This is a genomic window from Pseudomonas sp. QE6, assembly GCF_041379005.1.
GTDB lineage: Bacteria > Pseudomonadota > Gammaproteobacteria > Pseudomonadales > Pseudomonadaceae > Pseudomonas.
The window spans coordinates 4,929,186-5,384,028 of record NZ_CP166873.1 but is presented as its reverse complement, the minus strand read 5'-3'; the positions used below and the strand labels follow the sequence as shown (position 1 = coordinate 5,384,028).

At 63.3% G+C, this 454,843-nt stretch carries 396 protein-coding genes, 5 tRNA genes, 1 other RNA gene and 7 pseudogenes (2 of these 409 only partly in view); 215 read left to right on the top strand and 194 right to left on the bottom strand.

All coding sequences use genetic code 11. From position 1 onward, the window contains the following. Together ACAW63_RS24550 and ACAW63_RS24545 are read left to right on the top strand one after the other, a co-directional pair. A protein-coding gene (locus tag ACAW63_RS24550) for a chromosome partitioning protein ParA (protein ID WP_371229824.1) crosses the window boundary here: on the top strand, positions 1-1,057 show its 3' portion. 479 nt of this gene lie to the left of the window's left edge; 1,057 of the gene's 1,536 nt are visible here — the last part of the coding sequence; its start codon lies beyond the left edge, outside the window; its stop codon occupies positions 1,055-1,057. Between the two features lie 42 nt (positions 1,058-1,099). Next, positions 1,100-2,011 (top strand): 1-aminocyclopropane-1-carboxylate deaminase/D-cysteine desulfhydrase, encoded by a 912-nt coding sequence (locus ACAW63_RS24545; RefSeq protein WP_371234778.1) that lies wholly within the window; start codon positions 1,100-1,102, stop codon positions 2,009-2,011. Here ACAW63_RS24545 and ACAW63_RS24540 read toward each other — a convergent pair. Next, positions 1,999-2,943: a DUF1853 family protein gene (locus tag ACAW63_RS24540; protein WP_371229821.1), complete on the bottom strand. Its 945-nt coding sequence runs from the start codon at positions 2,941-2,943 to the stop codon at positions 1,999-2,001. The two genes, ACAW63_RS24545 and ACAW63_RS24540, sit on opposite strands and share 13 nt — an antisense overlap. A 125-nt stretch (positions 2,944-3,068) precedes the next feature. On the opposite strand from ACAW63_RS24540, the gene ACAW63_RS24535 reads away from it, so the two are divergent. From ACAW63_RS24535 to ACAW63_RS24490, 10 genes are all read left to right on the top strand, one after another. Then, the gene (locus ACAW63_RS24535; RefSeq protein ID WP_152224645.1) at positions 3,069-3,956 is read left to right on the top strand and encodes an NAD(+) kinase; all 888 of its coding nucleotides are present in this window, start codon (positions 3,069-3,071) and stop codon (positions 3,954-3,956) included. Next, positions 3,956-4,936, top strand: coding sequence for a metallophosphoesterase (locus ACAW63_RS24530; protein ID WP_275610928.1), 981 nt, complete (start codon positions 3,956-3,958; stop codon positions 4,934-4,936). Before ACAW63_RS24535 ends, ACAW63_RS24530 begins: the two co-directional genes overlap by 1 nt. Next, positions 4,933-5,799, top strand: coding sequence for a rhomboid family intramembrane serine protease (locus ACAW63_RS24525; protein ID WP_371229817.1), 867 nt, complete (start codon positions 4,933-4,935; stop codon positions 5,797-5,799). The genes ACAW63_RS24530 and ACAW63_RS24525 overlap by 4 nt, the downstream gene beginning before the upstream one ends. Before the next feature lie 127 nt (positions 5,800-5,926). Then, positions 5,927-6,187 carry a YeaC family protein gene (locus ACAW63_RS24520; RefSeq protein WP_275610930.1) on the top strand — a complete coding sequence of 87 codons (261 nt, stop codon included), beginning with the start codon at positions 5,927-5,929 and terminating at the stop codon, positions 6,185-6,187. Between the two features lie 13 nt (positions 6,188-6,200). Next, complete coding sequence (locus ACAW63_RS24515; protein WP_371229814.1) at positions 6,201-7,028, top strand: DUF2797 domain-containing protein; 828 nt, start codon at positions 6,201-6,203, stop codon at positions 7,026-7,028. Between the two features lie 147 nt (positions 7,029-7,175). Next, positions 7,176-9,833 (top strand): aminopeptidase N, encoded by a 2,658-nt coding sequence (gene pepN / locus ACAW63_RS24510; protein ID WP_371229811.1) that lies wholly within the window; start codon positions 7,176-7,178, stop codon positions 9,831-9,833. A gap of 471 nt (positions 9,834-10,304) precedes the next feature. Further along, a complete protein-coding gene (locus ACAW63_RS24505; protein WP_371229808.1) occupies positions 10,305-12,272 on the top strand; it encodes a DUF1302 domain-containing protein in 1,968 nt (655 codons plus the stop codon). Positions 12,273-12,331: 59 nt separating this feature from the next. Then, positions 12,332-13,699 (top strand): DUF1329 domain-containing protein, encoded by a 1,368-nt coding sequence (locus tag ACAW63_RS24500; protein WP_371229805.1) that lies wholly within the window; start codon positions 12,332-12,334, stop codon positions 13,697-13,699. A gap of 274 nt (positions 13,700-13,973) precedes the next feature. After that, a complete protein-coding gene (locus ACAW63_RS24495; RefSeq protein ID WP_331315916.1) occupies positions 13,974-15,056 on the top strand; it encodes a YCF48-related protein in 1,083 nt (360 codons plus the stop codon). Positions 15,057-15,070: 14 nt separating this feature from the next. Then, the gene (locus ACAW63_RS24490; protein ID WP_371229803.1) at positions 15,071-17,452 is read left to right on the top strand and encodes an RND family transporter; all 2,382 of its coding nucleotides are present in this window, start codon (positions 15,071-15,073) and stop codon (positions 17,450-17,452) included. A gap of 69 nt (positions 17,453-17,521) precedes the next feature. On the opposite strand, the gene ACAW63_RS24485 is transcribed toward ACAW63_RS24490, so the two are convergent. Then, positions 17,522-18,331 (bottom strand): cyclase family protein, encoded by an 810-nt coding sequence (locus tag ACAW63_RS24485; protein WP_371229801.1) that lies wholly within the window; start codon positions 18,329-18,331, stop codon positions 17,522-17,524. A 129-nt stretch (positions 18,332-18,460) separates the two neighbouring features. Between ACAW63_RS24485 and ACAW63_RS24480 the strand changes: the two genes are divergently transcribed. After that, positions 18,461-18,877 (top strand): carboxymuconolactone decarboxylase family protein, encoded by a 417-nt coding sequence (locus ACAW63_RS24480; RefSeq protein ID WP_371229798.1) that lies wholly within the window; start codon positions 18,461-18,463, stop codon positions 18,875-18,877. 112 nt (positions 18,878-18,989) lie between these two features. Here the strand turns inward: ACAW63_RS24480 and ACAW63_RS24475 are convergent, their stop codons facing one another. From ACAW63_RS24475 to ACAW63_RS24440, 8 genes are read right to left on the bottom strand one after another with little or no spacing between them, the layout of a single operon-like run. Continuing rightward, positions 18,990-20,081, bottom strand: coding sequence for an alpha/beta hydrolase (locus tag ACAW63_RS24475; protein ID WP_371229795.1), 1,092 nt, complete (start codon positions 20,079-20,081; stop codon positions 18,990-18,992). Between the two features lie 50 nt (positions 20,082-20,131). Beyond that, on the bottom strand, positions 20,132-21,778 hold the full coding sequence (locus ACAW63_RS24470) for a BatD family protein (RefSeq protein WP_371229792.1): 1,647 nt from the start codon (positions 21,776-21,778) through the stop codon (positions 20,132-20,134). After that, complete coding sequence (locus tag ACAW63_RS24465; RefSeq protein WP_371229790.1) at positions 21,775-23,538, bottom strand: VWA domain-containing protein; 1,764 nt, start codon at positions 23,536-23,538, stop codon at positions 21,775-21,777. Before ACAW63_RS24465 ends, ACAW63_RS24470 begins: the two co-directional genes overlap by 4 nt. Beyond that, positions 23,535-24,578, bottom strand: coding sequence for a VWA domain-containing protein (locus tag ACAW63_RS24460; RefSeq protein ID WP_371229787.1), 1,044 nt, complete (start codon positions 24,576-24,578; stop codon positions 23,535-23,537). Before ACAW63_RS24460 ends, ACAW63_RS24465 begins: the two co-directional genes overlap by 4 nt. Then, positions 24,571-25,068, bottom strand: a complete 498-nt coding sequence (locus ACAW63_RS24455; protein WP_371229784.1) for a DUF4381 domain-containing protein — start codon at positions 25,066-25,068, stop codon at positions 24,571-24,573. The genes ACAW63_RS24460 and ACAW63_RS24455 overlap by 8 nt, the downstream gene beginning before the upstream one ends. Continuing rightward, complete coding sequence (locus tag ACAW63_RS24450; protein WP_371229781.1) at positions 25,065-26,009, bottom strand: DUF58 domain-containing protein; 945 nt, start codon at positions 26,007-26,009, stop codon at positions 25,065-25,067. Before ACAW63_RS24450 ends, ACAW63_RS24455 begins: the two co-directional genes overlap by 4 nt. A gap of 1 nt (position 26,010) precedes the next feature. Continuing rightward, positions 26,011-26,970: a MoxR family ATPase gene (locus tag ACAW63_RS24445; RefSeq protein WP_275610945.1), complete on the bottom strand. Its 960-nt coding sequence runs from the start codon at positions 26,968-26,970 to the stop codon at positions 26,011-26,013. Between the two features lie 47 nt (positions 26,971-27,017). Then, the gene (locus tag ACAW63_RS24440) at positions 27,018-27,899 is read right to left on the bottom strand and encodes a DUF1353 domain-containing protein (RefSeq protein WP_371229777.1); all 882 of its coding nucleotides are present in this window, start codon (positions 27,897-27,899) and stop codon (positions 27,018-27,020) included. A 314-nt stretch (positions 27,900-28,213) separates the two neighbouring features. On the opposite strand from ACAW63_RS24440, the gene ACAW63_RS24435 reads away from it, so the two are divergent. Further along, on the top strand, positions 28,214-33,076 hold the full coding sequence (locus ACAW63_RS24435) for an NAD-glutamate dehydrogenase (RefSeq protein ID WP_371229774.1): 4,863 nt from the start codon (positions 28,214-28,216) through the stop codon (positions 33,074-33,076). Between the two features lie 180 nt (positions 33,077-33,256). Here ACAW63_RS24435 and ACAW63_RS24430 read toward each other — a convergent pair whose 3' ends face one another. Then, a complete protein-coding gene (locus tag ACAW63_RS24430) occupies positions 33,257-33,976 on the bottom strand; it encodes a TetR/AcrR family transcriptional regulator (RefSeq protein ID WP_371229771.1) in 720 nt (239 codons plus the stop codon). Positions 33,977-34,046: 70 nt separating this feature from the next. On the opposite strand from ACAW63_RS24430, the gene ACAW63_RS24425 reads away from it, so the two are divergent. Next, positions 34,047-35,987 (top strand): amidohydrolase, encoded by a 1,941-nt coding sequence (locus ACAW63_RS24425; RefSeq protein WP_371229768.1) that lies wholly within the window; start codon positions 34,047-34,049, stop codon positions 35,985-35,987. A 167-nt stretch (positions 35,988-36,154) separates the two neighbouring features. Here ACAW63_RS24425 and ACAW63_RS24420 read toward each other — a convergent pair whose 3' ends face one another. Next, positions 36,155-36,367 carry a hypothetical protein gene (locus ACAW63_RS24420; RefSeq protein ID WP_371229765.1) on the bottom strand — a complete coding sequence of 71 codons (213 nt, stop codon included), beginning with the start codon at positions 36,365-36,367 and terminating at the stop codon, positions 36,155-36,157. Positions 36,368-36,567: 200 nt separating this feature from the next. Between ACAW63_RS24420 and ACAW63_RS24415 the strand changes: the two genes are divergently transcribed. Then, a complete protein-coding gene (locus ACAW63_RS24415; RefSeq protein WP_275610951.1) occupies positions 36,568-37,098 on the top strand; it encodes a hypothetical protein in 531 nt (176 codons plus the stop codon). A gap of 92 nt (positions 37,099-37,190) precedes the next feature. Here ACAW63_RS24415 and ACAW63_RS24410 read toward each other — a convergent pair whose 3' ends face one another. Then, positions 37,191-38,072, bottom strand: coding sequence for a DUF6685 family protein (locus tag ACAW63_RS24410; protein ID WP_371229762.1), 882 nt, complete (start codon positions 38,070-38,072; stop codon positions 37,191-37,193). A gap of 148 nt (positions 38,073-38,220) precedes the next feature. Here ACAW63_RS24410 and ACAW63_RS24405 point away from each other — a divergent pair, with 148 nt between their 5' ends. Next, entirely contained in the window at positions 38,221-38,442 is a 222-nt protein-coding gene (locus tag ACAW63_RS24405; protein ID WP_371229759.1) for a DUF2835 domain-containing protein, read from the top strand. A 53-nt stretch (positions 38,443-38,495) separates the two neighbouring features. Beyond that, positions 38,496-39,521 carry a quinone-dependent dihydroorotate dehydrogenase gene (locus ACAW63_RS24400; RefSeq protein ID WP_371229756.1) on the top strand — a complete coding sequence of 342 codons (1,026 nt, stop codon included), beginning with the start codon at positions 38,496-38,498 and terminating at the stop codon, positions 39,519-39,521. Positions 39,522-39,622: 101 nt separating this feature from the next. On the opposite strand, the gene rmf is transcribed toward ACAW63_RS24400, so the two are convergent. Then, positions 39,623-39,841 carry a ribosome modulation factor gene (gene rmf, locus ACAW63_RS24395; RefSeq protein WP_015478012.1) on the bottom strand — a complete coding sequence of 73 codons (219 nt, stop codon included), beginning with the start codon at positions 39,839-39,841 and terminating at the stop codon, positions 39,623-39,625. 486 nt (positions 39,842-40,327) lie between these two features. Between rmf and rlmKL the strand changes: the two genes are divergently transcribed. Beyond that, positions 40,328-42,502: a bifunctional 23S rRNA (guanine(2069)-N(7))-methyltransferase RlmK/23S rRNA (guanine(2445)-N(2))-methyltransferase RlmL gene (rlmKL, locus tag ACAW63_RS24390; protein ID WP_371229754.1), complete on the top strand. Its 2,175-nt coding sequence runs from the start codon at positions 40,328-40,330 to the stop codon at positions 42,500-42,502. Positions 42,503-42,615: 113 nt separating this feature from the next. Then, positions 42,616-45,030: a diguanylate cyclase gene (locus tag ACAW63_RS24385; protein WP_371229751.1), complete on the top strand. Its 2,415-nt coding sequence runs from the start codon at positions 42,616-42,618 to the stop codon at positions 45,028-45,030. 31 nt (positions 45,031-45,061) lie between these two features. On the opposite strand, the gene dacB is transcribed toward ACAW63_RS24385, so the two are convergent. Beyond that, positions 45,062-46,507 (bottom strand): D-alanyl-D-alanine carboxypeptidase/D-alanyl-D-alanine-endopeptidase, encoded by a 1,446-nt coding sequence (dacB, locus tag ACAW63_RS24380; RefSeq protein ID WP_371229748.1) that lies wholly within the window; start codon positions 46,505-46,507, stop codon positions 45,062-45,064. Positions 46,508-46,775: 268 nt separating this feature from the next. Here dacB and ACAW63_RS24375 point away from each other — a divergent pair. The 6 genes and pseudogenes from ACAW63_RS24375 to ACAW63_RS24350 form a co-directional block, all read left to right on the top strand. Next, a pseudogene (locus tag ACAW63_RS24375) lies at positions 46,776-46,838 on the top strand (hypothetical protein); the annotation flags it as partial. 955 nt (positions 46,839-47,793) lie between these two features. Then, complete coding sequence (locus tag ACAW63_RS24370; RefSeq protein WP_371229745.1) at positions 47,794-48,279, top strand: hypothetical protein; 486 nt, start codon at positions 47,794-47,796, stop codon at positions 48,277-48,279. Continuing rightward, on the top strand, positions 48,280-48,978 hold the full coding sequence (locus ACAW63_RS24365; RefSeq protein WP_371229742.1) for a class I SAM-dependent methyltransferase: 699 nt from the start codon (positions 48,280-48,282) through the stop codon (positions 48,976-48,978). Continuing rightward, positions 48,975-49,874: a hypothetical protein gene (locus ACAW63_RS24360; protein WP_371229740.1), complete on the top strand. Its 900-nt coding sequence runs from the start codon at positions 48,975-48,977 to the stop codon at positions 49,872-49,874. Before ACAW63_RS24365 ends, ACAW63_RS24360 begins: the two co-directional genes overlap by 4 nt. A 461-nt stretch (positions 49,875-50,335) precedes the next feature. Beyond that, positions 50,336-54,073: a hypothetical protein gene (locus tag ACAW63_RS24355; protein WP_371229737.1), complete on the top strand. Its 3,738-nt coding sequence runs from the start codon at positions 50,336-50,338 to the stop codon at positions 54,071-54,073. Further along, positions 54,070-54,822 carry a trans-aconitate 2-methyltransferase gene (locus tag ACAW63_RS24350; RefSeq protein WP_371229734.1) on the top strand — a complete coding sequence of 251 codons (753 nt, stop codon included), beginning with the start codon at positions 54,070-54,072 and terminating at the stop codon, positions 54,820-54,822. Before ACAW63_RS24355 ends, ACAW63_RS24350 begins: the two co-directional genes overlap by 4 nt. Before the next feature lie 95 nt (positions 54,823-54,917). Here ACAW63_RS24350 and ACAW63_RS24345 read toward each other — a convergent pair. The 4 genes and pseudogenes from ACAW63_RS24345 to ACAW63_RS24330 all read right to left on the bottom strand — a co-directional run bounded on the left by ACAW63_RS24345 (position 54,918) and on the right by ACAW63_RS24330 (position 58,599). After that, positions 54,918-56,074, bottom strand: a protein-coding gene (locus ACAW63_RS24345; protein ID WP_371229731.1) for an IS3 family transposase whose coding sequence is annotated in 2 segments (ribosomal slippage) — positions 54,918-55,811 and positions 55,814-56,074 — 1,155 coding nt in all. Because the reading frame shifts where the segments join, the coding sequence is not laid out codon by codon here. A gap of 84 nt (positions 56,075-56,158) precedes the next feature. Then, positions 56,159-56,565: pseudogene (locus tag ACAW63_RS24340) on the bottom strand (transposase); the annotation flags it as partial. A gap of 363 nt (positions 56,566-56,928) precedes the next feature. Next, complete coding sequence (locus ACAW63_RS24335) at positions 56,929-57,474, bottom strand: helix-turn-helix domain-containing protein (RefSeq protein WP_371229728.1); 546 nt, start codon at positions 57,472-57,474, stop codon at positions 56,929-56,931. Between the two features lie 372 nt (positions 57,475-57,846). Beyond that, entirely contained in the window at positions 57,847-58,599 is a 753-nt protein-coding gene (locus ACAW63_RS24330) for an SDR family NAD(P)-dependent oxidoreductase (protein WP_371229725.1), read from the bottom strand. A gap of 860 nt (positions 58,600-59,459) precedes the next feature. Between ACAW63_RS24330 and ACAW63_RS24325 the strand changes: the two genes are divergently transcribed. The 7 genes from ACAW63_RS24325 (at position 59,460) to ACAW63_RS24295 (ending at position 67,742) form a co-directional block, all read left to right on the top strand. Continuing rightward, entirely contained in the window at positions 59,460-60,191 is a 732-nt protein-coding gene (locus ACAW63_RS24325) for a gamma-glutamyl-gamma-aminobutyrate hydrolase family protein (RefSeq protein ID WP_371229722.1), read from the top strand. Between the two features lie 87 nt (positions 60,192-60,278). Continuing rightward, the gene (locus tag ACAW63_RS24320) at positions 60,279-61,319 is read left to right on the top strand and encodes a zinc-dependent alcohol dehydrogenase family protein (protein WP_371229719.1); all 1,041 of its coding nucleotides are present in this window, start codon (positions 60,279-60,281) and stop codon (positions 61,317-61,319) included. Positions 61,320-61,617: 298 nt separating this feature from the next. Next, a complete protein-coding gene (locus ACAW63_RS24315) occupies positions 61,618-62,925 on the top strand; it encodes an aspartate aminotransferase family protein (RefSeq protein ID WP_371229716.1) in 1,308 nt (435 codons plus the stop codon). A 420-nt stretch (positions 62,926-63,345) separates the two neighbouring features. Continuing rightward, on the top strand, positions 63,346-64,359 hold the full coding sequence (locus ACAW63_RS24310; RefSeq protein WP_371229713.1) for a cyclic GMP-AMP synthase DncV-like nucleotidyltransferase: 1,014 nt from the start codon (positions 63,346-63,348) through the stop codon (positions 64,357-64,359). Further along, positions 64,356-66,089, top strand: a complete 1,734-nt coding sequence (locus ACAW63_RS24305) for a ThiF family adenylyltransferase (RefSeq protein ID WP_371229710.1) — start codon at positions 64,356-64,358, stop codon at positions 66,087-66,089. The genes ACAW63_RS24310 and ACAW63_RS24305 overlap by 4 nt, the downstream gene beginning before the upstream one ends. Continuing rightward, positions 66,086-66,592 carry a Mov34/MPN/PAD-1 family protein gene (locus tag ACAW63_RS24300; RefSeq protein ID WP_371229708.1) on the top strand — a complete coding sequence of 169 codons (507 nt, stop codon included), beginning with the start codon at positions 66,086-66,088 and terminating at the stop codon, positions 66,590-66,592. The genes ACAW63_RS24305 and ACAW63_RS24300 overlap by 4 nt, the downstream gene beginning before the upstream one ends. Positions 66,593-66,938: 346 nt before the next feature. After that, a complete protein-coding gene (locus ACAW63_RS24295) occupies positions 66,939-67,742 on the top strand; it encodes an SAVED domain-containing protein (RefSeq protein ID WP_371229705.1) in 804 nt (267 codons plus the stop codon). A gap of 466 nt (positions 67,743-68,208) precedes the next feature. Here ACAW63_RS24295 and ACAW63_RS24290 read toward each other — a convergent pair whose 3' ends face one another. Further along, complete coding sequence (locus tag ACAW63_RS24290) at positions 68,209-68,400, bottom strand: hypothetical protein (RefSeq protein ID WP_371229703.1); 192 nt, start codon at positions 68,398-68,400, stop codon at positions 68,209-68,211. Positions 68,401-68,921: 521 nt separating this feature from the next. Here ACAW63_RS24290 and ACAW63_RS24285 point away from each other — a divergent pair. The 3 genes from ACAW63_RS24285 (at position 68,922) to ACAW63_RS24275 (ending at position 71,424) form a co-directional block, all read left to right on the top strand. Further along, entirely contained in the window at positions 68,922-69,383 is a 462-nt protein-coding gene (locus ACAW63_RS24285) for a helix-turn-helix domain-containing protein (RefSeq protein ID WP_371229701.1), read from the top strand. An 82-nt stretch (positions 69,384-69,465) separates the two neighbouring features. Continuing rightward, positions 69,466-70,251, top strand: coding sequence for a hypothetical protein (locus tag ACAW63_RS24280; protein ID WP_371229698.1), 786 nt, complete (start codon positions 69,466-69,468; stop codon positions 70,249-70,251). A 351-nt stretch (positions 70,252-70,602) separates the two neighbouring features. Continuing rightward, entirely contained in the window at positions 70,603-71,424 is an 822-nt protein-coding gene (locus tag ACAW63_RS24275) for a hypothetical protein (protein ID WP_371229695.1), read from the top strand. 346 nt (positions 71,425-71,770) lie between these two features. On the opposite strand, the gene ACAW63_RS24270 is transcribed toward ACAW63_RS24275, so the two are convergent. Then, the gene (locus ACAW63_RS24270) at positions 71,771-71,929 is read right to left on the bottom strand and encodes a hypothetical protein (protein ID WP_371229692.1); all 159 of its coding nucleotides are present in this window, start codon (positions 71,927-71,929) and stop codon (positions 71,771-71,773) included. 315 nt (positions 71,930-72,244) lie between these two features. Beyond that, complete coding sequence (locus tag ACAW63_RS24265) at positions 72,245-72,688, bottom strand: hypothetical protein (protein ID WP_371229689.1); 444 nt, start codon at positions 72,686-72,688, stop codon at positions 72,245-72,247. Between the two features lie 82 nt (positions 72,689-72,770). On the opposite strand from ACAW63_RS24265, the gene ACAW63_RS24260 reads away from it, so the two are divergent. Together ACAW63_RS24260 and ACAW63_RS24255 are read left to right on the top strand one after the other, a co-directional pair. Then, positions 72,771-73,052, top strand: a complete 282-nt coding sequence (locus tag ACAW63_RS24260) for a helix-turn-helix domain-containing protein (RefSeq protein WP_371229686.1) — start codon at positions 72,771-72,773, stop codon at positions 73,050-73,052. Positions 73,053-73,504: 452 nt separating this feature from the next. After that, positions 73,505-73,606, top strand: a pseudogene (locus ACAW63_RS24255) (transcriptional regulator); the annotation flags it as partial. Between the two features lie 5 nt (positions 73,607-73,611). Here the strand turns inward: ACAW63_RS24255 and ACAW63_RS24250 are convergent. From ACAW63_RS24250 to ACAW63_RS24235, 4 genes are all read right to left on the bottom strand, one after another. Next, a complete protein-coding gene (locus ACAW63_RS24250) occupies positions 73,612-74,883 on the bottom strand; it encodes a tyrosine-type recombinase/integrase (protein ID WP_371229684.1) in 1,272 nt (423 codons plus the stop codon). 151 nt (positions 74,884-75,034) lie between these two features. Further along, positions 75,035-75,649, bottom strand: a complete 615-nt coding sequence (locus tag ACAW63_RS24245) for a hypothetical protein (protein ID WP_371229681.1) — start codon at positions 75,647-75,649, stop codon at positions 75,035-75,037. A 1-nt stretch (position 75,650) separates the two neighbouring features. Then, the gene (locus ACAW63_RS24240; RefSeq protein WP_371229678.1) at positions 75,651-77,741 is read right to left on the bottom strand and encodes an integrase; all 2,091 of its coding nucleotides are present in this window, start codon (positions 77,739-77,741) and stop codon (positions 75,651-75,653) included. Further along, on the bottom strand, positions 77,719-80,028 hold the full coding sequence (locus ACAW63_RS24235) for a hypothetical protein (RefSeq protein ID WP_371229675.1): 2,310 nt from the start codon (positions 80,026-80,028) through the stop codon (positions 77,719-77,721). Before ACAW63_RS24235 ends, ACAW63_RS24240 begins: the two co-directional genes overlap by 23 nt. A gap of 82 nt (positions 80,029-80,110) precedes the next feature. Here ACAW63_RS24235 and ACAW63_RS24230 point away from each other — a divergent pair, with 82 nt between their 5' ends. Beyond that, complete coding sequence (locus tag ACAW63_RS24230; RefSeq protein ID WP_371229672.1) at positions 80,111-80,404, top strand: YggL family protein; 294 nt, start codon at positions 80,111-80,113, stop codon at positions 80,402-80,404. A 54-nt stretch (positions 80,405-80,458) separates the two neighbouring features. Here the strand turns inward: ACAW63_RS24230 and ACAW63_RS24225 are convergent. Together ACAW63_RS24225 and ACAW63_RS24220 are read right to left on the bottom strand one after the other, a co-directional pair. Continuing rightward, positions 80,459-80,841: pseudogene (locus ACAW63_RS24225) on the bottom strand (response regulator). Positions 80,842-81,005: 164 nt separating this feature from the next. Further along, complete coding sequence (locus ACAW63_RS24220) at positions 81,006-81,281, bottom strand: hypothetical protein (protein ID WP_371229669.1); 276 nt, start codon at positions 81,279-81,281, stop codon at positions 81,006-81,008. Positions 81,282-81,690: 409 nt separating this feature from the next. Between ACAW63_RS24220 and ACAW63_RS24215 the strand changes: the two genes are divergently transcribed. Together ACAW63_RS24215 and ACAW63_RS24210 are read left to right on the top strand one after the other, a co-directional pair. Continuing rightward, positions 81,691-82,317: a response regulator transcription factor gene (locus ACAW63_RS24215; RefSeq protein WP_275610963.1), complete on the top strand. Its 627-nt coding sequence runs from the start codon at positions 81,691-81,693 to the stop codon at positions 82,315-82,317. Between the two features lie 8 nt (positions 82,318-82,325). Then, positions 82,326-85,973, top strand: coding sequence for an ATP-binding protein (locus ACAW63_RS24210; RefSeq protein WP_371229667.1), 3,648 nt, complete (start codon positions 82,326-82,328; stop codon positions 85,971-85,973). Positions 85,974-85,976: 3 nt separating this feature from the next. Here the strand turns inward: ACAW63_RS24210 and ACAW63_RS24205 are convergent, their stop codons facing one another. From ACAW63_RS24205 to ACAW63_RS24185, 5 genes are all read right to left on the bottom strand, one after another. After that, positions 85,977-87,308, bottom strand: a complete 1,332-nt coding sequence (locus ACAW63_RS24205) for a deoxyguanosinetriphosphate triphosphohydrolase (protein ID WP_275610965.1) — start codon at positions 87,306-87,308, stop codon at positions 85,977-85,979. 70 nt (positions 87,309-87,378) lie between these two features. Continuing rightward, positions 87,379-88,554: an EAL domain-containing protein gene (locus ACAW63_RS24200; RefSeq protein WP_371229665.1), complete on the bottom strand. Its 1,176-nt coding sequence runs from the start codon at positions 88,552-88,554 to the stop codon at positions 87,379-87,381. A gap of 65 nt (positions 88,555-88,619) precedes the next feature. Further along, a complete protein-coding gene (locus ACAW63_RS24195; RefSeq protein ID WP_371229662.1) occupies positions 88,620-88,940 on the bottom strand; it encodes a hypothetical protein in 321 nt (106 codons plus the stop codon). Further along, positions 88,937-89,320, bottom strand: a complete 384-nt coding sequence (locus tag ACAW63_RS24190) for a phage holin family protein (RefSeq protein WP_371229660.1) — start codon at positions 89,318-89,320, stop codon at positions 88,937-88,939. The genes ACAW63_RS24195 and ACAW63_RS24190 overlap by 4 nt, the downstream gene beginning before the upstream one ends. Before the next feature lie 3 nt (positions 89,321-89,323). Further along, a complete protein-coding gene (locus tag ACAW63_RS24185; protein ID WP_371229657.1) occupies positions 89,324-89,641 on the bottom strand; it encodes a YqjD family protein in 318 nt (105 codons plus the stop codon). A 405-nt stretch (positions 89,642-90,046) separates the two neighbouring features. Here ACAW63_RS24185 and ACAW63_RS24180 point away from each other — a divergent pair, with 405 nt between their 5' ends. Beyond that, the gene (locus ACAW63_RS24180; protein WP_371229654.1) at positions 90,047-91,255 is read left to right on the top strand and encodes an ammonium transporter; all 1,209 of its coding nucleotides are present in this window, start codon (positions 90,047-90,049) and stop codon (positions 91,253-91,255) included. Between the two features lie 66 nt (positions 91,256-91,321). Here the strand turns inward: ACAW63_RS24180 and ACAW63_RS24175 are convergent, their stop codons facing one another. The 4 genes from ACAW63_RS24175 to ACAW63_RS24160 form a co-directional block, all read right to left on the bottom strand. Then, complete coding sequence (locus tag ACAW63_RS24175; protein ID WP_371229652.1) at positions 91,322-92,593, bottom strand: OprD family porin; 1,272 nt, start codon at positions 92,591-92,593, stop codon at positions 91,322-91,324. A 115-nt stretch (positions 92,594-92,708) separates the two neighbouring features. Next, positions 92,709-93,632, bottom strand: coding sequence for an MBL fold metallo-hydrolase (locus tag ACAW63_RS24170; protein WP_371229649.1), 924 nt, complete (start codon positions 93,630-93,632; stop codon positions 92,709-92,711). A 14-nt stretch (positions 93,633-93,646) separates the two neighbouring features. Further along, positions 93,647-94,561, bottom strand: coding sequence for a pyridoxamine 5'-phosphate oxidase family protein (locus ACAW63_RS24165; RefSeq protein WP_371229646.1), 915 nt, complete (start codon positions 94,559-94,561; stop codon positions 93,647-93,649). 17 nt (positions 94,562-94,578) lie between these two features. Beyond that, positions 94,579-95,175, bottom strand: a complete 597-nt coding sequence (locus tag ACAW63_RS24160) for a glutathione S-transferase family protein (RefSeq protein ID WP_371229643.1) — start codon at positions 95,173-95,175, stop codon at positions 94,579-94,581. A gap of 145 nt (positions 95,176-95,320) precedes the next feature. On the opposite strand from ACAW63_RS24160, the gene ACAW63_RS24155 reads away from it, so the two are divergent. The 3 genes from ACAW63_RS24155 to ACAW63_RS24145 are packed head-to-tail and all read left to right on the top strand — an operon-like array spanning position 95,321 to position 97,057. Then, positions 95,321-95,878, top strand: coding sequence for a TetR/AcrR family transcriptional regulator (locus ACAW63_RS24155; protein WP_371229640.1), 558 nt, complete (start codon positions 95,321-95,323; stop codon positions 95,876-95,878). A 16-nt stretch (positions 95,879-95,894) separates the two neighbouring features. Then, positions 95,895-96,134 carry a glutaredoxin family protein gene (locus ACAW63_RS24150; protein ID WP_275610976.1) on the top strand — a complete coding sequence of 80 codons (240 nt, stop codon included), beginning with the start codon at positions 95,895-95,897 and terminating at the stop codon, positions 96,132-96,134. A gap of 47 nt (positions 96,135-96,181) precedes the next feature. After that, a complete protein-coding gene (locus ACAW63_RS24145; protein ID WP_371229637.1) occupies positions 96,182-97,057 on the top strand; it encodes an NAD(P)-dependent oxidoreductase in 876 nt (291 codons plus the stop codon). A gap of 116 nt (positions 97,058-97,173) precedes the next feature. Here the strand turns inward: ACAW63_RS24145 and ACAW63_RS24140 are convergent. The 3 genes from ACAW63_RS24140 to mobA all read right to left on the bottom strand — a co-directional run bounded on the left by ACAW63_RS24140 (position 97,174) and on the right by mobA (position 98,295). After that, a tRNA-Pro gene (locus ACAW63_RS24140) sits at positions 97,174-97,250 on the bottom strand. A 144-nt stretch (positions 97,251-97,394) separates the two neighbouring features. Continuing rightward, on the bottom strand, positions 97,395-97,616 hold the full coding sequence (locus tag ACAW63_RS24135) for a YgdI/YgdR family lipoprotein (protein WP_371229634.1): 222 nt from the start codon (positions 97,614-97,616) through the stop codon (positions 97,395-97,397). Positions 97,617-97,707: 91 nt separating this feature from the next. Beyond that, positions 97,708-98,295 (bottom strand): molybdenum cofactor guanylyltransferase MobA, encoded by a 588-nt coding sequence (gene mobA / locus ACAW63_RS24130; RefSeq protein WP_371229631.1) that lies wholly within the window; start codon positions 98,293-98,295, stop codon positions 97,708-97,710. Positions 98,296-98,365: 70 nt separating this feature from the next. Here mobA and moaB point away from each other — a divergent pair, with 70 nt between their 5' ends. Then, a complete protein-coding gene (gene moaB / locus ACAW63_RS24125; protein ID WP_152224593.1) occupies positions 98,366-98,905 on the top strand; it encodes a molybdenum cofactor biosynthesis protein B in 540 nt (179 codons plus the stop codon). After that, positions 98,902-100,116, top strand: coding sequence for a gephyrin-like molybdotransferase Glp (gene glp, locus ACAW63_RS24120; RefSeq protein WP_371229629.1), 1,215 nt, complete (start codon positions 98,902-98,904; stop codon positions 100,114-100,116). Before moaB ends, glp begins: the two co-directional genes overlap by 4 nt. A gap of 134 nt (positions 100,117-100,250) precedes the next feature. Here glp and ACAW63_RS24115 read toward each other — a convergent pair whose 3' ends face one another. Together ACAW63_RS24115 and ACAW63_RS24110 are read right to left on the bottom strand one after the other, a co-directional pair. Further along, positions 100,251-104,879: a beta strand repeat-containing protein gene (locus ACAW63_RS24115; RefSeq protein ID WP_371229626.1), complete on the bottom strand. Its 4,629-nt coding sequence runs from the start codon at positions 104,877-104,879 to the stop codon at positions 100,251-100,253. Positions 104,880-105,587: 708 nt separating this feature from the next. After that, positions 105,588-106,469 carry a hypothetical protein gene (locus ACAW63_RS24110; RefSeq protein WP_371229624.1) on the bottom strand — a complete coding sequence of 294 codons (882 nt, stop codon included), beginning with the start codon at positions 106,467-106,469 and terminating at the stop codon, positions 105,588-105,590. A gap of 282 nt (positions 106,470-106,751) precedes the next feature. Between ACAW63_RS24110 and ACAW63_RS24105 the strand changes: the two genes are divergently transcribed. The 7 genes from ACAW63_RS24105 (at position 106,752) to ACAW63_RS24075 (ending at position 114,891) form a co-directional block, all read left to right on the top strand. Continuing rightward, positions 106,752-106,949, top strand: coding sequence for an AlpA family transcriptional regulator (locus ACAW63_RS24105; RefSeq protein WP_023122019.1), 198 nt, complete (start codon positions 106,752-106,754; stop codon positions 106,947-106,949). Positions 106,950-107,373: 424 nt separating this feature from the next. Beyond that, positions 107,374-110,619, top strand: coding sequence for a hypothetical protein (locus tag ACAW63_RS24100; RefSeq protein WP_371229621.1), 3,246 nt, complete (start codon positions 107,374-107,376; stop codon positions 110,617-110,619). Between the two features lie 476 nt (positions 110,620-111,095). Then, complete coding sequence (locus tag ACAW63_RS24095; RefSeq protein WP_371226201.1) at positions 111,096-111,416, top strand: transposase; 321 nt, start codon at positions 111,096-111,098, stop codon at positions 111,414-111,416. Next, positions 111,413-111,748: an IS66 family insertion sequence element accessory protein TnpB gene (gene tnpB, locus ACAW63_RS24090; RefSeq protein WP_371226199.1), complete on the top strand. Its 336-nt coding sequence runs from the start codon at positions 111,413-111,415 to the stop codon at positions 111,746-111,748. Before ACAW63_RS24095 ends, tnpB begins: the two co-directional genes overlap by 4 nt. A 63-nt stretch (positions 111,749-111,811) precedes the next feature. After that, positions 111,812-113,347, top strand: a complete 1,536-nt coding sequence (locus tag ACAW63_RS24085) for an IS66 family transposase (protein WP_371226197.1) — start codon at positions 111,812-111,814, stop codon at positions 113,345-113,347. Between the two features lie 220 nt (positions 113,348-113,567). Further along, positions 113,568-114,230 carry an inovirus Gp2 family protein gene (locus ACAW63_RS24080; RefSeq protein WP_371229618.1) on the top strand — a complete coding sequence of 221 codons (663 nt, stop codon included), beginning with the start codon at positions 113,568-113,570 and terminating at the stop codon, positions 114,228-114,230. Between the two features lie 262 nt (positions 114,231-114,492). Next, entirely contained in the window at positions 114,493-114,891 is a 399-nt protein-coding gene (locus ACAW63_RS24075) for a hypothetical protein (RefSeq protein ID WP_371229615.1), read from the top strand. Positions 114,892-115,200: 309 nt separating this feature from the next. On the opposite strand, the gene ycaC is transcribed toward ACAW63_RS24075, so the two are convergent. The 6 genes from ycaC to ACAW63_RS24045 form a co-directional block, all read right to left on the bottom strand. Next, complete coding sequence (gene ycaC, locus ACAW63_RS24070; RefSeq protein ID WP_024767455.1) at positions 115,201-115,830, bottom strand: isochorismate family cysteine hydrolase YcaC; 630 nt, start codon at positions 115,828-115,830, stop codon at positions 115,201-115,203. A gap of 180 nt (positions 115,831-116,010) precedes the next feature. Further along, entirely contained in the window at positions 116,011-116,421 is a 411-nt protein-coding gene (locus ACAW63_RS24065) for a helix-turn-helix domain-containing protein (RefSeq protein WP_371229613.1), read from the bottom strand. 870 nt (positions 116,422-117,291) lie between these two features. Continuing rightward, on the bottom strand, positions 117,292-118,725 hold the full coding sequence (locus tag ACAW63_RS24060; protein WP_371229610.1) for a mechanosensitive ion channel domain-containing protein: 1,434 nt from the start codon (positions 118,723-118,725) through the stop codon (positions 117,292-117,294). A 227-nt stretch (positions 118,726-118,952) separates the two neighbouring features. Further along, on the bottom strand, positions 118,953-119,876 hold the full coding sequence (locus ACAW63_RS24055) for an MBL fold metallo-hydrolase (protein ID WP_371229607.1): 924 nt from the start codon (positions 119,874-119,876) through the stop codon (positions 118,953-118,955). 71 nt (positions 119,877-119,947) lie between these two features. Further along, positions 119,948-121,150 (bottom strand): NAD(P)/FAD-dependent oxidoreductase, encoded by a 1,203-nt coding sequence (locus tag ACAW63_RS24050; protein ID WP_371229605.1) that lies wholly within the window; start codon positions 121,148-121,150, stop codon positions 119,948-119,950. Between the two features lie 239 nt (positions 121,151-121,389). Continuing rightward, positions 121,390-121,776, bottom strand: a complete 387-nt coding sequence (locus tag ACAW63_RS24045) for a response regulator transcription factor (protein WP_371229602.1) — start codon at positions 121,774-121,776, stop codon at positions 121,390-121,392. Positions 121,777-122,128: 352 nt separating this feature from the next. Between ACAW63_RS24045 and ACAW63_RS24040 the strand changes: the two genes are divergently transcribed. Then, complete coding sequence (locus ACAW63_RS24040) at positions 122,129-123,058, top strand: LysR substrate-binding domain-containing protein (protein ID WP_371229600.1); 930 nt, start codon at positions 122,129-122,131, stop codon at positions 123,056-123,058. A gap of 13 nt (positions 123,059-123,071) precedes the next feature. Here ACAW63_RS24040 and ACAW63_RS24035 read toward each other — a convergent pair whose 3' ends face one another. Further along, positions 123,072-124,118, bottom strand: coding sequence for a GlxA family transcriptional regulator (locus ACAW63_RS24035; RefSeq protein ID WP_371229597.1), 1,047 nt, complete (start codon positions 124,116-124,118; stop codon positions 123,072-123,074). Positions 124,119-124,361: 243 nt separating this feature from the next. Between ACAW63_RS24035 and ACAW63_RS24030 the strand changes: the two genes are divergently transcribed. Both ACAW63_RS24030 and ACAW63_RS24025 read left to right on the top strand, forming a co-directional pair. Beyond that, positions 124,362-125,033 carry a response regulator transcription factor gene (locus ACAW63_RS24030; protein ID WP_371229594.1) on the top strand — a complete coding sequence of 224 codons (672 nt, stop codon included), beginning with the start codon at positions 124,362-124,364 and terminating at the stop codon, positions 125,031-125,033. Positions 125,034-125,064: 31 nt separating this feature from the next. Beyond that, positions 125,065-130,551, top strand: coding sequence for an AAA family ATPase (locus ACAW63_RS24025; RefSeq protein WP_371229592.1), 5,487 nt, complete (start codon positions 125,065-125,067; stop codon positions 130,549-130,551). A 60-nt stretch (positions 130,552-130,611) separates the two neighbouring features. Here ACAW63_RS24025 and ACAW63_RS24020 read toward each other — a convergent pair whose 3' ends face one another. From ACAW63_RS24020 to ACAW63_RS24005, 4 genes are all read right to left on the bottom strand, one after another. Beyond that, positions 130,612-131,589, bottom strand: a complete 978-nt coding sequence (locus tag ACAW63_RS24020) for an alpha/beta fold hydrolase (RefSeq protein ID WP_088417041.1) — start codon at positions 131,587-131,589, stop codon at positions 130,612-130,614. Between the two features lie 439 nt (positions 131,590-132,028). Further along, complete coding sequence (locus tag ACAW63_RS24015) at positions 132,029-132,649, bottom strand: tyrosine-type recombinase/integrase (protein WP_371229589.1); 621 nt, start codon at positions 132,647-132,649, stop codon at positions 132,029-132,031. A 149-nt stretch (positions 132,650-132,798) separates the two neighbouring features. Beyond that, entirely contained in the window at positions 132,799-133,188 is a 390-nt protein-coding gene (locus ACAW63_RS24010; RefSeq protein ID WP_371229587.1) for a response regulator, read from the bottom strand. Between the two features lie 173 nt (positions 133,189-133,361). Then, positions 133,362-134,270, bottom strand: coding sequence for a LysR family transcriptional regulator (locus ACAW63_RS24005; protein WP_371229584.1), 909 nt, complete (start codon positions 134,268-134,270; stop codon positions 133,362-133,364). A gap of 557 nt (positions 134,271-134,827) precedes the next feature. Between ACAW63_RS24005 and ACAW63_RS24000 the strand changes: the two genes are divergently transcribed. The 8 genes from ACAW63_RS24000 (at position 134,828) to pqqE (ending at position 142,514) form a co-directional block, all read left to right on the top strand. Beyond that, positions 134,828-135,421 (top strand): glutathione S-transferase family protein, encoded by a 594-nt coding sequence (locus tag ACAW63_RS24000; RefSeq protein WP_371229581.1) that lies wholly within the window; start codon positions 134,828-134,830, stop codon positions 135,419-135,421. 598 nt (positions 135,422-136,019) lie between these two features. Further along, a complete protein-coding gene (locus tag ACAW63_RS23995; RefSeq protein ID WP_371229578.1) occupies positions 136,020-136,952 on the top strand; it encodes a transporter in 933 nt (310 codons plus the stop codon). 82 nt (positions 136,953-137,034) lie between these two features. Then, positions 137,035-139,146, top strand: coding sequence for a PQQ-dependent dehydrogenase, methanol/ethanol family (locus tag ACAW63_RS23990; RefSeq protein WP_371229575.1), 2,112 nt, complete (start codon positions 137,035-137,037; stop codon positions 139,144-139,146). A gap of 110 nt (positions 139,147-139,256) precedes the next feature. Further along, positions 139,257-139,328, top strand: a complete 72-nt coding sequence (gene pqqA, locus ACAW63_RS23985) for a pyrroloquinoline quinone precursor peptide PqqA (protein ID WP_124174561.1) — start codon at positions 139,257-139,259, stop codon at positions 139,326-139,328. Positions 139,329-139,423: 95 nt separating this feature from the next. Continuing rightward, positions 139,424-140,338 (top strand): pyrroloquinoline quinone biosynthesis protein PqqB, encoded by a 915-nt coding sequence (gene pqqB, locus ACAW63_RS23980; RefSeq protein WP_371229572.1) that lies wholly within the window; start codon positions 139,424-139,426, stop codon positions 140,336-140,338. A 28-nt stretch (positions 140,339-140,366) separates the two neighbouring features. Beyond that, positions 140,367-141,116, top strand: a complete 750-nt coding sequence (pqqC, locus tag ACAW63_RS23975) for a pyrroloquinoline-quinone synthase PqqC (protein WP_371229569.1) — start codon at positions 140,367-140,369, stop codon at positions 141,114-141,116. Continuing rightward, positions 141,116-141,394, top strand: a complete 279-nt coding sequence (gene pqqD, locus ACAW63_RS23970) for a pyrroloquinoline quinone biosynthesis peptide chaperone PqqD (protein WP_184588530.1) — start codon at positions 141,116-141,118, stop codon at positions 141,392-141,394. The genes pqqC and pqqD overlap by 1 nt, the downstream gene beginning before the upstream one ends. Continuing rightward, positions 141,366-142,514: a pyrroloquinoline quinone biosynthesis protein PqqE gene (gene pqqE, locus ACAW63_RS23965; RefSeq protein WP_371229566.1), complete on the top strand. Its 1,149-nt coding sequence runs from the start codon at positions 141,366-141,368 to the stop codon at positions 142,512-142,514. The genes pqqD and pqqE overlap by 29 nt, the downstream gene beginning before the upstream one ends. A 373-nt stretch (positions 142,515-142,887) precedes the next feature. Here the strand turns inward: pqqE and ACAW63_RS23960 are convergent, their stop codons facing one another. The 5 genes from ACAW63_RS23960 to ACAW63_RS23940 form a co-directional block, all read right to left on the bottom strand. After that, a complete protein-coding gene (locus tag ACAW63_RS23960) occupies positions 142,888-144,408 on the bottom strand; it encodes an amidase (protein ID WP_371229564.1) in 1,521 nt (506 codons plus the stop codon). A gap of 86 nt (positions 144,409-144,494) precedes the next feature. After that, a complete protein-coding gene (gene nthB / locus ACAW63_RS23955) occupies positions 144,495-145,127 on the bottom strand; it encodes a nitrile hydratase subunit beta (protein ID WP_371229562.1) in 633 nt (210 codons plus the stop codon). Between the two features lie 2 nt (positions 145,128-145,129). Further along, on the bottom strand, positions 145,130-145,756 hold the full coding sequence (gene nthA, locus ACAW63_RS23950) for a nitrile hydratase subunit alpha (RefSeq protein WP_371229559.1): 627 nt from the start codon (positions 145,754-145,756) through the stop codon (positions 145,130-145,132). A gap of 24 nt (positions 145,757-145,780) precedes the next feature. Then, complete coding sequence (locus ACAW63_RS23945; protein ID WP_371234776.1) at positions 145,781-146,821, bottom strand: phenylacetaldoxime dehydratase family protein; 1,041 nt, start codon at positions 146,819-146,821, stop codon at positions 145,781-145,783. 83 nt (positions 146,822-146,904) lie between these two features. Further along, positions 146,905-147,801: a transporter gene (locus ACAW63_RS23940; protein WP_371229557.1), complete on the bottom strand. Its 897-nt coding sequence runs from the start codon at positions 147,799-147,801 to the stop codon at positions 146,905-146,907. A gap of 335 nt (positions 147,802-148,136) precedes the next feature. On the opposite strand from ACAW63_RS23940, the gene ACAW63_RS23935 reads away from it, so the two are divergent. Further along, complete coding sequence (locus tag ACAW63_RS23935; protein WP_371229555.1) at positions 148,137-149,168, top strand: helix-turn-helix domain-containing protein; 1,032 nt, start codon at positions 148,137-148,139, stop codon at positions 149,166-149,168. 230 nt (positions 149,169-149,398) lie between these two features. Here ACAW63_RS23935 and ACAW63_RS23930 read toward each other — a convergent pair whose 3' ends face one another. Then, positions 149,399-149,593 (bottom strand): AbrB/MazE/SpoVT family DNA-binding domain-containing protein, encoded by a 195-nt coding sequence (locus tag ACAW63_RS23930; RefSeq protein ID WP_371229553.1) that lies wholly within the window; start codon positions 149,591-149,593, stop codon positions 149,399-149,401. A 325-nt stretch (positions 149,594-149,918) separates the two neighbouring features. Beyond that, positions 149,919-150,986, bottom strand: coding sequence for a diguanylate cyclase (locus ACAW63_RS23925; RefSeq protein ID WP_371229550.1), 1,068 nt, complete (start codon positions 150,984-150,986; stop codon positions 149,919-149,921). Positions 150,987-151,307: 321 nt separating this feature from the next. On the opposite strand from ACAW63_RS23925, the pseudogene ACAW63_RS23920 reads away from it, so the two are divergent. Continuing rightward, positions 151,308-151,559 (top strand): annotated as a pseudogene (locus ACAW63_RS23920) (NAD(P)-dependent alcohol dehydrogenase); the annotation flags it as partial. A gap of 140 nt (positions 151,560-151,699) precedes the next feature. On the opposite strand, the gene arnT reads toward ACAW63_RS23920, so the two are convergent. The 8 genes from arnT to ACAW63_RS23880 form a co-directional block, all read right to left on the bottom strand. Continuing rightward, on the bottom strand, positions 151,700-153,418 hold the full coding sequence (gene arnT, locus ACAW63_RS23915) for a lipid IV(A) 4-amino-4-deoxy-L-arabinosyltransferase (RefSeq protein WP_371229548.1): 1,719 nt from the start codon (positions 153,416-153,418) through the stop codon (positions 151,700-151,702). Between the two features lie 122 nt (positions 153,419-153,540). Next, positions 153,541-154,896: an ATP-binding protein gene (locus ACAW63_RS23910; RefSeq protein ID WP_371229546.1), complete on the bottom strand. Its 1,356-nt coding sequence runs from the start codon at positions 154,894-154,896 to the stop codon at positions 153,541-153,543. Further along, complete coding sequence (locus ACAW63_RS23905) at positions 154,872-155,537, bottom strand: response regulator transcription factor (RefSeq protein ID WP_371229543.1); 666 nt, start codon at positions 155,535-155,537, stop codon at positions 154,872-154,874. The genes ACAW63_RS23910 and ACAW63_RS23905 overlap by 25 nt, the downstream gene beginning before the upstream one ends. Before the next feature lie 104 nt (positions 155,538-155,641). After that, on the bottom strand, positions 155,642-156,079 hold the full coding sequence (locus tag ACAW63_RS23900) for a hypothetical protein (RefSeq protein WP_371229540.1): 438 nt from the start codon (positions 156,077-156,079) through the stop codon (positions 155,642-155,644). Positions 156,080-156,104: 25 nt separating this feature from the next. Continuing rightward, entirely contained in the window at positions 156,105-156,872 is a 768-nt protein-coding gene (locus ACAW63_RS23895; protein ID WP_371229537.1) for a hypothetical protein, read from the bottom strand. A gap of 268 nt (positions 156,873-157,140) precedes the next feature. After that, positions 157,141-158,235: an ABC transporter ATP-binding protein gene (locus tag ACAW63_RS23890; protein WP_371229534.1), complete on the bottom strand. Its 1,095-nt coding sequence runs from the start codon at positions 158,233-158,235 to the stop codon at positions 157,141-157,143. Then, positions 158,232-159,770 carry an ABC transporter permease gene (locus tag ACAW63_RS23885; RefSeq protein ID WP_371234775.1) on the bottom strand — a complete coding sequence of 513 codons (1,539 nt, stop codon included), beginning with the start codon at positions 159,768-159,770 and terminating at the stop codon, positions 158,232-158,234. Before ACAW63_RS23885 ends, ACAW63_RS23890 begins: the two co-directional genes overlap by 4 nt. Before the next feature lie 78 nt (positions 159,771-159,848). Continuing rightward, a complete protein-coding gene (locus ACAW63_RS23880) occupies positions 159,849-160,868 on the bottom strand; it encodes an iron ABC transporter substrate-binding protein (protein ID WP_371229531.1) in 1,020 nt (339 codons plus the stop codon). Positions 160,869-162,103: 1,235 nt separating this feature from the next. Between ACAW63_RS23880 and ACAW63_RS23875 the strand changes: the two genes are divergently transcribed. Beyond that, a complete protein-coding gene (locus ACAW63_RS23875; RefSeq protein ID WP_371229528.1) occupies positions 162,104-162,826 on the top strand; it encodes a response regulator transcription factor in 723 nt (240 codons plus the stop codon). Between the two features lie 146 nt (positions 162,827-162,972). Here the strand turns inward: ACAW63_RS23875 and ACAW63_RS23870 are convergent, their stop codons facing one another. Both ACAW63_RS23870 and ACAW63_RS23865 read right to left on the bottom strand, forming a co-directional pair. Further along, a complete protein-coding gene (locus tag ACAW63_RS23870) occupies positions 162,973-163,695 on the bottom strand; it encodes an SDR family oxidoreductase (protein ID WP_371229525.1) in 723 nt (240 codons plus the stop codon). Between the two features lie 16 nt (positions 163,696-163,711). Beyond that, positions 163,712-164,560: a type 1 glutamine amidotransferase domain-containing protein gene (locus tag ACAW63_RS23865; RefSeq protein ID WP_371229522.1), complete on the bottom strand. Its 849-nt coding sequence runs from the start codon at positions 164,558-164,560 to the stop codon at positions 163,712-163,714. Positions 164,561-164,676: 116 nt separating this feature from the next. Between ACAW63_RS23865 and ACAW63_RS23860 the strand changes: the two genes are divergently transcribed. After that, on the top strand, positions 164,677-165,603 hold the full coding sequence (locus tag ACAW63_RS23860) for a LysR family transcriptional regulator (RefSeq protein WP_371234774.1): 927 nt from the start codon (positions 164,677-164,679) through the stop codon (positions 165,601-165,603). A gap of 82 nt (positions 165,604-165,685) precedes the next feature. Here ACAW63_RS23860 and ACAW63_RS23855 read toward each other — a convergent pair whose 3' ends face one another. Next, positions 165,686-166,306, bottom strand: a complete 621-nt coding sequence (locus tag ACAW63_RS23855; RefSeq protein WP_371229520.1) for a tyrosine-type recombinase/integrase — start codon at positions 166,304-166,306, stop codon at positions 165,686-165,688. A 109-nt stretch (positions 166,307-166,415) separates the two neighbouring features. Further along, a complete protein-coding gene (locus tag ACAW63_RS23850) occupies positions 166,416-166,865 on the bottom strand; it encodes a carboxymuconolactone decarboxylase family protein (protein ID WP_371229517.1) in 450 nt (149 codons plus the stop codon). A 240-nt stretch (positions 166,866-167,105) separates the two neighbouring features. On the opposite strand from ACAW63_RS23850, the gene ACAW63_RS23845 reads away from it, so the two are divergent. Further along, entirely contained in the window at positions 167,106-168,599 is a 1,494-nt protein-coding gene (locus tag ACAW63_RS23845; protein WP_239745988.1) for a PLP-dependent aminotransferase family protein, read from the top strand. A gap of 162 nt (positions 168,600-168,761) precedes the next feature. Here ACAW63_RS23845 and ACAW63_RS23840 read toward each other — a convergent pair whose 3' ends face one another. Next, positions 168,762-169,421: an FMN-dependent NADH-azoreductase gene (locus ACAW63_RS23840; protein WP_371229514.1), complete on the bottom strand. Its 660-nt coding sequence runs from the start codon at positions 169,419-169,421 to the stop codon at positions 168,762-168,764. A 32-nt stretch (positions 169,422-169,453) separates the two neighbouring features. Continuing rightward, a complete protein-coding gene (locus ACAW63_RS23835; RefSeq protein WP_239745990.1) occupies positions 169,454-169,936 on the bottom strand; it encodes a GNAT family N-acetyltransferase in 483 nt (160 codons plus the stop codon). A 91-nt stretch (positions 169,937-170,027) separates the two neighbouring features. Between ACAW63_RS23835 and ACAW63_RS23830 the strand changes: the two genes are divergently transcribed. Beyond that, positions 170,028-171,464: a PLP-dependent aminotransferase family protein gene (locus ACAW63_RS23830; protein ID WP_239745991.1), complete on the top strand. Its 1,437-nt coding sequence runs from the start codon at positions 170,028-170,030 to the stop codon at positions 171,462-171,464. On the opposite strand, the gene ACAW63_RS23825 is transcribed toward ACAW63_RS23830, so the two are convergent. The 7 genes from ACAW63_RS23825 to ACAW63_RS23795 all read right to left on the bottom strand — a co-directional run bounded on the left by ACAW63_RS23825 (position 171,457) and on the right by ACAW63_RS23795 (position 176,107). Further along, positions 171,457-171,936, bottom strand: coding sequence for a carboxymuconolactone decarboxylase family protein (locus ACAW63_RS23825; protein WP_371229510.1), 480 nt, complete (start codon positions 171,934-171,936; stop codon positions 171,457-171,459). The genes ACAW63_RS23830 and ACAW63_RS23825 overlap by 8 nt on opposite strands. Positions 171,937-172,374: 438 nt before the next feature. Further along, entirely contained in the window at positions 172,375-172,554 is a 180-nt protein-coding gene (csrA, locus tag ACAW63_RS23820) for a carbon storage regulator CsrA (protein ID WP_371229507.1), read from the bottom strand. Between the two features lie 57 nt (positions 172,555-172,611). Then, positions 172,612-173,535 carry a hydrolase or metal-binding protein gene (locus ACAW63_RS23815; protein ID WP_371229504.1) on the bottom strand — a complete coding sequence of 308 codons (924 nt, stop codon included), beginning with the start codon at positions 173,533-173,535 and terminating at the stop codon, positions 172,612-172,614. A 72-nt stretch (positions 173,536-173,607) separates the two neighbouring features. Then, positions 173,608-174,618 (bottom strand): YqaJ viral recombinase family protein, encoded by a 1,011-nt coding sequence (locus ACAW63_RS23810; protein WP_371229502.1) that lies wholly within the window; start codon positions 174,616-174,618, stop codon positions 173,608-173,610. 71 nt (positions 174,619-174,689) lie between these two features. Continuing rightward, entirely contained in the window at positions 174,690-175,007 is a 318-nt protein-coding gene (locus ACAW63_RS23805) for a hypothetical protein (RefSeq protein WP_371229499.1), read from the bottom strand. A 43-nt stretch (positions 175,008-175,050) separates the two neighbouring features. Further along, entirely contained in the window at positions 175,051-175,503 is a 453-nt protein-coding gene (locus ACAW63_RS23800) for a hypothetical protein (RefSeq protein ID WP_371234772.1), read from the bottom strand. A gap of 34 nt (positions 175,504-175,537) precedes the next feature. Beyond that, on the bottom strand, positions 175,538-176,107 hold the full coding sequence (locus ACAW63_RS23795) for a DUF4339 domain-containing protein (RefSeq protein ID WP_371229496.1): 570 nt from the start codon (positions 176,105-176,107) through the stop codon (positions 175,538-175,540). A 152-nt stretch (positions 176,108-176,259) separates the two neighbouring features. Between ACAW63_RS23795 and ACAW63_RS23790 the strand changes: the two genes are divergently transcribed. Beyond that, positions 176,260-176,505, top strand: a complete 246-nt coding sequence (locus ACAW63_RS23790; protein WP_119561246.1) for a helix-turn-helix domain-containing protein — start codon at positions 176,260-176,262, stop codon at positions 176,503-176,505. A 53-nt stretch (positions 176,506-176,558) separates the two neighbouring features. On the opposite strand, the gene ACAW63_RS23785 is transcribed toward ACAW63_RS23790, so the two are convergent. The 3 genes from ACAW63_RS23785 to ACAW63_RS23775 form a co-directional block, all read right to left on the bottom strand. Next, positions 176,559-177,527, bottom strand: coding sequence for a DUF932 domain-containing protein (locus ACAW63_RS23785; protein WP_371229493.1), 969 nt, complete (start codon positions 177,525-177,527; stop codon positions 176,559-176,561). A 522-nt stretch (positions 177,528-178,049) separates the two neighbouring features. After that, the gene (locus ACAW63_RS23780) at positions 178,050-179,270 is read right to left on the bottom strand and encodes a tyrosine-type recombinase/integrase (protein WP_371229490.1); all 1,221 of its coding nucleotides are present in this window, start codon (positions 179,268-179,270) and stop codon (positions 178,050-178,052) included. Between the two features lie 161 nt (positions 179,271-179,431). Next, positions 179,432-180,460, bottom strand: a complete 1,029-nt coding sequence (locus tag ACAW63_RS23775; protein WP_371229487.1) for an AraC family transcriptional regulator — start codon at positions 180,458-180,460, stop codon at positions 179,432-179,434. A gap of 225 nt (positions 180,461-180,685) precedes the next feature. Between ACAW63_RS23775 and ACAW63_RS23770 the strand changes: the two genes are divergently transcribed. The 6 genes from ACAW63_RS23770 (at position 180,686) to ACAW63_RS23745 (ending at position 188,455) form a co-directional block, all read left to right on the top strand. After that, positions 180,686-182,281 carry an FAD-binding oxidoreductase gene (locus tag ACAW63_RS23770; protein ID WP_371229484.1) on the top strand — a complete coding sequence of 532 codons (1,596 nt, stop codon included), beginning with the start codon at positions 180,686-180,688 and terminating at the stop codon, positions 182,279-182,281. 4 nt (positions 182,282-182,285) lie between these two features. Continuing rightward, positions 182,286-183,869, top strand: a complete 1,584-nt coding sequence (locus tag ACAW63_RS23765; RefSeq protein WP_371229481.1) for a glycerol-3-phosphate dehydrogenase/oxidase — start codon at positions 182,286-182,288, stop codon at positions 183,867-183,869. A gap of 19 nt (positions 183,870-183,888) precedes the next feature. Continuing rightward, positions 183,889-185,448, top strand: coding sequence for an FGGY-family carbohydrate kinase (locus tag ACAW63_RS23760; RefSeq protein ID WP_371229479.1), 1,560 nt, complete (start codon positions 183,889-183,891; stop codon positions 185,446-185,448). A gap of 78 nt (positions 185,449-185,526) precedes the next feature. After that, positions 185,527-186,435, top strand: a complete 909-nt coding sequence (gene yegS / locus ACAW63_RS23755) for a lipid kinase YegS (RefSeq protein ID WP_371229477.1) — start codon at positions 185,527-185,529, stop codon at positions 186,433-186,435. A 113-nt stretch (positions 186,436-186,548) separates the two neighbouring features. Next, positions 186,549-187,478, top strand: a complete 930-nt coding sequence (locus tag ACAW63_RS23750) for a chemotaxis protein CheV (RefSeq protein WP_275610987.1) — start codon at positions 186,549-186,551, stop codon at positions 187,476-187,478. Between the two features lie 167 nt (positions 187,479-187,645). Then, positions 187,646-188,455: an MOSC domain-containing protein gene (locus ACAW63_RS23745; RefSeq protein WP_371229472.1), complete on the top strand. Its 810-nt coding sequence runs from the start codon at positions 187,646-187,648 to the stop codon at positions 188,453-188,455. A 211-nt stretch (positions 188,456-188,666) separates the two neighbouring features. Here ACAW63_RS23745 and ACAW63_RS23740 read toward each other — a convergent pair whose 3' ends face one another. After that, complete coding sequence (locus ACAW63_RS23740) at positions 188,667-189,047, bottom strand: lysozyme inhibitor LprI family protein (RefSeq protein WP_371229469.1); 381 nt, start codon at positions 189,045-189,047, stop codon at positions 188,667-188,669. Between the two features lie 62 nt (positions 189,048-189,109). Then, on the bottom strand, positions 189,110-191,035 hold the full coding sequence (locus ACAW63_RS23735) for a transglycosylase SLT domain-containing protein (protein WP_371229466.1): 1,926 nt from the start codon (positions 191,033-191,035) through the stop codon (positions 189,110-189,112). A 185-nt stretch (positions 191,036-191,220) separates the two neighbouring features. Between ACAW63_RS23735 and ACAW63_RS23730 the strand changes: the two genes are divergently transcribed. Both ACAW63_RS23730 and ACAW63_RS23725 read left to right on the top strand, forming a co-directional pair. After that, a complete protein-coding gene (locus tag ACAW63_RS23730) occupies positions 191,221-193,137 on the top strand; it encodes an ATP-binding cassette domain-containing protein (RefSeq protein WP_371229463.1) in 1,917 nt (638 codons plus the stop codon). Positions 193,138-193,199: 62 nt separating this feature from the next. Continuing rightward, positions 193,200-193,886 (top strand): hypothetical protein, encoded by a 687-nt coding sequence (locus tag ACAW63_RS23725; protein ID WP_371229460.1) that lies wholly within the window; start codon positions 193,200-193,202, stop codon positions 193,884-193,886. A 34-nt stretch (positions 193,887-193,920) separates the two neighbouring features. Here ACAW63_RS23725 and ACAW63_RS23720 read toward each other — a convergent pair whose 3' ends face one another. After that, a complete protein-coding gene (locus ACAW63_RS23720) occupies positions 193,921-194,361 on the bottom strand; it encodes a universal stress protein (protein WP_207884398.1) in 441 nt (146 codons plus the stop codon). Between the two features lie 71 nt (positions 194,362-194,432). Between ACAW63_RS23720 and ACAW63_RS23715 the strand changes: the two genes are divergently transcribed. Continuing rightward, positions 194,433-194,867: a hypothetical protein gene (locus ACAW63_RS23715; RefSeq protein ID WP_207884399.1), complete on the top strand. Its 435-nt coding sequence runs from the start codon at positions 194,433-194,435 to the stop codon at positions 194,865-194,867. Positions 194,868-194,872: 5 nt separating this feature from the next. Here the strand turns inward: ACAW63_RS23715 and ACAW63_RS23710 are convergent, their stop codons facing one another. Continuing rightward, positions 194,873-195,679 carry a hypothetical protein gene (locus tag ACAW63_RS23710; RefSeq protein WP_371229457.1) on the bottom strand — a complete coding sequence of 269 codons (807 nt, stop codon included), beginning with the start codon at positions 195,677-195,679 and terminating at the stop codon, positions 194,873-194,875. 508 nt (positions 195,680-196,187) lie between these two features. Here ACAW63_RS23710 and fadB point away from each other — a divergent pair. The 6 genes from fadB to ACAW63_RS23680 all read left to right on the top strand — a co-directional run bounded on the left by fadB (position 196,188) and on the right by ACAW63_RS23680 (position 203,593). Continuing rightward, on the top strand, positions 196,188-198,335 hold the full coding sequence (fadB, locus tag ACAW63_RS23705; protein ID WP_371229455.1) for a fatty acid oxidation complex subunit alpha FadB: 2,148 nt from the start codon (positions 196,188-196,190) through the stop codon (positions 198,333-198,335). A 30-nt stretch (positions 198,336-198,365) separates the two neighbouring features. Next, positions 198,366-199,541 carry an acetyl-CoA C-acyltransferase FadA gene (gene fadA, locus ACAW63_RS23700; protein ID WP_331319889.1) on the top strand — a complete coding sequence of 392 codons (1,176 nt, stop codon included), beginning with the start codon at positions 198,366-198,368 and terminating at the stop codon, positions 199,539-199,541. Between the two features lie 146 nt (positions 199,542-199,687). Next, on the top strand, positions 199,688-199,951 hold the full coding sequence (locus tag ACAW63_RS23695) for a DUF1653 domain-containing protein (RefSeq protein WP_370599789.1): 264 nt from the start codon (positions 199,688-199,690) through the stop codon (positions 199,949-199,951). Positions 199,952-200,043: 92 nt separating this feature from the next. After that, the gene (topA, locus tag ACAW63_RS23690; protein ID WP_343572742.1) at positions 200,044-202,650 is read left to right on the top strand and encodes a type I DNA topoisomerase; all 2,607 of its coding nucleotides are present in this window, start codon (positions 200,044-200,046) and stop codon (positions 202,648-202,650) included. Between the two features lie 68 nt (positions 202,651-202,718). Next, positions 202,719-203,240: a DUF6586 family protein gene (locus ACAW63_RS23685; protein WP_371229452.1), complete on the top strand. Its 522-nt coding sequence runs from the start codon at positions 202,719-202,721 to the stop codon at positions 203,238-203,240. A gap of 113 nt (positions 203,241-203,353) precedes the next feature. Beyond that, entirely contained in the window at positions 203,354-203,593 is a 240-nt protein-coding gene (locus ACAW63_RS23680; protein ID WP_275611000.1) for a hypothetical protein, read from the top strand. Between the two features lie 42 nt (positions 203,594-203,635). Here the strand turns inward: ACAW63_RS23680 and sulA are convergent, their stop codons facing one another. Both sulA and lexA read right to left on the bottom strand, forming a co-directional pair. Further along, a complete protein-coding gene (gene sulA, locus ACAW63_RS23675; RefSeq protein ID WP_275611001.1) occupies positions 203,636-204,109 on the bottom strand; it encodes an SOS-induced cell division inhibitor SulA in 474 nt (157 codons plus the stop codon). Between the two features lie 13 nt (positions 204,110-204,122). Next, positions 204,123-204,737, bottom strand: coding sequence for a transcriptional repressor LexA (gene lexA, locus ACAW63_RS23670; protein ID WP_331319887.1), 615 nt, complete (start codon positions 204,735-204,737; stop codon positions 204,123-204,125). Between the two features lie 252 nt (positions 204,738-204,989). On the opposite strand from lexA, the gene ACAW63_RS23665 reads away from it, so the two are divergent. From ACAW63_RS23665 to ACAW63_RS23650, 4 genes are read left to right on the top strand one after another with little or no spacing between them, the layout of a single operon-like run. Further along, positions 204,990-205,700: a TetR family transcriptional regulator gene (locus ACAW63_RS23665; protein ID WP_370599786.1), complete on the top strand. Its 711-nt coding sequence runs from the start codon at positions 204,990-204,992 to the stop codon at positions 205,698-205,700. Positions 205,701-205,756: 56 nt separating this feature from the next. After that, entirely contained in the window at positions 205,757-206,281 is a 525-nt protein-coding gene (locus tag ACAW63_RS23660) for a L,D-transpeptidase family protein (protein WP_371229448.1), read from the top strand. 11 nt (positions 206,282-206,292) lie between these two features. Next, positions 206,293-207,291, top strand: a complete 999-nt coding sequence (gene nagZ, locus ACAW63_RS23655; RefSeq protein WP_371229445.1) for a beta-N-acetylhexosaminidase — start codon at positions 206,293-206,295, stop codon at positions 207,289-207,291. 9 nt (positions 207,292-207,300) lie between these two features. Then, on the top strand, positions 207,301-208,038 hold the full coding sequence (locus ACAW63_RS23650; protein ID WP_371229443.1) for an S-methyl-5'-thioinosine phosphorylase: 738 nt from the start codon (positions 207,301-207,303) through the stop codon (positions 208,036-208,038). A 268-nt stretch (positions 208,039-208,306) separates the two neighbouring features. Here ACAW63_RS23650 and ACAW63_RS23645 read toward each other — a convergent pair whose 3' ends face one another. The 3 genes from ACAW63_RS23645 to mfd are packed head-to-tail and all read right to left on the bottom strand — an operon-like array spanning position 208,307 to position 215,746. Then, positions 208,307-211,588, bottom strand: a complete 3,282-nt coding sequence (locus tag ACAW63_RS23645) for an SNF2-related protein (protein WP_371229440.1) — start codon at positions 211,586-211,588, stop codon at positions 208,307-208,309. A 21-nt stretch (positions 211,589-211,609) separates the two neighbouring features. Continuing rightward, complete coding sequence (locus tag ACAW63_RS23640) at positions 211,610-212,269, bottom strand: CsiV family protein (RefSeq protein WP_371229437.1); 660 nt, start codon at positions 212,267-212,269, stop codon at positions 211,610-211,612. A 12-nt stretch (positions 212,270-212,281) separates the two neighbouring features. Continuing rightward, complete coding sequence (mfd, locus tag ACAW63_RS23635) at positions 212,282-215,746, bottom strand: transcription-repair coupling factor (protein WP_371229435.1); 3,465 nt, start codon at positions 215,744-215,746, stop codon at positions 212,282-212,284. A gap of 140 nt (positions 215,747-215,886) precedes the next feature. On the opposite strand from mfd, the gene ACAW63_RS23630 reads away from it, so the two are divergent. The 4 genes from ACAW63_RS23630 to sthA all read left to right on the top strand — a co-directional run bounded on the left by ACAW63_RS23630 (position 215,887) and on the right by sthA (position 221,588). Further along, complete coding sequence (locus tag ACAW63_RS23630; protein ID WP_371229432.1) at positions 215,887-217,350, top strand: glyceraldehyde-3-phosphate dehydrogenase; 1,464 nt, start codon at positions 215,887-215,889, stop codon at positions 217,348-217,350. 107 nt (positions 217,351-217,457) lie between these two features. Further along, a complete protein-coding gene (locus ACAW63_RS23625) occupies positions 217,458-218,855 on the top strand; it encodes an amino acid permease (protein WP_371229430.1) in 1,398 nt (465 codons plus the stop codon). 121 nt (positions 218,856-218,976) lie between these two features. Further along, a complete protein-coding gene (locus tag ACAW63_RS23620) occupies positions 218,977-219,993 on the top strand; it encodes an FAD:protein FMN transferase (RefSeq protein WP_371234770.1) in 1,017 nt (338 codons plus the stop codon). A gap of 200 nt (positions 219,994-220,193) precedes the next feature. Continuing rightward, positions 220,194-221,588 carry a Si-specific NAD(P)(+) transhydrogenase gene (sthA, locus tag ACAW63_RS23615; RefSeq protein WP_371229427.1) on the top strand — a complete coding sequence of 465 codons (1,395 nt, stop codon included), beginning with the start codon at positions 220,194-220,196 and terminating at the stop codon, positions 221,586-221,588. A 42-nt stretch (positions 221,589-221,630) separates the two neighbouring features. Here sthA and ACAW63_RS23610 read toward each other — a convergent pair whose 3' ends face one another. From ACAW63_RS23610 to ACAW63_RS23600, 3 genes are read right to left on the bottom strand one after another with little or no spacing between them, the layout of a single operon-like run. Beyond that, a complete protein-coding gene (locus ACAW63_RS23610) occupies positions 221,631-222,353 on the bottom strand; it encodes a glycerophosphodiester phosphodiesterase (protein ID WP_331319881.1) in 723 nt (240 codons plus the stop codon). Beyond that, positions 222,350-222,658, bottom strand: coding sequence for a phosphodiesterase (locus ACAW63_RS23605; protein ID WP_371229424.1), 309 nt, complete (start codon positions 222,656-222,658; stop codon positions 222,350-222,352). The genes ACAW63_RS23610 and ACAW63_RS23605 overlap by 4 nt, the downstream gene beginning before the upstream one ends. Before the next feature lie 14 nt (positions 222,659-222,672). Then, positions 222,673-223,248 carry a PilZ domain-containing protein gene (locus tag ACAW63_RS23600; protein ID WP_371229421.1) on the bottom strand — a complete coding sequence of 192 codons (576 nt, stop codon included), beginning with the start codon at positions 223,246-223,248 and terminating at the stop codon, positions 222,673-222,675. Between the two features lie 124 nt (positions 223,249-223,372). On the opposite strand from ACAW63_RS23600, the gene ACAW63_RS23595 reads away from it, so the two are divergent. Genes ACAW63_RS23595 through ACAW63_RS23585 form a run of 3 tightly spaced genes read left to right on the top strand, consistent with a single transcriptional unit; the run spans position 223,373 to position 226,576 of the window. Further along, positions 223,373-224,626, top strand: a complete 1,254-nt coding sequence (locus ACAW63_RS23595) for a lipoprotein-releasing ABC transporter permease subunit (RefSeq protein WP_275611016.1) — start codon at positions 223,373-223,375, stop codon at positions 224,624-224,626. Beyond that, positions 224,619-225,317: a lipoprotein-releasing ABC transporter ATP-binding protein LolD gene (gene lolD / locus ACAW63_RS23590; RefSeq protein WP_371229419.1), complete on the top strand. Its 699-nt coding sequence runs from the start codon at positions 224,619-224,621 to the stop codon at positions 225,315-225,317. Before ACAW63_RS23595 ends, lolD begins: the two co-directional genes overlap by 8 nt. An 11-nt stretch (positions 225,318-225,328) precedes the next feature. Next, on the top strand, positions 225,329-226,576 hold the full coding sequence (locus tag ACAW63_RS23585) for a lipoprotein-releasing ABC transporter permease subunit (protein ID WP_371229417.1): 1,248 nt from the start codon (positions 225,329-225,331) through the stop codon (positions 226,574-226,576). Positions 226,577-226,723: 147 nt separating this feature from the next. On the opposite strand, the gene ACAW63_RS23580 is transcribed toward ACAW63_RS23585, so the two are convergent. Continuing rightward, on the bottom strand, positions 226,724-227,254 hold the full coding sequence (locus ACAW63_RS23580; RefSeq protein ID WP_371229414.1) for a DUF2062 domain-containing protein: 531 nt from the start codon (positions 227,252-227,254) through the stop codon (positions 226,724-226,726). A gap of 164 nt (positions 227,255-227,418) precedes the next feature. Here ACAW63_RS23580 and ACAW63_RS23575 point away from each other — a divergent pair, with 164 nt between their 5' ends. The 8 genes from ACAW63_RS23575 (at position 227,419) to murB (ending at position 234,269) form a co-directional block, all read left to right on the top strand. Further along, a complete protein-coding gene (locus tag ACAW63_RS23575; protein WP_371234767.1) occupies positions 227,419-229,629 on the top strand; it encodes a DNA internalization-related competence protein ComEC/Rec2 in 2,211 nt (736 codons plus the stop codon). 71 nt (positions 229,630-229,700) lie between these two features. Then, positions 229,701-230,336: a MotA/TolQ/ExbB proton channel family protein gene (locus ACAW63_RS23570; protein WP_275611021.1), complete on the top strand. Its 636-nt coding sequence runs from the start codon at positions 229,701-229,703 to the stop codon at positions 230,334-230,336. After that, positions 230,333-230,782, top strand: a complete 450-nt coding sequence (locus ACAW63_RS23565; RefSeq protein ID WP_371229412.1) for an ExbD/TolR family protein — start codon at positions 230,333-230,335, stop codon at positions 230,780-230,782. The genes ACAW63_RS23570 and ACAW63_RS23565 overlap by 4 nt, the downstream gene beginning before the upstream one ends. Then, positions 230,782-231,780, top strand: a complete 999-nt coding sequence (lpxK, locus tag ACAW63_RS23560; RefSeq protein WP_371229410.1) for a tetraacyldisaccharide 4'-kinase — start codon at positions 230,782-230,784, stop codon at positions 231,778-231,780. Before ACAW63_RS23565 ends, lpxK begins: the two co-directional genes overlap by 1 nt. A 54-nt stretch (positions 231,781-231,834) precedes the next feature. Then, complete coding sequence (locus ACAW63_RS23555; RefSeq protein WP_009621404.1) at positions 231,835-232,020, top strand: Trm112 family protein; 186 nt, start codon at positions 231,835-231,837, stop codon at positions 232,018-232,020. Positions 232,021-232,024: 4 nt separating this feature from the next. After that, positions 232,025-232,789 (top strand): 3-deoxy-manno-octulosonate cytidylyltransferase, encoded by a 765-nt coding sequence (gene kdsB / locus ACAW63_RS23550; protein WP_371229407.1) that lies wholly within the window; start codon positions 232,025-232,027, stop codon positions 232,787-232,789. Next, positions 232,789-233,253 carry a low molecular weight protein-tyrosine-phosphatase gene (locus tag ACAW63_RS23545; protein WP_371229404.1) on the top strand — a complete coding sequence of 155 codons (465 nt, stop codon included), beginning with the start codon at positions 232,789-232,791 and terminating at the stop codon, positions 233,251-233,253. Before kdsB ends, ACAW63_RS23545 begins: the two co-directional genes overlap by 1 nt. Beyond that, a complete protein-coding gene (murB, locus tag ACAW63_RS23540; protein WP_371229401.1) occupies positions 233,250-234,269 on the top strand; it encodes a UDP-N-acetylmuramate dehydrogenase in 1,020 nt (339 codons plus the stop codon). The genes ACAW63_RS23545 and murB overlap by 4 nt, the downstream gene beginning before the upstream one ends. 235 nt (positions 234,270-234,504) lie before the next feature. Here the strand turns inward: murB and rne are convergent, their stop codons facing one another. Next, positions 234,505-237,702, bottom strand: coding sequence for a ribonuclease E (gene rne, locus ACAW63_RS23535; protein WP_371229398.1), 3,198 nt, complete (start codon positions 237,700-237,702; stop codon positions 234,505-234,507). Between the two features lie 577 nt (positions 237,703-238,279). On the opposite strand from rne, the gene rluC reads away from it, so the two are divergent. From rluC to sppA, 3 genes are read left to right on the top strand one after another with little or no spacing between them, the layout of a single operon-like run. After that, the gene (gene rluC, locus ACAW63_RS23530; protein ID WP_207884434.1) at positions 238,280-239,236 is read left to right on the top strand and encodes a 23S rRNA pseudouridine(955/2504/2580) synthase RluC; all 957 of its coding nucleotides are present in this window, start codon (positions 238,280-238,282) and stop codon (positions 239,234-239,236) included. Continuing rightward, positions 239,229-239,924: an HAD-IA family hydrolase gene (locus ACAW63_RS23525; RefSeq protein WP_331319872.1), complete on the top strand. Its 696-nt coding sequence runs from the start codon at positions 239,229-239,231 to the stop codon at positions 239,922-239,924. The genes rluC and ACAW63_RS23525 overlap by 8 nt, the downstream gene beginning before the upstream one ends. Further along, a complete protein-coding gene (sppA, locus tag ACAW63_RS23520) occupies positions 239,914-240,909 on the top strand; it encodes a signal peptide peptidase SppA (protein WP_275611029.1) in 996 nt (331 codons plus the stop codon). Before ACAW63_RS23525 ends, sppA begins: the two co-directional genes overlap by 11 nt. A gap of 57 nt (positions 240,910-240,966) precedes the next feature. On the opposite strand, the gene ACAW63_RS23515 is transcribed toward sppA, so the two are convergent. Then, the gene (locus ACAW63_RS23515; protein ID WP_275611030.1) at positions 240,967-241,545 is read right to left on the bottom strand and encodes a nucleoside triphosphate pyrophosphatase; all 579 of its coding nucleotides are present in this window, start codon (positions 241,543-241,545) and stop codon (positions 240,967-240,969) included. A 112-nt stretch (positions 241,546-241,657) separates the two neighbouring features. Here ACAW63_RS23515 and ACAW63_RS23510 point away from each other — a divergent pair, with 112 nt between their 5' ends. From ACAW63_RS23510 to ACAW63_RS23450, 13 genes are all read left to right on the top strand, one after another. Beyond that, entirely contained in the window at positions 241,658-242,188 is a 531-nt protein-coding gene (locus ACAW63_RS23510) for a YceD family protein (protein ID WP_275611031.1), read from the top strand. Between the two features lie 13 nt (positions 242,189-242,201). After that, positions 242,202-242,384: a 50S ribosomal protein L32 gene (rpmF, locus tag ACAW63_RS23505; RefSeq protein ID WP_009621425.1), complete on the top strand. Its 183-nt coding sequence runs from the start codon at positions 242,202-242,204 to the stop codon at positions 242,382-242,384. Between the two features lie 3 nt (positions 242,385-242,387). Further along, on the top strand, positions 242,388-243,395 hold the full coding sequence (gene plsX, locus ACAW63_RS23500) for a phosphate acyltransferase PlsX (RefSeq protein ID WP_370599773.1): 1,008 nt from the start codon (positions 242,388-242,390) through the stop codon (positions 243,393-243,395). A 104-nt stretch (positions 243,396-243,499) separates the two neighbouring features. Next, entirely contained in the window at positions 243,500-244,438 is a 939-nt protein-coding gene (gene fabD, locus ACAW63_RS23495; protein WP_371229391.1) for an ACP S-malonyltransferase, read from the top strand. A gap of 13 nt (positions 244,439-244,451) precedes the next feature. Then, the gene (gene fabG / locus ACAW63_RS23490; protein WP_152224538.1) at positions 244,452-245,195 is read left to right on the top strand and encodes a 3-oxoacyl-ACP reductase FabG; all 744 of its coding nucleotides are present in this window, start codon (positions 244,452-244,454) and stop codon (positions 245,193-245,195) included. Between the two features lie 192 nt (positions 245,196-245,387). Further along, positions 245,388-245,624, top strand: a complete 237-nt coding sequence (acpP, locus tag ACAW63_RS23485; RefSeq protein WP_015477931.1) for an acyl carrier protein — start codon at positions 245,388-245,390, stop codon at positions 245,622-245,624. Positions 245,625-245,742: 118 nt separating this feature from the next. Beyond that, positions 245,743-246,987: a beta-ketoacyl-ACP synthase II gene (gene fabF, locus ACAW63_RS23480; RefSeq protein WP_275611033.1), complete on the top strand. Its 1,245-nt coding sequence runs from the start codon at positions 245,743-245,745 to the stop codon at positions 246,985-246,987. Further along, positions 246,987-247,802: an aminodeoxychorismate lyase gene (pabC, locus tag ACAW63_RS23475; protein WP_371229387.1), complete on the top strand. Its 816-nt coding sequence runs from the start codon at positions 246,987-246,989 to the stop codon at positions 247,800-247,802. The genes fabF and pabC overlap by 1 nt, the downstream gene beginning before the upstream one ends. Positions 247,803-247,808: 6 nt before the next feature. After that, entirely contained in the window at positions 247,809-248,885 is a 1,077-nt protein-coding gene (gene mltG, locus ACAW63_RS23470) for an endolytic transglycosylase MltG (protein ID WP_371234766.1), read from the top strand. A gap of 26 nt (positions 248,886-248,911) precedes the next feature. Further along, the gene (tmk, locus tag ACAW63_RS23465; protein ID WP_371229384.1) at positions 248,912-249,544 is read left to right on the top strand and encodes a dTMP kinase; all 633 of its coding nucleotides are present in this window, start codon (positions 248,912-248,914) and stop codon (positions 249,542-249,544) included. Beyond that, complete coding sequence (locus ACAW63_RS23460; protein ID WP_275611036.1) at positions 249,537-250,523, top strand: DNA polymerase III subunit delta'; 987 nt, start codon at positions 249,537-249,539, stop codon at positions 250,521-250,523. Before tmk ends, ACAW63_RS23460 begins: the two co-directional genes overlap by 8 nt. Positions 250,524-250,559: 36 nt before the next feature. Beyond that, positions 250,560-250,916, top strand: a complete 357-nt coding sequence (locus ACAW63_RS23455) for a PilZ domain-containing protein (RefSeq protein ID WP_009621447.1) — start codon at positions 250,560-250,562, stop codon at positions 250,914-250,916. A gap of 88 nt (positions 250,917-251,004) precedes the next feature. Next, positions 251,005-251,781, top strand: coding sequence for a TatD family hydrolase (locus ACAW63_RS23450; protein ID WP_331319868.1), 777 nt, complete (start codon positions 251,005-251,007; stop codon positions 251,779-251,781). Positions 251,782-252,044: 263 nt separating this feature from the next. Here the strand turns inward: ACAW63_RS23450 and ACAW63_RS23445 are convergent, their stop codons facing one another. Beyond that, complete coding sequence (locus ACAW63_RS23445; protein ID WP_331319867.1) at positions 252,045-253,178, bottom strand: aminotransferase class V-fold PLP-dependent enzyme; 1,134 nt, start codon at positions 253,176-253,178, stop codon at positions 252,045-252,047. A gap of 84 nt (positions 253,179-253,262) precedes the next feature. On the opposite strand from ACAW63_RS23445, the gene ACAW63_RS23440 reads away from it, so the two are divergent. From ACAW63_RS23440 to ACAW63_RS23420, 5 genes are all read left to right on the top strand, one after another. Beyond that, the gene (locus ACAW63_RS23440; protein ID WP_152224531.1) at positions 253,263-253,901 is read left to right on the top strand and encodes a TetR/AcrR family transcriptional regulator; all 639 of its coding nucleotides are present in this window, start codon (positions 253,263-253,265) and stop codon (positions 253,899-253,901) included. 93 nt (positions 253,902-253,994) lie between these two features. Beyond that, the gene (locus tag ACAW63_RS23435) at positions 253,995-254,963 is read left to right on the top strand and encodes a radical SAM protein (protein WP_343572816.1); all 969 of its coding nucleotides are present in this window, start codon (positions 253,995-253,997) and stop codon (positions 254,961-254,963) included. A 192-nt stretch (positions 254,964-255,155) separates the two neighbouring features. Continuing rightward, positions 255,156-256,616: an ArnT family glycosyltransferase gene (locus tag ACAW63_RS23430; RefSeq protein WP_371229377.1), complete on the top strand. Its 1,461-nt coding sequence runs from the start codon at positions 255,156-255,158 to the stop codon at positions 256,614-256,616. 106 nt (positions 256,617-256,722) lie between these two features. Beyond that, positions 256,723-257,334 carry a DUF4823 domain-containing protein gene (locus ACAW63_RS23425; protein ID WP_275611041.1) on the top strand — a complete coding sequence of 204 codons (612 nt, stop codon included), beginning with the start codon at positions 256,723-256,725 and terminating at the stop codon, positions 257,332-257,334. Further along, on the top strand, positions 257,331-257,909 hold the full coding sequence (locus ACAW63_RS23420) for a DUF1285 domain-containing protein (RefSeq protein ID WP_371229373.1): 579 nt from the start codon (positions 257,331-257,333) through the stop codon (positions 257,907-257,909). The genes ACAW63_RS23425 and ACAW63_RS23420 overlap by 4 nt, the downstream gene beginning before the upstream one ends. 118 nt (positions 257,910-258,027) lie before the next feature. Here the strand turns inward: ACAW63_RS23420 and ACAW63_RS23415 are convergent, their stop codons facing one another. After that, complete coding sequence (locus tag ACAW63_RS23415) at positions 258,028-259,683, bottom strand: electron transfer flavoprotein-ubiquinone oxidoreductase (RefSeq protein ID WP_370599764.1); 1,656 nt, start codon at positions 259,681-259,683, stop codon at positions 258,028-258,030. 346 nt (positions 259,684-260,029) lie between these two features. On the opposite strand from ACAW63_RS23415, the gene ACAW63_RS23410 reads away from it, so the two are divergent. The 3 genes from ACAW63_RS23410 (at position 260,030) to fabV (ending at position 263,120) form a co-directional block, all read left to right on the top strand. Then, entirely contained in the window at positions 260,030-260,779 is a 750-nt protein-coding gene (locus tag ACAW63_RS23410; protein ID WP_275611043.1) for an electron transfer flavoprotein subunit beta/FixA family protein, read from the top strand. Beyond that, complete coding sequence (locus ACAW63_RS23405) at positions 260,779-261,708, top strand: electron transfer flavoprotein subunit alpha/FixB family protein (RefSeq protein WP_371229369.1); 930 nt, start codon at positions 260,779-260,781, stop codon at positions 261,706-261,708. Before ACAW63_RS23410 ends, ACAW63_RS23405 begins: the two co-directional genes overlap by 1 nt. A gap of 215 nt (positions 261,709-261,923) precedes the next feature. Further along, positions 261,924-263,120, top strand: coding sequence for an enoyl-ACP reductase FabV (gene fabV / locus ACAW63_RS23400; protein ID WP_275611045.1), 1,197 nt, complete (start codon positions 261,924-261,926; stop codon positions 263,118-263,120). A gap of 74 nt (positions 263,121-263,194) precedes the next feature. Here fabV and ACAW63_RS23395 read toward each other — a convergent pair whose 3' ends face one another. Then, positions 263,195-264,145 carry an alpha/beta fold hydrolase gene (locus ACAW63_RS23395; RefSeq protein WP_371229366.1) on the bottom strand — a complete coding sequence of 317 codons (951 nt, stop codon included), beginning with the start codon at positions 264,143-264,145 and terminating at the stop codon, positions 263,195-263,197. A gap of 97 nt (positions 264,146-264,242) precedes the next feature. On the opposite strand from ACAW63_RS23395, the gene ACAW63_RS23390 reads away from it, so the two are divergent. The 9 genes from ACAW63_RS23390 (at position 264,243) to ACAW63_RS23350 (ending at position 272,581) form a co-directional block, all read left to right on the top strand. Beyond that, the gene (locus ACAW63_RS23390) at positions 264,243-265,070 is read left to right on the top strand and encodes a substrate-binding periplasmic protein (protein ID WP_371229363.1); all 828 of its coding nucleotides are present in this window, start codon (positions 264,243-264,245) and stop codon (positions 265,068-265,070) included. 28 nt (positions 265,071-265,098) lie between these two features. Further along, positions 265,099-265,443 carry a DUF4398 domain-containing protein gene (locus ACAW63_RS23385; RefSeq protein WP_370601694.1) on the top strand — a complete coding sequence of 115 codons (345 nt, stop codon included), beginning with the start codon at positions 265,099-265,101 and terminating at the stop codon, positions 265,441-265,443. Continuing rightward, on the top strand, positions 265,440-266,252 hold the full coding sequence (locus ACAW63_RS23380) for an OmpA family protein (protein WP_275611048.1): 813 nt from the start codon (positions 265,440-265,442) through the stop codon (positions 266,250-266,252). The genes ACAW63_RS23385 and ACAW63_RS23380 overlap by 4 nt, the downstream gene beginning before the upstream one ends. 156 nt (positions 266,253-266,408) lie before the next feature. Beyond that, positions 266,409-267,044: a LuxR C-terminal-related transcriptional regulator gene (locus ACAW63_RS23375; RefSeq protein WP_371229359.1), complete on the top strand. Its 636-nt coding sequence runs from the start codon at positions 266,409-266,411 to the stop codon at positions 267,042-267,044. 116 nt (positions 267,045-267,160) lie between these two features. Continuing rightward, positions 267,161-268,600 carry a PLP-dependent aminotransferase family protein gene (locus ACAW63_RS23370; protein ID WP_275611050.1) on the top strand — a complete coding sequence of 480 codons (1,440 nt, stop codon included), beginning with the start codon at positions 267,161-267,163 and terminating at the stop codon, positions 268,598-268,600. Positions 268,601-268,910: 310 nt separating this feature from the next. Then, positions 268,911-270,641, top strand: a complete 1,731-nt coding sequence (locus ACAW63_RS23365; protein ID WP_371229356.1) for a von Willebrand factor type A domain-containing protein — start codon at positions 268,911-268,913, stop codon at positions 270,639-270,641. A 1-nt stretch (position 270,642) separates the two neighbouring features. Further along, positions 270,643-271,233, top strand: coding sequence for an RNA polymerase sigma factor (locus tag ACAW63_RS23360; RefSeq protein ID WP_371229353.1), 591 nt, complete (start codon positions 270,643-270,645; stop codon positions 271,231-271,233). Beyond that, positions 271,230-271,880, top strand: a complete 651-nt coding sequence (locus ACAW63_RS23355; protein ID WP_371229350.1) for a hypothetical protein — start codon at positions 271,230-271,232, stop codon at positions 271,878-271,880. The genes ACAW63_RS23360 and ACAW63_RS23355 overlap by 4 nt, the downstream gene beginning before the upstream one ends. A gap of 62 nt (positions 271,881-271,942) precedes the next feature. Further along, positions 271,943-272,581, top strand: coding sequence for a hypothetical protein (locus tag ACAW63_RS23350; RefSeq protein ID WP_371229347.1), 639 nt, complete (start codon positions 271,943-271,945; stop codon positions 272,579-272,581). Between the two features lie 373 nt (positions 272,582-272,954). On the opposite strand, the gene ACAW63_RS23345 is transcribed toward ACAW63_RS23350, so the two are convergent. The 8 genes from ACAW63_RS23345 to ACAW63_RS23310 form a co-directional block, all read right to left on the bottom strand. Beyond that, on the bottom strand, positions 272,955-274,781 hold the full coding sequence (locus ACAW63_RS23345) for a long-chain-acyl-CoA synthetase (RefSeq protein WP_371229345.1): 1,827 nt from the start codon (positions 274,779-274,781) through the stop codon (positions 272,955-272,957). 212 nt (positions 274,782-274,993) lie between these two features. Then, positions 274,994-275,815 carry an SDR family oxidoreductase gene (locus ACAW63_RS23340; protein ID WP_371229342.1) on the bottom strand — a complete coding sequence of 274 codons (822 nt, stop codon included), beginning with the start codon at positions 275,813-275,815 and terminating at the stop codon, positions 274,994-274,996. A 142-nt stretch (positions 275,816-275,957) separates the two neighbouring features. Then, positions 275,958-277,946, bottom strand: coding sequence for a geranyl-CoA carboxylase subunit apha (gene atuF, locus ACAW63_RS23335; RefSeq protein WP_371229339.1), 1,989 nt, complete (start codon positions 277,944-277,946; stop codon positions 275,958-275,960). 16 nt (positions 277,947-277,962) lie between these two features. Further along, entirely contained in the window at positions 277,963-278,760 is a 798-nt protein-coding gene (gene atuE / locus ACAW63_RS23330) for an isohexenylglutaconyl-CoA hydratase (protein ID WP_371229336.1), read from the bottom strand. A 119-nt stretch (positions 278,761-278,879) separates the two neighbouring features. Then, positions 278,880-280,040, bottom strand: a complete 1,161-nt coding sequence (atuD, locus tag ACAW63_RS23325; RefSeq protein ID WP_371229334.1) for a citronellyl-CoA dehydrogenase — start codon at positions 280,038-280,040, stop codon at positions 278,880-278,882. Positions 280,041-280,080: 40 nt separating this feature from the next. After that, the gene (gene atuC / locus ACAW63_RS23320; RefSeq protein WP_371229332.1) at positions 280,081-281,697 is read right to left on the bottom strand and encodes a geranyl-CoA carboxylase subunit beta; all 1,617 of its coding nucleotides are present in this window, start codon (positions 281,695-281,697) and stop codon (positions 280,081-280,083) included. A 3-nt stretch (positions 281,698-281,700) separates the two neighbouring features. Then, positions 281,701-282,576: an SDR family oxidoreductase gene (locus tag ACAW63_RS23315; RefSeq protein WP_371229329.1), complete on the bottom strand. Its 876-nt coding sequence runs from the start codon at positions 282,574-282,576 to the stop codon at positions 281,701-281,703. Between the two features lie 137 nt (positions 282,577-282,713). Then, positions 282,714-284,510, bottom strand: coding sequence for an acyclic terpene utilization AtuA family protein (locus tag ACAW63_RS23310; RefSeq protein ID WP_371229326.1), 1,797 nt, complete (start codon positions 284,508-284,510; stop codon positions 282,714-282,716). 224 nt (positions 284,511-284,734) lie between these two features. On the opposite strand from ACAW63_RS23310, the gene ACAW63_RS23305 reads away from it, so the two are divergent. Further along, a complete protein-coding gene (locus tag ACAW63_RS23305) occupies positions 284,735-285,355 on the top strand; it encodes a TetR/AcrR family transcriptional regulator (RefSeq protein WP_371229323.1) in 621 nt (206 codons plus the stop codon). 35 nt (positions 285,356-285,390) lie between these two features. Here ACAW63_RS23305 and ACAW63_RS23300 read toward each other — a convergent pair whose 3' ends face one another. The 3 genes from ACAW63_RS23300 to ACAW63_RS23290 all read right to left on the bottom strand — a co-directional run bounded on the left by ACAW63_RS23300 (position 285,391) and on the right by ACAW63_RS23290 (position 287,444). After that, positions 285,391-286,155 carry a lysostaphin resistance A-like protein gene (locus ACAW63_RS23300; protein WP_371229320.1) on the bottom strand — a complete coding sequence of 255 codons (765 nt, stop codon included), beginning with the start codon at positions 286,153-286,155 and terminating at the stop codon, positions 285,391-285,393. 101 nt (positions 286,156-286,256) lie between these two features. Beyond that, complete coding sequence (locus ACAW63_RS23295; RefSeq protein ID WP_371229318.1) at positions 286,257-286,427, bottom strand: DUF2897 family protein; 171 nt, start codon at positions 286,425-286,427, stop codon at positions 286,257-286,259. A 78-nt stretch (positions 286,428-286,505) separates the two neighbouring features. Then, complete coding sequence (locus ACAW63_RS23290) at positions 286,506-287,444, bottom strand: YeeE/YedE thiosulfate transporter family protein (protein ID WP_371229316.1); 939 nt, start codon at positions 287,442-287,444, stop codon at positions 286,506-286,508. A gap of 72 nt (positions 287,445-287,516) precedes the next feature. Here ACAW63_RS23290 and ACAW63_RS23285 point away from each other — a divergent pair, with 72 nt between their 5' ends. Further along, complete coding sequence (locus ACAW63_RS23285; protein WP_331319022.1) at positions 287,517-287,687, top strand: hypothetical protein; 171 nt, start codon at positions 287,517-287,519, stop codon at positions 287,685-287,687. A 91-nt stretch (positions 287,688-287,778) separates the two neighbouring features. Then, positions 287,779-288,477 carry an orotidine-5'-phosphate decarboxylase gene (gene pyrF, locus ACAW63_RS23280; RefSeq protein WP_371229313.1) on the top strand — a complete coding sequence of 233 codons (699 nt, stop codon included), beginning with the start codon at positions 287,779-287,781 and terminating at the stop codon, positions 288,475-288,477. A 152-nt stretch (positions 288,478-288,629) separates the two neighbouring features. Here the strand turns inward: pyrF and ACAW63_RS23275 are convergent, their stop codons facing one another. Continuing rightward, entirely contained in the window at positions 288,630-289,076 is a 447-nt protein-coding gene (locus ACAW63_RS23275; protein ID WP_371229310.1) for a multidrug/biocide efflux PACE transporter, read from the bottom strand. Between the two features lie 147 nt (positions 289,077-289,223). Here ACAW63_RS23275 and ACAW63_RS23270 point away from each other — a divergent pair, with 147 nt between their 5' ends. The 6 genes from ACAW63_RS23270 (at position 289,224) to ACAW63_RS23245 (ending at position 295,853) form a co-directional block, all read left to right on the top strand. Continuing rightward, a complete protein-coding gene (locus tag ACAW63_RS23270; RefSeq protein WP_371229307.1) occupies positions 289,224-290,084 on the top strand; it encodes a LysR family transcriptional regulator in 861 nt (286 codons plus the stop codon). A gap of 144 nt (positions 290,085-290,228) precedes the next feature. Beyond that, positions 290,229-291,146 carry an AAA family ATPase gene (locus ACAW63_RS23265; protein WP_371229305.1) on the top strand — a complete coding sequence of 306 codons (918 nt, stop codon included), beginning with the start codon at positions 290,229-290,231 and terminating at the stop codon, positions 291,144-291,146. Positions 291,147-291,155: 9 nt separating this feature from the next. After that, positions 291,156-292,109, top strand: a complete 954-nt coding sequence (locus ACAW63_RS23260; protein WP_371229302.1) for a DUF58 domain-containing protein — start codon at positions 291,156-291,158, stop codon at positions 292,107-292,109. Continuing rightward, positions 292,106-294,097 carry a DUF3488 and DUF4129 domain-containing transglutaminase family protein gene (locus tag ACAW63_RS23255; RefSeq protein WP_371229300.1) on the top strand — a complete coding sequence of 664 codons (1,992 nt, stop codon included), beginning with the start codon at positions 292,106-292,108 and terminating at the stop codon, positions 294,095-294,097. Before ACAW63_RS23260 ends, ACAW63_RS23255 begins: the two co-directional genes overlap by 4 nt. 75 nt (positions 294,098-294,172) lie before the next feature. Continuing rightward, on the top strand, positions 294,173-294,934 hold the full coding sequence (locus ACAW63_RS23250; RefSeq protein WP_371229297.1) for a CHAD domain-containing protein: 762 nt from the start codon (positions 294,173-294,175) through the stop codon (positions 294,932-294,934). Between the two features lie 118 nt (positions 294,935-295,052). After that, on the top strand, positions 295,053-295,853 hold the full coding sequence (locus ACAW63_RS23245) for an acyl-CoA thioesterase (RefSeq protein WP_371229295.1): 801 nt from the start codon (positions 295,053-295,055) through the stop codon (positions 295,851-295,853). Here ACAW63_RS23245 and ACAW63_RS23240 read toward each other — a convergent pair. The 5 genes from ACAW63_RS23240 to ACAW63_RS23220 form a co-directional block, all read right to left on the bottom strand. Continuing rightward, positions 295,850-297,415, bottom strand: a complete 1,566-nt coding sequence (locus ACAW63_RS23240) for a GGDEF domain-containing protein (RefSeq protein ID WP_371229292.1) — start codon at positions 297,413-297,415, stop codon at positions 295,850-295,852. The genes ACAW63_RS23245 and ACAW63_RS23240 overlap by 4 nt on opposite strands. Positions 297,416-297,420: 5 nt before the next feature. Then, positions 297,421-297,924 (bottom strand): molybdopterin-dependent oxidoreductase, encoded by a 504-nt coding sequence (locus ACAW63_RS23235; RefSeq protein WP_371229290.1) that lies wholly within the window; start codon positions 297,922-297,924, stop codon positions 297,421-297,423. Positions 297,925-298,005: 81 nt separating this feature from the next. Next, positions 298,006-298,365 carry an Mpo1-like protein gene (locus tag ACAW63_RS23230; RefSeq protein WP_371229287.1) on the bottom strand — a complete coding sequence of 120 codons (360 nt, stop codon included), beginning with the start codon at positions 298,363-298,365 and terminating at the stop codon, positions 298,006-298,008. A gap of 113 nt (positions 298,366-298,478) precedes the next feature. Beyond that, complete coding sequence (locus tag ACAW63_RS23225; RefSeq protein ID WP_371229284.1) at positions 298,479-299,957, bottom strand: methyl-accepting chemotaxis protein; 1,479 nt, start codon at positions 299,955-299,957, stop codon at positions 298,479-298,481. Between the two features lie 137 nt (positions 299,958-300,094). Beyond that, positions 300,095-300,895 (bottom strand): TatD family hydrolase, encoded by an 801-nt coding sequence (locus ACAW63_RS23220; RefSeq protein ID WP_371229281.1) that lies wholly within the window; start codon positions 300,893-300,895, stop codon positions 300,095-300,097. A gap of 226 nt (positions 300,896-301,121) precedes the next feature. On the opposite strand from ACAW63_RS23220, the gene ACAW63_RS23215 reads away from it, so the two are divergent. Further along, complete coding sequence (locus ACAW63_RS23215) at positions 301,122-302,546, top strand: transglycosylase SLT domain-containing protein (RefSeq protein ID WP_371229278.1); 1,425 nt, start codon at positions 301,122-301,124, stop codon at positions 302,544-302,546. 117 nt (positions 302,547-302,663) lie between these two features. After that, positions 302,664-303,098 (top strand): DoxX family protein, encoded by a 435-nt coding sequence (locus tag ACAW63_RS23210; protein WP_275611082.1) that lies wholly within the window; start codon positions 302,664-302,666, stop codon positions 303,096-303,098. A 66-nt stretch (positions 303,099-303,164) separates the two neighbouring features. Here ACAW63_RS23210 and ACAW63_RS23205 read toward each other — a convergent pair whose 3' ends face one another. Then, positions 303,165-304,193, bottom strand: coding sequence for a YeiH family protein (locus tag ACAW63_RS23205; protein WP_371229275.1), 1,029 nt, complete (start codon positions 304,191-304,193; stop codon positions 303,165-303,167). 93 nt (positions 304,194-304,286) lie between these two features. On the opposite strand from ACAW63_RS23205, the gene ACAW63_RS23200 reads away from it, so the two are divergent. After that, complete coding sequence (locus ACAW63_RS23200) at positions 304,287-305,171, top strand: LysR family transcriptional regulator (protein WP_371229272.1); 885 nt, start codon at positions 304,287-304,289, stop codon at positions 305,169-305,171. On the opposite strand, the gene thpR is transcribed toward ACAW63_RS23200, so the two are convergent. Beyond that, positions 305,157-305,675: an RNA 2',3'-cyclic phosphodiesterase gene (gene thpR, locus ACAW63_RS23195; protein WP_371229269.1), complete on the bottom strand. Its 519-nt coding sequence runs from the start codon at positions 305,673-305,675 to the stop codon at positions 305,157-305,159. The two genes, ACAW63_RS23200 and thpR, sit on opposite strands and share 15 nt — an antisense overlap. Positions 305,676-305,868: 193 nt before the next feature. Here thpR and ACAW63_RS23190 point away from each other — a divergent pair, with 193 nt between their 5' ends. After that, positions 305,869-306,189, top strand: coding sequence for a hypothetical protein (locus ACAW63_RS23190; protein ID WP_331318999.1), 321 nt, complete (start codon positions 305,869-305,871; stop codon positions 306,187-306,189). Between the two features lie 122 nt (positions 306,190-306,311). Here ACAW63_RS23190 and greB read toward each other — a convergent pair whose 3' ends face one another. From greB to ACAW63_RS23175, 3 genes are read right to left on the bottom strand one after another with little or no spacing between them, the layout of a single operon-like run. Beyond that, complete coding sequence (greB, locus tag ACAW63_RS23185) at positions 306,312-306,809, bottom strand: transcription elongation factor GreB (protein WP_275611087.1); 498 nt, start codon at positions 306,807-306,809, stop codon at positions 306,312-306,314. Between the two features lie 41 nt (positions 306,810-306,850). After that, positions 306,851-309,352 (bottom strand): ABC transporter permease, encoded by a 2,502-nt coding sequence (locus ACAW63_RS23180; protein WP_371229266.1) that lies wholly within the window; start codon positions 309,350-309,352, stop codon positions 306,851-306,853. Positions 309,353-309,365: 13 nt separating this feature from the next. Further along, entirely contained in the window at positions 309,366-310,049 is a 684-nt protein-coding gene (locus ACAW63_RS23175) for an ABC transporter ATP-binding protein (protein WP_275611089.1), read from the bottom strand. Positions 310,050-310,059: 10 nt separating this feature from the next. Between ACAW63_RS23175 and ACAW63_RS23170 the strand changes: the two genes are divergently transcribed. The 3 genes from ACAW63_RS23170 to ACAW63_RS23160 all read left to right on the top strand — a co-directional run bounded on the left by ACAW63_RS23170 (position 310,060) and on the right by ACAW63_RS23160 (position 312,064). Continuing rightward, positions 310,060-310,665 carry an arylesterase gene (locus tag ACAW63_RS23170; RefSeq protein ID WP_371229263.1) on the top strand — a complete coding sequence of 202 codons (606 nt, stop codon included), beginning with the start codon at positions 310,060-310,062 and terminating at the stop codon, positions 310,663-310,665. Between the two features lie 69 nt (positions 310,666-310,734). Further along, positions 310,735-311,013 carry a hypothetical protein gene (locus tag ACAW63_RS23165; protein WP_371229261.1) on the top strand — a complete coding sequence of 93 codons (279 nt, stop codon included), beginning with the start codon at positions 310,735-310,737 and terminating at the stop codon, positions 311,011-311,013. A gap of 73 nt (positions 311,014-311,086) precedes the next feature. Beyond that, on the top strand, positions 311,087-312,064 hold the full coding sequence (locus tag ACAW63_RS23160; protein ID WP_371229258.1) for a L,D-transpeptidase family protein: 978 nt from the start codon (positions 311,087-311,089) through the stop codon (positions 312,062-312,064). A gap of 114 nt (positions 312,065-312,178) precedes the next feature. Here ACAW63_RS23160 and oprI read toward each other — a convergent pair whose 3' ends face one another. Next, positions 312,179-312,430: an outer membrane lipoprotei OprI gene (gene oprI / locus ACAW63_RS23155; protein ID WP_017517003.1), complete on the bottom strand. Its 252-nt coding sequence runs from the start codon at positions 312,428-312,430 to the stop codon at positions 312,179-312,181. Positions 312,431-312,834: 404 nt separating this feature from the next. Beyond that, positions 312,835-312,924 (bottom strand) — tRNA-Ser (locus ACAW63_RS23150). Positions 312,925-313,077: 153 nt separating this feature from the next. Between ACAW63_RS23150 and earP the strand changes: the two genes are divergently transcribed. Both earP and efp read left to right on the top strand, forming a co-directional pair. Continuing rightward, positions 313,078-314,205, top strand: a complete 1,128-nt coding sequence (gene earP, locus ACAW63_RS23145; RefSeq protein WP_371229255.1) for an elongation factor P maturation arginine rhamnosyltransferase EarP — start codon at positions 313,078-313,080, stop codon at positions 314,203-314,205. A gap of 42 nt (positions 314,206-314,247) precedes the next feature. After that, a complete protein-coding gene (gene efp / locus ACAW63_RS23140; RefSeq protein WP_254475989.1) occupies positions 314,248-314,814 on the top strand; it encodes an elongation factor P in 567 nt (188 codons plus the stop codon). Between the two features lie 66 nt (positions 314,815-314,880). Here the strand turns inward: efp and ACAW63_RS23135 are convergent, their stop codons facing one another. The 3 genes from ACAW63_RS23135 to ACAW63_RS23125 all read right to left on the bottom strand — a co-directional run bounded on the left by ACAW63_RS23135 (position 314,881) and on the right by ACAW63_RS23125 (position 316,900). Beyond that, complete coding sequence (locus ACAW63_RS23135; protein WP_331318985.1) at positions 314,881-315,309, bottom strand: organic hydroperoxide resistance protein; 429 nt, start codon at positions 315,307-315,309, stop codon at positions 314,881-314,883. Positions 315,310-315,455: 146 nt separating this feature from the next. Then, positions 315,456-315,905 carry a MarR family winged helix-turn-helix transcriptional regulator gene (locus ACAW63_RS23130; RefSeq protein ID WP_371229251.1) on the bottom strand — a complete coding sequence of 150 codons (450 nt, stop codon included), beginning with the start codon at positions 315,903-315,905 and terminating at the stop codon, positions 315,456-315,458. 143 nt (positions 315,906-316,048) lie between these two features. Beyond that, a complete protein-coding gene (locus ACAW63_RS23125; protein WP_370599741.1) occupies positions 316,049-316,900 on the bottom strand; it encodes a LysR substrate-binding domain-containing protein in 852 nt (283 codons plus the stop codon). 97 nt (positions 316,901-316,997) lie between these two features. Here ACAW63_RS23125 and ACAW63_RS23120 point away from each other — a divergent pair, with 97 nt between their 5' ends. From ACAW63_RS23120 to ACAW63_RS23110, 3 genes are all read left to right on the top strand, one after another. Then, the gene (locus tag ACAW63_RS23120) at positions 316,998-317,228 is read left to right on the top strand and encodes a DUF1127 domain-containing protein (RefSeq protein WP_347881008.1); all 231 of its coding nucleotides are present in this window, start codon (positions 316,998-317,000) and stop codon (positions 317,226-317,228) included. A gap of 72 nt (positions 317,229-317,300) precedes the next feature. Further along, entirely contained in the window at positions 317,301-317,771 is a 471-nt protein-coding gene (locus ACAW63_RS23115) for a DUF3291 domain-containing protein (RefSeq protein WP_371229247.1), read from the top strand. A gap of 61 nt (positions 317,772-317,832) precedes the next feature. Further along, positions 317,833-319,053, top strand: a complete 1,221-nt coding sequence (locus tag ACAW63_RS23110) for a winged helix-turn-helix domain-containing protein (RefSeq protein ID WP_371229244.1) — start codon at positions 317,833-317,835, stop codon at positions 319,051-319,053. Positions 319,054-319,117: 64 nt separating this feature from the next. Here the strand turns inward: ACAW63_RS23110 and ACAW63_RS23105 are convergent, their stop codons facing one another. Both ACAW63_RS23105 and ACAW63_RS23100 read right to left on the bottom strand, forming a co-directional pair. After that, positions 319,118-320,464 carry a class II 3-deoxy-7-phosphoheptulonate synthase gene (locus tag ACAW63_RS23105; protein WP_371229241.1) on the bottom strand — a complete coding sequence of 449 codons (1,347 nt, stop codon included), beginning with the start codon at positions 320,462-320,464 and terminating at the stop codon, positions 319,118-319,120. An 80-nt stretch (positions 320,465-320,544) separates the two neighbouring features. Next, positions 320,545-321,876 carry a flavin-containing monooxygenase gene (locus tag ACAW63_RS23100; RefSeq protein WP_371229238.1) on the bottom strand — a complete coding sequence of 444 codons (1,332 nt, stop codon included), beginning with the start codon at positions 321,874-321,876 and terminating at the stop codon, positions 320,545-320,547. 194 nt (positions 321,877-322,070) lie between these two features. On the opposite strand from ACAW63_RS23100, the gene ACAW63_RS23095 reads away from it, so the two are divergent. Continuing rightward, positions 322,071-322,832, top strand: coding sequence for a spermidine synthase (locus ACAW63_RS23095; protein WP_371229235.1), 762 nt, complete (start codon positions 322,071-322,073; stop codon positions 322,830-322,832). Positions 322,833-322,847: 15 nt separating this feature from the next. Here the strand turns inward: ACAW63_RS23095 and ACAW63_RS23090 are convergent, their stop codons facing one another. Both ACAW63_RS23090 and ACAW63_RS23085 read right to left on the bottom strand, forming a co-directional pair. Continuing rightward, entirely contained in the window at positions 322,848-324,515 is a 1,668-nt protein-coding gene (locus tag ACAW63_RS23090; RefSeq protein WP_371229232.1) for a ShlB/FhaC/HecB family hemolysin secretion/activation protein, read from the bottom strand. A gap of 84 nt (positions 324,516-324,599) precedes the next feature. Next, positions 324,600-325,637, bottom strand: a complete 1,038-nt coding sequence (locus ACAW63_RS23085) for a collagen-like triple helix repeat-containing protein (RefSeq protein ID WP_371234765.1) — start codon at positions 325,635-325,637, stop codon at positions 324,600-324,602. Between ACAW63_RS23085 and ACAW63_RS23080 the strand changes: the two genes are divergently transcribed. Next, on the top strand, positions 325,545-326,129 hold the full coding sequence (locus ACAW63_RS23080) for a hypothetical protein (protein ID WP_371234830.1): 585 nt from the start codon (positions 325,545-325,547) through the stop codon (positions 326,127-326,129). The genes ACAW63_RS23085 and ACAW63_RS23080 overlap by 93 nt on opposite strands. A 255-nt stretch (positions 326,130-326,384) precedes the next feature. Here the strand turns inward: ACAW63_RS23080 and ACAW63_RS23075 are convergent, their stop codons facing one another. Beyond that, a complete protein-coding gene (locus ACAW63_RS23075) occupies positions 326,385-327,176 on the bottom strand; it encodes a crotonase/enoyl-CoA hydratase family protein (RefSeq protein ID WP_371229229.1) in 792 nt (263 codons plus the stop codon). 302 nt (positions 327,177-327,478) lie between these two features. Between ACAW63_RS23075 and ACAW63_RS23070 the strand changes: the two are divergent. Beyond that, positions 327,479-329,211, top strand: a pseudogene (locus ACAW63_RS23070) (DEAD/DEAH box helicase). A 193-nt stretch (positions 329,212-329,404) separates the two neighbouring features. On the opposite strand, the gene ACAW63_RS23065 reads toward ACAW63_RS23070, so the two are convergent. Next, positions 329,405-330,175: a class III extradiol ring-cleavage dioxygenase gene (locus ACAW63_RS23065; protein ID WP_371229226.1), complete on the bottom strand. Its 771-nt coding sequence runs from the start codon at positions 330,173-330,175 to the stop codon at positions 329,405-329,407. A gap of 365 nt (positions 330,176-330,540) precedes the next feature. On the opposite strand from ACAW63_RS23065, the gene ACAW63_RS23060 reads away from it, so the two are divergent. Beyond that, positions 330,541-331,197: a thiopurine S-methyltransferase gene (locus ACAW63_RS23060; RefSeq protein WP_371229223.1), complete on the top strand. Its 657-nt coding sequence runs from the start codon at positions 330,541-330,543 to the stop codon at positions 331,195-331,197. Positions 331,198-331,256: 59 nt separating this feature from the next. Here the strand turns inward: ACAW63_RS23060 and htpX are convergent, their stop codons facing one another. The 3 genes from htpX to ACAW63_RS23045 all read right to left on the bottom strand — a co-directional run bounded on the left by htpX (position 331,257) and on the right by ACAW63_RS23045 (position 333,975). Beyond that, the gene (gene htpX, locus ACAW63_RS23055; protein ID WP_275611107.1) at positions 331,257-332,132 is read right to left on the bottom strand and encodes a protease HtpX; all 876 of its coding nucleotides are present in this window, start codon (positions 332,130-332,132) and stop codon (positions 331,257-331,259) included. Between the two features lie 150 nt (positions 332,133-332,282). Next, on the bottom strand, positions 332,283-332,735 hold the full coding sequence (locus ACAW63_RS23050; protein ID WP_371229220.1) for a hypothetical protein: 453 nt from the start codon (positions 332,733-332,735) through the stop codon (positions 332,283-332,285). 28 nt (positions 332,736-332,763) lie between these two features. Continuing rightward, the gene (locus tag ACAW63_RS23045) at positions 332,764-333,975 is read right to left on the bottom strand and encodes a pyridoxal phosphate-dependent aminotransferase (RefSeq protein WP_275611109.1); all 1,212 of its coding nucleotides are present in this window, start codon (positions 333,973-333,975) and stop codon (positions 332,764-332,766) included. 291 nt (positions 333,976-334,266) lie between these two features. Here ACAW63_RS23045 and msrB point away from each other — a divergent pair, with 291 nt between their 5' ends. The 3 genes from msrB (at position 334,267) to ACAW63_RS23030 (ending at position 335,861) form a co-directional block, all read left to right on the top strand. Further along, positions 334,267-334,662 (top strand): peptide-methionine (R)-S-oxide reductase MsrB, encoded by a 396-nt coding sequence (msrB, locus tag ACAW63_RS23040; protein WP_371229217.1) that lies wholly within the window; start codon positions 334,267-334,269, stop codon positions 334,660-334,662. 246 nt (positions 334,663-334,908) lie between these two features. After that, positions 334,909-335,391: a glutathione peroxidase gene (locus ACAW63_RS23035; RefSeq protein WP_371229214.1), complete on the top strand. Its 483-nt coding sequence runs from the start codon at positions 334,909-334,911 to the stop codon at positions 335,389-335,391. Beyond that, positions 335,391-335,861 (top strand): MarR family winged helix-turn-helix transcriptional regulator, encoded by a 471-nt coding sequence (locus ACAW63_RS23030; protein ID WP_371229211.1) that lies wholly within the window; start codon positions 335,391-335,393, stop codon positions 335,859-335,861. The genes ACAW63_RS23035 and ACAW63_RS23030 overlap by 1 nt, the downstream gene beginning before the upstream one ends. Before the next feature lie 2 nt (positions 335,862-335,863). Here ACAW63_RS23030 and ACAW63_RS23025 read toward each other — a convergent pair whose 3' ends face one another. Further along, complete coding sequence (locus ACAW63_RS23025) at positions 335,864-338,185, bottom strand: ATP-binding protein (RefSeq protein WP_371229208.1); 2,322 nt, start codon at positions 338,183-338,185, stop codon at positions 335,864-335,866. A 111-nt stretch (positions 338,186-338,296) separates the two neighbouring features. Here ACAW63_RS23025 and ACAW63_RS23020 point away from each other — a divergent pair, with 111 nt between their 5' ends. Together ACAW63_RS23020 and ACAW63_RS23015 are read left to right on the top strand one after the other, a co-directional pair. Next, entirely contained in the window at positions 338,297-339,193 is an 897-nt protein-coding gene (locus ACAW63_RS23020) for an ATP-binding protein (protein ID WP_371229205.1), read from the top strand. Next, entirely contained in the window at positions 339,190-339,672 is a 483-nt protein-coding gene (locus ACAW63_RS23015; protein WP_371229202.1) for a GAF domain-containing protein, read from the top strand. Before ACAW63_RS23020 ends, ACAW63_RS23015 begins: the two co-directional genes overlap by 4 nt. Positions 339,673-339,829: 157 nt before the next feature. Here ACAW63_RS23015 and ACAW63_RS23010 read toward each other — a convergent pair whose 3' ends face one another. Together ACAW63_RS23010 and ACAW63_RS23005 are read right to left on the bottom strand one after the other, a co-directional pair. Further along, the gene (locus tag ACAW63_RS23010; protein WP_371229199.1) at positions 339,830-340,492 is read right to left on the bottom strand and encodes a glutathione S-transferase family protein; all 663 of its coding nucleotides are present in this window, start codon (positions 340,490-340,492) and stop codon (positions 339,830-339,832) included. 46 nt (positions 340,493-340,538) lie between these two features. After that, complete coding sequence (locus tag ACAW63_RS23005) at positions 340,539-341,312, bottom strand: hypothetical protein (protein WP_371229196.1); 774 nt, start codon at positions 341,310-341,312, stop codon at positions 340,539-340,541. 216 nt (positions 341,313-341,528) lie between these two features. Here ACAW63_RS23005 and ACAW63_RS23000 point away from each other — a divergent pair. The 7 genes from ACAW63_RS23000 (at position 341,529) to ACAW63_RS22970 (ending at position 348,036) form a co-directional block, all read left to right on the top strand. Then, a tRNA-Glu gene (locus tag ACAW63_RS23000) sits at positions 341,529-341,604 on the top strand. A gap of 2 nt (positions 341,605-341,606) precedes the next feature. Next, positions 341,607-341,682, top strand: a tRNA-Gly gene (locus ACAW63_RS22995). 86 nt (positions 341,683-341,768) lie between these two features. Next, positions 341,769-341,844: transfer RNA gene (locus ACAW63_RS22990), tRNA-Gly, on the top strand. Positions 341,845-342,104: 260 nt separating this feature from the next. After that, the gene (locus tag ACAW63_RS22985; protein WP_371229193.1) at positions 342,105-343,934 is read left to right on the top strand and encodes a type I secretion system permease/ATPase; all 1,830 of its coding nucleotides are present in this window, start codon (positions 342,105-342,107) and stop codon (positions 343,932-343,934) included. Next, positions 343,915-345,228, top strand: coding sequence for an HlyD family type I secretion periplasmic adaptor subunit (locus ACAW63_RS22980; RefSeq protein WP_371229190.1), 1,314 nt, complete (start codon positions 343,915-343,917; stop codon positions 345,226-345,228). The genes ACAW63_RS22985 and ACAW63_RS22980 overlap by 20 nt, the downstream gene beginning before the upstream one ends. 2 nt (positions 345,229-345,230) lie before the next feature. Beyond that, positions 345,231-346,610, top strand: coding sequence for a TolC family outer membrane protein (locus ACAW63_RS22975; RefSeq protein ID WP_371229187.1), 1,380 nt, complete (start codon positions 345,231-345,233; stop codon positions 346,608-346,610). 670 nt (positions 346,611-347,280) lie between these two features. Next, positions 347,281-348,036, top strand: a complete 756-nt coding sequence (locus tag ACAW63_RS22970) for a LuxR C-terminal-related transcriptional regulator (protein WP_371229184.1) — start codon at positions 347,281-347,283, stop codon at positions 348,034-348,036. A gap of 105 nt (positions 348,037-348,141) precedes the next feature. Here ACAW63_RS22970 and ACAW63_RS22965 read toward each other — a convergent pair whose 3' ends face one another. The 5 genes from ACAW63_RS22965 to ACAW63_RS22945 all read right to left on the bottom strand — a co-directional run bounded on the left by ACAW63_RS22965 (position 348,142) and on the right by ACAW63_RS22945 (position 364,866). Further along, positions 348,142-354,477, bottom strand: coding sequence for a beta strand repeat-containing protein (locus tag ACAW63_RS22965; RefSeq protein ID WP_371229181.1), 6,336 nt, complete (start codon positions 354,475-354,477; stop codon positions 348,142-348,144). Positions 354,478-354,740: 263 nt separating this feature from the next. Then, on the bottom strand, positions 354,741-361,139 hold the full coding sequence (locus tag ACAW63_RS22960) for a DUF5801 repeats-in-toxin domain-containing protein (protein ID WP_371229178.1): 6,399 nt from the start codon (positions 361,137-361,139) through the stop codon (positions 354,741-354,743). Positions 361,140-361,417: 278 nt separating this feature from the next. Next, entirely contained in the window at positions 361,418-361,828 is a 411-nt protein-coding gene (locus tag ACAW63_RS22955) for a PA2817 family protein (protein ID WP_243805006.1), read from the bottom strand. Positions 361,829-361,884: 56 nt separating this feature from the next. Beyond that, positions 361,885-362,304 (bottom strand): PA2816 family glutamine-rich protein, encoded by a 420-nt coding sequence (locus ACAW63_RS22950; RefSeq protein ID WP_371229174.1) that lies wholly within the window; start codon positions 362,302-362,304, stop codon positions 361,885-361,887. A gap of 126 nt (positions 362,305-362,430) precedes the next feature. Next, on the bottom strand, positions 362,431-364,866 hold the full coding sequence (locus tag ACAW63_RS22945; RefSeq protein ID WP_371229171.1) for an acyl-CoA dehydrogenase: 2,436 nt from the start codon (positions 364,864-364,866) through the stop codon (positions 362,431-362,433). A 234-nt stretch (positions 364,867-365,100) separates the two neighbouring features. On the opposite strand from ACAW63_RS22945, the gene ACAW63_RS22940 reads away from it, so the two are divergent. The 4 genes from ACAW63_RS22940 (at position 365,101) to ACAW63_RS22925 (ending at position 368,321) form a co-directional block, all read left to right on the top strand. Then, positions 365,101-365,772 (top strand): transglutaminase family protein, encoded by a 672-nt coding sequence (locus ACAW63_RS22940; protein WP_371229168.1) that lies wholly within the window; start codon positions 365,101-365,103, stop codon positions 365,770-365,772. Between the two features lie 116 nt (positions 365,773-365,888). After that, positions 365,889-366,506: a glutathione S-transferase gene (locus ACAW63_RS22935; protein WP_371229165.1), complete on the top strand. Its 618-nt coding sequence runs from the start codon at positions 365,889-365,891 to the stop codon at positions 366,504-366,506. Between the two features lie 106 nt (positions 366,507-366,612). Next, a complete protein-coding gene (locus ACAW63_RS22930; protein WP_371229163.1) occupies positions 366,613-367,545 on the top strand; it encodes an ABC transporter ATP-binding protein in 933 nt (310 codons plus the stop codon). Further along, a complete protein-coding gene (locus ACAW63_RS22925; protein WP_331318940.1) occupies positions 367,542-368,321 on the top strand; it encodes an ABC transporter permease in 780 nt (259 codons plus the stop codon). Before ACAW63_RS22930 ends, ACAW63_RS22925 begins: the two co-directional genes overlap by 4 nt. Positions 368,322-368,484: 163 nt before the next feature. On the opposite strand, the gene ACAW63_RS22920 is transcribed toward ACAW63_RS22925, so the two are convergent. Both ACAW63_RS22920 and ACAW63_RS22915 read right to left on the bottom strand, forming a co-directional pair. After that, entirely contained in the window at positions 368,485-369,813 is a 1,329-nt protein-coding gene (locus ACAW63_RS22920; protein ID WP_371229161.1) for a heavy metal sensor histidine kinase, read from the bottom strand. Beyond that, on the bottom strand, positions 369,807-370,490 hold the full coding sequence (locus tag ACAW63_RS22915; RefSeq protein WP_371229158.1) for a heavy metal response regulator transcription factor: 684 nt from the start codon (positions 370,488-370,490) through the stop codon (positions 369,807-369,809). Before ACAW63_RS22915 ends, ACAW63_RS22920 begins: the two co-directional genes overlap by 7 nt. Before the next feature lie 293 nt (positions 370,491-370,783). On the opposite strand from ACAW63_RS22915, the gene ACAW63_RS22910 reads away from it, so the two are divergent. The 4 genes from ACAW63_RS22910 (at position 370,784) to queF (ending at position 374,775) form a co-directional block, all read left to right on the top strand. Next, positions 370,784-371,335, top strand: a complete 552-nt coding sequence (locus ACAW63_RS22910; RefSeq protein WP_371229155.1) for a plastocyanin/azurin family copper-binding protein — start codon at positions 370,784-370,786, stop codon at positions 371,333-371,335. A 15-nt stretch (positions 371,336-371,350) separates the two neighbouring features. Beyond that, complete coding sequence (locus tag ACAW63_RS22905; RefSeq protein ID WP_371229152.1) at positions 371,351-373,012, top strand: copper resistance system multicopper oxidase; 1,662 nt, start codon at positions 371,351-371,353, stop codon at positions 373,010-373,012. A gap of 9 nt (positions 373,013-373,021) precedes the next feature. Further along, positions 373,022-373,729 (top strand): copper resistance protein B, encoded by a 708-nt coding sequence (locus ACAW63_RS22900; protein ID WP_371229150.1) that lies wholly within the window; start codon positions 373,022-373,024, stop codon positions 373,727-373,729. Positions 373,730-373,944: 215 nt separating this feature from the next. After that, positions 373,945-374,775, top strand: a complete 831-nt coding sequence (queF, locus tag ACAW63_RS22895; RefSeq protein WP_371229148.1) for an NADPH-dependent 7-cyano-7-deazaguanine reductase QueF — start codon at positions 373,945-373,947, stop codon at positions 374,773-374,775. An 80-nt stretch (positions 374,776-374,855) separates the two neighbouring features. Here queF and ACAW63_RS22890 read toward each other — a convergent pair whose 3' ends face one another. From ACAW63_RS22890 to ACAW63_RS22880, 3 genes are all read right to left on the bottom strand, one after another. Continuing rightward, positions 374,856-375,119 carry a DUF4404 family protein gene (locus ACAW63_RS22890; RefSeq protein WP_275611135.1) on the bottom strand — a complete coding sequence of 88 codons (264 nt, stop codon included), beginning with the start codon at positions 375,117-375,119 and terminating at the stop codon, positions 374,856-374,858. A gap of 76 nt (positions 375,120-375,195) precedes the next feature. Further along, positions 375,196-375,777, bottom strand: a complete 582-nt coding sequence (locus ACAW63_RS22885; protein WP_371234763.1) for a phosphonate degradation HD-domain oxygenase — start codon at positions 375,775-375,777, stop codon at positions 375,196-375,198. Then, positions 375,774-376,517 (bottom strand): HAD family phosphatase, encoded by a 744-nt coding sequence (locus tag ACAW63_RS22880; protein ID WP_371229146.1) that lies wholly within the window; start codon positions 376,515-376,517, stop codon positions 375,774-375,776. The genes ACAW63_RS22885 and ACAW63_RS22880 overlap by 4 nt, the downstream gene beginning before the upstream one ends. Before the next feature lie 112 nt (positions 376,518-376,629). Between ACAW63_RS22880 and ACAW63_RS22875 the strand changes: the two genes are divergently transcribed. The 4 genes from ACAW63_RS22875 (at position 376,630) to rssC (ending at position 380,070) form a co-directional block, all read left to right on the top strand. After that, on the top strand, positions 376,630-377,346 hold the full coding sequence (locus tag ACAW63_RS22875; protein WP_371229144.1) for a UTRA domain-containing protein: 717 nt from the start codon (positions 376,630-376,632) through the stop codon (positions 377,344-377,346). A 171-nt stretch (positions 377,347-377,517) separates the two neighbouring features. Further along, complete coding sequence (locus tag ACAW63_RS22870) at positions 377,518-378,222, top strand: VacJ family lipoprotein (RefSeq protein WP_275611139.1); 705 nt, start codon at positions 377,518-377,520, stop codon at positions 378,220-378,222. 184 nt (positions 378,223-378,406) lie between these two features. Continuing rightward, positions 378,407-379,591 (top strand): two-component system response regulator RssB, encoded by a 1,185-nt coding sequence (rssB, locus tag ACAW63_RS22865; protein WP_371229142.1) that lies wholly within the window; start codon positions 378,407-378,409, stop codon positions 379,589-379,591. Beyond that, on the top strand, positions 379,588-380,070 hold the full coding sequence (gene rssC / locus ACAW63_RS22860; protein WP_207886472.1) for an anti-sigma factor antagonist RssC: 483 nt from the start codon (positions 379,588-379,590) through the stop codon (positions 380,068-380,070). Before rssB ends, rssC begins: the two co-directional genes overlap by 4 nt. 63 nt (positions 380,071-380,133) lie before the next feature. Here rssC and tal read toward each other — a convergent pair whose 3' ends face one another. After that, positions 380,134-381,054, bottom strand: a complete 921-nt coding sequence (tal, locus tag ACAW63_RS22855; protein WP_371229140.1) for a transaldolase — start codon at positions 381,052-381,054, stop codon at positions 380,134-380,136. Positions 381,055-381,116: 62 nt separating this feature from the next. After that, positions 381,117-382,106, bottom strand: a complete 990-nt coding sequence (dusA, locus tag ACAW63_RS22850) for a tRNA dihydrouridine(20/20a) synthase DusA (protein WP_371234761.1) — start codon at positions 382,104-382,106, stop codon at positions 381,117-381,119. A gap of 267 nt (positions 382,107-382,373) precedes the next feature. Here dusA and ACAW63_RS22845 point away from each other — a divergent pair, with 267 nt between their 5' ends. Further along, positions 382,374-383,933: a methyl-accepting chemotaxis protein gene (locus ACAW63_RS22845; RefSeq protein WP_371229137.1), complete on the top strand. Its 1,560-nt coding sequence runs from the start codon at positions 382,374-382,376 to the stop codon at positions 383,931-383,933. 302 nt (positions 383,934-384,235) lie between these two features. Here ACAW63_RS22845 and ACAW63_RS22840 read toward each other — a convergent pair whose 3' ends face one another. From ACAW63_RS22840 to puuE, 5 genes are all read right to left on the bottom strand, one after another. Further along, positions 384,236-385,582 (bottom strand): nucleobase:cation symporter-2 family protein, encoded by a 1,347-nt coding sequence (locus ACAW63_RS22840; RefSeq protein WP_371229135.1) that lies wholly within the window; start codon positions 385,580-385,582, stop codon positions 384,236-384,238. A 476-nt stretch (positions 385,583-386,058) separates the two neighbouring features. Further along, complete coding sequence (locus tag ACAW63_RS22835; RefSeq protein ID WP_371229132.1) at positions 386,059-387,396, bottom strand: urate hydroxylase PuuD; 1,338 nt, start codon at positions 387,394-387,396, stop codon at positions 386,059-386,061. A gap of 52 nt (positions 387,397-387,448) precedes the next feature. Continuing rightward, complete coding sequence (locus ACAW63_RS22830) at positions 387,449-387,955, bottom strand: ureidoglycolate lyase (protein ID WP_275611146.1); 507 nt, start codon at positions 387,953-387,955, stop codon at positions 387,449-387,451. A gap of 70 nt (positions 387,956-388,025) precedes the next feature. After that, positions 388,026-388,541 carry a 2-oxo-4-hydroxy-4-carboxy-5-ureidoimidazoline decarboxylase gene (gene uraD / locus ACAW63_RS22825; protein ID WP_371229130.1) on the bottom strand — a complete coding sequence of 172 codons (516 nt, stop codon included), beginning with the start codon at positions 388,539-388,541 and terminating at the stop codon, positions 388,026-388,028. Next, positions 388,538-389,473, bottom strand: coding sequence for an allantoinase PuuE (gene puuE / locus ACAW63_RS22820; protein ID WP_371229128.1), 936 nt, complete (start codon positions 389,471-389,473; stop codon positions 388,538-388,540). Before puuE ends, uraD begins: the two co-directional genes overlap by 4 nt. Positions 389,474-389,883: 410 nt before the next feature. Here puuE and uraH point away from each other — a divergent pair, with 410 nt between their 5' ends. After that, the gene (uraH, locus tag ACAW63_RS22815) at positions 389,884-390,237 is read left to right on the top strand and encodes a hydroxyisourate hydrolase (protein WP_152224418.1); all 354 of its coding nucleotides are present in this window, start codon (positions 389,884-389,886) and stop codon (positions 390,235-390,237) included. A gap of 157 nt (positions 390,238-390,394) precedes the next feature. Then, entirely contained in the window at positions 390,395-392,188 is a 1,794-nt protein-coding gene (locus ACAW63_RS22810; protein WP_371229125.1) for an ATP-binding protein, read from the top strand. A gap of 67 nt (positions 392,189-392,255) precedes the next feature. Here the strand turns inward: ACAW63_RS22810 and ACAW63_RS22805 are convergent, their stop codons facing one another. Continuing rightward, positions 392,256-393,602, bottom strand: a complete 1,347-nt coding sequence (locus tag ACAW63_RS22805; protein WP_371229122.1) for an NCS2 family permease — start codon at positions 393,600-393,602, stop codon at positions 392,256-392,258. Positions 393,603-394,001: 399 nt separating this feature from the next. On the opposite strand from ACAW63_RS22805, the gene ACAW63_RS22800 reads away from it, so the two are divergent. After that, positions 394,002-394,778, top strand: coding sequence for a GntR family transcriptional regulator (locus ACAW63_RS22800; RefSeq protein WP_275611150.1), 777 nt, complete (start codon positions 394,002-394,004; stop codon positions 394,776-394,778). A gap of 239 nt (positions 394,779-395,017) precedes the next feature. On the opposite strand, the gene ACAW63_RS22795 is transcribed toward ACAW63_RS22800, so the two are convergent. From ACAW63_RS22795 to ACAW63_RS22780, 4 genes are all read right to left on the bottom strand, one after another. Then, complete coding sequence (locus ACAW63_RS22795; protein WP_371229120.1) at positions 395,018-396,460, bottom strand: efflux transporter outer membrane subunit; 1,443 nt, start codon at positions 396,458-396,460, stop codon at positions 395,018-395,020. Continuing rightward, positions 396,457-397,524, bottom strand: coding sequence for an HlyD family secretion protein (locus tag ACAW63_RS22790; protein WP_371229118.1), 1,068 nt, complete (start codon positions 397,522-397,524; stop codon positions 396,457-396,459). The genes ACAW63_RS22795 and ACAW63_RS22790 overlap by 4 nt, the downstream gene beginning before the upstream one ends. A 15-nt stretch (positions 397,525-397,539) precedes the next feature. Then, positions 397,540-399,135 (bottom strand): MFS transporter, encoded by a 1,596-nt coding sequence (locus ACAW63_RS22785; protein ID WP_371229115.1) that lies wholly within the window; start codon positions 399,133-399,135, stop codon positions 397,540-397,542. A gap of 162 nt (positions 399,136-399,297) precedes the next feature. Beyond that, entirely contained in the window at positions 399,298-400,221 is a 924-nt protein-coding gene (locus tag ACAW63_RS22780; RefSeq protein ID WP_371229112.1) for a LysR family transcriptional regulator, read from the bottom strand. Between the two features lie 164 nt (positions 400,222-400,385). Here ACAW63_RS22780 and ACAW63_RS22775 point away from each other — a divergent pair, with 164 nt between their 5' ends. Then, complete coding sequence (locus ACAW63_RS22775) at positions 400,386-400,808, top strand: universal stress protein (protein WP_371229109.1); 423 nt, start codon at positions 400,386-400,388, stop codon at positions 400,806-400,808. Positions 400,809-401,066: 258 nt separating this feature from the next. Here the strand turns inward: ACAW63_RS22775 and guaD are convergent, their stop codons facing one another. From guaD to ACAW63_RS22750, 5 genes are all read right to left on the bottom strand, one after another. After that, positions 401,067-402,371 (bottom strand): guanine deaminase, encoded by a 1,305-nt coding sequence (gene guaD, locus ACAW63_RS22770; RefSeq protein WP_371229106.1) that lies wholly within the window; start codon positions 402,369-402,371, stop codon positions 401,067-401,069. A gap of 149 nt (positions 402,372-402,520) precedes the next feature. Then, positions 402,521-403,372, bottom strand: a complete 852-nt coding sequence (gene xdhC, locus ACAW63_RS22765) for a xanthine dehydrogenase accessory protein XdhC (protein ID WP_371229103.1) — start codon at positions 403,370-403,372, stop codon at positions 402,521-402,523. Positions 403,373-403,577: 205 nt separating this feature from the next. Then, a complete protein-coding gene (xdhB, locus tag ACAW63_RS22760; protein ID WP_371229100.1) occupies positions 403,578-405,968 on the bottom strand; it encodes a xanthine dehydrogenase molybdopterin binding subunit in 2,391 nt (796 codons plus the stop codon). After that, a complete protein-coding gene (xdhA, locus tag ACAW63_RS22755; RefSeq protein ID WP_343572973.1) occupies positions 405,961-407,424 on the bottom strand; it encodes a xanthine dehydrogenase small subunit in 1,464 nt (487 codons plus the stop codon). Before xdhA ends, xdhB begins: the two co-directional genes overlap by 8 nt. Before the next feature lie 218 nt (positions 407,425-407,642). Next, positions 407,643-408,776: an alkane 1-monooxygenase gene (locus tag ACAW63_RS22750; protein WP_371229098.1), complete on the bottom strand. Its 1,134-nt coding sequence runs from the start codon at positions 408,774-408,776 to the stop codon at positions 407,643-407,645. 182 nt (positions 408,777-408,958) lie between these two features. Between ACAW63_RS22750 and ACAW63_RS22745 the strand changes: the two genes are divergently transcribed. The 6 genes from ACAW63_RS22745 (at position 408,959) to ACAW63_RS22720 (ending at position 417,568) form a co-directional block, all read left to right on the top strand. Beyond that, complete coding sequence (locus tag ACAW63_RS22745) at positions 408,959-409,618, top strand: GntR family transcriptional regulator (RefSeq protein ID WP_371229097.1); 660 nt, start codon at positions 408,959-408,961, stop codon at positions 409,616-409,618. An 18-nt stretch (positions 409,619-409,636) separates the two neighbouring features. Further along, a complete protein-coding gene (gene smc / locus ACAW63_RS22740; RefSeq protein WP_371229094.1) occupies positions 409,637-413,125 on the top strand; it encodes a chromosome segregation protein SMC in 3,489 nt (1,162 codons plus the stop codon). A 296-nt stretch (positions 413,126-413,421) separates the two neighbouring features. After that, the gene (zipA, locus tag ACAW63_RS22735; RefSeq protein WP_371229091.1) at positions 413,422-414,309 is read left to right on the top strand and encodes a cell division protein ZipA; all 888 of its coding nucleotides are present in this window, start codon (positions 413,422-413,424) and stop codon (positions 414,307-414,309) included. Between the two features lie 100 nt (positions 414,310-414,409). Next, positions 414,410-416,803, top strand: coding sequence for an NAD-dependent DNA ligase LigA (ligA, locus tag ACAW63_RS22730; RefSeq protein WP_371229088.1), 2,394 nt, complete (start codon positions 414,410-414,412; stop codon positions 416,801-416,803). Positions 416,804-416,856: 53 nt separating this feature from the next. After that, positions 416,857-417,135 carry an HU family DNA-binding protein gene (locus ACAW63_RS22725; RefSeq protein WP_015477783.1) on the top strand — a complete coding sequence of 93 codons (279 nt, stop codon included), beginning with the start codon at positions 416,857-416,859 and terminating at the stop codon, positions 417,133-417,135. Positions 417,136-417,190: 55 nt separating this feature from the next. Continuing rightward, positions 417,191-417,568 carry a hypothetical protein gene (locus tag ACAW63_RS22720; protein WP_371229085.1) on the top strand — a complete coding sequence of 126 codons (378 nt, stop codon included), beginning with the start codon at positions 417,191-417,193 and terminating at the stop codon, positions 417,566-417,568. 6 nt (positions 417,569-417,574) lie between these two features. On the opposite strand, the gene ACAW63_RS22715 is transcribed toward ACAW63_RS22720, so the two are convergent. Next, positions 417,575-417,943: a hypothetical protein gene (locus ACAW63_RS22715; RefSeq protein ID WP_371229082.1), complete on the bottom strand. Its 369-nt coding sequence runs from the start codon at positions 417,941-417,943 to the stop codon at positions 417,575-417,577. Between the two features lie 240 nt (positions 417,944-418,183). On the opposite strand from ACAW63_RS22715, the gene ffs reads away from it, so the two are divergent. The 5 genes from ffs to ACAW63_RS22690 all read left to right on the top strand — a co-directional run bounded on the left by ffs (position 418,184) and on the right by ACAW63_RS22690 (position 421,471). Continuing rightward, positions 418,184-418,280: signal recognition particle sRNA small type (gene ffs, locus ACAW63_RS22710), an RNA gene on the top strand. A gap of 441 nt (positions 418,281-418,721) precedes the next feature. Then, a complete protein-coding gene (locus ACAW63_RS22705) occupies positions 418,722-419,393 on the top strand; it encodes a hypothetical protein (protein WP_371229079.1) in 672 nt (223 codons plus the stop codon). Positions 419,394-419,402: 9 nt separating this feature from the next. After that, positions 419,403-419,846: a DUF488 family protein gene (locus tag ACAW63_RS22700; RefSeq protein WP_371229076.1), complete on the top strand. Its 444-nt coding sequence runs from the start codon at positions 419,403-419,405 to the stop codon at positions 419,844-419,846. Beyond that, positions 419,843-420,436, top strand: coding sequence for a DUF4326 domain-containing protein (locus ACAW63_RS22695; RefSeq protein ID WP_371229073.1), 594 nt, complete (start codon positions 419,843-419,845; stop codon positions 420,434-420,436). The genes ACAW63_RS22700 and ACAW63_RS22695 overlap by 4 nt, the downstream gene beginning before the upstream one ends. 507 nt (positions 420,437-420,943) lie before the next feature. After that, complete coding sequence (locus tag ACAW63_RS22690) at positions 420,944-421,471, top strand: hypothetical protein (protein ID WP_371229070.1); 528 nt, start codon at positions 420,944-420,946, stop codon at positions 421,469-421,471. A 367-nt stretch (positions 421,472-421,838) separates the two neighbouring features. Here ACAW63_RS22690 and ACAW63_RS22685 read toward each other — a convergent pair whose 3' ends face one another. Both ACAW63_RS22685 and ACAW63_RS22680 read right to left on the bottom strand, forming a co-directional pair. Further along, complete coding sequence (locus tag ACAW63_RS22685) at positions 421,839-422,459, bottom strand: recombinase family protein (RefSeq protein ID WP_371234759.1); 621 nt, start codon at positions 422,457-422,459, stop codon at positions 421,839-421,841. 501 nt (positions 422,460-422,960) lie between these two features. Next, positions 422,961-423,200 carry a helix-turn-helix domain-containing protein gene (locus tag ACAW63_RS22680; RefSeq protein ID WP_371229068.1) on the bottom strand — a complete coding sequence of 80 codons (240 nt, stop codon included), beginning with the start codon at positions 423,198-423,200 and terminating at the stop codon, positions 422,961-422,963. 157 nt (positions 423,201-423,357) lie between these two features. On the opposite strand from ACAW63_RS22680, the gene ACAW63_RS22675 reads away from it, so the two are divergent. Both ACAW63_RS22675 and ACAW63_RS22670 read left to right on the top strand, forming a co-directional pair. Continuing rightward, positions 423,358-423,636: a hypothetical protein gene (locus ACAW63_RS22675; protein WP_371229065.1), complete on the top strand. Its 279-nt coding sequence runs from the start codon at positions 423,358-423,360 to the stop codon at positions 423,634-423,636. Next, positions 423,636-424,364, top strand: a complete 729-nt coding sequence (locus tag ACAW63_RS22670) for a hypothetical protein (protein WP_371229062.1) — start codon at positions 423,636-423,638, stop codon at positions 424,362-424,364. The genes ACAW63_RS22675 and ACAW63_RS22670 overlap by 1 nt, the downstream gene beginning before the upstream one ends. Before the next feature lie 776 nt (positions 424,365-425,140). Here ACAW63_RS22670 and ACAW63_RS22665 read toward each other — a convergent pair. From ACAW63_RS22665 to ACAW63_RS22650, 4 genes are all read right to left on the bottom strand, one after another. Then, on the bottom strand, positions 425,141-425,971 hold the full coding sequence (locus tag ACAW63_RS22665; RefSeq protein ID WP_371229059.1) for a helix-turn-helix domain-containing protein: 831 nt from the start codon (positions 425,969-425,971) through the stop codon (positions 425,141-425,143). 166 nt (positions 425,972-426,137) lie between these two features. Beyond that, entirely contained in the window at positions 426,138-426,491 is a 354-nt protein-coding gene (locus tag ACAW63_RS22660) for a hypothetical protein (protein ID WP_371229056.1), read from the bottom strand. A 329-nt stretch (positions 426,492-426,820) separates the two neighbouring features. After that, positions 426,821-428,170, bottom strand: coding sequence for a site-specific integrase (locus tag ACAW63_RS22655; protein WP_371229054.1), 1,350 nt, complete (start codon positions 428,168-428,170; stop codon positions 426,821-426,823). A gap of 285 nt (positions 428,171-428,455) precedes the next feature. After that, the gene (locus tag ACAW63_RS22650) at positions 428,456-429,178 is read right to left on the bottom strand and encodes a substrate-binding periplasmic protein (RefSeq protein WP_371229051.1); all 723 of its coding nucleotides are present in this window, start codon (positions 429,176-429,178) and stop codon (positions 428,456-428,458) included. Positions 429,179-429,331: 153 nt separating this feature from the next. Between ACAW63_RS22650 and dnaX the strand changes: the two genes are divergently transcribed. From dnaX to recR, 3 genes are all read left to right on the top strand, one after another. Beyond that, positions 429,332-431,533, top strand: a complete 2,202-nt coding sequence (gene dnaX, locus ACAW63_RS22645; protein ID WP_371229048.1) for a DNA polymerase III subunit gamma/tau — start codon at positions 429,332-429,334, stop codon at positions 431,531-431,533. A 39-nt stretch (positions 431,534-431,572) separates the two neighbouring features. Next, positions 431,573-431,899: a YbaB/EbfC family nucleoid-associated protein gene (locus ACAW63_RS22640; RefSeq protein ID WP_371229046.1), complete on the top strand. Its 327-nt coding sequence runs from the start codon at positions 431,573-431,575 to the stop codon at positions 431,897-431,899. 133 nt (positions 431,900-432,032) lie between these two features. Next, the gene (gene recR / locus ACAW63_RS22635) at positions 432,033-432,632 is read left to right on the top strand and encodes a recombination mediator RecR (protein WP_275611169.1); all 600 of its coding nucleotides are present in this window, start codon (positions 432,033-432,035) and stop codon (positions 432,630-432,632) included. Here the strand turns inward: recR and ACAW63_RS22630 are convergent. Together ACAW63_RS22630 and ACAW63_RS22625 are read right to left on the bottom strand one after the other, a co-directional pair. Further along, entirely contained in the window at positions 432,629-433,102 is a 474-nt protein-coding gene (locus ACAW63_RS22630; RefSeq protein WP_371229043.1) for an N-acetyltransferase family protein, read from the bottom strand. The two genes, recR and ACAW63_RS22630, sit on opposite strands and share 4 nt — an antisense overlap. Then, positions 433,096-433,539 carry a rhodanese-like domain-containing protein gene (locus ACAW63_RS22625; protein ID WP_371229040.1) on the bottom strand — a complete coding sequence of 148 codons (444 nt, stop codon included), beginning with the start codon at positions 433,537-433,539 and terminating at the stop codon, positions 433,096-433,098. Before ACAW63_RS22625 ends, ACAW63_RS22630 begins: the two co-directional genes overlap by 7 nt. A gap of 93 nt (positions 433,540-433,632) precedes the next feature. Between ACAW63_RS22625 and ftrA the strand changes: the two genes are divergently transcribed. Together ftrA and ACAW63_RS22615 are read left to right on the top strand one after the other, a co-directional pair. Continuing rightward, positions 433,633-434,601 (top strand): transcriptional regulator FtrA, encoded by a 969-nt coding sequence (gene ftrA, locus ACAW63_RS22620; protein WP_371229038.1) that lies wholly within the window; start codon positions 433,633-433,635, stop codon positions 434,599-434,601. Between the two features lie 74 nt (positions 434,602-434,675). Beyond that, on the top strand, positions 434,676-435,824 hold the full coding sequence (locus ACAW63_RS22615; protein ID WP_371229036.1) for an acyl-CoA dehydrogenase family protein: 1,149 nt from the start codon (positions 434,676-434,678) through the stop codon (positions 435,822-435,824). 25 nt (positions 435,825-435,849) lie between these two features. Here the strand turns inward: ACAW63_RS22615 and ACAW63_RS22610 are convergent, their stop codons facing one another. Continuing rightward, positions 435,850-436,818 carry an AraC family transcriptional regulator gene (locus ACAW63_RS22610; protein WP_371229033.1) on the bottom strand — a complete coding sequence of 323 codons (969 nt, stop codon included), beginning with the start codon at positions 436,816-436,818 and terminating at the stop codon, positions 435,850-435,852. Then, complete coding sequence (locus ACAW63_RS22605) at positions 436,818-437,351, bottom strand: OsmC family protein (RefSeq protein ID WP_371229030.1); 534 nt, start codon at positions 437,349-437,351, stop codon at positions 436,818-436,820. Before ACAW63_RS22605 ends, ACAW63_RS22610 begins: the two co-directional genes overlap by 1 nt. 180 nt (positions 437,352-437,531) lie before the next feature. Here ACAW63_RS22605 and ACAW63_RS22600 point away from each other — a divergent pair, with 180 nt between their 5' ends. Together ACAW63_RS22600 and ACAW63_RS22595 are read left to right on the top strand one after the other, a co-directional pair. Beyond that, positions 437,532-437,804, top strand: coding sequence for a DUF4242 domain-containing protein (locus tag ACAW63_RS22600; RefSeq protein ID WP_371229027.1), 273 nt, complete (start codon positions 437,532-437,534; stop codon positions 437,802-437,804). Positions 437,805-437,824: 20 nt separating this feature from the next. After that, positions 437,825-438,637: a class I SAM-dependent methyltransferase gene (locus ACAW63_RS22595; protein ID WP_371229024.1), complete on the top strand. Its 813-nt coding sequence runs from the start codon at positions 437,825-437,827 to the stop codon at positions 438,635-438,637. A gap of 70 nt (positions 438,638-438,707) precedes the next feature. On the opposite strand, the gene ACAW63_RS22590 is transcribed toward ACAW63_RS22595, so the two are convergent. Together ACAW63_RS22590 and ACAW63_RS22585 are read right to left on the bottom strand one after the other, a co-directional pair. Beyond that, on the bottom strand, positions 438,708-439,598 hold the full coding sequence (locus ACAW63_RS22590) for an SDR family NAD(P)-dependent oxidoreductase (RefSeq protein WP_371229021.1): 891 nt from the start codon (positions 439,596-439,598) through the stop codon (positions 438,708-438,710). Further along, a pseudogene (locus tag ACAW63_RS22585) lies at positions 439,595-441,177 on the bottom strand (flavin-containing monooxygenase). The gene ACAW63_RS22590 and the pseudogene ACAW63_RS22585 overlap by 4 nt, the downstream one beginning before the upstream one ends. 77 nt (positions 441,178-441,254) lie before the next feature. Between ACAW63_RS22585 and ACAW63_RS22580 the strand changes: the two are divergent. Both ACAW63_RS22580 and ACAW63_RS22575 read left to right on the top strand, forming a co-directional pair. After that, positions 441,255-441,950, top strand: a complete 696-nt coding sequence (locus ACAW63_RS22580) for a TetR family transcriptional regulator (RefSeq protein ID WP_371229018.1) — start codon at positions 441,255-441,257, stop codon at positions 441,948-441,950. A gap of 29 nt (positions 441,951-441,979) precedes the next feature. Next, a complete protein-coding gene (locus ACAW63_RS22575; protein WP_371229016.1) occupies positions 441,980-442,375 on the top strand; it encodes a GFA family protein in 396 nt (131 codons plus the stop codon). Between the two features lie 157 nt (positions 442,376-442,532). On the opposite strand, the gene ACAW63_RS22570 is transcribed toward ACAW63_RS22575, so the two are convergent. From ACAW63_RS22570 to ccoN, 13 genes are all read right to left on the bottom strand, one after another. Continuing rightward, complete coding sequence (locus ACAW63_RS22570; RefSeq protein ID WP_371229013.1) at positions 442,533-443,363, bottom strand: metal-dependent hydrolase; 831 nt, start codon at positions 443,361-443,363, stop codon at positions 442,533-442,535. A gap of 272 nt (positions 443,364-443,635) precedes the next feature. Then, a complete protein-coding gene (locus tag ACAW63_RS22565) occupies positions 443,636-444,184 on the bottom strand; it encodes an adenine phosphoribosyltransferase (RefSeq protein WP_371229011.1) in 549 nt (182 codons plus the stop codon). Positions 444,185-444,299: 115 nt separating this feature from the next. Then, complete coding sequence (gene anr / locus ACAW63_RS22560; RefSeq protein WP_015477764.1) at positions 444,300-445,034, bottom strand: transcriptional regulator Anr; 735 nt, start codon at positions 445,032-445,034, stop codon at positions 444,300-444,302. A gap of 253 nt (positions 445,035-445,287) precedes the next feature. Then, positions 445,288-446,670: an oxygen-independent coproporphyrinogen III oxidase gene (hemN, locus tag ACAW63_RS22555; protein WP_371229009.1), complete on the bottom strand. Its 1,383-nt coding sequence runs from the start codon at positions 446,668-446,670 to the stop codon at positions 445,288-445,290. A gap of 72 nt (positions 446,671-446,742) precedes the next feature. Then, on the bottom strand, positions 446,743-447,468 hold the full coding sequence (locus tag ACAW63_RS22550; protein WP_371229007.1) for a sulfite exporter TauE/SafE family protein: 726 nt from the start codon (positions 447,466-447,468) through the stop codon (positions 446,743-446,745). Next, positions 447,461-447,682 carry a cbb3-type cytochrome oxidase assembly protein CcoS gene (ccoS, locus tag ACAW63_RS22545; protein WP_371229004.1) on the bottom strand — a complete coding sequence of 74 codons (222 nt, stop codon included), beginning with the start codon at positions 447,680-447,682 and terminating at the stop codon, positions 447,461-447,463. The genes ACAW63_RS22550 and ccoS overlap by 8 nt, the downstream gene beginning before the upstream one ends. Position 447,683: 1 nt before the next feature. Continuing rightward, positions 447,684-450,161 (bottom strand): heavy metal translocating P-type ATPase, encoded by a 2,478-nt coding sequence (locus tag ACAW63_RS22540; protein WP_371229002.1) that lies wholly within the window; start codon positions 450,159-450,161, stop codon positions 447,684-447,686. After that, complete coding sequence (locus tag ACAW63_RS22535) at positions 450,158-450,703, bottom strand: FixH family protein (RefSeq protein ID WP_275611187.1); 546 nt, start codon at positions 450,701-450,703, stop codon at positions 450,158-450,160. The genes ACAW63_RS22540 and ACAW63_RS22535 overlap by 4 nt, the downstream gene beginning before the upstream one ends. Before the next feature lie 131 nt (positions 450,704-450,834). Next, the gene (gene ccoG, locus ACAW63_RS22530; RefSeq protein ID WP_371228998.1) at positions 450,835-452,250 is read right to left on the bottom strand and encodes a cytochrome c oxidase accessory protein CcoG; all 1,416 of its coding nucleotides are present in this window, start codon (positions 452,248-452,250) and stop codon (positions 450,835-450,837) included. 212 nt (positions 452,251-452,462) lie between these two features. Then, positions 452,463-453,428 (bottom strand): cytochrome-c oxidase, cbb3-type subunit III, encoded by a 966-nt coding sequence (gene ccoP, locus ACAW63_RS22525; protein ID WP_275611189.1) that lies wholly within the window; start codon positions 453,426-453,428, stop codon positions 452,463-452,465. Continuing rightward, entirely contained in the window at positions 453,425-453,616 is a 192-nt protein-coding gene (locus ACAW63_RS22520) for a cbb3-type cytochrome c oxidase subunit 3 (RefSeq protein WP_275611190.1), read from the bottom strand. The genes ccoP and ACAW63_RS22520 overlap by 4 nt, the downstream gene beginning before the upstream one ends. A gap of 5 nt (positions 453,617-453,621) precedes the next feature. Next, positions 453,622-454,230: a cytochrome-c oxidase, cbb3-type subunit II gene (gene ccoO, locus ACAW63_RS22515; RefSeq protein WP_275611191.1), complete on the bottom strand. Its 609-nt coding sequence runs from the start codon at positions 454,228-454,230 to the stop codon at positions 453,622-453,624. Further along, positions 454,230-454,843 carry the end of a cytochrome-c oxidase, cbb3-type subunit I gene (gene ccoN / locus ACAW63_RS22510; RefSeq protein WP_371228994.1) on the bottom strand. The gene runs 829 nt beyond the window's last position, so only the last 614 of its 1,443 coding nucleotides appear in the window; the start codon falls outside the window, past its right edge; its stop codon occupies positions 454,230-454,232. The genes ccoO and ccoN overlap by 1 nt, the downstream gene beginning before the upstream one ends.

Genomic DNA, 454,843 nt, shown 5'->3' with positions numbered 1-454,843 from the left:
GCAGATGGCGGCCGAGCACCAGTGGTATGCCCCTTCCGAGGAGGAGTCCCGGGAAACCGCCGAGAAGCTCGCGCGGGAGATGCTCCAGGAGCACCAGCAGAAGACCGCCGAACTGCTCGACCAGCATGAAACCCGCCTGTCGCAGATCAGCGAGCAGCATGAGCAGGAGCTCAATCGCCTCAAGCTCAGTGCGCAGGAACAGGTCAAGGTGCTGGAGGCCGAGGTTTCGGCGCTGCGCGAAGGGCTCAAGCGCGAAGAAGACATCAACGCCGGCCTGCGCCGCGAACTGGACGGGCAGCTCAGCGGGTTCCAGCGTGGCCGCGAGGAGCTGACTGCGCAGTTGCGACAGATCGAGCAGAGCGGCCGTGACGAGATGGATCAGCTTCGTCTGCAGATCGAGGAAGAGGCCAGGGCCCGTATCGCCATGCTGGAAGCTCAATACCAGCAGCAGGTTTCCGTCCGCGATGCGGAACTGGGCTATCGCAACGAACTGGATCAGCAGTTGCAGCAGGAGAATCAGCGGCTTCAGCAGGAAAGCCAGACGCTGCGTCTGGAGACTGAGAAGCAGCGACAGGAGCTCGAACAACTGCGTCGGGACATCGAACAGCTACGCCAGGAGAGTCTGCAATTACGCGAGCAGGCCGGACAGGCCGAGCAGTTGCAGCAGAGCGTCGAGGCCCTGCGCCAGGAACTGGCTGTGCAGTCGACCAGGGTGGCGGACGGTTCGATGCTGGAACGCCTGGCGAGCCAGGGTGTGGTTTTCGTGGTCTACCACCCGGGTGCCGGTCATCTGACCCTTTCGCTTGGCGATATCGCCCGCTATCAGGAAAACCCGATGGCGTTCGCCGCCGCCAAGTGCTTCGTCTCCGAGGACCAGTACCGCCAGTGGCTGGCGCATTACCAGCAGCCGACCTGCGAGGGGCGGCTGTCCAACGGTGACCGCTGTGCCCTGCCGATCGACCGCGTGGAGACACCCGGCCGCTTCATCGAAGGCGACAGCAACTGCTGCGCGCGCCACAAGACCGCTGGCCGCCTGCGCAGCGTGACCACGGCTTAAGCGGACGCTTTGCAGTACCCGGACTGGCGCCCCGTCGCACCGCTGCAACCCGTTCACCTGGACTGGCTGGAACGCGCGGGTGTCGAGCTGGCGCTGTTGCGTCTGGACCAGGTCGACGCCCTCATCTGCGGCAACAAGTGGTTCAAGCTTGCGCCCTATCTGAAGCAGGCCGCCGATCTCGGTCTCGATGGCCTGATGAGCCTGGGTGGAGCCCATTCCAATCACCTTCACGCCCTGGCCGCAGCCGGCGCCCGTTTCGGTTTCCGCACCGTCGGACTGCTGCGCGGCGAAGAGCAGGACAACCCCACGGTCGCCGACCTGCGCCAGCTCGGCATGCAACTGCACTGGCTGGGTTATGGCGGCTATCGCCGGCGCCATCAGCCGGACTTCTGGATGCCCTGGCGCGAGCGCTATCCCGGCTTGCTGCCGGTGGGCGAGGGCGGCGGCGGTCTGCCCGGTGCGCAGGGCTGTGCGCCATTGGTGGCGCAGATTCGCAAGCAACTGGCGGGCATTGGCTGGGGCGACTATCAGCAGTTGTGGGTCGCCTGCGGCACCGGCACTACCCTGGCCGGCCTGGTGCTGGGCGAGAGCGGCGCGCACCCGCTGGTGGGGGCGTTGGCGGTACCGCCGGGGCATGGCGTCGAGGAACAGGTGCCCGTGCTATTGGCGGAGGCGGGAGTCGAGGCGTGCGGCTACCGGCTGATCGACGCCAGCCGGGGCGGCTTTGCGCGGATCGACCCGGCGCTGGCGCGTTTCATCCTGGACAGCGAAGTCGAATGCGGCGTGCCGCTGGAGCCGCTGTACACCGGCAAGCTGCTGCTGGCGCTGCACGATGAGGTCGCCGCCGGGCGGGTCGCGCGTGGTAGCCGCATAGTTGCCGTGCATACGGGTGGCCTGCAGGGGCGGCGGGCCATGCAGGAACGCCTCCTGGCGCTGGCCGCTCAGCGCGAATAACCGCTATGTACCCGCGGCCAGCGGTTGCCTACCAGGAACAGCCGTTCCTGTTCGCGCCAGCGGCCGCCCTGGAACGCCAGGCGGACCAGCAGTTGCGGGAAGCCGTCCGCCGGCAGTTCCGCCAGCCAGTCGTCGAACTGCGCGGCGCTCCAGCGCTCATCGGCGTCGTATGCCGCCGGTGCCAGCCAGTGTTTTCGCGACAGCACCTGCCAGCCCTCGGGGTGTAATGCCTGATAGCGCGGCCATTCCTGGCGGTGCAGCCAGCGGCCGTGCAGATGATGCTCGCTGGCGCCCGCGGGCGGCGGGCAGCGCGCCGGCCAGGGGTAGAACAGGTAGCCGCCGAGCCAGAGCCCGGCCGAGGGCGTGGCGTCGCTGAACTCGCGAACCACGCACATGCCCTCGAGTGTGGCCGAGAGCGGCAGCTGGTGCTGGTAGAGGTGTTCGATCTTGCGCAGCAGGTGGTCTTCCGCGCCGGGGCCGAGCCAGGCGTTGGGTCCATCCTCGCTGGGGCCGAGGTAGAGCTTGATGGCCAGTTCCAGGTGATGCAGGCCGTCGTCGTCCTCCAGCAGCAGGTCCAGTTCACCCAGGGTGTGGCCGTTGTCGCGCACCGGCAGGTTGGCGGCCAGCAGGCGCAGATCAGGCGCCTGCTCCAGGGCGTATTGCCAGAGGCGTTCGTAGTAACGGCCGAGGCGCTGGTGAGGCGTGCTCTGCAACTGCTCCAGCAGGTGCGCGGGCGAGTGCTCCTGCGCCCGCAGCCAGTCGGCCAGCCGCTCTGGTTCGGCCAGCCAGCGGCTGGCCGCCAGTGGGTGGCGCAGGGCAGGGCTGCCCGGATTGAGCAGCGGAGGGGAAAGCAGCGTCCAGGCCAGGTCGCGGACCTGCGGCTGGCGCAGCTCGATCAGGAGTTCATCCAGCAGGGGGGTAAGAGCGCTCATTCCTCTAGCCTAGCCGCTCGAGCAGCGCTGCGGTTTGCCGCTGCTTCGGCGTTTCGCCCATAATTCCTGCATATCCGTATTGCTGTATTCCCATATCCCCGCACCGCAACGCCGCCCGGAGTCCCATGGAACCCTTTCGCAACATCGGCATCATCGGCCGCCTGGGCAGCACCCAGGTCCTGGAAACCATCCGTCGGCTGAAGCGCTTCCTCATCGAACGCCACCTGCACGTGATCCTCGAAGACACCATCTCCGAGGTGCTGCCCGGCCACGGCCTGCAGACCTGTTCACGGAAGATCATGGGCGAAATCTGCGACCTGGTGATAGTGGTCGGCGGCGACGGCAGCATGCTCGGCGCGGCGCGCGCCCTGGCGCGGCACAAGGTGCCGGTGCTGGGGATCAACCGTGGCAGCCTGGGCTTCCTCACCGACATCCGCCCGGACGAGCTGGAAACCAAGGTCGCCGAAGTGCTCGGCGGCCAGTACATCGTCGAGAGCCGCTTCCTGCTCGACGCCCAGGTGCGCCGCCATGGCGAGTCCATCGGCCAGGGCGATGCGCTGAACGACGTGGTGCTGCACCCCGGCAAGTCCACGCGGATGATCGAGTTCGAGCTGCACATCGACGGCCAGTTCGTCTGCAGCCAGAAGGCCGACGGCCTGATCGTCGCCACCCCGACCGGCTCCACCGCCTACGCGCTGTCCGCCGGCGGGCCGATCATGCACCCCAAGCTCGACGCCATCGTCGTCGTGCCGATGTATCCGCACACCCTGTCGGGGCGGCCCATCGTGGTCGACGGCAACAGCGAGCTGAAGATCGTCGTCTCGCCGAACATGCAGATCTACCCGCAGGTGTCCTGTGACGGCCAGAACCACTTCACCTGCGCACCCGGCGACACCGTCACGGTGAGCAAGAAGCCGCAGAAGCTGCGCCTGATCCACCCGATCGACCATAACTACTACGAGGTCTGCCGGACCAAGCTGGGCTGGGGCAGTCGCCTCGGGAGCAGCGAGTGATGGAACTCGACCCCTCACGCGGCTACGACCTGATCGGCGACATCCACGGCTGCGCCAATACCCTGGATTACCTGCTGGAGCGCATGGGCTACCGGCTGCAGGGGGGCGTCTGGCGGCATGCCCGGCGACAGGCGCTGTTCCTGGGCGACATCATCGACCGTGGGCCGCGCATCCGCGAGGCGCTGCACCGGGTGCACGACATGGTCGCCGCGGGCGAGGCGCTGTGCATCATGGGCAACCACGAGTTCAACGCCCTTGGCTGGTCGACCCCGGCGGCGCCCGGCAGCGGCCGGCAGTACGTGCGCGAGCACACGCCGCGCCACGCCCGGCTGATCAAGGAAACGCTGGACCAGTTCGAAGGCCATCCGGCGGACTGGCGGGATTTCCTCGGCTGGTTCCAGAGCATGCCGCTGTTCCTCGACGCCGGACGCTTCCGCATGGTCCACGCCTGCTGGGACCACGATGTGATCGACGCGCTGCGCCAGCAGTTCCACGACGGCCGCATCGACGAGGCCTTCCTCAAGGCCACCGCCGAGCCGGGCAGCTTCGCCCAGCAGGCCTGCGACCGCCTGTTGCGCGGCACCGACATGCGCCTGCCCAATGGCCTGACCCTGACCGGCAGCGACGGCTTCACCCGTTCGTTCTTCCGTACCAAGTTCTGGGAGGAGGACCGTGCGCCGGAAACCTACGGCGACATCGTCTTCCAGCCCGACGCGCTGCCCGACGAAGTGGCCAGCGAGCGCCTGAGCGATGAGCAGAAGTCCCGCCTTCTGACCTACGGCGCCGACGAGCCGCTGCTGTTCGTCGGCCACTACTGGCGGCGCGGCACGCCCGCGCCGATCCGGCCCAACCTGGCCTGCCTGGACTACAGCGCGGTGATGTACGGCAAGCTCGCGGCCTATCGGCTGGACGACGAGACCCGGCTGGAGCGCAGCAAGTTCGTGTGGGTGGACGTGAAGCGTCCGGAGGGCGATGCGTGAGCGTGGTTGAAGCGATACGGCTGCCGGCGGCGGTCGACCTGGGCGAGTTCGTCAACCTGCTGCGGCGGCTGAACGTCCCCTTCCGGGTCAGCGAGGAATCGGGCGAGCAGGTGCTCTGGGTGCCCAATGCCCAGTTGGCCGAGCAGGTGCGCACGCTGTACGAGCGTTATCCCCAGGGCGACCCGCAGTTCAGCGTGCAGGCCGAGCGCCGGCGTGGCGGGCCCGGGTTCCTGGAGCAACTGAAGCTGAGCTGGATGACCGCCGCGGTGCTGCTGGTGACCTGCATCGTCGCCGCCGTGACCCTGCTCGGCACCTACCCGGAGACCCTGCGCTGGCTGACCTTCCAGGATTTCCGCCTGGTCGGCGAGGACCGCGTGATGTTCCTGCCGCTCACCGACACCCTGGCGGCGGGGCAGTGGTGGCGGCTGTGGACGCCGATGCTGATCCACTTCGGCTGGCTGCATCTGGCGATGAACGGCATGTGGTACTGGGAGCTGGGGCGGCGCATCGAGTACCGCCAGGGCGCCGGGATGCTGCTGGGCCTGAGCCTGGGCTTCGGCCTGGTCTCCAACGTCGTGCAGTACGGCGTCAGCGGGCCGAGCCTGTTCGGCGGCCTCTCCGGCGTGCTCTACGGCCTGCTCGGCCACTGCTGGATCTTCCAGCGCATGGCGCCGACCCCGGCCTACCAGTTGCCCAAGGGCGTGGTGGCGATGATGCTGATCTGGCTGCTGGTGTGCCTGTCCGGGGTGATCGACCTGCTTGGTTTCGGCTCCATCGCCAACGGCGCGCACGTCGGCGGGTTGGTGGCGGGCTGCCTGAGCGGCCTGATCGGCGGATTGCTGGCGCGCCGCGCGGGACATTGAAACTGCCGTAAAAGCTGCCTCCTCGCCGGAGCGGAATCAATCACCTACCGCCTGACCTCTGTTCGTGCGCCAACGCTTCCGGCCCGGTAGAATGCCGGCTTCGTTTTTCTCCAGCAGGAGCCGGCCCATGTCGTCCTTCGCCGAAATGATCCAGAACATCACCCCCGAGCTTTACGAGAGCCTCAAGCTCGCCGTGGAAATCGGCAAATGGCCCGATGGCCGCAAGCTGTCCCAGGAGCAGAAGGAGCTGTCGCTGCAGGCCGTGATCGCCTGGGAGATGAAGAACTTGCCCGAAGACCAGCGCACCGGCTACATGGGCCCGCAGGAGTGCGAGTCCCACGCCGAGCCGATCCCGAACATCCTGTTCTCGACCAATACCCTGCATTGATGGCCGCTTTCTGATGGTAGAGCTTGGACGCGGCGCCCTGGACAAGATGTCGGCGCGCCTGGAAAGCCCCGTGCAGTACGCCTTCCGCCTCGGCGAGGCGGAGGTCCCGGTAAACCCGCTGGTCGGCAAGACCCTGCGCCTGGAGTACCTGGGCGAAATCTTCTGCTGCCATTGCGGGCGCAAGACCAGGAAGAGTTTCAGCCAGGGTTACTGCTACCCCTGCTTCACCAAGCTGGCGCAGTGCGACAGCTGCATCATGAGCCCGGAGAAGTGCCACTACGACGACGGTTCGTGCCGCGAGCCGGAGTGGGGCGAGCGCTTCTGCATGACCGACCACGTGGTGTACCTGGCCAACTCCTCGGGTGTGAAGGTGGGCATCACCCGCGCCAGCCAGGTGCCGACCCGCTGGATCGACCAGGGCGCGCGCCAGGCGTTGCCGATCATGCGCGTGGCCACCCGCCAGCAGTCCGGCTTCGTCGAGGACCTGCTGCGCAGCCAGGTCACCGACCGCACCAACTGGCGCGCGCTGCTCAAGGGCGAGGCCGAGCCGCTGGACCTGGTTGCCATCCGCGAGCAACTGTTCGACACCTGTGCCGAGGGCATCGTTGCGCTGCAGCAGCGCTTCGGCCTGCAGGCGATCCAACCGGTGATCGACCTGGACCCCATCGAGATCCAGTACCCGGTGGAAGCCTACCCGGCCAAGATCACCAGCTTCGACCTGGAGAAGACGCCGGTGGTGGAGGGGACCCTGCAAGGTATCAAGGGCCAGTACCTGATCTTCGATACCGGCGTGATCAATGTACGCAAGTTCACCGCGTACCAGCTTTCCGTCAGCGCCTGATAACCTGAATTGAATTTCCGGCCCGGGGCCGCATCTAGGGATAGATGCGGTCCCGACTCGCCTGCTTCGCTCTGGCTCGCTAGAGTCAGTACCCAGATTCCTCCGGCCGGCCCATCGGGCCTGCCGCCTGCCAAGGGGCCAAAAGCCATGCGTACCGAGCAACCGAAAGTCATCTACCTCAAGGATTATCAGGCGCCCGAGTACCTGATCGACGAGACCAACCTGACCTTCGAGCTGTACGAGGACCACACCCTGGTCCACGCCCAGCTGGTAATGCGCCGCAACCCGGAGCGTGGCGACGGCCTGCCGCCGCTGGTGCTCGACGGCCAGCAGCTGGAGCTGCTGTCGGTGGCGCTGGATGACCAGACCCTCGAAACCGGCCAGTACCAGCTCGACGAGAACCACCTGACCCTGCAGCCGACGGCGAAGACCTTCACCGTCGACAGCACCGTGCGCATCCATCCGGAAAGCAACACCGCGCTGGAAGGCCTGTACAAGTCCGGCAAGATGTTCTGCACCCAGTGCGAGGCCGAAGGCTTCCGCAAGATCACCTACTACCTCGACCGTCCGGACGTGATGAGCAGCTTCACCACCACGCTGTCGGCCGAGCAGCACAAGTATCCGGTGCTCCTGTCCAACGGCAACCCGGTGGCCAGCGGTTCGGAAGAGGGCGGCCGCCACTGGGCGACCTGGCAGGACCCGTTCAAGAAGCCGGCCTACCTGTTCGCCCTGGTCGCCGGTGATCTCTGGTGCGTGGAAGACCAGTTCACCACCATGAGCGAGCGCGACGTGACGCTGCGCATCTACGTTGAACCGGAGAACATCGACAAGGTCCAGCACGCCATGGACAGCCTGAAGAACTCGATGCGCTGGGACGAGAAGGTCTACGGCCGCGAGTACGACCTGGACATCTTCATGATCGTCGCGGTCAACGACTTCAACATGGGCGCCATGGAGAACAAGGGCCTCAACATCTTCAACTCCAGCTGCGTGCTGGCCAAGGCCGAGACCGCCACCGACGCCGCGCACCAGCGCGTCGAGGGCGTGGTCGCCCACGAGTACTTCCACAACTGGTCGGGCAACCGCGTGACCTGCCGCGACTGGTTCCAGCTGTCGCTCAAGGAAGGCTTCACCGTGTTCCGCGACAGCGAGTTCTCCGCCGACATGAACTCGCGCACCGTCAAGCGCGTCGAGGACGTGGCTTTCCTGCGCACCAATCAGTTCGCCGAGGACGCCGGTCCCATGGCGCACCCGGTGCGCCCGGATTCCTTCATCGAGATCTCCAACTTCTACACCCTGACCGTCTACGAGAAGGGCTCGGAAGTGGTGCGCATGATCCACACCCTGCTGGGCGCCGACGGCTTCCGCAAGGGCACCGACCTGTACTTCGAGCGCCATGACGGCCAGGCCGTGACCTGCGATGACTTCGTCAAGGCCATGGAAGACGCCAACGGCGTGGACCTGACCCAGTTCAAGCGCTGGTACAGCCAGTCCGGCACGCCGCGCCTGGCGGTGGAGGAGAGCTATGACGCCGCAGCGCAGAGCTACACCCTGACCTTCCGCCAGAGCTGCCCGGCGACCCCGGGGCAGAGCGAGAAGCAGCCCTTTGTCATTCCGGTGCAGATGGGCCTGATCGACAAGCTGGGCAACGCCCTGTCGCTGCGCCTCAAGGGCGAAGAGCACGCCCATGGCAGCGACCGTGTGCTGACCGTGGACCAGGCCGAGCAGTCCTTCACCTTCGTCGGCCTGGCCGAGAAGCCGCTGCCGTCGCTGCTGCGTGGTTTCTCCGCGCCGGTGAAGCTGAGCTTCCCCTACAATCGCGACCAACTGATGTTCCTCATGCAACACGACGAGGACGGCTTCAATCGCTGGGAAGCCGGCCAGCAGCAGTCCGTGCAGATCCTGCAGGAGCTGATCGGCCAGCACCAGCGCGGCGAGAAGCTTGTCCTGGATGAGCGCCTGATCACCGCCTTCCGCACCCTGCTGCTGGATACCGGCCTCGATCAGGCCATGGTCGCCGAGATGCTCTCGCTGCCCAGCGAGGCGTACCTCACCGAGATCAGCGAAGTGGCCGATGTCGAGGCGATCCATGCGGCTCGCGAGTTCGCCCGCCAGCAGATCGGCGCCGCACTGCACGAGCAACTGTGGGAGCGCTACCAGGCCAACCGCAAGCAGTCCCGCGAGACCGCCTACGTGGCCGAGGCGACCCATATCGCCCGCCGCAGTCTGCAGAACATCGCGCTGTCCTACCTCATGCAGAGCGGCAAGGCCGAAGTGCTCGCCGCCTGCCAGGAGCAGTACAAGGATTGTGACAACATGACCGAGCGCCTGACCGCGCTCGCGGTGCTGGTCAACTCCTCCTTCGAGAATGAGAAGGCCGAGGCGCTGGCGATGTTCGCCGACTACTTCCAGGACGACCCACTGGTGATGGACCAGTGGTTCAGCGTCCAGGCCGGCTGCACCCTGCCGGGTGGCCTGGAACGCGTGCAGGCGCTGATGAATCATTCAGCCTTCACCCTGAAGAACCCGAACAAGATCCGCGCGCTGATCGGCGCCTTCGCCAACCAGAACGCGGTGAACTTCCACCGTGCGGACGGCGCGGGGTACCGTTTCCTCGCCGACCAGATCATCACCCTCAATGCGCTCAACCCGCAGATCGCCTCGCGCCTGCTCACCCCGCTGACCCGCTGGCGCAAGTACGCGCCCCAGCGCCAGGCGCTGATGAAGGCCGAGCTGGAACGCATCCTGGCGTCCGGCGAGCTGTCCAGCGACGTCTTCGAGGTGGTCAGCAAGAGTCTCGCCTGATCCTCCCTCAGGCGCTCCGTCCGGGGCGCCTCCCCTCTCGCTGAAGGTGTTACCAGCATTGACTGGTAACACCTTTTTGTTACTTATCGAAATTAAACGATGGTCGCCTTATCGCTGGGGTGAATTGACGCCAGGGTGCCGCCCTGTCTGCGCCGGGCCTTCCAGGGGCGGATCGCGCCATTTCGCGGGGGCGATGGCGCAATCGGTCAGTGGGTTGGTCAGTGGATGATCAGTCACAAAAAGTAGCGAGCCACATCTTTAAATTTTGTAAGCAGATTCAGCGCATTTACAGCAATTGGCATCGGCGTTGCACCGGCCGATCCCGCTTAGCCTTTGCCTGGCCATTGGGTCGGGGGGCGTGTCGAGCACCTTGGGGGAGCGCGACAACAAGGCCGTGGAATAACGGCTGACGAGGCGAACCGCCCGCAGTGGCGGCGCCCTTACAATGATCAGTCCATGGAGTGAGTCCTAATGGAAATCCCGGTTCGCAAGAGCGTCTTGCGTTTCGCACCTGCTCGCGCGGGTTTTGCCCTGGCAGGTGTCCTGCCTCTGCTGATGTCGGTCCCAGCTGCTGCCGTCGAGTTCAGCTTCCTCGACAGCGAGGTGAGCGGCTCGCTGGATACCACTGTGTCCTACGGCACCCTGTGGCGTGTGCAGGGCCAGGACAAGAGCAACAACGACATCAACAGCAACGACGGCAACCGCAACTTCGATACCGGCCTGGTTTCCGAGGTGTACAAGATCACCTCCGACCTGGAGGCGACCTACAAGAACTACGGCATGTTCGTGCGCGGTTCGGCGTTCTATGACACCCAGATCATGGACAAGCGCAACGACTACCTGGACCACAACCAGCCGCCGCAGCCGAGCCAGAGCTACCCCAACAACGACCACTTCACCAGCGAAACCCGCGATACCGCCGGCAGCCGCGCGGAAATCCTCGACGCCTATGTCTATGGCAACTGGGACGTGGCCGAGCATCCGGTGACCGGCCGTCTGGGCCGCCAGGTATTCAACTGGGGCGAGGGCCTCTTCTACCGCGGTGGCGTCAACACCACCAACCCGGTGGACGCCGCCAAGTTCCGCCTGCCTGGCTCCGAGCTCAAGGAAGTGCTGATGCCGGTGGAGGCGGTGAGCTTCAACATCGGCCTGACCGACAACCTGTCGATGGACACCTTCTACCAGTGGAACTGGAAGGAAACCCGCCTCGACCCGGTCGGCACCTACTTCTCCGAAACCGACCTGTTCGCGGATGGCGGCAACACCGCCTACACCACCGTCGGTGCGCTGGCCAACCCGCTGTTCCAGAGCCTCTATCCGCAGCTCTCGGCGGCCCATGTCGGCGGCCTGCAGGGCACCCAGTACCTGGACTCCAACGGCGTGTTCAAGGTCGCCAACGTCGGCAAGGACATCAATGCCAAGAACGACGGCCAGTTCGGCGTGGCCTTCCACTACATTGCCGAAGAGCTGAACTCCACCGAGTTCGGCTTCTACTTCGTCAACTACCACGCCAAGGAACCGACCATCTACGCCGACCTGAACAGCAGCTACGCCGGTCTGGACATGGACCAGCTGGCCGGCCTGGGCGGCTTCTCCTCCTATGACCAGCTGATGGCTGCCGCCGGCAGCGGCAACGCCATGGCCGGGCAGGTGCTGGGTCTGGTCAACGGCGCGGCGGCGGTGGACGTGGCCAACCAGGTCAATGCCCGTCGCGAGTACGTCGAGAACATCCGCATGTACGGTTTCAGCTTCAACACCACAGTCGGCGACGCCTCGGTGTTCGGTGAGCTGGCCTACCGTCCGAACCTGCCGATCGGCATCGCCACCACCAACGACCTGCTCGGCGACCTGCTCGTCCAGGCGCCGCAGCTGGCCAGCGGAAAGACCGTGAACATCGGCGGCGGTGATGTGGCGCTCACCGACCAGATCCACAACTATGAGCGCGTCGAGGCCTTCAACACCTCGCTGGGCACCATCTACAACTTCGGTCCGCAGCTGTCCTTCGACTCGCTGATGGGCGTGGCGGAGCTGGCCTCCGAGCACCTGCGCGGCAGCGACCTGCAGTACACCGCCTACGACGGTTCCACCCGCTACTACTCCGGCCGTGGCAACGGCGCCTACATCTCCGGCTATGACCGCGACGATCAGGTGAACAAGAACGCCTACGGTTACACCCTGTTGCTCTCGGGTACCTGGAACGACGTGTTCGCCGGCGTGAACGTCTCGCCGTACGCCGTCTACAAGGACGACTTCGAAGGCAACTCCTACCAGACCGGCAACTTCATCGAAGGCCGCAAGGCCTACACCCTGGGCGTCAAGGCCACCTACCTGAACGCCCTGGAAGCCGAGCTGCAATACACCGAGTTCTACGGCGCAGGGCAGAACAACGCCGGGCGTGACCGCGACAACGTCGGTTTCAACGTCAAGTACTCCTTCTAACGACAAGCACGCGCCGGGTGCCTGAAGCGCCCGGCGGGTGAACCTCACGGAGAAACACCATGCGCAACATGCGTACCCTGATCGGCGCGGCGGTGGCCCTTGCCCTGTCCGCCGGCAGTGCCCTGGCAGCGGTTTCCGCGCAGGACGCGGCCAAGCTGCAATCGACCCTGACCCCGCTGGGCGCGGAAAAGGCCGGCAACGCCGCCGGCACCATCCCGGCCTGGACCGGTGGCATCACCCAGGCGCCGGCCGGTTACAAGCCGGGCCAGCACCACATCGATCCGTTCGCCGCGGACAAGCCGCTGTACACCATCACCAAGGCCAACCTGGACCAGTACAAGGCCAACCTGACCCCGGGCACCCTGGCGCTGTTCGCCACCTACCCGGACACCTTCCAGATGCCGGTGTACCCCAGCCGCCGCAGTGGCTCGGCGCCGCAGTGGGTGTATGACAATACCTTCAGGAACGCCACCAGCGCCAAGCTGGCCGAGGGCGGCAATGGCTTCGTCGATGCCTTCGGCGGCATTCCGTTCCCGATTCCGCAGAATGGCGTGGAAGCACTGTGGAACCACATTGCCCGCTACCGTGGCACCTTCGTCGTGCGCCGCGCCTCGGAAGTCGCGGTGCAGCGCAACGGCGACTACTCCCTGGTGACCTCGCAGCAGGAAGCACTGTTCAAGTACTACGTGCAGGGCAAGAGCTTCGCCGACCTGAACAACCTGCTGTTCTACTACCTGTCCTTCACCAAGAGCCCGGCTCGCCTGGCCGGCGGCGCCGCGCTGGTGCACGAGACCCTCGACCAGGTGAAGGAACCGCGCCAGGCCTGGGGCTACAACGCCGGCCAGCGCCGTGTGCGCCGCGCGCCGAACCTGGCCTACGACACCCCGATCGCCGCCGCCGACGGCCTGCGTACCGCCGACGACACCGACATGTTCAACGGCTCGCCGGACCGCTACGACTGGAAGCTGATCGGCAAGAAGGAAATGTACATCCCGTACAACAACTACAAGGTCTCCAGCCCGGACGTTACGTACAAGGACCTGCTGACCCCGAGCCACCTCAATCCCAAGTACACCCGCTACGAGCTGCACCGCGTGTGGGTTGTGGAGGGCACCTTGAAGCCGGGCGCGCGCCACATCTATTCCAAGCGCGTGCTGTTCCTCGACGAGGACAGCTGGGGCGCCGCCGAGGTCGACCAGTACGATGGCCGTGGCGAGCTGTGGCGCGTGTCGCTGGCCTACCTGAAGAACTACTACGAGCTGCCCACCACCTGGACCGCCCTGGATACCTTCCACGACCTGCAGGCCCGCCGCTACCACGTGCAGAACCTGGACAACGAAGAGCCGACCACCATCGACTTCGCCCAGGCCGTGCCGGACGACTCCTACTTCAGCCCGTCCGCACTGCGTCGCCGCGGCACTCGCTGAGTTCGTCCCGTGTCCGAAAGAGCCCGCCTTCTGGCGGGCTTTTTCTTGTCGGCCTCCGACCGGTGGCGGAGCCAAAGTGTTACCTCACACCCCATTGAAAGCCTTCTGTGGCGCGCCTTACAGCGTTCATGGCCAGGTGCAATCATCCTTTTGGGGGAGGTGTTCGCTGCTTAACAAAAGATAACGTGCCGTTAATTGTCAGCCCCGGAAAACGCTGGCTATATAGCGACCACACTCGATACCGCCTGCAATAAGAACAAAGAGGTAAAGGCATATGCGTGAGCCCCAGTGGCGCACTACGAGCGAGCAGTCCGTGTCGGAGACTCCGCGCTCCTTCCCGATGTCGCGCAAATCGATTTCCCTGCTCGGCGCACTTTCCTTGCTGATGCTGTCCGTCGCTCCCTTGCATGCCGTCGCGGCGACCGAGGCGGCCAGTGACTCCAGCTCCATCCCTTCGGCCAAGGCCGCCAGCAGTCTGCTGCTGGGCGTCGCAGAGGCCGGCAAGCGCCTGGTGGCGGTAGGGGATCACGGGCATATCCTTTACTCCGACGATGCCGGCAAGAGCTGGACCCAGGCCAAGGTGCCGACCCGCCAGTTGCTGACCTCGGTGTTCTTCCTCAATGACAAGAAGGGCTGGGCCGTCGGCCACGACGCGCAGATCCTCGTCACCACCGATGGCGGCACTACCTGGACCCGCCAGTTCGAAGACCTCAAGCGCGAAGCGCCGCTGCTGGACATCTGGTTCCAGGACGACAACCACGGCATGGCCGTGGGCGCCTACGGCGCGCTGCTGGAAACCACCGACGGCGGCCAGCACTGGGAAGACGTCAGTGACCGCATGGACAACGAGGACCAGTACCATCTCAACTCCATCGCGGCGGTGAAGGATTCCGGCCTGCTGGTGGTCGGCGAGGCCGGCAGCATCTTCCGCTCCAAGGACTGGGGCCAGACCTGGGAAAAACTCGAAGGCCCTTACGAAGGCTCTCTGTTCGGCGCGATCGGTACCCGCCAGGCAGGCACCGCGCTGGTCTACGGTCTGCGCGGCCACCTGTTCCGCACCACCGATTTCGGCGACAGCTGGCAGCAGGTCAACCTGCCCACCGCCAACGGCGGCGAGCTCGAGTTCGGCCTTTCCGAAGGCTCGTTGCTGGCTGACGGCACCGTGGTGGTGGTCGGGCATGGCGGCAGCGTCCTGGAAAGCAAGGACGACGGCCAGAGCTTCAAGGTCTACAACCGTCCCGACCGCCTGTCTCTGGCGGGCGTGAGCGGCGCCGGCAACGGCAACCTGGTGCTGGTCGGCCAGGGCGGCATCCACTTGGCTTCGGCGACCGGCGCCGAGCTGACAGAACAACAATAAGCCGGGGAGCCTGCATGAACGCTCTGAGCAAACACCAACAGGACAAGGCGACTTTCCTGGAACGCATCATCTTCACCCACCGGCCATTCGTGATCATCGCCTGTCTGCTGGTGACCATCTTCCTGGGCTACCAGGCGACCCAGGTGCGGCCGTCAACCAGCTTCGAGAAGATGATTCCGCTGCAGCATCCGTTCATCCAGAACATGCTGGAGCACCGCAACGACCTGGCCAACCTCGGCAACACCGTGCGTATCTCGGTGGAAGCGGTGAACGGCGACATCTTCACCAAGGAGTACATGGAGACGCTGCAGAAGATCCATGACGAGGTCTTCTACATCCCAGGCGTCGACCGCTCCGGCATGAAGTCGCTGTGGAGCCCGAGCGTGCGCTGGACCGAGGTGACCGAGGAAGGCTTCGCCGGCGGCGAAGTGATCCCGCAGACCTACGACGGCTCGCCCAAGGCGCTGGAACTGCTGCGCAACAACGTGCTCAAGTCCGGCCAGATCGGCCGCCTGGTGGCCAACAACTTCAAGTCGAGCATCGTCGACGTGCCGCTGCTGGAGGTCTACCCGGACCCGAAGGACCAGGGCAAGCTGCTGAAGCTGGACTACCGCCAGTTCTCCCATGAGCTGGAAGAGAAGATCCGCGACAAGTACCAGTTGCAGAACCCGAACGTGAAAATCCACATCACCGGCTTCGCCAAGAAGGTCGGTGACCTGATCGACGGCCTGCTGCTGGTGGTCGGTTTCTTCGGCATCTGCTTCGTGATCACCCTGGTGCTCCTGCTGTGGTTCACCAAGTGCGTGCGCTCGACCATCGCCGTACTCTCCACCACCCTGGTGGCGGTGATCTGGCAGCTCGGCCTGCTGCACTCCATCGGCTTCGGGCTGGACCCGTACTCGATGCTGGTGCCGTTCCTGATCTTCGCCATCGGTATTTCCCACGGCGTGCAGAAGATCAACGGTATCGCCTTGCAGTCCAGCGATGCGGAAACCCCGTTGCTGGCCGCCCGCCGTACCTTCCGCCAGCTGTTCCTGCCGGGCATGATCGCCATCCTCGCGGACGCCGTCGGTTTCATCACCCTGCTGGTGATCGACATCGGCGTGATCCGTGAACTGGCCATCGGCGCCTCCGTCGGCGTGGCGGTGATCGTGTTCACCAACCTGATCCTGCTGCCGGTCGCCATCTCCTACATCGGCATCAGCAAGAAGGCGGTGCAGCGCAGCAAGGAGGACGCCGTACGCGACCATCCGTTCTGGCGCGCGCTGTCCAACTTCGCCAGCCCCACCGTGGCGCCCATTTCCGTGGTCATCGCCCTGGCGATGTTCGCCGTCGGCATGTGGGAAGGTCATCACCTGAAGATCGGCGACCTCGACCAGGGCGCGCCGGAGCTGCGTCCGGACTCGCGCTACAACCTGGACAACGACTTCATCATCCGCAACTACTCGACCAGCTCCGACGTGCTGGTGGTGATGGTGGAATCCGCCGCCGAAGGCTGCTCCACCCACAAGACCATGGCCGCCATCGACGAGCTCGCCTGGCGCCTGGAAAACACCGAGGGCGTGCAATCGGCCATTTCCCTGGTCACCGTCTCCAAGCAGATGATCAAGGGCATGAACGAGGGCAACCTGAAGTGGGAGTCGCTGTCGCGCAACCAGGACGTGCTGAACAACTCCATCAGCCGTGCCGAAGGCCTGTTCAACAGCAACTGCTCGCTGGCGCCCCTGCTGGTGTTCCTCAACGACCACAAGGCCGAGACCCTCGACCGTGCGGTCGGCGTGGTCCAGGAGTTCGCCAAGGCCAACAATCAGGATGACCTGAAGTTCAAGCTCGCCGCCGGTAACGCCGGTATCGAGGCGGCCACCAACGAGGTGATCAAGCAGTCCGAACTGACCATCCTGATCCTGGTGTACATCTGCGTGGCGGTGATGTGCCTGATCACCTTCCGCTCCTTCGCCGCGACCCTGTGCATCGTGCTGCCGCTGATCCTCACCTCGGTGCTGGGCAACGCGCTGATGGCCATGCTCGGCATCGGCGTGAAAGTGGCGACCCTGCCGGTGATCGCACTGGGCGTGGGTATCGGCGTGGACTACGGCATCTACATCTACACCCGCCTGGAGTCCTTCCTGCGCCAGGGCCTGTCCCTGCAGGAGGCCTACTACGAGACCCTGAAGTCCACCGGCAAGGCGGTGCTGTTCACCGGTCTGTGCCTGGCCATCGGCGTTGCCACCTGGATCTTCTCGGCGATCAAGTTCCAGGCCGACATGGGCCTGATGCTGACCTTCATGCTCCTGTGGAACATGTTCGGCGCCCTGTGGCTGCTGCCGGCGCTGGCACGCTTCCTGATCAACCCGGAGAAGGTGCGTCAGAAGAAGGCGTCGATCCTGGTTCATTGATCGACAGCCGAGCGACAAACGAAAACCGCGGCCCAAGGGCCGCGGTTTTTTTTGCTGTTCGTAGGGCTGTCACGGCAGGATCGCGAACACCCGCGCCGGGAAGCCGGTGCCCCTGGCGATCTTCGGGAAACTCACCACCGCCAGCGCGCCGGCCTCGGGCACCTGGTCGAGGTTGGCGAGCAGTTCGATCTGGTAGTGGTTGGTGCCCAGGATGTAGGACTCCAGCGAATAGTCATCCTTGCTGGTGGCGATGCCCGGATCGGTGTCGGTGGTCTCGTGGCCGGACGCGGTGATCTTGCGCGTCTCGTAGAGGTACACCAGCGCCTCCTTGCTCCAGCCCGGGTAATGCGCCACGCCCTTGGCATCCTGGTTCTGCATCTTCGCCTGGTCCGGCCAGCGCTGCGACCAGTCCGTGCGCAGCGCGGCGAAGGCGCCCTCGGGCACCGGGCCGTGCTTGGCTTCCCAGGCCTTCACGTCGGCCAGGGTCAGCACGTAGTCGGGGTTCTTCGCTACCTGCTGGTGGATGTCGAACACCACCAGCGGCAGGAACTGCTCCTTCACCTCCAGTTGATCGACGCTGCGCAGGCCCTTGTGGAAGTGCACCGGCGGATCGACATGGGTGCCCCACTGGCCGACGTGGCTGTACAGCTCCACCTGGAAGCCGTCCTTGTCCACGGTATAAAGCGTCTTGCGGCCCATGGGCTCGAAGCCTTTCCAGTGCGGGGTGTCGTTGTCGAAGGCGTGGGTGAGGTCGACCCAGGTGTGCTGCTTGAGGCTGGCGTAGGTGTCCCACAGGCCGGGCTGGGCGGCATGGGCGGGCTGTTGAGCGAGCAGTGGCAGCAGAGCGGCGGAGCAGAGCAGGGCGGGTAGGTGGCGCATGTGTCTGATTCCTTGACGGGGATGGGTTGGCGCGCCTTATCTTTCTCCAGCGCCTGCCCTGCCTTCCAATTCCGAATTCTGCTTTTCTTATTCCGCCTTGTTATTCAAACGAACGAACCAGGAGTGCCCATGTCCTTCCAGCTCATCGAATACGCCGACGCCAGCCTCGAAGTCCGCGCCGTCTACGACGACATCATGGCGACCCGCAAGATCGACTGGGTGAACAACTTCTGGAAAGCCCTGGCCAACCATCCGCAGACCCTCAAGCGCACCTGGGAAAGTCTCAAGGAGGTGATGGGGCCGGGGCAACTCGACCCGCTGATGAAGGAGTTGATCTACGTCGCCGTCAGTGTCACCAACAACTGCAACTACTGCATCGGCTCCCATGGCGCCGCGGCGCGCAAGGCGGGGATGGACGATACCATGCTCGGCGAGCTGCTGGCGGTGGTGGCCATGGCCAACGAGACCAACCGCCTCGCCATCGGCTACCAGGTGCCGCTGGACGATGTGTTCAAGGGGGCGGTGATGGAAACGGGTGGTCACTGAGTGAGGCTGTTCGCGAGCAAGCTCGCTCCTACAAGTGGGCGCCGGTGTTCCTCCTGTAGGAGCGAGGGGGACGCCTAGTTCTTGCTCGCGAACCCTGACCGAAGACGGGCTCTCAGGGCGCTGTCGCCGACAGTCGCTGGATCGCCTTCACCGGCGTCCCGTCACTCCAGCGCCCCATGGACAACTGCGCTGCGCCGCCGCCCAGCGCATAGTCGCGGTCCTGACCGTAGAAGGCCGCGTCGCACAACGCATCGAACAGCTTCCAGGTGCCGTACCAGTCCATTGCATCGGTGGCCAGGGCGTTATGGGCGGAGGGCTGGCCCTGCTTGAGGCGCTGGCGCACCCGTTCCTGCACGCGGTTGAGCAGCCAGCTGGAGGAGTCGCTGGGCGGATAGCGCGGATCGAAGCGCGGCGCGGTGGGGGCGGCGTGGTTGGCCAGCAGGGACGGGCTGCCGTGGCGGTCGCTGTGCAGGAGCAGCAGGTCCTTGTCCCGCGGGGCGACCTGGGTGCTTTCCTGATAGATACGGCGTGCGTCATCGCAGCCTACGACCCCGTCCTCATTGCCGCAGACGGCCAGCAGCAGGGTACCGGCGGGTATGTCCGAAAGCGGCTCCATCGGCACCTGGCGCCAGCGTGAGCCGCTGCTCCTGCCCGGCTCCACGGCCATCAGCGCATTCGGTTTCGGCACGCCCAGGCGCTGCCAGGAGGCGGCGAGCCCGCTGGCGATCAGGCCGCCGGCGGAGTGGCCGACGTAGGCCGCATGCCCCAGCTCCGGTTTCACCCCGAGCCGACCTGCCAGCAGGTCGCCGATGGCTCGGCGCACCGAGTCGGCGGCATTGGGCAGGAAGTCCGCCGCCGGTGTCTTCAGGTTGGCCTGGTAGCGCGGATAGATGAGGATCGCGCCGCGCCGGACGATGTGTTCGATCCAGGCCCGGTACAGGTCCGGCTGCATCACGCTCCAGCCGTGGGTGAACACCACCAGCGGGGCGCTTTCCGCCTGTGGGCGGGCGGGGGTGAAGACCCAGTACTCGTTGCCATCGGCGTTGAAGTGCCATTGGCGTACGTCGGCGTGGCTGTAGCCAGAGCCGCCGGGCCCCTGCAGCGGTTGCGTCGGTGGCAGGGCGGGGTCCGCGTGCAGGATGCGGGTCAGCAGCAGGCCGGTGACCAGTGCCGGGAGAAGTCTCGGAGTACGAACGCGGGGCATTGCTGCGCCTCTTGGCGGGGCTTGCCAGCAAGCATAGCCCCGCCACTGCGTCAGCGCGGGTAGAGCGGCGGCAGGCTGCCCGGCTCGGTGGCGGGCGCGGCTTCCGGATCGGCGCCCGGCAGGCCGCGAACGGCGCGCCAGAGGTCCTCGCCCTGCCAGTTGCGGCCGCCTTCGCTGTCGCTGTACAGCGCGCCGTTGAGGCTGTCCAGGGCATCGGACAGCGGCACGAAGCGCGCCGCCATGTCCGCCAGGGTTTCCGGTTGCTGGCGCGCCCAGGCATCCAGCGCCTGGCGGGTGGCATGTGGGTCGTTGGCCTGGCAGGCGCGGCGCAGTTCGTCGAGCAGGGTGCGGGCGCTGGGGCCGGCGACCGCGGCACGGGCCACCGCGGGCAGCCGGCGCGCGCGCCACCACAGGCCAAAGCCCAGCAGCGTGGTGAAGGCAAGAACGGCGCAGGCCAGTTGCCAGGGCCACAGGCGGGGCTGGGGTTGCAGCAAGGCGTCGGTGGCGGCGGCGGGCGTATCGGCCGGGGTTTCCAGCTGCGGGTTGGCGGCGACCTCCAGGGTACGCGCCGGCAGGCTGGTGCGCTCGACGCGATTGTCCCGGGTGTTCCACCAGACCACCTCGACGGGGGGCAATTGTACCTGGCCGGCATGGTCGGCGATCAGCGCCTCGCGTTCTTCGCGGCTGCCGATCACGCCCTGTTCGGTGCCCTGATTGGCCAACTGCGGCTGGTCGGGGTAATGGCGCAGCTCGGCTGGCAGCGTCTGCGGCAGCGGCGGCAACTGGGCGCTGGAGAGTCCCTCCACACGCAGCATGATGTTGCGGGTCAGCGCTTCGCCGGCACGGGCCTGTTCCGGCTGCGGGCTCCAGGTTTCGCTCAGGCTCAGCGAGCGGGCCGGCAGCCAGGGCGCGTCCTTGGGATAGTCGGCGGGCTTGGGTTTGATCTGCAGCGGGATGGTCGGCGAGATCACCCGGATCTGCTTGCCCGGCGGCGGGCCGAAGGGGTTGTCGTCGGAGCTGCGCTGCTGGGAGGCCTGGGTGGCGTTGAAGGTCTGGCCGGGGATTTCCAGTGGGCCGCTCTTCTGCGGGAAGATCGCGTAGCGAACTTCGATGACCCCATGGCGCACGCCATTGATTTCCTTCTCGTAGGTGCGCGCCTCGCCCAGCGGCTCGACACGGGCATCGGCGATCTGTAGCGGCGTGAGGCTGCTGTCGTCGTACAGCGATACCGAGTGATAGATGCGCAAGGTCAGGATCACCTGGGCCTGCACATAGCTCTCCTCCTGGTCGACGCTGGCATCGATGAATACGGGGGCGAGCTTCTGGCTGCTGGTGCTTTCCTCGGCCTTGAGCACGTGCAGGCTGATCGACTCGGTGGCGTTGCCGCCCAGGCTGATCGGCGGAATCACCACGGTGCCCTCGTTGCGCGGCTGCAGGGTGACGATCCAGCGGGTGGTGGCCTGGGTCTTGCCGTTCAGCGTGGTGAGACGGTTGACCTGGCGGGTGCCGAGCACCACGAACTGCTCGTCCAGGGGCTTGAGGTCCGGCTTGCCGAACAGGGTCGGGTCGTCGGACTCCAGCGTCAGGTCGATGCTTTCGCCCTGGTTCAGGCTTGTGCGGTCGACGCTGGCGGTGAAGCTGGCCTCGGCGCGGACGGCGGCGAGGCAGAGCAGGGTCAGGCAGATCAGCCTTTTCATTGCGTGGGTTCCTGGCGCTGCTGTTGTTGCTGGTACCAGAACTTGCGGCGCAGCAGTTCCGATGGATCGTCGGGAATCTGGCGCAACCATTGCTCCAGGGCCTGGCGGCGCTCGTCACTCAATGGACCGGTGGTCGCCAGGTTGGTTTCGCCGTCGTCACCGTGGGTCGCCTGCGGCGTGTTGCTCCGGCTGGCGGCCGGCTTGTCGGCGTCGTGCTGTTCCGGTGTCTGGGCCGACGGGGTGGGCTGCGAGTCCTGTTCCTCGGACTGCTCCTCCTTGGGCTTCGAATCCCTGGGCTGCACCGGCTGGGGGTCGCTGGATTCGCCCTGGGTCGGGTTCTGCTGCTGGGATGACTGGCTTTCTTCCTCGCCGGAGGTTTTCTGGCGTTGGCGCAGCAGGTCCTCCAGCAGTGCCTTGTTGCGTTGCGCGGCCGCCAGGTCGGGGGCGCGCTCCAGGGCCTGGTCGTAGGCGTCGATCGCGGCTTCCAGTTCGTTCTGCCGGGCCAGGGCGTTGCCACGGTTGTAGTGGTCGGCGGCGCTGTCGCCCAGGGCGAAGGCCTGCGCGGCATCGGCGTAGTCGCCGGCTTCGTAGAGTGCCAGGCCCCGCCAGCGGAAGTCCTCGAAGTGCTCGGCGGCGTCGGCTGGCTTTTGGGCATCCAGCAGGCGCTGGCCCTGCTGATCGGGGGTCAGCCAGAGGTCGGCCAGCTCGAAGGCGTTGGCGTTCTGCGGCGGCGACCACAGCAAGGGCAGGAGCAGCGGCAGGCTGAACAGCCAGCCCCGGCGACCGGCGCAGGCGGCGAGCAACAGCAGGGGCAGAAGCAGCCAGTAGCCCTGGTCGGCCCAGCGTTGCAGGCGCAGGAGGGCGTCTTCCTCGCTGACCTGCAGGCCCTGTGTGTTGTTCAGCAGGCCCAGGGCGCGCAGGTCGGCGTTGCCCGGGCGCAGGCGCTGGAAGCGTCCGTCGAGGTCGCCGGCGAACTGGCGCAGGGCGTTCTCGTCCAGCCGTGGCACCAGGATGTTGCCTTGCTCGTCCTTGAGGAAGGTGCCGTCTTCCAGGGCGATCGGCGCGCCGCCGGCGGTGCCGATGGCGAGCAGCAGCAGGTCCTTGCCCTTGCCTTTGAGCGCCTTGCGGATGCCCTGGCGTTCCTGGGCGTCCAGGGCGCTGGTGATCAGCAGGATATGGCCGTTGCCTTCGGCGCCGCGGTTCAGCAACTGGCGTGCCTGTTCGATGGCGAGGTCGGCGCGGCGGCCCGGCGCCGGCATGATCGACGGCTTGAGCGCGTCCAGCAGGTTGCGCGCGGTGCCCAGATCGTTCGACAGGGGCACGAGAGTATGCGCGCTGCCGGCGTAGACGACGATGGCGGTCTGTGCATCGCTGCGTGCCCGCAGCAGGTCGAGCACCTTGCGCCGAGCCTGTTCCAGGCGGCTGGGCGGCAGGTCGGTGGCGAGCATTTCAGGGGTCAGTTCGAGTACCACCACCAGCGGATCGCTGCGCTCCATCGCCGGTTGTTCCAGGTACTGCCAGCTCGGGCCGAGCAGCGCGAGCACCGCCAGCAGCCAGGCCAGGCCGAGGAAAATCCAGGGGCGTCGCTCGTGACGCCCGTGGCCGCCGGACAGCATCCAGGGGTGGAAGGCCGCCGGCAGCAGCAATTGCCAGCGACCGGCGCGGCGCTGGCGGTGCCAGAGCTTCCACAGCAGCCAGCCGAGCAGCGGCAGCAGAAGCAGCGACCAGGGGCGCAGCAAATGGGGCAAGAACGCGCTCATGGCTGCCGCTCCCGGCGCAGGCGTGCCAGCCAGGCGGGGCGAGCCGGCCAGCGCCAGTCCTCCGGCGGCCAGAGTTCGCGGATCACCAGCGCCACGCTGATCAGCAGCGCCAGCAGCAACGGCCAGCTGTAGAGGGCGAGGGCTGGGCGGGCCTGGGTGGGTTTCTGCTCCACCGGCTCCAGGGTATCGAGGCTGTCGGAGATGCGTTGCAGCTCCTCCCCGTTGCGGGCGCGGAAATACTCGCCGCCGGTGGTTTCGGCGATCGCCTTGAGCGTCAGTTCGTCCAGGTCCAGGCCGGGGTTCAGGCCGAACAGCCCTGTCACGCCGCCCTGCTGGGGATCGGCGCCGATGCCGATGGTGTAGATCTTCACCTGTTCCTCGGCGGCGAGACGGGCGGCGGTCTGCGGATCGATCTCGCCGGCGGTGTTGGCGCCGTCGGTGATCAGCACCAGCACGCGGCTCTGTGCCGGGCGCTGGCGCAGGCGTTTGACTGCCACACCGATGGCGTCGCCCAGGGCAGTGTCCTTGCCGGCGATGCCGATCATCGCCTCGTCGAGCCAGACGCGCACGGTGTCGCGGTCGAAGGTCAGTGGCGCCTGCAGGTAGGCGCGGGTGCCGAAGAGGATCAGGCCGACGCGGTCACCACGGCGCGCCTCGATGAAGCCGCCAAAGAGCTTCTTCACCAGTTCCAGGCGGCTGATCTCGTCGTCCTCCCAGCGCATGTCGGCGTAGTCCATGGAGCCGGAGACGTCCACGGCGAGCAGCAGGTCGCGGCCGGTGGCGGGAATCGGCAGCGGGTCGCCGACCCACTGCGGGCGCGCCGCCGCCATCAGCAGGCAGAGCCAGAGCAGAGCGAAGGGGGCCTGTTGGCGCCAGGCCGGCAGGCGCGCACGGGCGCGGCGGCCGGCGAGGCCTTCGAGTTCCTGGAGGAAGCTGACCTTGAGCGCGGCCTCGCCGCTGTCCGCCGGAGGCAGGAGGAGGCGCATCACCCAGGGCAGGGGCGCGAGCAGGAAGACCCAGGGCCAGGCGAACTCAAACATGCTTGCGCACCCAGGTTTCCACGGCGGCGGCGAGGCCGTTGATGGCCTTGTCGTCGAGCTGGCATTCGGCGCGGTAGCCGCCCTCGACCAGGATCATCCAGCGGGTCAGGCCGGCGGCGGGGCAGCGGTTGTCGAGGAAGGCCAGCCAGGCGCGGCCGCTCAGGGTATGGCTGTGGCTGTCCGGCCAGCGCGCCCGCGAGACGCGCTTGAGCAGGCCGTTGAGCGCCTGCAGCCAGGGACCTGCGGGAGCACGGTCATAGGGTCGCGGCAGCCGCGCGAGCTCTTCCAGAGCCGCCTGGCGCAAGGGATCGAGCGGGGACTCGGCGACTTCCTTCGGCTTGCGCCGCGGCTGCCAGTGCTGGCGCGTCAGCCAGAGCACCCACAGGGCAATCGGAATCAGGGCGGCAACCACCCACCAGCCGGGCGCGGGCGGCCACCAGGCGACCGGCGCGGGCGTGATCAGCGGTTCCAGCTGGTCCAGCGGGTTCATGGCGCGTACCCCGGCTGGTGCTGTTCCAGCAGGTTGCGCAGCTGTTCCACCAGTTCCTCCTGGGTGGACAGCGGCAGCAGCGGCACGCCCAGGCGCTGGGCCAGGCGTGTCCAGCGTTCGCGCCGGGCCTGGCCCAGGGCTCGGTAGGCCAGGCGCTGTTCGTCGATATGGGTGTCCAGCTCCAGCTGTGCCTGCCCTTCGGCGAATCTTAACAGCCCGGCCGCCGGCAGGGCGTGGTCGAGCGGATCGGACACCGGCAGCAGCACCAGGTCGGTGTGGCGTGCGAGCAGCGCCAACTGTTGCTCGGCCAGGTCGCCCAGCGCGCGCTCGTCGCACACCACCAGGATCAGGCTGCCGGGGCGCAGCACTTCACGGGCGCGGCGCAGGGCCATGCTGAAGCCATCGCTGCCATGGTTGACGCCAGTACCGGCGAGCAGTCCGTGGTTGGCGCGCACGACCAGGTTGAGCAACTGCAACAGGCTCTGCTTGCTGCGACGTGGCTTGATCTCGTGGCATTCGCTGTCGGTGAACACCAGCCCGCCGATGCGATCGTTGTGCGCCAGCGCGGACCAGCCGATGAAGGCGGCGGCGCGGGCAGCGAGGACCGATTTGAGGCACAGCCCGGAGCCGAAGAACAGCCGGGTGCTCTGCTCGACGAGGACGAACACCGGGCGCTCGCGCTCTTCGTGGAACAGCTTGGTATGGGGCTCCCGGGTGCGCGCGGTGACGCGCCAGTCGATGGTGCGCACGTCGTCGCCGGCCTGGTAGACACGCACCTGGTCGAAGTCCACCCCGCGCCCGCGCAGGCGCGAGTGGTGCAGGCCGATCAGCGGGCTGCGGCGCGACGGCGTGGAGAACAGCTGGGCTTCGCGCAGGCGATGGCGCATCTCGATCAGCTCGCCGAGCGAGACGGCCACGCCGGGCGCCAGGACGTTGTGCATGTCAGGCGACGGCGACCACGTCGAGGATGCGCTGGACCACGCGGTCCTGGTCGATCCCGGCGGCTTCTGCCTCGAAGGACAGGATCAGGCGGTGGCGCAGCACATCGAACAGCATCGCCTGGATGTCTTCGGGGCTGACGAAATCGCGGCCGGCCAGCCAGGCATGGGCGCGCGCGCAACGGTCGAGGGCGATGGAACCGCGCGGGCTGGCGCCGTAGGAAAGCCATTCGGCCAGTTCGGCGTCGTACTTGGCCGGGTTGCGGGTGGCCATGATCAGTTGCACCAGGTATTCCTCCACCGCGTCGGCCATGTACAGGCCGAGGATTTCCTGGCGGGCGGCGAAGATGGATTCCTGGGTCACCTGACGCTCGGGTCTGGTTTCGCCGTGCAGCGCTTCGCCGCGGGCCTGCTGGAGGATGCGGCGCTCCACGGAAGCCTCGGGGTAGCCGATCTTCACGTGCATCAGGAAGCGGTCGAGCTGGGCCTCGGGCAGCGGGTAGGTGCCCTCCTGCTCGATGGGGTTCTGCGTCGCCATCACCAGGAACAGCGGCGGCAGATCGTAGGTGCTGCGGCCCACGCTGACCTGGCGCTCGGCCATGGCTTCGAGCAGTGCCGATTGCACCTTGGCCGGGGCGCGGTTGATTTCGTCGGCCAGCACCAGGTGGTGGAAGATCGGTCCCTGCTGGAAGACGAAGGTGCCGTTTTCCGGGCGATAGATCTCGGTGCCGGTGATGTCCGCCGGGAGCAGGTCAGGGGTGAACTGGATGCGGTGGAACTCGGCTTCCAGGCCTTCGGCCAGGTCCTTGATCGCCTTGGTCTTGGCCAGGCCCGGCGCGCCCTCCACCAGAAGGTGGCCGTCGGCGATCAGGGCAATGAGCAGACGCTCGATGAGCTTTTCCTGGCCGAGGATCTGGCTGGAGAGGTACTGGCGCAGCGCAAGCAGCGACTCACGATGTTCCATCGCGTGGGGTTCCTGGACGAGGGTGGGGCTGTGTCGGGGCCCATACTTTACTGCATCGGCAGTTGCTCGGGGAGCGCCGGGGTTCTCACCCGGGGTTGCGCAGCCTGCGACTTCGGGTCGCCGGGCAACGGCGTCAGGCAGCGCAGCGCGCTGTTCGGGTTGCGCACCCGGCGCATCTCGCGGGCGCCGCCATGGATGACCGCGAACCGGTAGACCCAGGCTACCAGGCGCGGCATGCCGGCTTCGAGCAGCATGCGGTGGAAGAGTTCATCCGCCTCGGCCTTGGTCACCGGGGCGACGTTGAGGAACTGGTACAGCGCGTCATGCACCAGGCTCGCGTGGTGGGCCACCGGCCAGAACATCAGGCGCTGCTTCTGCTGGCCGCGGCACAGGTACTGCACCGGCTCCAGGTGGTCCCACCAGTCGGGCGTGCCGAAGGTGGCGATCCAGTAGAAGGGTACCTTGGGCGAGCAGCCGTCCCAGGCGTAGGTGCGCTGGCAGGAGAGGTCGTAGCTCACGGTGCCGGCGTCCAGGTCCACGCTGGCCGGGCCGGGGTTGATGATGATGCGGCCGTCGTGCACCACCAGCCACTCGCTATAGAAGAAGCGGCCCCTGAAGGCGGCGTCCTCGCGCACCAGGGGGAAGTCGATGTAGTTGATCCATGGCCCGCTACGGTCGCGGCTGCAGAAACCCCACTGCTCGATCGAGCGCTGGCGGGCCGCGGCGACCCGGCGCAGGCGCTCCTGGCGGCCAATGCAGCGCGGCAGCAGTATACCGAGGTAGACCGGCAGGGCGCCCAGCAGCAGCGGCCGGATCGCCAGCGGCAGAAACAGCCAGGCCAGGGTGACCAGCGCAACGCCGAGCGAGGTGACCACCAGGTTGTCCAGGTGGCGTAGCAGTGGGCGGCGCAGGGGCGGTCGGCGTTGCATGGCATCCATTCCAGGCGGGGGAGAGCCATGATAGCGCTCTGATATTTGATACGCCCGTCCCGCATCGACCATACAAGTATTTCGGTGATTGCCCGATGGGCGCTCCGGTGGCGGTCCGGAGCAAGCCGTTGAACGAATATGTCGCAGCCCCGTAAGCGAGCGATAGCCCACTACCGATAAGCTCGGCGAATCGATGACCGCCCGGTCGGGACGGTCGATCGAGGGTCACACTGCCCAATTACATCTGTGATCCCCTCAAGACGCACAAGCGAACTACGCTCAATCCAATAATTCGAGCCCAGCGGAGTAACACCATGGCGTTCTTCACCGCAGCCAGCAAAGCCGACTTCCAGCAACAACTGCAGACGGCCCTGGCGCAGCACGTCGACGACAAGGGCATGCCACAAGTGGCCCTGTTCGCCGAACAGTTCTTCGGTTTCATCGCACTCGACGAATTGACCCAGCGCAGGCTGTCCGACCTGGTCGGTTGCACCCTGTCGACCTGGCGCATGCTGGAGCGGTTCGACCCGGCCCAGCCCGAGGTGCAGGTGTACAACCCCGATTACGAGAAGCACGGTTGGCAGTCCACCCACACCGCCGTGCAGGTGCTGCATCCGGACCAGCCGTTCCTGGTCGATTCGGTACGCATGGAACTGAACCGCCGTGGTTACAGCATCCACACCCTGCAGACCAACGTGCTGAGCGTGCGCCGCAACGGCAAGGGCGAACTGCTGGAAATCCTGCCCAAGGGCACCCATGGCAAGGATGTGCATCAGGAATCGCTGATGTACCTGGAGATCGACCGCGCCTCGCACATTGGCGAGCTGCGCACGCTGGAGAAGAGCCTGCTTGAAGTACTGGGCGAGGTTCGCCTCGCAGTGGCCGACTTCCCGGACATGCGCGCCAAGGCCGAAGAGCTGCTGGCCTGGCTGGGCAAGTCCAAGTCCAAGGCGCGCGCGGAAGAGACCGCGGAGGTGCGGGCCTTCCTCGAGTGGCTGCTGGACAACCACTTCACCTTCCTCGGTTACGAGGAATTCACCGTCGCCGACGAGACCGATGGCGGTCGCATGGTCTACGACGAGAAGTCCTTCCTCGGCGTGGCCAAGCTGCTGCGCACCGGCCTCAGCCAGCAGGAACTGCACATCGAGGACTACGCGGTGGCCTACCTGCGCGAGCCGCTGCTGCTGTCCTTCGCCAAGGCCTCGCACCCCAGCCGCGTGCATCGCCCGGCCTACCCGGACTACGTATCGATCCGCGAGATCGACGCCAAGGGCAAGGTATTGCGCGAGTTCCGCTTCATGGGCCTGTTCACCTCCTCGGTCTACAACGACAGCGTGACCCAGATCCCGTCGATCCGCGGCAAGGTGCTCGAAGTCGAGCGCCGCTCCGGTTTCGACGCCAATGCCCACCTGGGCAAGGAACTGGCGCAGGTGCTGGAAGTGCTGCCGCGCGACGACCTGTTCCAGACCTCGGTGGACGAACTGTTCGCCACCGCCATGTCCATCGTGCAGATCCAGGAACGCAACAAGATCCGCCTGTTCCTGCGCAAGGACCCGTACGGCCGCTTCGCCTACTGCCTGGCGTACGTGCCGCGCGACATCTATTCCACCGAGACGCGGATCAAGATCGAGCAGGTCCTGCGTGACCGCCTGAAGGCCAGCGACTGCGAGTTCTGGACCTTCTTCTCCGAGTCCACCCTGGCCCGCGTGCAGTTCATCCTGCGCGTCGATCCGAAGAACCGCATCGACGTCGACGCCGCGCAGCTGGAGCAGGAAGCCATCCAGGCCTGCCGTTCCTGGCAGGACGACTACGCCGCGCTGGTGCTGGAAAACTTCGGCGAAGGGCAGGGCAACAACCTGCTGGAAGACTTCCCGAAAGGCTTCCCGGCTGGCTACCGCGAGCGCTTCGCCCCGCACTTCGCGGTGGTGGACCTGCAGCACCTGTCCAGCCTGTCGGACAAGCGTCCGCTGGTGATGAGCTTCTACCAGCCGCTGGCCCAGGGTGAGCAGCAGCTGCACTGCAAGCTGTACCACGCCGATTCGCCGCTGGCGCTGTCGGACGTCCTGCCGATCCTGGAGAACCTCGGCCTGCGCGTGCTCGGCGAGTTCCCCTATCGCCTGCGCCACAGCAATGGCCGCGAGTACTGGATCCACGACTTCGCCTTCACCTACGCCGAAGGCCTGGACGTCAACATCCAGGAGCTCAACGAGACCCTGCAGGACGCCTTCGTCCATATCGTCAACGGCGATGCCGAGAACGACGCCTTCAACCGCCTGGTGCTGACCGCCGGCCTGCCGTGGCGCGACGTGGCGCTGCTGCGCGCCTATGCCCGCTATCTCAAGCAGATCCGCCTGGGCTTCGACCTGGGCTACATCGCCAGCGCGCTGAACGCCCACGTGGATATCGCCCGCGAACTGGTGCGTCTGTTCAAGACCCGCTTCTACCTGGCCCGCAAGCTCACCGCCGAGGACCTGGACGACAAGCAGCAGAAGCTGGAACAGGCCATCCTCGCGGCGCTGGACAATGTCCAGGTGCTCAACGAAGACCGCATCCTGCGGCGCTACCTCGACCTGATCAAGGCGACCCTGCGCACCAACTTCTACCAGCCGGACGCGGCCGGGCAGAACAAGGGCTACTTCAGCTTCAAGTTCAATCCCAAGGCGATTCCGGAGATTCCGCGACCGACGCCCAAATTCGAAATCTTCGTCTACTGCCCGCGGGTGGAAGGCGTGCACCTGCGCTTCGGCGACGTGGCCCGTGGCGGTCTGCGTTGGTCCGACCGCGAGGAGGACTTCCGCACCGAAGTGCTGGGCCTGGTGAAGGCGCAGCAGGTGAAGAACGCGGTGATCGTGCCCACGGGTGCCAAAGGCGGCTTCATCCCGCGCCGCCTGCCGGTGGGCGGCACTCGCGATGAAATCCAGGCCGAGGCCATCGCCTGCTACCGCATCTTCATCTCCGGCCTGCTGGACGTGACCGACAACCTCAAGGAAGGCAAGGTCGTGCCGCCGGCCAACGTGGTGCGCCACGATGCCGACGACCCCTATCTGGTGGTGGCGGCCGACAAGGGCACCGCGACCTTCTCCGACATCGCCAACGGCATTTCCGCCGAATACGACTTCTGGCTGGGCGACGCCTTCGCCTCCGGCGGTTCCGCCGGCTACGACCACAAGGGCATGGGCATCACCGCCCGTGGCGGCTGGGTCTCGGTGCAGCGTCACTTCCGCGAGCGCGGCATCGACGTGCAGAAGGACAGCGTCACCGTCATCGGCATTGGCGACATGGCCGGCGACGTGTTCGGCAACGGCCTGCTGATGTCGGACAAGCTGCAGATGGTCGCGGCCTTCAACCACATGCACATCTTCCTCGACCCGAATCCCGACCCGGCGGCGAGCTTCGCCGAGCGCCAGCGCCTGTTCAACCTGCCGCGCTCCAGCTGGGCGGACTACGACGCCTCGCTGATCTCCGCCGGCGGCGGCATCTTCCTGCGCAGCGCGAAGAGCATCACCCTGACCCCGGAAGTACGTGCGCGCTTCGACATCGACGCCGAGCGCCTGACCCCCACCGAGCTGATCCACGCGCTGCTCAAGGCGCCGGTGGACCTGCTGTGGAATGGCGGCATCGGCACCTATGTGAAGTCCAGTGACGAAACCCACGCCGACGTCGGCGACAAGGCCAACGACGGCCTGCGCGTGGACGGCCGCGACCTGCGGGTGAAGGTGGTGGGCGAGGGCGGCAACCTTGGCATGACACAGCTGGCGCGGGTCGAATTCGGCCTCAATGGCGGCGCGTGCAACACCGACTTCATCGACAACGCCGGTGGTGTGGACTGTTCCGACCACGAGGTGAACATCAAGATCCTGCTCAACGAGGTGGTGGCCGCCGGTGACATGACCAGCAAGCAGCGCAACAAGCTGCTGGCGGAAATGACCGACCAGGTCTCCGGCCTGGTGCTGGGCAACAACTACAAGCAGACCCAGGCGCTGTCCCTGGCCGAGCGCCGCGCCCGCGAGCGCATCGCCGAGTACAAGCGGCTGATGAGCGACCTGGAAGGTCGCGGCAAGCTGGACCGGGCGCTGGAGTTCCTGCCCACCGACGATGCCCTCGCCGAGCGTATCGCCGCAGGCCAGGGGCTGACCCGTGCCGAACTGTCCGTGCTGATCTCCTACAGCAAGATCGATCTTAAGGAGCAACTGCTGGGCTCCCTGGTGCCGGACGACGACTACCTGACCCGCGACATGGAGACGGCCTTCCCGCAGACCCTGGTCGATACTTTTGGCCCGGCCATGCGCAAGCACCGCCTGAAGCGCGAGATCGTCAGCACGCAGATCGCCAACGACCTGATCAACCACATGGGCATCACCTTCGTGCAACGCCTGAAGGAGTCCACCGGCATGACGCCGGCGAACGTGGCCGGCGCCTACGTGATCGTGCGTGATGTCTTCCACCTGCCGCACTGGTTCCGCCAGATCGAGGCGCTGGACTACCAGGTGCCGGCGGAAGTGCAGCTGACCCTGATGGACGAGCTGATGCGCCTGGGCCGCCGCGCGACCCGCTGGTTCCTGCGCAGCCGCCGCAACGAGCAGGACGCCGCCCGTGACGTGGCGCACTTCGGTCCGCGCATCGCCGCCCTCGGTCTCAAGCTCAACGAACTGCTCGAAGGTCCGACCCGCGAGCTGTGGCAGGCGCGCTACCAGGGCTACGTCGACGCCGGCGTGCCGGAGCTGCTGGCGCGCATGGTCGCCGGGACCAGCCATCTCTACACCCTGCTGCCGATCATCGAGGCGGCGGACGTCACCGGCCGCGACCCGGCCGATGTGGCGCGCGCCTACTTCGCCCTGGGCAGCGAGCTGGAATTGACCTGGTACCTGCAGCAGATCAGCTCCCTGCCGGTGGAGAACAACTGGCAGGCGCTGGCCCGCGAAGCCTTCCGCGACGACCTGGACTGGCAGCAGCGGGCGATCACCGTGTCGGTCCTGCAGATGCAGGATGGCCCGGCGGAGATCGATGCGCGCGTGCTTCTCTGGCTGGCACAGCACGCCCCCATGGTCGAGCGCTGGCGCACCATGCTCACCGAGCTGCGTGCCTCCAACAGCACCGACTATGCGATGTACGCCGTCGCCAACCGGGAGCTGCTCGACCTGGCGCAAAGCAACCAGCACGGCGTGTGCATCCCTTGATGCACAGCGCCCGTTGACCCTTTGATGCTCCAGCCCCGCCCAGTGCGGGGCTTTTTTTCGGCTGCGGATTCGTGCGTGAAGGAAGCTGCGCGGGGCTCGAACTGCAGGAGCGGACTCTGTCCGCGATCCGGTGATTATCGCAGGGCGCACAACCGCGAACGGTTCTACGCCCTGCGTGTTTCACACCTGCAGCTCGCGCTCGAACTCGGCCGCTCCCGAAGTCTTGACCGCCAACAGCAGCAGCCGGTACTGCCACTTCTGATGTGCGCGCCACATCAGCCCGCGCGCTTCGCCTTGTTCGATGCTGCCCTGCTTGACCACATCCCAGGTGCGATACAGGTAGCGCAGCAACTCCAGCAGTTCCTTCTCCGGCCACTGGCAACCATGCTTTCTCAGCAGTGTCCGCATGTTGTCGAGCTGAAAGGCCTCATGCTCCGCCTCCAGGTCGCACAGCTCCGGAATCGCATCCATGGCCTGCCAGAGCGCGCCGTAGCCGGAGAACTCCTGCTCGACCTCATCGATCATTTCACCCAGCGCGTCCCAGGTTTCGATCAGGCCCAGTCCGCCTTCGAATATCGCCCTCTCCCGGCTGCGGATAGCGTCCAGCCATTGCTGCCCCAGGCGATACACGATCGCTTCCTTGTTGGGGAAAAAGCGGTAGAGCGAGCTGATGTCGATGCCGGAGCGTTCGGCAATGGCATTGGTGTTCAGCAGGGGCATGCCGCCCTCCTTGAGTAACGCCAGCGTCGCCTGCTCGATCTTCCTGACGATTTCCAGGGTGCGCTGCTGGCGCGGCTCGCGGCGCATCTTCAAGTCTTGCGGAGTCATCCAATGCCCAGCCTCATCTTTCACTGCCGCGCATTTCACATTGACCTGCCCGAGAGAGTCAAACCGGAACAATTGACGCTCCGGGGGCAACGCTGGTAGAAGTTTAAATTACAGTAATTGCTGTAATTTAACTGGAGAATGTATGCGGCTCAAACCAAAACAACACCTGACGCTGTCCTCCCTCGTCCTGCTCTCCGGGCTCGCCGGATGCAGCCAGACGCCAGCTCCGGATGCCGGCAACCCTGACAACACGGTGTACCTGAACGGTCAGATCTATACCCAGGATGCCCAGCGTCGGAAGGTCGAGGCCATTGCCGTATCGAACGACAAGTTCGTCTATGCCGGCACCCGGGAAGGCGCGGAAGGCTTCATCAGCCAGGGCTATCGCGTGGTCGACCTGGGCGGCAAGATGGTCCTGCCCGGGCTGCACGACAACCACATCCACGTCATGGGTGTCGTCCCGCTGGATGTCTGCGACCTCGAAGGCAAGAGCGTCAACCTCGATCAACTGGCCAGCAAGGTGAAGGAGTGCCTGCCGCGCTACGCCAGCGAGCCGGACGCCTGGCTGAAGATCGAGCAATGGGTGCCCTACGAGAACAACGAGCCGACCGATAACTACAAGACCATCCGCCAGGCGCTGGATGCAGTGGCCGACGGCCACCCGATCGTCCTTTCCGGTGTCGACGGCCACGCCAGCGCCTACAACTCGAAAGCCTTGAGCATGGCGCAGGACGACAGCGGCAAGGTCGTTGGCTTCAACGCGAAAAGCCTGGGCAAGGGCGGCGTGTTCGCCGAGCTCGCGCCCTATGTCAGCCTGGACAGCGGGGTGGTCCGCGATGCGGCCAAGGAAAGGATTCCGGTTGGCAGCTTCGACATGTTCGCCCAGGAAGTGGGTGATCCGCGCGGCGAAGCCATTTACGGCGCCATCCTGCCGAAGGTCGCGAACGTCATGGCGCAAAGCGGCATCACCAGCATCCAGGATGCCTGCGCCAACGATTTCATCCGCGAGCAACTGGTGAAGATGCAGCAGCAGAACCTGCTGAACATGCACGTCACGGCCGCCACCTGCTTCATCTCCGATGACTACAAGGGCAAGGTGGATATCGCCGGGCACCTGAAGAAGGCTCGGGAAGTCCGCGACTCCTTCGCCGGCAATCCGCTGATCAAGGCGGATGCGGTGAAGATCTTTGCTGACGGTGTGCTCGAAGGCGACCCCTTCAGCAAGCCGCCGTTCTCCCCCAACGCCGGCATGCTGCATCACTATCAGAAGCCCCATCTCAAGCAGGACGAAGAGACCGGTGCCGTCACGGTCACCCAGGACAGCGAGGAGACGAAGAACAACGGCATCGTCAATTACAAGGAGGAGGACTTCAAGAATTACGCCACTGCGCTGGATGCCGATGGCTTCAGCATCCATGTCCACAGCGTTGGCGACCGTGCCACCCGTGTGACCATCGACGCGCTTGAGGCGGCCCGCCAGCGCAATGGCGACCGCCACATTCCGCACACCATCGCTCACCTGCAAATGGTCCACCCGGACGACCAGAAGCGCCTCGGCGAGCTGGGGACCTACCTCACCTACACCTACGCCTGGATCAACCAGCAACCCGAATACGACGTCCTGATCACCCCATTCCTGGAGCCGAGCAAGAAGGGCCAGGACATCAACGACCTGCTCTACAACCCCAGGAACTACACCTGGGGAGCGGTCTATCCTGTAGGCAATACGGCTAAAGCCGGTGCGGTGCTGGTGGCGGGTAGCGATGCACCGGTCGACACGCGCGATCCGCGGCCCTTCGTGAATATCGCCGCCGGCATCACCCGCGCCATCCCCGGCAAGCCGGCCTACAACCCCGAGCAGAGCGCCACGCTGGAGCAGATGCTGGACGCCTACACCATCAACGGTGCTCGAGCTGTTCGCCAGGAAAAGCTCATGGGTTCGATCGAGCCGGGCAAGTCCGCCGATTTCATCGTCCTGGATCGGAACCTGTTCGATCTGGTTCAGCGGGGCACCCCGGAAAAGATCGCCGAGACTCAGGTCATGCAGACGGTGTTTCGCGGAAAGACCGTTTACAGCCGATAGAGCAATCTCTTCAGCAGTGCGGCTGAGGCCAGCCGTTCCGGTTCCCTCGGCCTGGCGTTAGCTGTGGTAAATCAGAATCCGATGCCTGAACGGGCATCGGATTTTTTATGTGCAGACCTTGCGCATCTGAGCGAGCAGCCCTTCGTCGCTGTAACCGATGCGCCCGCTCAGCTGCCGCTGCGCCCGCCGTCGTGCGGCTCGGTCAGCGCGCGGCGATATTTGGCGTAGAGGTCGTCGGACATGTTGCTGGTACCCAGCATTTTCAGCGCGAAGGATTTCACTTCGGCATCGCTGTAGGGCTGCTGCGGCGCCGGCTGGCTGCTGCAGCCTGCCAGCCAGAAGGGCACGGTCAGGGTGAGGAGGGCGAGGGCACGGTTCATGGTTTTATGCACGCAGGGAGGTTCGGGACGGATGTCAGGCTAGCAATCGCATGGATCGAGCAGAAATCATCCCGTTTGATAGTGAGTATCGTTATGGCGACTTCCGACTCACGGAACTGTCAGAAGGTTCCCTTCCTGCGGCGTTTTCCAACGATTGCGGATATCCTTCGCGGCTGTTCATCCCTTCTCAGGACTTCCCCATGAAAGCGCAACTCGTCGAACTCCTCACACTGATCAGCTCGGGCTGCCTGGGCGAGGCGGAGATCGAGCAGATCGCCGACGAGGCCGCCCAGGCCTACGCCGACCCGGAGGCCTTCCATGCGGCCAACCCGGAAATCAACTACGACGACAGCTTCCCGATTCCCCTGGGGGAGTGGGTGGTGGTGGGCAGCCTGCCGGAAATCGTGCTGTTCCAGGGTGACAGCTTTGAGGAACTGTTCACGGAGATTCGCGCCTCCTTCGACCCGAGCGTCAATTTCGTCCTGCAGGCCAAGCAGCTGCGCAAGGCCGAACCCCTCGCCGCGCTGAACCGCATCCAGACCCAGCTCGGCGCGCTCTATCCCGAAAAGGGCGGCTATGTACTGGTGGACTTCAGCGAGCCGCTGGATGACGAGCTGCAGTGCGTGCTGGTCTACCGCGAGGACCTTGAGCGTGTCATGGCGCTCTGCGTGGAAATCGGCATTCCCGCGGCTCCGGCGCTGGAAGCTGCGCAGGAAGCCGCTCAGGAATGATCGAAGTCCTCCCTGACGGACGAAAGCTGCCGATGTGGGGCGGCAGCCAGCGGTAATGGGAGTGCAGGGCGAACAGCCCGCCAGCGCTGCGGCTATCGGCCTGCGCAGGTGCCCCGCAGGTATTCGATGACGTCCGGCGCACCTGCTTCCCGCAGACCCTGGCCGAAGGTGTCGGACTGCGGATGGTCCTTGGGCAATAGCAGGCTTTCCGGGGTTTCCGTGTTGAACAGGCCGAAGCGCGCATAAGGCATGCCAGTGTCCAGCAGCAGGCCCATGAACGCCGGGTCGCTCCAGGCCTGCGCCGGCATCGCCAACATATGGAAGCCGCGGTCCAGTTCATCCAGTACCGCTGTGCGCAGCTCGAAGCACTGAATGATTGCCGGCAGGGTGATCTCCAGTCCACGCCGCCGGGCATACACCACGGCGCTGGCCATCTCGTAGGCGTGATTGTCGTCGTCCCAGAACAGCCGGTCGCCATGCCAGCTGGCGCGCCGTAGCTGCAAGGTGGCCTTGCGCTCGAAGCCGGGCAGCGCCTGGCCGAGTACCCGGGTGAAGTCGTTGTAGCTGATGATCCGCACCTTGCGCCCGCTGTCGCTCTGCGCCAGCTCCTCCAGTGTCTCCAGGGCACAGTCCTGCAGGGCTCGCTGGCACAGGCCGTCGAGCATGCGCAGGTCGAGAGATGGCTGTTCGTCACGGTGGCTGCCGACCAGGCGCTTGAGTACCGCATGGACGCGTGCCTTGTCTTCCTGTACCGGTCCGGACAAGGCGCCACGTGGCAGGTCGATCAGGCGATGGAGCGGTGTCCCGGATTGCCAGCCAATGCCGCTGGCGCAGGCTTCGGGGGCCTTGAACGGCAGCGACAGGGTGCGGCTGCGTTGCGCGACGTTATGCGCATCGGCGCCGCCAAGCCCCAGACGCTGGGCGAGGCTGGCCAGGCGGCTGGTCATGCTGCGGTGGCGAGGGGGCTGACTCATGTGCGACGCAAGACTCCCGATGGCCGGAGGGTCAGTGCAGGAAGCGCCGGAAAGGATGCACGGCGAATTGCCCTAAGCATAGAAAACCCTGGCGCCGTTTGGCGCATGCGTTGTGGCAAAATTCTTCCCTTCACTCGGGGGAGCCTCCATGGCTTGCGTGGTGCTGGATATCTGCCTGCCGTCGGACAGGCTGCAGGCAGTCTACCGCGGGCACGCCAATCGCGTGCTGGTCGTCAGCCGTGACGGTCGCCGAATCAGTCTGCCGGCCCATCATCTGCGCCCTTTCGTCACCCACTCGGGCGTGCAGGGCAGCTTCGAGCTGGAATTCGATGACGCCGGGCGGCTACTGGCGCTGCGTCGCCTCGCCTGAGCGAGGTGCGGCCGGCTATAATAACGCCCCATTTTGCCGACCGATGCCCGACCATGTACAGCCTGGCCCGCGAGCTCCTGTTCAAGCTTTCCCCGGAAACTTCCCACGAATTGTCCATCGACCTGATCGGTGCCGGCGGCCGTCTCGGCCTCAATGGCCTGGTCACCAAGGCACCGGCCAGCCTGCCGTTGAAGGTGATGGGCCTGGAATTCGCCAACCCGGTGGGGCTGGCGGCCGGCCTGGACAAGAACGGCGACGCCATCGATGGCTTCGCGCAGCTGGGTTTCGGTTTCGTCGAGATTGGCACCGTCACCCCGCGTCCGCAGCCGGGCAACCCCAAGCCGCGCCTGTTCCGACTGCCGCAGGCCACCGCGATCATCAACCGCATGGGTTTCAACAACCATGGTGTCGATCACCTGATCGAGCGGGTCAAGGCGGCTAAGTACCGCGGCGTGCTGGGCATCAACATCGGCAAGAACTTCGATACGCCGGTCGAGCGCGCGGTGGACGACTACCTGATCTGCCTGGACAAGGTCTACGCCCATGCCAGCTATGTGACGGTCAACGTCAGCTCGCCCAATACGCCCGGCCTGCGCAGCCTGCAGTTCGGCGACTCGCTCAAGCAATTGCTCGAAGCCCTGCGCCAGCGCCAGGAAGACCTGGCCGTCCAGCATGGCCGCCGCGTGCCGCTGGCGATCAAGATCGCCCCGGATATGAGCGACGAGGAAACTGCCATGGTTGCCGCCGCGCTGATCGAGTCGGGCATGGATGCGGTGATCGCCACCAACACCACGCTGGGTCGCGAAGGCGTCGAGAACCTGCCGTTCGGCAACGAGGCGGGTGGCCTCTCCGGTGCGCCGGTGCGCGAGAAGAGCACCCACATCGTCAAGGTGCTGGCCGGTGAGCTGGGCGGGCGTCTGCCGATCATCGCCGCCGGCGGCATCACCGAAGGCATCCATGCGGCGGAGAAGATCGCGGCCGGTGCGAGCCTGGTGCAGATCTATTCGGGCTTCATCTACAAGGGCCCGGCGCTGATCCGCGAGGCGGTGGATGCCATCGCCGCGGCCAAGCGGGGCTGAAGAACAGCGGGGAATTAAAAAGGGCTCCTTATCGGAGCCCTTGGGCTTGCGCCCTTCCGCCCGGATGGGGCGGCTTGGGGAAGTCGGTGTGATTCGTAGATTCAGCCGTTTGCGTGCTGCATCTGGTTCAGACGTTGAATACCGGCGGTGCCGGTCAAACCATCCCAGTTGTCGCCACGGCCCTCACGCCAGCCATTGAGCCAGGATTGCCGGGCAGTGGGATGAGTAAACGGACAGAGGTCGCGAGATTTTCCAGTAATGCCGTGCTGATAACCGCGCAAAAAGGCTCTTTCCAACGGATCACGCTTAAGTCTTCTCATAGGGTGTTGCCCTCACTTGTTGACTGTTATGTCCCGTTGGCCCCCCTGGGAGGCCGGGCGGAAAATTCCGCCAATGGGGCGCATTGCCGGCGTGACACGCCCCGCCCGTCATCATTGCGATAACGGATTAAGCTGAGTTCTAACCAAAGCCCTTGGGGCTGTGAACAACCAATTTGTCATAAAGACTTAACTCTTATGGAATCAGGCCATAAGAATTTGCCCGGTTGGAAAGTGCCACCATCGCGTAACCCACCAGGGGCGCGGGGTTGTATCCGGTCAAGGGGAAAGTGTGTCTAATTGCGACTTTCTCTCATTCCGACGAGCGGGCCGGTAATGTGCGACTCGAGGTCGCAGATGGATTGAACTTCCGTCCCGGAAAATGAACACCGATTGCTGTTCGCGGAAAAACCAAACGCGCGGATGGCCGACGAGGCTCCCTGGTGGAGCTTCATTAAAAAGAGAGGGCTGCGGCCCGGGAAGATTGACATGGCGGAACACTACGAACTTTTCCTGACCTGCCCCAAGGGGCTTGATGGCCTGTTGCTGGACGAGGCCCAGGCGCTGGGCCTTGAGGAGGCGCGCGCCCAGGTGTCGGCGGTGCGCGGGCAGGGCGACCTGGAGACGGCCTATCGCCTGTGCCTGTGGTCGCGTCTGGCGAATAGGGTGTTGCTGGTGCTTTCTCGCTTTCCGGTGAACAACGCCGAAGAGCTGTACATGGGCGTGCGCGCCGTCCCCTGGAGCGACCACCTGGATGCCGGCGGCAGCCTTGCGGTGGAGTTCAGCGGCAAGGGTTCGGGCATCGACAACACCCACTTCGGCGCGCTGAAGGTGAAGGACGCCATCGTCGACAACCTGCGCGCCGAGTTCGGCAAGCGCCCGACGGTGGACAAGGTCAACCCGGACATCCGTGTGCACCTGCACCTGGATCGCGGCCAGGCCGTGCTGTCGCTGGACCTCTCCGGCCACAGCCTGCACCAGCGCGGCTACCGTCTGCAGCAGGGCGCCGCACCTTTGAAGGAAAACCTCGCCGCTGCCGTTCTGATCCGCGCCGGCTGGCCGAAGATCGCCGCTGAAGGTGGCGCGCTGTCCGACCCGATGTGCGGTGTCGGTACTTTCCTGATCGAGGCCGGCCTGATCGCTGCCGACATCGCGCCGAACCTCAAGCGCGAGCGCTGGGGCTTCAGCAACTGGCTGGGGCACGTCCCGGCGATCTGGAAGAAGCTGGTCGAGGAAGCCCAGCGCCGGGCGGACGTCGGCCTTTCGAAGACGCCGTTGTGGATTCGCGGCTACGAGGCCGACCCGCGCCTGATCCAGCCGGCGCGCAACAACATCGAACGTTCCGGACTGGCCGAATGGGTGAAGATCTACCAGGGCGAACTGGCCACCTTCGAGCCGCGTCCGGACAAGGGCCAGAAGGGCCTGATCATCTGCAACCCCCCCTACGGTGAGCGCCTGGGCGATGAAGCCAGCCTGCTGTACCTCTACCAGCACCTGGGTGAGCGCCTGCGCCAGAGTTGCCTGGGCTGGAGCGCCGGGGTGTTCACCGGTGCGCCGGAGCTGGGCAAGCGCATGGGTATCCGCAGTCACAAGCAATACGCCTTCTTCAACGGTGCCTTGCCGTGCAAGCTGATCATGCTCGACGTGGAGCCGCGCCAGTTCGTGACCGGCGATCGCGGTGAATCGGCGCCGGCCCAGGGGAGTGCGGTAATCGAGCAGGCGCGCCTGAGCGAAGGCGGGCAGATGTTCGCCAACCGCCTGCAGAAGAACCTCAAGGCGCTGGGCAAGTGGGCGCGCAAGGAAAAGATCGAGTGCTACCGCCTGTATGACGCGGACATGCCCGAATACGCCCTGGCCGTGGACCTGTACCGTGACTGGGCGCATGTGCAGGAGTACGCAGCGCCCAAGTCCATCGATCCGGCCAAGGCCCAGGCCCGTCTGCTCGATGCGCTGGCCGCGTTGCCGCAGGCCCTGGGGATTCCCACCGAGCGCATCGTGATCAAGCGTCGTGAGCGCCAGACCGGCAAGAAGCAGTACGAGCGGCAGAACGCCGAAGGCCGCTTCATGGAAGTGGAGGAGGGCGGCGCGAAGCTGCTGGTCAACCTCACCGACTACCTCGATACCGGCCTGTTCCTCGACCACCGTCCGATGCGCCTGCGCATCCAGCGCGAGGCCCGGGGCAAGCGCTTCCTCAACCTGTTCTGCTACACCGCCACGGCCACCGTGCATGCTGCCAGGGGTGATGCGCGCAGCACCACCAGCGTCGACCTGTCCAAGACCTATCTCGACTGGGCGCGGCGCAACCTGTCGCTCAACGGTTTCTCCGACAAGCAGCGCCTGGTGCAGAGCGACGTGATGGAGTGGCTGCGCGAGGATCGCGGCGAGTATGACCTGGTCTTCATCGATCCGCCGACCTTCTCCAACTCCAAGCGCATGGAGGGAGTGTTCGACGTGCAGCGCGACCATGTCGAGCTGATCGACCTGGCCATGGCGCGCCTGGCCAGAGGCGGGGTGCTGTACTTCTCCAACAACTTCCGCAAGTTCGAGCTGGACGAAGGGCTGGCGGCGCGTTATCAGGTCGAGGAAATCAGCGCCCAGACGCTGGACCAGGACTTCGCCCGCAACAGCAAGATCCACCGCGCCTGGCGCATAACCGTGCGCTGATGTCGGCCGGCGCACGGCCCTCCGAGGCCCTGCGCCGGGTGGCTTTTGGCAAAAAGCCATCATCTGCTATAAGAACTGAGTACCCTTTCCGCAGTCCTGACGCGGGAGTCCCCATGACTCAGTTGCCGGCCTTTGGGCAGTTGCCTGCCGCTCAGGGAATCGCTCGCCAAAAGAAGGTGTTGCGTGCGGCCGGCCTGGTACTCGCTGCGGGGCTATTGCTGACCGGACTGCTGGGTTGGAATGTCTGGCGCAACGCACGTACGGCGCTGGAGCAACAGTTCGCCCTGGCGGCCAACGAACGGGTCGATCGGGTGCGCGAACGGCTGGTATTGCAGCGCAGCGAGCTGGAGTCCATCCAGCGCTTCTTCGAGAACTCCAACGAGGTATCGCGCCAGGAGTTCGAGCATTTCGTCAGTCCCTTGCTGGGAGATGCCCTGGGGTATGCCTGGCTACCCAGGGTCGAGCATAACGCTCGTGCGGCGTTCGAAGAGCAGGTCCAGGCGTCCGGGTTGCTCGACTATCTGATCCATGACCTCGACTCGCAGAGCCATCCGGTGCCCGCGCAGGTCCGCGAACGCTACTTTCCCGTGCTCTACGGGGCATCCGAGTATCTGCAGGAATTGCCGCTTGGACTTGATCTGAGCTCCACCCTGCCGGGGCGCGAACTGACGCAGCGGGTGCTCACCGGAAGACAGTTGACCGCTTCGATGCCGGTGATCCTGCCTGGCGCCCCGGCGGAGGACGCGGCCGGCGTCCTGCTGGCCGCTCCCTTCTACCGGGGCAGTGTGATGACCAGTCCCGGGGAGGAGAGCCTGGGTGGTCTGCAGGGCATGCTGGTGGCCGCGATCAGCTACCGCCTGCTGATCGAGCAGGGCATGGATGTGGATAGCCTGGCGCAACTGGCGATTAGTTTGCGCGATAGCGCCGAGCAGGGGGCGGACTTGCCGATGTATCGCAGCGTGGTGCGGGCCGCACAGAATTCCGGGCTGGTGATGGAGCGGCACCTGGACTTTGCCGGGCGGGATTATCTCGTCCGTATCGAACCTTCCCGCGACTTTCTGCAACGCAATGAGGGGCATCCGCAGCTGTGGGTGCTGCTCGGCGGATTGCTGACCTCCTTGCTGCTGGCGGGCTATGTGCTGGCGCTCCTGGGGCAGCGCCAGAGGGCGCTGCAACTGGTGGAGGAGCGTACCGCCGAGCTGCGCGCGAATCAGTTGGAGCTGCAGGAGAACCAGGCACGCCTGCATTTCGCCATGGACAGTGCCGGCCATGGCGTCTGGGACTGGAATATCGACCTGGGCAAGGTGTTTTACTCCCACGCCTGGAAGGCCATGCTGGGATTCCGCGATGCAGAAGTTGGCGCGAGCCCCGACGAGTGCACGCGCCGGGTTCATCCGGATGATCAGGCCGCGCGCTGCGAGGCGCTGCAGCGGCACCTGCGTGGTGAGACGTCGCTGTACCAGAGTGAGCACCGCTTGCGCTGCAAGAGCGGGCGCTGGCTGTGGGTGCTGGACCGGGGTCAGGTCGTGGAACGGAGGAGTGACGGCTCTGCGCGCCGCATGATCGGTACGCAGACCGACATCAGCTCGCGCAAGGCGGTGGAGCTGGAGCTGGGGGAGGTCAACAGTCGCCTGCACGGGCTGCTCGATGCGGCAACCCAGGTGGCCATCGTATCCACCGACCTGCGAGGGTTCGTCCGCAGCTTCAACGTCGGTGCCGAGCGCCTGTTCGGCTACAGCGCGCGCGAAGTGCTGGGCCGGCCGGTGCCGGAGAGTATCTTCGTCAAGGAGGAGATCCGCCGCCGGGCACATGAGCTGTCTACTGTACTGGGGCGCGAGATCCGAGGGTTCGAAGTGGTCGGCGCGCTGGTCGGTGAAGGACACGAGGAGCATGAGTGGACTTGCATTCGTCGCGACGGCCAGAAATTGAAGATCAACCTGATCATCACCGGCGTACGGGATTCGTCGGGTGTGATGACCGGCTACCTGGGCATCGCCACGGACATTACCCGGCGCAAGGAAGCGGAGCTGGAGTTGCGGCGGCTCTCGGTGACCGATGCGCTGACCGGTGTGCACAACCGGCGGTACTTCAAGGAGCAACTGGAACTGAGCATGGCGCGCTGCTCGCGCAGCGGCGAGCCGCTGTCGCTGGTGATGTTCGACGTCGATCACTTCAAGAGCATCAATGACCGCTTCGGCCATGAGGCTGGCGACGTTGTCCTGGTCACGCTGTGCCAGCGAGTTGCCCTGCGCTTGCGCAAGACGGACGTGTTCTGCCGTCTGGGTGGAGAGGAACTGGTGGTGCTGTGTCCGGGCAGCTCGCTGGAGCAGGCCATGCAACTGGCCGAAGCGCTGTGGCAGGCGCTACGTAGCCAGCCCATGGAGGGGGTTGGCGTGGTGACCGCGAGCTTCGGGGTGGCCGGCTGGCGTATCGGCGAAACGGCCGATGACCTGATGTGCAAGGTGGACCGGGCGGTGTATCGGGCCAAACGGCAGGGGCGGGATCGCCTGGAGCGCGCTGACGACTGAAGGCCCCGGCGGGTGCCGGGGCCCACGGCCATCAGTCGCCGGCGCGCTTGGTGGTGCTGTAGAGGTCCAGCAGGACCTGGTCGAGGATGGACGACGCGCCCCACGGCCGGTTGCTGTTGAGGATCGCTACCACCACCCAGGAGCGTCCGTTGGCGTCGCGGCTGAAGCCGGCCAGGGCGCGCACGGTATTCAGGGTGCCGGTCTTGACGTGCGCCTCGCCGGCCATCGGGGTACCGCGCAGGCGTTTGCGCATGGTGCCGTCCTTCGCCACGATCGGCAGCGAGGAGATGTATTCGGCGGCGTACGGGCTGTGCCAGGCGGCTTGCAGCATCGCGGCCATCTCGCGGGCGCTGACGCGCTCGTCACGCGACAGGCCGGAGCCGTTCTCCATCACCAGGTGAGTGGCGGTGATGCCCTTGCGCGCCAGCCACTGGCGAATCACCCGCTGCGCGGCCTGGGCGTCATCGGCGTCGGCACCGTTACGGAAACGCGCGCCCAGGGAGAGGAACAGTTGGCGCGCCATGGTGTTGTTGCTGTACTTGTTGATGTCGCGGATGACTTCCACCACATCCGGCGAATCGGCGCGGGCGACCAGTTTGGCGCTCTTGGGCACGTTGCCTTCGCGGTCCTTGCCCATGATGGTGCCGCCCAGCTCCTGCCAGATGCCGCGCACCGCGCCGGCGGTGTAGCCCGGGTGATCGAGCAGCGACATGTAGGTCTGCGCGCTGCAGCCCAGGGGAATCTGGCCGGTTGCTACCAGCGAGGTGCCATCGAACTGGGTGACGGGATTGAAACGCAGCTTCGGCCAGGCCGGGCAGGGCGCTGCCTTGCTCACCTGGACCTGGTTGTCGATGCGCACGTTGGCCAGTGGCGGGTCCATCAGCACGCTGGCCTTGCCGCCGTCGGAACGTACGACCAGACGCACGCTCTTGAGGTTGACCAGCAGCGAGTCGGGGCCGACCAGGAACGGCTTGTTGTCGTCGCCGCCGTCGTCGTTGAACACCGGCAGTTGCGGGATGTTGAAGTAGCTGCGGTCCAGCACCAGGTCGCCGGTGACCTTGCTGACACCATTGGCGCGCAGGTCACGCATGAGCAGCCAGAGCTTCTCCATGTTCAGCTTGGGATCGCCGCCGCCCTTGAGGTAAAGGTTGCCGTTGAGCACGCCGTCCTTGAGCTGGCCGTCGGTGTAGAACTCGGTCTGCCACTGGTAGGTAGGGCCGAGCATCTCCAGGGCGGCGTAGGTGGTGAACAGCTTCATGGTCGACGCCGGGTTCACCGATACGTCGGCATTGAAATAGGTGGCGTTGCCGGGGCCTTCGAGGGGAATCATCACCAGCGACAGCGCGTCGTTGGTCAGTTTGCTGGCCTTCAGGGCCTTTTCGACGCGGTCGGGCAGGGTGGTGTTGATCTGGGCCAGGGCCGGCAGGGCGAAGGGTAGCAATGTGGCGAGGGCGATAACACGCAGCGATTTGAACATAGGAAAGGTGACATCCCAGTGGTCGGGCATTGACATGAAAAAATGAAAAGATGAAACGCAACAATACGAATAAGCGCTCCTTGTTCCCCCGGAGCTGCGGACATTATGCCGCAAGCCGCTGCGTGTTGCGCTGGGCAACACATGCCAGTTGTCATGGGCGAGAGCGGTGGAGCTGTTAAAGTTGTGGATGGCCTGTCCGGATCGCGCCGGACAGTTGGAATGATCACGATGAGGTCGAATCGTCGCCTCGTCCGCCGGAGATTGTCAGATGGCCACCAACCGTTCGCGTCGTTTGCGCAAGAAGTTGTGTGTCGATGAATTCCAGGTTTTGCTAATTAGCAATAAATAGTAGATATGTTGTCAAAATCTCCCTGCTGTCCTGAATCCCTCTCTCCCAGCAAATGTCTGCCTGACTTTCGCTCATTGGATCAGTAGGGGACCTGGTTTCCGAGGGCTTTGCGTCGCAGCGATTCGCACTTTCGGCGCAAAGTGAGGGTGCTCAGTAGGTTGGGGATTGAGCGATTCTGTAGCCACTCGCTGCATTGTGGGTTCGCCGCATGCGAAAGCGGCAGTGATGGCGTGACTGCTGGCCTACTCGCTTAATCGTGCAAAAATTCGAATGAAATCGCTCTAAAGCAGACTTGAGAGTGGCTAGGTAGAGCCATTCATGATCGAAAGGAAATGAGGATTTCGTCTGCGCGACGTTGCTGCTCAAAACGCCTCAGTCTGCGCTACGGTGGAAGACTGGTTTCTTTGTAGACGCAAATGCGGCAGTGGACCGTTTAGAACGGCAGTGTGGTCGCGACTGCGCATGCTCATACCCAAGCTGACGCCGATTGCGTAATTGCATCGCACTTGACCACCCAATTGCATTGCCGCCGACCAGTCAATTGCATTCGTGCTGACCACCGTTTGCATCCGACCTGACCAGTACACGCCGAGGAGGCGGCCGGCAGAGAACGGCCAAGAGCGGACAATTAGATGCGTCTACGAATCCAGGTGCGATTCAAGGAGAAGGTGTTGGTCTCCGCCATGACGAGGGGGGAGAAAGAGGTGGTTGAAATGAGCGGAGGCGCTCGATCACCATCCGGCGGTTGGTCTGGCGAATGCAGCATCAGTTGTACCAGCGACTGCTGCGCGGCCATAGCTCGATGTGGTCGTTGCTGGAATTCGACCCTGGATCGAGCCAAGGACGCTCGGCATTGGGCTGCCCCAAAGCGCTTCCTAGATGGCTCTTTAATACTATAAGCTCGGGCTCCACGCTCAAACGCTAAGCAGGGATATCTATGGAACAGAAAGCTATCTGCCGCCCCCTCACATACGAGGAGTCACACCAACTGCTCCAGTTGGATGAGGAAATGCAAGCGGCAATGGACAAGGTGACTCAGCTTGAGTTCTCCATGCTGGGACGCAAGCTGATGGAGGAGCGAGGCTGGACTCAGGAATATTGCGAAGAGGTGGAAGGCCTGTATCGCAAGTTTCTGGCGCTCAACGTGCGCTATCCGGGTAAGAAGATCTGCCCGTCGGGCCCCGTAGACGACTTTTGGCATGCTCACATCCTCGATACGCATGCCTATTTTGCTGACTGCCAGTCCTTGTTCGGTCAGTACCTTCATCATTACCCTTACTTTGGTATGCGTGGGAAGGAAGACCGGGCAAACCTTGAAGCTGCCTTCGAGGAATCTCTAAACCTTTTCGTACTGCATTTTGGTGTGGACCCTACCGCTGGTGATACCGAGGCTCGGAGCTGTCGCCCACAGCGGTGCCCTTGAGTGTCGGAGGTCATCCGCACCCACTTCTTCGACTATGAGGAAGACTCCCGTCTGGAAGAGCGCAACATCCATTTCTGGCGTGCGCTCGCCGGCCATGTCCAGGCTGATCGCTCCCTCTTGCCCGGTGGTGTAGTGCTCGATATTGGCTGCCACCGAGGCGGCCTTCTCGAGTTACTGCATGAGCGTTTCAGACCCGCGAAGCTCATAGGCTTGGAGCCACTCGTGAGTGCCCGGCGAGTGGCTGGACAGCGCATGTCCAGGTTTACATCGCAAACCCTGTTGTTTGGTGCAGAGGGCTGGTCAAGTATTCCAAATGCGGAAGTCGACCTTGTTGTGGGGCATGAGGTCCTGCAATACATCAGTGATTTATCGCAGCTAATGACTGGTATCCGACGCTGCCTCACGCCTGGCGGCTTCGCGTACCTCGCTCTCGGGTGTCACACGGAAAATCCTCTCTGGGCCACCTGGAGGCACGAACTGGAAGAGCTTGGGCACCGTGTCTACGATCACTCTCCTCTTGAAATAATGGCTGCGGGAGCGCGTGCAGGACTGGCTCCGTCGGTTCGTCCTCTGAGAGACACCGGTTGGGCGTACCACGATCCCACTGCCTCGGAGTCATTTTCCTACCCATCCGTCGAAGCGCTGCTAGAGCATCAATTCCGCCATAAGTTGCTTTTCCGTTTCGAGTGCCGTGTATGACGGGCCCTGAATTGATGTTGCCGCCCAGCGTGAGCGAGGCTCTGCTGGGGATTGCCGAACGAAACACACTCGAATCACTCGAAGCACGTGCGCTTGACACTACGCAGCGACGTGCCCTCGCCGAAGGGCTTTCATCCTTCCAATGGCGGGCATTTCTGGACGAGCTTTCGCGCGTCTGGAGTGCCTTTGATCATGCTGTTGTGCGTAGCTGCCCTGCTTTGAATGACGAGCGCGCAGCACTGCTTCTTGCTCTGTCATTGGATTCTGAGTTCAAGCCATATCGCGGATGCAAGATCGTTAAGCACTTTAAGATGTCCCCCTGGACCACCGAGCTGTCTCAAAGCCTGCGCGACGGACACTTCCACACGGATCTGAACACTGCCCAAGAACCTCCGCGCGTTACCTTGATCCATTGTCGTGTGCCTGACCCGACTCAGGGCTATGGCGTTCTGCGTGTTGCCAGGCTTTGTGATTTGCTTGCGGAGCTCCGTCAGCAGGGCGCCGAAGAAACTCTCAGACTCCTTCTCTCCGATACCGTCGATATGGTCGATGATCGTGCGCAAGGATCTTGGTCGGGAGTTATGGCGAGCGAGTCGGCTATCCGTTTTCATCCCGAAACCTTAAGAGCCGCGCAACGCAGAGGGGCTCGATTCAGCGAGCCCCTCGAGGAGCAGCTCAATGCAATACATAAGGCAGCACTGATAGTTTCTCAGCCAATCGAGCTTGGGATGGGAGATGCGTTGTTGGTATCGAATACCCGCGCGCTTCACTACCGCGGGGAATGCACAGTTCAGTATCTGGAGTTTCCTCGGCACTTCCAGGCCAGGCAGATACACGTGCTTCACTTACTTCATGAGCCCTTATGGCCCGAATCAAACCCGAGACAATCGACGTAGTAGGTGCCAATGCCAACAATCTGCGAGATCTCGACATCAGCTTCCCGATCGGCGAAGTGTCGATGGTCGTTGGTGTCTCCGGATCGGGAAAGACGTCCCTACTCCTAGATACCCTCGCGCGTGAGGGGGGGATGCGTCTGAAGTCCTTCTTGGGAATCAGCCAGGACCATCTTTCTCCGCCCGACAGCGACGCCTTCGTGGGCCGAATGCCGCCCACCCTCCATATTGGTCAACGGGCCTTCCGGGGTTCTTCACGAACGACGGTTGGTACGTCGAGTAACCTCCTTCCCCTGCTCCGACGCATGTTCATAAAGTGGTCGAGCCCTGTTTCTGAGTGTGGCGGTTTCCCCGTCCTCCCCCCTAGTGTCGATAGTTATGCCTCCTGGCTACTCCAGCATCAGCATGGCGTGCTTACCGTGTGGGCAATCCCGATGTCCTTTGAGCCCGGGAACGGCTTAATAATGGCGGATCGCCTTCGTAGCTTGGGCTTCTCCAGCGTTGTCGTGCGCAGCGAGACCGACTCCCTCAAGGTTTGGGAGAAAGGTCGTATCCTCAAGCTGAATCAGTTCAAACCACTTGCCGAGCGGACACGGCATATCGTCGAGACCGAAGTCGGAAGCGTGGACCTCCGCAAAGTTGGTGCTGCAGCGCAACTCCAACAGTTGATGTCGCTCGCCTTCGACGCTGGTCGTGGGCGGGTATTGATCGAGTCCTCCCAGGTAGTAGTGCTGGACTCCCGGTACCATTGGGTGACACCAGAGGACCCCAATCTCTATCGGTCCGCGAGCGAGCATCTCTTGTCGTTCAATGCTCCAGAGCATGAAGCCAGTGGTGCATGCTCTGTATGTCGTGGGCTTGGCGAAACTACGGTCTTGAACATAGAGGCTCTAGTAACTCGCCCCGACCTATCTCTGCACCAGGGTGCTCTCTCGCTCTGGACGGAAAAGAACTACAAGTACGTCAACATTCAGCATGAAACGATCGAAGGGCTTCGAGGCCTCAATGGCTTTAACCCTGACCTCCCATGGTCGAAGCTCGATGAGCATGCGCACAACCTGATCATTGAGGGGGCTGGCGAGCAGCTGATCGTTGATCGCGATCTTGCGAGTGGGCGAAAAACTAGTGCACCGCGTCATTTCAATGGCTTCCGGTCCGCCATCATTGAGCGAGTGAACAAGCGTGGTGCGACATCTGAGCGACTAGCCAATCTTGTTAGCAACGGCCCGTGCCCGAACTGCCGTGGTAGCCGTTGGTCCGATCAGGCACGAGCTTTACACCTTGGTGGATACTCGATCGATCAACTTCTGGCTCTGTCATTCGATGAGCTGATTTTGCTCTGTGCTCCAGGGGCTGAATTCTCCAAGGCTCTTCCTGCGGAAGCCGCGCCATATCTCAAGCAGCTTCGGCGGTTAGTGAAGAGTTTCGTTGGGGCAGGCCTCGGCCACCTAACTGGTGCTCGTGGGATGCTTGAGATCAGCGAAGGAGAGTCACGTCGGCTGCGTTTGGCCGCAGCATTGGATGGCCATCATTCAGGCCTTTGCCTGTTGCTAGACGAGCCGGCGCGTGGCTTACATGACGAAGACGTCGAGCGCTTGTCCAGGACGCTGGCGGAGCTACGTGGAATCCACAGCCTCATCATCAATGATCACCGACGGCGGTTAGCAACAGCCGCTGGCTTTTTCGTAGAGATCGGACCTGGCGCAGGCCCCAATGGTGGACGTGCCATTTACTCGGGAAAGGTCCCGGAGTCTTGGTGGCAAGATAGTGCTGCGCTGACGCGGGTGCCAGTCATCGTCCAAGAACAGTCCCCAAGGCTTCAACTCAACGACGTTCAGATCCACAACCTGTCGGGTGTCGACGTTGCTATTCCGTTGGGGCACCTGGTGAGTGTGGTGGGCGTTTCTGGGTCCGGGAAATCGAGTTTCGTGCTTGGAGCGCTAGTGCCGGCACTTGCAGCTGCTTTCGAAACCTCACATGACACCCTAGAAGTGGATGTTCGTAACGGGCGCTGGGCATCGCTATCGGGTGCCAAAATCCTGAATGGGTTCGTGGCATTGGGGCAGCGAACGCCGACACCGAATAGGCGAAGTACTGTCTCCACATTCCTGGGCCTCGCCGAACAGCTGCGAAACCATTTTGCCAAGCTGTCGACAGCCATCCTCTCTGGGATCGAGGCTAGCGACTTTGGGCTTAACGCAGGACAAGGGCGCTGCGATCAGTGCCTAGGGATTGGGGAAGTAGAAGAGGCAGGTCACTGGAGCGTTTGCTCAAGCTGTGCAGGAAGTCGCTTCAGTTCCACAGTGTTGACTGTTCTGGACGAAGGATCTGACATCGCTCAGATACTTGATCGCTCGATCACCAGCCTTTGCTCCACACCATTTCCAGCGTTCAACAACAAGCTATCGCTTTTACAAACCATAGATGAGTTGGGGGTCGGGCACCTTTCGCTAGGCCGTCGGCTGGACACCCTCAGCGGTGGGGAATTGCAGCGATTGCGGATTGCCAGAGAGCTGAGTGAACGCTCATCGGAGCGGCTGCTGTTCATTCTTGATGAGCCCGCGGCTGGTTTGCATCGGGATGACGTCGCGCGCCTGCTCAAGATGCTTGATCACATGGTTCACAGCGGCCACACCGTCCTACTTGTCGAGCACAATCTTGAGCTAGTAGCAGCGACCGATTGGGTCATTGAGTTTGGCCCAGGCAGCGGCCCACTGGGCGGTCAATTAATTGCTGAAGGCCCCCCGCAGTACATACGTCAGTTAGATACCCCGAGCGGTCGCATGCTCCGAGCCGCATCAAAACCAGTTGAGCTAGCAAGCCAGTCGGTGTGTGCTGAATCCAGCGAGGTCCCCAGCCTCGATGAGGTCACCAGTGCGCTTCGCTGGTTGAGAGGACTGCTTGGGCACGATGTGCCTCCGTTGGAGAAGGAGTTCGAGCAAGATGGGGGGCAGCCTGCAGTAGTCATTAACGCGCGAGCCATGGGTAACCAGCGCTTGCTTGAGTACGGAGGACTCGATCATGAGCTAGCACTGCTTATGCTCGAGTGCGTGCCTGCAAGCGGCTCCGATTTCGCTGCCATGCTTGATGCCTGGGAGGCTGCTCCAGACGCCGAGTTGAGCATATTCCCACTGACTCAAGCGCTTTACGTATGGGGCTCTCGAATTCCATCTAGCGTTATCAATGAGCAACGAAAGCAGCTACAAAAACAGGGGCTGAGATGGATAGAACATGCGGATCTATCTCGCACCCGCGCCTGCGCAGGCCCTATCGCCGGCAGCGCGAACGATCGCAGCGCACGGACTCGTCTATTTGATCAGGCGCGCCTGCTCGGCGGCGGCTATGTTGAGCTCGTCGTGGGGGAGGAAGTGCTGGCGGTTTACACTGAGCGTGCGATAGATCTAGAGCGTTACCTGGTTGGTCCTCGAGCAGCATCTGCCTACGACTTTGATCGGAGCACCGTGCGAGGACAATGCCCGTGCTGCATGGGGCGCGGACAGGTGATCAGCTATGACCAAAGCTTGTTGATCAACATTGGACAATGGACGGTAGAGCAAAGCCGTTTCCTGCAACCGGACGCCTTGAACATCCTCAAGGGTGTTCACCGCAACGTGCTCGTGCCTTTCTTTAAACGCATAACGAAAGAGAATATATGGTTGCCCGACCGCCCCATTGGGCAACTCACTGACTTTGAGCGCAACATTCTGCTGCATGGTTTCTGGGGAAACTCTGGACACGGCGCATTTCTACGAACGCCAGCTAGCAACCCGAAAGAAGTCGCAAGCTGGTTACGTTGGGACGGGTTGTTTGCGTACGTGCGTGACAATCTATCGCGCGGCTCGCAAGCATGGAGCAAAGACGTGCTGGCCTCGCAGCAGATGATCCGTTGCCCTATGTGTGATGGGGGGGGATTGCGTCAGCATGCTTGGTTGTTCGAATTTGCAGGTCGTAGCTACGCCGATTGGCTAAACGTAGGGACCGTATCTGAGCTTTGTCAGGCACTGCAGCATTTAGTCCCTCCCAATGAGCGCAGTAAACGTAGACAGGCACGCCTAATCGAGACGCTCTTCCCGCTCAATGACGAGCGATTTAGCTCCATTAAATTATGCGATCTGGCAGTTAATGGACCCTATGCGATCCTAGGCGCTTCGGTTGCGCGTGCCTTCACCAGTATGCCGGTGCTCACAGAGGAGAGCCTATGAGTGACGATCGAATCTACAAGCTCTACGGTGAGTTCGGTGATCGATACGATATGCATACCCCGCCGCACCACTATGCGCATGACCACAGCTTCGTAATTGAGTGGGCTCGAAGTCTAGGGGGGCAAGGCCGGATTCTCGACCTTGGCTGTGGGACTGGTATATTGCTGGAAAAGGCTTTAGCGGCTGGCTTGGAGCCTGTCGGCATTGATTCGGCGCCTAGGATGCTGGAGCTTGCACAAGCGCGCGTCGGCAATGAACGGGCACGGCTTATCCCCATGCAGGAACTCGAACTCAATCAGTTATTTGATTGTGTCGCATCACTTTCTTGGTCGCTCAACTACAGCCAAGACGTTGCCGAATTGCGCGACGTTCTTCGCCGCTGCCATGGACTATTACGCCCGGGTGGCGGTTTGATCCTGCAAGTCGCCCATGCCCCAAACGCTCCCACGCAGAAGCAGACGCTCAATATCGATAGAGAACCAGGTCCCGGCGGGGCAGACGATATCGTATTGAGCTACTGCTTCTGGTCAGAGGGGCCTGAAACGATGATCGCTGACTATAAATTTGAGTGTATTTCCACGGGTGAGCAGTTTGAAGAGCGTCATGAGCTCCGCGTGGCGAATGTGGGAGTAGTCACCTCTGTGTTGAGTGAGCTCGGGTTCATTGACATCGCTATCACTGACAGTTGGCGTGGAGACCCATTCAGCAGTTCTATCAGCCCCTTCGTTGTAGGCCGACGGAGCTATTGAAGATCAACCAGGTGCCAGGCATGGTATTCGCCATCGCTATTATGAGTGGCGCGGGCTTCATGGGGTGGTCTGTCCCGGAACCGGTGGACAGGTAGTTAAGAGCTACTGCTCGTATTTCGCCGCTCAAACTCCATCGGACTGAGATAGCCCAACGTCGAGTGGCGACGGCGGTGATTGTAAAAGCGGATGTAGTCGAACAGGTCGGCTTTCGCCTCCTGGTAGCTGGCATAGCGCGTCAGGTATACCCGTTCGGCCTTCAGCGAACGAAAGAAGCTCTCCATCGCGGCGTTGTCCCAGCAGTTCCCCGGACGTGAATGGCTGGGCACGATGCGATGTCGCCGCAGCAAGGCTTGGTAGTCGTACGCGCAGTATTGGCTGCCACGATCCGAGTGCAGCAGTACCTCTTCCTGCGGCTGTCGGCGTGCCACGGCCATCTCCAGTGCGGCGTGTACCAGGGCCTGCTGCATGCGGTGGTGCATCGCCCAACCGACGACGGCGCGTGAATAGAGATCGAGCACGACGGCCAAGTACAACCAGCCTTGGGCTGTCCGCACGTAGGTCATGTCCGAGACCCAATGCCGGTTGGCGCGATCCGAGGCGAACTGGCGATCCAGATGATTCGGGGCAATCGGCAGAGCATGACGACTGCTGGAAACCAGCCGCCAGCGCTTGCGCGAGCGAACGCGCAGTCCGGCTTCGCGCATCAGGCGAGCGACCCGGTGCCGACCACACGCATGCCCCATGGCCGTCAACTCGGCCTTGATGCGGCGATGGCCATAGATCCCGTTCACCTCGTGGTGGATGGTGCGGATCTCCTTGCTCAGACGCCGATTCGCCATCTCTCTCGCCGAAGGTGGTCGCTGCTGCCAGGCATAGAAGCCGCTGCGGGATACTCGCAGCAGCCGGCACATCGGCGCTACGGGATAGCGACCGGCCAACGCCTCGATGGCGCGGAACTTCACTTCGTGGGCTGCGAGAAGATGGCGAGCGCCTTTTTTAAAACATCGCGCTCCATGGTGACCTGAGCCAGTTGCTGGCGTAGACGACGCAGCTCCGAGCTCTCGCCCCGCTGCTTGCCGTTGCCCGGAAAGGCATCGTCTCCTTGCTGCTCGTATTGGCGCTTCCATTTGCCCAACAGGCTTTCAGCGATGCCGAGCATCTCGGCTACATGACGAAGCGGCGTACCGGCAAGCACCTGGTCTACCGCCTCGCGTTTGAAGGATTCGGGAAAACGTCGTCTGGTCTGGGTCATGAACACTCCTTGCGGTGGACATTATCCACCTTAAGTCAGTGTCCACTCTGCCCGGGACAGACCAGTAGAGACCCCACCGTTTTACAACCAGGTATGTTTGAACAATCCGAGCAGGCGCTGATCTTCCTTAGCGCGTACGGATTTCGGCTCGGCCAGCCAGGCGTAGTAACCGCTGGGATGCACCTTGAGGGGCTGGCAGAGACGTCGAACCGGGTACTCCACCGACAGCTTGCTGATGAAGGCGTACTTCAGCCGGACTCTGTGGCGAAGTACGCGGCGGCCTTTTTTAGGATGTCTCGCTCTTCGGTCACCCGCTTGAGTTCAACGCGCAGACGACGCAGTTCGGCTTGCTGATCGTCTTCTTGCTGCCGTTGTTCCTGGGGCTTGCTATAGCACTTGATCCAGGCTTCAGGCTATGCGCCGACATGCCTGGCCTTCCCGCCCTCGGCTACGGAAAGGCAGCGCTCGGTCACTTGCTTGACCGCTTCGATTTTGAATTCTTCGGGCTAACGCTGGTTGCTCATGGCACCTCCTAAGGGTCCTCATTATGAGGCTTGGAGGTGTCTACGAAACTAGGGGCGATTCCCCACGGCGTCACTCGACGCTAGGCTGTATCCGTCCGATGGAGGTCAAGCGGCGATCTTCGAGTAATCGCCCTCTACTATCTGTCCAATAATTCCGGGATAGACCATCTAGCGCTTTTAGAGCTTCCTGGTCCGTTTGGCGATCGGCGACAATTTGTAGGTGCAGGACTTGAGAGAATTGCGTGAGCAGAAAGCAGCGCCTTTGGACACACGAGGCGTGAGGAGGAAATGCTGGTACTCAGCTCAAATGGACGGAACACCCTGTGGTCGCTATATAACTGTGTTAACCATGAGAATGTTCACTGGGCCGTCTACTGCTACGTAGGCATGTGGCTGCTCTGAATCGAACAAAATACTGTCGCCTGCACCGAGCGTCACAGGGTCGTAATATGCGCTGAGCAGCTGTAGCTTACCCGAAACTACAAAGATGAACTCTTGTCCTGGATGCTGCCTCAACCCTCCGACTTCGTCGATGTTCGATGCTGTGACTGTCACGTTCCAGTACAAATTATGATCTTCTTTGAAGTCTGAACACAGGCTCTCAAGGTGCATGCCTGGCGTGTTCTGAGCGGCGCCGGAGTGCTTCCTCGTAATGGTTCGGCGCCCCGTCGCTTGGGGTTTGCCTGTGGAAAGAAATTTAGATGCGGGTACCTGCAGGATATCTGCGATCTTGAGGGCGACCGAAACTGTGAGCTTGGCTTTTCCGGTTTCAACCTTGGACAGCTGTGAAGCCGAAACGCCAAGCTCGCGGGCCAGCGACCTGAGGCTGATCCCCTTCAAAGTGCGCTGATTTCTGATTTCATTCTCAATAGACACGTTGAGGTGTTTCCTTTTGATGTGTTAAGCGAAAGGTATTGGTACCTTACGTATGGCCTTATAGCACAGTGTGTCTATTTTGAACACGTCGTTGTCTTTTTTTGACGATTTTTGCCTTTTTGGCTCTACCGGTGAGCCTCGGGGGGCATTCGCCCGCAGTAAGAGCTAGTGTCTCCTAGGCTGCAAAAATGCCTGATTTGATTTCGGCGCTCTTGTCAGGCGGTTCACTGCGGCGCCTCGTGCAGCGGGTGACCTAGAGTGTCAATGTGTTTCTTTTCGAGGATTAACGATCTCTCGCTGCAATAGTAGGGCGGTGGGTCTTAATTTTTTGAAGGGAAAACCCCGGCAGGAGGCGCCGGGGTTTTTGATTGCTCAGTATTTGAGCATCAGACCACCGTCGACGATAAGGTCGGTACCGGTGATGTAGGAGGCTGCGTCGGAGAGCAGGAACATGGCGGCATTTGCCATGTCGTCAGCAGCGCCTACACGCCCAATTGGAACGTAGTTACCGGCATTCTTGACCTTGTCCGCGGTATCCCAGCGTGCCTGCATGGGGGTTTGGGTGATACCGGGATAAATGGTGTTGGAGCGGATACCTTCAGCGGCGAGCTGCATCGCGATCGACTTTGAGATCGCGGGGATGCCAGCTTTCGATGCCGCATAGGCGTCCTGCGGCGCGGTGTCACCACGCAGGCACTGGACGGTGGAGAAGTGCACCATCGAGCCGCCACCCGATTTCCGCATGTAGGGGACTGCTGCGCGAATGGTGTGGACCAGGGATTTCAGGTCGATATCCATGACCTGATCCCAAACGTCAAGGTCGATGTCGAGCAACGACACGTCCTTACCGAACCAGAGTACACCGGCAATGTTGGCCAGGTAGTCGATACGACCAAACTTGGTGAAGGCGGCACCCACCGCTTCGTTTACGAAGCGCACGTCAGTCAGGTCCCCCTGTGCGTAGATGACCTTGTCGCTTGCTTCCAGCTCTGCCGGCTTTCCCTTCACGTCGATCGCTAGCACGGACGCACCGGCTTCGAGCATTTTCAGGGAAAGCGCCAGGCCCATGCCGCCGCCGGCACCGGTGATGACGGCTACGCGACCAGTGAAGTCATATTTGATCATGTGAACTCCCGCTTGCTTGTTGTTTTGAACTTATGCACCTGAAGTAGTGCGTGCTGTCTCTTTGGGCTCTATGTATCCAAAAAGGAAACATGTGTATTTATATGGTACGATTTGTCTCGTGTCAACACGGGTGGGTTCCTTGAGATTTCCTTGGGTGGCTTCGATCAGGAATCGCAGTCGATGCCTGCAAGCAGCTGAGATGCAGGACCAGTAGCAACGCAGTCTCTGCGTCTCCTTGTGATAGAGGGCGCTTCAGTTCCATGGGCGTTTCTGGTGCGTAAGGCCGTCGCTTAGGGGGGCGCGAACCCCGAAATGCGCCATCTCTTTGTAGTGGAAGGGAGTGAACAGATCGTTCGCTGATCTAGACGAATTTCCTTGGTGGGGCGCTTAAACCGCTGCATCAGGGGGGGCTGATGATCTGGGAGGCTTAGATCAGGCATCAGCAAAGCTGGCGCTTGATGAAGGGGATGCGTGAGATGCCATGAAGAGACACCTCGCCACCGGGTTAGGTACGGGCCATCGCGTGAGGTCCGGTGAGCGGTCTGCGAATGTTTCGCAGATGCGAATATGCACAGGGCGCAGAGGAGGCTCATACCCACCGCCACCGAAGGCCGATTCATGTTGTTTCCGCTAGTGACGGAGACTCCGACCTTCATGCCTTCCTGGGTGCGGTCGCCTTCCAGTCCAATTGTGATTTCTTTTTGGAAACCGTGTTGCCTTTTTGGAAAATAGGGATTTAAATGGAAACGTTGGTTAGGGTTCGATCAACCTACCTCACAAGCTAGGTCTGACCAACAGAATGCAGAAAAATACAAACGACAAATGGGAGCGCCCCACAAATGCCAAGGCCAGTTGTTGCCATGCCCGCCTGCATTCGTGAGTTGGAGAATACGGCTTGGCACTGCGCGCAAACTCAATATGTTCGCGCAGTGACCAATGTCGCCAACCTCATGACCCTCATCGTTCCTGCGCTCGCAGAGGGCAATGATGCCGATGCACTGCTCGATAGAGTCGACGGGCTCATCGTGAGCGGGTCGGCAACAAATGTTCATCCGTCGCTCTATGGCGAAGCGGCAGAAGAGATTGACGGACCGTTTGATCGGGCACGCGATGCAACCAGCATCCCTCTTATCCGCGCTGCCATCGAGCGCGGGATGCCGCTGCTTGCAATTTGCCGGGGCATACAAGAACTGAACGTCGCGCTAGGCGGGACGCTCGGTAGAGACATTCACGAAAATTTGGGCATTTTCGACCATAGACCGCCGGAAGGTTCTCGCGACGAGCGATTCGCCATTCGCCACTCGATCTCCATCGAGGAGGGCAGCTGCATCGCAGGAGTGCTAGGCGCCAATAAAGCGATGGTCAATTCGCTGCACCGTCAGGCAATTGAGCGCCTGGCTCCCGGCCTTATCGTCGAGGCTAGAGCCGAAGATGGCACGATTGAGGCCGTTTCAGTCAGAGGGGCACGTGGCTTTGCCTTGGGCGTCCAGTGGCACCCCGAATATTGGGCAGAAACTGACGGCTCCTCGCAGAAGCTGCTCGAGGCATTCGGAGATGCAGTGCGTCGCTATCAGGAATCAAAAGCTGACTGACGCTTTTGCTGTCGTGCAGATAACGCGCCCCAATCGCCAAAGCAACACAAGGCTCAACCTCATCCACATGCTTCAGGAATAAGAACAATGCGCGCCGCCGTCTATGAGTCATTCAAGGGCAACATTACCGTTCAAACCGTGCCGGATCCGGAAGTTTATGAATTCGGCGCTGTCATTGAGGTCAAGGCGAGCGGCGTCTGCCGAAGCGATTGGCACGGTTGGGTTGGACACGACACTGACATCGTGCTTCCGCATGTTCCCGGCCATGAGTTCGCGGGAGTTGTCGCGGCCGTTGGACGGGGCGTAACGAAGTGGAAAGTGGGTGATCGCGTCACCATGCCCTTCATGGGCGTTTGCGGATCATGCGGGGAGTGCTCGTCGGGTAACGAGCAAATGTGCGATCACCAGTTCCAGCCTGGCTTTAAACACTGGGGCTCGTTTGCGCAATATGTTGCTATCGATATGGCAGATCGTAATCTGGTGGCGTTGCCGGAGGCCGTCGCCTTCACAACAGCCGCTGGGCTGGGCTGCCGCTTCGCCACTTCCTTCCGCGCCATGGCCTTCCAAGCACGGATCGAGCCTGGCCAGTGGGTCGCCGTGCACGGCTGCGGCGGGGTTGGCCTATCGGCGATCATGATTGCTGAGGCGTTGGGCGCCAACACAATTGCGATCGACATTGCGGATGACAAGCTGGAGTTGGCTCGAGCGCTCGGCGCCGCCCGGACAATCAACGCCAGGCAGGTCGACAATGTACCAAGTGCAATTGCTGACTTGACCGGCGGCGGCGCACATGTGTCGGTCGATGCGCTGGGTAGCGTTGTGACTTGCAGAAACTCTATTGAAAGTCTTGCGAAGAGAGGGAAGCATCTTCAGATCGGTCTGCTGGCCGGCGATCAGGCGTTGCCGGCCATTCCCATGGGGCGCGTCGTGCTCAAAGAGCTCCAGCTCCTGGGAAGCTATGGCCTGCAGCCACACAAATACGGTGACATGCTGGCCATGATCGAGGCCGGTAAGTTGAAGCCGGAAAAATTGATTGGGCGGACCATTACTCTGGAAGAAGCAGCGGCTGTTTTGCCGAGGATGGATAGCTTCCAAGAGCGAGGGGTTGCGATCATTGATCGCTTTTAAAGCCGCTTAGTGCATAACGCGATTGGCTATTCACGTTGTGGGGACTTCCCCTATGCACGAACCGGAGCAGGGAAGGACCAAATGAATTCGGTTTCCGATCGTGCCTACTTATCGATTAGCCACAGAGCTGATCAAGTAAGGGGCAGGCGGTTGCGGTAGGTGTCAATCTGGATTGGAGCGCCGATCAGCTTGTGCCGGTTTTCCATAGCGCGATGGGTCGCTAATGGTAAACAGACTCAGTATATCGTTTGCTGATCTGCGGTATGGTCGTTCAATTTTAATGCGTACTCAATAAACTATGACAGCACTGATCTCCTCCTCTAATTATCCACTTCCGGTCGTTCACCACGCTCGCGGAGTTTTCATCTATGACGAATTCGGCAAAGGCTACATAGATGGATCAGGCGGGGCAATGACGGTCTCGATCGGCCATGGTGTGCCGGAAGTTCTGGCAGCCATGAATCGCCAGGCGAAGCAAGTTTGTTTCACCTATCGGACACATTTTACAAGCGCCGCCGCAGAAGAGTTGGCGGCGGAAATAGTCGCGCTGGCGCCTGGCGATTTGAACAAGGTCTTCTTCGTTAATAGCGGATCCGAAGCCACTGAGCTCTCCATGCGAACTGCCATTCAGTACTGGCGGGAGCGGGGCGAACCTACGAAGACAAAAATTCTGGGCCGAGCCATAAGCTATCACGGCATGACGATGGGCTCGTTATCAATGTCAGGGCACGCTGCACGCCGCGGGGACTACTCCAATCTGCTCCATCAATTTGCCGTTGCGCCACCGCCATACGCCTATCGCTTCGAGGTACCAGATGATGGCTCGTTTGGTGCCTCGGTCTGGGAGAGGGTCATTCAGGAGCAGGGTGCGGACACAATTGCAGCCGTGATCGTAGAGCCCGTTGTAGGCGCAGCTGGGGGCGCATTGACGCCACCGATTGGATACCTCAGAAAGCTACGTGAAATTTGCGATCGGCACAGTATCTTGCTCATCGCTGACGAAGTGATCACAGGTATGGGGCGTACAGGCAAGTGGTTCGGGTGCGAGCACGATGGGATTGTTCCTGACATCATCGCAACCGGGAAGGGCATGAGCTCCGGCTACACGCCAATGGGTGGAGTGATAATTCGCGACGGCATTGTGGACGTGTTAGGTGAGAGGGTTAAGCTGTTCGGACACACTTTCAGCGCCAATCCGCTGAGTGCCGCGACTTGCTTGGCTGTGATCCGATACATGAAGGAGCGAGCGATCCTTGACAATGTTGCAGCACGGTCAGTCCAGCTTGAATCTGGGTTGAAGGAGCTTTCGGATAGTTATCCTTGGATGGCCGACGTACGCGGTCGCGGCCTTCTTTGGGGCTTTGAGTTCGTCAAGGACACTGCTACGAAGGAGCCGATTGATGCGGCTCGGCAACCGAACATGCGCTTCACGCAGCACTGCTTCGACGCGGGTCTTATTGTTTACCCGGCCGGCATCGCGCCGCTCAATAACTCGGCACTCCTCGCTCCGCCCCTTGTCATCTCGGCCCGCGAAACTGAAGAACTGCTGTACCGCTTGGAAATCGGTCTGAAGAGATTTGGTAAAGAAATGGGCCTCCCAGTATAGGGTGATCCACCGCCGGTAACGCTCAGGGAAGGCATCGTTGCGGAGATCTTCCATGCGCCGCATTGCTTATTGTGCATCGTCAAGGATGGCTTCTACCGATTGCGCGGCGTCAGAAAATCCGTTGCCGTCAGACATGGCCAAAATGCGCAAGCTGCTCGCGCAGAATCGAGTGGACTCGTTCTTGGGCATTTGAGGTCGTCAGTGAGCTCGATGTCAGTGTCGTAGGCGTTCAGCTAGCGGACTTTGCTTCAGTTAGGAGCTAGCGCCATTGGTGGGATCACCTTCCGCCAGTATTTCCCGCAGCCGTGTCCGCTCCCTTTCCCCCGGGCAGCGCACCGGTTTTTTGCGCTTCCAGCACGACCACACCATACGAGACGCTATTGTCCAAGGAAGCCACAAATCACCGATTCAGGAGAGCACATGCCGTCAGTGCAAAAACAGTTCGAAGATTTTCACAGCGCCATCTGTTTCGACGAGAACGATGAGAAGGCAACCCTTCGCGAGAAGCGGAATACCATCGTTAAGGCGCTATGTGAGAAGCTTGGGAACGATGTGCCTGCATTTGCTAACTTCAATCAAGGCAGTTACTCCATGCACACCGGTGTGGTGCCGCTGGATGGCAACTTCGATATTGACGTTGGCCTTATCTTCGACTGCACAACGGATAAGTACCCAGACCCTGTGACACTGAAGAAGAAAGTGCGCGATGCGGTGAACTCAAACTTCCGCACCGTGGCCATCCGCCGGCCGTGTGTGACTGTGAACTACTTGAGCGGTGGCGAAATTGCATACCACGTCGACTTGGCCATCTACACCAAGGGCGATGACGGCAAGCTCTATTTAGCCAAGGGCAAAGAGAATTCTGCCGAAGAACACCGCTTTTGGGAGGTGTCCGACCCGAAGGAGCTGACCAAACTTGTCTGCGGTGCGTTCGAGGACCCCAACAAGTTGGCCCAGTACCGCCGCTGCATCCGCTACCTTAAACGCTGGCGGCATGTTCAGCTCCAAGGCACTGGCGCACCGCTTAGTATCGCCCTCACCGTGGCTGCACTTTACTGGTTTAAGCCAAACTTTGGCACGTCCGGAAAGCCGGTCGACTTGCTGGCGATGCTGGATTGGGTCAATGCGATTCTCGGCCAATTCACCTTCGAATTTATCCACGACGATGGCCCGCATCAGCGCCTGAAGGTCCTCTTGCCAGTTGAGCCATATTCCGACCTGATGGCCATGCGAACCGCCACTCAGATGAAGAATTTCAAGGAGAAACTCGAAGCGCTGCGCGATGCCCTGCAAAAGGCTTACGCCGAGGATCTGCCAGAAGACGCCTGCAAACTATTGAAAAAGCAGTTCGGCGACGACTTCAAGGTACCCGAGAAATCCGACACGGCCAGGACGGTTTCGGCCGCAGTAATCAGCACCGGCAACTCCGCATGACGGATTCCGCCGTCGAGGCGACTGCCCCCACGAAGGTCGATGCCGCGTTCGAGGCTGTCATGACTGTTTGTGGCTTGCGTGGCATTGCGGTTGTTCGCCTAGACGGCCCTACACCGAATTGTCTGGGGGTTGAACTCACAGGCAATTCGCGCACTTGGCCTGTATTCGTCGATTGCAACGAGGAGAGGTTGCGCCTGCCTATGGTTTGGACTCGGCCCCCGGAGGAGCCGCTGGCCCACGTCAGCTATAACGGCATGGTGTGCATCGACGACGGCCAGGGACTCTCACTCGACCCTAGCCGTCACGCCGATATCGTTGCGTACACAGTCCTCAAAGCTTATGACCTGCTCGAAAACTCTGCCGCGGATGCAGCCACGGGCCACATGGAGTTCTTCAACGAGCTCGAGGGGTACTGGCTGAACCTGCCGAACTCACTGCGCTCTCGCGCCTACTTCGAGGTCGACGGCAACTCGCGTATGGTCAAGGGGTTCGTGAATTCGAAGCATGGCAAGCCGAAGTGGTACTTCGTGGAGCGAGACGCTGAGCTTCCCTGGGAAGTCCACAGCAACAAGCTCGCGGGGCAGAGAGCCTTGTACGTTCACATCGACGCGCTGGCATTGCCGCCTGCGCGACCGGATGTGCTGACGACCACGTTCATCGAGGATGTTCATCAGAGCTTGTCGCCCGACCAACTGAAGCTATGGAGCGAGTTGTTTGGTCCGTCCAAGAACTCACCCAAACAGCTGGCCCTGCTGGTGTCGGTGCCTCGCCAAGCCGGAGGTCGCTCGCTGGTTGGCGTTGCCTTTGGTGCGCACCGCGGGGTAGTTGACAAGAAGTGGCCGGTCACCCCGTTGACCATGCGCCGCCATACTCCTCGCTATATGCGCGAGCGTGGCGGCGCGTCTCTAGACCTAATCGAGAAACATGTGGTCGTGCTGGGGGCGGGGGCTATCGGCGGTGTCGTAGTCGATACTCTGGCAGCAGCAGGAGTGGGCAAGATCACGGTGGTAGACCACGATGAGTATTCGGAAGACAACGTCTTTCGGCACATTCTAGAGCCCCTGTACGTCGACATTGGCAAGCCGACTGGGCTCCGACTAGCGCTGGAGCGACGTTACCCCGGCCTAAACATCACTCCGGTTTGCGCTACAGCCCAAGAGTGGCTCAAAACTGCTGATATCAGCAAATATGACGGTGTCGTGATTGCCTTCGGAGCGCCGTCCATTGAGCGCTCGTTCTCGCGCGTCCTCAAGGACAAGCAGTTTGACTTACCTATTGTCTTTACTTGGCTGGAAGCCCTAGACCTGGGTGGGCACTCGGTGCTGATGTGGACTAAGGGTGAAGGGTGTCTCGACTGCGCCTATCGCGACGATGAGGGCCAACGATGCTTGGCGTCGCGCACGTCCTTTCTGGAACCAGACCAGCCCGTCACCCGGAGTCTCACAGGCTGTGCCGGCGCATTCGTCCCGTTCGGCCCCATCCAGGCCAGGCGCACGGGGTTGCTGGCGGCTGAACATGTCATTTCAGCGATGACTACGGTGGCCGCTGGCAGCCAGGAACGGGCCCCTTCCTATCGGTTCTGGGTAGGAGAAGGTCGGGCGGCTAACCAGCATGGTCTACGCACAACGCCTTGGTTCATGGCAGCACGAACAACTCTCCCCGAAGATGCAACGCGGCAAGTGTTCGGTCGCGCGTGCCGCCACTGCCGTGTATCTGTGGAGTCGACATGAGGTTGGTTTATCGTGTCACGCCGACTCAGCGGCTCATCATCGTCGAACACGCATTGCGGCAGATGCAAGCGTTCGCACAGCACCGCTGGTGGCACTGCGAGGCCGGAGGCGTCCTACTAGGTCGCCACCTACTGGACTCACGTGATGTGGTTGTCGACGAGGTGTCCACGCCCCAAGGCAGCGATCGGCGCAGCAGGTTCAGTTTCTTTCGATCGTCAACTCACGAGTACATCGCGCACCAGCGTTGGCTAGATAAGGGGCACACGTCCGCCTACCTCGGGCTGTGGCACACACACCCTGAACTCGACCCGACACCCAGTAGTATCGACCGGCGAGACTGGCAGCAGGCCGTGTCCGGAGACACATTTGAAGGCGATCGTCTGTTTTTCCCCATCATTGGCACACGCAGAATCCGCATTTGGACACTGAGTCGCCGAGGTACGTTTCGAGAGCTGAAACTGGAGAAGAAAATTGGCAACGAAGAATACAAGGACGTCGACTAAGGTGACGGCAAACGCGCCTGCTCAAACGAAAGAAACTCGAACTCAGGATCGCGCTCGCATTCCCGTCGATGTGCGGCGTGACCTCTGGGTAGCGGCTGCGGGTCGCTGCGAATTCCGAGGCTGCTGCAAGCCTGTGGGGCGCGACTTCTTGACCAAGGAAAGAGCCTTCACGGGAGAGCATGCGCACATCATTGCGGACAGTCCTGGAGGTGCTCGGGGCGTCAAAGGCGAGTCGGAGCGCTTAGCCAAAGACGTCAACAACCTAATGCTAGCTTGCTATGATTGCCACTCTCGTATCGACCGGCACGGGAGGCAAAACAGGTTTACCGCGCCGCAGCTCCAAGCCATGAAGCGTGAACATGAAGCTCGTATTCAACGCATCTACTCCGCCACGGGGGTAGTGGAGAGCTTGCCACTGCTGATGACGTTCCCCATTGGGCCACATGTGCCCAACATTGACGTGGAGCAGATTCACTTTGCGATGCTGGAGAACAGCGACTACAAGCTGTTTCCCCAGGGCAGCCATATCCACATCAACCGTAGCGACTTCGACTTCCAAGACAACGACCCGAACTTCTGGCCTCGTGCGCAGAAAGCGCTGACCGACCACTACGACCGGCGCATTCAGCCCGAGCTCGTCGAACGTAACGGTAATGCGCACTTAACCATTGCCGGCTTTGCGCCGATACCGATGCTGATGAAGCTCGGCGCATTGATTGGCGACAAGAACCGAGCCAATGTCATGGACCTTCCCAATGATGGCTGGCTATGGGACAAGCGCGATACATGCCCTGAACCCAGCTACACCTACGACGTCCCCAAAATACTGCCACGCGAGGTGTCGGTGGTCGTCAGTATTTCGGGGCAGGTCACACCTCCTGTCGGCCGTGAGGTCATTGAGTTTCGCGCTGCATTGCCAAACCGCGGCATCATCCGCAAGGAGTCGCACCTGCAGCACTTCCGCCGTGAGTTCGATGGCTTCCTTCAGCGACTGACAGGAGCAGGAGCTCGTGTGGTGCACGTCTACCCCGCGACACCGTTATCAGCGAGTATTGAGATAGGTCGGATGTTGCTGCCTAAAACGTTCGAGGAAATTCATGTGTGGGAATGGCAGGCCCCCGAATGGAAGCAAGCATTACAGTTAAAGTAGGTAAACCAGTGATATGACTGCTACCCGAACCGTGGCTTGCTCGTCTCTTACTTGAGATTGAGCGGTTGACGCAGCAGCTCGCATCGGGGCTGTGGCTCTTAGAGAGGAAGTTCGCTACTCGTGACCAAGTGCACACGTATTGCGGAGCTGACTGATGCCTTGGTGGCTGCTCTGGTGGATTAATTCCGAGAATGTATCCTTAGTATCCAATGCTTTTTGGACTAAGAATTGGAGTTCGAGTAATGTATCTCCAAGAGTGCGCATGAGCCTCCCCGCTCTCTAAATCCTGATGAGGTCCGCGTAGCACCTACTGCGGTCAGTTCGTAAAGGGCAAAAAACAGGGCGACCAGGCAGCGGTTGGTCTCTTTTCCGGATGCTTAACAATACGTCTAAGCCCCCGCTAATGCGGGGTTTTGCGTATTGGTTCACTTTAACCCGCGCTGTTCATTTTGGAGTTGCTCAGAACTCAATCGAGGTTATGAGCAATATGCAGGACAAGCTTCAAGGGCTCGGCGCTCGCCGCAATGCTAAACAGGATGTCGCGCTTGCTGCGAGGTAGTTGCTTGGCGCAGCGTTTCGCAGTGGCTTTGATAGCACTGTCGGTGCCATGGATTTTGGCTGCAAGCAGAAGCGCAAGGACAGCGTCCTGAAGGTTCATTTTGAAACGAGCTCCGCATGGGGAACGGCACGATTCTGTGTCAGTCGAAAATGCTTAGTGTGACGCACACTAGCCAATTCCCCAAGCAACGTCGCGGTTGTCTTTTTTCCAGATACGTTGGCCACTGCCACGAGGTTTTTAATGAGAACAGACGAAGATCTGGAGCGCCAGATGCGTGAGGCCCTAGGTGTTCAGCCCAGAAAGGCGAAAAAGTCAGTCGAAGCTAGCAATCCGATGCGAGGGTATCTAATTGTCTTAAGCGTCCGCCGTCAGGATGGGCTCGCATTTCGGTATGAGTTTCGGTCGCGGTCACTGAGCAGAACCGAGGCAATCCTTGAAGCGGAGAAAAGCGCCCGAGCCGATGGTTACAGGCCTTGGGTGTTGTTGGATGTCGTCGATGCATAGCGATGCGAATAGGGTGAAGTCCCGCCCACTACGCGCTGTTGTTGAGTTTTTCGTTTATTTCGAATAAAAGGGCGGGCGCGGCAGAGCACCGCCTGCCGATATCGACGGAGATATCCATGCCTAAATCTGCGGCTATACCTGCAGCATTGCCTACCGAGACGGAGGTTGCTGCGGCTGCTGACGCGCTTCGTGCTCTAGAGCCTTTGCTCTCGGCAGAGAATGTCTTGGACATGCAGCTGGTTTCCCTTACGGGGGGGCATCGACCTATATCAGTACCAACTCTGGCTCTGCGCCTGCTTGCAGATGTGATGAATGAGATCGCATCTGGCAACGCGGTTAAGGTTGTTCCTATTCATGCCCAATTGACGACCCAGGAAGCGGCGGACCTGCTCAATGTTTCCAGGCCGCATCTGGTGAAGCTATTGGAGGCGGGCGTCATCCCACATACCAGGGCTGGGCGCCACCGACGAGTGAAACTCGCGGATCTGATTGCCTTCAAGCAGGCTCGTGAGAAGTCCAGTCAAGCTGCTATGGACCAGTTGGCAGCAGAGGCGCAGACGTTGGGGCTGGGATACTGATGACCCGTTTACCTGGGGGCTAGTGGCAGTGACGACTGATGTCGACCCGCTTCATTTCTGTCGGGCTGAGCTCGCTGGCCAAATGGTCTTCATTCTTGAGCATCGTCTTCAGCCTGCCTTGAGAATCTTCGCTCCAGAGCAGAAGGGCAAAACGACTTTCCTTCAGCAGGATTTCATTCCCCTCGCAAGACAGCACGGCTTCCTGGTGGCTGAGGCGGACTTGCTGACCGACCCGGATAGTCCCGAGCGGGCTATCGCTACAGCTCTCCAAGAGGCTGTTCACGATGAGCAGAGCCGGAGGCCACATCTGGTGCTCTTACGAGGCTTGGGCCTCATAGTGAGAAGGGCTAAAGCGATCTTGAGTGCTTGTCGTGGCCGGTCGCCATTCGCGTCGGGCGAAAGCTGCGACATCAAGGCGTTGCTTGAGCAGTTCCGTCAGGCCGGAAAGGGCAGAGCTTTGCTCGTCATTGAGGCTGCTGAACACCTGACAACCCGGTCCGCATTCGAGAGGTTCACGGCTAAATTTAGAGCGCTCCTGCAGGCTCCGGTAAGTGGAGTGCAAGTCGTATTCACCGGAGCATCACAGCGAGGCCAGGCTTACCTGTTTCGACGCCACGATGCACCTTTCTACCAGTACGGGTTTGAAATGGATTTCCCAAGCCTTGGGATGGAATTTGCCTGCCACTTGGGAGATAGGTTCGAGGAGACCACCGGGAAAGAGTGGGATGTCGACTTAGCCTACCGTCTCTTTGTGATGCATGGAGAAATGCCAGGGTTCCTGAGATCTCTATACGCAATTTCGCTCTCTAGGGACATCGGAGTGGAGGAGGCTGCTGACATCGTACTGGCAGTTCATCCAAATTCATAGTGAATGTGAAGGGACGTTACGGAGTGTTTCTAAAAGTGGGTCTCAGCATTGATTTCTTGCTAAGCCGTTCCACTGCTATGCACCAAGAATATTCAACGAGGACTATCGGAAAGGAGTGTGAGGCAAAAAAACGGAGATAGCTAAAAATAACTTCAGCAAGGGTGGGTGTCAGATCCGAGCTTTCTCTGGAAGTTGGCGTTTATATCATTGATATTTCGATGAGGGATGGATTTTCGCGTGAGCTGTATGTCGATAGATTAATAAATTCAGAAGGGAAATTGGCAGCGTTTAACTGTCTCGCATGAAATGGTACTTTTCTCAGGTGTGATGAAGTACCTAGGGGAGAAAGTCTTGGATTTATCTATAGGTATTGGTGGGGTTGTAAAGAAGGTTTTTGGTGGATTAATTGAGTTCATGGATAAAATACTTTTTTACAAAGCCTACAGTCTTTCAACGCTGTACAGTGGCTACAGAGAAATTTTCGTCTGGAAACCCAGTGAGCTAGGAGGCGAGCTTGAGTTCAGGGTGCTATGGCGACGCTACTACTATAAAAGAAAACTAGTTAGCCCAATGATATGGGTGAAGGCCCGAAAGGGTCATGCCTTTGAAAAGGTTGTTTTGTTAGTAAAAGGCGAAGCTGAGAAAATCGAGTATCAAGATCTGGTTACCTTGTTTGATCTTTCAGAAAAGCCTGTGCAGACGGCATTGGGAAGCTTGCCTTTTCGAGATATACGATTTGATGGTAGGTTTGTTGAGACTCCTTATCGCGGAATTAAAATTCAGCTTCTAGAAGGTTTGCGCGCTGATGGTTCCAGCATTGACTGCTCCTATGGACATACCAGGTATGTGACTCCCTCTGATCGCTTAGAGGTGCACTTAGGAAGAGAAAAAGGCGACATTGAACGATGGGGTGAGATCTTCAATCTCGAATTTATTGAGATGCAGATTCGCGCCGAGCAGGATAGGTTGATTGGGGGGAGGTATGGGCGCAGCAAGTTTTCCTATAGATCTAGGGAGATGATCTTTCAGTATCGATTCTTGGTTAAACTTGTTTTTTGGCTGAAAAATATTGTTTTTGCTAGACAAATTGAGAAGGCTCTGGAAGTTTATTTTTCTCGACAGAAAGCCCTTGATGAGGTGGAAGACAAAGCAGCGGAGGCGATAGATGAGTGAGCTTCCCGTGGATTAGGAGTGTGGTCCACCCCTATCGCCAGCCGCCCCACTGTGGAACCATGGCGCAGACCATAACCCCCACGCCTCGGGCGGGCCCGTATTGTGCACCAGGGGGGCTGGTGCGTGATCGTCCTTCTACGCCGCCACAGGCGCTCCCGAACGAAGGCGGCATATGTCCAAGCCTCTTGCGTAGCGGCCGAAAGCGCTCGGAGGGGTAGTTCCCAATGAAGTGCGGCAGGGCAGGTCGCTCTCTATGGGGCAATTGCCTTGGACAGTGTGTGATTCTGACTGGAGGCAGCGCGGCCACCGCCCCCAAGCAGTTCTCATCCGCGGCGAATCTTACTCCCTAGAAAATAATGGGCGTGATTTCCAGCTCGTGGCCGGGTTCCCACCATTCGGGGAACACCTCGTCGAGCACATCGTGCTCACGTTGGTCTTGAGTCCACTCCTTGGCAAGGCTGAACACAGTCTCCATTCTCTCCAGTTTGTCAGCATCATCGGACATCTGCAGACCTCAGCTCTCGGTGTGTCGGACGACGTCGGCGACTTGGTCATGCCACTCGGCATGGAAGGGTATGGAAGGCCACTGCGGGGGGCTCCTCGAGGTCCGTGACAGCGCTCGGTGGGGCATTATCACAGTCGTACTTATTGCTGGTAACGCTGGGTTTAGCGACTTTTTGCACCATTGTGCAGCCCCCGGGCGCGCTGTACAGGTAGTTGAGATGGTTGCCTGGGGTAGGCTGGACACAAAGATTGACACTGTAGGTCGAGACGGCGCTGCTCAGATTCTCAGCTCGCTAAAGCTCATGAGCGCGCTGTTTCAGTCCAGAATTGGGTTTCTGAAAACCTGCCTTTTCTTCACCCCCTTCTTGTTGATGATAGATTCATCTCCCCAAACGTATCGCTTGCCGCCCTGCACCTGATACGTAAACGTGAGTCCCCTCGAGGTCTCATAGCGGTCGAGAGTATCCAGGGGCTCCATTAGCCATCTGCCTGCCTGATTCATGTGATTAGGGGTAACTAGCAGAATCATCCCGACTCTAATCTGTTCTCCTTGTTCGGCAAGCAATGACTCCAGAAGATCCTCGTCGGTCAGCATAAGCATTGGCCGTCTCGTGAACCCGTCCTTGTCCGACTGATCCACTTCTTCTGCCGCAACGTAAAACCATGGGCGATGGATGCTGTGCTCTACAAATCGCCAGCAAGGCGTCTCACCGAACAGCCCAAAGTTCTCGATTTCAGCCTGGAGGGGGGTAAGGAACATAAAAAAACTCCAAAAATACTATATATAGTATAGAGCAATTCGGTCCCAAGCGGCTTTATCGTTCCTTTTGCGAGCATTAAAAATGCAATCGGAACTGAAGCGAGCTCTAGGGGCGGCTATTCGAGCCTATAGGCTCCAACGACAAATTCCCCAGGAAAGCCTTGGCCCCAGCCAGTCCTACATCAGCAACCTGGAGAACGGTAGATGGAGTGCCACACTGGAGAAAGTCGATCGCATGGCCGGCGCACTAGGAGTCCACCCAGTGAGCATCATCCTTGCTGGATATCTCGCCCTTGAAGAGAACTTTGACACCGACGCCATTCTGGCTCGAATTCGGGAAGAGCTGCGGGAGATCGGACGCTAGTTGGCGTAGTGTCCACATCCCTATAGGCTTTGGGTACAGAGGCCCTTGAGTACGACTTGCTCCTTGCACCCCATCACTGCTCTTGGCACACCTGCTTCTGGCAGTTGATCGGAGAAGGGGCGGGCGCCAAGCTTAACGAGGGCGGGGGAAAGCCCTTAGTCGGGCTCGTAATGGCGCGACTATTGTTTCCGGCTGCAATGAGATTCTCGACGACGATCTCGACCCGCCAAACATCCGAGCGAAGCGTGAGTACAAGTGCATCCTTGACGAGGTTGATTGCCGGCTCGTCTGTCTGGGTGACTTCAAGGATGAAGCTGTTGAAGTTCACACTGCGGAGGCGGGCGAAGGTCAAACGGGCCGTTGTGGCGCAGCCCTGGCTGGGGCGACTACGACCTCGGTTTGTGGCGCCCATTAGTCCCCCGGGCTAGAAATGGGAAGTGATTGAGTGCTTCGAGCTTGGCGAGGTGAACATCACGGTCGAGAAGCTATACCGTATTGCCAGCGTGCTGGCGCGCGAGCCAACCACTCTTCTGCCTACAACGACAGAGCTGTAGACCAGCTAATCGATGCTGGAGCCTGATGTTGCGGCAGTCTTAATGTCACGATCCATGGCCGCTGTGAGGGCCTCCTCGCGTTCAATGTACTCTTCCTTATTGATTTTTCCGGTCTTGAAAGCCTGAAGAAGATGCTTTCTCCGACGTTCGTAGAGTTCATAGCGCCGAGCGATTTCAACGTTGTGGATGACTTGTTCGAATTTGGACTTAACCCTAAAAGCGGCGTCGACATAGTCGAGCAAGCTTTCCAACGTTGCATGGCCGCTCATGGACATCGCTCGCTCTGCCAACATCTTATTGGTCATCAGAGTTTGTCTAAATGAGTCGGGGCTGAGCGCCTGTGTTTCAGCAATAAGGTTGGCGACAATGTTGGTACAAAATGCATGTCTAAAAAGGTGCGCACAAGCTTGTTCCTCTATGCCTGTTGCGCGTCGAATTAATGAAAACTCGGTCGTCAGGGTGTCTATTCCTAAGGGACGTCCGCCTCTCTCAGTAACGAAAAGGAAACCATGATCTGGAGTGCCCCTAAATCGTTTCATGATTTCGCGGCGGTCGACTCGAATGTATCTCAATAGATCCTCAATCAGTGGAGAACTCAGCGGTAGGTCGCGCGTCAAGCCAATCCCGCCTCGCTTTAGCGTGGTGATGGGGATTGTTGGATTTTTCAACTTGCTAGCAGTCAGTGCCTGAGAGACAGTAATAAGCTGAATTTCGCTCCGTCGAGCACCGAGCTCCTCGAACAAAGAAATCATCAAGTGCCGACGATTGCATAGAAATTCTGAGTTGGAAATCTCATCAACCGCCTCACGCAATTTTGTGATAGTCGCCTGACCAATAGGCTTGCGAGTCTTTTTAGCGCTGGCAGTCCTGAAAGATCTGTGGTGAACACTGGATCGTTTGAAGGATTTTCCGTTCCGGTAAAAAATCGAGTCAACCATTTGGATGGAAATGGTTCCGCCAATGCCGACGAAGTTATTTATTCGGTTAATTTCGCCAACGTGTGATAGGAAGCTCAAGCATCTTCTGCCAATGCTGGTAATTGTGCGCTCGTTTCTCTTAAGTTGTCTAGTATTGTTGGGGGTGGACTCCGTGCGGAGCCCATCAATAAACTCACAGAAATCGTCGTCAGAAAGAGCGATGAAGTTTAGTTTGTTGTAGTAGCAGAATCTGATCAAATGACTAATCTGACCCGCATACTCTCCAAACGTGCCACCTTTGCTACCTAACCTTGACGGCCCGTTCCCTCCTCGGCCGGACTGCATACGGATTTTGATCATGTAAGAATTTGCTTGCAGACAGGGAGAGCCATCCGGCCATTTCATGAAGGGCATGTTGCTGCCGTCAAGCGTTTGGATCGTGTCATATGTTAAATAGTCGTAGAGTCTTAGCTTCGGGATGGGGGTAAACAGCTGAGACGATTCAGGATACCTAACGAATCTTTTTTTCATTTGGCACCAGTTGCAAATGTTTTCTCATGGACGAAATAGCCATATCGTCGAAGGGCGGCGGATTCAAGCTTAATATATTGATCATTCGATTGATTGCGTCGTTAATTCTTTTTTGTCGCAGCCCGGTGTTGGCAGTGTCGGATATCGTGATCAGATCCCTTCGGTTAACCTCTAATGCCTGTATCAGTACCATGTTAACTGCATGGAGTGTAGCGACGGAGGCCTTAAGTTCCTCAATCTGATCTTTCATCGCGGAACGGGCTGTCTTCTTTGGAGCGATCAACTCTTCACTAAGTTTTTTCATCGCCATCTGTGCTTGTAATCGCAGTCTGTTGAAGCGCTGAAAGTTTGTATCAGAGTGATTGTCGGAGAGTCTCTTTTTGAGGGTGTTAAGGCTTATCGGTCGTATCGCGATCTGTTTGTTCAATATGAAGAGGTCAAGGTTTAGTGCGCAGATGCCCCCTTGGCTCTTTAGTGCGTTCAGAATCTGTGCGTTGTTGATATAATTTCCAGGGGAGCGCTCTATATCTTCAAGTAATTCAAGTATATTTATTATGGAGTTATTTATAAGCTGATGCTTGGGTGAAGTGCTCATTTTATTCTCGGGTGACAATGAATAGAATTTTCATCGATTTGCCGCTTTCGTCGTTAAAGAATTGCGGTTCAATCCGGGCTTTTCCTTCTTCAAGAATAGCTGAAAGGTAATCTTCTATTTTTTGCTCGTCGACCAAGGAGAATTTAGTAGTGCCGAACTCCGCGAATAGTAGTTCCTGCAGATTCTGGTAATTTTCCAACCGTTCGTGTTTGGCGAGGTCAGCGAAATAGCGGGCAGCCGCTCCCCTGAGATATTTGGACTCCAGGCACTCGGTTAGGTAGTGCCAAACGTGTTCGAGATCGCGGTGGCCAAGCATCCAGCGAAGGGTATCTAACTCGCCGAAGCTGTTGGTATAGAAGAACATAATCGCGAAAAAACGGCGCAACTGGTGTTGGCGTACGTAGTAACGCTCCCCGTCAGCAGTGACATCGCTTTCGAAGTAATCACAGGCGAAATTCAGATTGCGGTTATAGACGTGCCGCGAACAGTCCTGCAATCCTCTGTACCCTAGGGAGCATGGAGTTGCGAACAGGCTGGTCAGGTCGTCAATTACATGAAGTCGCTTGAGTATCTTTTGAAAGCGGCGCAGTTCCTCAATCATTTCGACAGCAATGGCGTCGATGGGCCTAGACTCGCGCTGCCGAATCCCTAATGCGTTACGTGTGGATTTGGCTAGATTGAAGACGAGCCATGATTTGCTTTTGTCCAAGCATCTCGCGGCGTCCAGTGTGATCAATTCGTCAATGCGCCGAGCCATGATCATCCCGACGACTAATTGAACGCTGCCAATATAGACGTTCACCAACTCAAGCAACCCATGGTTGGCGCGCAGGTGTTGGTAGTATTGCTCCCGGCTACCTTTTCGAGGCGATATTGTTTTCACTCTTAGATGACTGGAAAGTCCTAACTTTTTGACGCCAAAGCTGACAAGCTCCGGCCCGATGATCCTCAAAAAGTCCGCTTCGGGTAGTCGGATGATTGTGAGATTCTGACTGCGGCAATACGCTGCTACCCTGATGAAGCCGTTTAGGATATTCCTCCCATGTTTGACATGGAACTCCATACTGCAACGGAATAACCTCAACAGGTTGCCCGATGGCACGCTTCTGTACCTCGACGACTCGTTGAGCGTCGGAGTGTACTCTGTGAGGGTGTTGGCATCTGCGGGGGCGGGTAGCCCTAAGGTATTGAGTGCTGCGCTATTCACGAGCGCGTAGCGAAAGTCAAAGTACGCGGTTTTCGTAAGGTTCTCGGATTCACCTGTGGTAACTCTGACCCCAGGGTACTCGCGCTTGTAGTTAATTTCGCGTGGATAGAAACTTAGAACTTCCAGCGCTGACTTCGCTGTTTTCCGTCCGAAAATCGTGTCCGGGTAAACTTTTTCAGAAAGCACTTTTGTATTTACTTTGAAGCCATGGTGGCTGTTCCCGTAATACACCTTGGCCTTCATGAGAGCGGCACGAATCCTTGGGATCTCAGTCACGGTGATAGCGAGCGTAAGACTCTCGCATTCCTCATCATTGACCTCCAGCATACTTGGATATTTGGCAAGGATTTCTTCAGCCTCGCTGTCACTGAGATTGCTCAACTGAGTGTTACAGAAAGTGGATGCACGTTTATGCCATGCATAAACGGATTCTTCAAATCTTGGGGAAGAGGCCAGATTGTTGAGTATTTTTTTTAAATCATCAGAGCTCAAGGCGCCAAGGCCAAACTGGATTAGGTCAAGACTTTGAGCGTGGATCAGCAGGTAGTCAATTAGTTTTAAAATGTGTATCAGGCGCGTGTTATGGGAATGTGGGGCGAGCGTCGCAAACTCTTCGTTGACTCCAATTGTGGAGATTATTAGTAGGTGCTTCAGCGACCGGAGTAGTGTGTCATTCTGATCATCAGTCAATAGGCTGCCATCCCACAGAGGAACTTCCCAATCAAGTTCGTATGGATTTTTATGGTTGATCTGAACTGCCCAGCGGTTCTCATGGAAGTCACTGTGCAGCCAAGGTGCGGAGGTATGAGGCGCTAGATTTGTGATCCCGAAATCATCGAGGAACTCGTATCCAGTTATAGATTTACTTCCAGTGCCCGGGGACATAGATCAATGACTCCATTTTTTTTGCGTCGATCAGTTTTATCGCAGCATTCAGATGTTTTTTAAGCAGACGGCTATAGCCGCTCGTGATTTCTGCCTTAATTTTGTCTGCAAAAGACGCCCAATATTCTGCTTTACCGCATACGCGAGCCCGATCGGTGGAGGCCGTGACGGCTGCTTCGAGCGAGAGCAGAGAAGCCAGGAACGGCACGCCGATAGAGAGCACAGCTTCACTGATCTCGGTGATTGCCCACTGTTCTGTGCGTTCAGGATCGGAAGCTTGGGATGGGATTTCTTTGATTCGGTGGCTATCCAAAAAGCTATCCAGTTCATCCATAGTGTTGAATCGGGTCACCCGAAGGAGGTGAGGACTATCCTTCATGGCTTCACAGATGAGTGCCTTCTGAAAGATTCGGATCCACCGAGCTTTGATAAATGCCATTAGTGCGTCCGGGAGGTAGTGGCTGAGCAGGTCTGGGTAGTAGTGTGTATGACCAAGGGCCTTAGACATGGCCTCACTACTTTTTGTCTGAATAAAAACCTCAACTGCTCTGGAGGCTCGGATATTCGTTAATCGAACCCGTTTGATGAGTTCGAATAACTCGTTAGACGGCAGGTCGCTGTGGGGTCTAAATTGCGCGATCAATTTCTCGCGAAGGTTGTCGACATGATTAAGGGTGGTGTTGTTCCAGACGGTTACACTGGCCTGCCGAAAATGGGTGATATTTTGGCCTGATGTGATAAATAGGTAACGATAACTGTCATTCCCTTGAGCGCGAAGCTTTCTCCGTCCAACGCTGGTGATCTCGATGATGTCCTTCACTATTTCGAATGATGTGTCATTGAGTTCAATGACCTGCTCTCGCTCACTTGGTTTTTTGCGGTTTTTGTATCCAGTGAGCAGACGCCTCTCCTCATCAAACCCCGACAATTGACCTTGCTGGTTGTAAAGCTCGAAGTTCTTTATAAAGCTCGTCGTTATTTCAGGATGCTCCAGCACTAACAAGCACTGCAGAGGGAACAGCTGTCCTGCCATGGGGAGTCCGTAAATATTGGCAAGGTCTAGAGACTTGCAAGGTTCGCCGGTTACTCGACTGTAGACTTTGCAAAGGAAACTTGATGGCACCTTGGTGTCGGCGGCTTCAAGTGTCGCGCAGACGTCAGCCAGGGTGTACCGATTCGCGGCACGTTTACCTGTGTACTCGATGATCGGCTTACCTTTCTGAGCCAGCGACACGCGATGGGTTTGTCGGTATTTTAGGTTTTCGGCCTGATGGGTTGCCCAACTACGAACCGTGGCAAGGTGGTTTTTGATATGGAAGAACAGGACATCTACAGCTTCCGAGTCAGTTACGTGAAGGGGAATGCTAGTGAGGAGTTTCTCTTGGATAAGCAGTCCGTCTTCGCGCTCTTTCAATTTTGTTTCAGATCCATGTTTGTTTGACGAAGGTGGCCGTTTGATCGGAGAGGTAATATTTGCCCATGCCCCTGTTTTGCATAGACACTCTTCAACAGATTTTATAAAGCGATTCCAGGCTTTTATTTTTGAACTTGCGTCTTGCCGGGTTTCTTTTGCCTTGGTGAAGTGGGCTACAGTAAAGTCGAGCATGAAGCTTTTCACACCAGCTTCGGTTTTGAAGGTGCTCAGGGGCCACAGGGTGTGGTGCTCACCGAGATAGTCGAACATGTGATTCCATTCGGGTCGAAATTCGTTATTTCGGCCTCGATAGTACTTAGTAATCTCCGCGTAGATGATCTCTACAAACGCCCGCCCATAAGGGGCTACGAGCTGAGCTAGTCGTAGGTACATACTCGGTTGACGCGGGAATATGATTGACCAGCCTTTCCAGTACCAACGTTTGTAATTACTAGTCGAGGAGATCTTTGCGCATACGGCTGCGTCGGGTTTGAACAGGGAGATGTTCCATGAGAAAGCGTGAGCGTCGGGGAGTAGCGTTTGTGCCGTAGTGAGCGCCTGATAAAGATTGCGACAATATGCTTCGCTCACTCCTCCCGAATGCTCCACCAGAGCCTGGCCTGCCATCGCGGCGGAGAAGCTCTGCATAATTGCCTCGATGGCGGGGCTTCTGAGCGTGTCCATGGTTATTCGCAGAGCGGCAATATCGCAATAGGCCTCCAGCAGCCGCACGGGAACACGGATGGTGTAGTTATTCTTGCCGACGGCTCGTTGATGGAGGGAAGCCCCTTGGATAATCAGATTCGCCACTTCTGGGTCGATTGCAGCGAATGGGTGAAAGCGGATGGCCCGGGTGTCTTTGATAATTGTCATTTTTATTGAGTTGCTCTGAGCGTCTGAATGGCCCATTCCAAGGGGGTTTAGGAAAGAATGACAAAGGGTGATAAATAGTCAAATGCAAGAGTTGGGATTCGAATTGAGCTTCCAATACAAGGAGGGGCTGGATGAAGCCGCTGTCGCGGCGTTCATGAAGCGCTTCGCGGCCGATGCGGTGGAGCCCAACGACATGGTGTATGGCGGCTGTGACGAATACGGCTTCATCTGCCTGGCGCACCGGGGATCGGTCAGTGAAGAGCAGCGCGCCACAGTCGACGGTTGGCTCAAGCAGCAGCCGGAACTGGCCGGCTATACGGCGGGGCCTTTGATGGACGCCTGGTATCCGGATCAGCCCGTCAACGTCAAGGTGTAGTAATGGTGTGCCCGAGATGCATGCGCTGCTGAAGGTGGCAGTGCATCTGGGGCGTCATGTGCGTTTCTGGGGCAGGGTTTGCAGCCGCGTCTGCTGGTCCAGGGGGTTGGACAGGCAGACAAGGAGGGGAGGACCGCAGCCTTTGAGGTTTTGTTCCAGCCTCTCTAGTCCGTCTTCCTCCTTGCAACTGAACAGTATCGCTTGCCGTATGCCGCCACTTCGCCAAGCAGCTCCACGCCGTTGGTGGCCGGGAGATTGATGTCGCACAGCCGCGGGTCGATGGGCTTTCCGCGCCGTTGGCAGGCCTTCCGGGCTTCCTCGGCGTCCAGCGCGGGGGTCAGGCAGAAGAAACCCGTGCGGTTGAGATGCACCTGCATGGCGATCAGCTGAAAGGGATGATCCTCGACGACCAGAATGGCGAGCTCAGGGGCATGCATGACGATTTCTCCTGGCGGTGAGCCTTATGGGCTTTGTCGGGTTCAGAAAGTTCGTTTTGGAAAGTGTTCCGTGTTCGGAATGATTTCGACGTATTAATGTTTCGAGTGAGGTTCTGAAGTTTATCTTTGTTGGGGCGCTCGTCGGGGGGCAAGAGTTTGATGGGTTATTCCATTGGAAGTGAGGTAAAGCATGAATTGATGGATGTCTCGCTTGCATGTTTATGGTTTTGATTGGCTCTTTGAATGTCGATGGGGAGATGGAGGTTTTCAATTTCCATTGGTATCTGAAATCCGTTCGTTTCGGCCAGTTGCAATATCGTCCAGTGCAGTTCCGAAGACACTTCGTACATCGGTCTCCAGGCCTCGATCAGGCTCTTCTGTGCGACCAGTTGCGGGGCGCCTCGCAGATGTCGATACCTGCTCCACGGCGCTGCGGCCATTATGCCTTCCATTCAGTGGCTGCGGCTCGCAGACCCCGGCAGCTTCGCGCTTTCAGGGCGGGCGGGGTGGATTACCTGAGAGTCGGATGATCATCAACTGGAGGGTGGCCATCCTGGAAATTCGTCAAGAGAGCTTTCGATGGTGCTGCTCCTGTGGGAAGAGCGCTGCCGGTGTTTTGCTTGTTTGATGTCAGAAGGATCTGCCTGGAAGTCGGGTATGGAGAGTGGTAGTTGTGTTTTTTGGGGGTTCGACGATCAAGGCTTTAGGAGCTTTGTAGGATATCTACGCTTGTTCTGTAGGAATTTCCTTTGATGATAAATATCGAGGGGAGCTTGTCTCGACAGAACAAGCTTAGAAGATATCTTACCGGCAGATATTTCACTTGATGAAAACTGTCGGAGGGATTCCGTGAGCAAGGTACTGATTGTCGATGACCACCCGGTAATCCGCATGGCAATGCGGGTGCTGCTGGAAAAAGAAGGCCATGTCGTCGTAGGCGAGACGGACAACGGCGTGGACGCTCTCTCCCTGGTCAAGGACCTTGTCCCGGATCTGGTTGTCCTGGACATCGGAATCCCCCGCCTGGATGGCCTGGAAGTCATCAGCCGCATCTCCGCCTTCGAGCTGCCACTGAAAATCCTGGTGCTGACCGGGCAGAGCGCTTCGCTGTTCGCCATGCGCTGCATGCAGGCCGGTGCCTCGGGGTTCGTCTGCAAGCAAGGCGGGCTGGCTGAGCTGATCAGCGCAGTCAGCGCCGTGGTGGCGGGGTACAACTATTTCCCCAGCACGGCCATTCGGCAGACTCGCAAAAACAGCGGACAAATGGATGACCAAGAGCTCATCCAGCGTCTCTCCGACCGCGAAATGGCTGTGCTCCAGTACCTGGCCAATGGCTATTCGAACAAGGAAATCTCCGAGCAGATGTTCATCAGCAACAAGACGGTCAGTACCTACAAGACACGACTGCTGCTGAAGTTGAATGCTCATTCTCTGGTCGATCTGATCGAATTCGCCAAGCGTAACGCCTTGGTCTGAGGTGGCTGATGTTCAACTGGCGTAGACACCTTCGTTTGGCTCTCATGGCAGCACTGCTGCTGGGTTGCCTGGGGGCTCAGGGAAAGGAATTGAGCTCCTGGTCCCCGATGAATCTGCTGGCTCGGTCGCTGGACGTGCCGGTCAGGGTTTCCTTGGATGAGGCAGACTGGCAGTGGCTGCGAAGCAAGCGCACCCTCGTACTGGGGGTGACTGCACCCGATTACGCGCCGTTCGATATCACCGCCAGTGGCACGGACCTGGAGGGTGTCACCGCCGATTACATGGGAGTGCTTGCCGACGCTCTCAACGTCCGTGTCGAAGTGCGCCGATATGCCGATAGAAATGCCGCGATCGAGGCACTCCTGCACGGAGAGATCGACCTGCTGAGTTGTGCGACCGACTATGAGTCGAACATCCCGGGGATCAGTCTTTCCCACCCCTACTTCACCAATCAACCGGTCGTCGTCGGTCCCCAGGGACTGCGGCTGGACAGCGCGGAGCAGTTGCTTGGCAAGCGGATTTCGGTGGTCAGCGATTACTTTTCCGGCGAGGAGATTGCCAAGTATTTCCCAAAGGCCACGATCATACCTTTCCAGTCCGTGAGCAAGGCGCTCGAGGCGGTGGCATTCGGCCAGGCGGACCTATTCGTGGGGGATGCATTCAGCGCGCAATACCTGATCAGCCAGGGTTATCTCGCCAATCTGAAGTCGCTCAATTTCGCCAGCTTCAACGGCGCGGGATTCAGCTTTGCCGTCAGAATCGCCGAAGATCCCTTGCTGAGAATCCTCAATCACGCACTGGCAGCTACGCCGCAGCAGGTCGGCAACAGCATCCAGCGCCGCTGGAGCCCAGGGGGGGCCTATTCCATCGTCAACCGGCGACTGATCCTCACCCCACAGGAGCAGCGCTGGATGGAGCGCAACCCGCACCCGGTGCTGGTAGTTGATCGAGCGCTGGCGCCGATTTCCTTCTTCGATTCGCAACAGAATTTCAGGGGGATCACCGCGGACCTGCTGGACCTCATCCACGCGCGGACGGGACTCAGCTTCGACGTGCAGCCCGAGACCGGTATTACGGCAATGATGGACGATGTCAGGAATGGCAAGGCGAAGGCGATTGGCGCACTGACTCCGACCCTGGATCGGGAGGAGTTGTTGACGTTCACCCGTCCGTACATGACGGCGTCCTTCGTGGTCGTGATAGGGAAGAACGCCAATTGGTTCCATTCCCTGGCCGATCTTCGCGGGCGGCGTGTCGCTGTGCCCAAGGGGTCGATTCTGGAAAGCTTCATGCGTGAACAGCATCCACAGGCGCGGCTGGTGCCAGTAGAGAACAACGTCGACGACTTGTCGATGATCAGTGAGGGCAAGGTGGATGCGGGCCTCCATCTGTTGACGTCGGCGAATTACCTGATTTCACGTTATTACCATGATCTGCGTGTGGCTGCTTCCCTGGATCGGGAGCCGGGCCAGTTCTCCATTGCCGTGTCCCAGGCGGACCCGGAACTGTTGAGCATCCTGAACAAGGCGATACTGGCGATCTCTCCGGATGATATGGCCAATGTCATCAGTCGTTGGGCAGCGAACGCCGAAAATCCCGATAGCGTCTGGGACGGCTATCGTGCCCAGATCGTGCAACTGGTTTCGGCCGGCATCGTGCTGCTCTGCCTCGTGTTGTTGTGGAACTGGTACTTGCAGGTGAAGGTTCGCCGCCGTCGGTTGTCGGAGAAGGAGCTCAGTTATCGGCTCGGATTCAAGCGCGCGATGATCGACGGAATTCCCCACCCGGTTGCCGTGAGGGACAGAGAGGGGCGGCTGCTCACCTGTAATCGCAGTTTTCTCGAGGTTACGGGCATGACCCGAGAGGCTGCTCAAGGCAGCCGCCTCGTCGATTGCGACTGGCTGCCCGCCGAGGAAGCTCAAGCTTTGCATCAGGATCTATTGCAGGCCATGGAGCAGGGAACGGCATTGACGGCAGACCGGGTTTTCCGCTTACGCGGCAATGAACTGGAGGTTTATCACTGGGTGACGCCCTATCGGGGAGAAAAGGGCGAGGTCTTGGGGGTGGTGAGCGGTTGGCTCGACGTCACCGAGCGCGAACGTCTGCATCACCAGTTGCAGGCTGCCAAGGACCAGGCCGAAGAGGCCAGCCGCGCCAAGAGCACCTTCCTGGCCACCATGAGTCACGAAATCCGCACGCCGATGAACGCGGTGATCGGCATGCTGGAGCTGGCGCTGACGCGCGCAGACCAGGGACATTGGGAGCGCGAGCCGGTCGAGGTCGCCTATGACTCGGCCAAGTCCCTGCTGACCCTGATCGGCGATATTCTCGACGTCGCCAAGATCGAGTCGGGACGTCTGGCCCTGATGCCGGAGCGGGCCCGGTTGCGTGAGCTGGTCGAATCCATCGCCCGGGTGTTCGATGGCCTGGCGCGGCAGAAGAGGCTGGAACTCAAGGTGGAGATAGAAGCTGATGCGGCCTGCGAGGTTCTCATCGATCCGCTGCGCTTCAAGCAGATACTGTCGAATCTGGTCAGCAATGCCATCAAGTTCACCGACAAGGGCCAGGTGCGGATTCAGGTGGGCGGGGAACTGCTCATGGGGGGACGCATTGCGCTGAATGTCGCGGTCGAAGATAGCGGTATCGGGATATCCGCCAGCGATCAGACCCAGCTCTTCGAGCCTTTCAGCCAGGCCTCGCAGAACAGCCATGTCTCTCGTGGCGGCACAGGGCTGGGGCTCACCATCTGCCGCAAGCTGGCGGAAATGATGGGTGGCAGCGTTCACCTGGAAAGCGAGCTGGGGCGTGGCACGCGAGTCAGCGTGAGTTTGCTGTTGCAGGTGTTGGAGCCGTTGCCTGAAGAGAAGACGGTCACCAGGATGGAACCACAGGTCCGGGGCAAGTCGCTCCGGGTACTGGTGGTGGATGATCATGCCGCAAACCGTCTGCTGCTGACGCAGCAGCTAGAGCACCTCGGGCACCAGGTGGACGTGGCACCTGACGGTGCACAGGCTCTGCAGATATGGCACCCCGGTGATTTCGACCTGGTGATTACGGACTGCAGCATGCCGGTGCTCAACGGCTACGACCTGGCGCGCAGAATTCGTGAGTTGGAGGTGGAAATGAATGTGGAGCCTTGTGTGATTTTCGGCTTCACCGCCAACGCCCAACCGGATGAGGTGGAAAACTGCCGCCGAGCCGGTATGAACGACTGCCTGTTCAAACCCATCGGTCTTGAGAACCTGAGCAAGCGTCTGGAGTCCGTGCCCAGCATTGTGGCCGACACCGAGCGCGATGCAGTGGAAGGCGTCGATCTCCAATTGCTGGAGGAAATGACGGAGGGGAACCCTGCGTTGATTCGGCGGCTGTTGGAGGAACTGTACAGCAGCAATGACGCCGATATCGAACAGGTCGGACCGTTGCTGGCGGCGCAGGACTGGAAGCAGCTGGGTGATCTGGCGCATCGCATGAAAGGTGCTGCCCGCCTGGTGAATGCGAGAACCCTGCAGGAAGTTTGCGCCGAGCTGGAGGCGGCCTGCCGCAATCATCCGGACCTATCGGAAATTTGCGCAAGGGTACGGGCTGTCGTCTCGGCGATGACCGATCTGCAGCGAGGGCTCAGTGAGCAACTGGCCAGGTCCGGGCGAGTGGCATGAGGCTCAGCTCGGGCTGGAGCGCCCGGTCATTTCCCGCGCCAGTTCCGTCGCATAGCTGTCCGTCATGCCGGCGATGAAATCGATGACACGCAGGAAGGAGCGATACAGCGGCCAGCTCGGGTCCGGCGCATTCTGTCCAAGCAGATCGAGGATTCGCCGGTGCTTGAACGATGGGGTTCGTCCGCCATGCTGCTCCAGGGCCGCACCGCAGAAGGAGTTGAGCAGAATTTCCAGGGTGGTGTAGGCGCCGATTTCATGGAGCGTCTTGCGCTTGTCCTGGAAGATCTTTTCCCGCGCCATGGCCTTGGCCCGCTGCACGCAGCGCTTGGCGGGGCCATGCATGTGCTCCACCAGGTCGCCGGTCAACTGGCCAGCCAGCAGCGCCGGCTCCTGCTCGACGAAGGCCCGCGCCGCGGCATTGGTCAGGTGCTCGATGGCCTTGCCGCGGAGGATCGCCAGCTTGCGTCGGCGCGAGTCATTGGGGCCGAGCTGGCGGTAGGTTTCCGGTAGATCGTCATCGACCAGGTCGAGCAGCAGCGCTTCGACTTCGGCGTAGTCGAGAAGCTCCATCTCCAGGCCGTCTTCGAGATCGATCAGGCCGTAGCAGATGTCGTCCGCCGCCTCCATCAGGTAGACCAGCGGATGGCGCGCCCAGCGTTCGGCCTCCAGCTGCGGCATACCCAGCTTCTGGGTGATCTGTTCCAGCAGCGGCAGCTCGCTGCGGTAGCAACCGAACTTGTGTTTCTTGTAGCCCAGCGAGTCGGCATGGCGGGCGGTCCAGGGGTACTTCAAGTAGGTGCCGAGTGTCGCGTAGGTCAGGCGGGTACCGCCGTCGAACTGGTGGTATTCCAGCTGGGTCAGCACGCGGAAGCCCTGGGCGTTGCCTTCGAAATGCAGGAAGTCGGAACGTTCCTCGTCATTCATGTCGTCCAGCCAGCCACGTCCGGCGGCCTGCTGGAACCAGTGGCGGATGGCGTCTTCGCCGGAGTGGCCGAAGGGCGGGTTGCCGATGTCATGGGCCAGGCAGGCGGACTGCACGATCACGCCCATGTCGGCCGGGTCGCACCATTCCGGCAGGCGGTCGCGGAGGATTTCGCCCACCCGCATGCCCAGCGAGCGGCCGACGCAGCCGACCTCCAGCGAGTGGGTCAGGCGGGTGTGGATGTGGTCGTTGCTCGATACCGGGTGCACCTGGGTCTTGCGGCCCAGGCGGCGGAAGGCGCCGGAGAAGATGATGCGGTCGTGGTCCTTGTGGAAGGCGCTGCGACCGAGCTCGGCGCTGCTGTGTACCGGTTTGCCGAGGCGTTCTCGGGGAAGCAGGGTGTGCCAGTCCATTCGTGGTTCCGCAATCTTGGAGAGTTACCGGCAACGCTAGCCGTTCGCGCCGGCAATCTCAATCGCGGGGCTACAGACCCTCGGCGTCGATATCGATGAGGAGCAGTCGTCGACCCTGGTCGATGAACTGTCCGGCGGTCATGCAGTACTGGTTGGTGGTGGCGTCGCGATAGGTGTTGGACAGCATCAGGCGGCGCTCCTCCCAACCCTCGGCCAGCAGCTGGTAGAAATATGGACGCCAGGACCAGTTGTGGCCCAGGTAGCGCCGGTCCTCTTTCCAGAACAGCCCGTTCCACTCCAGGTTGGGCGAGGTCTGGGTGCCGTGGCGGTCGCACTGGTAGATGCGCAGCAGTCGGGTGAAGGATTCCGGCGCCGCGGGGATGCTGCTGAGGATGGCGCCGCTCTCGGCCCAGGGGCGCAACATGTCCATCAGTCCGGCTAGCTGCTGGCGTAGCTGGATAAGGCTGGCGCGCTCCCGTAGTTTGCGGCTCACGTAGCGATCGCGGTGCTGGGCGAAGGCTTCGCGGAAGGCGTTGCTGGCCGGGAATTCCAGTTCGGGTCTGGCGAACAGGTAACCCTGCACGTAGCGGGCACCGCACTCCAGGGCGAAGTCCATTTCCTCCTCGGTCTCCACGCCCTCGGCGATGATCCAGCAGCCAGTCCTCTCGGCCATCTGCGCCAGGGCCTTCACCACGTCGCCGCTGGGCCCGCCGCGGGCGGCGGCCTGGAACAGGCGCATGTCGAGCTTGAGGATGTCCGGTTGCAGCGCCAGAACGCGGTCGAGCTGTGAGTAACCGGCGCCGAAGTCGTCGATGGCAATGCGCGCGCCGGCTTCGCGGTAGCGCGCGACCACTTCCGGCAGGCGCTGGTGGCCGCCGCCCAGTTCGGTGATCTCGAAGACCACGCGCTTGGGCGGCACCCCTTGCTGTTGCAGCTGCTTGAGGCTGGGGAGCGGTTGGTTCGGACGCAGGCGGCTGATCCAGCGCGGCGAGATGTTCAGGCTGAGGAACCAGTCCGACGGTGCTTCGTGGATACGCGCCAGGGCCGCATCGCGGATCTGCCGATCGAGTCGGCGCAGTTCGCTCAAGCTCACGCGCGGATTGAAGAACAGCGGGCCGACCGAAAGCAGTTCTCCATTGTCCTGGCGCAGCCGCCCCAGGGCCTCGACGCCCGCGACCAGGCCGGTCGCGGTGTCGATGAAGGGTTGGAAGCAGGCGATCGGTTGTCCTTCGGTCACGGGGCACATCCTTAGTGGTGTGACAGCAGGCGCCAGCGGCGCGGGTCGTTGTCACGTTGCAAGAATGCGGCCACTCAGGACGGCGGTGGCGTCTCGCTCCGCGGTTTGCGCAGTTGCAGCAGCAGTGGGGCCAGGGCGATGCCGATGCGCAGCAGGCGAATCCACCGGCGTTTGCCCAGCAGCAGCGCCAGTGCCGCCGCGCCACCGGCGCCAGCCCACAGGGGAGTACTGCCGCGCAGGCGCTGGCCAATATCGCGGGCGCTCTTCAGGGGGCGCAGCAGCAGGTCGCTCTCGCGCTTGAGCTGCTGGCGTTGCATTTCCAGGCGCAACCGTACGATGGCCTTGCGCAATTCCGCCCGTGACAGGTTACGGGCGGATTCCGGCAGTTCGCTCATGGCAGCAGGCGCTCCCGGTCTCGGGCCAGTTCGTCGAGCGTCGCACTGAAGGGTGAACTCTCGTCGCTGAGCAATTGGTACAGGCGCCAGGCGCTCAGGAGGCTGCCGGCGATATAGAAGAGACAGAGGCCGATGGCCGCCTGCAGTCGATAGCTGTCCCAGAACAGCAGCAGGACCAGCGTCGACAGGCCGATCAGCAGGAGCAGCGCGAACACCAGGGCAAGCCCCGCCAAGAGCAGGATCTGCACGGTGCGCGCCTTCTGTTCCTGCAGTTCGATGCCCAGCAGCTCGACGTGCCCGTGCAACAGTCCGAGGAATGCGGCGCCCAGGCGCCGCAGGGAAGGGGAGTTGGCCTTGGCGGCGTCCATTCCGTCGCTCATGGATCAGCGCCGGCTCACCAGCAGGCCGAGCAGGAAGCCGATGCCCGCGGCGATACCCACGGCCTGCCAGGGATGCTCGTTGACGTATTCCTCGGTGGCATCCGCCGCGGCCTTGCTCTGGTCGCGTACGGCGTCCTTGGTGGAGTAGATCGCTTCCCGGGCGCGCTTGAGACTGGAGTTGATCTGGTCGCGCATCTGGTCGGCTTCGGCGCCGGCCAGGTCTGCGGAGCTCTGCAGGAGTTTCTCGGTGTCGCTGACGAGGGCCTGGAATTCCGCCAGGAGTTCTTCCTTGGCGGCGTTCACTGCGGTCTTGCGAGGCATGTGATGCTCCTTGATCGGGTTGAGGTTCTTAGTTTTTCGAGCCCCATAGGCCGGGGAAGTTTCTCATAAGTTGTGCACGGGCGATGCCAAAGGTGCGTGGTAAAGCCTAGCCGCTGATTTTCCGGGCGGGTGGTATGCCGCTTGCATTTGTCTGGTGCGCAAGGAGAGCGGAATGCCCCGTCGCGGGGCGCTTCCGGAGCGATGAACGGCCGGGAAAGCCCGCTCAACACACTGAAAAACCAAAGGAAGTATCGAAAAAAGCCGTGCTGGTCCGATCGCCTGTGAGCGAATCCGGGGCGGCAGTCGGCCCCCGCTTGGTGCGCTGCTGCTTCAGGGTGGTGCGAATAGAGGTGGTCGCGGGCCGTTTTGGTGCTTTCTCCTTGACCTTCGGGGCTACCTGTAGCGATGGAAAACCTCAATAGCGCCGTGGAAACCCTTGTCCACGGCTCCAATACGCTGTTCATCCTGATGGGCGCGGTCATGGTCCTGGCCATGCATGCCGGCTTCGCGTTCCTCGAGGTCGGGACGGTGCGCCTGAAGAACCAGGTCAATGCGCTGTCGAAGATTCTCTCGGACTTCGCCATCTCGACCCTGGCCTATTTCTTCGTCGGTTACTGGATCGCCTATGGCGTGAACTTCCTGCAGCCCGCCGCGAGCCTGGCGACGGAGAATGGCTATGCCCTGGTGAAGTTCTTCTTCCTGCTGACCTTCGCCGCGGCGATTCCCGCGATCATCTCCGGTGGCATCGCCGAGCGTGCCCGATTCGGTCCGCAATTGTGTGCCACGGCGCTGATCGTGGCCTTCCTCTATCCCTTCTTCGAGGGGCTGGTGTGGAACGCCAACTTCGGTTTCCAGGACTGGTTGAAGGCCGAGTTCGGCGCGACCTTCCACGATTTCGCCGGCTCCGTCGTGGTGCACGCGTTCGGCGGCTGGCTGGCGCTGGCGGCGGTGCTGTTGCTGGGACGGCGCAATGGCCGTTACCGCGAGGGGCGCCTGGTGGCCTTTGCGCCTTCGAATATCCCGTTCCTGGCGGCCGGGTCCTGGGTTCTGATCGTCGGCTGGTTCGGCTTCAACGTGATGAGCGCCCAGACCCTGGTCGGCGCCAGCGGGCTGGTGGCGGTCAATTCGCTGCTGGCGATGGTCGGCGGCACCGTGGCCGCGCTGCTGGTGGGCCGCAACGACCCGGGCTTCCTGCATAACGGTCCACTGGCCGGGCTGGTTGCGGTCTGCGCCGGCTCCGACCTGATGCACCCGATCGGTGCGCTGGTCAGCGGCATGGTGGCGGGCGCCTTGTTCGTCTGGGCATTCACCGCGACCCAGGTGCGCTGGAAGATCGACGATGTGCTCGGTGTCTGGCCGCTGCACGGCCTCTGCGGCGCCTGGGGTGGCATTGCGTGCGGCATCTTCGGCCAGTCTGCGCTGGGGGGCATCGGCGGCGTGAGCCTGGCCAGCCAGGCGGTGGGCACCCTGGTCGGGGTGACGCTGGCGTTCGCCGGTGGCCTGCTGGTCTATGGCCTGATCAAGACGGTGGTGGGTATCCGTCTGACCCAGGAGCAGGAGTACTACGGCGCTGACCTGTCGATCCACAAGATCGGTGCGATCAACCAGGACTAAGCGGGGCTGCAAGAAAAAAGCCCGGCATGTGCCGGGCTTCTTTTGTTTTTCGTTCCGCGTCCGGGATTACCAGAGCGGCATGGTATAGCTGACGATCAGACGGTTTTCGTCGTAGTCGTTGGTGTAGTTGGTGCGCATGGTCGCGTTACGCCACTTCAGACCGAGGTTCTTCAGCGGGCCGTCCTGGAATACGTAGGCGATGTCGGTGTCGCGCTCCCATTCCTTGCCTTCCTTGTCGCTGGTGAGCAGGTCGATGTTGTCGCCGTTCACGTAGCGGGTCATGAAGGTCAGGCCAGGGATGCCGAGACCGGCGAAGTTGTAGTCGTAGCGCGCCTGCCATGATTTCTCGTCCTTCATGGCGAAGTCGCCGATCTGGACATAGTTCACCAGGTAGGGGTCGGTGCCGTTGATGTAGGCGAAGCCGGTGTCGCCGCTCATCTTCTGGTAGCCCAGGCCGAAGGCGTGGTAGCCCAGGGCGTAGGTGAACATGGCGTTGAGTGCCTTGTTGTCGACGTTGCTGCCACCGTCGTCATCGGACTTGGCCCAGCGGATGTCGGACTTCAGTGACTGCTTGTCGGCGATCGGCAATACGTGCAGCAGCCCCAGGTAGTGCTGCTTGTAGATGTTGTCGAGACCGCCGTAGTGGTAGCTGGTGCTGAGGCTGTCGGTCCACTTGTAGGTCAGGCCGCCGAACAGGAACTCGTTGGTCTTGGTGGTATCGCCGAGCTTGATGTTGCGCTTGGCACCACTGGTGATGGTCATGTCCTCGTAGTCCGAGGAATCGCGCTGGTTCACCTGATACAGGCGGCCGGCGTCGACGGTCAGGCCGTCGATTTCCATCGAGTTGAGCGCTGCACCGCTGAAGGTCTGCGGCAGCAGGCGGGTGTCGTTGTACTGCACCACCGGCATCTTCGGCAGCAGGGTGCCGGCCTTCAGGGTGCTCTTGGAGGCGCGCAGCTTGGCGGTGACGCCGAGGTCGCCGTAGCTGTCCTCGGCGCGGTGGTCGCTGCTTGAACGCTGCAGCAGGCCGGTGCCGCTGCGGTCAGGCGACGAGTCGAGTTTCAGGCCGAGGGTGCCCAGGGCGTCGACACCGACGCCGATGGTGCCGTCAGTGAAGCCGGATTCGTACTTGAGGATGAAGCCTTGTGCCCATTCTTCGGCCTTGTTCTGCGCCGGTGGCGGGCTGGACTGACGGAAGTCGCGGTTGAAGTAGAAGTTGCGCAGTTCAACGCTGGCTTTGCTGTCCTTGATGAAGTCAGCATGGGCAATGGTCGGAACGGTAACGCTGGTACCCAGCGTGGCCAGGGCCACGGCACGGGCGATCGGGGTCATGCTCATTGTTATTGTCTCCTCGAGCGCTTTGGGCAGGTCGGTGATGCCGGATGGGGGCGGCATGTCGAACTGTTACAGCCTACCTACTAAATCATTACGGAATGTTGACGACTCTTAGACCTTAGTCGTTGATTAGTGAGCTGGCTATTGAAGCGCCGGACGGCGACTGGTGCGGGTTTGCTTCGATCCAGTGCGGGTAGTAGCCGAGGCGGTCCTGCACCTGAGCGTCGTGGGCGGGAATGACGGTCAGTTCCGGGTGCGAACGCATCAGCAGGTGCACATGCGCCACTTCCGCCAGGGTGCGCTCGCGGTCGTTGTCCACCAGCTTGCTGCTGATCCAGAACTTCTCGTGGGGCCCGGTGAAGCCGGAGAGCCGCCAGGTGGTGTCTCCGGTGAAGAAGAAGCGCCGACCATCGTCCAGGGTGATGAACAGGCCTGCCGCACCAGGCGTATGGCCGCGCATGGGCACCAGCACCAGGCTGCCGTCGCCGAACAGGTCGAGGCTCTCGTCATAGCCCATGAAGGGCTTCGGCTCGAACTGATAGGGCACCCACTTCACCGGGTGGCGGAACTGGCTGGGGAAAACGGCCGGCGGCTGGGCGATATGGGCGTAGTTGATCTCCTCGTAGGGCGCCCAGACCGGTACGTCGGGGAAGTCCGACAGGCCGGAAGCATGGTCCCAATGCGCATGGGACAACAGTATGCGGTCGATGCGGATGCCGCTGCCCTGCAACTGATCGCGCACCGGGTTCAGCCCCTCATAGCGGAACAGTGGCTTGTCCCACCAGGGCATGTCCTGCTTGAACTGCGCGTCCGCCTGGCTGCCCAGGCCGGTGTCGAACAGCAGCGTCGCGGCATGGTGCTGGATCAGCACGGCTGTGTGGTTGACCGGTACCGGGCGGGTCCAGTCGCCGCCGGCGACAGTGAAGGCCTCCAGGGTGGTCACGCCGGCGGTGCGGACCAGCGCGAAGCGCAGATCGGCCGCAGTGGCATTCAGGCAGGCGAGGGCGAGCGCCCCGGCCAGCAGCAGGGAGAACAGGCGCATGGATGAAGTCCTTTTTAGTCAGCGGTCGGCAGGAAGGGTGAGTACTGCAACTCGGAGAAACCCAGGGGCAGGCGTGCGTGCCGCAAGCGCCAGGTGTCGGGGCGCAGGCTGAGCATGCGTTGCGCGCCGGGTGCCCAGGCTGGCGCGCCGTCGTGCGGCCAATGGATGCGCGCGGTCGCCTGCAGGTGCAGCAGGTCGCCGCTGTCGAAATCGATCAGCAGCAGGGCGCAGCGCGGCTCCAGCGCCAGGTTGCCGAGGGTGTTGAACAGGTTGTTGCCGGCGTAGTCCGGCAGCCACAGCAGGCCATCCTCGCCAAGCCGCAGGAAGCCCGGCGGGCCGCCGCGATGGGAAATATCTACGCCTCCGTTCTCGCCGGCATGTCGGCTGGCGATGAACAGGGTGTCGCTACGCGTCGCCAGCTCCACCCAGCGCGGGTCGAGGCCGACCCCGCTCAGGCTGGGTCCGGGCGTGCGGGGCTGGGCCTGCCAGTGGCGCGCCTGGATGTACTTCGGGCAATTGCCGAAGGATTGCAGCACCTGGACGCTGAAGCGGTCTTCGTCCAAGGCTTCCACACGGCCGTTGAGGCGGTTGCGCCGCCGGGTCGGCAGTTCGAGCCCTAGCAGACCCAGCAGGGCGCCGTCGTACAGGTTGGCGTGCAACGGGTCGTCCGCTTCGGCCTGCGCGTCGATGCGCAGGCGCTCCGGCTCCGGTGAATGGGCGAATCCGGGGGAGCCCCAGAGCACGGAGGCCTGGGGATGCCCGTCGGGATCGACGCTGCCGACCAGCAGCCATGGCAGTTGGGCGAAGAAGGCGCGGTGCTGGTCCGGCATGAAGCTGCGGATCACCCGACCACCGAATTCAGCGACCTGCTCGCGCACGCCGGCCCGCTCCTGAATCGCCAGTTCACCGGGGTGGAAGGGGGTATCCATCATTCGCCTCCAGGATCTTAGAGCCGGGGTTGCGGTACATAGCCGGGCAGCGCGCGAACGCGGGCGAGCCAGTCCTGCACATAGGGATAGCTGGAAAGCTCCAGACCACCTTCCTCCGCAAGCGTCACGTAGGGATAGACGGCAATGTCGGCGATGGTCGGTTCGTCGGTCTGCGCCAGCCAGCGGTGCTCGGCGAGGGTGACATCGAGCAACTCCAGGGCTTGGCGGCCCTTGGCCTGGGCTGCCGGCAGGTCGCCGGGGCGCTTGAACAGCAGTATCACCCGCGCCGCGGCCAGGCCATGCTGGATTTCGTTCGCGGAAAAGCTCATCCAGTGGGCGATGCGGCCCTGGGTCACCGCGTCCTGCGGGCTCCAGCGCGGCTCGGCGTACTGCCGGGCGAGGTAGGCGAGGATGGCGTGGGAGTCCCCCAGGCGCAGTTCGCCATCTTCCAGTGCCGGCACCTGGCCGCGCGGGTTGATCGCCAGGAAAGCCGGACGCTTGTGCGCGCCGCCGACCAGGTCGACCGGCACCAGTTCGGCCTGCCGGCCGATCAGGCCGAGGAACAGGCGTACCTTGTAGCAATTACCGGAGAGCGGAACGTCGTGCAGTTTCATGGCGAATTCCTTTGCGTTGATTGTTGTGGCGACTTCGGAATAGATAATAGACAGACAGGTCTGTATAGTTCAAGCGGAAAGATTGCCCGTCGGTCGCGCCAGGGACTCGCCGCTCGCGCATAATGTCGGGTCAGGAGGTAATTCCATGGCATCCAGCAAACGCGAACTGCTGCTCAGCACCGCCCAGGACCTGTTCTACCGCGAGGGTTACCACGCCACCGGCATCGACCGCATTCTCGCGGAGTCCGGCGTGGCGAAGATGACCCTGTACAAGCACTTCAAGTCGAAGGACGAGCTGATCATGGCTGCTCTGGAAGAGCGCCACGCCCGGATGTTCGAACGCATGAGTGTCGCCGAACGGCACATGGAGCCCCGCGCAGCGATCCTGGTGACCTTCGATGCCTTGCAGGACATGCTCGGCGCGGAAGGTTTCTGTGGCTGCGCCTTCATCCACGCCGCCGGCGAGTTCCATGACCGCGATCATCCGATCCACCGCCAGGCCGCCGAGCACAAGGCGTTCATCGAACGCTACTACGTGACCCTGCTGGAGCGACTGGGGGTTGCGCAGCCGCAGGTGCTGGCTCGTCAGTTGCAATACCTGCTGGAAGGGGTGCTGGTCATGGCGCACATGCAGGGGCCGGCGAACCAGGCCCTGGAAGCCCGCGCGGCGGCCGATGTGCTGTTGCGCCATGCCGGAGTCTGAACACATGGAGTCGAACATGCCCCCTGAATGCCAGCTCTTCGGCACCCTGGGTTGTCATCTGTGCGAAGTGGCGGAAGCGGTGCTGATGCCCTTCGTCGAGCACGGCCTGCTGGTCGAACTGGTGGACATCGCCGACCGCGAAGAATGGGTCGAGCGCTATGGTCTGACCATCCCCGTGCTGCGCCGTTGTGACAACGGCGCCGAGCTCAACTGGCCCTTCGATGCCGAGCAGGTCGCCAGCTTCCTCAGCCGCTGAATGTTTCGGCGGCCATCTCCCGCTCCAACCACAGTGAGGCGCTTCTCATGAAGATCGGATTTCTCGGGCTCGGCGGCATGGGGGCCGCCATGGCCACCAACCTGATCAAGGCAGGCCACCAGGTCGTTGGCTGGAACCGTTCGCCGGGGCCGTTGGAGCCTCTGCTGGCGCTCGGTGCGCAGGCCGCTCGCGAGCCCGCGGAGGCGTTCGATGCCGAGCTGGTGATCTCGATGCTGGCCGACGACGCCTCCACTCGTGTCGTGCTGATCGACAGCGGGGCGCTGGCGTCGGCGAAGGCCGGGTTGATTCACCTGAGCATGGCGACCTTGTCCACCGCCTTCGTTGGCGAGCTGATCGAGTTGCATCGTCGACAGGGTGTGGAATTCATCGCCGCGCCGGTCTTTGGCCGCACCGATGTGGCCGCCGCCGGCAAGCTCAACATCCTGGTGGCCGGCCCCGAGGCTGCCGTTGCGAAAGTGCAGCCGGTGCTGGATGTGCTCGGGCAGAAAACCTGGCCGTTGGGCAATGACCCACTACGTGCTTCTGTGGTGAAGATCGCCGGCAATTTCATGATCGCCAGCGCTATCGAGGCGATGGGGGAGAGCGCCGCTCTGGTGAAGAGCTTCGGCGTCGAGCCGGCCGATCTGCTGGAAATCATGGGCAACACGCTGTTCAACGCGCCGGTGTACCGCAATTACGGCGCGCAGATCGCCGAGCGGCGTTTCGATCCGGCCGGGTTCCGCCTGGTGCTGGGGCTGAAGGACGTAGGACTGGCTCTGTCGGCCGGGCAGGCGCAACGGGTGCCGCTGCCGTTCGCCAGCGTACTGCGCGACAACCTGCTGGAGGCCATTGCCCATGGCGACGGCGAGCGGGACTGGAGCGCGCTGTCGCAGGTGTCGATGCGCAAGTCCGGGCAGCTTTGATCCGCCCATGAAAAAGCCCGTCCACTGGACGGGCTTTTTCATGGGCCTGTGAATCCTTCCGGGAGGAAAAATCGCAGGCAATAAAAAACCCGCCGTTAGGCGGGTTTTTCGGGATTTGGTCGGAGCGACTGGATTCGAACCAGCGACCTTCTCGTCCCGAACGAGACGCGCTACCAAGCTGCGCTACGCTCCGTTTGATGGCGCGCATTCTACCGAAAAACTTTTGATGCACAAGGGGTTAGCGAAAAAAATTTCAGAAATATTTTCACCCCCCCATAAAAAACGAACGCCCCGCAGACCGGCCAGGGCCTGCGGGGCGTTTTCGTATGCAGAACGCTTAGAGCTCTTTGACGGTCCGCACCTGATCCTTGTTCACACGGGTGGTCTTGCCGTCCAGCTGTTCGAACTCATAGAAGCCGGACTCTTCGTCGTACTGGGGTTTGTCGACGGATTGAATCTCGCGGCCGTCGTTCAGCGTGATGACGGACGGTGTGGAGCAACCTGCAAGCACGCCAATGCCCAGGGCGAGCAGGAAGGCGGGAAGCATCCGGTTGGTCATGGGTGAATCTCCTGATGAGCGAACAAAAATGTACGACGATTCGGACAGAGATTTTTCCGCCAAAGTTCCCGGAATCTTTTCGAGATTGTCGCTATCGGGCGTTATAGAGCAGTTCAGGCGTATTGAGGTTGGCCAGGCGCGGGTCATTGGCGGGGCAGTCCACGGCCTGTAGGCCCAGGTGCGAGAAGACATGGCGCGGGCTGCGGTCGCCGTGCTGCCAGGCCGCTTCTATCTGCGACCGCAGAGCGAGCGGGATCACGCAGAACAGCGGCTCCCACTGCTCGCCGCTGCGCAGCATCTGGACCTCGTTCGGCGATGCGGTCGAGGCCTGTAGCAGCTGCATCAGCAATTCGCGGTCGAGCAACGGGGCGTCGCAGGGCAGCACCAGCAGGTGCGAGTGCCGCGCCACGGCGAGACCGGCGCGGATGCCGGCCAGGGGGCCGGGGAAGTCGGGGCTGTCGTCGCGCACCAGGCGGTCCGCGTAGGCGGCGTACTCGTCCGGATTGCGGTTGCAGGAAATGATCAGGTCGTCGCTCAGCGGGCGGGCGAGGGCGGCGGCGTAGCTCACCAGCGGCCGGCCCTGCCAGGGCAGCAGGCCCTTGTCCTGCCCGCCCATGCGTTGCCCACGGCCTCCGGCGAGGATCAGCACGGAACAGGGCGGCAGCGAGGCGTGTGGCATGTCAGGGTCTCCAGGGCGGGCCTGTGATATAACACCGCGCATTCCAACCTCACAAGCAAGGGCCCTCATCATGAGCCACAAGGCCGAGCAGCCATTCGTCCCGCTGAACATCGCCGTCCTCACCGTCAGCGATACCCGCACCCTGGAAACCGATACCTCCGGGCAACTGTTCGTCGACCGCCTGAAGGCCGCCGGGCACAACCTTGCGGCCCGCGTCCTGCTCAAGGACGACCTCTACCGCATCCGCGCCCAGGTGGCGACCTGGATCGCCGAGGATGAAGTGCAGGTCGTGCTGATCACCGGTGGCACCGGCTTCACCGGCCGCGACAGCACCCCCGAAGCCGTGACCTGCCTGCTGGATAAGGTGGTGGATGGTTTCGGCGAACTGTTCCGACAGATTTCCGTGGCCGATATCGGCACCTCCACCGTGCAGTCCCGCGCGCTGGCGGGCCTCGCCAACGGCACCCTGGTCTGCTGCCTGCCAGGCTCCACCAACGCCTGTCGCACTGCCTGGGATGGCATCCTCGGTGAACAGCTCAACGCCAGCCACCGTCCGTGCAACTTCGTGCCGCACCTGAAGAAGGCGGCGCCCTGCGAGAGCCGCGGATGAGCTGCTGCGACAAGCCCGGCCTGCTGCCGGTCGAGGACGCCCTGGCGCGTCTGTTGACCCTGGCCGAGCAGTCCCCGATCACCAAGAGTGAAACCTTGCCCCTGGCCGAGGCGGATGGACGTGTGCTGGCCGAGCCGCTGCTGGCCGGGCTGGACCTGCCGCCGTGGCCCAACAGCGCCATGGACGGTTACGCGTTGCGCCTGGCCGACTGGCAGGGCGAGGCGCTGCCGGTGAGCCAGAAGATCTTCGCCGGCCAGGCGGGCGGGCCGCTGCAGCCGGGCACCTGTGCGCGCATCTTCACCGGCGCGCCAGTGCCGGCGGGCGCCGACTGCGTCGAGATGCAGGAAAACGTCGAAGTGCTGGACGACGGCCGTGTGCGCTTCCTCGAGGCGCTCAAGGTGGGCCAGCACGTGCGCCCGCAAGGCCAGGAGACCCGCAAGGGCGACTGCGTACTGCCGGCCGGCACGCGCCTGGGGCCGATCGAAATCGGCCTGGCGGCCTCGCTCGGTCATGCCGAGCTGAAGGTGCGCCGCCGCCCGCGCGTGGCGCTCTTGTCTACCGGTGATGAGCTGGTCGAGCCGGGTACGCCGCTGGCGCTCGGGCAGATCTACAACAGCAATCGCCACCTGCTGCGCACCTGGCTGCAGCGCTTCGGCTGCGAGGTGGTGGATGCGGGCATCCTGCCGGATGATCTCGAATTGACCCGCAGCGCGCTGACCGGTTTGTCCCAGGTGGACCTGATTCTTTCCACCGGCGGCGTGTCCGTCGGCGAGGCGGACTTCCTCGGTGCGACCCTGCGCGAGGCGGGCGAACTGGCGCTTTGGAAGCTGGCGATCAAGCCGGGCAAGCCGCTCACGGTCGGGCATTACCAGCAGGTGCCGGTGATCGGCCTGCCGGGCAATCCGGCCTCGACCCTGGTGACCTTCGCGCTGCTGGCGCGGCCTTACCTGATGCGCCGCCTCGGCATGCAGAAGGTCGAGCCGTTGCGTTTGCAGGTACCCGCCGGGTTCAGCTGGAGCAAACCGGGCAACCGCCGCGAGTACTTGCGCGCGCGCCTGGAAAATGGCCGCGTGGTGCCCTATGCCAACCAGAGCTCCGGTGTGTTGCGTAGCGCGGCCTGGGCCGAAGGATTGGCGGAGGTGCGCGAAGGGACGACGCTGGCCGAGGGCGACGCGTTGGCCTTCATTCCGTTCAGCGAACTGCTCGATTGATCTACCCGCAGGCTGTGCTGTAGGAGCGAGCTTGCTCGCGAGCACGGTGCGTTCCAATGCGCCGATTTCAGCCGGAAAAAAACGGGGCCGCATACTGCGGCCCCGTTTGCTTTTGCTCGCTCAATCAAGATGGCTCAAGCGATATCGGTCGGCGTGAACCCTGCCGCCGTATTCACCCCCACCAGTACGATCAGGCTGTCGCCGGTGTCGACTGCACCGCTGTTGTTCTCGTCGACGACCAGCCAGCCGTTGCCGGAGCCTGCTGCGTTCCAGGCCATGTAGGAATCGTGGTTGCCAGCGACGTTCGCCAGCGCGGTGTTTGCTGCGCTGACGAAGGCATTGAAGTCAGCCAGCGCCGAACCATTGGCAATGGTCACGTTGCCGGCAGCCAGCGAGGTGGCGATGGTGTCGTCCGCCGAGTTGAAGTCGCCGATGGTATCCGCGGTGGCCAGGGTGATACCGGTGTCCCCGGAGGAGAACACGAAGGTGTCGTTGTCCTTGCCGCCATACAGCAGGTCGATGCCGCTGTCTCCATGGATCTCATCGTTGCCGTCCTGGCCGAACACGGTGTCGTTGCCTGAGCCCGCGAAGATGATGTCGACGTTCTGCCGCCCGTAGATGACATCGTCGCCGGAGCTGAAGTCGTAACCTCCTCCGGGCAACGTTTCCGTCCCGGCGTTGGTACCGGTAACGAGGCTGAAGGTTTCGTTGTAGGTGGCCAGTGTGGCCCCCGCGCCCTGGCTTACCTTGACCGTCACCTCGTAGATGTTGCCGCCGGCAAGCCCCGTCGTGGTGCTGAGCACGCCTGCGGTGCTGACCGCGAACTGTGCGCTCGCATCGGTGGTGATGCTCGCAGCGCCCAGGGCTCCGACCTTGGCGCTGGCGAGACTGTAGGAGTAACTCCCGCCCGCGTCCGGGTCGGCACCGGTCGGTACGCTGAGGGTTCCGATGGTATCGCCGGAACTGGGAATGCCGTTGCCGGAGGCGAAGGAAGCCGCTGTCATCGCCAGGTCGCGCGGCGCATCGTTGCCACCGGTAATGCCGATGGTGATGCTCTGGCTGGCTGAGGTCACGCCGTCAGCCGTGGCCGTCACGCCGTACACCAGGCTCGGATTGTTGCCCGACTGCAACGCCTCAATGGCACCGTCATTGGCGACGAACTTGTAGGCGCCGCTGGTGCTGTTCAGGTAGAGCGTGCCGTAGCCGCTGCTGGTGTTCTGCAGGTCGTAGCCCAGCACTCCCGACGCGCTGCTGCCAGCCAGTGCGAAGGTGAAGCTGGTGTCGCCGTCGCGGCTGCTCACGCCCAGGGTGCCGACTGTATCGGTGAAGATGTCGTCGGCCGCCGTATCGGTGTAGGACGCGACGACTGGCGTAACCACTGGCGCATCCTCGGCGCCGGTGAGGTTGATGGTGATGGTCTGGCTGGCCGAAGTCGCGCCGTCTGCCGCAGCGGTGACATGGAACACGGCACTCGGGTTATTGCCAGCCTCCAGGGCCTCGATGGCGCCGTCATTGGCGACGAACTTGTAGGCGCCGCTGGTGCTGTTCAGGTACAGCGTACCGTAGGTGCTGCTGGTGTCCTGCCGGTCGTAGCCCGACATCAGCGACGCACTGCTGCCGGCTAGGGCGAAGGCGAAGCTGGTATCGCCGTCGCGGCTGCTGACGCTCAGGGTGCCGGTGGTGTCGGCGAAGGTGTTGTCGGCAGAGGTGTCGGTGTAGGAGGCGACGACCGGTGCCACTATCGGTGCGTCCTCAGCCCCGGTCAGGTTGATGGTGATGGTCTGGCTCGCTGAAGTCGCGCCGTCCGCCGCAGCGGTGACATGGAACACCGCGCTCGGGTTGCTGCCGCCTTCCAGGGCCTCGATGGCGGCATCGTTGGCGACGAACTTGTAGGCGCCCGAGGTGCTGTTCAGGTACAGCGTGCCGTAGCTACTGCTGGTGTCCTGCCGATCGTAGCCCGACATTAGCGACGCACTGCTGCCGGCGAGGGCGAAGGTGAAGCTGGTATCGCCGTCGCGGCTGCTGACGCTCAGGGTGCCGGTGGTGTCGGCAAAGCTGTCGTCCGCCGCCGTATCGGTATAACCCGCCACCACTGCCGTCACCACAGGAGCATCCTCGGCACCGGTCAGGTTGATGGTGATGGTCTGGCTGGCCGAGGTGGCGCCGTCCGCCGCAGCGGTGACGTGGAACACTGCACTCGGGTTGTTGCCGCTTTCCAGGGCCTCGATGGCCGCGTCGTTGGCGACGAACTTGTACGCGCCCGAGGTGCTGTTCAGGTACAGGGTGCCGTAGCTGCTGCTGGTGTCCTGACGATCGTAGCCGGGCAATAGCGACGCGCCGCTGCCCGCGAGGGCAAAAGTAAAACTGGTGTCGTTGTCGCGGCTGCTGACGCTCAGGGTGCCAACCGTGTCGGTGAAGGTGTCGTCGGCTGCCGTGTCGGTATAGCCCGCAACCACCGCCGTCACCACCGGTGCATCTTCGGTACCGGTGAGGTTGATGGTGATGGTCTGGCTGGCCGACGTCGCACCGTCCGCCGCAGCGGTGACGTGGAACACTGCACTCGGGTTGTTGCCGCTTTCCAGGGCCTCGATGGCCGCGTCATTGGCGACGAACTTGTAGGCGCCCGAGGTGCTGTTGAGGTACAGCGTGCCGTAGCTGCTGCTGGTGTTCTGCAGGTCGTAGCCGGTTACGGCGGAAGCGCTGCTGTTGTCCAGGGCGAAGGTAAAGCTGGTATCGCCGTCGCGGCTGCTGACGCTCAGGGTGCCAACCGTGTCGGTGAAGGTGTCGTCGGCGGCGGTATCGGTGTAGGAGGCGACGACCGCCGTCACCACCGGTGCGTCTTCGGCGCCGGTCAGGTTGATGGTGATGGTCTGGCTGGCCGAGGTGGCGCCGTCCGCCGCAGCGGTGACGTGGAACACTGCACTCGGATTGTTGCCGCCTTCCAAGGCCTCGATGGCCGCGTCGTTGGCAACGAACTTGTAGGCGCCCGAGGTGCTGTTGAGGTACAGCGTGCCGTAGCTGCTGCTGGTGTTCTGCAGATCGTAGCCGGTTTCGGCGGAGGCGCTGCTGCCGTCCAGGGCGAAGGTAAAGCTGGTATCGCCGTCGCGGCTGCTGACGCTCAGGGTGCCAACCGTGTCGGTGAAGGTGTCGTCGGCGGCGGTATCGGTGTAGGAGGCGACGACCGCCGTCACCACCGGTGCGTCTTCGGCGCCGGTCAGGTTGATGGTGATGGTCTGGCTGGCCGAGGTGGCGCCGTCCGCCGCAGCGGTGACGTGGAACACTGCACTCGGATTGTTGCCGCCTTCCAGGGCCTCGATGGCCGCGTCGTTGGCAACGAACTTGTAGGCGCCCGAGGTGCTGTTGAGGTACAGCGTGCCGTAGCTGCTGCTGGTGTTCTGCAGATCGTAGCCGGTTTCGGCGGAGGCGCTGCTGCCGTCCAGGGCGAAGGTAAAGCTGGTATCGCCGTCGCGGCTGCTGACGCTCAGGGTGCCGGTGGTGTCGGCGAAGGTGTCGTCGGCGGCGGTATCGGTGTAGGAGGCTACGACCGCCGTCACCACCGGTGCGTCCTCGGCACCGGTCAAACTGATGGTCAGGGTCTTCGTATCGGTCGCGCCCGAGCCGTCGGTCACCTTGAGCGTAAAGTTTTCGCTGGTGCTCGCTTCGAGTGCCTCGATGGCGCTGTCGTTGGGGACGTACTCATAGGCGCCGCTGGTGTCCAGATACAGCGTGCCGAAGTTGCCGATCAGCTGTTGCTGGTAGGTGTGGCCGTTGACATCGAACGAACCAGTGGTCGCTCCGTTGATCGCATAGGTAGCCGTCTCGCCGGCATCACGATCCACCGTCGTCAGTTGGCCGGTCACGCTGCCGAAGGTGTTGTCCGCCGACGTATCGACGTAGGTCTTGGCGGTCAGCGATGCGCTGAGTTCGGGCGTGTCGTTGACGCCGTTCAGGTGGATGGTGATGGTCTGGGTGGCACTGTCGGCTGTGCCGTCGGTCGCGCTGACCACGAAGTCCAGACCCTGGGTGGTCTTCAGGCCTTCCACTGCCGCATCGTTGGCGACGAACTTGTAGGCGCCGCTCGTGGTGTTCAGGTAGAAGGTGCCGTAGGCCGAACCCTTCTGCACGTCGAAGCCTGCGCTATCCCCGGTGCCGCTCGTGCTCGCGGAGCCCGCCAGCTTGAAGCTCACCACATTGCCGTCCGGGTCGCTGCCGTGCAGGGTGCCGGTCACATTGGGGAAGTTGTCGTCGCCCGCCGTGTCGTTCAAGTCGGCGTTGCTGACGGTGTTCAGTGTCGGCGCGTGGTTGACGCTGGTGATCAACGTGCCGCTGGTGTCGACGTACTTGCCTTCGCCGCTGATCGAGCTGTCGCTGGTGACCCGCACGCCAATGGTCAGGAGCGTCGGGTTGCTTGCCAGCAGCGAGCTGATGGCTGCAGGCAGGTCGAGCGTGCCCACTGAGAACGACATCGACTCGCCGGCGGTGAGGAAGCTCGCCTTGTTCTCACCCGCCGACCCGAGCCCGGTGCTGGCAACCTTGTAGACGTCGTCCCAGGTAATACCGGTGCCGTTCATGTTGAGGCTGTTGTCGGACTTGGCCAGGGTGACCGTTCCTTCAACGAGCTTGTCGCCATCCGAGAACCAGAGCGCATTGAGGTCCAGGTACCCGGTCGTACAGGTCACCGTGAAGGTGCCGGCGCTATCGTAAACAACCTTGAACTGCAAACCAGACGCGGCGGAACCGAAATCCCACTGATACTCGCTCATGATCCTTCCCTCACATCAAAGCTGAAATGCCTCGGACAACCTCTGTTTCAAGCTCGCGGCCAATCAATTCCTGAGTAGGGATCCTGCAGATTCGGAGGTGGGGAGTCTTCCGAGCCGCCAAGGGGCGCGGCAAGCATGGCGAGTGCCGGTGTCAGTGCTGGTCGATTGTTCGTCGTCCCGGAAAACTGCGCACTTTACGGTGGCAACGCTCATCGAAACCTCCCATCCATGCATCCATCAGGTCATTGGTTTCTTGATTCTCCGCTGGGTTACAAAACCGCTCAGGTGCATGGAGTGTTCGAAGCCATCGGTATAAGAGGTTTGCGCCCTATAACTTGGTGCCTACCTTTACGTTGCTCTGGCTTTACACCTGAAACGGATTTGTACTGCCGTTGGACGCTAGCTCAATGCCATCAAAGCGCTCGTCGATTCGACGGATACTTGACGAGTTACAGGGGTGAATCCGACGGATGGCGAAAAGCGTCAATATCCAAGCGTCAGATGGAAGGGCGGATAGATCGAAAACAATGAAAAACGCCGGTCTCAGACCGGCTTTTTTCGACGTGAAAGATGCGTAACGACTGGGTTGATCGATTTTGTTCTGAGTTTACCCACACTTTTACCCACACTTTGGATTTTGCCTATCTGCTAGATCTCCGGTCCGAGGTCGCTTTCTCGGTCCTAAGCGCTAGCTGCTTGCTATGAATGTCAGAGCTCGATCCCTCGCAGCACACGGATCTGCTCCTTGAGATAAAGGTCCTTCTCATCCTCCATCTGCAGGAGGATTTCCAGGACGCGGGCTCTGGAGAGCTCGTGATCTTTGGAGAATCTATCCAGCCGCTTTATCGCTTTGTCGCTCAGGATGAAGTTGTACTGCTTCTTTCCTTTGGCATTCTTGCGACGGAGCTTCTGCCTCCAGAGTCGCCTGACCGTCGTGATGCAATGGGCCCTCTCCATGGCCCTCCACGTAAACGAGTCGAGAGTAATCAGCAGGCGTTGATGGCTCTCAGGGCGAGGGTTGGGGAACACCTGGGTGGAGAGGTGTTTACTCAGCCATTCCCAGACGTGCAAGCAGGCTTCTCGTTCGTCCCCTTCCTTAATCCAATCCAATTGCTCGTCTAGTTGCTGCTGCTCGCCCCATGCGCGCTTCAGGTTTGCCAGAAGTGACGTCTTTTCCCTTTGGGGCGATTCAGCGCAGTCAATCGAGGCTATCAACTGATCCCTCTCGGATAGCGCCGGCGAATAGATTCGCTCGTCCGCCATTTCACGGGGCAGTCTGCGCTTGATCCAAGACAGCTGGCGTTCGCTCTCCGATATCCAGGAGAAGTGCTTCTCAGGGATCAGTAGGTAGTTCTGATGGCCCCTCACCTGATCCCTCGTTACTCCGAACTTTTCAATGCTCTCGGCTATTCGGTCACGCATGGTCGCGGGAGTGATGTTTTCCGGGTGGTAGACGGCGGTGTCGCGCAGTGCCAGGTAGAACCACAGCCAGATGTCACGGCGACGGTCGAGGGATTTTTCCTTTAGGAGGACGGAGAGGGCGTCCTCGACGAAGAAGCCGGATGTGGGAGGACGACGGCGTTGGGTCATGACTTCCTTGCCTTGGTTAAAGCTTCTAGCTGCGGAATAGAGTCGGAATAGATGGTTTGTAGATGTGACATAGAGGGATTCTAGAAGCTGCCTAGAGGCCGTTTTAATAAGACATATCTGGAATTCCGCGGCCTATAGCCGTGTTTCATCCATATCTGCATTCCAGCTAGTCTTCTTCATAGAGGTACTGAAGCCCGTTGCTGCCAGCTGGGCTCCCGGGCTCGGCCCGGTCATTAAAAACGAGACCTGCCAATTCTCTGAACGAACACCAGGAGACCGTTCATGAGGATCATCCGTTTACGAGAAGTCATGGCTACGACCGGTCTGGCCAGATCGACCGTCTACAAGTACATCAGCGAAGGGGCTTTCCCGAAGCCGGTTTCATTGGGGGAGAGGTGCGTGGGGTGGGTAGAGGAAGAGGTGCACGATTGGGTAATGGAGAAAATTGAAGAGCGTGACGCTGCTTTGAGAGCCGCGTGAGAGAGCGGCAAGGCATAAACGCCGTGACTGGCTGTGTCCAGTCACGGCGTTTATGCCGCTGGGAGGAGCGATCGAAGGGACATTCAAGGCAGCAACCGCCAACAGCAGTCATCGAGCGCTACCGGTTAGTGCCCGCCTCAGCCTGATCTTTGATGCCGATTCTTGGCACATGAACGGTTGCTTCAGAGATGGGTACCCACATGCGCAGAAGGCGCCAGGCCTCGCCATGAGGAAGTGCCTAACGGCCTGCCGTGAGAACCCGGTGGACTTTCGATTTTCCGGTTTGGTTTACAGCTATGCTAGCCGGACGGCCAACCCTCATATATTTCCTCTCACTCCCATGATCCCCAGTCAGATTTCACTTTTTATAGGTTCTCCGGTTGAGCATGAGTCGGAGCGGGCTGTACTCCTCGAGCTGCTGAGATTGCTTGAGATGACCGGCGAGACGGCCACGGTTTTAGTCAACATAAACCTGAAGGGGCGGCAGCTAGACTTAGTGGTCGGGACGGATCGTCAAACATTGGTCCTTGAAGCCAAAGCCAGTACGGTGCCGCTCAGAGGGACGACAAATGGCCCATGGGCCGCGCATCCCCGTTCAGGGCGTTCGAGAACCACGGGCAATGCCTACGCCCAGGCCTTGGGCGAAAAAAACGCTCTCTGCGACGCTCTCCGAGACTTTTTAGGTAGCGTTGAAGGATATCCGGATGCTCATGTGGTGTTCGTCCCCGAGTTGGCCGCGGGCTCGGAGTTGTTGTTTGACTTCAAGGTCACCTATGGCGGGATAAGCGGGCTCGCTATACAACTGGCCAAGCGCACCGAGCTCCGGTGCACTACCGATCAATGGCGCGCGTTTGCAATGCAGCATAGCCTTGAGCAGGTGTTCGACCTTTCCAGCGCTCTGGACCCTCGCTCGCTCGAAGCGCAGCGAACACTTGCAACTTACAACGCTGCTTTCACCGCTACGTATGCTTCGGCAGCAGCCGAGTACAAGACGGACCTCTACGACGTCGACGGGGAGCTCGTAGATTTGCCATTTCTCGAGCATCTGTTGCAGGAGGCTCGCACGGACCTTCTAATCCAAGGTCCTTCAGGCTGCGGTAAGTCATTGCTGTCGGTGATGTTGGCAAACCGCTTGTGCGCTAAAGATGTGATACCAATCATCGTGGAGGGAAAGCTATTTGAGGGACAGCTTGGCCCGGCGCTGGATCGTGAAGCAGCGCTACTGGACGTACTATCAGCCAAGAAGCTATTAGCTGCAGTTCGTACGCTATCGCGACCGGTAGCCATAATCGTGGATGGGTATAACGAATGCCCTTCCCACTTGAGATTTAAACTGATCCGGGCGCTCCGCGCCGCTTCGATTAAGTATGACGCAGCAATTGTCGTGAGTTCGCAGATCGAGACCGACAGGGCGGATTTGCTTCCGCTTCGGAAGGTCACCGTTTCCGCTCCCAGTCATGATCTCAAGGTCGAGATAGCGTCCCTTGATACCGCCTCTGCGGAGTTGCTGGCTCCCCTGCTACAGACAATCGCTACCGGTATTGAGGCCAGCCTTGTTGGTCAGATGGGGCGCGAAGTGAATCTGGTTTCTAGCAGATCCGCGCTGTTTGACGGCTTTGTTCGGCGGCGCCTTGGTGCTAATGCAAGCGAGGGCATAACGCTCTTATGTCACGTCGCTGGACTGCTGTTCGAGCGCATGACTTTCAGCTTATCCATACGCGAGCTTGATCGCATCCTGGTTAGGGAGCGGCTCGGGGCTGAGGTGCTCCAAGAAAGTCTCCGGATGCGGCTGCTTATCCAGCGAGGAGAGCGCCTAAGTTTCGTTCATGAAATGTACCTCAATGCGTTTGCGGCCGAGGCTATCCTGCGGCAGCTTGGTTCCGACTTCGACGCTATGGCTCAGGCGTTGGCGCTGCCGCGATTCCATGAGCTGCGGGCATTTGTGGTTGGCGCTATCGAGGATATGGGGTTGCTCGCTCGCTTGCTCAGCTCGACCACAGATGCTCAGTTGTTGAGGGCAATCATAAAAGGAGAATGTGGCAGCGACGCTAAGAGGTTCGTGACCCAGGACTTGAACGCCGTAATGGGGCGATTACGGAGTGAGGTTGAGACAGTTCGTTTCTTCATCGCTCCCGACCAGCATTGGCAGATTGGCGTTGAGCCTACTAGTCGCATGCTCTGGACAGAGCATGAAAGAGCAATGCTGTCTGCATTGCCTGCTGCATTGGCGCTCGGTCAATACTCACTGGAGTTGCTCGATGTTTTCCGACTGCTCGATCAGAGGCTGAACGAAGAGCGAGCGCGGCTTCAAAGTGAGGCGGTTGAGAAGGGTTTCAAGCTACTGAGGACCAGCTTATTTGCAGCTGCCTACGTATTCGGCCAGCGCGACCTTGGAGTTTCACTTGTCATGTCGACTCTTCACAGCGGGGGGTTAGAGCGCTCAGCCTTGCTTCCTGAGCGGCAAGCGCCCCTGAGAGACGTATGGCTCAACGTAGCTACGCCAGGACAGCTCTACTTTGCGCTGGCGTTGTCGCGTGATACCTGCAGGCTGGAGCGAAGCATTCTTAACCTGGCGATCGACCAAACGCTGCCCCTGTTCGAAATTGAGCGCTGGAAGTATCTGCCTTATCACGTTCAACTAGATCTCGTGCATTTCGTGCACTTTCTTCCACGGGATGACTTGGCTCAACAAGAAAAGCTGTCGAAGGCGCTCGAAAGCCTGCTCCCCGTGCTAAATCCGATTCTGCAAAGCACTGTCCTCGAAGCCCTCAGTAGTTTGGGAGCGATGGATGACGAGGTTAAGGGGCACGAGAGACAGATTCGACTACAAGTTGCCGAAGTCCTCGGTGACCCTGGTGCGGAGGGTGCGGCGGAAATCGCCTGGGAGATCTATAGCGGGCAATTCGATCATCCCTTCGACATAGCCTACATCAACGTTGTCGACGACCTTTCAAACGAGCAGCAACTGACACTGATGCGATTGGCCTGCATGGGAGCGTCCGAGTACAGCTTCTTTGTGGGATCGCTAATGGACAAGCTTGCTGGTGAAGGTGATGCCCTCGCGGTTCCGGCGATCTCGCGCTGGGCACGCTTGCCAGATCCGACCACTCCAGTACGTCAGAACGCGGTTGAAATCTATATTTCCGCGCTGATGGCCTTGGGGAAACTTCAATCAGATCTACCGGAGGAGTCGTGCCCGATGGGGCTTGGCCCCCGTGAGGATGCGATGTCCGCATGCGGGATGATCTACTACTGGCTACAGCGGCGTACCTTTGAAGCAGCAGAGGCGGAACCACCAGTTATGGCTGCTCTCGAGGCTCTTTCCGCCGACCCATCGCGCGCTATTGGTGTGCTATGCGAGATCTCCCAGTCGATCATTGGCCATGACCCGCGCGGCACTTTGTTGGTTACAGCCTTTCCAGCCCGTATGGTCATGCTTGCTCGCGTAGCCCTCCAGCAAGGAGGCCCTATGGAGGGATATTTTTCCGGTCCGCGCTTCTTCGAGCACAGAGATGCCGAGCGATTTGCGATCTCCATGATTGGTTCTTGCGGTGGGCCAGACGACTTGCCGCTGCTTCGTACTTTCGTAGATCAAGTGGAGCTCTCATGGAATGCCCGCAACGCACTTGCGGCGATCGAAGCAAGAGCTTCAACCGCTGCACAGCGGTAGCCACTGAAAAGCCCCCTGAACTCCGGCCCATTCAGCGAAGGGCCAGACCACTGGACGATAGCAGCCCTGTTGGTGGGCATGACCAAGGTTCATCCTTAGCAGACAAACCAAGGTCCGCTTCTTGGATTGCTGCTGTTTTTGCGCATACGCTTCAACTAGCGCAATCGGGATGGGAGTGATTTATTGCCGGAGTGACGAGAACCGAAAATACCCAATCGACATTGTGGCTTTAGCTTCAGTCTGTCCGAGCTCATTGAGGGGGGCGTTTTCGGTGCGGGTAATATGCTTTAGATCCGTCATCTAACCTCACATCATTCATCGCTCCCTCATACGCTACTTGTCCACCCCTAGCCATCTATCAATCCCGCCATTCAACGTAAGCGTCCGGCGAACTCACCTTCCGAACTCCAGCTTTAAGGGCGATGGTGTCCGCGTATTTTTAAGCGGACGCGATCACCCTTATCGCCAGGATTTCCATGCGCCAACGAAGCTCTTACCCCAAACCTTTCAAAGCCCAAGTCGTTCAGGAATGTCTGCAACCTGGCGCAACCGTGTCCAGCGTCGCCATCAGCCATGGCATCAACGCCAATGTCATCCGCAAATGGCTGCCGCTCTATCGAGACCAGTCCGCAACGCCTTCGCTGCCGGCATTTGTCCCGCTGAAGGCTGCACCTAAACGGCCCGCCGAAACGTCAGTGATCATCGAGTTGCCCATGGCCGGACAAGTGATCACAGTGAAATGGCCAACCTCGGATCCCGAGGGCTGCGCGCAATTCATTCGAGCTGTCGCTCAATGATCCGCATCGATGCCATCTGGCTGGCCACCGAGCCGATGGACATGCGCGCCGGCACCGAGACAGCATTAGCCCGGGTGATTGCGGTGTTCGGTGCGGCGAAGCCGCACTGCGCTTATCTGTTCGCCAATCGCCGGGCTAACCGGATGAAAGTGCTGGTGCACGATGGCCTCGGCGTCTGGCTTGCAGCGCGTCGACTGAACCAAGGCAAGTTCCACTGGCCCGGCATTCGTCATGGCAGCGAGGTCGAACTCGACAGCGAGCAACTCCAGGCGTTGGTACTGGGCCTGCCGTGGCAGCGCGTCGGCGCCGGCGGTGTGATTAGCATGCTGTAAACGCCGGCCATTTGGCCGGTCTACTTGTCGTCGTCCCGAGCCTGCTCTGGCACAATCGGTGGCATGACTTTCTCGCCCAACCTCGACCAGATGACCCCGGAACAGCTTCGTGCCTTGGCGGCACAGGCGTTGCAGTTGCAATCCCAGGTCGAGGCGATGAGCAGAAAGATCCAGAACGATCAAACCGTCATTGAGCAGCTCACTTACGAAATTGCCCTACTTAAACGGCACAAGTTTGCCAAGCGCAGCGAGCAAATCAGCCCAGCGCAAAGCAGCTTGCTGGATGACCTGCTCGACACAGACCTTGAAGCTATCGAGGCCGAGCTAAAACAGCTCCTCCCAGCTGCGCCACAGGCCGAAGCACGACAATCCCCGAAGCGTGCGCCTTTGCCGCCGCAGTTTCCACGCACGGTGATTCGTCACGAACCTGAAAACACCCAGTGCGCCTGTGGCTGCCAACTTCAACGCATCGGCGAAGACATCAGCGAAAAGCTGGACTACACGCCGGGCGTGTTTACCGTCGAGCAGCATGTGCGGGGCAAATGGGCCTGCCGCCAGTGCGAAACCCTGATCCAGGCGCCAGTGCCGGCGCAGGTTATCGACAAAGGTATCCCGACCGCAGGCTTGCTGGCCCACGTGATGGTGGCCAAGTTTGCTGATCACTTGCCGCTGTACCGGCAGGAGAAAATCTTTGGCCGCTCCGGGCTGGAAATTGCTCGCTCAACCTTGGCTCAGTGGGTCGGACAAACCGGCGTGCGGCTCCAGCCGCTGGTCGATGCACTGCATGAAGCAGTGCTGAGCCAAGGCGTGATTCACGCCGATGAAACACCCGTGCAAATGCTTGCGCCGGGCGAGAAGAAAACCCACCGCGCCTACGTCTGGGCCTACAGCACTACGCCGTTTTCGGCGCTCAAGACGGTGGTTTACGACTTCAGCCCAAGTCGTGCTGGCGAACATGCGCGCAACTTCCTGGGCGACTGGAACGGCAAGCTGGTCTGCGACGACTTCGCTGGCTACAAAGCCGGGTTTGAGCAAGGCATCACTGAAATCGGCTGTATGGCCCACGCCCGTCGCAAGTTCTTTGATCTGCACGTGGCGAACAAAAGTCAGCTGGCTGAACAGGCCCTGCACTCGATCAGTGGCTTGTACGAGGTTGAACGCCAGGCGCGGGACATGAGCGATGAAGACCGCTGGCGAATACGCCAGGAAATGGCGGTGCCGATCATCAAAACACTGCATGACTGGATGTTGGTCCAGCGCGGCTTGGTGCCCAACGGATCAGCCACAGCTAAAGCCTTCGATTACAGCCTGAAACGCTGGGTAGCGCTGACGCGCTACCTGGACGATGGGGCTGTGCCCATCGACAACAACCAAGTTGAAAACCAGATACGGCCATGGGCGCTCGGGCGCTCGAACTGGTTATTTGCTGGATCCCTGCGCAGCGGTAAACGGGCTGCGGCCATCATGAGTTTGATCCAGTCGGCACGCATGAATGGGCATGATCCGTATGCCTATCTCAAGGATGTGCTGACGCGGCTGCCGACACAGCGGGCCAGTGAGATTGGGCAATTGCTACCGCATCAGTGGGTGCCGGCCTGACTTACGCAAGGTGAGTTGGGCGGACGCTTACCATTCAACCCCGTCCTATCCCTCTCCACCCACCTTCCCCTAGCCGTCCTCTCTCCTCAAACAATCCCACCATTCAACATCCATCCTAAACCTAGCTCGTCCATCCAATCACTAGGTCTTCCCTAGCCATTGACCAGTAGAAAGTTACTCCCCGTGCAGAGGATATGAACCTCACACAGGAGCATCCTTCATGCCTCGTCATCCCAGCAATACCAACCTCCACCTGCACCATGCCAACACCTTCCAGGGGTTGCCTGTCATGGCAGAGAAGGGTCCCTTCATCGAGCAGTACCTATCTCGCTTGCACAGCACCATTGACCACTCCCTGAGGCAATACTCCAGGGTATTTGCCATCAGAGTGGATCTACGTCTGCCACTGAACGTAGAGCTGCCTGACTACGCTTATTCGAATAAGGTCATCAGTAGGTTCCTGGAGTCCTTCAAGGCCAAGATCGAGCATGACCGACAGAGGGCTCGTGCTCGGCATCGATACGCTCATGACAGCAGGGTCCGATATGTCTGGGCGAGAGAAGAGAGCAGGGGAGAACGACCCCATTACCACCTGCTGATCCTGCTCAATGGAGATGCTTACTTCACCGTGGGAAGGAAGACCTCATCTGAGCAGAACATCTTTCATCGTCTGGAGGAGGCATGGGCCAGTGCGCTGGGGCTCACCGTAGAGGAGGTGGGTGGTCTGGTGGAGATACCCCGAGCGGCTGGATACCTGGTTAGTCGAGCTGCTAGTGATCAGGGTGAGCTAGCTGACCTGTTCCGTCGAGCGAGCTACCTCTGTAAGGCAGCTACGAAAAACTATGGGGATGGTCAGCATGGATTCGGATGCAGTCGTGGATAGCTGCATTCCAGACACGTCTTATAGCGATCTTCATCTGTGGTCGATTCAATGCACCTGCCTCATCCCTGTTTGCGTGATGGGGCAGTTGGAGCAGCTCGTTAGCCCTGAAAGGGCATCGTCCGGACACTTCAACTCTTGCGATGGAGCGCGGTGTTTGACCGTATCGAGACAGGGTGAGCAAGCCTTGTATTCGGACTGGTTGGTTCGTAGGAATTAACCCAGTTGGCTCCTGGTATGACTAAAGCCTGCTAGGTGCATTTACATGTCGAGCCACACCGCCATCCTCTCTGATTTCTTGCTCCGGGCAGAGATCAAGCGCCAGATTGAGCGCTACGTTGAAGCAATCATGGTCAGCAGCGAGCCGGCCTACCACGTCTCTCATGATCGCGCCGGCGATAGCCTTTATCAGCCGACACCTCTAGCCATTTCAATCGTTCAGCTAAACCAGATGCATGATTTCATCATGGGGCTCGACGATGAAGTGGAGGGCGAGGCACTACGAGCGTTTCAGCATGCTTGTCGGCGCGTGGGGATTGAGTTTAGTCCCTTGGTGGGCATGGTCTGCCTCAACGAAAGTGAAGACGGGTATCTAACGCCGGAAGAGACACTGAACTGGTTCGTGAAGCGTGTTCGAGTTTGCTCACTTGCCGCACAGGAGTGAGCTCATGGGGCTTAGCTAGAGTCGGCTTCCGACCCAAAGCGGAAGTCAGGCGATGTTATCAACGGGCGGTGCATGTCGATGTCCCTTCGCAAGCTCTGCACGGTAGATCTCGATTACCTGGGCTGCATAGTCTGCTGGCTGCATACCGCATTGACGTACTGCATGGCATAGCTCTGACCATGCTTTCTGTCTGAAAAAGGCTCCAGCCTGTTCACGCGAACTTCCGGAACTCAGGTCATAGAGTCACTGTAGGGTCCACACACCAAATACAGACCGAGGCCTCAAAGGCCCCGGTCTACGCTCTAATGGTTATTTGCCAGCGGTCAGCGCGTTGTAGCTGGTGATCAGGTTGCGGTAATCCGGGATGTGGTTGGAGCACAGCGCAGCCAGGCCTTCGATGTCGTTGCGCCAGTCGCGGTGCAGTTCACAGGCCACGCCGAACCAGGTCATCAGCTGCGCGCCGGCCGCTTCCATGCGGCGCCAGGCGGCGTCGCGGGTCATCTCGTTGAAGGTGCCGGAGGCATCCGCCACCACGAACACATCGAACCCTTCGGCCAGGGCCGCCAGCGCCGGGAACGCCACGCACACCTCGGTTACCACGCCGGCGATGATCAGTTGCTTCTTGCCGGTGGCCTTCACTGCCTTGACGAAGTCTTCGTTGTCCCAGGCGTTGATCTGGCCAGGGCGGGCAATGTACGGCGCGTCCGGGAACTGCGCTTTCAGCTCGGGCACCAGCGGGCCGTTGGGGCCGGTTTCGAAGCTGGTGGTGAGGATGGTCGGCAGGTTGAAGAACTTGGCCAGGTCGCCCAGGGCCAGCACGTTGTTCTTGAACTTGTCCGGATCGATGTCACGCACCAGCGAGAGCAGGCCAGCCTGGTGGTCGACCAGCAGTACGGCGGCGTTGTCTTTGTCCAGGCGGTTGTAGGTGGCGTTGGTCATGGTGAAATCCTCGATTTGCTTTCAGTGGGTGCCGGCCGGGCCGGAAGGTTTGGACTCGTCGTGCAGTGCGTCACTGCATGGAGCAAAGATTAATTTCGACACCCTTGCTCCACCAGACGGCGAAAACTGCCTCTAGCGTTCCATTTTCAGAACGGTCACAACACGGTATGGCAGAAAGAACTATCCGGCGTGTCGCCAGGTGGATTCGCCTGTCTCGTCGAAGAAGCGTCGCTGCCAGCCCAGGGGGGTGATGCCCTCGACGCGGTAGAAGATCCGGCAGAAATGCGCCTGGTCGCAGAAGCCGCATTGCAGGCCGATCTCCGCCAGGGCGAAGGTCGATTCGCGCATCAGTTGCTTGGCCTTTTCCACCCGCTGGAGTCGCATCCAGGCCTGGGGCGAATGGCCGGTGGTGACCTTGAACTTGCGGGTGAAGTCGCTGCGCGACAGCGCGCAGGCCGCGGCCAGTTCGCTCACCGAAATGCCTGTGTCCAGGTGCTTGAGCAGCAGGCCCTGGGCGCGCTCCTTCTGCCAGGGAGCCAGGTCGCGCTTGGGGGCCTCCCCTGGAATCTGGCCGATAAGTCTGTGCAGCATGCTCGTCCCTCCCCTGCGAACTGGAAGCCATTCTTTCGAAGCGCAGGAAGGAGAGCGAGTTAGAGCTTGTTAATCGTTATTAGCTCGGGGCGCTGTGCCGGTAGCTGCTCCAGGTGAGAGGCAGCTACCGACCCATAGCGGACGTTGGCTCAGTTCGCGTCGCTACGAGTTAACGCCGGGGCATTTTCGCCGCTCCAGGTGGTTTATCTCGATGGAAATCAATTCCGAAAGCCTGAAAAGAGAGTTTTTCAGGTTGGTCTGTCTTATTTGACTGCGCTACGAGTGTGGCGTCGCAGGTATGAAAATACAAAGCTTTGGGATAAGCCCTGGTAAGTGCGTTTCAATACCTAAGTATACTCAGGTGATACGAGTTTATATTCGGTTCGGCCAAATGTAGTTGCGTGAGGATTGCGTTTTTGGAATACGATTTCATTTCGGTTAGTCTGAGTCCCGAACTGAAATGACTACATTTTTCGAAAGTCCAAGCCGGGTTCTGAATTTATCCCATATCCTGCTGGGCTGCGGTACGGTCCTAACGGCGGCCGGGGCTGTGCTGGCCTACGGAATGGAACAATATCTTTCATTGCCCAGCCTGTTGATAGCGCATGCGATGACGATTCTTGGGCCCACGGCGATAAAGCTAGGGTATGTGGGCCGCTTATATTCTATCAACCGTCTGCGCCGTGAAGGAGCCGCCGACTGAAAGGCTTATTCAAGGTTAGGGTTGATTTCAGTGACCCTAACTATCAGACGCTAAAAGGGCATAGAGCAGTTGTCATTCTAAGGTGAGCTCTCAGTAAGCTCTTTGATCTTCCTGATGATCTACATAGCGCGGCGCGTGTTTGTCTATTGGCGAATGGCCTATTCAATTTATCTGCGCTGCAATAGCCAGCTCAGCAATCCTTTTTTCTTGGTCTCCACTGGCTTTTGCAGGATTACCGCCTCCCGGATCTCTTCACGCTGTTCCTGCAAGTGGCTGAGAGCGGACTGCAATTCATGTAGGTGTTCCAACTGGCTGCCGAACATATCTTTGTCAATGCGGAAGAGCTGCCCGCTTGTGATGCTGCGAAATTCTCCCCTCGAGGGGTTGCCCGCGAGAATGCCTTCTTCTCCCATGATTTCACCTGGCCCCATGCGGCCTGCCTCGATGAGCTTTTCACCGTCGTGGATTGACACCGACATGACTCCAGTACTGATGATCATCAGGCAATCGGCTACCTCTCCGAAGCCCAGAACGACCTCGTCCGCTTGATAGTCGATCGGTGTCATTTCGTCAGCGAGACGGTCACGTTCATTGCTGCTCAACGAACGAAAAACCCGGACCTCCTCCAAAAGCCGGCGCTGGCGACTCCAGCGTGGATTTTCCGGATTATGTGCCCAAGTGACGCCGGCGGCTTCGAGGTGGCGGTGGGCGAGATCGAACATCATGTTGGAGACATCGTTCTTGTTCTTGGCCGATGCGACAAATCCTTTCAGCTCGTACTCCGTGTACTCCAGATGCGAGCTTTTGACCGAGACCTTGGCGGGGCGCGCCGACAGCAGCGCCCTCGTTCCGCGTAGGGTTTTTTCGAGGGCATCGATAGCGACGCGCGGGCGCACACTGCTGGGTACCGCAATCACTGTTCGAATCCGATGTACATCACCTGGGCGACTCAGGTTAATAATTCTCGCTTTCGCTGCGACAGAGTTGGGAACCACAGCGATGCCGCCTTCGTCGGTCATCAGATGCGTCGACCGCCAATCGATCTCCACGACATGGCCCTGCGTACCGTCGATGGAAATCAGGTCATTGAGGTGATACGGCTTGGTGGTGTTGAGCACGATGCCGGAAAACACATCACTCAATGTGCTCTGCACTGCCAGCCCCACAACGATCGCCATGGCTCCAGAAGTCGCCAGCAGGCCCTTGACCGGCAATTGCAAGACATAGGCTGCTGCGCCGACGATCCCGATCAGGAAAATCGCCGCCCCCATCACATCATGCAGCAGTCGTGCGCTGTGGCCGCCACGGGCCGCCAGTCCACTGCCGAGGACAATGGTCACGGTTCTGGCAGCGAACAACCACCAGCCAATACCCAGTACCGTACCCGTCAGCTGGAGAAGAGGGTCTTCCGGCCACAGTGGCGGTTGCAGCGGGCTGATACCGGCGTTGGTCAGGACCCAGCTGAAGGTGATGAATATGCTGATTCGCACGGACATCCGCACCTTGCGCCGTGAGGCATCGATCATTTGCCACAACGCCAGGTCAATGAGGATGAGAATGACGCCGCAGACCAGGGGATGATCTGGCACGAGCGTGAACATACATGAGCCCTCCACAGCCCTTCTGCCGTGTAGCCTCAAAGCTGTACATGGTTTCTGAACGACGGCTTTTTCGACACTGATCTGCCACAGCCGGCGGCTAAAGCTGGGCAGGTTGGTCTGCTTAACCAGATGGCAAGCAAGGGGGCATGCTCGGCAAAGTGGCCTCCACTTCGCAGCAGAACGGCAATGCGCAGCAACGAAAGGGAGGCCGGGGTTCGCTCGGGCTTTTAATAGTCCCAGAAGGCCGCGATCCAACGGAAGGCGTCGCCATCGACCGCAACCCGGCCAACGGAAGGGAAAGGCAGGTGGGTGGCGATGAACAGCTCGCCACTTTCCGCCGCGTCGCGCAGCAGGCGCACCCGCACCTCGTATGCCTTGTCCGGATCGTGCTCGAAGCCGTTGTGCCATTCCGGATGGTCGAAGGCCACTGGGAATAGAGCGTCCCCAGCGAAGGTCAGGCGCTCACCGGAAGAGTCCACCTGAACGATACAGTGGCCGGGCGTGTGGCCCCCGGTCAGCTTGGCGACTACGCCAGGTGCCACGTGCTGCTCTTGCTCGAAGATATGCAGTCGATCCCCATAGTGAGCGAGGAATTCGTTGGCGGTGCGACGCAGGACGTCTGGCACGGGCTGCGGCATTACCGTCAGGCTGAAGTCAGGGATTTTCCAGAAGTCGACTTCGGTGGCCGTGACATGGATGCGAACGTCGGGGCTCAGACCGTTCTTCACCGTGTCGACCAGCAGACCGCCGACGTGGTCCATGTGCATGTGCGTGATGATGATGTCAGTGATTGACGAAAGCTCAACGCCGGCATCCTTCAGGCGCTTGGGGAACAGGCCGGCGCGGGGGAAGCCAGGAAACTGGTTGCCCAGGCCGGCATCCACCAGGATGATCTGCTCGCCACTGCGGATCACCAGCACGTTCAGTGCCCAGTCGAACATGTCCGGGCCCAGGTGCATGTCCTTGAACCAGGCTGCACGCTCGGCAGGTGTGGCATTGATGGACATGGTCTCGGTCGGTAGCGGCAATACGCCGTCGCTGATCACCATCACATCGACGTCGCCCAGGCGCAGGGCGTAGCGCGAGGGCACCAACTCCTGGGCTGGTATGGCGCCGCTGGATGGGGCGAAGCTATTCAGGTACGTGGTCATGGTCGATCTCCTGTTATTTACCGTGTCATCAGGCGCAGGCACTGGCCGTTGGCGAGCGAGCGCAGCGCGGGTCACGCGACGGGAATCAGCGGGTCGGCGGCCGCCAGGGCGGAGCGGCGGTCGGCAGCCGGGGGATAGATCCACACAGTGTTGATCTGCGTCTTGAGTTCCTTGGCCTCAGCCTTCACCAGCTTCAGCTGTCGGTCCCAGCCTTCCGTGTACACCGCGCCCCAGGCGCCCAGGTCCAGGCAGGTGACGTACTTGGGTTGGCGGTACTGAACCGGGGCGAGGCCGAGGAGGTCGGCAGCGGCGTTGTTGCCAGCATGACGACCGAGGCTGATGGCGTGTTGGCAGGACATTGCGGCGAAGTTGCCGAGGTCGTCAGTGGCCGCGTAGGCCACGTCGCCGGCGGCGAATACGTCGTCCTGGCCGCGCACCCGGAGGTCACCGTCCACGTGCAGGCGGCCCTGGCTATCACGCTCGGCGCTGAGCTGCTCCGTCAGTGGGCTCGCGCGAAAGCCGACGGTCCAGATCACCGTGTGGCTCTGGATGTGCCGACCGTCATCAAGGGTCACACCCTCGGCATCCAGAGCGACTACCGAGGCGCCGGTAATCCATTCGATGCCCAGGCTGTCGGAGGCTTCGATGATCGACGGGCGGATACCATCGCCCATCACCGCGCCGATCCGCTCGCCACGTTCGACGATGATCACGCGCACATCCTCGTTTTCCCCCAGTACGGAGCGCAGGCGGGCAGGCATCTCGGTGGCCGTTTCAATGCCGGTGAAACCGCCACCGCACACCACTACCGTATTGCGTGCGGGGCTGGCAGGCCGCTGTCGCAGCGACAGCAGGTGGCTCTCCAGCTGCGCGGCCGACTCGATCTGGTCGACGTCGAAGGCGTACTCCTTCAGCCCCGGCACCGAGGGGCGGGCCAGTTGGCTGCCGCTGGCCAGCACCAGGCGGTCATAGGTAAGTTCGGCGACTCGGCCGGATGCGTCACGGTAGCCGACTTTGCGGGCCTGCTGGTCGATACGCTCGGCAGTGCCCTGGACGAACTGCACGCCCACCGCTTCGAATAGATCATCCAGCGGGGCGAACATGCTCTGCACATCGGGTTCGTAGAAGCGCGGGCGGATGCGCAGTTCTGCCTGAGGTGCAAGCAGGGTGATCTGCACGTCCTGGCGACCATGCTTGTCCAGCAGGCGAGCTGCGCTCAGCGCACTCCACAATCCGCCGAACCCTGCGCCGATGACCAATATTCGCTGTTGCATGATTTGCTCCCGAAGATGAAGACGCACAATGAGCGTGAGGTTTGTGTTGCAGCCGGTCCGATGCGTCCTGCTCACGAAAGAAGGTCTTCGCGCAGTGGGCTGGTCCGCTGTGGGAGTCATGCTAGGGGGGCGCGCGTCGTCCGACACTTCTACCTGCAGTCGGTGAACCGATGCGTTGGTGGCATGGACCTATACCTGGGTATAACGTCCGTGCTGCTGTCTGAACGAGTGCTGGGGGCTCATTGGCCGAGAGCCATGGCCACGCATTGGAGCAGGTGCTCGCTGTCGAACGGTTTGGGCAGGCAGGCGACCACGCCATCATGGCCGATAGCGGAAGTCGGCAATGCCTCGATGAAGGCACTGATGAAGATCGTGGGGATGCGCAGCCCCATGGCCCTGAGGCGCGTATGCATCTGCAACCCGTTGATACCGGGCATCTGCAGATCGGAGATCAGGCAAGCGCAGCTCGGCGCGGTTTCGCTGCCAAGGAATTGCGCGGCATCGGCGAAGAGCAGGGGCCGGTAACCGCTGGCGCGTAGCAGACTTTCCAGTGCGCTGCGAAGCGACTCGTCATCGTCGACGATGGCGACAACGGGCGTCGCGCGGACCTGCGTTTGCTGGGGCATCTTGGCTCGCTTGAGACTGCGCCTCTTCTGTCAGTCACGATACGCCCACCGCCGGAACAAAGAAGTATACCTAGGTATAGAAGTCAGGTTCTGCGCTACCGCCATGAGCGCGTTTCGGAAGGGCGTTCGGGACGGTGGCCGAGCGCGTCCTCGCGCATGATTCGATACGTCGGGTGCAGTGTACTCATACCTGTGGACAGGGTATCCGGGTCCATGGATAGGCCCGTCAAGCCGCTTGTACAACAGACAACCTCCAAGCTGATTTCTAGCCTGCGACATATCCCTGGCGGATGGCGTTGCCTTTCTGCCTTGCGGTTTTTGTTCGATTCCACATCACCCGGCGGCGGACACCATGAACAGACACGAGTTGCGACATACGGATATCAATCTGCTGGTGGTTTTCGAAACCATGATGCGCGAACGCAGTGTCACGCGTACCGGCGAGCTGCTTTTCGTCAGCCAGACCACCATCAGCAGTGCCTTGGGGCGACTGCGCGCCCTGTTCAATGACCCGCTGTTCGTTCGCGTCGGCCGCATGATGGAACCCACTGCGCGGGCCGAGGCGATTTACACCCGGCTTGCTCCGGCGCTGGACGGAATTGCCGTGGCCCTGAGCTTCAGCGAGGCGTTCGACCCTGCCACCAGTCAGGCGTCCTTTCATGTAGGGCTTTCCGATGACGTGGAGTATGCACTGCTGCCTGAATTGCTGGCGCGTTTGCGTCGGGAGGCACCGGGCATCACGTTGATCGTCCGGCGGGTAGAGCATTTCCAGCTGGCACGGCTTTTCGAGAGCGGGGAAGTCTCGGTCGCCATCAGTCCAGCACAGGAACTGCCTGCCAACGCCCATTGTCGCGACTTGCGCGCCGTGCGGCCGATGCTCCTGAGCTGCGCTACGGCATCCGGGCCTCTTGACCTGGACGGCCTCTGCAGTCATCCGCAGGTGGTCGTGTCGTCCATGGGCAAGATCAGTGACGAGTTGGACCTTGCCCTGGATCGGATGGGCCGGCAGCGCAAGGTCGTACTGGCGGTTCCGCAATTCAGCGCCTTGCCCGCTCTGTTACGGGGTACGGAGCTGGTGGCGCTGGTGCCGGAGTATGTCGCGCAAGCCATGGTACGGCATCCCGGCCTGCGGGCGGATTTCCCGCCACTGGACCTCCCTGCGCCGCAATTGTCGATGGCCTGGCGTGGCATCAGTCATACCGACCCACGGGAATGCTGGTTGCGCTCGCGGCTGTATCGCTACCTCTGCGAGCAGACTGAACGCGAAGCCAAGGTGGCCTGACATGACGTGGCGCTCAATCGTCGCGGGTGAACCGCTGCCGATAGTCGCGCGGCGACACCGACAGGTTGCGCTGGAAAACGCCACGCATCCGCTCCTCGTTTCCGAAGCCGCACTGGCGCGCCACTCGTTCGAGCCCCAGAGTCGTATCCTCCAGCAGGCGGCGGGCCGCTTCGAGCCGAAAAAGCTCAATGGCCTTGGACGGCGTGCGCCCTGTGCTGGCCTTGTACAGACGGGAAAAATTGCGCGTGCTCATACACGCCTGTTCTGCGAGTGTCTCCACGGACAGCGAAGGATCGCCTGCATGCTCTGCGAGCCACAGATGCAATTTATCGAAAGGGGCTGTTTCGCCGGACTGGGCCTGCAGCAATCTGCTGTATTGCGCCTGGCCGCCGGGACGCCGCAGGTAAACCACCAGCTCCCGCGCCACCGCCATCGCCACCTCGCGTCCGCAGTCTTCCTCGACAAGGGCCAACGCCAGGTCGATGCCTGCGCTCACGCCTGCGGAGGTCCATATTCGTTCCTGTCGGACGAAGATCGCATCGGCGTCCACCCGGATCTTCGGAAAGCGCTGTTGCAGCGCGTCGCACATGGCCCAGTGGGTAGCGGCGCGCAGCCCATCGAGCAAGCCGGCCTGGGCCAGTAGGAACGCCCCGCTGCAAACGGCGGCGACCCGCCGCACGGCGGCAGCGTTGCCGGCGATCCAGGCAACCAGCTCGGCATGGCTGTCCAGGGTGCGACAGATGTCAGGAGCCCCCGGAACGATCAGCGTATCGAGGCACGCGAGGTTCATCTGCTCCAATGGCTGAGTGGTGACACAGAGGCCTTCGGCAGTGGCGACCAGCTCTCCACTCAGGCTGGCGGTTGCCAGTCGGTAACCAGGCAAGCTGCGTTCGGCAAGTGCTCGGCTCGCTGCCCAGAATACCGTTTGCGCTCCGCTCAGATCGAGCAGGCCCATCTGGGGGTAGGCAATGAAGACAATATCGCGCTCGGCAACAACCGCCGGGCAAAGATTTTTCTGCGCAAGGGCGCGGGTGGGTTCCAGTGGTTGGGGACGTGACATCATCGTGCCTTGGCGGAGCTGGCCAAAATGGCGGAATACCCGTTGTATTAACGCAATGCAAGCGTCGCGCGGTATTGGCTGAAAATCCACGCTATTTGGCCTGGCGTTGCTGGGACTGCCAAGTTAGTTTCGGACGCTTTGCCAGTCTGTAACCGGCGGTCAGTGGACGGGGTGGGCGGCAGTGGCCGCCGTTGCACCATGGACTAGATTTTTTGCGCACGTTGGCCACAGGAGGGAATAAAAATGAGTGGGTCGCAACCAGGGGGAAATGCCCGTACCGGTACTTCGGGCGATCCGGTGGTTTATGTGGTCGATGATGATGAGTCGATGCGTTTTGCCCTGACCGGGCTGTTGCGCTCCATTGGCCTGCGGGTCGAGGCATTCGAATCCACCGAGCAATTCCTGGCCTTTCACCGGCCGACGGCGCCCAGTTGCCTGGTTCTTGACGTACGCCTGCGAGGGGAGAGCGGTCTGGCCTTTCAGGAACGGATCGACAAGGCAGGCTTGCGCATACCCATCGTGTTCATGACCGGCCACGGCGACATCGCCATGACTGTCAAGGCGATGAAAGCCGGCGCGGTGGATTTTCTCGCCAAGCCATTTCGTGACCAGGACATGCTCGATGCGGTGGCCAGCGCCCTGGCCAGAGATGGTGAGCGGCTGGCTGCCGAACAGAGCAGCGCCGGGTTGCGCCAAGCTTATGCGGGCCTCACGGCGCGTGAGCGCGAGGTGATGGGCTTCGTCGTCGGCGGGCTGATGAACAAGCAGATTGCGGCCGAGCTGAATCTCAGCGAGGTCACCGTCAAGGTCCACCGCGGGCAACTGATGAGGAAGTTGTCTGCCCGCTCCGTAGCGGACCTGGTCCGCAAGGCGGAAGCCCTGGGGATCGCTCCCCAGCTTCGTTCGCCCATCTGAACGCACGATTGGCCCGCTTGGGGAGATTGGCATGCCTGCAATACCGCAGCGGCTCTGGGACGATGGCGAGCGTATCTTCGGCCGAGGCCCGCATCCCCGTCACGAAGACCGCCTGGTTCTGACCGCGCGACCTGCCGCGGACTCGCCCTCCGCCGCCAGCCTTGAGCGGTTGAATCATGAATTCGCCTTGCGTGACGAGTTGGACGAAGCCTGGGCTGTTCGACCACAAGAGCTGCTGCATGAGGGTGGGCGCCCCCTTCTGGTGCTTCGGGACCCAGGGGGAGAGCCGCTCTCGGCATCGCTGGGCACCGCCATGCCACTGGAGCGCTTCCTCCGTCTGGCGATCGGCATCGCTCATGCCTTGGCACGCTTGCATCAAGCCTCATTGCTGCACAAGGACATCAAGCCCGCGCATATTGTTGTGGACTGCTCCGATGGCCGGCCGCGCTTCACGGGTTTCGGCCTTGCCTCGCGGCTGCCGCGCGAGCGTCAGGCCCCGGAGGCGGCGGAGACCCTGGCCGGAACCCTGGCCTATATGGCACCGGAGCAGACCGGGCGGATGAACCGCTCGATCGATTCGCGCAGCGATCTCTATGCGTTGGGCGTGACCTTCTACCAGATGCTCACTGGCGAGCTGCCCTTTGCTGCCAGCGACGCCATGGAATGGGTGCACTGCCATATCGCGCGCCAGGCGGTGGCGCCCGAGCGGCGAGTGCCGAGCTTGCCCAAGGTGTTGTCGAGCCTGGTGATGAAGTTGCTCGCCAAGACCGCCGAGGACCGATACCAGAGTGCCGCGGGAGTTGAACAGGACCTGCGCCGCTGCCTGGCCGACTGGGAAGCCGGTCGTGTCCTAACAGAATTTGCACTGGACGAGCACAGTATCCCGGATCGGTTGTTGGTCCCCGAGAAGCTCTACGGCCGTGAACAGGAGGTGGCCTCGCTAGTGGCGGCCTTCGAGCGCAGCGTATCCGGCGAGGCGTGCGGGTTGCTGCTGGTCAGCGGCTATTCGGGGATCGGCAAGACCTCGGTGGTCAGTGAGCTACACAAGGCTCTGGTGCCACCTCGCGGCCTGTTCGCCTCGGGGAAGTTCGATCAATACAAGCGAGACATCCCCTATGCCACCCTCGTGCAGGCATTCCAGCAATTGGTTCGCATGCTGTTGGGCAAGAACGATCGCGAACTGATGCAATGGCGCTCGGAGCTGGAGCAGGCCCTGGAAGGCGAGGGGCAGCTGCTGAATGAGCTGATTCCGGAGCTGCGCCTGATCATCGGCGAACAACCAGAGCTGCCAGTACTCGAACCGCAGCAGGCGCATCGGCGGTTCCTGCGGCTGCTGAAGCGTTTCATCGGCGTCTTCGCCCGGCCGGAACACCCCCTGGCGCTGTTCCTGGATGATTTGCAGTGGTTGGACGCTGCTACCCTCGATCTGCTTGATGATCTCCTCTCCAGTGCGGAGCTTCGTCATGTGATGCTCGTGGGGGCATACCGCAGCAACGAAATCGACGACAGCCACCCGCTCAGCGTGACCCTGCGCCGACTGGCCTCGGCGCAAGTGCGTATCGAGGAGATCCAGCTGACGCCGCTGAAGCGGCAACATCTCGAGCAGATGATCGCTGAGGCACTGCATTGTCGCGCTGAACAGATCCGCCCCCTGGCGCTGTTGGTGCACGAGAAGACTGCAGGCAATCCTTTCTTCGCCATCCAGTTTCTCCATGCCTTGGTCGAGGAGGGGCTGCTGAGCTTTGACTACGAGTTCCGCCAGTGGCGTTGGGATGCCGCGCTCATCCATGCCAAGGGCTATACCGATAACGTCGTCGACCTGATGCTCGGCAAGCTGGCGCGCCTTCCTCAGCAGACGCAACACGTGCTGCAGCAGCTTGCCTGCCTCGGCAACCTGGCCGATTCCGGCACGCTTGCCAGCGTTCTGGATATGCCGCGAGCACAACTGCACCAGGCGCTCTGGGAAGCCATCCGCCAGGAGCTGGTGGAGCGTCAGGAGGGCGCCTACGCCTTCGCCCATGACCGCATCCATGAAGCGGCCTATTCGCTGATTCCACAGACAGAGCGAGCTGCTGCGCACCTACGTATCGGGCGGCTATTGGCCGCCCATGTATCGCCCCGGCAGCGTGAGGAGGCAATCTTCGAAATTGTCGGCCAGCTCAATCGAGGCATGGAGCTGATCAATGCAGCAGTCGAACGCGAGCGGCTGGCTGAACTCAACTTGCTTGCGGGACAGCGCGCCAAAGCTTCCGCGGCCTATGCAGCGGCCCTCAGCTATTTCGCCACCGGAGCGGAACTGCTTGATCGGACTGTCCGGCGCGAGCGCCGTGACCTCTTGTTCGCCCTGGAGCTGGGGCGCGCGGAATGCGAGTTCGCCACCGGGCTGTTGGCGGCTGCGGAGAAGCGCCTGGAGGGGTTGGGGAACGTCGCCCAGGGCACCGCTGAGCAAACCGTGGTGGCCTGTTTGCTGGTTGATATCCACCTGCTGACGGACCGTCGGGATCAGGCGGTCGTGGTCTGCCTGGACTCCTTGCGCCGCCTGGGCATCGATTGGCCGCCCCATCCAGGCGACGAGGCCGTTCAGGAAGAGTACGAGCGGATCTGGACCCAACTGGCCGGGCGTCCCATCGATCAGCTCGTCTCGCTGCCTCCGATGAGCAATGCCAGGGCCCTGGCCTGCATGGAGATACTCACCACCCTGTTCTCGCCGGCACTGCACACCGATGAAAACCTGGCGTGCCTCACCATTTGCCGAGCCATCACCTTGAGCCTGGAGCATGGCAACAGCGATACGTCCAGCGTGGCCTATGCCAACATTCCGCGCATTGCCGGCCGGCGCTTCGGCGATTTCCAGGCGGGCTTTCTCTTCGGTCAACTGGGTTGTGATCTGGTAGACCGGCGTCGACTGCAGCGCTACGAGGCGCGGACGTATCTTGCCTTCGCCCTGTTCGTTGCCAGGTGGGCGAAACCCGTGCGCGATTGCAGCCTTATCCTGCAACGGGCCTTCAACGCAGCGAATCGGGTGGGCGACCTGCCGTTCGGGGCATTCTCCTGCAACATCCTGGTTTCCAACCTGTTCTTCGCCGGCCTGCCGCTGGCCGAGGTGGACGCAGAGGCGGAACGGAGCCTGGCCTATGCGAAGAAGGTCCGCTTCGGTCTGGTCATTGCGTTCTTGGAAAATCAACTAGCGATGATCCGCATGCTACGTGGCGGCACGCTCGAATTCGGTTGCATGGACACTGCTAACTACAGCGAGGCGGCTACGGAGCGCGGCTTGGAAAATTCCTCCAAGGTGCTCGCCTGCTGGTACTGGGTGCGCAAACTGCAAGCTCGCTACCTGGCCGGCGACTATCGAGCGGCCCTCGAGGCGGCTTCGCTGGCCGAGCCTTTGCTGAACACCTCCGACTCCTTTCTGGAGGAAGCCGAGTATCACTTCTTCACGGGGCTGGCCCTGGCTGCGTCGGGCGCGGAGTATCCCCTGGTCGAGCTGTGTGCCAGGCTCTCGGCGCATCGGCAGGCCCTGCAGGCCTGGGCACGGCTCTGCCCGCAAAATTACACCTGCCACATCCTGTTGTTGGATGCGCAGATCGCTCACCTCGAGCGGCGAGATAGCGATGCCGAGGCGCTACACGAGCGGGCCGTGCGATCAGCGCAGGAAAGCGGATTCCTGCAGGTCGAGGCGCTCGCCTACGAAGCGGCCGCCCGACATTACGCCATACGTGGGCTGGACAGGGTGGCAAGGCTCTACTGGCAGGAGGCTCGGGACTGCTTCCGACGCTGGGGAGCGGAGGGCAAGGTGCGCCAGCTCGATGCTATGCACCCCCTGCTGGGCCACGAGTCGGCTGGTGCGCAGTACACAGCGACCATAGCGGCGCCCATGGAGCAGCTTGACCTGGCAACGGTGCTGAAGGTCCTGCAGACCGTCTCAGGGGAGATCGTCCTGGAACGCCTGGTGGACAGCGTCATGCGCACGGCCATCGAACAGGCCGGCGCCGAACGGGGCGTGCTGCTGCTTTGTGGCGACGGGCAGCCGCGTATCGCTGCTCAGGCCAGCGTAGATGGAGCCGAACCCCAAATGTCTGCGGACCAGGGGCAACTGCCGGACGGGCTGTTGTCGGAAACAGTGCTCTACCAGGTGCTGCGCACGCAGCAGACGCTGGTTCTCGACGATGCTCTGGTTGCGCCCGAATTTGCAGGCGACCCCTACCTGCGCCAGCGGGGCGTGCGATCTGTCCTTTGCCTTCCGTTGGTGAGTCAAGGGCAGATCAGCGGGGCGCTCTATTTGGAGAACAATCTGACTGCCCGGGCCTTCAGCCCTGCGCGCACGGCGGTCCTCAAGCTGGTGGCATCGCAGGCGGCGATTTCCTTGGAAAAGGCTCGGCTGTATCGAGACGTTGCCGAGCGTGAGGCGCGGATTCGCCGGTTGGTGGACGCCAATATCATCGGCATCATCGTCTGGAACGCCGAAGGTGAAATCCTCGACGCCAACGATGCTTTTCTGCGGATGCTCGGTTACCAGCGGGAGGACTTGATTTCCCGGCAATTGCGCTGGCGCGACCTGACGCCACCGGAGTTCCTCGAAGAAAGCGAGCAATCACTGCTCGTAGCGGTGCGACATGGCAGCGCGCCGCCATTCGAAAAGGAATACTTCAAGCGAGATGGCAGCCGTCTGCCGGTAATTATCGGTCTGGCGCCGTTCGAGTCAGGCAGCGGTGAGGGCGTGGCCTTCGTGTTGGACCTGAGCGAGCGCAAGCGCGCCGAGGAGCTGGTGCGCGAAGGCGAACGTCGTTACCGCGAGGTACAGGCAGAACTGGCGCATGCCAACCGAGTGGCGACCATGGGACAGTTAGTGGCGACCATCGCCCACGAAGTGAACCAGCCAATTGCCGCCACGGTCACCAATGCCAACGCGGCGCAGCGCTGGCTTGATGCGCAGCCGCCTGACCTGGGCGAGGTCGGCCAAGTGCTTGGCCGCATTGTCCGCGACGCCAATCGGGCCGCCGACGTGCTCAAGCGCATCCGCGAACTGCTGCGCAAGACACCTTCGCGCAAGGGGGTGTTGGACATCAACGGGGCAATCCAGGAAATGATCGAGCTCACCCGTGGGCAAGTGCTCAAGGGCGGCGTGCGGGTGCACCTGCGCCTCGTGGATCCCCTACCAGCCGTGGCGGGCGATCGGGTAGAGCTTCAGCAGGTGCTGCTCAACCTCATCCTCAATGCCGTTGAGGCCATGGCAGCGGTCGAGCAGGGTACGCGTGAGCTGGAAATCAGCACCCAGCCCGATGCTGACGGTGGCGTACTGGTCCAGGTCTGCGACACGGGACCTGGATTCGCCGCCGAAAACGCAGAGCAGATCTTCGCCCCGTTCTACACCACCAAACCCACTGGCCTGGGGATGGGGCTGTCCATCTGCCGCTCGATCATCGAAGCCCATGGAGGCCGCCTCTGGGCCGCAGCGAACCAATCCCGCGGAGCGGTGGTGCAATTCGTCGTACCGATCCACCTGGCCGAGGCATGAAGCGACAAGCAACGCCTGAAACGGCTCGAAGAGAACTCCTTCGAGCCGCGTCCTGGCGAGTCACTTCTGAATGAAGGCGAGAAGATCCGCATTGATGATCTTCGCATGGGTCGTGCACATCCCATGGGATAGCCCTGGGTAGGTCTTGAGCGTCCCATGGCGCAGCAGCTTGATAGTCAGGCGCGCTGAGTCGTCGATGGGCACCATCTGGTCATCTTCCCCATGCATCACCAAGGTTGGCACTCGGATCTGTCGCAGGTCTTCGGTGAAATCGGTTTCGGCGAAGGCTTCGATGCAATCGTAGTGAGCCTTTGCTCCGCCACTCATGCCCTGGCGCCACCAGTTGTCGACCACCGCCTGGGAAATCCTCGCCCCTGGCCGATTGAAGCCGTAGAACGGACCTTCGGCTACCTCGCGGTAGAATCCCGCGCGGTCCGTCGCGAGCGCCTCGCGGAAGCTGTCGAAGAGCTTGAGCGGAAGTCCGCCAGGGTTCTTCTGCGTGCGTAGCATCAGTGGCGGGACGGCGCCGATCAGTACTGCCTTGGCAACGCGGCCGATACCGTGCTGCGCCACATAGCGGACCACCTCGCCACCACCGGTGGAATGACCGACATGGACCGCGTTCTTCACTCCAAGATGCGCCATCAGTTCGGCCACGTCGGCTGCATAAGTGTCCATGTCGTTACCCTCGGCTGTTTGCGAGGAGCGCCCGTGGCCACGCCGATCATGGGCGATTACACGGTAGCCCCTTGAGAGAAAGAACAGCATCTGGTTATCCCAGTCGTCTCCCGAAAGTGGCCAGCCGTGGTGGAAAACGATGATCGGGCCGCTGCCCCAGTCCTTGTAAAACAGCCTTGCGCCGTCACGCAGGGTAAGATAGCCCGAGCCCTGGCTCGCGCCGCGGTTGGTCTTCGCTGTGGCGGCCTGGGTTCTGCTCGATTGGCCCACCAGGGCCGGCACCGCCACCGCCAGGGTGGCGGCCGCCAAGCCAGCGCTCATGAGCGTGCGGCGGGTGGTTCCTTTGGTTTCTTCGGTCATGCTGAAAGCTCTCATCAGGATACCGCTCATGCGGCGAGTGCGACCGACCCGCAATGCTGAGAGCGTGAAAATCACCTGCTCGAAAGCCTTGCCGTCGATAGGCCAACCCTATTCGCGCGCTGCTGTCGCCACCATCGTCCATGGGTATCGCAGGGCCATACCTTGGTTTGCGGCTTGGTGCGATTGCTGACCGGACGTCAGCCCAGCCACTTTGAAGATTTTATGGAGCTTCTTAGACCGGCTCTCTTCGAGGGAGAGCATGTACCTGAGGAAGCGTCGAGAGCGTTCGACCTGACTTCCTCAGGGGGAGCCGGTCAGGGACCAGGATGCGAAGTCACTGACTAATCCCTCATGCCATGGAGACGGAACGTCCGCTTTTGGCCGCTAGCGGCCTCAAAGAGGCGCCGGCTTGCGGCGCGGCGCCAACAGGGGAGCATGATCAAACCTCAGTCTGCTCCGCCATCTCCAGAGCGTCATCAACCTCAATACCCAAGTACCTAACAGTGCTCTCCAGCTTTGTATGGCCGAGCAGCAACTGCACTGCTCTCAGGTTTTTCGTTCTGCGATAGATCAGTGATGCTTTGGTTCTACGAAGCGTATGAGTCCCGTAGAGCGTGGAGTCGAGACCGATTGTGGTTACCCAGGCTTTCACAATGCGGGCGTACTGTCTCGTGGATAGGTGAGCTGAACATCGCGCACGACTGGGAAAAAGGAAATCGTCGTTACGACGGCGAGCTGCGCGGATCCAAGCTTCAACTGATGCTCTCGTCTGAGCGGTGATTTCGAACTGCACCGGGCGCTGAGTCTTCTGCTGCATCACGATCGCGCGCGTCGACACGTGATCACCATGAGCTATGTCCCTGACGCGCAGCTTCGTTAAATCGCAGGCTCGAAGCTTGCTGTCGATGGCAAGGTTGAACAGCGCCAGATCACGATCCTTGTTTGCGATTTCCAGTCGCACTCTGATAGCCCAAATGTCCCGAAGTCGCAGCGGTGCTTTCTGGCCGACCAGTTTGCCCTTGTTCCAAGGTTCGCGAGCTTTCGATGTGAGTGTGGCCATGATTTGTCCTCCACATGGGTGAAGGACTAGGGTGCATCGCTCGTAGCCTCAGGGCCGCTTCCGGCCAATTGCAGCCATTCGCGGATGACCCAAATCGGCCAGAAGGGGACTGCAATATCAGTGTTGCATTAACCATGCGTCCTATTTACTCAGTGGGGGAGCGCTAGGGCGTCTCTAACAACAGTCATGAGCGCCGTGAGATCAAATGGCTTGTCGAGAATGAGGTAGGCCGGGAAGTCCCGACTCCAGGAGCCGCCAGACATGATGATGATGGGGATGTCTGGGGAGCGATCTGCAACCTTACGCGCTAAATCCAGACCGTCGATCTCACCAGGCATTAAGACGTCAGTGAGCAAAAGGGCCAGTTGACCAGGGTTAGCATTGATCCAATCGAGACCATTGTCGGCGTTTCCAAGAACGACTGCGGGAATGCCGTAATTTTCCATCGCCAAGCCAAGAACTCTGGCCAAGGTTGGATCTTCGTCAAGGATCAGTACGAACGAGGCACAGTTAGCGGGCGGACCTCGGAGCGTTTCCATGCCAGTTCTCCTGTACGTGTACCGGTGGAAAACGCTGCCGAGCCTAAGTTCACATTCTTAGTCTGGTCAGCCTCTCCCCGCATACAGGATAAACTTGGCAACGACTGCTTTGGGTCGGCAGCGGCCTCAAACTCGCGGTTGCGAAGCAGGATGCGCTCTCTCGTTGTGAGACTCTATCCCCCGAATAATGCAGGTTTAGGAATCGATGATCCCAACCGCGGAGAGGCCCAATCAATGAACTGCCGCACCCTCGCCGACAACAACCGAGCGTGTGGATACACCATCTGAATAGGAATATCAGGAAGCTCAAATGTCTGAAGCAACCGCACCAGCCGGCCGTTCGCAAGCTCGTCGGCGACTTGGTAGTGCAGCAACCGGCTGATGCCGACACCTTGCTGGCAGGCTAAACTGGCGACCTGAACCTGGTTAGTGGTCATGCGCGCAGGAATAGCCAGAGGCACAATATTGCCTTGCTCCAGGAATTGCCACTGCTTGCCTAGGGGTGCAAGGGCGATGCAGGCATGGTCCAGCAGGTCCGTCGGCTGCTGGGGTGTGCCGTTGGCACACACGTATTCCGGGCTTGCGCAATGTACATAGCGGGTATACCCCAACGACGTCATCACCAGAGAAGAGTCCGGCAACTGCCCGATGCGAATCGCCAGCTCTATGCCCTCCTCCAGCAGGTCGACCACGCGGTCGAGCAAGATTAGCTCCACCTGGATAGTCGGGTGCAAAGCCAGGAATTCGTTGACCAGTGGCGCGACGTACCGGCGCCCGAACTCCACCGGTGCAGTGATGCGCAACAGTCCCCCCGGGCTCTTGCGCCGAGCATCAAAGCCATGTTCGACCTCATCGAACTCCGCCAATATCCTTCGGCTCCAGGCGACGAATTCAGCCCCTTCGTCGGTCAAGGCCAGTCGCCGGGTATTGCGATTGAGTAACCGCGCACCAAGGTGTTTTTCCAGCGCCGCAAGTGTCCGGACCACTGAGGCCGTGGACTGTCCGGAGATGTTCGCCGCAGCACTGAGGCTACCGCTGTCCACAATCCGCACCAAGGTTGCCATAGCTTTCAATCGGTCCAACGTCAGGCCTCGTCTGTGCAGCTACTGCAATAGTGTTGTCAGCTTACAGGCATTGGTAAAACAGCGGTCAATGGACACACTGGGTGCATCCAAAGTGTGTGTGGTCTACCGCCATGAATTTCGATGTTTCAACCAGCATGCGCAACCCGTCACCTATCCTTGCGCGTGATCACATCAATATTCGCGTCGTTAACCGCAGCCGAGCCGTTGCGATGTACGAGTCGCAGTGGTTCGTCGAAAGCATGCGGTTCAGCAACTACCAAGCGAATGAGCAGCTTATCCCCAGCGACGCACTTATAAACCCGAACTTCAACTGTGCCGCCGGGTCAGCGCCCACAATGAGCTGCTGGATGCGTCCAACAAACTTTCCGGTATCGCCGAGTCGGCCCGCGTAGTGGAAAACCTTGAGTCACTGCAGCGCTGTGCGTCGCAAAAAGGCATCACCACCATCGGACGGCCAAAGCGGATCGGGTCACGTCGCGTTGTGTCGTTCATACATGCACCCGACGGCAACGTCTTAGAATTCAACAGCCATTTGCCTAAAACAGGGAAACGCCATGAAGCTCTATGACCTGGAACTTTCCGGTAATTGCTATAAAGTCCGCCTGTTCGCCCACTTGGCGAACTTGGATCTGGAAATCATCTCCGTGGACTTTCTAGGGGGGGAGCACAAGCGAGAACCGCTAATCGACCTCAACCCCTGGGGCGAGTTGCCTATCTTGGTGGATGGCCAGCAGGTGCTACGCGATTCACAGGCAATCCTGTTGTATCTAGCTGGCACCTATGGTGGTGCGGCATGGTGGCCGGTAGAACCCCAGCAACAAGCGGAAATCATGCAATGGCTTTCGACGGCGGCCAACGAGATCCAGAACGGTCCATGTGCTGCACGGCTCATAGACAAGTTCGGCTACCGTATCGACAAGAGCGATGCCCTCGCCCGGGCTGAACGCATCCTGCCACTGCTGGAGGCGCACCTGGCGAAACACGACTGGCTGGCGCTTTCCCGCCCGACCATCGCCGATTGCGCGGTGTTCCCCTATGTTGCGCTGGCGCCAGAAGGGGGTATCGACCTTGAGCCCTACCCACACATTGTGCATTGGATCGACAGGATCAAGCAGTTGCCTGGATTCGTGCCAATGCCGGGAATCTAACGAGACACACCAGAGCGGCTGATCGGCCAGCGCAATGTGTTGCAGATCCCCAGTAAGGCGGTAGTCAGCAAGGGCAAGCTCAATCTGTTGGTGTTGGCGGAAGAGCAGCGGCGATTTCGCCTCGTAGAGATGCGTCTGGGCCAGGAAAACGATGGGCTAGCAGGCAGGCAATCATAATGTCATGCGCACCAAATCTGCCGCTAGAGATCGACACGAACTCAGCTCGCATAGGCCAGCCTCATGAACCGTCAGCGATAGGACGAACACCCGTCGACGCATCATTCCAGTTTTTAACTTGGGGACGATCCAATCAGCCTTTAACACTTAATACGCATAAGGCCGGATACAAGCACCCAATGGTGCAATAAAGCCATCTGTCTCAGTGCGATACGTATCTGCTGCTCAGAGTGAGACAGCGAGACTTCGCGAAACGTCCCAACATCCCCAGCATCTAGACAATAACTTATTAATTTAAAAGGAAAACAGGAAAAACAAAAAACATGGCACGACCAGTGCAATACCGCAATGCATTCGGATCTCCCCTGAACTCGAGGGAAGAAACAGCACCAATGTTAATAAAAACAATACAGGTGATTACATGACAAACAGCGGTAAAAATTGCATTACCAACTCCCCAAAACCGTACAAGACCGAACTAGTAAATACACTTCCCCTTGCAATCATGCTGGGGCTGTCGGTGAGCCTCTCCCCCATGGCTAAGGCAGTCGATGTTGATGCTGGCGACTACACTGCGCTGCCTGAAGGCACCAACCTTGGTCTGCTCTACTACCAGCACGCTGAGCGCAACACGGTCTACTCCGATGGCCACAAGGTGCCAATCAACGCCCGCCTAGACTCGGACGTCGGCATTTTGCGGGGCGTCCACTACATGAAGCTCGGCGATTACATTGTCGATCCACAGTTCCTCTTACCCTTCGGTCATCTTCAGGCAAAGGATGATACCAAGGACCTGGGCAGCGACAGTGGCACCGGTGATTTGATCCTCGCCGCCACAATCTGGCTGCTGAACGATCCGGCCAATCGCCGTTACTTCGGCATCACGCCTTTCCTCTATGTGCCCACCGGTAGTTACGACAAAGATCGGGCTGTGAACCTTGGTGAGAATCGGTGGAAGTTAGCTCTCCAAGCCGGCTATATAACCGGCCTAACCGACAAGCTCACCCTGGATTTGGTTGGAGATGTGACCTTCTTTGGGCACAACAATGATTTCGGCCCTGCGAGCCAGACTCAAAAGCAGTCCGAGCTGTACCAAGGACAAGTTTTCCTGCGCTACAACTTCACCGAACGCTTCGACGTTCGCGCCGGCTACTCGAAACTATGGGGCGGGGAAAGTGAGGTTGCCGGTGTCCACCTTAATGATGAGCCCGAGACCAGAAAATTCACCGTCGGCGCCTCCTATTTCGTTACTGACGGCACCCAGCTAATGGTGAATTACGGGCGGGACTTGTCCGTGGAGAACGGTTTCAAGGAAGACAACCGTGTCAACGTGCGACTCATGCAGATCTTCTGACCCTCGCCGTCCGGTCACCTGATTCACGTTGGGTGAGCGAAATACTCCGCCTATAACAAGCAAACCAAGGAGACCTGCGTAAATGACCAAGACGCAGCCCGTATCCCGTTGCCGTACCCGCCTTGCTACCGCCCTGCTCATTGCCCTGTTGGCGCCTATATCTTACGCCGCCCCCGTCGACCAGGCCGCCATCATCGCCAGCGAACAAGATGGTAGCGAATGGCTCAGTCACGGCCGTACCTATGACGAACAGCGCTTCAGCCCGCTAAAGCAGATCACTAGCTACAACGTTGGTAAGCTCGGTCTAGCTTGGTACATCGATCTCGACAACCACCGTGGCCTGGAATCGACTCCTTTGTTCTCTGATGGTGTGCTCTACGCTTCGCTGTCTTGGAGCCGCGCTATTGCCGTCGATGTATCGACGGGAAAGGTCCTTTGGACCTTCGACCCTCAGATAGACCGGGGGAAGGCGCGCGATGCCTGCTGTGATGCAGTGAATCGTGGTGTCGCTTTATGGAACGGAAAAGTCTACATCGGCACACTGGATGGCCGCTTGATCGCTATTGATGCCAAGACCGGCAAGCAAGTCTGGAGCCAGCAGACCACCGACAATAGCAAGCCCTACACCATCACCGGCGCCCCGCGCGTCGTGAAGGGCAAGGTCATTATCGGCAATGGTGGAGCCGAATACGGCGTGCGCGGTTACTTCTCCGCTTACGACGCTGAGTCCGGCAAACTGGTATGGCGTTTCTATACGGTGCCAGGAGACCCAGCCAAGCCCTTTGAGAACCCTGAGCTGGCCGAGGCAGCCAAGACATGGAAGGGCGACCAGTACTGGAAAGGCGGTGCTGGTGGAACCGCATGGGACAGCATGGCTTACGATCCAGAGTTGGACCTGCTCTATGTCGGTACTGGCAACGGCTCACCTTGGAACCGCGAGCTGCGCAGCCCTGGCGGCGGCGATAACCTTTATCTTTCGTCGATCCTCGCTGTTCACCCGGATAGCGGAAAACTGGCGTGGCACTACCAAGTCACTCCTGGCGATTCCTGGGACTTCACTGCGACTCAGCAGCTTACTCTGGCCAGCTTGGAAATCGATGGCAGGTCACGCAAGGTCATCATGCAGGCGCCGAAGAACGGATTCTTCTACGTACTTGACCGTGAGACGGGCAAGCTTCTGTCTGCCGAGAAATTTGGCAAGGTGACCTGGGCCGAGCGCATCGACTTAGCCACGGGCCGCCCGGTAGAAGCACCTGGCGTGCGTTACGAGAAAAAGCCCATCGTAATGTGGCCCAGTCCCTTCGGCGCCCACAATTGGCACTCGATGTCATATAACCCACAGACAGGGCTAGTCTACATCCCCTACCAGGAAGTCCCGGGTGTCTATCGCAATGAGGGCAAAGACTTCCTACGTCGCAAGGGTTTCAACACCGGTGCCGGCTTCTCTGATACCACCGAAGTCCCCCGCGAGGCGGTATCCGGCGCTCTGCTTGCCTGGGACCCGGTGAAGCAGAAGGAAGCCTGGCGCGTACCCTATCCCCACTACTGGAATGGAGGCACCCTGAGCACGGCCGGTAACTTGGTATTTCAAGGTACTGCAGCCGGCAACCTGATGGCTTACTCGGCTGACAAAGGTGAGAAACTCTGGTCATTTTCGGCCCAGACCGGAATCGTCGCGGCCCCTATTACCTACAGCTACAAGCGTGAACAGTATGTTGCGATCATGGCCGGCTGGGGCGGTGTTGCCCCTCTGATTGGTGGCGATGCGGCGAAGGCGCCGGGGGTCGGCAACGTCAGCCGCCTGCTGGTGTTCAAGCTGGACGGAAAAGCCACGCTCCCGCCTTTGCCGGAGAAGGCGGTTGCTACAACTCCCCGCACTCCGAAACCCGTCGTCGCGAGTGCCGCCGACTTGGCAACCGGTCAGCAGTTGTACGGCAGTTACTGCTCCGTGTGCCACGGCGTTGGGGCGATGAGTGGAGGTCTGGTGCCTGACTTGCGCAAGACCGACGACTCACGCCGCAGCATGTTCCAGCAAATCGTTCGTGAAGGCGTACTGCGCCCCCTGGGCATGCCCTCCTTTGGTGATTCCTTGTCTGCGGAAGACGTGGAGAAGATCAAGCTTTATGTCATGAGCCGCGAATATGTGGACTACACCAAGGAGCAACAACCGACTGCGGTGAAAGCCTCCCCGTAACTGGGCCTGGTCAGATTAAACGGGGTTGACCTTCCTAGGCGTTACCAAGTCAGCGCCGTAGAAGATTTCTTAAATTCACTCGGCGAAAGAACAAGAGAGAGGACAGCACTATGTGGACTAAACCCAGCTTCATCGACTTGCGTCTTGGTTTCGAAGTGACCCTTTACTTCGCCAACCGCTGATTCTTCATTCGGCGCTTTTCCACGCCTCCACTAGCGCCGTTTCGGCCCTGATTTTCAGGGCCTTTTTTTCTCATGGCTAGCGCAGGGCTCCCAGCATGCACATCCGAATTCTCGGGTCGGCCGCCGGTGGCGGCTTTCCCCAGTGGAACTGCAATTGCCGCAACTGCCGCGGCGTCCGCGACGGCAGCGTGATCGCGCAGCCACGCAGCCAATCGTCCATCGCGCTGTCCGACGACGGCGTGAACTGGATTCTCTGTAACGCCTCGCCCGATATCCGCGCCCAGCTGGCGTCCTTCCCGGCGCTGCAACCGGCGCGGCGCCTGCGCGATTCGGCGATTGCCGCCGTGGTCCTGCTGGACAGCCAGATCGACCACACCACCGGCCTGCTCAGCCTGCGTGAAGGTTGCCCGCATGAAGTCTGGTGCACGGAGATGGTCCACCAGGATCTTTCCACCGGCTTTCCGCTGTTCCCCATGCTGTCGCACTGGAACGGCGGGCTGAAGCACAAGCTCATCGAGCTGGATGCCGAGCCCTTCGTCATCCCGGCCTGCCCGGGCCTGCGAATTACTGCCATCGCCCTGCGCAGCAGTGCGCCGCCGTATTCGCCGCACCGCGGCAACCCGCATCCGGGAGACAACATCGGCTTGTTCGTCGAGGACACCGCCACCGGCGGCACGCTGTTCTACGCGCCGGGCCTGGGCCAGGTGGACGACGGCCTGCTGGCGTGGATGCGCCATGCCGACTGCCTGCTGGTGGACGGCACGCTCTGGCGCGACGACGAGATGCGCGTCTGCGAGGTGGGCGACAAGCTCGGCAGCGAAATGGGCCACCTGGCCCAGAGCGGCCCCGGCGGCATGATCGAGGTGCTCGACGGCATCGACGGGCCGCGCAAGGTGCTCATCCACATCAACAACACCAATCCCATCCTCGACATCGCCTCGCCCGAACGCGCCGAACTGGACGCGCGCGGCATCGAGGTGGCATTCGACGGGATGGGGATTTTCCTTTGATGGCTCTTTTTCCAGAAGGAACCTCGCGATGACCCGCGAAGCCATGAGCCCCGCCGAATTCGAGCAGGCGCTGCGCGCCAAGGGCGCCTGCTACCACATCTTCCACCCGTACCACGTGGCCATGTACGAAGGCCGCGCGACCCGCGAGCAGATCCAGGGCTGGGTGGCGAACCGCTTCTACTACCAGGTGAACATCCCGCTCAAGGATGCGGCGATCCTCGCCAACTGCCCGGACCGCGACGTGCGCCGCGAGTGGCTGCAGCGCATCCTCGACCACGACGGCGCGCCCGGCGAGGAGGGCGGCATCGAGGCCTGGCTGCGCCTGGCCGAATCCGTGGGGCTGGATCGCGAGCAGGTGCTGTCCCAGGAACGGGTACTGCCTGGTGTTCGCTTCGCGGTGGACGCCTACGTCAACTTCGCCCGCCGTGCCAGCTGGCAGGAAGCGGCCAGCAGCTCGCTGACCGAGCTGTTCGCCCCGCAGATCCACCAGTCGCGCCTCGACAGCTGGCCGCAGCACTACCCGTGGATCGATGCCACCGGCTACGACTACTTCCGCAAGCGCCTGTCGCAGGCGCGCCGCGATGTCGAGCACGGCCTGCGCATCACCCTGGAGCACTACCGCACCCGCGAGGCCCAGGAGCGCATGCTGGAGATCCTGCAATTCAAGCTCGACGTGCTCTGGAGCATGCTCGACGCGATGAGCATGGCCTATGAACTGGAGCGCCCGCCGTACCACACGGTCACGACCGAGCGCGTTTGGCACAGGGGGGTGCTGTGATGAGTCTGCCTTCGCTGGACAGCATCCCGGCGCTGCGCCGGGGTTTCCGCCTGCAGTTCGAACCGGCCCAGGGTTGCCACGTGCTGCTCTATCCTGAAGGGATGGTGAAGCTCAACGACAGCGCCGGGGCGATCCTCGACCGCGTCGATGGCCAGCGCGACGTCGCCGGCATCATCGACGGCCTGCGTGCCGATTTCCCCGGCGTGCCGGGCATCGACGAAGACATCCTGGCATTCCTCGAGGTGGCCCATGCTCAATTCTGGATCGAGCTGCGCTGAAGTGCCGGTGGGCCCGCCGCTCTGGCTGCTGGCCGAGCTGACCTACCGTTGCCCGCTGCAGTGCCCGTACTGCTCCAACCCGCTGGACTTCGCCAAGGGTGGCGAGGAGTTGAGTACCGCGCAGTGGATCGAGGTGTTCCGCCAGGCGCGCGACATGGGCGCGGCGCAGCTGGGCTTCTCCGGCGGCGAGCCGCTGGTGCGACAGGACCTCGCCGAGCTGATCGCCGCGGCGCGCGGACTGGGCTTCTACACCAACCTGATCACCTCTGGTATCGGGCTTAACGAGAAGCGCCTGAAGGAGTTCGCCGATGCTGGCCTGGACCATATCCAGATCAGTTTCCAGGCCGCCGACGAAGAGGTGAACAACCTGCTCGCCGGCTCGCGCAAGGCCTTTGCCCAGAAGCTCGCCATGGCCCGCGCAGTGAAGGCGCATGGCTATCCGATGGTGCTGAACTTCGTCACCCACCGGCACAACATCGACAGCATCGACCGCATCATCGAGCTGTGCATCGAGCTGGAGGCCGACTTCGTCGAGCTTGCCACCTGCCAGTTCTACGGCTGGGCGGAGCTGAACCGTGCCGGCCTGCTGCCGACCCGCGAACAGCTGCAGCGGGCCGAACGCGTCACCGCACAGTACCGCGAGCGCCTGGCCGCCGAAGGCAACCCGTGCAAGCTGATCTTCGTGGTGCCCGACTACTACGAGGAGCGCCCCAAGGCCTGCATGGGCGGCTGGGGCAGCGTGTTCCTCGATGTCACCCCCGACGGCACCGCGCTGCCGTGCCACAGCGCGCGGCAACTGCCGGTGAAGTTCCCCAACGTGCGCGAGCACAGCCTGCAACACATCTGGTACGAGTCCTTCGGCTTCAACCGCTTCCGCGGCGATGCGTGGATGCCCGAGCCGTGTCGTTCCTGCGATGAGAAGGCGCGCGATTTCGGTGGCTGTCGCTGCCAGGCCTTCATGCTCACCGGCGACGCCGAGGCCACCGACCCGGTGTGCGCCAAGTCGGCTCACCACGATCTCATCCTCGACGCCCGCCGCGAGGCGGAAGTCGCGGCCGCTCCGCTCAGCGCGCTGACCCTGCGCAACGAGCGGGCCTCGCAACTGATCTGCAAGGCCTGAGATGGACCGGTAATACCGGAATTAAGGCGAAGCATGCGCCTCATGGGGCGTGGTGGGTTCCGGCGCCGGCGAAGCAATTCGTGTTCTTGCCTCGCTCGGTGAAAATCACGTCTTCTCAGCAATCGAGCTGCTGAACAGCAAGCTGCCTACCACCGGATGGCCATGGTGGTCGCGCGCCCCCTGAACCTCTGGAAGCCAAATTCCTTTGCAGAGTGGCGGTGTATGCCAGATTTCTTGGAACACAGTGCAGCTGACCAACGAGTGCACAGGCATTGACCGCATTGCAGAACGTCTGCTTCGGGTCGGTAGCTGCCAAAGCAAAGCGCCGACTTTAGGTCGGCGCGGTGGCACAGACTTTCGGGCATCTTCCGGGTTACTGGCGAGCTCTCCAGTCAGTGGTTTGCTCGAACGCATGGGCCGCGCGGTAGATATCAGCCTCTGCAAAGTGTCGAGCGACCAACTGAAGGCCTATCGGCAGACCGTCGTGACTGGCGCAGGGAATCGACATGGCCGGATGGCCCGTCGCGTCGAAACCACAGGTGTTGCCCAGCATCTCGAAAGCGCGAGCCAGCACTTCGGCCAGCGGTGCATCCGGGGCAGGCAAAGGCGTGGCGCGAACCGGCAGGGTCGGCATCAAAAGCAGGTCGTAGTTGCTCAGCAGTCCGTCGTAGTCTGCGCGCAGGCGACGAGCAAGATTCTGCGCCTTGCCGTAGAAGCGGCCGCCATAGTTTCGATTGGCGTACTCCCCCAGGATGAAGGTCAGCTTCACGGTGTCCGGAAGGTCGTCGGCGCGCTCACGCCAGCGCGCGTGGTGCTCCATCATTCCGGTCAGGTATAGGCCGCGCCAGTTGAAGCCGTGGCTGTTGCCTTTCATCATCTGCTCGGAGGCCCCTTCGGCCGCTATCGCCAACCAGATCGCCGGCCCGTGGCTGTGGGCAGGCAATGAAACTTCCTCGACTGTAGCCCCCAGCGCACGGAACACATCCGCTGCCTTGCGTACAGCCTCGTCCACGACGGGCTCGGAATTGGCGTGGACAAACCCTTCGCGCAGGACGCCGATACGCATGCCGACTACACCGCGACCCAGTGCCTCCAGATAGCCGCCAGCGGGTGCCAGTGCGTTTTGCCTAGGGTCTAGCCCGTCCGGGCCTGCCAGCACCTCCAGCATGAGGGCGTTGTCGCGCACGCTGGCCGTAATCGGCCCCAGGTGGTCCAGCGTCGATTCGATCGGCATAGCACCGGTATAGGGCACCAGCCCATGCGTGGGCTTCATGCCGTATACCCCGCAGTAGGCTGCCGGGATGCGCACTGACCCACCCTGGTCGCTGCCGATGGCCATGTCGACCTCGCCCACGGCGACCAGCGCGGCGGAGCCCGAGGAAGACCCGCCCGCCGAATAGCCATGGCGCCGAGGATTATGTACCGGGCCGCTGGCCGCCGTGTGCGATCCGCCGGAGAAGCACAGCGCCTCGCAGACGGCCTTGCCGGTGATGGCCGCCCCGGCATCCAGGAGCCGGCTAACCACCGTGGCATCGATCTCCGGGAGATAGCCATCGAGCGTGAATGTGCCGTTGAGCATGGGCAGGCCGGCCACAGCGACGTTGTCCTTGATCACGACGCGCTTGCCCACCAGCGGCCCCTCCGAGTTCCCCGGAATCAGCGCCTTGCATTGCCAGGCCCCCAGCCGGTTTTCGTCCGGAGAAGGCACGCGCAGGTCCTTGCGGGGGTAGCGCACGGGTGGCAGGCAATCAGGAAGACTATCGAGCAGGTCGTACGCATCGAAGTTTGCCTGAAGCAAAGCGTGGTAATCGTTGAGTTGCGAAGGGCTGAAGGTCATGCCGAGGCTCTTGGCGATCTCGCCAAGCTCAGCGGAATCCGGTCTGCGTATGGCCATGTTGATGTCTCACTCTGCAGAGAAGAAAACGGGGGCGACGAGGGGCTGATCTTCCGGGAAGACCTCGCCGCCCCCAAAGCTGTTCGTCAGGCCAGGAGCAGGTAGCCGCCGAACAGGTCGACCACCACCGTGCCTGCGTCCGCCGCATTGCCCCACAGTTCCCGGGTGGTGAATTGGACGTGGTAGGTCGGCTCCAGCGGGCTGTCCCGCCCGTGGCCGACGGCGTCAGGGAATGGCCACGAATGGCGAGTGCGGTGCAGCACCACGCCACGCTTGCCGCGCACATAACCGGGCATGCGGATGTGTCCGGAGACGCACTCGTCGCGCACCACCACCTCGTCGCCAACTTGGAACGGCCGGCGCGGCGGGTTTGCCTCGCGCCCGGGGCCCATCGGCAAGGCCAGCGGATAGCTCCCGCCAGCCAGCTGCGCCAGGCGCTCCTGGCTCAGCAGGCCCTTCTCGACGAACAGCGAGGCGACACCGATGATGATGCGATCGTAGTAGCTGGAGGAGAGGTAATGCCGTGGCTCCATCCGCTCGATGGCGTGCCGCAGCTCATCGACATTGAACAGCCCGAGCTCACCCGCGCCCAGGAACAGCAGGCTATAGCCCAGGTGTTCCCAGTCCTCGTGGAAGACGGGTTTGTAGCTCAGCGAATTGGCCACGTGGGCAACCGGCCCGAAACCTTGCAGGCCGCCAAGATCATGAATGCCGTCCATGCTCAGCTAACCTCCCTTGTCGAATCGCTGGCTGCGGGCACTTCCGGGCGAGCAATGCCGATCAGCACATCCTTGGTCACCAGAGCGGCGAGTTCTTCCTCGCTCCAGCCTTCGGTGCCTTCCGGGCGCACCGGCAGCACCATGTAGCGAGTCTCGGCTGTGGTGTCCCAGACCCGGATAGCGACTGACTCGGGCAGGTCCAGTCCCATCTCGCGCAGTACGCTGCGGGATTCGCGCACGACCCGCGCGCGGTATTCGAAGCTCTTGTACCAGTCCGGCGGCAGCCCCAGGACGGGCCAGGCGGTACAGGAGCAGAGCGTGCAGACGATGACGTTCTGCAGGGTCGGCGTGTTTTCCAGGGCGACGATATATTCGCCCTGTACACCGGTGTAACCGAACTGATCGCACGCCGCGGTTCCGTCTTCCAGCAGCAACGCTCGATAGGCAGGGTCAACCCAGGCCCGGGCTACCACGCGCGCGCCGTTGGCGGGATCGAAATCGTTTTCCATCACCTGCGTAAATTTTTCGATATAGCCTTCAGGTACCACACCTTTTTCTTCCAGAGCGTGCTTGAGGGCGAACGCGCGGTCGGCAGCGGTGCCTGCAGAGATGCTTGCTTTGTGGTTCATGACTATCTCCTCCTGACTGGCCGCTCAGATGCCACGCATCAAACCAGTGCCGGGGTGGCAGTTGAGGTATTCGTAACGCTGGTCTTCCGCCCGCAGCACGCTGACTTCGTGATAGCCCTTCCACTTGAGTTCACCCTGCAGCGACTGAACCATCCGCAGGAAGGTGCCAAAAATCTCGATGTGCGTGGGATGGGACTCGGACCACCGCTCCAGATGGGACATTGAGCGCCAGTAGCTGACGGAGAAGCTCTTTTCCTGGGGTTGCCCGTTGGCGTCGATGTGCCGAACGTATCGGTTGCTGTAGCAGCCCACTGGCCGCCCCTGGTCGCGGAGGAAGTCCATGCCAGCACGCAGGACCGGTTCCATCTCACCCAGATAGAGCTCGCGTTCACGGCCTTCGGTCTCACTCCAGTCCTGGCCGGAGCGGATCACCACCAGGTTTTCGTGGCCGCTGACGCTGACCATTTCCGTTGAGTGACTGAAGGAGAGTTCACCCGACGGCGTCATAGCGTCAGTTTGCGAAATCGGGATGCGGTCGCGCATCGATCCCCAGTAGCCGTGCTCCTGGATCTCGTTGCTGCGGGAGCCCATCGCCAGCCCCACGCCTTCCATGCCCTCGGGCATGGCATACAAGGTCTCGAAGCGCTCGACACCTGGGGTGATGACTTCGCGGAAGAACCCCAGACCACTGCTTGCATTAAGGTGCAAAGGCCACGCCGCACCGTTGCGCTCGTCCGCTTTCCAGCGTTCGAAGGCGGCGGGATCATCCCAGTAGGCGATGGCTATCAGGTTGTCGTAGCCTTCGGTATCCCGGTAATGGGCAAGGTCGTGATGGCGTGGACCGTCAGCGTGCTTCAGATGCTCCACGATCATGCGTAGCGCGGAGCATGCGGCACCGAGCTGACTTTCACCTTTGCTCTGTACGCCGATATACGCCATGACATAACGGGTGATCGCGACATCCGCGCGGCCGACCCAGGCCGGGAATGGAGGGATGTAGTCGTCATCGATGCGGCGCGCGCGCGAACGGGGGCAAAGCAGATGTTTATCGATTGCTGATTCCATGGAAGCCTCACAGTTTTTGTTGTAGGTCGCCGGCATGCCGGCCTTGGTGCGAGTCGGTCTCTGTTGTGTCAGAAGGTGCGGCGTCAGAAGATATGTGCGTAGCGCAGGTTCAGGCGGAAGTCTTCGCGCGGTCCGTTCTCCACCGCGAGGTCGCGACCCAGTTGCAGTTGCAGCTGGTCCTTGGGGGTGACGAAACGGCTGGCGGTAACGCGGAAGTTGGTCGTGCGCTGGCGGTCATCACGATCGACACCGTCTACACGGGTCTCGCCGCCCCAAAGCTGGCCGATCCCCAGGCTGAGATCAGTAGCCCGGTCCGGCATGTACCGCCCCATGAGCTGGGCGCTGTAGGAGGTCTTCTGCTCGAGCTTGAGCGAGGAGGGGCCATAGTCGTCGTTATTGGCGTACCAGATGACATCGCCGATCAGGTCGACGGCCCACTTGTCATTGAAGTGCTTGATGTAGGCGCTCTGGAAATCCACCTTCCAGCGGTTTTCTCCCAGGTTCAGCGCATCGTTCTTGTCGTAGCTACCGGTGGGCGCGAACAAATAGGCGTTGACGCTAAAGACATCACGGGCCTCGTTGAGCAGCACCTTGATCGGCGCGGTGAGGATGAGGTCGCCCGTGCCGCTGGCGTCCCCCAGCGGCGATGCATCGCCATTGCCGGACAGATGGCCGAAGGGCAGCAACACTTGCGGATCGATGGTGACCGTATCGCTGAGTTGGTAGACGTGCAGCAGACGCAGTATCCCTACGTCGGAGGTGATGTTGAAATCCGAGCTGGCGGAATGGCCGTCGTTGCGCAGCGCATTCGTCGTCGCGTGCTGGTAATAGACCAGGCCGATGGTCGCGCCCGCCGGATACTGTTCGTAGTCGCCCGGTGCCACCTCCACCGCCAGGGTGGAGAATGACACGCCGATCAGGATCAAACCCGCCAGAGTGGAGCCTTTGAGTTCGCAAAACAGGGATCTTGTTGTTTTCATGGTTTTGCCTTGAGCCGTGGCCCCGAAGGGCATTGAGGTTCGTGACCGTCCCGCGCTGGTTCGAGGGTGGCGTTCCGAAATCCTGGCCGGGGCCAGGCCGTCCTTGTCACGGCTCAAGCATGAAACTCAACGTGGCGGCCATCTTGGCTGGAGAGGAACAACAACTTTGTTCGAACGGCCCTTGCGTCCGGATTGCTGGCGGGTACCCGCATGCTGTTGTATGAAAGAGTCATGGGCGTGGCAGCCCGGCGGAAGAAACCTTCGAGTCGCCGTTACGAGCGAAGGCAAGGACGGATTCATCCTGAAAAGAAATGAATAACAGGGGTGTATCGACGATGAACAACCCACCAAAGGCTGTGGCGACGCCAGCGCCAGAACTGTGGTCCAGTGACCGCATCGAGCTGGCAACGCTGAGCAACTCATTCCAGGATCGGGTCGACTTCTGGCGGGAAATGATCCTGCGGCTGTTCGCCGATGTCGAAATCGGCGCCCTTCCCAATCCGGCGTTCTTCGGCCGGGTTCGCTCGCAGAAGTCCGACCTGTTCCGCGTGAGTGACGTTAGCGCGGCGGCGCAGGCCGTCAACCGTCGACATCTGCACCCGCGCTGCCGCGACGAGGACAAGTACTTCGCGGTTTTGATGCTCGAAGGAAGCGAATGCCTGGAGCAGGGGGACAGCCGGGCAAAGATCGGCCCTGGCGAGCTTTCGATTTACGATGCCACCCGCCCCCACAAACTGAGTTTCGACGGCGACTGGCGGCAGATCATCGTCAGCGTCCCCCGGGCCAGCCTAAATCAGCTGGTGGTAGACATGGAGAGCCGGGCGGCCACCCGCATTTCCCTCGACAATCCGACGGGGCGAGTGCTTCGCTCCTTCCTCGAAACGTTGAGTTCGCAAATAGGAGAGTTCACGCCTCAGGAGATGGCCAAACTGTCGGAATCGGCAACCCACCTCATTGCCCTGACGCTGGGGAACCTGCAAAACCTCGCCCCAGATCACTCTCGCTCACAGATGCTGACGCTCACGCGGGTGAAGATCTTCATCAACGACAACCTCCGGGACCCCGGACTGAACTCGCAGCAGATCGCCTGTGCGACCGGCCTCTCTGCTCGTTACATCGGCAAGCTGTTCGAGCGCGAGGGAAGCTCCCTGATGCGGTACGTCCTGCGGCGACGCTTGGAGCGCTGCGGGGCCGAGTTGCGGAGCCCGCTCTGCTCAACACTGCGCATCTCTGAAGTCGCCTTTCGATGGGGCTTCAACGACATGTCGCATTTCAGCCGGGTTTTCCGAGACTTTTATGGTTGTAGCCCTAAGGAATGGCGAGTTGCACAGCAGTCATCGCTCTCCAGGGAAGGACTCTCGAGCTAGGACCTAAGTGGCCAAGGGAGCTTCGGGCGTTTCGTATTGGCTCGCCACCATGCGGCAACGATCAGCGATTGCAGCCGGTCGCTACTACGGTGTAATTGGATAATCCGCATGCAAGCGGTGGTCAGCACGAATGCAACTGCTTGGTCAGGGGGAATGCAATCGGGTGGTCAAGTCAGTGCGATTACGCATTAAGAGAAGCAGTCCACTACAATCAGACATTGTTTGGATTGCTATGACGAGGCGCCATCAGCTCGGTGCTTGAGTTTCAGGCAAATATTTCCCTCTTCCACCTCAACTGACAGCTCATCACCCAGACTCCATCCGAACTGCTCAAGTAGCTCGGATGGAAGCTCAACGATTACGTCTCCGCTGCCATCCCCAGGGTCTTGGCATACAACCCGCCAGCTTTCAGATGTGATAGTCATAGGTTCGCCCTCATGCAGTAGGCACAGTATGGCAGCTTCATCTCAGGCAGATCCGCTTCGTACGGTGGGGTAGCATTTGGCCGATTGCTGTCTCTGGCGAGAGGCAGCAACCGACCCATAGCAGACATCATCCTGCTCAGCTGGTAGCCTCGTGTCGATGCCAATAAAGTGCTTGGATGTGGACTGGCGAACTTCTGTTTACAGCGAGGCCGGGGTCTTCCAGGTTGGTCCCGATTACCCCTATAGGTAGTGAAGTATTGAAGCTCCGCCTCCCCACCGGGGCTTCTTGTTTTCGGCTCCAGGCGGGACCTAAGAGAGCTTCAAGCTATAGGCCTAGATTTGCAGTCGTGCGGGACTCTTCAGGGCGCCCTGACCTGCGTCGCTGTTTCGTCTTATACATCTCGTGATCCGCCAGCATAAGCGCTTCTTCCACGCCCACTTGGCTGGGAATGACAACCGCAACCCCCACGCTGGCACCTGCATACCTGAAGCGTCTGAGGTCGTTGCCCAGATCATAAGTTCCTATGGTCGCCATGGTTAGGCGCTCTTGGAGCAGGTTTGCAGCGTTCTGCATTGCCGGAGCGGAATCGGCACCGATGACGGAAGGGCCCAGCGCTACGACGACAAACTCATCGCCGCCTGTCCGGCCAATCGTGTCGCTCAAGCGGAGGTCTCGCTTAAGTTGGTCGGCGACACAACACAAGAGTTTATCTCCCGCCGCGTGGCCAAACGTGTCGTTGATTTGCTTGAAGCCATCCAGATCGACCACCGCCACGAGAACGCACTTCTCTTCCCGTGCCGCCAGCGCAAGTAGGCGGGCCAAGTTATCCAGGATCGCGCGTCTATTAGAGAGCCCCGTGAGCGAGTCTGTCAGTGCCAGCCTGGTCAGCTCAGTATTGGCAGAGTGGAGTTGCTCGACTAATCGATCGCGCTCCAGGGAGTAGCTGAGCAAACCAGACAGCAGATTAAGTAGCGGCTCTGCATCGGAAGAGGGGGCTATCTGACTGGCGCTGGCACCACAGATTGTGCCCAGGACCTTGCCATCCTGAGCCCTGATGGGGGCGCTGACGTAAGTCTTGATGCCTAATGCGGCTGCTGCTTCAGAGTCTCCCCAGCATCCGGCTACGTTATCCGTAAACATCCGATTCTCTTCCAGCGCGCGCTTGCACAATGTATCTGCCCAAGGCACAACCAGTCCTTCTGGAATGACCAGAGTTCCCGCGTTCCGCGCAAACTCGACGCGCTGAATGCCTTCCTCAGTGTTGATGGTTGTCAGGTACGTTGACTCCATACCGGTGACCCTGCTCAGCAGTGACAACAATGGCCGCGTCAGCTCCTCAAGCGTTCTGGCTTTGGGCACGGTATCGGAGAGAAGCGACAGTATGTGGTCCATTGAGGTACGCCGGCTCGGGAGTTGGTTTGAGAGTGTTAGTCAAACGACAGCGCGCTGAAAGGCCCAAAAACCGTTCGCAGAACATGACCTGTGATTTATGGCCGCTGCTGGCAGATCCCCCTTGGGGAGAGGCATTTGTCATCGCGGGACAGCACATCAAAAGTCGAGGCGAAGGGAGCCAAGCTGTACGCAAGGACCCTAACGGTCCTCACGTGAAGAAAATGTCCGCTTCTGGCCGATTTCTACTTTAGGAGAGAGCTAACTTCCGGCTCTATGGCCACCCGCGACAATATCCGCTCTACAGCCGAGCCTGACGCGCCTGGGGTGTACTCCAGCGACGTGAAGATACCGCTGGCCGCCTTCGCCGCCGGCCTGGGCGACCACAAGATCTACACGGCACTCTGCCCCTGCGGCAAGGAGCGCATGCGCCGGCTGATGAACATAATGGAGTCGAGCCGCGCCGACTTCGGCTCGCTGGTAACGCACCACTATGCGCTGGACAACATTGTCGAGGCCTGCGACCTGTTCGCCCACCAGCGCGACGGAGTGGTGAAGGTCGCCATCAAGCCGTAAGGCGGGGAGGGGACGGCCGCCTGCCTGCGGCGGTTGTCCTCGCGTTGATTCAGATAGGGGCCCATGGGCCTACACCTTTCTGACGGCCTGCCGGGCACTAGTTCCCGGTGCTGACCTGGCGCGGCGATGCGGGCCGCAGTTCACGGCAATCGCCCGTGCGCAGGGATGATGACGATGAGCAGGTTGTTCTCCTGGTAGGCCTCTGAGCCTGGTGGAATCCACGAAGGGATGGCTGCTTTGGCTTTTCCTGAAAGGTTCAACACGACCCCGACCGGCCCCTCTTTTGCGTGATCGGTGATCCACGTGCCGACGTCTTCGGAGGTGACCGCGCGCTCGCGAGCGTCCGGATAGCCCAGCCCGTATTGCAGCTCGCCCTTTACATCCAGCAGCGTCACATCGTAGCGACCGAGCCGCCAGGCGAGGGCTGATGCCGTTCCCAACTCGTTACTCAGTAGGCTCTTCGACGTCTTCAGCGAATCCAGGTGCTGGGCGATGAATTGGTCGGGCATCTTGTTATCGACCACCGACCGCGGCATCGCCGCGGGGAGCAGCGCGATCAACACCCATATTCCCAGCGCTGGGGCAAACCAGTAGAGGCCAGGGCGCCGCCATTGAGCGAATCCACAGGTGGCCCACATAACGCATACGATCAACGCCAGCATGATCTGTACGGGCTGGTTCGTGTAAATCGGGTGCGCGACCTGGGCGACGATCAGACCCAGCAGCGCGACGCCGCCAATCACCAGGTTGAGCACGCCATTGCCGCGTATCGCGGAGACATCCTTGTGCCGAAGTTTGTCGATCAGGGTGTTAGCCATCAGCAGCGCCAGCGGAACGAAGCACGGGAGAATGTAGGTCGGCAGCTTGCCCTTGCTCAGGCTGAAAAACAGGAAAGGCATGGTGAGCCAGAGGCCAAGGAAGGCTGTGCGGCTTTGCTTTCTGCCACGCCAGGCGCCTTTCAAGCTGGGGACGACCAGCAGGGCCCACGGCAGGGCGCCGGCCAACAGCATCGGGACAAAGAACCAGAAAGGCGCCGCGTGCTGCGCCGTGCTCCCGGCAAAACGCCGGATGTGTTCATTCCAGAAAAAGAACTGCCAGAAATCCGCTTCCTGGCGGTGGACGGCGATGGCCCAGGGCAAGCTGAGCAGGATGGCCAGCAGTACCGCGAGCGGCCCCACCTTGAGCAGTTCACGCCAGCGATTATGCAGCAGTGCGTAGGGCGTCATTACGATGACCGGCAGCAGCCAGGCAAGAAAACCCTTGGTCATGAAGCCCATGGCACACGCCAGGCCGAGGAGGTTCCAGCCGGCCCATCGCTCACGAGGGGCCTTGCCTTCCAGCGCGTACCAGCCGGCGGCCAGGCTGAGCGTCACCCAAAGTGTCAGTTGGGGGTCGATATTTGAGTAGCCGGCCTGACCTGCAGCCAGACCAAAACTCAGGTAGAGCAGGCCGGCCGTCCAGGTCTTCCAGCGGTCATTCCAGAAGCGGCGCCCCAACAGGAATATCAGCCCCACCGTGGCCGCGGTGCTGACGGCGGAGGCGATGCGTGCGCCGAACAGGTTGTCACCGAAAATCGCTTGCCCGATAGCGATGAGCCAATAGCCCGCGATGGGCTTCTCGAAGTAGCGCAAACCCATGAAGTGCGGCGCCACCCAGTTGCCGCTGTGCAGCATCTCCTGGGCCGCCTGGGCGTAGCGGGTTTCATCGGGAATCCACAGCCCGTGCAAGCCGAGGGGGACGAGGAAAAACACAACGAAGGCGATCAGCAAGGCCGGGTAGGCCACCGCAGGTAGCGCCCCATTGATTGCAGTATCAGGTGGACTGGCATGGCACGTCGATGGAAGCGTGATGTGGGTCATCGGCCCGTATCCTCGAGGGGTCTTTACGCATTGATTGCGTGAGTGGCGAGGATACGAGGGGAGACTTAGCTGGGCCTGAGGGGGATGCGCGGGATGGCTTCGTTCAGAGGTTCAGCCTGCGGTTACTGGCGGGTGGCGGGAATTCTGATGGCGATGAGCAGCCCGGTCTTCGCGTGAGGGTCCGAATAGTCCAGTTGGACGTCCGCCCCGATCCGATTGGCGAGACTCTTCACGATCGACAAGCCCAGGCCTGAGCCGATTTCATCGTTACCTGGGACCCGGTAGAACGCGTCGAATACCCGCTCGCGTTCCGACTCCGGTATGCCTGGCCCGGTATCCCGGATGAGCAGCACGACAGTGTCTTCTTGCCGTACTACCTGCAAGTCGATTCGCCCACCCGCCGGCGTGTATCGAACGGCGTTATCGACGAGATTCTTGACCATCGTCTGCAGCTCGAATTCGTTGACCACGATCACGCAGTCATCGCCATCGACCCCCAGATCGATCTGTTTCTTCTCCGCGACGGGCAGAAGGTCCTCGAGGACACGGCCATAGACCTTGTGTACCGAGATCGGTGATTGCGCTGCCGGGGTGGTTGACTGGGCGCTCGCCAGGGCCAGCAATTGATCGATGAGGTTCCGGCCGCGTTCGATGCCCTGCTTGAGCTTGCCCAGCCTTTCCCGAGCCTGCTCGGACATTGGCGTCGCGGCAAGTCGCTCTGCCTGGAGCGACAGGGCGGTGAGCGGTGAGCGCAGTTCGTGGGCGGCATCGGCGACGAATCTGCGCTGAGACTCCATGGACTTTCCGACTCGGCCAAGCAGGCGATTGATGGCGAGGACGAACGAGCGAATCTCCGTCGGCACGCGACGTGTGTCGATGGGCGCCATGTCCTGCTCATCTCGACGATCGATTTCGGACGACAGCAGCGCAATGGGGCGGAACAATTTACGGATGAGGTCAGCCACCACCAGAAGCAGGACGGGGATCAGGATCACGAAAGGCACCAGCCCCCGCCAGGCGCTCTCCCGGGCATCGCGTTCGCGACTCTCGGTTTCCTGGGCAATGGCGATGCGCTGTCCGGCCGCGGTCGTCCGTACCAGCACGCGGAACTCCTCGTCTGCGACACGGACAGTGGAGAAACCATCGGGCAGGCTGCTCGGGATGGGCAGCGGCAGGCTGTTGTCGTTCGCCTCGGGAGCGATGGCGCTGTCTGCCAGGTACTGCACGACGACCCGAGTCTCCTCGTTGTCACCGGCGACGGCGGGAGCATGGTCGGGATAGTGCAATGTCATCTGTTGACGCTCGACCAGCGCTGCGACCTGTTTCAGCGTGCTGTCCTGCATCTCCAGCGCTTCCCGGTAAGCCGAGACGAAAGCGAAAACACTCGCGAGCGAGGCAACCACCAGGATGGTCACTGACAGCGCCAGGGAGAGACGGAACTGCACGGAATCCTTCAGTCGCCTTTGGACACCATCCATCCCATTCCCCTGACGTTCTTGATGACGTGAGCCCCGAGTTTCTTTCGTAACGAATGAATCAGGAACTCGACCGCATTGCTTTCGACCTCATGGCCCCAGCCGTAGATACGGTCCTCCAAATCGCTGCGAGAGAGGATGGCCCCGGGCCTGATCAGTAGTGCCTGAAGCAAGCTGAACTCGCGGTTGGAAAGCTGGACTTGCTGGGCCACCGAACTGCCCGCCAATTTCGAAACCGGATCCAGCGAGACCACGCCGTTGCCGAGAACGGGCGAGGCGGTGCCCCCCTGTCGGCGCATGACAGCGCGCATGCGGGCCAGTAGCTCCGCCATGGCGAAGGGTTTGAGCAGATAGTCATCCGCCCCGCCGTCCAGTCCTTTCACGCGGTCGTCGAGGCTGTCTCGTGCGGTGATGATGACCACTGGCACGGGATTGTCCTTGGAGCGGATGTGCTCGAGAACACTGAATCCATCCCGTCCGGGCAGTCCAAGATCAAGAAGAATCTGGTCATAGGCCTGCGCGTTCAGGGCGGAGAGGGCAGTCAGGCCGTTGTTCACCCAATCGACGGCATAACCGGCGTCCTTGAGGGCGCCTTCGATGGCTTCGCCGATCATGGGGTCGTCTTCAACCAACAGTATTCGCATGACGCTCCTTGGGGCCTGAAGGCGCTGAGCACGGCCGCCGATCTCGCCGCCTTGCTTGGGTGATCGTAAAACAATAGTCCTGGGTGGCGCGTGCTTGTTGAACTTTACGATTGGCGTTGCCCTTGCAGTGTGTCGAAAGCCTTCAGCAGATCATCCATCGCGGCCTTGCAGGTCGCTTGCTGAGGGCTGCTGTCGCGAAGCGCATCCAGTGCGCGATCGATTGCCTTGTCGAGGTAGTGCCAATCGCTGACCGCGCGAGGTTTGATGCCGGCCTCGGCATTATCCCAGGCGAGTTCCAGGTCCTTGATCCGGGCTTTGCCGTTGGCCAGATCGTTCTTGTCGACCAGGGCGGCGACATCGGCGGCAATGCTGCGGAACTCTGAGAGGTCGCCCAACTGGGTTGCCCCGTGTGGGCTGGCGGTGGCTTGCTGGCTCGCGGCGGTTGCCGGTTCATTGTGCTTTGAGCAACCGGCCGCAAGGCCGAGCAGGGCAATCGCACTGGCCAGCGCGACTTTACAGACGATTTTCTTGAAAAGGGTCATGGAAGTGTCCTTGAAGTTGCCAAAGTTACTGGGGAACGCGTTTGCCGTTGTTGACACCAAGTTGAGCGGCCGTCACCAGGATCAGAATCACGCAGAGGAAGATCGCGCTGGTCCAGGTGGCACCCATGCCGAGGCCGCCATAGGTTTTGGCTTGGGTCAGCAGATCACCCAGTGATGCGCCAAAGGGGCGGGTCAGGATGTAGGCGGTCCAGAAGCTCAGGACCACGTCAGCGCCCAGCTTCCAGGCTACGAAGGTGGCAGCGATGAGTGCGCCGAACAGGAAAACGCCAACGGTGAAGCCCATGCTGAGCGCTTCGGTAGCCAGGTCGCCCGCTGCCGTGCCCAGCGCGAACGTGCAGAGAACAGTCGTCCAGTAGAACCACTCGCGGCGAGGCGTCACGATTTCCTTAATGGAAAGGTTGCGTTCAATGGCGTACCAGAAGCCGAAATTGATGGCCAGCAGGCCAGAGAACACCGCCGTGCTGGCATACAGGCTGACGTCGAGCTCATCGGTGAGGATGTCGGTCAACTGCGTACCCAGAATGCTCACCAGCACGACGGTTAACCAGTAGATCCAGGGCGTGTAGGCGCGCGTGCGCAATTGCCAGAAGAGCGCGGCGGCCAGCAGCAGCGCCATGGCCGCGGTGGTGATGCCCAGGCCAAGGCCTGCATCCACGGCGAGAAAGTCGGCGAACGTTTCTCCCACGGTGGTCGACATGATCTTGATGATCCAGAAGGAAAGCGTGACTTCTGGAACCTTGTTGAGCCAATAGGCTTTAGTGCTGGGATTCATCGTGAGGCGTCTCTGGCTGCGCATCAGTTGGCGTCGGGCAGAGCCTAACGACGAAGACTTAGCTGAGACTGAGGTTGCGTGCAGTGCCGGAGCGAATTGTTCGGCAGGTACAGGTGGTGCAGGGGCTTCCATGACACTGCAGCTTGCCCTGCCGTGGCGGCGGGAAGGCGGATTAGCAACGCCTTGGCGCCAGAGCAGGTTGGAAGGTCCGGTTTTTCACGGCACTCTGTTATTCAACGCCCGTCCATGAACAGCCGAGCGTTCATGGCTAGGCGCAGGCGCGCCGTTCCGCCCCGAACACATGCGCAGTGCCTTTGATAGCGATCTGTACGCGTGCACCTATCTCAGGACAGGCTATCGCCGGCACCCTGACGGGGATCGTCAGGTCACCTGCATCGTGTTCCTGCGCTGCGGAAGGCGCCGCCAGCTGGACCATGACCGTGCACTTATCGCCGCCAAAATCGCTGCCCACTACCACGCCGTAGCAGCCGTCGGTAGCGTGCGAGAGCTGAGAGTCCAGGTTCAGATGCAGTTGCTCGGGGCGAAGCAGTATCCGGGCGTGATCATCCGCACTCTGGCCATCGACGATGATCCTGCCCAGGGAGCATTGCGCCCAGCCATCCTGGACCCTGGCTTGAAGCACCAAGGCATCACCCAGGAAGGCAGCTGTCTCGTTGTCAATCGGACGCAAGTAAAGCTCTTTAGGAGGACCAGCCTGAATGAGACGTCCCTGGCGTATGATCGCCAGTTGGTCACCGAAAGAAAGGGCCTCTTCCTGATCATGAGTGACGAGAATGGCCGTCACTCCGGCGTTGCTCAGTACCTTCGTCACCGCTTTGCGCATGGAGACGCGCAGCCCGCTGTCCAGTGCGGAAAACGGCTCGTCGAGCAGCATCAATTTGGGACGTTGCGCCAAGGCCCTGGCCAAGGCAACTCGTTGCTGTTGTCCGCCGGATAACTCATGTGGCCAGCGCTCGGCCATCGTGACGTTTAACGAGACCATGTCCAGCAGCTCGTGTATCCGCTGCGTGCGGTTTTCCATGCCTTTGGCCAGACCGAAGCCGATGTTTTCGCCGACCGAAAGGTGAGGAAAAAGGGCGCCGTCCTGCGGAACGTAGCCGATTAGTCGACGGTGCGCCGGGACGAACGTGTCGGGGCTGGCCAGCGCCGTGTCGCCCAGTGTGATCGTTCCGATATCGGGACTCTCGAAGCCCGCAATCAGCCGCAGCAGGGTCGTCTTGCCTGAGCCGGAGGGTCCCACGATTGCGGTTCGGCTGCCCGTCGGCACGGACAAACTGAAGTTCTCGACGGCCGCATAGGTGCCGAAGAATCGGGAGACGGACCGTAGTTCGAGCGTACTCATCGACCTGCAACTCGCTTTGATTGGTGATAGAGAATCCCGGTCAGAGGGAGGGAAAGAAGAATCATCAGGAGGGCATAGGGCGCCGCGGCGGCGTAGTCGATCTCGCTGGTCTTCGCCCAGAAGGCCGTCGCCAGCGTTGAGGTGCCGCTGGGTGAGAGCAGCAGGGTGGCGGTGAGTTCGTTGACGACGGCGAGGAACACCAGGGCCACTCCGGCTGCCGCGCCTGGCGCGGCGAAGCGGATCGTCACCCCCCACACGGCTTGCGCAGGCGTGCGGCCGAGGCTGCGCGCGATGTTTTCCAGCTCAACCGGCACCTGAGCCAGGCCCGCGCGCAGGCTCACCAGCGCGCGTGGCAGGAACATCAACATATAGGCGAGCAGCACCGTGAAGACGGTTTGGTACAGCGGTCGCGCGAATCGGATCGTGACGCTCACCAGGGCCAAGGCGATCACGATGCCGGGGAGAGCGCTGGCAACGTAATTGCTACCTTCAAGCCAGCGCTGGAACCTGCTCGGGGCCCGCACGGATATCCAGGCAATCGGCACCGCCGCGATGGTCGTCAGCAGCGCGCCGGCGGCACCCAGCAGCAGCGTCTGGCCCAGGCAAATCAGCAGCTCGCTCGATCTCCAGACCGCAGTCCCGCCGGCTGCCAGCCACTTTTCCAACGTCACCAGCGGTACCCCCAGGGAGGCGGCGGTGAAGCCTGCACAGAGGATCAGGACGAGCACCGAAACGCCGGTGGGCAGAGAGTGCAACTGCGGCGAACGGGGGCTGCCGGCGCCCAGGCGGGCGTAGCGCGCGGCTCCTCGGGTGGCGGATTCCAGCGTGAGCATCATCAAGCATCCGAGCGCCAGTACGCCAGCCAGGAGGTTGGCAGAAGGGCCGCTGAACGAGGACTGATACTGATCGAAAATGGCGGTCGTGAACGTATCGAAGCGAATCAGGGCATACAGTCCGTATTCGGCCAACAGGTGCAGGCCGACCAGCAGTGAGCCGCCCCATATCGGGATGCGTAGCTGCGGCAGGACAACCCGAAGAAAGACCCGGCTGGGAGCGTCGCCGAGCGACTGGGCGACATCTTCCAGTACCGGGTCCAGCCGTCGCAATGCCGCAGAGGCGGGAAGATAGATGAAGGGCGAATAGGCGATGACAGAAATCAGCACGGCCGGAAACAGCCCGTGGATGGAGGGCACCAGGCTGGTCCACGCGTAGCTGTGCACGAACGCGGGAATGGCCAGTGGCGCCACCACCAGCAGTGAAAGGAGGCGTCTGCCGGGCAGGGTCGTGCGCTCCGTCAGCCAGGCCATGGCAACGCCATGGACCACGCAAAGCGGGATGGTCAGGACCACCAGGGTCGCGGTGCTGTAAAGCAACTCCGCGACTCGCGGGCGAAAGACCAGTTTGGCGATCAGCGGCATCCCGCCTTGAAACCCCTCGGCGACCACACAAAACAGCGGCAGCAGTGTGAGGGCTGAAATGACCAGGGCCGACACCAGCATCCAGGGCTGGCCCACTCGGCTCCGCCATGGGCGCATCCTCGCGGCGGTTCGAGGCGACCCCGTTTCGTTGGCGTCACCCAGACGTGCGTACGGTTCGGGCTGTTGGGCTGTCACTTACAGCAGGCCTGCCTGGATCATCAAGTCGACCACCTTCTGGCTGTTCAGCTTGGAAACGTCGATGACCGGCGCGTCCAACTGATCCATAGGGACTAGCTTCGGGTTCGACTGTTCGCCGTTGCCCACCGCATATTCGAACGAGGTGCCTTCCCGGAGGATGGCCTGGCCCTTCCTGCCGGTAATCCATTTCAGGAAGGCCTGAGCTTGCTCAGGGTGAGTGCTGGAAGCCAAGACTCCACCGCCGGAGAGGCTGATGAAGGCGCCGGGATCTTTGTGCTTGAAGTAGTGCAGCGCGGTGTTGTCGCTGTTCTCGCCGGTCTTGGACTGATCACCGAAGAAGTAGTAGTGGTAAATCACGCCGGAATCGATCTGGCCCGCATTGACGGCCTTGAGGACGGCGTTGTTGCCTCGGTAAGTTCGGGCGCCGGCTTTGAGCGACTCCAGCCAATCGAGCGTCGCCTCTTCGCCCTTGAGCTCCAGAAGCGCGCCGACGATGGCCTGGAAGTCCGCTCCCGCCGGTGATGCGGACCAGCGACCGATCCATTGCGGCTCGGCGAGTTCGAGCAGCGACTTGGGCAGTTCGGACTCTTTCACCTTTTGCTTGTTGTAGACGAAGACAGTCGAGCGAGCGGCTATGCCAACCCAGCGACCGGCCGCCGTTCTGTAGGGAGGTGCGACCTGCGCGATGATGGACGGGTCAACCGGCGCGAATAGACCTGCATGGTCCACGAGCATCATGGCAGGGGAGTTTTCGGTGAGGAAGACGTCGGCGGGTGAGGCTTTGCCTTCCTGCACAATCTGGTTTGCCAACTCAATATCGTCACCATTGCGCAACGTCACCTTGATGCCGGTATCGCGGGTGAAACCCTCGCTCCAGGCCTTGGTCAGCGATTCGTGCTGGGCGTCGTAGACGACGATGCCCTCGTCATCCGCCGCGGCGGCGGTGGGCTCCATGCCCAGCAATGCCAGAGTTCCCACTGCTATCAAGATGGCTAACGAGGAACCGCGTACATTCATCAATCGTCGCTCCACTGGTTTGCACTGGCTAACGCCGTTAGGCCCTGGTCGCGGGCGCATCGAAGTGGTGGCGATATTGGCTCCGGGGCTGTTAAAAAATTGTCATTCTCATTTGATAGGGATGAAATATTGTTTCGAACGAGGCTGAGTTGCGCGGAATGCGGCCTAGCACGGATATCTCTGGCGGCTCGATCAGTCTGGATTGCCTGCTGCGGATAGAGAACCCCGTATCGGCGATCACTTTATCTGGGCAAAGTGATTGCGCTGATGCCACGAGCCAAGCAAGCCAAGCCGCCGATCGTATGTTTGCTCGAACGCCATGCCTTCTGGTACTGCAACTGGTGCTGCTGATCGCAGTTGTAACCTGCTTTATGGCCTGGGATGCACAGCCATGATAATCCTTGCGGGGGGGCGCATGCCCTTGCGCTCTGTTACTGCGGTGCCGCGACGGCGGGCGGACACTGACGCCGCCGCATGGGATGGCATCACGATTCTTAGTTCCGCCTTGCGCAAGACATTGGTCGACCTGTCCTCGCCCGTGATTGTACGCCTTTGGCCGGTCGCCGCCCCCTAGATGGCGCCTCCAATCACGGTGTAGTCCTCGGCTAACAATATTCTCAGGTCCGGCTTCGGAATTCTGAATAAGCGATGCATGCCGACCAGTGTGTAGGCCGTACGTGGAGTCGTTGAACAGCGATGGAGAGGATGCGCCTGGCGAGCTATGAGAGTGTGTTGCCTCTGAAGCGTACAAATGCCTTTACCAGATGGCTCATGACGGCCTTGAAGCTGCCTGCTCGGGGGCTGCTGCTATCGCGAACCGCGTTCAGATTACGGTCGATCACATCATCGAGGTGGGGCCAAACGCTGACCGCGCGAGTTCTGATTCCGACTTCTATCCCGGCTGACTTCTAGATCCCTTCCAGTTCGCTCTTGTCGACCTAGGCGACGACTTCGGCGGCGATTCGGCGACATTCGATCCTCGCGACGCAAGTTAGGCTTTGCAGCGCCTGGGCAGGTCGGCTTCTTGTTGGAGTGTAAATCGAGCGTTGGGATCTTGCGATAGCGTGATCTTATGCCTATAACTAATTAATTGATCTTAAATAACTATTTTTTAATTTTAGCCAAGCTGTCAAGCCTTGTAGAGTTGGTTCTTTCTAATTGAGAGTGTTGGCTGTTGAGGCTCAATTTTTAGCTCTTTGTGAAGCCGCGGTGGAGATTCGAAAAGGAGTTCGGGTATGCGTATTTTACTGTCAGGTGGGAACGCAAGACTCAACGATAAGTTGGCTTGCTATATGGAAGTAAACGAAAATCTAGTGTGCTCGGCCTATTCGGGTGGACAGTTCTTTCGAAAAATTATGAGCAGATCGTTTGATGTCGTCTTGATAGATGGCGATAGCAGCTGTGTTGATATTGTGCAAGCAATAAAACTGGCAAAGGAAAATAACGCTGAAGTCGTTGTCCTAGCAGAAGCAAGCAATGCTGACGATCGAGTTTCGGCGTTGAATGCAGGTGCCGCTGATTTTGTTTGCTCTAATTCGGATCTGGCAGAGCTTTTAGCCAGAATGACAGCCATAGTCCGTCGTAAGAGTAGGGGAGTGCTCGATACGGTGTATGTGGGCGATCTATCTTATACGCTGTCCACACGTTGCGTGGTGCGAGCGGGTAAGGTCATCGATTTACATCCTACAGCCTGTAAATTGTTGGAAGTACTTATTCGAAATACCCCCGGCGTTGTACGAAGAGAAGAGTTGGAGTCCATCGTTTGGCGCGACAGGCTTCTTGCCAAAGGGAACTTGCGGGCTCAGATCTATAATCTGCGCTCGGCGATCGATAAGCCTTTTCCTATGCCGCTGGTGCATAGCGTCAGTGGTATTGGGTATCGAATCTGTCATCTCGAAGAACTTAAAGTTCGGCATCCAGCGCATCGAGCAGAATTAGCCAGCACCCACGCTTGGTAGTTGGTGCGTGTTCGCCCGCTTTTGGCCAATTTCTGCCTTTAATGAGAGGCTGCTACCGACCCTAAGCGGCCCGGCCGTAATGACTGCCGTGGCTTAGGCAGTCATTACACAGTCTGGTGAGTGGTTGCCGAGGGCGTGCTGGGTGCTCAGAATGAGTGTTTGCCGATGGATGCGCCGCCATCGACATAGAGGGTTTGCCCGGTGATGAAGGCGCTGTGCTCTTCGAACAGGAAGGCCACCGCCGCGGCGATTTCCTGCGCTCGCCCAAGACGGCCCATCGGCACTGCCGCGAGGTAGGCCGCTTCACCCGGGCTGCCCGGCGGATTTCCCGAACGGAAGAGCTCGGTATCGATCGGCCCCGGTGCGACGGCATTGACGGTGATTCCGGTCTGCGCCAGCTCCAGTGCCCAGCCCCGGGTGAAGCTGACCAGGGCGGCCTTGGCGGCGGCGTAGGAGGTTCGCTGGCGAATGCCAAGAACGGTCAGGCTCGAGATGTTCACGATTCGTCCCCAGCCGTGCGCGCGCATACCCGGCAGGAGGGCCTGGGTCGCTTGCAGCGCCGGGTGCAGATTGACCCTCATGACTTCGTCGAAACTGGCGAGATCCACTTCGCCGAGAGCCTGGGGGCTGACCAGGCCGACGTTGTTCACCAGGCCGTCGAAGTCATGGCGCGCCGTCAGGTCGCCGAGCACACGGGCCACGCTGCCGGCGTCGCCCAGGTCTGCAGCGACCAGTTCGCCGGGGAAGCTTGCGTCGTCCGCCTGGCGAGCGATGCCGACGATACGGTGACCCCTGCTCGCCAGTTGCTCGGAGATGGCTCGACCGATGCCCTTGCTGGCACCGGTAATCAGAAAGGTGCGGGCTGGCATCGAATTCTCCTTCCGCTCAGTTTTTCTGCAGGCGTTGCAACAGGGCCTGGCCGACTGCCGCTGCGGATGCCGGGTTCTGTCCGGTGATCAGCTCGCGATCGATCACGACGTTGGGCGTCCAGGGCGACTGGTTGCTCTGGTACTGCCCGCCGGCGCGCTCCAGGGCGGTCTGGGGGTAGAACTTCATTTGTCCGCCACCCAGAAGACCCTTGGCCAGCTCCTCCTCCTGGTTGCTGATGACCGTCATGCGGTAGCCGGCGTAGATCCAGCCTTTCGGCTTCGCTGACGGATTACCGGCCTCCAGTGCATGGATCAGTTGCTGCGGCTGGTCCAGTGCCGAGAGCAGGGCGATGGGCCCGTGGCAGACCAGTGCGGTGGGTTTACCGGCGGCGTGGAAGGCGTGCAGCAAATGGCCAAGGGCGGGATCGGAAATCAGGTCCTGCATCGGCGCATGGCCGCCGGGCACATAGAGCGCGTCGAATTGCTCGTAGCCGATCTGTTCTGCCCGCGCCAGGCTGATCACCGGCGAATGGGACGGCGATGTGAGCTGCAGTCGTTCCAGCAATGCCTGGTACTCCGCCAATCGCTGCTCGTCGTCGCCGAAGTACTGGGCGGCTGCCGAGCTGCGATCCAGGCTCGGAGCGCGGCCTCGGGGTGTCGCGAAGGTCACCTGGTGGCCGGCGTCGAGCAGCGCCTTGGTTGGCTCCAGCAATTCGTTGAGATAGAAGCCGGTGGCGAACACCTTGCCATCGCGCAGCTCCAGATGATCCTCATCGGAAAGCACGACCAGCACGTTCGCGGCGTGGGCACCCAGGCTGGCGCTGCCGATGGCGGCAGCCAGGGCAAGTTGTTTCAGGGTCTTCATCGCTTCACTCCTTCACAGGCGCGGGCCGAATGCTGCGCGTTGCGGAGCACTTTATTGATGCCTGAGCAGGCGATAAATTGGGCTTGAAGGAAATCATTTTTGCTAAAGAGGACAAGATGACGCGGCGATTTGATCACCTCGGCGATGTCGAGGCGCTGTTGGAAGTGGTCGAGCGCGGTTCGATCAGCGCCGCGGCCGTTGCCCTGGCCACCACGCCATCGGTGGTCAGCCGAGCGATTACCCGTCTGGAGTCGCGGCTGGGGGTGCAGCTGTTGCGTCGCACCACGCGTCGCCTGAGCCTCACCGATAGCGGCCGTGAATATGTGGAGCAGGCTCGCGCGGCCTTCCTGCAAATCGCCAGTGCGGAGCGAGCATTGAGTGGGCAGGGCGAGGTTCAAGGCCGGGTGCGTCTGAGCGCGCCGACCACCTATGGGCATCACCGGCTGCCCGCGATTCTGGCCGCATTTGCCCAACGCTACCCGAAGGTGCAGGTGGAGTTGGGGATCACCAATCGCAACGTCGACCTGGTTGCCGAAGGTTATGACCTGGCGATCCGTCTTGGGACATTGCCTGACAGCAGCCTGGTTGCCCGCCAGCTAGAGGAGGCGTCACTGTGCTTGGTCGCGGCCCCCAGCTACCTTGCGCGGGCGGGAACTCCCCATTCCCTCGCGGATCTTGCTGAGCACAACTGCCTCCCTTTCGTCATGCCCAGTAACGGCCGCCCCGGGGTCTGGCAGTTCCGCCAGGAGGAGCAGGAGCAAACGTTCATCCCCCAGGGGAATCCCGTCATCGCTGACGACGTGCTTGGTTGCATCTCGCTGGCGGAGCAAGGTGTCGGGATCTGCCAGACCTATGAGTTCATCGTCGGCGAGCGCTTGCGGCAGGGGCGGCTTGTCCGTCTTCTCGAAGCATTCGAGGGCGCCACACGGCCTTTTTCCATCATCTATCCGCCCCATCGCCAATTGTCTGCCGCGAGCCGGGTGCTGATTGATTTTCTCGTTCGCGGTGGCAGCGAAGATGCGCCTGCTTCTGCTGCCCGATGAATCGCTCTGGAGCGTCCGCTATTGGCCGCTAGCTGCCCCAGGAGGCGCCGGCCCGAAGCCCGGCGCCAACGAGGGAAGATGGCTAAACCTCTGTCTGCTCCGCCATCTCCAGAGCGTCGTCGACCTCGATACCCAAATACCTAACAGTGCTCTCCAGCTTCGTATGGCCGAGCAGCAGCTGCACTGCTCTCAGGTTCTTCGTTCTGCGATAGATCAGCGATGCTTTGGTTCTACGAAGTGTATGGGTTCCGTAGAGCGTAGGGTCGAGACCAATTGTGGTTACCCAGGCTTTCACAATGCGGGCGTACTGCCTCGTGGATATGTGCGCTGAACGTCGAGCACGACTGGGAAAGAGGAAATCGTCGTTGCGACGGCGAGCTGCGCGGATCCAAGCTTCAACAGATGCTCTTGTCTGAGCGGTGATTTCGAACTGCACCGGACGCTGGGTTTTCTGCTGCATCACGATCGCGCGTGTCGACACATGATCACCGTGAGCAATGTCTCTGACGCGCAGCTTCGTTAAGTCGCAGGCTCGCAGCTTGCTGTCGATGGCGAGGTTGAACAGCGCCAGATCGCGCTCCTTGTTTGCAATCTCAAGCCGCACTCTGATAGCCCAAATGTCCCTAAGTCGCAGCGGTGCTTTTTGGCCAACCAGTTTGCCCTTGTTCCAAGGTTCGCGAGCATTCGTTGTGGGTGCGGTCATGATTCGTCCTCCACATGAGTGAGGGACTAGGGTGCATCGCGCGCGATCATGAGGCCGCTTCCGGCCAGAAGCAGACTCTAGGCAATACGATCGGCGAGCGACTACGCCATCAAGCTTTAGCGGCAGGCTTTAGTCGGAAGCTGACGCCCATGCGGTTGAAAGCGTTCATCGCGGCAATAGCGGCTGTCAGGTCGACCAGATCCTTTTCTACAAACATCGCCGATGCTGCTGCGTAGGCTTCGTCGGATACATGTGTCTCGCTGACCCGCGTGACTTCCTCTGCCCAGGCCAATGCCGAGCGCTCCTGATCCGAGAACAAGAATTGCGCTTCATGCCATACCGGCACTAACAGCACCTTGTCTACCGACATACCTTCTTTGATCAGGTCACGCGAGTGCAGATCAATGCAGTGGGCGCATCCATTGATTTGAGACACTCTGAGAAACACCAGGTGGATCAGCGAGGCTGGCAGATTGGTAGCGGTGGTCACGAAATGATGCAGACTTCCAAGAGACTTAGCTGCACCAGGCGAAGCTTCAAACCAATTGAGGCGATTCATGAGTTTCTTTTCCTTTGTTTTGAGGCAATGAAGAGAGCGCGGCATACGGATCACCTCAGCCGAGTCGATTGAGTGTTTACCCGAGCTGAACCCTGAAATTGGCTCGCACATAGAGCACATGGCCCTGAGCGTTTTTGGTGTGCGGCGTGTACATGTGCTTGGAGTCAATTGTGATCATAAAGCGGCCTATGGTATTGATCCACTTATAGCCTGAAACGCTGATCCACTTTCGAGGTGCTCATGCCATCTGACGCGGCCCTGTTTGGGGCAATGGCATTACCGTGTGATAGGCCCGCTGCGGGCGTCAATCTTCAGCAGTGGCTGTATCTAGAGCTGCGCGAGGCAATGCTTTGCGGGCGTTTGTCTGCCGGCAGTAAGCTTCCGGGAAGCCGGACGTTAGCCGCCCATCTGGGACTTGCACGTGGGACGGTACAGGCTGCGTATCAGCAGCTTTTATCGGAGGGCTATGTGGTCAGCCTAACAGGCAGTGGTACCCGCGTGTGCGAGCTCCCCGATGCGAAACTTCGAGCCTTTTCCCAGCAACGACGTGATGGAATGCAAGTCCCTGTGCGGCGAGCGCCGCCAGTCACGGATTGGTTGGAGCGGCTAAAAGCTGCTACTCCAGAGTTCATCAGGCGCGAAGTCGCTCCTGGCCTTCGCCCTTTTTTCCCAATGCGTGGCGACGTTCATTCATTCCCGATTGACCTGTGGCGCAAGTTGCATATCCAGCAGATGCGCAGTTCCAAAGTGCAGACGCTGCTCGATTACGACCCCGCCGGTTTGCCGAGTTTGCGCGGCGCCATTGCCGAATATCTGGGCTCCGCTCGAGGTGTGCACGTTTCGCCGGATCAAATCGTGGTGCTCAGTAGCGTGCAACAGGGAATCGACTTATGCCTGCGCCTGCTGGCAAGGCCCGGGGGCACAGTCTGGATGGAGGATCCGGGCTATCCGATGGTACGCCAGCTTATGACTGTCGCAGGTTGCAAGGTGGTGGACGTGCCGGTGGATCAACAGGGTATGCGTGTCGAGGAGGGTATGCGGGCCGCCCCCCTGGCCGAACTGGCTTATGTGACGCCGTCGCGGCAAATGCCAACAGGTCACGAACTGTCTCCCGCCAGAAGACTCGAACTGCTGCGTTGGGCGGGCGCTTGCGGGGCCTATGTCATCGAAGATGACTACGACAGCGAGTTTCGATTCATCGCCAAGCCCATTCCAGCATTACGCGCCATGGCTGGCGCCGATGATTCGGTGATCCTTGCCGGTACGTTCAGCAAGTTGCTGTTTCCGTCCGCTCGCCTGGCGTATCTGGCGCTTCCGCTACATCTGGTAGACATGTTCACCCGAGCACTGGCGTTGACCTCGCGACACCCTAACAGCCTGAGTCAGGCTGTACTGGCAGCTTTTTTCGATCAAGGACATTTCGAACGACATGTCAGACGCATGCGCAAGCTCTATTCACTGCGTGCTGAAGCGCTCAGTTGCGCAGCGCAGCAGTATTGGCAGGGCTTGATCGAGGTACCGGAGATTCGTGCAGGTCTGGACATCGCCTGCTCGTTGCTGGGCGGCAGCGAGTCTGACGCATGCCGGCGAATCGAAGAGGCCAATGTTGATGTAATGCCGCTAGCGCGGTTTTACCAGGCACCGGTATCTACCGGTTTTTTGCTGGGATTCGCTCCCTATGAGGAACGATCCATATTTGATGCAGCGTTGGCAGTTAGAAACGCATTGTCTTAAACAAACGCTGTTGCGTTGGTCTAGACAACTGTACGACCGTGTGGCTGTGTCTTGTTCCTCTGCGCATGAGATCAGCGTAGGCGTTCGCCTCTCGCCAATTGCGGTCTCTTGCGATGCCCCTTCATTGATCATGCGCAGCCGAAGTGTTCAGGAGACAACCACCTACATCGCCATTTTCAATTCGCTGCCAAAGAACGCCTGCACTTCGGCGTACCCCGCCTCCCGTCCCGCAGTCAGTGACTCCACTCCCTTGGCCGTACCTTCAACGGTGAAGTAATGCACGTCATTGAGACCGATGGTGGCGAGCACAGCCGACAAGTAGGGGCGCAGAAAGTCGGGTTGGCGAGCGTTTTGGCCGCTGATGTAGCCGCCGCTAGCTACAGCGACATAAACCGGACGATCCGCCAGCGTTCCGACTTTGCCTCTGGCAGTGGTCAGGAACGTTTTGCCGACGCGTACCACATGGTCGATCCAGGCCTTGAGCGGAACTGGCACGCTGTAGTTGTGCATCGGCGTGGCAATCAGCAGTGCGTCGCACCTCAGAAGTTGCTCGATCAGCTCGTCGGAACGGCCCAATGTGTCCCCCGGCTCCCTGGCGACCACCACACTCTGATTGGCTAGGGTCTGGGCGTACAACGCGTCGACTGCGGCCAACGTGCTGAGGTCGAAATCAGTCAGCTCGATACCGCGTCTGCCAGCCTTGATAGCCAGGGTAAACAGAATCTGCTGGGACAGTTTCAAACTTTCCGAGGCGCCGCCATTGGGGCTGGCGACTAGGCGAAGAATTCGTAAAGGAGGGAGTGGCTGCGGGGACGACGTCATGGTGTTGCCTCCTGAAAAAAGTGGCGCGCGGGTTAAGGCGTATCGAACTGTTTTTGAAAACGCAGTGCACCGGTGTACAGGCCTTCGCGGAAGTAGAAACGTTGGGCGCGGGCGTTGGCTAAACCGGTGTCGAGCACCAGGCGTGCGCAACCGCTGGCGCGGGCCAGTCGTTCCAGCGCTTGCAGTAGCCGCGAGCCCCACTGGCCGCCGCGCTGAGCCTCGGCGGTAACTAGGTCGTCGACATACAGGAAGGCGCCGTAAATCAGGTTTTCCTGCAGGCGATAACCGGCCAACCCGACAAGGCTGCCCGCGTCGAATGCGCCGACCAGGCGATACCCCTCGGCGCGCATGCGCTCGATGCGGCTGATGAAGTCGGCCTCGCTAGTCAGGTGAGGGCGCAGTTGCTGCATCACTGGGAAGGCGATACGCAGGTCGTAGGGGGTATCCAGGGGGCGCAGGGCCGTGTCCGCCAGGTCGAGCACGCTGGGTACGAAGTTGTGGAGGGTAAACGTCATGGGAGTTGGCCTCAGTGAGTAGGTGATGGCGCTATCTTGGACTACCATTGCCCCACTTAAATGAGCCAAGAAATGGGATATCAACTAGGCCATGACAAATACTCCCACCCCGCCTTTTGCGCCTCTGAATGAGCAACCCGGCTCGCCGCTGTATCGTCAACTCTACGACCGCGTGCTGGCCGCCATTGCCGCTGGCACGCTGGCCCCCGGTGATCGCTTGCCGTCGGCGCGAGCCATGGCCAAGGAGCTGGGCGTGGCACGTGGCACCATCGAGTTGGCCTATTCGCTACTGACCAGTGAGGGTTACCTACTGGCGCTTGGGCAGAAAGGCACCGTGGTCAATCCCGAGCTACAGAAGCCTATGCTGGCGACCAGCGCGCTGCCAGTGAGCAACGAAGTGATCGAAGACTCCCCGGATTCGCTCTGGCGTCCACCGCAGCTGTTGCCGTTTCAGATGGGCGTGCCGGCGCTGGATGCCTTTCCGCGCAAGATCTGGGCGCGCCTGGGCGCGCGTTATCTGCGTGGCATGCGTCTGGGCGATCTGGACTACCCGGCGCCCCACGGCCTGCCGGCGCTGCGCAGTGCCATTGCCTCGTACCTGCAGGTGTCGCGCGGGATCGATTGCGGCGCCCATCAGGTGTTTATTACCAGCGGCTGGCGCAACAGCCTGTCGCTGATTGCCCATACCTTGCTGCAGCCCGGTGAGCGGGCCTGGGTGGAAGATCCGGGCTATCCCACCACGCGCCAGGTGCTGCGCCAGTTCGGCATGCAGCTGGAGCCGATTGCGGTGGATGAGGAGGGCATGAACGTGGAGCAGGCCATTGCCCAGGCCGCACCGGCGCAGGTGGCGATGGTGACGCCGGGGCATCAGAGCCCGCTGTCCATGGCCCTGTCGCTGCCGCGTCGGCAATTGTTGCTGGACTGGGCGGCGCGCAGCGGGGCGTGGATTGTCGAGGACGATTACGACGGCGAGTACCGTTATGTCAGCCGCCCGTTGCCGGCGCTGGCCAGCCTGGATCGCCACGGCCGGGTGCTGTATGCCGGCACCTTCAGCAAGGTGCTGTTTCCGGGGATCCGCCTGGCTTACCTGGTGGTGCCGCAGGCGCAGGTGGCGGCGTTCGAGCGGGTGGGGCGGGCGTTGTTTTCCGCCGGCTCGCCATCGATCACCCAGGCGCTGGTGGCGGAATTTATCGCCGAGGGGCATTTCACTCGCCATATCCAACGCATGCGCCGGCTTTACAACGAACGACGGGCATTGACCCTCGAAGCGCTGGAGCAGAGTTTGCCCAAAGGTATGCAGCCAGAACGCTCGCCAGGCGGCATGCACCTGTTACTGCGTTTGCCGGACGGGGTAAGCGACACCGCCCTGGCCGAGCAGGCGCTGGCCAAGGGCATGTCAGTACAAGCGTTGTCGCGCTGGGCTGCGTCGTCGCAGCGTCAATCGGGGCTGCTGTTGAGCTTTACCAACTGCGCCACGGCTGCTTCGGGCGAGCAGCTTGGCGCATTGATCAGCAAGGCACTCAGTTGAGGTTGGCCTTGGTCAGACCGAACATCTCATCGGACGAACCCGGGATTGCCTGAAACGCCACATTGAGGCGATTCCAACCATTGATGGCGACGATCAGGAACGACAGGTCAGACAGTTCCTGCTCAGAAAACTGTTCACGCACACGCGCATGCAGGCGGTCGGGAATACCATGAGGTTGCAGTTGGGTCAGGGCTTCAGTCCACTCCAACGCCGCGCGCTCGACCGGCGAAAACAGTGGCGACTCACGCCAGACAGCCACATGGTGAAGACGCAACTCGCGCTCGCCATGAATCTTGGCCTCTTTCACATGCATATCCACACAGAACGCACAGCCATTGAGCTGTGAAGCCCGCAGCATGATCAGGTGGGCAAGGTCGGCCAGCAGCGGCTTCTTGCTCAAGTGCAGGGTGAGCTCCACCAGTTTGTTGGAGGCCTGGGGGGACAGTTTGAAGTAATCAAGACGGTTGTTCATGGAAAGTCACTCGCAGTGGGTGGGTGTTTGTTGGAGCCACTGTAGTCATGCTTGGCCTAGCCATACAGTGCCAAGATGGTAACTTCGAACTAGGCCATGTCTGACTCGATGCTCGCCATGATCGCCCCATTGAGCGGTTCGTTCGGACGGCCGCTATTGGCCGGAAGCAGTCTATCGATGGGGCAAAAAAAGAAATGGCAACAGGAGCCCAGAGGGCTCCTGTTTATGCCGACCTAACCCCGGATAGACGAGCCTCGTCGGGTAGCGAAATGGAATATGGTGAGCGCCACGATGAGTGTCAGCATCAATGGCCAGAAGCGCATAGCCAGGACTGCTAGTCCAACCACGGCTGCCGTACCGGCGAAGACGCTGAAGAGTACGAAGAGTAGGCCCAGAAAGCGTAGTAGCGTCATGCCGAATTTCCTGTGAGGTGAGTGATCAGGAGGGGAAATGTTGGTTTGCTTGGATCCGCTGGTAGACCTCATCGCGATGCACTGTGATGTGGGACGGTGCGGAAACACCAACGCGCACCTGATTGCCGTTGACTCGAAGTATGACGATCTCGATTTCGTCGCCAATGCGGATGGTTTTGCCGACGCTGCGGGTGAGGATGAGCATGATTTTTACTCCTGTATGTTTGGTTGGCACCGAGCTGCCGCCCGGCGCCTGTTTTTGTTAGTTGGTGGGCTGTTGATTACGAGCTTCGGCGCGTTCGCGCAGCAGCTTCGATAGAGTCGGGCGAGTGCTGGCGCTGATTGGTTCGTCTGCTGGAGCGGGAGATGTCGCCGTGGTGGCCGCAGGCTCGGGAAAGAACTCATCAACGATCGCGCCGCTTTCTTCTTCGCTATCCTCAAACGCCCCGTTGGCGAAGCCCTGGCGCGCTGCAGCATCGAGGGCTTGCTGGTCGAAGCCGGATGCTTGGCGTACCTCATCGGTCTCTCGGGCATGCTGCAGCGCAGCTTCGATCGACAGCCCGCTGCGTACGGTGATATCGACGTAGAAGATCGGCGAGCCATGGCTTTGCCGGGTGGACTTTCCGCGCAGACGTAGCTCAAGTGGCAGACACGCCAGACGGTCTCCCGAAATCGCTTGGAGGTACTGCAGGCGAGCGGCCAGCGTGCGGATGCTGTTGAAGCCCGTGGTTCGAAACACGAAGCTGCCGAGCGCATCTTCATCGCCGATGACCACGTTGAGTCGGCCATAGGGCTTGCAGGCGCCACCTTTCGCTAGCGAGCAACCATCGGGTGAAGGGCAGGGCAGTGAGTCGATGCTGTCCTTACCGCGTCGTTTGCAGGTTTCGCCGTTTCCGACGCACACCGGCCGCCCCGATTGCCGATCAAAGAGGCAGTACTCGGCACGAAAATTCAGGTCGGGTGCGTTGAACAGCAGGCGGATCGGGATGCTGCGAATCTTGCCGCCCTGGGCTTTGCGGAGCTCCTCGTCGATGGGGTGATGGATCCAGCCATCACGCAGTTGCACCTGCGAGGTGATGGTGAATTGATCGTCCTTCTCTGGCAGGCGCTTGCCGTTCTTCTCGACAACCTTGCCGATGGAAATCCGCCCGAGTACGGGCGGCGTAATAGCCAAGCCTTTGAGCATGGTGGTTCTCCAGGTGAATAAAAAAGACCGCCCCGAGTCGGGCAACATCGGGGCGGTCAAGGGGGAGTGGATTCAGGTGACCAGGAAGCGACGGCTTCCCGGTTTGGTGGTGGAGAAGCGTGTGAGGAGATACGGCTTTTCCTTCAGCAACCGCGGCACATCCAGGGCCAGACTGTCCTTGGCCTTGCGCCAGGTCACCGAACCGTTGGCAAACACCGCGCGACTGGCTTCACCCATGGCCTGCTGCAGAAACTGTTTGAGCTCCGCCTCGCGCTTGCTGTGGGCCTCGAGCGTGGCGCGAGCTTCCTTCAGCTCATCGAAGGCGGCGCAGAGAATGGGATCCTGGGAAAAGTCCCGCGTGTTGCCGTTGTCTTCGGGGTAGAGACAGCGCAGTGCTTGCTCTGCTGATTCGGAGCCATCGGCCGGCGGCGGAGTGTCGCGTTGCACGTAGTTCCAGAAGTCCTGTTCTAGTTCGATCAGCCGAGCGATCAGTTCGTCGTCACGCTCGATGCGGTGGATCTCCAACTGCTGGCCGCCGACCAGCACGGCCACGTCTGCCGCCTGCTTACCGGTGACCGCCAACTGATGCATCACCTGCAGCTGCACATACACCGGCACGCCTTCTTTCCAGAGGCGCGCTCCGTTGATGCCTGCGGTCTTGCATTCGAGGATCTGCACATCGCTGGCGCCGATAACCTCGCGGTCGATGTTGGCCAGCATCCAGTTCAGTTTCGGATCAGGGTGCTGCAGCACGGCGTTGATGCGCCGCACTCGGTGCCCGCTGCGGCGGGTGTAGTGCGTCGCGACGATTGGTTCCAGGATGTTGCCCCAGTAGGTGGCGCTTTCCTCATCATGGGGATCGGATTTCGGTAGGCCGGCATCACGACCAGTTTTTTCCAGCCATAACTCCAATTGGGATTTGTACGGATTGAGGCCGACGGCTGCAGCGGCATCGGAGCTACCGATACCGTCTTTGCGGACGGCCAGCCAGGCTTCACGGGAGAGTTGTTTGGTGCCCACCAATCGCAGGGCAGGGCGCTTTTGCGCGTGCTTACTGACAGCAGAGACATGGGATTGAGGCATATGACTTTTCCTGCGGGCATAAAAAAGCCCGAGCGGGAAACCGCTCGGGCTGTTCAGTTATAAGGCGCGGACTAGCTGTCAAAATTGAAGTCGTAATCCCCTTCGCTGGTAGAGAGAGACACCTCAACTACCTTTTGGCAAGACGGTGCGTCTGCCTTCAACAGCTCACCAAAGGCGAGCTTGTACGGCAGGCGCTCTTGGACATTGACGGGGCAGTTCCCGCGATTGATCTGCACTTTGTTGATCGTGACGCTGTCCTCACGGGCAGTGATGCGAATCTGCGGTCCGCCCCAGACGGAGTTTCTGCCAAGCTCAACGGTAACGGGCGGCTCAGAGCCGCATCCGGCAATGGCCGCGAGTAGAAGCGCGACAGCCAGGTACTTCTTCATCGTCATAATCCTGTGAAAGATGTTTCCAGCAATCCGCTCTGGGTTACCAGGCGGAGCGGCAAAGGTTTTTCTTGCTGTTCAGGGGTTGCAGAACTTTGGAAAGATTCTTGGTCGGCAGCTTCACAGTCCTGCCCTCCGCGCTGAGCTGAAGATTGTTCGCCTTGCGCAACGCCGCCCAGAAGCCCGGGAAGTTGTTGCCGCACACGTGGCAGTCGGTGAAGAAGGGATTGCTGTAGGCCGTACCATCGACAATGACATCGAATCCACCGTCGTCGTTGGACGAATACTGCTTGCCACTAATCGTGGCGTAGGCGCTCACGCCACTTTCATCATCGTCTGGGCAGGAGATGTTCAGCTCGTTCCCATTGCCATCGTCGACCAGGTGTTCCCGCACACCCTGGGCATAACCGGTGGTCCATTCGTAGGTGCCTGCTACGGCGCAAGTTTCGATCACGCCCACGGCAAGGCCGGACAGCAGCGCTATCGCTCTGATCATTTTCATGGAGTAACTCTCGTAAGTGAGGGTGAGGCTAGCCCTGGTGTGCGCCGATGCTGATGACGAAGCAGACGATCCAGGTGATGAAGTAGGCGAGGTTCTGGTTCAGCAGCTTGGCGCGCTGATAGAGGTAGACCGGTACCACGAACACCCAGCCTTTGAAGCGGCTGACGTCGTGACCGGCCTGCTTGAGGCGCTTGGAGTCGAGCACCGACAGGGCAATGTTCAGAGCCAGGGTGACGTACCAGTAGCGGTTCTCTGACATGGCTCGCTCCCACTGCGCTTCACTCGCGCCCAGCAGTCCAGCCACGAAGGACTCCAGCAGATAGCCAATCAACGGAGCGAATGCCAGCAGCCAGACGATCTTGTTGTTGACGCTGCTACCGGTCAGCGGTGGCGGGGCGACATCCTCCAGATGCTGGCGCAGTTCGGTTTGCTCGATCTGCATCCAGTCAGCCATGCCTTTTTTCCAGACGCGAGATCCATAAGTGAGCTGGCCTTGTTGGATGAGGGCGATGAGCTGTTGCTGCGAGATGGCGCCTTTGCGCTCGCCGTTTTGTTCGTAGTGCCAAGAGGTGTCGAGGGTAGAGGTTGCATCCTGCATGACAGGCTCCTTTGGGTTAGGGGTTAGAAGGGGAAAGAAACAACTGCGAGAGCTAACTCAGCGCAGATGCACTGCGCTTCGGTAGCGGAAATTTCTTAAATGGGTCGTAAATGCCGTGGTCTTATTGTCATCATAGCTTGACGATTTTTGCCATGGCAAGAATCTCTGCGATCCAAGACAAAGACGGGGACCTCGTGAAGCTCGGCGCAGCTGTCCGAGCGCGCCGCCTTGCCCTTGAGTTGTCGCAAGAGGCTCTGGCCGATGCTGCTTCGATTGACCGCTCGCATATGGGGAAAATCGAGCGTGGCGAGCGAAACGTTACGTTCCTGAACATCTGCCGAATAGCTGTCGCTATTCAGTGCAAACCTTCAGATTTGCTCCGCGAGGCGGGGTTATAGATAGCGCTGGGTGACGCCGCAGTTTCGAGTGCGCTTAGGTCAATTTCCTGTCGCTAAGCTGCGAGCTCCAACGCAGCATCCAACGCTTTCTGCTTCAGCACCGCTCCTTGTCCGAACCACGCCGAGTCCAGGCGATATTCATTGCTGCGCGCCCGCCGTTCGTGGTCCACATACTCAGTGACGGAGCAGAGCAAGCCCCACGCTGTTCCCTCCGCCGCAGGTAGCTTGGCACCGCGGCCTGCCCCCTCATACAGCTCATGCACCCTGCGAAGTGCCCGCTCGTTGGCGAGCTTTTCGGGAATGTCCGTCGTAGGCGCAACATCGCACAACACGTCCAGGAAGAAGCTCGTGGCCTCTCTTGGGCGCACCTTTCGTTCAGCCAGATGGCGCATCCGATACATGAACTCGTCCCATTGCGAGACGGAGATGCCGAGTTGCTTCTTCACCGCCTGGGAGTCGAAGCGGGTGTTGTGGGGAACCTTGATGGCCCGGGAGGTGCCATCCAAGGCAATAGTGAGGGTGTTATTGCAGACAACTCGGATGGTCGTGGGCGTGGCAGTGGTAGCGAGTGTCCCGTCGCACGAGGTGGCTAGCAGCAAGTAGCCATTCACCTGGTCATTGCCTTTGAGCGCTGCGTGCTGACCAGTGCGCGCCAGTGCCCAGAATTTGCGTCCGCCTTTGAGTACGCCAGCCGTTTCGAGCTCATAGCCCGATACTTCGGTCAGGTCCCGATAAAACTCCAGCACCTCCTTGGGCTGGACGACCTGATAGCGCTGAGAGACCACGGACAGCGGCGCCTTGGTGTCGGAGCGGTAGAGCACCTTCTGTTCTGGGAAGGAGTGGATGCTGCCCAGATGGCCGGCAGCATCGGCCTTGAAGTGCACTGGGCTTTCCTGGATCTGCCAGTCCATGCCGGCTTCGCGTTGCCAGATTTCGATCGGTTGCTTTTGCGGGAGCTGATTGCCGAGGCCGTGCCAGGGCGTTTCGCCCACATAAGCCATTTGTTCGACGAGATGAGCCATGGTGAGTTTCCTTTGAGCAATAGCCGGCCACAGCGCTGCGCGAGGTGCAGCACCGGCAAAATGAATGAGAGCGGGGGAGGGGACCTAGTAGAGGGGGCTGAAGCAGTGCTGGCAGTTCAGACAGCGATGGTTGTGCAGCACGTGCTCATCCACCTGTTTGCCGAGTGTGGCTCCGGCCACGCAGCCGGCGACGCCTCCGGCTAGCGCGCCCAGGACAGCACCGGCAATGCAGCTCAGCGCCATACCGGGTGGTCCGCCGAGCGATCCAAAGCTGGCGCCAGCCCCACCTCCGGCCAGTGCCCCGGAAAGGCCACTGCTGGCGCCGCCAATAGCTCCGATGAGACTGCCTATTCTCTTGCCAAAATCACGTGTCACGACCTTTACAGATCGACAGACGGGACAGATCATCAAGATGTTGCTCCCTGTATCACCGTAAGTGCGGTTCAGTGAAGGTTCACTGGGGAATCTTCACTTGGGTGATGTAGGGCTGAATTTCATTTAAATCGGATGTGCCGCAGACCTTCAGCTGGTTGGAGTGTTGATTTCTGAATTGCAGTAGGCAGCCCACTCATTCATTAGCTGCCGACGTTTTTCCAGAAAGTCAGACCGAGAGTATGCGGCCTCAGTCCCACTGCGTTCATCGTGCGCGAGTGCCAGTTCACATACCTCACGCGGAAAGGACGTGCACTCACTCGCCCAATCGCGGAAGGTGGATCGAAACCCGTGCCGAGTCACATCGGCATGACCAAGCTCATGGAGCAGATTGCGAATTGCATTTGGGTGCATCACCCCGCTCTTGCCCTGTCCAGGGAATAGAAAGGGCGAGTCGGTGCGCTTCAGATCTCGAAGTAAATCTACGGCCGGCCCAGACAAGGGGATGGAAAACTCTTTTCGCATTTTCATCCGTTCGGCGGGAAGCACCCATGTACCTGTGTCCAGGTCGATTTCACTCCACTGGGCAAATCTGACCATATGAGTCCGGGCGCCAGTGATAATGAGTAGGCGAGCCGCCGCCGCATCTCGACTGGGAGCCTGGTTAAGCTTGGCCATCAGTTTGGGCAAGCCGCTCCAGTGCATTGCAGTGAAGTGCGTTCGCTGTCGAGCTTTCTTCTTTTCGGCCTTGCTGAGCAGATTTTCCAGATGCCCTCGCCAACGAGCAGGATTGTCACCTTGACGCAGTCCATGTGCCTTGGCTGCATCGAGGATTTGCTCAATTTGCCCGCGGACCTCATCGGCGGTGCGGGTCTTGGTGCTCCAGATAGGGCGTAGGACATTCAAAACGTGCTCGGTCTGGATGGAGTCTGCCGAGAGTCTTCCAATTTCCGGGAACACGTGGAGCTGCAACTTGCGTAGCCAACCACTGCGCCACTTCTCTGACCAGCCCTCTCCATGGGCTTGGATGTGAGCAGCGGCAAGATCTTCAAACGTCCTTTTTCGTGCTGCGGCCAATTGCTCGGCCCGACGTTTTGCTTCCCTCTCCTCATCGCGCGCAGCCAAGGGATCTGCCCCGCTGGCAAGAATTCGCCGCTGCTCTCCTGCAAGCAACCGAGCTTGGCCAAGGGAGACCGCCGGATACGACCCAAGGCCCATTTCGCGACTTTTCCCTTGTTGCTTGTAGCGGAAAATCCAGCTCGCAGAGCCGCCTTTGGCTACCTGGAAGTAGAGGCCATCGCCGTCATTGGTTTTCCCAGCATCGGATGCCCTTGCCAATGACTCGACCGTCTTGCTGGTCAGCTTACCCACACCCTTGCTCCTCCTTCTTACCCACACTTTTACCCACACCTTGGCGGTAGATTCAGCTAATCCTTGCTGGATCTCTTGAGACGAATTTTAGGCGCTAAGTCCCATGGATACTAGGGTTTGTGGATTTTGGTAGATTTCTTGAGAAGGTAAAAACGCCGGTCTCAGACCGGCGTTTTCTTCTGCTGCTGGCGGTATTCGCCGGGCGTCTGCCCGGTCCAGCCCTTGAAGCTGCGGTGGAACGAGCGCGACTCGGTAAAGCCCAGGTACTGGGCGATCTCCTGGATCGGCAGGTCGCTGTGCACCAGATAGTGCTCGGCCAGTTCCTGGCGCAGCTCGTCGAGGATCTGCTGGTAGCTGGTGCCGACCTGCTGCAGGTGGCGTTGCAGGGTGCGTACGGTCATCTCGAAGCGTTCGGCGACGCGTTCCTTGCGCGGGAGGCCGTCCTTGAGCAGCAGGCGCAGGGCGTTCTTCACCCGTAGCGGCAGCGGCTCGTCGTCGTCCAGTTCGGCCATCAGTGCCAGGGCGTGTTCTTCCAGGGTGCGCAGCAGGTTGGCGTCGGCCTGGCGCAGCGGGTAGGCCAGCAGCGGCAGTGGCACCAGCAGGGCGCTGCAGGGCTGCTCGAAGCGCACCGGGCAGCCGAACAGTTGCTCGTACTCGGCAAGCTCGGTGCCTTCGGGCTGCGCATGCTGGAACCAGACTTCCTTGGGCGAGCCCTGGGTGTCGGCGATCCAGCGGGCGTACAGCAGCCAGGAGGCCAGCACGTTCTCCACCATGTGCCGGCGTATCAACGCGGCATCGTGGCGGCAGTTCCAGATCAGCTTCACATGATCTTCGGCCGGCTCCAGCTGGCTGGTGCCCATGTCGCCCACCAGTTTTTCGTAGGGAATGATCCGGCCCATGGCTTCGCCGAGGTTGGCGCAGTTCATGGTGATGTAGCCGAGCACGCTCCAGGAGCCGGGCTGGACGAAACGCGCCGAGTGCAGCCCGAACAGTGGGTCGCCGGAGTGCAGGCAGAGGTGTTGCAGCAGGCGCTCGTGGGCCTCGCTGGGGAGGCGCTGGCTGTTGTCGCTCAGTTGTGCACGTTCGAGGTCCGCGGCCTGCAGGGCGGCGTCCAGGTCCATGCCGAGGGATTCGGCGTGACGCAGGTATTTCAGCAGTGCGGGGACGGATGTGTAGCCGAGGGATTGCATGGCGTTCGTTCTTGTTCTGATGTCTCGATCGGCAACTGCGCCTGTCTTGATCCGACAGTGACAGGGCAGGGCGGCTGGCTAGTATAGGCAGCCATTACATTGCATCGAAATAGCCAGGTTCTGTGCGAAAAATGTCTGCGTATCGGTGAGGCTTCGTTAGAAGTCGGTTCGCCTGACCTTCGCTCGACGACTTTTCGCGCAGACCCCAATCAATAAGGAGCGGGCATGCGACGCTGGAACGGCTGGGGTGAGGAAACGACGGTAGTGGAACTGCCCGAGAATGGGCGCGGTTTTCTCGCCGAACTGGTCGGGCCCGGTCTGGCGCTGCCGGATGCGACGCTGGAGCAGGTGCTGGCCAAGGTGCCGGCCTCGCGCCTGCCCGAGCATCCGCTGGTGGTGCGCGAAGCCCGCGACCGCCTGCTGCACGCCCGCGGCCAGAGCCTTCCGGACTGGCTGGCGATGCGCGAAGGCGAGTTCGGCGTGTTCCCCGACGGCGTGGCCTACCCGCAAACCGCCGAGCAGATCCGCGAGCTGCTGCGCTTCGCCGAACTCTGGGACTGCCTGGTAATCCCCTACGGTGGCGGCACTTCGGTAGCCGGTCACATCAACCCGCCACAATCCGACAAGGCCGTGCTCACCGTTTCCCTGGAGCACATGAACCGCCTGCTGGAGCTGGACGAGCAGAGCCTGATCGCCACCTTCGGCCCTGGCGCCAATGGCCCGCAGGTGGAAAGCCAGTTGCGCGCCCGTGGTTACACCCTCGGGCATTTCCCTCAGTCCTGGGAGCTGTCCACCCTCGGCGGCTGGGTCGTCAGTCGCTCCAGTGGCCAGCAGTCGCTGCGCTACGGGCGCATCGAGCAGCTGTTCGCCGGTGGTTCGCTGGAAACCTTCGCCGGCACCCTGGAAATCCCCACCTTCCCGGCCTCCTCGGCGGGGCCTGATCTGCGCGAGATGGTGATGGGTTCCGAAGGCCGCTTCGGCATCCTCTCCTCGGTAAAGGTACGCGTCACGCGTATCGCCGAGGACGAACGCTTCTACGCCGTCTTCCTGCCGTCCTGGGAGCAGGCGCTGGAAGGCATCCGCAAGCTGGTGCAGGCGCGGGTGCCGCTGTCGATGCTACGCCTGTCCAACGCGGTCGAAACCCAGACCCAGTTGGCCCTGGCCGGCCATCCGGGGCAGATCGCCTGGCTGGAGCGCTACCTGAAGCTGCGCGGCGCGGGTGAGGGCAAATGCATGCTGACCTTCGGCGTCACCGGCGACCGCGCACAGAATGCCACGTCGCTGCGCGCCGCGCGGCGCCTGCTCAAGGGCTTTGGCGGCGTGTTCACCGGCACCCTGCTGGGCAAGAAGTGGGCGCAGAACCGCTTCCGCTTCCCCTACCTGCGCGAGGCGCTGTGGGAGAACGGTTATGTGGTGGACACCCTGGAGACTGCCACCGACTGGTCCAACGTCGACAACCTGCTGAACCGCATCGAAGCCAGCCTGCGCGACGGCCTGGCCGCCGAGGGCGAGCGCGTGCACGTGTTCACCCACCTGTCCCACGTCTACGGCGAAGGTTCGAGCATCTACACCACTTACGTTTTCCGCCCGGCGAACAGCTACGCAGAGACTCACGAGCGCTGGCGCAAGCTCAAGCACGCGGCGAGCCAGGCCATCGTGCAGAACCGCGGCACCATCAGCCACCAGCACGGTGTGGGCAAGGACCATGCGCCCTACCTGCCGGTGGAGAAGGGCCCGTTGGGCATGGCGGCGCTCAAGGCGCTGGCCGGGCATTTCGACCCGTCCGGCCGCCTGAGCCCCGGCACCTTGCTGCAGGACTGACGACATGTCCGCCTGGAATGCCGCGTGGCGCGAAAAGGCGCTGCCGGAACTGGCAAGCCGTGACTGGGACCTGATCGTGGTCGGCGGCGGCATCAGCGGTGCCGGCATCCTGCGCGAGGCCGCGCGGCGCGGCTGGCGCTGCCTGCTGATCGAGCAGCGCGACTTCGCCTGGGGCACCTCCAGCCGCTCCTCGAAGATGGTCCACGGCGGCCTGCGCTACATCGCCAAGGGCCAGTTCGGCCTGACCCGCGACTCGGTGCGTGAGCGCCAGCGCCTGCTCGGCGAGGCGCCGGGGCTGGTCGAGCCGCTGAGCTTCATCATGCCGCACTATCAGGGCGGCTTTCCCGGTCCGCGGGTGTTCGGCACGCTGCTGTCGCTCTACGACGCCCTGGCCGGGCGGCGCAATCATCTGTTCTATCGCCTGGAAGAACTGCGCTACCTGGCGCCGGGATTGAAAGAAGAACGCCTGTTGGGCGGCACTCGTTTCCAGGATGCGGTGACTGACGATGCGCGGCTGGTGATGCGCGTGCTGGGCGAAGCGCGGGCCGAAGGCGGCGAGGCGCTGAACGGCCTGCGGGTGATAGAACTGGAGCGCCGCGATGGCCGTGTGCAGGGGCTGGTCGCCGAGGATCGCGAGAGTGGCCAGCGCTTCGGGTTCCGCAGTCGCGCCGTAGCGCTGGCCACCGGCGCCTGGGCCGATGCGCTGCGGCAGAAGCAGGGCAGCGAACACATTCGCCCGTTGCGCGGCAGCCACTTGCTGCTGCCGGCCTGGCGCCTGCCCGTGGCCCACGCCTTCAGCTTCATGCATGGCCAGGACAAGCGGCCGGTGTTCGTCTTCCCCTGGGAAGGCGCGACCGTGGTCGGCACCACGGACCTCGATCACCGCGACACCCTGGATGACGACGCGGCCATCAGTCGCGAAGAACTGAACTACCTGCTAGCCGCCTGCGCCCAGCAATTCCCCTCCGCGCGAATCACGGCGGAGGACGTGCGCTCCACCTGGGCCGGCGTGCGCCCGGTGGTCAGCGATGGCGCGCCATCGCTCAAGCCCTCGGACGAAAAGCGCGAGCACGCCCTGTGGTCCGAGCCCGGCTGCGTGACCCTGGCCGGCGGCAAGCTCACCACCTTCCGCCTGCTGGCGCTGGAGGTACTGGCAGCCTGCGCGCCGATGCTGGAGTGGCCGCTGGAAGCGACTGGGGACAACGTCTTCAGCCCGAGCGAAGCGGTTGCGCTTCCCGGCCTGACGCCGACCCAACAACGCCGCTTGGCGGGTCGTCACGGCCGCGCCTTGCCGGAGCTGGCTCGGCTGCTGAGGGGAGTCGGCAGCGGGCGTATCGGCGATACCGATTGCCTCTGGGCCGAGCTTGCCTGGGCGGCGGAGGGCGAACTGGTGCTGCACTTGGACGACCTGCTGCTGCGCCGCACCCGCATCGGCCTGTTGCTGGCCGACGGCGCCGCCGCCGAACTGCCGAAGATCCGCGCGCTGTGCCAGCCACGTCTGGGCTGGAGCGACGCCCGCTGGACGCAGGAAGAACAGGACTACCTGGCGCTCTGGCGGCGCAGCTACAGCCTGCCAGTGGCCGGATAACAACAAGAAGGACCGCACCTTGAGCGAACAGAACTACCTGCTGGCCATCGATAACGGCACCCAGAGCGTGCGCGCACTGCTTTTCGACCTGGAGGGCAATCTGGTCGGCAAGGGCAAGGTGGAGCTGGAGGCCTATTTCTCCGACAACCCCGGCTGGGCCGAACAACACCCGGAGTATTACTGGGAACAGCTGGGCGAGGCCTGCCGGCGCCTGTGGGCCAGCATCGACATCGACCGCAGCCGTATCCGTGGCGTCTCGTTGACGACCCAGCGCGGCACGGTGATCCATGTCGATGAAGCGGGGCGGGCATTGCGCCCGGCGATCATCTGGCTGGACCAGCGCCGCGCCGAGCTGGGCGAGTCGATCAAGGGTCCCTGGGGCTGGCTGTTCAAGCTGCTGGGCGCCCAGGGCGCGGTGGATTATTTTCGCACCCAGGCCGAGGTCAACTGGGTGGCCCAGCAGCAGCCGGATATCCGGCGACGCACCCACAAGGTGCTGCTGCTCTCGGGCTTCCTTACCCAGCGACTGTGCGGGCGTTACGTGGACTCGGTGGCCTCCAGCGTGGCCTACCTGCCGTTCGACTACAAACGCCTGCAGTGGGCCGCGCCGCGCGACTGGAAATGGCAGGCGCTGGAGGTGTGCCGCGAGCAACTGCCGGACCTGCTCAAGCCCGGTGAGCGGCTGGGCGAGATCACCGCCGAGGCCAGTCGTCACACCGGGATTCCCGAGGGGCTGCCGCTGATCGCCGCGGGTGCGGACAAGGCCTGCGAAGTGCTCGGCGCCGGCGCCATCGACCCGCGCGTCGCCTGCCTGTCATATGGCACCACGGCGACCATCAACACCACGCGCTCGCGCTACCTGGAAACCATCCCGCTGATCCCGCCGTACCCGGCGGCGATCCCCGACCACTTCAACACCGAAGTGATGATCTACCGCGGCTTCTGGATGGTCAGCTGGTTCAAGCGCGAGTTCGGCCTGCGCGAGATGCAGCGTGCCGCCGAGCTGGGCGTCGAGCCGGAGAAGCTGTTCGATGACCTGGTCAACAGCGTACCCGCCGGCTCCATGGGCCTGATGCTGCAACCCTACTGGACACCCGGCATCCGCGAGCCGGGGCTGGAGGCCAAGGGCTCGATCATCGGCTTCGGCGACGTGCATACCCGTGCGCACATCTACCGCGCCATCCTCGAAGGCCTGGCCTACGCGCTGCGCCAGGGCAAGGAGCGCATCGAGAAGCGCTCCGGCACCCGCATCGAGCGTCTGCGCGTGGCGGGCGGCGGCTCCCAGAGCGATGCGGCGATGCAACTCACCGCCGACATCTTCGGTTTGCCGGCGGAGCGCCCGCACGTCTACGAGGCGTCCGGCCTGGGTGCGGCGATCGACTGCGCGGTGGGGCTCGGGCTCTATCCGGACTTCGCCAGCGCCATGGCCGCCATGACCCGCGTCGGTGAGGTCTTCCAGCCTCGTGTGGAGGCGCAGCGCACCTACGAGCGGCTGTACAACGAGGTCTACCAGCGCATGTACAAGCAACTGAAGCCGCTGTACCAGAGCATCCGCGAGATCACCGGTTATCCGGCATGAGCCGGGCGAATCAAGCGTGGCGCAAGTCCCGTCGGCTAATCTGGGGCACAGTCACTGGATCAATCGAGAGGAGAGATCATGACGCAACCCAGGGCCATGCTGATCTTGCACGGCAAACAGGCCACCAATGACGCGGTACGCGAAGCGGTGCAGGCCACGCGCCGGGCCGGGCGCGTACTGGATGTGCGGGTGACCTGGGAGGGCGGGGATGCCCGGCGGCTGGTCGGTGAAGCTCTCGCCGCCGGTTATACGACCCTTGTCGCCGGTGGTGGTGATGGCACCGTGCGCGACGTGGCCGAGGCGCTCGCCCAGGGGCGAGGCAAGGCCAGCCTGGCGATCCTGCCGCTGGGCACTGCCAATGATTTCGCCCGGGCCGCCGGCGTGCCGCTGGAGCCGGGGGACGCCCTGGCGTTGCTGGAGGTTCCGCCACGCCCGGTGGATATCGGCGAGATGGACGGCCATCTGTTTCTCAACATGGCCACCGGCGGTTTCGGCTCCAAGGTCACCGCCAACACTCCCGAAGAGCTGAAGAAGCTGCTGGGCGGCGCCGCCTACCTGCTGACCGGCCTGACGCGCTTCTCCGAAGTGCACGCCGCGCGTGGGCGTTTCCGCGGGCCTGGTTTCCACTGGGAAGGCGAATTTCTCGCCCTGGGCATCGGCAACGGCCGGCAGGCCGGTGGCGGGCATGCGTTGTGCCCGGAGGCGCGGGTGGATGACGGCCTGCTGGATGTCAGCATCCTGCCGGCGCCGCAGGACATGGTCGACGCGCTGGGTGCCCTGCTCGGCAGCGGGCTGGGCGGCCAGGAGCTGTTCGTCCGTGCGCGTCTGCCCTGGCTGGAGGTGGACGCGGCCGAAGGGCTGGACGTGAACCTCGACGGCGAGCCCCTGGAAGGGCGGCACCTGCGCTTTGCGGTACGGCCGGCGGCGCTGTCCATGCACCTGCCGGAAGACTCGCCGCTACTGGCGAAAACCTTGCCGATCCGCTGACGCGCACTGGTGGCGTGCGCCAGAGTCGGGCATGATGGCTCTGAGCCACTATCCTGATCCCGGATGACTGGCCGATAGCTTTTCGCACGACCCCCTTCGAAGCAGGAGCAGGCATGGCCGGTATTCTCGACAGCGTCGATTCGCGCACCCAGCTGGTGGGACAGAACCGCCTGGAGATCCTCGTCTTCCGCCTGGCCGGACGGCAGCAGTTCGCGATCAACGTGTTCAAGGTGCAGGAAGTCCTGCAGCTGCCGCGTCTGACCCTCATCCCGCAGCGTCACCCGATGATCTGCGGGGTGATCAACCTGCGCGGGCAGACCCTGCCGGTGATCGACCTGTCCCGCGCCATCGGCATGCGCGCGCTGGTGCCGGATGCCAGCAGCACCATCATCGTCACCGAGTACAACCGTTCGGTGCAGGCCTTCCTGGTCGGCGGGGTGGAGCGCATCCTCAACCTCAACTGGGAGGCGGTGCAGCCGCCGCCCGGTGGCGCCGGCCGGCAGCATTACCTGACCGCGATCACCAAGGTGGACGACCGCCTGGTGGAGATCATCGACGTGGAAAAGGTGCTGGCCGAGATCGTGCCGATGAACACCCGGGTTTCCGCCGAACGTCTGGACGACGAGCTGCTCGAACGTACCCGAGGCAGGGAAGTGCTGGTGGTGGACGACTCCAGCGTGGCCATCGCCCAGCTGCGCGACACCCTGACCCAGCTCGGCCTGCGCCTGCACGTGGCCACCGATGGCCTGCGCGCCTTGCAGCAGCTCAAGCGTTGGGCGGACGAGGGGCAGGACATGGAGGAGAAGCTGCTGATGGTGTTCACCGACGCCGAGATGCCGGAAATGGACGGCTACCGCCTGACCACGGAGATCCGCAACGATCCGCGCCTGCGTGACCTCTACGTGGTGTTGCACACCTCGCTGTCGGGCAGCTTCAACGATGCCATGGTGAAGAAGGTTGGCTGCGATGACTTCCTCTCCAAGTTCCAGCCGGACCAGTTGGTGGAAGTGGTTCGCCGGCGGTTGCAGAAAGTCCCGGCCTGACGCCGGCTGATCCCTTGTAGGAGCGAGCTTGCTCGCGAACCGCCTGATGCCAATGAGTCAGGCGAAAAGCGTTCGCGAGCAAGCTCGCTCCTACAGTTCGTTGCCATTGCTAGACGCCCGTCCCACCCCGTATAAGGTCGCTTTCGTCGTCTGAAAGGAAGCCACCGATGTTCACGCTCAGCGAGCTCTACCGCTACCCGGTCAAATCCACCGCCAACGAGCCCTTGCAGTCGATCCGCCTGGACGCGCTGGGCCTGGAGGGTGACCGCCGCTGGATGGTGGTCGAGGCCGCCAATGGCCGATTCCTGACCCAGCGCCTGCTGCCGCAGATGGGCCGTATCGAGGCGCGCTGGCAGGATGGTTTCGCCGCTCTGCGCCTGCGCGCTCCGGGCATGGACGACCTGCTGGTGAGCGTGCCGGGCCGCGACGACAACCTGCGCGGCGTGCTCATCTGGCGCGACATGCTGCAGGTGCCGGATGCCGGCGATGTCGCTGCCCAGTGGCTGAGCACTTTCCTAGGTCGCGAGGTGCGCCTGGTGCAGATGCCCGAGCAACGGGCGCGGCAGGTGGATACCGCCTACGCCGAGCCGGGCGAGCAGGTGCATTTCGCCGATGGCTTCCCGCTGCTGCTGATCGGTCAGGGCTCCTTGGACGACCTTTCCGCCAAGGTCGGGCGCCCACTGGAGATGCTGCGCTTCCGCCCGAACCTGGTGGTGGCCGGCGCCGAACCTTTCGCCGAGGACGGTTGGAAACGCATCCGCATCGGTGACGTCACCTTCAAGGTGGCCAAGCCTTGCGCGCGCTGCATCCTCACCACCATCGACCCGCTGACTGGCGGGCGCGACCCGGACCGTCAGCCGCTGGCGACGCTGCTCCAGTACCGCAACGTCAACGGCGAGGCGCTGTTTGGGCAGAACCTGATCGCCCTGAACAGCGGCGAGCTGCGTGTGGGGATGGATGTGGAAGTTCTGGAGTAGGGCAGGGCCAGGTCGCCGCGCCCAAATCCCTGCGCTGGGGATCATTTGTAGGAGCGAGCTTGCTCGCGAACCGCCCAACGCCAGAGCTGCCGGTGGGTTTGTTCGCGAGCAAGCTCGCTCCTGCAGGTAGCCTGCAACCGTTTGTGGCTGCTGGCCGTCAGACCGACGCCGTTGGCCACGCCATCGTCAGGCGTGGCCAACGGCTCTCGTCTTACAGCTTGGCCTCGACGCATCCGGTGCTCTGGCACTCGCGCTCCCGCTCGCGCAGCACGCCCAGGCGCTCCTGGGTCTTGTCCACCGCACACTGCAGGTTGACGAAGTAACCGCCGTCGCGCTCGTAGCTGCACTGGGCGTCGCGGTCCTTGATCCAGGCGAGCTGGCTCTTCTTCAGCGCGGCCTTCTGGCCATCGTTGAGCAGCTTGCGCAGGGTGCCGAATTCCTGGTTCAGCTCACGGTCGACCTGGGCGTATTCAGTGCTCAGGCAGTAGACGCTGTCGAAGGCGTTGCGCGGCTTCTCGCAGGCCGCCAGGGCGTGGCCTGCGCAGAGCAGGCCAGAGGTCAGGGCAGTGAGGGACAGCAGGGTTTTGCGCATGGGAATTTCCTTTTCCTTGAGGGGATGAAAAACCGCCCGGCGGGTACCGGGCGGGGAGTGGGTCAAAGTTCGTCGAAGAAGCGTTCGTGCCAGTCGACGATGGGCTGCGGTGCGTTGAGCTTCTGCCCGTAGATCACCGCGTAGGACAGCACGTTCTGCACATAGGTGCGGGTCTCGTCGAACGGGATGGTTTCCACCCAGACGTCGAAGGCCAGGTGACGCGCATCCTTCAGCCACTGACGTACGCGCCCGGGGCCGGCGTTGTAGGCGGCGGTGGCCAGCACGCGGTTGCCGTTGAACTGGGCGTGCACCTGGCTGAGGTAGGCGGCGCCGAGCTGGATGTTCAGGTCCGGCACGATCAGCTGCTGCGGCGAGGCCAGCGGAATGCCGAAGCGCTTCGCGGTTTCCTTGGCGGTGCCCGGCATCAGCTGCATCAGGCCGGTGGCGCCGACGCCCGAGCGTGCATCGGACATGAAGGCGCTCTCCTGGCGGGTGATGGCGAACACCCAGCTGGAATGCAGGCCACGGTTGCGCGCCTCGCGAACCAGGGTGTTGCGATGGGCCATGGGGAAGCGGATGTCCAGATCGTCCCAGTACTTGGCCTGGCTGATGGCGCGGATCGCCGGGAAGTACCACTGCATGTCGTAGGCGATCTTCGCCTGGGCCAGCAGCTCGTCGTGGCTCAGGTGCCGGGCGGCGTGGTACCACTCGCGGCGTGCGTTGATGATCTCGCCGCGGGCATAGAACTCCAGGGCCCGGCGGGTACAGGGGGCGTTGCGCACGCGCAGCAGGGTGCCGGCGTCGGGCGAGACGGGCCGGTTGTTCAGGTGGTAGGGCGCGTTGATCCGGTCGGCAGCGAGAAAACCATAGAAGTCGCGCTCATCGGCCACCGGCCGGTACAGGCTGATGGCCTGCTGGTTCTGCGGCTGCGCCAGTTGCAGCGAGCGCGCCTGCCAGTATTTCCAGCGGTTGGTGTCGGCCAGTTCCGGCGGCAGTGCCCGGGTCAGCTCGTAGGCGTCTTCCCAGCGCCCCAGGCGCAGCAGCAGGCGCAGGCGCCATTCGGTGACGGTGTTGTCGCGCAGCTTCGGGTCGTACTTCTCCATCAGCGGCAGGGCACGGGAATCGTAGCTGCGCGCCAGGCTCAGGCCGATCTCGCGGGCGATGGAGACTTTCTCGTCGCTGGAGAAGGGCAGCACCGAGCTGTAGTAATCGAGCAGGCCGATGGCCTTTTCCGGGTCCTGCTTGGCCAGGCGGCGCAGCCCCAGGCCGACCACATCGGCGGTGGCATGGTCGCGGGTGGTGAAGCGAGTGGTCTGGCTGACCTGCGAGGGATTCTGCGCCACGTTGACCATCAGCGCACCCTGGCTGCCGAGGGTGGGCAGGCGTTTCGACAGGACCGTGGCCAGACCATAGTTGCGGGCCTCGGCGGCCAGCTTCAGGCGCTTCCAGACTTTCTCCTCGGTGAGCTGGCCGTCGGCCTGCCACATGGCGAAGGTGGTGTCGCAGGCGTCGGGCTGCGGCTTGCCCACCAGCCAGAGCTTCTCGGCGGTGGCGTAGCCCTCGGCCTTAGTGCCGTGGCCGAGCTGGTACTGGCCGTAGAGGCAGTCCAGCTCGGTGAAGTTCATCTTCGGGTCGTAATAGGTGACGAAGGTGGCCCAGTCGCCGCGGTCGGCCAACTGGCGCATCCAGCGCAGCTTCAGCCAGTTGATCTGCGGCAGGTCGCCATGCTCGCTGATGAAGCGCTCGATTTCGGCGTTGCTGGCGCTTTTCAGGCGGTTGGTCAGCTCGTCGTAGGCCAGGTAGGGTTCCAGCGGATAATCGGCGAGCGCCGACTGGTAGCGGAAATAGGGGCCGCTGTCATTGCGGGCGAGGGCTTTTTGCGCCTCGTCGTACATCTGGCGCTGCTGGGACAGGGACGCTGCGTTGGCCGTCTGGGCGGACAGGCTGAGGATGAAACAGGACAACAGTGTGAAAAGACGACCGCGCATGGCACTTCCGTGATGATGATCCGAGGGCGGGCGATGGCTCGCGCCGCTGCCGGTAGCTTAGCCGTTGCGCCGGGGTGGTGAAAGCGTCGCTCTTGGTGGCTGCGGGGGAATCGACGATTACTTGCAACCCTCTGACTTTTCCGCGCTTTCCCGTAAACTGCGCGCCCTGCTTGTGGAGATGCCCCATGACCCTGCTGAAGTTCACCGATGTGTCCCTTGCCTTTGGCACTACGCCCTTGTTGGACAAGGTGTCCTGGCAGATCGCCCGGGGTGAGCGGGTCTGCGTCATCGGCCGCAACGGCACCGGCAAGTCGAGCATGCTCAAGCTGGTGAAGGGCGAGCAGAAGCCCGACGACGGCGACATCTGGCGTGCGCCGGCGCTGAAGATCGGCGAACTGCCCCAGGAGCTGCCGCGCGCCGACGACCGTACCGTCTATGACGTGGTCGCCGAAGGCCTGGCCGAAGTCGGCGAGCTGCTGGCGCGCTACCACCACCTGAGCCTGCACATCGAGAACGAGGACGACCTGGCCAAGTTGGCCCGCGTCCAGCAGGAGCTGGAGGCCCGCGACGGCTGGCGCCTCGGCCAACTGGTGGACACCACCCTTAGCCGCCTGCAACTGCCGGCCGACAAGACCCTCGCCGAGCTCTCCGGTGGCTGGCGCCGCCGTGTGCTGCTGGCCCAGGCGCTGGTGGCCGAGCCGGACCTGCTGCTGCTGGACGAGCCGACCAACCACCTGGACATCGGCGCCATCGCCTGGCTGGAAAATGCCCTGGCGGACTTCCCCGGCGCCGTACTCTTCATCACCCACGACCGCGCCTTCCTGCAGGCCGTGGCCACCCGCATCCTCGAACTGGACCGCGGCCACCTGATCGACTGGGACGGCGACTACGCCAGCTTCCTGGTGCATAAGGAGCAGGAGCTGGCGGCCGAAGAGACCGCCAACGCGCTGTTCGACAAGCGCCTGGCCCAGGAGGAAGTGTGGATTCGCCAGGGCATCAAGGCCCGCCGTACCCGTAACGAAGGCCGCGTGCGCGCGCTGAAGGCGATGCGCAACGAGCGTGCCGAGCGCCGCGAGCGCCAGGGCAAGGCCAGCTTCCAGCTGGAGTCGGCAGAGAAGTCCGGCAAGCAGGTGATCGTCGCCGAGAACGTCGGCTTCCACCATCCGGGCGGCCCGTCGCTGGTGCGAGATTTCTCCCTGGTGCTGCAACGCGGCGACCGCATCGGCCTGCTGGGCGCCAACGGTACCGGCAAGACCACCCTGCTCAAGCTGCTGCTGGGCAACCTGCAGCCGACTTCCGGTTCGATCAAGGAAGGCACCCGACTGGAAGTGGCCTATTTCGACCAGCTGCGTCACCAGCTGGAGCCGGAAAAGACGGTCATCGACAACATTTCCGAAGGCCGCGAATTCATCACCATCAACGGGCAGAATCGCCATGTGCTCAGTTACCTGGGCGACTTCCTGTTCTCCCCGCAACGCGCCCGCACCCCGGTGAAGGCGCTTTCGGGTGGCGAACGGGCACGTCTGTTGCTGGCGAAGCTGTTCAGCAAGCCGGCCAACCTGCTGGTGCTGGACGAACCGACCAACGACCTCGACGTGGAAACCCTGGAACTGCTGGAAGAGGTGCTGCTGAGCTTCGACGGCACCGTGCTGATGGTCAGCCACGACCGGGCCTTCCTCGACAACGTGGTGACCAGCACCCTGGTGTTCGAAGGCGAAGGGCGTGTACGCGAATTCGTCGGCGGCTATCAGGACTGGCTGCGCCAGGGCGGTTCGCCCAAGTTGCTGGGCGTAGGTGAGGAGAAGGCCGACAAGCTCGCTGCCGAACCTGCCCCCGCGCAGCCCGTTGTGGCAACCGGCGCACCGGCTGAAGTGGCGGCGCCGAAGAAGAAGCTCAGCTACAAGCTGCAGCGCGAGCTGGAAGCCATCCCCGGGCAGATCGACGCCCTGGAGGCGGAACTGGCTGCACTGCAGGAAGAAACCGCATCGCCGGACTTCTACCAGCGCCCGCAGGGCGAAACCCAGGCCGCCCTGGCGCGCCTGAGCTCCCTGCAGGAAGAGCTGGACCGGCTGATAGAACGCTGGGCCGAACTGGAAGAGTGATCCGTTCGGCCCGGCGGTGTGCCCGTGCGTATTGCTGATCAAAGACTGTTAGGGACGGCCGAATGGCAATCGAATACCGCATCACCCTGGATGATGAGCACGAGTTCAGCTACCGCATCGAACTGGATCGACGTTACGACCCGCAGACCGCCGCCCAGGCTCCGCGCTGGACTCGTCTGGACTACAACCAGTGCAGCAACTGCCCGCTGAGTGCGCAGCAGTACAGCCATTGCCCCGCAGCGGTGGACCTGCACCGGGTGATCGAGGATTTCCGCGGACTGCCGGCCTTCAAGAAGGCCTCAGTGCAAGTGCGTACGCCCGAGCGTGAGTACATCAAGCACGTGGGCCTGGAGGAGGGCCTGCGCGCGCTGCTCGGGGTGATCATGGCGACCAGCGCCTGCCCGCTGCTGGGCAGGCTCAAGCCCATGGCGCAGCAGCACCTGCCGTTCGCCAGCAACCAGGAGTTCATCCTGCGCGCGGTGTCGCTGTACCTGATGCGGCAGTACTTCAATTTCCGCGAAGGACGGCATGCGGACTGGGAGCTGAAGGGGCTGGTGAAGCAGTTCCAGCAGTTGCAGCTGGTGAATCAGGCGTTCTGGCAGCGCATCCACGAAACCTGCGAGAGCGACTCGAACCTGAAGGCCTTCCTCAGCTTCTTCTCCATGGCGTCGAGCATGAGCTATTCGCTGGAGGCGCAGTTGCAGAAGGTGCGTCCGCTGCTGATGAGCGGAGACGTGCTCGGGACCTGATGCGAAGCGGGCCCCGAAGGGCCCGCCGTGTGGTTCAGCTGGTCTTCTGCAGGCGTACCGCAAGCACATCGCACGGTGCGCCGTGCAGCACGTCGTTGGCGGTGGAGCCCAGTAGCAGGGCGAGGCCATGCCGGCCGTGGCTGCCGACCACGATCAGGTCGCAGCCCTGCTCATCGGCCAGGCGATGGATTTCCTGGCGCGGCTGGCCGTAGACCAGGTGGCACTGGGAACTGGTGATTTCCGAGTAGGTGAGGGTGAACTGGTGCAGGCGCTCCTTGGCCTGGTCGAACTGCTGCTGTTGCAGCATCGACAGGTCCATCGGCACATCACCGCCGAAGGCCATGGCCATGGGCTCGACGACATGCACCGCCGAGAGCCGGGCGTCGTTGGCCTTGGCCAGCGCAACGGCTCGCTTCATCACCGGATCGCATTCCTCGGTAAGGTCGACGGCGACCAGAATGTGTTGGTAAGGCATGAGCGTCTCCTCCGGGGGACTTGTTAGTATCAGTATGGCCTGATTGGCCATGTTTGACCGGTATACCTGATATGACCGTTTGGATGGTGATCCTGCTCATTGCGCTGGTGCTCAGCCCGCTGACCTGGCTGATTCCCTCGCGGGGCCAGCGTGGGCAGATGGACCTGCGCCTGCAGGCGCGGCGCCTGGGGCTGGCCATGCAGATCGCGCGCCAGGAGTGGCCGCACTGGATGGAGCGACAGCCGCCGCGCCAGTGCGCGCAGTATCACCGCGCCCGTGGCCGGAACCGTGATGTCTGGTGCTATTGGCAGAGCGAGCCGGGTGTCTGGCTGGACCGCTGGCGCGAGGCGAGCGCCACGGGCGAACTGGCCCAGGCGCTGGCCGGCCTGCCGAAGGATGTCTACATGGTCGAGGCAACGCCCCAGTTCCTGGCACTGTACTGGGGCGAGCGGGGCGACAGCGGCGACCTGCAACGGGTCGCCGATTTCCTCAAACAGCATGCCTGAAACGATCAGCTCTGCTGCGCGGCGTAGAGGCTGGAAACGGCCTCCAGGTCTTCGATGATGCGGTCCGAGTACTTGTTGATCAGGAACGGCACGCTGTTCTTGTTGTAGTTCTGCAGCGACTTCTCGATGTAGTGCCACTTGATGGCCACTGAACGCAGCGCCTTGCCGATCTCAGGCGTGGTCTGCGGCGCCTGCTGCAGCTTCACCAGGTTGATCGCGAAGCGGTTGGCCAGATCATCCAGCGGGCGTTCCTCGCCACCGCCGAAGAAGCTCGCGCCGACCGAGGCGTTGCGCGAGGCGTAGTCCACCGCGATGTCCTGCATCAGCAGGCTCTGCTCGCGGGTCTGCTGGGTCAGCGGCGGGACCTTGCTGCCGCTTTCATCCTGAATCCTGGCGTAGAGCTGGTCGGCGGTGTCCAGCAGTTTGCGGTTCTGCGTGGCGAGGTCGGCCACCGGTTGCAGGTCGGTATAGCCGCTCTTGTCCAGCGCGCCGGTCAGCGCCTGCAATTGGGTCGCATAGCCTTTCCACTGGTCCTGCAGTTGCGCCTTGAGTTTCGTGGATTCGTTGCCGGGCATGGTCCCCAGCTTGCCCAGCGCCTCGCCGGCATTCCGTGACGAGGCCTCGACCAGCCTGGCGTATTTCTGGTCGCCTTCCATCGCATTGAACATGAAGAAATCGCCAAGGCTGCGTTGGGCAGCCAGGCGCATCTGATGGAGGCTGAGCAGGTCGCTGGCGGCATCGGCCGCGGCGAAGAGGGGAAGGGCGGTGAGCGCGAGCGCAGACAACAGACGTACAAGCGAACGGCTTGTCATCGTTCCATCTCCTTGGAGCCATGGGCTTCTTGTTGTTGTGTTCCACAGGTTCCAGACGGTCCGGCTGGCCGGCGGGGGTGTCCTTTCGTCCGGCGGCAGCAGGCAGATCGCCATTGCCGTCGGACTCTAACGTGCGCTCCTGCGTTTGAACAGTTGCATACCGAGTTTTCCGGCACGCAGGTGCCAGATGCAGATTGTCACGATAGGCGTGGTGAATAGAGGAGGGTGAGCTTGCTGAATGCTCCGGCCCAGACGTCCCGGCCGCTTTGCGACTGTTGCGTCTCGCCGATTGACAAGCAACGGCTTTTCCTAGAAGGTGGGCGCACCCAAATCAAACGGGCGTATGAATCGAGCGTTTGCCACGTGCGACGACTCGGACAGAACGCCCCGGCTATCGCGTCGGCGGGTGTGCCGCCAGCTTTGGGACTATCCTCGGCGACTGCCGGGCGGTCTCGATACACGGCGTCCGACGTGTGATTTCAAGCTTCCCTAGCGTGGAGATCAGTTGATGATTTACCAAGGTAAAGCCATCACGGTTAAGGCTCTTGAGAGCGGCATCGTCGAGCTGAATTTCGACCTCAAGGGCGAGTCCGTCAACAAGTTCAACCGACTCACCCTGAATGAACTGCGCCAAGCAGTCGATACCATCAAGGCCGATGCGTCCGTCAAGGGCGTGATCGTGACCAGCGGCAAGGGCGTATTCATCGTCGGCGCCGACATCACCGAGTTCGTCGACAACTTCAAGCTGCCCGACGAAGAGCTGCTGGCCGGCAACCTCGAAGCCAACAAGATCTTCAGCGACTTCGAAGACCTGAACGTTCCGACCGTGGCCGCGATCAACGGCATCGCCCTGGGCGGCGGTCTGGAAATGTGCCTGGCCGCCGACTTCCGTGTCATGAGCGCCACCGCCAAGGTCGGCCTGCCGGAAGTGAAGCTGGGCATCTACCCGGGCTTCGGCGGCACCGTGCGCCTGCCGCGCATCATCGGCTGCGACAATGCGGTCGAGTGGATCGCTTCGGGCAAGGAAAACAAGGCTGAAGACGCGCTGAAAGTCGGCGCCGTCGACGCCGTCGTGGCGCCGGAGCAACTGCAAGCCGCCGCCCTGGACCTGGTCAAGCGCGCCATCGCCGGCGAGCTGGATCACAAGGCCCGCCGTCAGCCGAAGCTGGAAAAGCTCAAGCTGAATGCCATCGAGCAGATGATGGCCTTCGAAACCGCCAAGGGCTTCGTTGCTGGCCAGGCCGGCCCGAACTACCCGGCTCCGGTCGAAGCCATCAAGTCGATCCAGAAGGCCGCCAACTTCGGTCGTGACAAGGCGCTGGAAATCGAAGCCCAGGGCTTCGTGAAACTGGCCAAGACCTCGGTCGCCGAAAGCCTGATCGGCCTGTTCCTCAACGACCAGGACCTGAAGAAGAAGGCCAAGCAGTACGACGAGATCGCCAAGGACGTGAAACTGGCCGCCGTACTGGGCGCCGGCATCATGGGTGGCGGCATCGCCTACCAGTCCGCTTCCAAGGGCACTCCGATCCTGATGAAGGATATCCGCGAAGAGGGTATCCAGATGGGTCTGAACGAAGCCTCGAAGCTGCTGGGTAAGCGCGTCGAGAAAGGCCGCATGACCCCGGCGAAGATGGCCGAGGCCCTGAACGCCATTCGCCCGACCATGTCCTACGGCGACTTCGGCAACGTCGACATCGTCGTCGAAGCCGTGGTCGAGAACCCGAAGGTCAAGCAGATCGTCCTGGCCGAAGTTGAAGGCGTGGTGAAGGAAGATGCGGTTCTCGCATCCAACACCTCCACCATCTCCATCAACCTGCTGGCCAAGGCGCTCAAGCGTCCGCAGAACTTCGTCGGCATGCACTTCTTCAACCCGGTGCACATGATGCCGCTGGTCGAAGTCATCCGTGGCGAGAAGTCCAGCGACGTCGCCGTCGCCACCACCGTGGCCTACGCCAAGAAGATGGGCAAGAACCCCATCGTGGTGAATGACTGCCCCGGCTTCCTGGTCAACCGCGTGCTGTTCCCGTACTTCGGCGGCTTCTCCAAGCTGCTGGGCTTCGGCGTGGACTTCGTGCGCATCGACAAGATCATGGAGAAGTTCGGCTGGCCCATGGGCCCGGCCTACCTGTCCGACGTGGTCGGCATCGACACCGGCCACCACGGCCGCGACGTGATGGCTGAAGGCTTCCCGGACCGCATGGCGGTGGAAGGCAAGACCGCCGTCGACGTGATGTACGAGGCCAACCGCCTGGGCCAGAAGAACGGCAAGGGCTTCTACGCCTACGAGACCGACAAGCGCGGCAAGCCGAAGAAAGTCTCCGATCCGCAGGCCTATGAGCTGCTGAAGTCCATCGTGGTCGAAGAGCGCGAGCTGACCGACGAGGACATCATCAACTACATGATGATCCCGCTGTGCCTGGAAACCGTGCGCTGCCTGGAAGACGGCATCGTAGAGACCGCTGCCGAGGCCGACATGGGCCTGATCTACGGCATCGGCTTCCCTCCCTTCCGTGGCGGTGCCCTGCGTTACATCGACTCCATCGGTGTGGCCGAATTCGTCGCCCTGGCCGACAAGTACGCCGACCTGGGTGCGCTGTACCACCCGACCGCGAAGCTGCGTGAAATGGCCAAGAACGGCCAGAAGTTCTTCGGTTGAGTGCGCAACGAATAGAGCGAGAGTGAATTTATGAGCCTGAATCCGAGAGACGCCGTCATTGTCGACTTCGGCCGCACCCCGATGGGCCGTTCGAAGGGTGGCATGCACCGTAACACCCGCGCGGAGACCATGTCCGCGCACCTGATCAGCAAGCTCCTGGAGCGCAACCCGAAGATCGACCCGGCGGAAGTCGAGGACGTGATCTGGGGCTGCGTGAACCAGACTCTGGAGCAGGGCTGGAACATCGCGCGCATGGCGTCGCTGATGACCCAGATCCCGCACACCAGTGCCGGCCAGACCGTCAGCCGCCTGTGCGGCTCGTCCATGAGCGCCCTGCACACCGCCGTCCAGGCGATCCAGACTGGCAACGGCGACGTCTTCGTCATTGGCGGCGTGGAACACATGGGCCACGTCGGCATGATGCACGGCGTCGACCCGAACCCGCATCTGTCGCTGTACGCCGCCAAGGCCTCCGGCATGATGGGCCTGACCGCCGAAATGCTGGGCAAGATGCACGGCATCACCCGCGAAGCCCAGGACAAGTTCGGCGTGCGTTCGCACCAGCTGGCCTGGAAAGCGACCCAGGAAGGCAAGTTCAAAGACGAAATCATCCCGATGGAAGGCTACGACGAGAACGGCTTCCTGAAGGTCTTCGACTTCGACGAAACCATCCGTCCGGACACCACCCTGGAAAGCCTGGCTGCCCTCAAGCCGGCGTTCAACCCCAAGGGCGGCACCGTGACCGCGGGTACTTCCTCGCAGATCACCGACGGCGCGTCCTGCATGATCGTGATGAGCGCCCAGCGCGCCCAGGACCTGGGCATCCAGCCGATGGCCGTGGTTCGCGCCATGGCGGTTGCCGGTGTCGATCCGGCGATCATGGGCTACGGCCCGGTTCCGTCGACCAACAAGGCGCTCAAGCGCGCCGGCCTGACCATCAACGACATCGACTTCGTAGAGCTCAACGAAGCCTTCGCTGCACAGGCCCTGCCGGTGCTGAAGGACCTCAAGCTCCTCGACAAGATGGAAGAGAAGGTCAACCTGCACGGCGGCGCCATCGCCCTGGGTCACCCGTTCGGCTGCTCCGGTGCGCGTATCTCCGGCACCCTGCTGAACGTGATGAAGCAGAACGGCGGTACCCTGGGCGTGTCCACCATGTGCGTGGGCCTCGGCCAGGGCATCACCACCGTCTTCGAACGCATCTGACGATCCCGTCTAAGCTGTCGAAGATGGACGAGCCGGGGCCTTGTGCCCCGGCTTTCGTTTTTCGGCCCTGCCGGTGGGAGTTGCCGGGGGCGAGGGCAACGTGGACAATCGCGGCCTTTTTTCTGCCAGCCGCAAGAGGACGACCCATGCAACTGCAGACCGGACTGTATCGACACTACAAGGGGCAGCAGTACCGTGTGCTTGGCGTGGCACGGCATTCCGAGACCGAGGAAACGCTGGTGATCTACCAGGCCTTGTACGGTGAGTTCGGCCTCTGGGTGCGTCCGCTGAGCATGTTCACCGAGGCGGTGGAAGTGAATGGCGAGAAGGTTCCGCGCTTCGCCCTGGTCAGTGTGGAAAACGATCCGCTGGGTCTCCAGAGCGGTCCGTCCGGCGAAACCCGAGCTTGACCTTGGCGTGACCGCCACTATATATAGCGGTGCCGCTCCAAGCGCCTCCCTCCTTATTAATTCATCTTTTCGACGCAGGAATCTTCCGATCCATGGGTAAATCGCTGGTCATCGTGGAATCACCGGCCAAGGCCAAGACCATCAACAAGTACCTGGGCAACCAGTACGTGGTGAAGTCGAGCATCGGCCACATCCGCGACCTGCCCACCAGCGGCTCTTCCGCTTCGAAGGAGCCTGCGGCCAAGGGACGCAAGACCGCTGCCGAGGCACCGGCCCTGTCGCCGAAGGAGAAGGCCAAGCGCCAGCTCTTCACCCGCATGGGCGTCGACCCGGAGCACGGCTGGAAGGCCAAGTACGAGATCCTGCCCGGCAAGGAAAAGGTGATCGAAGAGCTGCGCCGCCTGGCCAAGGATGCCGACACCATCTATCTCGCAACCGACTTGGACCGCGAAGGGGAGGCCATTGCCTGGCACCTGCGCGAGGCCATCGGCGGCGACGACTCGCGCTACAAGCGCGTGGTCTTCAACGAAATCACCAAGAAGGCCATCCAGGAGGCCTTCTCCCAGCCCGGCGAGCTGGACATCAACCGCGTGAATGCCCAGCAGGCGCGCCGCTTCCTCGACCGCGTGGTGGGCTACATGGTCTCGCCGCTGCTGTGGGCCAAGATCGCCCGCGGCCTGTCCGCCGGCCGCGTGCAATCCGTCGCCGTGAAGCTGGTGGTGGAGCGCGAGCGCGAGATCCGCGCCTTCGTCCCCGAGGAATACTGGGAAGTGCATGCCGACCTCGGCACGCCGAAGAACGACAAGGTCCGCTTCGAAGTGGTGCGCGAGAAGGGCGAAGCCTTCAAGCCGCTGAACGAAGCCCAGGCCATGGCCGCCCTGGAGAAGCTCAAGGCGTCCAGCTACAGCGTCTCCAAGCGCGAGGACAAGCCGACTTCCAGCAAGCCCTCGGCGCCGTTCATCACCTCCACCCTGCAGCAGGCCGCGAGCAACCGCCTGGGCTTCGGGGTGAAGAAGACCATGATGATGGCCCAGCGTCTCTACGAGGCCGGCTACATCACCTATATGCGTACCGACTCGACCAACCTGTCGGCCGACGCCATCGACATGGTGCGCGGCTTCATCGACAGCGAGTTCGGCAAGAAATACCTGCCGGCCAAGCCGAACTTCTACTCCAGCAAGGAAGGCGCCCAGGAAGCGCACGAAGCGATTCGTCCTTCCGACGTCAACCTGCGTCCGACCCAGCTGTCGGGCATGGAGCGCGACGCCGAGCGCCTGTATGACCTGATCTGGCGTCAGTTCGTGGCCTGCCAGATGCCGCCGGCGGAATACCTGTCCACCACCGTCAGCGTCGCCGCCGGTGACTTCGAGCTGCGCGCCAAGGGCCGCATCCTCAAGTTCGACGGTTACACCAAGGTGCTGCCGCAGCAGAGCAAGCCGGGCGAGGACGACGTCCTGCCGGAGATGAACCAGGGCGAGGCCATGAAGCTGCTCAAGCTCGATCCGAGCCAGCACTTCACCAAACCGCCGGCGCGCTTCTCCGAAGCCAGCCTGGTCAAGGAGCTGGAAAAGCGCGGCATCGGCCGTCCGTCCACCTACGCGGCGATCATCTCCACCATCCAGGAGCGCGGCTACGTCACCACCCACAACCGCCGCTTCTACGCGGAAAAGATGGGCGACATCGTCACCGACCGCCTCAACGAGAGCTTCTCCAATCTGATGGACTACGGCTTCACCGCCGGCATGGAAGAGCACCTCGATGACGTGGCCCAGGGCGAGCGCGACTGGAAACACCTGCTGGACGAGTTCTATGGCGACTTCCGCAAGAAGCTCGACCTGGCCGAAGCCGCCAACGACGGCATGCGCGCCAACCAGCCGACCCTGACCGACATCCCCTGCCGCGAGTGCGGTCGGCCAATGATGATCCGTACCGCCTCCACCGGCGTGTTCCTCGGCTGCTCGGGCTACAGCCTGCCGCCGAAAGAGCGCTGCAAGGCCACGATCAACCTGATTCCGGGCGATGAAATCGCCGCGGATGACGAAGGCGAATCCGAATCCCGCGTACTGCGTGGCAAGCACCGCTGCCCGATCTGCAGCACCGCGATGGACGCCTACCTGGTCGACGAGAAGCGCAAGCTGCATATCTGCGGCAACAACCCGGATTGCGCCGGCTACGAAATCGAAGAAGGCCAGTACCGCATCAAGGGCTACGAAGGTCCGAGCCTGGAATGCGACAAGTGCGGCAGCGAGATGCAGCTCAAGACCGGCCGCTTCGGCAAGTTCTTCGGCTGCACCAACCCGACCTGCAAGAACACCCGCAAGCTGCTGAAGAACGGCGAGCCTGCGCCGCCGAAGATGGACGCCATCCGCATGCCGGAGCTCAAGTGCGAGAAGGTGGACGACATCTACGTTCTGCGTGACGGCGCTTCCGGCCTGTTCCTGGCCGCCAGCCAGTTCCCGAAGAACCGCGAGACCCGCGCTCCGCTAGTCAGCGAGCTGGTGCCGCACAAGGACGAGCTGGACCCGAAGTACCACTTCCTGCTCGCCGCTCCGGCGAAAGACCCGGATGGCCGCCCGGCGGTAATCCGCTTCAGCCGCAAGACCAAGGAGCAGTACGTACAGTCCGAGGTTGAAGGCAAGCCCACCGGCTGGCGTGCGTTCTTCGACGGCGGCAAGTGGAAGGTCGAAGACAAGCGCTGATGGAAGGCGCGCCCCGCTGAGGCGGGGCGTGCTTATACTGCCGACGTGTAATGCCGGAGGGCCTGGCCATGGCGAACGAACTCTATACCCGCACCAACCAGAAGCTGTTCTTCGCCGGCCTTGCCCTGGAAGCCTGGCGCAATGCCGAAGCGGCGCGCGCGATGAACGCCCAGGCGCGTATCCAGTCCGAGCGCGAAGCGGCGCTGTTTCACCTCTACGGTGCGGTTCTGGGCGTGGCCCATGAGATCGCCGGCTACTATCGCCTGCCCGAGGCCGGTGCGCCGCGCGTCGAGATGCTGCTGAACGCCGAGGTGCTGGCCGCCGCCCCGAGCCCGGAGCTGGCGGAAATGGTCGAGCTGGCGCAATCGTCCGAAGCCTGGCTGGGGCGCCTGCTGGCTGCCTACGCTGCCTTGTTCCAGCCACCGAGCGAACCGAAGAAAGCCAAGGTCGACCCGACCCAGCCGCTGATCCAGGCGGTGAATGTCGATGAAGAGGCAGCGGTCGAACTGGGCAACGAAGAGCTCGAAGCCTGGCGCAAGTCCCTGAAAGAGCTGGTGCTGCGCTTCCGCGCTTCGCTGACCGAGCTCTGACTGGTGCTCTGATACGCAGCGCTGCGACCGTCCGGTCGGCTGGCGGAATGTTGCGCTAGGGTGTAGCGAATGTGACTGTTACACTACGGGTTCTGCTGTGGAGAACCTTCGCTATGCCAACCTCATTTCTGGAAATCGTAGAGCTGCCTGACGGGCGTATCGTGCTGCGTCGCGCGGATGATGAGGAGTCGCTGGTGACCCTGGAATTTTCCGCTGATGCCAAGGGCTTCCTGCAGGGCCAGCACATCGAAATCGCCAAGGCGATGTTCAATGTCGGCGTGCAGATGGCCGGCCGTCTCGCCGAAGGTGGCGACATGAGCATGGACGACGAAGGTCCGCGCGTCCTGCACTAAGGCTCGTTCCGGCTTCGCGGCGTTCGCGGCGAAGCCTCTCCCTCATCCCAGACGAATGTTCAGACTCTGCGCCTGACCGGCAACGGCGGCGCGGGACAGTTGCGTGCGCGCCTTGGCGTTGAGATTCAGCCAGCTTACGACCGTATGACTGTTGCCCAGGCGCAGCGCCTCGCAGGCCAAGGCTTGGGCGGCTGCCTGGTCGCGCGCCGGCAGCAGCAGGATGCGCTCGCGGTTCAGGCCGGCCTTGCGCAGCCAGTCCGGGGTCAGGCTGGAGGGCGGGGCGATCAGCGTCAGCCAGCGGGAATCGCTTTCCTCGCTCAGCTCGCGGAGCATCGGCGCCAGCAGCGTCAGGCACTGGCCGGGGAGGCCGCGCAGGGCGATCTCGCTGAAGGCGCTCTCGTCGTCGGCGGGTTCGTCTTCCATTAGCTCCGGAAGCAAGGGAGCAGTACCACTCGCCCAGAGTGCTTCCTGGAACAGCGGGAGTTGCGGCAGGTTCAGCGGCTGCGGGTACTGCATGGATGTCTCCTGTTCAGCGACGGATCACGCCGACGCTCAAGCCTTCGATGACCAGTTCCTGTTCCTTGAGGTCGACCTCGATGGGGGCGAACTCGGGGTTCTCGGCGATCAGCCAGACCTTGCTGCCTTCGCGCTTGAAGCGCTTTACCGTGACTTCCTCGCCGAGGCGGGCGACCACGATCTGGCCGTTGCGCGCTTCGCGGGTGACGTGCACGGCGAGCAGGTCGCCGTCGAGGATGCCGACGTCCTTCATGCTTTGCCCGCGTACGCGCAGCAGGTAGTCGGCCGGCGGGTTGAAGAAGGTGGGGTTGATGCGGCAGGTGTCGTCGACGTTCTGCTCGGCGAGGATCGGAGCGCCGGCGGCGACGCGACCGATGATCGGCAGTTCGTCTTCGTTGGCGGCGGCCTTGGGTTCGAAGCCGGGGATGCGGATGCCGCGGGAGGCACCCGGGGTCATCTCGATCGCGCCTTTGCGGGCGAGGGCCTTGAGGTGCTCCTCGGCGGCGTTGGGCGATTTGAAGCCGAGTTCCTGGGCGATTTCCGCGCGGGTGGGCGGATAACCGTTGTCTTCCAGGCAGCGTTTTATGAAAGCGAGAATCTCGGCTTGGCGCGGCGTCAGCTTCAGCATGTCCATACTCTGGCTTTTTATACAGTGACTGGAATTATATACAGTGGAGGCGCCCTGGCAATGACTAATTTCGCACGGCTGTCGGCGTAGCGGTCGAGGATGTAACCTGTGCGGGCTGGCAAGCGTCTTGCTGAAATTGAACTCACCTCGTCGCATTGCCCATGTTTTTGTTAACAATCTGTCGCACTTTGCTTGACAATGCGCGAGGCTGAAACGTATGTTTCAAACAAGTGTTTGTCAGGCGGAGTAGCCATGGCCCAGTCGGAAACCGTCGAACGCATCCTGGATGCTGCGGAACAGCTGTTCGCGGAGAAAGGCTTCGCTGAGACTTCTTTGCGTCTGATCACCAGCAAGGCGGGGGTGAACCTCGCGGCGGTGAACTATCACTTCGGCTCGAAGAAGGCGCTGATCCAGGCGGTCTTCTCGCGCTTCCTCGGCCCGTTCTGCATGAGTCTCGAAAAGGAGCTGGATCGCCGCCAGGCCAAGCCTGATGCGCCGCGCGCCACCCTGGAAGAGCTGCTGGAGCTGCTGGTCGTCCAGGCCATGGCAGTGAAGCCGCGCAGCGGCAATGACCTGTCCATCTTCATGCGCCTGCTCGGTCTCGCCTTCAGCCAGAGCCAGGGCCACCTGCGCAAGTACCTCGAAGAGGTCTACGGCAAGGTGTTCCGCCGCTACATGCTGCTGGTGCACGAAGCCGCGCCGCGTCTGCCGCCGCTGGAACTGTTCTGGCGCGTGCACTTCATGCTGGGTACCGCGGTATTCAGCATGTCCGGCATCAAGGCGCTGCGCGCCATGGCCGAGAACGATTTCGGCGTGAACACCTCCATCGAGCAGGTGATGCGCCTGATGGTGCCGTTCCTGGCCGCCGGGATGCGCGCCGACAGCGGTGTCAGCGATCCTTCGCTGGCGGGTGCGCAGCTCAAGCCGCGCAGCAAGTCGAGCGCCGCCCCGGCCAAGGTCTGAACGACGCCCGGTGTCACTCTGGGCGGTGCAGGCCTGATCGGCTAAAGTAGCCGGCCATGGCTGACCTTGATCTCCTCCATATTTCCCTGTCCGATCAGATGCTCTACGGCTTTGCCGGGGAGCAGCTGCGCGTGCGCCTGCCGATCTCCACGGCGGCCAATGGCGCAGGCGAGCGAAGCGGCTCCGGTTGCACGCCCCGTGGCCTGCACCAGGTTCGCGCGCGCATCGGCGACGGCCTGCCCAGGGGCGCGGTGCTCAAGGGCCGGCGCTGGACCGGCGAGGTCTGGAGCCCGGCGTTGCACGATGAGTTTCCCGGCCGCGACTGGATTCTCACGCGCATCCTCTGGCTCAGCGGCTGCGAGGCGGGGCGTAACCGGATGGGCGAGGTCGACACCTTCCGCCGTTATATCTACCTGCACGGCACGCCTGACTGCGAGCCCATGGGCGTGCCGCTGTCCCATGGCTGTATCCGCCTGCGCAATGACGATCTGCTGGAACTCTTTCCCCGGGTTCCCCTCCATTGCCGGGTCCGTATCGAAGAGGCCGCTTGCCCTGGCTGGCAGGCGGCGCAACTCAATTGAAAGGAATGCACATGCAAGGCTCCCTGATGCTCGACATCGGCGGTACCTGGCTCACCGCCGAGGACCGCCAGATCCTGCGCCACCCGGAAGTGGGTGGGCTGATCATCTTCGCCCGCAACATCGAATCGCCGCGCCAGGTTCGCGAACTGATGGCGGCCATCCGCGCGGTGCGCCCCGACCTGCTGCTGGCGGTGGACCAGGAAGGCGGCCGCGTGCAGCGCCTGCGCCAGGGTTTCCTGCGCCTGCCGGCGATGCGTGCCATCGCCGACAACGCCAATGCCGAACGCCTGGCCGAGCAGTGCGGCTGGCTGATGGCGACCGAGGTGTTGGCGGTAGGGCTGGACCTGAGCTTTGCCCCGGTGCTGGACCTGGATCACCAGCGCAGCGCCGTGGTCGGCAGCCGTGCCTTCGAGGGCAATCCCGAGCGCGCGGTTGCGCTGGCCGGCGCCTTCATTCGCGGTATGCACGCCGCCGGCATGGCCGCCACCGGCAAGCACTTCCCCGGTCACGGCTGGGCGGAAATGGATTCCCACGTGGGCATCCCGGAAGACGAGCGCACGCTGGAGCAGATCCGCGCGGTCGACCTGGTGCCGTTCCAGCGCCTGTCCGGCGAGCTGGACGCGCTGATGCCGGCCCACGTGATCTACCCGCAGGTCGATCCGAACCCCGCCGGCTTCTCCCGTCGCTGGCTGCAGGACATCCTGCGTGGCGAGTTGGGCTTTGACGGGGTGATCTTCAGCGACGACCTGTCGATGGCAGGCGCCCACGTGGTGGGCGATGCCGCCAATCGTATCGAGGCCGCGCTGAGCGCTGGCTGCGACATGGGCCTGGTGTGCAACGACCGCGCTTCCGCCGAACTGGCCCTGAGCGCCCTGCAGCGCCTGAAGGTGACTGCGCCGCAGCGCCTGCAACGCATGCGCGCCAAGGCCTGGCCGGGTACCGAGTACAAGCAGCTGCCGCGCTGGCAGCAGGCCGTCGGCGAATTGCGCGCCGCACAATTGATTGACTAAGGATTTGCCATGACTGTCTACGCCATCATCGGCGGTACCGGCCTGACCCAGCTGGAAGGCCTGACCCTGAAGGACTCCATCGCGCTGGATACGCCCTACGGCGCGCCCTCGGCAGCCGTCCAGCGTGGTGAGTTCGCCGGCCGCGAGGTGCTGTTCCTCGCTCGCCATGGCCATCCGCACCGCTTCCCGCCGCATCAGGTGAACTACCGCGCCAACCTCTGGGCGTTGCAGCAGGCCGGCGCCGAGGCGGTGCTGGCGGTCAATGCGGTGGGCGGTATCCATGCGGCCATGGGCAGCGGCCATCTCTGCGTGCCGCACCAGATCGTCGACTACACCTGGGGGCGCGAGCACACCTACTTCGCCGGTGATATCGATCACGTCACCCACATCGATTTCAGCCACCCCTATGACGAGCCGCTGCGTCAGAAGCTGATCACCGCGCTGCAGGCGCTGGGCTATCCGCACAGCAGCCATGGCGTCTATGCCGCAACCCAGGGGCCGCGCCTGGAAACCGTGGCGGAGATTGCCAAGCTGGAGCGCGACGGCTGCGACATCGTCGGCATGACCGGCATGCCGGAAGCCGCGCTGGCCCGTGAGCTGGAACTGCCCTATGCCTGCCTGTCGCTGGTGGTGAATCCAGCGGCTGGCAAGTCCAGCGGGATCATTACCATGGCCGAGATCGAGCAGGCGTTGCACGAAGGCATCGGCAAGGTGCGCGAGGTGCTGGGGCGCGTGTTGGTGAGCTGACGATCGGGCTTTCGCGGGCAAGGCTGGGCGCCCCCGTCGCTTCTACGAGATCAAAAGCCCCTCACCCTGACCCTCCCCCCCATGCGGGAGAGGGGACTGTTCATAGTGAAGCGTCGCTCATGAGTTCGCCGAACACGGAAGTGCCCCTGGCGTATAACGTTCGACGTTATACGCCGACTGGCCTTGGTTCCAGAGCACCCCGAGTTCGGCCCTGGCACCTATGGCGGAACAAGGCGTAACGGCGTACAACCGCGAACGGTTGTACGCCCTACGGTTTCGGCAAGGGGGCGAAGAGCGCGTCGATATCGCTCTCCTGTAGTTGCAGGCCGGTGTTCTTGCCATCCTCCAGTACGCCGGCGGCCAGTGCCGCCTTGCGTGCCTGCAGTTGCTGGATCTTTTCTTCCAGGGTGCCGCGGGCGATCAGCTTGTAGACGAACACCGGCTTGTCCTGGCCGATGCGGTAGGCGCGGTCGGTGGCCTGCTGTTCCACGGCCGGGTTCCACCAGGGATCGTAGTGGATCACGGTGTCGGCGGCGGTGAGGTTCAGGCCGGTGCCGCCAGCCTTCAGGCTGATCAGGAACAGCGGCACACGACCCTCCTGGAACTCCTTCACCGGTGCGCGACGATCGCAGGTTTCGCCGGTGAGGAGCGCATAAGGGATGTTCCGCGCCTGCAACTGCGCCTGGATCAGTTCGAGCATCGAGGTGAACTGCGAGAAGAGCAGGACGCGACGTCCTTCCGCGAGGAGTTCGTCGAGCATTTCCAGCAGGGCACTCAGCTTGCCCGAATGGGCCGCTGGCATGTCCGCCTGCAACAGGCGCGGGTCGCAGCAGACCTGGCGCAGCTTGAGCAGGGCGTCGAGCACGACGATCTGGCTGCTCGCCAGCCCTTTCCGGTGTATTTCCTCGCGGACCTTGCGGTCCATGGCCAGACGCACGGTCTCGTAGAGGTCGCGTTGGCGTTCGTCGAGCTCCACCCGGTGGGTGATTTCGCTCTTGGGCGGCAGTTCGGTGGCGACCTGGTCCTTGCGGCGACGCAGCAGGAAGGGCTTGATGCGCGCGTTGAGGTGCGCCAGGCGCTGGCTGTCGCCGGCCTTTTCGATGGGGTGGCGGTACAGGCGCGCGAAATGGCGTACATCGCCCAGCCAGCCCGGCATCACCAGGTTGAACAGCGACCACAGCTCGCCCAGGTGGTTTTCCAGTGGCGTACCGGTCAGGCACAGGCGTTGCCGGGCATCGAGGCGGGCGGCGGCCTGGGCTGATTTGCTGCTGGCATTCTTCAGGTATTGCGCCTCGTCGAACACCACCAGGTGCAGCGGTTGTGCGGACAGTGCCTCGATGTCCCGGGGGAGCAGGGCATAGGTGCTGAGCAGCAGGTCGTACTGCGCGAGGTCATCGAAGTGCTGGTGGCGCTCGCTGCCATGCAGGGTGAGTGCGCGCAGCTCCGGGGCGAAGCGCATGATTTCATCCTGCCAGTTGGCCACCAGGCTGGTGGGCATCAGTACCAGGGCGGGACGATCCAGGCGTCCGGCGCGTTTTTCCGTGAGGAGGTGGGCCAGCACCTGCAGGGTCTTGCCCAGCCCCATGTCGTCGCCAAGGATTCCGCCGAGCTCCCGTTCGCGCAGCGCCTGCATCCAGGCGAGGCCTTGCAGCTGGTAGGGACGCAGCTCCCCCTGCAGGCCGCTCGGTGCTGTGCAGGGCTGCTGGTGATAATCCCGCAGGCGCCGGGCGAGGCGCAGCAGGTGCTCTCCGCCTTGCCAGCGCAGCGGGTGTTCGTCGAGCTGGGTCAGCAGGCCGGCATCGGTGCTGGGAACTCGCAGGCGGGCTCCGTCATGCTGCAGGCTGCTCAGCAGCAGTCCTTGCAGCAGCTGGAGCATGGCTCGCACGCGGGCCACGGGAAGGCTCACGCTTAGCTGCTTGCCATCCGCCTGGCGCCGGGCGTCGAGGCGCATCGGGAGTTCGGCGTCGTCGGCGCCGTTGCGCATTACGGGCGGGCTTTTCCGGATCAGTTCCAGGAGCGGGTGCAGCAGGCTGACCTGCTGGCCGTCGACCACGATCCCCAGCTCCAGGTCGAACCAGGCGTGGCCGGGCTGCTCGTCGATCTGGACGTACCAGTCTTCGACTTCGCTGAAGTCGAAGGGGAAGTCGGGGGCGATTTCGATCACCCAGCCTTGAGCGCGAAGACTCGGTAGCTGCTGGACGATGGGCCCCCACTGCGCGTTGTCGGTGGGCCGGTAGCATTCGTAGCGGTCCTCCAGCTTGTAGGGCGTGGAGTACTTGTCGAGTTTCTTCAGGCCCAGCTTCTGCAGTGTCTTGCGCAGGGCCTGCTCGACCTTGGGTTGCCGCTCTATGATGACGAAGGCGCCGTCCTCCAGGTAGCGCAGGGGTTGGCCGCTGCGCGCCGGGCCATGGGCGTATTCCTTGCCATAGGCGAAGAGCAGGCAGGCCTGGTGCTCGTCTTCATTGCCACAGATCTCATCGTGCACGGTGTTCAGTAACAGATGGGGCACGGGCTGGAGATCCAGCCGCCGCTCCTCGGTGGCTATTGGCAGCGGCGCCTGCGGGGCCAGTGCCTTGAGTTGCAGACCGAAAAGCGTGGCTTCCTGTGGCGGCACCGCTGGGGCGCTGGACAGGTAACTGGCCAGCGGCTCCGGCAGGTCGTGGCGCAGGGGGCCGGCGCGCAGAGCCTGGCGATCGACGTACCACGGCGGCGCCAGCTGGGTCAGCAACTGCGGCTTGGGGTTCGCGTCGGTCTCCCAACTGACGATGAAGTGGCCGTCGTCACGGGAATGCCAGGCGAGCCGGGCGGGCATTTCCGCGCCAGGCTGCAACCGGCTGGAAGGGTCTTCGAGTTCCAGGAACAGCTGTCCGTTCCGCAGGATCAGTTCCAGCAGCTCCGCACCGTCGCTGCCCTGCAGGTGCACTTCGCTGGCATGGGGTTGTACACCCGGCACCCCAAGCGCGCGAATCAGGATGCGTTGGTCCTGTTCGGTTACTCCCTTGCCCAGGGCGATGGATATGGAGGCGATTCGTGGGTAGCCCTGGAGTTGGCCGCTCTCGCTGCGCAAGGCTACATGGATGAATATGCGTCCGTTCCTGGTCAGCCGGTAAAGCAGGGGGCCGTCGTAGGGCGCCCTGGTTGCGGGCTGTTCCCTGAGCGCTGCCGGGGCATTCTTCAGCCATGAGTGCAGGCTGGGCGACAGGCTGTTGACGGGGGAAGGGCGGTCTGCCGGGACGGGCTTCGGCGCGTTGCCGGGGATTGCGTTCTGCTCGTCCAGCAGGTGCAGCAACACGGCCACGCAATGCTTGCAGTCGAACCCGACCGGGCAATCGCATTGGCAATCGAGGGTGTCACCGCTTCTGGAGAAGCTGATCCGCTGGCGATAGCGGTTGTTGTCCGAGCCTCGGCACAGGCCTTCCAGCGAACGCTCGGCGAGGCGGAGGATGCTGGCCCGGTGTTCCCGGGCATAGGCTTCGCCGCGCACCAGGGTGACGGCAGGGAAGAGGCGGCGCCAGGGGATGCGTTGCAATTGCTCGGCGAACGGGACCATGGCGCGGCCTTTTCCGGGGCCTTATTGCTGGGCCGGTTGCGCTGGCGGCGGAGCGTCGAAGCCGCCGTCGGCCGGGGCGGTGGGCGCCGGCTGCTGCGGCGCGTCCGGGCCGGTGGGCGCTTCGTCTTCCATGCCGGGCGGCGGCGAGGAGGGACGGACGTTGAGTGGGCTGACCTTGATCAGCATGCCGAGGCTCGGGTGGTCCAGGTAGGTCAGCACACTGTTCTTCAGGCTGGCTTCCTGGACCATGTGCTGGCTGGCGGCGAGCAGGCCGTCCTGGCCGAACTGGTTGATCCAGAAGTCGGTCTGGGTGTTCACGAAGCGCTGCTGGCTGAGGGTGACGGTGCCTTCCACCGGGAAGTGGCCGTCCTGTTTCTGGCCCTCGGTCAGGGAGATCTTCACCGGGTTGGCATCGATCTCCTGGCGCCAGGCCTTGTGCATCAGTACCTGGAAGCCCTCGCTCTGTTTGAGCTTGGCGACCTGTGCGTCCATCGCCGTGGGGCGCGAGCTGTCCGGGCCCGGCGGCTGCGCGTCCTTGGCCCAGTCATCGGGCGCGGGGCGGCTGGCGAACACGGCGTCGCCGGACTGCTGGAAGAGAATCAGCTCGACCTGGTAGGGCTCGGCGAAGGCCGCCGGCGAGAGCAGTGCCAGGGACAGCAGCAGGGGTTGGAACAGGCGCATTGCACGGGGTCCTTAGTGAGTCTGTGGCGTGAGGCGCTCGAGCAGCGCTTCCAGCGTGTTGAACCGTTCTTCCGGGCGCTCCATGGGCACCTGGAACTTGAAGAGGGTGGCCCCTTCGAACTTGTAGCGATTGGGCTGGCTCTGGATCATCTTGATCAGCACCAGCGGGTCGACGCAGGTATCGGCGGCGAATTCTACCCGGCCTCCCTGGGGGCCGGCATCTACCTTCACGATTCCGAGCTTTTCCGCCTGCAGTTTGAGCAGTGTCAGGCGCATCAGGTTCTTCGCCGGCTCCGGCAGCAGGCCGAAGCGGTCGATCATTTCCACCTGCAGCTCGCGCAGGCCGTCTTCGTCGACGGCGTTGGCGATGCGCTTGTAAAGGATCAGGCGGCCGTGAACGTCCGGCAGGTAATCCTCGGGGATCAGCGCCGGCACCCGCAGGTTGATGTCCGGGCCGCCGCCCAGCGGTTGCTCCAGGTTCGGTTGCTCGCCCTTGCGGATGGCCTTCACCGCGCGTTCGAGCATTTCCATGTAGAGGGTGAAGCCCACCGCCTGGATCTGCCCGCTCTGGCCTTCGCCGAGCAGCTCGCCGGCGCCGCGGATTTCCAGGTCATGGGTCGCCAGCACGAAGCCGGCGCCCAGGTCCTGGGCGTTGGCGATGGCCTCCAGGCGCTTCTCGGCGTCCGGGGTCATCTGCCTGCGCGGCGGGGTGAGCAGGTAGGCGTAGGCCTGGTGGTGGCTGCGGCCGACGCGGCCGCGCAGCTGGTGCAGCTGGGCCAGGCCGAACTTGTCGGCGCGCTCGATGAGGATGGTGTTCGCGCTGGGCACGTCGATGCCGGTCTCGATGATGGTCGAGGCCACCAGCACGTTGAAGCGCTTGTGGTAGAAGTCGCTCATCACCCGTTCCAGTTCGCGCTCGTGCATCTGCCCGTGGCCGATGCCGATGCGCGCTTCCGGAACCAGTTCCGCGAGGTCGCGGGCGCACTTCTCGATGGTTTTCACCTCGTTGTGCAGGTAGTACACCTGGCCGCCGCGCAGCAGTTCGCGCAGCAGGGCTTCCTTGATCACCGACTTCTGCTCCTCCATGACGAAGGTGCGCACGGAGAGGCGGCGCGCCGGCGGCGTGGCGATGATCGACAGGTCGCGCATGCCGGCGACCGCCATGTTGAGCGTGCGCGGGATCGGCGTGGCGGTAAGGGTGAGGATGTCCACCTCGCTGCGCAGGGCCTTGAGCTGCTCCTTCTGGCGCACGCCGAAGCGGTGTTCCTCGTCGATGATGACCAGGCCGAGATTCTTGAACTTGACGTCGTCCTGCAACAGCTTGTGGGTGCCGATGACGATGTCCACCTTGCCTTCGGCCAGCTGCGCGACGGCGCCTTCGACTTCCTTGGCCGACTTGAAGCGGCTCATCACCTCGACCGTCACCGGCCAGTCGGCGAAGCGGTCGCGGAAGCTGTTGTAGTGCTGCTGGGCGAGCAGGGTGGTGGGCACCAGCACGGCGACCTGCTTGCCGCTGTGCACAGCGACGAAAGCTGCGCGCATGGCCACTTCGGTCTTGCCGAAGCCCACGTCGCCGCAGACCAGACGGTCCATCGGCTTGTCGGCGAGCATGTCGGCCACCACCGCTTCGATGGCGGTCTGCTGATCCGGGGTTTCCTCGAAGGGGAAGCCGGCGGAGAAGGTGGCGTAGTCGGCCTGCGGGTCCTTGAAGGCATAGCCCTTGCGTGCGGCGCGGCGGGCGTAGATGTCCAGCAGCTCGGCGGCGACGTCGCGGACCTGCTCGGCGGCCTTGCGCTTGGCCTTCTGCCAGGTTTCCGAGCCCAGCCGGTGCAGCGGCGCCAGGGCGTCGTCGCTGCCGGTGTAGCGGGCGATCAGGTGCAGGCTGGCCACCGGCACGTAGAGCTTGGCCTCGTCGGCGTATTCCAGGGCGAGGAATTCTGCATGCTGGCCGTCGATCTCCAGGGTGATCAGACCCATGTAGCGGCCGACGCCGTGGTCGATGTGTACCACCGGCGCGCCTTCGCGCAACTCGGTGAGGTTCTTGATGACGTTCTCGCCGCCGTCACGGGTCTTCTCGCGGCGGCGGCGCTGCATGACGCGCTGGCCGAACAGCGGACTCTCGGCGATCAGGGCGATGCCCGGCTGGCCCTTGTCGGCATCCAGCAGCAGGCCTTCGTCCATCGGCGCGATGGTGATCGCCAGGCGGTCCTTGTGGCTCAGGAAGCCCGGCCAGCCCTCGACCTCCACCGGGCGCAGCTTCAGCCGCGCCAGCAGTTCCAGCAGTACCTCGCGGCGGCCGGCGGATTCGGCGGTGAACAGGATGCGCCCGTCGAACTGCTCGATGAACTGGCGCAGTCGGGCCAGCGGCTCGGTGGCCTTGGCTTCGATGGCCAGCTCCGGCAGCGGCTCGGCGGGGAAGCGTTCGCGGCCCACGCCGGTTTCGATCGGCTCGGGGCTGACGACCACGCGCGGCCAGTGCTTCAGGCGGGCGAAGCAGTCTTCCACCGGCAGGAACACTTCAGCTGGCGGCAGCAGCGGGCGCTCCGGGTCGTAACGGCGATCCTCGTAGCGGCTGCGCACGTCGCTCCAGAACTGCTCGGCAGCGGTCTCGATACCCGGCAGGGAGAACACCTGGGTGTCCTGCGGCAGATAGTCGAACAGCGTCGAGGTCTCGCCCTCTTCGAAGAACAGCGGGATGTAGTACTCGATGCCGGCGGGTGTCAGGCCGCTGGCCAGGTCCTGGTAGATCGGGCAGCGGCGGTAGTCGACGTCGAAACGCTCGCGGAAGCGGCCACGGAAACCGGTCACCGCGTCCTTGCGCAGCGGGAACTCGCGGGCCGGCAGCAGGCGGATGCTCTCCACCTTGTCGATGGAGCGCTGGGTTTCCGGGTCGAAGGTGCGCAGGGTTTCGATTTCGTCGTCGAACAGGTCGATGCGGTAGGGCAGCTCGCTGCCCATCGGGTACAGGTCGATCAGCGCGCCGCGTACGGCGAACTCGCCGTGCTCATAGACGGTGTCGACGTAGCGGTAGCCGGCGGCCTCGAAGCGGCTGCGCATCTGCTCGACGTCGAGTTTCTGGCCGACATCCAGCACCAGGCTGCTGCCGAGCAGGAACTTGGCCGGCGCCAGGCGGTGCAGGGCGGTGGTGATCGGCACCACCAGCACGCCGCGGCGCAGCTCGGGGAGCTGGTAAAGGGTGGCGACGCGCTGGGAAATGATGTCCTGGTGCGGCGAGAACACGTCGTAGGGCAGGGTTTCCCAGTCCGGCAGCTGCAGCACCGGCAGGTCCGGCGCGAAGAAGCGCAGCTCCTGCTCCAGACGCTCGGCGCTCTGGCTGTCGGCGGTCAAGAGCAGGGTGAAACGATTGGCGGACGCCGAGGCTTCGGCAATGGCAAGGCTCAGGGCGGCGCCCGGCAGGTTGCCCCAGGATTGCTTGCCGGCACTGGTCGGCAATGTAGGAATGCGCAGTACGGACACGGGCGTTCGTGGCTCCGGTCGAAGAATTTGACCGGTCGGATTGTAACTATCCCGATTGACGGATGTCAGTCATACGACCGCTGCGGATTGCCGGCGATTGTTCGCGCCGTCATAATGTAGCCCCTTTTTTCTTCTCCTACATGTGGAAGGTATTGCCCGTGACCCAGAAGCCCGACCAGTGTCTCGGTGAGTGGATCGATCGTGAAGCCCTCGCGGAAGCCATGATTCCGCTGATCGGCCAACTCTACCGTAACAACAACGTGGTGACCTCGATCTACGGCCGTGGCCTGATCAACCGTTCGGTGATCGCAATCCTCAAAGCGCACCGTTTCGCCCGTCACCGCCTGGCCGAAGGCGGCCTGTCGGTACACGACACCTTCCCGATCCTCAAGGCGATGAGCGAGCTCAAGCTGGGCGCCGCTTCCGTCGACCTGGGCAAGATGGTTGCCAAGTTCAAGGCCGAAGGTAACGGCCGCAGCATCGAGCAGTTCACCAAGGACGAGCTGGCCGACGTGGTCGGCAAGCAGAACGGCGGCGCCCGCGAAGGCACCGATGTCGTCCTGTACGGCTTCGGCCGCATCGGCCGCCTGCTGGCGCGTATCCTCATCGAGAAGACCGGCGGCGGCGACGGCCTGCGCCTGCGCGCCATCGTCGTCCGCAAGGGCGCCGAGAACGACCTGGTCAAGCGCGCCAGCCTGCTGCGCCGCGACTCCGTGCATGGTCCGTTCGATGGCACCATCACCATCGATGAAGAAAACAACACCATCACCGCCAACGGCAACCTGATCCAGGTGATCTACTCCAACGACCCGGCGTCGATCGACTACACCCAGTACGGCATCAAGAATGCGCTGCTGGTCGACAACACCGGCAAGTGGCGTGATGCCGACGGTCTGGGCCAGCACCTGAAGTGCCCGGGCGTCGACCGCGTGATTCTGACCGCTCCGGGCAAGGGCGCGCTGAAAAACATCGTCCATGGCATCAACCATGGCGACATCACCGCTGACGACAAGATCGTTTCCGCCGCTTCCTGCACCACCAACGCCATCGTGCCGGTGCTGAAAGCTGTGAACGACCAGTACGGTATCGTCAACGGCCACGTCGAAACCGTTCACTCGTACACCAACGACCAGAACCTGATCGACAACTTCCACAAGGGCAGCCGCCGCGGCCGCAGCGCTCCGCTGAACATGGTGATCACCGAGACCGGTGCCGCCACCGCCGCCGCCAAGGCCCTGCCGGTTCTGAAGGGCAAGCTGACCGGCAACGCGATCCGCGTTCCGACGCCGAACGTCTCCATGGCGATCCTCAACCTGAACCTGGAGAAGGCCACCACCCGCGAAGAGATCAACGAGTACCTGCGCCAGATGGCCATGCACTCCGACCTGCAGAAGCAGATCGACTTCGTCTCCTCCCAGGAAGTGGTCTCCTCCGACTTCGTCGGCTCCCGCCATGCTGGCGTCGTCGATGCCGAAGCCACCATCTGCAACGACAACCGCGTCGTGCTGTACGTGTGGTACGACAACGAGTTCGGCTACAGCTGCCAGGTCGTCCGCGTGATGGAAGACATGGCTGGCGTGAACCCGCCGGCTTTCCCGCGCTGATCAAGGCGGTCTAGAGAAACGGGAGCTCTCGGGCTCCCGTTTTTCGTTAGTGGCACCCCCATACCAACGATAAAATCTGCCAACTCCTGCAACCGGAAAGACTTCAAATGGATGGACATCATCTGCATGAAGGCGAGCTGAAGCGCGGTCTGAAGAACCGCCATATCCAGCTGATCGCCCTTGGCGGCGCCATCGGTACCGGCCTGTTCCTGGGCTCGGCCGGCGTTCTGCAATCGGCCGGCCCGTCGATGATCCTCGGCTACGCCATCGGCGGCTTCATCGCCTTCCTGATCATGCGCCAGCTCGGCGAAATGATCGTCGAGGAGCCCGTTGCCGGCTCCTTCAGCCATTTCGCGCACAAGTACTGGGGTGGTTTCGCCGGCTTCATGTCGGGCTGGAACTACTGGGTGCTGTACATCCTGGTGGGCATGTCGGAGCTGACGGCCGTCGGCAAGTACATCCAGTTCTGGTGGCCGGATTTCCCCACCTGGGCGACGGCGGCAGTGTTCTTCGTCCTGATCAACGCCATCAACCTGTTCAACGTCAAAGCCTTCGGCGAGACCGAGTTCTGGTTCGCGATCATCAAGGTGGTCGCCATCATCGGCATGATCCTGCTCGGCATCTGGCTGCTGGTCAGCGGCACCGGTGGTCCGCAGGCTTCGGTGAGCAACCTGTGGGCCCACGGCGGCTTCTTCCCCAATGGCTGGAAGGGGCTGGTGATGGTCCTGGCGATCATCATGTTCTCCTTCGGTGGCCTTGAGCTGGTGGGCATCACCGCGGCCGAGGCTTCCGAGCCGAAGAAGGTGATTCCCAAGGCGATCAACCAGGTCATCTACCGTATCCTGATCTTCTATATCGGCGCCCTGGCCGTGCTGCTCTCGCTGTACCCCTGGGATGCCCTGCTGCAGAGCATCAGCAGCGCCGGCGACCCCTACAGCGGCAGCCCGTTCGTGAAGGTCTTCTCGCTGCTGGGCAGCGATATCGCGGCCAACATCCTGAACTTCGTGGTGCTCACCGCCGCGCTGTCGGTCTACAACAGCTGCGTGTACTGCAACAGCCGCATGCTCTTCGGCCTGGCCGAGCAGGGCGACGCCCCGCGCGCCTTCGCCAAGGTCGATGACCGTGGCGTGCCGCTGCTGGCCATCGGCGTCTCGGCCTTCATCACCCTGGCCTGCGTGGTGGTCAACTACGTGATCCCGCACCAGGCGCTGGAGCTGCTGATGTCCCTGGTGGTCGCCGCCCTGGTGATCAACTGGGCGATGATCAGCCTGGCCCACATGAAGTTCCGCAAGGCCATGCAGGCCAAAGGTGTGCAGCCGTTCTTCCGCGCGCTGTGGTACCCCTTCGGCAACTGGCTGTGCCTGGCCTTCGTGGTGTTCATCCTCGGCATCATGCTGCAGATCCCGGGCATCGACGTGTCGGTGTACGCGATCCCGGTGTGGATCGTGCTGATGGGGGCCTGCTACCTGTTCAAGCGCAAGTCCCCGGTCCGGGCCAACGCCTGAGTCGGTCGGGAAACGGGAGCTTCGGCTCCCGTTTTCTTTTGGTAATGCACCTTTGCCGGAGCGGAAACAGTGGCGCGGGGTGCTTGCGGTAGAATGCCCGGCGCCGCGCGCCTGGCGGCTGATGGAGAAGACCTTGTCCCGTGCGAGCTTGCTGATCGTGCTTCTAGCTGTCTTGAGTGGCTGCGGGCAGTCCGTCGAGCGTTTCGGTGGCCCGACCATGGGCAGCAGCTACAGGGTGCAATACGTTCCGACTGACAAGGCTCCGGACGCCGAGAAGCTCAAGGCCGAGGTCGATGCGATCCTGGCGAGCCTCGACGAGCAGTTCTCCACCTACCGTGACGATTCCGTGGTGTCGCGCTTCAACGCCTTGCCGGCCGGTGCCTGCATGGTCTTGACGGTGGACATGCTGACGCTCTGGCGCTATGGCGAGGCGCTGTCGCAGCAGAGCGGCGGCGCCTTCGATCTCACCGTCGAGCCGCTGCTGAACCTCTGGGGCTTCGGCCCGCAGTCGCGCAGCGAGCAGGTGCCGGCGGCCGCCGATCTGCAGCGCGAGCGCGCCCGCGTCGGCCACCAGCATCTGCATCTGCAGGGCGAGCAGTTGTGCAAGGACGTCAATGCGCAGCTGGACTTCGACAGCATCGTCGCCGGCTATGCGGTGGACAAGGTCAGCGCGCGCCTGGCCGAGCTGGGGCTTACGGATTACCTGGTGGAGATCACCGGCGAGCTCAAGGCCGTGGGCCACAAGCCGGACGGCACGCCCTGGCGCATCGCCCTGGAAGTGCCCAGCGGCGAGCGCGAACGGCAGGTGGAGCGCTCGGTGGCGCTCGATGGCTTCGGTCTGTCCACCTCTGGTGACTACCGCAACTATTTCGAGGAAGGTGGGCAGCGCTACTCGCACACCTTCGATGCGCGCAGCGGCGTGCCGGTCAAGCATGCGCTGGCGGCGGTCACGGTGGCCGATGCGCAGGTCCTGAACGCCGATGGCCTGTCGACCCTGCTGATGGTGCTGGGACCGGAGGAGGGCTATACCTTTGCCGAGCGGCACGGTCTGGCGGCGTTCTTCATCGTGCGCCAGGGCGAAGGGTTCGTCACCCGCGTGACGCCGCGCTTCGATGCGCTGTTTCCGACGCCTGAATGAAAGCTTCGCCGGGCATGATGATGCGTTGCAGGCATGTAGTGGCGGCAAAACTCGCCTACCTGCCGACCAACCGCTAATGTGCAGCCTTTTGCCGCAGGGCTAAGCTGCGCCAATGATTTCGATCCGCCTCGGCGCATGTGGTGCCGGGGCTTCGCCGGGAGCGCCAAGCGGGCGTCCCGGCCTGTTCTGAAGGAGTACGCATGGCTGTCTACAACTACGACGTGGTGATTCTCGGCACGGGCCCGGCAGGCGAGGGGGCGGCGATGAACGCCTCCAAGTACGGGCGCAAGCTGGCGGTGGTGGACAGCCGTCGCGTGGTCGGCGGCAACTGCACGCACCTGGGGACCATCCCGTCCAAGGCGCTGCGTCACTCGGTGAAGCAGATCATCGAGTTCAACACCAACCCCATGTTCCGCCAGATCGGCGAGCCGCGCTGGTTCTCCTTCCCGGACGTGCTGAAAAGCGCCGAGAAGGTCATCTCCAAGCAGGTCGCCTCGCGCACCGGCTACTACGCGCGCAACCGCATCGACATGTTCAACGGCACCGCCAGCTTCGTCGACGAGCGTACCGTTGAAGTGGTGACCCCCAGCGGCGCCGTCGAGCGTCTGGTGGCCGACCAGTTCGTGATCGCCACCGGCTCGCGCCCGTATCGCCCGTCGGACATCAACTTCAACCACCCGCGCGTCTACGACAGCGACACCATCCTGTCCCTGAGCCACACCCCGCGCCGCCTGATCATCTACGGAGCCGGCGTGATCGGCTGCGAGTACGCCTCGATCTTCAGCGGCCTGGGCGTGCTGGTGGACCTGATCGATACCCGCGACCAGCTGCTGAGCTTCCTCGACGACGAAATCTCCGATGCGCTGAGCTACCACCTGCGCAACAACAACGTGCTGATCCGTCACAACGAGGAATACGAGCGCGTGGAAGGCCTGGACAATGGGGTGATCCTGCACCTGAAGTCCGGCAAGAAGATCAAGGCCGACGCCCTGCTGTGGTGCAACGGCCGTACCGGCAACACCGACCGCCTGGGCCTGGAGAACATCGGCATCAAGGTCAACAGCCGTGGCCAGATCGAGGTGGACGAGAACTACCGCACCTCGGTGTCGAACATCTACGCCGCGGGCGACGTGATCGGCTGGCCGAGCCTGGCCAGCGCCGCCTACGACCAGGGCCGCTCGGCTGCCGGCAACATCGTCGAGCACGACGGCTGGCGCTTCGTGAACGATGTGCCGACCGGCATCTACACCATTCCGGAGATCAGCTCCATCGGCAAGAACGAGCATGAGCTGACCGCCGCGAAGATTCCCTACGAAGTGGGCAAGGCCTTCTTCAAGGGCATGGCTCGCGCGCAGATCTCCAACGAGCCGGTGGGCATGCTGAAGATCCTGTTCCACCGCGAGACCCTGGAAGTCCTCGGCGTGCACTGCTTCGGCGACCAGGCTTCGGAGATCGTGCACATCGGCCAGGCGATCATGAACCAGCCGGGCGAGCTCAATACCCTGAAGTACTTCGTCAACACCACCTTCAACTATCCGACCATGGCCGAAGCCTACCGCGTGGCGGCGTTCGACGGCCTGAACCGGATTTTTTGAAGTACCCTGACCGGCGGCCTGAGCCGGTCGGGGGGAACCTGCTCAGCGATTCCCGATCGTGGCAGTGGCCAAACCGGGAAAGTCTGTAATCAGGCTATCCACGCCGAAATCGGCGAGCCGGCGCATCAGGGCCGGCTCGTTGACCGTCCATACAGACACATGCAGCCCCTGCTTCTGCGCTTTCAGCAGCCGTTCCGGGGTGCACAGCATCCAGTTCAGCGCCAGCAGATCGCAGCGATAGTGCGCGGCTACCTTCAACGGGTCGAGCCAGGCGTATTCCGCCACCAGTCCGCGGGACAGCTCCGGCGCCAGTTCTTCCAGGGCGCGCAGCACCGTACGGGAACTTGAAGTCACGGTGATCCGGTCACGCAGACCGAAGCGGCCGACCAGGTGATGGATCGCCTGCACCGTGCGGCCCGCGCGGTCCTTCGAGGCACTTTTGACTTCCAGCTGCCAGTGTTCGAAATCACAGCGCTCGAACAGCTCCGCCAGGCGTGGAATGGGGCAGGGGCGCACCCAGCCCGGGCCGCCTTCGCGGGCGTCCATGGTGACCAGGTCGTCCGCCAGTTGCTCGGAGACCTTGCCGCGCCGGCCGGTGGTGCGCTTGAGCGTCGGGTCGTGGATGACCATCAGTTCGCCGTCGCGGGACAGGTGCAGGTCCAGCTCGCAGCGCTTCACGTTGTGCTCCAGGCAGCGCTGGAAACTGGTCAGGGTGTTTTCCGGTGCTTCGCCTTTGGCGCCGCGATGTCCATAGATCAGAGTCACTGGGGCTCCTTGGGGGAAAGGTCCTTGAGGTATTGGGAGTGGTGCTGGCGCACCGCATCGACGACGCGGCCGCTCTCGAAATAGACGCTGAATTCGCGGTAGTCCCAGCGGGTGATAGGCGGCTTGCCGACCGCCGGGTGCTCGTCGTCCGGCAGGCCGAAGCGCTCCAGCACGACGTTCTGGCTCTCGCCGCGGGCTGGCAGGACGATGTGCTGATCGCCCTGGTCGCCCACCGGAATCTCGATCGTATCGGCCATCAATGGCAGGGGTGTGGCAAGGCAGAGCAGCAGGAGCAGGTGGCGCATGGAGTTCTCTTCGTTCATTCGCCGCGAGCCTTGGCCTGGCGGCGCTCCAGAGCCTGGCGCTGGAGGATGTGGCGGGCCAGCAGCTGGCGCTGGGCATCGCTGAGTGTCTCGAATTCGGTGCCGATCTCATAGCCGCCTTCGGGCTCCTGCCGACAGTGGGTGACCTTGGCGCGCAGCAGCAGGCCCAGGCCCTGGGGCAGCAGAATGATCTTCAGCGCCAGATCCTGGCCGACCGGCAGTGGCTGGGCGTCGCGGAAATCGATGCCGCCCTCGGACAGCGTGACCGGGCGAGCCGGGCCGATCTCGCGCAACAGGCTCTGGGTCAGGGCCTGGGCGATCAGGTCGATGCGCTTGTTGATCACCTTCAGGTAGCTGGCCAGCGGGCGATCGCGCTCGTTGATATGGCGCAGCAGGTGCTGCGACTCGAAGTCGGTCAGGTGCAGGTCGCTGAGCAGATTGAACAGCGCGGAATCATCCTGAAGCACTTCTCCGGACTGGATCTCGTCCTCGCGCAGCGGGCGAAATTCCAATGCGAGCGTGTCTTCAATACGATAGTATTCGCGGCGGTCATCCGCGTCTGGAGTGGACATGGCGAACCCACGGAGGCAGTGATGGTCTGAGTGTAAAGCCGCCTGCCGAGCCTCGCCACACGGAAGTCGAACGCCAGAAGGAACCGGCGCCCGACGCACTCTTCATCTTCTTAATCGGCCCCACATGTTCAGACCCCTTTCCGTCTACATCGGAACGCGCTACACCCGCGCCAAACGCCGCAGTCACTTCGTTTCCTTCATTTCGCTCACTTCCATGATCGGCCTCGCGCTGGGCGTGGTGGTGATGATCGTCGTGCTCTCGGTCATGAACGGCTTCGACCACGAAATGCGCACCCGCGTGCTGGGCATGGTGCCCCATGCCACCGTCGAGTCCTACCAGCCGATCTCCGACTGGCAGGGCATCGCCGGGCAGATCAAGCAGCAGCACCCCAACGTGCTGGAAGTCGCGCCCTTCATCCAGATGCAGGGCCTGCTCAGTGCCGGCGGCACGGTGCAGAAGGTGCTGATCAACGCGGTGGACCCGAACGAGGAGAGCAAGGTCTCGATCATCGACCAGTTCTTCAAGGAGGGCTCGCTCTCGAGCCTCAAGCCCGGCGAGTTCGGCATCCTGATCGGCGACAAGGCGGCGAAGAACCTCGGCGTGAAGCTGGGCGACAAGGTCACCTTCATCGCCCCGGAAGTCTCGGTCACCCCGGCCGGCATGTTCCCGCGCATGAAACGCTTCACCGTGGTCGGTACCTTCCACGTCGGCGCCGGCGAGCTGGACGGTTACGTCGCCATGGTCCACATCGACGACGCCGCGCGCATGCGCCGTCTCAAGGACGGCCAGGTGGAAGGCCTGCGCCTGAAGCTCGACGACCTGTTCCAGGCGCCGCGCACCGCCTGGGAAATCGCCCGCACCCTCAAGGGCAACGACTACTTCGCCCGCGACTGGACTCGCAGCCACGGCAACCTGTACCAGGCCATCCGCATGGAGAAATCCATGATCGGCCTGTTGTTGCTGCTGATCGTCGCGGTCGCCGCGTTCAACATCATTTCCACCCTGGTCATGGTCGTCACCGACAAGAAGGCCGACATTGCCATCCTGCGCACCCTGGGCGCCACGCCCGGGCAGATCATGGCGACCTTCATGGTCCAGGGCACGGTGATCGGGGTGATCGGTACCCTGATCGGCGGTGTACTGGGCATCCTCGCGGCGCTCAACGTCAGCGACGCCATCGCCCTGCTGGAACGCCTGCTGGGCCACAAATTCCTCAACGCGGACGTCTACTTCATCGATTACCTGCCCTCGCAACTGATGAGTGAGGACGTGATCCTGGTGTGCAGCGCCGCGCTGATCCTGAGTTTCTTCGCCACCCTGTATCCGGCCTGGCGTGCGGCCCGCACCCAGCCCGCGGAGGCCCTGCGTTATGAGTAAGCCGACCCCCAACGACCAGGCCGTCCTGAGCTGCCGTGACCTTGGCAAGCGCTACGAGGAAGGCCCGCAGTCGGTCGAGGTCCTTTCCGGCGTGCAGCTGGAACTGCTACCGGGCGAGCGCGTCGCCATCGTCGGCAGCTCCGGTTCGGGCAAGAGCACCCTGCTGAACATGCTCGGCGGCCTCGACACGCCCAGCACCGGCAGCGTCTGGCTGGCCGGCGAGCAGCTGTCGGCGCTGAACGAGAAGCAGCGCGGCCTGCTGCGCAACCGCGCGCTGGGCTTCGTCTACCAGTTCCACCACCTGCTGCCGGAGTTCACCGCGCTGGAGAACGTCTGCATGCCGCTGCTGATCGGCAAGACCCCGATCCCCGAGGCGCGCCAGCGTGCCACCGCGCTGCTGGAGCGCGTGGGCCTGGGGCACCGCCTGAGCCACAAGCCGGCCGAGCTGTCCGGCGGTGAGCGCCAGCGCGTCGCCATTGCCCGCGCCCTGGTGAACACCCCACAGCTGGTGCTGCTCGACGAGCCCACCGGCAACCTCGACCAGCACACCGCCCACGGTATCCAGGAGCTGATGCTGGAGCTGTCGCAGTCCCTGCGCACCGCCTTCCTGGTAGTGACCCACGACACCCACCTCGCCCAGCAGATGGATCGTGTGCTGCGCCTGGAGGAGGGCCGGCTGGTCGCCGCCTGAGGGATACCGGAATGTTCAGACCCTTGTCCGTCTTCATCGGCACCCGCTACACCCGGGCCAAGCGGCGCAACCACTACATCTCGTTCATCTCCCTGACCTCGATGATCGGCCTCGCCCTGGGCGTGCTGGCCATGATCGTGGTGCTCTCGGTGATGAACGGTTTCCAGAAGGAAATGCGCTCGCGCATCCTCGGCATGGTTCCCCACGCCGTGCTGCAGCCGCTCAGCGGCCCGCTGGACGACTGGCGGCGCGTGGCCGACGCGGCGAAGAAGAACCCGCAGGTGGTCGGCGCGGTGCCCTACACCGAAGTCGACGGCATGCTCTCCTACAAGGGCATGATGCAGCCCATCGAGGTGGATGGCGTCGATCCGGCGCTGGAAACCCAGGTGTCGATCATCGGCCAGCACATGGTCCAGGGCCGTTTCGAGAACCTGAAGGCCGGCGAGTTCGGCGTGGTCATCGGCGAGATCACCGCGCGGCGCTTCCACGTCAGCGTCGGTGACAGCCTGCTGCTGATCGTCCCCGAGCCGAGCTCCGCGCCCGGCGGCATCACCCCGCGCATGCAGCGTCTGAACATCGTCGGCGTGTTCAAGGTCGGCGCCGAACTGGACAGCTCGCTGGCGCTGATCCACGTGGACGACGCCGCCAGCCTGATGCGCTGGCAGCCCGGCCAGGTGCAGAGCGTGCGCATCGCCCTGAAGGACCTGTTCCAGGCGCCGGACATCGGCGCGGCCATCGCCAAACAGCTGGGCGAGGGCTACCGCTCGGTGGACTGGACCCACACCCAGGGCAGCCTGTTCAGCGCGATGAAGATGGAAAAGACCATGATCGGCCTGCTGCTGCTGCTGATCGTCGCGGTCGCCGCCTTCAACATCATCGCCACCCTGATCATGGTGGTGGCCGACAAGCGCGCGGATATCGCCATCCTGCGCACCCTGGGCGCCACGCCGAAGCAGATCATGGCGATCTTCATGGTGCAGGGCACGGTGATCGGCCTGATCGGCACCGTCATCGGCTGCGTGCTCGGCGTGCTGGCGGCGTACAACGTGACCACCATCGTCTCCGCCCTGGAGCGCGTCGCCGGCACCCACGTGTTCAACTCGGACATCTACTTCATCAACTACCTACCGTCCGACCCGCAGGTGCTGGATATTGTCCTGATCTGCGTCGCGGCGCTGTCGATGAGCTTCCTGGCCACGCTGTACCCGGCCTGGCGTGCGGCATCGACCCAACCGGCTGAATCGCTGCGGTACGAGTGATCCAGCGGACCATGAAAAAGCCGCCCCTCGGGGCGGCTTTTTCGTTTCAGGGAACACCCTGTAGGAGCGAGCTTGCTCGCGAACAAGTTCGCCGGCAGCTCGGTGCCTCGGGTGGTTCGCGAGCAAGCTCGCTCCTACCAAGAACCGTCAAAGTCCGCGCTGGACGTTGCGCAGCGCCTGGCGCCGCCGCCAGCTGCGGCCGACCCACCAGCGCCAGTAACCCTCGGTGGCCAGGTAGCCGAGGATGCCCACCAGGATGCCGCAGATCACCGAGCCCAGCAGGAAGGGCTGCCACAGGGCGGCCAATTCGCCGCTGATCCATTCCCAGGTCAGGTGCTCCGGCAGGCTGCGCGCCGGGATGCCCATGACCCAGGCGCCCATCTTGTAGGTGCAGTAGAACACCGGGGGCATGGTGATCGGGTTGGTCAGCCAGACCAGCCCGACCGAGATCGGCAGGTTGGCCCGTACCCACACCGCCAGGGAGGCGGCCAGCAGCATCTGCAGCGGGATCGGGATGAAGGCGGCGAACAACCCCATGCCCATGGCGCGTGACACGGAGCGGCGATTCAGGTGCCAGAGGTTGGGGGACTGGATCAGCGGTCCGAGAAAGCGCAGGCCCTTGTGGCTTCTGATGCTTTCCGGGTCCGGCATGTAGCGCTTGAAGATTCGGCGCGGCATGAAGGAAATCTCTGGCAGACGGACGACGGCCCATTATGCCTAGCTAGGTGACAGTCATTCGTTGCCAAGTATGTCCGTGTGTAACCGCAGCGGCCCGATCGCGGATCGGCCTGACCGGCGGTCGCGCGGTGGCTCCAGGGAGGAGTCCGTTGCCTCGTTCAGGGATGTTCGCGCTGGCCCTCGGCCTGCTGGCATTGCGCGGGTTGCCGGCGCTTCCGCCCGGCTGGGTGCTGTTGCTGCTGGCGGCGCTGGGGTTGTCCTTGCTGTTCACCCGTGGCTATCTCATCGGCCTGTTCCTGCTGGGGTTCGCCTGGGCCTGCCAGTCGGCCCAGTGGGCGCTGGATGACCGGCTGGCCGTTGCGCTCGACGGCCGTACGCTGTGGCTGGAAGGCAGGGTAGAGGGGCTGCCGGATCGCTCCGGGCCTTCGCTGCGCTTCATGCTTGCCGATGTCTCCAGCCCGCGTGCGCAGCTGCCAGAGACGCTCCGACTGTCCTGGTTCGGCGGCCCACCGGTGGAAGGCGGTGAGCGCTGGCGCCTGGCGGTGAAGCTCAAGCGCCCGCACGGCATGGCCAACGGTGCCGGCTTCGACTACGAGGCCTGGCTCACCGCGCAGCGGATCGGCGCCACCGGCAGCGTGAAGGACGGGCAGCGACTGCAGTCGGCCAGCGGCCCGCCGGCCTGGCGGGAAGCCTGGCGACAACGCTTGCTGGCGGTGGACGCCCATGGCCGATCCGGTGCCCTGGCGGCGCTGGTGCTGGGGGATGCGTCCGGTCTGACCAAGGCGGACTGGCAGGTCTTGCAGGACACCGGAACCCTGCACCTGATGGTGATTTCCGGCTCGCACATTTCCCTGCTGGCCGGTCTGCTGTATGCGCTGGTCGCCGGGCTGGCGCGTTTCGGCATCTGGCCCCCACGCTTGCCCTGGCTCCCCTGCGCCTGCCTGCTGGCGGCGCTCGGGGCCTGGGCCTACAGCCTGATGGCGGGGTTCGAGGTGCCGCTGCAGCGCGCCTGCATCATGGTCTCGATCGTCCTGCTGTGGCGTCTGCGTTACCGCCATGGCGGCTTGTGGACGCCGCTGCTGGGTGCCTTGCTGGCGGTGCTGCTGGCCGAGCCGCTGGTGGTGCTGTTGCCCGGCTTCTGGCTGTCCTATGCGGCAGTGGCGCTGCTGATCTTCGGCTTTTCCGGTCGATTGGGGCGCTGGACGGCCTGGCGCACCTGGCTGCGTGCACAATGGCTGATGGCAATCGGCTTGCTGCCGGCGTCCATTGCGCTCGGCCTGCCGCTGAGTGTGTCCGGGGCGGTCGCCAACCTGATCGCCGTGCCCTGGGTGGAAATGCTGGTGGTGCCACTGGCTTTGCTGGGCAGCCTGGCGTTGGGCATTCCCTGGCTGGGCGAGGTCTTGCTCTCGGTGTCAGGCGGGTTGCTGGAACTGTTGTTCCAGCTGCTGGGCTGGATGGCCGCCCTGGCGCCCGCCTGGCAGCCTGTCGCCGCGCCGGCCTGGGCGCTGTTGCTGGCGATGCTGGGCGCTCTGGTGCTGCTGGCGCCGTCCGGGGTGCCACTGCGCGCGCTCGGCTTGGCGATGTTCCTGCCGGTGTTCTGGCCGTCCATTACGTTGCCGCCGCCCGGGGTGGCCGAGGTTCGGGTGCTGGATGTGGGGCAGGGGCTTTCCGTGATGATCCGTACCCATGGTCAGGCCTGGCTCTACGACACCGGTGCGCGCAACGGCGACTTCGATATCGGCGAGCGGGTCGTCGTGCCGACGTTGCGCAGCCTGGGGATCGGCCATCTCGATCTGCTGATGCTCAGCCATGCCGACAATGATCACGCCGGTGGCGCCCTGGCGGTAAAGAAGTCGCTGCGGCCGGCGCAGGTGATCAGCGGCGAGCCGGATCGCCTGTCTCCCGAGTTGGGTGCCCAGCCTTGCCGGAAGCGGCACTGGGCCATCGACGGGGTGAACTTCGAGACCTGGGCCTGGGATGTTGCCCGGGAAAGCAACGATCGCTCCTGCGTCCTGCAGATCGAAGCCGACGGCGAGCGCCTGCTGTTGACCGGCGACCTGCCGCAATCCGGTGAACTGGCCTGGCTGGCCGCGCACCCGGGTGCCCGCGTCGACTGGCTGCTGGCCGGTCACCACGGTAGCCGCAGTTCGTCCGGGCCAGCCTTCGTGCGAGCGGTGTCGCCATCCGCCGCGATCATTTCCCGTGGCGCCAACAACCCCTACGGCCATCCCCATCCGTCGGTCGTCGAGCGCTTCCGTGCACTCGGCATCCGGATTCACGATACGGCCCAGGAAGGCGCGCTGACGCTGATGCTCGGTGCCCATGGCGAGCTCCGGGGAGTGCGGGAAGGTGCACATTTCTGGCAGGAAAAATGAGACGGGGGCGGTCTGCTCGTAACAGCCCCTGTGCTAGAGTGGCGCCACTTTTTTTCAGGGGATTCACCACTGTGTGGGAACTGGTCAAAGCTGGCGGCTGGATGATGCTGCCGATCATGCTGAGCTCCGTCGCTGCCATGGCGATCATCGCCGAACGTCTCTGGACCCTGCGCTTGAGCCGCGTGGCCCCGCCGCAACTGCTCGGCCAGGTTTGGAAGCAGATCAAGGACAAGAAGATGAACAGCCAGGCCCTGAAGGACCTGCGCGCGTCGTCCCCGCTGGGTGAAATCCTGGCCGCCGGCCTGGCCAACTCAAAGCACGGTCGCGAGATCATGAAGGAGTGCATCGAGGAAGCCGCCTCCCGCGTCATCCATGAACTCGAGCGCTACCTCAATGCGCTGGGCACCATCGCCGCCATGGCCCCGCTGCTCGGTCTGCTGGGGACCGTGTTCGGCATGATCCAGATTTTCAGCGCCTTCATGGGCGACGGCATGGCCAACGCGCCGATGCTCGCCGGCGGTATCTCCAAGGCCCTGATCACCACCGCTTCGGGCCTGATCGTGGCGATTCCGGCGGTGTTCTTCCATCGCTACCTGCTGCGCCGCGTCGATGAACTGGTCATCGCCATGGAGCAGGAAGCCATCAAGCTGGTGGAAGTGACCCAGGGCGATCGCGAAGTCGATTTCGCCGAGGAAGGCAAAGCGTGAAGTTCCGCCGCAGAGCGGGCGGAGCGGCCCGCGAGGACGTCTTCATCAACCTGGCGTCGCTGATCGACGTGATCTTCGTGCTGCTGCTGTTCTTCGTGGTCAGCACCTCGTTCACCAAGCCGGCGCAACTCAAGGTCGAACTGCCCGAGGCGGTCAGCGGCACGCCGCCGGAAGCCACCGAGATCAAGCAGCTGGAAATCGCCATCAGCGTCGAGGGTCACTATGCCCTGAACGGCCAGAGCCTGGCCCGCGACGACCTGGAGAACCTGATGAACGCCATGCAGCGCGAATCCGCCGGCGACAACAGCTTGCCGGTGGTGATCACCGCCGACGGCAAGGTGAACTACCAGTCCGTGGTCACCGCGATGGATGCCGCAGGCAAGCTGGGCTTCACCCACCTGCGCATCACCACCATCGAGGCCCAGGCGGACAAGAAGAGCCCCTGATGGCGTTCTCCGATCGCCTGCTCGACGCCTGGTACAAGGGGCATCCGGCCCTTGCCCTGCTCAAGCCCCTCGAACTGCTCTACCGGCGTGTCGCCCGTGGCCGCCGGGAAGACTTCCTCTCCGGCGCCAAGCCGGCCTACCGCGCCCCGGTACCGATCATCGTGGTCGGCAACATCACCGTCGGCGGCACTGGCAAGACGCCGATGATCCTCTGGCTGATCGAGCATTGCCGCGCCCGTGGGCTGAAGGTCGGTGTGGTCAGCCGCGGCTATGGCGCCAAGCCGCCACGGACGCCCTGGCGCGTGCGCGCCGAGCAGTCGGCGGCGGAGGCGGGCGACGAACCGCTGATGATCGTGCGCCGCAGCGGCGTGCCGCTGATGATCGATCCGGACCGCTCCAGCGCCGTGCGTGCGCTGCTGGCCGAAGAGCCGCTGGACCTGATCCTCTGCGACGACGGCCTGCAACATTACCGCCTGGCCCGTGACCTGGAGCTGGTGCTGGTCGACGCCGCGCGTGGCCTGGGCAATGGCCGCTGCCTGCCCGCCGGGCCGCTGCGCGAGCCGGCCGAGCGTCTGCGGGAAGTGGACGCCGTACTGCACAACGGCGCGCCGTCCGATCCACCCGGAGCCTTCTCCTTCGTGCTGCGACCTTCCGCCCTGGTCAACCTGACCAATGGCGAACGCCGTGGCGTCGAGCATTTCCCCGCGGGTCAAGCGCTCCACGCCCTGGCCGGGATCGGCAACCCGCAGCGTTTCTTCAGGACGCTCGAGGCGCTAAACTGGCGGCCGATACCGCATCCCTTCCCCGACCATGCGGCCTACACCGCCGAGCAACTGCGCTTCATCCCGGCGCTGCCGCTGGTCATGACCGAGAAGGACGCGGTGAAATGCCGGTCCTTTGCCGCGCCCGACTGGTGGTACCTCGCCGTCGAAGCGCAGCCCTCGCCGGCCTTCGTCGCCTGGTTCGACACCCAGCTCGAGCGCCTGGTCGCCCGCTGATCCGTCGTCGCACCGTGCGACGCGCGCATTCATTACCTGTTCAAGGAACGCACCATGGACCCGAAACTCCTCGATATCCTCGCCTGTCCGCTGTGCAAGGGCCCGCTCAAGCTCACCGACGACAAGTCCGAGCTGATCTGCAAGGCCGACGGCCTGGCCTACCCGGTGCGCGACGGCATCCCGGTGATGCTCGAAGGCGAGGCGCGCACTCTGAACGTCGACGAACGTCTGGACAAGTGATTCCATGAGCCAGGCCTACACCGTCGTCATCCCCGCCCGCTACGCCTCCACCCGCCTGCCCGGCAAGCCGCTGCAGGACATCGCTGGCAAGCCGATGATCCAGCACGTCTGGGCGCAGGCCGGCAGGAGCTCCGCCACCCAGGTGGTGGTCGCCACCGACGATCAGCGCATCTTCGATGCCTGCCAGGGCTTCGGCGCCGAGGTGGTGCTGACCCGCGCCGATCACAACTCCGGCACCGACCGCCTGGCGGAAGTGGCCGACGCGCTGGGCCTGGCCGACGACGCCATCGTGGTCAACGTACAGGGCGACGAGCCGCTGGTGCCGCCGTCGATCATCGACCAAGTGGCCGCCAACCTCGCGGCGCACCCGGAGGCGGGCATCGCTACCCTGTGCGAGGAAATCCACGATCCGGCGGCGCTGTTCAACCCGAACATCGTCAAGGTGGTCAGTGACAAGAACGGCCTGGCCCTGACTTTCAGCCGCGCCACGCTGCCCTGGGCGCGCGACGCCTTCGCGGTGGATCGAGAATCCCTGCCGGCCAACGTACCGTACCGCCGCCACATCGGCATCTACGCCTACCGTGCGCGTTTCCTGCGCGACTTCGTGGCCTGGGGCCCGTGCTGGCTGGAAGATACCGAGTGCCTGGAGCAGTTGCGTGCGCTCTGGCATGGCGTGCGCATCCACGTGGCCGACGCCCTGGAAGCACCGCAGGCCGGCGTCGATACCCCGGAAGACCTGGAGCGCGTACGGCGCATCCTGGGGGCCTGATGAAGGTCCTGTTCGTCTGCCTCGGTAATATCTGCCGCTCGCCCACCGCCGAGGGCGTGTTCCGTCACAAGGTCCGCGAAGCGGGCCTTGAGGATCGCATCGAGATCGACTCCGCCGGCACCGGCGACTGGCATGTCGGCAAGGCGCCGGATGCGCGCACTCGCGCCGTCGCGCTGCGCCGGGGCTATGACCTGTCCGGCCTGCGCGCGCGGCAGGTGAGCGTGGCGGACTTTTCCCGCTACGACCTGATCCTCGCCATGGATAACGCCAACCTGCGCGACCTGAAACACCTGCGCGCCGGAAACGGTACAGCCGAGCTGGACCTGTTCCTGCGCCGCTTTGATCTGGAAATCGACGAAGTTCCCGACCCTTACTATGGCGGCGATGACGGTTTCGAGCGGGTGCTGGACCTGGTGGAGCGGGCCTGCGACGGTCTGCTCATGGAACTGAAGAGGCGCCTGTGACGCTGCAACTGCAAGAAAACCTGTCCCTCAAGCCCTACAACACCTTTGGCGTCGAGGTTGCCGCCCGCTGGTTCGCCCAGGCCCATGACGACGCCGAGGTGCGCGAAGGCATTGCCGCCGCCGCCGGAAAGGGCCTGCCGCTGATGGTGATCGGCGGCGGCAGCAACCTGCTGCTGACCCGTAACGTCGAGGCGCTGGTGCTGCGCATGGCTTCCCGTGGCATTCGCATTCTCAGTGACGACGGCGATCGCGTGGTGGTCGAGGCGGAAGCCGGCGAGGTCTGGGACGACTTCGTGCGCTGGACCCTCGAGCACGACTTCGGTGGACTGGAAAACCTCAGCCTGATTCCCGGCACCGTGGGCGCCGCGCCCATGCAGAACATCGGTGCCTATGGTGTCGAGATCAAGGACATCTTCGCCGGCCTGACGGCGCTGGACCGCGAAAGCGGTGAGCTGCGCGAGTTCGGCCTGGAAGACTGCGCCTTCGCCTATCGCGACAGCCGCTTCAAGCGCGAGTCGGGCCGCTGGCTGATCTTGCGGGTGCGCTTTGCCCTGAGCCGCGCGGCGCAGCTGCACCTGGACTACGGTCCGGTGCGTCAGAGGCTGGCGGAGGAGGGTGCCACCGCGCCGACGCCGGCCGATGTGTCGCGGGTGATCTGCGCCATCCGCCGCGAAAAGCTGCCCGACCCGGCCGTGCTCGGCAATGCCGGCAGCTTCTTCAAGAACCCCGTGGTGCCGGCTGTTCAGGCGGACGAGCTGCGTGCGCGCTTCAGCGACCTGGTGGCCTACCCGCAAGGTGATGGCCTGGTGAAGCTGGCGGCTGGCTGGCTGATCGACAGGGCGGGCTGGAAAGGCTTCCGTGACGGCGCGGCCGGCGTGCATGCACAGCAGGCGCTGGTGCTGGTCAATTACGGCGGAGCTACCGGTGCGCAGCTGCATGCGCTGGCGGAGCGTATCCGGGACGACATCCAGCAGCGTTTTGGCGTTGAGCTGGAGATGGAACCGAATCTCTACTGAGGTCGCTTCCGACAGAAAGGGGATGCCAGGGCATCCCCTTTTTTGTGCCTGCTTCGTGGGATGAGTCGGGAGGCGTTGGCGCTTTTGTAGGAGCGAGCTTGCTCGCGAATGGCCTGGCTCGGGAGTCCGGGAATGTTCGCGAGCAAGCTCGCTCCTACAGGCAAGGCGAATCTCCCTGCCAGACGGGCAATAAAAAGGGGATGCATCTGCATCCCCTTTTCCGATCAGGAAGCGATCAGCTGTGGTGTTTTTCTACCACGTTGCTTTCTTCTTCCTCGGTCTTCTCGGCTTTCTCGTCTTCAGCCTGCTCGGCAACCGATTGCTCGGTCTGCTCGATGGCTTCGGCTTCGTTCACCACTTCGGCCACGACGGTCTCGGCAGTAACTTCAGCGGCCGGCTCGACCACAACTTCGGCTTCCACGGCAGCGGCTTCTTCAGCCACCGCTTCGACAGCCGGAGCTGCTTCGACCTGCGGAGCTGCCGCAGCGGCAGCAGCGGCTTCGCGAGCCAGGCGCTCCTGGCGACGACGCTCGCGCGGGTCATTGGAGGCGCGGCCGGTGGCGTTGGCTGGAACGGCCGGAGCAGCGTTTTCGGCAGGAGCCGGGGCTTCTTCGGCAACCACCGGAGCTTCTACCTTGGGCTCTTCGACCGGTTGGGCGACAGCTTCGGTCACGGTTTCAGCAGCCGGAACCGGCACTTCTTCTGCAGCGACCGGCTCGGCAGCCTGTTCGGCGGGCTTGGCCAGGAACTCGATGGTCTGTTCCAGGGCGCTTTCGGTGCGTACGGCCTCGACGACGTTGGATTCGACCGGCTGAACGGCTTCGGAGGCGGCGTCGGCGTCGGCGGTCGGCTGCTGTTCAGCGGCGAATTCGGTAACCACAGCGGCAGTAGCGGCAACCACGGCAGCGGCAGTCGGCGCTCCATCAGTGGCCTGTTCGCCGCCTTCTTCGGCACCTTCTACGCCATCGACACCGGCTTCACGCTGACGCTCGCGGCGGTTGCTGCGGCGGCGCTGGCCGCGGGAGCGGCGACGCGGACGCTCGCCATCGGCGCCTTCCTGGTCGTCCTGTTGGTCCAGCAGTTCCTCGTTCAGCAGCTCTTCGGATTCCAGGGCAGCGGTATCGCTGGCCTGACGTTCCTCGCGCGGCTGGCGCTCTTCACGGGGTTGACGCTCGGCGCGCGGCTGACGTTCCTCGCGGGCCGGACGCTCGCCACGCTCTTCGCGGGGCTGGCGCTCTTCACGCGGTTGACGCTCGCCACGCTCTTCACGGGGCTGACGCTCCTCGCGCGGCTGGCGCTCAGCACGCTCTTCACGCGGCTGACGTTCCTCGCGGGCAGGGCGCTCAGCGCGTTCTTCACGCGGTTGACGCTCTTCGCGAGGCTGACGCTCGGCGCGCTCTTCACGCGGCTGGCGTTCCTCGCGCGGTTGACGCTCGGCACGCTCTTCACGCGGCTGGCGCTCCTCGCGGGGTTGACGCTCGGCGCGTTCTTCTCGCGGCTGTCGCTCTTCGCGGGCTGGACGCTCAGCGCGTTCGCCACGCTCACCACGCTCGTCGCGGCGACGCTCGCCACGCTCCTTGCGTTCATCATCACGACGGCCACCTTCGCGGCCGTCACGGCGACGGTTCTGCTGGCGGCCGTTACGGCGTTCGCCCTGGCCTTCGCTGCGCTCGGCTGCCGGCTTCTCGGCGGCGGCAGGTTGCGGCTGTTCCGGCTTGCTGCCGGCGAACAGGCTGACCAGCGATTTCACCAGGCCCTGGAACAGGCTCGGCTCCGGCATGGGTTTGGCTGCTTCGACAACCGGTGCGGCTGCGGCGGCAGTCTGTTGCGGGGCAGGGGTCTGCGGGGAAACGGTCTTCACCGCGGCTTCCTGGCGGACCAGAGTGCGGGTGGAGCTGATCGGCTGGACTTCCTCGTGCTCGACGTGGGCCATCTCGTAGCTGGAATGGCCGGCCAGCAGCTCGGGGCTGTCGTCACGCAGGCGCTGCACTTCGAAGTGCGGGGTTTCCAGATGGTCGTCCGGCAGGATGAAGATGCGCGCGCGGGTGCGCAGTTCGATCTTGGTGATGGCGTTGCGCTTCTCGTTGAGCAGGAAGGCGGCAACCTGGAACGGCACGCGGGCGCGAACCTCGGCGGTGCGGTCCTTCAGGGCCTCTTCCTCGATCAGGCGCAGGATCGCCAGCGACAGGGACTCGACGTCGCGGATGATGCCTTGGCCGTTGCAGCGCGGGCAGACGATGCCGCTGGTCTCGCCCAGGGACGGACGCAGGCGCTGACGGGACATTTCCAGCAGGCCGAAGCGGGAGATGCGGCCAACCTGGACGCGGGCACGGTCGGCTTCCAGGGCTTCGCGCACGCGCTCTTCCACGGCGCGTTGGTTCTTCGCCGGAGTCATGTCGATGAAGTCGATGACGATCAGGCCGCCGATGTCGCGCAGGCGCAGCTGGCGGGCGATCTCTTCGGCTGCTTCCAGGTTGGTCTGCAGCGCGGTTTCCTCGATGTCGCCGCCCTTGGTGGCGCGCGCCGAGTTGATGTCGATGGACACCAGGGCTTCGGTCGGGTCGATGACGATGGAGCCGCCCGACGGCAGCTTCACTTCACGCTGGAAGGCGGTTTCGATCTGGCTTTCGATCTGGAAGCGGTTGAACAGCGGAACGCTGTCCTGGTACAGCTTCACCTTGCTCGCGTACTGCGGCATGACCTGGCGGATGAAGTTCAGGGCTTCTTCCTGGGCGTCGATGCTGTCGATCAGCACTTCGCCGATGTCCTGGCGCAGGTAGTCGCGGATGGCGCGGATGATGACGTTGCTTTCCTGGTAGATCAGGAACGGACCGCTGCGCTCGCCGGAGGCTTCCTTGATGGCGCCCCACAGTTGCAGCAGGTAGTCCAGGTCCCACTGCAGCTCTTCGGAGCTGCGGCCCAGGCCGGCGGTGCGGACGATCAGGCCCATGTCGCCGGGAACGTTCAGGCCGTTCAGGGCTTCGCGCAGCTCATTGCGCTCTTCGCCTTCGATGCGGCGGGAGATGCCGCCGGCGCGCGGGTTGTTCGGCATCAGCACCAGGTAACGACCGGCGAGGCTGATGAAGGTGGTCAGGGCTGCGCCCTTGTTGCCGCGCTCCTCTTTCTCGACCTGGACGATGACTTCCTGGCCCTCGCTGAGCACATCCTTGATATTGATGCGGCCTTCGGGGTTCTTCTTGAAGTATTCGCGGGAGATTTCTTTGAGGGGGAGGAAGCCGTGGCGCTCGGCGCCGAAGTCGACGAAGGCGGCTTCGAGGCTGGGTTCGATGCGGGTGATGCGCCCTTTATAGATGTTGGCCTTCTTTTGTTCGCGCGCGCCGGACTCGATGTCCAGGTCGAACAGGCGTTGGCCGTCTACCAGCGCTACACGCAACTCTTCGGGTTGAGTTGCGTTGATCAGCATTCTTTTCATGTAGTACCAATGGTTTCCGGGGCCACCGGAAACGGCGATCGGCACACACGACTCTCACGGTCGGTGCTAAGGCACGTACTCAGGAATGGCGGACCATTCCCGTGTCCAGCGGCAGCAGGAGAAATCTGCTGTGCCGCGACTACGTTTCCTGCTTGTCGAGTAAGAACAAGCACTCATCAGGAGGAGGAATCGACTGTCAGATGCGGACGATGAAGGCGTCTACGTTCAAGGCATGAAAGCAACGCAATCCGACAGTTGTGCATCTCCGCCCTGCACATTTCCCTAAGAGCCGGGTGCCGCTCGCAGAATCCGGGAGCGGGGTTGGCTTTTATCACGGCGACCTTGGCTGCCGTGGTCATGTCTGAAGGCCTGGGTTTCGAGGCGCTGTCGGCGGGCGAATCGCTCATGCCGTTGCAACGCTTCAGGGGACTGCCTCGTGCCCGTTCAATGTGTTTGCAGGCGGTTGGGGACGGCGATTACGCGATCATCCGCGGGCCTGGCCACTTTTGGCGGCCTCCCGAATATAGCAGCAATGATTAAGTGCTTCAATTGAATGAAAAATTGTTATTATGTCCGGATGACAAATCCCGCCCCTCCGACTTCCGGCGTTCAGCTGCTTGAAGTCGCGCCGGAGTATGCCGGCCAACGCATCGACAATTTCCTCCGCACCCAGCTCAAGGGCGTGCCCAAGACCCTGATCTACCGCATCCTTCGCAAGGGTGAGGTGCGGGTCAATAAGGGGCGCATCAAGCCCGAGTACAAGCTGCAGGCCGGCGACGTGGTGCGCGTGCCGCCGCTGCGCCTGGCCGAGCGCGACGAGCCCGTGCCGCTGGCGCAGGGGCTGCTGGAGCGCCTGGAAGCCGCCATCGTCTTCGAAGACAAGGCGCTGATCGTGGTGAACAAGCCCACCGGGATCGCCGTGCACGGCGGCAGCGGCCTGAACTACGGGGTCATCGAGGCGTTCCGCCAGCTGCGCCCGGAGTGCAAGGACCTGGAGCTGGTGCATCGCCTGGACCGTGATACCTCCGGTCTGCTGATGATCGCCAAGAAGCGCAGCATGCTGCGCCATCTGCACGACGCCCTGCGCGGTGAGCGCGTGGTGGATAAGCGTTATCACGCCCTGGTGCGGGGCAGTTGGCCGGCGGCGAAGAAGCAGATCGCCGTGCCGCTGCTGAAGAACAACCTGCGCTCCGGCGAGCGCGTGGTGGAAGTGAATCCCGAAGGCAAGGAAGCGCTGACCGAGTTCAAGGTGCTGCGCCGCTTCGGTGACTTCGCCACCCTGGTGGAGGCGCGTCCGATCACTGGACGTACCCATCAGATTCGTGTGCACGCCAAGCATGCCGGTCATTCCATTGCCGGCGACCCCAAGTACGGCGACGAAGACTTCTCCCGCGAGATCCGCGAACTGGGCGGCAAGCGCCTGTTCCTGCATTCCGCATTCCTGCGTGTGCCGATGCCCGATGGCTCGGTGCTGGAGCTGGAGGCGCCGGTCGACGAAGTCTGGCAGCGCACCGTGGAGCGCCTGGATGCGTGAGTATTCCCTGCTGATCTTCGATTGGGATGGCACGCTGGTGGATTCCATCGGCCGTATCGTCGAGTCGATGCGCGTCGCGGCGGTCAATTCCGGTCTGCCTTCGCGCAGTGACGAGGCGATCAAGGGCATCATCGGCCTTGGTCTGCCCGAGGCGATCCAGACGCTCTATCCCGAAGTGGAAGAGGGTGAGCCGCTGGAGCGTTTTCGTCGCGACTACGGCGAGCACTATCTGAGTCTTGAGGTGCAGCCTTCTCCGCTGTTCCCTGGTGTTGCCGAGGCGATGACCGAATTTCGCCATGCGGGTTACCAACTGGCGGTCGCCACCGGCAAGAATCGCCGTGGCCTGGATCGCGTGCTGGCGGGGCAGGGGTGGACCGATTTCTTCGACATCACCCGCGCTGCGGACGAGTCGGCGAGCAAGCCCGATCCGCGCATGCTGCATGAAATTCTTCGGCATTGCCGGGTGGATGCGCGCGATGCGCTGATGGTGGGGGATTCGCCTTTCGATCTGGAAATGGCGCGCCGTGCCGGCATGGATTCGGTGGCGGTGGGCTATGGTGCGCAGTCGCTGGAGACTCTGCGAGAGTATGCTCCGGCGCTGGAAGTGGAACATTTCAATGAATTGCGCGCCTGGCTGGCCGGGCGCTCGGTGAAACCGCTGCTTAAGGTGGGCAACGATGTCGGATGAATGGAAGGCGGACGATAGCAAGGCTGCGCAAACCACGGCAGGTGACGACAAGAGCTGGAAGCTGCTGGAGAAGGCAGTGCTGGCGGGGGTTCAGGAGCAGCGCCGTTCGCGTCGCTGGGGTATTTTCTTCAAGCTGCTGACCTTCCTTTATCTGTTCGTCGCCCTGGCGCTGTTCAGTCCGTTCGGTGGCCTGTCCAAGTCCGCCTCGCGCAGTGCCAGTCACACGGCGATGATCGAGGTGAAGGGCATGATCGCCGATGACGAGCCGGCCAGTGCCGATAATGTCGTCGGTGCGCTGCGTTCCGCGTTCGAGGATGCTGGCACCAAGGGTATCGTCCTGCGTATCAATAGCCCGGGCGGCAGTCCGGTGCAGTCCGGCTATATCTACGATGAAATCAAGCGCCTGCGTGGTGAGCATCCGGATATCAAGGTCTATGCCGTGATCAGTGATCTCGGCGCCTCCGGTGCCTACTACATCGCCAGCGCCGCCGATCAGATTTACGCCGACAAGGCCAGTCTGGTGGGTTCCATTGGCGTGACCGCGGCGACTTTCGGTTTCGTCGGCACCATGGAAAAGCTGGGGGTGGATCGCCGCATCTACACCTCGGGTGAGCACAAGGCCTTCCTCGATCCGTTCCAGCCGCAGAAGCCGGATGAAACCGCGTTCTGGCAGCAGGTGCTGGATACTACGCACAAACAGTTTATCGACAGCGTGAAGAAGGGGCGTGGCGATCGCCTGAAGGACAAGGATCATCCTGAGTTGTTCTCTGGTCTGATCTGGTCTGGCGAGCAAGCGCTGCAGCTAGGGCTGATCGATGGCCTGGGCAGCACCAGCTATGTGGCGCGGGAGATCATCAAGGAGAAGGAGGTGGTGGACTACACCGTCCAGGAAACCCCCTTCGACCGCTTCGCCAAGAAGCTGGGCACCAGCGTTGCCGAGCGTCTGGCGCTATGGATGGGGTGGCAGGGGCCGGCTCTGCGCTGATTCCTTCCTCTATATAAAGGAAGGCCCGGCAATCGCCGGGCCTTCTGCGTTTTGGGGCTAGGGGATGGGTACCTGCTCGGCCAGCAGCATGTCCACCAGGCGGATCAGCGGCAGGCCGATCAGGCTGGTGGCGTCTTCGCCTTCGGTGGAGCGGAACAGGCTGACGCCGAGGCCTTCGGCCTTGAAGCTGCCGGCGCAATCGAAGGGTTGTTCGGCCTCCAGGTAGCGGCGGATACGTGCTTCGTCGAGGTCGCGGAAGTGCACGGTAAAGGGCACGCAATCGACCTGGCTGCGGCCACTCTGGCTGTTCAGCAGGCAGAGTCCGGTGAGGAAGCTGACGCTCTTGCCGCTGGCGGCTTTCAGTTGTTCACTGGCTCGATGGATGTTGAGGGGTTTGCCGAGTATCTGGCTGCCGTTCACTGCGGCCTGGTCGGAACCGATGATCAGATGGCCGGGGTAGCGCTGTGCCAGGGTGCGCGCTTTACTTTCCGCGAGGCGCTGGACCAGTTGCTCGGCGTTTTCACCGGGAAGCGGGCTTTCGTCGATGTCGGGACTTGCGCATTCGAACGGCAGGCGCAGGCGCTGCAACAATTCGCGGCGGTAGGGTGAGCTGGAGGCAAGGATCAGTGGCAGCATGGAAGATTCCTTTGGAGCGTCGCTGCGATTCTAGCGAAAAGGGCTGTCCATACAGCGGTTTATGGCTAATTTCCTTTGACAGCTTCGGGTGCATCCCTATAATGGCGCGCTTATGTTGAATGGACCGATACCACCTCACGTTGATCCGCGCAAACTGGTAGAGCGCGCCGCCACCCTCGAAGGTGAGCTGCCGATCGCCAAGATGCCACGTCTCAACGAGCAACTGACCAGCAGTGATGGCAAGATTCACGCGAAGTTTTCCTTCTTCCGTGATGAGCAGAAGCTGGCGGTCATGCACGTCGAACTCGACGCCGAGGTGAGCATGGTATGCCAGCGCTGTCTCGAGCCGGCCAACTTCCATGTGGGTGGTGAGTACGATTACGTCATCATCCCGGAAGGCAAGTCGATCGATGATCTGCCTAATGGCTACGATGCGCTGGAAGTGGGGGAAGACCCCATCGACCTGACCTCGCTGGCCGAGGACGAGTTGCTGCTCGCCTTGCCCATCGTGCCGGTCCATGATCCTGAGGATTGCCAGCAGCCGGTGGGATACGCTACAGCGCCCGAACCGAGCGAGAACGTCGAAGAGCGGCCCAATCCGTTCAGCGTACTGGCGCAGTTGAAGCGTGACCCAAACGTTTAGGAGTTAATCAATCATGGCTGTTCAGCAGAACAAAAAATCCCGTTCCGCTCGTGACATGCGTCGTTCCCACGATGCCCTGGACGCGAACGCTCTGTCCGTAGAGAAGAGCACCGGTGAAGTTCACCTGCGTCACCACGTCTCCCCGGACGGTTTCTATCGCGGCCGTAAGGTCGTAGACAAGGGCTCTGACGAGTAATCCTTGTCCGCACCAATCATCGCGATTGATGCAATGGGTGGGGACTACGGTCCCCACTGCATTGTTCCGGCCTGCATTTCCTTTCTGGCCGAGTACGCCTCTCTTCAACTGGTCCTTGTTGGCCAGGCTCCCTTGATCGAAGAACACCTGCGCGACCTGTCCCCGGTTGAGCGCCAGCGTCTTCACGTTCACCACGCCAGCGAAGTCGTCACGATGGACGAGCGTCCGTCCCAGGCTCTGCGCGGCAAGCCCGACTCCTCCATGCGTGTTGCCCTCGAACTGGTTCGGGATGGCAAGGCCCATGCCTGCGTCAGTGCCGGCAATACCGGTGCGCTGATGGCACTCTCCCGCTACCTGCTCAAGACACTGCCCGGTATCGACCGTCCGGCGATGGTCACTGCCGTGCCGACGCAGACTGGTCATTGCCATCTGCTCGATCTGGGGGCGAACGTCGATTGCAGTGCCGAGCATCTTTATCAGTTCGCCGTCATGGGTGCTGTCGCGGCGGAGACACTGGGCAAGCAGAATCCCAGGGTGGCGCTGCTGAATGTCGGTACCGAGGATATCAAGGGCAACCAGCAGGTGAAGCTGGCGGCCAGTCTGTTGCAGCAGGCGCGCGGGGTGAATTACATCGGCTACATCGAGGGCGATGGCCTCTATCGCGGTCTGGCCGATGTGGTGGTGTGCGACGGCTTCGTTGGCAACATCCTGCTCAAGTCCAGCGAGGGGTTGGCGGCGATGGTCGCGGCCCGCCTGGAAGAATTGTTCAACTCCAGCCTGCCGGCCAAGGCGGTGGGGCTGATGGCTATGCCGTTCCTGCGTCGGCTGCGTGGCGATCTCACGCCGTCCCAGCACAATGGTGCGAGTTTCCTCGGTTTGCAGGGCATCGTGGTGAAGAGCCACGGCAGCGCGAAAGAGGAGGGCATCCAGAGCGCCTTGCGTCGTGCGCTGCTCGAGGTTCGCGAGAATCTGCCCCAGCGGCTGCATGGCCGGCTGGAACATCTGCTCTAATGTGACCGCGGTCGTCAGACCGTCATCCAACTGTCAGTTCAATACGCCAGGCTTCCGCTGGCGATATCCATTTGATGACACAGACAAAAAAGGGAACTGTTGCAATGTCCGCATCCCTCGCCTTCGTATTCCCCGGTCAAGGTTCGCAGTCCCTCGGCATGCTTGCCGAACTGGGCACCCAGCACGCCATCGTGCGCGATACCTTTGCCGAAGCCTCTGCCGCCCTGGGTTATGACCTCTGGGCCCTGGTGCAGGAAGGGCCGGAAGAGCGCCTGAACCAGACCGACAAGACCCAGCCCGCCATTCTCACCGCTTCCATCGCCCTGTGGCGCCTGTGGCAAGCCGAGGGTGGCGCGCAGCCGGCCTACGTTGCCGGCCATAGCCTGGGCGAATATTCCGCGCTGGTCGCCGCCGGCAGCCTGGCCTTTGCCGATGCGGTGAAGCTGGTTGAGCGTCGCGGCCAACTGATGCAGGAAGCCGTTCCGGCCGGTACTGGTGGCATGGCGGCCATCCTCGGCCTGGAAGATGCCGATGTGCTGGCGGCTTGCACCGAAGCCGCCCAGGGCGAAGTGGTCAGCGCTGTGAACTTCAACGCGCCGGGCCAGGTGGTGATCGCCGGTGCGGCCAAGGCCGTGGAGCGCGCCATTGAAGGCTGCAAGGCGCGTGGTGCCAAGCGCGCCGTGGCGCTGCCGGTCAGCGTGCCGTCGCACTGCGAGCTGATGCGCCCGGCTGCCGAGCGCTTTGCCGATGCCGTTGAGGCCATTCAGTGGCAGATGCCGCAGATTGCCCTGGTGCAGAACGTTACCGTCCAGGTTCCCGCTGATCTGGCCGCGCTCAAGCGCGATCTGCTGGCGCAGCTGTACAGCCCGGTTCGTTGGGTGGAGAGCGTCCAACTGCTGGCCGAGAAGGGCGTCACCGACCTGGTCGAGTGCGGCCCGGGCAAGGTGCTGGCTGGTTTGAACAAGCGTTGCGCCAAGGGCGTGACCACCCACAACCTGGATTCCGCGGACGCCTTCGGGGCGGCACGCGCGGCGCTGGTCTGAGAGGAGATAAAGCATGAGTCTGCAAGGTAAGGTTGCACTGGTTACCGGCGCGAGCCGTGGTATCGGCCAGGCCATCGCCCTGGAACTGGGTCGCATGGGCGCCACCGTGATCGGCACTGCCACCAGCGAGTCCGGCGCGCAGAAGATTTCCGAATACCTGAAGGCCAATGGCATCCAGGGTTCGGGCATGGTGCTGGACGTCTCCAACGACGAGTCCGTGACCAGCACCCTCGAAGCCATCCAGAAAGAAGCCGGTGCTCCGGCTATCGTCGTCAATAACGCCGGCATCACCCGCGATAACCTGCTGATGCGCATGAAGGACGACGAGTGGTTCGACGTGGTCAACACCAACCTCAACAGCCTCTACCGTCTGTCGAAAGCCGTCCTGCGTGGCATGACCAAGGCACGTTGGGGTCGCATCATCAACATCGGTTCGGTGGTGGGTGCCATGGGCAATGCCGGGCAGACCAACTACGCTGCTGCCAAGGCCGGTCTTGAGGGCTTCACCCGTGCCCTGGCGCGCGAAGTCGGTTCCCGTGCTATCACTGTCAACGCGGTTGCTCCTGGCTTCATCGACACCGACATGACCCGCGAACTGCCGGAGGCGCAGCGTGAAGCGCTGCTCGGTCAGATTCCGCTGGGTCGACTGGGGCAAGCAGAAGAGATCGCCAAAGTGGTAGCATTCCTCGCTTCCGAGGGCGCAGCTTATGTTACGGGTGCCACGGTACCGGTGAATGGCGGAATGTACATGAGTTGATGTGACGTGTTGCTTCGCGGCGATGTCATATGCGCTGTCTAGAATCCCCAACGTACTGCGGACGGGATTAGGCAGAGCATCTGGGTTAGCCGCGAAGGGGCGTCAGCGTTCAGCTTGAAATGCAGAAAACCCTTTCTATACACTTACCCGCAGCCCAGCTGTACGGATTGTCCATAGGAGTGAAAACAAGGTATGAGCACCATCGAAGAACGCGTCAAGAAGATCGTTGCTGAGCAACTCGGCGTTAAGGAAGAAGAAGTCACCAACAGCGCTTCCTTCGTTGAAGACCTGGGCGCCGACTCCCTTGACACCGTTGAGCTGGTGATGGCTCTGGAAGAGGAATTCGAGACCGAAATCCCCGACGAGCAAGCCGAAAAGATCACCACCGTTCAGGAAGCCATCGACTACATCGTTGCCCACCAGGCATAAGACGTAGTCGTCGGTTCCCCGACGAAAGAAGCCGCACGGCCTGCAAAGGCGTGCGGCTTTTCTTTAACGCCGGCATCTGCCGGCGTTATTGCCGTGAAACGTATGAGAGGAAGTCACAGTGTCGCGTAGACGCGTAGTCATCACTGGCATGGGTATGTTGTCGCCCCTGGGTGTGGATGTGCCGAGCAGTTGGGAAGGCATTCTCGCCGGGCGCAGCGGTATTGCCCCGATCGAACACATGGACCTGTCCGCCTTTTCCACCCGCTTCGGCGGTTCGGTGAAGGGTTTCGACGTCGAGCAATACATGTCCGCCAAGGAAGCTCGCAAACTCGACCTGTTCATCCAGTACGGCCTGGCCGCCAGCTACCAGGCGGTGCGTGACTCCGGCCTGGAAGTCACCGACGCCAACCGGGAGCGCATCGGCGTTGCCATCGGTTCGGGCATCGGCGGTCTGACCAACATCGAAAACACCTGCCGTTCGTTGTTCGAGCAGGGCCCGCGGCGCATTTCGCCGTTCTTCGTGCCCGGCTCGGTCATCAACATGGTTTCCGGGTTCCTGTCGATCAACCTCGGTCTGCAGGGTCCCAACTACGCCATCACCACCGCCTGCACCACCGGCACCCACAACATCGGCATGGCCGCGCGCAACATCGCCTACGGCGACGCTGACGTGATGGTGGCCGGCGGCTCCGAAATGGCTGCCTGCGGTCTGGGTCTGGGCGGCTTCGGCGCGGCCCGCGCGCTGTCCACCCGCAACGACGAGCCGGCCAAGGCCAGTCGTCCGTGGGACAAGGACCGCGATGGCTTCGTGCTCTCCGACGGCGCAGGCGCGCTGGTGCTGGAAGAGCTGGAGCATGCCAAGGCCCGTGGCGCCCGTATCTATGCCGAGGTCGTGGGCTTCGGCATGAGCGGCGACGCCTACCACATGACCGCTCCGCCGGAAAACGGCGCGGGCGCCGCGCGCTGCATGAAGGCGGCCCTGCGTGACGCCGGCCTGAACCCGGAGCAGGTCGATTACATCAACGCCCACGGCACCTCCACGCCGGCCGGCGACATCGCGGAAATCGCCGCGGTGAAATCGATCTTCGGCGAGCATGCCTATGGGCTGTCGATGAGCTCCACCAAGTCCATGACCGGTCACCTGCTGGGTGCCGCCGGCGCGGTCGAGGCGATCTTCTGCGTGCTCGCCCTGCGCGACCAGGTGGCGCCGCCGACCATCAACCTGGACAACCCCGACGAGGGCTGTGACCTGGATCTGGTGGCACACCAGCCCAAGGAGCGTCCGATCGAGGTCGCGCTGTCGAACTCCTTCGGTTTCGGTGGTACCAACGGCTCCCTGGTGTTCCGCCGGTTCCACGGCTGATGCTGAGCTGGGTCGACGGCCGCAGCGCCGAGGTCCTGTCCGTGAGAGATCGCGGATTGGCCTATGGCGATGGCCTGTTCGAAACCATTCGCGTGTCGGCAGGCCGCCCGCGCCTGCTGGCACGCCACATGGCCCGGCTGGAAGAGGGTGTGCAACGCCTGGCCCTGCCGGTCTCGCTGGAGCGGGTCGAAGACGAACTGCTGCGTTTCAGCACGGCATTGGACGACGGCGTCGCCAAGCTGATGCTGACCCGTGGCGAAGGCGCGCGCGGCTACGCGCCGCAGGCGGACGCCCAGGTGCGCCGCCTGCTGCTCGGCTCCCCGGCGCCGGCTTACCCGGCAAAGCACTGGGAGGAGGGCGTGCAGCTCTTTCCCTGTGCCACACGCCTGGCCGAGCAGCCGATACTGGCCGGCCTCAAGCACCTCAATCGCCTGGAGCAGGTGCTGGCCCGCGCCGAGTGGGATGATCCAACCTTTGCCGAAGGCCTGATGCGCGACGTATCCGGGCGGATCGTCGAAGGTGTGTTCAGCAATCTGTTCCTGGTTCGCAATGGCGAACTGATCACCGCCGAACTCAGCCGCTGCGGCGTTGCCGGTGTAATGCGCGCCGAAGTGATCGAGCGCGCCGGCAATATCGGCCTACCGGTCATCGTGCGGGACATCGACTTCGCCGAACTGGCGCAGGCCGACGAGGTCTTTCTCTGCAACAGCCTTTACGGCATCTGGCCGGTGCGTGGCTTTGCCGGTCGTGCTTGGCCGGTCGGGCCGCTGACCCGTAAACTGCAAGGCCAACTTCGCGAACTTCTGGATTCCTGACACGTGATGCGCAAATTGCTGGTGCTGCTGGAAGGCGGCCTGCTGCTGGCCGGGCTCGTGCTGGGCCTGGCGGCCTGGGAGCAGCACCGCGCGCTGCAACAGCCGCTCCAGCTCACCGAAGAGCGATTGCTCGACGCGCCCTCCGGGGCGACGCCGGGCGGACTGCTGACCCGACTGCAGGACGAGGACGTGCTGCATGGCGGGTTCTGGCTGCGCCTGTACTGGCGCTTCAACCTCTCCGGCGAGGCGCTGCACAGCGGCGAATACCGCCTCAAGCCCGGCATGACCGCTGCCGAACTGCTCGACCAGTGGCGCGACGGTGACGTGGTGCAGTACGGCCTGACCCTGGTCGAAGGCTGGACCTTCCACCAGGTGCGCGAGCTGCTTTCCCGCCAGCCCAAGCTCAGCCAGACCCTGGCCGGTCTCAGCGATGCCGAGGTGATGGCCAGGCTGGGCAAGCCGGGTGTCTTCCCCGAAGGGCGCTTCTTCCCCGATACCTACCGTTTTGTCCGGGGCACACGGGACATCGACCTGCTGAAGCAAGCCTACCAGCGCATGGACAACATCCTTGCCGAAGAGTGGGACAAGCGCGAGTCGGACTTGCCGTACAAGGACTCCTACCAGGCGCTGATCATGGCCTCGCTGGTGGAGAAAGAAACCGGCGTACCGCAGGAGCGCGGGCAAATCGCCGGCGTCTTCGTGCGTCGTCTGGAAAAGAACATGCTGCTGCAGACCGACCCGACCGTCATCTATGGCATGGGCGATCGCTACGCCGGCAAGATCACCCGCGCCGACCTGCGCGAGGCGACCCCCTACAACACCTACGTGATCGCCGGTTTGCCGCCGACGCCCATCGCCCTGCCGGGGCGCGAGGCCATCCACGCGGCACTCAATCCGGTGCCGGGTGACAGTTTGTACTTCGTTGCGCGAGGCGATGGCAGTCATGCCTTCTCCGACAACCTCGACGACCACAATAAGGCGGTTCAGGAATTTCAGCTCAAGCGTCGCGCCGATTACCGTTCCAGCCCGGCTCCGGTGCTTGCACCGAACGCCCCCGCCGGCGACGCCCCTGCGGCGCAGTAGCCCGACAAGAGATCAAGGAGAGCCGAGTGACCGGCCTGTTCATCACCCTGGAAGGCCCCGAAGGCGCGGGCAAGAGCACCAACCGCGAGTACCTGGCCGAGCGCCTGCGCGAGCGCGGTATCGAAGTCCAGCTGACCCGAGAACCCGGCGGCACCCCGCTGGCTGAACGCATCCGCGAACTGCTGCTGGCGCCCAGCGACGAAAAGATGGCGGTGGACACTGAGCTGCTGCTGGTTTTCGCCGCCCGCGCCCAGCACATCGCCGAGGTGATCCGCCCAGCCCTGGCGCGCGGCGCCGTGGTGCTGTGCGACCGTTTCACCGATGCTACCTACGCCTACCAGGGCGGCGGTCGCGGCCTGCCGGTGGAGCGCATCGCGCAACTGGAAAGCTTCGTCCAGGGCGGTCTACGCCCGGACCTGACCCTGGTCTTCGACCTGCCGGTGGAAATCGGCCTGTCCCGCGCCGCGGCCCGTGGCCGGCTCGACCGTTTCGAGCAGGAGGGCCGTGCCTTCTTCGAGGCCGTGCGCAGCACCTACCTGGTTCGCGCCCAGGCCGAGCCTGCGCGCTACCGCATCGTCGATGCCGCCCAGCCGCTGGCCGAGGTGCAACGCAACCTGGACGCGCTGCTGCCGACCCTGCTGGAGCGCCTGCATGGCTGATATCTATCCCTGGCAGCAGGGCCTCTGGCAGCAACTGAGCGGCCGCGAGCGGCATGCTCACGCCTACTTGCTGCATGGCCCGGCCGGAATCGGCAAGCGTGTGCTGGCCGAGACGCTGGTGCACTTGCTGCTCTGCCAGAAGCCGACGAACGGCAAGGCCTGTGGTCAGTGCAAGGCCTGTCAGCTGCTCGCTGCCGGCACCCACCCGGATTTCTTCCTGCTGGAGCCGGAAGAGCCGGAGAAGCCCATCCGTGTCGACCAGGTGCGTGAGCTGGTGGATTTCGTGGTGCAGACCGCTCAGTTGGGTGGGCGCAAGGTGGTGCTGCTGGAACCCGCCGAAGCGATGAACCTGAACGCCGCCAACGCCCTGCTGAAAAGCCTGGAGGAGCCCTCCGGCGATACGGTGCTGCTGCTCATCAGCCACCAGCCCAGCCGGCTGTTGCCGACCATCAAGAGCCGCTGTGTGCAGCAGGCCTGCCCGCAACCGAATGCGGAGCAGAGCCGTGCATGGCTGGCCGGCGCCTTGCCGGAGGAGTCGACGGAAGGCCTGGACGAGTTGCTGGTACTGGCCGGCGGTTCGCCGCTCACCGCGCTGCGCCTGCATGGGCAGGGCGTTCGCGAGCAGCGCGCACTGGTGGTGGACGGGGTGAAGAGGCTGCTCAAGCAACAGGTCGCCCCCAGTCAGCTGGCGGAGAGCTGGAACGCATTGCCCCTGCCGCTGCTGTTCGACTGGTTCTGCGATTGGGCCTTGCTGACCCTGCGCTATCAGTTGGCGCGCGATGAGGCCGGCCTCGGCCTGACCGATATGCGCAAGGTGGTGCAGTACCTCGCCGAGAAGTCGGCACAGCACAAGGTGCTGGCGATCCAGGAATGGTTGCTCGCGCAGCGGCAGAAAGTCCTGAACAAAGCCAACCTCAATCGTGCCTTGCTTCTCGAAGCCTTGCTCGTACAGTGGGCAAGCCTTCCCGGGCCGGGCTAGAATCCGCCCATTGGATACAACTGCCAGGACAGCTGAATGAGCTTGCCACCGAATCTGGGTCCGCGGAACGGAATCCTGTCCCTGACGATCAAGGACAAGTCCGTATTGTATGCCGCCTACATGCCGTTCATCCGTAACGGTGGTCTGTTCATCCCGACCAACAAGACCTACAAGCTGGGCGACGAAGTCTTCATGCTGCTCAACCTGATGGACGAGCCGGAGAAGATCCCGGTGGCCGGCAAAGTGGTCTGGATTACGCCCAAGGGCGCCCAGGGCAACCGTGCGGCGGGTATCGGCGTGCAGTTCAACGATGGCGACAATACCGCGCGCAACAAGATCGAGACCTACTTGGCCGGCGCGCTGAAGTCGGACCGTCCGACCCATACCATGTAGCTCATGCCATGCGAGAATGGCAGGCTATACAGGCTGCAAGCACGAAGCGCCCGAATGGGCGCTTCGTCATTTTCCGGAGAGTGTTTTCATGCTGGTCGATTCCCACTGCCACCTCGATCGCCTCGATCTTGCCGCCCACGGCGGTTCGCTGGATGCCGCGCTGGACGCCGCCCGTGCGCGCGGCGTCAGCCAGTTCCTGTGCATCGGCGTCAGCGCGGACAACGCCAAGGCGGTGAAGGACCTGGCCGACCGCTACGCCGACGTGCACTGCTCGGTGGGCGTGCATCCGCTGGACCTGGAGCCTGGCGTTGCGCCGGCGCTGGACTGGCTGCTGGGAGAGCTGAATCATCCGCGCGTGGTGGCCATCGGCGAAACCGGCCTGGATTACCACTACGAGCCCGAAGCTGCCGAGCTGCAACAGGAAGCCTTCCGCCTGCATCTGGAAGCGGCGAAGGTCACCGGCAAGCCCGTCATCGTCCACACCCGTGAAGCCCGCGCCGACACCCTGGCGCTGCTGCGCGAGGCAGCGCTGCCGCAGGCTGGCGTGCTGCACTGCTTCACCGAGGACTGGGAGATGGCCAAGGCGGCGCTGGATATCGGCTTCTACATCTCCCTGTCGGGTATTGTCACCTTCCGCAATGCCGAGCAACTGCGTGAGGTGGCGCGCCAGGTGCCAGTGGACCGCCTGCTGGTGGAGACCGATTCGCCGTACCTCGCCCCGGTGCCGCACCGTGGCAAGCCGAACCTGCCGGAGTATGTGCGCGAAGTGGCCGAGTACCTGGCCGTGCTGCGCGGCGTGAGCTTCGAGACCCTGGCCGAGCAGACCACCGCCAACTTCCGTCGGTTGTTCCCGCTGGCAAAGTGATCCCGGGCGCCGATCACGGCTGTTCGATTACAGAAATCGCGCGCAAAAAAAACCCGGGTTCTGGGGGATGAATCCGGGTCAAGACCATTAGGAGTGTAACAATAAGGTACGCGATCCTCGGTACCTTCACCGGCGGGGCACTTGGGGGGAGATGCCGCGCACCGGTATCTGTAAGTATTGGTCAAGATGACGCGGCTGCCACAGGGGGCCGGGTGTTTTTTAAACGGATTTGGAATACATCACAGCGGGCTGAGCACCTGGGCTCATTCCTGCGCCATTCCGGCGATCAATGCCAGGGTCTCCTCGATCACCTTTTCCGTCGTATAGAAGTGTGGCGAGAAGCGAATGCCGGCGCCGCGCTGGATGCACACCACCTGTTCCGCGCGCAGGCGCTCCAGTAGTCGGGCATTGTCCCAGCCGGCCAGGCTGAAGGTCAGGATGCCCGCGCGACGGGACGGATTCAGTGGGCTGTGCAGCGTCGCGCCGGAAATCCGCGCCAGCCCGTCCTGCAACTGCTGCACACGCTCCCCAACCAGGGCGCCGACCTTCTCCATGCCAACCTCTTCCAGCAGGCTCAGGCTGGCGTCGAGCGCCACGGCGCCGAGCATGTTCGGGCTGCCGCACTCGAAGCGTCGCGCGCTGCGCGCCGGCTGCCAGTGGTCCAGATCGTAGTTGCCGGCGTTTTCCAGCATGTGCCAGCCGTACTCCTGCAGCGCCAGTTGTTCCCGTTCGGCAGCGCGGCAATAGAACACGCCCAGGCCTTCCGGGCCGAGCATCCACTTGTGGCCGTCGGCCATGGCGAAGGCACAGTCATAGGCCTGGACATCGAAGGGCAGGGCGCCGAGCTGCTGGATGGCGTCGATGCAGAACAGCACGCCGCGCTGTCGACAGCCGGCGCCGAGGCGCTCCAGGTCCATGCGCAGGCCGCTGGCGTACTGCACCGCGCTGATCGACAGCAGGCGTGTGCGCGGGCCGCAGGCGGCAAGCAGGTCACCCTCGGGATCGGTGCCGTTCAGGCTGACCGGGACGACCTCGACACCCTTGGGCTTGAGCGCTTCCCAGACGATCCGGTTGGAGGGGAATTCCTGGTCGCTGATCACCACCTGGTCGCCGGCGCGCCAGTCCAGCCCGAAGGCGACGAACGACAGCGCCTCGGAGGTGTTCTTTACCAGTGCAATATCGCCGGTGGTCTGGGCGTTGAGCAGGCGTGCCAGGCGCTCGCGCAGGCGCTTCTCGATGGTCAGCCACTGCGGGTAGTCGCGGGCGCCGAGCAGGACGTTTTCCTGAGCAAAGGCAGCTACGGCGTCAGCCGCACGCTTGGGCCAGGGCGCTACAGCTGCGTGATTCAGGTAGTGCAGGCCGGACTGTTGGGGAAATTCGTGGGAGAAGCTAATCATGTCGGATGATCCGTGCAATTTGGCGCTGAATAGGCATAATACGCGGCTTCGAATTTTGACTATTTTTGACCGAACAGTCTTTTTATGCAGAAAGAGCCGCGCAAGGTTCGCGAATTCCGTCGTCGCGAACAGGAAATCCTCGACACCGCCCTCAAGCTGTTCCTGGAGCAGGGCGAAGACAGTGTCACGGTCGAAATGATCGCCGATGCCGTGGGTATCGGCAAAGGCACCATCTACAAGCACTTCAAGTCCAAGGCGGAGATCTACCTGCGCCTGATGCTGGACTATGAGCGCGACTTGGCGGCGCTGTTCCATTCCGAAGACGTGGCGCGGGACAAGGAGCGCCTGTCGCGCGCCTACTTCGAGTTCCGCATGCGCGATCCACAGCGCTACCGCCTGTTCGACCGCCTGGAAGAGAAGGTGGTGAAGACCAGCCAGGTCCCGGAGATGGTCGAGGAGCTGCACAAGATCCGCGAGTCCAACTTCGAGCGCCTGAGCCAGCTGATCAAGGAACGCATCGCGGCGGGCAAGCTGGAAGACGTGCCAGCCTACTTCCACTACTGCGCGGCCTGGGCGCTGGTGCACGGCGCCGTGGCGCTGTACCACTCGCCGTTCTGGCGCGAGGTGCTGGAGGACCAGGAGGGCTTCTTCCAGTTCCTCATGGACATCGGCGTGCGCATGGGCAACAAGCGCAAGCGCGACGGCGATACACCGGCCGCCTGAGTCGATATTCGCACTGTCCATCGTCGCTCGTGCGACAGGTTGGCGGGTGAGGGTGGGGATATACTGAATGGGTGATCCCCACCGGAGCCGAGCATGATCGTCGACCGCCAGGGCAGGCGCTTCCGTAACCTTCGGGTCAGCCTGACCGCCGCCTGCAACTACGCCTGCACCTACTGCGTGCCGGATGGCAAGCGTCTGGTCGCCGCTCAGGACGAACTGTCGGCCGAATCCCTGGTGCGTGGCGTCGCCTACCTGATCGAAGCGGCCGGCATCGAGCGCCTGCGGGTGACTGGCGGCGAGCCGCTGGTCAGTCCCAAGCTGGACGCCTTCCTGCACGGCGTCAGCCGCCTCGGTCTGCAGGACATCGCCATCACCACCAACGGCCAGCTGTTGTCGAAGAAGCTGCCGTTGCTGCTGGATTGCGGTATCCGCCGTCTCAATGTTTCCCTCGATACCCTGGATGCCGAGGCCTTCCGTCGCATCGCCCGTGGCGGTGATCTGGCGACCGTACTCAAGGGACTCGACGAGGCTCGTGCCGCTGGCCTGAAGATCAAGCTCAACATGGTGCCGCTGCGCGGACAGAACCTCGACCAGGTCCTGCCGCTGCTGGACTACTGCCTGGGGCATGGCTTCGAGCTGCGCTTCATCGAACTGATGCGCATGGGGCACCTGGCCCGCGACCCGAATGCCTTCAACCAGCAGTTCATCGGCATGCAGGAACTGCTGGAGCTGATCGGTTCGCGCCACCCCTACATCCAGGCCAACGCGCCTGTGGATGCCACCGCACTGCGCTATGAAGTGCCGGGACAGGGCTTCTTCGGCGTGATCGCCAACGAAAGCGTGCCGTTCTGCCGTACCTGCTCGCGCCTGCGCCTGTCGTCCACCGGCTGGCTGCATGGCTGCCTGTCGTCGAGCAATCGCCATTACGTCGGCGATCTCCTCGACAAACCCCGTCACCAGGCCCTGCCGGCGCTCCAGCGCCTGCTGGTGCGTGCCTTGGCGGACAAGCAGGAAGTCGCCTTCTCCGGCGGCGTCACCGTCATGAAGATCATCGGCGGCTGATCCGGGAGTTTCCGTCGGCCTCCGGCTGGAGCAGAATGGGCGCCGCTTCGTGGCGGCGCGCGGTCATCCGGCCGATTCGCTCCTGCCTGCCGCTTGCCTGAGTCGTATCCCGGCCCTTGATGTTCCGCATCGCGGGCCGTTTCTTCGCCCCATCCTTTGTCCTTGTCCGTCGCACCGCGGGAGGTTGCATTGATGCAGGAACGTATCGAACTGGAACAGGGGTTCTGGTTCCTGGTGGTTGTAGCGTTGCTGTTGGTTCTGTGTCTGTGGGGCAATGGCGATATCGCTTTCCTCAGCGTCAATGAGGCGAGGCGGGCGGTCACGGTTCGCGAGATGTACCAGGCGAACGACTGGCTGCTGCCGCACATGAACGGCGATCTGTATCTGGCGAAGCCGCCGCTCTTCTATTGGCTGGCACTGATTCCGGTGCACCTGGCGGGCGCCGTGTCGGAGTGGGCCGTACGGTTGCCCTCGGCGCTGCTGGCGCTCGCCACGCTGGCCGGCACCTTCTATTGGGGGCGCGGCATCGGTGGGCGCGGCCTTGGGCTGTTCGCTTGCATTTTCCTGGCGGCCAACGCGGGATTCAGCCAGTTCGCCCGGCGCGCGGAAATCGAGATGGCGCTGACGGCGTTCTGCTTCCTGTCCCTGCTCAGCGCCTATGTCTACCTGTTCATCGATGGTCGTCGCCGCTGGAGCCTGCTGAGCTATGCCCTGCTCGGTTGCGCGCTGCTGACCAAGGGACCGGTCAGCCTGCTGCTGGTGACCTTGCCGGTGCTGGTCTTCGCCCTGATCCAGCGCCAGGAGCGCGCACGGTCCTACCTGTGCGACATCCCAGGCTGGCTGATCGCCTTGGCGCTGGGGGCGTCCTGGTATGCCGCCGTGACCTTGCAGGAGGGCATGGATGTCTGGAAGGCGATCTTCCAGCAGGACATCGTCGAGAAGGTCAAAGGTAGCGGCGGCAGCGACCCCTGGTATGCGTACCTGCTGTATCTCGCCGGTGACTTCTTCCCGTTCTGGCTGTTGCTGTTGGCGGGGCCGCGGCAGCTGTGGCGGCAGATCAGGCAGAGCCCGCAGCTGATCCTGGCGCTTTGCGCGATTCTCGTACCGCTGATCGTTTTCTCCCTGTTCAGCGACAAGCACGCCAAGTACCTCCTGCCCACCTACCCCTGCGTTGCATTGCTGCTGGCCTATCACTGGATGCAGGTATTCGCCCGCCAGGGCGGCTGGCGGCGCAAGGCAATGCAGTGGGGGCCCCTGCTGCTGCTGTTCGGCTTTGTCGGCTTCTACACGGTACTTGAGCGCACGGTCTTCGCTTATCGATACCAGGCGTTGCCGGAAATCACTCGGATTGCCGCGGCGCATCCCGCTCTGCCGCTCTATAGCCTCGACGTGCCGGACATGCGCCTGGTGTATTACGCAGGGCGTCCCGTCACCCGCCTGTCGGCTGATTCGGCAACCTCGACCGCTGCTGGCCTGCTGTTCGTACCCGGAAAATTGCCAGCCGCGCTGCAGGCGTCGGCGCATTGCGTCAGCGACACGGTTCCGAAGTACCTCAGTCGCCGCAAGGAGCTGCAGGTCGTTCTGCTGGGCGGCGCCTGCGGCAGCGGGGGCGATACGGCCAAGCAGCCGATAGCGGGAAATACCCATGGCTGAACTGCGGCCGGGGCTCGCGAGCGCTGTAGCCGTGCTTGCGGGTGGCGCGGAATCTGCATCCTGCGGTCGAGTGCCGGTTTCTCGACACCGGCCGTGGAGACAAGAGATGCGCACCCTTCTGGCGATCTTCGCCATGGCAGCCCTGGCAGGCTGCATGACGCCCAGCGACATGGCTGAACGCACCGGCTATTACGCGGGTGATGCCGGCTTCCTCGACCACAGCCAGACTCGTCGCACGGGGAACTGGCGCCTGCAGCCGGACTCGTTCATCTACATCGCCCAGGGGCCTTTCGTGCCGCCCGGTCATGCTTATGCGCAGCCGAACGTGGTGGCAGAGGAGGCGTTCAAGGGCTTCGTCGAGTATTTCCCGATGGTGCGGCGCGCCCAGGGGCCGTTGGGGCTTGAGGGGGCGATGCAGGAGGCGCGGGCGGTGGGCGCCAACTACCTGCTCTATACCCGCTTCGCCCGCGGGGAGGACAATGTCGGCAGCTACGAAGAGTATGAAGATACCGACAACGCCGTGGGACGCGACCGCAGCGTGATCCAGGTGATGCTGATCGAAACCGCCAACCGCTATCTGGTGGACAGTGCCACTATCCGCAGTCGTGGCGGTTTTCTGACATTCTATGATGCCAAGCCCGACGACCTGATCGGGCCGCCGCTGGAAGAGTACGCCCGCAGCCTGCTGGGGGTGAGGACGCACGAGGAGTACCAATGACCGACCCCCTGACTAATCCGGAGCGTGCCGGCAACCTGCTGGCGCAGATTCCCGCCACCCAGGGCAAGGGGCTGCCGCCGGTGCACCTGTGGAACCCGGACTGCTGCGGCGACATCGACATGCGCATCGCCCGCGATGGCACCTGGTATTACCTGGGTACGCCGATCGGACGCAAGCCGATGGTGCGGTTGTTCTCCACCATCATCCGCCGCGATGGCGACGACTACTTCCTGGTCACGCCGGTGGAGAAGTGCGGGATCACGGTCGACGACGCGCCGTTCGTCGCAATCAGCCTGGTTGTAGAGGGGGAGGGGGAGCAGCAGGTGCTGCGCTTCACCACCAACGTCGAGGATGAAGTGGTGGCCGATGCCGCGCATCCGATTCGCGTGGAACTCGACCCGCAGACCCAGGAGCCGTCGCCCTACGTGCTGGTGCGGGTGAATCTGGAAGCGCTGATCCATCGCAACGTGTTCTATCAACTGGTCGAGCTGGCCGTCAGCCGCGAAATCGAGGGGCGGGAATGGCTGGGTGTATGGAGTTCGGGAGAGTTCTTCCCCATCGCTCCACAGCCGTGACTCCATAGTCTGAACGAGTCTGGTAGTTCTTTTTTAAGTCTGCTACACGCCCGCTGCCATGAGCATGAGGCCAAAAAAAGGCTCCCGAATGGGAGCCTTTTTCATTACCGCCAACGTATTACATGTTGGGGTAGTTCGGACCGCCGGTACCTTCCGGTGCCACCCAGGTGATGTTCTGGGCCGGGTCCTTGATGTCGCAGGTCTTGCAGTGTACGCAGTTCTGGGCGTTGATCTGGAAGCGCTTGCTGCCGTCGTCGTTGCTCACCACTTCGTACACGCCGGCCGGGCAGTAGCGCTGCGCGGGCTCGTCGTAGAGCGGCAGGTTCTTGCCAACCGGGACGCTCGGGTCGGTCAGGCGCAGGTGGATCGGCTGGTCTTCCTCATGGTTGGTGTTGGAGAGGAATACCGAGGACAGCTTGTCGAAGCTGATCTTGCCGTCCGGCTTGGGGTAATCGATCTTCGGCGCTTCGCTGGCCTTTTTCAGGGTGGCGTAGTCCGGAGTCGTATCGTGCAGGGTGAACGGAATCTTGCCGCCGAAGATGTTCTGGTCGATGAAGTTGAACGCACCGCCACCGATGGCGCCGAACTTGTGGATGGCCGCGCCGAAGTTGCGGCTGCGGAACAGCTCGTCGTACAGCCAGCTGCCCTTGAACGCATCGACGTAGTTGGTCAGCTCGTCGCCGCCTTCGCGGCCGGCGGCCAGGGCTTCTGCAACAGCGTCAGCGGCCAGCATGCCGGACTTCATGGCGGTGTGGCTGCCCTTGATCTTGGCGAAGTTCAGGGTGCCCAGGTCGCAACCGATCAGCGCGCCGCCCGGGAATACCATCTTCGGCAGCGAGTTCAGGCCGCCCTTGCAGATGGCGCGAGCGCCGTAGGCCACGCGCTTGCCGCCTTCCAGGTACTGCTTGATCACCGGGTGGTGCTTGTAACGCTGGAACTCGTCGAACGGCGACAGGTGCGGGTTGGTGTAGGACAGGTCGATGATCAGGCCGACCACCACCTGGTTGTTCTCCAGGTGATAGAGGAAGGAACCACCCGGGTTCTCGTCGTTCAGCGGCCAGCCGGCGGTGTGCACCACCAGACCCTGCTCGTGCTTGGCCGGGTCGATGTCCCAGATTTCCTTGATGCCGATGCCGTAGTGCTGGGCGTCGGCTTCGCTGTCGAGCTTGTACTTCTTGATCAATTGCTTGCCGATGTGGCCACGGCAGCCTTCGGCGAACAGGGTGTACTTGGCGCGCAGTTCCATGCCGGGGGTGTAGTAACCCTCTTTCGGATTGCCTTCGCGGTCGACGCCCAGGTCACCGGTGATGATGCCGCGCACCACGCCATTCTCGTCGATCAGCGCTTCCTGGGCGGCGAAGCCCGGGTAGATCTCGACGCCCAGGCCTTCGGCCTGCTGGGCCAGCCAGCGGCACAGGTTGCCCAGGGAGATGATGTAGTTGCCTTCGTTGTGCATGGTCTTGGGCACGAAGAAGTTCGGCACCTTGGCCGCCGCTTCCGGGCTCTTCAGCACATAGATGTCGTCACGCTTGACCGGGGTGTTCAGCGGCGCTTCGAGCTCTTTCCAGTTGGGGAACAGCTCGTTCAGCGCGCGGGGCTCGAACACGGCGCCGGAGAGGATGTGGGCGCCCACTTCGGAACCCTTCTCGACCACACAGACGCTGATTTCCTGACCGGCGTCGGCGGCCTTCTGCTTCAGTCGGCAAGCGGCGGACAGACCGGCAGGGCCGGCGCCGACGATGACGACGTCGAATTCCATAAATTCGCGTTCCACTATCGATCTCTCCTGAATCAAGGCTCTGGGCATATTTTGTAGGTATTGGGATGGGCGTGCCCCCACCCGGTAAGAGCGGGGCGCATTATAGCTAGACCTGTTGCTATATCTAAACCCCTTATCGAGCGCAATACAAACGTTTGTTTGAATCGCGCGTAACCCTGATAGAATCGGGGTCCGCGGCTTATGTAGGGGTATTTTCGCGTATTGACCCGCCAGGGCGATGCGGTCAAGATACCTGCGGTTTTGCGGTCGCGGTCTCGCTGGATGTAGTCGCAGATGGCGTGCACTACCAGCCAGGCCTGTCTGGCGACATTCCTATTCACCGGAGAATAACGAGGAATCCATGAAGGTTCTTGTAGCTGTCAAACGAGTGGTTGACTATAACGTCAAGGTCCGCGTCAAGGCGGACAACTCCGGCGTCGATCTCGCCAACGTCAAGATGTCCATGAACCCCTTCTGCGAAATCGCCGTGGAAGAAGCCGTTCGCCTGAAAGAGAAAGGCGTCGCCACTGAGATCGTTGCGGTCTCCGTCGGCCCGAACGCCGCCCAGGAGCAACTGCGCACCGCGCTGGCGCTGGGTGCCGATCGCGCCATCCTCGTCGAATCCAACGACGAACTGAATTCCCTGGCTGTCGCCAAGGCCCTGAAAGCCATTGTCGACAAAGAGCAGCCGCAGCTGGTCATCCTCGGCAAGCAGGCCATCGACAGCGACAACAACCAGACCGGCCAGATGCTGGCTGCGCTGTCCGGTTACGCCCAGGGCACCTTCGCCTCCAAGGTTGAAGTGGCTGGCGACAAGGTCAACGTCACCCGTGAAATCGACGGCGGCCTGCAGACCGTTGCCCTGAACCTGCCGGCGATCGTCACCACCGACCTGCGCCTGAACGAACCGCGCTATGCGTCGCTGCCGAACATCATGAAGGCGAAGAAGAAGCCGCTGGACGTGGTGACCCCGGACGCCCTGGGCGTTTCCACCGCTTCCACCGTGAAGACCGTGAAAGTCGAAGCTCCGGCTGCCCGTAGCGCTGGCATCAAGGTCAAGTCCGTTGCCGAACTGGTCGAGAAACTGAAGAACGAGGCGAAAGTAATCTGATGGCTATCCTGGTAATCGCTGAGCACAACAACGGCGCACTGGGCGCTGCCACCCTGAACACCGTCGCTGCTGCGCAGAAGATCGGTGGCGATATCGCCATCCTGGTCGCTGGCCAGAACGTCGGTGGTGTGGCCGAAGCCGCTGCCAAGATCGCTGGTGTTTCCAAGGTGCTGGTCGCCGACAACGCTGCCTATGCTCACCAACTGCCGGAGAACGTTGCTCCGCTGATCGCTGAGCTGGGTAAGGGCTACAGCCACGTGCTGGCCGCCGCGACCACCAATGGCAAGAACTTCCTGCCGCGCGTCGCCGCCCTGCTGGACGTCGACCAGATCTCCGAGATCATCGAAGTGGTCAGCGCCGACACCTTCAAGCGCCCGATCTACGCCGGTAACGCCATCGCTACCGTGCAGTCCTCGGCTGCCGTGAAGGTCATCACCGTACGTGGCACCGGTTTCGACGCCGCCGCTGCCGAAGGTGGTTCCGCTGCCGTTGAAGCCGTTTCCGGCCCGGCTGACGCCGGCAAGTCCGCCTTCGTGGGCGAAGAACTGGCCAAGTCCGACCGTCCGGAACTGACCGCTGCCAAGATCGTCGTTTCCGGCGGCCGCGGCATGGGCAATGGCGACAACTTCAAGATCCTCTACGCCCTGGCCGACAAGCTGGGCGCCGCTGTCGGTGCTTCCCGCGCCGCGGTCGACGCCGGCTTCGTGCCGAACGACATGCAGGTCGGCCAGACCGGCAAGATCGTTGCACCGCAGCTGTACATCGCGGTGGGCATCTCCGGTGCCATCCAGCACCTGGCGGGCATGAAGGATTCGAAAGTGATCGTTGCGATCAACAAGGACGAAGAGGCGCCGATCTTCCAGGTTGCCGACTACGGTCTGGTCGCCGACCTGTTCGAAGCCGTACCGGAGCTGGAAAAGGCCGTCTGAGCCCGATCCGCTTGCTGAAGGAACCCGCCCCACGTGGCGGGTTCTTTCATTTCAGGTCCTTGATTTCCCTGTAGAAAGGGATGATTCGCCGCGTGCATGACCCATTGGTCACGAATCTTCGCCGATAAGTCCCCGGACGAAGGTGTCTCATCTACAATGCGCGACGTCTCCAGTTCCTGAATGTGTTCAATCGACACTTGGCTACCGAGGTTTTCATGATCATCAAACCGCGCGTGCGTGGCTTCATCTGCGTCACTACCCACCCGACCGGCTGTGAAGCCAACGTCAAGGAACAGATCGAGTACGTCGAGGCGCACGGCCCCATCGCCAACGGTCCGAAGAAGGTCCTGGTGATCGGTTCCTCCACCGGCTATGGCCTGGCCGCCCGCATCAGCGCCGCCTTCGGCGCCGGCGCCGACACCCTGGGCGTGTTCTTCGAGCGTCCGGGCAGCGAAACCAAGGCGGGCACCGCCGGCTGGTACAACTCGGCTGCCTTCGAGAAGTTCGCCAAGGCCAAGGGCCTGTATGCGCGCAGCATCAACGGCGACGCTTTCTCCGACGAAGTGAAGAAGGTCACCATCGAAACCATCAAGCAGGACCTGGGCAAGGTCGACCTGGTGGTCTACAGCCTGGCCGCGCCGCGCCGTACCCATCCGAAGACCGGCGAGGTCTTCAACTCCGTGCTCAAGCCGGTCGGCAAGACCGTCAACTTCCGAGGTCTGGACACCGACAAGGAAGTGATCAAGGAAAGCGTGATGGAGCCGGCGACGCCCGAGGAAATCGCCAACACCGTGGCGGTGATGGGCGGTGAAGACTGGCAGATGTGGATGGACGCGCTGCAGGAAGCCGGTGTGCTGGCCGATGGCGTGAAAACCACCGCCTTCACCTACTTGGGCGAAGAGATCACCCACGACCTGTACTGGAACGGCTCCATCGGCGCCGCCAAGAAGGACCTGGACCAGAAGGTCCTGGGCATTCGCGAGAAGCTGGCCGCCACCGGCGGTGACGCCCGCGTTTCCGTGCTCAAGGCTGTGGTCACCCAGGCCAGTTCGGCTATCCCGATGATGCCGCTGTACCTGTCGCTGCTGTTCAAGGTGATGAAGGAGAAGGGCACTCACGAAGGTTGCATCGAGCAGGTCGACGGCCTGTTCCGCGACAGCCTGTACGGCGCCGAACCGCACCTGGACGCCGACGGCCGCCTGCGCGCCGACTACAAGGAACTGCAGCCGGATGTGCAGAACACCGTGAAGGACCTGTGGGACAAGGTGACCAACGAGAACCTGTACCAACTGACCGACTTTGCCGGCTACAAGACCGAGTTCCTGCGCCTGTTCGGCTTCGAGATCGCGGGTGTGGACTACGAGCAGGACGTCAATCCGGACGTGCAGATTCCCAATCTGATCCAGCTCTGAGGTCGAAGTCCTCGCGGACTTCCCGCTCAAACAGAAACGGCGCCTTGGGGCGCCGTTTCTGTTTTCCGTAACCTTCAGTTGGCCGCGGTGGCCGGTGCCTGACTCTGCTGGAGGAAGTCCAGGTACAGTCTGGCGGTTTCTTCCGGCCGTTCGATCATCGGCACATGGCCGCAATCGCGCAGGATGGCTACGCTGGGCTTTTTAAGCAGCGGTTTCATTACGTCGATGCTGGATACATCCAGCACCCGGTCGCGGTCACCCCACAGTAGCAGGGTGGGGGCGGTGATCTTCGGCAGTTCCGGCTCCAGTGGGATATAACGCTCGCGCAGTTGCTGGAAGACCTTGTTGTTGAAGGCGCTGCGCTCCAGCGAACGTTCTGCCAGGTAGTGCTCCAGCCGAGAGGGCATGGGCGGCCGCTGCACGAAGACGAAGTCGAGCAGGGCGGGGAAGTCGTCCACCGAGCGCAGCACCAGCGGGTTGTCCTCGCCCTTGAGCAGGCGCTGGAACAGTTCGCTCTGGCGGGGCGCCATGACCCCGGCGTTGTCGAACAGGCCGGCCGACAGCACGTTATTCGGGTGGCGTGCGGCGAGCAGCGCAGCGATGTGTCCGCCCATGGAGTTGCCGACTACGTGGTAGCGGCCGATGCCCAGTTCGCGCATGAAGTCCGCCAGGCGTTCGGCCTGGGTGCCGACGTCGTAGCTGATGTTCTCCGGGCGGCTGCTGTCGCCGAAGCCCGGCAGGTCGACGGCGATGACCTGGTAACGGTCGGTGAGGAAGTGGGCGAAGCGCAGCCAGTTGCTCTTGTCGGCGCCGAAACCGTGGACCAGCAGGATGGTCTGGGCCTTGTCCGGGCCGCCCTCGTAGTAGTGGATGTCGAGATTGTCCACCGTCAGGCTGCGTTCGCCCAGGCCCGCGCGGCTGCTCTCGGCGAACTGTGCGGTGGCCAGCAGCGTGGCGGGAACGGCATACAACACGCCCGCCGTGGCGGCGAGCAGCAGGACGAGGAGCAGAAGGGCTTTCTTCATGAGAAGTCCTTATTACCAAATCGGGATGGTGTGCTTTACGCTAGCATTTTGCAGGTCTAAGCATGACCGTTCTTACTTCCGGTAAGCGAGATTAACGATGCTCCATTGCTCCACGATGCTGCGTGCAGCTCTTCTGCTGGCGACTTTCTCGGTGCCTCTGGCCGGCCTCGCCGCAGGTAAATGCGAGCGCCTGGTCGCCACCGGCAACCCGGAATATCCGCCGTACCTGTGGCGCGACCCGATGAAGCCCGAGCGCCTGATCGGCGCCAATGCCGACCTGCTGGAGCAGATCGGCAAGGCGATTGGCGTGGATATCCGGGTGATCTACACCGGCTCCTGGGCGCGGGCGCAGGAGGAAGCGCGGTTGGGGCGCGTCGATCTGATCGCCGGGGCCTTCCTGACTCCCGCACGGTTGGAAACCATGGATTACATCCATCCGGCCTTCCTCACCACCGACAGCGTGGTCTGGACGCGCAAGGACGCCACCTTACCCTATGCGCACTGGGAGGACCTGCGCGGGCTGAAGGGCGGCACCCTGGTGAATAACAGCTTCGGTGCCGATTTCGACAGCTTCGCCAAGCAGCAACTGACTCTGGAGGAGGTGCCCAGCCTGACCCAGGCCTTCCAGAAGCTGCTGCTCAAGCGTTCCGATTACGTGCTCTACGAGCACTATCCCGGCCTTGCGGTGGCCGCCAGCCTCGGCATGGTGGATGACCTGCAGCCGCTGGAACCGCCGGTCTCCAGCGAGGGTCTGTACCTGACACTGGCGCACAACTCCGCTTGCAACGACCCCTGGCTGCGCGGACAACTGGCGAAAAAAATGACAGAATTGACGGCCGCCGGAGTCCCGCAGCGCTTGCTGCAGGACAACCTGGCCCGCTGGAAGGGGCAGCAGTTGCAGCCGGCCAGCACTCCCACCCAGTAGGACAACAGATTTCGTGATCAATCGACGGATGATGGCCGCCGGTCTGGCTCTTTTTGCCCTGGCCGGTTGCACAACGAACGACCCGGCACCCACCGAGCAGATGCGCCTTACCGAACAGGCGCTGGAGCAGGCCAAGGCCGTGGGCGCGACGGATGACGTAGCCGAGCTGAAGCTCGCCGAGGACAAGTACCAGGCTGCCAAGGGCGCCCTGGCGGTGGAGTCGAACAAGAAGGCGCGGCAGCTTGCCGAGCAGGCCGAGCTCGATGCCCGCCTCGCCGAGGCCAAGGAGCTGACGCGCAAGAGCGCGGACCAGTTGGCCGAGCAGAGCAAGAGCATCAATCGCCTGCGTAAACAGTTGGGGGAAGCGCAATGACTTCACTGCAACTGTTGCGCTTCGTGGCGCTGGGCTCCGTGGTCGCGCTGGCGGGCTGCGCCAACAGCCAGTTGAGCGAGAAGTCCCTGGAGCAGGCGCGTACCCAGTTCCAGTCCGTGAAGGAAGATTCCGCGGTGCTGCGCAGCGCGCCCAAGGATGTCATCCGCGCCGGCGAATCGCTGGCGCGTGCCGAGCGTCTGTCCAACTACTGGGGCAGCAGCGACGACGTGCTGCAGTATTCCTATCTCAGCCAGCGTTACAGCGAGATTGCCCGCGAGCACAGCAACTACACGCTAAACCAGGAACGCCTGGCCAAGCAGCAGCTCGAACGCGAACGTCTGCAACTGGCCATGCGCGAGGCGCGCCTGGCCAACGTGCAGGAGCAGAACAAGTGGCTGGAACAGCAGATGGTCAGCCTGGCCACCAACGAAACCGAGCGCGGCCTGGTGCTGACCCTCGGCGACGTGCTGTTCGACAGTGGCGAGGCTGACCTCAAGCCCGCCGCCAACCGCACCGTGCTCAAGGTGGTGCAGTTCCTCCAGCTCAACCCGCGGCGGGTGATTCGCATCGAGGGCTATACCGACAGCGACGGCGATCGGCAGCAGAACCTGCAACTGTCCAAGGACCGCGCGCAGTCGGTGGCCGACGCCTTGTCCGACCTGGGCGTCGACGCCAAGCGTATCCAGGTGCAAGGCTACGGCGAGGCCTATCCGGTATCGGACAACGCCTCGTCGCTGGGGCGGGCGCAGAACCGCCGGGTCGAGATCGTCTTCTCCGACGAAAAGGGCCAGTTGGGCGCCGAGCGCTGAACACACCCGGTCACATGGCGTTGCAAATGAAGCCCTGGAGCTCCCCGCTCCGGGGCTTCTTGCATGGGGATCTCGAAATTATTCGAGGGTCGCGTTGGCGAAAATGAACCCGTGCGACTAATCCCCATGCTGGGGAGTCACCAGCGAGAGACGTAAATGCTGTCCGAGAAAAAGACCCTGAACGTGATCGTGGCGGATGCCCAACCGATGATTGGCTGGGGGCTGGAACATTATCTGGCCGAACACTGCGACGCTCAGGTGAACGCCTATGTCAGCGACACGGAGAGTCTGCTGACCGCATTGAGCGAAAGGACCGATACCGACCTGCTGATCATGGAGATGGCATTGCCGGGTGAGCGTGGGCGCGATGGCGTACACTTGATCGAATGGCTGCGCCGTCACTATCCCGGCGTGCAGATCCTGGTGTACTCGCTGCTCGGCGCACCGCTGATGGCGGCGTCGGTGGTGAAGTGCGGCGCGCTGGGCTATGTCTGCAAGCGCAGCGCCCTGGGCGTGCTCGCCGATGCAGTACAGCGCGTGCGTCGTGGCGACACCTTCATCGACCCGACCCTGCGCCAGCCGCGTCACACCGGTCGGCCGCTGAGCCCCACCGAGATGGACATCATCCGGCGCCTGGCCCACGGCGCCACCGTTGGCGAGATCGCCGAGCGCACCAACCGCAGCGTTTCGACCATCAGCACCCACAAGCGCAACGCCATGCAGAAGCTGGGCCTGACCAGTGACGCCCAACTGGTCGCCTTCGGCGTACTGGACTGGCTCGGCGAAGTCTGACGCGGCATGTAGCGCTGGTCAGCGGTAACTGTAACGCGCACAATCCCTGTCACTGTTCTGGAACAGTTGCGGCTTTTTAGCTACTGTTTCGGTCCAATGACCGAGGGATGGCCGTCATGTCCAATCTGCTTCTGTACCAGCGCATCGCCCAGCAACTGGCCGAAGACATCCGCCGTGGTGTCTACCAGCCGGGCGAGCGTGTGCCGTCCGTGCGCAAGCTGAGCACCCAGCTCAACGTCAGCCACGCCACGGTGTTGCAGGCCTATGCCACCCTCGAAGACCAGGGACTGATCCGCGCGCGTCCGCAGTCCGGCTACTACGTGCACCGTACGCCGGCGCTGACCGCCTCGACGCCGGACATCGCCCGGGTCGAGCGCCCGGGCCTGGTCACCCGCAGCAGCATCATCAACCAGGTGCTCGCCGAGGCGCGCCGCGAAGGCGTGTTCCCGCTGGGCGCGGCGGTGCCGCACGTGGATTACCTCCCGGTCCGCGCGCTGCACCAGCAGTTGGCCAAGGTCACCCGCTTCTCCAGCCCGCGGGCCTTCAGCTACATGTTCAGCCCCGGCTACGAACCGCTACGCCGCCAGGTGGCGATCCGCATGCGCGATGCCGGCGTGGTGGTCGATCCGACCCAGGTGACCATCACCCATGGCTGCGTGGACGCGATCCACATGGCGCTGCGCGTGATGACCCGTCCGGGCGATCTGATAGCCACCGAGTCGCCGAGCTACTATGGCTTGCTGCAGCTGGCCGACATCCTCGGCCTCAAGGTCATCGAGATCCCCAGCGACCCGCTCACCGGGATCAGCCTGGAAGCGCTGCAACTGGCCGCCAACCAGTGGCCGATCAAGGCGCTGGTGCTGACCCCGCGCCTGAGCAACCCGCTGGGCGGCACCATCCCGGAAGATCGCCAGAAGCAGCTGCTCAAGCTCACCGCCGAGCACAACATCGGGGTGATCGAGGACGACATCTACGGCGAGCTGATGTTCGACCAGGGCCAGACCAAGGCGCTCAAGGCCCATGACCGCGACGGCCGGGTGGTGTACTGCTCGAGCTTCTCCAAGACCATTTCCCCCGGCGTGCGCATCGGCTGGATCATCACCGAGCGCTACCAGGAAGAAATCCGCCGCCTGCAGACCTTCACCACCCATTCGGCGTGCACCGTTACCCAGATGGGAGTGGCGGCCTACCTGGAGAACGGCGGCTACGACCGGCACCTGCGCTACATCCGCCAGGAGTACCGCAAGAACATGACCGCCTACCAGCTGGCGGTGCAGCAGTATTTCCCCGAAGGCACGCAGATGACCCGGCCCAAGGGCGGCTTCATCCTCTGGGTCAGCCTGCCGGCCAAGGTGAACACCAAGGAGCTGCACGTGCGCGCGCTGGAGCAGGGCATCAGCATCGCGCCGGGGCTGATCTTCAGTAACACCGAGCAGTTCAACAACTGCCTGCGGCTGACCTGCGGCATCCCGTGGGACCGCGAGGCGGAGCGGGCGATCATGACTCTCGGCATGCTGGCCTGCCAGCTGTGCCAGGAAGGGCTGATCGCAGCCTGATCGTTGATTACACCGGACGCTAATCCACTTGGGGCAGGGCGTACAACCGTTCGCGGTTGTACGCCGTTACACCATGACCGGCCGCCAATGCCAGGGCCGGGCCCTGAGCGCGAGGATGCCAAGGCCTGCCGGTGAGCACCCGTACCTGTAGGAGCGAGCTTGCTCGCGAATAGAGTTACCCGGCCATATCGATGCTGGGTTGTTCGCGAGCAAGCTCGCTCCTACGAAAAGCTCCGGTTCCACACTGCGTTAACCCGTTTCCCTGCGCGGCCTCGTCTGAGGAGTTGAATCCCTCCACGAGGCTGCCGCCATGTCGCTTCCCGTTCACTTCCTTCGCCCTGCCGCCCAGGGTTTCGCCATCGGTCTGCTGATCGCCGTCGCCGGCTGCGGTATTTCCCGCGAGGGCGAACCGAAGCAGAAAGCCGCTGCAAACGCCGACGCCATTCAGGTCGAGCCCACCATCAAGCCCGCGAGCCCACCGCCGCAGCTGGCGGAGAGTGCCAAGCTGGAGCGCTCCGTCGGTTATGTCGCACAGGCGCCTGTCGCGAGCATCGCCCCCGTTCCCATGGCCGACATGCAGCAGCCCGGCTACGTGGACGTGCCGCGCGAGCAGTACCAGAACCTGCCGGACAACCCGGTGCACGCCGTGGCCCAGGACCCGGTCTCCACCTTCAGCATCGACGTGGATACCGGCAGCTACGCCAACGTCCGCCGCATCCTCAACGAAGGTCGCCTGCCGCCCAAGGGCGCGGTGCGGCTGGAGGAGATGGTCAACTACTTCCCCTACGACTACGCACTGCCCAGCGATGCCGCATCGCCCTTCGGCATCACCACCGAGCTTGCGCCCACGCCGTGGAACCCGAATACCCGCCTGCTGCGCGTCGGCATCAAGGCCTCGGACCGCAGCGTCGCCGCGCTGCCGCCGGCCAACCTGGTGTTTCTGGTGGACGTCTCCGGCTCCATGGACCGCCGCGAGGGCCTGCCGCTGGTGAAGAGCACCCTGAAGCTGCTGGTAGACCAGTTGCGCGACCAGGACAAGGTGTCGCTGGTGGTCTACGCCGGCGAGTCGCGGGTGGTGCTGGAACCGACGTCCGGGCGCGACAAGGCGACCATTCGCAACGCCATCGAGCAGCTCCAGGCCGGTGGCGCCACAGCGGGCGCGTCGGGCATCGAACTGGCCTACCGGATGGCGCAGAAGGGCTACCTGGACAAGGGCATCAACCGCATCCTGCTGGCCACCGACGGCGACTTCAACGTCGGCATCAGCGACTTCGAGACCCTCAAGCAGATGGCTGCGGAGAAGCGCCGCAGCGGCGTTTCGCTGACCACCCTCGGCTACGGCGTGGACAACTACAACGAGCAGCTCATGGAGCAGTTGGCCGACGCCGGCGATGGCAACTACGCCTACATCGACAACCTGCGCGAGGCGCGCAAGGTGCTGGTGGAGCAGCTCAGCTCGACCCTCGCGGTCGTCGCCAAGGATGTGAAGATCCAGCTGGAATTCAACCCCGCCCAGGTCAGCGAATACCGTCTGCTCGGCTACGAGAATCGCGCGCTCAAGCGTGAAGACTTCAGCAACGACAAGGTGGATGCCGGGGAGATCGGCGCGGGGCATACCGTCACGGCGCTCTACGAAATCGTTCCCACTGGCGGCAAGGGCTGGCTGGAGCCGCTGCGCTACCAGAACGACGCGTCGAAGGGCGCTGCCAAGGGTGACGAGCTGGCCCTGCTGCGAGTGCGCTACAAGGGCCCGCAGGGTGGTGCCAGCCAGTTGATCGAGCGGCCGATCCGCGCCGCCGAGCAACGCGCGAACATTGCCCAGGCCAGCGATGACCTGCGCTTCGCCGCGGCGGTGGCGGCCTTCGCCCAGCAGCTGGAAGGCGGTCGCTACACCGGTGCCTTCGACATCGGCGATACTGTGCAGCTGGCTCGCGCCGCACGCGGCGAGGATCGCTTCGGCCTGCGCGGTGAGTTCGTCCAGCTCGCCGAGCTGGCGCAGAGCCTGCAGACCCCGGTACCCGAACAGGCACGGATCGAGTGATGTGAACATACCCCTCAGGGACGACAGTGACGCCGTGCTGCTGCGGCGTTATCGACAAGGCAACGCCGAGGCCTTCGCCGAGCTCTACGCTCGCCATCGCCTCGGCCTGTTCCGCTTCCTCTGCGGCTTGTGCGGCGACAGCGCACAGGCCGAGGAAGTCTTCCAGGAAACCTGGCTGAGCCTGGTCCGCAGTGACAGCCAGCCGGGCGCGGCCAGCTTCAAGACCTGGCTGTACCAGATCGGCCGCAACCGGCTGATCGACCATTGGCGCAAGCAGGGGCGGCACCAGGGGCGCCAGGAGAGCTTCGACGAGCAACTGCACGGCGATGCGCTGCCCGGAGAGAGCGAGGATCCCGAGCGTGAACTGGTCCTGAGCCGCGACCAACAGCGCCTGCAGGGCGCACTGGAGGCGCTGCCGGAGGAGCAGCGCGAAGTCTTCCTGCTGCGCGCCCACGGCGACCTGGAACTGAACGAGATTGCCGAGCTGACGCGAACCCCGGCCGAGACGGTGAAGAGCCGGCTGCGCTACGCGTTGCAGAAACTGCGCCGGTTGCTGTCCGACCCGGCGGCGACCGAGGAGGTGAGCCCATGAACCGCGATCCGCGCGAGCAGGAATTGCTCGAGCACTACCGCCGGCACAGCGACGAGCAGCCGTCGGCGCAGCTGGACGCGCGCATCCTGGCCGCCGCCCGGGCTGCCGTGCAGGAGCGCAAGCCGAGCTTCGCCGAACGCCTGCGCCATTGGCTACTGGGCACCGGCAGCCGCCAGCGCTGGGGTGTCGCCGTGGCCGGTCTGGCGACCCTGGGCATCGGTCTGAGCCTGACCCTGCGCACCTACGAGGAAGCGCCGGAGCGCTTCGACGCTCCCGTCGCCCCGGCCCTGTTGAGTGCGGCACCACCGGCCCCGGCGCCTGCCATGGCTCCTGCGGCGCCGCCCGCCACCGAGCCGGCGGAAGCCAAGCGCAAGGCCGAGTCCGTCGCCCGTAGCATCGCCAACCAGCAGTATGCGGCGCCGCCTGCGGCGAAGGCGTCCGGCGCGCTGGCGGAGGAGGCCGCACCCACCGCTCAAATGGCCGATGCCATGGCACCGCAGGAGCCCCAGGCCAGTCTGTTGCGTCTGCGTGTGCTGCAGGAGCAGGGGCAGCAGGATGAGGCTCGCGAGCTGCGCCAGGCCCTGCAACGGCAGTTTCCGAAGCTGGATATCGATGCCGCGCTGCGCGCCCTGCCGGCCAAGCCTTGACCGAAGACAGGCCGCCGCAAGGCGGCCTCTGACAGACTCATGGTGATAACTGGCCTCTTGCCATGGCGTTCGACTCGCGCCAGCATGGCGCGTTTTTTCCCGCTTGCCCGATCATGACGTCCAGCCGAATCTTACTTGCCGCCTGTCTGACACTGCTGCTTGCCGCCTGTGGCGACGAGCACAAGGACAAGGCCCCGAGTCCGACTCCACCCGCGCAGCCCACCGCGGAGACGGCGCCGGCCCCCACGCCTGCACCGCAGCCGGCCGCCGAGCAGCCGCGCGAGTCGGAAGCCGTGCCGGCCGCGGCCGAGCCGGTGGCATCAACCAGAGCGCCGGCTGTCGAAGCGGCAACCAAGCCCGAAGCGAAAGCCCCTGCCAAGCGCGAGACCAAGGCGGACTCCAGGGCGAGGACGGCGAAGACGCCGGCGGTCGATCCCGCCGTCAAACAGCCCCTGCCGCCGGTGAAGCTGGACCTGCGCCTGCCCAGGGATCTGGTGCATCAGTTGCAGCCCGACCAGCCGGTGCTGGAGCAGGAAGACAAGCCGCTGTTGCCGCCGATGTTCGAGGAGAAGACGGGGCAGAGTCCGTTCGAAATGGGCGCGCGGCTGATCCAGCGTGAACGCAACGAGCGCGAGACCGACGACGACAGTTGGCACTCGGATATCCGTGGCGCGGAGCTGCAGTTCCAGTTCCGTAACTGATCTGCACTTTCGGCGTGAGCTTCGAGGCTGATCGCGGACAGAGTCCGCTCCTACGAGCCTGAAAGCCCCTCTCCCTAACCCTCTCCCGCAAGCGGGAGAGGGGACCGTACGGCGCAGAATGAAGCCTTGACGTCAGCCGGCACGGGCAGTTCTCTCTCCCAAGGGGAGAGAGAACCGTTCAGAGCAGGATGAAACCTTGGTGTCAGTCGGCGCGGACTGCCCCCTCTCCCTGAGGGAGAGGGCTGGGGTGAGGGGGATGCATCGGCACGGACTCGCCCGGACGAAGACAGTTGCTCCTACGAAGAGCCGTCCGGCACCGGGACAGCCGTGGCGTAGGGCGTATAACGTTCGACGTCATACGCCGTTCGGATGTTCAGAAGCGGTGCTCGCCGCGGCGGATCGACTCGAACAGGCCGCCATCCAGTGCCCGGTAGCCGGGCTCGCCGGGCAGGCGCACGAACAGGGCCTCGTTCACCTGCTGCGGGTCGTAGGCGCTGCGCTTGAGATCGGTCTTCTTGTACTTGAAGGTCCCGGTGGTCTCCACCTGGTCCAGCAGGCGCAGGAACAGCGGCACGGCGTAGGCCGGCAGCTCGCGGTCCAGGTGTTCGGCCAGTTGCCTGCCGTCCAGGCTGGCGCCATCGCGCAGGCGCAGCGCGGCCATGCCGCAGCGGCCATTGGTGCCGGGTATCTCCACGCCATAGACCACCGCATCCTCGACGGCCGGGAAGGCGCCCAGGGCGTTCTCCACCTCGGTGGTCGAGACGTTCTCGCCCTTCCAGCGGAAGGTGTCGCCCAGGCGGTCGACGAACTGGGTGTGCTTGAAGCCGATGTCGCGCATCAGGTCGCCGGTGTTGAACCAGGCGTCGCCCTTCTTGAACACGTCGCGGAAGATCGCCGCCTCGCTCTTGGACGGGTCGGTGTAACCGTCGAACGGCCACTTGTCGCTGATCTCGCTGATCAGCAGGCCCGCCTCGCCCTTGTCGACCTTTTCCATGAAGCCCTTGGCGCCGCGCACCGGCCGGTCGTTCTCCAGGTCGTAGCGGACGATGGCGTAGGTGGCCGGGGAGAAGCCCACCGTGTTGTCGAAGTTGAACACGTTGGTGAAGCCGATATTGCCTTCGCTGGAGGCGTAGAACTCGGTGATCCGCTCGATGCCGAAGCGCGCCTTGAATTCGTTCCAGATCGACGGGCGCAGGCCGTTGCCGATCATGCAGGTGAGGCTGTTGCCGCGTTCCTCCGGGCATTCCGGCTGGTTGAGCAGGTAGCGGCAGAGCTCGCCGATATAGCCGAAGCAGGTCGCCTGGTAGGCCTGCACGTCCTTCCAGAAGGCACTGGCGGAGAACCGGCGGCGCAGGGCGATGGCCGCGCCGCCGGCCAGCGCCGCGCTCCAGCACACGGTCACGGCGTTGTTGTGGTAGCAGGGCAGGGTCAGGTAGAGCACGTCGCGGGTGCTCAGCCCCAGACCCGAGTGGCCGAAGCCGCCGTAGGCCTTGATCCACTTGCCGTGGCTCATGATCGAGGCTTTCGGCAGGCCCGTGGTGCCGGAGGTGTAGATGTAGAAGCAGGCGTCCTTCAGGCGCACCTGGGCGGTCTCGGACAGGTTGGTCGAACCCTGCTCCTGGGCCATGCGCATCAGGTTGTGCCAGCCCACCGGCGGCTGGCTGGGTTCGCTCAGGGTGTCGCCGTCGGCCACCCAGTAGCAGCGTCCGCCGCTGTTCTCGAGCACCGGGCGGACCTCCTCGAAGGCTTCGCGCAGCTCCTCGCCGACCACGAAGTGGCTGGGTTTGACCAGGTTGAGGCTGTGGCTGAGCACCTGGCCGCGCTGGGTGGTGTTGACCAGCGCGCCGATGGCGCCGAGCTTGGCCAGGGCGGCGAGCACCACCATCAGTTCGGCGCGGTTCTCCAGCATCACCGCCACCACGCTGGCGTGGCCCACGCCCTCGGCCTGGAAGGCTCGCGCCAGGCGGTTGGCCCAGCCGTTGAAGAGGGCATAGGACAGGCGCCGGCGTTCGTCGATCAGCGCCGGGCTGTCCGGGTACAGGCGCGCGGCGCGCTCCAGGGCCCAGCCCAGGGAGAGGTTCTTCTCGCGGTTGCGGATGCCGGTGTAGTACAGCCCGCGCAGCATGCGCGGCACACGTCCGAGGGTGGCGGGCAGGTGGGCGATGAAGCGGGTCGGGGTGATCAGGTCGGCGTGGGTCATGGCTCTCGCGCTTTGTCGTTGTTCTGCGGGAACTGGCGTCCCATCACTCTAGGAGGTGTTTGCGCATCGAGGCTATGACCCGGACGCGCGGTGCGTCAGGCAGTTCGGCAAATGGGCCGCTAGGGGCGGCAGCGGCACGCGGCAAGCGCCGCAGGGCGAATAACCGCGTGCGGTTATCCGCCGTCCGTTGTGGTGCGCCGAATGGCGGGTCGTCAGTCGAGGAACAGGTCCGGCACCAGGCTGCCGCCATTCGGGTCGAAGCGGTATTGCTCGAAGTCGGTCTGGCCCTGTTCGCGCAGGATGTCCTCGTCGATCAGCAGGCGTCCGCTGATGCTGCGCCCCTGGCTTGCGAGGATGGCGTAGGCGGCGTCGGCCATGATCGCCGGGGTGCGCGCGCGCTTGAAGGCTTCGCGGCTGCCCAGTTCGAACTCGATGGCGGCGGTGGCGATCATGGTCTTCGGCCACAGGGCGTTGACGCTGATGCCGTAGCGCTTGAACTCCTCGTGCATGCCGAGGGTGAGCATGCTCATGCCGTACTTGGTGACGGTGTAGGGGCCGTGCTGGGCGAACCATTTGTTGGCCATGTTCAGCGGCGGCGACAGGCTGAGGATGTGGCCCTGACTCTGCTTCAGGTAGGGCAGTGCGGCCTGGCTGCAGACCATCACGGCGCGGGTGTTGATCTGGTACATCAGGTCGAAGCGCTTGGGTTCCAGGCGTTCCACGCCCACCAGCTTGATGGCGCCGGCGTTGTTCACCACCGCGTCGATGCCGCCGAAATGCTCGGCAGCGCGGGCCATGGCTTCGCGCACGGCGTTTTCGTCGCGTACGTCCAGTTGCAGGGCCAGCGCCTTGCCGCCGGCGGCCTCGACTTCCGCGGCGACGCTGAAGATGGTGCCTTCCAGTTTCGGATGGGGCTCGGCGCTCTTGGCGGCGATGACGATGTTGGCGCCATCGCGCGCGGCGCGCAGGGCGATCTCGCGGCCGATGCCACGGCTGGCGCCGGTGATGAAGAGGGTTTTGCCGTTGAGGGACATGGTTGGGGCTCCGTGTTCTTGTTGTCTTGTTTTGACGGAATCGCTGGCGGGAACCTGTAGGAGCGAGCTTGCTCGCGAACAATCCCCGCAGCGGGGCCTCGGTTCGCGAGCAAGCTCGCTCCTACGAAAAGCGAAAAGCGGCTCAGGCGTCTTCGGCCTCGACCTCCACCAGCAACTGCCGCGACTTCACCTGCTCGCCCTTGCTCACCTGCACGCGGCGGATCACGCCGTCGACGCCGGCCTTGAGCGGGTGCTCCATCTTCATCGCTTCCAGCACCAGCAGCAGCTGGCCCTTGCTGACCCGCGCGCCCTCGGTCACCAGCACATCGACGATGGCGCCATCCATCGGCGCCTTCACCGTGCCCGAGCCGGCGCCGCCGACCGCGCCGGCGGATTCGTGGGTGACATCGAGCAATTCCAGGTTGCCGTCCGCGCCGTACAGCCACAGGCGCGCGCCTTCGCGGTGGAAGGGCAGACGGCGGCGGATGCCGTCGGCTTCCAGGATCGCGTCGCCGTTTTCTTCTCCGAGTAGACGCAGCTCAACCTGAACGTCGCCGATACGCGCCAGCAGCGCCGGCTGGGTGCCATGTTCGCGGACCTCCAGCTCGACGACGAACTTCTCCTCGCCCTGCTTGAGCGCGAAGCGCCATGGCGCGCTGCCGGCGCTGCGCCAGCCGGCGAGCCCCGGCTGGTGCGCGCGGTCACTGGCCGAAGCCTGGTAGAGCAGGGCGGCGGCGCAGGCCAGTTCCAGGGGCTGCGGTTGGCGCGGCGCGAGGCTCGGGTCGTTGGCGAACTGCTCGCCGATGAACGCGGTGGTGGCCTTGCCGGCGGCGAACTCCGGGTGCCTGAGCAGGTTGGCGAGGAAGCGCTGGTTGCCGGTCACGCCCAGCAGCACGCAGTCCTCCACGGCGCGCACCAGCTTGCGCCGGGCCTCATCGCGGGTGGCGCCGTAGGCGATGACCTTGGCCAGCATCGGGTCGTAGAACGGCGTCACCGGCTGGCCTTCGCGCAATCCGTGGTCGATGCGGATGCCATCCAGTTGCGGCGGCGTCCAGCGCAGCACCTGGCCGGTCTGCGGGAGGAAGCCATGGCCTGCGTCCTCCGCGTACAGGCGCACTTCGATGGCGTGGCCCTTGAGCTGGATCTGCTCCTGGGTCAGCGGCAGCGGATGGCCCTCGGCGACGCGGATCTGCCAGGCCACCAGGTCCTGGCCGGTGACCAGTTCGGTGACCGGGTGCTCCACCTGCAGGCGGGTGTTCATTTCCAGGAAGTAGAAGGCGCCGCTGGCGTCCAGCAGGAACTCCACCGTGCCGGCGCCGATGTAGTTCACCGACGCGGCGGCCTTCACCGCGGCCTCGCCCATGGCGGCGCGCAGTTCCTCGGTCAGCACCGGGCAGGGCGCTTCCTCGATGACCTTCTGGTGGCGGCGCTGCACCGAGCAGTCGCGCTCGCCGAGGTAGACGATATGGCCGTGGCTGTCGCCGAACACCTGGATCTCCACGTGACGCGGCTGCACCACGGCTTTCTCCAGGATCAACTCGCCGCTGCCGAAGGCGTTCTGCGCTTCCGAGCGGGCGGTGCGCAACTGCTCGGCGAGGTCTTCACCGCGGGTCACCAGGCGCATGCCGCGCCCGCCGCCGCCGGCGCTGGCCTTGATCATCAGCGGGTAGCCGATGCGCTGCGCCTCGCGGATGAGGGTGGCGTCGTCCTGCTCCGCGCCTTCGTAGCCGGGGATGCAGGGCACGCCGGCTTCGAGCATGGCGATCTTCGACAGGCGCTTGCTGCCCATCAGGTGGATGGCTTCCACGCCGGGGCCGATGAAGACGATGCCGGCGGCCTCGCAGGCGCGGGCGAAGTCGGCGTTTTCCGAGAGGAAGCCGTAGCCGGGATGCACCGCGTCGGCGCCGGTACGTCTGGCGGCGTCGAGGATGGCCTCGGGCTTCAGGTAGGACTGGCCCACCGGCGCCGGGCCGATGCACACGGCTTCGTCAGCCAGTTGCACGTGGCGGGCGTTGGCATCGGCCTCGCTGTACACGGCCACGCTGCGGTAGCCCAGGTCGTGGGCGGTGCGGATCACCCGGCAGGCGATCTCGCCGCGGTTGGCGATGAGGATCTTGTCGAAGCTGGGCATGGAGATTTCCTCGGGGCTACTGCGCCCAGTTCGGTTTGCGTTTCTGCACGAAGGCCATAGTGCCTTCAGCACCCTCCGCGCCAGTCACCGCTTCGGCGAACTGGCGCGCGGCGTCGTCCAGCAGCGGGCCGAGGGCTTCGGTCTCGGTGGCCAGCAGCAGCGCCTTGGTCGCGGCGTTGGCGCCGGGGGCGCAGCGGCGGACCTGCTCGAGGCTGTCCGCCAGGTGCTGGCCAAGGCTCTCGGCGCTGTCCGCGCAGGCATGCACCAGGCCCAGGCGCAGCGCCTCGCGGCCATCGAAGCGGGCGGCGGTAAGCGCCAGGCGGCGCGCCTGGGTCAGGCCGATGCGCTTCACCACGAAGGGCGCGATCTGCGCCGGCAGGATGCCGAGGCTGGTTTCCGGCAGGCCGAACTGCGCGTCCGCGGCCGTGATGGCGATGTCCGAGACGCAGGCCAGGCCGAAGCCGCCGCCCAGCACCGCGCCTTCCAGCGCGGCGACCAGCACCTGCGGCTGTGCCTGGGCTTCTTCCAGCAGGCCGCCGAAGGCGCGGTTCAGCGCAGCATGGGCGTCCGGGCCGGCGGCGCGGGCACCGGCCATGTCCTTGATGTCGCCGCCGGCGCAGAAGTGCCCGCCGGCGCCGCGCAGGACAATGGCGCGCACGGCACGGTCGTCGCGCACGGCGGCGAGCACCGCGCGCAGTTCGCCGACCATCGCCAGGCTCATGGCGTTGCGGCTGTCCGGGCGGTTGAGGGTGACGTGCAGCACGCCGCCGTCACGTTCCAGCAGCAGGGTTTCGCAGTTCGGCAATTGGCTCATGCCGCAATTCCTCGTCGATTTTGGCTCTTCGTAGGAGCGAGCTTGCTCGCGAACGGAGTTTCACTTGGCGCCGAAGTGCCATGCGGTTCGCGAGCAAGCTCGCTCCTACAAAAGCAGGGTCAGCCCTTCTTCTTGCCCGGCAGGGTGCCCATCAGCTTGCAGATGATGCCCAGCATGATTTCGTCCGCGCCGCCGCCGATGGAGACCAGGCGGGTGTCGCGGTAGGCCCGCGAGATCGGGTTCTCCCACATGAAGCCCTGGCCGCCCCAGTACTGCAGGCAGGCGTCGGTGACTTCGCGGGCCAGGCGGCCGACCTTGAGCTTGGCCATGGAGGCCAGGCGAGTGACGTCCCTGCCCGCCACGTACAGCTCGGTGGCCTGGTAGGTGAGGGCGCGCAGGCTCTCGATCTCGGTCATCAGCTCGGCCATGCGGAAGTGGATGACCTGGTTGTCGATCAGCGCCTGGCCGAAGGTCTTGCGCTCCTTGCAGTAGTCGATGGTGGTGTCGACGCAGTACTCCAGACCCTTGATCCCGCTGGCGGCGGCGAACAGGCGCTCCTCCTGGAACTGCAACATCTGCATCATGAAGCCCGAGCCCTCGACGCCGATGCGGTTGCGCTGCGGCACCCGTACGTCGTCGAAGAACACCTGGGCGGTTTCCGAGCTGCGCATGCCGAGCTTGTCCAGGTGCGGGCTGACGCTGATGCCCTTGCTGTTCATCGGCACCATGATCAGCGACTTGTTGAGGTGCGGCTTGCCGTCGGAGGTATTGGCCAGCAGGCAGATGAAGTCGGCTGAGGGCGAGTTGGTGATCCACATCTTGCTGCCGTTGATGATGTAGTCGTCACCGTCCTTGCGTGCGTTGGTCTTCAGCCCGGCGACGTCGGAACCGGCGCCCACTTCGGAGACGCCGATGCAACCGACCATCTCGCCGGCAATGGCCGGGCGCAGGAATTCGTCACGCAGCTCGTCGGAGCCGAAGCGCGCCAGGGCCGGGGTGCACATGTCGGTCTGCACGCCGATGGACATGGGGATGCCGCCGCAATGGATGGTGCCGAACTCCTCGGCAGCCACCACCGAGTAGCTGTAGTCCAGGCCCATGCCGCCGAATTTTTCCGGCTTGGAGATGCCCAGCAGGCCCAGCGCCCCGGCCTTTCTGAAGACTTCGTGGATCGGGAAGCGGCCAGCCTTCTCCCACTCGTCGACGTAGGGGTTGATCTCGCGATCGACGAAGTTGCGCACGGTGCGGCGGAGTTCTTCGTGTTCCTGGGTGAAGATCATTGTTGTTGTTCTCCTTGAGCCTGAATGTTGGATGGACGCGTCAGAACCGCGCGACGCCGAAACTGTTGTTCTTCAGCGGCCGCACGGCCGCCTCCGCGCAGATATCCAGCAGGTAGCCAAGCAGCGCGCGGGTGTCGCGCGGGTCGATCAGCCCGTCGTCCCACAGGCTCGCGGTGCCGTAGAGCGCGGTGGACTGGGCGTCGAGCTTCTGCGCGGTCATCTGTTCGAGCATGTCGAGCATCTTCGGGTCGGCGTCCTTGCCCTCCTTGGCGTGCTTTTCCTCGGTGACGATGCGCAGCACCTTGCCGGCCTGGGCGCCCCCCATCACGGCGGTGCGGCTGTTGGGCCAGGCGAAGATGAAACGCGGGTCCAGGCCGCGGCCGCACATGGCGTAGTTGCCGGCACCGTAGGAGCCGCCCACGACCAGGGTGAGCTTGGGCACGGTGGCGTTGGCCACCGCCTGGATCATCTTCGAGCCGTGCTTGATCACGCCCAGGCGTTCGGACTCGGTGCCCACCATGAAGCCGGTGGTGTTGTGCAGGAACAGGATCGGCGTGTTGCTCTGCTCGCACAGCTGGATGAACTGCGCCGCCTTGGCCGCACCCTGCGGGGTGATCGGGCCGTTGTTGCCGATCAGGCCGCAGGCGTGGCCTTCGATGTGCAGGTGGCCGCAGACGGTCTGGCTGTCGAACTCGTTCTTGAAGTCGAGGAAGCGCGAACCGTCGGCGATGCGCGCGATGATCTCGCGCACGTCGTAGGGCTTCTTCGCGTCCGCCGGCACCACGCCGAGCAGTTCTTCGGCCGGGTACAGCGGTGCGTCCCATGCCTTTTTCGGGCGCGCCGGCAACTGCGCATTCCACGGCAACGCGGCGAGGATTTCGCGGGCCAGGCGCACGCCGTCGGCGTCATTCTCGGCCAGGTATTCGGCGGTGCCGGCGACCTGGGCGTGCAACTCGGCGCCACCCAGTTCCTCATCGGTGGCGATCTCGCCGGTGGCGGCCTTGAGCAGCGGCGGGCCGGCGAGGAACATCTTGGCCTTGCCGCGCACCACCACCACGTAGTCCGACAGCCCCGGCTGGTAGGCGCCGCCCGCAGTGGACGAGCCGTGCACCACGGTGATCTGCGGAATGCCCGCCGCCGACATCCGCGCCTGGTTGGCGAAGCCGCGTGCGCCCTCGACGAAGATGTCCGCCGCGTAGTTCAGGTTGGCGCCGCCGCTCTCGGTCAGCGCTACCACCGGCAGCTTGTTCTCCAAGGCGATCTGCTGCAGGCGCAGGGTCTTCTTCAGCCCGGTGGGGGAGATGGTGCCGCCCTTGATCGCGCTGTTGCTGGCGGTCACCAGGCAGCGCACCCCGGCGATGTAGCCGATGCCGGAGATGATGCCACCGCCGGCCTGGGTGCCGTCCTTGTCGTCGTGCAGCTTGTAGCCGGCCAGCGAGGAGAGTTCGAGGAACGGCGCGCCGGCATCCAGCAGCAGGTTCAGGCGCTCGCGTGGCAGCAACTGGCCGCGCTTGTCGAACTTGGGCTTGGCCTCGGCGGCCTTGTCCAGCACCTTCTGTTCGACCTCGCGGAAGCTCGCCACGGCGGCCAGCATGGCCTCGCGGTTGCGGGCGAACTCTTCGCCCTGGGCGTCGATTTCCGACTGAATCACCGGCATGGCTTACTCCTGATCCTTCAGCACATCGGGTAGATAGGCACGGTGGAAGCCGTTGTAGGAGCGGCTCTGCCCCGGCTTCGCCTTGGACAGCGGGAAGGCGCGGCTGCCCTGGCTGGCGGCGCCGTCGATGCGAATGGTGTTGCCGCTGATGAAGGCCGCGCCGGGGGAGAGCAGGAAGACGATGGCGGCGGAGACTTCCGACTCGGTGCCGATACGCTTGAGCGGTACGTGCTCGCGCAGGGTCGGGATCACCGCCTTGAACGCGCCTTCATAGGTGTCCATGCCGCTGGAAGCGATCCAGCCCGGCGCCACGGCGTTGACCCGCACCCCGGCGTGGCCCCACTCGATGGCGGCGGTCTTGGTGAAGTTCTCCATGCCGGCGCGCGCCGCGCCCGAGTGGCCCATGCCGGGCATGCCGCCCCACATGTCGGCGAGCATGTTGACGATGCTGCCGCCGGTCTTGCTCAGGCTCTGGTTGAACACTTCGCGGGCCATCAGGAAGCCGCCCACCAGGTTGGTGCGCACCACCGCCTCGAAGCCTTTCAGGTTGATCGATGCCAGCGGCGCGGGGTACTGGCCGCCGGCGTTGTTGACCAGATGGTGGATCGGCCCGCGCTCGGCGATGACCTGCGCCACCAGCGCCTTCACCGCGTCCTCGTCGCGGATGTCGCAGCTGTGCCAGCTGGCGCTGCCGCCGTCCTCGATGATTTCGCCGGCGGTCTTCTCCAGCTTCTCGGCCTTGCGTCCGACCAGCACCACATGGGCGCCGAGGGCTGCCAGCTCATGGGCAGTGCAGCGGCCGATGCCGCTGCCGCCGCCGGTGACGATGATGGTCTGGCCGTCGAACAGGCCGGGTTTGAAGATCGAGTCGTATGCCATGTGTTGTTCTCGTCCTGCCGGGTTTGGCCCCCACCATGTCAAGGTGGTGCTCTAACGCTGTTCTTTTCTTTTGTAGGAGCGAGCTTGCTCGCGAACAGGCTCCGCTGCGGGGCTGGGGTTCGCGAGCAAGCTCGCTCCTACGAAGAGCTCACTTCATCGGCGATGTGCTGCGGCACCGCCACCGGGAATTCCAGCAACTGCTGGGCGAAGGCCTTGCCCTGCGGGTCGATGCGCAGGCTGGCGACGCCGCCGCCGCCCAATGCGTTCTCCAGCAGGAAGTTCAGGCTGTGAGTGCCCGGCAGGTGCCAGCGGCTGACGCGGCCCGTCTGTTCGTCCAGCACGTGCTGCATCCACTCGGCCACGGCGCCCTCGCTCAGCGCCTCGGCGATCCACGGCAGGTACTCCGCCTTGCGCGCCATGACGCCGATGTTGCTGTGGTTGCCCTTGTCGCCGGAGCGCGCCACGGCCAGTTTCACCAGCGGTACGCTGGCCTGGGCGGGGCCTTTCGCTGCGGCAACCGGCACATCGTCACCCAGAGCCGCCGGGTTGAAGCCGTCGATCTGCGGCAGGAAAACCGGCTGGCGCTGGCCGTCGATTTCAACGGCCAGTTCGCAGGCGGCCTTGTCGATCAGGAAGGAGAACAGGCGAATCACCGGATACACGGTGGGGCGGCCGCCGACGATGCCGGTCAGGCCTGGCGCCATGCCGGTGGCGGCCTGGGCAATCTCGCGGGAGAACAGCACCAGCGCCTCCTTGCGGCTGTGGCGCACGGCGAGCTTCACCACGATCTCGCGGCTGTCGCTACGGCGCCCGTGCGGGCCATAGGTGGCCTCGCTGCCGAGCAGTTCGACGCTCACCTCGCGGTACGGGCCCCAGCCGCGCTCCATGAGGATTTCCTCGGTCTTGGCAATGATCGCCTGGCTGACCCGCTCGGCCTTCTTCACGGCGTCGATGCCGGCGATCAGGCAACTGGCGGTGCAGCGGAATCCGTCCGGGTAGGTGGCGCTGACCTTGTATTGCCCGGTGGGCGGCAAGCCGCGTGCGCCGCTGACGGCCACGCGGTTTTCGCCGACCTGGGCGAGCTGGACCTGGGTGAAGTCGCAGACCACGTCGGGCAACAGGTAGGCGCGCGGGTCGCCGATCTCGTAGAGCATCTGCTCGCCCACCGACAGCGGCGAAACCAGCCCGCCGGTACCCTGCGGCTTGGTCACCACGAAGTCGCCGCCGGCCTGTACCTCGACGATGGGAAAGCCGATGTGCTCGTAGTCCGGCACGCTTTCCCAGTCGGTAAAGTTGCCGCCGGTGCATTGCGCGCCGCATTCGATGATGTGCCCGGCCAGTGCGGCCTGGGCCAGCTTGTCGTAGTCGTTCCAGGCCCAGCCGAACTCATGGACGAGGGCAGCGCTGACCACGGCGCTGTCCACCACGCGGCCGGTGATGACGATATCGGCGCCGGCCTTCAGCGCTGCGACTATGCCGGGCGCGCCGAGGTAGGCGTTGACCGACACGCACATCGGCGGCAGCGGGGCGTCACTGAACATCTCGCGGATGCCGGCCTTGGCCAGTTCGCCCAGGCGCGGTTGCAGGTTGTCGCCGTGCACCACGGCGATTTTCAGCGCCACACCGGCCTTCTCGCAGGCGGCGGCCAGGGCACTGGCGCAGGCCTGTGGGTTCACACCGCCAGCGTTGCTGATCACGCGGACCCTCTTCGAGGCGATGTCGCCCAGCAACGGTGTCATCACTTCGACGAAATCGGTGGCGTAGCCTGCCTCGGGATTCTTCAGGCGCGCGCCGGCCATGATCGACATGGTGATCTCGGCCAGGTAGTCGAACACCAGGTAGTCCAGCTCCGCGCCGCGCACCAGCTGGGCGGCGGCGGTGGAGGTGTCGCCCCAGAAGGCGGAGGCGCAGCCGATACGTACGGTACTAGTCATTGTTTTGCCCGTGACGTTGGGTGATGGAATGACATTACCAAGCAAGCGCTTGGTTGAAAAGGGCCGATTTGACCTCTCTGGTCGCCAGCAGCCCAACCATTGGATGGCCAAGCGCTTGCTTGGTAGGCGTGCGCGGGCTTACATTTCGCCAAACAACACAAGCACTTGCGTGGCGTTCTCGTGAATCGCCGCGAACGGACGAGCCGGATGGGGAGACAGACAGCGTGGATGACCGCAAAGCCCGCGAAGTGATGCTGGAGCTGGTCGGGACCGGGCAGATCACCGACCCGGAAAGCGCCCGCGGCAAGCTGCTGCAGACCGCCGCGCACCTGTTCCGCGCCAAGGGCTACGAACGCACCACGGTGCGCGACCTGGCCAGTGCCGTGGGTATCCAGTCCGGCAGCATCTTCCATCACTTCAAGAGCAAGGATGAGATCCTGCGTTCGGTGATGGAGGAAACCATCCTCTACAACACCGCCCTGATGCGCGCTGCCCTGGCCGACGCCACCACCCTGCGCGAACGGCTGCTGGCGCTGATCCGTTGCGAACTGCAGTCGATCACCGGCGGTACGGGCGAGGCGATGGCGGTGCTGGTCTACGAATGGCGCTCGCTGTCGGAAGAAGGCCAGGCCTACATTCTCAGCCTGCGCGACATCTACGAGCAGATGTGGTTGGAAGTGCTGGAAGAAGCGCGTGTGGCGGGCTGCAGCCAGGGCGATCCGTTCATCCTGCGGCGCTTCCTCACCGGGGCGTTGTCCTGGTCCATCACCTGGTTCCGTCCCGATGGCAGCCTGACGCTGGATGAGCTGGCGGAGCAGGCGCTGCTGCTGGTGATGCGCGAATAGGTTCCTGGTGTGGGAGCGAGCGGTCCGGTGCGGGCTCAGAGAATCCGCAACGGATAGCTGAACAGCAGCAGGTGCAGGCTGTTCACCGCCGCGTGCAGCAGCACCGCCACCAGCAGGCGGCCGCTGAAGTGGAAGGCCAGGCCGTAACCCAGCCCCGCGATGCCCGCGACCACCGCGAACAACGGGTTGATCGGCCAGTGCACCAGGCCGAAGAGAATGCTCGCGGCTGCCACGCCGAAGAGCGCACCGAAGCGCCGCACCAGTTCACTCTGCAGCAGGCCACGGAAGAAGGCCTCCTCGGTGAGCGAGATCACGCAGACATTGACCAGCATCCATAGCCAGAAGCCTGGCGGCCATTTCGGATTCCACACCACCAGCCCGCCCGCCACGGCGACCAGTGGCACTGCGAAGAGGGTGGTGACGATGGCGATGGCGGCGAAGTCCGGCGAGGGCTTTTGCTCCGGCTCAGGCGCGCGACGCAGCCACCAGGCGAGCAGGGTGATGCCCACCAGGGCCTTGTCCCAGGACAGGCGAAGGGCGTAGACAGGGGCGTCGGGACTGAGCTGGCGAACCGGCCAGAGCGTCCATGAGGTCGTGCCGGGCAACAGGTGCGCGGCCAGCGCGACGCTGATCACCAGGCACGGCAGCCACCAGAGCAGGCGAGGCATGAACTGCTCGCCGTAGAGCGTCCAGGCGACATAGATGGCGCCGATCAGCAACCCCACCGGCTGGACATAGCCCAGCGCGAATCCGCAGAGCAACAACACGACGGGCGCCAGCGGCAGGAGCTTCCTGAGCATTCTTTCCTCCATCCAGGGAGGCGCAGTCTAGGCAATTTCCACTACCGCTGGCCATCGTTGGCGTCAGTTTTTGGCTGATCGGTCAGCCACTTGCAAAGTACTCAACGTTTGTCTTCGGCGTCCTTGGCGTCCATTTCCGCATTGCGTTCATGGATGCGGCGCAGCTGTTCCTCGGTGAGCGGAAGCTTCTTCGCCGTATCGCGCAGCATCATCAGCGCCCCGACGATCGAGCCGAGGGCAAGGGCAATGATCAACCAGGCATACCAGGGCATGATCCCGTCTCCGACAGTGGTTGTAGCCTTCAACGATACGCTGGCGGAGCGGTTCGCGCAGGTCTTTGTGGCTGAGGCTCATTTCATCCACTGCGTCAGCCGGAGCGCGAACAGGATGCTCAGGCACATGCAGGCGAAGGCCAGCCAGGCATTCGGCCAGAGCAGCGGCATGCCGAAGAGGATCAGGCTGTCGTTGCCGCCGGGTACCAGGCTCGCGCCGGTGCCCATCAGGGCGCCACCGGCCAGGCAGCGGGAGAGGTCCGTGGCGCGGGGCCAGCGATGCTGCCAGCTTCCGCCAAGCCAGCCGCCGAGCAGGGCACCGGCGAACAGCGCGGGCAGCAGCAGGCCACGGATGCCCAGGTGCATGAAACGTCCGTTGGCCAGCTCGCCGAGTACATCGGTGTAGCTCCAGGGGCCGACTACGCAGAACAGCCCGAGGAAGCACAACGCGATGACCAGGGTCGCCAGATGTGCGGACCGCTGTGCGACGCCCGCGCGCCATGCGCCGCGGAGGATCCAGCCGCCGCGCAGTACCAGGGGGAGCAGCACCAATGCAGGCAGGGCGGGAGGCAGGTTCTGCAGCCAGGTGGGCAGGGCCATGGGCATTTCCGTCGCCGTCGCACCCCAGTAGCGGGCGAGCAGGCAGCCGCCGAGGAAACCCAGCGGCGTGCCCAGCCAGGCCCACTGGCCGGAGCCGAGCCGGGCGACGGTGCCGAACACGCACCCGCCATTGACCAGTGCGCCCACGCCCAGCAGCACGCCGCCGGTGACGGCCCCCCAGTGCAGGCCGAACCCCATGGGAACGTTCGGCAGAAGGCCGAGCGCACGCAAGGCGATCAGTCCGGCCATGACCCAAAGCGTGGCCTCCAGCAACGCGGCGAAACGAGTCCAGCGCCGATGCTGCAGGGCTTCCTCGATGGCGGCGACCAGGCAGGTGCCGCCGCGCTGGATGGCGAACCCCATGAGCAATGCCAGCGCCAGGCTGGCGAGCAGGATCGGCATCGCATTGGCTCCCATCGCGGTCGTCCCTCCAGGCAGTAGACGCGGCCCTGGGTCCATTGTTACGCCCCAATGAAGCCCCGATGAAAATTGGGTTGGCCGAGACGGCTGTCACAGGGGGCAGTCTGCCGCCATTACGACCTGCTGATCTGGGCCGATTCGCACAAGGTGCTGCAGTACCTGCGCGAAGAGTGCGAGTGGGAGAAGGTCGGCGGCCTGCTGAGCATGCTCGGCCGCCTGCGCGAACGCCTGAGCGCCTGAGACCCGGAGCAATCCTGCCGGGCGGGCTACGGAAGTCGGCGCGTTTCTGCGACAATACGCGCCGATTTTTTCGCAACCTCCGAGAGAGCCCATGTCCGCCTGCCAGTCCCCGATCATCGTCGCCCTGGATTTCCCCACCCGCGAAGCCGCGCTGGCGCTGGCTGACCAGCTCGACCCGAAGCTGTGCCGGGTGAAGGTGGGCAAGGAGCTGTTCACCAGCTGCGCCGCCGGTATCGTCGAGACCCTCAACAGCCGCGGCTTCGAAGTCTTCCTCGACCTGAAATTCCACGACATCCCCAACACCACCGCGATGGCCGTACGCGCCGCCGCCGAGATGGGCGTGTGGATGGTCAATGTGCATTGCTCCGGTGGCCTGCGCATGATGAGCGCCTGCCGTGAGACCCTCGAAGCCTTCAACGGCCCCAAGCCGCTGCTGATCGGCGTGACCGTGCTGACCAGCATGGAGCGCGAGGATCTGGCCGGCATCGGCCTGGACGTCGAGCCCCAGGAGCAGGTGCTGCGGCTTGCCAGTCTCGCCCAAAGGGCGGGCATGGACGGCCTGGTCTGCTCGGCCCAGGAAGCTCCGGCGCTGAAAGCCGCGCACCCGTCGCTGCAACTGGTCACCCCCGGCATCCGTCCGGCCGGCAGCGCCCAGGACGACCAGCGCCGCATCCTCACCCCGCGCCAGGCGCTGGACAACGGCTCCGACTACCTGGTGATCGGCCGCCCGATCAGCCAGGCCGCCGACCCGGCCAAGGCGCTGCAAGACATCGTCGCCAGCCTGGCCTGAGCGCCTTCTCCGTAAAGTCGCCAGACACGAAAAAGCCCGCTTGATGCGGGCTTCTTTCTTTTCTGTAGGAGCGAGCTTGCTCGCGAACGGATTTCCCGGCGGCTGATGTGTTGGGCGGTTCGCGAGCAAGCTCGCTCCTACAACAACGGCAGTCAGCCGTTGGCCTGTGCCATCTGCGCCCGACCAACCCAGCGCTCGCGCACCACGTCGTACACCCAGTTGAAGACGATGGCGTAGGGCAGGAAGAACAGGATCAGGCCGATATCCAGGATGAAGGCCTCCAGCAGGCTCACCGACAGCCACCAGGCGGCCAGCGGCACCAGCAGGAAGATCAGCCCCAGTTCGAACAGCGAGGCGTGCAGCACGCGCACCGGCAGGGTGCGGGTGAAGCCCATGCGCTGCTGGGCGCGGTCGAAGCCGGCGTTGAACAGCATGTTCCACAGGGTGGCGATGGCCGAGAACATCAGGGTCATGGCGCCCATGTGGCCCAGGGGGCGATCCATCAGCCAGGCCAGGACCGGCGCGCAGATGGCGACCGCCAGCAGTTCGAAAAGCACGGCATGGAACAGCCGCTCTTTAAGGGTTTTGTTCGGGCTCATGGGATTCTCCAGTAAATGATTCTCTCGTCTCTCAATAAGGGGAGACCGAGAGGGCCGACTCCGTCGGTCCGGCGCTATTATCATCGGTCGACCGGCTGGATATAAGTTGGATACCATCGGTTAAACCGATGGAAGAGGGCGCCACCGATGCAATATTCCCCCGAATCCCTGCAAGCCTTCGCCGAGGCCGCCTGCCTTGGTTCCTTCAGCGCCGCCGCGCGCAAGCTGGGCAAGAGCCAGTCCACCGTCAGCGAAGCCATCGCTCGCCTGGAGATCGACCTGAGCCTCACGCTGTTCGACCGCAGTTCCCGCCAGCCGCAGCTGACCGAGGCTGGCCACGTGCTGCTCGGGCGGGTGGAAGAGGTGTTGATGGCCAACGACCGTCTCGGCCAGCTCGCCCAGCAGCTCGCCGGCGGCCTGGAATCGCGGGTGACGCTGGCCATGTCCGATACCTACCCCTCGGCGCAGTTCGAGGCGCGGTTGGCGGAGATCGACGCGCGCTACCCGGACCTGGAATTCGAATGGTTGATCGCCGAACACAGCGACGTGCTCGATCTGGTCGTCCAGGGCCGCGCCAGCCTGGGGTTGCTGGCCGCGCAGCGGGAATATCCGCCGGACATCGGCTCGGCAACCCTGAACGAACAGGCGGAATTCGGCCTGTTCGTCAGCCGCGACCATCCGCTCGCCAGCCGCGAACGGGTGGAGCGGGAGGATTTGCTGGCGTACCGGGCGCTGCGCCTGAACACCTACCTGGATGACGCCGCGCCGCTGCTCGGCGGGCGCTGCTGGAGCGCGCCGAACTACCTGCTGTTGCTGGATATGGCCGTACTGGGCTTTGGCTGGATCGAATTGCCCAGCTGGATGGTGGGACGTTTCGCCGGCGGGCGCATGCACGAGCTGAAAGTCGCCGGCTGGCCGCGCCGGGTGGCGGTGGACGTGATCTGGTCACGGCAGCGCCCGACGGGGCCGGCGGCCAGTTGGCTGGTGGAGCGGCTGCTGGGACGCTAGGGTCAGTGGAAGCATGCGCTGCTTCAGAGGTGGACGGCTTCACAGGCGGACTGCTTCACAGGAATGCGGACGAGATGTGTCCGGGCCTATGACGGCTGGCGCGGGGCCAGTAGGATCGGAGTTTTCCTAGAGCGAGAGGTCAGGATGCGCGCCAAGCTGGAGAATTGCCTGAAGGCAGTGGATGACGTTCTGCTCGGCAAGGAGATTCAGGTCCGGCTGGCGCTGACCTGTCTGTTGGCCCGTGGCCACCTGCTCATCGAAGACCTGCCCGGCATGGGCAAGACCACCTTGAGCCATGCCCTGGCGCGGGTGCTGGGGCTGAGTTTCCAGCGTATCCAGTTCACCTCCGACCTGTTGCCCGGCGATGTGCTGGGCACCTCGGTGTTCAACCGGGACAGCGGGCAGTTCGTCTTTCATCCGGGGCCGATCTTCGCCGAACTGGTGCTGGCCGACGAGATCAACCGTGCTACGCCCAAGAGCCAGAGTGCGCTGCTCGAAGCGATGGAGGAGGGTCAGGTGACCATCGAGGGTGCGACCCGTCCGCTGCCCGAGCCGTTCTTCGTCATTGCCACGCAGAACCCGGTGACCCAGGGCGGCACCTTCGCACTGCCGGAATCCCAGTTGGACCGCTTCCTCATGCGCCTGTCGCTGGGCTACCCCGGCCGCGCGGCGGAGAAGGCGTTGCTGCTGGGCGAAGCGCGTCGTGACCTGCTGCCGCGCCTGGAACCCATGCTCGACCCGAAGGAGCTGCTGGCGTTGCAGGGCGAGGTGCTGGAGGTGCGCGCCAGCGATGCGCTGGTGGATTACGTGCTGCGCCTGGTCGAGGCCACCCGCAGCCAGCCGGCGTTCGCCCTCGGCCTGTCGCCGCGCGGCAGCCTCGGGCTGCTCGCAGCCGCGCGCGCCTGGGCGCTGCTCGCCGGCCGCGATTATGCGATTCCCGAGGATGTGCAGGCGGTGCTGCCATCGGTGGCCGGTCACCGGTTGCGCGATCAGGCCGACCCCACTGGCCACGGTGGCGGCGCGCTGGTGCAGTGGTTGCTGCGCGAAGTTCCGGCGCTCTGAGGGCTCGCCATGCTGGTCAAGGTCAGGCCGCTGTGGCAGAGCTGGATTGCCCGGCGGATTCCGCCGTCGCCGTCGCTGCAACTCAACCAGCGGCGCATCTTCATCATCCCCACCCGCCAGGGCGCGGCGTTCGGCGTTGCGCTGACGCTGATGCTGCTGACGGCGATCAACTACCAGAACAGCCTGGCGTACGGGCTGACCTTCCTGCTGCTGTCGCTGTTCATCGTCGCCATCCTGCACACCTACCGGAACCTGGGCGGCCTGCGCCTGACCGCGCTGGGCGCGACGCCGGTATTCGTCGGCGAGCAGGTAGGCTTCCGGGTTCGGCTGGATGCGGAAGGGCGCGCGCGCCAGGCCATCGCCATCGGCTGGATGGCGGAGCAATTGCATTTTGCCGATGTGCCGGCCGAGGGTGCCGAGGAACTGCGGCTGGATGTGGCGGCACAACGGCGCGGCTGGCTGCGTCCCGGTCGGCTGCGGGTGGAGAGCCGTTTCCCGCTCGGCTTGCTGGTGGCCTGGAGCTGGCTCGACCTGGACCAGGCGGGCCTGGTGTATCCGCACCCGCTCGCCAGCGACCTGCCGCTGGAGAGCGGCGCGGCGGCCGATGAGGAAGAAGGCGTGCGCCCCAGCGGCCAGGGTGTCGATGACTTCCAGGGGCTGCGCCCCTACCAGCCCGGCGACTCGCGTCGGCGCCTGCACTGGAAGGCCTACTCCCGTGGCCAGGGCTTGCTGGTGAAGGACTTCTCCGCGCTGGCCGGGCGCAATCTGTGGCTGGACTTCACGCTGCTCGGCGGCGACATCGAAGGACGCCTCTCGCGGCTGTGCTATTGGGTGCTGCAATTGTCGTTGCGCCAGCAGCCGTTCGGCCTGCGCCTGCCCGGCGTGCAATTGCCGGTGGCCACCGGCGATGCCCACCGCGAGGCCTGCCTGCGCGCGCTCGCGCTGTTCGGGGAGCGCCCGTGAACGCGGCACAGCCCATTCCCCGGGTCGCGCTGACCTGGTTGCTGGTGGCCCAGGCCGTGGTGATCATCCCGCACCTGGAGCACCTGCCGCTGTGGATCGTCGGCCTCTGGCTGGGCTGCGCATTCTGGCGCATCCAGGTGTTCCGCATGCGCGCCAACTACCCCAGCGGCCTGGCCAAGCTGGCGCTGGTCGGCGCCGCCGGGCTTGGCGTGTGGTTCTCGCGCGGCTCGCTGATCGGCCTGGACGCCGGCGTGGTGCTGCTGATCGCCGCGTTCATCATCAAGCTGGTGGAACTCAAGACCCGGCGCGATGCCTGGGTGCTGATCCTGCTGGGGTTCTTCGCGGTGGTGACCAGCTACCTGTTCCAGGACGACATCCTCGCCGCCGCCTTCAGCCTGTTGCCGGTGACCGCGCTGCTGGCGGCGCTGATCGGCCTGCAGCAGAGCAACTTCGCCGCCCGTCCCGGATCGACCCTGCGCCTGGCCGGTGGCCTGCTGTTGCAGGCGCTGCCGCTGATGCTCCTGCTGTTCATGCTGTTCCCGCGCCTGGGGCCGCTGTGGTCGCTGCCGATGCCGGGCGGCAGGGCCACCACCGGCCTGAGCGACTCGATGATGCCCGGGGACATGGTGGAACTCAGCCAGTCCTCCGAGCTGGCCTTCCGCGTCAGCTTCAGGGGCGAGTCGCCGCCGCGCTCGCAGCTGTATTGGCGCGCGCTGACCCTGGAGAGCTTCGACGGCCAGCGCTGGACCCAGGCCGGCCAGCGTCGTGATGCGCCGGCGCCGCAGTGGCAACGGCAGGGCGAGGCCCTGGAGTATCAGGTGGTCATGGAGCCGAGCGACCATCCGTGGCTGTTCGTGCTCGATGTGGCCGAGAACGGTGCGAGCGACGCCCAATTGATGAGCGACTTCCGCCTCGAACGTCGATCCCCGGTGCGCCAGAGCCTGCTCTACAACGCCCTGTCCTGGCCCCGAGCATTGCTCGAACCCAGCGACAAGCGCCGCGCCCAGCGCCTCAACCTGAGCCTCCCGGCCGAAGGCAATCCGCGTGCACGGGCCTGGGCGCACGAGCTGCGCGAGCGCTACCCGCAACCCCGCGAACTGGCGCAGGCGATGTTGCGGCACTTCCGTGAGCAGCCTTTTGCCTACACGCTCAAGCCGCCGGCGACCGGGCCGCAGCGCATCGACGGCTTCCTCTTCGATACCCGCGCCGGTTTCTGCGAGCACTATGCCGGCGCCATGACGTTCGTCCTGCGCGCAGCGGGAATTCCCGCGCGGGTGGTGACAGGCTACCAGGGCGGCGAGCTGAACCCCGCCGGCAACTACCTGCTGGTGCATCAGTTCGATGCCCATGCCTGGGTGGAGTACTGGCAGCCGGGCAGCGGCTGGACGCGGGTCGACCCCACCGGGGCTGTATCGCCCGAGCGTATCGAGCTGGGGCTGGAGCAGGCGATGAGTCGCGAGGGCAGTTTTCTCGCCGGCGATCCGTTCTCGCCGCTGCGTTACCGGGGCTTCAGCCTGCTCAACGAACTGCGCCTGAGCTGGGACCAGATCAACTATGGCTGGCAGCGTTGGGTGCTGGGTTACCAGGGCGACCAGCAGGGCGAACTGCTCCGCCGCTGGTTCGGCTCGCCCGACAGTCCCTGGCTGGCGCTGCTCACGGTCGGCGGCGGTGCGCTGTTGCTCGCGGCTCTGGCGCTGTGGCTGTTCAAACCCTGGCGGCGCCAGCGGGATATCCAGTTGCGCAGCTTCGAACGCTTCGAGCAGTTGCTCACGCCCCATGGACTGCGCCGCGATGCGGGGGAGGGGCACCGTGAGTTCAGCGGTCGCGCCATGCTCGCGCTGCCGGCGCAGGCCGAGACGATTCGCGCCTACAGCCAGGCGTTCGAGGCGCAGCGTTATGGCGGCGCCGCCACCGACCCCGCGGTGCTGCGTGCGCATCTGGCGCGGCTGCGGCGGGAACTGCCGTGGCGCTGGCGGCGGCGTCCATGAGGCATGACGACGGTCACTTGCTGGCGGCGGCATGCCAACTAACCTGATAACTCAGCCCACCGTGCGGAGCCTGCCGTGTCCTCCTTCAGCGACTATCTGGTGACCCATCTGATCGAGCAGGAGGTGGCGCTGTTCTCCGCCTCCGCCCGCCTGAGTGCCGGTTCCGACCCCGAAGCCCTGCATGATCTGCGCATCGCCGTGCGCCGCTTGCGCAGCCTGCTGCACCCGGTGCGCGGGATGCCGGGCATCGATGAGCTGGAAGAGTCGCTGGGCGAAGTGGGCCGGCTGAGCGGACCGCTGCGCGACCTCGAGGTGCTGTTGCCGGTGCTGGAGGCCGAAGGCTACGAGCGGGCCGCGGCCCTGCGCCGCCCGGCCCTGCTCTCCGGCTACATCGCGCTGCTGGCGAGCCCCCAGTGGGAGCGCCTGCTGATGCGCCTGGACGGCTGGCCGCAACTGTGGCGCACGGCGGAGCGTCACGCTGTGCTGGGTGGCTTGCACGGCAAGGTGCGCAAGCGCCTGGGCAAGGAATGGCGGAAACTGCGCCTGGCCCTGAAGGACCCGGCGCACGACCGTCACCGCCTGCGCCTGCTGATCAAGCGGGTGCGTTACTCGCTGGAAGCCTATCCGAAGGAGTCGGCGGTGCCGCAGCGCCTGCTCGCTCCGCTGAAGGACGCGCAGACGGCCCTGGGCGAATGGCACGACTATGAACAGTGGCTGATCCGCAGCGAGCGGGAGCTGGACCTGATGCCGCTGCAGCCGCACTGGAACGCCCGCCACGATCTCGCCGAGCGCGAGGCCGACGAGAGCCTGGACGCCCTGCAGAAGGCGCTCGGCTGACAGCATAGAGGACGTTGATGACGCGCCATTTCCTCCGGAGCGAACAACGCTTTGGATGGTGTTCTAGCGCCGGCTGCCGGCCTAAGATCGCTGCCGAATCCCAGAATGGAAGCGATCCATGACCTTCACCGAAATGCTTCAGGCGGTACGCGCCGCGCCGCGCTCCGTGGTCATCCCGACGAGCTGGGCGCAGGGCCGGGCGAGCTTTGGCGGGCTGGTGGCCGCGGCGGCTTACGAGGCCATGCGCGCGGTGACCCAGGAAGGGCGGCCGGTCCGCTCGCTGGCGATCACCTTCGTCGGCCCGGTCGAAGTGGAAGTGCCGGTGAGCTTCGAGGCCGAGGCGCTGCGCGAGGGCAGGTCGGTGAGCCAGGTGTTCTGCCGCGCAGTGCAGAACGGGCAGGTGGTGGCCCTGGTGCAGGGCAGTTTCGGCGAGTCGCGCAGTTCCAGCGTCGAGGTGGAGAACCTTCCACCGCCGGGGTTCCGCGAGCCGGAACACTGCCAGGAGCTGCCGTTCATTCGCAAGCTGATGCCGGCGTTCACCCAGCACATCGCGATGCGCTGGGCACGCGGACACATGCCGTTTTCCTCCAGTCGCGAGGTCGAAATGGGGGGCTGGATGCGTTTTCGCGGTGACGGTGTGGCGGATGCGTCGCTGGAGGTTTCGCACCTACTGGCGCTGATCGACGCCTGGCCGCCGGCGACGCTGCCGCACCTGAAGAGTCCGGCGCCGTCCAGTTCGCTGACCTGGACCGTCGAGTTCATCCAGCCGCAGCCGCAGATGCCGGTCGACGGCTGGTGCCAGTACCGGGCGACCATCGAGCACGCGCGCGACGGCTACGGCCACATTGCCGCGCATTGCTGGGCGCCCGACGGTCGCCTGCTGGCGATCAGCCGGCAGACGGCGACCATCTTCGGCTAGCTCACCGCCAGCTCCGTGCGATTGCGACCGGCATCCTTGGCCCGGTAGAGGGCGCGGTCGGCGCGGGCCAGCAGGCTTTCCAGGCGTACCTCGCCGGGCAGGCATTCGGCCACGCCGATGCTCAGGGTCAGGCGCAGGCGGCTGCCGTTCTCGCAGGTGAAGGACAGCATCTGCACGGCATTGCGCAGCCGTTCGGCGACCAGGAGCGCCTGCTGCGGATCGGTTTCCGGGAGGATCGCGGCGAACTCCTCGCCACCCAGACGGCCGAGCAGGTCGATTTCCCGCAGGCCCTGGCTCAGCTCCCCGGCCACGGCCTTGAGCACCGCGTCGCCGAAGCCATGGCCGTAGGTGTCGTTGATCCGCTTGAAATGATCGATGTCGAGCATCAGTGCCGAGCACTGGCGCCGATAGCGCTGGGCACTCTTGAGCAGGGTGACGCCACGTTTGACGAAGGCGTGGCGGTTCTGCAGGCCGGTCAGCGGGTCGGTGCTGGCGAGCAGGCGCAGCTCCTGCTCCATTGCCTTGCGCTGCTGGATGTCGAAGCTCCAGACCAGTGAGGCGGGTTGCCCCTCGATCTCCAGTTGCCGCGCCCAGACCACCGCCCAGTACGGCGGGTTGCCGGACAGCCGGGTTTCCCAGCCATCCAGTTGGCCGAATTGACCGAGCGCCCGGCGGAAGCGGCTTTCTTCATCGGGGTCGTCGAACAGGCGGGTGAGGTTGAAGCTCTCGTCGTCCGTGCCGGTGCGCTGCAGCAGGCCCGGGCTGACGTAATGGGCGTGGCCGTCATGGTCGTTGAGCAGTGCCACGTCGCTGGGGCTCGTGTCGAGGATGTAGCGCAGCAGCGCCTTGCGCTCGCTCAGCTCCTGGGTGCGTTGCTCCACACGCCTTTCCAGGGACTGGTTGAGGTCGTTGAGGCGTTGCGTGAGCAGCAGCCTGCGTCGCGAGTTGGTGACGACCCGCCAGGTCAGCAGCAGGCAGCTCAGACCCAGGCCGATGAGCACCCAGGTGAGCAGCCTGAAGGCGTGCTGCAGGTCCTGGCGTTCTTCGTCGAGCTGGTTGGTCAGGGCAATGTGGGTGGCGACAATGAGGTCGTGGGTGGGCTTGAGCAGCGCTGGCAACTGGGCCTGCATCTCCCGCGCGATGGCCCGCGCCGCTGCAGGTTGTCCCCAGGGCGCGCGACGGGCCCAGTCCGCGCTGAGCCCCTCGAGACGCCCCAGTGTTTCGTCGACTTCCGGACGCGGCTCGGCGAGGTGATCAAATACCGTGGTCGTGCGCAGCGGCGTCAGCAGGCTGACCAGCACCTCGATGCGGATCGCCAGGGCGTCGCTGTCATCCCGGCCCTCCAGCACGGCCTGGGCGGTATCCAGCGAGCGCTCCAGCTCGGCGCGCAGCTGGTAGGCCTGCCATAGCTCGCTGTGGGCGTTGGGGTGCGCCAGCCGGCGAGCATGCTGGTTGACCAGCAGCTGGGCGGCGCAGGCAGCCAGGGTGAGGGCGGCAATCAGTCCGCAGAGGGCGATGAAGGTCAGGCGACGCCAGCGACGCCCGGGAGGCTGAGGGGGCAAGACGATCACTCCAGGGTAATGCGGCTGACCTGCCAGACGGTCCGGTTGAAGTAGAGCTGGGTGCGCAATTCGGGATGGCTCACCAGCGGGTAAATGATGAACAAGGGGCCGCGCTCGCTGATGCCGATGTACCGGTCATCGCGGCGATAGGCGAGGATCGGCTGGTAGGCGCTCAGGTCGCTCAGCGGGATCAGCGCGGAGTAGTCATTCAGGGCGTCGACGCGCAGGTGTTTCGATTCGCCCAGCTGTGCGGCATCGAACAGTTGGCTGAGCGGAACGCCTTGCCAGCGGGAGATGCGCTTTTCCGCGGGAAGCATGGCGGCGTAGGTCTGCTGGGGAAGGCGTTCCAGTGACGACAGCGACAGGCGCCGAGCTGCCTCGGGACGGCCGGCGATTTCCAGCGAGAGGATGTCGCGCTCGACAGGTCGGGAAGTGGACGGGCTCGCCGCCGCCTGGCTGCCAATAAACAGGCAGGCTAAAAAGCCAAAAAAATGACGAAAAACCGACATCTCGACTGCTCGTGACGTAATCCCGACGATTATATCGGCGAATACCCCTATGACTTGAATGGCCGAAATGCCACACCTTCGTCAGCGCTTGCGATTTTTCCAGGCGCGCCACCAGGCGCCGCTGAGCACGAAACGGGGGAAGGTGATGAATTGTTCGGCGAGCAGCCGGCCAATGGCGTCCTGGCGGTCCGCGAAGGGCTCCGGCGGTTGTTCTTCCAGCTTGTGGCCGCGCCCCTGAATCGCCAGCGAGGCGATGATGCCGATGACGCCCAGGGCGACGCCGCTCAGATGCAGGCGCAGCAGTCCGCTGACGAGGATCACGGCGGCGAGTATGAACAGCGGGACGGCGAGGATGTGCAGCGCCAGGTTGGTGGCGTTGCGGTGGTTGGCGGCGTAGCCCCGCCATTGCCAGGCGAGCAGGTTGGGATGACGTTTGGCCATGGACGGACTCCTGTGCGAAGACAGGCCCGCCGCAGGCGGCGGGCATCTGACAGAAGTCTAGGTCCTGGCTGGGAAGGGCAGCCAATCGGCGCAGGCTATGCGCCCGATAGGAATTACAGTCGCAACTGACGGATCGCGCGGCTGAGTTCGCCGGCGAGGTCTGCCAACTGATGGCTGGTGCCGGCCGACTCCACGGTCTGCTGCACGGTGAGCTCGGTGACGTCGCGGATACCCACCACGGAACGGGTCATTTCCTCGGCGACCTGGCTCTGCTGTTCGGCGGCCACGGCGATCTGCGTATTGCTCTCGCGCATCTGCGCTACGGCGGCGGCGATGGCGGCCAAGGCTTCCCCGGCTTCGCGGGCTTCCTCGACGCAGCCATCGGCCTTGATCGAACTTTCCTGCATGAACTCCACGGCGTCACGGGTGCCGGACTGCAGCGCGTTGATCATCTGGGTGATCTCGTCGGTGGAGTCCTGCACGCGCTTGGCCAGGTTGCGTACTTCGTCGGCCACCACGGCAAAGCCACGACCCATTTCCCCGGCACGGGCCGCTTCGATGGCGGCGTTGAGGGCGAGCAGGTTGGTCTGCTCGGCGATGCCGTGGATCACGCTGACCACGCTGCTGATCTTGTGGCTGTCCTGGGCCAGCTGCTGGATCATCTCGGCGGTCTGTTGCACGCCCTGGGACAGTCCGGCGATGGACTGGCCGACGCGACCGACCACCTGCTGGCCGTTGCCCGCCAGGCGATCGGCCTCCTGCGACTGGTCGCGGGTGTCGGCGGCGTGCTGGGCAATGTGGTGGACCGTCGTGGACATCTCGTTGATGGCGGTGGCGGCCTGGTCGGTCTCGCTCTGCTGGCCGAGCATGCCCTGGCGCACCTGGCCCATGGTGTTGGCGAGGCTGCGCGCGCCTTCGTCGAGACGCCCGGCAGCCTGGGCCACGGTACCGACCACGCGCTGGTAGCCGCCCTGCATGGCATTGAAGGCGGTGGCCATCTGCCCGACCTCATCGCGGCTATCCAGCGGCACGCGCGCAGAGAGGTCGCCGCTCTTTTCCACGTGCAGCATGACATCGCGCAGGGTCAGCAGGTGGGTGAGGATGAAGCGAATCAGCAGTTGCGAGGCGGCCAGCAGCGCGAGCATCAGGATCAGGACGGCGCCGGCGTAGGGCAGGGCGCGATCCTCGAAGACAGTCCAGAAGTCAGCGCCCGGCGCCAGTATGGCGACCCGCTGGCCGTTGCCGATGTCCTGCACGTAGGCGCCGGCCAGCGCGCCGGCACGGCTCTTGACACCCTGCAGATCGACCCAGCCGTTGGCGCGGGAGAGGACGGAGCCGTCGACGCCGGCGATCTGCGGCGCACTGCCGGTGGCAAAGCTGACGAGGCTGGATGAGGACGGCAGCGGCGTGCTCGCCGGCCAGCTCTTGAGCAACTGGGCCTGGGCTTCGGCGCCCTGGCGCGCCTGCTGGTTGCGGGCATCGAGCTCCTGGTGCATGGCGAACAGCACCAGCAGCAGGGTGGTGACGAAAGCGACCGCGTTTACGGCCCAGAATTTGTATTTGAGGGAAATGTCGCGGATCCAGGCGGCCATGATTGTCTTCTTGTCGGTCGAATGGTGGCAAGGCGCCGCCATTGTCATGAAAAGGATGAAGGCTGGCCATTGATGGGGATCAAGCCGCCTTCTACACCCGGGTTAACGGCCGATGGGCGGCAATCTTGAGAACGCCTTCACACCTGCGGCAGGTTGAAGAATCGCCGTGCGCAATCGGTGCTGTGAGCGGCAACCTGCTCGGGGCTTTCGCCGCGATGCTGCGCCACGCAGGCCAGCACTTCGGGCAGGTAGGCCGGCTCGTTGTGGCCGTGCTTGGGCCTGGGCCGCAGCGTGCGCGGCAGCAGGTAGGGGGCATCGCTTTCCAGCATCAGGCGGCCTGCGGGGATTTCCTTCACCAGTTCCTGCAGATGGGTGCCGCGGCGCTCGTCGCAGATCCAGCCGGTGATGCCGATGTGCAGGTCCAGGTCGAGGTAGCTGTAGAGCGCGCGGCGCTCGCCGGTGAAACAGTGCACCACGGCGGCGGGCAGCTGGTCGCGGAACTCCTTGAGGATCGCCAGCAGGCGCTCGGCGGCGTCGCGCTCGTGGATGAATACCGGGCGTTGCAGTTCCACCGCCAGGGCGAGTTGTTCCTCGAAGGCCTTTTCCTGCAGTGGGCGTGGCGAAAAGTCGCGGTTGAAGTCCAGCCCACACTCGCCGACGGCGCGTACCCGGTCCTCCGCCAACAAGCCGCGCAGTACCTTGGCGCTGCCGCTGTCCCAGTGGCTGGCCTCGTGCGGATGGACGCCCGCGGTACAGAAAAGACGCTGGTTTTCGTCCAATTGCCGGCACAGGTCCAGGGCCTGTTCGCTGTCGCCCACGCTGGTGCCGGTGAGCACCATCTGCACGACGCCGGCCTCGATGGCGCGGGCGAGTACCGCTTCACGTTCCGCGGCAAAGCTCGGATGAGTGAGGTTGACGCCGATGTCGATCAGTTGCATGGTGCTTCCCTTGGTTCGGGCGAGCAGCATAGCAGAACCTCTGTTTTTCCTTGAAAATCGTTCAAAAACAGATAGTTGAAGCCACTTCTGAAAGTGCTTCCGGAATTTCGGGTTGGCATCCGGCCCCTGCTGTGAGACCCTCGCGCGCCCTCGGCGGCCGGGAACTTGCGGCCAACGCCGCGCTCTGATCGGGCCGGTGCCGTGTGCGAACCCCCTGGAGAGCTGGATGACGCGACTGTTGCTGCTGATGCTGTGCCTGGCGGCCTTGATGCCACTGCCGGCGGCTGCGCGCCTGACGACCCAGCCGGAAAACTGGGAGCAGGACAGCGGCAGCCGCCATGACCTCGCCAGCATCCGCTCCGGTGGTGTCCTCCGTGTCCTGGTCAATCAAAGCCGCAACAGTTCCGGTGAGATCAAGGGCGAACCGATTGGCGTCGAATACCGCCGCCTGCGAGCCTTCGAGCAGTACCTGAACGACTCCGCCCAGGGCCGCAAGCCGCTCACCATCCAATTCATTCCCAAGGCCAAGGATCAACTGCTCGGCGCGCTGCAGCGCGGCGAGGGCGACCTGGTCGCGCCCGGCGAAGTCCTGCTTGCCCGCGATGGACAGAATGTCAGCGCCAGCTTGCCGTGGAAGGAAGACGTGCCGCTGGTGCTGGTGACCAAGCAGGGCAACCGCCGCCTCGTGCGCCTGGAGCAACTCGCCGGCCGCACCGTCACCCTGCCGGCCGGCAGCGCGGCGGGCGACGCCATCCAGCGGGTCAACGAGCGCCTGGCACAAAAGCGGATGGCGCCGATGGTGCTGGAGTGGACCGACTCCTCGCTGGCCGTGGAAGACGTGCTGGAGATGGTCCAGGCCGGCATCTTCAATTACACCGTGGTCGAGCAGCCCATCGCCGAGCGCTGGGCCAAGGTCTTCACCAAGCTGCGCATCGACCGGCACCTGGTGCTGGACAACACCGAGAGCATGACCTGGTACGTGCGCCGTGATGCGCCGATGCTGCGCGCCAGCGTCAACGGCTTCCTCAAGGGCTATCGCGCGCCAGCGGACCAGGACAGCGCCTTCCAGCGCCTCTACCGCCGCGCCTACCAGGTGCGCAATCCGCTGGTGGCTACCGATCGCAAGCGCCTGGAGGCGGTGCGTCCGACCTTGCAGCGTTACGGCGAACAGAACAAGGTCGACTGGCTTGCGCTGGCGGCGGTGGCATTCAAGGAGTCCAACCTCGATGCCAGCGCGCGCGGCTCCGGCGGCGCAACCGGCCTGATGCAGATCACCCCGGCGGCAGCGCGTTCCGTGGGCGTGGATACCGTGCACCAGAAGGAGAACAACGTGCAGGCCGCCAGCCGCTACATGGCGATGCTGCGCAAACGCTTCTTCTCCAGCCCGCGAATCAGCGAGCGCGATCGTATGGCTTTCGTGCTGGCGGCATACAACGCCGGGCCCGAGCGGATCCAGAGCCTGCGCGCGGAAGCCAAGCGCCAGGGGCTCAACCCCAACCAGTGGTTCTTCCAGGTCGAGCGGGTGGCGGCCGAGCAGCTGGGCATAGGCGTGGTGAACTATGTCAGCAGCATCAACAAGTACTATCTTGCTTATCAGCGTGAACGTGATGGCCTGGAGCCACGGGAGAGCGTGGCAGCGATCAAGAAGTGATTAATTAATTCGATAGTTATTAGTGCAATTTTGCGCTTTTTGTATCGGAATAATTGGCTATATTGATCCCCAAGCAACCACGGTTGCAGCCCACTCTTCCCTGCACAAGGAATCACCATGAGCTCGCTGATCAAATCCATCATGTCCACCAACGCTGGCGCTGGTCTTGCTGTCCTGCGCATCACCACCGGCCTGACCTTCATGGCTCATGGCTCGCAGAAACTCTTCGGTGCCTTCGGCGGTCCGGGGTTGCAGGGCATGGCGGGATGGCTGGAGTCCATCGGCGTGACCCCCGGCTACCTGATGGCCACCTTGGCCGGCAGCGCGGAGTTCTTCGGTGGTCTGGCGCTGGTGCTGGGCCTGCTGGTGCGCCTGGCGAGCATTCCGCTGATCGTCGCCATGCTGGTTGCCGTGTTCAGCGTGCACCTGGCCAACGGTTTCTTCATCCAGGCGAACGGCTTCGAATACGCCTTCACCCTGATCATGATCAGCGTTGCGCTGCTGATCAGTGGCGCCGGCCCGTTCTCCCTGGACCGCAAGCTGTCCAGCTGATACCGGTCGCGAAAACGAAAGGGCGGACACCCCGAGGTGTCCGCCCTTTTTCTTTGTCTGCCCGGATCAGTGGAAGAGGTACTGCACGCCACCATTGATCAGGCCGCCGCCGACCAGCAGGAAGACGAACAGCCCGGCGCCCAGCAGCAGCGGCTTCGGCCCCTCCTTGCGCAGGTCGCCCAGGCGGGTGGCCAGGCCCAGGGCGGCCATGGCCATGCCCAGCATCACGTCGTCCAGCTGTTGCAGCGGTGCCAGCCAGATTTCCGGGACCCAGCCCAGCGAACGCAGCCCGGTGACCAGCAGGAAGCCCACGGCGAAGCCGGGGATGTGCAGCTTGCGACGCTGGCCCGGCTCGGCGGTTTCGGCGCAGCCGACGCGGCCGAGAATCAGCAGCGCCGGGGCCAGCAGCAGTACCCGCAGCATCTTGCTGATCAGCGCGGCATCGGCGGCGGCCGGGTCCATGGCGCGACCGGCGGCGACCACCTGGGCAACTTCATGGATGGTCGAGCCGGTGAACACGCCGAATGCCTGCTCGCTGCCGAACAGGTTTGGCAGGGCCGCGTAGATCAGTGGGTGCAGCAGCATCGCCAGGGTGCCGAAGAGCACCACGGTGGCCACCGCGACGGCGGTGTGCTCGGCGCGCGCCTTGAGCACCGGGCTGCTCGCCATGACCGCCGCGGCGCCGCAGATGGCGCTGCCGGCGCCGATCAGCAGGGCGCTTTCACGCGGCAGCTTCAGCCAGCGTTCGCCGATCCACCAGGCCATGCCCAGGGTGCTGGCGACCATCAGCACGTCGATCACCAGAGCGGCGGGGCCGAGGGCGGCGATGTCCTGGAAGGTCAGGCGCAGGCCGTAGAGCACCACGCCCAGGCGCAGCAACTGCTGGCGGGACAGGTCGACGCCGGGACGGATGCCGCCGAATCGGGCCAATCCGAGATTGCCCGCCAGCAGGCCGATCAGGATGGCCAGGGTCAGGCTGCCGAGGCCCAGGTGTTGCAGTGCGGGAATTTCCATCAGTTGGCGCGAGCCGAAGGCGATGGCGAGGCAGAGCAGGGCGCCGGGCAGGAAGTAGGGCAGGCGGCGAAGGGCGTTCATGAATGGCTCCTTGTGTAAGGTGAAACCATGGTGCCGCACCTATGCTTAGTGTAAAAACGGATTGTTCTTATTGAGTTGACCGGTTTTATCGATATGGGCCCGCGCATCACCCTTCGCCAGTTGGCGACCTTCACCGCCATCGCCGAGCTGGGCAACGTCACCCAGGCGGCTGCGCGCATCGCGCTATCGCAGTCAGCGGCGAGCCAGGCGTTGCAGGAACTGGAGCGCGCATTGGGGACGCGCCTGTTCGATCGCAGCGGCAAGCGCCTGGCGCTGAACGACAACGGCCGTGTGTTCTACCCGAAGGCATGCGCACTGCTGGCCCAGGGGGAGGAACTGGAGAACCTGTTCGAGTCCGCGCCGGTGCAGCTCAGCCTGGGGGCGAGCCGCAGCATTGGCGGCTATCTGCTGCCGCAGGTGATGGCCGGTTTTCTCGCCGAGCTGCCGGAAAGCCGCCTGCAACTGCAGGTGGCCAACAGTCGCGATGTGATCGAAGCGCTGGCCGAGTTCCGCCTGGATGTCGCGTTCATCGAAGCGCCGATCCAGCATCCGCAGATCCAGCTCACGCCCTGGGCCGCCGATGAGCTGTTGCTGGTGGCCGCGCCGGATCACCCGCTGGCACTGGTGCGCCAGGTCACCCTCAAGGATCTGGCGGCGGCGCGCTGGGTATTGCGCGAGGCCGGGTCAGGCACCCGCGTCACGTTCGAGCAGCAGGTACTGCCGCGCCTGGGCAGCGTCAACGCGCCCCTGGAGATCAGCAATGCCGAGGCGATCAAGCATCTGGTCGGTCGCGGAGTGGGAATCGGTTGCCTGTCGGAGCGCGTGGTGCAGGCGGAGTTGGCGCGGGGAGAACTGGTGCGACTGGACAATCCGTTGGGACCGTTGCGCCGTACCTTCTTCCGCGCGCTGCATATCGACAAGTTCCCCACGGCGGGGCTGCGCCGCTTCCTCGATTACGCGCAGTCAGGCGTGGTCTAGCGCCCATTCGCCGAGCGGACGGTAGCGTACGCCGGTCGGGCTGTTTTCCGAGCTGTACAGGGTGATGGCGCGGGCCGGCAGCTCGAAGGACGGCTGCGCGGCCGGCAGGTTGTGTGCGTGACGCGCCAGGGTGAGGTGCGGATGGAAGGGGCGCGGCTCGACCTCGAAGGCGTGGGCCTGCAGCGCGTCGCGCAGGGCCTGCACCAGCTCGTGGAGTTCAGTGGGCACCACGCTTGGCGCGAGGTGCAGGATGCCGTTCTTCCAGCGCGCCAGGTGGTCCAGCTGCAGGGTGAAACCGCGCCGCGGCAGGCCTGCGCCGATGGCCAGCAGCTCTGCCTTGCGGCCACGGGGGATGGCGCCGAGGAAGGCCAGGGTCAGGTGCAGGTTGGCTTGCGCCACGTTCTGGCCGTCCAGGTGCAGGCCGTCGCGCCAGGCGCAGATCGCCTCCGCCAGCGCAGGTGGACAGGGTAGGGCGAAGAACAGCCGAAGCGGGGGTGTGCTCATTCCGGGATTCCTTGACTGAAGTCGCCTTGACAGTATCGCCGGGCCTTATCTAGGATGCCGCTCAGCGCCGATTTAAGTAGCAACTTGCGGGGCGCGGATGCGGCGAAGCCGACATCGAAATACCGCTAAAGCGCTGGTTTCGGTGTGCCTCTCGCCGCGTCCAGCAGGACCCAAGAGGCGGAGACATGACACCATGACCTGTCCCAACCCGCACGTGCGCCTGGCTCCCATCACTACCGGCCTGGTACGTCGCAACCCGAAGATTCTCCTGGGCGGCAATCACCAGCCCACCCTCGTCCGTTACCTCGATGGCTGGCCCAAGCGCTGGAACGGCTCGCGGACCTTCCTGATCCAGTTCGCCGAAACCGTCGCCGACATCGCCCGTTTTGCTTCCGACAGCTTCGACTTCGCCGTGGTCCAGGCGCCCAGCGCCGAGCACCTGGAGTCCACCGTTCGCGAGCTGACCCGTGTCGCCCGCCAGGGGCTGATCACCCGGCGTCCGCAGCCGCTCTGAACCATTTATGTAGGAGCGAGCTTGCTCGCGAAACGGAGTCACCGGCAGCGTCGAAGTTCGGGCGGGTTCGCGAGCAAGCTCGCTCCTACAGAAGCATGTGCCTTCACTGTGCCGATGATGGCTCAGGGATACTCGATCTCGATCACGAACCACATCTTCTCGCCCGACGGGCTGCGCACCATCACCTCGGCGTCCAGCTCCTTGCCCACCAGGGCGCGGGCGAGCGGCGAGTCGATGCTGATGTGGTTGTTGCGCAGGTCGAGTTCGTCCGGGCCGACGATGCGATAGCGTGCCTGCTCGCCGTCCTCGTCCTCCAGCGTGACCCAGGCGCCGAAGTAGACCTTGTTCGGGTCGGCCGGGCGCTCGCTCACCACCTTGCAGTTTTCCAGGCGCTTGCGCAGGAAGCGCACGCGGCTGTCGATCTCGCGCAGCATCTTCTTGCCGTAGGTGTACTCGGCGTTCTCCGAACGATCACCCTGGGCCGCCGCTTCGCTCACCGACTGGGTGACCTGGGGGCGGCGTACGTTCCACAGTTCGTGCAGCTCGGCGCGCAGGCGCGCTTCGCCTTCGGGGGTGATCAGCGGGGTACCGGCGGGGCGGGGAGGGCGATAACGGCTCATGGCTTCCGAGGTGACGGGGATGATGACGGGAGTCTACCCGATCAGCCTTCGCGCAGCAGGCGCAACGGGCTCACGCTCAATGCCCGCCGGGTGCCGAGCAGTCCGGCGCCGCCGACCAGTAGCGCGCCCAGCACGGGCAGCGCGAGCAGCCAGGGATGCGGGCTCCACGGCAGGTCGAAGACCAGCCGGTAGAGCAGGTAGCTGATCAGCTCGCAGCCCAGCGCCGCCAGCAGCCCGCTGACCGCGCCGAGCAGGGCGAACTCGCTGCGCCGGGTGCGCATCAGCAACTGGCGTTCCGCGCCCAGGGCACGGAGCAGGGCACCCTGGCGCAGGCGTTCGTCGAGGGTGGCCTGCAGGCCGGCGAAGAGCACCACGAAGCCGGCGGCGAGGACGAACACCAGCACGTACTCCACCGCCAGCGTCACCTGGTCGAGGATGCTGCGCAGCTGCGCGAGCAGTGCGTCCACCGGCAGCAGCGTGACGGTCGGGAAGGCGCGCGCCAGTTCGATCAGGTCCCGCTCCTGGCTGGCCGGCAGGTAGAAGCTGGTCAGGTAGGTCACCGGCAGGTCGGTCAGGGTGCCGGGCTCGAAGACCATGAAGAAGTTGGGCTGGAAGTTGTCCCACTTCACCGAGCGCAGGCTGCGCACCTGTGCCTCGCGGGTCTGGCCGGCAACGCTGAAACTCAGGCGGTCGCTGACTTTCAGGCCGAGATTGCTGGCGAGTTTTTCTTCCACCGACACACCGGGCAATGTGCTCTTTTCGCCAGCCTGCCACCACTGGCCGGCGACGATCTGGTTACCCGCGGGCAGGCGTGCCGACCAGGTCAACCCGAGGTCGCGTTGCAGGGCGCGTTCGCTGCGCACGTCTTCGTTCAGCGCGTGGACCGGCTGGCCGTTCACCGCCACCAGGCGGCCGGGCACCATCGGGTAGAGGTCTTCGGCGTTGGGTGAGAGCTGCTTCACCCGCTGCTCGAAGCTGTCCTTCTCGGCAGGGAGGATGTTCAGCGCGAAGTGATTCGGCGCGTTCGCCGGCAACTGCGAATGCCAGGTGTCCAGCAGCTCGCCGCGCAGCAGCGAGATGAGCGCCATGGCCAGCAGGATCAGGCCGAAGGCCAGGCTTTGCCCGGCGGCCGCCAGCGGGTAGCGCAGCAGTTGGCCGACGCCGAGGCGCCAGGGCAGGCTGGCGCCTTGCAGTGCCCTGCGCAGGCCGCGCAGGGCGAGCAGCAGGATGAAGCCGAGGATCACCGCGGCGATGGCGCCGCCGCCGAGCAGGGCGAGGGTGAGTTTCAGGTCCAGGCTCAGGCGCCACATGATCAGGCCCAGGGCGATCAGCGCGCAGGCATAGGCCATCCAGGTGCGCATCGGCACTGGCAACAGGTCGCTGCGCAATACCCGCAGCGGCGGCACGCGGCCGAGGGCGGCCAGCGGTGGCAGGGCAAAGCCGGCGAGCGCGACCAGGCCGGTCGCCATGCCCGCCAGCGCAGGGGCTGGCCCGGCCCCGGGAATCTGCGGCGGCAGCAGGTTGCCCAGCAGGTGCATCAGGCCCATCTGGGCGAGCCAGCCGAGGAGGGTGCCGCAGAGGCTGGCAACCAATCCCAGGGTGAGCAATTGCGTTCCATAGAGAAGCAGGGCTTCCCGGCGCGACAGGCCGAGGCAGCGCAGCAGTGCGCTGGCGTCGAAGCGGCGGTTGGCGAAGCGGTTGGCCGAGAGCGCCACGGCGACACCGGCGAGCAGCACGGCGGCGAGGCTGGCGAGGTTGAGGTAGCGTTCGGCGCGGCCGAGGGCGTCGCCGATCTGTCGGTTGCCGTGGTGGGCGTCCTGCAGTTGCTGGTTGGCGGCGAGGCCGTCCTGCGTTGCTTTTCGATAAGCCTGCAGCGCTTCGGGCGAGCCGCCCCACAGGTCGCGGTAGCGTACGCGGCTGCCGGGCTGGACGACACCGGTGGCGTCCAGGTCCTGCAGGTTCATCAGTACCCGTGGCGTCAGGCTGTAGAAGTCGCCGGCGCGGTCGGGCTCGTAGGTCAGCACGCGAGCGATGCGCAGGGGCTTGCGACCGATGTCGACGCTGTCGCCGACCTTCAGTTCAAGGCTCGCCAGCAGGCGCGATTCGACCCAGATTTCCCCCGGCTGTGGCCGTCCGCCTTGGACTTCGGGCTGCAGGGGCTCGGGCGCGCTCTTGAGTTCGCCGCGCAGGGGGTAGCTGTCACCCACCGCCTTGACGCTGCTGAGCTGGATGCCCTGGTCGGTGGCTACCACACTGGAAAACTCGACGCTGCGCGCATGCTGCAGGCCGAGCTTGAGGCCGCTGTCGATCTGTTCGCCGGCGGCGGGTTGGGTGCCGCTGAGCACCAGGTCGGCGCCGAGGAATTCGGCGGCGCGCACCAGCATGGCGCCATTGAGCCGGGCGCTGAAATAGCCGATGGCGGAGCTCGCCGCGACCGCGATCAACAGGGCGAAGAACAGTACCCGCAATTCGCCTGTGCGGCCTTCGCGCCACAGCTGGCGCAGGGACAGGCGGAACAGGTTCGGCAGCGACAATGGCTTCATCGGCTCTCGTCCGTCAGGGTTCGACGTGATCGATCAGGTGGCCGCTTTCCAGGCGGATCAGGCGCTGGCAGCGGTGGGCCAGGCGTTCGTCGTGGGTCACCAGCACCAGGGTGGTGCCGCGTTCGCGGTTGAGTTCGAACAGCAGGTCGCTGATCCGCTCGCCGGTGTGGGTGTCGAGGTTGCCGGTGGGTTCGTCGGCGAACAGTACGTCCGGCTCGGCGGCGAAGGCGCGGGCGATGGCGACCCGCTGTTGCTCGCCACCGGAGAGCTGGCGCGGGTAGTGGGTCAGGCGCTGGCCGAGACCGACGCGCTCTAGCAGCTCGCGGCCGCGTTGGCGGGCGTCCGCGCGGCCATCGAGCTCCAGCGGCAGCATCACGTTCTCCAGGGCGGTGAGGCTGTCGAGCAACTGGAACGACTGGAATACGAAGCCGACATGGGCGGCGCGGACGCGTGCGCGCTGATCCTCGTCCAGACTGCCCAGCGCATGGCCGAGCAGGACGATGTCGCCGTCGGACGGCAGGTCGAGCCCGGCGAGCAGGCCCAGGAGAGTGGATTTGCCGGAACCCGAGCTGCCGACGATGGCCAGGCTGTCGCCGCGGGAGAGGTCGAGGGAGAGGTCGTGGAGGATCGTCAGCTTGCCTTCCGCGCTGGAAACAACCTTGCTAAGGTTCCGCGCGGTGAGAATGCGTTCGCTCATGGAGAATCCGATGCGTGCATGGCTAATGGGCGGCTGCCTGGCGTTGCTTCTGATTGCGCAGCAGGCCGCGGCGCAGACGCTGTTGGTCGTCGGCGATAGTATCAGCGCCGGTTTGGGGCTGGATACCAGCCAGGGCTGGGTGAGCCTGCTGGACAAGCGCCTGAAGGAGCAGGGTTTCGACTACAAGGTGGTCAACGCATCGATCAGCGGAGACACCAGTGCGGGGGGGCTCGCGCGCCTGCCGGCGCTGCTTTCGGAGCAGAAGCCGACGCTGGTGGTGATCGAGTTGGGTGGCAATGACGGGCTGCGCGGAATGGCGCCGGCACAATTGCAACAGAATCTTAGCGGGATGGTTCAGCAGTCGCAGCAGGCGGGTGCCAAGGTGCTGCTGCTGGGCATGAAGCTGCCGCCGAACTACGGACAGCGCTATACCGACGCGTTTTCCAGGGTGTTCGAGACGGTCGCCCGGGAGCAGAACATCTCGCTGGTGCCGTTCTTCCTCGAGGGGGTCGGCGGGGTGCCGGGAATGATGCAGGCCGATGGTATTCACCCGGCCATCGCAGCGCAGCCTAAACTGCTCGACAATATGTGGCCGGCGCTCAAGCCGCTACTCTGAATTCCGCTGTATCAAGGCTTCCCCGCGAACGGCCTTTCGGCTATGTTTGCGCACCCTTCTGGAGCCCCTATGCCGCGCCCCGCCTGGACTCACTTCGCCTACCAGCTGATCGAACCCGATGAGCAGCTGGATCTGTTCGCCTGCCGCGAGGTCCGGGTGCACCTTGTCGCGCGCCAGCTGGAACTGGGAACGCCGGCCGACCGCACGCTCTGCGGCAGCCTGCTGCCGGCCCAGCCCCTCTGGCGCGGGCTTGAGAAGCCGCTGCTGCGCGACCGCCGCGTGTGCAGCGCCTGCCTGAAACAACTGGAACAGGAAAAGCGCGGCGCGCGGGCCTCCTGGCTCATCTGATATCTCCCAGTGACGCGGTTCGCAGTGGTAAACTGATCCCCCTTTGCCCATTGCCCATGTCAAGGATTCTCGGATGTTGTCGCGCGTCATTGCCGCCTGCTCGCTGTCCTTAGCCGCGTTGCTCTCGGCCCCCGTTTCCGCCATTGAATTGCCACTGCCGGCACCGGGCGACGATATCGTCGGTCAGGTCCAGGTGATCAAGGCCAAGTACGAAGACACCTTCGCCGACCTCGGCGAGAAGTATGGCCTCGGCTACTCCGAGATGCTCGCCGCCAACCCGGGCGTCGATGCCTGGCTGCCGGGCGTGGGCACCGAAGTGATCATTCCGACCCGCTTCATCCTTCCGCCGGGACCGCGCGAAGGCGTGGTGATCAACCTGGCCGAATACCGCCTGTACTACTTCCCTAAGGACAAGGGCGTCGTCTACACCTATGCCCTGGGCATCGGTCGTGAGGGCTGGGGTTCGCCGGTTGGCAGCACTACCGTTATCGCCAAGACCAAGGACCCGGCCTGGTATCCGCCGGCCTCGATCCGCGCCGAGCACGCTGCCGATGGCGACCCGTTGCCAGCCGTGGTTCCGGCAGGTCCGGACAATCCGCTGGGCCCGTACAAGATGAGCCTGGGCTTCCACGGCTACCTGATCCACGGTTCGAACAAGAAGTTCGGTATCGGTACCCGCACCAGCCACGGCTGCTTCCGCATGTACAACTGGGACGTGACCCAGCTGTTCTCGATGATTCCGGTGGGCACCAAGGTGCGCATCATCAACGAGCCATACAAGTTCGGTCGTAGCGAAGGCAAGATCTATCTCGAAGCCCATGCGCCGATCGACGACAACGGCAATCCGTCGGTGGTCGACAAGCACACTGCGGTGATCAATGCGCTGCTCAAGCGCGAAGACATCGCCAGTCAGATGCAGATGGACTGGAACGTGGTGCGTGAGGTCGTGGCCGCTGAAGATGGTCTGCCGGTCGCCATTGCCCAGCCGCAAGCGCAGCAGGATGCGCCGGTTGCCGCTACGGTCGATCAGGACGCCATGCAGTTGCAGTAACTCGTACTGCTTCGAAAGAGCCCGCTTCGAGCGGGCTTTTTCTTGCGCGCGTTTTCTGTGGGCATAAAAAAACCGACCCCGAAGGGTCGGTTTTTTAACAGATCCGAAGATCTATTACTTGCGGCTGGCTTTGTCCAGCATGCGCAGAGCGCGCTCGTTAGCCTCGTCAGCGGTCTGCTGGGCTTTCTGAGCGGCGGCCAGAGCTTCGTCAGCCTTGCGATAGGCTTCGTCAGCACGGGCTTGAGCGCGAGCAGCAGCGTCTTCAGTAGCAGTCAGACGAGCTTCGGTTTCTTTCGAGTGGCTGCTGCAACCGGTGGCCAGAACAGCAGCCAGAGCCAGAGCAGAGAATTTCAGAACGTTGTTCATCGTGTTCCCCTTAAGGTGGACATTTCCATTAAAAGCAATCTCCCATGACTGGGAAATTAGCCGGACTACATAGTACCCATTACTTGTAGTAAGTAAACTGACCGGACGCAAGTACGGCACTTTTTTTTCATGTTAGGTCGGTATTTGCAGTTGTCCGAGGCGGAATTGGGCAAAAACTGTCCAATTTGGCAAAGGAGTGTTTCCAATGGGTGTCAGGCGGGAGGGGAGTCCCTCTCCGCTGATGGGGTGTCGGACTGTCGGATGACTGTCGACAATGCTCGAACAACTGTTTAAGCGTCGTAATGCAGTTGACCAACTAGTGGCAACTTGCAAGAGGGGAAGAAAGTGTTAGCGCATAACGAAAGAAGCCCGGCTAATTGCTTAGCCGGGCTTCTTTCATGATCTGGCGGTGAGGGAGGGATTCGAACCCTCGATACGATTTCTCGTATACACACTTTCCAGGCGTGCTCCTTCAACCGCTCGGACACCTCACCAGATTTCTCGACAGCGCTGTGTCTGTCGAGGCGCGCACTTTACTCAAAGGTTTTCCCAAACGCAAATGTTTTTTTCAACGGATTCATCGGCTTAAGGAGAAAAGGCCGGATCGCGGCTACACTGGCGCCTTCTATGAGGCTGGGCGCAAGCGTATGGCGAGTTGGGACATCTTCTGCAGCGTAGTCGACAACTATGGCGACATCGGCGTTACCTGGCGTCTGGCTCGCCAGTTGGCGACCGAACATGGGCAAGCGGTGCGCCTGTGGGTGGATGACCTGGCAGCGTTCGTGCGCATCTGTCCCCAGGCCGACGCACAGGCGCGATCGCAACAGCAGTCAGGCGTGGACGTTCGGCATTGGCCGGAAGTCTGGCAGGACACCGACGCGACGGATGTGGTGATCGAGGCCTTCGCCTGCTCGATGCCGCCTGCCTATATAGAAGCAATGACCCGGCGGCCGAAACCATCGTTGTGGCTGAACCTCGAATACCTCAGTGCCGAGCCCTGGGTGGAGTCCTGCCATGGATTGCCGTCGATGCAGCCCAACGGCCTGCAGAAGTACTTCTATTTCCCCGGCTTCACACCGTCCACCGGCGGACTGCTGCGCGAGGGCGATCTGATTCGGCGTCGGGATGCCTTCCAGGCCGATCCCGCCAGCAGCGTTCGTTTCCTCGAAAGCCTCGGTGTGCAGGTGCGCGACGGGGAGCGGCGCATTTCCCTGTTCGCCTATGAGAACCCCGGACTCGCCGGCTGGCTGGACGCCCTGGCCGGGGGCGTGACGCCAACCCTGCTGCTGGTACCCGAAGGTCGGGTGCTGGCCGACGTCCAGCGCTGGGCGCAGCAGTCGCTGGGGGTAGGGCAGGTCTGCGAGCGCGGCGCGCTGCGTGTGCAGGTGCTGCCGTTCGTCCGCCAGGAGGACTACGACCCGTTGCTGTGGAGCTGCGACATCAACGCGGTGCGTGGTGAGGATTCCTTCGTCCGCGCGCAGTGGGCAGGGCGCCCCTTCGTCTGGCACATCTACCAGCAGGACGAGGACGTTCACCTGGAAAAGCTGGAGGCCTTCTTGGCGCTGTTCGCCGAGGGCATGGACGATGGGCTGCGGCAGGCGCTGAGCGATTTCTGGCTGGCCTGGAATGGGCGCGGCGAGGTCGGCAAGACCTGGCGGAGGCTGGAGGAGCGGCTGCCGGAGTGGTCCGCCTGGATTGGAAATTGGCAGCGGCATCTGACCGAACAAACCGATCTTGCGGCGGGGCTGGTGTGTTTTTATACAAATTGGCTATGATATGGCCCCTGTTTTTTGTCTCCAATCCAATCGGATAATCGTATGAAAACCGCACAAGAGTTCCGCGCTGGCCAGGTTGCCAACATCAATGGCGCCCCCTGGGTCATCCAGAAGGCCGAGTTCAACAAATCCGGCCGTAACTCCGCGGTCGTCAAGATGAAGCTGAAGAACCTGCTGACCGGTGCTGGCACCGAGACCGTGTTCAAGGCCGACGACAAGCTGGAGCCGATCATCCTCGACCGTAAGGAAGTGACCTACTCCTACTTCGCGGACCCGCTGTATGTCTTCATGGACACCGAGTTCAACCAGTACGAGATCGAGAAAGACGATCTGGAAGGCGTGCTGACCTTCATCGAAGACGGCATGACCGACGTCTGCGAAGCGGTGTTCTACAACGAGAAAGTGATCTCCGTTGAACTGCCGACCACCATCGTTCGCGAAATCGTCTACACCGAGCCGGCTGTCCGTGGCGACACTTCCGGTAAAGTGATGAAGACCGCTCGCCTGAAGAACGGTGCTGAGCTGCAGGTTTCCGCGTTCTGCGAAATCGGCGACTCGATCGAAATCGATACCCGCACTGGCGAGTACAAGTCCCGCGTCAAGGCCTGAGCCTGAACCGAGACAAGAAAAAGCCCGGCTGATGCCGGGCTTTTTCGTTTCTGCCGTCTGGCTTTCTCAGACGCTCACGTTCAGACGTACGTCGATGTTGCCGCGGGTGGCGTTGGAGTAGGGGCAGACCTGGTGGGCCTTGGCGACCAGGTCCTCGGCTTCGGCCTGATCCAGGCCCGGCAGGTTGATATTCAGTTCCACTTCCAGGCCGAACCCGCCCGGGATCTGGCCGATGCCGACCTTGCCGGTGATCGAGGCGTCGGCCGGGATCTGCTTCTTGCTCTGGCTGGCGACGAACTTGATGGCGCCGATGAAGCAGGCCGAGTAACCGGCGGCGAACAGCTGTTCCGGGTTGGTGGCTTCGCCACCCTGGCCGCCCAGTTCGCGCGGGGTGCTCAGTTTCACGTCGAGAATGCCGTCCGAGGAAATGGCGCGACCGTCGCGGCCTCCGGTAGCGGTAGCGGTGGCGGTGTAGAGGGCTTTGATGGTTTGCATGGCGGTGTCTCCGATTGTCTTGCTGGTTAATATCTTGTGCACTAAGCAGTGCGTGGGGTGAAAATTAGTTCGATTTAATTTTGCGCGCAAGATAATTTTCGGAAGATTTCGGACTAAAGAACGGTGTGCCCAGGCATAAGCCCGGATTACGGGCCTTGCAGCTGTTCGCGCAGCTCCACCAGTTCCTGCTGGAGGCGTTGGAGCTTTTCCAACGTTAGACGGCTGCTGGCGAGGATGCAGCCCGGAATGCTCTCCGCCTGTCGGCGAAGGTCACGGCCCTTGTCGGTCAGGTGCAACTGCACCACGCGCTCGTCGGCCTGGCTGCGGGTGCGGGTGATCAGGCCCTCGGCTTCCAGGCGCTTGAGCAGCGGGGTGAGGGAACCGGGATCGGTGAGCATCCGCGCGCTGATCTCGCCCACGGTGATGCCGTCTCCCTCCCACAGCACCAGCATGGCAATGTATTGCGGGTAGGTGAGCCCCAGTGCCTGCAGCAGCGGCTTGTAGACCTTGGTCATCTGCAGGGAGGTGGAGTAGAGGGCGAAGCACAGCTGGTTGTCGAGCTTGAGTGCTTCGCAGGTCGTATCGGGCTGGGCCATCGCAGTCTCCTGGTCGGCGCCCCTGGCAGATGCCGGGGCGAATGCCGAGATGAACAGGTAATTGCGCATTAATTTAGCGCGATGGCTATTTGTTGAACAGCGGCCGCGTGGATTCCCGGCTGTAGAGACGATCGCAACCCGCGTCAGGCGCGGAAGCCTTCGACGATGTACTCCGCCAGTTTGTCCGTGACCGGAGTCATGTGTGTCCCGCGCAGCAGCACGATGCTGGCATTGGGCAACTGCGGCAGTCCCTCGTCCTCACCCAGGATGCGCAGGTTGCCGGTGAGCAGGCTGCGCAATTGCGCAGTCACCGCCAGCCCGGCGCTGGCCACGGCGAAGAGTGCCGACAGGCTCGGGCTGCTGTAGGCGATGCGGTAATCCACCTCCATGGCCTCCAGTGCATTGCAGGCCCAGGCGCGGCAGAAGCAGGCGGTGTTGAACATCGCCAGCGGCAGGGGGCGCTGGTCCTGCGGACAGAAACTCTCGGCAGCCATCCAGACGAAGGGCTCCTGGCGCAACAGCTGGCCAATCTCGGTTCCCGGTTCGCGGGTGACGATGGACAGGTCCAGGTCATTGCGCAGCAGCAGCTGTGCCGAGGACTCGCAGTGCACCTCGACCTGCACCAGCGGGTAGGCTTCGGCGAAGCGCGAGAGGATCTCCGGCAGGAAGCGCATCACGTAGTCGTCCGGCGTGCCGATCTTCACCGCACCGACCATGTGCGGCTGGCGGAAGGTGTTGAACACCTCGCCCTGCAGGCGCAGGATGCGCCGCGCAAAGCCCAGCAGTACCTGGCCCTCCGGCGTCAGGCGCACCTGGCGTCCATCACGCTCGAACAGCGAGCGTTCCAGCACGTCCTCTTCCAGGCGTTTCATCTGCATGCTCACCGCCGACTGGGTGCGGTTGACCACCTCGGCGGCGCGGGTGAAGCCGCCGTGATCGGCGATGGCGACAAAGGTGCGCAGCAGTTCGCTGTCGATACTCGGGAAGCTGCTCATTCATCAATCTCCGAGATGGGTCGCATAAGAATGATTCGTTGGATTGATCTTAGCGCCGGCGCGAGACTGCATCCAGGCCCACACGGAGGGAATCACGATGAAAGGTCAACTGGGTTTCGTATCGATGTCCTATCACACCCACAAGACGCCGGCCGCACCGCTGTGGAAACGAGCCCTGCAGCGGTTGCTACAGTGGCAGGAGCTGGCTCGCCAGCGCCGCGTGCTGGCCAGCATGAGCGATGAGGCGCTCAAGGATATCGGCCTGAGTCGTGCCGATATCCAGGAGGAAATCGAGCGTCCGTTCTGGATCGATCACCTGAGACGTTGATCTGTACGGGCGGCACGCGAGATCGTGCCGCCCGCCGTTGTTCCGAATGAACCACTTTGCCAGGGAATGCCCATGTCTTCGCACTACCATCTCGCCCAGGTCAATATCGCCAAGGCTCGCGCACCGCTGGACCACCCCGTGATGAAAGGCTTCGTCGATCAGCTGGATCACATCAACCGGCTGGCCGAGTCGAGCCCCGGGTTCGTCTGGCGCTTGCAGACCGATGAGGGCGATGCCACCGCCATTCGCGCCTTCGACGATCCGCTGATCATCGTCAACCTGTCGGTGTGGGAATCGGTCGAGGCGCTGCGCGAGTACGTCTATGGCGGCGAGCACCTGGCCGTGCTGCGCCAGAAGCGCGACTGGATGGAGAAGCTGCCGACGCCGAGCCTGGCGCTGTGGTGGGTGCCAGCGGGAACGCTGCCCGATGCGCGGTTGGCGCGGCACAAGCTGGAGCTGTTGCAGGCGCAGGGCGCGTCGCCGCAAGTGTTCACCTTTGCCCGGCCATTCCCGATGCCCGAACGCATCGGTGAGCCGGCCTGATGCACTCAGCCCCTTCGTTTGGCGCTAGGCTCTAGGACACTTTCAGCCCTGGAGTCCACCGATGCCGATGGTCGAGTCGCTGTCCCTCAAGCAAGCCCGCCGCCTGGCCCTGGCCGCCCAGGGTTTCACCCTGCGCAGGCCCGGCGGGGAGGTGCAGCGCCGCCATGTACGAGGCCTGCTGGAGCGCCTGGGTGTACTGCAGATCGACTCGGTGAACGCTCTGGTGCGCTCGCACTACCTGCCGCTGTTCTCGCGCCTGGGCAACTACTCGCCAACCCTGCTGGAGGAAGCGGCCTGGAGTGCCGGACGGCATCGGCGACTGTTCGAGTACTGGGGCCACGAAGCCTCGCTCCTGCCGCTGGAGCTCTATCCGCTGATGCGCTGGCGCATGCGCCGAGCCTCTGAAGGGCGCGGCATCTATCAGCAGCTGGCGCGCTTCGGCCGCGAGCAGCAACCGGTGATCCAGCGCGTGCTGAATGCCGTGCGCGAGCAGGGCGCACTGGGCGCCGGCAGCCTGAATACCCGCGAGGAGCGTGCCGGTCCCTGGTGGGACTGGAGCGACGAGAAGCATGCGCTGGAGTGGCTGTTCGCCGCTGGCGAGGTGACGGTGGCCGGACGTCGCGGCTTCGAACGGCTCTACGACCTGCCCGAGCGGGTCCTGCCGTCCGCCGTCCTCGATCAGCCCGACCTTGAGGAAGCCGAGGCACAGCGCCGGCTGCTGCTGCATTCGGCGCAGGCGCTGGGCGTCGCCACCGAGAAGGACCTGCGGGACTACTTCCGCCTGGAGCCGGCCGACAGCAAGGCACGCCTGGCCGAGCTGGTGGAAGGGGGCGATCTGCTGCCGGTGCGGGTACAGGGCTGGCAGGCGCCGGGTTACTGCCTGGCCGATGCGGTCATTCCGCGCAAGGTGCGCGCCAGTGCCTTGCTCTCGCCCTTCGATTCGCTGGTGTGGGAGCGCGCGCGGACCGAGCGCCTGTTCGATTTCCGTTATCGCCTGGAGATCTACACGCCGCAGCACAAGCGCGTCTACGGCTACTACGTGCTGCCGTTCCTGTTCGACGAGCAGCTGGTGGCGCGGGTCGACCTGCGATCCGATCGCGTGGCGGGAAGGCTGGTGGTGCACGCCGTCCACGAGGAGGCGAAGGGGCCGAGAGAGGAGGGCTGGATCGCGCTGGCGCAGCAGCTTGGCGAAATGGCGAATTGGCTGGGGCTGGAGCGCGTGGAGGTGAATTGCCGGCGGCCGCCGGGCGTGCGCCTGCAGACGCTGCTGGCGGCGGCCTGAAAGGGGGGCGAGCCTCGCAAGGAGGCCCGTCGGGTAAGTCACGGGTGTTGGCGATGCCTCGGCATCAGCGCCGCACCTGCTTCAGGGTTTCCGCAATCAGGAAGGCCAGCTCCAGGGACTGGTCGGCATTCAGGCGCGGGTCGCAATGGGTGTGGTAGCGATCGCTCAGCCCGGCCTCGGTGATCGGGCGGGCACCGCCGATGCACTCGGTGACGTTCTGCCCGGTCATCTCGATGTGGATGCCGCCGGCATAGCTGCCCTCGGCCTGGTGCACCTCGAAGAACTGCCGCACCTCGGTGAGCACGCGTGCGAAGTCGCGGGTCTTGTAGCCGCTGGAGGCCTTGATGGTGTTGCCGTGCATGGGGTCGGAACTCCACAGCACCTGCTTGCCTTCGCGCTGTACGGTCTGGATCAGGCGCGGCAGGCCATCGCCGACCTTGTCGGCGCCCATGCGCACGATGAGGTTGAGACGGCCGGGGTCGTTGTCCGGGTTGAGGATATCGATCAGGCGAATCAGCTCCTCGCTGTCCATGCTCGGGCCGACCTTCACGCCGATGGGGTTGCCCACGCCGCGCAGCATTTCCACATGGGCGCCGTCGAGCTGGCGGGTACGGTCGCCGATCCACAGCATGTGCGCCGAGCAGTCGTACCAGTCGCCGGTCAGGCTGTCGCGGCGGATGAAGGCTTCCTCGTAGTTCAGCAGCAGCGCTTCATGGGCGGTGAAGAAGCTGGTTTCGCGCAGTTGCGGCGCGGTGTCCAGGCCACAGGCGCGCATGAAGGCGAGGGTTTCGTCGATGCGGTCGGCCAACTGCTGGTAGCGCTCGGACAGCGCCGAGTTGGCGATGAAGTCCAGGTTCCACTGGTGCACCTGGTGCAGGTCGGCGAAGCCGCCGCCGGCGAAGGCGCGCAGCAGGTTCAGCGAGGCGGTGGACTGGTGGTAGGCCTGCAGCAGGCGCTCCGGGTCCGGCACGCGGCTCTTCTCGTCGAAGCCGATGCCGTTGACGATGTCGCCGCGATAGGCGGGGAGGGTCACGCCATTGATGGTTTCCTCGCCGGAGGAGCGCGGCTTGGCGAACTGCCCGGCCATGCGCCCGACCTTCACCACCGGGCAGCCGGCGGCGAAGGTCATCACCACGGCCATCTGCAGCAGCACCTTGAAGGTGTCGCGGATCTTCGCCGCGGAGAACTCGGCGAAGCTCTCGGCGCAGTCGCCGCCCTGCAGCAGGAAGGCGCGTCCGGCGGTGACTTCGGCGAACTGCCGGCGCAGCTCGCGGGCTTCACCGGCGAACACCAGCGGCGGGAAGCCGGCCAGGGTGCGTTCGACGTCGCCCAGGTGCGCGGCGTCGGGATAGGCGGGTTGTTGCTGGATCGGCTTGCTTCTCCAGCTCTCGGGACTCCAGGGCAGGCTCATCGGTGGCTCGTTCGCGGCTATGGGCGGTGAAGGCTCATGGTATCAGCTCGCCCCGCGCGCGGCGCGTTCCTGGTGCGCCCTCAGTGCGCGGGCAGCGGTTGCAGCGGCCCGGTATGCGGCAGGTCGCGGCGCAGCTCGGCGATATGTTCGCGCACGCTGCGGCGATAGCTGTCCTTGTCCACGTAGTGGGCCATGCGTTCCAGCGGCAGGTACTGGTAGCCGCCGTCGATGCGCTGCCCGGCGAGCATCCGTTTCAGGTGGCGGAAGCGCTCGGCGGCCGGGTTGCCGGCCGCCAGTTGGCGGATGTACAGGGCGACCAGCTCGGCCTGTTCGGCGCGCCCCTGCCAGCCGAGGCCGGAGGCTTCGAGCATGCCGAGCATGAACAGGTCGTCGTACTGCGGGTGGAAGGCATTGAGGTACAGCTGCGGCGCAGCGCAGTCCCGGGGCCAGTTGAGCAGCGCGCGGTCGATGAAGGGGTAGTCCAGGTGATAGCCGGTGGCGAACAGGATCAGGTCGTACTCCTGACGCTCGCCATCGCTGAACACCACGCGTCGCCCGTCCAGGCTGCGCACGTCGCGGCGGGCGCGGATGTCGCCGTGGGCGAGGTGGTGCAGCACCAGCGAATTCACCACCGGGTGCGATTCGTACAGGCGGTGGTCGGGATCGGGCAGGCCGTAGTCCGACGGGCGACCGATCAGCAGGCGCAGCAGCGCCGCATCCAGCCGTTGCTTGAGTGGGCGCGGCAGGCGAACCCGGTTGCCGAAGGTGTCGATCGGCCGGCCCAGGCAGAACTTGGGCAGGAAGTAATAACCGCGGCGCACCGAGAGGTCCACGGAGCGCGCGCGGTGCACGGCATCCACCGCGATGTCGCAGGCGGAGTTGCCGCAGCCGACGATCAGCACGCGTTTGCCTTCGAAGCAGTCGGCGCTGCGGTACTGGCTGGCGTGGAGGATTTCGCCGGTGAATTCGCCGGGCAGTTCCGGCTGGTTGGGCGTGTGCAGGGTGCCATTGGCAATCAGCACGCCATCGAACAGTCCTTCGTGTACTTCGCCGTTGCGTTCGCAGCGCAGCCGCCAGCCGCGTTCCTGGCGGAGCAGGGCGGTGACCCGGGTGTTGAAACGGTAGTGGGCGTGCAGGCCATGGTGCCGTGCGTAGGCGCGGAAATAGCGCAGCACCTGGGTGTGGTGCGGATAAGGGGGGGCGTCCATGTCCATGGGGAAGTCGTCGAACTGGGTCGTGTCCCTGGAAGAGATCAGGTGTGCGGAGTGGTAGAGGGTGCTGTGGGGATTGTCGATGTCCCACAGGCCGCCGACGTCGCCGTGCTGTTCGAAACCGGTGAAGGGGATGCCGTACTTCTGCAACTGGCGGGCGGCGGCGAGGCCGGCCGGACCCGCACCGATAATGGCATACATGCTCGGTTGTGCCTCTTGGGCTGTTATTCTTGCGGCTTTCGGGCCTGGCAGCCGGTTCCTGGCTGCTCAGGCGACCCACGCCTGCTTTTGAAGGATTATCACGTGCTTCAGCCCTCGCAGTTCAATGGCAATCCGCGCCGTCTGTGCATCCTGGCGGATCGCAATGTCACAGTTGCCTTCCGGGGGGCGTGGGCATGAGCGAGGAGCATCGGGTCGAAGAGCGCCTGATCGTCGAGGAGCGCGATGCGTTCGGCGTGATCCGGGTGGTGGAGAATGGTGACTTCCGTTACCTGGAATTCGGCGACGAGGTCGAGCAGAGCTGCGTGCTGATGCAGGACCCCAGCTGGCTGGAGTACGACTACTCGCGGGCCATGCTGCTCGGCGCGCTGTGCCACGCGCGTCCGCGCCGCGCGCTGTTCCTGGGCTTCGGCGCCGGCAGCCTGACCCAGGCCTGCCTGAAGTACCTGCCGCTGGAGGAGGTGGAGGCCATCGAGCTGCGCCCGTCGATTCCCCGGCTGGCTCGCGAGCACCTGGGGCTGGGCGATGATCCGCGCCTGAACCTGCGTATCGGCGATGCGGTCGAGGAACTGCAGCGCTGCGAGCCGGCGGACCTGATCTTCCTGGATCTCTACACCGACACGGGCCCCGCGCCTGCGCATATCGCCTGGGATTTCCTCGGCGCCTGCCGCGAGCGACTGCGTCCCGGCGGCTGGCTGGTGATCAATCAGTGGAGCACCGATGATGGCCGCCCGCTGGGGGCCGCGCTGTTGCGTGGGCGTTTCCATCGCCACTACTGGGAGTGTTCGGTACCGGAGGGCAATGTGATCGTCTTCGTGCCCGCCGAGCTGGACCAGGAGCTCAACCTGCGGGCCTTGAAGAAGCGCGTGGCGAGCCTTGAACCGAAGCTGGGCTACCCGCTGCGCGGCTACATCGACTCGCTGTGCCCGGCGCAGTGAGCCGGGCAAGCGTCCTCAGGGGATCTGGTAGCTGAACGCGAAGTTCAGGCGCGGGCTGCGCTCATTGTTGTCCAGCGCGCGGTCACCAAAGGGCTTGGCCACTTCCAGCGATACCAGGTAGTGCTTGCGGTTGGTCAGGCGTACGCCGACGGCTGCCGAACCGAGCTTGGCGTCGGGCAGGCCGTCCTGGGTGTAGTGGGTGCGGGCGGTGTCCACCACCGCGTAGGGCTGGATCTGGTTGAGCACCACGCTCTGGCGCAGGAAGGAGTAGTTCACCTCGTAGGCCGCGCCCCAGCCCTTGTCGCCTGTGGCCTGGTCGTCTGGATAGCCGCGGCCGAAGTTCGCACCGCCGTAGGTGACCTGCTCCGAGTCGGGCAGCACGTCATCGGTCCACTGGAAGCCGGCCGTGACCACGCCTTGCCAGCGGTCGGTGAACTGATCCTGCTGGGCGCCGTAGCCCAGCACGCGGGTGAAGTCCTTGCGGATCGGTTTCTCGGCCTCCGCACCCATGCCGTTCAGGCCCTGGTAGACCGCCAGACTGCCGGCGCGCACGCGCTTGCTGGCGAACTGCTGGACCACGGTGTCCACGCCAACGACGCGCAGCTTGCTCTTCTGCTCGACGCGGTAGGGGATGTTCGGCACCACCAGGTCGTAACGGCTGGTGTCGTTCACCGTGTAGCCGCGCAGGTTCACGTCCCAGGTCAGGTCGCGGCGCAGCACCAGTGGAATGCCGAGGCCCGCGTTGACCCGTTCGTTCTCCCGCTTGCGGGCGAACACCAGGCCGTTGGCCAGGCGCAGCTGGTCGTCCGGCGTGGAGTTGTAGTGGCTGTAGCCGGCCGTCAGTTGCAGGCCGTTGTCGCCCAGCAACTGGCTGTAGTTCCAGGCGCGGTAATACTCGTGATCCTCGCCGGGCGGGTAGAGGTAGCTGAACTGCAGTTGTTCGCCCCAGCCGAGCAGCGACTTCACCTCGGCGGAGAGCAGGCCGCGCTGTTCGCCGTGGCGTGAGTCCAGGTTGGCGCCGGTGTTGAAGCGCTTGCTCTGGCCGGCCAGCTCCAGCACCGCGCCGCCGTCGTTGGTGGTGGGTGGCTTGAGCGCCATCGCCAACTGCAGGCCAGGTACGCGGTTCATCAGCACGCTGAAGCGTTCGAAACTTTCGCGGGTCAGCGGCCGTTCGGCCTTCAGGCGGGCGATCCAGCGGTCCACCCGAGCCTGGTGGGCGCCCAGGTCGCCGCTGCTGCGGACCTCCTTGATATGGCCTTCGACCAGCACGATGCGCGCGACCCCACCACGAAAGTCCTGGTTTGGCACATAGGCGAAGGAGATGAAAAAGCCGTCGTTCTGGTAACGCTGGGTGATGGCCTTGGCCGCCGCCACCAGTTCGCTGACCTGGATCGGTCTCCGGGTCAGCGGTTCCAGCAACGGACGCCAGGTGTCCAGCGGGTAGTGGCCGCCGCCGGCGATCTCGATGCGCTTGAGCTGGATGCGTTTCTGCAGGATCTGGCCGGGTTGTTCGGCCTCGGGCGCGGGAGCGGTGACCTTGGGCGCCGTCGGGCGCAGTTCGCCGCCGGGCAGGTTGGGTCGGGGCAGGGTCTGTTCGATATCGGAGCCGGGGAGTTGGATCGGGCGCTCGGCCCAGGCGAGGGGTGTTGCCAACAGCAGGGTCAAGGTGGCGAGTTTGCGCATCTGGCTCCTCCATGAGTCCGACTTCAGCGAAAGGCCAGGAGCCGTTAATGGCTCCTGGCTACCACAGTATGGGCGAGAACTGATTTATTGCTGGGGAGTCGTGACGCCAACCCCCAATCCTGCGCCCAGGCCGCCGAGGGTGCTGCCGACCGTATTCAGAAGGCCGCCCTGAGTCGTGCTGCCGCTGGTGGTGCCGACACCTGCACCCACAGCGACCCCAGTGCCATCGGTGGTGCTGCCCGAGACGACCCCGGCGCCCGCTACCAGTCCGCCGGTTCCCGTCACGCCGCTGATGGTGTTGGTGACGCCGCTGAGCAGGCCGCCGGTGGCGGTCGTGCCGCCCAGGGAGCCGGTGACAGTGCCCACGGTGTTGGTGACGCCGGAGACCACTCCGTCAACGGGGCTGGTGCTGCCAGTCGTGCCGCCCAATGAACCGCTGACAGTGCCCACGGTACTGGTGACGCCACCGATAAGCCCACCGACCGGGTTGCTGCCCGTCGTGCTGCCGCTGACCAGTCCGCCTGCGTCGGTGACTACCTGCCCCGTATTGCTGACGACTCCTCCTACCGGGGCCAGTGTCGGGCTCTGGGTGCTGAGCTGATCGCCGGTCTGGGTCACGGCCGTGCCGACGGTGGTCAGCAGATTGTTCACAGGTGCCGCCAGGCCGGTGGTTGTTCCGATGGTCCTGGTGGTGTTCTCCACCGTGCCCACCACGTTTGCGGTGGTGCCGCTGAGCTGGGTGGTCAACTGGCTCAACGGGCCGGTGGTGACCGCTCCGGTGAGGGAGTCGCCGAGCATGGTGATCTGGCCGCCAACGCCGTCCACCACGCCACCGAGTTGGCCGGTGACGCCGTTGAGCGGGGTGCTGGCCAGCAGCGGGCCGTCGCCGACGGCGGCCACGGTGCCGCCGAGGCTGCTGACTGCCTCGCCGGTGTGGCTGACCAGGTTGGTTGGACCGGCCAGGGTGGTGCCGATGGCGTTGGGATTGTTGGCCAGGTTGCCCAGGCCGTCGGTGATACCGTCGCCGACGTGATCCACGCCTGCGGCAACCTGCTGGATGACGCCGCCGGTACCGTCGGTTACGCCGCTGCCGAGCAAAGGAACGTCGACGTTCTGGACCACGCCGCCCACGGTGCCGAGGGTGCCGCCAACGCTGGATACGACCTGGCCGGTCTCGCTCAGGATATTGCTGGTGGCGGGGTTGGGAGCGGTGGTGCCGCCACCGGTGCCGCCGTCTCCGCCACCGGTGCCTCCAGTGCCACCGCCGGTGCCGCCCGTGCCGCCGCCAGTTCCACCGGTGCCTCCAGTGCCACCGCCGGTGCCGCCCGTGCCGCCGCCAGTTCCACCGGTGCCGCCGGTACCACCGCCCGTGCCACCTGTACCGCCGTCAGTGCCACCGGTACCGCCCGTACCTCCCGTGCCGCCGCCGGTACCACCGTCAGTACCACCAGTACCGCCGTCGCCGCTGCCTCCCGAGCCGCCGTCGCCAGTGCCTGCTCCGCCGTCGCTGCTGCTGCCGGAACTATGATGACCGCCGCCGCCGTGACTGCTGCATCCCTGCAGCGACAGAGCTACGACCAGAAGAGAAAGTGCGAAGACGCGAATCGGGCCTGACATGCGAGTTCCTCCTTGACGGACTAAATCCAGCGCGGCTCGGGCGGTACTTCCGGCGAGTCACTGCGCTGCGCTCGATGTCAGTTGTAGAGATTTGTTTTTGAACGCGTAATTGGAACTTGTATATAGTCGTTTTGTTGGTTGTAAGATTATGATTTTAAAGGGAAAATTTATTGTTATAGCCGCATTTTGAGCGTTCTTAATACCTTGGATATAGCGCTTTTTATGCGAGGCCAAGAGTGAATCGGCGCTCGTTCATTTTCCGCGGAAGCGTCCTTCGCGTTTTTCCTGCATGGCCCTGAAGCCTTCCTGGGCGTCCTCGCTGGACAACAGGCGGCTGGCCAGAGCCGGCAGTTCGCGGGCGGCGGCCAACTCGCCCTCATCCAGGCACTGGCGGGCTGACGCCAGGGTGGCGCGAATACCCAGCGGGGCTTGGGCTGCGACCCGCTGGGCCATCCACAGCGCGCGAGGCATCAGTTCCTCGGGCGCGGTGACTTCCTGCACCAGCCCCAGGCGGCAGGCCTCGTGGGCGTCGAACTGGTCGCCGGTGAGCAGCCAGCGCATGGCATTGCCCCAGCCGGCCACCTGGTGCAGGCGTAGCGTTGCGCCGCCGAAGGGGAAGATGCCGCGCTGCACTTCCAACTGGGCGAAGCGCGCGTTGCTGGCGCAGAGGTTGATGTCTGCCGCCAGCATCAACTCGATGCCGAGGGTGAAGCAGTAGCCCTGGGCCGCGACCATCAGCGGCTTGGTCAGGCGTGGTCCGCCGAAAGTGCCCCAGGGGTCTACCGCGCCGTTGGGCAACTGCCAGCCCGTGCGGAAGGTTTCGCTGACATCGCCAAGGTCGAGTCCGGCGGTGAAGTGATCGCCGTGGGCGAATACCAGGGCACAGCGCAACTGATCGTCACGTTCGTATTCGCCCAGAGCAAGCACCAGCTGGTTGAGCATTTCCATGTCGAATGCATTGCGCTTTTCGACCCGGTTCAGGCCAAGCAGCAGGATATGATCACGGCGTTCACGAGTGATGCGGGGCGCGCTGCTGGGCTTCATCGATGGCATCCGGCGGGGGAGGGCCTGCTCGGTATAGCCGGCCTTGCCGGGCTCGTCCAGGCGCGACCGTTCGCCGGTCCTTGTCCGAAAAGACGCACATGACGGAGGATTTTCCGGTATGATGCGCGCCGGCCAAGCTAAGGCCCCGTTTTGGATCTCGCATTTTTCGGTGCTTTCACGCTCTGTCGTGCGTCCGCTGTGCGGACTTCCTTGACGTATTCTTCCAATCTTCATTTCGCAAATCCCCGCTTCCAGCTGCCTGGGTGACTTCATTGTCGTACAGGGCATGCGCAGCTCGGCTATTGGGTCTTTGCGGATGTACTTAGAGGCAAAACCCATGACCCAGGAAACCGCCGGCTTCGCCGCGCTCGGTATTCACCCCAGTATTCTCGCTGCCATCGCCGCTGTCGGTTATGAAGAGCCGTCGCCGATCCAGGCCCAGTCGATCCCGGTGATCCTCGAAGGCCACGACATGATCGGCCAGGCCCAGACCGGCACCGGCAAGACCGCGGCCTTCGCGCTGCCGCTGCTGTCGAAGATCGACCCGGCGCGCCGCGTTCCGCAGGTACTGGTACTGGTTCCGACCCGCGAGCTGGCCCTGCAGGTCGCTACCGCGTGCGAAACCTACTCCAAGCAGATGCCGGGCGTCGGCGTCGTTGCCGTGTACGGCGGCGCGCCCATGGGCCCGCAGCTGAAAGCTCTGCGCCAGGGCGCCCAGGTCCTGGTGGCCACTCCGGGCCGCCTGTGCGACCACCTGCGCCGCGACGAGAACCTGCTCTCCACCGTCGAGCGCCTGGTCCTCGACGAAGCGGACGAAATGCTCAAGCTCGGCTTCATGGACGACCTCGAAGTGATCTTCGAAGCCATGCCGGCCAGCCGCCAGACCGTGCTGTTCTCCGCGACCCTGCCGGCCTCGATCCGCAGCATCGCCGAACGCCACCTGAAAGAGCCCAAGCACGTCCGTATCGCCGCCAAGACTCAGACCGTCGCCCGCATCGAGCAGGTGCACCTGATGGTCCACGCCGACCAGAAGCCGGCTTCGATCCTGCGTCTGCTGGAAGTCGAGCAGTTCGACGCGCTGATCGGCTTCGTCCGCACCAAGCAGGCCACCCTGGACATCGCCGAGCTGCTCGAGCGCCAGGGCTACCGCGCCGCCGCGCTGAACGGCGACATGCCGCAGGCCCAGCGTGAGCGCGTGATCGAGTCTCTGAAGGACGGCTCGCTGGACATCGTCATCGCCACCGACGTCGCCGCCCGCGGCCTCGACGTGGCGCGCATCACCCACGTACTGAACGTGGACATGCCCTACGATCCGGAATCCTACGTGCACCGCATCGGCCGTACCGGCCGTGCCGGCCGTGAAGGTCGCGCCCTGCTGCTGGTGACTCCGCGCGAGCGCCGCATGTTGCAGGTGATCGAGCGTGTGACCGGGCAGAAGGTCGGCGAAGTTCGTCTGCCGGACGCCGACACCGTCCTCGAAGCGCGCCTGAACCGCCTGGCCACCGGCCTGCAACCGCTGCTGGCCAACGCCGTTGCCAGCCGTGGTGCGGTGCGTGACGAGCTGTGCCGTCGCCTGGGTACCGACATGGACACCCTGGCAGCCGTGCTGCTCGCCAAACTGACCGAAGGCAAGGCGCTGGACCTGGAATCGGTCCGCCGCGAACAGCCGCTGACCCCGGCCGCCCCGCGCGAGCGCAGCGATCGTTACGAGCGCGGTGAGCGTGGCGATCGCCCCGAGCGCGGCGACCGTCCGGAGCGCAGCGGCGAGCGTCGCCCGATGGCTCCGCCGTCGGAAGGCAAGTCCCGCTGCCGTACCGCCCTGGGTGCCCGCGACGGCGTGCAGGCGAAGAACCTGCTGGGTGCCATCCTCAACGAGGGCGGCCTGTCCCGCGAGGCCATCGGCCGCATCCAGATCCGCGAGACCTTCAGCCTGATCGAGCTGCCGGAAGAGAACCTCGACCGTCTGCTGACCAAGCTCAAGGACACCCGCGTCGCCGGCAAGGCCCTGCGCCTGCGCCGTTACCGCGAAGACTGATTCTTCGGTCATTCGCGCATGAAAAAGCCCCGCCTTGGCGGGGCTTTTTCGTTTCCGGCATCACGACCAAAATTGCCGAAGGGAGGCGTTGCAGGTTTGCCCTTGTAGGAGCGAGCTTGCTCGCGAACCGCACAACACAAGTGTTGCCGGGAGAGCGTTCGCGAGCAAGCTCGCTCCTACGAAAAGCGGTCCCTTAGCCGAAGCGGTAGATATCCATCCCCAGCGCGCCAAGGGTGAAGCCGGCGTGCTCCACCGTCATCGGCGTGCCACCGGCGGCGCGGGCGAAGTACAACGGCAGCAGGTGTTCGTCACTGGGATGATTGCGCACGGCCCAGGGCGCCTGTCGACGGTAGTCGAACAGTGCGGCATCGTCGTTGGCGGCCAGGCGTTCGGCCATCCAGTCGCGGAAGGCCTTGGCCCAGGGCTCGATGACGTCCGGTCCGGCGCGCCAGTCCAGTTCGCCCAGGTTGTGGGTGATGCTGCCCGAACCGATCAGCAGGATGCCTTCCTCGCGCAGGGCTTGCAGTGCCTTGCCGACGCGGTCCTGCATCTGCGGGCCGAGGCGGCTGGGAAGCGACAGCTGCACCACCGGAATGTCCGCCTTCGGGTACATCAGGCTCAATGGCACCCAGGTGCCGTGGTCCAGCGGGCGTTCGGCGTCGAGGATGGCGGGCAGGCCGTCCTTCGCCAGCAGCTCGACGACGCGTGCGGCCAGCTCCGGCGAGCCGGGCGCAGGGTATTGCACGGCGTAGAGTTCCGCCGGGAAACCGTAGAAGTCGTGCCAAGTCGCCGGCTGAGTGGCGGCGGTGACGCGCAGGTCCGGGGTTTCCCAGTGGGCGGAAACCACCAGGATCGCCTTTGGCCTGGACAGTTCGTGGGCCAGGCGCTTGAGCGGTGCGTCGCTGGCGCCGGGGTCCAGGGCCAGCATGGGGGAACCGTGGGAGATGAACAGGGTAGGGAGCATGGTGAACCTCGCTACATGAATAGCCCTATGTTCACGCGGGTACAGATCGAAAACCAGTATGGGTTTTCGACCGGAATGATCGACTGCGAAGATGCGTTGAGGCTGGGCTTCCAGTGGAATGGAGAAATGCCAACTGAGTTACAGATCTGTTGGAAGGCCTGGTGCTGCGCGTTTTAAAGGGATGTCTGTCAGCCAATGCGATAGAGTTTGTGGAAATTTCCGAATCAGATGTCGTGTTCAGTCGCATAACGGCCCGAACCGGTACGAATGAAGGGCATCGTTTCGGAGGGAGAGAGTGCGATAAGCGCAGTGCCGAGCGGTGCTGGTGGCTTTCTCGCAGCGTGCAGTGTTTGAACGGGTGCTTCATGCGACATGAATTCTGGCAGGCGCGCTGGGCGCGCAATGAGATCGGCTTCCACCAGCAGAAGGTGAATCCTGGCCTGGACCGCCAATGGGCGACTCTGGGCGTTCCCGTGGACTCGCAGGTGCTGGTGCCGATGTGCGGCAAGAGCCTGGACATGCTCTGGCTGGCGCAATGGGGCTACCGCGTGCTGGGCGTCGAGCTGGCCGAGCGCGCGGTTGTCGACTTCTTCGCCGAACTGGGCGTGGAGCCCGAGATCACCGAGGAGGGACCACTGCGCCGTTACCGTTTCGAGCGGCTGGAGATCCTTCAGGGCGACATCTTCGCCGTGACCGCTGGGCAGGTGGCCGGCTGCTGTGCCCTGTATGACCGCGCGGCGCTGATCGCGCTGCCGGAGGACATGCGCGTCGACTATGTGGCTCATCTGCAACGCATCCTGCCGCACCAGGTGCGCGGCCTGCTGATCACTCTGGAGTACCCGCAGGCGGAGATGGACGGGCCGCCGTTCGCAGTGCTGGGCGATGAGGTGCGTCGACATTTCGCCGGGGCCTGGCAGGTCGAGGAGCTGGAGCGCGTCGACGTGCTGGCCGAGAGTCCCAAGTTCCTCAAGAGCGGCGTCAGCCAACTGGATGAGGTGGTGTTCGCGCTGCGCCGTGGCTGATGGTCGGGCATGAAAAAGGGCGACCCGAGGGTCGCCCTTTTTTCGTTTCGTATCGAGCCTCAGCGGGCCGCGGCGCGCAGGGCTTCGATGCGGTCTTCCAGCGGCGGGTGGCTCATGAACAGGCCGGCGAGGCCGTGCTTGAGGTTGCCGTTGATGCCGAAGGCCTGCAGCGAGTCGGGCATCTGCACCGGCACGCCCTGTTCGGCGCGCAGGCGCTGTAGGGCAGCGATCATCGCACCACTGCTGGCCAGGCGGGCGCCGGCTTCGTCGGCGCGGTATTCGCGTTTGCGCGAGAACCACATGACGATGATGCTGGCGAGGATGCCCAGGACCAGTTCGGCGAAGATGGTCGCGACGAAGTAGCCGATGCCCGGGCCGTCTTCGTTCTTCAGGATGGCCTTGTCGACGAAGTTGCCGAAGATGCGCGCGAAGAACATCACGAAGGTGTTCACCACGCCCTGGATCAGCGCCAGGGTGACCATGTCGCCATTGGCCACGTGGCCGATCTCGTGGGCCAGCACGGCTTTGACTTCTTCAGGCGAGAAGCGCTCCAGCAGCCCCTGGCTGACCGCGACCAGCGCGTCGTTGCGGTTCCAGCCGGTGGCGAAGGCGTTGGCTTCGTAGGCGGGGAAGATGCCCACTTCCGGCATCTTGATACCGGCTTCGCGGGACAGTTCTTCCACGGTCTGCAGCAGCCACTGCTCGTGACGGGTGCGCGGCTGGCTGATGATCTCGGTGCCGGTGCTCATCTTCGCCATCCACTTGGAGATGAACAGCGAAACCAGGGAGCCGGCGAAGCCGAAGACGGCACAGAAAATCAGAAGGCTACCGTAATTCTGGCCGGTGAATCGGTCCACGCCGAGCAGTTTCAGGGTGATGCTGGCGATCACCAGAACTGCCAGGTTGGTGGCCAGGAACAACAGGATGCGCATCATGGCGTAAAGCTTCTCCTCACGGCTGGATTAGGGGAAAACCGCTTGGGAGCGCGGCTTTCCGGATCGCCGGGCACAGCAGGGCCCGGGATCGCTGAATAGTATGCGGGGTATATACGGTTGCCCCCGAGGTGATTCAACTCGGGGACTATTTCAAACTGTGTCGCCTGGGCGACCGAGATCACTCTCGAAGAGTAGACGGGTCAAGCGTGCGATGCGGTCACTGTGACGGCTGGCGAGGGCCTCGCGCAGCTGGTTGGCCAGCGAGGCCTGGTCGCGGCGCACGCTGGGCGGCAGGTTCTCGTCGCTGCGCACCGCGTGGGGGACGATGCGGGTCAGGCGCAGGAAGGCCTTTTCGCTGAGCACGGCCTGGTCCAGCGCTTCGTAACGAATGGTTGCGTCGAAGCGCAGGTAACCTTCCTCGGCCAGCCACAGCAGCGCGCCTAGGCAACTCTGGTGGCGAGTGCTGGGCAGGCCGAACTCGTCAGGCTCTTCCCGGCCGATCAGGTCCTCGACGTAGAGGGCGATCTTGCGCGGGAAGGCCTGGTAGAGCATCAGCAGGCCGGCTGCGGTGTCCTTGTAGAAGTCGTCGATCTGCAGGTCCATTTATGCGCTGGGATTCACTGGCGATGATTTATTGGCGATAGCTTTTCAGGAAGTTGCCGATGCGGCCGATGGCCTGTTCCAGGTCGTCGACACGAGGCAGGGTAACCACCCGGAAGTGATCCGGCCAGGGCCAGTTGAAGGCGGTGCCCTGAACGATGAGCAGCTTCTCGGAAAGCAGCAGGTCGAGGACGAATTTCTCGTCGTTGTGGATCGGGCAGACCTTCGGGTCGATGCGCGGGAAGGCGTAGAGCGCGCCCATGGGCTTCACGCAGCTGACGCCGGGGATGTCGTTGAGCAGTTCCCAGGCCCGGTTGCGCTGCTCCAGCAGACGCCCGCCGGGTAGCACCAGGTCGTTGATGCTCTGGTAGCCGCCCAGCGCGGTCTGGATCGCGTGCTGGCTCGGCACGTTGGCGCACAGGCGCATGTTGGCCAGGATATCCAGGCCTTCGATGTAGCTCTGCGCCTTGTGCTTGGGACCGGAAATGGCGATCCAGCCGGAGCGGAAGCCGGCCACGCGGTAGGACTTGGACAGGCCGTTGAAGGTCAGGCAGAGCACGTCCGGCGCCAGCGAGGCGGTGGAAATGTGCTGGGCCTCGTCGTAGAGGATCTTGTCGTAGATCTCGTCGGAGAAGATCACCAGGTTGTGCTGGCGCGCCAGTTCGACGATATCCAGCAGCACCTCGCGGGAATACACCGCGCCGGTGGGATTGTTCGGGTTGATCAGCACCAGGGCCTTGGTGTTGCTGGTGATCTTGGCCTTCATGTCGGCGATGTCGGGGAACCAGCCGGCCTGCTCGTCGCACAGGTAGTGCACCGGCTTGCCGCCGGCCAGGGCGACCGAGGCGGTCCACAGCGGGTAGTCGGGCGCGGGGATCAGCACCTCGTCACCGTTGTTGAGCAGCGCCTGCAGGGCCATCACGATGAGCTCGGAGACGCCATTGCCCAGGTAGATGTCCTCGATGCCGACGCCTTCCACCTGCTTCTGCTGGTAGTACTGCATCACCGCCTTGCGCGCGCTGAACAGGCCCTTGGAGTCGCTGTAGCCCTGGGCGGTGGGCAGGTTGCGGATCACGTCCTGGAGGATTTCGTCCGGTGCCTCGAAACCGAACGGCGCCGGGTTGCCGATGTTCAGCTTGAGGATGCGGTGGCCTTCCTCTTCCAGGCGTTTGGCGTGCTTGAGCACGGGCCCGCGAATGTCGTAGCAGACGTTGGCGAGCTTGTTCGATTTGGTGACCTGCATGATCTGGGATTCCGAAATAGTCCGCGGCCAGCAACTTGGCAGGCTGTAACGCGGGTGACAGACTGGCGTCAAATGAGCGGTTCGGAAGTGCTTTTCCCTGGTGTCGACCCTGAAAATCGACAGGAAAACAGTGAATTTCTCGAAAAAGTAGAGTTTTTAAGGCTTTTCTATCGCGAGAATGTCTCTGTGCGGCAGATTCTGAACCTGACGTTAACCACGCGCATCATACGTGCGGCCCGATTCCCGGAAAAGGAGGCATCGGGCATTTTTTCCATTAATGGAGGCAGATCGATGGAAAAGCTGGAAAAGCCCCTGGATTCCTGGCGCGAAGAACTCACCGACGAGCAGTTCCACATCTGCCGGCTGGGCGGCACCGAGCGCGCCTTCACCGGCGAATACCACGACACCAAGACGCCCGGCATCTACCACTGCGTGTGCTGCGGCACCGCCCTGTTCGACTCCGACGCCAAGTACGATTCGGGCAGTGGCTGGCCGAGCTACTTCCAGCCGGTGAACGGCGAGGTGGTGAAGGAGCTGGAAGACTTCAGCCATGGCATGCACCGCATCGAAGTGCGCTGCGGCAAGTGCGACGCGCACCTGGGCCATGTCTTCCCCGACGGCCCGCGGCCGACCGGGCTGCGCTACTGCATCAATTCGGCGTCGTTGAAGCTGGTGCCGAAAGAATGACCCAAGGCCCGCCATCCGGCGGGCCTTTTCTTTTTTGGGCTCTTCGTAGGAGCGAGCTTGCTCGCGAACCTGCCCAGCACCATTGCCGCCAGAAAGGCCGTTCGCGAGCAAGCTCGCTCCTACAAGTGGCACCGGTGCGGATCTGATAGCAGGGCATTCACTGGATGATTCGTGATCAATTGAATTGCATACAATTCAATTGATCACTACTCTTCGATTTCCCACTTCCCGCCGGAGCCACAGTCGATGAGCGACACACTGCTGAACATTCCCGTGACCACCATCAAGGGCGAACAGAAGACCCTCGCCGATTTCGGCGGCAAGGCGCTGCTGGTGGTGAACACCGCCAGCCAGTGTGGCTTCACCCCGCAGTACAAGGGCCTGGAGACCCTGTGGCGGCAGTACAAGGACAAGGGCCTGGTGGTGCTCGGCTTCCCCTGCAACCAGTTCGGCAAGCAGGAGCCGGGCAACGAAGGGGAGATCACCCAGTTCTGCGAGCTGAACTTCGGCGTCAGCTTCCCACTGTTCAAGAAGATCGACGTCAACGGCGCCGACGCCCACCCGCTCTACGTGCAACTGAAGAAGCGCGCGCCGGGGCTGCTGGGCAGCCAGGGCATCAAGTGGAACTTCACCAAGTTCCTGATCGGCAAGGACGGCAAGGTGGTGAAGCGCTTCGCCCCGACCACCAAGCCCGAGCAATTGTCCGCCGAGATCGAAGCGCTGCTGTGATGAAAGACGCTGTATCCCTGCCGGCGGAGCTGCAGCTGGACAACCAGTTGTGTTTCCGCCTGTACGCGGTGTCCCGCGCGGTGATCCGCGGCTACCGGCCGATGCTCGACGCCCTCGGCCTGACCTACCCGCAGTACCTGGCCATGCTGGTGCTCTGGGAATGGCAGGCCGAGCCGCCGGAGCAGCCGTCGGTGAAGGCGCTGGGCGAGCGGCTGATGCTCGACTCCGGCACCCTGACGCCGTTGCTCAAGCGCCTGGAGCAACTGGGCCTGGTCGAGCGACGCCGGGCCCGGCATGACGAACGGGAAGTGCATCTCGGGCTGACCCCGTCGGGCACCGCGCTGCGCGACAAGGTGCTGCCGCTGCGCGAGGACCTGCTGTGCCGCAGCGGCCTGGACCTGAGCGTCACCGACGGCCTGCGCGGGCAACTGGATTCGCTGCTGGCGCAGCTGATGAGGCTGGAAGGCTGAACTCAGCCGCGCGGGCGGTGATTCACCCAGCGCTCCAGGATCGCCGCCAGTTCGTCGCGGTGGAAGGGCTTGGCCAGGTAATCGTCCATGCCGGCGGCGCGGCAGTGCTCGCGCTCGTCCGGCAGGACGTTGGCGGTCAGGGCGATGACCGGCAGGCTCGGCCAGCGTCCGCTTTCGCGAATCGCCTGGGTGGCCTGGTAGCCATCCATCACGGGCATGTTGCAGTCCATCAGCACCAGGTCGAAGGTGCCATCGCCCAGTTGTGCCAGTGCCTCTTCACCGTTGGTGGCGACGGCCACGATGCAGCCGAGTTTCTGCAGCAAGCCCTTGGCCACCAACTGGTTGACCGGGTTGTCCTCCACCAGCAGCACCCGCGCCGAGAACCGCTCCACCTGCGCTGTGCCGGTGTCTGAGGGCGCCGGTAGCGGCTGATGCTCGAACGCCTGTTTGAGTGCCTGGTACAGCACGTCCCGTGACAACGGCCGGGCCAGCTGGCGCAGGGGCGCCAGGCTCTGGGCCAGCGGCTGTTCGAGGAAGTTGCCGTAGGCGGTGACCAGCAGGACAGGCTTGGCCACATGCCGGCGCAGGGTGATCAGGCAATCCGGGCAATCCGAGAGCAGTGCGTCCAGCGTCATGCCGGCCAGGCTCGCATCGATGTCCAGGCGCTGGTACTCGACATTCCAGTGCGGCAGCCAGTGTTCCAGCAACGTTGCCAGGCCGCTGCTGGCGGCGCATTGCACGATCAGCCGGCCATTCAGCGGGGGTTGCGGCTGGGCCGGCTCCAGTGCGGGCAGCGGCAGGGTGGCGATGAATTCGCTGCCGAATCCGGGCTCGGACTTCACCACCAGTTCGCCCTTCATCGCTTCGCACAGCTTGCGCGTCAGTGCCAGGCCAAGGCCGGTGCCGCCGTACTGGCGGGCGATGCCGGCGTCTGCCTGGGTGAAGGGCTGGAAGATTTTCTGCAGGGCTTCGGGGGCGATGCCGATGCCGGTGTCGCGCACGCTGATGCGCACGCCATGGCCTTGGGGCTCGACACGGACGTCGACGCGCCCCAGGCGGGTGAATTTCAGGGCGTTGGACAGCAGGTTGCTCACCACCTGGCGCACCCGTGTCGGGTCCCCGGAGAGCTGAGCCGGCAACTGCGGGCTGATCAGGCAGGTGAGTTCCACCGCGGGCGCGGCGTTCTGCGACAGCAGGCTGGCGGTGTCCTCCACCAGGGTGCCCAGGTCGAAGGGGATCTGCTCCAGTTCCAGCTGGCCGGCCTCGAACTTGGACAGGTCGAGCACGTCGTTGAGCAGCTCCAGCAGCACCTTGCCCGAGTCGTGGGCGATGGACAGCTGCTGACGTTGCTCGGTGGTCAGCGGGCCGTCGAGGGCCAGGCCGAGCATCCCCAGCAGGCCATTGAGCGGAGTGCGGATCTCGTGGCTCATGTTGGCCAGGAAGCTGCCGCGCGCCTGGGCCATGGCCAGCGCGGTCTGCCGGGCCTGTTCCAGCTCCTGGTTGGACAGGGTGAGGCGCGCGTTCGCGGCCTTCAGCTCGGCGGTGCGCGCCGCGACGATGCTTTCCAGTTCTTCCAGGTACTGGGTCAGCCGGTCCTCGGCCTCGCGCCGCTGCTCCATTTCCACCGAGATGCGATTGAGCTGGCGGTTGGTGACCTCCACCAGCACGCCGATCTCGTCGCGCTCATGGCCACGCGGATAGGGCAGACGCAGGCGCGAGGGGGAGCGCGGGTCGTGACGGCTGAGGGCGTCGATCAGGCTCACCAGTGGCTTGGTCAGCAGCCCATAGAACAGCACCAGCAGGATCAGCGACAGCAGCAGGCTGCGGATGAAGCCGGAGATGAAGGTCATGCCGGCCCGGCGCAGGAAATCGTTGCCGAATACGAAGGTGTCGATCTCCAGGCGCAGCACGCCGAGGGATTCGGTTGGCGCGTGATCGACGAACAGCGGCTCTTCGTAGCTGCGCTGCTCGCCGAAGAGAAAGTCGCTCAGGCCACGCAGGTGGCTCTGCGCGAGTGGCCGGTTGGCGCTGGCCAGGGGCGTGCCGGCGTTGTCGATGATCTCGGCGCGGATTACCGCCGGCGAGCGCAGCAGGCCGACCACCAGTTCCTGGGCCAGTTCGGCGTCGATGTTATACGCGATGCGGGCGGCGGGGTTGTGGCTGACGTCCAGCAGGGCGCGCACTTCGCGGTTGATGGAGGCGTCCTGGCTGGCATAATCGACGCCAACCTGGATGAGGCTGAGCAGCGTCCCCAGCAGGAAGGCTACCAGTACGGTGAGGCTGGCCTGCTTGAACGAGAGGCGATGGGTAAGCGCAATATCCATGGAGTGCGGAGCATCGCCTCGCGAAAGCTTTTCTGCGGCGTAGCATAGCCCATCGGAACCGCCTGTCGGCATAGCCCGCGGCCGAACCTCACATGATCCGTGGAGACCTGCATGGATTCCCGTCTGAATGATTTTCTCGCGCGCGCCGAGTCGGTGCTGACGCGTCTGGAACCTTTGCTGCCGGCATTGCGCGCGCCCGTGGACTGGCAGCGCAGCCTGGCCGCGCGCTGGCACCGCGACGGACGCAGTGGTTACCTGCAGCCGCTGGAGGTCAGCCTCGACCTGCGCCTGGACGATCTGCTGGGCGTCGACACGCAGCGCGACCAGCTGGCGCGCAACACCCGCCAGTTCGTCGCCGGCAAGCCGGCCAACCATGCCTTGCTGTGGGGGGCCCGGGGTACCGGCAAGTCCTCGCTGGTGCGCGCGCTGCTGGCCGAACTGGCCGGCGACGGGCTGCGCCTGATCGAGATCGAACGTGACCACCTGGCTGACCTGCCGCGAGTGGTCGAACAACTGCATGGTCTGCCGCAGCGCTTCGTGCTGTTCTGCGACGACCTCTCGTTCGATGCCGGCGAGGGCGACTACCGCGTGCTCAAGAGCGTACTCGACGGCTCCCTGGAGCAGGCGCCGGACAATGTGCTGCTGTACGCCACCTCCAATCGCCGCCATCTGGTCTCGGAAAAACAGAGTGACAACGAGAACTGGCAGATGGTCGACGGCGAACTGCATCCCAACGAAGCGGTGGAGGACAAAATCGCCCTGTCCGACCGCTTCGGCCTGTGGCTCTCTTTCTATCCCTTTACCCAGGAACACTTCCTCGGCGTGGTCCGTCACTGGATCGAGGCGCTGGCGCGCAAATCCGGTCTGACCCGCTGGAGCTGGGACGAAGCGCTGGAGAAAGAGGCCATCCGCTGGGCGCTCGGACGCGGCAATCGCAATGGCCGCTGCGCCTACCAATTCGCCCGCTACTGGGTGGGCCGCCAACTGCTGGAAGGAGATACCCCATGATCGATCTGCAACAGGCCGGTGCCGGCCTGGATGGCTATGAACTGCTGGCCGCTCAGGCGGAGTCGCTGTTCGCCGACGAGCACGACTTCATTGCCAATGCCGCACAGTTCTCGGCATTCCTGTTCAATGAACTGCCGGACCTGAACTGGGCCGGCTTCTACCTCAATCGCAACGAGGAGCTGGTACTCGGCCCGTTCCAGGGCAAGGTTGCCTGTGTGCGCATTCCCTTCAGCAAGGGCGTGTGCGGCGCGGCGGCGCGTACCCGCGAGACCCAGCGGGTCGAGGATGTGCATGCCTTCCCCGGGCACATCGCCTGCGACAGTGCCTCCAACAGCGAGCTGGTGGTGCCGCTGGTGAAGGACGGCCGCCTGATCGGCGTGCTGGACCTGGACAGCCCCAGCGTCGGCCGCTTCAGTGAAGTCGACCAGGTCGGCATCGAGCGTCTGGTGGCGATCTTCCTGCGCCTGACCGACTGCTGATTCGTGGTCCAAGGAAAAAGCCCCGCAATTGCGGGGCTTTTTCATGAGCTTTCGCAGCAGCGGACTCTGTCGCGATGCACCTCTACCGGCCTGCCGGCCTGATCGCGGATGAATCCGTTCCTACAGGAGCCCATCACCTGCTCATCTGGCAGGCCGATCAGCGCTTGGCCAGAATCTTGGCAATGATCTGCTGCTCGCCCTGAAGGATCGCGGCCAGGGTAGGGCGGCCGGCGATGCGCTGGAAGTGCGTGGCCAGGGCCGGCCAGCGCTGGCTGTCCAGCTCCTCTCCGCCGTGGCGCATGTTCACCAGCTGGCTGGCGATGGCGATGTCGGCGAGGCTGAAACGGTTGTCGACGAAGAAATCGTTCGCGCCCAGGCACTTCTCCAGGTAGTCGAAATGCTCCGGCAGCTTCTCCTGCATCGCACCCTTGACCGCCGCTTCGTCGCAGAGCTTGCCCATCAGCGGTTTGAGCAGGCGGTTGCGGAACACGGTGAAGGTGGCGAGCGGCGCGACTTCGTAGTCGGCGTACTTTTCCAGCCAGAGGATACGTGCCTTGGCCTGCGGAGTCTCGCCGCACAGCGGGGCGCGCTGCGGGTCGCGGTCTTCCAGGTAATGGCAGATGACGCTGGAGTCGGCGAGGGTGAAGTCGCCGTCGCGGATCGCCGGGACGCGGCGCAGCGGATTGAGCTCGCGGTACCAGTCGGGCTGGTTGAACGGATTGACGTTCTCCAGCTGGTAGTCCAGGCCTTTCTCGGCACAGAACAGGCGGACCTTGCGGACGAAGGGGGAGAGCGGGGCGCCGAAGACTACGAGACTCATGGAGGGCTCCTGGGGCGTAGGTGGCCGGGTATGCAGGTTCGACGCATCAATCGTCGTAAAGGTTCTTCTTCTTCCACAGATCGTCGTCGTCGAGGGCCTTGAGGCCATCGTTCAACGCGCTGTCGTCGTCGACGGCGGGCTGGGCGTTCTCCAGCACCATTGCGTTGGCGCGGGCCAACTGGTTCTCCAGCTGTTGCAGTTGCGCCTGGTAGCGGCCGACGTCCTGCTGCTTGCGCAGATACTGGACGCCGCGCTCGAAGGCCAGCCGTGCCTGGCCCGGTTGACCCTGTTGCAGGGCCTGTTGGCCGAGGTTGCCGAAGAACTCGATATGCAGAAGGGCGAGCAGGTGGCGGATTTCCTTCACCCACTGCTGGGCATCGTTACGCGCCAGCAGGCCGTCCTGGGCGCTGCGGGTAATCTGCGCGTGCAGGGCTTCGAAGAGGAAACGGACATCCTTGGCCCTGGCTTCGGTGAGGATGGCCTGCGGCGCATTGCGCACGGCAATCGACTCACCCTGGGCGATGAGCGGTCGCAGTTCGGCGATGCGCTCCTTTATCTGGGTATTCTGCTTGTCCACCGCCAGCAGGCGTTCGCCCAGGCTCAGCTCCATACGGCTGAGCAGCAGCTTCAGCGCCGGGGACATGAACTGGCCGGGCATGGACTCGGAGATATCGGCGCAGCGCCGGGAGCGGTCGAGGAGGTCGGCTTTCTGCCGGGCCTGTTCCAGCTTGCGGTTCTCGACCAGATGGTTGATGTAGCCGATGGCAATCAGCAGGGCGATGCCGACGAGGACCAGGACGGTAATGACGAGTGGCGACACCTGGAAAGCTCCCGAGGGTTTTTCCGCGAGTGTAATGTCTTAGTGCTAGCGCTGATAGCGGCTGCTCGCTTTTTACCCAGAAGTCTTTGATTTAAAAAAATTTTCTTCTGAGGGTTGACGACCCCTCAAAGGGTCCATAGAATGCGCGCCACTTCGACGCGAAACGCGGAAACGCAAAGCGAAGAAGTCGGAAAGATGTTGTAAGTTCCGGGCCGCGTCCCCTTCGTCTAGTGGCCTAGGACACCGCCCTTTCACGGCGGTAACAGGGGTTCGAGTCCCCTAGGGGACGCCATTGCGGGAATAGCTCAGTTGGTAGAGCACGACCTTGCCAAGGTCGGGGTCGCGAGTTCGAGTCTCGTTTCCCGCTCCAAATTCTCGATTATCGCCAGACGGCGGTAACCGAAAGATGAAATGGCGTTACCCTTCGGCGAAAGCTGAAGGTTGCAAAAAGTTGATGCGGGAATAGCTCAGTTGGTAGAGCACGACCTTGCCAAGGTCGGGGTCGCGAGTTCGAGTCTCGTTTCCCGCTCCAAAATCGAAACACCGCCCTTATGGGGCGGTGTTTTCGTTTGTGCGTCCGAAAAATAGTTCGCGATTCCCCATGAAAAGCCCGCCTCACGCGGGCTTTTTCGTTACCGCCCGTCGCCTGAACTGCAGCGCTCCTGCTGTCATTCGAGCGCATCCGTGATGCCGGGATGTTCGCGTGATCCATGGCAAATGGCCATTTGCCGTACGGAGTCGTCCGGCGTGATCTAAGCTCCACAAACACTGGCCTCTCGAGCAGAGGTTTGCATGCGAAGTCCCCCCGAAGAAAATCTCAAGAGCGCGTTGAAAGCCTGTCGCGAGAGCTTCCTTTCCGTTGGATTTTTCAGCCTGTTCATCAACGCGCTGATGCTCGTTCCCACCTTCTATATGCTCCAGGTGTACGGGCGGGTGATCACCAGTGGCAGCCTGACGACCCTGGCCATGCTGACGCTGATCATGACCGTGCTGGTGATTACGCTGGGCTCCCTGGAATGGGTTCGCTCGCGCATCATGGTCCGGGTCAGTACCCGGCTGGACGTGCTGCTCAGCCGCCAGGTCTACAAGGCCAGTTTCAGGCGGGCCCTGGACAGCGGCGGGATGGATGCCTCGGCGCAGTCGCTCAATGATCTGACGGGCCTGCGGCAGTTCCTCACCGGCAGTGGCCTGTTCGCCTTCTTCGATGCTCCCTGGTTGCCGATCTATATCGCGGTGATGTTCCTGTTCCACCCCTGGTTCGGCTGGGTGGCGACGGGCAGCGCCCTGTTGCTGCTGGTGCTCGCCTACGTCAATGAAAAGCTGACGGCCCCGGCGCTGGCCCAGGCCAACAAGGAGCACATCGGCGCGACGCTCCATACCACCAAGAACCTGCGCAACGCTGAAGTCATCGAGTCCATGGGCATGCTGGAAACCCTGATGGATCGTTGGGGACAGCGGCAGCGAAACGTCCTGCTGCTGCAATCCCTGGCGAGCGACAAGGGCGCCATGGTCAGTACGCTTTCCCGGACCTTCCGACTCCTCGTGCAATCCCTGGTGCTGGGGCTGGGCGCGTACCTGGCGGTGGATCATCAGGTGGGGGCGGGCATGGTGTTCGCCGGGGCCGTGCTGCTGGGGCGCGCCCTGGCCCCCATCGATCTGTTGATCGGCAGTTGGAAGGGCTTCATCTCGGCCCGTTCGCAGTACAGCCGCCTGAACGGTGTGCTCGAAAAGCTGCAGGCGCAACCCGAGCGGATGCCGCTGCCGGCGCCGCAGGGGCATGTGCAGGTCGAGAATCTGGTTGTTGCCGCGCCGGGCTCGAAGACCCCGATCATCAAGAACGTCAGTTTCAGCGTGCCCGCCGGCTGCGTGGTGGGCGTCATCGGCCCCAGTGCCGCCGGCAAGTCGACCCTGGTCAGGGCGCTCATGGGCGTATGGGCGCCGCAGCATGGGGTGGTCCGGCTCGATGGCGCGGACATCAGCGCCTGGGACAAACACGCGCTCGGTCCACATATCGGCTACCTGCCCCAGGACATCGAGCTGTTCGAAGGCAGCGTTGGCGAGAACATCGCCCGCTTCACCGACGTCGATTCGGAGAAGGTCATCCAGGCGGCCAGGATGGCGGGGGTTCACGAAATGATCCTGCTGCTGCCCGATGGCTACGACACCGTCATCGGCAGCGAGGGCGTCATGCTCTCGGGAGGGCAGCGCCAGCGCATCGGACTCGCCCGGGCCCTGTATGGCAACCCGCGACTGATCGTGCTCGACGAGCCCAACTCCAATCTCGACGATGTCGGTGACCGCGCCCTGGCGTCGGCCATCCAGCAGCTCAAGCAGACCGGCGCGACCCTGTTCGTCATTACCCACCGTACCAACATCGTCTCGCAACTCGACCGGCTCATGCTGATGAACGATGGAATCATCACGCTCTACGGGGCGCGCGAGCAGGTACTGGCCGAGCTCAACGCAAAGCAGCTGCAGGTTCAACAGCAAGCGCAGCAGCAAGCCCAGCAGCAGGCGCAGCAACAGGTCCAGCAGGTCCATCAGCGCGTCATGCCCGCGGGCGCCAGCATTGCTCCGGTTGATACCGGCAAGGACGACCACGATGCCCAGTCGTCAAATTGAAAGCTTCGCCGACCTGCCGACATCGGATCGCAAGATCCGCCGCCTGGGCCTTGCCATCGTCGGAGTGACCTTCGGCCTGTTCGGCACCTGGGCGGCCTTCGCGCCGCTGGATGGGGCCGTTTACGCGCCGGGGGTGGTCACCGTGCAGACCTACCGCAAGACGGTCCAGCACCTCGAGGGCGGCATCGTCAAGGAAGTGCTGGTGCACGACGGTGACATCGTCAAACGGGATGATCCGCTGATCGTGCTCGATGATGCCCAGCTGCGCTTCGAATACGAGATGACCCGCAGCCAGCTGATCGCGGCCAAGGCCATGGAGGCCAGGCTCAAGGCCGAGCGCGATTCGCTGCCGGCCATCGATTTCGGCGAGATCGCCGATCTCGCCAGTACCCGGGGCGAGGAGGCGCGCCAGAGCGAGACCCAGGTATTCAACGCCCGGCAGGGGTCGCGGCAGGGGCAGATAGCGGTATTGCGCGAGCGCATCGGCCAGTTGAACCAGCAGATCGGCGGGCTGGAGGCGGTGATCGACGCCAAGCTCCAGCTGGAGAAATCCTACAGTGGCGAAATCGCCGAACTGTCCGACCTGCTCAAGCAGGGGTTCGTCGACAAGCAGAGGCTGGTCGAGCAGGAACGCAAGCTGGGGATGCTCAAGTCCGAGGTGGCGGATCACCGCGCCACGATCAATCGCGCGCGCCTGCAGATCAACGAAACGCAGTTGCAGATTCTGCAGGTCGACAAGGACTTCAATTCCGAGGTCGCCAAGCAGTTGGCCGAGGTCCAGACCAAGATCTACGACCTGCGGGAGAAAACCTCGTCCCTGGAGGACCGGCTCAGCCGTATCGTCATCCGCGCCCCCGAGTCGGGCATGGTGATCGGCATGACGGTGCATACCGTAGGCGGCGTGGTGCATCCGGGGACGCCGCTGCTGGACATCGTTCCATCGATTTCCGAGCTGATCATCGAGGCCCAGGTGCCGCCGGTGGATATCGACCGCATCGCCATCGGCAAGCGCGCCGATATCCGTTTCAGCGCCTTCAACGCCGCGACCACGCCGGTGATCGAAGGGGAGGTCGCCAGCGTCTCGGCGGACCGCCTGGTCAATGAAAAGAGCGGGACACCCTACTACCTGGCGCGGGTCCGGGTAACCGAACACGGCGTGCGCACCTTGGGTGAGCGCAAGCTGGTGCCGGGGATGCCGGCGGACGTGCTGATCATCACGGGGCAGCGCACGTTGCTGCAGTACCTGATGCAGCCGGCCCGCAACGCCCTGGCTCAATCGATGATCGAGGAATGACCATGGACAGGTCGGCAGTTCTGTTGGCGGGGGCATTCATGCTGGCGGCAGGTGGCGTCCTGGCGCAAACCACTGCGGCAACCGCGAGCGGGGTGAGTGCCTCGGGGCTTTCCACCGACCTGATGCAGTTGTACCGCGAGGCGCGGCTGGAGGACCCGAAGGTGCTGGCCTCCTTCGCCCAGGCCAAGGCGGGGCATGAGCACGAGCGCGAAGCCATGGGCGCGCTGTTGCCGCAGGTGTCGCTGAACGCCGGGGTGAACCAGATTCGCCAGGAAAACGACATTATCCAGGACAGCTACGACGCCGAAACCTACAGCCTGGTGCTGCGCCAGTACCTCTACAACAAGGCCGCGTGGGAGAACTACAAGAAGTTCAAGAGCCTCGCCAAGCAGACCGAATCCGAAGCCCTGGATGCCCAGGCGGAGGCCACCGTGGAGTTGGCGAGGCGTTATTTCACCGCCCTGGCGGCCGAGGATGAGCTGGAGCTGGTGAAGGCGGAGCGCCGAACCACGCAGGAAAGCCTGGACCGGGTCACTGCGTTGTACGAAAAGCAGCTGGCGCTGGTGACCGATCAGCTCGATCTCAAGGCCCGCGTGGACCTGCTCGCGGCGCAGGAACTGGAGGCCAGCAACCAGGCCACCATCAGCCGCGAGTCGCTGGCGGAAATCGTCGGCCGGCCCGTCAAAGAAAGGCTCAGCCGGGTCCGCGATGACGTGCACATGCAGGTGTCGGCGCAGAGCCTGGAAACCTGGGTCCGCGAGGGGATAGCGCAAAACCCGGCGCTCAAGGCCAGCGAGAGCGGCGTCGAAGCCGCGGAAGCAGCGCTGCGCAGTGGCAAGGGCGGGCACTACCCGACCGTGAGCCTCAACCTGAGTGCGCAACAGACCAACGAGGGCTACAACAATGCCCTGGCGCCGCGCACGGACAGTTATGTTGCCGGTGTGGGGGTTCAGGTGCCGATCTACAGCGGTGGGTCGACCTCGGCGCGGGTTCGCGGCTTGTATCAGGATCAGGTGGTCGCCGAGGAGCAACGGGAAGAGATTCGGCGCCGGGTAGTCAAGGAGATCACCAGCGCCTACCTGACCGCCAACTCGAATGGCGAGAAGATCGAGGCGAGCCGCCTGGCGCTGTCTTCGGCGCAGTTGTCCCGGGTGGCGGCGGAGAAGGGGCTGACCTACGGCATGGTCAATGCCGTCGACGTACTGGCTGCGGTACGCAACGAATTCCGCGCGCGGCGTGACCTGCTCAAGACGCAATACGAGTTCCTCAGCAATGTGTTCACCCTCAATCGCTGGGCGGGAAGAGCTCCGGTCGAAAGCGTCGAAAGCGTGAATGGCTGGCTGAGTCCCAGCCGCTCCGTCCAGGACATCATGCGTCCCTGATGGCGTCAGCACGGGCCGCCTGCACGACGGGCCCGCCATTTCCCCCGCATCACGATCAAGTGGAGACTGGCGCTGCTACCTGCGCTATGACGGCTTTCCGGGGGGGAGGCGTGCCCGGTGATTGGCCGGCATCGCCGGTGTTTCACGGCTGTAAATAGCAGGTCTTGACGACAATTTGACGTATTTATCACTTTCTAATTTTTCGCATGCCTTTCGTCGGTTAATTGACGTGCTGGTCCGCGCGATAATGAGCCGCCCGTTCACTTGATGAGCTTTCAAGCCATTGGAATTGCGGGATTATTTTCTGCGTCCGAGAGGTTTGCTCCGTCTGGCCGCGGGCAGTACGGGGCGACGGCTGACGAACTGGTTGGCCTAGACTCTGTTGACCGGTCGAGGGACAACAACATCCTGGGCCTGCGGTAGCCGTTCCATTTCTGTTGCCTCGACGGAGCTCTCTTCCCTCTGGATACGTCCGTGCCCCTTTGCCGGTGGGCCGGGCGGATGTGCCCCCCAGAGCCACTCAATCCCTTGCTGTCCACACCCGAGCGAGCGCCGGCAAGGCGTGTCGGCCCTCGCACCTGCCCGCCAATCGCGGTGGGCGGGTGGACGAATCGCTGATTCAGAAAGGTTCGCGGGTGGAGGCCATGATATTCAGGAGGTCAGAAAGAAAATGCCTGACCAGAAGAAAGCCATACGCGTGATGCTGATCGATTGTCGTCCGCTCGTCCTCATGGGCCTTCAAGATCTGATCAATGCCAAAAGGCCCCGGATGGAAGTCGGCGGCCAGGCCAGCACCTATGCCTACGCACTGGATCTGGCCGACCAGTTGCGTCCCGATGTCGTCTTTTTCAGTTTCTTTCCGGATGCGCTGAGCCCGCTGGAGGTTGTCGCGGAGCTTGCCCGCCGCGCCGAAATGAAACTGCTGGTACTCAAGGGACTGTATGAATCGGTCCCCGTCGCCCAGGCGATAGAGGCGGGCGCACGCGGCGTGGTGCTGGCGGAAGACCCCACGGAGTCGATCGTCCAGGCCATCATCAACGTCCACCATCGCGACATCGGGTTGGACAGGGCCTGGGCCGGCGGGCTTTCGAACTATGCCGCTAACGGGCACGTGCACCTGAAATGCAATCCTGAGCAGCCGAAACAGGCACGGCTGACGGTCCGCGAAAGGGAGCTGATTCGCGCCATCGTGGAGGACCCGTCCGCCAAGTACATGAGCATCGCCGAGCACCTGGGCATCAGCGAGCACACCGTGCACAACCACCTCAGCAGCATTTATCAGAAGCTGAATCTGATCAATCGCATGGACCTGCTGATGTATGCGTTGAAGCACGGGCTCACCGGTGGCGAAGAGTCACCCGAGTCCACCTGGGTGGAACTGGATCGCGGTTCGCGGCAGGACGCCCAGCTCCTTCGAGGGGCCTAGGACGCTTCCCTGTCGCCGGTCACTGTTGTTCCCGCGTTCTGCAGCCATGAAAAAAGCGAGGGTGGTTTCCACGCCGCCCTCGCTTTTTTTCGTGCGCTCGATGGATCAGGCGCTGCCGTGCACGATGTCGGTATTGAGCAGGTCGACCCCGACCACGGTGATGGTGGTGACCTGTCCGCCCGTCTCGTTGACCGTCACGATGCTGTTTGCGCCACTGTTGTCGACCAGGAACGTGGAAGCCTGGTCGCCATTGAGCACTATGGCGTCGTGGTGGCCGGCGGTCACATCGAAACCGGTTACCTGGTACGTATTTTCGGTGCGTGACAGATCGACGTTGAAGGCGTCACGCGCACCGCTGGTGCCCGCCAGCGTGTACTGGAAGGTCGCACCAGCGCCGTCATTGGCGAACAGGTTGGCGTTGAACGCGCTCGTCGCGGTGTCACCGTCCTTGTCCGTGATGGTGGCGTTGAACGTCAGCTTGACGTCGCTGGCCAGGCTTTCGACCTGCTTGATGAACTCGATCGTCGGCACCTTGATCGTGCCCTTGCCCATGATGAGCTGGACCGCGTCGATCAGCTTGGTGCCCACCGTCTGCACGGTGAAGGAGGTCTGCCCGCCGGCTTCCGCGTGCAGGTCGGCGGCTTGCACCTTGATCGGTGTGCCGGACGTCGTGCCGTCGTCGTAGTAGGCCGTGTAGTACAGCTCTTCCGTGGCCGGATCGTACCCCTGCACCGAGTTGTCGATATAGACCTTCACAGCCGTGAGCAAGGTCTCGGGATTGACCACGAAGCTCTCGTCACCGGCATTGATGCCCGCCGTGTTGTTGCCCTCCAGGTTGTTGTTGGCGATGCCGATACCGGAGGTGCTGACGTTCATGGCCGCCGAGCCGATGTACGACGGCAGGGGGTTGGTCTGCAGTTGCGCCTCGGTGGGGTCGGTCGCCCCTTGCCCGATACCGCTCAGGATGCTGTTGGCGCCGGTTTGTGGGGCCAGGGGGTTGGCGCCGAAGAAGACGACATGTTCAGTGCCGATGGTCAGCGTGCGCACCGGGTCCGGGCCACCGGCATCCAGCGAGCCGTTGGCACTGCTGAGCACCAGCGTCGAGCTGAAGCCCTGCACCAGATCCAGGGTGTAGCTGCCGTCGGCAAAGGCGGTCAATGCATAGTCGACGGTGGTGTTTGGCGTTGCGGCGCTATTGTCGAAGTCCCCGGTCAGGGTCCCGAGGAAGTGGAACGCACCATTGGCATCCGGTGAAGGCGACTGCTCGACGAGCGTACCGGTCCCGGTGGTGGTCGTGTTGTCCGGCCGGACGAGGGTGAACCCGGTCAAGGAAATGTCCAGGCCGGCCGCGCCCAGTCCGTCGGCGCCGTATGCCTTGTCCCAGTACCCGGTCTGCGGAAGGATGCTGCCGGTCCCGATCAGGTTGCCGAAGGCCAGTGTCGGCGTGTCGTCGTCGACGGTGATGACCAGTTTTTCGGCCGCGGCGGTTACCGTGTCGCCATCCTTGTCAGTGGCTTGCAGTAGCGTGCCGAGGTTGATGGCGAGGTCATTCTCGTTGTTGCCGGTCGGGTGATCCAGTGGGCCGAGCAGGGTGAAGGTGTAGGCACCCGCCGCGGTAAGGGCCAGCGTGAACACGTCGACTGCACCGGCCTTGGCGGTCAGGGTGTTGCCCGAGACACTGTAGGTCAACGCAACCCCGCCGGAGCTCAGTGCTTGCAGGGCGCTGGTGTCACTGGACAAGCCATAGGTCAGCGGCACATCGGCGCCGGAGTGGAAGATGCCGCTCACGTTGCCGCTGGCCACGGTCGCCTCGCCAGCCACGTCGCCGATGCCGCCAGGGATGCCGCCCGGCAGGCCGTCTTCGTCGACGGTGCCGGTCACCGGAGATCCGGTGGCAGTCGGTGTGTCGTCGTCAACCGTGATGACCAGTTTCTCGGCAGCCGCCGTCACCGTGTCACCGTCCTTGTCGGTCGCCTGCAACAGGGTGCCGAGGTTGATGTTGATATCGTTTTCGTTGTTACCGGCCGGGTGATCCAGCGGCTTGAGCAGGGTGAAGGTGTAATCGCCGGCCGAGGTCAGACTGAAGGTGAACACCGTGCTGCCGCCCACCCCAGCCGTGGCGGTGAGGGTATTGCCCGAGACGCCATAGACCAGTGCAGTGCCGCCGGAGCTCAGTGCCTGCAGAGCACTGGTGTCGCTGGACAGCGAGTAGGTCAGCGGCACATCGGCGCCGGAGTGGAAGATGCCGCTCACGCTGCCGGTGGCGACGGTGGCGGTGCCGGGGACGTCGCCGACACCACCGGCAATGCCATTGGCCAATCCGTCCTCGTCGACGGTGCCGGTCGCAGGCGACCCGGTCGCGGTCGGGGTGTCGTCGTCAACCGTGATGACCAGTTTCTCGGCTGCGGCGGTCACCGTGTCGCCATCCTTGTCGGTGGCTTGCAGCAGCGTCCCCAGGTTGATGGTGATGTCGTTTTCGTTGTTACCGGCCGGGTGATCCAGCGGGCCCAGCAGGGTGAAGGTGTAGTCCCCCGCTGCGGTCAGGCTGAAGGTGAACACTGTGGCGCCGCCCACGCCGGCCGTGGCGGTGAGGGTGTTGCCCGATACGCCATAGACCAGGGCGGTGCCGCCGGAACTCAAGGCCTGCAGGCCGCTGGTGTCGCTGGACATCGAATAGGTCAGCGGCACATCGGCGCCGGAGTGGAAGATGCCGCTCACGCTGCCGGTGGCCACGGTGGCTTCACCGGCCACGTCACCGACGCCACCGGCGATGCCATTGGGCAGGCCGTCTTCGTCGACGGTGCCGGTCACCGGAGATCCGGTGGCAGTCGGTGTGTCGTCGTCAACCGTGATGACCAGTTTCTCGGCTGCGGCGGTGACCGTATCGCCATCCTTGTCGGTGGCTTGCAGCAGCGTCCCCAGGTTGATGGCGAGGTCGTTTTCGTTGTTACCGGCCGGGTGATCCAGCGGCTTGAGCAGGGTGAAGGTGTAATCGCCGGCCGAGTTCAGGCTGAAGGTGAACACCGTGCTGCCGCCCACCCCAGCCGTGGCGGTGAGGGTATTGCCCGAGACGCCATAGACCAGTGCAGTGCCGCCGGAACTCAGTGCCTGCAGAGCACTGGTGTCGCTGGACAGCGAGTAGGTCAGCGGCACATCGGCGCCGGAGTGGAAGATGCCGCTCACGCTGCCGGTGGCGACGGTGGCGGTGCCGGGGACGTCGCCGACACCACCGGCGATGCCATTGGGCAGCCCGTCTTCGTCGACGGTGCCGGTCGCCGGGGTGCCGGTCGCGGTCGGCGTGTCGTCGTCAACGGTGATGACCAGTTTCTCGGCCGCGGCGGTGACTGTGTCGCCATCCTTGTCGGTGGCTTGCAGCAGCGTACCCAGGCTGATGGCGAGGTCGTTTTCGTTGTTACCGGCCGGGTGATCCAGCGGGCCCAGCAGGGTGAAGGTGTAGTCCCCCGCTGCGGTCAGGCTGAAGGTGAACACCGTGGTGCCACCCACGCCGGCCGTGGCGGTGAGGGCGTTGCCCGATACGCCATAGACCAGGGCGGTGCCGCCGGAACTCAGTGCCTGCAGGCCGCTGGTGTCGCTGGACATCGAGTAGGTCAGCGGCACATCGGCGCCGGAGTGGAAGATGCCGGTCACACTGCCGGTAGCGACGGTGGCGGTGCCGGGGACGTCGCCGACACCACCGGCAATGCCATTGGCCAGTCCGTCTTCGTCGACGGTGCCGGTCGCCGGGGTGCCGGTCGCGGTCGGGGTGTCGTCATCGACGGTGATCACCAGTTTCTCGGCCGCGGCGGTGACCGTGTCGCCATCCTTGTCGGTGGCCTGCAACAGCGTGCCGAGATTGATGGCGAGGTCGTTCTCGCCGTTGCCCGCCGGGTGATCCAGCGGTCCCAGCAGGGTGAAGGTGTAGTCACCCGTTGCGGTCAGGCTGAAAGTGAAGACTGTGGCGCCACCCACGCCGGCCGTGGCGGTGAGTGTGTTGCCGGCCACGCTGTAGACCAGCGCCGTGCCGCCGGAACTCAAGGCCTGCAGGCCGCTGGTGTCGTTGGACATCGAGTAGCTCATCGGCACATCGGCGCCGGAGTGGAAGATGCCCGCCACGCTGCCGTTGGCAACCGTGGCTTCGCCAGCCACGTCGCCGACGCCACCGGCGATGCCATTGGGCAGCCCGTCTTCGTCAACGGTGCCGGTCGCCGGGGTGCCTGCTGCGGTCGGGGTGTCGTCATCGACGGTGATGACCAGTTTCTCGGCCGCGGCGGTGACCGTATCGCCATCCTTGTCGGTGGCTTGCAGCAGCGTCCCCAGGTTGATGGCGATGTCGTTCTCGTTATTGCCAGCCGGGTGGTCCAGCGGGCCCAGCAGGGTGAAGGTGTAGGCACCCGCCGTCGTCAGGCTGAAGGTGAACACGGTGGCGCCGCCCACACCGGCGGTGGCGGTGAGGGTGTTGCCCGAAACGCTGTAGGCCAGCGCCGTGCCGCCGGAGCTCAGTGCCTGCAGGCCGCTGGTATCAGTGGACATGGCATAAGTCAGCGGCGCATCGGCGCCGGACTGGAAGATGCCGCTCACGCTGCCGGTGGCGACGGTGGCTTCACCGGCCACGTCGCCGACACCGCCTGGTATGCCATTGGGCAGGCCATCTTCGTCGACGGTGCCGGTCGCGGGAGTTCCAGCCGCTGATGGTCCGTCGTCTTCAAAGATCATCCTGGAGCCGATTTCGCCGGTCGCGGTGGCGACCTGGAGCAGCTTGAAACCACCGACGTCGAAGTCGGCGTGGTCATTGCCCGTGGCGTTGATGGGGGCTCCGTTCTGGACGAGTACGCGGTTGTGATCCAGAAGCGTGGTGTACTCGATCTTGTAGCCGGCCTTGACGCCCGCAACGGTGGCAACTCCGGCATTGAAACTGATGGCGATGGTCGGATCATTCACCGAACCATCCGAGTTCTCGATCACCTGTCCGGTGCTGATGTTGATGACACGCACACTGTTGATGGCGATCGCCGTGTCATTGCCATAACCGTTGATGAAGTTCACACCCGACTCGACCGCAGTGCTGAACGCACTGATCGTGACCACGGCAGTCTTGCCGCTTTGCAGCTGCACGATGTCGAAGCAGGCCTTTTTCGTATCGAGCATGCCGGTAAAGTCGATGTTGGCTTCAACATCCGCTTCGTTCTGGTCCAGGTTGGGAACGGTCACGTCCTGCCGCGCACCGGTAACGAAGGAGAACCGGATGCCTTCCTGTTCCACGATCATCTGGTTGTTGGTGCCGAAGGTGGTGGGGCCACCGCCCTGGCTGGTATTGATGGTGTCACCGGTATTGATGTTGGCGCCCGATGACTGGTCTGCGGGGTCCTTGCCGGTGGCGATGATGGTGGGGCTCGAGATCCGCACGACGTTACTGGCGTCGGTAAAGGTTGTCGGGTTCTCCGAAGTGAACATCAGGAACAGGTTCTGCCCGGAGGGTGCGTTGGCCAGGCTGAAGGACAGGTCCTGGCTGGTGCCGATGAAGACCTTGTTCAGCAGGTTGACGGCATCGTCGGGGGTGGTGGCGTCCGGGTGCTGGAGCGGTTGGTATTCCACGGTCCAGATCTTGCCGCCGGTGGGTGGCGTTCCGCTTTCCTGGATATAGGCCGCCAGCACTATCGGTCCGGCCGCGCTCCCGGCCCGGCCTATCAGGACGTTGTTGTTGACCGAGTCCGTATAGAGAAGGATGTGGGTGCCATCGAGGGTCAGCAGCCCGCTGTCCAGACCATTGAGCGCCACCCCACCGCTATCGGTGAAGCGGACATCGGTAATGCTTCCGCCGGGCAGGGGATTGAGGGTGAACGCATCGCTGCCACTGTCGCCAACCGCGCCGGTATAGCCACTCAGGGCGGCGCCCGTGGCGGTGCCAGCTCCCAGTGCGCTCAACCGGTCAGAGAAGGCCGTGGGCAGGGAGGCCAGCAGGATGTCGTTATCGTCGGCATCGCCCGCGGGGCTTGGCGTGGCCGTGGCGTTCTGCAGTCCGGCGGTTTCGTCCTGGGTAACGGTCACGCCGGTCGCCGCGACGACCGGGTCGTCGGTGAAGGAGGTCGTTGCCACTGCCCCGTCGCTGGAAGTTGCGGTGAGCAGGAAAGTCGCGCCGGCCGAGTCGTCGGGATTCACATACCAGGAGGTGGTGATGCTGCCGTTGATCGTGCCGTCGAGATCACTGGTGCCGCCGTCGGTCACGGACCAGGCGTCGTGTCCCGCGCCAGAGGTGCCTGCGAGCATGTCGTCTGAGGTGCCCCAGATGCCATCGGAGCCGCTGCCCGTGGCGTGTTGCACCTGGAATATCACCGTGCTGCCGGCGGCGAATCCGTCGGCCGTGATGGTGGCTGTGCTACCAGGTGCATAGTCTTGCTGGTCGGTGGTAACGGTGGGGGACGTGTGTTTCGTGTGGGTGGTCATGGCTTTCTCCCAGGCAGTACCCATCAGGCAGGCCGGAGCGGTGGCCCTTTACTGCCACATACCACCACTATGGAGATGTGCCGGAGATTGGGCAGAGGCCGATACTCCCAGGCAGGCTGGGAGATTCGGCCTATCTGCAAGGCGAGCGAAGATATCGCTCTCCACGCCTGGCGGCGTGCGAGCGTTGATTGCAAAGCGGCTGGGACGGTGGAAAGCGAGGGTGGTTTCCACGCCACCCTCGCATCCAGTCAGTTGCCCGTTGGTCAGACGGCGCCGTGCACGATGTCGGTATTGAGCAGGTCGACGCCGACCACGGTGATGGTCGTGACCTGTCCTCCGCTCTCGTTGACCGTCACGACGCTGTCGTTGGTACTGTTGTTGATCGAGAACGTGGAGGTCGGGTCGCCATTGAGCACGATGGCGTCGTGGTGGCCTGCGGTCACATCGAAGCCGGCGACCTGGTACTTGTTCTCGGGCCGTGACAGGTCGACGTTGAAGGCATCGCGCGCACCGGTCACGCCAACCAGCTGGTAGTCGAAGGTCGAGCCGGCAGCCTTGTTGGCGAACAGGTTGGCGGTAAAGGCACTGGTCGCCGCGTCACCATCCTTGTCGGTCACCGTGGCGTTGAACGACAGCTGGACGTCGCTGGCCAGGTTTTCGGTCTGCTTGATGAACTCGATTACCGGGATCTTGACCGTGCCCTTGCCCATCGTGAGCTGGACCGCGTCAATCAGATGCGTGCCGTCCCAGTTGACCGTGAAGGACTTCTGCCCCCCGGCTTCCGTGTGCAGGTCAGAGGCCAGCACTTTGGTGGGCGCTCCCGAGGTCGTGCCATTGTCGTAGTAGATCGTGAAGTACAGCTCTTCCGAGGCGGGATCGTAGCCGCCCACCGAGTTGTCGATGTAGACCTTCATGCCCGTCAACAAGGTCTTGGGATTGATGACGAAGCTCTCGTCACCGGTATTGATTCCCGCCGTGGTATTGCCATCCAGATTGTTGTTGTTGATGCCGATGCCCGAGGTGCTGACGTTCAAGGCACCCGTACCGATGTACGACGGCAGAGGATTGGTCTGCAGTTGCGCTTCGGTGGGGTCAGGCGCCCCGATCCCAACGCCGCTCAGAATGGAGGCCGGGTCCGGATCCGGGTTCGGGGGGGTACCGATCTGCGGAGCTGTCGGAACTGCGTTGAAGAAGACGATCTGCTCGGTACCGATCGTCAGGGTGCGTACCGGGTCCGGGCCGCCGGCATCCAGCGAGCCGTTGGCACTGCTGAGGACAAGCGTCGAGCTGAAGCCCTGCACCAGATCCAGCGCGTAGCTGCCGTCGGCAAAGGCGGTCAGTGTGTAGTCGACGCTGGTATTGGCTGTTGAGGCGTTGTTGTCGAAGTCACCGGTCAGGGTCCCGGAGAAGTGGAACGCGCCATTGCCGTCCGGTGATGGCGACTGCTCGGTGAGCGTGCCGCTCCCGGTGGTGGTCGCGCCGCCGGGTCTGACCAGGGTGAACCCCGTCAACGAAATATCCAGGCCGGCCGTTCCCATTCCGTCGGTTCCGAACGAGTGGTCCCAGTACCCGGTCTGCGGGAGGATGCTACCGGTGCCGACCAGGTTGCCGAACGCCAGGCTCGGGCCGTCGTCTTCGAACGTGAAGGCGCTACCGATATTGCGGGTTGCCGAGGCGGTGTCGCCGTCGCCATCGGTGATGGTGGCGGTCAGCGTCACCAGGTTGGCTGCCGCCAGAGTGGCCGCGGAGGCGCCGCTCTCAACCGGGTCGGTCGGGTCGTTGTGTATCACCGAGTGGCTCTGTACCAGGGTCACGGCGCCGGTATTGGCGGCAACCGAGATCGTCAGCGCGATGGCCCCGGCTGCATCAGCAAGACCGCCGGCAGTGCCAACCCGGCCCAGGACCGAGCCGCCTTGCAGGAACAGGAAGATCTTGTTGCCTGTCAGCGAATCCACCAGGCCACTGTCCACGCCGCCGGGGGCGCTGACGCCCAGTGCGTAGGTGATCGCATCGGCATCCTGGACGTTGTCGTCGTTGGCATCCTTGAAGCCGTCCTTGCCGAAGTTCGAGTCGAACAGACCGGCAAAGCTGGTCGGGCCGGCGGTGTCCGGGATATCGGTATCGTCGGTGGTCAGCGTGGGGGCCGCCGTCTGGTTGCCGCTGATCGACGGGCCGTCGTCCTCGAACTTGAAGGCGGCGCCGATATTGCGGGTTGCCGAGGCGGTGTCGCCGTCGCCATCGGTGATGGTGGCGGTCAGGGTGACCAGGTTGGCCGCAGCCAGCCCGGCTGCAGAGGCACCGCTCTCAACCGGATCGGTTGGATCGTTGTGCACCACCGAGTGGCTCTGGACCAGGGTCACGGCGCCGGTATTGGCGACGACCGAGATCGTCAGCGCGATGGCCCCGGCCGCATCGGCCAGGCCGCCGGCAGTGCCGACCCGGCCGACGACCGAGCCGCTTTCCAGGAACAGGAAGATCTTGTCGCCCGACAGGGTGTCCACCAACCCGCTGTCCACGCCGCCGGAGGCGCTGACGCCGAGCGCGTAGGTGATGGCGTTGGCGTCCTGGACATTGTTGTCATCGGCGTCCTTGAAGCCATCCTTGCCGAAGTTCGAGTCGAACAGGCCGGCAAAGCTGGTCGGGCCGGCGGTATCCGGGATGTCGGTATCGTCGGTGGTCAGCGTGGGGGCCGCTGTCTGGTTGCCACTGATCGTCGGACCGTCGTCTTCGAACTTGAAGGCGGCGCCGATATTGCGGGTTGCCGAGGCAGTGTCGCCGTCGCCGTCGGTGATGGTGGCGGTCAGGGTGACCAGGTTGGCTGCCGCGAGACCTGCCGCGGAGGCGCCGCTTTCAACCGGATCGGTCGGATCGTTGTGCACCACCGAGTGGCTCTGGACCAGGGTCACGGCGCCGGTATTGGCGACGACCGAGATCGTCAGCGCGATGGCCCCGGCCGCATCGGCCAGGCCGCCGGCAGTGCCGACCCGACCGACGACCGAGCCGCTTTCCAGGAACAGGAAGATCTTGTCGCCCGACAGGGTATCCACCAGGCCGCTGTCCACGCCGCCGGAGGCGCTCACGCCGAGCGCGTAGGTGATGGCGTTGGCGTCCTGGACGTTGTTGTCGTCGGTGTCCTTGAAGCCATCCTTGCCGAAGTTCGAGTCGAACAGACCGGCAAAGCTGGTCGGGCCGGCGGTGTCTGGGATATCGGTATCGTCGGTGGTCAGCGTGGGGGCCGCCGTCTGGTTGCCGCTGATCGACGGGCCGTCGTCCTCGAACTTGAAGGCGTCGCCGATGTTGCGGCTTGCCGAGGCGGTGTCACCGTCGCCGTCGGTGACGGTGGCGGTCAGGGTGACCAGATTGGCTGCCGCCAGGGTAGCCGCGGACGCGCCGCTCTCAACCGGATCGGTCGGATCGTTGTGTACCACCGAGTGGCTCTGAACCAGGGTCACGGCGCCGGTACTGGCGTTGACCGAGATCGTGAGTGCCGTAGCTCCGAGCGGATCGGCCAGACCGCCGGCGGTTCCGACCCGGCCGACGACCGAGCCGCTTTCCAGGAACAGGTAGATCTTGTCGCCCGAGAGGGTGTCCACCAGGCCGCTGTCCACCCCGCCGGAGGCGCTCACACCGAGCGTATAGACGACCGCGTCCGCATCCTGGACGTTATCGTCGTTGCTGTCCTTGAAGCCGTCGTTGCCGAAGACCGGTGCGTTGAACAGGCCGGCAAAGCTGGTGGGGCCTGCGGTGTCCGGGATGTCGGTGTCATCGGTGGTCAGCGTGGGTGCCGCCGTCTGGTTGCCGCTGATCGACGGGCCGTCGTCCTCGAACTTGAAGGCGTTGCCGATATTGCGGGTTGCCGAGGCAGTGTCGCCGTCGCCGTCGGTGATGGTGGCGGTCAGGGTGACCAGGTTGGCCGCAGCCAGCCCGGCCGCGGAGGCGCCGCTCTCAACCGGGTCGGTCGGATCGTTGTGTACCACCGAGTGGTTCTGTACCAGGGTCACGGCGCCGGTATTGGCACCGACTGAGATCGTCAGCGCGATGGCCCCGGCCGGATCGGCCAGGCCGCCGGCAGTGCCGACCCGACCCACGACCGAGCCGCTTTCCAGGAACAGGAAGATCTTGTCGCCCGAGAGGGTGTCGACCAGGCCGCTGTCCACGCCGCCGGTGGCGCTGACGCCAAGGGCATAGGTTATGGCGTCCCCATCCTGGACGTTATTGTCGTTGGCATCCTTGAAACCGTCCTTGCCGAAGTTCGAATCGAACAGGCCGGCGAAGCTGGTGGGGCCGGCGGTATCCGGGATGTCGGTATCGTCGGTGGTCAGCGTGGGTGCCGCCGTCTGGTTACCGCTGATCGTCGGACCGTCGTCTTCGAACTTGAAGGCGTTGCCGATATTGCGGGTTGCCGAGGCGGTATCGCCGTCGCCGTCGGTGGCGGTGGCGGTCAGGGTCACCAGGTTGGCCGCTGCCAGACCGGCGGCGGAGGCACCGCTTTCAACCGGATCGGTTGGATCGTTGTGCACCACCGAATGGCTCTGAACCAGGGTCACGGCGCCGGTATTGGCGGCGACCGAGATCGTCAGCGCGATGGCCCCCGCCGGATCGGCCAGGCCGCCGGCAGTGCCGACCCGGCCGACGACCGAGCCGCTTTCCAGGAACAGGTAGATCTTGTCGCCCGACAGGGTGTCCACCAACCCGCTGTCCACCCCGCCGGAGGCGCTCACGCCCAGTGCGTAGGTGATCGCGTCTGCGTCCTGCACATGGTTGTGATCGGAATCCTTGAAGCCGTCCTGGCCGAAGGCCGCGGTGAACAGGTTGGCAAAGCTGGTGGGGCCGGCGCTGTCCGGGATGTCGGTATCGTCGGTGGTCAGCGTCGGCACCGAGGTCTGGCTGGCACTGATCGAGGGGCCGTCATCCTCGAAGATCATCTTGGAGCCGATTTCCGCGGTCGCGGTGGAGACCTGGAGCAACTTGAAGCCGCCGATATCGAAGTCGGCGTGGTTGTTGCCCTTGGCGTCGACGGCCGCGCCGTTCTCGATGAGCACTCGGTTGTGATCCTGACTCGTGGTGTATTCGATCCTGTAGCCGGCCAGGACGCCGGTGATCGTTGCAACTCCGCCATTGATGTTTATGACAAGGCTTGGGTCAGTGACCGTGGCGCCGGTACTGATGTTGATGACCTTTACATTGCTGATGGTGACGGGCGCATCTCCGGCATAGCCGTTGATGAAGTTCACGCCCGTTTCAGCCGCGGTGCTGAAGGCGCTGATCTTCACGACCGCACTCTTGCCGCTTTGAAGTTGAACGACATCGAAACTGGCCGTCCTCGCGCCGAACATGGCGGTAAAGTCGATATTGGATTCCAGGTCCGCTTCGTTCTGGTCCAGGTTGGGGATGGTCACATCCTGCCGGGCACCGGTGACGAAGGTGAAGCGGATGCCTTCCTGCTCCACGATCATCTGGTTGTTGGTGCCGAAGGTGGTCGGGCCACCCGCCTGGCTGGTATTGATCGTGTCGCCCGTCGTTATGTTGAGGCCGGCCGACTGGTCGGCGGGGTCCTTGCCGGTGGCGATGATGGTGGGACCGGAAATACGCACGACGTTATTGGCGTCGGTGAACGTTTGCGGGGATGCTGTGGTGAACATCAGGAACAGGTTCTGCCCGGAGGGTGCGTTGGCCAGGCTGAAGGTCAGGTCCTGGCTGGTTCCGATGAATACTATGTCGCTCAGGTCGAGGGCATCGTCGGGGTCCGTGGCGTCCGGATGCTGGAGCGGCTGGTACTCAACGATCCATATCTTGCCGCCCGAGGGCTGCTGCGGTGTGGGTGGGACTTGTTCGATATAGGCCGCGAACACGATTGCGCCGTTTTCGTCCGCGCCGTTTGCGTCCCCTACTCGGCCCAGGAGGACGTTGTTGTCGGTCGAATCGGTATAGAGATAGATGTGGGCGCCGTCGAGGGTCAGCAGTCCGCTGTCCACGCCATCGAGCGCCGCGCCATTGATATCGGTGAAGCTGACGTCCTGGATGGTTCCTCCGGTGGCAGCGTTGATGGTGAACGCATTGCTGCCGGTGTTGCCCGCCGCACCCGTATAGCCACTCAAGGCTTCGCCCGTGACGGTACCGGCCTGTAGCGCGGTCAAGCGGGTAGCGAAGGCCGTGGGCAAGGCCAGCAGAGCGTCATTGTCGTCATCGTCTCCCGCAGGAGTTGGTGTGGCGGTGTGGTTCTGCAGCCCGGTGGTTTCGTCCAGGGTAACGGTCACACCGGTCGTCTCGATGAGCGGACTGTCGGTGAAGGAGGCTGTCGCCGTCAGGTCGCCGGACGCCGCGGTGAGCAGGAAGGTCGCGCCGGCCGAGTCGTCGGGGTTCACGTACCAGGAGGTGGTGACGCTGCCGTTGACCTCGCCGTCGAGGTCGCCGGGGCCGCCGTCGGTCACGGACCACGGATCGTGTCCCGCGCCGGAGGTTATTTCGATCACGTCGTCGGGCGTGCCCCAGATGCCATCCGGGCCGGCGTCCGTGACGTGCTGTACCTGGAACGTGACGGTGCTGCCGGCTGCGAAGCCGCTGGCCGTGATGGTGGCCGTGCTACCGGGTGCGTAGTCTTGCTGATCGGTGCTGACAGATACATCGCTCATGGGCGATGCATTTTTCTTATGGGTAGTCATGATGTTCTCCCGCGCAGTTTCCATCGTTGGGGCGGGCCGTTGGCCCTGTACGGCTAGATGCCACTACTATGGGGAAGCGTCGGGATGGCTCGCATCGGCGGATACTCCCAGGCGGGATAGGAGTTTCAGACTACCTGTGAGGGGAGGATTGGCAGGGGATGCGCGGGTTATTTCGTTTCTGAATTAAAGCGGGCGCGGCGGCCACGGCGGCCGGAAACGCTTATTGCCGCCCATGAAAAAGCCCGCATCGTGCGGGCTTTTTGCCTTTATGGCCGGCGTCAGTGCTTGGGCGTGTCGTCCGGCAGGGCGAGCAACTGCTTTTCGCGGTTCCAGTCGAAGGGCTCGCCGTTCTCTTCGGCTTCGAAGCGGCGCTCGTCGAGTTGCTGGTACATCTGCAGTTCTTCGTCGGGCATGAAGTGCAGGCAGTCGCCGCCGAAGAACCACAGCAGGTCGCGCGGGACCAGGTGGGCGATCTGCGGGTAGCGGTGGAAGACCTGGCTGATCAGGTCCTGGCCCAGGTACTGGGCGCCTTCCGGGTCGCGCGGCAGCTCGGCCATCAGCTCGTCGAAGCGTTCGAGGAACAGGCCGTGGTTGTCTTCCGGCACCTGCTCGGCTTCGCCCAGGGCGCCGAGGATCATGCGCAGGTGGTTGAGCAGGGCGAGGTGGTGGTCGAGATAGGCGTTGGCCATGGTGCTTCCTCTGGGACAGCGTTGAAACGGCTGCGGAGTATATCGGGTTTGCCACCCTAGGGGCGGCGCGGTCGCGACTGAATCTGCCTCAGGCGGTTGTCGATCCGCTGTTGCTGCTGGTCAAGCAGGCGTTGCTGTTGCTGCAATTGCTGTTGCTGCAGTTCGTTCTGCTGCCGCTGGATCATCTGGTCGCTCTGCTGGCGCTGCATGTCGCGCAGCCGCTGGCTGTCCTGCTGGCGCTGGAGGTTGTCCTGCTGTATCTGCAGGCGCTGGCTTTCGTACTGCAGGCGTTGACGCTCCATCTCGTTCTGGCGCATCTCGCTTTGCCGGCGCAGGCTGTCCTGCTGTTGCTGGATGGGGTCGATGACCGGCGTGGGCGGCGCTACCGGCCGTGGTCGACTGGGGTAGAGCCAGGAATCGGCCTGGACGGCGCCGGCGAGCAGTATCGTCAGCAGCAGGGGAAGGCTTCGGTGCATGGCGCGTTCTCCATGACGGGATAGGTGCAGTGTGCACCCTGCGGCTGTGGGTGGCACTGCTGTGCGTCGGTAAAGCCGCAAATGAACAGGGCGCCCGCAGGCGCCCCCGGGCGATCGCCGGATGCATCAGCCGGTCTTGCCGCCCAGCTCCTCCGGGGCGAAGTCGTCCACGTCGATCACTGCACGGCGCGCGCGCTCGGCTTCGTGCAAGGCCTCTGCCTCGTTACCGTCGAGCACGCCGGCATCGTGCGCGGCGTCGATGGGCGACTGGCCGGCGGCGGGGGCGACCTGGCCGTCGCGCAGCGCCTGGCGCAGTCTTTCCTGCAATGGCGCCGTCTCGGCGAGGCGCTCGTAGGCTACGCCGAGCTTGCCGATCGGGTCCTGCGGGTCGCTGGGCAGGAAGGCGCCGGCAAGTATCGCCTGCAAGGCCGGGTCCTCCAGCGGGCGGTCGAGGATGGCGGCGATCTCGGCGTCCAGCGCGTCACCCGGGCCCCGATGGCGGCGGCCCAGCGGCAGCACCAGCAGTCGCAGCAGGCAGGCGAAGGCGCGGTTGGGGAAGTTGTCGATCAGCCCGGCCAGCGCCGCCTCGGCCTTGCACAGGTTTTCCTCCAGCGCCCAGCGCAGCAGCGGTTGCAGGTACTCCGGGTTGTCCAGGTCGTGGTAGCGCTTGAGCGCCGCCGAGCCCAGGTAGAGATGGCTGAGCGCATCGCCCAGGCGCGCCGAAAGGCGCTCGCGGCGCTTCAGTTCGCCGCCGAGCAGCATCATGCTGACGTCGGCGAGCAGCGCGAAGGCGGCGGCCAGGCGGTTGAGCGCGCGGTAGTACGGGCGGCTGACGCGGTCCCCCGGCACCTGGTCGAAGCTGCCCAGGCCGAGACCCAATAGCAGGCTGCTGGCGGCGTTGCTGACGGCGAAGCCGATGTGGCTCAGCAGCAGCTGGTCGAACTCGCGTTCGGCCTGGTCATGGTCATCGCGCCGCGCCAGTTCCATTTCCTTCAGGACGTACGGATGGCAGCGGATAGCGCCCTGGCCGAAGATCATCAGGTTGCGCGAGAGGATGTTGGCGCCTTCGACGGTGATGAAGATCGGCGCGGATTGCCAGGCACGCCCCAGGTAGTTGTTCGGGCCCATGATGATGCCCTTGCCGCCGTGGATGTCCATGGCATGGCCGATGCACTCGCGGCCGCGTTCGGTGAGGTGGTACTTGAGGATGGCCGAGAGCACCGAGGGCTTCTCGCCCAGGTCCACCGCGCTGGCGGTGAGGATGCGCGCGCTGTCCATCATCCAGGCGTTGCCGCCGATGCGCGCCAGGGCCTCCTGGATGCCTTCGAAGGCCGCCAGCGGCACGTTGAACTGCTCGCGGATGCGCGCGTAGCGGCCGCTGACGTAGCTGCCGGTCTTGGCCACGCTGGTGCCCACCGCCGGCAGGGAGATCGAGCGGCCCACCGACAGGCAGTTCATCAGCATCATCCAGCCTTTGCCGATCATCTCCTGGCCGCCGATGATGGCGTCCAGCGGCACGAACACGTCCTGGCCGGAGTTGGGACCGTTCATGAAGGCCGCGCCCAGCGGCACGTGGCGGCGGCCGATCTGCACGCCGGGGGTGTCGGTGGGGATCAGCGCCAGGGTGATGCCCAGGTCTTCCTCTTCGCCCAGCAGGTGCTCCGGGTCATGGCACTTGAAGGCCAGGCCGAGGAGGGTGGCCACCGGGCCGAGGGTGATGTAGCGCTTCTCCCAGGTCAGGCGCAGGCCGAGGACCTCCTCGCCGTTCCACTGGCCCTTGCAGACGATACCGATGTCGGTCATGCCACCGGCATCTGAGCCGGCCTGCGGGCTGGTGAGGGCGAAGCAGGGGATTTCTTCACCGGTCGCCAGGCGCGGCAGGTAGCGCTGGCGTTGGGCGTCGGTGCCGTAGTGCAGCAGCAACTCGGCCGGGCCCAGGGAGTTGGGCACCATCACGGTGGAGGCCAGGTCGCCGCTGCGGCTCGCGAGCTTCATCACCACCTGCGAGTGGGCGAAGGCGGAGAAGCCCTTGCCGCCGTATTCCTTCGGAATGATCAGGCCGAAGAAGCCCTGGGCCTTGATGAAGGCCCAGGCTTCGGGCGGCAGGTCCATGCGCTGGCCGATGTCGTGGTCGCTGACCATGGCGCACAGTTGCTCGGTGGGGCCGTCGACGAAGGCCTGTTCTTCCTCGGTCAATTGCGCCTTGGGGTAGCCGAGCAGGGTGTTCCAGTCCGGGCGGCCGCTGAACAGTTGGCCGTCCCACCAGACGGTGCCGGCTTCGATGGCTTCGCGCTCGGTGTCCGACATTGGCGGCAGGGTCTTCTTGAACCAGGCGAACAGTCGCGAGGTGAACAGGCCGCGACGCAGGTCGGCGGCGAGGATGGTCATCGCCACCACCGCCCAGAGCAGCCAGAACAGCACCATCCAGCCATGGGCCCGGCTGAACAGGCTCATCAGCACGAGGTAGACGGCGACCAGGCCGAGGGCCTTGAGCGGCGAGGTGCGGCGGTGCGCGAGCCAGGCGACGCCGAGAATCAGGACGAGCAACCAGATGAGCAGCATGGGGATTCCTCCATGACAGTCCGCCGCGACGGCTACCGGCCGCGACGGGCTTGGTGACGAATGGTGCGCGGGCAGGGCGGCGGGCGTTTGCCGCAATGCCCCGCAAGCTTAGACCGCCGAACATGACCATTGGCCGCATGGCCGGACAGCTTGGCCGGATCGCCGTGCCTGCCGGGCGCGCCGGCTGGTTAGACTGGCGGCGCCATCAACGACAGGGATCGCGGAGACAGCGCCATGCAGCAATACCTGAAGCCCAGCCGCTTCGTGGATAGTGACCACCCCGCAGTGGTCGAGTTCGCGGAAAATCACCGGGGCCCGGGCGGCACCCCGCTGGAGCAGGCGGTAGCGCTCTACTACGCGGTACGCGATCGGATCCGCTACAACCCCTACGTGTTCAGCCTCGACCCGCAGAGCCTGTGCGGCAGCCACGCGCTGCAGGCCGGGCAGTCCTACTGCGTGCCCAAGGCCACCCTGCTGGCGGCCTGCGCCCGGCATTGCGGGATTCCCGCGCGGATTGGCCTCGCCGACGTGAAGAATCACCTGGCCACCCCGCGCCTTCTGGAGTTGCTGCGCAGCGAGGTGTTCGCCATGCACGGCTACACCGAACTCTTCCTCGAAGGCCGCTGGGTCAAGGCCACACCGGCCTTCGATATCGGCCTGTGCGAGGCGTTCGGCGTGTTGCCGCTGGAGTTCGATGGACGCACGGACAGCGTGTTCCACCCGTTCAACCGCGAGGGCGAGCGGCACATGGAATACCTGCACGACCACGGCCAGTTCGCCGACGTGCCCGAGGAGTTTTTCTTCGGCTACCTGCAGCAGTGCTACCCGCACCTGTTCGCCGGCAACGAGACCCCGCTGGCCGGCGATATGCGCAGTGAGGCGGCGCAACATGAAAGCAATCGATAGTCACCATCAGTGCATGCGACTTTTTTCCTGGCGCCGTTGCCGGTAGGGTGCCGTCATCCGAAGTCGCGCCCGGCGGGCGCGACGCCATCGCATGACGACAACAAGAGAGGCGCAGCATGCTCAAGATCTGGGGCCGGAAGAATTCCTCCAACGTGCGCAAGGCGCTCTGGTGCGCGGAAGAGGCGGGGCTGGCCTACGAGCGGATCGACGCCGGCGGCGCCTTCGGCGTGGTCAACGAGGCGCCGTACCTTGCGCTGAACCCCAACGGCGTGGTGCCGACCCTGGACGACGACGGCTTCATCCTCTGGGAGTCCAACAGCATCGCCCGCTACCTGGCCGCGCGCTACGCCCCGGCGCTCTACCCGCAGGACCTGCAGCAGCGCGCCAGCGCGGAGAAGTGGATGGACTGGACCACCTCGACCTTCGCCGGCCCCTTCCGCACGCTGTTCTGGGGCACCCTGCGCACCCCGCCGGAGCAACGCGATCCCGCTGCCATCCAGGCCGCCCTCGACACCTGCGCGCGTTTACTGGAGATCCCCGAGCAGGTGCTGGCCAAGCAGCCGTATCTCTCCGGTGAACAATTGGGCATCGGTGACATTCCGCTGGGCAGCTTCATCTATGCTTGGTTCGAAATGCCCATCGAGCGCCCGTCGCAGCCGCATCTGGAGGCCTGGTACGCACGCCTGAAGGCGCGCCCGGCCTACCGTGACGCCGTGATGACCGAGCTCACCTGAGGCTTTGCCGCGTGTCGCGGAGGTTGCAATCCTCGCGGCGGACCATTATCAAGCAGGCCTTTTTCCAAAGACCTGCACATTCCAAAGACCTGCAACGGGAATCCCCATGAGTTCCGCGCTGTCCATCCGTCAACTGACGAAGACTTACGGTAACGGCTTCCAGGCCCTCAAGGGCATCGACCTGGACGTTGCCGAAGGCGATTTCTTCGCCCTGCTGGGCCCCAACGGTGCCGGCAAATCCACCACCATCGGCATCCTCTCCACCCTGGTGAACAAGACCAGCGGCACGGTCAACGTGTTCGGCCACGACCTGGACAAGGACCCGTACGGCTTGAAGCGCTGCCTGGGCGTGGTGCCCCAGGAGTTCAATTTCAACCAGTTCGAGAAGGTGTTCGACATCGTCGTCACCCAGGCCGGCTACTACGGCATCCCCATGAGCGTGGCCAAGGGGCGCGCCGAGAAGTACCTGACCCAGCTGGGCCTGTGGGACAAGCGCAATTCCGCCTCCCGCGAGCTCTCCGGCGGCATGAAGCGCCGCCTGATGATCGCCCGCGCGCTGGTGCACGAGCCGCGCCTGTTGATCCTCGACGAACCCACCGCCGGCGTGGACATCGAACTGCGTCGCTCGATGTGGAACTTCCTCACCGAGCTCAACGGCGAAGGCATCAGCATCATCCTCACCACGCACTACCTGGAAGAGGCCGAGCAGCTGTGCCGCAACATCGCGATCATCGACCACGGCACCATCGTGGAGAACACCAGCATGCGCAAGCTGCTGAACAAGCTGCACGTGGAGACCTTCTACCTCGACCTGAAGGCGACCCTGGCCGAGGCGCCGAGGCTCGACGGCTACCCCGTGCGCCTGGTGGATGACCACACCCTGGAGGTGCAGGTGGACAAGTCCATGGGCATCAACGGCCTGTTCGCCCAGCTCAACGCCCAGGGCCTGGAAGTGCTGAGCCTGCGCAACAAGAGCAATCGCCTGGAGGAGCTGTTCGTGTCGCTGGTGGAGAAGAACCTGTCGAAGGTGGCCGTATGAGCAGCGAATTGCGCGCCAACTGGGTCGCCCTCAACACCATCGTCTACCGCGAGGTTCGCCGCTTCCTGCGCATCTGGCCGCAGACCCTGCTGCCGCCGGCGATCACCATGGTTCTGTACTTCGTCATCTTCGGCAACCTGATCGGCCGGCAGATCGGCGACATGGGCGGCTTCACCTACATGCAGTACATCGTGCCGGGGCTGATCATGATGTCGGTGATCACCAACTCCTACGGCAACGTGGTGTCGAGCTTCTTCGGCAGCAAGTTCCAGCGCAACATCGAGGAGCTGCTGGTGTCGCCGGTATCGCCGCACACCATCCTCCTGGGCTTCGTCGCCGGCGGCGTGCTGCGTGGGCTGGCGGTGGGGCTGATCGTCACCCTGCTGTCGCTGTTCTTCACCAGCCTGCAGATCCACCACATCGGCATCACCGTGCTGGTGGTGCTGCTGACGGCGACCATCTTCTCCATGGGCGGCTTCGTCAACGCGGTGTTCGCGCGCAACTTCGACGACATCTCGATCATCCCGACCTTCGTGCTGACCCCGCTGACCTACCTGGGCGGGGTGTTCTACTCGATCACCCTGCTGCCGCCGTTCTGGCAGACGGTGTCGCTGGCCAACCCGATCCTGCACATGGTCAACGCCTTCCGCTACGGCATCCTCGGCGTATCGGACATTCGCATCGGTGTGGCTGTGGTGTTCATGCTGGTGGCGACGGTGGTGCTGTACTTCTTCTGCGTGCGCCTGCTGGTGAGTGGGCGGGGGATGCGGCAGTGAGTGCCGTGTTGCGCTGATGGAAAAGGCCCCGGTTGGGGCCTTTTTCTTTTCCAGAGCGCTAAGCCTGACTACTTCGCGGGCAGGGTTCTTGTAGGAGCGAGCTTGCTCGCGAACCGCCCAACGCCAGAGCTGCCGGTGAACCTGTTCGCGAGCAAGCTCGCTCCTACAGGGAGTGGCTTTTCGGAAACTCGATAACGAACCGCGTCCACCCATCGGCCGACTCACATCGAATCTCCCCACCGTGGGCCCGCACGATCGACCGGCAGATCGCCAAACCCAGCCCGGCGTGCTCGCCCTGGCCCTCGCGGCGGGCCGGGTCGGCGCGATAGAAACGATCGAACAGGCGCGCCAGACGCTCCGCGGGAATCTCTCGGCCGGGGTTCTCCACGCTCAGGCGCCCCGGCTCCAGCCGCACGCGCACAATGCCGCCCTCGGCGGTGAAGCGCAGCGCGTTGTCCAGCAGGTTGGCCAGCACGCGGCGCAGCAGGGCACGGTCGCCTTGCACCCGCAGCTCGCCGCCGCGTTCCAGGCGAATCGCCTTTTCCTCCGCCAGCGGCCCGTAGAACTCCAGCAACTCGTCGACTTCAGCGGCCAGTTCCAGCGGCTGACTGTTCGGGGTGAGCAGACCGTGGTCGGCCTTGGCCAGGAACAGCATGTCGTTGACCATGGCGGTCAGCCGCTCCAGCTCCTCCAGGTTGCCGTGCAGCGCCTCGCGGTAATCCTCCAGGCCGCGCGAGCGCGACAGCACCACCTGGGTCTGGGTCAGTAGCCCGGTGAGCGGGGTACGCAGTTCATGGGCGATATCGGCGGAAAACGCCGACAAGCGCTGGAAGGCCTCTTCCAGGCGGGCCAGCATGGCATTCAGTTCCGCCGCCAGGCCGCGCAGCTCCTGCGGCATCTGGCTGGCATCGAGGCGCGTGGTCAGGGAGTGCGCCGAGACCTTCGCCGCCACCTCGCTCATGCGCCGCAATGGACGCAGGCTGCTGCGCGCCGCCCAGGCGCCGAGCAGCGCGGTGGCCAGCGCCGAGAGGCTCATGGTCAGCCAGATCAGCTGCTGCATGCGCTGCAGGAAGTGCTGGTGGTGGGTGATGTCCAGCACCAGGGTCAGTTGCGGGCCGTTCGGCAACTGGGCGTCCAGCGGCGCCTGCAGCTCGCGGAAGGCCGGCGGGCCGCCGGGCATGACCATCGCCGGCATCTGCTCGAACCAGGCCTGGCCGTCGGCGCCGGCAAGGCGCAGGCCCAGGTCGGGGTGGCGTTCCAGCTCCTGGCGCAGTTGGGCGACGTGCGGCTGCAACTGAGCGGGGCTGGCGACGTCGCCGAGCGTGTCGCGGAAGATCGCCAGCTTGGCCGACATCACCTGCAGGTCCAGTTCGACGAAATGCGCCTCGCTGGCGCGGCTGAAGACGATGCCGGCTAGCAGCGAGACGGCGGCGGTGCAGGCGGCGAACAGCAGGCTCAGGCGTACGCCCAGGGAGAGGCGGGCGCTCAGCATGGGTCGCGCTCTTCCAGCACGTAGCCCATGCCGCGCACGGTGTGGATCAGGCGCTGCGGGAAATCGTCGTCGACCTTGGCGCGCAGGCGGCGGATGGCAACTTCGATGACATTGGTGTCGCTGTCGAAGTTCATGTCCCATACCTGGGAGGCGATCAGTGACTTGGGCAGCACTTCGCCGCTGCGGCGCAGCAGCAGTTCCAGCAGGGCGAACTCCTTGGCGGTCAGGTCGATGCGCCTGCCGGCGCGCTGCACCCGGCGGCGCAGCAGGTCCAGCTCCAGGTCGGCCAGTTGCAGGGTGGTTTCCTGCAACTGCTGGCCACCCCGCCGCAGCAGGGTGCGCACCCGCGCGAGCAGCTCGACGAAGGCGAAGGGTTTCACCAGGTAGTCGTCGGCGCCTTGCTCCAGGCCGCGCACGCGGTCTTCCACGGCATCGCGGGCGGTGAGGAACAGCACCGGTACCGCGCTGCCGGTCTGGCGCACGGCCTGGAGGATCTGCCAGCCGTCGCGGCCGGGCAGCATGACATCGAGGATCAGCAGGTCGTGTTCGCCGGAGAGCGCCAGTTGCAGGCCGTCGTCGCCGTCCTGGCAGAGGTCCACGGCGAAGCCGGCTTCGCTCAGGCCCTGTTGCAGGTATTGGCCGATGCGGGGTTCGTCTTCGACGATCAGGAGTTTCATCTCGGGGGTATCCATTCACGCGCCGGTGGCGCAGCTGTCGATAGGGTAATCACTGGGTCAGCGCACTGACAGCCCGGCCCGTGCAGACTGCGAGCAGATTCACCGCCGGCTTTGATCGCCGAATCCGGTTCATCGTGAGGTCCCTTGCCCGCCACCCGGCGGGCTTTTTTCGTCGTCTTTATAAACCCGCCAGGCGGGAAGGGTGCGAAGCTGACAGAACTGTAATCTTCCCGACAGCCAGGCGGCAGGCGCGGAAGGCGAGGATGCATCAAACCCAATCGAGGAGTTGCGATATGTCCCTGCGTCACCTGTTCTGCGCGTCCGCCCTGGCCATCGCCGCGAGCTTCAGCCTGCCGGCCCTGGCCGATGCCGCACGCGGCTTCGACTTCGGCAAACCGGCCAAGGCCGCGCAGGCCACCCGCACCGTGGAAATCAAGCTGGGGGACATGTACTTCGAGCCGGAGAGCGTCGAGGTCAAGGCGGGCGAAACCGTGCGCTTCGTCATCCACAACGCCGGCAGCCTGCTGCACGAGTTCAACCTGGGCAGTGCGGCGATGCACGCCGCCCACCAGAAGGAAATGCAGCAGATGATGGATTCCGGAATGCTCACGCCCACTGGCATGCAGCACGACATGAGCAAGATGGACCACAGCAAGATGAGCCATGGCGACATGCCAATGGGCCAGACGATGAAGCACGACGATCCCAACACCGTGCTGGTTGAGCCGGGCAAGACCGCCGAACTCACCTGGACCTTCAGTAAGGCCACCAACCTGGAGTTCGCCTGCAACATTCCGGGCCACTACCAGGCCGGCATGGTCGGCAAGCTGACCGTCAAGCCCTGAGCCGGGAGAGCCGCGATGATCCGCGCAAGGAGTCTGGCGCTCGGGGCGCTGCTGCTGGCACCGCTGGCGGTGCAGGCGGGCGTGTACGAGCTGACCATAGGCGAGGGCAAGCTGGAGCTTTCCGACGGGGCGCGCAAGGCGCTCACGGTGAACGGGCAGACGCCCGCGCCGGAGCTGCGCTTCAAGGAGGGCGAGGACGTCGAACTGCGTGTCACCAACACCCTCGACCGCGATACCTCGCTGCACTGGCACGGGCTGATCCTGCCCTATACCCAGGACGGCGTGCCGGGCATCAGTTTCCCGGGGATCAAGCCGGGTCAGACCTTCACCTACCGTTTCACGGTGAAACAGTCGGGCACTTACTGGTACCACGCCCACAGCGACTTCCAGGAAATCGAGGGACTCTACGGCCCGCTGGTGATCGAGCCCAAGGCACGCGAGCCGTACCGCTATGACCGCGAGTACACCCTGCTGCTGGCCGACTGGCACGACACCAAGCCGGAAACCGTGTTCGCCAACCTGAAGAAGCAGAGCGACTACTACAACCGCAACCAGCGCACCCTCGGCGATTTCATTGCCGACTCCCGCGCCAATGGCTTCATGGCGACCCTGCGCGACCGCCTGGACTGGGGCGGCATGCGCATGACCCCGACGGACATCGCCGACATCGCCGGCTTCCGCTTCCTGGTCAACGGCCAGGACCCCGAGCAGAACTGGAGCGGGCTGTTCAAGCCGGGCGAGCGGGTGCGCCTGCGTATCATCAACGGCTCGGGCATGAGCTACTTCGACCTGCGCATTCCCGGCCTGAAGATGACCGTGGTGCAGGCCGACGGCAACGACGTGCAGCCGGTGACGGTGGACGAGCTGCGCATCGCGGTGGCCGAGACCTACGACGTGATCGTGCAGCCCCAGGAGGACCGCGCCTACACCTTCTTCGCCGAGGCCATGGACCGCAGCGGCTACGCCCGCGCCACCCTGGCGCCGCGCGCCGGGATGCAGGCCGAGGTGCCGGCGCTGCGCAAGCGCCCGCTGCTGACCATGGCGGACATGGGCATGAACCATGAAGGCATGGATCACAGCGGCATGGCGATGCCGGGGCAGGGCGGGGCGATGGATCACTCGCAGATGGCCGGGATGGACCATTCGAAGATGGCAGGTATGGATCACGCGGCCATGGCCGCGCCGAAGTCCGACTACGCCCCTGGCAGCGGCCTGGCCCCGCAACCGGCCGAGCCGGGCAACCGCCTGCTGGTCTACGCGGACCTGAAAGCCATGCGCCCGTTCGCCGACTACCGCGCGCCGGACCGCACCATCGAGTTCCGCCTGACCGGCAACATGGAGCGCTACTTCTGGTCCATCGACGGCAAGAAATACTCCGAGGCCGAGCCGATCCGCCTGACCTACGGCGAGCGCGTGCGCATCCGTTTCGTCAACGACACCATGATGACCCACCCCATGCACCTGCACGGCATGTGGATGCAGCTGGACAAGGGCAACGGCCGCTTCAATCCGCTCAAGCACGTGGTCAGCGTGGCGCCGGGCAGCACCCTGGACGTCGACGTACCCGCCGATGCCCTGGGCGAATGGGCCTTCCACTGCCACCTCATCTACCACATGGCCGCCGGCATGATGCGCAAGGTCATAGTCGAGCCGGCCCCCGCCAGCGCCAGTCTCTGAGGAACCGCCATGAAACGCATAGCAACGGTGGCCTGCGCGGCGACCCTGGGCCTGGCCTTGCCCGTCGAAAGCGCCGAGATGGACGACATGCCCATGGGCTCGCTGCTGATCCAGCGCCTGGAAAGCCGCTTCCACGGCAATGACCAGGCCCTGGGCTGGGAGGCCCAGGGGTGGTACGGCACCGATTACCAGAAGCTGCGCCTGAAGCTGGAGGGGGAGCGTGATGCCGGCGGCCCGACCACCGACAACGAAACGCAGCTGCTTTACCAGCGCATGGTCGCCGACTTCTGGGACTGGCAGGCGGGCGTGCGTCATGACGACCAGCCGGGGCCGTCGCGCACCTACGCGGTACTCGGCATCCAGGGCCTGGCGCCGCAGTGGTTCGAGGTGGACGCCAACCTGTTCCTCAGCGAGCGCGGCGATCCGTCGTTGCGCCTGGAGACCGAGTACGAACTGCTGCTGACCCAGCGGCTGATCCTGGAACCCTCGCTGGAGTACAACCTGGCGCTGGCCGATGACCGTGATATCGGTGTGGGCGCCGGCGGCAGCGAACTGGAGGCCGGATTGCGCCTGCGCTACGAGGTGCGCCGGGAGTTCGCGCCGTATTTCGGCTACGTCTGGAACAAGACCTATGGCCGCAGCGGCGACATCGCCCGCGCCGAAGGGGAGGTCGACGAGGAGGGCTACTGGGTCGCGGGCGTGCGGATGTGGTTCTGATTGGCTCTACGTAGGATGGCGTGGAGCGAAGCGATACCCATCGATTCGGCGTGCTGGCAGCATGGGTATCGCTCCGCTCCACCCATCCTACAAAGACGCATGCTGGATACGTCGAGGCGCCCGGCTCGTCCGCCAGCAGCTGAAAGGGCCGGCGAATTTGTATACACTCGCCGCCTCGCGCCACCACCCGCATCGCCGATCCAGCAGGTTCCCCCATGCAGCACCCCGCCGAACACTCGCCCCTGGGCAAATCCAGCGAATACGTCTCCACCTACGCGCCGGAACTGCTGTTCCCGATTTCCCGGACCACCAAGTGGGCCGAGCTGGGCCTGACCGCCGAAACCCTGCCGTACCAGGGCGTGGACATCTGGAACTGCTACGAGTTGTCCTGGCTGACCGCGTCGGGCAAGCCGGTGGTGGCTATCGGCGAGTTCGCCATTCCCGCGCAGTCACCGAACATCATCGAGTCCAAGTCCTTCAAGCTCTACCTCAATTCACTGAACCAGACCGGCTTCGACAATGCCGAAGCCGTGCGCGCGGTGATGGAGCGCGACCTGTCCGCCGCCGCCGGCGCGCCGGTGGGCGTGCGTGTGCGCAGCCTGGACGAGGTGGCGGGCGAGGGCGTGGCGACGCTCGACGGCACCTGCATCGACGACCTGGACCTGGCGGTGGACAGCTACGACCATCCGCGCCCGGAGCTGCTGCGCTGCGACGACACCCGCCGTGTCGACGAGGTGCTCTACAGCCACCTGCTGAAATCCAACTGCCCGGTCACCGGCCAGCCGGACTGGGGCACTCTGGTGGTCGAGTACAGCGGCCCGGCACTGGATGCCGCGAGCCTGCTGGCCTACGTGGTGTCCTTCCGTCAGCATCAGGACTTCCACGAGCAGTGCGTGGAACGCATCTACCTCGATCTGCAGCGCCTGCTGCAGCCGGCCCACCTGACCGTCTACGCACGTTATGTGCGCCGCGGCGGGCTGGACATCAATCCCTACCGCAGCAGCGCCGCCGTGCAGCCGGACAACCGCCGGCTGGTTCGCCAGTAAAGGTCAGCGGTTCAGTCATACGCGGATACGAAAAACCCGGCCTTGGCCGGGTTTTTCACATCTGGGTCTGGGAGATGGGCTCAGATACCCATGTTCGCCAGGCTCTGCATGATGGAGCGCAGCGCGCCGGCCAGGGTCGGGTGGCTTGCCTCGAAGCGCTCCACGGCCAGGTTGATGCTGTCGGTCAGGGTCTCATCGGCCAGCGCCTCTTCGTTGGCCAGCTGCATCTCGATGTCCTTGATCAGTGCCCGTAACGCGGCGCGGTCATCTTCGGTCAGCGGTGGCTGGCGCTCCAGTTGCTCGCGCAGGGCCTGGAGTTCTTGCTGGAGGCGTTGTGTCGGCATGGTGGTGTCCTTCTGCGGTGCGTACCCATGATGGACCTTGCCGGGTGGCGGAAGGTCCATCGCCATGCCTTTGAGCTTAACTCGCCGCGCGCGCCCCTGCCTGATACCGATCAACCTGCAGCAGGCGTTCGAGCAGGGGGAAGAAGTGTTCCAGCTCCGGGGTGCGCATGGACGGGTCCTTGCCCAGGTCGTCCAGGCGGCGCAGGGTGATGGCGTCCTGCGCATAGGGCGCGCTGATGAAGGCGGTTGCGGCGCGCTCGTGGAAGGCTCCACCCTGTAGCGCCAGGCTCTGCCGCGAGGCCCAGGACAGACTGGTATGGTAGGTCGGGTCCACTGCGCACAGGTAGCGCTTGGCGGCGACGTGCAGGCGCACCGGCTGCCAGACCGACTCGGGCAACAGCTTGCGCAGCAGGTTGGCGCCGAACTCTTCGTGGCGCAGGTCGCGGGTTTCCTGCACGGCCGGGTCTTCGTAGAGATGGCCGATGTCATGGAGCAGGGCGGCGATCACCAGGCTGTCGGCGCAGCCGGCGCGTTCGGCCAGGGTCGCGCATTGCAGGGCGTGCTCGGCCTGGCTGATGGCCTCGCCGTAGGGCTCCGCGCCATGGCTGGCGAAGCGTTCGGCCAGTTCATCGATGAAGCGGTGGCGAGCGTGCTTCAGGGTTTCTCTCCTTTCAGGCGGCGGCCGGCGATGTCCTGCAGGCAGGAATCCAGCTCACCCAGGTGATCGATGACCGAATGCACGCCGAGGCGGTACAGGCCGAGGGTCGCCTGGGCGCGCAGGCGATCGCGCTCCAGGTTCGCCAGGGCGTCCCAGTCGCCTGGCGCCTGGCCGCACAGTGGGCCGCTGGCGGCCAGGCCGATGGTCCACAGCCCGGCATTCAGGCCCGCCTGCAACAGCCGTGGCTGGCCGCTGACCAGTACGCAGCCGTCCAGGCGCGGGCTGTCCAGGCGCATCAGCGCCTGCCAGCAGGCATCCGGCGCGGGCCACTGGCGGCCGCCGACGTCCAGTCCGGCGACCCGTTGCCCGTCCAGCGCCGCGGCCAGGTGCAGCGTGGTGGCGGTTGGCAGTTCGTCGAGCCAGGCGCAGGGCACGCCGTGCTTGTGCAGCGCCTGCAGGGCATCCAGGGCGCCCGGGCTGGCTTCGGCGTGGGCCTGGGCGGCTTCGTCCAGGACGGACTGGAAGCGGCTGCGCTCCTGCGCATCGGCGCTGCGGCCCAGCGCGTGGTTGAGGGCGTCCTGAGGTGGCAGGGCGAGGGCGTCGGCCAGGCGTTCCGGCGGACAGTCGGGACAGGTGCGCTGCAGGGCGACCGGCAACGTCCTTGCGCCGAAGTCCACCAGATCGCCGGACAGTCCGAACAACAGGGAGGTGAAGCGCGAAAGCTCGGCAGTAGCAGGCATGGTGGGGGTTTCTGATAATTGGTCTAGGCCAGGCTACCGGGCCAATGTGACGGTCCGATGAAGTGGCCGCCGCTGTCGTTATAATCGCCGCGCATTTTCTGGAGACAGCCGCATGCCGGTCGAACCTGTTCCGCATTACCTGCGCATCCGCGACCAGTTGGCCCGGGATGTCGCCGAATCGAGCCTGGGCCCGCGCCTGCCCCCCGAGCGCGAGCTGGCCGAGCGTTTCGGTTGCACCCGTGTGACCCTGCGCGAGGCGCTGCAACAGCTGGAAACAGAAGGTGTGCTGTACCGCGAGAACCGCCGTGGCTGGTTCGTTTCACCGCCGCGGATTCGCTATAACCCGACGCGCGCCACGGGGTTCATGGATTACGTCCAGGCCCAGGGGCGCACGCCGCGTACCGAGGTGCTGGCGGCCGAGCGCTGTTCCGCCGGCCCGGCGCTGGCCCGGCGCATGGGGTTGGCGGATGACGCCGAGGTGTTCCGGGTCCGCCGTCGCCGCTGGGTCGATGAGCGCCCGGTGATGCTGGAGGAGATCACGCTCGACGCCAGCTGGTGTCCCGGCCTGCTCGACGAGACGCTGGACCGGTCGCTGACCCAGGTATTGCGCGAGCGCATGGGGCTGACGCTGTCGCGCTGCGAACTGGCGATGCATCCCACGGCGCTGCTCGAGCCCCAGGCCGTGCCGCTGCAGCTCACGCCCGGCTCGCCAGGCCTGTACGTGGAGCGCTGCAGCTATGTCGAGGATGGGCGTCTGGTGGAGTGGGACCAGGAGTTCTGGCGCTCCGATGCGCTGGAAATTGTCATCGATGCACGCTTTCCGGATTGAAGTGGCACTATGCTTTGCTCTGAAAGATGGCAGATTGCTCGTCGGGGGCCCCCGTTTCGAACTCCCGCGAGGTGCTTCCTGTTCATCAAAACACTCGCAGACCTATATAATCCGCCCGCATAGCGGGCTCGCTCAGGTCGGCCCGGAATGTCATTCACTGGAGAATTACCGATGCGCCCACTAGGCGTCCAAAGGACGAAACGCTGCCTCAGCCTGCTCGCCGCTACCTGCCTGGCGACGATTCCCTTCCTGGCCCAGGCCGAGAGCGAGGATGATCCGTGGGAGAGCATCAACCGCCCGATCTTCACCTTCAATGACACGCTGGACACCTATGCGCTCAAGCCGCTGGCACAGGGTTACCAGTACGTCACCCCGAACTTCGTCCAGGACGGCGTGCACAACTTCTTCAGCAACATCGGCGACGTGAAGAACCTGGTCAACGACCTGCTGCAGCTGAAGGTGCGCGATGCCGGCGTCGACACCAGCCGCCTGCTGTTCAACACCACCTTCGGCCTCGCCGGCTTCTTCGACGTCGCCACCCACATGGGCCTGCGCCGCAATGACGAAGACTTCGGCCAGACCCTCGGCCATTACGGCGTGGGCAGCGGCCCCTACGTGATGCTGCCGCTGCTCGGCCCGAGCACCCTGCGCGATGCGCCGTCGCTGATTCCGGATGCCTACACCGGCCCCTATCCGTACATCGACAATGTGCCGGTGCGCAACACCATGCGCGGCGTGGACATCGTCGACACCCGTGCCGACCTGCTGAAGTCCGAGAAGCTGATCAGCGGCGACAAGTACAACTTCATCCGCAACGCCTACCTGCAGAACCGCGAGTTCAAGGTCAAGGACGGCCAGGTCGAAGACGACTTCTGATCCGGCCCTTCCGCCCGGCAGGCACAGGCCCCCGCGTCCGGCAGACCCGGTCGCGGGCGGCGCCTGCTTGAACCCTCGGGCGGATGGGAGTAGTGTCTGCGCCTTGTCGCACCCGACCCGCGCCGTTGTTCCCTTGAATGAGCGCCATCACCACTACCTCCGGCGCCGTTTGCCTGGATGACCCATGCACAAACCCAGTGCCTCGCTGCTGATCATCGATGACGACGACGTCGTTCGAGAAAGCCTCGCCGCCTACCTGGAAGACAGCGGATTCACCGTCCTGCAGGCCACCAATGGCCAGCAGGGCCTGCAAGTATTCGAGCATGAGCTGCCCGACCTTGTGATCTGCGACCTGCGCATGCCGCAGATGGACGGCCTGGAGCTGATCCGTCGCGTCAGCGAGACGGCGGTGGAAACCCCGGTCATCGTGCTTTCCGGCGCCGGCGTCATGAGCGATGCGGTCGAGGCCCTGCGCCTGGGCGCCGCCGACTACCTGATCAAGCCGCTGGAAGATCTCGCCGTCCTGGAGCATTCGGTTCGCCGCGCCCTGGACCGTGCCTACCTGCGTTCGGAAAACCGCCGCTACCGCGAGAAGCTCGAAGCCGCCAACCGCGAGCTGCAGGCCAGCCTGAACCTGCTCCAGGAAGACCAGAACGCCGGTCGCCAGGTGCAGATGAACATGCTGCCGGAAACCCCGTGGGAGTCCGACGGCCTGGCGTTTACCCACCAGATCATCCCGTCGCTGTACCTGTCGGGCGATTTCGTCGACTACTTCCGTGTCGACTCCCGCCGCATCGGCTTCTACCTGGCCGACGTATCCGGTCACGGCGCTTCCTCGGCGTTCGTCACCGTGCTGCTGAAGTTCATGACCACGCGCCTGCTCTACGAGTCGCGGCGCAACGGCATGCTGCCGGAGTTCAAGCCGTCCGATGTGCTCGCCCACATCAACCGCGGTCTGATCAACTGCAAACTGGGCAAGCACGTGACCATGCTCGGCGGCGTGATCGACCTGGAAACCGATCGCCTGACCTACAGCATCGGCGGCCACTTGCCGCTGCCGGTACTCTATGTCGACGGCGAAGCCCGTTACCTGGAAGGCCGTGGCCTGCCGGTGGGGCTGTTCGACGAAGCGACTTACGAGGATCATGTAATGGATCTTCCCAAGTCCTTCAGCCTTTCGTTGTTCTCCGACGGCATTCTCGATGTGCTGCCGGGAGCTACCCTGAAGGAAAAGGAGACGGCCCTGCCAGAGCAGGTCGTCGCCGCCGGCGGAACGCTGGATGGCCTGCGCCAGGTCTTCGGACTGGCCAAGTTGTCCGAGATGCCGGATGATATTGCCTTGCTGGTGTTGAGCAGGAACCTTGCATGAGTACCGGTAAAATCCAGTTCGCCGAGCAGGATGGCTCATTTGTCCTGAAGTTCGTGGGCGAAGTCCGACTGACCCTGTGTTCGGCGCTGGATGCCACCATTGAAAAAATCTTCGCTGCGCTGAATTTCTCGGCGATCATCATCGATCTCACGGAAACCCAGAGCATCGACAGTACCACGCTGGGCCTGTTGGCCAAGCTGTCGATCCTGTCGCGGCAGAAGGTCGGGTTGTTGCCTACGCTGGTGACCACCAATCCGGACATCACCCGTCTGTTGCAGTCGATGGGCTTCGATCAGGTGTTCAACATCGTCGATCGTCCGATTCCGTGCACGGATTGCCTCACCGATCTGCCGCCGCAGGACCAGTCCGAGGACGTGGTGCGCAGCAAGGTACTGGAAGCCCACCGCATCCTGATGGGGCTCAACGAGTCCAATCGCGAGGCTTTCCACGACCTGGTGAGCGCCCTCGAGCGTCACTGATTCCGGCCCTTGAATGAAAACCGGCGCCCTGGGCGCCGGTTTGCGTTTGCCTGTGCCTAGGGTTTACAGGCCGGAGAGCAGCGCTTCGAGTTTTTCCTGGTCGCGGGCGAACAGGCGGATGCCTTCGGCCAGCTTCTCGGTGCCCATGGCGTCCTCGTTCATCTGCCAGCGGAAGGTGCTTTCATCCAGGACCTGGCGCGCTTCGCCGCCGCCGGGCTGCAGCGCCCGCGGCAGCTCGCCCTGGGCGTCGGCCAACTGCTGCAGCAGGTCCGGGCTGATGGTCAGGCGGTCGCAGCCGGCGAGCTGTTCGATCTGGCCGAGGTTGCGGAAGCTGGCGCCCATCACCACGGTCTCGTAGCCGTTGGCCTTGTAGTAGCGGTAGATGCGCGAGACCGACTGCACGCCGGGGTCCTCGGCGCCGACGTAGTCGCGGCCGTTGGCCTTCTTGTACCAGTCGTAGATGCGGCCGACGAAGGGCGAGATCAGGAACACTCCGGCATCGGCGCAGGCGGCGGCCTGGGCGAAGGAGAACAGCAGGGTCAGGTTGGTCTGGATGCCTTCGCGCTCCAGCTGTTCGGCGGCACGGATGCCTTCCCAGGTGGAGGCGATCTTGATCAGCACGCGGTCGCGGCCCACGCCATGCTCGTCGTACAGGTCGATCAGGCGGCGGGCGCGTTGCAGGGTAGCTTCGGTATCGAAGGACAGTCGGGCGTCCACTTCGGTGGAAATGCGCCCCGGAATCACGCCGAGAATGTCCTTGCCCACGGCAACGGCGAAACGATCGCAGGCCAGGCCGGCGTCACCACGGGCGCCTTCGGTGGCGCGGGCCAGATGCTCGGCATAGCGGGGCAGGGCGGCGGCTTTCAGCAGCAGCGAGGGATTGGTGGTGGCATCCACCGGCTTCAGGCGGGCAATGGCATCGAAATCGCCGGTATCAGCGACGACCGTGGTGTATTGCTTGAGTTGTTCGAGCTTGGAGGTCATGGCGAGTTTTCCGTGGAGGATGCATCGACCTTACCCGAGGCCGATGCGCCGCTCAACGGGACTCAGTGACCGGCGAGAAGTTCGCCCGCCTGGTCGAGTAATGCCAGCGGATCGGCGGCCTTGTGCACGTCCACCGAAAGCAGCTGGCGGAAGCGCCGCGCCCCCGGGAAACCCTGCGCCAGGCCAAGGATGTGGCGGGTCACGTGGTGCATCGCGCCGCCCTCGGCGATATGCCGCTCGATGTACGGGCGCAGGCGCGCGAGTGCTTCGGCGCGGCTGATCGCGGGCACGTCCGAGCCGTACAGCGCAGCGTCCACCTGGGCCAGCAGATAGGGGTTGTGGTAGGCCTCGCGGCCGAGCATGACGCCGTCGAACACCTGCAGGTGCTCGCGGCATTCTTCCAGGGTCTTGATGCCGCCGTTGAGGATGATTTCCAGGTCCGGGAAATCACGTTTGACCTGCGCGGCGATGTCGTAGCGCAGCGGCGGAATCTCGCGGTTCTCCTTGGGCGACAGGCCTTCGAGAATGGCGATGCGCGCGTGCACGGTGAAGCTGCGGCAGCCGGCGTCGCGCACCTGGCCGACGAAGTCGCACAGTTCTTCATAGCTGTCACGGCCATTGATGCCGATGCGGTGCTTGACCGTCACCGGAATCGACACGGCGTCGCGCATGGCCTTCACGCAATCGGCCACCAGTGCCGGATGCCCCATCAGGCAGGCGCCGATCATGTTGTTCTGCACGCGGTCGCTGGGGCAGCCGACGTTCAGGTTGACTTCGTCGTAGCCGGCCTCCTCGGCCAGCTTCGCCGCCGCTGCCAGGTCCGCCGGATTGCTCCCTCCCAGTTGCAGCGCCAGCGGGTGCTCGCACTCGTCATGGCGCAGGAAGCGCGCGGCGTCGCCATGCAGCAGCGCGCCGGTGGTGACCATCTCCGTGTAGAGCAGGGCGTGGCTGGACAGCTGGCGCAGGAAGAAGCGACAGTGACGGTCAGTCCAGTCCATCATGGGCGCGACGCTGAAGCGGCGCGAGGGCTCGGGACGGGCGGGGGCGGTCATCGTGGCAGTGGTCATCGGTACGTCGGATCGGGAGTCGCTGGGGACGCGAAATTTCTCGCGCCGGCGGAAAGGGCGGAGATTTTACCGGTCTTGCCGGCCCAGCGCACGGAAACCGGCAGGCGGTCGATGTGCGTGCATCCCGTGCTACTAAGGGACGATAGCCGCAGGCCGGCGTAGACGGCCTAATGGCCCTGACAAGAATAATCAGGGTTTTCCGCCGGTTCCCATGAGTCCCGGCCGAGCGCCCGCCAGAAGAGAGCTGCCGCCATGGATACCGCGCGTCCGCGTATCGTCCTCATCCTTTCCCTGCAAACCTGTGGCCTGGTGCTGTTGTTCATCGCGCAAGCGCTGGGCGGCTGGCCGCTGTCGCTGTGCCTGTTGCTGGCCGCAGCGCTGCTCTGGGGGCCGTGGTTCATCCGGCGGGGCGCCGCACCGGCCAGCGCGCTGGCGGTGCTGCCGGATGTCGCCGAGCTGACCCGCGAGCTGTCGCGGGGAACCAGCCGCAATGCACTGTCCGCCGCCGGCGTGTCCTATTCGGTGCAGCGTCTGGTGGAGAAGCTCGAATCCCAGCTGGTGGCCGCCGAGCAGATCGTCGGCAGCGCCGAAGTCATGATCCACACCGAACGCGCGACCTCCAACCTGGCCCGCCAGGCGATGGACGCCGCTACCCGTGCGCGGGCCGGCAGCGATCTGGGCCGCGGCGAATTGCAGGCGGCCATCGACTGCATGCACCAGCTCAGCGAGCGCGCCAATGCCAGCCGGGCGTTGATCGAGACGCTGAATGCACGCAGCGAGGAGATTGCACGGGTCACCCAGGTGATCCAGTCCATCGCCAGCCAGACCAACCTGCTGGCGCTCAATGCGGCCATCGAGGCGGCGCGGGCCGGCGAGCACGGGCGCGGCTTCGCGGTGGTGGCGGAGGAGGTACGCGGGCTGGCCGGGCGCACCGCCGAGGCGACCGATGAGGTCGGGCAGATGGTCGAAGACATCCAGCGCCAGACCAGCGAAGTGGTGGAACAGATCCGCCAGTTGGCCGACGACCTGGTCCAGGGTGTCGGCCAGGTGGAAGGCACCGGACGGCAGTTGCAGGACATCGCCGGTCTGGCCGCCACCGTGGAAACCCAGATCACGGAGATCGCCGAGGGTGCGGAGATCAACCGCAGTCAGCTGGACAGCCTGTTCGCCGCCGTCGAGCAGGTGCGCGGCGACCTGCGCGTGAGCGACGAGCAGACCCATCGCCTGGCGGAAGCCGCGCTGCAACTGGAAACCCAGGCCGAGACGGTCAGCGAGCGCCTGGCCGAGGTTGCCCTGGACGATTACCACCAGCGCGCCTATGACCTGGCCCGTGAGGGAGCGCAGTCCATCGCCACGCGTTTCGAGTCCGATCTCGCTGCCGGTCGCATCAGCCTCGGCGACCTGTTCGACCGCGATTACCAGCCGGTGCCGGGCACCCATCCGCAGAAGTACCGCACGCGCTTCGACCGCTATACCGACGAGGTCCTGCCGCGCATCCAGGAAAACCTGCTAGAGCGCCACGAGGGGCTGGTGTTCGCGATTGCCTGCACCGCCGAAGGCTACGTGCCGACCCACAACCAGGCGTTCAGTCATCCGCCCACCGGGGATGTCCAGGTCGACATGCTCAAGAGCCGCAGCAAGCGCCTGTTCAATGATCGCACCGGCCTGCGCTGCGGCAGCCACAGCCAGCCGATGTTGCTGCAGACCTATTGCCGTGATACCGGGGAGCTGATGCATGACCTGTCGGTGCCGATCGTGGTGGGCGGCCGGCAGTGGGGTGGGTTGCGCCTGGGTTATCGCCCGGAGGCCTGAGCGGCCTGCCACGATCTGCTGCGCATTAAGGCGGGTGCGCTCCGCGGGGCCGTCTGTGGCTGATGGCGGGGCTGGTGCCGGGCTCGGTTTCGACCGAACGGTCGAAATAGAGTCCCCGGGGCCTGCTTACCGTGTAGGAGCGAGCTTGCTCGCGAACTGTGCTTCCCCATGACTCCGATGTTCAGGCGGTTCGCGAGCTCGCCCCTAGAAGACAGAGAGGTTCCTGCGCAGACGAAAAAAAGCCGCGCAGGAGTGGGGCGCGGCTTTGAAGTGGGCGCTCGGGAAGCGCCCGTGAAAGGGACTCAGTGATGCCCGCAGAGGGCATCGCGGCCATGTTCGCCGAGGATGTTGAACAGAATGTTCAGCACCACCGCCCAGATCGAGGTCATGGCGATACCGCTGTGGGTGATCGGCTCCATCCACTGGGGCAGGGCGGCGAAGAAGTCCGGACGCACCACCGGCACCATGCCCATGCCGATGCTCACCGCCACCAGCAACTGGTTGCGGCGGTCGACGATGTCCGCCTCGTGGAGGATGCGGATGCCGCTGGCGGCGACCATGCCGAACATGGCGATGCCGGCGCCGCCCAGTACCGCCGGCGGAATCGAGGCGACCAGGAAGGCGGCCTTGGGCAGCAGGCTCAGGATGATCAGGAAGACCGCGGCGGCGGCGGTGACGTAGCGACTGCGCACGCCGGTCATCTGCACCAGGCCGATGTTCTGGGCGAACGAGGAGTGGGTGAAGGTGTTCATGAATCCGGCGAAGAACGATGCGCTGGCGTCGCACAGCAGGCCGCGGCGCAGGCGGTTGGGGCAGATCTCGGTTTCGGTGACCTTGCCCAGGGCGAGGAACATGCCGGTGGACTCGACGAAGATGATCACCACCACCAGGCACATGGACAGCACCGGAGCCAGGTGGAATTCCGGCACCCCGAAGTGCAGCGGGGTGACCACGTCGAACCAGGGGCGCTGTTCGATGCCGTCCAGGCTGACCATGCCCATGCTGGCGCCGATGATGTAGCCCAGCAGCATGCCGATCAGCACCGAGACGTTGACCCAGAAGCCGCGCAGGAAGCGGTTGATCAGCAGGATCACCGCCAGCACGAAGGAGGACAGGGCGAGGTATTCGAGCGCGCCGAAGTTGGCCGCGCCTTCCCCACCGCCGGCCCAGTTGATCGCCACCGGGAACAGGCACATGCCGATGGATGTGATCACGGTGCCGGTCACCAGCGGCGGAAAGAAGCGCACGATGCGGCTCATGAACGGCGCGATGAGCATGCCGAAGAAGCCGCCGGCGATGGTCGCGCCGAAGATGCCGTTCAGGCCCACGCCGGGCATCCCGGCCATGGCCACCATGCTGCCGACGGCGGCGAAGCTGGCGCCCATCATCACCGGCATGCGGATGCCCACCGGACCGATGCCCAGCGACTGCACCAGCGTGGCGATGCCGGCGACCAGCAGGTCGGCATTGATCAGGAAGGCGACTTCCTCGCGGGAGAGACCGGCGGCCTGGCCGACGATCAGGGGGACGGCGACGGCGCCGCCATACATCAGGAGAACGTGCTGGAACCCGACCAGCAGCAGCTGCAGCAAGGGCAAACGCTGGTCGACAGGCGAGCCGGTATGGGAGCGCTCAGATACCACGGACATGCAACACCTCGGTTTTTATTGTTGTCAGTCGCTGGTTGTCGGACGGGCACGACAACAGGGAAGTACTGGCCGATCTCACCCCCGGGGCCGAGCGGGTGAAGCGGTGCGGGACTTTATACTTGCGATGTGTATTAGGTTCAATCGATTTTTGTATACAACTCGTCGGTCACGTTCCGTCTTGGCGGTGTCGGAAGGCTCTAGGCCGCGTGTGTACTGGCTTGCGGGAAAATGTAGCCATACGTCGAATCGACTACATTTTTCCTTCGGAAATGCCGTAGGGCGTACAGCTGTCTGCGGTTGTACGCCGATTCGCCTGGGTTCCCTGTCGGTGCCTGGTCTGAGCCTGGCAGTGCCCTGAAAGCAAGGCCGAACGGCGGTCGAACGTTATACGCCACACGCCCTTGCGGGCTCCGGGCGTTTCGCAGGCATAAAAAAACCGCACCCGAAGGTGCGGTTTTTCTGGCCGTGCCGCAGGCTCAATTAACCTGGGCACCCTTGGCGATCCAGTCGCCAACGAGCTTGCGCTCTTCCGGAGTCATCTGGGTGATGTTGCCCAGCGGCATGACCTGCGAGGCTACGGCCTGCGCCTGGATGCGCGGGGCGAGCTGCTGGATCTGCTGCGGAGTGTCGAACATCACGCCAGCCGGCGCGGTGCTGAACATGTTGCTGGTCGGCTTGGCCGAGTGACAGACAGCGCAGCGTTCCTGGATCACGTGGTGGACCTTGTCGAAGTTCGCGTCACCGCCCGTCGAGGCTTGCGCAGCAGCCGGAGCCTGGGCGGGTGCCTGCTCGGCGGTGGCGGGTTTCGCGGCTTCTTCCTTGGCGCGCTCGGTTGCGGTCTTGCCACCGATGGCGGTTTCCGGCAGCGGCTGGTACTCCACCTTCGCGGCCTGGGCGCTGGTGGCGCTGTCGCTGCTGGGGAAGTTCGGGCCGGTGACGAAGGCCAGGGCGATCATGCCGACGGCGCCGGCGGGCAGGGCCCAGGCCATGCCGTTGCCTTCGTGGCGGGTGTTGAAGTAGTGACGCACGATCACCGCCAGGCCCGCGATGCACGCCAGGATCAGCCAGTTGTAGTGGCTGCCGTAGGTGCTCGGGAAGTGGTTGCTGATCATGATGAACAGCACCGGCAGGGTGAAGTAGTTGTTGTGGCGCGAACGCAGCAGACCCTTGGCCGGCAGCACCGGATCGGGCTCGCGGTTTTCCTCGATGGCCTTAACCAGCGCACGCTGGGCCGGCATGATCACGCGGAACACGTTGCCCACCATGATGGTGCCGATGATGGCGCCCACGTGCAGGTAGGCGCCGCGGCCGCTGAACACCTGGCTGAGCAGGTAGGCGGCGAGGACGATCAGAGCGAACAGGATGGCGCCGAGCAGGGCAGGGGTCTTGCCCAGCGGGGAGTCGCACAGGGTGCTGTAGATGAACCAGCCTGCGATCAGCGAGCCGATGCCGATGGCGATGGCGGCGGCCGGGGCCAGGTCACTGCCCGGAGCGATCAGGTACAGGGTCGGGTTCAGGTAGAACACGATGGTCAGCAGGCAGACGCCCGACAGCCAGGTGGAGTAGGCCTCCCATTTGAACCAGTGCAGGTTGTCCGGCATTTTCGGCGGTGCGAGCTTGTACTTCTCCAGGTGGTAGATACCGCCACCGTGGATCGCCCAGAGATCACCGGAGAGCCCTTCACGCGGGTTGGCGCGATTGAGGTTGTTCTCCAGCCAGACGAAATAGAACGAGGCACCGATCCAGGCGATGCCGACGATCATGTGTACCCAGCGAACCAGCAGGTTCGCCCATTCGATGAGATGTGCTTCCACTGTCTTTACCTCTTGCCCAGGTGCCGCCGTCGCGGCAATCGGGCCTCTCTTATTAGTTTAGTTGGGGGTCGAGGAGGAGCTGTTCGTCCTCGGTGAAGAAATGCTCGTCGCAGTTGTTGCCAGAACCGCTGCGATCGACCACCAGGAAGTCATCCCGCTTTTCGATCGTCAGCACCGGGTGGTGCCAGACGCCGCGGTGGTAATTGACGCCCTGCTTGCCGTTGGACAGGAAAGCGCGGACGAGGCCCGATACAGGTACATCGCCAAGTGGCGCGACCACGATCAGAAATGGGTTGCCGAGCAGCGGAATGAACGCCTGGCTGCCCTGCGGATGGCGCTCCAGCATGCGGATGCGCAACGGCATCTCCAGGGATTCGGCGCTGAAGATGCTGATGATCGCCTTGTCATCGGGCTGCGCCGTTTCGACGGTGGCGAGCTTGTGATAACGGCGGGTGGAGCCGTTGTTGATCATGAAAAAGTCGCTGCCTTCGGTTTCGATGACATCACCGAACGGGGCGAAGGCTTCCTTGGTCAACGGCTCGATCTTCAGGGTACGCATGGCTGGTCTACTTATTCGTTGTTCGCATGGACCCTCTCCACAGGGGAGAGGGGAGTGAAGGTCCGCTCGCTCAGAGCTGTTGCAGGCGGAACATCGCGATCTTGTTGATCTCCGCCAGGGCGGTCTGGAATTCCTGCTCCGGCGTGTTGTGGATGCGCTCTTCGAACGCAGCCAGGATCTGGTGGCGGTTGCTGCCCTTCACCGCCTTGATGAAGGGGAAGCCGAACTTGGCCTTGTAGGCGTCGTTGAGTTCGGTGAAGCGGGCGAACTCCTCGGCGGTGCAGTCCTGGATGCCGGCACCAGCCTGTTCAGCGGTGCTGGATGCGGTCAGCTCGCCACGGATGGCGGCCTTGCCGGCCAGGTCCGGGTGCGCGTTGATCAGCGCCAGCTGTGCGTCGTGGCTGGCGGACAGGAGGATGTCGGCCATGCGCTGCTGCAGCAGTTCGATGTCGTTCAGGCTGTCGTCGACGCCCAGGTCATAGGCCTTCTCGGCAACCCACGGCGAGTGCTCGTAGATGTCGGCGAAGGCGGCGACGAAGGCGGCGCGGTCGAGGCTGGCCGGGGTCAGGGTCTGGAAACGGCTCATGCCTTGTTCTCCTGGGCTTGGAACGGGTGTTTCTCGTGCCAGTGCTTGGCGATGTCGACGCGGCGGGCTACCCACACTTTCTCGTGGCCCTTCACGTACTGCAGGAAGCGCTCCAGCGAGGCCATGCGCGCCGGACGGCCGAGCAGGCGGCAGTGCATGCCGATGGAGAGCATCTTCGGCGCGCCTTCGGTACCTTCGGCGTAGAGCACGTCGAAAGCGTCCTTGAGGTATTCGAAGAAGTCGTCGCCCTTGTTGAAGCCCTGCACCTGGGTGAAGCGCATGTCGTTGGTGTCCAGGGTGTAGGGGATGACCAGGTGCGGCTTCTCGGCGGTGCTCGCCGGGTCCCAGTAGGGCAGGTCGTCATCGTAGGTGTCGGAGTCGTAGAGGAAGCCGCCTTCCTCACGCACGATGCGGCGGGTGTTCGGGCCCAGGCGGCCGGTGTACCAGCCCTGCGGGCGCTGGCCGGTCAGGTCGGTGAGGATGCGGATGGCTTCGAGCATGTGCTCGCGCTCCTGCGCCTCGTCCATGTACTGGTAGTCGATCCAGCGATAGCCGTGGCTGCAGATCTCGTGGCCGTCGGCGACCATCTGGCGGATGGCCTCGGGATGGCGCTGGGCGGCCATGGCGACGGCGAAGATGGTCATCGGCAGGTCGTATTTCTTGAACAGCTTCAGCAGGCGCCATACGCCAGCGCGGCTACCGTACTCGTACAGCGATTCCATGCACATGTTGCGCTCGCCCTTGAGCGGCTGTGCAGCCACCATCTCGGAGAGGAAGGCTTCGGACTCCTTGTCTCCGTGCAGGATGCAACGCTCGCCGCCTTCCTCGTAGTTGAGGACGAAGGACAGGGCGATGCGGGCATCGTTCGGCCAGTGGGGGTGGGGAATGTTGTTGCCGTAACCGATCAGGTCGCGTGGGTAGTCGGCGCTCACTGCAGTGTTCCTTCTTGTGGTTGGCGGTCTGCGCGGAGTCGAAGGACCGGGCGCTGCCGTTGATGCGTGCATTGTATACAAAATGTTTGGCTATCTGTAAATACAATCTGCGCAACAGTCGTTTCTCTTTCCTATAGATGCGCGAATCGTCGAAATAACCCGGCCCGACCGCGTCTCATGGAGGCTGCAGCCCCTATTGGCAGGCTTCTGGCACAGGAGTGCCGGGGGCGGATCAAGTTGATTTTGCAACGTCTGATCACTTTTTTGTATACAATTGGTCGCGTGGCTGGGTATATTCGGTTCCGCGCAAACGCACTTGCCGGCTGTCCGTGCGGCAGCCCACCGAATTCGAATCAACAAGACAGAGGAGGAAGGTGTCCGCCGGCGGCGCCGGAGACATCGATAAGCCCATGGGACGCTTGACCACTCACGTACTGGATTCCGCCCACGGCTGCCCTGGCCATGGCATCAAGATCGAGCTGTACCGTGTCGAAGGCCAGCAGCTGGAACTGATCGCCACCCGCGTGACCAATGACGACGGCCGCTGCGACGAGCCGCTGCTGCAGGGCGAGGATTTCCGCGCCGGCGTCTACCAGCTGCTGTTCAATGCCGGCGACTATTACCGCGCCCGTGGCGTCGAGCTGCCGAAGCCGGCGTTCCTCGACCAGGTCGTACTGCGTTTCGGCATTGCCTCCGAGGCCGACCATTACCACGTGCCGCTGCTGATCTCCCCCTACAGCTACTCCACTTATCGCGGTAGCTAGTCGTTCGCAAGACCTTCCCGGACTCTTCGTGGAGTCTTCCTCGGCCCGCCCACACTGCGGGCTTTTTTTTGCCCGCGATTTTCTGTGCGGCCCGCGCCGCAGGCGCGAACGGCGCATTTGGACTAGAAAGCAGGGAGTCATTCTTTCGAGAAAGGACATGAGCAGGATCCTGATCGTCGATGAGCAACCGGTTACCCGACACGCCTTGCGATTGATGATGGAAGCCGACCGCCACGAAGTGGTCGGCGAGGCCGACAACGGTCCCGAGGCGTTGCAGCAGGTGCGGGGCTGCCATCCCGACCTGATGATCCTGGAGCTGTCGATTCCGCGGCTCGGCGGCCTGGAAGTCATCCAGCGCCTGGCGGCACAGGGGGCATCGGTGAAGGTCCTGGTGCTGACCTCTCGCGACTCGGAGTATTTCGCCGGGCGTTGCCTGGCGGCGGGCGCTGCCGGTTTCGTCAGCAAGCAGGAAAATCCGCAGGCGGTGCGCGAAGCGGTGCGGGCGATTGCCCAGGGGCACAGCTATTTCCCCAGTCATGCGCTGGGCAGCGTTGCCGCGGCGGAAGGGGCGGGGCACGGAGAGCTGCTCAAGGAGCTGTCGGTGCGGGAGTTGTCCGTGCTGCAACTGTTGGCGAACGGCTGCAGCAATGTGGCCATCGCCGATCAGTTGTCGATCAGTGACAAGACGGTGAGCACCTACAAGGCCCGTCTGATGCAGAAGCTGCATGCCAAATCGCTGGTCGAACTGGTGGACATCGGGCGCCGCCATGGGCTGGTGGAGGGCGACCAGCCTGATGCCGAGCCAGAGCGGGCGCCGATGACGCCGGAGCAGGTGAAGGAGCTGGCATTGCTGCGCAGCATGCTCGATTCCCTGCCGCACCCGATGACCGTCCGGGGGCTCGATGGCCGCATCCTGTTCTGCAACCGTCATACGCTGGAGCTGTTCGGTCTGCGTCTCGAGGATGTGGTGGGCAAGACGGCGGCGGACCTCGGGCTGTTCGCCAATCCGCATGAAGCGGCCTTGCTGATCCAGCAGTTGAAGGAAGCGATCGCCCGCGGCGAACCCTTCGACGCTGACGTGGAGTTCCGCTCGCAGAAGGGGCGTGAGGTTTACCAGCACTGGGTTCGGCCCTACCGCGACAGTGACGGGGTGCTGATCGGCGCCCTCTGCGGATCGATCAATGTCACCGGCCGCGATGAGCTGGTGCGCGAGCTGCGCAACGCGAACGCGCGGATCGATGCGATCAGTCGTGGCAAGAGCCAGTACCTCGCCGGGATGGGCAGCGAGTTGCAGGGGCCGTTGCAGAACGTCATGGCGATGCTGGAGCTGGCGTGGAACCAGGGCGATCCGGCGCGGCGCGAAGAGCCCCTGGCGGTAGCCCTCAAGCTCACCGGCAATCTGCTGGCGCTGCTGGAGGACTTGCAGCTGCTCAGCCGTGCAAGATCCCGGCGCCTGCCGCTGGCGGCCGAAGACATCGATGTACGTGCCCTGCTCGAACGGCAACTGGCGCTCATCGGCGAAACGGCCCTGGGCAAGGGCGTTCGCGTTGAATGCGACTTCGATCTGGCGCTGCAGACACGGGTCTGGGGCGATCCCCGGTGGCTTCGCAAGATCGTTTCCAACCTGCTGGACAATGCGCTGAAGCGTACCGAGGTGGGCTCGGTGCTGGTGCGCCTGCGCGCGCGTGGGCGGGACGCGGCGATGGTCGACGTCGAGGTCGATGTGATCGACACGGGGCCGGGGATCCCTTCCGAGGACCAGCAGCATCTGTTCGAGCCGTTTTTCTTCCCCCTGGATGACCTTCGAGTGCGCAGCGGTGGCACCGGCCTGGGTCTGGCGCTGTGCCACAGCCTGGTGCAGCTCATGGGCGGGAGCATCGGGGTGACGAGCCAGCCGGGTGTTGGGTCGGAGTTCAGCGTGAAGCTGTCACTGCCCGCCGCCGTCCAGTAGCAGCGGCAGCCGAAATGCAAAAGGCCCCGGCATTGCCGGGGCCTTTTGTTCTGGACGGACAGCGAACTCAGAGGAAGATGAACTTGGCCACGAAGATCGCGCACAGCGCATAGAGGCTGACGGTCACGTCCTTGTGGCGGCCGGTGAAGACCTTCATGGCCACGTAGGTCACGAAGCCCAGCGCGATGCCGTCGGCGACCGAGAAGGTCAGCGGCATCATGATCACGGTGACGATGGCCGGGATGGTCTCGGTGTGCTCGTTCCAGTCGATGTGGGCCATGCCGCCCATCATCAGCATGGCGACGTAGATCAGCGCGCCGGCGGTGGCGTAGGCGGGGATCATGCCGGCCAGCGGAGCGAAGAACATCGCCGCGACGAACAGCACGCCCACCACCACGGCGGTCAGGCCGGTGCGGCCGCCGGCGGCGACGCCCGCGGCGCTTTCCACGTAGCTGGTCACCGGCGGTACGCCGAGCACCGCGCCGAAGGCGCTGGAGGTGCTGTCGGCCTTCATCGCCTTGGACAGGTTCTCGATACGGCCGTCTTCGCGTACCAGGTGCGCACGCTGGGCTACGCCCATCAGGGTGCCGGCGGTGTCGAACATGTGCACGAAGAGGAAGGCCAGGATCACGCTGATCATGGTCACGTTGAAGGCGCCGGCGATGTCCATCGCCATGAAGGTCGGCGCCAGGCTCGGCGGCATGGAGAACACGCCACCGAACTGGACGATGCCCAGGGCGATGCCGGCCACGGTGACGGTCAGGATGCTGATCAGGATCCCGCCGAACACGCGGCGGTATTCCAGCACCGCGATCATCAGGAAGCACACCGCCGCCAGCAGCGGGCCGGGGCTGGTCAGGTCACCCAGGTGCACCAGGGTGGCGGGGCTGGCGACCACGATGCCGGCGGTCTTCAGGCCGATCAGCCCGAGGAACAGGCCCACACCGGCACCCATGGCGAAGCGCAGGCTCACCGGGATGCTGTTGAGCAGCCATTCGCGAATGCGCGAGAAGGTCAGGATCATGAAGGCGATGCCGGAGATGAACACCGCGCCCAGTGCGATCTCCCAGCTGTAGTTCATGGTCTTGACCACGGTGTAGGTGAAGAAGGCGTTGAGGCCCATGCCCGGCGCCAGACCCACCGGCCAGTTGGCGTACAGGCCCATCAGGAAGCAGCCCAGCGCCGCGGCAAGGCAGGTCGCGACGAATGCGGCGCCGTGGTCGATGCCGGCGTCGGCCATGATGTTGGGGTTGACGAAGATGATGTACGCCATGGTTATGAAGGTCGTGAGGCCCGCGGCGAGTTCGGTCTTCACGGTCGTGCCATGCTGGCTGAGCTTGAACAGACGTTCCAGCAGGCCGGTAGCAGGCGGGCTTGAAGCAAAGGCTTGTTGTTCTTGTTTGGTGCTTTCCACAGCGGTACTCCTCAACGCTCTTGTTGTTGGTCCCTTTGCCGTCGGCTGGTTCACCTGCGTCCCTTGCGCTAACGGAAAGAGTTGTGAGGGTGTGATTTGTTGACCCTCAGGTCAGGAAGTCACGCCGCGATTATGCAGTTGTGTACAAAAACTTCAAATAATGTTTAGTGCCTGAGTGAAAGTTTTTTACAAGAAAAGGCTCGGAATGGTCGCAGGACGACGTCGGACGCATCCGCTGGGCGACACGCCATTGGCGTCAATCACCACTCGCTCGCGATGGCTGCACGATAGTGGCCATTTTGTGTACACTGTTGCCCAATACCTGGCCGACGCCAGCTTCTCGCCAGCCCCCACGGATTTCGCGCCGGTCCCACTCCGGCTGATCAGGGTTCGACACCAATGACCGACCAGTTGCAACAGATCAGGAAGCAGCCGCGCAATGGCAAGAGCCGCAGCGGCACCCAGGATGAAATCGTCTACGCGCACATCTTCGACGCGATCCTTGAGCAGCGCCTCGCTCCCGGCACCAAGTTGAGCGAAGAGGCCCTCGGCGAAATCTTCGGCGTCAGCCGTACCATCATCCGCCGCGCCCTGTCGCGACTGGCCCACGAGCAGGTCGTGCTGCTGCGCCCCAACCGTGGCGCCGTCGTCGCCAGCCCGAGCATCGACGAGGCCCGGCAGATCCTCTTTGCCCGCCGCACCGTCGAGCGCGCGATCACCGAGCTGGCCGTGGACAACGCCAGCAGCGATACGCTGTCCGAGCTGCGCGACATGGTGAAGCAGGAGCAGTCCAGCTTCGCCCGTGGCGACCGTGGCGCCGGCATCCGTCTTTCCGGCGAGTTCCACCTCAAGCTTGCCGAGATGGCGAAGAACGCGCCCCTGGTGAGCTTCCAGCGCAGCCTGGTGTCGCAGACCTCGCTGATCATCGCCCAGTACGAAAGCGGCGGCCGTTCGCACTGCTCCTTCGACGAGCACAACGAAATCCTCGACGCCATCGAGAAGGGCGACAAGGAAAAGGCCGTGACCCTGATGATGCACCACATGGCGCACATCGATGACAAGCTGAACCTGGATGTCGACGGCGCCTCCGGCGACCTGCACGCGGTGTTCTCGCACCTGCTGGCGGGCAAGAAGAAGCCGCGCCGCAGCAAGGCCGACGCCGACTCCGCGGCCTGATCGCCTTCCATGAACAAGCCCCGCCGATGCGGGGCTTGTTCGTTTCAGTACCGACGGCCTTTTGTAGGAGCGAGGGGGACGCCCAGTCCTTGCTCGCGAACGCTTTACACCTTGAGGCTCCGGCGTAATGCGGGTTCGCGAGCAAGCTCGCTCCTACAGGATAGAAATCCTCTCATCCGGATTGACGGGAGAGGGTTGGGGGAGCGTGGGCACGGACTCCCCTGATGGCACCGCCGCGCTTATAGGCTTTGTGCGCTTTCCTCGGATTGCTCCCAGCCGCCGCCCAGGGACTTGTAGAGCAGCACCAGGGTGGTCGCCACGGCTTCGCGGCCGCGCACCTGCTGTTCCTCGGTGGCCAGCAGTTCGCGCTGGGCGCTGAGCACGTTGAGGAAGTCCACGGCACCGGCCTTGTACTGCTCGCGGGCGTTGGCCAGGGCGGTGCGGCCGTGCTCGGCGGCGGTGTCCAGGCTGGCCAGGCGGCGCTGGTCGGCGGCGTAGTCGGTGAGTGCGTCGTCCACTTCGCGCCAGGCGTTGAGCACCGTGCGGCGATAGGCGATGGCCGATTCCTGCTGCTGCGCCTCGCGCAGGGCGAGCATGCCCTTCAGCCGGCCGCCTTCGAAGATTGGCAGCGACAGGCTCGGGCCGATGCCGAAGGTGCGGCTGTTCCAGTCGCCGAAATTCGACAGTTGCAGTGCCTGGAAGCCGAAGCTGCCGTTGAGGCTGATGCGCGGGTAGAAGTCAGCCTTGGCCACGCCGATGCTGGCGGTGGCGGCATGCAGCGCGGCTTCGGCGCGGCGGATGTCCGGACGGCGCTGGGCCAGCTCCGAGGGCAGACCGACCGGTACGCCGCGCGGCGGTTGCGGCACCGGTCTGGCCTGGGCGAGTTCCGCCTGTAGCGCACCGGGCGCTTCGCCCAGCAGGTAGCCCAGAGCATTGATCAGCCGCGCCTGGCGCTTCTGGCTGTCAGGCAGGCGCGCTTCGATGCTGGCGACCTGGGTCAGCGCCTCGGCCACGTCCAGTTCGGTAGCGACGCCATCGGTGCGGCGCAGGCGGGTCAGCTCCAGGCTGCGCCGGGCGATCTCCAGGTTGCTGCGGATGATCGCTTCCAGGTCCTGTTCGGCGCGCAGTTGCAGGTAGTTGCGCGCGGTCTCGGCAAGCACCGATACCAGTACGTCGCGACGGCTCTCCTCGGTGGCCTGCACATTGGCGTCGACGGCCTCCAGTTCGCGGCGCACGCGGCCCCAGAAGTCCAGCTCCCAGGACAGGTCGAAGCCGCCATCGAGCTGGTTGAAGCTGTCCTTGCCCGCCTTGCCGGACGGATCGTTCAGGCCGACTTCGCTGTTGCGCCTGCGCTGGTAGCCCAGGTCCGCACCGACGTTGGGCACGGCGTCGCCGCCCAGCGCCTGGCGGATCGCCCGGCTCTGCTGCAGACGCGCGTCGGCTTCGCGCAGGTCGAGGTTGGCATCCGCCACCCGGCGTTGCAGGTCGTTGAGCTGCGGGTCGCCCAGCAGTGTCCACCACCGGGCCTCCAGGGGCGCGTTAAGCGCTTGGCTCGGCGCATCGCCACGCTGGGCGGACCAGTCCACCGCATCGGCATCCTTCGGGCGCTGGAAGTCCGGGCCGACGCTGCAAGCACCAAGCGCAAGCAAGGCGAGCAACAGAGGCGTACGGGCGGCGATCATTGCACGGCTACCTTCTGCTCTTTCGCTGCGTGCTGGGCAGTGTCGATCCGCGCGATGACCGACATACCCACACGCAGCTTGTCGCGCAGCGGCTGGTCGGCGTCGAGGATGATCTTCACCGGGATGCGCTGGACGATCTTGGTGAAGTTGCCGGTGGCGTTGTCCGGGGCGATGGGCGCGAAGCTCAGGCCGGTGGCCGGGGCGATGCTGTCGACGTGGCCGCGCAGCTTTTCGCCGGGGAAGGTGTCGATGCTGATTTCCACGGCCTGGCCGGGTTGCACGTCAGTGAGCTGGGTTTCCTGGAAATTGCCGACCACGTAGGCGTCCTGCAGCGGCACCACCGCCAGCAGCGCATTGCCCGGCGTGGTGTAGGCGCCGACGCGTACGGCGCGACGACCGACCATGCCGTCGAAGGGCGCGCGGATTTCCGTGTAGGAGAGGTTCAGTTGCGCCTGTTGCAGCTGCGCCTGGCCACGCTTCAGCGCGCCGAGGGCTTCGGCCTGCTGGGCCAGCAGCACGTCGAGCTGCTTGCGGGCGGCGAGGGCGGCGGCCTTGTCCTTGTCCAGCACGGCCTTCGCCGAGTCGACGCGCGAGCGCGCCTGCTGGGCGTTCTGCAGGGTGCCGGCGCCCTGGCTGGCGAGGTGCTGGTAGCGGTTCAGTTCCTGCGCGGCGAAGGTCAGCGCGGCCTGGTCGGCCTGCACCTGGGCAGCGGTCTGGGCAATCACCGCCTGCTGGCGTTCCAGGTTGGCGGCGACGTGGTGATGGCGCGCCTCGGCGGCCAGCACGTCGGCCTCGGCGGCGGCCAGCGCGGCGCGGTAGTCGCGGGCGTCGATGCGTGCCAGGACCTGTCCGGCCTTCACCGACTGGTTGTCCTCCACCAGCACTTCCTCGATGAAGCCGGCGACCTTCGGCGCCACCAGGGTGAAGTCGGCGTGGACGTAGGCGTCGTCGGTGCTCTGCTCGCGGCTGGGGCCCAGCAGGCGCAGCAGCAGGTAGACGACAAGGGCGAACAGCAGCACGGCAACCAGGGCCAGACTGCCGCGACGGGAGCTCAGTTTCGACATGGGCAGACCTTTGAATCAGTTGGTGGGAACGACCGGGCGCGGCGGGTAGACCCGCAGCGGCATCAGGGGAATCAGGATGAGCAGGGCGGCGGCCAGCCAGGCCATCGCCAGTAGGGTGTCGGACGCGGCGAGCACGCCGGCCTGGCCGCGCACCTGGCCGGCCAGGCGACCGACGTTCTCGGCGCCGCCCAGTTGTTCCAGGCGCAGGCCCAGGGCTTGCGAGGCATTGCCCAGGTGATCGACCAGGCGATTGGAGTGGTAATGCTCGCGCCAGGTCATGAGGAACGAGACGATGGCGCTGCCCATTACCGCCGAGAAGGCGCGCACGCTGTTGAACCAGGCCGAGGCGAACGGCCCTTCGATGGGCGCGACGACGCTGGTGGCGGACATCAGCAGCGGCACCACGGCCATCGGCTGGCCGATGATCTGCAGCGTCAGGAGCCAGTAGAAGTTCTCCCGCGTCCACTCGCTGGTCAGTTGGCTCATGCCGAAGGCAGAAAGACCGCACAGGCTGATGCCGATAGCCAGGACCCAGCGGCAATCCACCCGCGGGACGTTGCACAGCGCCGCCACCAGCGGCAGCGAGATCAGCTGCGGCAGCGCCACCAGCAGCGCCATGGGCGCCGATTGCAGCGGGCGATAACCGTGGGCCGAGGCCAGGTACGACGCCGGCACGCCGGAGCAGGCACCGAGCACCACCAGCACGCCGGCCAGGGTGATCAACGAGTGGGTGAAGTTGCGCCGTTTGAGGATGTCCAGGCGGAAGAACGGCAGCGGGTGCGTCCACTCGTTGACGAAGAACGCCACCAGCAGCCCGGCGCCGCCGATCACCAGCAGGGTGATCAGGTCCGACTCGAACCAGTCCAGGCGCTCGCCCTGCAGCAGGCCGATCACCAGCATCAGGAAGCCCGGCAGGCCGAGGGCGAGGCCGATGTGGTCGAACTGGCGGAAGCGCTCCAGGCGCAGCGGGTCCTGCGGAATGCCCCAGGCGACGGCGGCCAGCGCCACGGCGCAGAGCGGAATGACCTGCCAGAACACCCATTGCCAGCCGACGAACTCGGTCCACAACGCCGCCAGCGGCATGCCCAGGTTGGGCGCGAAAGTGGCGGTCAGCGCATAGGCGCCCAGGCCGTAGAGCTTGATGCCCGGCGGCAGGAAGCGCAGCGCCACGGTCATCAGCATCGGCGGCATGCAGCCGCCGGCAAAACCTTGCAGCAGGCGCAGCAGGTAGAGCGTCTCGACGTTCGGCGCGAACGGGCAGAGCAGTGCCAACAGGGCGAACGCGGCGATGGCGCCGAGGGTGAAGCGGCGCAGCGACACGGTGACCGAGAACCAGGGCGCGAAGGCCATGGCGGCGACCTGCGCCGCCGAGTACAGGGAGATCAGCCAGGTGCCTTCGTCGTGACCGATGGACAGCGCGCCGCGCACGTCGGTCATGGCCAGGTCGGTGACCTTCTCGTTGAGGCCGGCACTGAGGGAGGCGATCAGCACGCCGAGCATGCCGACCACGATGCGCAGGCCGAACGGCTGCGCCACGGGCTTGGCGGGCTGCGTGGCCGATGGTGTGGCCGGCTGCGGGGTGGCGGCGGAAATCGGGGCGAGCGCGGTCATGGCCGGCCTCCATGGGGATGGCCGACGCCGCCGCCGGTGGGCGGAGAGGTGCAAGGCATAGGAATCAACTCGGGTATTTGCGACCGAGTCTAGGGAAGGCCAATAGCTGTGAAAATTGAAATGATTGCAGCTAATCAGTGCGCCTGATGCACTTTTTGGCAGTCAGCTCAGCAGGCCGGAGCTCTCGCGCAGTTCGGTGCACACGCGCTTCACCGTCTGCCGCAGCCAGCTGTGCGCCGGGTCGTTGTCGAAGCGCGGATGCCAGGCCTGGATGATCACCACCGACTTGAGTGGCAGCGGAATATCGAACTGGCGCAGGGCGAAGCCCAGGCGGTCCAGACGCCACAGCGAATGCTCGGGAATGGGCAGCACCAGGTCGGACTCCAGCAGGGCGAAGATCGAGGAGTGGAAGGTCGGCGCGATCAGGCGGACTTCACGGCGCAGGCCGAGTTTTGCCAGTTCCTCGTCGATCGGACCTGCGGCGCGGCCGCGCCGTGACACGCTGATCTGCGGGAAGCTGGCGAAGCGCTCCTGAGTGATCTCATCGTCGAAAATCGGGTGGTCGCGCCGCGCCAGGCCGACGAAGTTGGTGGTGAACAGCGTCTGCGTGCGGATTTCCGGTTCCAGGGTCGAGGTACCGCCAATGTAGAGATCGATGCGGTTCTGCCGCAGGGCTTCGTCGTCGAAGTCTGCCTCCGGAGCCATGCGCAGGCTGCAGCGCGGCGCTTCTTCCTTCATCACTGCCAGCATGCGCGAGGCGAAACCGCCCACCAGCACGTTGTTGGAGCGCAGTACGAAGCAGCGTTCGAGCTGGTCCATGCGCAGGTTTTCCTTGGCGTTGAACAGACGCGTGGCGTGTTCCACCAGTTCGCTGACCTCTTCGCGCAGTTGCAGGGCGCGGGGCGTCGGCACCAGGTTGCGCCCGGCGCGGACCATGATCGGGTCGCCCACCGCCTCGCGGATGCGTGACAGCGTGCGGCTCATGGCCGGCGCACTCAGGTGCATGCGCCGCGCGGCGCCGACCACGCTGCCTTCATCGAGCAGGATGTTGAGGGCGACCAGCAGGTTGAGATCGGGCAGGGCCATGGCGACTCCGGATGAATTGGTGCGGTGCCATTCATGTTCCATTGCGATGGACCCGATGGGCAAGCATGCGTTTCATGCAATGGTCCATTACGTTTGGCGTGCCTTTACGCTCGCTGTCCTGGCCCGAAGAATGACGGCGAATTTCGTTTCGCGAGGAGAAAGGCATGTTCAAACGGATTCTGCTGGCCATAGACGGCGCGGCGCAGTCGCCTCGGATCATCGCCAGCGCTGCCGAGCTGGCGCGTTGCAGCGGGGCGGCGGTGCATGTGGTGTGCGCCGTGGACCGCGCTTTCGCCATGCCGCGCCAGGACGCGCTGGAGTATCCGCCGGCGGAGCAGGAGCAGCATGAGGCCCAGGTGTTGGTGGATGACGCCGTGGCGCAGTTGCGGCCGTGCGTGGCGTCCGGGGCGGTGGTGGCGGGTGATCCGGCCCGGGCGATCCTGCGCGAGGCGGAGCGGCTGGAGTGCGACCTGATCGTGATCGGTCATCGGCACCTGGGGCGTATCGAGCGGTTGCTGGACCCGTCGGTGGGGCAGCGGGTGATTGAGCGTGCGCCGTGTCCGGTGCTGGTTGAGGTGCGGGAGTAGGGCGCCTGTTGGTCCGGTGCCGTGCGGTTCGCGAGCAAGCTCGCTCCTACGAAGAGCGCAATACGAACCTGTAGGAGCGAGCTTGCTCGCGAACCCGCCCAACGCAGCGCTCGACAGACCAATTGCGGACAGCGTCCGCTCCTGCGCTGGCCTGGGAGGGCGGCATCCCTGCAGGAGAGGGCGGGCGAAACAGAAAGAAAAGCGGCCCCGGCGCCGGGTTGGTCCTGAGCGAGGACCCGGCGTCGGAGCCGTAAGGGGTCAGCCGCGGCGATGCACGTTGCGACCGTGCGCGAAGGTTTCCTTCACGGTGCGGTCGTCGCCGAGGATGACCAGTGCGAAGAGTTTTTCCTCCAGGGTTTTCGCCTGCTGCAGGCGGTAGTCCAGCAGCGGGGTGGCCTTGTAGTCGAGGACCACGAAGTCGGCCTCGTTGCCCTGGGCGAAGCTGCCGACCTTGTCCTCCAGCTCCAGCGCGCGGGCGCCGCCGAGGGTGGCCAGGTACAGCGACTTGAACGGGTCGAGCTTGATGCCTTGCAGCTGCATCACCTTGTAGGCCTCGTTCAGCGATTGCAGCTGGGAGAAGCTGGTGCCGGCACCGACGTCGGTGCCCAGGCCAACTTTCACCTTGTGCTTCTCAAGCTTGGCCAGGTCGAACAGGCCGCTGCCCAGGAACAGGTTGGAAGTCGGGCAGAAGGCCACGGCCGAGCCGGTTTCCGACAGGCGCTGGCACTCGCCGTCGCACAGGTGCACGCCATGGGCGAAGACCGAGCGCGGGCCGAGCAGGCCGTGATGGTCGTAGATGTCCAGGTAGCCCTTGCGCTCCGGGAACAGTTCCTTGACCCACTCGATTTCCTTGAGGTTTTCCGACAGGTGCGTGTGCAGGTACACGCCCGGGTGCTCCTTGAGCAGACGGCCGGCGGCGTCGAGCTGTTCCGGCGTGCTGGTCGGGGCGAAGCGCGGGGTCACCGCGTAGAGCAGGCGGCCCTTGCCGTGCCAGCGCTCGATCAGCGCCTTGCTCTCGGCGTAGCTGCTTTCGGCGGTGTCGGTCAGGTAGTCCGGGGCGTTGCGGTCCATCATCACCTTGCCGGCGATCAGGCGCAGGTCGAGCTTTTCGGCGGCGCCGAACAGCGCATCCACCGACTGCGGATGCACGGTGCCGAACACCAGCGCGGTGGTGGTACCGGCGCGCAGCAGTTCCTTGAGGAAGATGCCGGCGACGTCGGCGGCATGGGCCGGGTCGGCGAACTGCTTCTCGGTGGGGAAGGTGTAGGTGTTCAGCCAATCCAGCAGTTGCTCGCCGTAGGAGGCGATCATGCCGGTCTGCGGGTAGTGGATGTGGGTGTCGATGAAGCCGGGGGTGATCAGCGCGTCGCGGTACTCGACCACTTCCACACCGCCCAGTTGCGGCAGCAGCTCGGCGGCGTGGCCGAGGCGGGCGACCTTGCCGTCTTCCACCAGCAGGATGCCGTCTTCGAAGTACTGGTAGGACTTCTCCACGCCGACTTCGGCGGGGTCGGCGACGCTGTGCAGGATACTGGCGCGGTAGGCTTTGGCTTGAGTGCTCATCAATCTCTCGCAAATCGGAATTAGCGCGTCTTCGGACGCTATTCGATGGGTATCGCTGGCGCTCCACCCATCCTACGTAAACTGGCCCGGCTATTCGTAGGATGGGTGGAGCGGAGCGATACCCATCACGAAGCCTGGAATTCTGGAAATCAGGCGCCGCTTTCGGCGGTGCGTGCGCGGCGGCTCGTGGGTAACAGTTTGGCCACGGTGTTCTCGCCCTTGCCGGTCTCCTGACCGAAGGTGGCGTTGTAGGTGGCGATGACTTCGCCGGCGATGGACACGGCGATCTCCACCGGTAGCTTGCCCTTCACCTCGCTGATGCCCATGGGGCAGCGCATGCGCTGCACGGTGTCGGAGGCGAAACCGCGGTCGCGCAGGCGGTGTTCGAACTTGGCGCGCTTGGTGTCCGAGCCGATCAGGCCGAAGTAGGTGAAATCATTGCGTTCGAGGATCTTCGCGGTCAGCTCCAGGTCCAGCGCGTGATTGTGGGTCATGACGATGAAGTAGCTGCCGGCGGGCATTTCGTCGATCTCGTCGATGACGTCCTCGTTGATCAGGCGGGTCACGCCCTCGGGGATGTGGTCGGGGAACTCGGCTTCCCGCGAGTCGATCCAGCGCACCTTGCACGGCAGGCTGGCGAGCAGCGGCACCAGGGCGCGACCGACATGGCCGGCGCCGAACACGGCGATGTGCGCCTGGGGCTGGCCCATGGGTTCGAACAGCAGCACGGTGGCGCCGCCGCAGCACTGGCCGAGGCTGGCGCCGAGGCTGAAACGCTCCAGCTTCGGTTCGCGCTCGCGGCTGAGCAGCATTTCCCGAGCGATGGCCATGGCCTTGAATTCGAGGTGGCCGCCACCGATGGTGTCGTAGGCCTTGTCGGCGCTGACGACCATCTTGGAGCCGGCATTACGCGGGGTCGAGCCGCGCTCTTCGATGATGGTCACCAGCACGCTGGCTTCGGCGCGCTGTTGCAGGTCGGCGAGGGCACTGATCCAGTTCATCGTTACGAACCTCAAGGGTGGCTTTTCGTAGGAGCGAGCTTGCTCGCGAACGAGTTTCCCGGCAGCTCTGTGGCTGGGCGGTTCGCGAGCAAGGACTAGGCGTCCCCCTCGCTCCTACAGTTGGGAGTTAGGGTGGGGCGCCGCTGACCCGGGGGAGGACGGGATTGGGGACGTCTTCCCGTGCCAGCGGCACCCCATGGTCACATCAGGCCGGCTCGACCTGAGCCGGTGCCTTCTCCGCCTGGGCCAGCTTCAGCTTGCGCATCTGCTCCACGCCCCAGAGCACGCGCTCCGGGGTGGCCGGAGCGTCGATCTGCGGCTGGGCGCGGTAGTCGGCCAGGCTGGCCACGGCGTCCTTGATCGCGCAGAACACCGAGATGCCCAGCATGAACGGCGGCTCGCCGACGGCCTTGGAATGGAACACCGTCTGCTCCGGGTTCTTGCGGTTTTCCACCAGCTTCACCCGCAGGTCGATGGGCATGTCCGCAATGGCCGGGATCTTGTAGCTCGCCGGGCCGTTGGTCATCAGCTTGCCCTTGGCGTTCCACACCAGTTCTTCCATGGTCAGCCAGCCCATGCCCTGGACGAAGCCGCCTTCCACCTGGCCGATGTCGATGGCCGGGTTCAGCGAGGCGCCGACGTCATGCAGGATGTCGCTGCGCAGCATCTTGTACTCGCCGGTGAGGGTGTCGACTATCACTTCCGAGCAGGACACGCCGTAGGCGTAGTAGTAGAACGGCCGGCCGCGCGCCTGGCTGCGGTCGTAGTAGATCTTCGGCGTGCGGTAGAAGCCGGTGGAGGAGAGCGACACCTGGCCGAAGTAGGCCTGCTGCACCAGTTCCTCGAAGGGCAGGATGAGGTCGCGCACGCGCACCTGGTTGTTGCGGAACTCGATGTCTTCCTCGGTCACCTTCCAGTGCTTGGCGGCGAACTCCACCAGGCGCTGCTTGATGGTCTCAGCGGCGTTCTGCGCGGCCTTGCCGTTCAGGTCTGCGCCCGACGACGCAGCGGTCGGCGAGGTGTTGGGCACCTTGTCGGTGTTGGTCGCGGTGATCTGCACGCGGTCGATGTCGACCTGGAAGACCTCGGCCACCACCTGGGCGACCTTGGTGTTCAGGCCCTGGCCCATCTCGGTGCCGCCGTGGTTCAGGTGGATGCTGCCGTCGGTGTAGATGTGGATCAGCGCGCCGGCCTGGTTGAGGAAGGTGGCGGTGAAGCTGATGCCGAATTTCACCGGGGTCAGCGCCAGTCCCTTCTTCAGCACCGGGCTGCTGGCGTTGAATTCGCGGATTTCGGTGCGGCGCCTGGCGTACTCGGCGCTGGCTTCCAGCTCCTCGGTCATCTCCTGCAGCAGGTTGTGTTCCACCTGCTGGTAGTAGTGGGTGACGTTGCGCTCGTCCTTGCCGTAGTAGTTGCGCTTGCGCACTTCCAGCGGGTCCTTGCCGAGGTGGCGCGCGACCGCGTCCATGATCTCCTCGATGGCGACCATGCCCTGCGGGCCGCCGAAGCCGCGGTAGGCGGTGTTCGACGCCGTGTTGGTCTTGCAGCGGTGACCGTTCACCGTGGCGTTGCCGAGGAAGTAGGCGTTGTCGGAGTGGAACATCGCGCGGTCGACGATGGAGCCGGAGAGGTCCGGCGAGTAACCGCAGTTGCCGGCCAGCTCGATGTTGATGCCGTGCAGCAGGCCGTCGTCCTCGAAGCCCACGTCGTACTCGACGTAGAACGGGTGGCGCTTGCCGGTCATCTGCATGTCTTCGACGCGCGGCAGGCGCATCTTCGCCGGGCGGCCGGTGAGGCGCGCGATCACGGCGCACAGGCAGGCCGGCGCGGCAGCCTGGGTTTCCTTGCCGCCGAAGCCACCGCCCATGCGGCGCATGTCGATGACCACCTTGTTGAAGGAGATGCCCAGCACTTCGGCCACCAGCTTCTGCACTTCGGTGGGGTTCTGGGTGGAGGTGTAGACGATCACACCGCCGTCTTCGGTGGGCATCACCGAGGAAATCTGGGTCTCCAGGTAGAAGTGCTCCTGACCGCCTATGTGCAGGGTGCCCTGGATGCGGTTCGGCGCGGTGGCCAGCTTGCCTTCGGAATCGCCGATCTTGTGCTGGTGGCTGTCGAGCACGAAGTGCTTCTTGCGCAGCGCCTCGACCACGTCGAGGACCGGCTCCAGGTCTTCGTACTCGATGATCGCGGCCATGGCCGCCTTGCGTGCGGTTTCCAGGCTGTCGGCGGCCACGGCGATGACCATCTGGCCGACATACTCGACCTTGCCGTCCGCCAGCAGCGGGTCGCCGGCGACCACCGGGCCGATGTCCAGCTGGCCGGGCACGTCGTCCTTGGTGATGGCGATGGCCACGCCGGGGAACTGGTAGCACGGGCTGACGTCCAGCCGGGTGATGCGCGCATGGGCGCGGTCGCTCATGCGGGCATAGACGTGCAGCTGGTTGGGGAATTCCAGGCGGTCGTCGATGTAGATCGCCTCGCCACTGACGTGCTTGGGCGCGCTCTCGTGCTTGACGCTGCGGCCGACGCCGGTGGTGAGGTCGGCGCGGAACAGTTCGGCGAGTTCTTCCTGGGTCTTGTGTGGCTTATGCATAAGAGGTCACCCGAGTAACGGCCTGGGGAGCTTCCAGTTCCAGGAAGCACTTGCGCAGCAGGTTCTGTGCGGTGAGCAGGCGGTATTCCTTGCTCGCACGGAAGTCGGTGAGCGGGGTGAAGTCTTCGCTCAGCGCAAGCGCCGCACGTTCGAAGGTGGCGCTGTTGAAGGTCTGGCCCAACAGCGCGGCTTCGCAGGCCTTGGCGCGTTTCGGGATGGCGGCCATGCCGCCGAAGCCGGTGCGCACGGCGGTGATCTTGCAGTCTTCCACGGTGAGCTGGAAGGCGGCGCAGACGGCGGAAATGTCGTCGTCCAGGCGCTTGGACACCTTGTAGGCGCGGAACATCTGGTTGGCCTGCGGACGCGGGATGATCACCTGCTCGATGAACTCGCCCTCCTGGCGCGCGGTGACCTTGTAGTCGATGAAGTATTCATCGATCGGCAGCTCGCGGCGCTCGCTACCCTTGCGCAGCACCAGGCGTGCACCCAGGGCGATCAGCAGCGGCGGCGAGTCGCCGATGGGGGAGGCGTTGCCGATATTGCCGCCCAGGGTGCCCTGGTTGCGGATCTGCAGCGAGGCGAAACGGTGCAGCAGCTCGCCGAAGTCCGGGTAGTCGCGGGACAGCGCTTCATAGCAGTCGGTCAGCGGAGTCGCGGCGCCGATCTCGATGCGGTCGTCGAAGACTTCGACACGCTTCATTTCTTCGACATGGCCGACGTAGATCATCACCGGCAGTTCGCGATGGAACTGGGTGACTTCCAGGGCCAGGTCGGTGCCGCCGGCGAGCAGGCGCGCCTGCGGGTTGGCGGTGTAGATGTCGGCCAGGTCGGCGATGGTCAGCGGCAGCAGGCAGCGCTTGTCACCGCTGTTGAGCTCGGCGGTTTCGTTCGGGGCGATGGCTTTGAGCTGGGCGATGATTTCGGCCTCGGCGACGTCGAACTGGTCCGGCTGCTTCTGGCAGCAGGATTGCTCGGCAGCATCGAGGATCGGGCGGTAACCGGTGCAGCGGCACAGGTTGCCGGCCAGCGCTTCGTGGGCCTCGGCCTTGCGCTCCTCGGCAGTAACGCCTGCGCTGTTCTTCTGCAGGGCGAACAGCGACATGACGAAGCCGGGGGTGCAGAAGCCGCACTGCGAGCCGTGGCAGTCGACCATGGCCTGCTGCACGCCGTGCAGTTCGCCACGGTGCTTGAGGTCATCGACGCTGATCAGCTGCTTGCCGTGCAACGAGGAAACGAAGGTGAGACAGGAGTTGAGGGTGCGGTAGCGGATGCGCTCGGCGCCTTCCTCGCCGACCAGCTCGCCGACCACCACGGTGCAGGCGCCGCAGTCACCGGAGGCGCAGCCCTCCTTGGTGCCGGTCTTGCCCAGGGTCTGGCGCAGGTAGTTGAGCACGGTGAGATTGGGGTCGAGGCGGTCTTCGACGCGCAGCTCGCGGTTGAGCAGGAACCTGATCAAGGCTTGCCTCCAGGCTGGTTCTTGTTTTTGGTAGGGCACTGGAGCATGAATCTATGAAAAGCTGACTTTTGAGTCAATAAAAATTCTGTCCAAATGGTCAGAAAGTTTTTCCGCAGCTGATAAGCGGTGCGAGCGAGGCTGCTTTTTGTAGGGGCGGCAGAACGAAAAAAAGGCGGCAAGCCGGGGTAGGGCTTGCCGCCAAGGCGTGGAACGCGGGGTCAGGCTTGCTGGGAAGCGCTCAGCTGGTATTCCTCGCCAGCGTAATAAGCCCGCACCCGCGGATTCATCACGGCGCGCCAGAGCGGCGGAAACAGGGCGAGGACGATCATCCCGGCATAGCCATTGGGCAACTGCGGGCTCTCGTCGAAGTGCCGCAGCACCTGGTAGCGCCGCTTGGCGTTGGCGTGGTGGTCGGAATGCCGCTGCAGGTGGAAGAGGAACAGGTTGGTCAGCAGGAAGTTGCTGTTCCAGGAGTGCTCATGGGTGGTCCGCTCGTAGCGCCCGGACTCCAGCCGGCGGCGGTGCAGGCCGTAATGCTCGACGTAGTTGACGATCTCCAGCAGGGTGAAGGCCATCACCGACTGGCCAATGAAGTAGATCGCGCCGATCCAGCCGAAGGCGACGCTGAAGCCGGCCAGGAACAGCGCGCTGATCACGTACCACCAGACCAGTTCGTTGCGCCAGTGCAGCACCGGCAGGCCCTTGCGCTCCAAGCGCTCGCTCTCCAGCTTCCAGGCATTGAGGAAGTTGTGCTTGTAGGCGTGGGGCAGGAAGGCATACAGGCTCTGGCCGTAGCGCGATGACGAGGCGTCTTCCGGCGTGGAGACATGCACGTGATGCCCGCGCACATGCTCGACCTTGAAGCCCGCGTAGCACACCGCCGCCAGCAGCAGGCCGCCGGCATTCTGTTCCAGCTCCGGGTCCTTGTGGATCAGCTCATGGGACACGGTGATGCCGATGGCGCCCATCACGGTGCCCACCGAGAGAATCCAGCCGAGCTGGCCAACCCAGTTCCAGGCGTCATAGGTAGCCAGCACCCAGCCGCCGTAGACCAGCATGCCCAGCAGCAGCGGCACCGTCGCCAGGCTGAGGAAGCGGTAGTAGCCCTCGCGCTCCATGGGCGGCACGTCGTCGATCTCGTCCGGGTTGGCCGGGTCGCGGCCGACCACGAAGTCCAGCAGCGGGATCACCCCGAACACCACGGTGATCACCAGCCAGGCCCAGGCGTTGGGGTGGTCGCTGCCATACGACCACCAATAGCTGACGGGAACGCCGAAGACCGGCACCAGCCAGATCCAGTAGCCGGCCTTTTTCAGGCGCAGCATCCAGGCGGGGGAAAGGAAGGCGAACATGGGCGACTCCCGAACAGTCTTTATGTAGGATTGTCCGACAATCCTGCGCCCGTTCTTCCCGTCGGGCGCACCAACCTTTGTTCTGTCGTCCACCCGCCGGAGGGGATGGCGCGGTAACACCCTGTGTTACACTTCGCGACCGCATTACCCCCTCGAAAGCGCCCCGACCACTAAGGACAACCATGACGTTCAAGGCCCCGGACAGCCTGGCTGAGCAGATCGCGCACCACCTTGCCGAACGCATCATCCGGGGCGAGCTCAAGGAGCGCGAACGCATCCAGGAGCAGAAGGTCACCCAGACCCTCAACGTCAGCCGCGGTTCGGTCCGCGAGGCGCTGCTGATCCTCGAGCGCCGCCACCTGGTGGTGATCCTGCCGCGCCGGGGGGCGCAGGTGTCCGAGCTCTCTGCAGCGCATGTCGAGAGCCTGTATTCGCTGGTCACCGAGCTGTACATCATGCTCGCCAGCAGCGTGGCCCGGCGCTGGCGCGAAGAGGGTGAGCTGCAGCCGTTCCTGGCGATCCAGCAGCGCCTGCTCGACAATCTCGAACGCGGCGACATCAACGCCTTCGTCGAATCCAGCTTCGACATCATGCGCGCCGCCTTCCCGTTTGCCGCCAATCCCTACCTGCAGGAAACCGTGGACAACCTCCTGCCGGCCATCAGCCGCACCTATCATCTGGCCCTGGAGCGCCGCAAAGGCGAAATGAGCCAGTTCATCGGCAGCTTCGAGCAATTGCTCCGCGCCGTGGTCGGACGTGACGAGGCGGCGATCCGCGAGGTGCTGCTCGATTACAGTCGGCGCAACAGCCAACTGGTCCTGGCCGCGCTGGCCGAACGATAAGCATCCGGGGGAGGGCGCATGCGGCTCAAGTGCATCAAGCTGGCGGGCTTCAAGTCCTTCGTCGACCCGACGACGGTCAGTTTCCCGAGCAACATGGCGGCGGTGGTCGGCCCCAACGGTTGCGGCAAGTCCAACATCATCGACGCCGTTCGCTGGGTGATGGGTGAAAGTTCGGCGAAGAACCTCCGTGGCGAGTCTATGACCGACGTCATCTTCAACGGCTCCAACACCCGCAAGCCGGTGACCCAGGCGTCCATCGAACTGGTGTTCGACAACTCCGACCAGACCCTGCTGGGCGAGTACGCCAGCTACACCGAGATTTCCATCCGCCGCCGCGTCACCCGCGACGGCCAGAACACCTACTTCCTCAACGGCACCAAGTGCCGGCGTCGCGACATCACCGACATCTTCCTCGGCACCGGCCTGGGCCCGCGCAGCTACTCGATCATCGAGCAGGGCATGATCTCCAAGCTGATCGAGGCCAAGCCGGAGGATCTGCGCAACTTCATCGAGGAAGCCGCCGGCATCTCCAAGTACAAGGAGCGCCGCCGCGAGACCGAGAACCGCATCCGCCGCACCCAGGAAAACCTGGCGCGCCTGACCGACCTGCGCGAAGAGCTGGAGCGCCAGTTGGAGCGCTTGCACCGCCAGGCCCAGTCGGCGGAGAAGTACCAGGAATTCAAGGCCGAGGAACGTACGCTCAAGGCCCAGCTCGGCGCCCTGCGTTGGCGCGACCTGAACGAACAGGTCGGGCAGAAGGAACGGGTGATCGGCGACCAGGAAGTGGCCTTCGAGGCCCTGGTGGCCGAGCAGCGCAGTGCCGACGCCAGCATCGAGCGCCTGCGCGACGGCCATCACGAGCTTTCGGAAAGCTTCAACCAGGTCCAGGGCCGCTTCTACTCCGTGGGCGGCGACATCGCCCGTGTCGAGCAGAGCATCCAGCACGGCCAGCAGCGCCTGCGCCAGTTGCAGGACGACCTGCGTGAGGCGGAGAAGTCCCGCCAGGAAACCGAATCCCACCTGGGCCACGATCGCACGCTGCTGTCCACGCTGGTCGAGGAGCTGGAGCGCCTGGCCCCGGAGCAGGAAATCAGCGCCGCCGCCGCCGAAGAGGCGACCGCTGGCCTGGAAGAAGCCGAACAGCGCATGCACGATTGGCAGCAGCGCTGGGATGCCTTCAACCAGCAGAGCGCCGAGCCGCGCCGCGAAGCGGAAGTGCAGCAGTCGCGCATCCAGCATCTGGAGCTGAGCCTGGAGCGCCAGGGTGAGCGCCAGCGCCGTCTGAACGACGAACGCGCGCAATTGGCCGCCGACCCGGAGGATGCAGCGATTCTCGAGCTGAGCGAGCAGGTTGCTGCCATCGAGCTGCTGCTGGAAGAGTTGCAGATCGAAGAGCAGGAACTGGCCGAGCGCCTGGAGCGTGTACGTCTGTCCCTGCAGGAAAGCACCGCCGCGCAGCACCAGGCGCAGGGCGAATTGCAGCGCCTGAACGGCCGCATCTCCTCGCTGGAGGCGTTGCAGCAGGCCGCGCTCGATCCGGGCGATGGCACCGCGCAATGGCTGCGTCAGCAGGGCCTGGAGCAGCGTCCGCGTCTCGCCGAAGGCCTGCGTGTGCAACCGGGCTGGGAGCTGGCGGTGGAAACCGTGCTCGGCGCCGACCTGCACGGCGTGCTACTGGATGACGTGAAAGGCCTGCCGTTCGACGCGCTGGAAAAGGGCGAGCTGCGCCTGCTCGACCTGGCCGTCGGTGCCGTTTCCCGCCCCGGCAGCCTGCTGGATAAGGTCGAGACCAATGTCGATCTGAGCTATTGGCTGGGCCGTGTGCGCCCGGTGGAAAGCCTCGACCAGGCGCTGGCGCAGCGCGCTTCGCTGGGCGACGGCGAAAGCCTGATCAGTCGCGATGGCTGCTGGGTCGGGCGGAATTTCCTGCGCGTGCGCCGTGGCGAGTCCGCCGATGGTGGCGTGCTGGCGCGCGGCCAGGAGCTGGAGCGCCTGTACGCCGAACGCGAGACGCTGGAGCAGCGCCTGGCGGAAATCGAAGAACAACTGGTGCGCCTGCGTGATGAGCAGCGTCAGTCCGAGGAAGGCCGCGACCAGGTGCGCCGCCGTCTGCAGGACGAAGGCCGCCGCCAGGGCGAGCTGAAGGCGCAGCTGTCCGCGCAGCAGGCCAAGGTCGAGCAGCTGACCCTGCGCCGTCGCCGTCTGGACGAAGAGCTGGCCGAGCTGGCCGAGCAGCACGCCATCGAGCAGGAGCAGCTGGGCGAAGCGCGCCTGAGCCTGCAGGAAGCGCTGGACGCCATGGCGGTGGACACCGAACGCCGCGAATCTCTGCTCGCCGAGCGCGACGGCATGCGCGAGAAGCTCGATCGCATCCGCCAGGAGTCCCGCCAGCACAAGGATCATGCTCACCAGCTGGCCGTGCGCGTCGGCTCCCTGCGCGCCCAGCACGAATCCACTCGCCAGGCGCTGGAGCGCCTGGACAGCCAGGCGGTGCGCCTGGTCGAGCGCTGCGAGCAGCTCAACCTCAACCTGGAGGAGGGCGCCGCGCCGCTGGAGGAACTGCGCATGCGTCTGGAAGAGCTGCTCGATCGGCGTATGGCCGTCGAGGACGAACTCAAGCACGCGCGCCTGGCCCTGGAAGACGCCGACCGCCAACTGCGCGACGCCGAGAAGCGCCGCACCCAGGCCGAGCAGCAGTCGCAACTGCTGCGTGGCCAGCTGGAGCAGCAGCGCATGGAATGGCAGGCCCTGAGCGTGCGGCGCAAGTCGTTGCAGGAGCAGCTCCACGAGGATGGCTACGACCTGCACGGCGTGCTCGGCACGCTGCCGCACGATGCCGCCGAGAAAGTCTGGGAAACCCGCCTGGAAGAACTGGCCGCGCGCATCGGTCGCCTGGGCCCGATCAACCTCGCGGCGATCGAGGAATACCAGCAGCAATCCGAGCGCAAGCGCTACCTGGATGACCAGAACGACGACCTGGTGGAGGCGCTGGACACCCTGGAAAACGTGATCCGCAAGATCGACAAGGAGACCCGCAACCGCTTCAAGGAAACCTTCGACCAGATCAATGCTGGCCTTCAGGCATTGTTCCCCAAGGTTTTCGGCGGTGGTCACGCCTATCTGGAACTTACCGGCGAGGATCTACTCGATACCGGGGTGGCGATCATGGCGCGCCCGCCGGGCAAGAAGAACAGCACCATCCATCTGCTGTCCGGTGGCGAGAAGGCCCTGACCGCCCTGGCGCTGGTATTTGCGATCTTCCAGCTGAACCCGGCACCGTTCTGCATGCTAGACGAAGTCGACGCGCCGCTGGACGATGCCAACGTCGGCCGTTATGCGCGGCTGGTGAAGGAGATGTCGGAGAAAGTGCAGTTCATCTATATCACCCACAACAAGATCGCCATGGAGATGGCCGATCAATTGATGGGTGTGACGATGCACGAACCGGGATGTTCGCGACTGGTGGCAGTGGATGTCGAGGAGGCGGTGGCGTTGGCCGAAGCCTGATCCGGATACAACTTGCCAGGCAAGTTCGTAATACTGGGCTAGGCTTGTAAGGCATTGATTATATTGAGGTAGCCATCGCGCAAGGGACGAACTCGCGATAGGCTGTGAAAAGTTGCAAGGACCAGGCGGAGTGTCGCCATAAGCAGTGTAAAGTTGCGTGCGAGCGTGTTAGCTTAACGCCCACTTTTGTATCGCGTGGAAAACATCAGTCAGAACATGAAGTTGGCTCCACGTTTTCAAGGGATAGGATGTCCTTTTCTTCATCATCATTTTTTGTTCAGGGGCTACGGGATTAGATGGATATCGGTCTGCGCGAATGGCTGATCGTCATTGGGCTTATCGTGATCGCCGGCATTCTGTTCGACGGCTGGCGTCGTATGCGGGGTGGCAAGGGCAAGTTGCGCTTCAAACTGGATCGCCACTTCGCCAACCAGCCTGACGATGGGGATGACAACAACCCCGAACTGCTCGGGCCGTCCCGGGTGGTCGAGCACCGCGAGCCGGCGCTGGACGAGGAAGACCTGCCCAAGGTCAGCGCCAAGGAGCCCCGTGGCAAGCGTCGCGGCGAACCACGTCAGGGCGACCTGAACCTGGACGATCCGGCGCCGAACCTGCTCGGCCCGCTGGACGAGGAAGACTTCCCCAACCCGCTGGACGAAGCGCCCCAGGAAAAGCCGAAGAAAGAGCGCAAGAAGGACAAGGAGCGCGCCGCCGCTCCGGCCGCTGCGGCTTCCTCTGCGCCTCTGGCTCCGGTCGAGGAAGTGCTGATCATCAACGTCATCAGCCGCGACGAGAACGGCTTCAAGGGCCCGGCCCTGCTGCAGAACATCCTGGAAAGCGGCCTGCGCTACGGCGAGATGGACATCTTCCACCGCCACGAGAGCATGGCCGGCAACGGCGAAGTGCTGTTCTCCATGGCCAATGCGGTCAAGCCGGGCACCTTCGATCTGGACAACATCGACCAGTTCAGCACTCGCGCCGTGAGCTTCTTCCTCGGTCTGCCGGGGCCGCGCCATCCCAAGCAGGCGTTCGACGTGATGATCGCCGCCGCCCGCAAGCTGGCCCAGGAGCTCAACGGCGAGCTGAAGGACGAGCAGCGCAGCGTGATGACCGCTCAGACCATCGAGCACTATCGCCAGCGCATCATCGACTTCGAGCGGCGCGCGCTGACCCAGAAGCGCTAAGCTTTCCGCACGCCGACCACACAAGCCCCAAGCCATCCTTGGGGCTTTGCGTTTCTAGCCGCCACCCTCTCAAGAAGAAACAGCCGCCCGAGATTCCCGCATGACCGACTCCCAGACCGCTGCCGAACGCATTGCCCAACTGCGCAGCGAGCTCGACGACCACAACTATCGCTACTACGTGCTCGACGAGCCCAGCGTGCCGGACGCCGAGTACGACCGCCTGTTCCGCGAGTTGAAGTCGCTGGAAACCGAGCATCCCGAACTGATCACTCCCGAGTCGCCGACCCAGCGTGTCGGCGGGGCGGCGGCTTCGGCCTTCGGCGAAGTGCGTCACGAGGTGCCGATGCTCAGCCTGGGCAACGCCTTTGAAGAGCAGGACCTGAGCGACTTCGACCGCCGCGTGCGCGAAGGCCTGGCCGATCAGCTGCCGTCCTCCGACCTGTTCGGCGGCGGCGCCGAGGTGGAATACAGCTGCGAGCCCAAGCTGGATGGCCTGGCGGTCAGCCTGCTGTACGAAAACGGTTTGCTCACCCGTGGCGCCACCCGTGGCGACGGCAGCACCGGCGAAGACATCAGCGTCAATGTGCGCACCATCCGCAACGTGCCGTTGCGCCTCAAGGGCGAGGGCTGGCCGGCGGTGCTGGAAGTGCGTGGCGAGGTGTTCATGTCCAAGGCCGGCTTCGAGGCGCTCAACGAGCGGCAGATGGAAGCCGGCGGCAAGACCTTCGCCAATCCGCGAAACGCCGCGGCCGGCAGCCTGCGCCAGCTGGATTCGAAGATCACCGCCAGCCGTCCGCTGGAGTTCTGCTGCTACGGCTTCGGCCGTGTCGAGGGCGGCGTGCTGCCAGATACCCAGTACGACATTCTGCAAGCCCTGAAGGGCTGGGGCATCCCGATCAGTCGCGAGCTGAAGCTGGCCAAGGGCGTCGAAGGCTGCCGCGCCTACTACGAAGACATCGGTAATCGCCGCGACAGCCTCGCCTACGAGATCGACGGCGTGGTGTTCAAGGTCAACCGCATCGACTTCCAGCGCGAGCTGGGCTTCCGCGCCCGCGAGCCGCGCTGGGCCATCGCTCACAAATTCCCGGCTCGCGAAGAGCTCACCGAGCTGCTGGACGTGGAGTTCCAGGTCGGCCGCACCGGCGCGGTGACGCCCGTGGCGCGCCTGAAGCCCGTACAGGTGGCCGGCGTGACCGTGTCCAACGCCACCCTGCACAACATGGACGAAGTCGCCCGCCTGGGCCTGATGATCGGTGACACCGTGATCATTCGCCGTGCCGGCGACGTGATCCCGCAGGTCATGCAGGTGGTCACCGAGCGCCGCCCGGCGGATGCGCGCCCGGTGGAGATCCCCACCCAGTGCCCGGTGTGTGGCTCGCAGGTCGAACGCACCCAGCTGGTCAAGCGCAGCAAGGGCAAGGAGTCGGTCAGCGAAGGCGCCATCTACCGCTGCGTCGGCCGGCTGTTCTGCCAGGCGCAACTCAAGCAGGCGATCATCCACTTCGTCTCGCGCCGCGCCATGGACATCGACGGCCTCGGCGACAAGATCGTCGAACAGCTGGTGGACAAGGGCCTGGTGAAGTCGCCGGCCGACCTCTACACCCTGACCTATGAGCAGGTCATCGCGCTGGAGGGCTTCGCCGAAGTCTCCACGCGCAACCTGCTGGGCTCCATTGCCGAGAGTCGCAAGCCGAGCCTGGCGCGCTTCGTCTTCGCCCTGGGTATCCCGGATGTGGGCGAGGAGACCGCCAAGCTGCTGGCGCGCTCCCTGGGCTCGCTGGCGCGCATCCAGAAGGCGCTGCCGGAGGTGCTGACCTACCTGCCGGACGTAGGCGCGGAAGTGGCCTACGAGATCCACAATTTCTTCGACGACGAGCACAACCGCACCGTCATCGCCGAGCTGCTCGATCCGGGGCACGGCGTTCAGCTGCAGGAGGAGGCCGAGGTTTCCGCCGAGTTCGCCGCCTGTGCAACCCTGGCCGGGTTCATCGACAAGCTGAACATTCCCTTCATCGCTGCCACCGGCGCCGAGAAGCTGGCCGACAAGACCGGCAGCCTCGACGCGCTGATCGCCCTCAGCCAGGACTGGCTGGACCTCAGTACGCTCAAGGGTGTGAACGAAAAGGCCAAGCAGTCCGTGCGCGAATACTTTGCCGACGCCGCCCGCGTCGAGCGTGCCAAGGCCGTCGAAGCGCAGTTGCTGGAGTTCGGCATGCACTGGCGCAGCGAGCGCAGGGTGGTCGAAGGCCTGCTGTTGGCCGGCCAGACCTGGGTGCTCACCGGCACGCTGGAGGCCATGAGCCGCGACGTCGCCAAGGAAAAACTCGAAAGCCTGGGCGCCAAGGTGGCTGGTTCTGTCTCGGCCAAGACCCATTGCGTGGTTGCCGGACCGGGTGCGGGCTCAAAGTTGGCCAAGGCTCAGGAACTCGGCGTTGCCGTGATGGACGAAGAGCAGCTGGTCAAGCTGCTGGCCGACCACGGCATCGGCGCCTGACACGCCTTTCTTCCGATCAAAGAATCACGATCAATGCATCAAGGAGCTATTCCATGCCCATGACCAAGGACCAACTGGTTCGCGACATCGCCGAATCCCTCGACCTGACCCAGGCCGCCGTGCGCGGTGTGTTCGAGCAACTGGCGCAGATCGCCCAGGATGCCCTGGAGAACGATGGCGAGCTGACCCTGCCGGGCATCGGCAAGCTCAAGGTCAGCGAGCGCGCCGCCCGTACCGGCCGCAACCCGCAGACCGGCAAGACCATCCAGATCGCCGCGAAGAAGTCGGTTCGCCTGGTGCCGGCCAAGGCCCTGGTCGACAGCCTGAACTGATCGGCAGGCCCGCTGCGCCCGAAGCGGGGCGGGTCATCCGTTTACGGAGAGCGAGATGGACAAGGCAAGAAAGCAGCGCCTGCTCGGCGTGGCGGCGCTGGTGTTGCTGTTCGGGGCCTACGTGGCCTGGACCGAGCGCCCGCAGATCGTCCTGCACTACGAGGCGCAAGGCGGGCCGGCGGTGAGCTACAGCTACAAGGAAAATGGCGAGGAAACCCTCGCGGGCGAGATCGAGCCGGGCGAGGTGCGCGCCTTCCCGCTGCGCCTGCTGCGTTCGGGCGAATACCGCGTCGCCTTCCAGTTCCACCAGGGAGCGGAGCGCTACTCCACCTTCAGTACCCGTCCGGGCTACAGCAAGATGGACCTGTTCATCGGGCCGAACCTGGAAGTCTCCACCCAGCCTCGGCCCGAAGGGCTGATTCAGGCGCAGTAACGCCCGTCACAGGTATTCCGCCACCAGCACCAGGTTGCGCTCGGCGCCGGTGGCGCCGCCTGCCGACATGCTGCGAATGACGCTGTCGGTACCGCCAGTGGCCGTGAAGCCGGGCCCCAGTGGCTGTCCTTTCGTGTCTGTCAGCCGGTAGTGCTTGCTGGGCCGCGCGCCGCGTGGTTCGTTCAATTGCAGGAGCATCGCCTGGCTGCATTGGCGTACCTGCACCTGGGCGCTGCCGGCGGTGGCGTCCCGCAGTTGGACCTGGCAGCTGTCTTCGACAATGGCGCCGGTGAAATGGATCACGGCATCGGCGGCGATGAGCTGGCTGCTGAACAACGTGGCCAGGACAGTCGTGGATCGCAGGGCAAGACTCATGTCGGCATTCCTCGCTCGATTATGGCCGCCACGGGTGGGCGTGCCGTTCCCTAAGCTTCGGCGTTGCGAGAAAATTATTAAGTTCTTGTAGGGCAATTCCTTATCTCATGACGTCGATTCGTGAATCGCGTCAGGAATTGCTTGAAGGACGAGCCTAAGTGCTTGAAGTGCTTGTAACTTGCGAACAAGCCGCTACAATGGCGCGGCTCGTCGATCTGGCGAGATTCGCGATGGTGGCCCTGTCGGTCCCCCCGCAACGATTACCTGTTAACCTGGTCAGGTCCGGAAGGAAGCAGCCATAGCGGGAACATCGTGTGCCGGGGTGTGGCTGGCGGGGCCGCCTCCATTTCCTAAGTCCTTAATTCTAAAGGACTTTCCTCTCTGAAAATCTCTGAGTGTGACAGCGCCTTGGTACACCTGCGTGGTGCACTCTGTGACGCATCGTAGCTTTTTGCTTAACACCTTCAAAGCCCCGTTCAGTACCCATTCCTGCTGCCCTCTCGACGGATAGCTATCCTCGTGCAGTACTCATGCTTGCTTGGAAGAGCGTGATGGCTAGTGTGCGTCATCCATTCTTGTTGTACTGGTAGTGTCCGGAGTCGCTCAGGGTGTTTTTTTGATGCTTTCTGGACAATATTCTTGCAGGAGGCGAATCCATAGCCTTCGTTGCACGCGGACTCCGTAGACGTGCTGGGCTTAACGAAAATAGGGTTGATCCGTCGCAATAGTCGAGTGAAGATGGGTAGTGGCATGCCGCCATCATGGAAGGGGTAACTAAATGTCGTATGTCCATCAGATCGTTTGTTTGGCTAACTCTCGCAAGATGAGTGGTCGCTGCGTTGCCGGTAAATTGACTGCTGGGCCGTCGGCTGGTACTTGGATTCGGCCTATTGGCACCTCGGCAACTCACGAGATTTCAGAGCGTGATCGCGAGTATCAGAACGGAAGCACTGCTCAAAAGCTCGATGTTATAAACATCACCTTTACCGGGGTAGCAAACGGGGGGTTTCAGCAAGAAAACCACGTCATCGATGACAATGTGTACTGGACAAAGGTGAATCAGGTTACTGTCAACGATCTTGCAAGGATTGTAGATACCCCCGTATCCCTTTGGGAGAGCGGCAATCATAGTTACTCTGGCAGAAACGACAGAATTTCAGTCGCTGCCTTGGCTGTACCACGGCAAACTCTTTACCTTATCAGGCCGGAAGATGTGCGGTTTACTGTTGATGCCGAAGGGGCAAATTTCGGTAACCCCAAGAGGGTTGTCCGAGCAAGCTTCACCTATAACGGGCAGGTTTACGCTCTCAGAGTTACTGACCCAGAAGTTGAGCAGTATTACAAAGCCCAAAAAGATGGCGAGTACCCTGCGGAAGTGAATTATTTCACTATTAGTCTCGGGGAACCTTATGATGGGCATGCATATAAGCTGATTGCAGCGGCTTTTTGAGAGACGGCAATGAAAATATTGACTATAGGTTTTACGGAGAAAAAGGCCGAACGATTTTTCTCCTTGATCCAGTTGTCAGGGGCAAGGCGAGTTGTTGACGTTCGCTTGAATAACGTCTCTCAATTGTCTGGCTTTGCGAAGAAAGATGATTTGAAGTATTTTCTCAAAGAAATTTGCAATGTGGACTATGTTCACATTCCTGAATTGGCTCCAACAAAAGAAATTCTGGCGCCGTACCAAAAGAAAGAAATCACATGGCAGCAGTATGAGGACAGGTTCCTCAATCTGATGGCGAAGCGAAATATTGAAAAATACGTAAAACCTGAAGTGATTGATGAGGGTTGCTTGCTTTGCAGCGAGCACTTGCCGCATCAGTGCCATAGGCGACTAGTTGCGGAATATCTAAAGTCGCACTGGAATGAAAGCGGAACTGATATCAAGCATCTAACATGACAAAAATCAAATGCATACTCATCGCGTATCCAAAGGAGTTTCTGTGCTATGAGAAATTCAAAAGGAAGATTGATTACTATACTAGTAAGTCTGGCGATGTGAGTTTTGTTTGCATTGATGATGAAAATGATTATCTGCGTAGGTACGCTAAAGAAAAGGATTGCGAGTACGCTATTTGTTCGTTAGAGAGTGAAGCGGTAGAGCGGTCTACTCACGCAATCCTATTTGAAGACAGAGAGTGTTACGGAGGCCTGCGTCTTTCACTGAAGGATGCAGGTAGGCCTATTCGGGTTGTCCCTCTTGAGCTAACTCTAGTCGTAAATAAAGACCGTGGCGATGTCTATGACGTCTACATAGGGCGCGGTACGATCTGGGGGAATCCTTATCAGATCGGACAAGACGGCGATAGAGATGAGGTGATTAGGAAGTTTGCATATGACTTTCAGCGAGGCTTTCTCAAGGCGTCAGAACATCTCGAACATAATTTGTCTGGCTTGAAGGGGAAAATCATTGCGTGCCATTGCAAGCCTGCTGCTTGTCACGGTGATGTTATTGCTGCCTACATCAATTCGTTAGACGATGGAAATTAGAGATATCACGTTGTATTGCTCATTGGGTTAACTACTGGGGGTGAAATTCTGTGCTCCAATTAGGATGCTAGGGGCGACTCTCTATCTGTTGAGTCTATTCAATAGCGTCCTGTAATTTGATGAGTTACGGGGCTTTTTATTTTCCGTTGCACTAGCCCTATGCCTTCTGGCATATGAAATCGCAACTACATCGAGAGCCCGATATGGCACTAATTAGGTGTCTGAATGGATGTCAGTTCATTCGTCACCGGGTCCGCCTGCGGGGCGCCTATACTTGTTGAGTAACCCGCACCCAAGGGGAAATGGGCCGCTGCCAGCGGACAGGAAGCGTGGGAAACGATTCCCGTGAGTGTCCACGCGGACAAAGTGGCGAAAGAGAAAGAAACCACGCCAGATTGAACCTGGTCTTTGCACTACTAGTAGCGGGTGCAGTCCTCTACGTAGGACATACCTAGAAGGCAGAATTTAAAAATTTCATAGACGAAATAAGAAAGGAGCTAATTTCAAGTGAAAAATGATGAAATAATGGAATTAGATTTTTCTGGTTGGCCAGTGCCAGATGAATATCTTATTGAAATGGGCAGGGTGGGAGCATTGTGGGCGTCATTAGAAACCTGTTTGAATGTCTTTATCGGAAAGCTCGCGGGGTTTAACGAGTATGACCCGAAGCCTTTTATTCTGGTTAATCACTCTAGCTTCCCACAAAAACTAGACATGCTTGGGGCGCTCTGCGAGCAGTTGGTCAGTGACTATCCGCAGTTGACCGACTATAAAGGTGTGATCGCAAAGCTACGCTCCGCTCAGAAGAAGAGGAACATCTATGCACACAACGCCATTTCTCCTGATCCCGATACAGGGAAAATGAAGATGGCTAATGGATCAGCTAGAGGGACGCTAAAGGTCAGCGTTGATACAGTTGAGCTTGCTGATATTCGCAGGGCATCGATTGAAATTAATGAAGCAAACGTGGCCCTTTACAAGCTTGTGTTAGGTCAGACCATTCCCCCGATGGCAGAGGTTCGGAAGAAGAAGTAATCCTCGTCCCTGCTCTAAGGAGCTTATTAGTCGATGAGCGAAGACTGCTATTGCAGCGGCACGAACTCGCCGAAAGCTCCGTTTGTGGGAGGGTTCCCTGGATATGGGATGGCAGGGGATATGTTCTAAGGACGAAGCGCTGGCCATAATTCTTGCAAGAAAAGTCCGGACGATTATCAGATATTACTTTCTCTCACAGTAGAAATATTGGCTTTGGGTGGGGCGGTATCAAACTCGCTCGTAGATGCCCCTATTTTGCGCTTTAGCGTGATTTCAAAATATGGAGCATATTATGCGGCTCTCTACCTATTGATGCATAGAGAGCGTCCTAGAGGCTGTAGCGTCGATTCTTATGGGTCAAGCAGGATCACTTGCCTTCGGATAGCTCTTTCTTGATGCGATAGACAGTGGCAATGCCGACATCAGCCAGCTTTGCAATCTCTTCCATCGTGTTGCCGTTACGCTTGAGCAGGTCGGCTACCTTGCTCCACTTCTCTTGATTGCGACCTTTCCCGCCTACCTTCTCGCCCTTAGCACGTTTGTCAGCCAAGCCCTGTTTAATGCGTTCAACACGTTTCTCTTGATCGAGACGGGCCATCGTTGCCATCAGATCAATGAGCATCCCGTTAATCACATCCATGATTTGCCCAGTGATGCCTTTATCAGTGACCAGTTGGTGACTGGTGGGCAGATCAACTACTACCAGACGCAACCCTTTCGACTTGATAACACCCTTCAGAGTCTCCCAATCGGCCTGAGACAGACGGGATAGGCGGTCTACGGATTCCACTAGCAGCACGTCACCAGACTGAGCAGCATCAAGCAGGCGGAACAATTCAGGGCGTTCTAGCTTGGTGCCGCTGATGTTCTCTGCGTACACATCAACTACCGACATACCTTCCTTTTGAGCGAAGTCGAGCAGCATTTGATGGGCACGGTGGGCGTTCTGGTCATCCGTCGAGGCGCGAAGGTACAGATGGGCCTTGATCATGGTCTTTATCCTTTGTCATATAATTTGATAGACAAATGATAATCTATCATTTAGCTAATCTGCAACTGATGAATGATAGGTGCTCGGTGCCAGTTATCGACATCTTGTATGAGTAGACTCAAACGAGAGGCCCAGCTTCTTAGTTCTGAGCAATAGCCACCAGAAATGGTGGTTTGGATAAGAGAGGGAAGTGAGGGTTATCTCGATTGAAGTGCGGCTGCGGCTGCGGAAGCGCCCACGAGAAATGAGGATTTGATCAGTGTGAAGGGCTACCGGCTAAGGCCCTCCCTGCGGAAAGCCTGATGGATGGGGTGGGCGTAGGGATATGCACATACAATAACGCCCCAGCGTATGAGGCCGGGACGAGGAAAGCCCATTGATACTGAATAGTTATCTGAACAAGTATTGAGCAGACACAGCGTGCCCCCATCACGAGATGATCGAAGCGAGACTGAGCTTCAAGGGAGACCCGGTGCAATACATCTTAATAGCGAAGTATCACTGTGGCAGGTGTGCCTTCATCGTGGCCTCCACCTCAGCGATCAACGCTGAAGGAGAGCACTCCAGTGCTGCTGCCAATGTGAAGATGACGCTGATGGTTGGCTGATACTCCCCGCGCTCGAGCAACGAAACGTAGTTCCGCTGGATATCCGCTTTCTCGGCCAGCTTCTCCTGAGAGAGTCCAGCTTCCTTTCGCTTCCGGCGAAGCACTTTCCCGAACGCCGCTGAAATTTCCAACCCGATCCCCTTTCGAAAGGGGGAACTGTCGGTCGGACGATTGGCCAGGTCTGCACAGTATACTTGGAATTTTAGGCGATTCGGTGGCAACATTCGGCTAGTGCAGGGCGGCGTCCTTGCTGTGCCTGTTTGTTGCCGATGATCGAAAGGATTAGAGATGAGGGATGGAATGCGGGGATTGATATTGGCTGGGGTTGTTGTGCTGTTTTCCGGGTGTGCAGCTCAGCCGCAGTACCAGATGATGAAGAGTGGTGTGACAAGTGCTGAGCGTACTCAAGACGACGCCTACTGCCGGATGATGGCCAACAATGTACAAGAGGCAGATTACGCTTATCGAGGCTCCTTCCTGGAAGGTGTGAATATCAAGAATAAGCAGGATGAAGCTTACAAACTTTGTATGACCAGCAAGGGCTATAGCCCCGTGAGGGTGAACTGATGCGAGTCTTCCGGAATCCAGCTAACGGTCATACCGAGCAGGTAAGCACAGAGGCGTGGCTGTACGTCGTAATCTTCGGCGCCTTCTACTTGGCGTATAGAGGATTATGGGTTCACTTCTTCGTTTGGATGGTGGTAGTAGGTGTTCTGACTGCCGGGACTGGTGGGCCTGGTCTCATCATTGCTCTCCCAATCGTTACTATCGGATATGGCGTATCAATCCAAGGGATTCTTGCGAAGTCGTACCTTCGAAAAGGTTGGGAGGAGGTGGTTGATACTACTCTGCCGGGTGCAACTCAAAGTCCTCATACTGGAAGTGGATTAAGAGAGTGCCCGTTCTGCGCAGAGCTGATCAAGATGCAGGCTATTAAGTGTAAACATTGTGGTTCTGATGTTGAGCCGGTTAAAGCTGAAGAGCCGGTTTATGTTCACCCACTAAATAGGGTATATAACAAGGATGGTCTTGTTCGGCATTGGGTTATAGCATTGCCGTTTAGTACTAAAGCTGAGTATGAAAAGGTCAAGGAAGGATTGATTCTAACGGGGATTCCAGTTCATTCTGAGACCAGCAATTTCCTTAGGGTTGGGTCTTACCCTGCTAAAGATGAAGCAGGGAGGATATTGCGGAAGTTGATGCAGAACTCTTTGCATGGGAATATCGAAGAGTTTTGGGTGGTTCCAGATGAGAGCGTTGAAGCTACGCCTCTGCACGGTAGAGTGTGTAGATAGTATTTGATGATTTGAAAGAATATTGCAGGAATAGCGCCTGCGGCATTGTTACCTGCAAGTTTTTTTCGAGAAATCGAAGTCTCAGCACAGAAGGAGAAGGGGGCTGATGACCAACGCCCCCAAGTAAAGGATGCTTGTGCAGGAACGTGAGACTATGTGCTGACGCAAAGGTATGTCACGCGCATTCATACTATTGCACGATAAGCATCAGAGCTTGGCGTAGCCAGAGATGTGATGATGTTGGTGCGACACTTGAGAGTATTCTGAGTCCAAGAGCAGGGCACAGATTGATTAATCTTTATCTGTGTTCAAGATCGTGAGCACTACTATAGGTAATCCTAGGATCATCCTTGGGAAACTCTAATGATCGCTATGACTCTTTGGATGCGATCCAAGGGATATTCTAGAATGCTAGAGTTACTCGACGTAAGGCCAAGAAAGGGGGATCGACCCCCTATATGTCTGTGTATCCAAAACAGCTTAGCTATTTGTAGAAGACTCCTAGAATAACTCCTATGATCACCATGACTCTTGGATACGATCCTAGGCTATTCCTACGATACCTAATCAGCACCATGACAAGAGAAAGAGCGGACGGATTTATCGATCTCGATCCGTCTTGTGCTGGCGCAGATAAACTTTGTAATGCTGGTAAGGTCTGGTAGAAATTTTGTAGATCAATCTTTAGATTGCCTAAGTCCTGCCCTACGAAATTTCTACAATGTCACCATGATATACTTATAATGCGCGGCTATTAGGTACTACACTCTCAAGCCTTAGTCTCCCGTGGCTTTTAGCTTTTTCCACTTCTGTACGGTTTTGTCTGAGACACCAGTCTGCCGAACAATTTCGCGGATGCTTTTCCCCTCGTCGAGTAACACCATCACTTGAGCTTTTTTCGGATGCTCCGGATTTGGGAGTGGTGCGGGTGGCTCGTAGCTTGCGATCAGATCAACTGCCCTTAGGTCATGGTCAAGCTCGGCTTGATACTCCTCATCGTACTGCTCATGACCCGGCAAGGTCGCCATGGCGTGCTGAAGCGCTTCCAATACATCTGGTGGCGGCGGCTCTAGGTCGTCTTCCCAGTGAGCATGGATGATCTTGAGTCCATCGGTTTGCTTAGCACTGTTGTCCATCCTCTTAACCAGCCAAGCCGGTCGGCAGGCCATCAGACGTGGAACGACAATCTGCAAAGCGCTGGCGTATCGCTGAGATTGATCTTCACCAAGCCCTAAGTACATCTGCACTCGGCGGCTGCTAATGTTCTCCAGCTTTGCCAGCATCTCTACCATCTTCTTGATGGACAGTGAGGGGCCGTCTGGTCGCCGATACCAGGGCATTCGAGATACGCCTACCAGAACGTCTACGGCCCAATTCGGATACATGGCATTCCTTGCAGTGGTTCGATCATTCGCCTCATCCGTAGAGAATGCGTACCCGAAGAACGGGTTAACGATTACAGTTTCCTTTCTGCCCACATTGCTCTTTGGGGTAACTGGTCTCTTCTCCCGTTCCACGAGGTTTCGCTTTAGCCAGCGCTCGGCTTTGCTCTCAATGCTGTTATGTAGTTCTATCAATTGCTCTTTGCTCAACAATCCAGCAGTCATAGATTCTCCTTGTTATATGTTTTCGTTTTCCTCAGGCAACACTGATCCATCAGTAAGCTCTCTGTAAGCTCGTACAGTGCATAATCTCTTTAGTACCCCTGGGGTGGGTGGCTATAAGAGTTGCGTATACGAGCCTGCAGAGGGCTTTCTGATGGTTTGTTAACTGTTATCTATGGTTGGCGATGAACTGCTGTAACTGCGGAATACGATGGCGAGCGTAGTCGTCACTGATAGTCCGAAGGGTGATGAGGGCGTCATCAGTGCTTAGAAAATCGAGCAACAGAATGCAGCAGTCCTTAAAGGACAGATAGAGGTCCGTGACGAAATCGTTTTCATCCTTTACCAGATGATTGAACAACGAATCGTAGCCATGTTGGGGTAGCAGGTCGAAGGCTGTATCGATGACGTGCTCGATTGGCTTGTCCATCAGCTCGGCAAGGTAACTGATGCTGAAGTGTAGTTCGTCTTTAGGACCGAAAGAGGCGGTGCGGGAAGGGGTATTGCAGATGGTATTGCTCATTAAATGTATCTCCTGTTCATTGCAAGCAGGAGACGACAAGCCTTCTATGGCCTGGTTAGATTTCCCCCGCTTGCTGGTTAGTTTTGATGTTCATTGCGCTTCACCATTTCGGTTAGTTCTCCCCTCGCCAATCGAGGGGAGGGCGACATTACTCAGGTTTTAGTGGATTGTCAATGTCCTGGGTTGCATTCAACGGTAGGATTAGAGGCGAAAGAGTTCAAGGATGTCTTAGGAATCGACTATCTGGACCGCACGGGATGGCTCACCAAGAAATCAAGAATAGCCATCCAACACTACGCCGATTGGTGTCTTGGAGTGCCAATCCTTCGTTAAGCTGCTTTTTTTGTCGTGCTGCCTGGGATCTTCTTGATTGCACGAGTCATCTCTTTAATTGGTACTCGACTCCCATAAATCCCAAACGTTACTGAATCATCAGCATGCCCAAGCAGTTGCTTGATGATTGAGTCCTGAACTCCTGCCTCGCGTAGGTCATCTACAAATGTATGGCGAAAGCTATGGAATGTTTTCTTCGGATCGTTGACTCCCAGCTTGCTCCGATACCGGCCAAACCATTTTGAGGGCCCGTAACCGTATTTTCCTCTCACAGCTTCAAGCTGAGGGAAGACTCGGGAGGCTCCAGAGGCTCGCACCGAGTCGATATACGTTTGGATACCCAGTTCGAAGAGCATCGGATGGATAGGAATAATTCTACGGCTGCTGCGGTTCTTGAGTTGTTGTCCTTCGCGGCGGTCATCTATGCGAATGCATGGTGTGTTTTGTACCAAGCAGAAGTCATCGATATGAAGCTGGCATAACTCCTCCAGCCGGGCCCCTGTGAAGCGTGCTAGCAGTGGGAGCCAGAACCTACAGGGATGCTTACGAGCCTCATGCCGAAGCGTATCGAGGTTCAGCAGTGTTTCGAGATCGGCGGGAGTGAAAGAGAGGCGAGCTTCCTTGGCGGCACCTGACATTACCTTCATGCCAGCTAACGGATTCTGGTTGATGTAGCCGTTGGATTTGCACCAGTTGAGGAAGGCCGTGAGCTTTCGTAGGCGGTTGTTGATTGTCACTGCGGTGATGGTCGGGTAAGTCATCGTCGACTCGACAACCTGCCTCAAGGTCATGCCCTTGAACTCTGGGCGTTGAGAGAAGTATTGGGGGAGCCTGCCGAGCCTATGCTTGAGAATTCGTGCCTGCTCTGCGTCGAAATCGCTGATGGGCATATCTCCCATCAGTACGAAAAAATCCCGAAGCGCCCGTTTAACGTCCAGGGTGTTTGCCTCTCGCCAAGCTCCGCTACTTTTCCCTTCCTTTATATAGAGCTCTGACAATGTGCTCAGTGACGGAAGGGTTGCCGAAGGTGCGGTCGTAGGACGTAGCAGTTGCGCCGAGGTCTGCATCGGAAGCGTCATGCGGAGCGATTGGTCAGGCGTTGCTGCGGACTGCCGAACCTCGTTTCGCCATTGGATACATAGCTGACGCAGCTCCTCGGGAGAGCTGAGTGGATTAGCAGTGAGATGCAGGTAAACCCGTTGGGCAATCCCGCTTGCCATGAACAAGGCTTCCCTTCTGCTTCTGAGGTTGAGGCTAATTCGAACGGTGTCGCGTTGGCGATGAAGGTACTTGGGCAATCTCAGATTCAGGTAGTAGACGGCGCCGCGACGAATGATGAAGGCCATGGGTATGACACCTGAGTGGTACAGCAAAGTGTGACAGTGCAGCCACACCCAGGATTTTCAGGACCGATTCTCTTTAAAAATTTCGGTTTGGAATTCCTTGAAAGCCATGGCCCACAAGGCTTTCAGCGATGCATTTGCCGATCTGGAAGGCTTCGGAAATAGTCAGCCAAAACAACGGAAAATACACTGCCAAATGCTGGCGGGGCCGCCTCCATTTCAGGGCCAGGAAAATCGCTCCGCCGTTCCGGACGTCGAGCCCAGGCCCTCGCTCTGCGCCGCCTCACCTCAGCGATAGTGGCTGAGGATTCGCTCGATCTCTCCAGAAGCCTTCAATGCCGCCAGCGCCGAAAGCACATCGTCGGCGGGCTCTTCCGGGCTGTCCAGTACCAGGCATGACAGAGGGGTTTCCTCGATGATGCTGGCGGGGGTCAGGCGCTGGTCCTGGGGGAGCGAGCGGTTGAACCAGTCCAGGGCGATTTCGCTGCTGATCGCGTACTGGTAGCGACCAATTTGCAGCTTCTTGAGTACCAGTTCCTGATTGCGCGCTTCGTCGCGGGTTGCCCGGCCGCTGTCCAGTACCGGCTGCAGGCGCGGGTAGTGGTAGCCGAGCACGGTGCCGATGGCCTGGCCGGAAAGGCTCTGCAAGTCGCCCTTGAGCCCGGCGCGGCTGACCAGCAGGTCGCGTTGGACCATCAGCGGTACGCTCCAGCGGTAATCGTGGAAGTCGTGTTCGGTCCAGGCCGGCGCAACATAGCAGCGTACGTCCACCGTATGGCTGAGCAACGCCTGCTCTACGCGGGCGCGGGGCAGGATATGGAAGACCGGCGGCCGATGTACCTGGCGGGCGACCTCGGTGAACAGTTCGAGGAGAATACCGCCGGTCAGCTTGCCGTCTTCGATTCGTGCCAGGGGCATCGCCCAACTGTCGACCACCGAGAAGCGCAGGGGGCGATCCTCGGCAAGGGCGACGGCAGAGCTGAACAGCAGGGCGATGGCGAGCAGGCGCATCTAGACTCCGATGGCGGCGTGGTGGCGACACAATGCCTGTACGGATCAGGGGTTGCCAAGATGTACTAACGGCCAGAGCGGACATCGGGTGCAATTTACGGTCCGCTTCGCTAGGATTAGCCCACTTCTGCTTACCTGTCGCGATGGATATCAATGAGTTATCAGGTTCTTGCCCGCAAATGGCGTCCGCGTTCGTTCCGCGAAATGGTCGGCCAGACCCATGTGCTCAAGGCCTTGATCAACGCGCTGGACAACCAGCGCCTGCACCACGCCTATCTGTTCACCGGCACCCGTGGCGTGGGCAAGACCACCATCGCGCGCATCCTGGCCAAGTGCCTGAACTGCGAGACCGGCGTCAGCTCTACCCCGTGCGGCCAGTGCTCGGTGTGCCGCGAGATCGATGAGGGTCGCTTCGTCGACCTGATCGAAGTCGACGCTGCCAGCCGCACCAAGGTCGAGGACACCCGCGAACTGCTCGACAACGTGCAGTACTCGCCGACCCGCGGGCGCTACAAGGTCTACCTGATCGACGAAGTGCACATGCTCTCCAGCCACAGCTTCAACGCCCTGTTGAAGACCCTGGAGGAGCCGCCGCCCCATGTGAAGTTCCTGCTCGCCACCACCGATCCGCAGAAGCTGCCGGTCACCATTCTCTCGCGCTGCCTGCAGTTCTCCCTGAAGAACATGCCGCCGGAGCGGGTGGTGGAGCACCTGACCCACGTCCTGGGCGCCGAGAACGTGCCCTTCGAGGATGACGCCCTGTGGCTGCTCGGCCGCGCCGCCGACGGCTCCATGCGCGATGCCATGAGCCTCACTGACCAGGCGATTGCCTTTGGCGAGGGCAAGGTGCTGGCCGCCGACGTGCGCGCCATGCTCGGTACTCTCGACCACGGCCAGGTCTATGGCGTGCTCCATGCCTTGCTGGAAGGCGACGCCCGCGCGCTGCTCGAAGCGGTGCGTCATCTGGCCGAACAGGGCCCGGACTGGGGGGGCGTGCTGGCCGAGATGCTCAACGTGCTGCACCGCGTGGCCATCGCCCAGGCGCTGCCTGAGGCGGTGGACAACGGCCAGGGCGACCGCGACCGCGTGCTGGCGCTGGCCCAGGCGCTGCCCGCCGAGGACGTGCAGTTCTACTACCAGATGGGCCTGATTGGCCGCCGCGACCTGCCGCTGGCGCCCGATCCCCGTGGCGGCTTCGAGATGGTGCTGTTGCGCATGCTGGCCTTCCGACCAGCCGATGCCGAGGGCGCACCAAGGTCGCCACTAAAGGACCTGGGGATCAGCAAGGCCACGGCTGATTCCAACCCGAACCCAGTGGCCGGCGCCGCCGTTGCGGTGCCGGTTGCATCCATTGCGCCGCCGCCCGTTGCCGCGCCAGTAGCCCCGGTCGCCGAGGTTGCGCCGGCTGTTGCAGCGCCCCAGCCTCAAACGGCTCCGGCTCCGGCTCCGGCTCCGGCTCCGGCTCCGGCTCCGGCTCCGGCTCCGGCTCCAGTCGTGGAAGCTGCGCCCGTTGCTGCGCCTGCGCCGGTGATCGAATCGACTCCCGTCCCGGTTGAACCGCAGCCGGAAGTGGCTGCCGTGGCCGAGCCTGTTGCTCCTGCCGTGGAACCGGAACCGCCCGTTGCCGAAGCGCCGGTCGACCTGCCGTGGGACGAACCCGCTGCGCCAGTTGCCGCCGCTCCCGCGCCAGTCGAGCCTGCTGCACCTGCACCTGCACCTGCACCTGCACCTGCACCTGCACCTGCACCTGCACCGGTGGCAGCTGCGCCTGTTCCGGCGCCGGTTGAAGCGCCCGCTCCGGTCGTGGCCCAGGCTCCGGCCGAGGACGACGATCGTGACGAAGAGCCGCCGCCCGCCGAGGATTACTACGAAGTCGACATGGAGTCCTACGGCTACCTGGAGAGCGACGCGCAGCAGGAAACCGCCGAGCCGGAACCCGAGCCCGCCGCCATGCCGGCGACCGGTCTCGCCGCCGAATGGCTGGACCTGTTCCCGCGCCTGGGCCTGGCCGGCATGACCGCCAGCATTGGCGCCAACTGCACCCTGGTGGCAGTGGACGGCGACAACTGGCACCTGCACCTGGATCCGGGGCAGAGCGCGCTGTTCAACCCCAACCAGCAGCGTCGCCTCAACGATGCGCTGAACCAGTTCCACGGCCGCACCCTGACTCTGCAGGTGACCCTGCAGAAGCCCGAGCAGGAAACCCCGGCCCAGGCCGCCGCGCGCAAGCGCGCCGAGCGTCAGCGCCAGGCCGAGGCGTCCATCGCCGCCGACCCCTACGTGCTGCAGATGAAACAACAGTTCGCCGCGGTCGTCCGCGACGGTACCATCGAACCCCTGGAGGCGAAGGCTTGAGTGCCGGCGTCGACAACTGAACGAATCGAGGAACTCGACATGATGAAAGGTGGCATGGCCGGCCTGATGAAGCAGGCCCAGCAGATGCAGGAAAAGATGCAGAAGATGCAGGAAGAGCTGGCCAACGCCGAAGTGACCGGTCAATCCGGCGCCGGCCTGGTGTGCGTGGTGATGACCGGTCGCCATGACGTCAAGCGTGTCTCCCTGGATGACAGCCTGATGCAGGAAGACAAGGAAATCCTCGAAGACCTGATCGCCGCCGCGGTGAACGACGCCGTGCGCAAGATCGAGCAGAACAACCAGGAAAAGATGGCGGGCATGACCGCCGGCATGCAGCTGCCCCCCGGCTTCAAGATGCCGTTCTGATCCACGCGTTATCCTGACCTGTAGGAGCGAGCTTGCTCGCGAACGCTCTCCCAGCCCCCGCGGCTCGGCAAGGGTTCGCGAGCAAGCTCGCTCCTACAGTCGTTCTAACCTTCCAGAAACCTGAGACCGCACCATGAGCTTCAGCCCGCTGATCCGCCAACTGATCGACGCCCTGCGCACCCTGCCCGGAGTGGGGCAGAAGAGTGCCCAGCGCATGGCGCTGCAGCTGCTGGAGCGTGATCGCAGTGGCGGCCTGCGCCTGGCCCAGGCGCTGACCCAGGCGATGGAAGGCGTCGGCCACTGCAAGCAGTGCCGCACCTTGTCCGAAGATGAATTCTGCCCGCAGTGCTCCGATCCGCGCCGCGACGACAGCCTGCTGTGCGTGGTGGAAGGCCCGCTGGACGTGTTCGCCGTCGAGCAGACCGGCTATCGCGGCCGCTATTTCGTGCTCAAGGGCCATCTCTCGCCGCTGGACGGCCTCGGCCCGGAAGCCATCGGCATTCCCGAGCTGGAAGCGCGGATCAAGGCCGGCAGCTTCAGCGAAGTCATCCTCGCCACCAACCCGACGGTGGAAGGCGAGGCGACCGCCCACTACATCGCCCAACTGCTCGGTGGCAGCGGCCTGGTCCTGTCGCGCATCGCCCACGGCGTGCCGCTGGGCGGCGAGCTGGAGCTGGTGGACGGCGGTACCCTGGCCCACGCCCTGGCTGGCCGCCGCCCCATCAGTAATTAAGTTTGCGCCAGGCGCTCCAGCGCCGGTGCGTCCATTTCGTAGGCCAGCCATTTCCTTTCGCGCCGGCCGCCCAGGCGGCTGTAGAAGCGCTCGGCCGCGTCGTTGCCGGCCAGGACGTCCCAGAGCAGTTGCCCAGCGCCCTGTTCCCATGCCCAGCTCGCCACACACTGCATGAGCCGCTCGCCGATGCCGCGATTGCGTCCATGCTCCACGACATACAGCTCCTTCAATCGCACAGTCGGGCGCAGGTCGTAGGTGAAAGGAATGCTCAGCGCGACGGCATAGCCCTGCAGCGTGTCCGATTCGGCGACGAACACCTGGCATTGCGCTGCCGGCCCGAAAGCCCTGACGTGCAATGCGTCGGCGTCCACCGCGAACTCGTCGAGATACCCCTCGAACGCCGCCAGCGCGCGCATCAGTTTGAGCAGGGCCGGAACATCCTCCGGCCTTGCGGCGCGGACCTTCAGCATGCGCAGGCGATGCCTTCGCCGTCCTGGCGCAGCGGCTCACCGGCTACGCCGACCAGCGCCAGGCCCTCGTCCAGCCAGCCGGTCACGCCACCGATCATCTCCTTCACCGGCAGGCCCAGTGCGGCGAGTTTCGCGGCCGCGCGGTGCACGCCGTTGCAGTGCGGACCGGCGCAATAGACCACGAACAGGGTGCCTGGCGGAAACTGCGCCATGCGCCGCGCGTCGATCTCCCGCGTCGGCAGGTTCAGTGCGCCTGGCACGTGGCCGCGGGCGTAGGCGGCAGCGTTGCGCACGTCGAGCAGGACGAAGTCGACCTCGCCATCCTGCCGCGCGGCGTTCACGTCCGAGCAATCGGTCTCGAAGGCCAGTCGACGGCTGAAGTGGGCGAGGGCATCGGCGGGCAGGGCGGCGGGAATCTGGCTGACAAGGCTGGGCATGGTAAGGCTCCTGTGGAAGATGGAGCCACTGTAAGCGCGGGGAAAAGCCCGCTACAGTGGCGGTCTGGACAGTGATCGGAAGTTTTCCGCCAAATGCAGCGTGATCCCCTGGAAGTCGCCGTTCTCGCCTACGACGGCCTGTGCACCTTCGAATTCGGCATTGCCGTGGAAATCTTCGGCCTGCCGCGTCCGGAGTTCGATTTTCCCTGGTACCGCCAGCGCATCGTCGCCGTGGACGAGGGACCGATGCGCGCGCTGGGCGGCGTGCGGGTGCTGGCCGACGCCGGCCTGGAGGCGATGGCGAAGGCCGGCACCGTCATCGTTCCCGGCTGGCGCAATCGTGCCGAGGCGCCTCCGGCCGAGCTGGTCGCGGCGCTGCAAAGGGCGCATGCCGAAGGCGCGCGGTTGCTGTCGATCTGCTCCGGCGTCTTTGTCCTGGCCGCCACCGGACTGCTCGATGGTCAGCGGGCGACCACGCACTGGCGCTATGCCGGGGAGTTGGCCTCGCGATTTCCCGCCATCGAGGTAGATGCCCAGGTGCTCTACGTGGATGCCGGACGGGTAATCACTTCCGCCGGCAGCGCGGCCGGCATCGACGCGTGCCTGCATCTGGTGGCGCGGGACTTTGGCGCTCAGGTCGCCAACACCGTCGCGCGCCGGCTGGTGATGTCGCCGCAACGCGGTGGCGGGCAGGCCCAGTTCATTCCCGCGCCCGTGGCCAAGGCGCCGCGTCACGATCTCGCTGGGCTGCTGGACTGGGCCCGGCAGCGATTGGACCGCTCGATTTCCGTAGGTGAACTGGCGAGCCGCGTGGCGATGAGCGAACGCACCTTCCTGCGCCGCTTCAGCGAAGCCACCGGCATGACGCCCAAGGCCTGGCTGCAGCACGAGCGCATGGCCCGCGCTCGCGAGCTGCTGGAGAGCAGTTCCGACAGTATCGAGCGAATCGCCGAGCAATGCGGTTTCGGTACCGTGGAAAGCTTCCGCAATGCCTTCCGTGGCGCGGCAGGTCTGGCGCCCTCGGCGTACCGCGAGCACTTTGGGATGGCGCATCTACCCTAGCCGATGGCGGGTGTCCCGCCTTGTAAACCAAGCAAGCGCTCGGTAAGTTTCAGGCAAATCGACTGGAGCTTGCCATGTCCGTGTTCACCGAATACTTCGATGACAGCCACCGCCTGGTCCGTGACAGCGTGCGGCGCTTTGTCGAGCGGGAAATCCTGCCCCATGTCGCCGACTGGGAGGAGGCCGAAGAGTTTCCCCGCGACCTGTACCGCAAGGCAGGCGAGGCCGGCATCCTTGGCATCGGCTACCCCGAAGCGTTGGGCGGAAGCCATGAGGGCGACCTGTTCGCCAAGGTGGCGGCCAGCGAGGAGCTGATGCGCTGCGGCTCCGGTGGGCTGGTGGCGGGCCTGGGCTCGCTGGACATCGGCCTGCCGCCCTTGATCAAGTGGGGCCGCCCGGAGCTGCGCGAGCGCATCGCGCCGCAGGTGCTGGCCGGCGAGAAGATCATGGCGCTGGCGGTCACCGAGCCGTCCGGCGGCTCCGACGTGGCCAGCCTCAAGACCCGCGCCGTGCGTGACGGCGACCACTACCGCGTGAGCGGCAGCAAGACCTTCATCACCAGCGGCGTGCGCGCCGACCACTACACCGTGGCGGTGCGCACGGGCGGCGATGGCTTCGGCGGCGTCAGCCTGCTGCTGGTGGAAAAGGGCACGCCCGGTTTCACCGTCAGCCGCAAGCTGAAGAAGATGGGTTGGTGGGCCTCCGACACCGCCGAACTGTTCTTCGACGACTGCAAGGTGCCGGTGCAGAACCTGATCGGTGCCGAGAACATGGGCTTTGCCTGCATCATGGCGAACTTCCAGAGCGAGCGCCTGGCCCTGGCGATCATGGCCAACATGACCGCGCAGCTGGCGCTGGAAGAGGCGTTGGCCTGGTGCCGCGAGCGCGAGGCGTTCGGCAAGCCGATCGGCAAGTTCCAGGTGCTCAAGCATCGGCTGGCGGAGATGGCCACGCAGGTGGAAGTCTCCCGTGAGTTCACCTATCGCCAGGCAGCGAAGATGGCCGCCGGCAAGAGCGTGATCAAGGAAATTTCCATGGCCAAGAACTTCGCCACCGATGTGGCCGACCGGGTGACCTACGATGCGGTGCAGGTCCTGGGTGGCATGGGCTACATGCGCGAGAGCCTGGTGGAGCGGCTGTACCGCGACAACCGCATCCTCTCCATCGGCGGCGGTACGCGGGAGATCATGAACGAGATCATCGCCAAGCAGATGGGGTTGTAACTAGCACAGACCGCTCCTACAAAAGCTAAAGCCGCGCGCTTGCCGCCTGGCTGCGCCGCCACGCGGCCGGCGGACAGCCATATTCCCGGCGGAAGGCGCGGCTGAAGGCCGTATCCGTCTGGTAGCCGACATCCTCGGCGATGCGCGCCAGCGGGGCGTTGCTGCCGCGCAGCAGGTTGGCGGCCAGGAGCATCCGCCACTGGGTCAGGTACTGCATGGGCGGACAGCCGACCAGGCACTGGAAGCGCTCGGCCAGCACCGAGCGCGAGGTGCCGGCGCAGCGGGCCAGTTCTTCCAGGCTCCAGGCGTGGGCAGGCGACTTGTGCAGCTCGCCGAGGGCGCTGCCGACGATCCGATCGTGCAACCCGGCCAGCCAGCCCGTGCGCTCTTCACCCTGTTGCGCCATGTACAGCCGCAGCACTTCGATGAACAGCACTTCCGCCAGCTTGGCCAGCACACCGGCGCCGCCGGGGCGGGGAGAGCGCGCCTCGGCCAGGGCGTAGCGCACCGAGGACTCCAGCCAGGCGCCCGCCGCGGAGCCGCGCACGTTGACCTTCACCAACGCCGGCAGGCCGGCCAGCAGTAGCCGCGCCAGGCGCGCGTCACAGGCCAGGTAGCCGCATACCAGGCGGGTCGTCGCACCACCGCCGCCGTAGGCCAGTTGCCTGGGGCGCCGGGCGAGAACCGCTTCCAGCTGCGCGCCGTTGGCCGGTGGCACGCCGGGCTGCGACGTCATGCGGTGGGCATGGCCCTGGGGAAACAGCACTGCATCGCCCGCCACCAGCTTTTCCGGTTCGGCCTTGCCCATCTCGACGAAGCATTCACCCTCGGTGATCAGGTGGAATATCACCAACTGCTCGGCGCCGGGTTCCAGCAGTTCCACGACCGAGTCGGCGCGGGGCGACTGGTAGCACCAGGGGGCGGTGAAGCGCGCATTGATGAAGATGGCGCCGACCAGTCGCACCACCCGCAGGGTTTCCGACAGCGCATCCATCAATCGGCTCCGCTGTCGATGTCCAGGCGTACCACCACCGCTTCCGTCATCGCGCCCAGCACGGGAGACACGCCCATGGCCTGTTCGACGAGATCACGCACGGCCCGGTCCTCGACATTGGGCACGCGGATGCGCAGTCGCAAATGGATTGCCAGTGGCCCGGGTGGTACTCGTTGACCGTCTTCACGGCAGAGGCCGAGCAGGCCATGCAGGTCGGTTTCGCTGGTGACGTCCGCCTCCAGTCGCTCGGGCTGCATTCCGCGTTCCGCGGCGAGCATGGCGATGCGTGTGACGGCGCAGGACGCCAGGGCTGCCCGTAGCAGCCAGCCGGGGCTGACCTGTGCACCGTTGCCGCCCAGTTCCCGGGGCAGGTCGGTGTACACCATGTTGCCGTCCGGATGCAGCACGCACGTCCTGCCACCGCCTTCCCAGAGGGCGGTGGCAGGGATGTCCCTGATCCGGGCGACAGCCGGACGCTGGCGCACCAGACGTTCGAGACGCTGCTGGGCGTCAAGGATGGTTTCCGAACTCATGGAGTGTCCCTCGGGGGCGGCTCTCTCCGAAGTCTGGGCGTGAAAGCGAAGCCGCGACGGGTCTCCGGACGATCGGGCAGGGAAGGGCGACGCTGGAGCAGGACGGCAGCCGGGACCGGGCGCAGTATGAAGGTGCGGGAGGTTGCGGTCCCCGTCCGTTCCTACTCACTGGAGACTGCCATGCCCAAGTTCGTTATCGAGCGCGAAATCCCCGGCGCCGGAGCCCTGTCCGAGCGCGATTTCAAAGCCATCGCGCAGAAGTCCTGCAAAGTCCTGAATCAGCTGGGGCCGCAGATTCAATGGCTGCACAGCTACGTGGTCGCTGACCGCATCTACTGCCTGTACATCGCCCCCGACGAGGCCGCGGTGCGTGAGCACGCGAGCCTGGGCGGCTTCCCGGCCAACCGGATATCGCAGGTCGTCAACGTCATCGATCCGACCACCGCCGAATGAGCGCGCCTGGAGATGCACAGATGAGCACCGCTGTAGACCTCAATGCCCTGAAACAACGCCAGATGGCCACCTGGGCCAGCGGCGACTACGCCGTGATCGGCACGACCCTGCAGATCGTTGGCGAGCGCCTGGCCGAAGCCTGCGACCTGCTCTGCGACGAGCGGGTGCTGGATGTCGCCGCCGGCAACGGCAATGCCACCCTGGCGGCGGCCCGGCGTGGTTGCCGGGTCGTGTCCACTGACTACGTGCCGCGCCTGCTGGAGCTGGGCGCCGAACGTGCCCGCGCTGAACATCTGGACGTGGAGTTCCGCGAAGCCGATGCCGAAGCGTTGCCCTTCGATGCGGGCAGTTTCGACGCCGTCGTCTCGACCTTCGGCGTGATGTTCACCCCCGACCAGCCGAAGGCGGCTGCGGAGCTGGCGCGGGTCTGCTGCTCCGGCGGCCGCATCGGCCTGGCCAACTGGACGCCGGAAGGCTTCATCGGCCAGCTGTTCAAGGTGCTGGCGGGCTACATCCCGCCGGCTGCCGGCATGCGCCCGCCGTCGGCCTGGGGACGGGAGGAGTATCTGCGCGAGCTGTTCGGCGACTCGATCAGCGAGCTGCGCGCCTCGCGGCAGACCTTCAACTTCCGCTATCGCTCGGCGGCGCATTTCATCGAGGTCTTCCGCGACTGGTACGGCCCGCTGCACAAGGCCTTTGCCAACCTGCCGGAAGCCGAGGCGAAAGGGCTGGAGCATGACCTGACGCAGTTGCTGGAGGCGAGCAACCGCGCCACTCCGGCGTCGCTGGTGGTGCCCAGCGAGTATCTGGAGGTGGTGCTGGTTCGCCGCTGAAACAACGCAAAAAACGGCGCCCACCCAAGGGGGAGCGGGTGGGCGCCGGTCCGAGAGGAAAAAGGGACTCTTACTTGGCCTCGACGCCTTCAGCGCCAGGCTTGCGCTTGGGCTTGGGGGCGAAGCGCTTGGCCAGGCCCATGCTGACGGTGACCACCTTCTGGTACCAGACCGGCAGCAGGCGCAGCATCAGGTCGATGGCATGGGCGTCCGGGCCGATCAGGATGCGCCGCGAATCGCGTTCCACGCCGCGGATGATCACCTGCGCGGCTTTCTGCGGTGTGGTGCGCAGCAACTGGTCGTTGAACTGGGTGCGGGCGGCTTCCGCGTTCTGGCCGGTGACCTTGACCATGCTGTCGTTCATCCGCGCGGTCTTGGCGATGTTGGTCTTGATCCCGCCCGGGTGCACGCAGCTGGCGGAGACGCCGCCGCGCTCCATGTCCAGCTCCTGGCGCAGCGACTCGGTAAAGCCGCGCACCGCGAACTTGGTGGCGTTGTAGGCGCTCATGCCCGGCTGGGAGAACAGCCCGAAGACGCTGGAAACGTTGACCACGTGGCCGTCGCCGGAAGCCTTCAGGTGCGGCAGGAAGGCCTTGGTGCCGTAGACCACGCCCCAGAAGTTGATGTTGGTGATCCACTCGTACTCTTCGTAGTCGCTGGCCTCCACGGTGCCGGCGTGGGCAACGCCGGCGTTGTTGAACACCAGGTTGACCTTGCCGTGCTCGCGGGCGGCCTTGTCGGCCCAGGCGTGCACCTGCTCGCGGTCGGCGACGTTCACCGTGTCGATGGAGAGGCGCACGCCGCTGGAGGTGAGCAGCTGGCGGGTTTCCTCCAGGCCGGCGGCGTTCACGTCCGCCAGCGCCAGATGGCAGCCGCGGGAGGCCAGTTCGATGGCCAGGGCGCGGCCGATGCCGGAGCCGGCGCCGGTAATGGCGGCAACCTTGTTCTCGAAGTTCTTCATGCCGGCACCTCCTCGGCGTGGCGTTGCGATTGGACGACGGGGCTGCTCAGGGGCTTGGCCTTCAGATGATAGGCGGACGGGTCGAACTGGCTGGTCAGCGCGCGGAAGCGCCAGGTGAAGCCCGGCCACAGGGTGCAGTTGCGTCCGCTCACTGGGTGCAGGTACCAGCTCTTGCAGCCGCCGGTGTTCCATACGCTGTGATTGAGGCCGCGCTGCAGCTTGGCGTTCCACTGGTCCTGGACTTCGCTCTTCACCTCGACGCTCTGCAGCTCGCGGCGGTCCATCAGCTTGATGGCGCCGAGCACGTAGGTGATCTGCGACTCGATCATGTAGACCATGGAGTTGTGCCCCAGGCCGGTATTCGGACCCATCAGGAAGAACAGGTTGGGGAAACCACGGGTCATGGTGCCCTTGTAGGCTTCCGGGCCGTTCTGCCAGGTGTCGAGCAGGTCGACGCCGTCCTTGCCGAACACCACGCCGCGCGGAATCGGGTCGTTGGCGGTGAAGCCGGTGCCGAAGATGATGGCGTCCACCTGCCGCTCGCGGCCGTCGCTGGTGATGATGCTGTTCGACTTGATCTCGCGGATGCCGTCGGTGATCACCGAGGCGTTGGAGGCTGCCAGCGCCGGGTAGTAGTTGTGCGACATGAGCACGCGCTTGCAGCCGATGGTGTAGTCCGGAGTCAGCTTGCGGCGCAGGTCCGGGTCCTTGATCTGCTGGCGGATGAAGCGCTCGGCCAGCTTGCCCACCAGCTTCATCGCCCAGGGCGCGAAGGTGAAGCCCAGCACGCGGCCTTCGAGCATGCTGTAGAGCGCGCCGCGCCAGAGTTTCTGCACGGCCGGGAAGTGGCGGAAGCGCGCACGCTCCTTCTCGCTGATGGCGCGATCGGGCTTGGGCAGGATCCACGGCGCGGTGCGCTGGTAGAGGTCGAGCTTGGCCACCAGCGGCTGGATTTCCGGGACGAACTGGATGGCCGAGGCACCGGTGCCGATCACCGCCACGCGCTTGCCCTTGAGATCGTAGTCATGGTCCCACTGCTGCGAGTGGAAGGCCTTGCCCTGGAAGTTCTCCAGGCCCTTGAGCGCCGGGATCGAGGGGATCGACAGGGCGCCCATGCCCGAGACCACCGCCTTGGCGGTGTAGTGGTTGCCGGCGGCGTCGAACAGGTGCCAGAGCTGCTGCTGGTCGTCCCATTCGAAGCGCGCCATCTCGGTATTGAGCAGGGTCTTGTCTTCGAGGCGGTACTTCTTCCAGCAGTTCTCCAGGTAGGCGCGGATTTCCGGTTGGCGGGCGAACATGCGCGTCCAGTCCGGGTTCGGCTCGAAGGAGAAGGAGTAGACGTGGGATTGCACGTCGCAGGCGCAGCCCGGGTAGTTGTTGACCCGCCAGGTACCGCCGACGCCGGCGTCCTTCTCGAACAGCAGGAAGTCGTTCTCGCCTTCCTGCTTCAGGCGGATCGCCATGCCCAGTCCGGAAAACCCGGTGCCGATGATGGCGATCTTGCAGTGTCTGCTCGGGGCAGTCTTAGGTTGGGTACCCATAGCCAAGCTCCTGTTATGATTATTGCTGGCGTATACAACTGTCTACGTGATGTGAATGTAGACATCTGTATACTTCGCAAACAACCAACCTTCGGTGGGGCCGAGCGCCAAACACATGGAAATCGGACAGGAAGAACGCCCGGCGGAAGCGGCGGGCAAGCGGGCGCTGATCGACGCGGCGCTGCGCCTGGCATCGAGCCGGCGCAGCCTGAGCAGCCTGGGGCTGCGGGAGTTGGCACGGGAAGCGGGGTTGAATCCGAACACCTTCTACCGGCATTTCGACGATGTGGACGACCTGGGTCTGGCGATCATTCGCGACATCGCCACCCAGCTGCGCCAGCCGCTGCGCGACCTGCGCCGCGAAGCCGCCGAGCGCGCGCAGCCGGGGGAGGGCGCCGCCAGCGTGCCATTCGGCCTGGACATGGAGCGCGGCCTGCGGGTGACGCGGGAAACCGTGCGGCTGTTCTTCGACTTCGTCGAGAGTCACCCGGAGGCCTTCATCATCGGCGTGCGCGAACTGCACGGCCCGTCGCCCGTGCTGCGCGCGGCGCTGGCGCGGGTGATGGATGAATTCGGCGAGGACATGGCCGAGGACATCCGCCAGTTCCACCTGCTGCCGGAGATCGACGCGGATGAATTGAACCAGTTGTCGCGGTCGATCAGCCGGCAGTTGTTCCAGCAATCGCTGGACTATCTGGAACGCCCGCCGGAGCGGCGCGAGGAGGTCTGCGCATTGGCCGGGCGACAAATCCTGTTGCTCTTCACCGGTGTCGCGGTGCTGCAGGCCTTCGGCATGCTGGCTAGGCTCTGAGTCTTCTTTTGCCGTATCAGGAGATCGCCATGTTGCCCTTGCCCCTGTCCGGCGGCTGCGCCTGCGGCACGGTGCGCTACCGGGTGGATGCCGAGCCTACGGAAACCGGCTATTGCCATTGCCGCATCTGCCAGAAATCCAATGCCGCGCCGGCGGTGCCCTGGGCGGTGATTTCGCTGACGGGGTTCCAGCATCTGTCCGGTGAGCTGGGGATGTGGCGCTCCAGCGAAGAGGGCGAGCGGCGCTTCTGCGTGAACTGCGGCACGCCACTGGAGTTTCGCGTGCGCGATGGCGATACGGTCGGGCTCAACACGGTGACCCTGGACGAGCCGGAGCTGATTACGCCGCAGTGTCATGTCTGGTGTTCGTCGCAGCTGTCGTGGTTTGACACCGTGGATGATCTGCCGCGACGCCAGGAGGGCTGAGGCCCGGTCATGCTTTTATAGTAGCGAGCTTGCTCGCGAACCTCTCGGCACCGGAGCGGCGTCCGTTCGCGAGCAAGCTCGCTCCTACAGAAACCGTCATTCTGGACGATGGGGAAGACGCCAGGCGATTGCCTGGCGTTTTCATTCACGCGGGAATTCAGCCGGCAAAATCCAGGGTTTCCTTCCAGCGGGTTTCCAGCGCCTTGGTGTCGTGATCGAAGGGGTGGAAGCCGGGGCGGAAGTAGTCCAGCCAGGGACGGACCAGGTTGACGAAATAGCCGCGGCGCGGGTGCAGCAGTACGCCCAGGCCATGCTTCCAGCTGCGCCAGTTGAACAGCTGGCCGTCACGGCGCAGCAGGTTGATCTGGAAGCCGGCGATGACGCTGAAGAAGATCACGGTGGTCAGCAACATCACTGCAGTGCGGGTGAAGTAGCCGCCGTACACCTGCTGGTAGACGTCATAGGCCACCGCCTTGTGCTCGTTTTCCTCGACGGCGTGCCACATCCACAGCTTGTACATCTTGTCCGACTTCATCTGGCTGCTCAGGTCGTCGCGCTTGAGCAACTGCTCGGCCATGGACGCGGTGAAGTGCTCCAGGGCGCAGGTAATCGCCAGCTGGTGCTTCTTGGTAGTGACCTTGCTGATCGATTCGAGCAGCACCTTGATGCGCAGCTCCAGGGTTTCCAGGTCGATGCCGTGTTCGTCGGCATACTCGTTGTAGGCCGCGTGTTCCTTGGAGTGCATGGCTTCCTGGCCGATGAAGGCGCTGACGTCCTTCTGCAGCTGCGGGTCCTGGATGCGTTCGCGTACCGCACGCACGCTGTCGACGAAGAACTTCTCGCCATAGGGGAACAGCGAGGACAGGTTGTTCATGAAGTGGGTCATGAAAGGTTGCCCGTCCCACCAGTATTTCGGCGTTTCGCTGAAGCTGAAGTCCATGCGGCGGACTGGGAAGTTGGCGCGGATCGGCGTGGTACTGGCGTTCATGACTAACTCCTTGTTGTTGTGCGAGCTTGGTATGCGGGACCGTGGCGCGTGGTAGGCGCGCTCACCCGGGCAAGCCCTGTCGTTAGTTCGCTATGCCACCTCGGAATGTGTCATTAGCTGATGTCATGTTCGGAGTCTTGTCGGACAATCGCCAGGTCATATCCGGTCATGGGTGGGTCGGATCAGGCCAAACGGGCCACGACCAGCCTTAGGATGGGGCAGAAACGACAACGGGCGCCGAAGCGCCCGTTGTCTGGAGATTGCAGCGCCGGTCAGCGTTCGTCGAGGGAGAAGGCGGTCAGGCTGTAGGTGGGAATCTGTGCGTCGGACAGTTTGGCCGAGCCGCCCAGTTCCGGCAGGTCGATGATCGCGGCGGCCTCGAACACGCTGGCGCCCATGCGGCGAACCAGCTGCGCGGCAGCCAGCAGGGTGCCGCCGGTGGCGATCAGGTCATCGAAGATCAGCACGCTGTCGCCTTCGCACAGGCTGTCGGCGTGGACTTCCAGCAGGGCTTCGCCGTACTCGGTCTCGTAGGCCTGGGAGAGCACGTCGGCCGGCAGCTTGCCACGCTTGCGGAACAGCACCAGCGGCTTGTTCAGTTCGTAGGCGATGATCGAGCCGATCAGGAAGCCACGCGCGTCCATGGCGCCGATGTGGGTGAGCTCGGCCTCGACATAACGCTGGATGAAACTGTCGGCGACGAAGCGCAGGGCTCGCGGCGACTGGAACAGCGGGGTGATGTCACGGAAGATCACGCCCGGCTTGGGGAAGTCGGGGACGGCACGGATCATGGACTTCAGGTCGAGTTGGTTGAGGATCATTCTGGATTGGCACCTGATGCGGTTTTTGCAGAGGCCAAAGTATAACGGGCCCGCCAGTTGGCGAGCCCGTTTTCGATGACCGGAAAGTCAACCAATTGGTCAGCTTTCGTGTCTGTCAGCTTTCCAGCTGGCCCCCTGCTAATGCGCACAGCTCGATGGAGTCGAGGATGTGCACTTCCTTGCCTTCGGCCGCGATCAGGCCGTTCTGCTGGAAGCGGGTGAACACGCGGGAGACGGTTTCCACCGCCAGGCCCAGGTAGTTGCCGATCTCGTTGCGCGACATGGCCAGGCGGAACTGCTGGGCCGAGAAACCACGGGCGCGGAAACGCGCGGAGAGGTTCACCAGGAAGGTGGCGATGCGCTCGTCGGCGGTCTTCTTCGACAGCAGCATCATCATCTGCTGGTCGTCGCGGATCTCGCGGCTCATCACCCGCAGCAACTGGCGGCGCAGTTGCGGCAGTTGCTCGGACAGTTCGTCCAGGCGCTCGAAGGGAATCTCGCAGACCGACGTGGTTTCCAGGGCCTGGGCCGAGACCGGGTAGCTCTCGGTATCCATGCCGGACAGGCCGACCAGCTCGCTGGGCAGGTGGAAGCCGGTGATCTGCTCCTCGCCGCCGTCGGTGATGCTGAACGTCTTCAGCGCGCCGGAACGCACCGCGAAGACCGAGCCGAAAGCGTCGCCCTGACGGAACAGGAATTCGCCTTTCTTCAGCGGTCGGCCGCGTTTGACGATTTCATCCAGGGCGTCCATGTCGTTGGTGTTCAGCGACAGAGGCAGGCAAAGGGGCGCCAGGCTGCAATCCTTGCAGTGTGCTTGGGGGAGGGCGCGCACTTTGATGGTTTCGGCCATTGGGAGTTCCTTGAGTGGGGAAGGCACACAAAAACCAAGGGTACCGCAGACGGCGGATCCGACGCCAGTTGGCGGCCTCTCTGAATCGCCGGTTTCGGCGGGGAAGGCGAGGAGTGGAGCGGGATTCGGGAGGGTTCGAAACGGTTCGAAAAGGGCCGTATCAGGGCTCTTTCCTCGGATTTGGGCTGCCGACATATCCTGTTGCAATAGGTGCGACAGTCGGCCTCGACCGTCTGTCGCGTTGCCGGAGGGGTCAGATGACTCGCGAGAAGCGTTGCAGGTTCTGCATCGGCAGGTAGCGGTCGAACAGCATGCAGAGGCTGCGCACCAGCAGCCGGCCCGAGGCGCTGACATCGATGCCGCGCGGGCTGAGGTTGATCAGGCCGTCGGTGGCGAAGCGCTCCAGCTCCGGCCAGATTTCGTTGAAATAGCCACGGAAATCGATGTTGTAGAGCTCCTCGATCTCGTCGAAGTCCAGCTGGAAGTGGCAGATCAGCTGCTGGATCACGGCGCGGCGGATGATGTCGTCCTTGTTGCAGTGCAAACCGCGACGGGTGGCGAGCTGGTTCTGGTCCAGGGAGCTCTGGTAGTCGGCGATGTCGCTGCTGTTCTGGCTGTAGAGGTCGCCGATCTGGCTGATCGCCGAGACGCCGAGCCCGACCAGGTCGCAATGACCGTGGGTGGTGTAGCCCTGGAAGTTGCGTTGCAGGGTGCCGTCTTCCTGGGCCATGGACAGCTCGTCGTCCGGCAGGGCGAAGTGGTCCATGCCGATGTAGCGGTAACCGGCGGCTTCCAGCTGCTCGGTGGTGCGCTGGAGCATTTCCAGCTTCTGGCCGGGGGAGGGCAGGTCGTCGGCGTTGATCCGGCGTTGCGGCATGAAGCGTTCCGGCAGGTGCGCGTAGTTGAACACCGACAGCCGGTTGGGTTGCAGGGCGATGACCTGTTCGACGGTGTGGGAGAAGCTGTCGGGGTTCTGCTTGGGCAGGCCGTAGATCAGGTCGATGTTGATCGAGCGGTACTGCAGGGTGCGGGCTGCATCGATGATGGCGCGGGTTTCGTCGAGGCTCTGCAGGCGGTTCACGGCCTGCTGCACTTCCAGGTTGAAGTCCTGCACGCCGAGGCTGATGCGGTTGAAGCCCAGTTCGCGGAGCAGGCCCATGGTCGACCAGTCGGCTTCGCGCGGGTCGATCTCGATGCCGTAGTCGCCGGAGTCGTCGTCCAGCAGGTTGAAGTGCGTGCGCAACTGGCTCATCAGCTCGCGCAACTGGCCGGAGCTGAGGAAGGTCGGGGTACCGCCGCCGAAGTGCAGTTGCTCGACCTGTTGCCCCCGGCCCAGGTGACGACTGACGATCTCGATCTCGCGGATCAGCCGGGCGAGGTAAGGGGCGCTGCGGCCTCGGTCCTTGGTGATGACCTTGTTGCAGGCGCAGTAATAGCAGATGTTCGCGCAGAACGGGATGTGCACGTAGAGCGAGAGCGGGCGCTGTGCCTTCTGGCTATCGCGCAGCGCGTGCAGCAGATCGAAGGGTCCGACGCCTTCGTGGAACTGCACGGCTGTGGGATAGGAGGTGTAGCGCGGGCCGGACAGATCGTAGCGGCGTATCAGATCTGCGTCCCAGCGAATATTGTCGAGCATGCCGAGGTCCCCGGTTGGCGAGCTTTTCCCGCGCAGTCTAGGGAGAGTCCGACAGTGGCCTGTTGACCTGTATCAAGCGGCTTTGTGGTGCATATGGCTCGCGCTGGCGTGCATTTCGTGGCCCATGATCCATGTCTGGTGCGGGCCGGGCAGGGTCCAGAGACCGAAGAGGATGACCAGGATGCCGCCGGCCATGCGCACGCTGCGTTTGCGCAGCAGGGCGGTGATGCGTTCCGCCGCCAGGCCCGTGGCCAGCAGCACCGGCCAGGTGCCGAGGCCGAAGGCGAGCATCAGCAGCGCGCTGTCCACCGCCGAGCCCTGGCTGGTGGCCCACAGCAGGGTGCTGTAGACCAGGCCGCAGGGCAACCAGCCCCACAGGGCGCCCAGCAGCAGTGCGCGCGGAACCGTGGCGACCGGCAGCAGGCGGCTGGCGAAGGGCTGGATGTGCTTCCACAGGCCGCGCCCGAGCGCTTCGATGCGGGTCAGGCCGCTCCACCAGCCGGCCAGGTACAGGCCCATGGCGATCAGCAGCAGCCCGGCGATGACGCGCAGAGCAAAGGCGAACGGTGTACGAGCGATGGCCCAGCCGGCGAGACCGAGCAGCAGCCCCGCGCACGCGTAGCTGAGGATGCGCCCGAGGTTGTAGGCCAGCAGCAGGCGCAGGCGTCGCGCACGTTGCTCCGGCGGAATCGCCATGGTCAGCGCGCCCATCAGGCCACCACACATGCCCAGGCAGTGACCGCCGCCCAGCAGGCCGAGGATCAGTGCCGATGCCAGCAGGGGCGCCAGCTCAGGCATCGCGCTTGTCCTGCGGCTGTTCTGCCGGGGCTGCGGCGCCTTCGGCTTCGTCGATGCCGGCCTGGTGCTTGGGGTCTTCGTCGTCGAACAGGATGCTATGGGCCGGACTGTCCATGTCGTCGTACTGGCCGCTGTTCACTGCCCAGAAGAAAATATAGATACAGATGCCGACGATCAGCACGGCGATCGGGATCATGACGTAGAGTGCGGGCATTTCAACTCCGTGGCAGCGCCTGGCTCGTTTCCAGGACGGCCGGGCGCGCGGTGGTCGCTGAGGGGGCGTCGACGGCCCTGGGCAGCCGGGTCAGGCGCAGGGCGTTGAGCACCACGGTCAGCGAGCTGATCGACATGCCTACCGCCGCCCACACGGGCGTGATCCAGCCGAGGGCGGCGAAGGGCAACATGAGCCCATTGTACAACCCTGCCCAGACCAGGTTCTCGATGATTACCCGGCGGGTGCGGCGCGCCAGGCTGAAGGCCTGCACCAGGCTTTCCAGTCGATTGGACAGCAGCACGGCGTCGGCGCTGGTCTTGGCCAGGTCGGTTGCGGAACCCATGGCGACGCTGATGTCGGCGGCAGCCAGCACCGGCACGTCGTTCACGCCGTCGCCGAGCATCAGCACGCGGCGGCCTTCCTGATGCAACTGGCGCAGGACTTCCAGTTTGTCGTCGGGGCGCAGGCCGCCCCGGCAGTCGTCGATGCCCAGTTCCGCGGCAACCCGGCCGACCATCGGCGAGCTGTCGCCTGAGAGCAGCAAGGTGCGCCAGCCACGGGCGCGGCAGGCGTCGAGGAGGGCGGAGGCGTCTTCGCGGATGCGGTCGTCCAGTACCAGCCAGGCCAGTGCGCCGCGCTCATCCCCGAGCAGCAGCCACTGGCCGGGTTCCTGCGGATGCGCCGGCGCCGCGCTGTGGCTCAGGGCGCAGACGAAGGACGGTTCGCCGATGCGCAGGCGGCGTTGGCCAACCTGACCTTCCAGACCCAGGCCCGGATGGCTTTCGACCTTCTCGGCAGGCTGCGGCGCACGGCCGAAGGCGCGGGCGATGGGGTGTTCGGAGCGGTTCTCCAGCGCCGCCGCCAGGGCCAGGCAGGTATCGCTGTCGAGGTCGCCCAGTGGGCGCACGGCGCGCAGGGTAAGGCGGCCTTCGGTGAGGGTGCCGGTCTTGTCGAAGATCACCGTGTCGATATGGTTCAGGCCTTCCAGCACATGGCCGCGGGTCAGCAGCAGGCCGAGTTTGTGCAGGCTGCCGGTGGCGGCGGTGAGCGCGGTGGGCGTAGCCAGGGAGAGGGCGCAGGGGCAGGTCGCCACCAGCATCGCCAGCACTACCCAGAAGGCACGGGAGGCGTCGTGTTGCCACCAGAACAGGCCGACCACCGCGGCCAGCACCAGCAGCGCGATGAGGAACCATTGCGCGGCCTTGTCGGCGAGTTCGGCCAGGCGCGGCTTGTCCGACTGGGCGCGCTCCAGCAGGCGGACGATGGCAGAGAGCCTGCTGTCGTTGCCCAGGGCGCTGATCTGCACGGTCAGCGGACCTTCCACGTTCAGGGTGCCGCCAGTGACGCTGTCGCCGGCCTGGCGCGGCTGCGGCAGATACTCGCCGGTGAGCAGGGATTCGTCGACGCTGGACTGGCCGTCGAGGATCTGGCCGTCGGCGGGAATCACCGCGCCGGGCTGCACCAGCACGCGGTCGCCGACGTTCAGTTCGCTGAGCAGTACCCGGGTGCTCTGTCCGTTCTTGTCCAGACGCAGGCAGGAGGCGGGCAGCAGGTTGACCAGTTGCGCGGTGGCGGCGGCGGTGCGCTCGCGGGCGCGGCGCTCCAGGTAGCGGCCGGAGAGCAGGAACAGGGCGAACATGCCGACGGCGTCGAAATACAGGTCTCCGCTGCCGGTGATGGAGGTCCAGATGCCGGCCAGGTAAGCGCCGCCGATGGCCAGGGAGACCGAGACGTCCATGGTCAGGTGGCGGGTGCGCAGGTCGCGCAGGGCGCCGCGGAAGAACGGCTGGCAGGAGTAGAAGACGATCGGTGTGGTGAGGAACATCGCCACCCAGCGCAGGATTTCGTGCAGTTCGGGGCTCAGGTCGATGTTGAATTCCGGCCAGGTGGCCATGGTTGCCATCATCGCCTGGAACCACAGCATGCCCGCGACGCCCAGCTGGCGCAGGGAGCGGCGGTTTTCTTCGTGCAGTTGCTCGGCGGCGCGGTCGGGCTGGTAGGGATGGGCGGCGTAGCCGATCTTGCGCAGCTCGGCGAGCAGGGCGCTCAGGGGCATCTGGCTGTCGGACCAGCGCACGTGAAGGCGATGGTTGGACAGGTTGAGGCCGGCCTCGGCGATGGCGGGCAGGCCCTTGAAGTGTTTCTCGATCAGCCAGCCGCAGGCGGCGCAACTGATGCCTTCCAGGATCAGGGTGGTTTCCGCCAGCTCGCCTTCGTGGCGAACGAAGGGCTGCTGCACGTCGGGGCGGTCGAACAGCTTCAGTTCGTCGCTCAGTTGCTCGGGCAGTACGTCGGGATTGGGCGCCGCCTCGGTACGGTGGCGGTAGTAGCCTTCCAGGCCGCCGGCGACGATGGCTTCGGCCACGGCCTGGCAGCCCGGGCAGCAGAATTCGCGGGTTTCACCAAGGACCTGCGCCGTGAAACGGCTGCCGGCGGGAACCGGCAGGGCGCAGTGGTAGCAGGGCAGCGGGGCGCTCATGGGCGCTCGGCTTCGTCTCCCTTGAGGGGTTCGTCGCCAAGGACGAACGAACCGCCGGGGGCGACTTTCTCTTCTTCGAACAGACGCCAGGCCTGGCCGTTTTCCTGGCCGAGCAGCTCGACGAAGCGACGGCCCTTGACGGCCGCGTCGAGGCTGCCGGTGTAGCGGCCGGGCTCGACCGGGCTGGGCAGCAGGTCGAGGTGCTTGTCCTGGGCTTCCAGGGTGGGGGAGAGCAGGTTGAGGGTGAGCTTGTCCGGGTGGCTGGCGCCGGAAAGGCGCAGGTCGACTTCACCGGTCAGTTCATCGAAGCTGATTTTCGCCTGCAGCTTGAGCTGTTGCGCCAGGTGCTCGCGGTCCAGGGAGCGGTTGATGCCCTTGCCGGCCTCGTAGTAGTTGTCGCTGACCAGGGAATCCTGGTTGTTCACCGCGATGTTGACCATCATCAGGCTGAGGAACACCGAGATGGCCAGCATGCCGATGATGATCCATGGCCAGAGGTGCTTGTACCAGGGTTCCACGGGCGTTTTCATGGCCGATTGCATTCTCTTTTCTCTCGCTGGAATGGCCCGCGAGGGCGCGGTCTGTCCGCTGCGGGGGCGGGCGGATTCTACGTGCTTCGCTCGGCACTGGCACCCCATGTGCAACATGGGGTGCCAATTCGTTCAGCTGCGGTTCAACGAACGCGCGGGCCGATGAAGCGGCTGGAGGATTCCTTGTTGATGGACGGGTCGTCCACCGACTGGATGGTGAAGCTGATCTCGTTGGTGGTGGAGGGCAGCTTCTCCGGATCGATGGAGAGTTCCACCGGCATGCTGACGATATCGCCGGCAGCCACCGAGATTTCCTTCTTGCCTTCCAGGATCAGGCCGTCCAGGCCCTTGGCGCCGAGTACGTAGGTGTGGTCCTTCTGATCCTTGTTCATGATCTTCAGGCTGTACACGTTTTCGATCCGGCCTTCGGCGTTCTCGCGGTAGAGCACGCGGTCCTTGCTGACGTCGAAGCCCACCAGCGGGCGAATGACCACGGCGGTGATCAGCAGGCCGATCATCAGGCACAGGGCGATGGCGTAGCCGATCAGGCGCGGGCGCACCAGGTGGGTCTTCTGCCCGGACAGGTTGTGCTCGGTGGTGTAGCTGATCAGTCCGCGCGGATAGCCCATCTTGTCCATGATGCTGTCGCAGGCGTCGATGCAGGCGGCGCAGCCGATGCACTCGATCTGCAGGCCGTCACGGATGTCGATGCCGGTGGGGCAGACCTGCACGCACATGGTGCAGTCGATGCAGTCCCCCAGGCCCTGGGCCTTGTAGTCGATGTTCTTCTTGCGCGGACCGCGCGCCTCGCCGCGGCGCGGGTCGTAGGAGACGATCAGGGTGTCCTTGTCGAACATCACGCTCTGGAAGCGCGCGTAGGGGCACATGTAGATGCACACCTGCTCGCGCAGCCAGCCGGCATTGCCGTAGGTGGCGAGGGTGAAGAAGCCGACCCAGAAGTAGGCCCAGCCGTCGGCTTGGCCGGTCACCAGGTCCGGCAGCAGCTCGCGGATGGAGGCGAAGTAACCGACGAAGGTCAGGCCTGTCACCAGGCCGATCAGCAGCCACAGGCTGTGCTTGGCGGCCTTGCGCAGCAGTTTGTTGCTGCTCATGTCGGCCTTGTCGAGCTTCATGCGCTGGTTGCGGTCACCCTCGGTGACTTTTTCGCACCACATGAATATCCAGGTCCACACGCTCTGCGGGCAGGTGTAGCCGCACCAGACGCGGCCGGCGAATACCGTGATGAAGAACAGGCCGAAGGCCGCAATGATCAGCAGGCCGGAAAGGAGGATGAAATCCTGCGGCCAGAAGGTCGCGCCGAAGATGTAGAACTTGCGTTCGGGCAGATCCCAGAGGACTGCCTGGCGACCATTCCAGGTCAACCAGACGGTGCCGAAGTAGAGGAGGAAGAGGAAGGCGCCTCCAGCCATTCGGAGATTTCGGAAGAATCCGGTGAAGGCTCGGGTGTAGATTTTTTCCCGAGAGGCATAGAGGTCGACGCTCTCACCCTTGCCCTTGGCGGGCGGAGTGACGTCTTGGACGGGAATCTGTTTGCTCATCAGTGCATTCCACGGCAGCGGGAGGGCGCCCTGTCGATACATGCCGAGCAGGGTCAGAAATATGCTTGCACGCCTAACAATGATACGGCGTGGAGGGGGCCCTAACGGTGCGACAGTTGGTCGCGCAATGAATTATGGACCCAGAAATAGAGCGGCGCCGGTGTAGGAACCGGCGCCGCTGGGGTGTTGCTTTGGAGTAGGAGAGGGGAGGCTTATTCGGCGCTCTTCTCACCTTCGCCATGGGACAGGCTGTAAACGTAGGCGGCCAGCAGGTGCACCTGGTCCTTGCCCAGACGCTCCAGCTGAGCCGGCATCTGGCCCTGGCGGCCGTAGCGGATGGTCTGCTGCAGCTGGGCGAAGCTCGAGCCGTAGATGAACGCGGCCGGGTGGGTCAGGTTCGGCGCGCCCATGGCGGCGGTGCCTTTGCCTTCCGGACCGTGGCAAGCCACGCAGTTGGTCTGGAAGATCTTCTGACCGTTGGCCACCTGCTCGTCAGTCACGCCTTCGGGAGCCTTGCGGCCGTCCAGCTTGGTGGTGACGAAAGCAGCTACGTCATGAACGCCGGCATCGCCGATGACTTCGCCCCAGGCCGGCATGGCCGCGTGGCGACCGCCTTCGATGGTGGCAACGATGTCCTTCGGCTCGCCGCCCCAGCGCCAGTCGGCGTCGGTCAGGTTCGGGAAACCGTGGGCGCCCTTGGCGTCGGAGCCGTGGCAGACCGAGCAGTTGGAAGCGAACAGGCGGTTACCCATTTTCAGGGCCTGCTCGTCCTTGGCCACGTCCTCGATCGGCATGGCGCCGAACTTGGCGTACAGCGGGCCGTACTTCTCGTCGGCCTTGGCCATTTCCTTTTCCCACTGGTGCACGCCGGTCCAGCCGGCCTGACCATTGGCGAACTCGTTCTTGTCCTGGTAGCCCGGCAGCAGGCCTTTCCAGTTACCCAGGCCCGGGTACAGGGCGAGGTAGGCGAGGGCGAAGACGAAGGTGGCGACGAACAGCATGAACCACCACTTCGGCAGCGGGTTGTCATACTCCTCGATGCCGTCGAAGGCATGGCCGACGGTCTCGTCGGTGGCTTCGCTGCGTTGGCCGCGGCGGGTGGCGAACAGCAGCCACGCCAGGGCGAAGATGGTGCCCAGGGTAAGTACGGTGACGTACAGACTCCAGAAGGTTGTCATTCTTTGTTGCTCCTAGAAGCTTGCTCTTGCTCGACGTGCTTTTTGGCGACCGGGTCGTCCGCGAAGGGCAGCAGGGCATCTTCGTCGAAGCGTCCCTTGCGCTTGCCGCTGTAGGCCCAGAGCAGTACGCCAATGAAGGCGACCATCACTACTACGGTGCCGATGCCGCGAATCGTCCCGATATCCATCACTGTCACCGTTTGCTCTTGATGATGGTGCCGAGGCCTTGCAGGTAGGCGACGACAGCATCCATCTCGGTCTTGCCCTTGACGGCATCGCGTGCGCCGGCGATGTCTTCGTCGGTGTAGGGCACGCCCATGGAGCGCATGACTTCCATCTTCTTCGCCGTGTCCTTGCCATCGAGCTTGTTCTCGACCAGCCACGGGTAGGACGGCATCTTCGACTCAGGCACCACGTTGCGCGGGTTGTACAGGTGCGCACGGTGCCAGTCGTCGGAGTAACGGCCGCCGACGCGGGCCAGGTCCGGGCCGGTACGCTTGGAGCCCCACAGGAACGGGTGGTCCCAGACGCTTTCGCCGGCGACGGAGTAGTGGCCGTAGCGCTCGGTTTCGGCGCGGAACGGACGGACCATCTGCGAGTGGCAACCTACGCAGCCCTCGCGGATGTAGATGTCGCGGCCTTCGAGCTCAAGTGCGGTGCGCGGCTTCATGCCTTCCACCGGCTTGTTGGTCACGTCCTGGAAGAACAGCGGGACGATCTGGGTCAGACCGCCAACGCTCACGGCGATGACCATGAAGAAGGCCAGCAGGCCGATGTTCTTCTCGACTGCTTCGTGCTTCATCAGTGAGCTCCTACAGCGGGAATCTGAGCGGCGGCGTCGGCGTCAGCCTGCTTGAAACCGCGCACGGTACGGAAGGTGTTGTAGGCCATCAGCAGCATGCCGGAGGCGAAGAAGGCGCCGCCCAGCGCACGGACCATGAAGCCCGGGTGGCTGGCCTGCAGGGCTTCCACGAAGGAGTAGGTGAGGGTGCCGTCGGCGTTGACCGCACGCCACATCAGACCCTGGGTGATGCCGTTGACCCACATCGAGGCGATGTACAGCACGGTACCGATGGTAGCCAGCCAGAAGTGGGCGTTGATCAGGCCCACGCTGTGCATCTGCTCGCGGCCGAAGACCTTCGGAATCAGGTGGTACAGGGAGCCGATGGAGATCATCGCCACCCAGCCCAGAGCGCCGGCGTGTACGTGGCCGATGGTCCAGTCGGTGTAGTGCGACAGGGAGTTGACGGTCTTGATGGCCATCATCGGGCCTTCGAAGGTGGACATGCCGTAGAAGGCCAGGGACACCACCAGGAAGCGCAGGATCGGATCGGTGCGCAGCTTATGCCAGGCGCCCGAGAGGGTCATCATGCCGTTGATCATGCCGCCCCAGCTCGGTGCCAGCAGGATCAGGG

Bases quoted from the DNA above. Each gene is read 5' to 3' on its own strand.
- ACAW63_RS22875 (WP_371229144.1), top strand. From the start codon at position 376,630: ATGCCGGTCGAACCTGTTCCGCATTACCTGCGCATCCGCGACCAGTTG.
- ACAW63_RS22670 (WP_371229062.1), top strand. From the start codon at position 423,636: ATGCGAGTCTTCCGGAATCCAGCTAACGGTCATACCGAGCAGGTAAGC.
- ACAW63_RS24385 (WP_371229751.1), top strand. From the start codon at position 42,616: ATGACTCAGTTGCCGGCCTTTGGGCAGTTGCCTGCCGCTCAGGGAATC.
- ACAW63_RS23625 (WP_371229430.1), top strand. From the start codon at position 217,458: ATGGATGGACATCATCTGCATGAAGGCGAGCTGAAGCGCGGTCTGAAG.
- dnaX (WP_371229048.1), top strand. From the start codon at position 429,332: ATGAGTTATCAGGTTCTTGCCCGCAAATGGCGTCCGCGTTCGTTCCGC.
- ACAW63_RS22745 (WP_371229097.1), top strand. From the start codon at position 408,959: ATGACGTTCAAGGCCCCGGACAGCCTGGCTGAGCAGATCGCGCACCAC.
- ACAW63_RS22870 (WP_275611139.1), top strand. From the start codon at position 377,518: ATGCGCCCACTAGGCGTCCAAAGGACGAAACGCTGCCTCAGCCTGCTC.
- ACAW63_RS22700 (WP_371229076.1), top strand. From the start codon at position 419,403: ATGAAAATATTGACTATAGGTTTTACGGAGAAAAAGGCCGAACGATTT.
- ACAW63_RS24310 (WP_371229713.1), top strand. From the start codon at position 63,346: ATGCCGTCAGTGCAAAAACAGTTCGAAGATTTTCACAGCGCCATCTGT.
- ACAW63_RS23380 (WP_275611048.1), top strand. From the start codon at position 265,440: ATGACTTCACTGCAACTGTTGCGCTTCGTGGCGCTGGGCTCCGTGGTC.
- arnT (WP_371229548.1), bottom strand. From the start codon at position 153,418: ATGACCCACATCACGCTTCCATCGACGTGCCATGCCAGTCCACCTGAT.
- ACAW63_RS22905 (WP_371229152.1), top strand. From the start codon at position 371,351: ATGATCCGCGCAAGGAGTCTGGCGCTCGGGGCGCTGCTGCTGGCACCG.
- ACAW63_RS24405 (WP_371229759.1), top strand. From the start codon at position 38,221: ATGGCTTGCGTGGTGCTGGATATCTGCCTGCCGTCGGACAGGCTGCAG.
- uraD (WP_371229130.1), bottom strand. From the start codon at position 388,541: ATGAGCCGTTTCCAGACCCTGACCCCGGCCAGCCTCGACCGCGCCGCC.
- ACAW63_RS22605 (WP_371229030.1), bottom strand. From the start codon at position 437,351: ATGAGTTCGGAAACCATCCTTGACGCCCAGCAGCGTCTCGAACGTCTG.
- pqqE (WP_371229566.1), top strand. From the start codon at position 141,366: ATGCTCAATTCTGGATCGAGCTGCGCTGAAGTGCCGGTGGGCCCGCCG.
- ACAW63_RS24285 (WP_371229701.1), top strand. From the start codon at position 68,922: ATGCCTAAATCTGCGGCTATACCTGCAGCATTGCCTACCGAGACGGAG.
- ACAW63_RS24195 (WP_371229662.1), bottom strand. From the start codon at position 88,940: ATGAGCGAACTGCCGGAATCCGCCCGTAACCTGTCACGGGCGGAATTG.
- ACAW63_RS24350 (WP_371229734.1), top strand. From the start codon at position 54,070: ATGAGTGACGATCGAATCTACAAGCTCTACGGTGAGTTCGGTGATCGA.
- ACAW63_RS23990 (WP_371229575.1), top strand. From the start codon at position 137,035: ATGACCAAGACGCAGCCCGTATCCCGTTGCCGTACCCGCCTTGCTACC.
- ACAW63_RS22705 (WP_371229079.1), top strand. From the start codon at position 418,722: ATGTCGTATGTCCATCAGATCGTTTGTTTGGCTAACTCTCGCAAGATG.
- ACAW63_RS23695 (WP_370599789.1), top strand. From the start codon at position 199,688: ATGCAACTGCAGACCGGACTGTATCGACACTACAAGGGGCAGCAGTAC.
- ACAW63_RS23770 (WP_371229484.1), top strand. From the start codon at position 180,686: ATGCGACGCTGGAACGGCTGGGGTGAGGAAACGACGGTAGTGGAACTG.
- ACAW63_RS23200 (WP_371229272.1), top strand. From the start codon at position 304,287: ATGGGCCCGCGCATCACCCTTCGCCAGTTGGCGACCTTCACCGCCATC.
- ACAW63_RS23345 (WP_371229345.1), bottom strand. From the start codon at position 274,781: ATGACCCACGCCGACCTGATCACCCCGACCCGCTTCATCGCCCACCTG.
- ACAW63_RS22785 (WP_371229115.1), bottom strand. From the start codon at position 399,135: ATGACCGCGCTCGCCCCGATTTCCGCCGCCACCCCGCAGCCGGCCACA.
- xdhB (WP_371229100.1), bottom strand. From the start codon at position 405,968: ATGCATAAGCCACACAAGACCCAGGAAGAACTCGCCGAACTGTTCCGC.
- ACAW63_RS22550 (WP_371229007.1), bottom strand. From the start codon at position 447,468: ATGCCTGAGCTGGCGCCCCTGCTGGCATCGGCACTGATCCTCGGCCTG.
- ACAW63_RS23375 (WP_371229359.1), top strand. From the start codon at position 266,409: ATGCTGTCCGAGAAAAAGACCCTGAACGTGATCGTGGCGGATGCCCAA.
- xdhC (WP_371229103.1), bottom strand. From the start codon at position 403,372: ATGAACTGGATCAGTGCCCTCGCCGACCTGCAACAGCGCGCCGAAGCC.
- ACAW63_RS22810 (WP_371229125.1), top strand. From the start codon at position 390,395: ATGAGCAGGATCCTGATCGTCGATGAGCAACCGGTTACCCGACACGCC.
- ACAW63_RS23300 (WP_371229320.1), bottom strand. From the start codon at position 286,155: ATGCTCAGGAAGCTCCTGCCGCTGGCGCCCGTCGTGTTGTTGCTCTGC.
- rne (WP_371229398.1), bottom strand. From the start codon at position 237,702: ATGAAAAGAATGCTGATCAACGCAACTCAACCCGAAGAGTTGCGTGTA.
- ACAW63_RS23370 (WP_275611050.1), top strand. From the start codon at position 267,161: ATGTCCAATCTGCTTCTGTACCAGCGCATCGCCCAGCAACTGGCCGAA.
- ACAW63_RS23875 (WP_371229528.1), top strand. From the start codon at position 162,104: ATGCGTATTTTACTGTCAGGTGGGAACGCAAGACTCAACGATAAGTTG.
- ACAW63_RS23665 (WP_370599786.1), top strand. From the start codon at position 204,990: ATGGCCCAGTCGGAAACCGTCGAACGCATCCTGGATGCTGCGGAACAG.
- ACAW63_RS23075 (WP_371229229.1), bottom strand. From the start codon at position 327,176: ATGAAGCCCAGCAGCGCGCCCCGCATCACTCGTGAACGCCGTGATCAT.
- nthA (WP_371229559.1), bottom strand. From the start codon at position 145,756: ATGAACCACAAAGCAAGCATCTCTGCAGGCACCGCTGCCGACCGCGCG.
- pepN (WP_371229811.1), top strand. From the start codon at position 7,176: ATGCGTACCGAGCAACCGAAAGTCATCTACCTCAAGGATTATCAGGCG.
- ACAW63_RS22570 (WP_371229013.1), bottom strand. From the start codon at position 443,363: ATGAACGCCAGTACCACGCCGATCCGCGCCAACTTCCCAGTCCGCCGC.
- ACAW63_RS23620 (WP_371234770.1), top strand. From the start codon at position 218,977: ATGGAGAAGACCTTGTCCCGTGCGAGCTTGCTGATCGTGCTTCTAGCT.
- ACAW63_RS23960 (WP_371229564.1), bottom strand. From the start codon at position 144,408: ATGGCCATACGCAGACCGGATTCCGCTGAGCTTGGCGAGATCGCCAAG.
- ACAW63_RS23115 (WP_371229247.1), top strand. From the start codon at position 317,301: ATGTCTTCGCACTACCATCTCGCCCAGGTCAATATCGCCAAGGCTCGC.
- ACAW63_RS23575 (WP_371234767.1), top strand. From the start codon at position 227,419: ATGTTCGCGCTGGCCCTCGGCCTGCTGGCATTGCGCGGGTTGCCGGCG.
- ACAW63_RS23930 (WP_371229553.1), bottom strand. From the start codon at position 149,593: ATGACTATCACATCTGAAAGCTGGCGGGTTGTATGCCAAGACCCTGGG.
- ACAW63_RS24505 (WP_371229808.1), top strand. From the start codon at position 10,305: ATGGAAATCCCGGTTCGCAAGAGCGTCTTGCGTTTCGCACCTGCTCGC.
- ACAW63_RS22580 (WP_371229018.1), top strand. From the start codon at position 441,255: ATGGAAATCGGACAGGAAGAACGCCCGGCGGAAGCGGCGGGCAAGCGG.
- ACAW63_RS23445 (WP_331319867.1), bottom strand. From the start codon at position 253,178: ATGATTAGCTTCTCCCACGAATTTCCCCAACAGTCCGGCCTGCACTAC.
- ACAW63_RS23350 (WP_371229347.1), top strand. From the start codon at position 271,943: ATGGCGTTCGACTCGCGCCAGCATGGCGCGTTTTTTCCCGCTTGCCCG.
- ACAW63_RS23225 (WP_371229284.1), bottom strand. From the start codon at position 299,957: ATGGCCGCCTGGATCCGCGACATTTCCCTCAAATACAAATTCTGGGCC.
- ACAW63_RS23290 (WP_371229316.1), bottom strand. From the start codon at position 287,444: ATGGGAGCCAATGCGATGCCGATCCTGCTCGCCAGCCTGGCGCTGGCA.
- ACAW63_RS23845 (WP_239745988.1), top strand. From the start codon at position 167,106: ATGCCATCTGACGCGGCCCTGTTTGGGGCAATGGCATTACCGTGTGAT.
- ACAW63_RS24050 (WP_371229605.1), bottom strand. From the start codon at position 121,150: ATGCAACAGCGAATATTGGTCATCGGCGCAGGGTTCGGCGGATTGTGG.
- dacB (WP_371229748.1), bottom strand. From the start codon at position 46,507: ATGTTCAAATCGCTGCGTGTTATCGCCCTCGCCACATTGCTACCCTTC.
- sthA (WP_371229427.1), top strand. From the start codon at position 220,194: ATGGCTGTCTACAACTACGACGTGGTGATTCTCGGCACGGGCCCGGCA.
- ACAW63_RS23880 (WP_371229531.1), bottom strand. From the start codon at position 160,868: ATGAATGTACGCGGTTCCTCGTTAGCCATCTTGATAGCAGTGGGAACT.
- ACAW63_RS24085 (WP_371226197.1), top strand. From the start codon at position 111,812: ATGACTTTCTCGCCCAACCTCGACCAGATGACCCCGGAACAGCTTCGT.
- ACAW63_RS22950 (WP_371229174.1), bottom strand. From the start codon at position 362,304: ATGCACCGAAGCCTTCCCCTGCTGCTGACGATACTGCTCGCCGGCGCC.
- ACAW63_RS24270 (WP_371229692.1), bottom strand. From the start codon at position 71,929: ATGTCCGATGATGCTGACAAACTGGAGAGAATGGAGACTGTGTTCAGC.
- ACAW63_RS24295 (WP_371229705.1), top strand. From the start codon at position 66,939: ATGAAGCGTGAACATGAAGCTCGTATTCAACGCATCTACTCCGCCACG.
- ACAW63_RS24165 (WP_371229646.1), bottom strand. From the start codon at position 94,561: ATGGATACCCCCTTCCACCCCGGTGAACTGGCGATTCAGGAGCGGGCC.
- ACAW63_RS24305 (WP_371229710.1), top strand. From the start codon at position 64,356: ATGACGGATTCCGCCGTCGAGGCGACTGCCCCCACGAAGGTCGATGCC.
- ACAW63_RS24205 (WP_275610965.1), bottom strand. From the start codon at position 87,308: ATGGACTGGCACACCCTGCTTCCCCGAGAACGCCTCGGCAAACCGGTA.
- ACAW63_RS22665 (WP_371229059.1), bottom strand. From the start codon at position 425,971: ATGACTGCTGGATTGTTGAGCAAAGAGCAATTGATAGAACTACATAAC.
- pqqB (WP_371229572.1), top strand. From the start codon at position 139,424: ATGCACATCCGAATTCTCGGGTCGGCCGCCGGTGGCGGCTTTCCCCAG.
- ACAW63_RS24445 (WP_275610945.1), bottom strand. From the start codon at position 26,970: ATGGAACATCGTGAGTCGCTGCTTGCGCTGCGCCAGTACCTCTCCAGC.
- fabD (WP_371229391.1), top strand. From the start codon at position 243,500: ATGTCCGCATCCCTCGCCTTCGTATTCCCCGGTCAAGGTTCGCAGTCC.
- ACAW63_RS22660 (WP_371229056.1), bottom strand. From the start codon at position 426,491: ATGAGCAATACCATCTGCAATACCCCTTCCCGCACCGCCTCTTTCGGT.
- ACAW63_RS23910 (WP_371229546.1), bottom strand. From the start codon at position 154,896: ATGGATGGTGTCCAAAGGCGACTGAAGGATTCCGTGCAGTTCCGTCTC.
- ACAW63_RS23315 (WP_371229329.1), bottom strand. From the start codon at position 282,576: ATGGCATACGACTCGATCTTCAAACCCGGCCTGTTCGACGGCCAGACC.
- ACAW63_RS23785 (WP_371229493.1), bottom strand. From the start codon at position 177,527: ATGGCTCATCTCGTCGAACAAATGGCTTATGTGGGCGAAACGCCCTGG.
- ACAW63_RS24015 (WP_371229589.1), bottom strand. From the start codon at position 132,649: ATGGCCACACTCACATCGAAAGCTCGCGAACCTTGGAACAAGGGCAAA.
- ACAW63_RS23735 (WP_371229466.1), bottom strand. From the start codon at position 191,035: ATGCGCGGTCGTCTTTTCACACTGTTGTCCTGTTTCATCCTCAGCCTG.
- ACAW63_RS23030 (WP_371229211.1), top strand. From the start codon at position 335,391: ATGAAAGACGCTGTATCCCTGCCGGCGGAGCTGCAGCTGGACAACCAG.
- ACAW63_RS24515 (WP_371229814.1), top strand. From the start codon at position 6,201: ATGGTAGAGCTTGGACGCGGCGCCCTGGACAAGATGTCGGCGCGCCTG.
- ACAW63_RS24540 (WP_371229821.1), bottom strand. From the start codon at position 2,943: ATGAGCGCTCTTACCCCCCTGCTGGATGAACTCCTGATCGAGCTGCGC.
- ACAW63_RS23870 (WP_371229525.1), bottom strand. From the start codon at position 163,695: ATGCCAGCCCGCACCTTTCTGATTACCGGTGCCAGCAAGGGCATCGGT.
- ACAW63_RS23050 (WP_371229220.1), bottom strand. From the start codon at position 332,735: ATGGACCTGCAGATCGACGACTTCTACAAGGACACCGCAGCCGGCCTG.
- ACAW63_RS22790 (WP_371229118.1), bottom strand. From the start codon at position 397,524: ATGTCGAAACTGAGCTCCCGTCGCGGCAGTCTGGCCCTGGTTGCCGTG.
- ACAW63_RS22975 (WP_371229187.1), top strand. From the start codon at position 345,231: ATGGACAGGTCGGCAGTTCTGTTGGCGGGGGCATTCATGCTGGCGGCA.
- ACAW63_RS23630 (WP_371229432.1), top strand. From the start codon at position 215,887: ATGTGGAAGGTATTGCCCGTGACCCAGAAGCCCGACCAGTGTCTCGGT.
- ACAW63_RS23720 (WP_207884398.1), bottom strand. From the start codon at position 194,361: ATGCCTTACCAACACATTCTGGTCGCCGTCGACCTTACCGAGGAATGC.
- ACAW63_RS22610 (WP_371229033.1), bottom strand. From the start codon at position 436,818: ATGGATGCGCTGTCGGAAACCCTGCGGGTGGTGCGACTGGTCGGCGCC.
- ACAW63_RS23750 (WP_275610987.1), top strand. From the start codon at position 186,549: ATGGCCGGTATTCTCGACAGCGTCGATTCGCGCACCCAGCTGGTGGGA.
- ACAW63_RS23800 (WP_371234772.1), bottom strand. From the start codon at position 175,503: ATGATCAGAGCGATAGCGCTGCTGTCCGGCCTTGCCGTGGGCGTGATC.
- ACAW63_RS23935 (WP_371229555.1), top strand. From the start codon at position 148,137: ATGAACAACCCACCAAAGGCTGTGGCGACGCCAGCGCCAGAACTGTGG.
- ACAW63_RS24000 (WP_371229581.1), top strand. From the start codon at position 134,828: ATGAAGCTCTATGACCTGGAACTTTCCGGTAATTGCTATAAAGTCCGC.
- ACAW63_RS24330 (WP_371229725.1), bottom strand. From the start codon at position 58,599: ATGATCAAATATGACTTCACTGGTCGCGTAGCCGTCATCACCGGTGCC.
- ACAW63_RS23125 (WP_370599741.1), bottom strand. From the start codon at position 316,900: ATGAGCAGCTTCCCGAGTATCGACAGCGAACTGCTGCGCACCTTTGTC.
- ACAW63_RS24420 (WP_371229765.1), bottom strand. From the start codon at position 36,367: ATGAACCGTGCCCTCGCCCTCCTCACCCTGACCGTGCCCTTCTGGCTG.
- ACAW63_RS24495 (WP_331315916.1), top strand. From the start codon at position 13,974: ATGCGTGAGCCCCAGTGGCGCACTACGAGCGAGCAGTCCGTGTCGGAG.
- ACAW63_RS23765 (WP_371229481.1), top strand. From the start codon at position 182,286: ATGTCCGCCTGGAATGCCGCGTGGCGCGAAAAGGCGCTGCCGGAACTG.
- ACAW63_RS23165 (WP_371229261.1), top strand. From the start codon at position 310,735: ATGCCGCGCCCCGCCTGGACTCACTTCGCCTACCAGCTGATCGAACCC.
- ACAW63_RS22920 (WP_371229161.1), bottom strand. From the start codon at position 369,813: ATGCTGAGCGCCCGCCTCTCCCTGGGCGTACGCCTGAGCCTGCTGTTC.
- ACAW63_RS23110 (WP_371229244.1), top strand. From the start codon at position 317,833: ATGCCGATGGTCGAGTCGCTGTCCCTCAAGCAAGCCCGCCGCCTGGCC.
- ACAW63_RS23095 (WP_371229235.1), top strand. From the start codon at position 322,071: ATGAGCGAGGAGCATCGGGTCGAAGAGCGCCTGATCGTCGAGGAGCGC.
- ACAW63_RS24455 (WP_371229784.1), bottom strand. From the start codon at position 25,068: ATGAACCCGCTGGACCAGCTGGAACCGCTGATCACGCCCGCGCCGGTC.
- ACAW63_RS23210 (WP_275611082.1), top strand. From the start codon at position 302,664: ATGAGCTCGCTGATCAAATCCATCATGTCCACCAACGCTGGCGCTGGT.
- rlmKL (WP_371229754.1), top strand. From the start codon at position 40,328: ATGGCGGAACACTACGAACTTTTCCTGACCTGCCCCAAGGGGCTTGAT.
- ACAW63_RS24025 (WP_371229592.1), top strand. From the start codon at position 125,065: ATGCCTGCAATACCGCAGCGGCTCTGGGACGATGGCGAGCGTATCTTC.
- fadB (WP_371229455.1), top strand. From the start codon at position 196,188: ATGATTTACCAAGGTAAAGCCATCACGGTTAAGGCTCTTGAGAGCGGC.
- ACAW63_RS23435 (WP_343572816.1), top strand. From the start codon at position 253,995: ATGATCGTCGACCGCCAGGGCAGGCGCTTCCGTAACCTTCGGGTCAGC.
- ACAW63_RS22775 (WP_371229109.1), top strand. From the start codon at position 400,386: ATGTTCAAACGGATTCTGCTGGCCATAGACGGCGCGGCGCAGTCGCCT.
- dusA (WP_371234761.1), bottom strand. From the start codon at position 382,106: ATGACCGCCCCCGCCCGTCCCGAGCCCTCGCGCCGCTTCAGCGTCGCG.
- lolD (WP_371229419.1), top strand. From the start codon at position 224,619: ATGAGTAAGCCGACCCCCAACGACCAGGCCGTCCTGAGCTGCCGTGAC.
- glp (WP_371229629.1), top strand. From the start codon at position 98,902: ATGAGCTGCTGCGACAAGCCCGGCCTGCTGCCGGTCGAGGACGCCCTG.
- ACAW63_RS24465 (WP_371229790.1), bottom strand. From the start codon at position 23,538: ATGAGCGCGTTCTTGCCCCATTTGCTGCGCCCCTGGTCGCTGCTTCTG.
- kdsB (WP_371229407.1), top strand. From the start codon at position 232,025: ATGAGCCAGGCCTACACCGTCGTCATCCCCGCCCGCTACGCCTCCACC.
- ACAW63_RS24470 (WP_371229792.1), bottom strand. From the start codon at position 21,778: ATGAAAAGGCTGATCTGCCTGACCCTGCTCTGCCTCGCCGCCGTCCGC.
- ACAW63_RS24325 (WP_371229722.1), top strand. From the start codon at position 59,460: ATGCCCGCCTGCATTCGTGAGTTGGAGAATACGGCTTGGCACTGCGCG.
- ACAW63_RS23835 (WP_239745990.1), bottom strand. From the start codon at position 169,936: ATGACGTTTACCCTCCACAACTTCGTACCCAGCGTGCTCGACCTGGCG.
- ACAW63_RS24185 (WP_371229657.1), bottom strand. From the start codon at position 89,641: ATGCCTCGCAAGACCGCAGTGAACGCCGCCAAGGAAGAACTCCTGGCG.
- ACAW63_RS23395 (WP_371229366.1), bottom strand. From the start codon at position 264,145: ATGAAGAAAGCCCTTCTGCTCCTCGTCCTGCTGCTCGCCGCCACGGCG.
- ACAW63_RS23430 (WP_371229377.1), top strand. From the start codon at position 255,156: ATGCAGGAACGTATCGAACTGGAACAGGGGTTCTGGTTCCTGGTGGTT.
- ACAW63_RS23595 (WP_275611016.1), top strand. From the start codon at position 223,373: ATGTTCAGACCCCTTTCCGTCTACATCGGAACGCGCTACACCCGCGCC.
- hemN (WP_371229009.1), bottom strand. From the start codon at position 446,670: ATGCTCGACAATATTCGCTGGGACGCAGATCTGATACGCCGCTACGAT.
- ACAW63_RS24370 (WP_371229745.1), top strand. From the start codon at position 47,794: ATGGAACAGAAAGCTATCTGCCGCCCCCTCACATACGAGGAGTCACAC.
- ACAW63_RS24055 (WP_371229607.1), bottom strand. From the start codon at position 119,876: ATGACCACGTACCTGAATAGCTTCGCCCCATCCAGCGGCGCCATACCA.
- ACAW63_RS23455 (WP_009621447.1), top strand. From the start codon at position 250,560: ATGAGCTTGCCACCGAATCTGGGTCCGCGGAACGGAATCCTGTCCCTG.
- ACAW63_RS24500 (WP_371229805.1), top strand. From the start codon at position 12,332: ATGCGCAACATGCGTACCCTGATCGGCGCGGCGGTGGCCCTTGCCCTG.
- ACAW63_RS22965 (WP_371229181.1), bottom strand. From the start codon at position 354,477: ATGACCACCCACACGAAACACACGTCCCCCACCGTTACCACCGACCAG.
- ACAW63_RS23440 (WP_152224531.1), top strand. From the start codon at position 253,263: ATGCAGAAAGAGCCGCGCAAGGTTCGCGAATTCCGTCGTCGCGAACAG.
- ACAW63_RS23175 (WP_275611089.1), bottom strand. From the start codon at position 310,049: ATGAGCGAACGCATTCTCACCGCGCGGAACCTTAGCAAGGTTGTTTCC.
- ACAW63_RS24265 (WP_371229689.1), bottom strand. From the start codon at position 72,688: ATGTTCCTTACCCCCCTCCAGGCTGAAATCGAGAACTTTGGGCTGTTC.
- ACAW63_RS23900 (WP_371229540.1), bottom strand. From the start codon at position 156,079: ATGACCCTTTTCAAGAAAATCGTCTGTAAAGTCGCGCTGGCCAGTGCG.
- pqqC (WP_371229569.1), top strand. From the start codon at position 140,367: ATGACCCGCGAAGCCATGAGCCCCGCCGAATTCGAGCAGGCGCTGCGC.
- ACAW63_RS23865 (WP_371229522.1), bottom strand. From the start codon at position 164,560: ATGAAGACCCTGAAACAACTTGCCCTGGCTGCCGCCATCGGCAGCGCC.
- rssC (WP_207886472.1), top strand. From the start codon at position 379,588: ATGAGTACCGGTAAAATCCAGTTCGCCGAGCAGGATGGCTCATTTGTC.
- ACAW63_RS22650 (WP_371229051.1), bottom strand. From the start codon at position 429,178: ATGCGCCTGCTCGCCATCGCCCTGCTGTTCAGCTCTGCCGTCGCCCTT.
- ACAW63_RS23045 (WP_275611109.1), bottom strand. From the start codon at position 333,975: ATGCAGGTCACCAAATCGAACAAGCTCGCCAACGTCTGCTACGACATT.
- ACAW63_RS24190 (WP_371229660.1), bottom strand. From the start codon at position 89,320: ATGAGCGACGGAATGGACGCCGCCAAGGCCAACTCCCCTTCCCTGCGG.
- ACAW63_RS24480 (WP_371229798.1), top strand. From the start codon at position 18,461: ATGTCCTTCCAGCTCATCGAATACGCCGACGCCAGCCTCGAAGTCCGC.
- ACAW63_RS23130 (WP_371229251.1), bottom strand. From the start codon at position 315,905: ATGGCCCAGCCCGATACGACCTGCGAAGCACTCAAGCTCGACAACCAG.
- ACAW63_RS22600 (WP_371229027.1), top strand. From the start codon at position 437,532: ATGCCCAAGTTCGTTATCGAGCGCGAAATCCCCGGCGCCGGAGCCCTG.
- ACAW63_RS23645 (WP_371229440.1), bottom strand. From the start codon at position 211,588: ATGGTCCCGTTCGCCGAGCAATTGCAACGCATCCCCTGGCGCCGCCTC.
- ACAW63_RS23310 (WP_371229326.1), bottom strand. From the start codon at position 284,510: ATGACTAGTACCGTACGTATCGGCTGCGCCTCCGCCTTCTGGGGCGAC.
- ACAW63_RS23010 (WP_371229199.1), bottom strand. From the start codon at position 340,492: ATGAGTCTCGTAGTCTTCGGCGCCCCGCTCTCCCCCTTCGTCCGCAAG.
- ACAW63_RS24535 (WP_152224645.1), top strand. From the start codon at position 3,069: ATGGAACCCTTTCGCAACATCGGCATCATCGGCCGCCTGGGCAGCACC.
- ACAW63_RS24435 (WP_371229774.1), top strand. From the start codon at position 28,214: ATGGCGTTCTTCACCGCAGCCAGCAAAGCCGACTTCCAGCAACAACTG.
- ACAW63_RS24160 (WP_371229643.1), bottom strand. From the start codon at position 95,175: ATGAAACTGCACGACGTTCCGCTCTCCGGTAATTGCTACAAGGTACGC.
- ACAW63_RS23855 (WP_371229520.1), bottom strand. From the start codon at position 166,306: ATGACCGCACCCACAACGAATGCTCGCGAACCTTGGAACAAGGGCAAA.
- mobA (WP_371229631.1), bottom strand. From the start codon at position 98,295: ATGCCACACGCCTCGCTGCCGCCCTGTTCCGTGCTGATCCTCGCCGGA.
- ACAW63_RS24200 (WP_371229665.1), bottom strand. From the start codon at position 88,554: ATGTGCCCCGTGACCGAAGGACAACCGATCGCCTGCTTCCAACCCTTC.
- ACAW63_RS23460 (WP_275611036.1), top strand. From the start codon at position 249,537: ATGGCTGATATCTATCCCTGGCAGCAGGGCCTCTGGCAGCAACTGAGC.
- ACAW63_RS24280 (WP_371229698.1), top strand. From the start codon at position 69,466: ATGGTCTTCATTCTTGAGCATCGTCTTCAGCCTGCCTTGAGAATCTTC.
- ACAW63_RS24135 (WP_371229634.1), bottom strand. From the start codon at position 97,616: ATGACCAACCGGATGCTTCCCGCCTTCCTGCTCGCCCTGGGCATTGGC.
- rpmF (WP_009621425.1), top strand. From the start codon at position 242,202: ATGGCTGTTCAGCAGAACAAAAAATCCCGTTCCGCTCGTGACATGCGT.
- ACAW63_RS22565 (WP_371229011.1), bottom strand. From the start codon at position 444,184: ATGATCCTCAACCAACTCGACCTGAAGTCCATGATCCGTGCCGTCCCC.
- ACAW63_RS22795 (WP_371229120.1), bottom strand. From the start codon at position 396,460: ATGATCGCCGCCCGTACGCCTCTGTTGCTCGCCTTGCTTGCGCTTGGT.
- ACAW63_RS23885 (WP_371234775.1), bottom strand. From the start codon at position 159,770: ATGCGCCCATGGCGGAGCCGAGTGGGCCAGCCCTGGATGCTGGTGTCG.
- ACAW63_RS22630 (WP_371229043.1), bottom strand. From the start codon at position 433,102: ATGCTGAAGGTCCGCGCCGCAAGGCCGGAGGATGTTCCGGCCCTGCTC.
- ACAW63_RS22915 (WP_371229158.1), bottom strand. From the start codon at position 370,490: ATGAAACTCCTGATCGTCGAAGACGAACCCCGCATCGGCCAATACCTG.
- ACAW63_RS23810 (WP_371229502.1), bottom strand. From the start codon at position 174,618: ATGCCTCAATCCCATGTCTCTGCTGTCAGTAAGCACGCGCAAAAGCGC.
- ACAW63_RS23730 (WP_371229463.1), top strand. From the start codon at position 191,221: ATGACCCTGCTGAAGTTCACCGATGTGTCCCTTGCCTTTGGCACTACG.
- ACAW63_RS23015 (WP_371229202.1), top strand. From the start codon at position 339,190: ATGATCGATCTGCAACAGGCCGGTGCCGGCCTGGATGGCTATGAACTG.
- ACAW63_RS22575 (WP_371229016.1), top strand. From the start codon at position 441,980: ATGTTGCCCTTGCCCCTGTCCGGCGGCTGCGCCTGCGGCACGGTGCGC.
- ACAW63_RS23860 (WP_371234774.1), top strand. From the start codon at position 164,677: ATGACGCGGCGATTTGATCACCTCGGCGATGTCGAGGCGCTGTTGGAA.
- sppA (WP_275611029.1), top strand. From the start codon at position 239,914: ATGTCGGATGAATGGAAGGCGGACGATAGCAAGGCTGCGCAAACCACG.
- ACAW63_RS22945 (WP_371229171.1), bottom strand. From the start codon at position 364,866: ATGCTGCTCATCTGGTTGCTCGTCCTGATTCTCGGCGTCGCCTGGCTC.
- ACAW63_RS24320 (WP_371229719.1), top strand. From the start codon at position 60,279: ATGCGCGCCGCCGTCTATGAGTCATTCAAGGGCAACATTACCGTTCAA.
- ACAW63_RS23640 (WP_371229437.1), bottom strand. From the start codon at position 212,269: ATGCGCCTGTTCCAACCCCTGCTGCTGTCCCTGGCACTGCTCTCGCCG.
- ACAW63_RS23825 (WP_371229510.1), bottom strand. From the start codon at position 171,936: ATGAACAACCGTCTTGATTACTTCAAACTGTCCCCCCAGGCCTCCAAC.
- ACAW63_RS23805 (WP_371229499.1), bottom strand. From the start codon at position 175,007: ATGAAGAAGTACCTGGCTGTCGCGCTTCTACTCGCGGCCATTGCCGGA.
- ACAW63_RS24245 (WP_371229681.1), bottom strand. From the start codon at position 75,649: ATGAGCACTTCACCCAAGCATCAGCTTATAAATAACTCCATAATAAAT.
- ACAW63_RS24220 (WP_371229669.1), bottom strand. From the start codon at position 81,281: ATGGCCGCAGCGCCGTGGAGCAGGTATCGACATCTGCGAGGCGCCCCG.
- ACAW63_RS23180 (WP_371229266.1), bottom strand. From the start codon at position 309,352: ATGAAGCCATTGTCGCTGCCGAACCTGTTCCGCCTGTCCCTGCGCCAG.
- ACAW63_RS23245 (WP_371229295.1), top strand. From the start codon at position 295,053: ATGACCTTCACCGAAATGCTTCAGGCGGTACGCGCCGCGCCGCGCTCC.
- ACAW63_RS22595 (WP_371229024.1), top strand. From the start codon at position 437,825: ATGAGCACCGCTGTAGACCTCAATGCCCTGAAACAACGCCAGATGGCC.
- ACAW63_RS24260 (WP_371229686.1), top strand. From the start codon at position 72,771: ATGCAATCGGAACTGAAGCGAGCTCTAGGGGCGGCTATTCGAGCCTAT.
- ACAW63_RS24250 (WP_371229684.1), bottom strand. From the start codon at position 74,883: ATGATCAAAATCCGTATGCAGTCCGGCCGAGGAGGGAACGGGCCGTCA.
- ACAW63_RS22695 (WP_371229073.1), top strand. From the start codon at position 419,843: ATGACAAAAATCAAATGCATACTCATCGCGTATCCAAAGGAGTTTCTG.
- ACAW63_RS24240 (WP_371229678.1), bottom strand. From the start codon at position 77,741: ATGTCCCCGGGCACTGGAAGTAAATCTATAACTGGATACGAGTTCCTC.
- ACAW63_RS22800 (WP_275611150.1), top strand. From the start codon at position 394,002: ATGACCGACCAGTTGCAACAGATCAGGAAGCAGCCGCGCAATGGCAAG.
- pabC (WP_371229387.1), top strand. From the start codon at position 246,987: ATGCTGAGCTGGGTCGACGGCCGCAGCGCCGAGGTCCTGTCCGTGAGA.
- ACAW63_RS22625 (WP_371229040.1), bottom strand. From the start codon at position 433,539: ATGCCCAGCCTTGTCAGCCAGATTCCCGCCGCCCTGCCCGCCGATGCC.
- rluC (WP_207884434.1), top strand. From the start codon at position 238,280: ATGACAAATCCCGCCCCTCCGACTTCCGGCGTTCAGCTGCTTGAAGTC.
- ACAW63_RS23065 (WP_371229226.1), bottom strand. From the start codon at position 330,175: ATGCTCCCTACCCTGTTCATCTCCCACGGTTCCCCCATGCTGGCCCTG.
- ACAW63_RS24150 (WP_275610976.1), top strand. From the start codon at position 95,895: ATGCCCCCTGAATGCCAGCTCTTCGGCACCCTGGGTTGTCATCTGTGC.
- ACAW63_RS23265 (WP_371229305.1), top strand. From the start codon at position 290,229: ATGCGCGCCAAGCTGGAGAATTGCCTGAAGGCAGTGGATGACGTTCTG.
- ACAW63_RS22970 (WP_371229184.1), top strand. From the start codon at position 347,281: ATGCCTGACCAGAAGAAAGCCATACGCGTGATGCTGATCGATTGTCGT.
- ACAW63_RS23790 (WP_119561246.1), top strand. From the start codon at position 176,260: ATGGCAAGAATCTCTGCGATCCAAGACAAAGACGGGGACCTCGTGAAG.
- ACAW63_RS23105 (WP_371229241.1), bottom strand. From the start codon at position 320,464: ATGAGCCTGCCCTGGAGTCCCGAGAGCTGGAGAAGCAAGCCGATCCAG.
- anr (WP_015477764.1), bottom strand. From the start codon at position 445,034: ATGGCCGAAACCATCAAAGTGCGCGCCCTCCCCCAAGCACACTGCAAG.
- ACAW63_RS23205 (WP_371229275.1), bottom strand. From the start codon at position 304,193: ATGAACGCCCTTCGCCGCCTGCCCTACTTCCTGCCCGGCGCCCTGCTC.
- ACAW63_RS24095 (WP_371226201.1), top strand. From the start codon at position 111,096: ATGCGCCAACGAAGCTCTTACCCCAAACCTTTCAAAGCCCAAGTCGTT.
- greB (WP_275611087.1), bottom strand. From the start codon at position 306,809: ATGAGCCGTTATCGCCCTCCCCGCCCCGCCGGTACCCCGCTGATCACC.
- ACAW63_RS23100 (WP_371229238.1), bottom strand. From the start codon at position 321,876: ATGTATGCCATTATCGGTGCGGGTCCGGCCGGCCTCGCCGCCGCCCGC.
- ccoP (WP_275611189.1), bottom strand. From the start codon at position 453,428: ATGACAACCTTCTGGAGTCTGTACGTCACCGTACTTACCCTGGGCACC.
- yegS (WP_371229477.1), top strand. From the start codon at position 185,527: ATGACGCAACCCAGGGCCATGCTGATCTTGCACGGCAAACAGGCCACC.
- ACAW63_RS24035 (WP_371229597.1), bottom strand. From the start codon at position 124,118: ATGTCACGTCCCCAACCACTGGAACCCACCCGCGCCCTTGCGCAGAAA.
- ACAW63_RS22590 (WP_371229021.1), bottom strand. From the start codon at position 439,598: ATGAAGAACTTCGAGAACAAGGTTGCCGCCATTACCGGCGCCGGCTCC.
- tnpB (WP_371226199.1), top strand. From the start codon at position 111,413: ATGATCCGCATCGATGCCATCTGGCTGGCCACCGAGCCGATGGACATG.
- ACAW63_RS23020 (WP_371229205.1), top strand. From the start codon at position 338,297: ATGGATTCCCGTCTGAATGATTTTCTCGCGCGCGCCGAGTCGGTGCTG.
- ACAW63_RS23840 (WP_371229514.1), bottom strand. From the start codon at position 169,421: ATGACGTCGTCCCCGCAGCCACTCCCTCCTTTACGAATTCTTCGCCTA.
- lexA (WP_331319887.1), bottom strand. From the start codon at position 204,737: ATGCTGAAGCTGACGCCGCGCCAAGCCGAGATTCTCGCTTTCATAAAA.
- ACAW63_RS24180 (WP_371229654.1), top strand. From the start codon at position 90,047: ATGGAAAACCTCAATAGCGCCGTGGAAACCCTTGTCCACGGCTCCAAT.
- ACAW63_RS23945 (WP_371234776.1), bottom strand. From the start codon at position 146,821: ATGGAATCAGCAATCGATAAACATCTGCTTTGCCCCCGTTCGCGCGCG.
- ACAW63_RS22890 (WP_275611135.1), bottom strand. From the start codon at position 375,119: ATGCCGACACAACGCCTCCAGCAAGAACTCCAGGCCCTGCGCGAGCAA.
- ACAW63_RS24065 (WP_371229613.1), bottom strand. From the start codon at position 116,421: ATGCTGCACAGACTTATCGGCCAGATTCCAGGGGAGGCCCCCAAGCGC.
- ACAW63_RS24520 (WP_275610930.1), top strand. From the start codon at position 5,927: ATGTCGTCCTTCGCCGAAATGATCCAGAACATCACCCCCGAGCTTTAC.
- ACAW63_RS23510 (WP_275611031.1), top strand. From the start codon at position 241,658: ATGTTGAATGGACCGATACCACCTCACGTTGATCCGCGCAAACTGGTA.
- thpR (WP_371229269.1), bottom strand. From the start codon at position 305,675: ATGAGCACACCCCCGCTTCGGCTGTTCTTCGCCCTACCCTGTCCACCT.
- ACAW63_RS23815 (WP_371229504.1), bottom strand. From the start codon at position 173,535: ATGCTCAAAGGCTTGGCTATTACGCCGCCCGTACTCGGGCGGATTTCC.
- ACAW63_RS24110 (WP_371229624.1), bottom strand. From the start codon at position 106,469: ATGACCCAACGCCGTCGTCCTCCCACATCCGGCTTCTTCGTCGAGGAC.
- ACAW63_RS22940 (WP_371229168.1), top strand. From the start codon at position 365,101: ATGCAGCAATACCTGAAGCCCAGCCGCTTCGTGGATAGTGACCACCCC.
- ACAW63_RS23740 (WP_371229469.1), bottom strand. From the start codon at position 189,047: ATGCGCAAAACCCTGCTGTCCCTCACTGCCCTGACCTCTGGCCTGCTC.
- ACAW63_RS22640 (WP_371229046.1), top strand. From the start codon at position 431,573: ATGATGAAAGGTGGCATGGCCGGCCTGATGAAGCAGGCCCAGCAGATG.
- ACAW63_RS24075 (WP_371229615.1), top strand. From the start codon at position 114,493: ATGTCGAGCCACACCGCCATCCTCTCTGATTTCTTGCTCCGGGCAGAG.
- nagZ (WP_371229445.1), top strand. From the start codon at position 206,293: ATGCAAGGCTCCCTGATGCTCGACATCGGCGGTACCTGGCTCACCGCC.
- ACAW63_RS23220 (WP_371229281.1), bottom strand. From the start codon at position 300,895: ATGCAACTGATCGACATCGGCGTCAACCTCACTCATCCGAGCTTTGCC.
- ACAW63_RS22910 (WP_371229155.1), top strand. From the start codon at position 370,784: ATGTCCCTGCGTCACCTGTTCTGCGCGTCCGCCCTGGCCATCGCCGCG.
- ACAW63_RS23385 (WP_370601694.1), top strand. From the start codon at position 265,099: ATGATGGCCGCCGGTCTGGCTCTTTTTGCCCTGGCCGGTTGCACAACG.
- ACAW63_RS22725 (WP_015477783.1), top strand. From the start codon at position 416,857: ATGCCCATGACCAAGGACCAACTGGTTCGCGACATCGCCGAATCCCTC.
- ACAW63_RS23425 (WP_275611041.1), top strand. From the start codon at position 256,723: ATGCGCACCCTTCTGGCGATCTTCGCCATGGCAGCCCTGGCAGGCTGC.
- ACAW63_RS23555 (WP_009621404.1), top strand. From the start codon at position 231,835: ATGGACCCGAAACTCCTCGATATCCTCGCCTGTCCGCTGTGCAAGGGC.
- ACAW63_RS22845 (WP_371229137.1), top strand. From the start codon at position 382,374: ATGGATACCGCGCGTCCGCGTATCGTCCTCATCCTTTCCCTGCAAACC.
- ACAW63_RS24315 (WP_371229716.1), top strand. From the start codon at position 61,618: ATGACAGCACTGATCTCCTCCTCTAATTATCCACTTCCGGTCGTTCAC.
- ACAW63_RS23235 (WP_371229290.1), bottom strand. From the start codon at position 297,924: ATGTCGGTTTTTCGTCATTTTTTTGGCTTTTTAGCCTGCCTGTTTATT.
- htpX (WP_275611107.1), bottom strand. From the start codon at position 332,132: ATGATGCGCATCCTGTTGTTCCTGGCCACCAACCTGGCAGTTCTGGTG.
- moaB (WP_152224593.1), top strand. From the start codon at position 98,366: ATGAGCCACAAGGCCGAGCAGCCATTCGTCCCGCTGAACATCGCCGTC.
- ACAW63_RS23925 (WP_371229550.1), bottom strand. From the start codon at position 150,986: ATGGACCACATACTGTCGCTTCTCTCCGATACCGTGCCCAAAGCCAGA.
- rmf (WP_015478012.1), bottom strand. From the start codon at position 39,841: ATGAGAAGACTTAAGCGTGATCCGTTGGAAAGAGCCTTTTTGCGCGGT.
- ACAW63_RS23895 (WP_371229537.1), bottom strand. From the start codon at position 156,872: ATGAATCCCAGCACTAAAGCCTATTGGCTCAACAAGGTTCCAGAAGTC.
- pqqD (WP_184588530.1), top strand. From the start codon at position 141,116: ATGAGTCTGCCTTCGCTGGACAGCATCCCGGCGCTGCGCCGGGGTTTC.
- mltG (WP_371234766.1), top strand. From the start codon at position 247,809: ATGCGCAAATTGCTGGTGCTGCTGGAAGGCGGCCTGCTGCTGGCCGGG.
- ACAW63_RS23120 (WP_347881008.1), top strand. From the start codon at position 316,998: ATGAAAGGTCAACTGGGTTTCGTATCGATGTCCTATCACACCCACAAG.
- ACAW63_RS23025 (WP_371229208.1), bottom strand. From the start codon at position 338,185: ATGGATATTGCGCTTACCCATCGCCTCTCGTTCAAGCAGGCCAGCCTC.
- ACAW63_RS23715 (WP_207884399.1), top strand. From the start codon at position 194,433: ATGACCGTTTGGATGGTGATCCTGCTCATTGCGCTGGTGCTCAGCCCG.
- fadA (WP_331319889.1), top strand. From the start codon at position 198,366: ATGAGCCTGAATCCGAGAGACGCCGTCATTGTCGACTTCGGCCGCACC.
- zipA (WP_371229091.1), top strand. From the start codon at position 413,422: ATGGATATCGGTCTGCGCGAATGGCTGATCGTCATTGGGCTTATCGTG.
- ACAW63_RS22655 (WP_371229054.1), bottom strand. From the start codon at position 428,170: ATGGCCTTCATCATTCGTCGCGGCGCCGTCTACTACCTGAATCTGAGA.
- ACAW63_RS23940 (WP_371229557.1), bottom strand. From the start codon at position 147,801: ATGAAAACAACAAGATCCCTGTTTTGCGAACTCAAAGGCTCCACTCTG.
- ACAW63_RS23160 (WP_371229258.1), top strand. From the start codon at position 311,087: ATGTTGTCGCGCGTCATTGCCGCCTGCTCGCTGTCCTTAGCCGCGTTG.
- ACAW63_RS22535 (WP_275611187.1), bottom strand. From the start codon at position 450,703: ATGCAATCGGCCATGAAAACGCCCGTGGAACCCTGGTACAAGCACCTC.
- ACAW63_RS23775 (WP_371229487.1), bottom strand. From the start codon at position 180,460: ATGCAATCCCTCGGCTACACATCCGTCCCCGCACTGCTGAAATACCTG.
- ACAW63_RS22880 (WP_371229146.1), bottom strand. From the start codon at position 376,517: ATGCCTGCTACTGCCGAGCTTTCGCGCTTCACCTCCCTGTTGTTCGGA.
- ACAW63_RS23725 (WP_371229460.1), top strand. From the start codon at position 193,200: ATGGCAATCGAATACCGCATCACCCTGGATGATGAGCACGAGTTCAGC.
- ccoO (WP_275611191.1), bottom strand. From the start codon at position 454,230: ATGAAGCACGAAGCAGTCGAGAAGAACATCGGCCTGCTGGCCTTCTTC.
- ACAW63_RS24400 (WP_371229756.1), top strand. From the start codon at position 38,496: ATGTACAGCCTGGCCCGCGAGCTCCTGTTCAAGCTTTCCCCGGAAACT.
- ACAW63_RS23710 (WP_371229457.1), bottom strand. From the start codon at position 195,679: ATGACAAGCCGTTCGCTTGTACGTCTGTTGTCTGCGCTCGCGCTCACC.
- atuC (WP_371229332.1), bottom strand. From the start codon at position 281,697: ATGCCGGTGATTCAGTCGGAAATCGACGCCCAGGGCGAAGAGTTCGCC.
- guaD (WP_371229106.1), bottom strand. From the start codon at position 402,371: ATGAGCACTCAAGCCAAAGCCTACCGCGCCAGTATCCTGCACAGCGTC.
- ACAW63_RS23680 (WP_275611000.1), top strand. From the start codon at position 203,354: ATGCCAACCTCATTTCTGGAAATCGTAGAGCTGCCTGACGGGCGTATC.
- csrA (WP_371229507.1), bottom strand. From the start codon at position 172,554: ATGCTCATCCTCACCCGCAGCGTCGGCAAAACCATCCGCATTGGCGAC.
- ACAW63_RS24290 (WP_371229703.1), bottom strand. From the start codon at position 68,400: ATGAACCTTCAGGACGCTGTCCTTGCGCTTCTGCTTGCAGCCAAAATC.
- ACAW63_RS23580 (WP_371229414.1), bottom strand. From the start codon at position 227,254: ATGCCGCGCCGAATCTTCAAGCGCTACATGCCGGACCCGGAAAGCATC.
- ACAW63_RS23060 (WP_371229223.1), top strand. From the start codon at position 330,541: ATGCGACATGAATTCTGGCAGGCGCGCTGGGCGCGCAATGAGATCGGC.
- ACAW63_RS22960 (WP_371229178.1), bottom strand. From the start codon at position 361,139: ATGACTACCCATAAGAAAAATGCATCGCCCATGAGCGATGTATCTGTC.
- ACAW63_RS23410 (WP_275611043.1), top strand. From the start codon at position 260,030: ATGAAGGTTCTTGTAGCTGTCAAACGAGTGGTTGACTATAACGTCAAG.
- queF (WP_371229148.1), top strand. From the start codon at position 373,945: ATGCAGCACCCCGCCGAACACTCGCCCCTGGGCAAATCCAGCGAATAC.
- ACAW63_RS22830 (WP_275611146.1), bottom strand. From the start codon at position 387,955: ATGCGTACCCTGAAGATCGAGCCGTTGACCAAGGAAGCCTTCGCCCCG.
- ACAW63_RS24020 (WP_088417041.1), bottom strand. From the start codon at position 131,589: ATGACCGAAGAAACCAAAGGAACCACCCGCCGCACGCTCATGAGCGCT.
- ACAW63_RS24115 (WP_371229626.1), bottom strand. From the start codon at position 104,879: ATGAGCGAGTATCAGTGGGATTTCGGTTCCGCCGCGTCTGGTTTGCAG.
- ACAW63_RS23450 (WP_331319868.1), top strand. From the start codon at position 251,005: ATGCTGGTCGATTCCCACTGCCACCTCGATCGCCTCGATCTTGCCGCC.
- ccoS (WP_371229004.1), bottom strand. From the start codon at position 447,682: ATGCCCGCACTCTACGTCATGATCCCGATCGCCGTGCTGATCGTCGGC.
- ycaC (WP_024767455.1), bottom strand. From the start codon at position 115,830: ATGACCAACGCCACCTACAACCGCCTGGACAAAGACAACGCCGCCGTA.
- ACAW63_RS24210 (WP_371229667.1), top strand. From the start codon at position 82,326: ATGTTCAACTGGCGTAGACACCTTCGTTTGGCTCTCATGGCAGCACTG.
- ACAW63_RS22720 (WP_371229085.1), top strand. From the start codon at position 417,191: ATGGACAAGGCAAGAAAGCAGCGCCTGCTCGGCGTGGCGGCGCTGGTG.
- ACAW63_RS22955 (WP_243805006.1), bottom strand. From the start codon at position 361,828: ATGGCCAACGCCTATCTCGACCACCACCTCGCCCTGCTCAACCACCTG.
- ACAW63_RS22615 (WP_371229036.1), top strand. From the start codon at position 434,676: ATGTCCGTGTTCACCGAATACTTCGATGACAGCCACCGCCTGGTCCGT.
- ACAW63_RS23660 (WP_371229448.1), top strand. From the start codon at position 205,757: ATGGCTGACCTTGATCTCCTCCATATTTCCCTGTCCGATCAGATGCTC.
- ACAW63_RS24485 (WP_371229801.1), bottom strand. From the start codon at position 18,331: ATGCGCCACCTACCCGCCCTGCTCTGCTCCGCCGCTCTGCTGCCACTG.
- ACAW63_RS23215 (WP_371229278.1), top strand. From the start codon at position 301,122: ATGACGCGACTGTTGCTGCTGATGCTGTGCCTGGCGGCCTTGATGCCA.
- ACAW63_RS22540 (WP_371229002.1), bottom strand. From the start codon at position 450,161: ATGAGCGCCCCGCTGCCCTGCTACCACTGCGCCCTGCCGGTTCCCGCC.
- ACAW63_RS23795 (WP_371229496.1), bottom strand. From the start codon at position 176,107: ATGCAGGATGCAACCTCTACCCTCGACACCTCTTGGCACTACGAACAA.
- ACAW63_RS23135 (WP_331318985.1), bottom strand. From the start codon at position 315,309: ATGCAAACCATCAAAGCCCTCTACACCGCCACCGCTACCGCTACCGGA.
- oprI (WP_017517003.1), bottom strand. From the start codon at position 312,430: ATGAACAACGTTCTGAAATTCTCTGCTCTGGCTCTGGCTGCTGTTCTG.
- ACAW63_RS22925 (WP_331318940.1), top strand. From the start codon at position 367,542: ATGAGCAGCGAATTGCGCGCCAACTGGGTCGCCCTCAACACCATCGTC.
- ACAW63_RS23355 (WP_371229350.1), top strand. From the start codon at position 271,230: ATGAACCGCGATCCGCGCGAGCAGGAATTGCTCGAGCACTACCGCCGG.
- atuF (WP_371229339.1), bottom strand. From the start codon at position 277,946: ATGCCCAGCTTCGACAAGATCCTCATCGCCAACCGCGGCGAGATCGCC.
- ACAW63_RS24230 (WP_371229672.1), top strand. From the start codon at position 80,111: ATGCAAGAGTTGGGATTCGAATTGAGCTTCCAATACAAGGAGGGGCTG.
- ACAW63_RS23685 (WP_371229452.1), top strand. From the start codon at position 202,719: ATGGCGAACGAACTCTATACCCGCACCAACCAGAAGCTGTTCTTCGCC.
- ACAW63_RS23850 (WP_371229517.1), bottom strand. From the start codon at position 166,865: ATGAATCGCCTCAATTGGTTTGAAGCTTCGCCTGGTGCAGCTAAGTCT.
- ACAW63_RS24300 (WP_371229708.1), top strand. From the start codon at position 66,086: ATGAGGTTGGTTTATCGTGTCACGCCGACTCAGCGGCTCATCATCGTC.
- ACAW63_RS24530 (WP_275610928.1), top strand. From the start codon at position 3,956: ATGGAACTCGACCCCTCACGCGGCTACGACCTGATCGGCGACATCCAC.
- ACAW63_RS22840 (WP_371229135.1), bottom strand. From the start codon at position 385,582: ATGTCCGTGGTATCTGAGCGCTCCCATACCGGCTCGCCTGTCGACCAG.
- ACAW63_RS23650 (WP_371229443.1), top strand. From the start codon at position 207,301: ATGACTGTCTACGCCATCATCGGCGGTACCGGCCTGACCCAGCTGGAA.
- ACAW63_RS24355 (WP_371229737.1), top strand. From the start codon at position 50,336: ATGGCGGATCGCCTTCGTAGCTTGGGCTTCTCCAGCGTTGTCGTGCGC.
- ACAW63_RS22980 (WP_371229190.1), top strand. From the start codon at position 343,915: ATGCCCAGTCGTCAAATTGAAAGCTTCGCCGACCTGCCGACATCGGAT.
- ACAW63_RS24040 (WP_371229600.1), top strand. From the start codon at position 122,129: ATGAACAGACACGAGTTGCGACATACGGATATCAATCTGCTGGTGGTT.
- recR (WP_275611169.1), top strand. From the start codon at position 432,033: ATGAGCTTCAGCCCGCTGATCCGCCAACTGATCGACGCCCTGCGCACC.
- rssB (WP_371229142.1), top strand. From the start codon at position 378,407: ATGCACAAACCCAGTGCCTCGCTGCTGATCATCGATGACGACGACGTC.
- ACAW63_RS24490 (WP_371229803.1), top strand. From the start codon at position 15,071: ATGAACGCTCTGAGCAAACACCAACAGGACAAGGCGACTTTCCTGGAA.
- ACAW63_RS23830 (WP_239745991.1), top strand. From the start codon at position 170,028: ATGACAAATACTCCCACCCCGCCTTTTGCGCCTCTGAATGAGCAACCC.
- ftrA (WP_371229038.1), top strand. From the start codon at position 433,633: ATGCAGCGTGATCCCCTGGAAGTCGCCGTTCTCGCCTACGACGGCCTG.
- ACAW63_RS23605 (WP_371229424.1), bottom strand. From the start codon at position 222,658: ATGCGCCACCTGCTCCTGCTGCTCTGCCTTGCCACACCCCTGCCATTG.
- efp (WP_254475989.1), top strand. From the start codon at position 314,248: ATGAAAACCGCACAAGAGTTCCGCGCTGGCCAGGTTGCCAACATCAAT.
- ACAW63_RS23405 (WP_371229369.1), top strand. From the start codon at position 260,779: ATGGCTATCCTGGTAATCGCTGAGCACAACAACGGCGCACTGGGCGCT.
- uraH (WP_152224418.1), top strand. From the start codon at position 389,884: ATGGGACGCTTGACCACTCACGTACTGGATTCCGCCCACGGCTGCCCT.
- ACAW63_RS24440 (WP_371229777.1), bottom strand. From the start codon at position 27,899: ATGCAACGCCGACCGCCCCTGCGCCGCCCACTGCTACGCCACCTGGAC.
- topA (WP_343572742.1), top strand. From the start codon at position 200,044: ATGGGTAAATCGCTGGTCATCGTGGAATCACCGGCCAAGGCCAAGACC.
- ACAW63_RS22900 (WP_371229150.1), top strand. From the start codon at position 373,022: ATGAAACGCATAGCAACGGTGGCCTGCGCGGCGACCCTGGGCCTGGCC.
- pyrF (WP_371229313.1), top strand. From the start codon at position 287,779: ATGTCCGCCTGCCAGTCCCCGATCATCGTCGCCCTGGATTTCCCCACC.
- ACAW63_RS24060 (WP_371229610.1), bottom strand. From the start codon at position 118,725: ATGTTCACGCTCGTGCCAGATCATCCCCTGGTCTGCGGCGTCATTCTC.
- ACAW63_RS23230 (WP_371229287.1), bottom strand. From the start codon at position 298,365: ATGGCCAAACGTCATCCCAACCTGCTCGCCTGGCAATGGCGGGGCTAC.
- ACAW63_RS24145 (WP_371229637.1), top strand. From the start codon at position 96,182: ATGAAGATCGGATTTCTCGGGCTCGGCGGCATGGGGGCCGCCATGGCC.
- ACAW63_RS24475 (WP_371229795.1), bottom strand. From the start codon at position 20,081: ATGCCCCGCGTTCGTACTCCGAGACTTCTCCCGGCACTGGTCACCGGC.
- atuD (WP_371229334.1), bottom strand. From the start codon at position 280,040: ATGATCTTCACCCAGGAACACGAAGAACTCCGCCGCACCGTGCGCAAC.
- smc (WP_371229094.1), top strand. From the start codon at position 409,637: ATGCGGCTCAAGTGCATCAAGCTGGCGGGCTTCAAGTCCTTCGTCGAC.
- ACAW63_RS22780 (WP_371229112.1), bottom strand. From the start codon at position 400,221: ATGGCCCTGCCCGATCTCAACCTGCTGGTCGCCCTCAACATCCTGCTC.
- ACAW63_RS24410 (WP_371229762.1), bottom strand. From the start codon at position 38,072: ATGAGTCAGCCCCCTCGCCACCGCAGCATGACCAGCCGCCTGGCCAGC.
- msrB (WP_371229217.1), top strand. From the start codon at position 334,267: ATGGAAAAGCTGGAAAAGCCCCTGGATTCCTGGCGCGAAGAACTCACC.
- ACAW63_RS24460 (WP_371229787.1), bottom strand. From the start codon at position 24,578: ATGTTTGAGTTCGCCTGGCCCTGGGTCTTCCTGCTCGCGCCCCTGCCC.
- ACAW63_RS23260 (WP_371229302.1), top strand. From the start codon at position 291,156: ATGCTGGTCAAGGTCAGGCCGCTGTGGCAGAGCTGGATTGCCCGGCGG.
- ACAW63_RS24080 (WP_371229618.1), top strand. From the start codon at position 113,568: ATGCCTCGTCATCCCAGCAATACCAACCTCCACCTGCACCATGCCAAC.
- ACAW63_RS22675 (WP_371229065.1), top strand. From the start codon at position 423,358: ATGAGGGATGGAATGCGGGGATTGATATTGGCTGGGGTTGTTGTGCTG.
- ACAW63_RS24010 (WP_371229587.1), bottom strand. From the start codon at position 133,188: ATGGAAACGCTCCGAGGTCCGCCCGCTAACTGTGCCTCGTTCGTACTG.
- ACAW63_RS24235 (WP_371229675.1), bottom strand. From the start codon at position 80,028: ATGACAATTATCAAAGACACCCGGGCCATCCGCTTTCACCCATTCGCT.
- ccoG (WP_371228998.1), bottom strand. From the start codon at position 452,250: ATGAGCAAACAGATTCCCGTCCAAGACGTCACTCCGCCCGCCAAGGGC.
- fabG (WP_152224538.1), top strand. From the start codon at position 244,452: ATGAGTCTGCAAGGTAAGGTTGCACTGGTTACCGGCGCGAGCCGTGGT.
- ACAW63_RS23995 (WP_371229578.1), top strand. From the start codon at position 136,020: ATGACAAACAGCGGTAAAAATTGCATTACCAACTCCCCAAAACCGTAC.
- ACAW63_RS23420 (WP_371229373.1), top strand. From the start codon at position 257,331: ATGACCGACCCCCTGACTAATCCGGAGCGTGCCGGCAACCTGCTGGCG.
- ACAW63_RS23295 (WP_371229318.1), bottom strand. From the start codon at position 286,427: ATGCCCTGGTATGCCTGGTTGATCATTGCCCTTGCCCTCGGCTCGATC.
- ACAW63_RS23170 (WP_371229263.1), top strand. From the start codon at position 310,060: ATGCGTGCATGGCTAATGGGCGGCTGCCTGGCGTTGCTTCTGATTGCG.
- fabV (WP_275611045.1), top strand. From the start codon at position 261,924: ATGATCATCAAACCGCGCGTGCGTGGCTTCATCTGCGTCACTACCCAC.
- ACAW63_RS22715 (WP_371229082.1), bottom strand. From the start codon at position 417,943: ATGAGTCTTGCCCTGCGATCCACGACTGTCCTGGCCACGTTGTTCAGC.
- ACAW63_RS23190 (WP_331318999.1), top strand. From the start codon at position 305,869: ATGACCTGTCCCAACCCGCACGTGCGCCTGGCTCCCATCACTACCGGC.
- ACAW63_RS23090 (WP_371229232.1), bottom strand. From the start codon at position 324,515: ATGCGCAAACTCGCCACCTTGACCCTGCTGTTGGCAACACCCCTCGCC.
- ACAW63_RS23275 (WP_371229310.1), bottom strand. From the start codon at position 289,076: ATGAGCCCGAACAAAACCCTTAAAGAGCGGCTGTTCCATGCCGTGCTT.
- tal (WP_371229140.1), bottom strand. From the start codon at position 381,054: ATGACCTCCAAGCTCGAACAACTCAAGCAATACACCACGGTCGTCGCT.
- ACAW63_RS24450 (WP_371229781.1), bottom strand. From the start codon at position 26,009: ATGCACAACGTCCTGGCGCCCGGCGTGGCCGTCTCGCTCGGCGAGCTG.
- ACAW63_RS23390 (WP_371229363.1), top strand. From the start codon at position 264,243: ATGCTCCATTGCTCCACGATGCTGCGTGCAGCTCTTCTGCTGGCGACT.
- ACAW63_RS23515 (WP_275611030.1), bottom strand. From the start codon at position 241,545: ATGCTGCCACTGATCCTTGCCTCCAGCTCACCCTACCGCCGCGAATTG.
- sulA (WP_275611001.1), bottom strand. From the start codon at position 204,109: ATGCAGTACCCGCAGCCGCTGAACCTGCCGCAACTCCCGCTGTTCCAG.
- ACAW63_RS23270 (WP_371229307.1), top strand. From the start codon at position 289,224: ATGCAATATTCCCCCGAATCCCTGCAAGCCTTCGCCGAGGCCGCCTGC.
- ACAW63_RS24170 (WP_371229649.1), bottom strand. From the start codon at position 93,632: ATGCGCCTGTTCTCCCTGCTGCTGGCCGGGGCGCTCGCCCTCGCCTGC.
- ACAW63_RS22985 (WP_371229193.1), top strand. From the start codon at position 342,105: ATGCGAAGTCCCCCCGAAGAAAATCTCAAGAGCGCGTTGAAAGCCTGT.
- atuE (WP_371229336.1), bottom strand. From the start codon at position 278,760: ATGAGCCAATTGCCGAACTGCGAAACCCTGCTGCTGGAACGTGACGGC.
- ACAW63_RS22750 (WP_371229098.1), bottom strand. From the start codon at position 408,776: ATGTTCGCCTTCCTTTCCCCCGCCTGGATGCTGCGCCTGAAAAAGGCC.
- ACAW63_RS24030 (WP_371229594.1), top strand. From the start codon at position 124,362: ATGAGTGGGTCGCAACCAGGGGGAAATGCCCGTACCGGTACTTCGGGC.
- lpxK (WP_371229410.1), top strand. From the start codon at position 230,782: ATGGCGTTCTCCGATCGCCTGCTCGACGCCTGGTACAAGGGGCATCCG.
- ACAW63_RS23745 (WP_371229472.1), top strand. From the start codon at position 187,646: ATGTTCACGCTCAGCGAGCTCTACCGCTACCCGGTCAAATCCACCGCC.
- earP (WP_371229255.1), top strand. From the start codon at position 313,078: ATGGCGAGTTGGGACATCTTCTGCAGCGTAGTCGACAACTATGGCGAC.
- ACAW63_RS24155 (WP_371229640.1), top strand. From the start codon at position 95,321: ATGGCATCCAGCAAACGCGAACTGCTGCTCAGCACCGCCCAGGACCTG.
- ACAW63_RS24425 (WP_371229768.1), top strand. From the start codon at position 34,047: ATGCGGCTCAAACCAAAACAACACCTGACGCTGTCCTCCCTCGTCCTG.
- ACAW63_RS24105 (WP_023122019.1), top strand. From the start codon at position 106,752: ATGAGGATCATCCGTTTACGAGAAGTCATGGCTACGACCGGTCTGGCC.
- ligA (WP_371229088.1), top strand. From the start codon at position 414,410: ATGACCGACTCCCAGACCGCTGCCGAACGCATTGCCCAACTGCGCAGC.
- nthB (WP_371229562.1), bottom strand. From the start codon at position 145,127: ATGGACGGCATTCATGATCTTGGCGGCCTGCAAGGTTTCGGGCCGGTT.
- acpP (WP_015477931.1), top strand. From the start codon at position 245,388: ATGAGCACCATCGAAGAACGCGTCAAGAAGATCGTTGCTGAGCAACTC.
- ACAW63_RS23600 (WP_371229421.1), bottom strand. From the start codon at position 223,248: ATGTCCACTCCAGACGCGGATGACCGCCGCGAATACTATCGTATTGAA.
- ACAW63_RS23890 (WP_371229534.1), bottom strand. From the start codon at position 158,235: ATGAGTACGCTCGAACTACGGTCCGTCTCCCGATTCTTCGGCACCTAT.
- ACAW63_RS23035 (WP_371229214.1), top strand. From the start codon at position 334,909: ATGAGCGACACACTGCTGAACATTCCCGTGACCACCATCAAGGGCGAA.
- ACAW63_RS23585 (WP_371229417.1), top strand. From the start codon at position 225,329: ATGTTCAGACCCTTGTCCGTCTTCATCGGCACCCGCTACACCCGGGCC.
- ACAW63_RS23545 (WP_371229404.1), top strand. From the start codon at position 232,789: ATGAAGGTCCTGTTCGTCTGCCTCGGTAATATCTGCCGCTCGCCCACC.
- ACAW63_RS24360 (WP_371229740.1), top strand. From the start codon at position 48,975: ATGACGGGCCCTGAATTGATGTTGCCGCCCAGCGTGAGCGAGGCTCTG.
- ACAW63_RS23525 (WP_331319872.1), top strand. From the start codon at position 239,229: ATGCGTGAGTATTCCCTGCTGATCTTCGATTGGGATGGCACGCTGGTG.
- ACAW63_RS24415 (WP_275610951.1), top strand. From the start codon at position 36,568: ATGAAAGCGCAACTCGTCGAACTCCTCACACTGATCAGCTCGGGCTGC.
- ACAW63_RS23905 (WP_371229543.1), bottom strand. From the start codon at position 155,537: ATGCGAATACTGTTGGTTGAAGACGACCCCATGATCGGCGAAGCCATC.
- ACAW63_RS23340 (WP_371229342.1), bottom strand. From the start codon at position 275,815: ATGTCCCTCAACGGCAAAACCCTCTTCATCACCGGCGCCAGCCGTGGC.
- ACAW63_RS23365 (WP_371229356.1), top strand. From the start codon at position 268,911: ATGTCGCTTCCCGTTCACTTCCTTCGCCCTGCCGCCCAGGGTTTCGCC.
- ACAW63_RS22930 (WP_371229163.1), top strand. From the start codon at position 366,613: ATGAGTTCCGCGCTGTCCATCCGTCAACTGACGAAGACTTACGGTAAC.
- ACAW63_RS24045 (WP_371229602.1), bottom strand. From the start codon at position 121,776: ATGCCCCAGCAAACGCAGGTCCGCGCGACGCCCGTTGTCGCCATCGTC.
- ACAW63_RS22935 (WP_371229165.1), top strand. From the start codon at position 365,889: ATGCTCAAGATCTGGGGCCGGAAGAATTCCTCCAACGTGCGCAAGGCG.
- ACAW63_RS24175 (WP_371229652.1), bottom strand. From the start codon at position 92,593: ATGAGCATGACCCCGATCGCCCGTGCCGTGGCCCTGGCCACGCTGGGT.
- ACAW63_RS22520 (WP_275611190.1), bottom strand. From the start codon at position 453,616: ATGGATATCGGGACGATTCGCGGCATCGGCACCGTAGTAGTGATGGTC.